410 protein-coding genes, 8 tRNA genes, 1 rRNA gene and 7 pseudogenes (2 of these 426 running past the window's edge) are annotated in these 461,373 nt (G+C 44.6%); 89 read left to right on the top strand and 337 right to left on the bottom strand.

Features of this window, described 5'->3' with window-relative positions; genetic code table 11:
• Positions 1-603, top strand: the 3' portion of a protein-coding gene (locus A4V09_RS03165) for a LysR family transcriptional regulator (RefSeq protein WP_065541062.1). Its footprint begins 237 nt before the window's first position; the window shows 603 of its 840 coding nt (coding positions 238-840); its start codon lies off the left edge, out of view; the stop codon is at positions 601-603.
• A 132-nt stretch (positions 604-735) separates the two neighbouring features.
• Here A4V09_RS03165 and A4V09_RS03160 read toward each other — a convergent pair whose 3' ends face one another.
• Positions 736-1,389 (bottom strand): hypothetical protein, encoded by a 654-nt coding sequence (locus A4V09_RS03160; protein ID WP_065541061.1) that lies wholly within the window; start codon positions 1,387-1,389, stop codon positions 736-738.
• 332 nt (positions 1,390-1,721) lie between these two features.
• Positions 1,722-2,513 carry a GNAT family N-acetyltransferase gene (locus A4V09_RS03155; RefSeq protein ID WP_065541060.1) on the bottom strand — a complete coding sequence of 264 codons (792 nt, stop codon included), beginning with the start codon at positions 2,511-2,513 and terminating at the stop codon, positions 1,722-1,724.
• A gap of 194 nt (positions 2,514-2,707) precedes the next feature.
• Between A4V09_RS03155 and A4V09_RS03150 the strand changes: the two genes are divergently transcribed.
• On the top strand, positions 2,708-3,133 hold the full coding sequence (locus A4V09_RS03150; RefSeq protein ID WP_065541059.1) for a MarR family winged helix-turn-helix transcriptional regulator: 426 nt from the start codon (positions 2,708-2,710) through the stop codon (positions 3,131-3,133).
• Complete coding sequence (locus A4V09_RS03145) at positions 3,134-4,489, top strand: MATE family efflux transporter (protein WP_065541058.1); 1,356 nt, start codon at positions 3,134-3,136, stop codon at positions 4,487-4,489.
• Between the two features lie 72 nt (positions 4,490-4,561).
• Here A4V09_RS03145 and A4V09_RS03140 read toward each other — a convergent pair whose 3' ends face one another.
• From A4V09_RS03140 to A4V09_RS26660, 8 genes are all read right to left on the bottom strand, one after another.
• Positions 4,562-5,539 (bottom strand): ROK family protein, encoded by a 978-nt coding sequence (locus A4V09_RS03140; protein WP_065541057.1) that lies wholly within the window; start codon positions 5,537-5,539, stop codon positions 4,562-4,564.
• 219 nt (positions 5,540-5,758) lie between these two features.
• Positions 5,759-6,802 (bottom strand): ribonucleotide-diphosphate reductase subunit beta, encoded by a 1,044-nt coding sequence (locus A4V09_RS03130; RefSeq protein ID WP_065544610.1) that lies wholly within the window; start codon positions 6,800-6,802, stop codon positions 5,759-5,761.
• On the bottom strand, positions 6,799-9,363 hold the full coding sequence (locus A4V09_RS03125; RefSeq protein WP_065541055.1) for a ribonucleoside-diphosphate reductase subunit alpha: 2,565 nt from the start codon (positions 9,361-9,363) through the stop codon (positions 6,799-6,801). The genes A4V09_RS03130 and A4V09_RS03125 overlap by 4 nt, the downstream gene beginning before the upstream one ends.
• Positions 9,364-9,710: 347 nt before the next feature.
• Positions 9,711-9,887, bottom strand: a complete 177-nt coding sequence (locus A4V09_RS03120) for a biotin/lipoyl-containing protein (RefSeq protein WP_274537190.1) — start codon at positions 9,885-9,887, stop codon at positions 9,711-9,713.
• 190 nt (positions 9,888-10,077) lie between these two features.
• A complete protein-coding gene (locus A4V09_RS03115) occupies positions 10,078-10,497 on the bottom strand; it encodes a YjdF family protein (protein ID WP_065541054.1) in 420 nt (139 codons plus the stop codon).
• Positions 10,498-11,076: 579 nt separating this feature from the next.
• Positions 11,077-11,655, bottom strand: coding sequence for a hypothetical protein (locus A4V09_RS03105; protein ID WP_065541052.1), 579 nt, complete (start codon positions 11,653-11,655; stop codon positions 11,077-11,079).
• A gap of 1,034 nt (positions 11,656-12,689) precedes the next feature.
• Positions 12,690-13,340 carry a hypothetical protein gene (locus A4V09_RS03100; RefSeq protein WP_065541051.1) on the bottom strand — a complete coding sequence of 217 codons (651 nt, stop codon included), beginning with the start codon at positions 13,338-13,340 and terminating at the stop codon, positions 12,690-12,692.
• 18 nt (positions 13,341-13,358) lie between these two features.
• Positions 13,359-13,523 carry a DUF5659 domain-containing protein gene (locus A4V09_RS26660; protein ID WP_408606830.1) on the bottom strand — a complete coding sequence of 55 codons (165 nt, stop codon included), beginning with the start codon at positions 13,521-13,523 and terminating at the stop codon, positions 13,359-13,361.
• 856 nt (positions 13,524-14,379) lie between these two features.
• Between A4V09_RS26660 and A4V09_RS03095 the strand changes: the two genes are divergently transcribed.
• Positions 14,380-14,601, top strand: a complete 222-nt coding sequence (locus tag A4V09_RS03095) for a hypothetical protein (RefSeq protein ID WP_065541050.1) — start codon at positions 14,380-14,382, stop codon at positions 14,599-14,601.
• 80 nt (positions 14,602-14,681) lie between these two features.
• Here A4V09_RS03095 and A4V09_RS03090 read toward each other — a convergent pair whose 3' ends face one another.
• On the bottom strand, positions 14,682-15,560 hold the full coding sequence (locus A4V09_RS03090) for a hypothetical protein (protein WP_065541049.1): 879 nt from the start codon (positions 15,558-15,560) through the stop codon (positions 14,682-14,684).
• 378 nt (positions 15,561-15,938) lie between these two features.
• Between A4V09_RS03090 and A4V09_RS26300 the strand changes: the two genes are divergently transcribed.
• Positions 15,939-16,136, top strand: a complete 198-nt coding sequence (locus A4V09_RS26300) for a choline-binding protein A (protein WP_084043413.1) — start codon at positions 15,939-15,941, stop codon at positions 16,134-16,136.
• A gap of 26 nt (positions 16,137-16,162) precedes the next feature.
• Positions 16,163-16,624 carry a hypothetical protein gene (locus tag A4V09_RS03080; RefSeq protein ID WP_065541048.1) on the top strand — a complete coding sequence of 154 codons (462 nt, stop codon included), beginning with the start codon at positions 16,163-16,165 and terminating at the stop codon, positions 16,622-16,624.
• 123 nt (positions 16,625-16,747) lie between these two features.
• Here A4V09_RS03080 and A4V09_RS03075 read toward each other — a convergent pair whose 3' ends face one another.
• From A4V09_RS03075 to A4V09_RS03020, 15 genes are all read right to left on the bottom strand, one after another.
• Positions 16,748-17,479, bottom strand: coding sequence for a hypothetical protein (locus A4V09_RS03075; RefSeq protein WP_065541047.1), 732 nt, complete (start codon positions 17,477-17,479; stop codon positions 16,748-16,750).
• A gap of 15 nt (positions 17,480-17,494) precedes the next feature.
• The gene (locus tag A4V09_RS03070) at positions 17,495-18,883 is read right to left on the bottom strand and encodes a matrixin family metalloprotease (protein WP_065541046.1); all 1,389 of its coding nucleotides are present in this window, start codon (positions 18,881-18,883) and stop codon (positions 17,495-17,497) included.
• Positions 18,884-19,188: 305 nt separating this feature from the next.
• Positions 19,189-19,563, bottom strand: coding sequence for a hypothetical protein (locus A4V09_RS03065; RefSeq protein WP_157123442.1), 375 nt, complete (start codon positions 19,561-19,563; stop codon positions 19,189-19,191).
• On the bottom strand, positions 19,542-20,300 hold the full coding sequence (locus A4V09_RS03060) for a hypothetical protein (protein ID WP_065541044.1): 759 nt from the start codon (positions 20,298-20,300) through the stop codon (positions 19,542-19,544). The genes A4V09_RS03065 and A4V09_RS03060 overlap by 22 nt, the downstream gene beginning before the upstream one ends.
• Complete coding sequence (locus tag A4V09_RS03055; RefSeq protein WP_065541043.1) at positions 20,293-21,240, bottom strand: WaaS/CpsH family glycosyltransferase; 948 nt, start codon at positions 21,238-21,240, stop codon at positions 20,293-20,295. Before A4V09_RS03055 ends, A4V09_RS03060 begins: the two co-directional genes overlap by 8 nt.
• Positions 21,241-21,305: 65 nt before the next feature.
• Positions 21,306-21,668 carry a helix-turn-helix domain-containing protein gene (locus A4V09_RS03050; RefSeq protein ID WP_065541042.1) on the bottom strand — a complete coding sequence of 121 codons (363 nt, stop codon included), beginning with the start codon at positions 21,666-21,668 and terminating at the stop codon, positions 21,306-21,308.
• Between the two features lie 134 nt (positions 21,669-21,802).
• Positions 21,803-22,324 (bottom strand): HNH endonuclease, encoded by a 522-nt coding sequence (locus tag A4V09_RS03045; protein WP_065541041.1) that lies wholly within the window; start codon positions 22,322-22,324, stop codon positions 21,803-21,805.
• A 105-nt stretch (positions 22,325-22,429) separates the two neighbouring features.
• Positions 22,430-22,807, bottom strand: a complete 378-nt coding sequence (locus A4V09_RS03040; RefSeq protein WP_065541040.1) for a hypothetical protein — start codon at positions 22,805-22,807, stop codon at positions 22,430-22,432.
• Between the two features lie 104 nt (positions 22,808-22,911).
• Positions 22,912-23,337 (bottom strand): hypothetical protein, encoded by a 426-nt coding sequence (locus A4V09_RS03035; protein WP_065541039.1) that lies wholly within the window; start codon positions 23,335-23,337, stop codon positions 22,912-22,914.
• A gap of 124 nt (positions 23,338-23,461) precedes the next feature.
• A complete protein-coding gene (locus A4V09_RS25700) occupies positions 23,462-23,590 on the bottom strand; it encodes a hypothetical protein (protein ID WP_274537189.1) in 129 nt (42 codons plus the stop codon).
• Positions 23,571-23,741, bottom strand: a complete 171-nt coding sequence (locus tag A4V09_RS24145) for a hypothetical protein (protein ID WP_157123441.1) — start codon at positions 23,739-23,741, stop codon at positions 23,571-23,573. Before A4V09_RS24145 ends, A4V09_RS25700 begins: the two co-directional genes overlap by 20 nt.
• 95 nt (positions 23,742-23,836) lie before the next feature.
• Entirely contained in the window at positions 23,837-23,998 is a 162-nt protein-coding gene (locus A4V09_RS24140) for a hypothetical protein (protein WP_157123440.1), read from the bottom strand.
• Between the two features lie 88 nt (positions 23,999-24,086).
• Complete coding sequence (locus A4V09_RS03030) at positions 24,087-24,383, bottom strand: hypothetical protein (protein ID WP_065541038.1); 297 nt, start codon at positions 24,381-24,383, stop codon at positions 24,087-24,089.
• A 489-nt stretch (positions 24,384-24,872) separates the two neighbouring features.
• Positions 24,873-26,129, bottom strand: a complete 1,257-nt coding sequence (locus A4V09_RS03025) for an AAA family ATPase (protein ID WP_198168568.1) — start codon at positions 26,127-26,129, stop codon at positions 24,873-24,875.
• Positions 26,130-26,227: 98 nt separating this feature from the next.
• Positions 26,228-26,584 (bottom strand): hypothetical protein, encoded by a 357-nt coding sequence (locus A4V09_RS03020; RefSeq protein WP_089280589.1) that lies wholly within the window; start codon positions 26,582-26,584, stop codon positions 26,228-26,230.
• Positions 26,585-26,734: 150 nt separating this feature from the next.
• On the opposite strand from A4V09_RS03020, the gene A4V09_RS03015 reads away from it, so the two are divergent.
• Complete coding sequence (locus A4V09_RS03015) at positions 26,735-26,944, top strand: helix-turn-helix domain-containing protein (RefSeq protein ID WP_065541037.1); 210 nt, start codon at positions 26,735-26,737, stop codon at positions 26,942-26,944.
• A 28-nt stretch (positions 26,945-26,972) separates the two neighbouring features.
• Positions 26,973-27,227: a helix-turn-helix domain-containing protein gene (locus tag A4V09_RS03010; protein WP_065541036.1), complete on the top strand. Its 255-nt coding sequence runs from the start codon at positions 26,973-26,975 to the stop codon at positions 27,225-27,227.
• Positions 27,228-27,316: 89 nt separating this feature from the next.
• Here A4V09_RS03010 and A4V09_RS25110 read toward each other — a convergent pair whose 3' ends face one another.
• The 6 genes from A4V09_RS25110 to A4V09_RS02985 all read right to left on the bottom strand — a co-directional run bounded on the left by A4V09_RS25110 (position 27,317) and on the right by A4V09_RS02985 (position 33,897).
• Entirely contained in the window at positions 27,317-27,784 is a 468-nt protein-coding gene (locus A4V09_RS25110) for a hypothetical protein (protein WP_242963934.1), read from the bottom strand.
• A 430-nt stretch (positions 27,785-28,214) separates the two neighbouring features.
• Positions 28,215-28,454 (bottom strand): hypothetical protein, encoded by a 240-nt coding sequence (locus A4V09_RS25105; RefSeq protein WP_065541034.1) that lies wholly within the window; start codon positions 28,452-28,454, stop codon positions 28,215-28,217.
• A gap of 219 nt (positions 28,455-28,673) precedes the next feature.
• The gene (gene metA, locus A4V09_RS03000) at positions 28,674-29,594 is read right to left on the bottom strand and encodes a homoserine O-acetyltransferase MetA (protein WP_065541033.1); all 921 of its coding nucleotides are present in this window, start codon (positions 29,592-29,594) and stop codon (positions 28,674-28,676) included.
• Between the two features lie 31 nt (positions 29,595-29,625).
• A complete protein-coding gene (gene cls / locus A4V09_RS02995; RefSeq protein WP_330396503.1) occupies positions 29,626-31,185 on the bottom strand; it encodes a cardiolipin synthase in 1,560 nt (519 codons plus the stop codon).
• Between the two features lie 17 nt (positions 31,186-31,202).
• Positions 31,203-33,158, bottom strand: coding sequence for an NAD-dependent DNA ligase LigA (gene ligA / locus A4V09_RS02990; protein WP_065541032.1), 1,956 nt, complete (start codon positions 33,156-33,158; stop codon positions 31,203-31,205).
• A gap of 1 nt (position 33,159) precedes the next feature.
• Positions 33,160-33,897 (bottom strand): pseudouridine synthase, encoded by a 738-nt coding sequence (locus A4V09_RS02985; RefSeq protein ID WP_065541031.1) that lies wholly within the window; start codon positions 33,895-33,897, stop codon positions 33,160-33,162.
• A 228-nt stretch (positions 33,898-34,125) separates the two neighbouring features.
• Between A4V09_RS02985 and A4V09_RS02980 the strand changes: the two genes are divergently transcribed.
• The gene (locus A4V09_RS02980; protein WP_162291099.1) at positions 34,126-35,754 is read left to right on the top strand and encodes a polysaccharide deacetylase family protein; all 1,629 of its coding nucleotides are present in this window, start codon (positions 34,126-34,128) and stop codon (positions 35,752-35,754) included.
• Positions 35,755-35,846: 92 nt separating this feature from the next.
• Here A4V09_RS02980 and A4V09_RS02975 read toward each other — a convergent pair whose 3' ends face one another.
• The 4 genes from A4V09_RS02975 to A4V09_RS02960 form a co-directional block, all read right to left on the bottom strand.
• Positions 35,847-36,761 carry an SH3 domain-containing protein gene (locus A4V09_RS02975; RefSeq protein WP_065541029.1) on the bottom strand — a complete coding sequence of 305 codons (915 nt, stop codon included), beginning with the start codon at positions 36,759-36,761 and terminating at the stop codon, positions 35,847-35,849.
• Between the two features lie 67 nt (positions 36,762-36,828).
• Positions 36,829-36,901 (bottom strand) — tRNA-Arg (locus A4V09_RS02970).
• Positions 36,902-37,026: 125 nt separating this feature from the next.
• Positions 37,027-37,917, bottom strand: coding sequence for a DUF5688 family protein (locus A4V09_RS02965; RefSeq protein ID WP_065541028.1), 891 nt, complete (start codon positions 37,915-37,917; stop codon positions 37,027-37,029).
• Positions 37,918-38,229: 312 nt separating this feature from the next.
• Complete coding sequence (locus tag A4V09_RS02960) at positions 38,230-38,463, bottom strand: hypothetical protein (RefSeq protein ID WP_157123439.1); 234 nt, start codon at positions 38,461-38,463, stop codon at positions 38,230-38,232.
• A 556-nt stretch (positions 38,464-39,019) separates the two neighbouring features.
• Here A4V09_RS02960 and A4V09_RS02955 point away from each other — a divergent pair.
• Together A4V09_RS02955 and A4V09_RS02950 are read left to right on the top strand one after the other, a co-directional pair.
• Entirely contained in the window at positions 39,020-39,340 is a 321-nt protein-coding gene (locus A4V09_RS02955) for a helix-turn-helix domain-containing protein (RefSeq protein ID WP_065541026.1), read from the top strand.
• 17 nt (positions 39,341-39,357) lie between these two features.
• On the top strand, positions 39,358-40,038 hold the full coding sequence (locus tag A4V09_RS02950; RefSeq protein WP_065541025.1) for an ImmA/IrrE family metallo-endopeptidase: 681 nt from the start codon (positions 39,358-39,360) through the stop codon (positions 40,036-40,038).
• Between the two features lie 105 nt (positions 40,039-40,143).
• Here the strand turns inward: A4V09_RS02950 and efp are convergent, their stop codons facing one another.
• The 3 genes from efp to A4V09_RS02935 form a co-directional block, all read right to left on the bottom strand.
• Entirely contained in the window at positions 40,144-40,701 is a 558-nt protein-coding gene (gene efp / locus A4V09_RS02945) for an elongation factor P (RefSeq protein ID WP_065541024.1), read from the bottom strand.
• An 85-nt stretch (positions 40,702-40,786) separates the two neighbouring features.
• Positions 40,787-41,299 (bottom strand): YqeG family HAD IIIA-type phosphatase, encoded by a 513-nt coding sequence (locus A4V09_RS02940; RefSeq protein WP_065541023.1) that lies wholly within the window; start codon positions 41,297-41,299, stop codon positions 40,787-40,789.
• 163 nt (positions 41,300-41,462) lie between these two features.
• Positions 41,463-42,821 (bottom strand): citrate/2-methylcitrate synthase, encoded by a 1,359-nt coding sequence (locus tag A4V09_RS02935; RefSeq protein WP_065541022.1) that lies wholly within the window; start codon positions 42,819-42,821, stop codon positions 41,463-41,465.
• Positions 42,822-43,017: 196 nt separating this feature from the next.
• Here A4V09_RS02935 and A4V09_RS02930 point away from each other — a divergent pair, with 196 nt between their 5' ends.
• Positions 43,018-43,371 (top strand): ArsR/SmtB family transcription factor, encoded by a 354-nt coding sequence (locus tag A4V09_RS02930; protein ID WP_065541021.1) that lies wholly within the window; start codon positions 43,018-43,020, stop codon positions 43,369-43,371.
• Between the two features lie 203 nt (positions 43,372-43,574).
• Here the strand turns inward: A4V09_RS02930 and A4V09_RS02925 are convergent, their stop codons facing one another.
• From A4V09_RS02925 to nrdR, 13 genes are all read right to left on the bottom strand, one after another.
• Positions 43,575-45,782, bottom strand: a complete 2,208-nt coding sequence (locus A4V09_RS02925; protein WP_065541020.1) for a DNA topoisomerase III — start codon at positions 45,780-45,782, stop codon at positions 43,575-43,577.
• Between the two features lie 4 nt (positions 45,783-45,786).
• On the bottom strand, positions 45,787-46,797 hold the full coding sequence (aroF, locus tag A4V09_RS02920) for a 3-deoxy-7-phosphoheptulonate synthase (protein WP_065541019.1): 1,011 nt from the start codon (positions 46,795-46,797) through the stop codon (positions 45,787-45,789).
• 523 nt (positions 46,798-47,320) lie between these two features.
• Positions 47,321-49,165 (bottom strand): ABC transporter ATP-binding protein, encoded by a 1,845-nt coding sequence (locus tag A4V09_RS02910; protein ID WP_065541017.1) that lies wholly within the window; start codon positions 49,163-49,165, stop codon positions 47,321-47,323.
• On the bottom strand, positions 49,158-51,323 hold the full coding sequence (locus A4V09_RS02905; protein ID WP_065541016.1) for an ABC transporter ATP-binding protein: 2,166 nt from the start codon (positions 51,321-51,323) through the stop codon (positions 49,158-49,160). Before A4V09_RS02905 ends, A4V09_RS02910 begins: the two co-directional genes overlap by 8 nt.
• 18 nt (positions 51,324-51,341) lie before the next feature.
• Positions 51,342-51,776: a MarR family winged helix-turn-helix transcriptional regulator gene (locus A4V09_RS02900; RefSeq protein ID WP_065541015.1), complete on the bottom strand. Its 435-nt coding sequence runs from the start codon at positions 51,774-51,776 to the stop codon at positions 51,342-51,344.
• 240 nt (positions 51,777-52,016) lie between these two features.
• Positions 52,017-53,405, bottom strand: coding sequence for an MATE family efflux transporter (locus A4V09_RS02895; protein WP_065541014.1), 1,389 nt, complete (start codon positions 53,403-53,405; stop codon positions 52,017-52,019).
• A gap of 48 nt (positions 53,406-53,453) precedes the next feature.
• A complete protein-coding gene (locus tag A4V09_RS02890) occupies positions 53,454-54,674 on the bottom strand; it encodes an aminotransferase class I/II-fold pyridoxal phosphate-dependent enzyme (protein ID WP_065541013.1) in 1,221 nt (406 codons plus the stop codon).
• A gap of 731 nt (positions 54,675-55,405) precedes the next feature.
• Entirely contained in the window at positions 55,406-56,131 is a 726-nt protein-coding gene (locus A4V09_RS02885; RefSeq protein ID WP_065541012.1) for an ABC transporter ATP-binding protein, read from the bottom strand.
• On the bottom strand, positions 56,131-56,961 hold the full coding sequence (locus A4V09_RS02880; protein WP_065541011.1) for an ABC transporter ATP-binding protein: 831 nt from the start codon (positions 56,959-56,961) through the stop codon (positions 56,131-56,133). Before A4V09_RS02880 ends, A4V09_RS02885 begins: the two co-directional genes overlap by 1 nt.
• A gap of 1 nt (position 56,962) precedes the next feature.
• Positions 56,963-57,775, bottom strand: a complete 813-nt coding sequence (locus A4V09_RS02875; protein ID WP_084043411.1) for an ABC transporter permease — start codon at positions 57,773-57,775, stop codon at positions 56,963-56,965.
• A 15-nt stretch (positions 57,776-57,790) separates the two neighbouring features.
• Positions 57,791-58,735, bottom strand: a complete 945-nt coding sequence (locus tag A4V09_RS02870; protein ID WP_065541010.1) for an ABC transporter permease — start codon at positions 58,733-58,735, stop codon at positions 57,791-57,793.
• Between the two features lie 31 nt (positions 58,736-58,766).
• Entirely contained in the window at positions 58,767-60,338 is a 1,572-nt protein-coding gene (locus A4V09_RS02865; protein ID WP_065544606.1) for an ABC transporter substrate-binding protein, read from the bottom strand.
• A gap of 290 nt (positions 60,339-60,628) precedes the next feature.
• The gene (nrdR, locus tag A4V09_RS02860) at positions 60,629-61,078 is read right to left on the bottom strand and encodes a transcriptional regulator NrdR (RefSeq protein WP_033142657.1); all 450 of its coding nucleotides are present in this window, start codon (positions 61,076-61,078) and stop codon (positions 60,629-60,631) included.
• 204 nt (positions 61,079-61,282) lie between these two features.
• Between nrdR and A4V09_RS02855 the strand changes: the two genes are divergently transcribed.
• From A4V09_RS02855 to A4V09_RS02845, 3 genes are all read left to right on the top strand, one after another.
• Positions 61,283-62,011, top strand: coding sequence for a radical SAM protein (locus A4V09_RS02855; RefSeq protein WP_065541009.1), 729 nt, complete (start codon positions 61,283-61,285; stop codon positions 62,009-62,011).
• On the top strand, positions 62,004-62,738 hold the full coding sequence (locus A4V09_RS02850) for a queuosine precursor transporter (RefSeq protein ID WP_065541008.1): 735 nt from the start codon (positions 62,004-62,006) through the stop codon (positions 62,736-62,738). Before A4V09_RS02855 ends, A4V09_RS02850 begins: the two co-directional genes overlap by 8 nt.
• A gap of 67 nt (positions 62,739-62,805) precedes the next feature.
• On the top strand, positions 62,806-63,837 hold the full coding sequence (locus A4V09_RS02845) for a M42 family metallopeptidase (protein ID WP_065544605.1): 1,032 nt from the start codon (positions 62,806-62,808) through the stop codon (positions 63,835-63,837).
• A gap of 355 nt (positions 63,838-64,192) precedes the next feature.
• Here A4V09_RS02845 and A4V09_RS02840 read toward each other — a convergent pair whose 3' ends face one another.
• Positions 64,193-64,702, bottom strand: coding sequence for an L-2-amino-thiazoline-4-carboxylic acid hydrolase (locus tag A4V09_RS02840; RefSeq protein WP_065541007.1), 510 nt, complete (start codon positions 64,700-64,702; stop codon positions 64,193-64,195).
• Between the two features lie 293 nt (positions 64,703-64,995).
• On the opposite strand from A4V09_RS02840, the gene A4V09_RS02835 reads away from it, so the two are divergent.
• The 5 genes from A4V09_RS02835 (at position 64,996) to A4V09_RS02815 (ending at position 69,912) form a co-directional block, all read left to right on the top strand.
• Positions 64,996-65,397, top strand: coding sequence for an HIT family protein (locus A4V09_RS02835; RefSeq protein WP_330396566.1), 402 nt, complete (start codon positions 64,996-64,998; stop codon positions 65,395-65,397).
• A gap of 19 nt (positions 65,398-65,416) precedes the next feature.
• Positions 65,417-65,623, top strand: coding sequence for a hypothetical protein (locus A4V09_RS26655; protein WP_330396502.1), 207 nt, complete (start codon positions 65,417-65,419; stop codon positions 65,621-65,623).
• Between the two features lie 266 nt (positions 65,624-65,889).
• Positions 65,890-66,669, top strand: a complete 780-nt coding sequence (gene sigG / locus A4V09_RS02825; protein WP_065541005.1) for an RNA polymerase sporulation sigma factor SigG — start codon at positions 65,890-65,892, stop codon at positions 66,667-66,669.
• Positions 66,670-67,053: 384 nt separating this feature from the next.
• On the top strand, positions 67,054-69,015 hold the full coding sequence (gene thrS, locus A4V09_RS02820) for a threonine--tRNA ligase (protein WP_065541004.1): 1,962 nt from the start codon (positions 67,054-67,056) through the stop codon (positions 69,013-69,015).
• A gap of 69 nt (positions 69,016-69,084) precedes the next feature.
• Positions 69,085-69,912 carry an undecaprenyl-diphosphate phosphatase gene (locus tag A4V09_RS02815; protein ID WP_065541003.1) on the top strand — a complete coding sequence of 276 codons (828 nt, stop codon included), beginning with the start codon at positions 69,085-69,087 and terminating at the stop codon, positions 69,910-69,912.
• Between the two features lie 72 nt (positions 69,913-69,984).
• On the opposite strand, the gene A4V09_RS02810 is transcribed toward A4V09_RS02815, so the two are convergent.
• The 6 genes from A4V09_RS02810 to eda form a co-directional block, all read right to left on the bottom strand.
• Positions 69,985-71,487, bottom strand: a complete 1,503-nt coding sequence (locus A4V09_RS02810) for an alpha-N-arabinofuranosidase (protein ID WP_065541002.1) — start codon at positions 71,485-71,487, stop codon at positions 69,985-69,987.
• Positions 71,488-71,549: 62 nt separating this feature from the next.
• A complete protein-coding gene (locus A4V09_RS02805) occupies positions 71,550-71,945 on the bottom strand; it encodes a hypothetical protein (RefSeq protein WP_065541001.1) in 396 nt (131 codons plus the stop codon).
• Positions 71,946-72,076: 131 nt separating this feature from the next.
• Positions 72,077-72,331: a YlmC/YmxH family sporulation protein gene (locus tag A4V09_RS02800; protein WP_065544604.1), complete on the bottom strand. Its 255-nt coding sequence runs from the start codon at positions 72,329-72,331 to the stop codon at positions 72,077-72,079.
• 573 nt (positions 72,332-72,904) lie between these two features.
• Positions 72,905-73,927, bottom strand: a complete 1,023-nt coding sequence (locus tag A4V09_RS02795; protein WP_065541000.1) for a sugar kinase — start codon at positions 73,925-73,927, stop codon at positions 72,905-72,907.
• A gap of 233 nt (positions 73,928-74,160) precedes the next feature.
• Positions 74,161-75,186 (bottom strand): sugar kinase, encoded by a 1,026-nt coding sequence (locus A4V09_RS02790; RefSeq protein WP_065540999.1) that lies wholly within the window; start codon positions 75,184-75,186, stop codon positions 74,161-74,163.
• 121 nt (positions 75,187-75,307) lie between these two features.
• Positions 75,308-75,943: a bifunctional 4-hydroxy-2-oxoglutarate aldolase/2-dehydro-3-deoxy-phosphogluconate aldolase gene (gene eda, locus A4V09_RS02785; RefSeq protein ID WP_065540998.1), complete on the bottom strand. Its 636-nt coding sequence runs from the start codon at positions 75,941-75,943 to the stop codon at positions 75,308-75,310.
• A gap of 259 nt (positions 75,944-76,202) precedes the next feature.
• On the opposite strand from eda, the gene A4V09_RS02780 reads away from it, so the two are divergent.
• The gene (locus A4V09_RS02780; protein ID WP_065540997.1) at positions 76,203-76,958 is read left to right on the top strand and encodes an IclR family transcriptional regulator; all 756 of its coding nucleotides are present in this window, start codon (positions 76,203-76,205) and stop codon (positions 76,956-76,958) included.
• Between the two features lie 153 nt (positions 76,959-77,111).
• On the opposite strand, the gene sigE is transcribed toward A4V09_RS02780, so the two are convergent.
• The 3 genes from sigE to aroD form a co-directional block, all read right to left on the bottom strand.
• A complete protein-coding gene (gene sigE, locus A4V09_RS02775) occupies positions 77,112-77,816 on the bottom strand; it encodes an RNA polymerase sporulation sigma factor SigE (protein ID WP_225305410.1) in 705 nt (234 codons plus the stop codon).
• 87 nt (positions 77,817-77,903) lie between these two features.
• Positions 77,904-78,791 (bottom strand): sigma-E processing peptidase SpoIIGA, encoded by an 888-nt coding sequence (locus tag A4V09_RS02770; protein WP_157766893.1) that lies wholly within the window; start codon positions 78,789-78,791, stop codon positions 77,904-77,906.
• Positions 78,792-79,023: 232 nt separating this feature from the next.
• Positions 79,024-79,785, bottom strand: a complete 762-nt coding sequence (gene aroD / locus A4V09_RS02765; protein WP_065540995.1) for a type I 3-dehydroquinate dehydratase — start codon at positions 79,783-79,785, stop codon at positions 79,024-79,026.
• 158 nt (positions 79,786-79,943) lie between these two features.
• On the opposite strand from aroD, the gene A4V09_RS02760 reads away from it, so the two are divergent.
• A complete protein-coding gene (locus tag A4V09_RS02760; protein WP_065540994.1) occupies positions 79,944-80,810 on the top strand; it encodes a shikimate dehydrogenase in 867 nt (288 codons plus the stop codon).
• Between the two features lie 97 nt (positions 80,811-80,907).
• On the opposite strand, the gene A4V09_RS02755 is transcribed toward A4V09_RS02760, so the two are convergent.
• The 34 genes from A4V09_RS02755 to A4V09_RS02600 form a co-directional block, all read right to left on the bottom strand.
• Positions 80,908-82,056 (bottom strand): DUF4179 domain-containing protein, encoded by a 1,149-nt coding sequence (locus A4V09_RS02755; RefSeq protein ID WP_065540993.1) that lies wholly within the window; start codon positions 82,054-82,056, stop codon positions 80,908-80,910.
• Between the two features lie 12 nt (positions 82,057-82,068).
• On the bottom strand, positions 82,069-82,563 hold the full coding sequence (locus A4V09_RS02750; protein WP_065540992.1) for an RNA polymerase sigma factor: 495 nt from the start codon (positions 82,561-82,563) through the stop codon (positions 82,069-82,071).
• A gap of 265 nt (positions 82,564-82,828) precedes the next feature.
• Positions 82,829-83,320, bottom strand: a complete 492-nt coding sequence (locus tag A4V09_RS02745) for a MogA/MoaB family molybdenum cofactor biosynthesis protein (protein ID WP_065540991.1) — start codon at positions 83,318-83,320, stop codon at positions 82,829-82,831.
• Between the two features lie 144 nt (positions 83,321-83,464).
• Complete coding sequence (gene moaC, locus A4V09_RS02740) at positions 83,465-83,959, bottom strand: cyclic pyranopterin monophosphate synthase MoaC (protein WP_065540990.1); 495 nt, start codon at positions 83,957-83,959, stop codon at positions 83,465-83,467.
• 117 nt (positions 83,960-84,076) lie between these two features.
• Positions 84,077-85,264 carry a cell division protein FtsZ gene (gene ftsZ / locus A4V09_RS02735; RefSeq protein WP_065540989.1) on the bottom strand — a complete coding sequence of 396 codons (1,188 nt, stop codon included), beginning with the start codon at positions 85,262-85,264 and terminating at the stop codon, positions 84,077-84,079.
• Positions 85,265-85,635: 371 nt separating this feature from the next.
• Positions 85,636-86,550 (bottom strand): cell division protein FtsQ/DivIB, encoded by a 915-nt coding sequence (locus A4V09_RS02730; RefSeq protein ID WP_065540988.1) that lies wholly within the window; start codon positions 86,548-86,550, stop codon positions 85,636-85,638.
• 12 nt (positions 86,551-86,562) lie between these two features.
• Positions 86,563-87,810 (bottom strand): UDP-N-acetylglucosamine 1-carboxyvinyltransferase, encoded by a 1,248-nt coding sequence (gene murA / locus A4V09_RS02725; RefSeq protein WP_065540987.1) that lies wholly within the window; start codon positions 87,808-87,810, stop codon positions 86,563-86,565.
• Between the two features lie 61 nt (positions 87,811-87,871).
• Positions 87,872-88,990 (bottom strand): FtsW/RodA/SpoVE family cell cycle protein, encoded by a 1,119-nt coding sequence (locus A4V09_RS02720; RefSeq protein ID WP_330396498.1) that lies wholly within the window; start codon positions 88,988-88,990, stop codon positions 87,872-87,874.
• Between the two features lie 28 nt (positions 88,991-89,018).
• Complete coding sequence (gene murD, locus A4V09_RS02715; RefSeq protein ID WP_065540986.1) at positions 89,019-90,389, bottom strand: UDP-N-acetylmuramoyl-L-alanine--D-glutamate ligase; 1,371 nt, start codon at positions 90,387-90,389, stop codon at positions 89,019-89,021.
• Positions 90,390-90,405: 16 nt separating this feature from the next.
• Positions 90,406-91,365, bottom strand: coding sequence for a phospho-N-acetylmuramoyl-pentapeptide-transferase (gene mraY, locus A4V09_RS02710; protein ID WP_065544602.1), 960 nt, complete (start codon positions 91,363-91,365; stop codon positions 90,406-90,408).
• Between the two features lie 135 nt (positions 91,366-91,500).
• Positions 91,501-93,225, bottom strand: coding sequence for a peptidoglycan D,D-transpeptidase FtsI family protein (locus tag A4V09_RS02705; RefSeq protein WP_065540985.1), 1,725 nt, complete (start codon positions 93,223-93,225; stop codon positions 91,501-91,503).
• Positions 93,226-93,404: 179 nt separating this feature from the next.
• A complete protein-coding gene (locus A4V09_RS02700) occupies positions 93,405-95,528 on the bottom strand; it encodes a peptidoglycan D,D-transpeptidase FtsI family protein (RefSeq protein ID WP_084043408.1) in 2,124 nt (707 codons plus the stop codon).
• A 28-nt stretch (positions 95,529-95,556) separates the two neighbouring features.
• On the bottom strand, positions 95,557-96,039 hold the full coding sequence (locus tag A4V09_RS02695) for a hypothetical protein (RefSeq protein ID WP_065540984.1): 483 nt from the start codon (positions 96,037-96,039) through the stop codon (positions 95,557-95,559).
• A 29-nt stretch (positions 96,040-96,068) separates the two neighbouring features.
• Positions 96,069-97,013 (bottom strand): 16S rRNA (cytosine(1402)-N(4))-methyltransferase RsmH, encoded by a 945-nt coding sequence (rsmH, locus tag A4V09_RS02690; protein ID WP_065540983.1) that lies wholly within the window; start codon positions 97,011-97,013, stop codon positions 96,069-96,071.
• Positions 97,014-97,035: 22 nt separating this feature from the next.
• Positions 97,036-97,467, bottom strand: coding sequence for a division/cell wall cluster transcriptional repressor MraZ (gene mraZ / locus A4V09_RS02685; protein ID WP_065540982.1), 432 nt, complete (start codon positions 97,465-97,467; stop codon positions 97,036-97,038).
• A 311-nt stretch (positions 97,468-97,778) separates the two neighbouring features.
• A complete protein-coding gene (locus tag A4V09_RS24130) occupies positions 97,779-97,949 on the bottom strand; it encodes a Spo0E family sporulation regulatory protein-aspartic acid phosphatase (RefSeq protein WP_157123438.1) in 171 nt (56 codons plus the stop codon).
• A 2-nt stretch (positions 97,950-97,951) separates the two neighbouring features.
• Positions 97,952-98,818, bottom strand: a complete 867-nt coding sequence (lgt, locus tag A4V09_RS02680; RefSeq protein WP_065540981.1) for a prolipoprotein diacylglyceryl transferase — start codon at positions 98,816-98,818, stop codon at positions 97,952-97,954.
• 15 nt (positions 98,819-98,833) lie between these two features.
• Positions 98,834-99,931 (bottom strand): redox-regulated ATPase YchF, encoded by a 1,098-nt coding sequence (gene ychF / locus A4V09_RS02675; RefSeq protein ID WP_065540980.1) that lies wholly within the window; start codon positions 99,929-99,931, stop codon positions 98,834-98,836.
• A gap of 131 nt (positions 99,932-100,062) precedes the next feature.
• A complete protein-coding gene (locus A4V09_RS02670) occupies positions 100,063-100,713 on the bottom strand; it encodes a thiamine diphosphokinase (RefSeq protein ID WP_065540979.1) in 651 nt (216 codons plus the stop codon).
• Positions 100,676-100,864, bottom strand: coding sequence for a hypothetical protein (locus A4V09_RS24125; protein WP_157123437.1), 189 nt, complete (start codon positions 100,862-100,864; stop codon positions 100,676-100,678). The genes A4V09_RS02670 and A4V09_RS24125 overlap by 38 nt, the downstream gene beginning before the upstream one ends.
• A 20-nt stretch (positions 100,865-100,884) precedes the next feature.
• On the bottom strand, positions 100,885-101,556 hold the full coding sequence (gene rpe, locus A4V09_RS02665; protein ID WP_065540978.1) for a ribulose-phosphate 3-epimerase: 672 nt from the start codon (positions 101,554-101,556) through the stop codon (positions 100,885-100,887).
• 2 nt (positions 101,557-101,558) lie between these two features.
• Positions 101,559-102,437: a ribosome small subunit-dependent GTPase A gene (gene rsgA, locus A4V09_RS02660; RefSeq protein WP_065540977.1), complete on the bottom strand. Its 879-nt coding sequence runs from the start codon at positions 102,435-102,437 to the stop codon at positions 101,559-101,561.
• On the bottom strand, positions 102,437-104,566 hold the full coding sequence (pknB, locus tag A4V09_RS02655) for a Stk1 family PASTA domain-containing Ser/Thr kinase (RefSeq protein ID WP_065540976.1): 2,130 nt from the start codon (positions 104,564-104,566) through the stop codon (positions 102,437-102,439). Before pknB ends, rsgA begins: the two co-directional genes overlap by 1 nt.
• On the bottom strand, positions 104,560-105,306 hold the full coding sequence (locus A4V09_RS02650) for a Stp1/IreP family PP2C-type Ser/Thr phosphatase (protein ID WP_065540975.1): 747 nt from the start codon (positions 105,304-105,306) through the stop codon (positions 104,560-104,562). The genes pknB and A4V09_RS02650 overlap by 7 nt, the downstream gene beginning before the upstream one ends.
• A 17-nt stretch (positions 105,307-105,323) precedes the next feature.
• Entirely contained in the window at positions 105,324-106,367 is a 1,044-nt protein-coding gene (rlmN, locus tag A4V09_RS02645) for a dual-specificity RNA methyltransferase RlmN (protein WP_065540974.1), read from the bottom strand.
• Position 106,368: 1 nt separating this feature from the next.
• A complete protein-coding gene (gene rsmB, locus A4V09_RS02640) occupies positions 106,369-107,721 on the bottom strand; it encodes a 16S rRNA (cytosine(967)-C(5))-methyltransferase RsmB (RefSeq protein ID WP_065540973.1) in 1,353 nt (450 codons plus the stop codon).
• A 12-nt stretch (positions 107,722-107,733) separates the two neighbouring features.
• Positions 107,734-108,669 (bottom strand): methionyl-tRNA formyltransferase, encoded by a 936-nt coding sequence (gene fmt / locus A4V09_RS02635; protein WP_065540972.1) that lies wholly within the window; start codon positions 108,667-108,669, stop codon positions 107,734-107,736.
• Entirely contained in the window at positions 108,666-109,145 is a 480-nt protein-coding gene (gene def, locus A4V09_RS02630) for a peptide deformylase (protein WP_065540971.1), read from the bottom strand. Before def ends, fmt begins: the two co-directional genes overlap by 4 nt.
• Positions 109,146-109,163: 18 nt before the next feature.
• Positions 109,164-111,389, bottom strand: a complete 2,226-nt coding sequence (priA, locus tag A4V09_RS02625; RefSeq protein WP_065540970.1) for a replication restart helicase PriA — start codon at positions 111,387-111,389, stop codon at positions 109,164-109,166.
• Positions 111,390-111,415: 26 nt separating this feature from the next.
• Positions 111,416-112,879: a UDP-N-acetylmuramoyl-L-alanyl-D-glutamate--2,6-diaminopimelate ligase gene (locus A4V09_RS02620; protein WP_065540969.1), complete on the bottom strand. Its 1,464-nt coding sequence runs from the start codon at positions 112,877-112,879 to the stop codon at positions 111,416-111,418.
• Between the two features lie 529 nt (positions 112,880-113,408).
• Positions 113,409-114,338 carry a carbamate kinase gene (arcC, locus tag A4V09_RS02615; RefSeq protein WP_065540968.1) on the bottom strand — a complete coding sequence of 310 codons (930 nt, stop codon included), beginning with the start codon at positions 114,336-114,338 and terminating at the stop codon, positions 113,409-113,411.
• A gap of 280 nt (positions 114,339-114,618) precedes the next feature.
• Entirely contained in the window at positions 114,619-115,086 is a 468-nt protein-coding gene (locus A4V09_RS02610; RefSeq protein ID WP_089280590.1) for a threonine/serine exporter family protein, read from the bottom strand.
• On the bottom strand, positions 115,083-115,868 hold the full coding sequence (locus A4V09_RS02605) for a threonine/serine exporter family protein (protein ID WP_065540967.1): 786 nt from the start codon (positions 115,866-115,868) through the stop codon (positions 115,083-115,085). The genes A4V09_RS02610 and A4V09_RS02605 overlap by 4 nt, the downstream gene beginning before the upstream one ends.
• Before the next feature lie 54 nt (positions 115,869-115,922).
• Positions 115,923-117,464 (bottom strand): helix-turn-helix domain-containing protein, encoded by a 1,542-nt coding sequence (locus A4V09_RS02600; RefSeq protein ID WP_065540966.1) that lies wholly within the window; start codon positions 117,462-117,464, stop codon positions 115,923-115,925.
• 206 nt (positions 117,465-117,670) lie between these two features.
• On the opposite strand from A4V09_RS02600, the gene A4V09_RS02595 reads away from it, so the two are divergent.
• A complete protein-coding gene (locus A4V09_RS02595; protein WP_065540965.1) occupies positions 117,671-119,650 on the top strand; it encodes an oxidoreductase in 1,980 nt (659 codons plus the stop codon).
• Positions 119,651-119,760: 110 nt separating this feature from the next.
• Here A4V09_RS02595 and A4V09_RS02590 read toward each other — a convergent pair whose 3' ends face one another.
• The 3 genes from A4V09_RS02590 to A4V09_RS02580 form a co-directional block, all read right to left on the bottom strand.
• Positions 119,761-120,633 (bottom strand): undecaprenyl-diphosphate phosphatase, encoded by an 873-nt coding sequence (locus A4V09_RS02590; protein WP_065540964.1) that lies wholly within the window; start codon positions 120,631-120,633, stop codon positions 119,761-119,763.
• A 218-nt stretch (positions 120,634-120,851) separates the two neighbouring features.
• Positions 120,852-124,049: a carbamoyl-phosphate synthase large subunit gene (gene carB / locus A4V09_RS02585; RefSeq protein WP_065540963.1), complete on the bottom strand. Its 3,198-nt coding sequence runs from the start codon at positions 124,047-124,049 to the stop codon at positions 120,852-120,854.
• Positions 124,049-125,122 carry a carbamoyl phosphate synthase small subunit gene (locus tag A4V09_RS02580; RefSeq protein WP_065540962.1) on the bottom strand — a complete coding sequence of 358 codons (1,074 nt, stop codon included), beginning with the start codon at positions 125,120-125,122 and terminating at the stop codon, positions 124,049-124,051. The genes carB and A4V09_RS02580 overlap by 1 nt, the downstream gene beginning before the upstream one ends.
• Positions 125,123-125,584: 462 nt before the next feature.
• Here A4V09_RS02580 and A4V09_RS02575 point away from each other — a divergent pair.
• The 4 genes from A4V09_RS02575 (at position 125,585) to A4V09_RS02560 (ending at position 127,951) form a co-directional block, all read left to right on the top strand.
• A tRNA-Leu gene (locus A4V09_RS02575) sits at positions 125,585-125,668 on the top strand.
• A 199-nt stretch (positions 125,669-125,867) separates the two neighbouring features.
• A tRNA-Leu gene (locus A4V09_RS02570) sits at positions 125,868-125,951 on the top strand.
• A 171-nt stretch (positions 125,952-126,122) separates the two neighbouring features.
• On the top strand, positions 126,123-127,178 hold the full coding sequence (locus A4V09_RS02565; protein ID WP_065540961.1) for a DUF6077 domain-containing protein: 1,056 nt from the start codon (positions 126,123-126,125) through the stop codon (positions 127,176-127,178).
• Entirely contained in the window at positions 127,175-127,951 is a 777-nt protein-coding gene (locus A4V09_RS02560) for a hypothetical protein (RefSeq protein WP_065540960.1), read from the top strand. The genes A4V09_RS02565 and A4V09_RS02560 overlap by 4 nt, the downstream gene beginning before the upstream one ends.
• A gap of 83 nt (positions 127,952-128,034) precedes the next feature.
• Here A4V09_RS02560 and A4V09_RS02555 read toward each other — a convergent pair whose 3' ends face one another.
• Positions 128,035-129,939 (bottom strand): GBS Bsp-like repeat-containing protein, encoded by a 1,905-nt coding sequence (locus tag A4V09_RS02555; RefSeq protein WP_065540959.1) that lies wholly within the window; start codon positions 129,937-129,939, stop codon positions 128,035-128,037.
• A gap of 833 nt (positions 129,940-130,772) precedes the next feature.
• Positions 130,773-133,172, bottom strand: coding sequence for a glycosyltransferase (locus A4V09_RS02550; protein ID WP_065540958.1), 2,400 nt, complete (start codon positions 133,170-133,172; stop codon positions 130,773-130,775).
• Positions 133,173-133,500: 328 nt separating this feature from the next.
• On the opposite strand from A4V09_RS02550, the gene A4V09_RS02545 reads away from it, so the two are divergent.
• Positions 133,501-134,766 (top strand): CDP-glycerol glycerophosphotransferase family protein, encoded by a 1,266-nt coding sequence (locus tag A4V09_RS02545; protein ID WP_084043405.1) that lies wholly within the window; start codon positions 133,501-133,503, stop codon positions 134,764-134,766.
• A 431-nt stretch (positions 134,767-135,197) separates the two neighbouring features.
• Here the strand turns inward: A4V09_RS02545 and A4V09_RS02540 are convergent, their stop codons facing one another.
• From A4V09_RS02540 to A4V09_RS02500, 9 genes are all read right to left on the bottom strand, one after another.
• Positions 135,198-135,932 (bottom strand): ABC transporter ATP-binding protein, encoded by a 735-nt coding sequence (locus tag A4V09_RS02540; RefSeq protein WP_065540957.1) that lies wholly within the window; start codon positions 135,930-135,932, stop codon positions 135,198-135,200.
• Between the two features lies 1 nt (position 135,933).
• Positions 135,934-136,716, bottom strand: coding sequence for an ABC transporter permease (locus A4V09_RS02535; RefSeq protein WP_065540956.1), 783 nt, complete (start codon positions 136,714-136,716; stop codon positions 135,934-135,936).
• An 18-nt stretch (positions 136,717-136,734) separates the two neighbouring features.
• Positions 136,735-137,130, bottom strand: a complete 396-nt coding sequence (gene tagD / locus A4V09_RS02530) for a glycerol-3-phosphate cytidylyltransferase (RefSeq protein WP_065540955.1) — start codon at positions 137,128-137,130, stop codon at positions 136,735-136,737.
• Between the two features lie 113 nt (positions 137,131-137,243).
• The gene (locus tag A4V09_RS02525; protein WP_065540954.1) at positions 137,244-137,996 is read right to left on the bottom strand and encodes a glycosyltransferase family 2 protein; all 753 of its coding nucleotides are present in this window, start codon (positions 137,994-137,996) and stop codon (positions 137,244-137,246) included.
• The gene (locus A4V09_RS02520; protein ID WP_065540953.1) at positions 137,993-139,381 is read right to left on the bottom strand and encodes an exopolysaccharide biosynthesis polyprenyl glycosylphosphotransferase; all 1,389 of its coding nucleotides are present in this window, start codon (positions 139,379-139,381) and stop codon (positions 137,993-137,995) included. The genes A4V09_RS02525 and A4V09_RS02520 overlap by 4 nt, the downstream gene beginning before the upstream one ends.
• Before the next feature lie 81 nt (positions 139,382-139,462).
• Positions 139,463-141,850 (bottom strand): glycosyltransferase, encoded by a 2,388-nt coding sequence (locus A4V09_RS02515; protein WP_242963932.1) that lies wholly within the window; start codon positions 141,848-141,850, stop codon positions 139,463-139,465.
• Between the two features lie 29 nt (positions 141,851-141,879).
• Positions 141,880-143,034 carry a CDP-glycerol glycerophosphotransferase family protein gene (locus tag A4V09_RS02510; RefSeq protein WP_089280591.1) on the bottom strand — a complete coding sequence of 385 codons (1,155 nt, stop codon included), beginning with the start codon at positions 143,032-143,034 and terminating at the stop codon, positions 141,880-141,882.
• A gap of 38 nt (positions 143,035-143,072) precedes the next feature.
• Entirely contained in the window at positions 143,073-144,092 is a 1,020-nt protein-coding gene (locus A4V09_RS02505; protein WP_331481671.1) for a glycosyltransferase family 2 protein, read from the bottom strand.
• Positions 144,085-145,911 (bottom strand): glycosyltransferase family 2 protein, encoded by a 1,827-nt coding sequence (locus A4V09_RS02500; RefSeq protein WP_171286065.1) that lies wholly within the window; start codon positions 145,909-145,911, stop codon positions 144,085-144,087. Before A4V09_RS02500 ends, A4V09_RS02505 begins: the two co-directional genes overlap by 8 nt.
• Positions 145,912-146,063: 152 nt before the next feature.
• Here A4V09_RS02500 and A4V09_RS02495 point away from each other — a divergent pair, with 152 nt between their 5' ends.
• On the top strand, positions 146,064-147,017 hold the full coding sequence (locus A4V09_RS02495) for a glycosyltransferase family 2 protein (protein ID WP_171286066.1): 954 nt from the start codon (positions 146,064-146,066) through the stop codon (positions 147,015-147,017).
• A gap of 40 nt (positions 147,018-147,057) precedes the next feature.
• On the opposite strand, the gene A4V09_RS02490 is transcribed toward A4V09_RS02495, so the two are convergent.
• From A4V09_RS02490 to glf, 16 genes are all read right to left on the bottom strand, one after another.
• Positions 147,058-148,476, bottom strand: coding sequence for an ArnT family glycosyltransferase (locus A4V09_RS02490; protein WP_065540949.1), 1,419 nt, complete (start codon positions 148,474-148,476; stop codon positions 147,058-147,060).
• Between the two features lie 47 nt (positions 148,477-148,523).
• Positions 148,524-150,974, bottom strand: a complete 2,451-nt coding sequence (locus A4V09_RS02485) for a glycosyltransferase family 2 protein (protein WP_065540948.1) — start codon at positions 150,972-150,974, stop codon at positions 148,524-148,526.
• A gap of 10 nt (positions 150,975-150,984) precedes the next feature.
• Complete coding sequence (locus A4V09_RS02480; RefSeq protein ID WP_065540947.1) at positions 150,985-152,367, bottom strand: hypothetical protein; 1,383 nt, start codon at positions 152,365-152,367, stop codon at positions 150,985-150,987.
• A gap of 13 nt (positions 152,368-152,380) precedes the next feature.
• Positions 152,381-153,286, bottom strand: coding sequence for a class I SAM-dependent methyltransferase (locus A4V09_RS02475; protein WP_065540946.1), 906 nt, complete (start codon positions 153,284-153,286; stop codon positions 152,381-152,383).
• 23 nt (positions 153,287-153,309) lie between these two features.
• On the bottom strand, positions 153,310-156,159 hold the full coding sequence (locus tag A4V09_RS02470; protein ID WP_065540945.1) for a glycosyltransferase family 2 protein: 2,850 nt from the start codon (positions 156,157-156,159) through the stop codon (positions 153,310-153,312).
• Positions 156,152-157,462, bottom strand: a complete 1,311-nt coding sequence (locus tag A4V09_RS02465) for an ABC transporter ATP-binding protein (RefSeq protein ID WP_065540944.1) — start codon at positions 157,460-157,462, stop codon at positions 156,152-156,154. Before A4V09_RS02465 ends, A4V09_RS02470 begins: the two co-directional genes overlap by 8 nt.
• A 12-nt stretch (positions 157,463-157,474) precedes the next feature.
• The gene (locus A4V09_RS02460; protein WP_065540943.1) at positions 157,475-158,284 is read right to left on the bottom strand and encodes an ABC transporter permease; all 810 of its coding nucleotides are present in this window, start codon (positions 158,282-158,284) and stop codon (positions 157,475-157,477) included.
• Between the two features lie 13 nt (positions 158,285-158,297).
• Positions 158,298-158,864: a dTDP-4-dehydrorhamnose 3,5-epimerase gene (rfbC, locus tag A4V09_RS02455; protein ID WP_065544595.1), complete on the bottom strand. Its 567-nt coding sequence runs from the start codon at positions 158,862-158,864 to the stop codon at positions 158,298-158,300.
• A 46-nt stretch (positions 158,865-158,910) separates the two neighbouring features.
• Positions 158,911-160,209 carry a D-alanyl-D-alanine carboxypeptidase family protein gene (locus A4V09_RS02450; RefSeq protein WP_084043404.1) on the bottom strand — a complete coding sequence of 433 codons (1,299 nt, stop codon included), beginning with the start codon at positions 160,207-160,209 and terminating at the stop codon, positions 158,911-158,913.
• 216 nt (positions 160,210-160,425) lie between these two features.
• Positions 160,426-162,318 carry a DUF2142 domain-containing protein gene (locus tag A4V09_RS02445; RefSeq protein ID WP_065540942.1) on the bottom strand — a complete coding sequence of 631 codons (1,893 nt, stop codon included), beginning with the start codon at positions 162,316-162,318 and terminating at the stop codon, positions 160,426-160,428.
• Positions 162,302-162,718 carry a DUF2304 domain-containing protein gene (locus A4V09_RS02440; protein WP_065540941.1) on the bottom strand — a complete coding sequence of 139 codons (417 nt, stop codon included), beginning with the start codon at positions 162,716-162,718 and terminating at the stop codon, positions 162,302-162,304. The genes A4V09_RS02445 and A4V09_RS02440 overlap by 17 nt, the downstream gene beginning before the upstream one ends.
• Before the next feature lie 9 nt (positions 162,719-162,727).
• Positions 162,728-163,414 carry a glycosyltransferase family 2 protein gene (locus tag A4V09_RS02435; RefSeq protein WP_065540940.1) on the bottom strand — a complete coding sequence of 229 codons (687 nt, stop codon included), beginning with the start codon at positions 163,412-163,414 and terminating at the stop codon, positions 162,728-162,730.
• A 32-nt stretch (positions 163,415-163,446) separates the two neighbouring features.
• Positions 163,447-164,247 carry a glycosyltransferase family 2 protein gene (locus tag A4V09_RS02430; RefSeq protein WP_065540939.1) on the bottom strand — a complete coding sequence of 267 codons (801 nt, stop codon included), beginning with the start codon at positions 164,245-164,247 and terminating at the stop codon, positions 163,447-163,449.
• Positions 164,234-165,559 carry a lipopolysaccharide biosynthesis protein gene (locus A4V09_RS02425; RefSeq protein WP_065540938.1) on the bottom strand — a complete coding sequence of 442 codons (1,326 nt, stop codon included), beginning with the start codon at positions 165,557-165,559 and terminating at the stop codon, positions 164,234-164,236. The genes A4V09_RS02430 and A4V09_RS02425 overlap by 14 nt, the downstream gene beginning before the upstream one ends.
• The gene (locus tag A4V09_RS02420; protein ID WP_065540937.1) at positions 165,556-166,422 is read right to left on the bottom strand and encodes a LicD family protein; all 867 of its coding nucleotides are present in this window, start codon (positions 166,420-166,422) and stop codon (positions 165,556-165,558) included. Before A4V09_RS02420 ends, A4V09_RS02425 begins: the two co-directional genes overlap by 4 nt.
• A gap of 60 nt (positions 166,423-166,482) precedes the next feature.
• Complete coding sequence (gene glf / locus A4V09_RS02415) at positions 166,483-167,592, bottom strand: UDP-galactopyranose mutase (RefSeq protein WP_065540936.1); 1,110 nt, start codon at positions 167,590-167,592, stop codon at positions 166,483-166,485.
• 176 nt (positions 167,593-167,768) lie between these two features.
• On the opposite strand from glf, the gene A4V09_RS02410 reads away from it, so the two are divergent.
• Both A4V09_RS02410 and A4V09_RS02405 read left to right on the top strand, forming a co-directional pair.
• Positions 167,769-168,758: a glycosyltransferase family 8 protein gene (locus A4V09_RS02410; protein ID WP_065540935.1), complete on the top strand. Its 990-nt coding sequence runs from the start codon at positions 167,769-167,771 to the stop codon at positions 168,756-168,758.
• 99 nt (positions 168,759-168,857) lie between these two features.
• Positions 168,858-172,763, top strand: a complete 3,906-nt coding sequence (locus A4V09_RS02405; protein ID WP_065540934.1) for a hypothetical protein — start codon at positions 168,858-168,860, stop codon at positions 172,761-172,763.
• A 113-nt stretch (positions 172,764-172,876) separates the two neighbouring features.
• On the opposite strand, the gene A4V09_RS02400 is transcribed toward A4V09_RS02405, so the two are convergent.
• A complete protein-coding gene (locus tag A4V09_RS02400; protein WP_065540933.1) occupies positions 172,877-176,161 on the bottom strand; it encodes an N-acetylmuramoyl-L-alanine amidase in 3,285 nt (1,094 codons plus the stop codon).
• Between the two features lie 190 nt (positions 176,162-176,351).
• Between A4V09_RS02400 and rffA the strand changes: the two genes are divergently transcribed.
• Positions 176,352-177,479, top strand: coding sequence for a dTDP-4-amino-4,6-dideoxygalactose transaminase (gene rffA / locus A4V09_RS02395; RefSeq protein WP_065540932.1), 1,128 nt, complete (start codon positions 176,352-176,354; stop codon positions 177,477-177,479).
• 67 nt (positions 177,480-177,546) lie between these two features.
• Here rffA and A4V09_RS02390 read toward each other — a convergent pair whose 3' ends face one another.
• Entirely contained in the window at positions 177,547-177,885 is a 339-nt protein-coding gene (locus A4V09_RS02390; RefSeq protein ID WP_065540931.1) for an EamA family transporter, read from the bottom strand.
• A 522-nt stretch (positions 177,886-178,407) separates the two neighbouring features.
• On the opposite strand from A4V09_RS02390, the gene A4V09_RS02380 reads away from it, so the two are divergent.
• The 3 genes from A4V09_RS02380 to A4V09_RS02370 are packed head-to-tail and all read left to right on the top strand — an operon-like array spanning position 178,408 to position 181,598.
• The gene (locus A4V09_RS02380) at positions 178,408-179,337 is read left to right on the top strand and encodes a glycosyltransferase family 2 protein (protein ID WP_065540929.1); all 930 of its coding nucleotides are present in this window, start codon (positions 178,408-178,410) and stop codon (positions 179,335-179,337) included.
• 24 nt (positions 179,338-179,361) lie between these two features.
• Positions 179,362-180,342, top strand: a complete 981-nt coding sequence (locus tag A4V09_RS02375; protein WP_065540928.1) for a hypothetical protein — start codon at positions 179,362-179,364, stop codon at positions 180,340-180,342.
• Between the two features lie 11 nt (positions 180,343-180,353).
• The gene (locus A4V09_RS02370; RefSeq protein WP_242963929.1) at positions 180,354-181,598 is read left to right on the top strand and encodes an ATP-grasp domain-containing protein; all 1,245 of its coding nucleotides are present in this window, start codon (positions 180,354-180,356) and stop codon (positions 181,596-181,598) included.
• Positions 181,599-181,710: 112 nt separating this feature from the next.
• Here A4V09_RS02370 and A4V09_RS02365 read toward each other — a convergent pair whose 3' ends face one another.
• The 17 genes from A4V09_RS02365 to gpr form a co-directional block, all read right to left on the bottom strand.
• Positions 181,711-184,473, bottom strand: coding sequence for a L,D-transpeptidase family protein (locus tag A4V09_RS02365; RefSeq protein ID WP_084043402.1), 2,763 nt, complete (start codon positions 184,471-184,473; stop codon positions 181,711-181,713).
• Positions 184,474-184,641: 168 nt separating this feature from the next.
• Positions 184,642-184,953, bottom strand: a complete 312-nt coding sequence (locus tag A4V09_RS02360; RefSeq protein ID WP_065540926.1) for a branched-chain amino acid transport AzlD family protein — start codon at positions 184,951-184,953, stop codon at positions 184,642-184,644.
• Positions 184,950-185,654, bottom strand: a complete 705-nt coding sequence (locus A4V09_RS02355) for an AzlC family ABC transporter permease (RefSeq protein WP_065540925.1) — start codon at positions 185,652-185,654, stop codon at positions 184,950-184,952. Before A4V09_RS02355 ends, A4V09_RS02360 begins: the two co-directional genes overlap by 4 nt.
• A gap of 203 nt (positions 185,655-185,857) precedes the next feature.
• On the bottom strand, positions 185,858-186,121 hold the full coding sequence (locus tag A4V09_RS02350; protein WP_065540924.1) for an HPr family phosphocarrier protein: 264 nt from the start codon (positions 186,119-186,121) through the stop codon (positions 185,858-185,860).
• A 34-nt stretch (positions 186,122-186,155) separates the two neighbouring features.
• A complete protein-coding gene (locus A4V09_RS02345) occupies positions 186,156-187,466 on the bottom strand; it encodes a CdaR family protein (RefSeq protein ID WP_065540923.1) in 1,311 nt (436 codons plus the stop codon).
• Positions 187,444-188,328, bottom strand: a complete 885-nt coding sequence (cdaA, locus tag A4V09_RS02340) for a diadenylate cyclase CdaA (RefSeq protein ID WP_065540922.1) — start codon at positions 188,326-188,328, stop codon at positions 187,444-187,446. The genes A4V09_RS02345 and cdaA overlap by 23 nt, the downstream gene beginning before the upstream one ends.
• Positions 188,329-188,373: 45 nt before the next feature.
• Positions 188,374-189,432 carry a hypothetical protein gene (locus A4V09_RS02335; RefSeq protein ID WP_065540921.1) on the bottom strand — a complete coding sequence of 353 codons (1,059 nt, stop codon included), beginning with the start codon at positions 189,430-189,432 and terminating at the stop codon, positions 188,374-188,376.
• Entirely contained in the window at positions 189,429-189,860 is a 432-nt protein-coding gene (locus A4V09_RS02330) for a hypothetical protein (protein WP_065540920.1), read from the bottom strand. Before A4V09_RS02330 ends, A4V09_RS02335 begins: the two co-directional genes overlap by 4 nt.
• A 196-nt stretch (positions 189,861-190,056) precedes the next feature.
• Positions 190,057-190,839 carry a ComF family protein gene (locus A4V09_RS02325; RefSeq protein ID WP_242963927.1) on the bottom strand — a complete coding sequence of 261 codons (783 nt, stop codon included), beginning with the start codon at positions 190,837-190,839 and terminating at the stop codon, positions 190,057-190,059.
• Positions 190,764-192,998: an SF1B family DNA helicase RecD2 gene (gene recD2, locus A4V09_RS02320; protein ID WP_065540919.1), complete on the bottom strand. Its 2,235-nt coding sequence runs from the start codon at positions 192,996-192,998 to the stop codon at positions 190,764-190,766. Before recD2 ends, A4V09_RS02325 begins: the two co-directional genes overlap by 76 nt.
• A 160-nt stretch (positions 192,999-193,158) precedes the next feature.
• Complete coding sequence (locus A4V09_RS02315; RefSeq protein ID WP_065544592.1) at positions 193,159-194,151, bottom strand: rod shape-determining protein; 993 nt, start codon at positions 194,149-194,151, stop codon at positions 193,159-193,161.
• 109 nt (positions 194,152-194,260) lie between these two features.
• Positions 194,261-197,101: an excinuclease ABC subunit UvrA gene (gene uvrA, locus A4V09_RS02310; RefSeq protein ID WP_065540918.1), complete on the bottom strand. Its 2,841-nt coding sequence runs from the start codon at positions 197,099-197,101 to the stop codon at positions 194,261-194,263.
• A gap of 277 nt (positions 197,102-197,378) precedes the next feature.
• Positions 197,379-197,828, bottom strand: a complete 450-nt coding sequence (locus A4V09_RS02305; RefSeq protein ID WP_065540917.1) for a CBS domain-containing protein — start codon at positions 197,826-197,828, stop codon at positions 197,379-197,381.
• Between the two features lie 177 nt (positions 197,829-198,005).
• Positions 198,006-199,148: a radical SAM family heme chaperone HemW gene (gene hemW, locus A4V09_RS02300; protein WP_065540916.1), complete on the bottom strand. Its 1,143-nt coding sequence runs from the start codon at positions 199,146-199,148 to the stop codon at positions 198,006-198,008.
• Positions 199,149-199,176: 28 nt separating this feature from the next.
• The gene (gene lepA, locus A4V09_RS02295) at positions 199,177-200,991 is read right to left on the bottom strand and encodes a translation elongation factor 4 (protein WP_065540915.1); all 1,815 of its coding nucleotides are present in this window, start codon (positions 200,989-200,991) and stop codon (positions 199,177-199,179) included.
• A gap of 180 nt (positions 200,992-201,171) precedes the next feature.
• Positions 201,172-202,485, bottom strand: a complete 1,314-nt coding sequence (locus tag A4V09_RS02290; RefSeq protein WP_330396564.1) for a stage II sporulation protein P — start codon at positions 202,483-202,485, stop codon at positions 201,172-201,174.
• A 157-nt stretch (positions 202,486-202,642) separates the two neighbouring features.
• Entirely contained in the window at positions 202,643-203,548 is a 906-nt protein-coding gene (gene gpr / locus A4V09_RS02285) for a GPR endopeptidase (RefSeq protein ID WP_065540913.1), read from the bottom strand.
• A gap of 402 nt (positions 203,549-203,950) precedes the next feature.
• Here gpr and rpsT point away from each other — a divergent pair, with 402 nt between their 5' ends.
• Entirely contained in the window at positions 203,951-204,211 is a 261-nt protein-coding gene (rpsT, locus tag A4V09_RS02280; RefSeq protein ID WP_065540912.1) for a 30S ribosomal protein S20, read from the top strand.
• 173 nt (positions 204,212-204,384) lie between these two features.
• On the opposite strand, the gene holA is transcribed toward rpsT, so the two are convergent.
• From holA to A4V09_RS02250, 6 genes are read right to left on the bottom strand one after another with little or no spacing between them, the layout of a single operon-like run.
• Positions 204,385-205,362 carry a DNA polymerase III subunit delta gene (gene holA, locus A4V09_RS02275; protein ID WP_065540911.1) on the bottom strand — a complete coding sequence of 326 codons (978 nt, stop codon included), beginning with the start codon at positions 205,360-205,362 and terminating at the stop codon, positions 204,385-204,387.
• Positions 205,363-205,415: 53 nt separating this feature from the next.
• Complete coding sequence (locus A4V09_RS02270) at positions 205,416-207,629, bottom strand: DNA internalization-related competence protein ComEC/Rec2 (protein ID WP_065540910.1); 2,214 nt, start codon at positions 207,627-207,629, stop codon at positions 205,416-205,418.
• The gene (locus A4V09_RS02265; protein WP_242963925.1) at positions 207,622-208,572 is read right to left on the bottom strand and encodes a GerMN domain-containing protein; all 951 of its coding nucleotides are present in this window, start codon (positions 208,570-208,572) and stop codon (positions 207,622-207,624) included. The genes A4V09_RS02270 and A4V09_RS02265 overlap by 8 nt, the downstream gene beginning before the upstream one ends.
• Before the next feature lie 6 nt (positions 208,573-208,578).
• On the bottom strand, positions 208,579-210,012 hold the full coding sequence (locus tag A4V09_RS02260; RefSeq protein WP_065540909.1) for a sensor histidine kinase: 1,434 nt from the start codon (positions 210,010-210,012) through the stop codon (positions 208,579-208,581).
• A gap of 21 nt (positions 210,013-210,033) precedes the next feature.
• Positions 210,034-210,723, bottom strand: a complete 690-nt coding sequence (locus A4V09_RS02255) for a response regulator transcription factor (protein ID WP_065540908.1) — start codon at positions 210,721-210,723, stop codon at positions 210,034-210,036.
• 48 nt (positions 210,724-210,771) lie between these two features.
• The gene (locus A4V09_RS02250; protein ID WP_065540907.1) at positions 210,772-211,458 is read right to left on the bottom strand and encodes a ComEA family DNA-binding protein; all 687 of its coding nucleotides are present in this window, start codon (positions 211,456-211,458) and stop codon (positions 210,772-210,774) included.
• Positions 211,459-211,654: 196 nt separating this feature from the next.
• Between A4V09_RS02250 and A4V09_RS02245 the strand changes: the two genes are divergently transcribed.
• The 7 genes from A4V09_RS02245 to A4V09_RS02215 are packed head-to-tail and all read left to right on the top strand — an operon-like array spanning position 211,655 to position 216,544.
• Positions 211,655-212,620 carry a transglutaminase-like domain-containing protein gene (locus tag A4V09_RS02245; RefSeq protein WP_065540906.1) on the top strand — a complete coding sequence of 322 codons (966 nt, stop codon included), beginning with the start codon at positions 211,655-211,657 and terminating at the stop codon, positions 212,618-212,620.
• A gap of 11 nt (positions 212,621-212,631) precedes the next feature.
• Entirely contained in the window at positions 212,632-213,669 is a 1,038-nt protein-coding gene (locus A4V09_RS02240) for a type II secretion system F family protein (RefSeq protein WP_065540905.1), read from the top strand.
• Between the two features lie 13 nt (positions 213,670-213,682).
• Complete coding sequence (locus A4V09_RS02235; RefSeq protein ID WP_065540904.1) at positions 213,683-214,024, top strand: hypothetical protein; 342 nt, start codon at positions 213,683-213,685, stop codon at positions 214,022-214,024.
• Entirely contained in the window at positions 214,021-214,503 is a 483-nt protein-coding gene (locus A4V09_RS02230; protein WP_065540903.1) for a DUF4860 domain-containing protein, read from the top strand. The genes A4V09_RS02235 and A4V09_RS02230 overlap by 4 nt, the downstream gene beginning before the upstream one ends.
• Before the next feature lie 21 nt (positions 214,504-214,524).
• On the top strand, positions 214,525-214,965 hold the full coding sequence (locus A4V09_RS02225; protein WP_065540902.1) for a hypothetical protein: 441 nt from the start codon (positions 214,525-214,527) through the stop codon (positions 214,963-214,965).
• A gap of 18 nt (positions 214,966-214,983) precedes the next feature.
• Positions 214,984-215,469 carry a hypothetical protein gene (locus tag A4V09_RS02220; RefSeq protein WP_065540901.1) on the top strand — a complete coding sequence of 162 codons (486 nt, stop codon included), beginning with the start codon at positions 214,984-214,986 and terminating at the stop codon, positions 215,467-215,469.
• A 19-nt stretch (positions 215,470-215,488) separates the two neighbouring features.
• Positions 215,489-216,544: a type IV pilus twitching motility protein PilT gene (locus tag A4V09_RS02215; protein ID WP_065544590.1), complete on the top strand. Its 1,056-nt coding sequence runs from the start codon at positions 215,489-215,491 to the stop codon at positions 216,542-216,544.
• A gap of 129 nt (positions 216,545-216,673) precedes the next feature.
• On the opposite strand, the gene A4V09_RS02210 is transcribed toward A4V09_RS02215, so the two are convergent.
• The 14 genes from A4V09_RS02210 to A4V09_RS02145 all read right to left on the bottom strand — a co-directional run bounded on the left by A4V09_RS02210 (position 216,674) and on the right by A4V09_RS02145 (position 228,485).
• Entirely contained in the window at positions 216,674-216,880 is a 207-nt protein-coding gene (locus A4V09_RS02210) for a helix-turn-helix transcriptional regulator (protein WP_065540900.1), read from the bottom strand.
• Between the two features lies 1 nt (position 216,881).
• On the bottom strand, positions 216,882-217,526 hold the full coding sequence (locus tag A4V09_RS02205; RefSeq protein WP_065540899.1) for a DUF3796 domain-containing protein: 645 nt from the start codon (positions 217,524-217,526) through the stop codon (positions 216,882-216,884).
• Between the two features lie 177 nt (positions 217,527-217,703).
• Positions 217,704-219,032 carry a replicative DNA helicase gene (gene dnaB, locus A4V09_RS02200; RefSeq protein WP_065540898.1) on the bottom strand — a complete coding sequence of 443 codons (1,329 nt, stop codon included), beginning with the start codon at positions 219,030-219,032 and terminating at the stop codon, positions 217,704-217,706.
• 31 nt (positions 219,033-219,063) lie between these two features.
• Complete coding sequence (rplI, locus tag A4V09_RS02195) at positions 219,064-219,510, bottom strand: 50S ribosomal protein L9 (protein ID WP_065540897.1); 447 nt, start codon at positions 219,508-219,510, stop codon at positions 219,064-219,066.
• Positions 219,507-221,552 (bottom strand): DHH family phosphoesterase, encoded by a 2,046-nt coding sequence (locus A4V09_RS02190; RefSeq protein WP_065540896.1) that lies wholly within the window; start codon positions 221,550-221,552, stop codon positions 219,507-219,509. The genes rplI and A4V09_RS02190 overlap by 4 nt, the downstream gene beginning before the upstream one ends.
• A 206-nt stretch (positions 221,553-221,758) precedes the next feature.
• Positions 221,759-223,363, bottom strand: coding sequence for a sensor histidine kinase (locus A4V09_RS02185; RefSeq protein ID WP_065540895.1), 1,605 nt, complete (start codon positions 223,361-223,363; stop codon positions 221,759-221,761).
• Positions 223,350-224,051: a response regulator transcription factor gene (locus A4V09_RS02180; protein WP_065540894.1), complete on the bottom strand. Its 702-nt coding sequence runs from the start codon at positions 224,049-224,051 to the stop codon at positions 223,350-223,352. The genes A4V09_RS02185 and A4V09_RS02180 overlap by 14 nt, the downstream gene beginning before the upstream one ends.
• Before the next feature lie 178 nt (positions 224,052-224,229).
• Entirely contained in the window at positions 224,230-224,493 is a 264-nt protein-coding gene (rpsR, locus tag A4V09_RS02175; RefSeq protein WP_065540893.1) for a 30S ribosomal protein S18, read from the bottom strand.
• Between the two features lie 34 nt (positions 224,494-224,527).
• Positions 224,528-224,992, bottom strand: a complete 465-nt coding sequence (locus A4V09_RS02170) for a single-stranded DNA-binding protein (protein WP_065540892.1) — start codon at positions 224,990-224,992, stop codon at positions 224,528-224,530.
• Between the two features lie 100 nt (positions 224,993-225,092).
• Positions 225,093-225,380, bottom strand: coding sequence for a 30S ribosomal protein S6 (gene rpsF, locus A4V09_RS02165; protein ID WP_065540891.1), 288 nt, complete (start codon positions 225,378-225,380; stop codon positions 225,093-225,095).
• Positions 225,381-225,481: 101 nt separating this feature from the next.
• Positions 225,482-225,670, bottom strand: coding sequence for a DUF951 domain-containing protein (locus A4V09_RS02160; protein WP_018598535.1), 189 nt, complete (start codon positions 225,668-225,670; stop codon positions 225,482-225,484).
• A gap of 32 nt (positions 225,671-225,702) precedes the next feature.
• Positions 225,703-226,428, bottom strand: coding sequence for an NAD-dependent protein deacylase (locus A4V09_RS02155; RefSeq protein WP_065540890.1), 726 nt, complete (start codon positions 226,426-226,428; stop codon positions 225,703-225,705).
• A complete protein-coding gene (srtB, locus tag A4V09_RS02150; RefSeq protein ID WP_242963923.1) occupies positions 226,428-227,225 on the bottom strand; it encodes a class B sortase in 798 nt (265 codons plus the stop codon). Before srtB ends, A4V09_RS02155 begins: the two co-directional genes overlap by 1 nt.
• Before the next feature lie 18 nt (positions 227,226-227,243).
• Positions 227,244-228,485 (bottom strand): hypothetical protein, encoded by a 1,242-nt coding sequence (locus tag A4V09_RS02145; RefSeq protein ID WP_065540888.1) that lies wholly within the window; start codon positions 228,483-228,485, stop codon positions 227,244-227,246.
• Positions 228,486-228,729: 244 nt separating this feature from the next.
• Here A4V09_RS02145 and A4V09_RS02140 point away from each other — a divergent pair.
• Positions 228,730-228,803, top strand: a tRNA-Met gene (locus tag A4V09_RS02140).
• A gap of 87 nt (positions 228,804-228,890) precedes the next feature.
• On the opposite strand, the gene A4V09_RS02135 is transcribed toward A4V09_RS02140, so the two are convergent.
• Positions 228,891-231,653, bottom strand: coding sequence for a glycoside hydrolase family 3 protein (locus A4V09_RS02135; RefSeq protein WP_065540887.1), 2,763 nt, complete (start codon positions 231,651-231,653; stop codon positions 228,891-228,893).
• Between the two features lie 381 nt (positions 231,654-232,034).
• On the opposite strand from A4V09_RS02135, the gene A4V09_RS02130 reads away from it, so the two are divergent.
• The 4 genes from A4V09_RS02130 to A4V09_RS02115 all read left to right on the top strand — a co-directional run bounded on the left by A4V09_RS02130 (position 232,035) and on the right by A4V09_RS02115 (position 236,994).
• Positions 232,035-232,964, top strand: coding sequence for a helix-turn-helix domain-containing protein (locus A4V09_RS02130; RefSeq protein ID WP_065540886.1), 930 nt, complete (start codon positions 232,035-232,037; stop codon positions 232,962-232,964).
• A gap of 122 nt (positions 232,965-233,086) precedes the next feature.
• Positions 233,087-234,760: an alpha-glucosidase gene (locus A4V09_RS02125; RefSeq protein WP_065540885.1), complete on the top strand. Its 1,674-nt coding sequence runs from the start codon at positions 233,087-233,089 to the stop codon at positions 234,758-234,760.
• A gap of 122 nt (positions 234,761-234,882) precedes the next feature.
• Positions 234,883-236,373, top strand: coding sequence for a 4-alpha-glucanotransferase (gene malQ / locus A4V09_RS02120; RefSeq protein WP_065540884.1), 1,491 nt, complete (start codon positions 234,883-234,885; stop codon positions 236,371-236,373).
• Positions 236,374-236,376: 3 nt separating this feature from the next.
• Complete coding sequence (locus tag A4V09_RS02115) at positions 236,377-236,994, top strand: sugar O-acetyltransferase (RefSeq protein WP_065540883.1); 618 nt, start codon at positions 236,377-236,379, stop codon at positions 236,992-236,994.
• 187 nt (positions 236,995-237,181) lie between these two features.
• On the opposite strand, the gene A4V09_RS02110 is transcribed toward A4V09_RS02115, so the two are convergent.
• From A4V09_RS02110 to A4V09_RS02010, 21 genes are all read right to left on the bottom strand, one after another.
• The gene (locus A4V09_RS02110) at positions 237,182-238,255 is read right to left on the bottom strand and encodes a Gfo/Idh/MocA family protein (protein WP_065540882.1); all 1,074 of its coding nucleotides are present in this window, start codon (positions 238,253-238,255) and stop codon (positions 237,182-237,184) included.
• Positions 238,256-238,348: 93 nt separating this feature from the next.
• Positions 238,349-239,263 (bottom strand): sugar phosphate isomerase/epimerase family protein, encoded by a 915-nt coding sequence (locus A4V09_RS02105; protein WP_065540881.1) that lies wholly within the window; start codon positions 239,261-239,263, stop codon positions 238,349-238,351.
• Between the two features lie 30 nt (positions 239,264-239,293).
• Positions 239,294-240,253: a flavodoxin family protein gene (locus tag A4V09_RS02100; protein ID WP_065540880.1), complete on the bottom strand. Its 960-nt coding sequence runs from the start codon at positions 240,251-240,253 to the stop codon at positions 239,294-239,296.
• A 15-nt stretch (positions 240,254-240,268) separates the two neighbouring features.
• The gene (locus A4V09_RS02095) at positions 240,269-240,661 is read right to left on the bottom strand and encodes a C-glycoside deglycosidase beta subunit domain-containing protein (RefSeq protein ID WP_065540879.1); all 393 of its coding nucleotides are present in this window, start codon (positions 240,659-240,661) and stop codon (positions 240,269-240,271) included.
• A 1-nt stretch (position 240,662) separates the two neighbouring features.
• A complete protein-coding gene (locus tag A4V09_RS02090) occupies positions 240,663-241,682 on the bottom strand; it encodes a sugar phosphate isomerase/epimerase family protein (RefSeq protein WP_065540878.1) in 1,020 nt (339 codons plus the stop codon).
• 12 nt (positions 241,683-241,694) lie between these two features.
• Complete coding sequence (locus tag A4V09_RS02085) at positions 241,695-242,810, bottom strand: Gfo/Idh/MocA family protein (RefSeq protein WP_065540877.1); 1,116 nt, start codon at positions 242,808-242,810, stop codon at positions 241,695-241,697.
• Entirely contained in the window at positions 242,800-244,182 is a 1,383-nt protein-coding gene (locus A4V09_RS02080) for an MFS transporter (protein ID WP_065540876.1), read from the bottom strand. The genes A4V09_RS02085 and A4V09_RS02080 overlap by 11 nt, the downstream gene beginning before the upstream one ends.
• A gap of 267 nt (positions 244,183-244,449) precedes the next feature.
• Complete coding sequence (locus tag A4V09_RS02075; protein ID WP_065540875.1) at positions 244,450-246,855, bottom strand: GH39 family glycosyl hydrolase; 2,406 nt, start codon at positions 246,853-246,855, stop codon at positions 244,450-244,452.
• Entirely contained in the window at positions 246,806-247,852 is a 1,047-nt protein-coding gene (locus A4V09_RS02070) for a GIY-YIG nuclease family protein (protein ID WP_065540874.1), read from the bottom strand. The genes A4V09_RS02075 and A4V09_RS02070 overlap by 50 nt, the downstream gene beginning before the upstream one ends.
• A 12-nt stretch (positions 247,853-247,864) precedes the next feature.
• The gene (gene rsmH, locus A4V09_RS02065) at positions 247,865-248,914 is read right to left on the bottom strand and encodes a 16S rRNA (cytosine(1402)-N(4))-methyltransferase RsmH (RefSeq protein WP_065540873.1); all 1,050 of its coding nucleotides are present in this window, start codon (positions 248,912-248,914) and stop codon (positions 247,865-247,867) included.
• Between the two features lie 71 nt (positions 248,915-248,985).
• Positions 248,986-249,417, bottom strand: a complete 432-nt coding sequence (locus tag A4V09_RS02060; protein ID WP_157123435.1) for a hypothetical protein — start codon at positions 249,415-249,417, stop codon at positions 248,986-248,988.
• Positions 249,360-249,725 (bottom strand): Gfo/Idh/MocA family oxidoreductase, encoded by a 366-nt coding sequence (locus A4V09_RS02055; RefSeq protein WP_065540871.1) that lies wholly within the window; start codon positions 249,723-249,725, stop codon positions 249,360-249,362. Before A4V09_RS02055 ends, A4V09_RS02060 begins: the two co-directional genes overlap by 58 nt.
• A 12-nt stretch (positions 249,726-249,737) precedes the next feature.
• Positions 249,738-250,118 (bottom strand): VOC family protein, encoded by a 381-nt coding sequence (locus A4V09_RS02050; RefSeq protein WP_065540870.1) that lies wholly within the window; start codon positions 250,116-250,118, stop codon positions 249,738-249,740.
• 320 nt (positions 250,119-250,438) lie between these two features.
• Positions 250,439-251,305: an Rpn family recombination-promoting nuclease/putative transposase gene (locus A4V09_RS02045; protein ID WP_065540869.1), complete on the bottom strand. Its 867-nt coding sequence runs from the start codon at positions 251,303-251,305 to the stop codon at positions 250,439-250,441.
• Positions 251,306-251,430: 125 nt separating this feature from the next.
• Positions 251,431-252,831 (bottom strand): glycoside hydrolase family 32 protein, encoded by a 1,401-nt coding sequence (locus A4V09_RS02040; protein ID WP_065540868.1) that lies wholly within the window; start codon positions 252,829-252,831, stop codon positions 251,431-251,433.
• A 38-nt stretch (positions 252,832-252,869) separates the two neighbouring features.
• Entirely contained in the window at positions 252,870-253,706 is an 837-nt protein-coding gene (locus tag A4V09_RS02035; protein WP_242963920.1) for a carbohydrate ABC transporter permease, read from the bottom strand.
• 2 nt (positions 253,707-253,708) lie between these two features.
• Positions 253,709-254,593 carry a carbohydrate ABC transporter permease gene (locus tag A4V09_RS02030; protein ID WP_065540866.1) on the bottom strand — a complete coding sequence of 295 codons (885 nt, stop codon included), beginning with the start codon at positions 254,591-254,593 and terminating at the stop codon, positions 253,709-253,711.
• A 209-nt stretch (positions 254,594-254,802) separates the two neighbouring features.
• The gene (locus tag A4V09_RS02025) at positions 254,803-256,140 is read right to left on the bottom strand and encodes an ABC transporter substrate-binding protein (protein WP_065540865.1); all 1,338 of its coding nucleotides are present in this window, start codon (positions 256,138-256,140) and stop codon (positions 254,803-254,805) included.
• A gap of 263 nt (positions 256,141-256,403) precedes the next feature.
• Positions 256,404-258,005, bottom strand: coding sequence for a response regulator transcription factor (locus A4V09_RS02020; protein WP_065540864.1), 1,602 nt, complete (start codon positions 258,003-258,005; stop codon positions 256,404-256,406).
• A 13-nt stretch (positions 258,006-258,018) separates the two neighbouring features.
• On the bottom strand, positions 258,019-259,806 hold the full coding sequence (locus A4V09_RS02015) for a cache domain-containing sensor histidine kinase (protein ID WP_065540863.1): 1,788 nt from the start codon (positions 259,804-259,806) through the stop codon (positions 258,019-258,021).
• Between the two features lie 7 nt (positions 259,807-259,813).
• Entirely contained in the window at positions 259,814-262,639 is a 2,826-nt protein-coding gene (locus A4V09_RS02010; RefSeq protein ID WP_065540862.1) for a tetratricopeptide repeat protein, read from the bottom strand.
• A gap of 279 nt (positions 262,640-262,918) precedes the next feature.
• Here A4V09_RS02010 and hutH point away from each other — a divergent pair, with 279 nt between their 5' ends.
• Genes hutH through hutU form a run of 4 tightly spaced genes read left to right on the top strand, consistent with a single transcriptional unit; the run spans position 262,919 to position 269,899 of the window.
• Complete coding sequence (gene hutH / locus A4V09_RS02005) at positions 262,919-264,469, top strand: histidine ammonia-lyase (protein WP_065540861.1); 1,551 nt, start codon at positions 262,919-262,921, stop codon at positions 264,467-264,469.
• 19 nt (positions 264,470-264,488) lie between these two features.
• A complete protein-coding gene (locus A4V09_RS02000; protein WP_065540860.1) occupies positions 264,489-265,835 on the top strand; it encodes a YjiH family protein in 1,347 nt (448 codons plus the stop codon).
• Between the two features lie 43 nt (positions 265,836-265,878).
• Complete coding sequence (locus A4V09_RS01995) at positions 265,879-267,879, top strand: oxidoreductase (RefSeq protein WP_065544589.1); 2,001 nt, start codon at positions 265,879-265,881, stop codon at positions 267,877-267,879.
• 19 nt (positions 267,880-267,898) lie between these two features.
• Positions 267,899-269,899: a urocanate hydratase gene (gene hutU, locus A4V09_RS01990; protein ID WP_065540859.1), complete on the top strand. Its 2,001-nt coding sequence runs from the start codon at positions 267,899-267,901 to the stop codon at positions 269,897-269,899.
• Positions 269,900-270,049: 150 nt separating this feature from the next.
• Here the strand turns inward: hutU and wecB are convergent, their stop codons facing one another.
• The 25 genes and pseudogenes from wecB to A4V09_RS01870 all read right to left on the bottom strand — a co-directional run bounded on the left by wecB (position 270,050) and on the right by A4V09_RS01870 (position 295,571).
• On the bottom strand, positions 270,050-271,234 hold the full coding sequence (gene wecB / locus A4V09_RS01985) for a non-hydrolyzing UDP-N-acetylglucosamine 2-epimerase (protein ID WP_065540858.1): 1,185 nt from the start codon (positions 271,232-271,234) through the stop codon (positions 270,050-270,052).
• Positions 271,235-271,252: 18 nt separating this feature from the next.
• The gene (locus A4V09_RS01980; RefSeq protein WP_065540857.1) at positions 271,253-272,467 is read right to left on the bottom strand and encodes a polysaccharide biosynthesis C-terminal domain-containing protein; all 1,215 of its coding nucleotides are present in this window, start codon (positions 272,465-272,467) and stop codon (positions 271,253-271,255) included.
• A gap of 21 nt (positions 272,468-272,488) precedes the next feature.
• Positions 272,489-273,541, bottom strand: a complete 1,053-nt coding sequence (locus A4V09_RS01975) for a polysaccharide biosynthesis protein (RefSeq protein ID WP_065540856.1) — start codon at positions 273,539-273,541, stop codon at positions 272,489-272,491.
• Positions 273,542-273,639: 98 nt separating this feature from the next.
• On the bottom strand, positions 273,640-274,848 hold the full coding sequence (locus A4V09_RS01970; protein WP_065540855.1) for a lipopolysaccharide biosynthesis protein: 1,209 nt from the start codon (positions 274,846-274,848) through the stop codon (positions 273,640-273,642).
• Between the two features lie 24 nt (positions 274,849-274,872).
• Positions 274,873-275,442: an N-acetyltransferase gene (locus A4V09_RS01965; RefSeq protein ID WP_065540854.1), complete on the bottom strand. Its 570-nt coding sequence runs from the start codon at positions 275,440-275,442 to the stop codon at positions 274,873-274,875.
• A gap of 18 nt (positions 275,443-275,460) precedes the next feature.
• Entirely contained in the window at positions 275,461-276,537 is a 1,077-nt protein-coding gene (locus A4V09_RS01960) for a Gfo/Idh/MocA family protein (RefSeq protein ID WP_065540853.1), read from the bottom strand.
• 77 nt (positions 276,538-276,614) lie between these two features.
• Positions 276,615-277,787, bottom strand: a complete 1,173-nt coding sequence (locus tag A4V09_RS01955; RefSeq protein WP_065540852.1) for a DegT/DnrJ/EryC1/StrS family aminotransferase — start codon at positions 277,785-277,787, stop codon at positions 276,615-276,617.
• Positions 277,788-277,847: 60 nt separating this feature from the next.
• Complete coding sequence (locus tag A4V09_RS01950; RefSeq protein WP_065540851.1) at positions 277,848-279,047, bottom strand: nucleotide sugar dehydrogenase; 1,200 nt, start codon at positions 279,045-279,047, stop codon at positions 277,848-277,850.
• A gap of 59 nt (positions 279,048-279,106) precedes the next feature.
• The gene (locus A4V09_RS01945; protein WP_084043400.1) at positions 279,107-280,294 is read right to left on the bottom strand and encodes a glycosyltransferase family 4 protein; all 1,188 of its coding nucleotides are present in this window, start codon (positions 280,292-280,294) and stop codon (positions 279,107-279,109) included.
• Between the two features lie 134 nt (positions 280,295-280,428).
• The gene (locus A4V09_RS01940; protein ID WP_065540850.1) at positions 280,429-281,646 is read right to left on the bottom strand and encodes an O-antigen ligase family protein; all 1,218 of its coding nucleotides are present in this window, start codon (positions 281,644-281,646) and stop codon (positions 280,429-280,431) included.
• Positions 281,647-281,679: 33 nt separating this feature from the next.
• Positions 281,680-282,282, bottom strand: a complete 603-nt coding sequence (locus A4V09_RS01935) for a CatB-related O-acetyltransferase (RefSeq protein ID WP_065540849.1) — start codon at positions 282,280-282,282, stop codon at positions 281,680-281,682.
• A gap of 44 nt (positions 282,283-282,326) precedes the next feature.
• Positions 282,327-283,541: a glycosyltransferase family 4 protein gene (locus A4V09_RS01930; protein ID WP_162291098.1), complete on the bottom strand. Its 1,215-nt coding sequence runs from the start codon at positions 283,539-283,541 to the stop codon at positions 282,327-282,329.
• Between the two features lie 12 nt (positions 283,542-283,553).
• The gene (locus tag A4V09_RS01925; RefSeq protein WP_198168567.1) at positions 283,554-284,756 is read right to left on the bottom strand and encodes an ATP-grasp domain-containing protein; all 1,203 of its coding nucleotides are present in this window, start codon (positions 284,754-284,756) and stop codon (positions 283,554-283,556) included.
• A gap of 2 nt (positions 284,757-284,758) precedes the next feature.
• Entirely contained in the window at positions 284,759-285,415 is a 657-nt protein-coding gene (locus A4V09_RS01920) for a sugar transferase (RefSeq protein WP_065540847.1), read from the bottom strand.
• Positions 285,416-285,471: 56 nt separating this feature from the next.
• The gene (locus tag A4V09_RS01915; protein ID WP_065540846.1) at positions 285,472-286,479 is read right to left on the bottom strand and encodes an NAD-dependent epimerase/dehydratase family protein; all 1,008 of its coding nucleotides are present in this window, start codon (positions 286,477-286,479) and stop codon (positions 285,472-285,474) included.
• A 78-nt stretch (positions 286,480-286,557) separates the two neighbouring features.
• Entirely contained in the window at positions 286,558-287,784 is a 1,227-nt protein-coding gene (locus tag A4V09_RS01910) for a DegT/DnrJ/EryC1/StrS family aminotransferase (protein ID WP_065540845.1), read from the bottom strand.
• 126 nt (positions 287,785-287,910) lie between these two features.
• A complete protein-coding gene (locus tag A4V09_RS01905; protein ID WP_369858176.1) occupies positions 287,911-289,929 on the bottom strand; it encodes a polysaccharide biosynthesis protein in 2,019 nt (672 codons plus the stop codon).
• Between the two features lie 641 nt (positions 289,930-290,570).
• The gene (locus A4V09_RS01900) at positions 290,571-291,794 is read right to left on the bottom strand and encodes a zinc ribbon domain-containing protein (RefSeq protein WP_065540844.1); all 1,224 of its coding nucleotides are present in this window, start codon (positions 291,792-291,794) and stop codon (positions 290,571-290,573) included.
• Positions 291,795-292,481: 687 nt separating this feature from the next.
• Positions 292,482-292,859, bottom strand: coding sequence for a glycoside hydrolase family 2 protein (locus tag A4V09_RS01895; RefSeq protein WP_065540843.1), 378 nt, complete (start codon positions 292,857-292,859; stop codon positions 292,482-292,484).
• Position 292,860: 1 nt separating this feature from the next.
• Positions 292,861-293,232 carry a hypothetical protein gene (locus tag A4V09_RS01890; RefSeq protein ID WP_065540842.1) on the bottom strand — a complete coding sequence of 124 codons (372 nt, stop codon included), beginning with the start codon at positions 293,230-293,232 and terminating at the stop codon, positions 292,861-292,863.
• A gap of 60 nt (positions 293,233-293,292) precedes the next feature.
• Positions 293,293-293,658: pseudogene (locus tag A4V09_RS26650) on the bottom strand (glycosyl hydrolase 2 galactose-binding domain-containing protein).
• Positions 293,659-293,764: 106 nt separating this feature from the next.
• Positions 293,765-293,917: a hypothetical protein gene (locus tag A4V09_RS26290; protein ID WP_334293534.1), complete on the bottom strand. Its 153-nt coding sequence runs from the start codon at positions 293,915-293,917 to the stop codon at positions 293,765-293,767.
• 49 nt (positions 293,918-293,966) lie between these two features.
• On the bottom strand, positions 293,967-294,206 hold the full coding sequence (locus A4V09_RS01880; protein WP_065540840.1) for a hypothetical protein: 240 nt from the start codon (positions 294,204-294,206) through the stop codon (positions 293,967-293,969).
• A 389-nt stretch (positions 294,207-294,595) separates the two neighbouring features.
• Positions 294,596-294,835 carry a response regulator gene (locus A4V09_RS01875; protein WP_065540839.1) on the bottom strand — a complete coding sequence of 80 codons (240 nt, stop codon included), beginning with the start codon at positions 294,833-294,835 and terminating at the stop codon, positions 294,596-294,598.
• 172 nt (positions 294,836-295,007) lie between these two features.
• A complete protein-coding gene (locus A4V09_RS01870; RefSeq protein WP_089280592.1) occupies positions 295,008-295,571 on the bottom strand; it encodes a biotin transporter BioY in 564 nt (187 codons plus the stop codon).
• Positions 295,572-296,531: 960 nt separating this feature from the next.
• On the opposite strand from A4V09_RS01870, the gene A4V09_RS01865 reads away from it, so the two are divergent.
• The 3 genes and pseudogenes from A4V09_RS01865 to A4V09_RS27035 form a co-directional block, all read left to right on the top strand.
• Positions 296,532-296,801, top strand: a complete 270-nt coding sequence (locus tag A4V09_RS01865; protein WP_157766888.1) for a FeoA family protein — start codon at positions 296,532-296,534, stop codon at positions 296,799-296,801.
• A 49-nt stretch (positions 296,802-296,850) separates the two neighbouring features.
• Positions 296,851-297,315 (top strand): annotated as a pseudogene (locus tag A4V09_RS27040) (FeoB small GTPase domain-containing protein); the annotation flags it as partial.
• Between the two features lie 210 nt (positions 297,316-297,525).
• Positions 297,526-297,888, top strand: a pseudogene (locus A4V09_RS27035) (ferrous iron transporter B); the annotation flags it as partial.
• Positions 297,889-297,914: 26 nt separating this feature from the next.
• Here the strand turns inward: A4V09_RS27035 and A4V09_RS01855 are convergent.
• The 14 genes and pseudogenes from A4V09_RS01855 to A4V09_RS01795 form a co-directional block, all read right to left on the bottom strand.
• A complete protein-coding gene (locus A4V09_RS01855; protein WP_065540836.1) occupies positions 297,915-299,549 on the bottom strand; it encodes a recombinase family protein in 1,635 nt (544 codons plus the stop codon).
• Between the two features lie 35 nt (positions 299,550-299,584).
• Complete coding sequence (locus A4V09_RS01850; protein WP_065540835.1) at positions 299,585-299,824, bottom strand: hypothetical protein; 240 nt, start codon at positions 299,822-299,824, stop codon at positions 299,585-299,587.
• Complete coding sequence (locus tag A4V09_RS26645; protein ID WP_157123558.1) at positions 299,821-299,979, bottom strand: type II toxin-antitoxin system PemK/MazF family toxin; 159 nt, start codon at positions 299,977-299,979, stop codon at positions 299,821-299,823. Before A4V09_RS26645 ends, A4V09_RS01850 begins: the two co-directional genes overlap by 4 nt.
• A 258-nt stretch (positions 299,980-300,237) precedes the next feature.
• The gene (locus A4V09_RS01845; RefSeq protein ID WP_157123433.1) at positions 300,238-300,510 is read right to left on the bottom strand and encodes a cyclophilin-like fold protein; all 273 of its coding nucleotides are present in this window, start codon (positions 300,508-300,510) and stop codon (positions 300,238-300,240) included.
• Positions 300,511-300,590: 80 nt separating this feature from the next.
• Complete coding sequence (locus A4V09_RS01840; protein WP_084043399.1) at positions 300,591-301,157, bottom strand: LysE family translocator; 567 nt, start codon at positions 301,155-301,157, stop codon at positions 300,591-300,593.
• Positions 301,158-301,257: 100 nt separating this feature from the next.
• Positions 301,258-301,809 carry a cyclophilin-like fold protein gene (locus tag A4V09_RS24810; RefSeq protein ID WP_065540833.1) on the bottom strand — a complete coding sequence of 184 codons (552 nt, stop codon included), beginning with the start codon at positions 301,807-301,809 and terminating at the stop codon, positions 301,258-301,260.
• Positions 301,810-301,889: 80 nt separating this feature from the next.
• Positions 301,890-302,090 (bottom strand): DUF3737 family protein, encoded by a 201-nt coding sequence (locus A4V09_RS01830; protein ID WP_084043398.1) that lies wholly within the window; start codon positions 302,088-302,090, stop codon positions 301,890-301,892.
• A 28-nt stretch (positions 302,091-302,118) separates the two neighbouring features.
• Positions 302,119-302,352: a hypothetical protein gene (locus A4V09_RS25100; protein WP_065540832.1), complete on the bottom strand. Its 234-nt coding sequence runs from the start codon at positions 302,350-302,352 to the stop codon at positions 302,119-302,121.
• On the bottom strand, positions 302,340-302,636 hold the full coding sequence (locus A4V09_RS24110; RefSeq protein ID WP_242963918.1) for a carcinine hydrolase/isopenicillin-N N-acyltransferase family protein: 297 nt from the start codon (positions 302,634-302,636) through the stop codon (positions 302,340-302,342). The genes A4V09_RS25100 and A4V09_RS24110 overlap by 13 nt, the downstream gene beginning before the upstream one ends.
• A complete protein-coding gene (locus A4V09_RS26640) occupies positions 302,563-302,817 on the bottom strand; it encodes a LytR/AlgR family response regulator transcription factor (RefSeq protein ID WP_065540830.1) in 255 nt (84 codons plus the stop codon). Before A4V09_RS26640 ends, A4V09_RS24110 begins: the two co-directional genes overlap by 74 nt.
• A gap of 475 nt (positions 302,818-303,292) precedes the next feature.
• Positions 303,293-303,859: a DapH/DapD/GlmU-related protein gene (locus A4V09_RS01810; RefSeq protein WP_065540829.1), complete on the bottom strand. Its 567-nt coding sequence runs from the start codon at positions 303,857-303,859 to the stop codon at positions 303,293-303,295.
• 30 nt (positions 303,860-303,889) lie between these two features.
• Positions 303,890-304,089: pseudogene (locus A4V09_RS26285) on the bottom strand (winged helix-turn-helix domain-containing protein); the annotation flags it as partial.
• A 139-nt stretch (positions 304,090-304,228) separates the two neighbouring features.
• Entirely contained in the window at positions 304,229-305,101 is an 873-nt protein-coding gene (locus A4V09_RS01800) for a DUF3737 family protein (protein ID WP_065540828.1), read from the bottom strand.
• 525 nt (positions 305,102-305,626) lie between these two features.
• Complete coding sequence (locus tag A4V09_RS01795) at positions 305,627-307,090, bottom strand: GntR family transcriptional regulator (RefSeq protein WP_065540827.1); 1,464 nt, start codon at positions 307,088-307,090, stop codon at positions 305,627-305,629.
• Between the two features lie 259 nt (positions 307,091-307,349).
• On the opposite strand from A4V09_RS01795, the gene A4V09_RS01790 reads away from it, so the two are divergent.
• Together A4V09_RS01790 and A4V09_RS01785 are read left to right on the top strand one after the other, a co-directional pair.
• Positions 307,350-307,712 (top strand): Hpt domain-containing protein, encoded by a 363-nt coding sequence (locus A4V09_RS01790; RefSeq protein WP_065544584.1) that lies wholly within the window; start codon positions 307,350-307,352, stop codon positions 307,710-307,712.
• A gap of 5 nt (positions 307,713-307,717) precedes the next feature.
• Positions 307,718-310,276 (top strand): hybrid sensor histidine kinase/response regulator, encoded by a 2,559-nt coding sequence (locus A4V09_RS01785; protein WP_065540826.1) that lies wholly within the window; start codon positions 307,718-307,720, stop codon positions 310,274-310,276.
• Between the two features lie 412 nt (positions 310,277-310,688).
• Here A4V09_RS01785 and A4V09_RS01780 read toward each other — a convergent pair whose 3' ends face one another.
• The 6 genes from A4V09_RS01780 to A4V09_RS01755 all read right to left on the bottom strand — a co-directional run bounded on the left by A4V09_RS01780 (position 310,689) and on the right by A4V09_RS01755 (position 316,906).
• Positions 310,689-311,147 (bottom strand): YaiI/YqxD family protein, encoded by a 459-nt coding sequence (locus tag A4V09_RS01780; RefSeq protein WP_065540825.1) that lies wholly within the window; start codon positions 311,145-311,147, stop codon positions 310,689-310,691.
• A gap of 483 nt (positions 311,148-311,630) precedes the next feature.
• Positions 311,631-312,638, bottom strand: a complete 1,008-nt coding sequence (locus A4V09_RS01775) for a sensor histidine kinase (RefSeq protein ID WP_065540824.1) — start codon at positions 312,636-312,638, stop codon at positions 311,631-311,633.
• A complete protein-coding gene (locus A4V09_RS01770) occupies positions 312,635-313,312 on the bottom strand; it encodes a response regulator transcription factor (RefSeq protein WP_065540823.1) in 678 nt (225 codons plus the stop codon). Before A4V09_RS01770 ends, A4V09_RS01775 begins: the two co-directional genes overlap by 4 nt.
• A gap of 15 nt (positions 313,313-313,327) precedes the next feature.
• A complete protein-coding gene (locus A4V09_RS01765) occupies positions 313,328-315,415 on the bottom strand; it encodes an ABC transporter permease (protein ID WP_065540822.1) in 2,088 nt (695 codons plus the stop codon).
• Positions 315,405-316,172 carry an ABC transporter ATP-binding protein gene (locus tag A4V09_RS01760; protein WP_065540821.1) on the bottom strand — a complete coding sequence of 256 codons (768 nt, stop codon included), beginning with the start codon at positions 316,170-316,172 and terminating at the stop codon, positions 315,405-315,407. The genes A4V09_RS01765 and A4V09_RS01760 overlap by 11 nt, the downstream gene beginning before the upstream one ends.
• Positions 316,173-316,471: 299 nt before the next feature.
• Positions 316,472-316,906 (bottom strand): helix-turn-helix domain-containing protein, encoded by a 435-nt coding sequence (locus tag A4V09_RS01755; RefSeq protein ID WP_084043397.1) that lies wholly within the window; start codon positions 316,904-316,906, stop codon positions 316,472-316,474.
• 38 nt (positions 316,907-316,944) lie between these two features.
• Here A4V09_RS01755 and A4V09_RS26635 point away from each other — a divergent pair.
• The 3 genes and pseudogenes from A4V09_RS26635 to A4V09_RS01740 form a co-directional block, all read left to right on the top strand.
• Positions 316,945-317,074: pseudogene (locus A4V09_RS26635) on the top strand (transposase); the annotation flags it as partial.
• A gap of 269 nt (positions 317,075-317,343) precedes the next feature.
• Complete coding sequence (locus A4V09_RS01750; RefSeq protein WP_330396493.1) at positions 317,344-318,180, top strand: nucleoside recognition domain-containing protein; 837 nt, start codon at positions 317,344-317,346, stop codon at positions 318,178-318,180.
• Positions 318,181-318,742: 562 nt separating this feature from the next.
• Positions 318,743-319,579 carry a metallophosphoesterase gene (locus A4V09_RS01740; RefSeq protein ID WP_065540818.1) on the top strand — a complete coding sequence of 279 codons (837 nt, stop codon included), beginning with the start codon at positions 318,743-318,745 and terminating at the stop codon, positions 319,577-319,579.
• Positions 319,580-319,629: 50 nt separating this feature from the next.
• Here the strand turns inward: A4V09_RS01740 and A4V09_RS01735 are convergent, their stop codons facing one another.
• The 8 genes from A4V09_RS01735 to ald all read right to left on the bottom strand — a co-directional run bounded on the left by A4V09_RS01735 (position 319,630) and on the right by ald (position 326,571).
• On the bottom strand, positions 319,630-320,883 hold the full coding sequence (locus A4V09_RS01735) for an HlyC/CorC family transporter (RefSeq protein WP_065544583.1): 1,254 nt from the start codon (positions 320,881-320,883) through the stop codon (positions 319,630-319,632).
• 64 nt (positions 320,884-320,947) lie between these two features.
• On the bottom strand, positions 320,948-321,115 hold the full coding sequence (locus tag A4V09_RS24105; RefSeq protein ID WP_157123432.1) for a hypothetical protein: 168 nt from the start codon (positions 321,113-321,115) through the stop codon (positions 320,948-320,950).
• 301 nt (positions 321,116-321,416) lie between these two features.
• Entirely contained in the window at positions 321,417-321,593 is a 177-nt protein-coding gene (locus A4V09_RS26940; RefSeq protein ID WP_456297843.1) for a hypothetical protein, read from the bottom strand.
• Between the two features lie 23 nt (positions 321,594-321,616).
• Positions 321,617-321,826, bottom strand: coding sequence for a sugar ABC transporter permease (locus tag A4V09_RS01725; protein ID WP_065540816.1), 210 nt, complete (start codon positions 321,824-321,826; stop codon positions 321,617-321,619).
• A 14-nt stretch (positions 321,827-321,840) separates the two neighbouring features.
• Positions 321,841-322,353, bottom strand: a complete 513-nt coding sequence (locus A4V09_RS01720) for a hypothetical protein (protein WP_065540815.1) — start codon at positions 322,351-322,353, stop codon at positions 321,841-321,843.
• 352 nt (positions 322,354-322,705) lie between these two features.
• Positions 322,706-323,548, bottom strand: a complete 843-nt coding sequence (locus A4V09_RS01715; protein WP_065540814.1) for a tyrosine-type recombinase/integrase — start codon at positions 323,546-323,548, stop codon at positions 322,706-322,708.
• A gap of 395 nt (positions 323,549-323,943) precedes the next feature.
• Positions 323,944-325,338 (bottom strand): alanine/glycine:cation symporter family protein, encoded by a 1,395-nt coding sequence (locus A4V09_RS01710; protein ID WP_065540813.1) that lies wholly within the window; start codon positions 325,336-325,338, stop codon positions 323,944-323,946.
• 120 nt (positions 325,339-325,458) lie between these two features.
• The gene (ald, locus tag A4V09_RS01705) at positions 325,459-326,571 is read right to left on the bottom strand and encodes an alanine dehydrogenase (RefSeq protein WP_065540812.1); all 1,113 of its coding nucleotides are present in this window, start codon (positions 326,569-326,571) and stop codon (positions 325,459-325,461) included.
• A gap of 437 nt (positions 326,572-327,008) precedes the next feature.
• On the opposite strand from ald, the gene A4V09_RS01700 reads away from it, so the two are divergent.
• Positions 327,009-327,866, top strand: coding sequence for a MurR/RpiR family transcriptional regulator (locus A4V09_RS01700; protein ID WP_065540811.1), 858 nt, complete (start codon positions 327,009-327,011; stop codon positions 327,864-327,866).
• On the opposite strand, the gene A4V09_RS01695 is transcribed toward A4V09_RS01700, so the two are convergent.
• The 3 genes and pseudogenes from A4V09_RS01695 to A4V09_RS01685 form a co-directional block, all read right to left on the bottom strand.
• Positions 327,863-328,069, bottom strand: a complete 207-nt coding sequence (locus tag A4V09_RS01695) for a hypothetical protein (RefSeq protein ID WP_162291097.1) — start codon at positions 328,067-328,069, stop codon at positions 327,863-327,865. The two genes, A4V09_RS01700 and A4V09_RS01695, sit on opposite strands and share 4 nt — an antisense overlap.
• Before the next feature lie 171 nt (positions 328,070-328,240).
• Positions 328,241-328,318 (bottom strand): annotated as a pseudogene (locus A4V09_RS26280) (metal-sensing transcriptional repressor); the annotation flags it as partial.
• Positions 328,319-328,453: 135 nt separating this feature from the next.
• Positions 328,454-329,590 carry a tyrosine-type recombinase/integrase gene (locus A4V09_RS01685; protein WP_065540810.1) on the bottom strand — a complete coding sequence of 379 codons (1,137 nt, stop codon included), beginning with the start codon at positions 329,588-329,590 and terminating at the stop codon, positions 328,454-328,456.
• A 518-nt stretch (positions 329,591-330,108) separates the two neighbouring features.
• Here A4V09_RS01685 and A4V09_RS01680 point away from each other — a divergent pair.
• A complete protein-coding gene (locus A4V09_RS01680; RefSeq protein WP_065540809.1) occupies positions 330,109-331,278 on the top strand; it encodes a GGDEF domain-containing protein in 1,170 nt (389 codons plus the stop codon).
• 73 nt (positions 331,279-331,351) lie between these two features.
• Here A4V09_RS01680 and A4V09_RS01675 read toward each other — a convergent pair whose 3' ends face one another.
• Both A4V09_RS01675 and A4V09_RS01670 read right to left on the bottom strand, forming a co-directional pair.
• Positions 331,352-333,193: an ABC transporter ATP-binding protein gene (locus A4V09_RS01675; RefSeq protein WP_065540808.1), complete on the bottom strand. Its 1,842-nt coding sequence runs from the start codon at positions 333,191-333,193 to the stop codon at positions 331,352-331,354.
• A 1-nt stretch (position 333,194) separates the two neighbouring features.
• Positions 333,195-334,976 (bottom strand): ABC transporter ATP-binding protein, encoded by a 1,782-nt coding sequence (locus A4V09_RS01670; RefSeq protein WP_084043395.1) that lies wholly within the window; start codon positions 334,974-334,976, stop codon positions 333,195-333,197.
• 136 nt (positions 334,977-335,112) lie between these two features.
• Between A4V09_RS01670 and A4V09_RS01665 the strand changes: the two genes are divergently transcribed.
• Positions 335,113-335,697 carry a GNAT family N-acetyltransferase gene (locus A4V09_RS01665; RefSeq protein ID WP_065540806.1) on the top strand — a complete coding sequence of 195 codons (585 nt, stop codon included), beginning with the start codon at positions 335,113-335,115 and terminating at the stop codon, positions 335,695-335,697.
• Positions 335,698-335,746: 49 nt separating this feature from the next.
• Positions 335,747-336,613 (top strand): AraC family transcriptional regulator, encoded by an 867-nt coding sequence (locus A4V09_RS01660; protein ID WP_065540805.1) that lies wholly within the window; start codon positions 335,747-335,749, stop codon positions 336,611-336,613.
• Between the two features lie 98 nt (positions 336,614-336,711).
• Here A4V09_RS01660 and A4V09_RS01655 read toward each other — a convergent pair whose 3' ends face one another.
• From A4V09_RS01655 to A4V09_RS01605, 11 genes are all read right to left on the bottom strand, one after another.
• Positions 336,712-337,677 (bottom strand): DMT family transporter, encoded by a 966-nt coding sequence (locus A4V09_RS01655; protein ID WP_065540804.1) that lies wholly within the window; start codon positions 337,675-337,677, stop codon positions 336,712-336,714.
• Positions 337,674-337,892, bottom strand: a complete 219-nt coding sequence (locus A4V09_RS01650; protein WP_065540803.1) for a hypothetical protein — start codon at positions 337,890-337,892, stop codon at positions 337,674-337,676. Before A4V09_RS01650 ends, A4V09_RS01655 begins: the two co-directional genes overlap by 4 nt.
• A gap of 377 nt (positions 337,893-338,269) precedes the next feature.
• Positions 338,270-339,742, bottom strand: coding sequence for an FGGY-family carbohydrate kinase (locus A4V09_RS01645; protein WP_065540802.1), 1,473 nt, complete (start codon positions 339,740-339,742; stop codon positions 338,270-338,272).
• Position 339,743: 1 nt separating this feature from the next.
• Positions 339,744-340,673: a transketolase family protein gene (locus A4V09_RS01640; RefSeq protein WP_065540801.1), complete on the bottom strand. Its 930-nt coding sequence runs from the start codon at positions 340,671-340,673 to the stop codon at positions 339,744-339,746.
• Positions 340,666-341,496 (bottom strand): transketolase, encoded by an 831-nt coding sequence (locus A4V09_RS01635; protein ID WP_033143567.1) that lies wholly within the window; start codon positions 341,494-341,496, stop codon positions 340,666-340,668. Before A4V09_RS01635 ends, A4V09_RS01640 begins: the two co-directional genes overlap by 8 nt.
• 1 nt (position 341,497) lies before the next feature.
• Positions 341,498-342,898, bottom strand: a complete 1,401-nt coding sequence (locus A4V09_RS01630; RefSeq protein WP_065540800.1) for an L-fucose/L-arabinose isomerase family protein — start codon at positions 342,896-342,898, stop codon at positions 341,498-341,500.
• An 18-nt stretch (positions 342,899-342,916) separates the two neighbouring features.
• On the bottom strand, positions 342,917-343,921 hold the full coding sequence (locus A4V09_RS01625; protein WP_065540799.1) for a LacI family DNA-binding transcriptional regulator: 1,005 nt from the start codon (positions 343,919-343,921) through the stop codon (positions 342,917-342,919).
• Between the two features lie 21 nt (positions 343,922-343,942).
• Positions 343,943-345,481 (bottom strand): DUF5605 domain-containing protein, encoded by a 1,539-nt coding sequence (locus tag A4V09_RS01620; protein ID WP_198168565.1) that lies wholly within the window; start codon positions 345,479-345,481, stop codon positions 343,943-343,945.
• Positions 345,482-345,511: 30 nt separating this feature from the next.
• Positions 345,512-346,351 (bottom strand): carbohydrate ABC transporter permease, encoded by an 840-nt coding sequence (locus tag A4V09_RS01615; RefSeq protein ID WP_065540798.1) that lies wholly within the window; start codon positions 346,349-346,351, stop codon positions 345,512-345,514.
• A 15-nt stretch (positions 346,352-346,366) separates the two neighbouring features.
• The gene (locus A4V09_RS01610; RefSeq protein ID WP_065540797.1) at positions 346,367-347,248 is read right to left on the bottom strand and encodes a carbohydrate ABC transporter permease; all 882 of its coding nucleotides are present in this window, start codon (positions 347,246-347,248) and stop codon (positions 346,367-346,369) included.
• 99 nt (positions 347,249-347,347) lie between these two features.
• Entirely contained in the window at positions 347,348-348,646 is a 1,299-nt protein-coding gene (locus A4V09_RS01605; RefSeq protein ID WP_084043394.1) for an ABC transporter substrate-binding protein, read from the bottom strand.
• A gap of 432 nt (positions 348,647-349,078) precedes the next feature.
• On the opposite strand from A4V09_RS01605, the gene A4V09_RS27030 reads away from it, so the two are divergent.
• Positions 349,079-349,900 (top strand): class I SAM-dependent methyltransferase, encoded by an 822-nt coding sequence (locus A4V09_RS27030; protein ID WP_465220353.1) that lies wholly within the window; start codon positions 349,079-349,081, stop codon positions 349,898-349,900.
• Here the strand turns inward: A4V09_RS27030 and A4V09_RS01595 are convergent.
• The 16 genes and pseudogenes from A4V09_RS01595 to dapF form a co-directional block, all read right to left on the bottom strand.
• Positions 349,846-350,769: pseudogene (locus A4V09_RS01595) on the bottom strand (LacI family DNA-binding transcriptional regulator); the annotation flags it as partial. The gene A4V09_RS27030 and the pseudogene A4V09_RS01595 sit on opposite strands and share 55 nt — an antisense overlap.
• On the bottom strand, positions 350,759-351,790 hold the full coding sequence (locus A4V09_RS01590) for a LacI family DNA-binding transcriptional regulator (RefSeq protein ID WP_065540795.1): 1,032 nt from the start codon (positions 351,788-351,790) through the stop codon (positions 350,759-350,761). The pseudogene A4V09_RS01595 and the gene A4V09_RS01590, both read right to left, overlap by 11 nt.
• Positions 351,791-351,925: 135 nt before the next feature.
• On the bottom strand, positions 351,926-352,489 hold the full coding sequence (locus A4V09_RS01585; protein WP_065540794.1) for a CDP-alcohol phosphatidyltransferase family protein: 564 nt from the start codon (positions 352,487-352,489) through the stop codon (positions 351,926-351,928).
• A 48-nt stretch (positions 352,490-352,537) separates the two neighbouring features.
• Positions 352,538-353,101 (bottom strand): chromate transporter, encoded by a 564-nt coding sequence (locus A4V09_RS01580; RefSeq protein WP_065540793.1) that lies wholly within the window; start codon positions 353,099-353,101, stop codon positions 352,538-352,540.
• On the bottom strand, positions 353,098-353,649 hold the full coding sequence (locus A4V09_RS01575; protein ID WP_065540792.1) for a chromate transporter: 552 nt from the start codon (positions 353,647-353,649) through the stop codon (positions 353,098-353,100). Before A4V09_RS01575 ends, A4V09_RS01580 begins: the two co-directional genes overlap by 4 nt.
• A gap of 19 nt (positions 353,650-353,668) precedes the next feature.
• The gene (locus A4V09_RS01570) at positions 353,669-354,247 is read right to left on the bottom strand and encodes a cytidylate kinase-like family protein (protein ID WP_065540791.1); all 579 of its coding nucleotides are present in this window, start codon (positions 354,245-354,247) and stop codon (positions 353,669-353,671) included.
• An 18-nt stretch (positions 354,248-354,265) separates the two neighbouring features.
• Entirely contained in the window at positions 354,266-354,958 is a 693-nt protein-coding gene (locus A4V09_RS01565; RefSeq protein ID WP_065540790.1) for an LrgB family protein, read from the bottom strand.
• Entirely contained in the window at positions 354,939-355,310 is a 372-nt protein-coding gene (locus A4V09_RS01560; protein WP_065540789.1) for a CidA/LrgA family protein, read from the bottom strand. Before A4V09_RS01560 ends, A4V09_RS01565 begins: the two co-directional genes overlap by 20 nt.
• Before the next feature lie 53 nt (positions 355,311-355,363).
• Positions 355,364-355,729, bottom strand: a complete 366-nt coding sequence (locus A4V09_RS01555; protein ID WP_065540788.1) for a hypothetical protein — start codon at positions 355,727-355,729, stop codon at positions 355,364-355,366.
• 102 nt (positions 355,730-355,831) lie between these two features.
• The gene (locus A4V09_RS01550) at positions 355,832-357,859 is read right to left on the bottom strand and encodes a beta-galactosidase (protein WP_065540787.1); all 2,028 of its coding nucleotides are present in this window, start codon (positions 357,857-357,859) and stop codon (positions 355,832-355,834) included.
• A gap of 61 nt (positions 357,860-357,920) precedes the next feature.
• The gene (gene lacZ, locus A4V09_RS01545; protein ID WP_065540786.1) at positions 357,921-360,947 is read right to left on the bottom strand and encodes a beta-galactosidase, LacZ type; all 3,027 of its coding nucleotides are present in this window, start codon (positions 360,945-360,947) and stop codon (positions 357,921-357,923) included.
• 182 nt (positions 360,948-361,129) lie between these two features.
• Positions 361,130-361,936: a carbohydrate ABC transporter permease gene (locus tag A4V09_RS01540; protein WP_065540785.1), complete on the bottom strand. Its 807-nt coding sequence runs from the start codon at positions 361,934-361,936 to the stop codon at positions 361,130-361,132.
• A complete protein-coding gene (locus A4V09_RS01535) occupies positions 361,933-362,820 on the bottom strand; it encodes a carbohydrate ABC transporter permease (RefSeq protein WP_065540784.1) in 888 nt (295 codons plus the stop codon). Before A4V09_RS01535 ends, A4V09_RS01540 begins: the two co-directional genes overlap by 4 nt.
• A gap of 151 nt (positions 362,821-362,971) precedes the next feature.
• Entirely contained in the window at positions 362,972-364,369 is a 1,398-nt protein-coding gene (locus A4V09_RS01530; protein WP_065540783.1) for an ABC transporter substrate-binding protein, read from the bottom strand.
• Positions 364,370-364,586: 217 nt separating this feature from the next.
• Positions 364,587-365,519: an AraC family transcriptional regulator gene (locus A4V09_RS01525; RefSeq protein ID WP_065540782.1), complete on the bottom strand. Its 933-nt coding sequence runs from the start codon at positions 365,517-365,519 to the stop codon at positions 364,587-364,589.
• A 486-nt stretch (positions 365,520-366,005) separates the two neighbouring features.
• Complete coding sequence (gene dapF / locus A4V09_RS01520) at positions 366,006-366,851, bottom strand: diaminopimelate epimerase (RefSeq protein ID WP_065540781.1); 846 nt, start codon at positions 366,849-366,851, stop codon at positions 366,006-366,008.
• A 229-nt stretch (positions 366,852-367,080) separates the two neighbouring features.
• Here dapF and A4V09_RS01515 point away from each other — a divergent pair, with 229 nt between their 5' ends.
• The 4 genes from A4V09_RS01515 to asnB all read left to right on the top strand — a co-directional run bounded on the left by A4V09_RS01515 (position 367,081) and on the right by asnB (position 371,405).
• Positions 367,081-367,926 (top strand): AraC family transcriptional regulator, encoded by an 846-nt coding sequence (locus A4V09_RS01515; RefSeq protein WP_065540780.1) that lies wholly within the window; start codon positions 367,081-367,083, stop codon positions 367,924-367,926.
• Between the two features lie 79 nt (positions 367,927-368,005).
• Positions 368,006-368,854: a dipicolinate synthase subunit DpsA gene (locus A4V09_RS01510; protein WP_065540779.1), complete on the top strand. Its 849-nt coding sequence runs from the start codon at positions 368,006-368,008 to the stop codon at positions 368,852-368,854.
• A gap of 11 nt (positions 368,855-368,865) precedes the next feature.
• Positions 368,866-369,444: a dipicolinate synthase subunit B gene (locus A4V09_RS01505; protein WP_065540778.1), complete on the top strand. Its 579-nt coding sequence runs from the start codon at positions 368,866-368,868 to the stop codon at positions 369,442-369,444.
• 110 nt (positions 369,445-369,554) lie between these two features.
• Positions 369,555-371,405 (top strand): asparagine synthase (glutamine-hydrolyzing), encoded by a 1,851-nt coding sequence (gene asnB / locus A4V09_RS01500; RefSeq protein ID WP_065540777.1) that lies wholly within the window; start codon positions 369,555-369,557, stop codon positions 371,403-371,405.
• Between the two features lie 205 nt (positions 371,406-371,610).
• Here asnB and tsaA read toward each other — a convergent pair whose 3' ends face one another.
• The 8 genes from tsaA to A4V09_RS01460 all read right to left on the bottom strand — a co-directional run bounded on the left by tsaA (position 371,611) and on the right by A4V09_RS01460 (position 379,875).
• Complete coding sequence (gene tsaA / locus A4V09_RS01495; protein ID WP_065540776.1) at positions 371,611-372,291, bottom strand: tRNA (N6-threonylcarbamoyladenosine(37)-N6)-methyltransferase TrmO; 681 nt, start codon at positions 372,289-372,291, stop codon at positions 371,611-371,613.
• Positions 372,292-372,294: 3 nt separating this feature from the next.
• Positions 372,295-374,502 carry an EAL domain-containing protein gene (locus tag A4V09_RS01490; RefSeq protein ID WP_065540775.1) on the bottom strand — a complete coding sequence of 736 codons (2,208 nt, stop codon included), beginning with the start codon at positions 374,500-374,502 and terminating at the stop codon, positions 372,295-372,297.
• 264 nt (positions 374,503-374,766) lie between these two features.
• Positions 374,767-375,480: an AlkZ-related protein gene (locus tag A4V09_RS01485; protein WP_065540774.1), complete on the bottom strand. Its 714-nt coding sequence runs from the start codon at positions 375,478-375,480 to the stop codon at positions 374,767-374,769.
• A gap of 207 nt (positions 375,481-375,687) precedes the next feature.
• The gene (locus A4V09_RS01480; RefSeq protein ID WP_065540773.1) at positions 375,688-377,043 is read right to left on the bottom strand and encodes a sensor histidine kinase; all 1,356 of its coding nucleotides are present in this window, start codon (positions 377,041-377,043) and stop codon (positions 375,688-375,690) included.
• Positions 377,022-377,693 carry a response regulator transcription factor gene (locus tag A4V09_RS01475; protein WP_065540772.1) on the bottom strand — a complete coding sequence of 224 codons (672 nt, stop codon included), beginning with the start codon at positions 377,691-377,693 and terminating at the stop codon, positions 377,022-377,024. Before A4V09_RS01475 ends, A4V09_RS01480 begins: the two co-directional genes overlap by 22 nt.
• Positions 377,694-377,695: 2 nt before the next feature.
• On the bottom strand, positions 377,696-378,442 hold the full coding sequence (locus tag A4V09_RS01470; protein WP_065540771.1) for a lantibiotic immunity ABC transporter MutG family permease subunit: 747 nt from the start codon (positions 378,440-378,442) through the stop codon (positions 377,696-377,698).
• Position 378,443: 1 nt separating this feature from the next.
• A complete protein-coding gene (locus A4V09_RS01465; protein WP_065540770.1) occupies positions 378,444-379,172 on the bottom strand; it encodes a lantibiotic immunity ABC transporter MutE/EpiE family permease subunit in 729 nt (242 codons plus the stop codon).
• A gap of 1 nt (position 379,173) precedes the next feature.
• Positions 379,174-379,875, bottom strand: a complete 702-nt coding sequence (locus A4V09_RS01460) for a lantibiotic protection ABC transporter ATP-binding protein (RefSeq protein ID WP_065540769.1) — start codon at positions 379,873-379,875, stop codon at positions 379,174-379,176.
• Positions 379,876-380,122: 247 nt separating this feature from the next.
• Between A4V09_RS01460 and A4V09_RS01455 the strand changes: the two genes are divergently transcribed.
• Positions 380,123-380,344 carry a hypothetical protein gene (locus tag A4V09_RS01455; protein WP_065540768.1) on the top strand — a complete coding sequence of 74 codons (222 nt, stop codon included), beginning with the start codon at positions 380,123-380,125 and terminating at the stop codon, positions 380,342-380,344.
• Between the two features lie 280 nt (positions 380,345-380,624).
• Here the strand turns inward: A4V09_RS01455 and A4V09_RS24800 are convergent, their stop codons facing one another.
• The 19 genes from A4V09_RS24800 to A4V09_RS01365 form a co-directional block, all read right to left on the bottom strand.
• A complete protein-coding gene (locus tag A4V09_RS24800; RefSeq protein ID WP_198168593.1) occupies positions 380,625-381,554 on the bottom strand; it encodes an ABC transporter permease in 930 nt (309 codons plus the stop codon).
• Between the two features lie 74 nt (positions 381,555-381,628).
• Positions 381,629-381,808, bottom strand: coding sequence for a hypothetical protein (locus A4V09_RS25075; RefSeq protein WP_207715840.1), 180 nt, complete (start codon positions 381,806-381,808; stop codon positions 381,629-381,631).
• A gap of 224 nt (positions 381,809-382,032) precedes the next feature.
• The gene (locus A4V09_RS01445) at positions 382,033-382,953 is read right to left on the bottom strand and encodes a sugar phosphate isomerase/epimerase family protein (RefSeq protein WP_065540765.1); all 921 of its coding nucleotides are present in this window, start codon (positions 382,951-382,953) and stop codon (positions 382,033-382,035) included.
• 61 nt (positions 382,954-383,014) lie between these two features.
• The gene (gene iolE, locus A4V09_RS01440; protein ID WP_065540764.1) at positions 383,015-383,911 is read right to left on the bottom strand and encodes a myo-inosose-2 dehydratase; all 897 of its coding nucleotides are present in this window, start codon (positions 383,909-383,911) and stop codon (positions 383,015-383,017) included.
• 3 nt (positions 383,912-383,914) lie between these two features.
• Positions 383,915-386,008, bottom strand: coding sequence for a cytidylate kinase family protein (locus tag A4V09_RS01435; protein ID WP_065540763.1), 2,094 nt, complete (start codon positions 386,006-386,008; stop codon positions 383,915-383,917).
• A gap of 209 nt (positions 386,009-386,217) precedes the next feature.
• A complete protein-coding gene (locus A4V09_RS01430) occupies positions 386,218-387,048 on the bottom strand; it encodes a sugar phosphate isomerase/epimerase family protein (protein WP_065540762.1) in 831 nt (276 codons plus the stop codon).
• A gap of 88 nt (positions 387,049-387,136) precedes the next feature.
• The gene (locus A4V09_RS01425; RefSeq protein WP_065540761.1) at positions 387,137-388,141 is read right to left on the bottom strand and encodes a Gfo/Idh/MocA family protein; all 1,005 of its coding nucleotides are present in this window, start codon (positions 388,139-388,141) and stop codon (positions 387,137-387,139) included.
• A gap of 622 nt (positions 388,142-388,763) precedes the next feature.
• Positions 388,764-389,792, bottom strand: a complete 1,029-nt coding sequence (locus A4V09_RS01420) for a LacI family DNA-binding transcriptional regulator (protein WP_065540760.1) — start codon at positions 389,790-389,792, stop codon at positions 388,764-388,766.
• Positions 389,793-389,840: 48 nt separating this feature from the next.
• A complete protein-coding gene (locus tag A4V09_RS01415; protein WP_084043391.1) occupies positions 389,841-390,203 on the bottom strand; it encodes a LytR/AlgR family response regulator transcription factor in 363 nt (120 codons plus the stop codon).
• A 127-nt stretch (positions 390,204-390,330) separates the two neighbouring features.
• A complete protein-coding gene (locus tag A4V09_RS01410; protein ID WP_065540759.1) occupies positions 390,331-392,433 on the bottom strand; it encodes an ABC transporter permease in 2,103 nt (700 codons plus the stop codon).
• 1 nt (position 392,434) lies between these two features.
• On the bottom strand, positions 392,435-393,178 hold the full coding sequence (locus tag A4V09_RS01405; RefSeq protein ID WP_065540758.1) for an ABC transporter ATP-binding protein: 744 nt from the start codon (positions 393,176-393,178) through the stop codon (positions 392,435-392,437).
• A 282-nt stretch (positions 393,179-393,460) separates the two neighbouring features.
• Positions 393,461-394,645 (bottom strand): HNH endonuclease domain-containing protein, encoded by a 1,185-nt coding sequence (locus A4V09_RS24795; RefSeq protein ID WP_242963914.1) that lies wholly within the window; start codon positions 394,643-394,645, stop codon positions 393,461-393,463.
• A gap of 128 nt (positions 394,646-394,773) precedes the next feature.
• Complete coding sequence (locus A4V09_RS01395) at positions 394,774-395,820, bottom strand: galactose ABC transporter substrate-binding protein (RefSeq protein WP_065544579.1); 1,047 nt, start codon at positions 395,818-395,820, stop codon at positions 394,774-394,776.
• A 71-nt stretch (positions 395,821-395,891) separates the two neighbouring features.
• Complete coding sequence (locus A4V09_RS01390) at positions 395,892-396,866, bottom strand: substrate-binding domain-containing protein (RefSeq protein WP_065540757.1); 975 nt, start codon at positions 396,864-396,866, stop codon at positions 395,892-395,894.
• Positions 396,863-398,782 carry a cache domain-containing sensor histidine kinase gene (locus A4V09_RS01385; protein ID WP_408606787.1) on the bottom strand — a complete coding sequence of 640 codons (1,920 nt, stop codon included), beginning with the start codon at positions 398,780-398,782 and terminating at the stop codon, positions 396,863-396,865. Before A4V09_RS01385 ends, A4V09_RS01390 begins: the two co-directional genes overlap by 4 nt.
• Complete coding sequence (locus A4V09_RS01380; protein WP_065544578.1) at positions 398,712-400,322, bottom strand: response regulator; 1,611 nt, start codon at positions 400,320-400,322, stop codon at positions 398,712-398,714. The genes A4V09_RS01385 and A4V09_RS01380 overlap by 71 nt, the downstream gene beginning before the upstream one ends.
• Positions 400,323-400,575: 253 nt before the next feature.
• A complete protein-coding gene (locus A4V09_RS01375; RefSeq protein WP_065544577.1) occupies positions 400,576-402,231 on the bottom strand; it encodes an ABC transporter permease subunit in 1,656 nt (551 codons plus the stop codon).
• Between the two features lie 18 nt (positions 402,232-402,249).
• A complete protein-coding gene (locus tag A4V09_RS01370; RefSeq protein WP_065540755.1) occupies positions 402,250-403,758 on the bottom strand; it encodes a sugar ABC transporter ATP-binding protein in 1,509 nt (502 codons plus the stop codon).
• A 101-nt stretch (positions 403,759-403,859) separates the two neighbouring features.
• Positions 403,860-405,164, bottom strand: coding sequence for a substrate-binding domain-containing protein (locus A4V09_RS01365; RefSeq protein WP_065540754.1), 1,305 nt, complete (start codon positions 405,162-405,164; stop codon positions 403,860-403,862).
• A 560-nt stretch (positions 405,165-405,724) separates the two neighbouring features.
• Between A4V09_RS01365 and A4V09_RS01360 the strand changes: the two genes are divergently transcribed.
• Positions 405,725-406,426 (top strand): LytR/AlgR family response regulator transcription factor, encoded by a 702-nt coding sequence (locus tag A4V09_RS01360; RefSeq protein ID WP_065540753.1) that lies wholly within the window; start codon positions 405,725-405,727, stop codon positions 406,424-406,426.
• 146 nt (positions 406,427-406,572) lie between these two features.
• Here the strand turns inward: A4V09_RS01360 and A4V09_RS01355 are convergent, their stop codons facing one another.
• The 6 genes from A4V09_RS01355 to A4V09_RS01330 form a co-directional block, all read right to left on the bottom strand.
• Positions 406,573-407,274, bottom strand: a complete 702-nt coding sequence (locus A4V09_RS01355) for a D-lyxose/D-mannose family sugar isomerase (protein ID WP_065540752.1) — start codon at positions 407,272-407,274, stop codon at positions 406,573-406,575.
• A gap of 34 nt (positions 407,275-407,308) precedes the next feature.
• A complete protein-coding gene (locus A4V09_RS01350) occupies positions 407,309-409,423 on the bottom strand; it encodes a hypothetical protein (protein ID WP_065540751.1) in 2,115 nt (704 codons plus the stop codon).
• Positions 409,424-409,440: 17 nt separating this feature from the next.
• Positions 409,441-410,283: a carbohydrate ABC transporter permease gene (locus A4V09_RS01345; protein WP_065540750.1), complete on the bottom strand. Its 843-nt coding sequence runs from the start codon at positions 410,281-410,283 to the stop codon at positions 409,441-409,443.
• A gap of 7 nt (positions 410,284-410,290) precedes the next feature.
• Complete coding sequence (locus tag A4V09_RS01340; protein ID WP_065540749.1) at positions 410,291-411,220, bottom strand: carbohydrate ABC transporter permease; 930 nt, start codon at positions 411,218-411,220, stop codon at positions 410,291-410,293.
• A gap of 91 nt (positions 411,221-411,311) precedes the next feature.
• Positions 411,312-412,673, bottom strand: coding sequence for an ABC transporter substrate-binding protein (locus A4V09_RS01335; protein ID WP_065540748.1), 1,362 nt, complete (start codon positions 412,671-412,673; stop codon positions 411,312-411,314).
• A gap of 275 nt (positions 412,674-412,948) precedes the next feature.
• On the bottom strand, positions 412,949-413,947 hold the full coding sequence (locus A4V09_RS01330) for a LacI family DNA-binding transcriptional regulator (RefSeq protein WP_065540747.1): 999 nt from the start codon (positions 413,945-413,947) through the stop codon (positions 412,949-412,951).
• A 304-nt stretch (positions 413,948-414,251) separates the two neighbouring features.
• On the opposite strand from A4V09_RS01330, the gene A4V09_RS01325 reads away from it, so the two are divergent.
• The gene (locus A4V09_RS01325; RefSeq protein ID WP_084043389.1) at positions 414,252-415,541 is read left to right on the top strand and encodes a sensor histidine kinase; all 1,290 of its coding nucleotides are present in this window, start codon (positions 414,252-414,254) and stop codon (positions 415,539-415,541) included.
• Between the two features lie 272 nt (positions 415,542-415,813).
• Here A4V09_RS01325 and A4V09_RS01315 read toward each other — a convergent pair whose 3' ends face one another.
• The 4 genes from A4V09_RS01315 to A4V09_RS01305 form a co-directional block, all read right to left on the bottom strand.
• Positions 415,814-416,413 carry a GyrI-like domain-containing protein gene (locus tag A4V09_RS01315; RefSeq protein ID WP_242963913.1) on the bottom strand — a complete coding sequence of 200 codons (600 nt, stop codon included), beginning with the start codon at positions 416,411-416,413 and terminating at the stop codon, positions 415,814-415,816.
• A gap of 276 nt (positions 416,414-416,689) precedes the next feature.
• Positions 416,690-417,256 (bottom strand): hypothetical protein, encoded by a 567-nt coding sequence (locus A4V09_RS01310; RefSeq protein WP_330396490.1) that lies wholly within the window; start codon positions 417,254-417,256, stop codon positions 416,690-416,692.
• 12 nt (positions 417,257-417,268) lie between these two features.
• Entirely contained in the window at positions 417,269-417,544 is a 276-nt protein-coding gene (locus A4V09_RS25850; protein ID WP_330396489.1) for a PD-(D/E)XK nuclease family transposase, read from the bottom strand.
• Positions 417,545-417,809: 265 nt separating this feature from the next.
• Positions 417,810-418,757 (bottom strand): penicillin-binding transpeptidase domain-containing protein, encoded by a 948-nt coding sequence (locus A4V09_RS01305; protein ID WP_065540745.1) that lies wholly within the window; start codon positions 418,755-418,757, stop codon positions 417,810-417,812.
• Between the two features lie 418 nt (positions 418,758-419,175).
• Here A4V09_RS01305 and A4V09_RS01300 point away from each other — a divergent pair, with 418 nt between their 5' ends.
• Positions 419,176-419,805, top strand: a complete 630-nt coding sequence (locus A4V09_RS01300; RefSeq protein ID WP_242963912.1) for an IclR family transcriptional regulator — start codon at positions 419,176-419,178, stop codon at positions 419,803-419,805.
• Between the two features lie 3 nt (positions 419,806-419,808).
• Here the strand turns inward: A4V09_RS01300 and A4V09_RS01295 are convergent, their stop codons facing one another.
• Positions 419,809-420,495, bottom strand: a complete 687-nt coding sequence (locus A4V09_RS01295; RefSeq protein WP_065540744.1) for a zinc metallopeptidase — start codon at positions 420,493-420,495, stop codon at positions 419,809-419,811.
• Positions 420,496-420,740: 245 nt separating this feature from the next.
• Positions 420,741-421,049, bottom strand: a complete 309-nt coding sequence (locus tag A4V09_RS01290; protein ID WP_274537218.1) for an aconitase X swivel domain-containing protein — start codon at positions 421,047-421,049, stop codon at positions 420,741-420,743.
• Between the two features lie 41 nt (positions 421,050-421,090).
• Between A4V09_RS01290 and A4V09_RS01285 the strand changes: the two genes are divergently transcribed.
• Entirely contained in the window at positions 421,091-421,420 is a 330-nt protein-coding gene (locus tag A4V09_RS01285; protein ID WP_065540743.1) for a LysR family transcriptional regulator, read from the top strand.
• Between the two features lie 22 nt (positions 421,421-421,442).
• Complete coding sequence (locus A4V09_RS01280; RefSeq protein WP_065540742.1) at positions 421,443-421,637, top strand: hypothetical protein; 195 nt, start codon at positions 421,443-421,445, stop codon at positions 421,635-421,637.
• Between the two features lie 32 nt (positions 421,638-421,669).
• On the opposite strand, the gene A4V09_RS01275 is transcribed toward A4V09_RS01280, so the two are convergent.
• The 8 genes from A4V09_RS01275 to A4V09_RS01240 all read right to left on the bottom strand — a co-directional run bounded on the left by A4V09_RS01275 (position 421,670) and on the right by A4V09_RS01240 (position 429,930).
• Positions 421,670-422,572, bottom strand: a complete 903-nt coding sequence (locus tag A4V09_RS01275) for a DMT family transporter (RefSeq protein WP_065540741.1) — start codon at positions 422,570-422,572, stop codon at positions 421,670-421,672.
• A 16-nt stretch (positions 422,573-422,588) separates the two neighbouring features.
• Positions 422,589-424,028: a trimethylamine methyltransferase family protein gene (locus tag A4V09_RS01270; protein ID WP_065540740.1), complete on the bottom strand. Its 1,440-nt coding sequence runs from the start codon at positions 424,026-424,028 to the stop codon at positions 422,589-422,591.
• A gap of 126 nt (positions 424,029-424,154) precedes the next feature.
• Entirely contained in the window at positions 424,155-424,802 is a 648-nt protein-coding gene (locus A4V09_RS01265; RefSeq protein ID WP_065540739.1) for a cobalamin-dependent protein, read from the bottom strand.
• A 10-nt stretch (positions 424,803-424,812) separates the two neighbouring features.
• Positions 424,813-426,084, bottom strand: a complete 1,272-nt coding sequence (locus A4V09_RS01260) for a PocR ligand-binding domain-containing protein (RefSeq protein ID WP_065540738.1) — start codon at positions 426,082-426,084, stop codon at positions 424,813-424,815.
• 233 nt (positions 426,085-426,317) lie between these two features.
• Positions 426,318-427,103: an ABC transporter permease gene (locus A4V09_RS01255; protein ID WP_171286160.1), complete on the bottom strand. Its 786-nt coding sequence runs from the start codon at positions 427,101-427,103 to the stop codon at positions 426,318-426,320.
• Positions 427,104-427,107: 4 nt separating this feature from the next.
• Positions 427,108-427,911, bottom strand: coding sequence for an ABC transporter permease (locus A4V09_RS01250; protein ID WP_065540737.1), 804 nt, complete (start codon positions 427,909-427,911; stop codon positions 427,108-427,110).
• A gap of 13 nt (positions 427,912-427,924) precedes the next feature.
• Entirely contained in the window at positions 427,925-428,713 is a 789-nt protein-coding gene (locus A4V09_RS01245; RefSeq protein WP_065540736.1) for an ABC transporter ATP-binding protein, read from the bottom strand.
• A 611-nt stretch (positions 428,714-429,324) separates the two neighbouring features.
• A complete protein-coding gene (locus A4V09_RS01240; protein ID WP_065540735.1) occupies positions 429,325-429,930 on the bottom strand; it encodes a DUF1349 domain-containing protein in 606 nt (201 codons plus the stop codon).
• Positions 429,931-430,180: 250 nt separating this feature from the next.
• On the opposite strand from A4V09_RS01240, the gene A4V09_RS01235 reads away from it, so the two are divergent.
• Together A4V09_RS01235 and A4V09_RS01230 are read left to right on the top strand one after the other, a co-directional pair.
• Complete coding sequence (locus A4V09_RS01235) at positions 430,181-431,146, top strand: phosphotransferase family protein (RefSeq protein WP_065540734.1); 966 nt, start codon at positions 430,181-430,183, stop codon at positions 431,144-431,146.
• 94 nt (positions 431,147-431,240) lie between these two features.
• Positions 431,241-431,447 (top strand): hypothetical protein, encoded by a 207-nt coding sequence (locus A4V09_RS01230; protein ID WP_065540733.1) that lies wholly within the window; start codon positions 431,241-431,243, stop codon positions 431,445-431,447.
• Between the two features lie 175 nt (positions 431,448-431,622).
• On the opposite strand, the gene A4V09_RS01225 is transcribed toward A4V09_RS01230, so the two are convergent.
• The 11 genes from A4V09_RS01225 to A4V09_RS01180 form a co-directional block, all read right to left on the bottom strand.
• Complete coding sequence (locus A4V09_RS01225; protein WP_065540732.1) at positions 431,623-433,188, bottom strand: hypothetical protein; 1,566 nt, start codon at positions 433,186-433,188, stop codon at positions 431,623-431,625.
• Entirely contained in the window at positions 433,175-433,894 is a 720-nt protein-coding gene (locus tag A4V09_RS01220) for an ABC transporter ATP-binding protein (protein WP_065540731.1), read from the bottom strand. Before A4V09_RS01220 ends, A4V09_RS01225 begins: the two co-directional genes overlap by 14 nt.
• On the bottom strand, positions 433,888-434,457 hold the full coding sequence (locus A4V09_RS01215) for a helix-turn-helix domain-containing protein (RefSeq protein WP_065540730.1): 570 nt from the start codon (positions 434,455-434,457) through the stop codon (positions 433,888-433,890). The genes A4V09_RS01220 and A4V09_RS01215 overlap by 7 nt, the downstream gene beginning before the upstream one ends.
• A 182-nt stretch (positions 434,458-434,639) precedes the next feature.
• A complete protein-coding gene (locus A4V09_RS24100; RefSeq protein ID WP_157123430.1) occupies positions 434,640-434,801 on the bottom strand; it encodes a hypothetical protein in 162 nt (53 codons plus the stop codon).
• Positions 434,802-434,876: 75 nt separating this feature from the next.
• Positions 434,877-437,480, bottom strand: a complete 2,604-nt coding sequence (locus A4V09_RS01210) for an ABC transporter permease (protein WP_065540729.1) — start codon at positions 437,478-437,480, stop codon at positions 434,877-434,879.
• A complete protein-coding gene (locus A4V09_RS01205; protein ID WP_065540728.1) occupies positions 437,480-438,166 on the bottom strand; it encodes an ABC transporter ATP-binding protein in 687 nt (228 codons plus the stop codon). Before A4V09_RS01205 ends, A4V09_RS01210 begins: the two co-directional genes overlap by 1 nt.
• A 165-nt stretch (positions 438,167-438,331) precedes the next feature.
• Entirely contained in the window at positions 438,332-438,811 is a 480-nt protein-coding gene (locus tag A4V09_RS01200) for an MGMT family protein (RefSeq protein ID WP_065540727.1), read from the bottom strand.
• A 71-nt stretch (positions 438,812-438,882) separates the two neighbouring features.
• Positions 438,883-439,524, bottom strand: coding sequence for a GyrI-like domain-containing protein (locus A4V09_RS01195; protein ID WP_065540726.1), 642 nt, complete (start codon positions 439,522-439,524; stop codon positions 438,883-438,885).
• A 295-nt stretch (positions 439,525-439,819) separates the two neighbouring features.
• Positions 439,820-441,400: a hypothetical protein gene (locus A4V09_RS01190; protein ID WP_065540725.1), complete on the bottom strand. Its 1,581-nt coding sequence runs from the start codon at positions 441,398-441,400 to the stop codon at positions 439,820-439,822.
• Positions 441,393-442,100, bottom strand: coding sequence for an ABC transporter ATP-binding protein (locus tag A4V09_RS01185; protein WP_065540724.1), 708 nt, complete (start codon positions 442,098-442,100; stop codon positions 441,393-441,395). Before A4V09_RS01185 ends, A4V09_RS01190 begins: the two co-directional genes overlap by 8 nt.
• Before the next feature lie 191 nt (positions 442,101-442,291).
• Positions 442,292-445,930 (bottom strand): DUF11 domain-containing protein, encoded by a 3,639-nt coding sequence (locus tag A4V09_RS01180; RefSeq protein ID WP_065540723.1) that lies wholly within the window; start codon positions 445,928-445,930, stop codon positions 442,292-442,294.
• 141 nt (positions 445,931-446,071) lie between these two features.
• Between A4V09_RS01180 and A4V09_RS01175 the strand changes: the two genes are divergently transcribed.
• Positions 446,072-446,818 (top strand): DUF6198 family protein, encoded by a 747-nt coding sequence (locus A4V09_RS01175; RefSeq protein ID WP_065540722.1) that lies wholly within the window; start codon positions 446,072-446,074, stop codon positions 446,816-446,818.
• A 74-nt stretch (positions 446,819-446,892) separates the two neighbouring features.
• Here the strand turns inward: A4V09_RS01175 and A4V09_RS01170 are convergent, their stop codons facing one another.
• Together A4V09_RS01170 and A4V09_RS01165 are read right to left on the bottom strand one after the other, a co-directional pair.
• Positions 446,893-448,038 carry a class I SAM-dependent methyltransferase gene (locus A4V09_RS01170; RefSeq protein ID WP_456297842.1) on the bottom strand — a complete coding sequence of 382 codons (1,146 nt, stop codon included), beginning with the start codon at positions 448,036-448,038 and terminating at the stop codon, positions 446,893-446,895.
• 249 nt (positions 448,039-448,287) lie between these two features.
• Positions 448,288-448,653 carry a PH domain-containing protein gene (locus A4V09_RS01165; protein ID WP_065540721.1) on the bottom strand — a complete coding sequence of 122 codons (366 nt, stop codon included), beginning with the start codon at positions 448,651-448,653 and terminating at the stop codon, positions 448,288-448,290.
• 203 nt (positions 448,654-448,856) lie between these two features.
• On the opposite strand from A4V09_RS01165, the gene A4V09_RS01160 reads away from it, so the two are divergent.
• The 5 genes from A4V09_RS01160 to A4V09_RS01140 all read left to right on the top strand — a co-directional run bounded on the left by A4V09_RS01160 (position 448,857) and on the right by A4V09_RS01140 (position 449,668).
• A tRNA-Glu gene (locus tag A4V09_RS01160) sits at positions 448,857-448,928 on the top strand.
• 4 nt (positions 448,929-448,932) lie between these two features.
• Positions 448,933-449,003: transfer RNA gene (locus A4V09_RS01155), tRNA-Cys, on the top strand.
• Between the two features lie 21 nt (positions 449,004-449,024).
• Positions 449,025-449,096 (top strand) — tRNA-Glu (locus tag A4V09_RS01150).
• Between the two features lie 77 nt (positions 449,097-449,173).
• Positions 449,174-449,244: transfer RNA gene (locus A4V09_RS01145), tRNA-Cys, on the top strand.
• Positions 449,245-449,404: 160 nt separating this feature from the next.
• Entirely contained in the window at positions 449,405-449,668 is a 264-nt protein-coding gene (locus tag A4V09_RS01140) for a DUF3795 domain-containing protein (RefSeq protein WP_065540720.1), read from the top strand.
• 32 nt (positions 449,669-449,700) lie between these two features.
• On the opposite strand, the gene A4V09_RS01135 is transcribed toward A4V09_RS01140, so the two are convergent.
• Together A4V09_RS01135 and A4V09_RS01130 are read right to left on the bottom strand one after the other, a co-directional pair.
• Positions 449,701-450,390, bottom strand: a complete 690-nt coding sequence (locus A4V09_RS01135) for an ATP-binding protein (RefSeq protein ID WP_065540719.1) — start codon at positions 450,388-450,390, stop codon at positions 449,701-449,703.
• On the bottom strand, positions 450,338-450,616 hold the full coding sequence (locus A4V09_RS01130) for a hypothetical protein (RefSeq protein ID WP_065540718.1): 279 nt from the start codon (positions 450,614-450,616) through the stop codon (positions 450,338-450,340). The genes A4V09_RS01135 and A4V09_RS01130 overlap by 53 nt, the downstream gene beginning before the upstream one ends.
• 227 nt (positions 450,617-450,843) lie before the next feature.
• Between A4V09_RS01130 and A4V09_RS01125 the strand changes: the two genes are divergently transcribed.
• From A4V09_RS01125 to A4V09_RS01115, 3 genes are all read left to right on the top strand, one after another.
• A complete protein-coding gene (locus tag A4V09_RS01125) occupies positions 450,844-451,833 on the top strand; it encodes a uroporphyrinogen decarboxylase family protein (RefSeq protein WP_065540717.1) in 990 nt (329 codons plus the stop codon).
• Positions 451,834-451,865: 32 nt separating this feature from the next.
• Positions 451,866-453,236 carry an MFS transporter gene (locus A4V09_RS01120; protein ID WP_065540716.1) on the top strand — a complete coding sequence of 457 codons (1,371 nt, stop codon included), beginning with the start codon at positions 451,866-451,868 and terminating at the stop codon, positions 453,234-453,236.
• Positions 453,237-453,385: 149 nt separating this feature from the next.
• Entirely contained in the window at positions 453,386-454,942 is a 1,557-nt protein-coding gene (locus A4V09_RS01115; RefSeq protein WP_065540715.1) for a PucR family transcriptional regulator, read from the top strand.
• Between the two features lie 23 nt (positions 454,943-454,965).
• On the opposite strand, the gene A4V09_RS01110 is transcribed toward A4V09_RS01115, so the two are convergent.
• Positions 454,966-455,862, bottom strand: a complete 897-nt coding sequence (locus A4V09_RS01110; RefSeq protein WP_065540714.1) for an alpha/beta hydrolase — start codon at positions 455,860-455,862, stop codon at positions 454,966-454,968.
• Positions 455,863-455,993: 131 nt separating this feature from the next.
• Here A4V09_RS01110 and A4V09_RS01105 point away from each other — a divergent pair, with 131 nt between their 5' ends.
• Complete coding sequence (locus tag A4V09_RS01105) at positions 455,994-457,292, top strand: alcohol acetyltransferase (RefSeq protein ID WP_065540713.1); 1,299 nt, start codon at positions 455,994-455,996, stop codon at positions 457,290-457,292.
• A gap of 21 nt (positions 457,293-457,313) precedes the next feature.
• A complete protein-coding gene (locus tag A4V09_RS01100) occupies positions 457,314-458,018 on the top strand; it encodes a DUF6320 domain-containing protein (protein WP_065540712.1) in 705 nt (234 codons plus the stop codon).
• 448 nt (positions 458,019-458,466) lie between these two features.
• On the opposite strand, the gene A4V09_RS25695 is transcribed toward A4V09_RS01100, so the two are convergent.
• Complete coding sequence (locus A4V09_RS25695) at positions 458,467-458,589, bottom strand: hypothetical protein (RefSeq protein ID WP_274537188.1); 123 nt, start codon at positions 458,587-458,589, stop codon at positions 458,467-458,469.
• A gap of 276 nt (positions 458,590-458,865) precedes the next feature.
• Between A4V09_RS25695 and A4V09_RS01095 the strand changes: the two genes are divergently transcribed.
• Positions 458,866-460,134 (top strand): MFS transporter, encoded by a 1,269-nt coding sequence (locus tag A4V09_RS01095; RefSeq protein WP_065540711.1) that lies wholly within the window; start codon positions 458,866-458,868, stop codon positions 460,132-460,134.
• A gap of 223 nt (positions 460,135-460,357) precedes the next feature.
• Here A4V09_RS01095 and A4V09_RS01090 read toward each other — a convergent pair.
• Positions 460,358-461,373: ribosomal RNA gene (locus A4V09_RS01090) — 23S ribosomal RNA — on the bottom strand; it runs 1,868 nt beyond the window's last position.

The following is a 461,373-nucleotide window of genomic DNA, read 5'->3' as shown; positions in this document are numbered from 1 at the left end:
ACAATGCTGAACACACAGGATTTTTCCAGGGGGAATCTGCATATTGGTACAACAAACACAATTTACGAGTGTCATTTAAAAGTACCCCTGCTTGGTTATATGCAGGAACACAGGGACGTGAATACAAAAGTCACCATTTCCCATTCTATGGAACTGCTTCATACGCTCCAGGATGATTTGCTTGATTTTGCATTTACCTATATTCCATTGAAGAAACAAGGGTTCACCTGCCAATGTTTTAAAAAAGACGAACTGGTTCTTGTCTGTCGCAGCAGCGACATAAACTATCAGAAGGGAATCACCAGAAAAGACCTTCCAAAATTGAACTACCTTTTCTGTAATTTTGCCCTGCAGGAAGTGGGTCTCTTTATCCGTCAGCTTTTTCCAGACAATTACCATTTTTCCTTTGAGATAGACAACAGTACCAAACTTCTTGACTTTGTTCTGGCAGGCCTGGGTTATAGCTTTCTCCCTCTCAGCCTTGTCAAAAAAGAAATTGAGGCTGACAGGCTCCGCGTTATACCGCTGCTGGATTTCGATTCTCCAAAAATAAACAATTATCTTACTATGAAGACAGGTTATGAATTCCCCTTCTATGTTTGAACGTAACTATTGGGTACCTGCATAATCACCAGCAAAATCTATGGAGAATCACCTTGTGGAGTTTTCGCCTGGCTGCTGAACGTTTCCTTACAGCACATACAGCCAATCTACAGACCTGCTAAACAGTTACATTTAAACAACTTTTTTCTGCCCCTGCGTCAAACTATCAAATTTACTTTCCAATATCACGAGCCTGGATTCCAATTGGTTAACCTTTAAATGGTAAAGCTCATCCGTTTGGGAAACCCGCAGGGCATCTGTAAATTTACGGCTTAAATCTACATGATTTTCCGCAATAATTTTAATATTTCTCTGAACTTCATTTTCTATAATAAATTTAGTTTGTTCCAATTCATCTCTCACAGCCGTAATCTCTTTCTCAAGGCAGTCCAGCCTCGTTTCAACATTATTTAGCTGAATTTTCATTTGCTTAATGGATTCTTCTACTAGTTCAAATCTTTTATCTATCTGTCTAAATTTATCATCTATTTGTTCAAGCTTTTCATCTATCTGCTCAAACCTCTTATCTACCTGTTCAAATCTCTTATCTACCTGTCCAAATCTCTTATCTATCTGTTCAAATCTCTTATCTACCTGTTCAAATCTCTTATCTATCTGTTCAAATCTTCTATCTATATGCTCAAACCGTTCCTCCATTCTTTCCGCGTTTTCATTCAGGCGATTATTTACCTGTTCAAATTTTTCATCCACCTGCAAATATAATGGCTGCAGCTTATTGTCAAACAACTTTTCCAGCATATTGATATCCTCTGTTGTAAATCCCATATTGTACCTTCCTTTCCATATACTCATTTACTTTACTTGGTATCCCATGTCTTACCTGTTGTCATGGGGAGCCGGCTTTTATCGCCATGGCAATGATGTAAGACATAAAAACTTTATCTGTTATGCTTTATAGCTTATCATATTACAGTGCATATTTCTATTGACATATTGCATATTCGCATTTTTTGTAAACTCTGCGAAAAATCACGCCCTTAAAACATTCCTGTTTTGTATCTATCTGCTGAAAATATATTAATTATCACCAATCCACTTCTTCCCTCCTGCAAAAACCCGGAATCCGAAACATCATTCGTTATCTATTTTTCACCTATTCAATTTTTCTTCATCCTTGTATATTTGTACACTTCATAGACTGTATACTCTTTATCAAAATGATAGCCCAGTTTTTCTGACAATGCCACTGAAGCAGGATTCTGGGCATCCCAGCTGGGATACAGGCCCCGCTCCAGACAATCCAGAATAAGCTGTGCGGCACAGCAGAGCGCCAGTTTCTTTCTTCGGTAATCTTCACGGGTATCCACCTCAATTTCAATCCCTTCTTTATAGACCGTGTAGGAAGACGCACCGGCTGCCAAAATCTTTTTATCGAAGGCTGCAACCCCCAGTCCGCGTTTCCTGTAGTCTTCGTAATCTTTAAACTGAGAACACAGATCTGCAGACCATGAATTCTCCATAACCTGCCTGTAAGTCTCTTTATCAATTTTATGCAGGGAAAATCCCTCGGGACAATGCTTTACTATATCCCTGAGCCTCTCTTTGTCAAATACATCCGGCTCTTTCCTGATCGCATATCGTTTTCGTTTTTTTGAACATCCCTGATAAACCTTTTCTATCAAATCTCCCCATTCTACCGAACCCGGCACCATAATGATAAACTCTGATTCTCTGTCATCCGGTTTATTTCGCACAAGCGCCTCCTCCGGCTGCCCTGCAAAAAAGCAGAAATCCCCCACTACTATCTGCGCGGACCGCGGATTCTCCCGGGTATCTCCGTAAGCTCTTCCCATACAATCCTGAAGGCAGGACCAGATCAAAATCTCCTCCCATCCTGCGAACAATTCCGCAATAACGCTTTTATCCATGATCTCCACTATTTTTTCCATTCATACTCCTTTCTCATCCGGCATCTTCACGTTATAAATATTACCCGGAACTGTGATCAATGAACAGCGGCCTATTAATCCTCAGTATAACATATATAAATATTTCATGTTGACATTTTCCTTTTACATACATATAATAAATAGTTGTCCATGCAACAGTTGTAAATTACAACCAATTTCAAGGAGGCAGTTATATGAATAATCATTTTGTCAGCATCATACGACGCTGCGAATTGTCATATGTAAGGGGTGAGATGGAAAGGTACGGGCTGATTCCCCTGGAAGGCAGGCTGATCCGTATCCTCAAGGATAAAAGCTGCAGTCAGGAGGAAATGGCGGATTATCTGAATCTGGATAAAGGCAGGATTGCAAAGAACCTGGCATCTCTTGAGGAGAAAGGTCTTATATGCCGCAAGATCAATGAACGCGACCGTCGTCAAAAATTTGTATCTCTGACAGATAAAGGCGGGGAGATTTATGAACATATCCGGGATATCTACAAAACCTGGGACCAAATATGCTATGCCGGCTTTTCCGAGGAGGAACAGCAAATACATCAGGACCACATCAAACGAATTGCAAATAATGCAGTTACATACAGAAAAAAGGGGGGGATTTAAATGGTAAAAAATCTGACGGAAGGCAAACCTCTGAAGCTGCTCTTTTTCTTCGCGCTTCCTATGGTTATCGGAAACTTTTTTCAGCAGCTATACAATATGGTGGATTCCATGGTAGTTGGAAAGTTTGTAGGTGAGGATGCGCTTGCAGCGGTAGGCTCCTCCTTCCCTGTTGTTTTTCTGGCTGTAGCAATCGCTGCCGGCCTCTCCATGGGATGTACGGTTGTCATTTCCCAGCTCTTTGGAGCCGGCCAGATCCGGGAAATGAAGACCACCATCTCCACTGCACTGATCGCTCTGGGTGTCATCGGACTGGCGATCATGGCGGCCGGCGAGCTGGCTGCCGAACCGCTTCTGAAACTTTTGGGAACAGATGCGGATATCATGGCAGACTCACTTACCTATCTGCGTATTTATTTTGGAGGCGCTGTTTTCCTGTTTCTCTACAATACATTAAACGGCATTTACAACGCCCTGGGAGACAGCAATACACCGCTTAAATTTCTTATGGTATCTGCTCTGACAAACATCGGGCTTGATCTGCTCTTTGTCATTCGTTTCCATATGGGTGTGGCAGGTGTCGCCTGGGCAACGCTGATCGCACAGGGCCTGTGCGCAGTGGCCTCCTTCTTTGTGCTCATTAAAAGAATGAAGAATATGGAAAATGAACCTGCTGCCGCAAACAAAAAGTTTTCTCTTTTCGAAGCCAGCGCTGCCCGGAGAATCGCCCGTGTCGGTGTTCCCTCAATGCTGCAGCAGTCCATTGTCTCACTGAGTATGATGTTCATGCAGGGACTGGTCAACTCCTACGGCAAAGTATTTGTAGCCGGATATACAGCAGCAACAAAAATTGATACGCTGGCTATGATGCCAAATATGAACTTTTCAAACGCCATGTCAAGTTATACCGCACAGAATATCGGTGCCGGAAAAGAAAAACGGGTGGTTCAGGGTTATAAAGCCTGTCTGCTCATGGTACTTATTTTCTCCCTGATCATCACCGGCATAATTTATCTCTTCGGCCCCCAGCTCCTCACCCTGTTCCTGAACCGCGGTTCAGATGGAAGTGCTATGGGATACGGACTGAAATACATGAAAACAGTCTCCGTATTTTATGTATTAATGGGACTGATGTTCGTAGGCAACGGTCTTTTGAGAGGTGCCGGAGATATGGGTGCCTTTATGCTGAGTTCCATGTCTAATCTGTTTTCCAGAGTTGCCATCGCATACCTTCTGGCTCATTTCATCGGTGCCAGTGCGATCTGGTGGTCAATCCCCATCGGCTGGGGAATTGGTGCTATATTCTCCTTTATCCGCGTACAGAGCGGTAAATGGAAACTAAAAAAACTGGTTGGCTGACTTTGCCTGGATGAAAGTATAAATATCCGGCTCATGCATAGACTACTCCTTTGCGTGAACCGGATATTTATACTATACTTCTGTTCTGTTACTATTTTTAATGGCAGCGGCTTTGGCTGCCCCCAGCATTCCCGATGCGTCTCCCAGTTGGGCTGTTACAATTGTGCAGGCTTTTCCGGATATCTCCAATGCATGGGTATCCACAATCTCCCTTGCCTTTGACAGCAGACGTTCCCCTGCCGCAGACATGCCGCCCCCAATTATGATACACTCCGGGTTATATAGGTTGATCACATTTACAAGGCCATACCCCAGGATTTCCCCTGTTTCCTCCATAGCCTCTCTCGCAAGCGTATCACCCGCATCAAAGGCTCTGGATACCATCTTAGCTGTAATCTCTTCCGGATCATGGGTCCATGCTGTAAGTATTGTCTCCTCTTTTGCCTCTATCTTTTCCTTCACGGTGCGCAAAAGTCCCAACGCTGACACATACCGCCCCAGGCAGCCCGAGCTTTTACAGCGGCAGGGCCGTCCCTCCCTGTACATATTCATATGACCGATTTCCCCCATACTGCCGGTTGCCCCATACAGAATATGTCCATCAATCATGACCCCTGCCCCCAATCCGGTGCCCAAAGTCAGAAGCACAACATTCTTTTTCCCTTTGCCTGCACCAAAAAAACATTCCCCATACAGATTTACACGGACGTCATTGTCAATAAACACCGGAATCCCTAACCGTTTCCTAAACCAATGGACAATGGGAACATTCTCCCATTTTGGAAAATTTGGCGAAAACAGGGATATGCCATTATCTATATCCAGAAGGCCCGGCACCCCGATTCCCATAACTTCCACTTCCGGAAGCGATGTTCCTGCCTTTAAAAGCAGATCCCTGATATTTTCTTCCATCCGTTCCAAAACCCCTTCTGCCCCCAGATGCACCATGGTAGGTGTCCTCTGTTCAGCCACCGGGGAGAAATCGTTTGTAAACAGAGAGGTCTTGATATTCGTTCCTCCCAGATCCATACCCATTATATACTTTTTCATTTACTGTCCTTTCCGTCACTCTTTCAATTCTTTTCCTTTGCCCCCTGTAACTCAGCCGCATGAAATGTTCCTCTTAACCATTTTGCTATACAGTTAATTATACATAAAAAAGAATCCGAAAACAACACTTGTGCCGCAGACAGAAAAAGCCACCGCCCACTATTTTTTATGAATGGACTGAGAATCACAATCTGATCGTCACTGGCAGCACCATATTGATTATAGATCATCCACCAGCGCGCTGCTCTTTGCATAGGCCGTACTTTTGGCTTCAAAAAAATCGGTTTTGATCAGGTTTGCATTACTGTACTGACCTACCCAGCGCATGCTCTCCGGTTCTGTATCATGGCCCTGATAAATCCCTTCAAATCCCAGACTGAAACATCTCAGATTACCCAGATATTTTATATAATCCCTTACCATTTCTCCGTTAAGACCCGCAATGTCCTCCCCAATCACATAGGCCCCCCAGGTCATCTCCTGTTCGCATCCTTCTTTTATCATCCCACGGTAGATTTTTACTTTATCTTCCGTAAACATTTCCGGCTCCTCTTTTTTCAATTCCATAAGAATGTTTCTGAACAGCCAGAGATGTGTATTTTCATCCCGGTTGATATAGCGGATGACCTGTGCAGTGCCCGGCATTTTATGGTTCCTGCCCAAATTGTAAAAAAACATAAATCCGCTGTAAAAATAAACGCCCTCCAATACATAATTGGCTACAATGGTTTTCATAAAGGTAAACATGTCCTTTTTCTGTTGGAAATCATTATACAGGCTGCCGATAAAAGTATTTCTTTTCAGCAAATGCTCATCATCTCTCCACTGGTACAAAACTTCCGTACGTTTCTGCGGCTCACAGATGGTGTCCAGCATATAACTGTAGCTCTGGCTGTGTACTGCCTCCTGGAAGGCCTGGATGGAAAGGCAGAGATTCACCTCATTTGCAGTAATATACTCACTGACTGCAGGCAGGTTGGCAGTTTGAATACTGTCCAGAAAGACAAGAAAAGACAGAATCTTATCATAAGCACGTCTCTCTTTTTGTGACAGTCCGGGGTAATCTCTCACATCCACATTCAGATTAATCTCCTCCGGAATCCAGAAGTTATTCATGGCCTGGCGGTACCAGTCACTGACCCAGGTATATTTCATATTATTAAAGTCATTGAGATTTGTTGTATTGCCTCCCACCATTTTACGGTGCTGTATTTCACAGTCACCCTGTGGATTAAACAAAGGCTTTTTCTTCATTTCCATCAGCTTGCGCACACCTCGCATTCTTCCACTTCCAGGCTTCTAGAACGGATATAGTATATGGTCTTCACCTCTTCCTCCCAGGCGAGCAGGTACAAATTAAGTACCTGGCGGAAAGTATAGTCATTGGTAATATACAGATTCATACTCTGTGCCTGGTCAATATGGCGCTGCCGGATTCCACAGGCACGGACAGACCATTCCTGATTGATATGATGAGCATTTTTGTAATACCAATAAGTGTCTGTATTAAGCTCCGGTGCCACCCTGGGCACAAGGCCGTTCTTTTTCTCCTCCAGAAAATACCGGTTCATCACCGGGTCAACACCTGCTGTTGTTCCCGCGATCATGCTGGTGCTGCTTGTTGGAGCAACTGCAAGGAGATAACCATTGCGCATCCCTTTTAACTTCACCTGGTTTTTGAGAGAACACCAGCGCTCCGAGACATATGCCCGTTTTTCAAAATAAGCACCACTTTCCCACTCACTTCCCGGAAAATACGAGTAACTTCCCTTTTCCTCCGCATTTTCACAGCTCGCTCTCACAGCCGCAAAATTGATGTCTTCAAAAATTCGGTCCACCAGTTGTAAATGTTCCTCAGACTCCCAGAGGATCCCCTTCTTTGCCAGCATATGATGATATCCACTGACTCCCAGCCCTACGGGGCGGTATTTCATGTTATTGATTCTGGCATAGGGAACCGGAAAGAAGTTCAGATCAATAACATTATCCAGGGCACGCATAGCATTTCTTGTGATCTCCTCTATCTCCTGTCTATTATCCACATCAATTCTTCCCAGCGAAAGACTTGCCAGGTTACACACCACAAATTCTCCCGGTTGTGTAACAGTTACAACCACAGTCTCGTTGTCCACAACTTCCGTCCTCTGTTCCACCTGTTTAATGGGGCTCATATTCTGGGCAATTTCTGTACAGAGATTACTGCCGTATATTATGCCTTTGTGACTGTTTGGATTGGCTTTGTTGACAATATCCCTGTTGAAAGTAAAGGGAGTACCTGTCTCCGCAGCACTTCGGATGATCAGGCGTATCAGTTCCTTGATTGGAATCACCCGTTTTTTGATTCTGCTGTCAGCCACACATTCCTGGTATTTCCGCTCCCACTCCTGACCGAAGGAATCTTCCAGAGCATACCCTTTGATCGTAAGAATTTCGTGAGGGCACATGAGATACCAGTCAGCCTCTATGTCTTCTTTCGCTGTCTTCCAAAACAGGTCCGGGTAGCAGACCGCCGGGAATACATCATGGGCTTTCATCCTGTCATCTCCGTTATTTGTGCGCAGGCTTAAAAATTCAGGAAGATCTCTGTGCCATGCATCCAGATAGACAGCCACTGCTCCCTGCCGGACACCGAGCTGGTCCACTGCCACTGCCGTGTCATTTGCCAGTTTGATCCAGCGGATAACACCTCCTGCCGCTCCTTCAAACCCACGGATATCACTGCCTGCTGCCCTTACTTTTCCAAAATACAGCCCCATACCTCCGCCAAATTTGCTGACCTTTGCAAAATTGTCGATACTGCGGTAAATCCCATCCAGACTGTCCGGTACCGTGTCTATGAAGCAGGAGGAAAGCTGGTGATATGGTTTTCTGGCATTTGACAGCGTGGGGGTTGCCATAGTCACCTTTAATGTGCTGAGCATGTCATAGAAACGCCGAACCCACTTATCCCTGTTCTTCTTTTCCGGCATAGCCAGATGCATAGCAATGCCCAGAAACATCTCCTGCACGCTTTCCAGGGGAACATTCTGGCGGCTTTTGATCACATATCGGTTTAAAAGAAGCTCCAGACCGGAATAATTAAACAGATAATTTCTGTCCTCCTGCATGTATGTCTCGTATCGGAGAATCTCCTCCTTTGTATAATTTTCTAAAATATAGCTGCCATACAGACCCATCTTTGTCAGACAATGAATCTTATCATAAAAATTGTGTATCTGAAACTTTTCCAGTTCACGCTCTAATCTGTAGGTAAACTGCAGGTGTAAAATACGGCCCGCGGCAAATTCCCAGAGAGGTGCTTCCTGGGTCGTCAGTTCCACTGCAGCCTTTTTTAGTAAATCCAGGCGATCTTCCACCTGGATTCCTTCTCTATAAAAAGTGAGAAATTTGGCAAGCAGGTGCTCCAGGTGATACACATGGTCTGTATATTTAATCTGAATATCTTTGAGAACCATATCCAGTTCTCCTGCTTCCCCAAAATACCCCATGATCTTTCCCCTGACTTCCCGCCTTCTGCTTCTCTCGTTTCTATATAATATGAAGCTTTTCAGCACTTCGTAGTAATTCAGTTCAGTGAGTGAACGCTCTACAATGTCCTGTACTTGCTCTACCTGCAGCTGACAGGGCTCCAAAGTCTCCGTATGCCCGCTTTGTGCCTCATTTAAACAGTATTTTTCAATTTTATGTTCTGCCAGCTCTGCAACTTTTTCAATCTCCTCATTCATATATGGCTGACCGACACTTTTAAATGCCAGCAATACCGCATTTTTAATTTTTCGTATGTCATAGGGTTCTGACTGTCCACTTCTTTTCATAATGATCATGTTTTTCTTCTGCCTCCTCTTCCCTATTCTGCCCACTGTGTCAGTTTTCTAATACCTGTATGATAATGACCGGATAGTCACAAACACGGTTATGCATCTCATCAGGATATGTGGACCACTGACATTGTAACACAGAGAACGTGCATTCTCAACAATTTTAGTCCAGTTTAATTCTGGATTTTATTCATACATGGAAAAATACAGGTGAGGCGATATCGTGAAAAAGACCGGCAATTTATAAAATCATTCTACCATACTGATACTTTTCCTTCTATATATAAAGGGATAAGCACTTTCCCGCCCCTGCAGACCAGCGCTTATCCCTTTATGGTTATTTTACCTGTCAATTATTTTACTGTCTTAACTGTCATCAGCAGTTCCCCAGCTTTAATCTCTTTTCCCTCTTTTACAAGGATTTCATCCATCTCTCCATCCATGAGCGCAATTACATTTGTCTCCATCTTCATAGCCTCTACCACTGCCAGGACCTGATTCCTCTTGAATTTTTCTCCCGGTTTTACCAATCCCTTACTTACAAGAATTTAGTTATTTCTCTGTAACCCTATCACATATTGTTATTCTTTTATCATACCACAATCCATCATAATATACATTATTATTTTTCAACATTGTACATTTTGAACATATATTGCCAATACACAAAAAGACCTGAAACGAATTCCCGTTTCAAGCCTTTTTGAAGTGCACAAGAGATTATCTTCCTCTGTGCTTTTCCTTTCTTTTCTGCTGCCTAAGAACAAATTTTCTCTGATCCTCCTCTTCCCTTTTCTCTTTGGTAAAGGATTTACGTTTCTCTTTGTTTTCCTCATGCTGGAGTTTCAGAGCCTGCTGGGCTTTTGTGCCGATGCCCGTCTGGTTCATCTGCTTTTTCACCTCACGCTGCATCCTTTTGGGATTCCTGTGCTCTGTTCTTCTCCCCGCTTCGGCAACAGCCGGACTGAAACATAAACGATACCAGTTCTGACTGATAAATTCCTGTACCTCATACTCTTTTGGCTCAGGCCCAAATGTGACTTTACATACGGAGCAGCTTCCGTTGTCTGTTCGTTCACACAGGCCAATCCAAAAGGGGTCCTGAAAAAACACCTTCACTGTTATCGAAATTCTGTCCATATTTGTTCCTCCTTGAAATGTTTTAATGGACTGTGAGGAATACCTTCCGTGTATCGCTGCACATGTCCGGCAAAGAAGGGACGACCTAAGGAGGAAGGTTACTTACAGACTGCGCCATTTGTCGGCTCTGACTGCGCCCGGACTACCGGCCGGGTCTGTATGGTTTTTCCATACGTTGTGTTTTTATCTTTGCGTTTATAGTATAACGTATTTATATAAATTGTGCCACTTTTAACTTGGGAAAATAATCGCGCTCTTATGGAAAAGATAGCCGGAAAGGAATTAGAGGTTCCGTACTGACGCTCTTATCTCTATTCCTCGGTAATAACTGAAGGCCCGGCTTAAGGCTTTTCAGAGCCACAGACAACTGCAGCTCTGTAAAGTCCGCTTTACTTTATCTTTTAAACCAGGATTCCATATCCCCAGATTGGATTTGGATATCGTACCGTTTATCCAGAAAAGCACAGGATGTCTGATATCCCGGTGCTGCCACATCCGGTGTTATCTGATTAATCCTGGTATACCCGCGGCCTGCATTGGTTAGAATATGGTCTGTCAGCGGATCATACGCTGGGACCGTCAAAGCATTTTCAGAATTCCCCGGTATTGTAACCGTTGCATAGGGAGATGCCCCCCGGTTTGAATCTTATACCTATTACTGATGATTGAGAAAGAGACAAAATCAAATGCAAACAAATCTTCATTCCAGTAACACCATAAGAACTCTTCTAATCCTTCATCACCTAATGGAATATCTAACTGAAAATCCTTCAGTTTTTCAACTGTGAAATAATAGTCCTTACAATCCCACTTTTCCCCGTCATATTCCTTACTTATCGGGAACATAGACATAATCTCCCTCGGTGTGAGCTGCTTCATAAGCGTTTTCACACACTCTAAAAAATTGAAATCATTACTAACCTGCTCATATGTACCTGGTTCACGACTATGCCTCCTGTCAATTCTCTCAAGCCCGTAGTATTTCACAGCATAGAACACCCCACGTTTCAGATTTTCCCTACTTTGGTTCCAATCACTATAGACAGATATTGCAGCCAATTCCTTGCCAAATGCTTTCATATAGAGCTGTTCCAATCTTTTTTCTATATTGCCCGAATTACTGCTGTCACTATTTATCACTGTAAATTTTTCACTCATACTTTTATCCTCTCTTTCTGGTAAAACCACGAAATCTTCTTATCTCTTACACCTTATATCAAGCCTGTTACTGTGTTGGTATTTCCGATTAATTCGTAACCACCTCATGTTGATTCCCTCGAAACTCTATTGCTCCATGTAACAAATTGGGCGGCAAGTTGTTCTTGAGAGGATACCGAATTATTCGGTAAGCTAGAATGCTGGTTATTCCCTTCTCTATCCCATACAATCTCTCAAGTTCCTTAATTCTTTACTCTACTTTCATTCGATTTTCACTTCACTATATGAAGATGTGAAGGCTTATTACTTACCCTGTGAATTTCACCAGTCTGTCTATTCTGTATGACACCTGTTTCTTTATTGAATGTATAAGACGGTACACCCATATCATCTAACCATGTATCGGCTATTCCTCTACCCGTCTGCTCACGATATATTGCACTCATAGCACAAGTAAACTCTATATATACATTTCTCAGATCATCATTCTCATAGTCCCATAGCAGTTCTGAAATATAATCTCTTCCTACCGGCTTGTTCCAATCCAGTTTAGTTGACACTCCCCACGGCTAAAGCAGGGGATTCTTGTTTCTACCACTACTGCATTGGCTTATACCATACGGTATTGCAACGTCTTACACAGTGTCCACAAGCTAGATTATACTGTTTCCGTATGCCCTACGGTGCACATATTTCTTCTCTTTTATTTGCCATGTATAATACCTCCAAAAATAATTGTCCAGAAATTTGACAAGCCCCAATTTTAGGGGTAACATGTTTATATGGGAACATCCTAATTCTATTTTAAGGAAAAAAAGGATGAAAGGATGATCGCCATGTTATATATTACACTATTTATTCTATTATTTTGTTTCTGTTTGATATTTATAGTTCGTACTGTAAAATCTGATTCCAAATTAAGAAATTACTCTAAATATTAAATTCAGATTAATAGATTGGTACAGCTCTGGACTTTGGATGATAGAATTTCGCCACTCTAATAATGTTGCATTTGTCACATTGGCGCGAATTAACTATATCAATTCAGCAAAATCTTTAGCTGGATGTCGATCTGTTATAGTTACAAACCTACGTGTTGTATTTTCCTTATTCCAAGTTTTTAAAAAGTCAATCAACTGACTCAGCGCTCTCTCATATGCCCTTAATATAATAAAATCATTCTTAAATAAAATACGGTATGTTTCAATGTCACTTTCACTTAATGAAATAATATCAATTGTAGATATGAATTCATCGACAATTAAATTCCTTCTACCCTCAGTAAATATTTTTCTCTTAGTAGGATCTTTCATTAACACTTTATATTTTTGATGGGTAATAATTATAATAGGTATTTTATATAAAGTCTTATTTATATTATGAATATGAGGATATACAACGTCTTCATTGTTATAAGCGAATGCAATATTTTCTCCTGTGATTTTATTTATAATATTCATTGATTCCCTACAATCATTATCTGACCGCCTGACCAGAAGTGAATTCTTCCCATTGTTATATGCCTCAATCAATGCTGATTCTGCCGTCCTTGTTTTCCTACATCCTGCCTCTATATCAAATACCGCAAAATGTCCTGCATTCTTACCATATACGATTTCATGCATTAGCGCTTCCTTCTGTTTTTCCAATGCTTGAATATCACAATTTTCAATATTTGTATTCACCGTTAGTTCCCCCTTCGCCTACTTTGACATTGCGTTTCCAAAATAGACTTGGATACTTTTATGAATTTTATCTGAATCCATAAAATAGAACACATTTTTGCCTTTATATTTTTGATTTTCCTCTAATCCCATAAGTCTGTATCCAGACATTATTAAAAATCCAGCCAGACGCTGATTAAAGATGGGTATAGCTTTTTTCTATTTATTTTCTGTAATAACCGATTCCTCCAATCGTATGTAAATTATTTATAGGCGTATCAGTGTCCAGTAATTTTGTTTACCAATACACCCTAACTATCCGTTCTCTGGTGATTACTCACATCAGTAATTTTAATGTAAGAATTTGCCCTGTATATTACTATTCTCCGTTTCTACGCTGACATTTGAGTGAATATAGTCTCATTTAGTTTCTTTACTATGTTCTCAATATTTGTATCATTAGTGGCTTTTAACTTCGCATGAACTGTACAAATCATGTATGGAGCCATCTGCCCACCATGAACCATAATATAATCCTCACCACCTGAAACATGAACAATCTCATATTTCCAACCTACAGCATCGGCAAAAATACCCGATTCATCGCATATTTAAGATTTTCTTTAGCCTGTTTCTCATATATAGGTCTTACATCACCCTAACTGCAGGCTGCCCTTCTTATAAAATAGTAAATACCCCTTATTTTTCAGGCTTTAATTATTCCTCTCTTAACCCCCAGAACCTCTATAACATTATGTAAACCATTTGGTTCTTTAATCGATTAATACCTATTTAATAAGGAAGTATTCTATTCTATATCTTTCAATTCCTACTATCTTACTAGGAATTAAATTTAAATTTTTCTTATATTCTGGATATTTAACGAACAATTCGTTTATAGTTCCTCCTTGACTTATGGAAAGGATCTCATAAACATAGGATTTACCCTTGATTTATTGCGCATTTATGATATTTTCCGAACACCCATAATACTACTTTACTTTTTCAATAGGGCGTTGTATATTTATTTGTATAGAAAATTATGGAGGTATTTAAACTTATGGCAAGAGGAAGAAAAAGTTATACTACGGAAGAAAAAATTGAGATCACAAAAGCTCAGATTGTTGAATTCACAGATAAATTAAAACAGACAAAAGCTGAATTGAAGGAACTGGAATCTATAAAAGAACAGGAAGATTTAATTGCTTTAAAGACGCTGATTGATGAATCCGGGAAAAGCATTGATGAAGTAAAGGAAATTCTCTCTTCCACCACTGAATAATAATCTCATTTAAATGCCCCTATCAAACCTATTTTGTTTAGATTTGGTAGGGGCATTAGTCTCTTTGCTAATGGCATAAATTATAGGGTGGTAACCTGACCATCAAAACAATTTACATAATATGCTCTCCCATCTTCCATTTCATAATACCAGACAGGTATATACTCTTCTTTTCCGTTATCTGTAAAAACCAACTCAACATTATTAACCAATCTTGCCTCCTCACTATTTTCATCTAATCCCAATTCTTTATATTCTTCTATTACTACATTTGTCATCAATATTTTTGATTGATTAAAATCCATGTATTGCGTAGCTTCATTATTTACTGGTAAATCTATTTCTTCATATTCATTCCATTCTATTTTGCCGTACAGAATGCCGGAATCATCAAGCAGTACACTGATACCCTCATATTGTATTCTTACATCATTATACACGTTAGGATATTCAATCCTATATCCGATAATAGATTCTTCAGATTCGTCACTCAATTCTGTTTTGCACATATCCCCTACTATGGGATTTATATTATCCAGCAGACTTATATCAAATCCTTTAAATGCTGTACTAATCCATTCATTTGCCTTTGCAACAGCATGCTTTTCATCCATGCTGACAGTTTTTTCTCCTATCTCACCGTATGATATACTGGTTACACCTCCGTTGGAAGAAATTCTGCCTCCGACCTCTTTGTTTCCTTCATAATGTTTTTCGATTTTCTTTATAGCATAATCCGGAACAGCCTTTTCTGTAAGTTCTTCCGTGTCTGTTTTAAATATCAATTGTTGACCTGTTAATTCTATATCGGACTCCTGTGGACTTTCTTTCTGAACTTTTTCTTCAGATGTTTGTTTCGTAGATGATTCTGAATTTACAGAACAACCCGCTAAAGCACCACCAATAGTCAGAATTAGAATGGATTTTACCATAGTGTTCCTTATTTTTTCACTTTTCAATATATTAACCCCCCTTATAAAAATTTAAATAATTATAATAATAACATATATATTAAAAATATTCCACTTTACATGTAATCATGTTTCCTGTTTAAAGGTGTGTATTCAGTGCTTACCCCGCTAAAAATGAGGTACTGATTCTACTGCCTGATAGTTATATCCTCAATACTATATTACAACTAATTACAGAAGAGCTAAAATCAATGGAGCAGTAAAATTTGTAGATTCATTTTGTGGTTTGATAAGGGCATTTTATATTTTAATAATTGTGTAAGGGTATTATCCAGAAAGTATTTTTTTTCATACAAATTTTTAATGACTTTACATAAACGCAATTTACATGGTAATATATGGTAATATTTAAATGGCTCTGGTGCTATGCAGACTGAATGGCTAAACTTAAATGGAACTTGGTATTATTTGAATTCCAGTGGAGCTATGCATGTAGGCTGGATTCAATTAAATGGTATTTGGTATTATCTGAAATCTAATGGGGCAATGGCTTGTAATGAAAGTCTTACTATCTCTGGTAAAAAGTATCACTTTAATGCAAGTGGAAAATGTACTAATCCTTGAATAATGGGTAGAATGGAATGAATTAAATGTATAATATAAAACTCTTTAAAGGATATGAAGGAAAAGACTTTATCGGTATGTCTCCTGAAGAAGTAGTCAAGAATATGCCTAACTTTGAGGAAACTTTTTTTCTTGGGGAAAATGATGAAGTCAGACGGGACATGTCACAGGACTTTATTGCATATTACGATGAGAATAATAAATCTTGTGTAGCAATACAGTTTGTATACACTGAAATAGACGTTTGCTTAAACAACGTCCAGCTTATGCGAATACCAGAAGATAACCTCATTAGCGAAATAAAAAAGCTTTTTCCTTCTGAAGAAATAATCACCGATGGCGAAAATTATATGCTTGTCGAAAAATCGTTAAACATTTTTGTAACTGAGGCAGCAGTCGGCGGGGTTTTAGTAGGTCAGAAAGGTTACTTTGATTTTATAAAAGAAGAATTGACTGAGCCTGGGCCATCCAGATTGCAACGCATATAAGCTGATCTGAAAATTGTTCCCTTACCATAGGTATTAAAATACTCCTTTTCGATAAGAATTGTCATATCTTAATTCTTACCAAAAAGGAGCCATTTTTATCCTACTTTGAAGTCAACCGCTAAATTAATTTGCTGTGTTTATTTCCAAAACAATTTCATCTAACGTATAGATATCAACCTCGCTATCATTATCTTCGCCATCATATGTATTTAACGTATATGGTTGCATTAATTCACTGCCAACTACTTGCGTTTGCACAAACTGATTATCCGACACTTCTGTATATTCTGCTTCTGGACCTGTTAGCCTAGCAAATGTTTGCTCTGTATCATAAAAGCTTGACTTTTCAAGGAAATATACACTTTTTTGCCCTATTTCAGACATTACATCACTTTCTTCTATTTGTTGTATATATAAATTATCTAAATCATCATCAGAATACTCACTAAAATCATTTCTATTAAGCTCTTTTGCTTCATCCGAAGAAAATGATTCGATATAATCATTCACTGTGGTTATACCTTGATCCTTAACCACTTTAACGATGTCTCCAACCTTATAATCGCCCTTCAGAGATTGTAAAACTTTAACAATCATATTAGTCCGACAAAAGCCATTTTCTCCTACAAGGCATTCTAAGTCAGATACCTCTCCGTATATTACAATCTCACTATTTTCTGCAAGACTATTTATACTAGAAAATGTTTCCGCATAATCGAATATTCCAGAATATGTAGCGACAATATCTTCCTTGTCAATCTGGCTGATATAAACATTTTCTTTGTTGGTGTTACCACAGCCCGTAACAAACACTGAATAACACATCAATATTATTAAACATTTTTTCTTATCCATATGTAACTCCCATCTTTAATAAATATGTCTAAGGGCTTCCAAATCGGTATATTGAACCGTATCAACTTTTCTTCCATATCTTACCTGACACATAATACTATTTTGATTAGTGATTCTATGAGATAGTCCATAGGCATGTCCTATTTCATGGGCAATCGTACCTGAACTAATAATACCTTGGTCATTATCAACATTAATTCTCGTTTTCGTCCACCTACCATTAATATTAGATGACCATGCCCCATTAATATAATGTATTGTGCTTGCAAGTGTACCCGAACTAGAAAATTTAACAGAATAATATAACATATTTGCATCAGATGCTTTTGAAGCTTTTACAATATGAGAAATTTCATTTCTATTCCAAGCTGCCGCACCTACACCAATCTGTAACGTTTGATTATATGAACAATATGAATGATATTTCACATTACTTGGAGATATAGTATATCTATAATCGCCAAATGTTGAATATCCATGATTACATCCTCTATAATCAGAATCTGTCACAAATTCGCCGCTACTATTAAAATAATTGTAATAAGCATTACCACTGTAAGCACCTGGGTATTTTAGATTTTGCCATCCTGTCAGCATAGAACCACTATCAGGTGAATTGACTTTAAGATAGTACCACTTTCCACCTATTTGCTGCCATCCTGTCAGCATCGCTCCACTTGAACTCAGATAATACCATTTTCCACTAAGCTGTATCCAGCCAACCTGCATGGCTCCATCGCCATTAAGATAATACCATTTCCCTCCTATCTGTTGCCACCCTGTAAGCATAGCTCCACTTCCATTGCAGTAATACCACTTGCCCTTTGTCTGTATCCAGCCCGTTTTCATCCAGCCGGAACCATCAAAATAATACCACTTCCCATTAATATATTCCCAACCACTTTTTGTATATGTACCATTATTATGCTTGTACCACCAACGACCATCTGCTGCCTGTATCCACGTTCCTGGAATCGTTGTCACTCTCAGGTACTCGGCCATTTCATAAGGCTCCTCTTCGCCATCAATACCGATGCACATATCCTTATCATCTACGTCGTCGGTTTCCGTATCCGGAAGAGAACCATCAGTTTTTTCATTCTTATCAGGCTCTTCATTTTTATTCGGTTCTTCTGGCTTGATTACTGGTTCCTCTGGCTTATCAGGCTTATTTTCATCAGGAGTGATATCAGGAGTCTCTACCTCATCTGGTACAGACGGTTCCTGTATATCTGGACTATTTTCTGTTTGATTTTCACCATTGCCAACTGTTGTTTCATCTTCTTTTTTCTCTTGTTGTGTCGGCAATGGTGTCTGAGATTCTGCTGCATGTACCATCGTTCCCCCGAACATTGTGGTAAACATGCATGCTGTTACACATAGGGCTACAACTCTTTTTCTCATAAAACTTACCTCCATCTTACTTTTATATGGTAGCATGGTAAATCATAAATACAATTATACTAATTAATACATATTTGTGCAATAAAAGTCGTTCGACACGATTCGACGCATATGAAAAGGGACTGCTTTTGACAGTCCCTTAATCCTTACCCTGTATTATTATATTTTAGTGATACCTTTAATTCCACCTTCAATTATTCCTTCTGCGCTATATTGTAAAAGAAATAGTTTGAATGATTCACTTGTCAATAATTCTACTAATCCTTTAAGTATCATTATTCCTTCTTCCATTTATCCTATAGGATTTATCTGTATTTTTTATGAATATATATAGAAGCATATTTGTAACCATTTATAGGCAATAGTGGTTCACATTTTCCATTACCGGAGCTTTCTTTAATTTTCTTCAACTGTTTTAGTATCCATTTCCCAACTCTGAAATAATCTGATGGATTTGACATATATCCACTTGTCCTGATTTCATATTCCTGTCTTATAAAAACTAATTCCCATCCGTAGCCGTCGACGACCTCTACATCATCTAATTCATAGCAACTCAGCCACTTGCTGGCTGGCCTGACTGCTGCCTCAAGTGTTAAAAAATAATCTATTTTTCGCATTACTTTTATATTATATTTTACTCCTTTGCAATAAGATGCTAAAACATTTCTAATGTACAATCTAACATCTTATCAAATTCCAGAGTATTATGTTCTCTATTTATAGGTATTACTAAAAAATACCTATTTTTTTTAACTTTTTTATATATTTCTTTACTATGTACTTTTAGACATTCTATTATTTTACTTGATCCTGTACTATGAGCTGCAAACATTAAATGAATAGTCTTTTTCATTTTTATATTAGATGGAGATATAATCAATTTTATGAGGAATATATAATCCATACCATGATCAATATTTAGATATATATTACCAATTCGATAAGCCCTATCATCATTATGTGTTTTTATACTACTCCTTTGATTATAAATATTTTTAGGTGTTCCTCCACCTGGTTTAGTAAAATATTGAAATTTTGGAAAATACTCTCCTAAATAATTATCAACTCTCACATTAGTAATTGGACCTCCGAAATGTATCTCATTTTTCAAATCTATTTGCTCCATACTCGGTATTAAGTGAAGTTTCAACATACTACATAAATCATTTAGTTGGCAATACGCCTTAAAATCATCATACGTTATAAGTTGATACATATAGTCTTCTTTTAAATATCTTTTGAATATAGATATAGTTGTCCATACTTTACCTTTTTTCATCCCAAGAATTTTATTAAGACATCTTCTTTTATTCAGATAATCAAAAACGTTAAAAACGAAGCAAGTTAATGTCATTACATTTACAGAGAATGAGATTACTAAAATTATTGTATTAAAAGCCTCTAAACTATTCATTATTTATTCCCCAATCAATAAAATATTGAAGCCAATTCTCGTAAGAATACTTTTTTACTATGTCATTAGAAATTTCCACCAAAGGACTATCTAAAAAACATTTTAAATTATTCCATGAATCAATGCCTATAATAAAAATATTGTTTCGGTTATAAAAATCTTCATTAATAATACTTTTATTGTTAGTTATTAATTTTTTCTTGCAGAATAGAGCCTCTAAACTCCTAAGTGACATACCATATTGATTTTCTTGTAATATTTCCAATATGCAAAATGATTGTGATACTAACTTCAATATTGTTTTATATTTGGCTTTACTCTTTATATGAAACTTTTCTAGTATATACTCATCTTTATGATCTCTTAAAAGTTTTATATATGTGCGCAAACCCATTTTTATAAACTTTTCATCTATAAATTCTATTTCTTTTATTCGTTGTTTATTTTTACCAATAAAAAACAAATCATATAAGATTATTTTATTTTCAAAATTAGAATTTGTCAAAAAATAGAATTGATTATTATAGAATATTTTATATTTAATGCAATCTCTTAAATCAAAACTAAAGATATCCACCTTATCTTTTAAAGTTTCATCTAGTGGTTTCATAATTATATTCCAATACCATAAAATAACTTTACAATCATTTTTTTTATTTTCACATATGTAATCAATAATTCTAAGGCTTTTAATATCAATTTCAAATATCTTATCAAATATTATTATTATATCATATTTTTTTAGATTCTTTATCCATTTACCGAATAGAAAGGATATATCAAAATTATTAAATTTTTTTATAAAACCATTAATTAATTTATATCCTATGTTAGTATGAATTTTATACGCACCTTGAACACAAACATGGCTTTTTTTCATTTTTCCAATAAAATATCTTTCAAAATTATTCCTATCACTTTTAATGATTAAAATTTCCATTTTAAGTTCTCCATCTTTAGCTTGTGACCTAATATGGTGCTATACTATTCATCATTTCTCACACATCACTCATCCTCTTTACTTTCCATTGAAACCCTTGACGGCAACTCTTCACTGCTACACTTTAATACTTCACATAACCTATCAGCATTTTTCCATGTATTTGGAATCACTTCCATAATCTCATTTGGCTGACAATTGAGCCATGTGCACAGAGATTCTATGGATTTGGTATCTACTGAAATTTCCCTTTGCTTTTTTTCTACGATTCCGGTTTTAGGATTCTTATAGTCGTATATTTCTATTATTCCTGTTCCAAGTTTTAATTTTCGTAAAGTCTCCTGACCGATTATTTTTTCTTCTCTTATATGGGTTGTATTTTTCCCCTGTAATTTCATCAATTCAAATAATCTACCATAATATATCATAAATATACCTCATACTTTCTCAATAGTTTTACACTAATATTATACCATCCCCTTCCACTTTATACAATCGGCACCAGCAGATTTTTCCACCAGTGCCGAATTATTATCTCTTATATAAGGATATCCCCTATAGACTACAGAATTTCCATTAGCAGGTTCCGTGCCATTTTCCAGCTAATCTTATCTGAATACCTTTTATCCATCTGATACATGAATATTTCCGTAATCCTATCCATAAATTTCTCAGGAAGTATACAACCCTTAAAACTATTACAAGCTGCATCAGTCGCTTGTAAATTGCTCACACAATCCATTCCATTCATAGCAAGGGGTACTATGTGATCCAGCGTAAGCTCCTCATAGGTTATTTTCCGCCCGCATAATTGACACCTGCCCTCTGCCTTATCATAAATCATTCTTCTTACATCTTCTGAATACTTTTTCCGACCTCTCTTTTTCCCGCTTGATGGTTGCTCATTTCCATCAGTATCCAAGATATAATATCCCCTTGTTTTCCGTGGCGCTTTCATCATCTTATGTGTAGCAACATTCACATTATAAAACTCTTGAGCATCCTCAACAGTTGAAGTCTTTTCGATTCCACCATTTCTATTAGTCTTTAAATAATACGTTCCATTCGTGATTACTAAAGCCATAGTTCGCACCTCTTTTTCTTCCTCAATATTTCACTCGACAAATAGCCTCTATATTTTCCTTTTAGAGAGAGATTGCCTAATGAAGACAATCCCTCAGCCTGTACACTAAAAGAATTTGTCAACCATCACTTTTACGATTGCTTTCTTTAATTCGTTGGTATATTCCGACAAGTCAACCGTAACACTAGCTGCCGATTCAATTAAATCATTGTCTGCGTCATGAAATCCCACTTCAATAACATACTTTGTTGGTTGTCCCGTTTCTAATACGATGCTTAAATATGTAAAGTCAATAATTACTGTTTTAACACTCCATACTCTTTCATACTTTTTTAAGTCAGGATTCTTTGCATACCATTCATCCCGTTCTTTTATGTCATTGACCTTCTGTATCTCAATAGCCTTGTATACTTCTCTTTTTAATTCTTCAGACATATCAAAGATATCAATGGATACTTCTAAAAAATCCTCGTTAAAAGTCACATTCCCTAATTCTAAAACACCGATATTCGTTGTCTCTCCTTGCTTTCCACTTCATCATAATATATACCTCCATTCATTTTTTATCAGATTAACTACCTTAATCCTTATGCTGTTGCTCTGGCTCCACCTACGGGCATAAAGAATATTTCTTTCATTTTATCTGCAATCATCTGCCTAACCTTTTCTTTATCCAATTCATCTAATCCCAAAGGGATATCCCCATAATATTCGCATGTATCCTCTCCTGCTGCCTTGTTAGTCTTTTGCCATATGTAAATATCAATCATAAACTCTGTATATTCAGGATTATCTATCCCTACTGTATATACCAGTCTGAAGTCCCAAAAGACGTCACTTTCCGTATTGATTTCCGGATAACATTTCTTATACTGCTCCATGCATTCTTCAATGATTGCATCTGCTTTAGCACCGATTTCTTCAAATGGCATATGCATTTCAATCTGCCCTGCAAAATCAACACTCACTTTTCTTGAATCCACTGTACCGATTGCATTAATTGTTTTTCTCATTCTTATTTACCTCCGTTTAATTTATTTGATTGTTTTAACAACATATTGTCAAAGGCCCCTGGCGGAATCGAACCGCCAGTAAAACCATTCAGCCTAATCATTGTAGAAGTGAAAGTCATGACAGTTATGAAAGCCTTGCCCACTCTCTCCTACGAATACGGTTGTAAAATGCCATTGCAATTGTGAAATCAGTAAATACTTTCATATCATACCTATTGCCATTTTCCATATACTCAACTATGTATTTTTTCATCCTGTGCAACCCCCTTTTTTAATCTGTCTTCATACCATTTGACTGTACCATCTCTATTTATTGGAATCTCAACTCTTGCTCCTGAACTGTATTCAATCACTTTTGATATCCTACCGTCATTTGTCCTCGTGAATACTTTGATTTCATTCATCCTTTTTTCCTCCCTAGAATGTCTATTTCTCCAGCATTCCGTCCCGAATGTGAGATTTCATACTAAAAATTATTTTTCTATTATCATATTGATATTTAAGATTGAACCTGCGACCCATGCTCGTATACTCTTACAACTTCAATGTTGTCACAAGAAATTTTCTCAAAAGTGCGTTCAACTTTTTCAACGCCTGTCATTTCCTTTTTCATAATCGTTCCATCATGTATCTGGTATGTTACTATAACTTTGAATGTCATAATCAAATCCTCCCTTCAAACAATATTGTTTGCCTTATGGCTATCTCCCACTGTTTCCAGCGGGAACGCTTGCAACTTAAAGCCCTATTTATAGAGGTTGCAACCTCTCAGTGTACATACAATCTTCTAACTGTGAAACTCTCTGATATTCTGAAAGACTTCCCAAATCAGCTTCTGATCTTTTAGCATCAATTGTTCGCCGTTCACAGGTTGTTACTTTAATAGAAAAATCTTTACCTGTTTCTGTCAGCTTCTCATTTGTATCCATATAAGAAAGAATCTCACGTTCCAAGTCTTTGACTTCTGCTTCTGTCTCTGTTAATAAAGTTTTCATTGCTCTGTAATCCGCTATAACTTTTTCTAATTCATTCATTGTTTTACACATATTGAATACCTCCATATTTTGTTATTCAGCAACCCTCTAAGAATCTTCCTGGCTATTGGAATGTACCTCACAGGTATATTGCTTAGAGTATTGAGTGCTTTCGGCTTTCTCGGTTGCTGTTGTTTTGTTTATGTCTATGCAATACACCAACATTAGTGTTTTGTCTATAGGCTTTATGCACTAACATTTGTGTTTTAAATCACTAATATTTGTGTATATCGTCAATTGTTTTTTTGCACAAGTGTTGGTGTATAATAATCATATAAACAACATACAAAGTACCTTGATAATTTAATAGACTTCACGCTTTGGACGTGGTACAATATATACACCATTCACAGGGAGGTTGATACCATGACAGTTGATGAAAAGCTCAATATGCTCATCGAAACAGTCGTCTCATTAAAAGACGGACAAGAGTATATACAAAATGTAATTACAGATATCAAATTACATCAGGAAAATGTAATGGATAAGAACATTCGTTTATTAGCAGAAAATTACAGTAATCTTGTTAAAAAGCTTGATGAAAACAACAGCGTTACCGACCAACAAATAGCTTATCAAATCAGAGTCACAAACACTACAAAAGATAGCAGATAATTCAGCAGGACTGTAGTCATCAAACTTTATAAATTTATTAAATCTTGAACGTAATCCCGGATTTGAGTTCAAAAAGTTATCCATTAAATCAGGATAACCTGCCACTATTACTATCAAATCATCTCTGTTATCTTCCATTCCTTTTAGTAGTGTATCAACTGCTTCTAATCCAAAATCATTTTCGCCTTTGTTCTCAGTCAAAGAATATGCTTCATCTATAAACAGAATACCTCCTAACGCTTTTTGAATAACCTCATTAACTTTTATGGCAGTTTGTCCTACATATCCACCAACAAGTCCAGATCTATCGGTTTCTATTAAATGTCCTTTTGAAAGAACACCTAATTTATGATAAATTTTTGACAACAAACGTGCCACTGTTGTTTTTCCTGTCCCTGGATTTCCAGAAAAGACCAGATGTAAAGTCATAGGTATTCGTTTTAGACCACGTTCTTCCCTTATTTTTTGAATTTGCATAAAATTAATAAGGGATTTAACATCATTTTTAACAGCATTAAGACCAACTAAAGAGTCTAGTTGGCATAACAAATCTTCTAAATTTTCTTCGTTTTCCGTGTCTAACTCATCTTCTATTCCCGTCTCTACTATATATTCTTGTCCAATTTCTTCTGGCATCTTAATATCTATAGCATACAATAAGTTTTCTTCAATATAGTTACGCAACATATTTAAATAAATTAACATATCATCTATTTCTTCATTAGCTATATTCTCATCACAAGCCAAAAATTCTTTTCCTAAGACTCCGTATGTTTCATAAAGCATATTTGAAACAGAAAAATTCGTGTTTTCAATTGCCATGTTGTCCGCCTTCACAAATATTTGTAAAGTTAATGGTACCCTTGATGCAAACTCCGAACTATATAGATTATTCTCTTTTATCAAACAAATTATATCTTCTACGCTTAGAGTGGTATCAAGACATTCGCTAATATAAGCAGCCTCTTGCCATACGATATTCCCGTCCGATGCAGACAAATACATAAGATATGATGATAAATCTAAAATTAATGACTTACGAGTGGGCCAATCAAAATCTTTCACTCCTGTTGGTGCCTGATCTATAGCATCACATAAATCTTCTAAGCTATCTCTAATAAACTCCTTTAAATCATTATTCATCTAACTAATACCAAAATTTTTATATATTAATTTAATAAACCATTATGATTTAACATTATAAATTAACAGTATTCCTAATATTGCTTGAGGTATCACTACTATCCCCTCAAATCAAACCGGTTCCCGTCCGACCTTGCTACACTAATAACGTCTCCTGCCATACTGCAGGTAAAAGTATATGACACATCATCCACTATAACTTCAATGGTCATCCCATCCTCTTCTAACATACAGAAAACATCAAAATCCAGATGATCCCGGTTACGATTCAAAAAATTACTGACAGCTAATTCGGTCTGCTCCTCCAGTACAGTCCTATCCTCTATCAAATTATTTTCGTTACGATTTGGCGAACATCCCACAAGCATAAATGCAAATAAAAATATAACACCCTTCTTCATTCCCTTGCCTTTCGGACAATACACAAAAAGCAACCAGCAATAGGTCACTTTCATTTTAATTTCATACTCCTCACATAAAGTGTTTTGAGTAGTATATTGCTTATTATCTCATTTGCAAAATAATTATAGTCGCATGATGACTATTTTTAAATAGTCCTGACAAGACTTTTCTATAATATAGAAGATTCTTAGGAGGATTATACCATGGTTTATGAAAATATCCGTAATTTGCGCGAAGACAATGATAAGACACAAACAGAACTTGCCGATTATTTACATGTCAAACAGACTACTTATTCCAAATATGAATTAGGGAAAATCAATATTCCTATTGAAGTGTTTGTTAAACTGGCAGATTATTATGATGTTTCTGTGGATTATCTTTTAGGACGAACCAGTAAAAAGACTCCATAGCAATAACAAAACGAAAGGTACGGATTATATGGCTCAAAAGTTAAAGCAAAGCGATGATATCTCTATAGGTGATAACCTTAGAAAATTAAGAAATGAAGCAAATATGACACAGGAACAAATTGTCGCACAGCTTCAGCTACGAAACTTTTCTATTTCCCGGAGCATCTACTCTCAAATGGAATCCGGTACATACAATATCAGGATCAGTGAATTGATCGCTTTAGCTGAAATCCTGCACACCGATTACAACACCATATTTAAAGGGCTTGATTACAATAAGTAGCCCACTGGCTGTTTTGTAAAGTCATTCTCAACAAAAAATGTAAAAATAAGGCATACCAAGTATTCTCACGATACCTGATATGCCTCTTATTAATTTTCGTTATATGGCTGAACTTCATATCTGACCAATGCATCATAAATATATTTCGGGATTTTACTTTTATATTTATCTGCCATTATTAAAATGTCTGCCTGTTTATGCTTTTTGTATTCACTGAATGCATCTTCCGAATTCTTCCAATATAATAAGCGGACAACTTCATCATATCCAAACGGCTTTATTTCACCATAATACATGCCCATACCCTGGCTATGTCTAACACCAAGTGGTAATTCCATTTTCGATTTTTTATAATATGACAGTCTATGTTTCTTACAATTTGATAGCATGGTATTTATTGTTTGAGGAAGAATGCAGCATTTATCAGGAGCATATTCTTTATTCCCCGGAACCAGTAAGTCTTTGTCAACTGCCATAGAATCACCGTTACATTCATAATATGAAGCATTGTACCATTCTACAAAAAGCTCTTTGTCATTTAGCCATAAATCGCACATAGTTGCACCTTCATATGATTTGCTCTGCATTCGATAACATCTGCAATAAATGCCATGCCATATTGGGTACGCTACATTACTCTTCAATGTGATATATGGAACAAATTCCTGATGTCTTTCCATCTCATCTATTTAAACTATTCCTCTATCCAAATCCATATATTCCTTATAATTTACCCACATTAGATTTCTGTAAAAACAATTATTCCTATCTCTATCAATATGCCATACTCTTTTACAGCCTCCGGGTTGTTCCAAAAAATGTTTTGCAACAAGTTTATCAAGAAATCTTCCCTTTTGTACATTTTTCCTTCATCTGTATATGCTGTCAAGGTAAAATGCGTCGGTTGTGAATCCGAACGCTTTCTGTTTGTATTATGTATATAAAAATAACCCCTTAGATTATTTATCAATCTCCCATGATTTAAACTCAATAATTATAGGTATCTTTTACTAACACAAATACCTCATCATCAGCGATCAACTCAACACCTGATTTTCTTGTATCTAAAACTCCTTTGTCGGCAATGGTTACATATTCTTTAAATTTTTTTTCTTGCTGCGCTTTTATTCTTCTTTGGCATATATAACTCTCTCCTCTTTTAAATATTCTAATCCTTAGATATTCGTATGAGTTTTTCCTTTTGCTTCTGCCCCCTTCATCTGACATATTAAGACATTAAAATAAGCCCACAACCACAACTGGTTATGAGCTTATTCACATATCCAATATTTAATTTTTATATATCGTGCCTTTCCTCTTCTTCATTTTCTGACACCAATCAAATTGAAGTTTGACACCAATTTGGCACCAAATGAGGCTAAAATATGCCACTTTATGCCATTAACTTAAATCACGTCAAAGGCCACAGACCGTTTAAAATGCGCCTTAGAACGGCGTTCCCTCCAAATCATAAGGCGTGATCTGATACACATAATAATTCAACCAATTCGTATACAAATTATTCGCATGTGCTCTCCACAGCAAAAGAGGCTTATTATCCGGATCATTCTCAGGATAATAATTCTTCGGAAGCTTTATATCCATCCCTTTCCCTTTATCCCTCTTATATTCCCCATCCAAAGTTACCCGGTCATATTCCGGATGCCCCATAACAAAGATCTGGCGCCCATCCATTGCCATGCAGAGGAATACCCCGGCTTCCTCCGATTCAGCCAGCACAGTCAGTGCCTCACAGGCGTGGATATCCTCCGCCGTTACTTCTGTATGACGGGAATGGGGAGCTAAAAATTCATCATCAAATCCTCGCACAAGCGGCACCTTACGGTTTTTCACTTTATGGCTGAAAAGACCGAACACCTTGTGGTCCATCTTTTTCTTCTCCAGCCCATAATGATAATAAAGTCCTGCCTGGGCAGCCCAGCACAGATAGATCGTGGAAGTGACATTGGTTTTCGTCCACTCCATGATTTCTTTTAACTCTTCCCAGTAGTCCACTTCCTCGAACTCCATCTGTTCCACCGGTGCGCCTGTAATGATCATTCCGTCAAACTTATGAGCCTTTACCCGGTCAAAGGTCTCATAAAATTTATTCAGATGACTGGTGGCTGTATTCTTTGATTCATGGGTTGCAACCATCATAAAGGACACATCCACCTGCAGAGGCGTATTGGACAAAGAACGCAGAAGCTGCAGTTCTGTCTCCTCTTTGAGCGGCATCAGATTTAAAATCAGGATTCGGATAGGGCGGATATCCTGATGGACTGCACGTCCCTCATCCATGACGAATATATTCTCTTTTTCCAATATTTCCTTGACCGGCAAGGCGCTTTGTATTTTAATGGGCATTTTTCTTCCTTCTTTCCTTATTATTTTTTCTTTACATCAGGGGTGCAAAAATACGCAGTACTTTTCCCATGATCCTGGTGAAAAGTCCCAGGCGTTTATAGTCTGCCACTGAAATCTTCACACATTTCTTTTTCGTATTCTGAAAGTCCCGCTCCACATAGGGAATCTGGGAGTTTCGATAGAAGAGAACTCCATCCTCAAAATGATGATAAAAGCTTCTGTAATCCATATTCACAGTACCCACAACAGCCTTCTCGTCATCCGAAGTAAAAACTTTGGCGTGGACAAATCCGGGCGTGTATTCATAGATTTCCACACCGGCCTCCAAAAGCTCATTGTAGTAGGTCTTCGCAAGGGCAAAGGCAGTTTTTTTATCCGGAATATGAGGCATGATGATGCAGACTTCCACACCACGTTTTGCGGCATAGGTCAGAGCCAGGATCATCTCATGATCCAGGATCAGGTACGGTGTCATGATATGTACATAGTTCTGTGCCGTATTCAATATATCCAGATATACCTGTTTTCCAGTCCGCTCATAACCGTATGGCATCACATCATAAGGGATGACATATCCGTCATTGGGTATCTGCAGATTGGCGGGGGTCCGGTATGGCTCATACTCCAGGTCCCTACGCTCTGACACGCCCCACATTTCCAGAAACATGAAGGTAAAGCGTTCCACTGCCTCGCCCTTCAGCATGACTGCCGTGTCCTTCCAGTGGCCGAAACGTTCCTTCTTATTAATATACTCATCCGCCAGATTAGTCCCGCCGGTAAAGGCTGTTTTACCGTCGATCACAAGGATCTTCCTGTGATCCCTGTTATTGTAATGCGGTGAGAAAAATGGTTTGATCGGCGCAAACATCTTACACTGTATCCCCTCTTTCTCCAGTATTCTCGGATAAAATGAGGGCAGCAGCGCCAGCACGCACATGCCGTCGTACATGACTCTGACTTCCACACCTTCTATGACTTTCTTTTTCAAAATCTCCAGCACAGTGTTCCACATATATCCCTCTTCCAGGATAAAATACTCCATGAAGATAAAAGTTTCCGCCTTCTCCAATTCTCTCAGCATGGCTGGGAACTGCTCATCGCCCAGCGGAAAATAAGTCACAAGAGTGTGCTCATAGACTGGACAGGTACCGTACTCCATCAAATAGGAAGCCAAATGCCCCATTTGAGGGTTCTTCCGCTCCAGATCCTTTTTCACCTTTTCTTTCTGGGTCACAAACTGTTTTGTGAATTTTCCCAGGTGCTGAAGCCTCTGGTAAATCATCCTGGTTCCCGGCTGGCTGTTGATATAGAGATAGAGCAAAGCCCCAAATACAGGAACTACTGTCACCGGAATCATCCAGACCAGCTTAAAATCAGGGTTTCCCCTGCTGTTGAAAAGATGCAGAAGTACAAGCACACCCAGAACCACAAATCCGGCATAAACATAAAAACTGTAATCTCTCAGCCAGATAAAACTGGCGATAACCAGTGCGAACTGAATCAAAAAGGCAAAGACCACGATCAGGGTTCTGCCAAAAATAATGGTCTTAACACCTTTCAGCCCTTTCTTTTTCATCTCCTCAGACTGCATTTCCTACCTTCTTTCTATCACTCTTCCCCTGCGAGCTTCAGGAAATCATCCTCTGACAGAATGGGGATTCCCAAATCCTTAGCCTTCTTATTCTTTGAGGAGGAGGATGTGGTATCATTGTTGATCAGATAATCTGTCTTTGAGGTCACGCTTCCCGTAACTTTACCGCCCCTCTCTTCAATATATTCTTTGAGCTGTGCCCTGTTTTCAAAATGTTCCACACTTCCTGTGATAACAAATTGTTTTCCTTCCAGGCTTTGTGCGCTCTCTGTTTTCATCTCCTCAAAGGTCAGATGGGACAGCAAGTGCTCCAGCTTTGCTATATTCTCCTCATCTGCAAAATATTCCGTAAATGTTCCTGCAATGACCGGGCCGATGCCCTCAATGCTGCTGATTTCCTCCGGTGTTGCATGTGTGATCTTATCCAGGTCATACTGAAACTCCTTACAGATAACTTTCGCATTGGCAATGCCTACATTGGAGATTCCCAGGCTGTATATCAATCTCGGAAGTGTGGTGTGGGAAGCTTTTTCAATACTGGCGATCAGATTGTCATATGACTTCTGGCCAAACCCCTCCATGGAAACAATCTCATCTTTATATTTTTCAATTTCAAATATATCTCCAAGATCTTTTATAAATCCTTTTAGGATAAATTTTTCCAGCGTAGCCTCGGAAAGCCCGTCAATATTCATGGCATCCCTGCTGACAAACAGGGTAAAAGATTTTATTTTTTTTGCCTGACACTCCGCATTCATGCAGTACAGAGATTCCACATCATTGGTCTTCAGCACTCTGGCTTCCTCCCCGCACACAGGACAGACGTGAGGAATCTCAAGGTCTCCGCTTCTTGTCAGATTCTCTGCGATCTGGGGAATGATCATATTTGCCTTATAAACCTGAATCTTGTCCCCTATCCCCAGCTCCAAATCCTTCAGGATACTGATATTGTGTACACTGGCCCTGCTCACAGTGGTTCCTTCCAGTTCCACAGGCTCAAAGATTGCCACCGGATTGATCAAGCCGGTCCTTGAAGGACTCCACTCTATCTCTTTCAGGGTAGTCTCCCGGATTTCATCCTTCCACTTAAATGCAAAGGCATTTCTCGGAAATTTTGCAGTGCTGCCCAGAGAATCGCCGTAAGCAATATCATCATAAAGAGCCACCAGACCGTCCGACGGAAAATCATTGCGGACAATTTTATCAGAAAAATATGCGATAGCATCATCCAGGGTATCTGCGGTCACCATCCTGTACTCCACTACATCAAATCCCTGCGCGGCCAGCCATTCAAACTGCTTCCGGGTAGAATTTTCAAAATCCACACCTTCTGCACGGACCAGTGAAAATGCGTAAAACTGTACATTTCTCTTCGCTGTGATCTCATTGTTCAACTGACGCACAGATCCGCTGCATAGGTTTCTCGGATTTTTGTACCGGGCATCCACATCCTCAATCTGTTCGTTGATCTTTTCAAAATCAGAATAAGTGATAATGGCTTCTCCGCGCAGGATCAGCTCGCCTTTGTGGGCAATCTGCAGAGGAATATTTTTAAACACTTTGGCATTGTTGGTGATCACTTCTCCCACTACACCATTTCCCCTGGTAACCGCATTGGAAAGCCTGCCGTCCCGATAAGTGAGTACAATGGTCAGCCCGTCCAGTTTCCAGGACAGCAGCACCTTCTGCGCTCCGATAAACTCCCGCAGGGATTCCACGTCCTTTGTCTTGTCCAAAGAGAGCATGGGGCTTTCATGCGATTCCTTCTGCAGTTCATCCATAGCCTCGTATCCCACTGATACCGTTGGACTTCCGGTGAGGGTTATCCCTGTCTCCCGCTCCAGTTCCACCAGTTCATCATAGCGTTTATCGTATTCAAAATTGCTCATGATCTCTCTGTCTTCCTGATAATACGCCTTTGCCGCTTCATTCAAAAGAGGAATCAGCTCTTTCATCCTCGCTGTCTTATCCATGTTACCTTTTCCTCCGTTCCTTTTTCCTTATGACAGTTGTCTCCGAAGAATCCTGAATGAGACTTTTCAAATTCTCCAGTTCCTTTTCCTCAGCCTCCCGGTACTGTCCAACCGGCAGGTCTCCCAGCTCCAGATTCATGACGCGGATCCGTTTCAGCCGTTTTACTCTGTATCCCAGATATTCACACATTCGCCGGATCTGGCGGTTCAGCCCCTGCGTCAGTATAATGCGGAACGTTTTCTCACCTGTCTTTTCTACCCGGCATTTTCTCGTCACAGTTCCTAAAACAGGAACACCGTTTGACATTTTTTTAATAAAATCTTCTGTCACAGGTTTATCCACAGTCACCAGATACTCTTTCTCATGGCAGTTTCCGGCCCGCATCATTTTATTCACCAATTCACCCTGGTTTGTCAGAAGCAGTAAGCCTTCAGAATCTTTATCCAGCCTGCCTATATAATATATCCGAATTGGGTAATCTATATAAGAGATCACGTTATTTTTTATTCTTGGATCGGCTGTACACTCGATGCCCCTTGGCTTGTGAAAGAGCAGCAGCACTTTTTTTTCTTCACGTTGAACCGCTTTTCCATTCACCAGAATTTCCTGCCCCTCTTCAATCTGCATCCCGAGAACAGCAGTTTTCCCGTCCACCAGGATTTTTCCCTCCTGTACCAGACGGTCTGCTTCCCGCCTGGAACAGATGCCGGCATCACTCATATATTTATTCAGACGCATATTTTTAGTTCCTTTATATATTTATGATAAAGAGTATATCACAAGTTCTGTCCGCAAGTAAAGCGCCCGCTTTACCTGCCTTTAAGATATCTTAAGCAGTTATTTCGACATTTTTTCGGTTTGCGCCTTGCCAACCCTTCCACTGCGATAGTATAATGAGAACGTGTACTTATGAATGTGCCCGGTTTCATGACAGCCGGACATATCAAATACAAAGGGGTTAATGTAATGAAAAACAAAAAGAAAACCGCGGGCATCCTTCTGCTAACCTGCATTTTGGGAGCCGTGCTGATTTTTGTACCCAAGTATATTTTTACTGCGGTAAAGACCAGCATGGACACCTACAGTAACAAGAAGGAAGCCCTGAAGGAAGACCACTGGATCTATAATGACTCCGGCAGGAAATTCGTCTATCACGACGGTGTTGTCATAAAGAGCACCTGGCGTGAGGTTGACGGTACCCGTTATTATTTCGATGATGAAGGGTATGTAAAAACCGGATGGGTCACCGATAAGGGTAAGCGGTATTACCTGAAAGAAAACGGCACTCCTGCGTCTGGATGGGTACAGACTGAGGGAGAGTCCTGGTATTTTCTGGATGAAAACGGAGTTCCTAAGACCGGCTGGGTCAAAAATGACGAAAAGTGGTATTATCTGAAGGATGACGGAACCATGTCTACCGGATGGATAGACGTGGACGGCAAGAGCTATTATCTGCAGGAGGACGGTTCCATGGCCTCCGGATGGGCAGAACGTGACGGCAACCGTTATTATCTTGACAGCAGCGGAACCCTCAGCACCGGCTGGAAGGAAATCGAAGATGCCTGGTATTACTTCCGTGACGAGGACGGCGCCATGATGATCGGATGGATCACCTCTGACGGTACCAGCTTCTTCCTGGACAGTGACGGAAAGATGGTCACAAACGCCTGGGAAGAAAAAGACGGCAAGAAGTATTACCTGGGAGAGGACGGCAAACCTCAGACCGGCTGGGTGACAGTGGATGACAAGAGATACTATCTGAACGAAGATGGTACACTGGCAGGAAAAGGCTGGGTGAAAGACAACGGAAAATGGTATTACCTGAAGAGTGACGGTACTGCAAAGACGGGCTGGCTGCAGATAGGAAAAGACTGGTACTATCTGAACAAAGACGGCAGTATGGCTACCGGATGGATCACGGTTGACGGCAAAGCCTATTTCCTGAAGGACAATGGTGTCTGGGACAGCAAAGCAGCGGCAAAAACTGCCGCTGCCGGCTCCGGCCCTATGGTTGCCCTGACTTTTGATGACGGTCCCGGACAATACACGGAACGGATTTTAGATACCCTGCAGGCCAATGGGGCAAAAGCAACGTTCTTCATGCTGGGAAAAAATGTTCCGAATTATCCTGACGCAGTCAAAAAGATGGACCGTATGGGTTGTGAACTGGCCAACCACACATATGACCACGTAAGTCTGTCTTCCCTGGACGCCTCAGGTGTACAGGATGAGGTGAATTCTACTAACAGCAATATAGCAGACATCGTTGGCCATGGTGCCACCCTGGTGCGTCCTCCCTACGGTGCTTACAATTCCACTACCAAAGCAAATGTGGGTCTTCCCATGGTTCTGTGGTCTGTGGATACGCTGGACTGGAAGACCAGAGACGCACAGAGCACGTACGACGCAGTGATGGCAGCTCAGGACGGGGATGTGATTCTCATGCATGATATTCACGGTCCAACTGCCGACGCAGTAGATATGATTGTACCAGCGCTAAAGGCCAAAGGTTTCCAGATGGTCACTGTCAGCGAACTGGCAGCAGCCAAAGGAATCACGCTTGACGGCGGCATTGCATACGGCGCTATAAGATAGAAATACAAAAACTGCTGTACAGCGATTCATTTCACTGTACAGCAGTTTTAATTCATGTGAATAGGAATTTTCAAAAGGGGGCTTTCTATTATTTACTGTAATAAATCTCCGTAAATATATCCGGTCTGTCCGTTATACTCCACTTTGATCCAATTGTCTTCTGCATTATCAATCTTTGTTACTTTTGCTCCTGCCTGCAGTTCCTGGAGTATCTCTCCGTCTGTCCCTGCTTCAGCACGCATATTGCAGACATCCTGTGTCGTCAATTCAGTACCATTATCCGCCATGGAAGCCAAACTGGTTTCCTGTCCCAGCTGCTCCTCAAATGCTTTCAAATCTGCATCTGATTCCATAGCTTTATTCAGATTGGTCTCCACCTCACTGATCAGCTTTTTCACATCCTCATCCTGATTGGTCTTGTCAATATATTCATTGACTTCCGTATCATTCTTGTCATTATGGATAATATATTTGTCATCCTTTTTGATCACATAGAGCTGTGCAAGTCCCGGCGCCGGTGTGGCTACATCCGTAAACTTCAAATCATAGGAAACAAATACTACATAGCTGTCCTCTGCAAGTCCTTTTTTTGTATATACATTGATATTACTGTAACTTTCAATATAAGCTGCATTTAATACTTTTGCTTCGTCTGTGGCATCAAAACTGTCCGCAAGTTCTTTCATACGGTCAACATTCTTCTCACCCCAGGCTGTATAAAATGCATCAATCAAAGAATTTACTTCAGGGTATGCATTTTTCTCCAAAGAGTTTTCATCCTCTTTTTTTTCGTCCTGTGCTTTTGCATCAGAATCTTTCGATTTCTTGGTATCGTCAGACCCTTTCTGCTGCTCTGTCTGTGCATCCGGCTTCTTCTCTTTCTCTGAAGAACCGCCCGTCAGGGCCCTAATACCGAAAAACAGAACCACCAGAACGACCAAAATAGCCAGACCCAGAAGAATATACCTCAGATTGTCTGAAAGCCATTCTCTGAAATTGTCTAACATCCTTGTCCTCCTTCAAGACTGTTACCCTTCATTCCCTTATTCCAATGCTTTTCCCCAAAGCACCAAACACACCCGGAGGGATTCGAACCCCCGACACGTGGTACCGGAAACCACTGCTCTATCCCCTGAGCTACGAGTGCACATGTCTTCCTAGAAATGACATCCCTAGTATATTACCACATATTTATGAAATTGTAAAGCCTTACACAGAAATTTGGGCATACACCGCCGAAAACCTGCAGTTTTCGGCGGTTATCCCCCACTTTTACAGGATTAATGCTCCCTTTTTACTGTCATAATAATAAACATTTTGGGAGAGGACTTCCTCGTCCTCCACCTGGGTCTCATTGACCTCTCTGACCATTGTCTCCAATTCTTTTTTGGAAAACTGCCCGGAATCGGGCACAAGAATACATTCGTGAATGCTGCTTGGCAGAACATAGAAATTGCAGTGCAGAAGCCTGCTGATGTGAGAAAGAACATGAGGATAAAGCAGAGCTGCAGCGCCAAAATATTTTTCTTCATTGGTAAGGATATACATCTGCTCTCTTTTTTGAAAGCCAAAGGATAGAAGTTCTTCTTCCCCTGTCATCTCCCGGATCAGCGCTTCCATTCCCTGAAGCGTAAAAGGCAGTCTGCGGCTTGTATTTTTATGTGCATCCTCATATATGTCCTGCAGTGTAATCCCCCAGGACTCCAGATTGCAGTTATGAACCAGAAAATTCGCCCCGTTTAAAACCTCTTCTTCAAGCCTGTAGTAAAACACAATTGCCAGGTCCAGATATGGAATGTAGGGTACATTTTTCAAAAGCTTCCTGTTCATATCAAAGTTGATCAGTTTGTAGCAGATATGGCTCCGGGCTCTTTTGTAGTCCTCAAATCCGGCATTCTGAAATTCTGTTTCCTCCACCTGCCTTTCCGTGTTAAGCGCCAGGATTTTGAGTGTCACCTCCTCCAGAGACATGCCATGGCTGAAAAATTCATAAAAATCTGCCAGATATATGGTAGGCGCAATGTGTGTGCCGCTCTCCATAATGGTGACAGCATCCAGAATCTTTCCGTTATTTTTCTCGATTCTGTGGAGCGTGACCATCTTTTCCCCTGCCTTTTTTTTCAGGCTGGCGAGTATCTCCTGTTTGAATGTGTTGTAGTCCATCTGTAAACCTCTCTTTCTTCATTTTGCTGCCTGCAGGCTTTTTGCCGTGTAGGTGTAACAGACAGTGGTCAATACTGTCCTTTCTATTTAAGGACTGCAAATGGACAGACTTTTCCCTTTGACAGTCCAAAAATATTCTGTTTTCTGCAATTGGAAAAACCGCACGAACGTGCAGAGAAGATAAATGATATAGGATTGCTATATCATTTGTGAAAATGTAAATATCATTATACAGGAAATGATTGGCTTTTTCAAGCCAATTTTGCTATTTTTTATGCTCCAGTATCTATAAGCCCCAAGGACCAGGGACAGTTACTGTCCCTCGGTTCTCCAAAGCCAGGTCTCTCCCATGCCGACAGGCACTTCCCGGCAGCTTCCGTCTGTGGCATATACCTTTGCCGTTTCCTGCTCATATACTACAGATTTTATGATCAGCCATCGTCCCGTACGACTGTCCCATACAGGGTGCTCTATGTAATTTGGCAGGTCATTTACTTTAATCCCCATATTTTTCTCCTCAACACCTATATTTTTTAAATATTCCAAAACGGTCATCTCTCCTATTCCTTTTTAACTTTATACTGTATCTTTGCGCTATCATAATTCTTTTCATTTCTTTCACACTTCTTTTAATTTTTCACCACAGTTTCTTCACATTTCTCCTTTATAGTTATAACTAACAAAGGCCAAGAACCTTTTTCATATATCTTTTCTTTTTCATACTGCCGGGTCATTGCGTACCCGGCCCTCCTATTTTATCCCCCCTTGTCCCCTGTCCGGGCAGTGATCTGTACCGGTCCTGCCTATTATGCCATATACCCCATTTCATCAGTCAAACCACTCCGCTTTCTTCCCTCGATGTGCAGACAGGAAAAAGATTCCACACTAAAATTATGATCACTGGATGGTTTATCAGTTCTTATTGACATTGCTTCTTCTTTGGGGTATAATATTTTTATCGAACATATGTTTGTATCTATCATCTTTTCCGCCAACGGTTATTTATTTTTTATATTATCACCGTTAATTACTATAGCCAACTGTTTTTTCTTGATTTTTTCCGTTGACGGCTGTAAACTCTGATTAACAGGAGGATACAGAAATGGGTCTTGAAAAAATCGAGGAATATAAAAAGAAATTAGGAATGACTACTACAGAGCTTTCCGAGAAATCCGGTGTTCCCAAAGGAACACTTGACAAAATATTAAGCGGAGTTACAAGGGATCCAAAGCTGGAAACCCTCAAAGCCATTGCACGGGTTCTTGGACTTACACTGGATGACTTTGACGATGTGCACAGAGAACCTGAGAAACCCGCTCCAACTTACGACGACGTGGAACTTCTCATAGCCAGAAACGGAAAGAAAATGTCAAACGAACAGAAACTTCGCCTGATACAGCTTTTGTCCGAAATAGATGAGTAATTTAGGAGCGGTTTATTTTGGATTATGTTTATATAGCAGAAATGATTCTGGAAGTCTACAGAGAATGCGGCATTAAGGAGTTCCCCATTCCCTGCGTTGACATCCTGAAGCATTATGAATTCAGAACCATTACATATTCAAGATTAAAAGAATTGAACACGGAGATTTATGCCCTCTGTATCTCAGCCTCTAATGACGCATTCTGTGACCAGAGGAACCGCATTATAGCCTATAACGAAAAAGCAGTCCAGGGCCGTATACGCTTCTCCCTCATGCACGAACTGGCTCACTGTGTCTTTCAGCACACAGGTGAAGATCCGGAAAATGAGGACACCGCTGACTGCTTTGCCAGTAATATACTGGCTCCCCGGGTTGCTATCCGCCATTATGGCTGTAAAAATGCAGATGATATCCACTTCCGTTTCGGCTTGTCATATGCGGCTTCCAATAAAGCGGTACAGGCTTATAATACCTGGAAGCAGAGAGATACCATAAAAGTTGATAGAGAACTGGATGATTGGTTGTTTCCCCTGGATGAATTTCATCGAAACTTCCTTCGCCGTCTCCGCAGACAGCAGCAAAGACGGAAGCTGCAGATGAAACAATACGACCAAAAGCTGTCTTTTCTTAGGGAAAACCATCTGGATGACTTTTGGGCGCAGGGGGAAGAATATCATTTTTTCTCCACATCTCGATGACGGCAGCACGGCCTTCATGAAGGCAGCTTCTATGATCAGGAGGCCGGATAAACCAGCAAAGGCCCGGAAATTTAGCTTTCCAGGCCTTTATTTTACCAGTTTTACTTATACTCTGGACAGGTATTCCCCTGTTCTTGTATCAATTTTGATCTTATCGCCCTGATCAACGAATAACGGTACATATACAACCGCGCCGGTCTCAACCGTAGCCGGCTTTGTAGCACCCTGAGCTGTATCGCCTTTGAATCCGGGTTCTGTATCAATGATATCCAGTTCAACGAATAATGGTGCTTCGATCGCAAACACATTTCCGTTATAGGAACAAATCTTTACCGTTTCATTTTCTTTTACAAACTTCAGAGCATCACCTACTGTCTGATTGTCAATGGCAATCTGATCATATGTCTCATTGTTCATAAAGTAATATAAATCACCATCATTATATAAATACTGCATGTCCACACGGTCAATACGTGCCTGCGGGAATTTTTCAGTAGGTCTGAATGTCTTCTCCACAACTCCGCCGTTGATAACATTTTTTAATTTTGTTCTAACGAAAGCAGCACCCTTTCCAGGTTTTACGTGCTGGAATTCCATAATCTGTACTACATTGCCATCAACTTCCAGAGTGAGACCATTTTTAAAATCTCCTGCTGATATCATAATGAATATTCCTCCTTAAATTCTTCCATTGGAAAAGCATCTCTTTTTCCACTGTACTCCATTGTATAATACCTCATCCGATTTTTCAACTGTTTTTTCGCTTTCTTTGGTCTTTCCTGTAAAAATAAAGAACAATTTTTTCCAATTTCCGTTTTAAAACAATTTGAATTTCCTCTTTTGGATGAATTGGTTTCACTAAAATATTGTGCATGCCGGTTCTTTTGGCACCGTACACATCTGTGAAAAGCTGATCCCCAATAAATACGGTGGTCTTCAAATTTGTCCCCATAAGCTCCATGGCCCTTCTGTAATTTTTCCTGGAAGGCTTATGGGCATCCTCGATAAAATGCACCTGCACATCCTTATTAAAGGAAGAAACCCGTTCATACTGGTTATTTGACAGTAGGCAGCACTGAAATCCAATTTTTTGAAGTCTTTTAAACAGGTCTTTTGCCCGCTCATCTGCAGGGGCCCCGTGAGGCACCAGGGTATTGTCAATATCAAAGATCAGGCCCCTGTATCCCTGTGCATATAACTTTTCAAAATCTATAACATATGTGGAGTCCAGATATTCATCCGGAAAAAAAGTGCGAAACATTTCTAATTCTCTCCTATCTGTATGCACAATAAAACGCGGCATGGCTTCTATCCCCTGCCGCGTTCCCTGAAAATCGTATCTCCATCACGGCTTCCGCATTTTAATGTGCTGTGGTATACCGTGATGGTAACAGTTTTCCCTGGTGTTTGTCAATTCTTTTTAATTATCTTTCTGTGAGAGTTGTATACTGCTGTGTCTCCAGCACATTTTTGTAGGCCGGACGGATAATCTTGTCTGTGTTGATCAACTCTTCCATACGGTGTGCGCTCCATCCCACAATTCTGGCAATGGCAAACATCGGTGTATATAATTCAAGGGGAAGCTCCAGCATACTGTAAACGAATCCGCTGTAGAAGTCCACATTGGCACTGACACCTTTGTAAATATGGCGTTCCTGTCCGATGATCTGAGGAGCCAGACGCTCTACCATCTCATAAAGCTGATAGTCTTTCTGCCTTCCTTTTTCTTCTGCAAGCTGTTTTACAAACTTTTTAAAGATCTGCGCACGGGGATCCGAAATGGAATATACCGCATGCCCCATACCATAGATCAGGCCTCTCTTATCAAAGGCTTCCTTATGCAGCAGTTTTCTGAGGTAATCGGACACTTCTCCCTCATCCTTCCAGTCTTTTACATGCTTCTTCATATCGTCAAACATACGGACAACCTTTATGTTGGCTCCGCCGTGTTTGGGTCCTTTTAAGGAACCGAGAGCTGCCGCAATGGCAGAGTAAGTATCTGTTCCTGAGGAAGAAACCACATGTGTGGTAAAGGTAGAGTTGTTACCACCACCGTGTTCCATATGCAGTACCAGCGCCAAATCCAGAATGGCAGCTTCAAAGGGCGTATATTTCTTATCCGGCCGCAGCATTAAAAGAATGTTCTCTGCTGTGGACAGTTCTTTTTTCGGATGATGGATATATAAACTCTTATTCTGGTTATAATGGCGGTGCGCCTGATATCCGTAAACGGACAGCATCGGAAAAATACTGATAAGATTGATGCATTGACGGAGTACATTGGGAAGTGATATGTCCTCCGGGTTCGTATCGTAGGAATATAAGGTGAGAACACTTCTTGAGAGAGTATTCATCATGTCCCTGCTGGGAGCCTTCATAATAACATCACGGACAAAATTCCGTGGCAGGCATCTCTGGTCACCGAGTATCTTGCAGAAATCGTCCAACTGCTGCTGTGATGGCAGTGTTCCGAATAACAGCAGGTATGTAGCTTCTTCAAATCCAAAACGCTTTTCCTGTAGAAAGCCTTTGGTCAATTCTTCAACGTTGATTCCTCTGTAGTACAGTTCTCCGTCGCAGGGAACTGATTTTCCATCCTCTTCTTTATAAGAGACTATGTTGGATATCTGGGTCAGTCCGGCAAGAACGCCCTTTCCATTGATATCACGCAGGCCTCGCTTTACATCATACTTCGCATAGAGGGACACGTCCATCTTGCTGTGATCCTCGCAAATCTTTGTAAGGGCTTCGATTTCAGGTGTTACTTTCATATTAAATCCCATTTTAGATTCCCCCTTGTTCTTTTATCTTCATCGCTTTAGCATAACGATATTTTACCATAAGAAAAGGCCGGTAACAAGAAAAATTTTTCTAAACATTCTATAAATTTATCAGACATGACCGTGTTTTTGCATTGGATATACTTGCAGAAAAGGTTTTTTTCCTATAAACTAAAGGAATGAAAGGAATGATTTGTTTATGAAAATGGATGAAACGGTAGATGTGTGTGATTGTGTGCATAAACATGAACACATACAAAAAAAGGTAATACCGGATGATAATACGCTGTATGGGCTGGCGGATTTGTTTAAAGTTTTTGGAGATCCTACCAGAATTCGGATTTTGTATGCTTTGTCAGCCGGGGAATTGTGTGTGTGTGATATTGCGTCGGTGCTGAATATGACGCAGAGTGCGATCTCGCATCAGCTTAGGGTATTGAAGCAGATTAAGCTGGTGAAGTTTCGGCGGGAGGGGAAGACGGTTTATTATTCTTTGGCGGATGCGCATGTGGAGACTATACTTAGTCAGGGATTGGAGCATGTGCAGGAGTAGGATGGGGATGGGGGATTATGGGGGTGTATCTGACTGTTGCGGGCGGATGGTTGTGATGGCGGTAATACCGAAGGTTGTTGATTAAAAGTCATAATTAGAAAAGATAAAGACTTGTTGTGAATTTTGTATGATTTTATAGCTGCCGGGGGTTTTCAAGTTTGTTGTGTTGTGAAAAGCCCCTGGCAGGATTTTATTGGTGATGATTATAGTTTTAGTTTTGCGAAGGCGTCGGCGAAGGCATTGTTTAGGGGTTCGGCGGCTTCTTTTTTTTGTTTGGATAGGTATTTCTGGACGTCTTTTTTGGAGACGCCGGCACCCTCTTTTTCCCGGCGGGCCTGGAAGGAGGAGAGTTTTTCTTTGTAGCCGCAGGGGCAGATGAAGGTCTCTTCCTTGCCTTTGACATAAAGCTCCATGCGTTTGTGGCATTTGGGGCAGCGGGCGTTGCTGGTGCGGGAGATGGTTTCCCGGTGACCGCACTCACGGTCCTGGCAGACCAGGAGTTTGCTGTTTTTGCCGTTTACGGAGAGCATGCGTTTGCCGCAGACAGGACATTTTGTGTTGGTCAGGTTGTCGTGGCGGAAGGTGCCGTCTCCGGTTCTGATCTCCCGGATGATGTCCTGGGTGTAGTCTTTGATGTCTGAGAGGAAGGCTTCTTTTTTAAGTCTTCCGTCTGCGATCTTGGAGAGTTTCATCTCCCAGTCTGCGGTCAGCTCCGGTTTTCTCAGGTCCTCCGGTACCAGCTCCAGAAGCTGCTTGGCTTTGGAGGTGATGTAGATGTCTTTGCCGCGTTTCTCCATCAGGAAGGTGTTGAAAAGTTTGTCTATGATGTCTGCACGGGTGGCTACTGTGCCAAGCCCCCCAGTCTCCCCCAGTGTTTTGGCTGCTTTTGCATCATGGCTCTCCATGAATTTTATGGGATTTTCCATGGCGGAAAGCAGGGTTGCCTCGTTAAAATGAGCCGGAGGTTTTGTTTTCCCTGTGGTCAGCTCTGCTTTGGAGGCAGGGAAGGTGTCACCTTTTTTCACGGTTGGCAGGGTCTGGTCTTTTAAGGTTGGTTCCTGGTTTGTGCCGTATTCTTCCTCATCATCGTCGTCGGACCAGCCGCTGTCGTAGGCTTCTTTCCAGCCGGGACTTTTTACTATTTTTCCTTTTGCCAGGAAGATTTCTCCTGCTGCCTGGGCTTTTACTGTTGTCTGCTCGTATTCAAAAGGCGGCATGAGAACGCTTAAGAAACGGCGTACGACCAGATCGTATATTTTGCGTTCTTCGTTTGTCATATGGTCCAGCTGAACAAATTGTTCTGTGGGGATGATAGCGTGATGATCGCTTACCTTTTTATCGTCCACAAAGGATTTGCCGGCTTTTATGGGCTTCATGGAGAGGCTGCCCGCCAGTTTGCGGTAGGGGCCTACTGCACAGGCATTCAGTCTTTCTTTCAGGGTTCCCACCACGTCGCTTCCTATATAGCGGGAGTCTGTCCTGGGATATGTGAGGACTTTATGGTTTTCGTAAAGGCGCTGCATAATGTTCAGTGTCTCTTTTGCGGAGAAACCAAATTTTTTGTTGGCATCTCTCTGGAGTTCTGTCAAATCGTAAAGGCCCGGTGAAAAGGTCTTTTTTGCAGTTTTGTCAATGGATTCTATGGTCAGGAAGCCTGCTCTTACCTCTTTTAACAGGGTTTCCATCTTCTCCTGCTGGAAGGAACGGCAGGAACCGCTCTTTTTATCCTGCCAGGTAAACTGAATGCCTCCGGAGAGAACCGTCATACCATAGAAATCAACAGGTCTGAAGTTTCTGATCTCCTCTTCGCGTTTTGCTATCATGGCAAGGGTTGGTGTCTGGACACGGCCGCAGGAGAGCTGGGCATTGTATTTACAGGTAAGAGCTCTTGTGGCATTGATTCCTACCAGCCAGTCAGCCTCTGCGCGGGAGACGGCGGCTGCATAAAGGTTATTGTAGTCTCTTCCGTCTTTTAAGTGGGCAAATCCGTCCCGGATCGCCTTGTCAGTGACAGAGGATATCCACAGACGCTTGATGGGTTTCCGGCAGTTTGCTTTTTCCAGGATCCATCTGGCTACCAGTTCTCCCTCCCGTCCGGCGTCGGTGGCAATGATGATCTCTCCCACATCGTTTCTGTAGAGCTGTGTTTTGACGGCATTGTACTGTTTGGCCGTCTGTTTGATCACCACAAGCTCCATTTTCTTTGGGATCATAGGGAGGTGCTCCATTTTCCACTCTCTGTACTTTTTGTCATAGCCTTCCGGGTCATCTAAGGTGACCAGATGGCCCAAAGCCCAGGTCACAATATATCTGCCGCCCTCCATGGCGCCATTTAATTTTTTGCCGCATCCCAGTACCCTGGCTATATCCCGGGCAACGGATGGTTTTTCTGCTATAACTAATGATTTCATGCAATTACATTACCTTTCCAAAAAATTCTGTTGTCTTCTTCACTTTCTGCATTATATCGTCAAACATGGCTGGTGTCAAAGACTGCATTCCATCACACAGTGCTTTTTCCGGATTATTGTGCACTTCGATCATCACTCCGTCAGCTCCCGCTGCGATGGCCGCCATAGTAAGAGGCTCTACCATGAAACGGATCCCTGCCGCATGGCTTGGGTCGATTATGACAGGCAGATGTGTCTTTTTCTTCAGCATGGGAATTGCGGAGATATCCAGTGTGTTTCGCATGGAAGTCTCGAAGGTACGGATTCCCCGCTCACAGAGAATCACGTTCTCATTGCCGCCTGCCATTATGTATTCCGCACTCATAAGCAGTTCGTCCAGAGTGTTAGCCATGCCGCGTTTGAGAAGAATGGTTTTTTTCAGTTTTCCCAGTTCCTTTAACAGCTCAAAGTTCTGCATATTTCTGGTACCTACCTGAATGACATCCACATCCTCAAATAAATCCAAATGTCCCAGACGCATGATCTCAGTGACAATGGGAAGCCCAGTCTGCTTCTTAGCCTCCAACAGCAGCTTCAGCCCTTCATCTCCCAGTCCCTGGAAAGAGTACGGGGATGTTCTGGGCTTGAATGCCCCTCCTCTTAAAAGCCCTGCGCCGGACCTTTTCACATCCTCCGCCACTTCAATCATCTGTTCTCTTGTCTCCACAGAACAGGGGCCTGCGATCACCTGAAAATTCCCGCCTCCGATTTTCCTTCCGCACACGTCAATCACCGTATCTGCAGGATGCATGCTTCTGTTTGCCTTCTTGTACGGCTCCTTGATCCTCTTGACAGACTCCACTACTTCCAGAGCCTCAAACTGGTCTTCCTGCAGCTCTGTGGTATCTCCGATCAAGCCGATCAGCGTGGTATCCAGTCCTTCGGACAAATGAAGCTTCAGGCCTCTCTCGATCAGACTCTTTTTCAGTTCCTCCACCTTTCTGCCATCCGCGCCTTTTTTCAATACAATGATCATATTCCTGATCCTCCATATAATTAATTTTAAACCTAAAAAACCGATGTCTGCTACGCGCAAACACCGGTCAGCTTTCACTATCTTTTATACTCTAAAAGACTTTATGAAACAGATGTTTTACCGTAGCAAAAAGAACCTGCGTTATAAAAATAACCCAGAAAGCCAAAATAATATGCTTTTGTCCATACGTTCATTTCTGCTGACATAATAAAACCTCAATCTCACTTTGATATCCCTCATAATACTCCCCTGCCCTTGCTTTGTCAATAACTTTATGGTTATTTTATTTATCACTTTAAACTGTAACACTTTAAAATGCAAATCAAAAAAACACCGTTTCCATCTCCTTTGCCATACACACTCAGGAGACATAAGCGGCAGTACCGGGGCATTGCCTGTCTTATCTTCCTCTTTGGAACTATCCGGCAGAAGGGTTAAATCCACAAAAAAGGACAAAGGTCCGGCGTTTTGACCTTTGTCCTGTGTTTTTCTTAGGTGTGTTTGTATATTGCTTTGGGCAAGTTTACATTGCCTCTGCCCTCTCAAATTGGCTGTTATACAGATTCGCATAAAACCCGCCTGCCTCAAGCAAGGCTTCATGGGTACCCTGTTCAATGATATCTCCGTCTTTCATGACCAGAATCAAATCCGCATCCCGGATCGTAGAAAGACGATGGGCAATCACAAAGCTGGTCCTGCCCTTCATCAGGTTATCCATGGCCTTCTGAATCCGTTCTTCTGTTCTGGTATCCACAGAGGAGGTAGCCTCATCCAGGATCAGGATCCTGTTATCCGCCAGAATCGCCCTGGCAATGGTCAGAAGCTGTTTTTGTCCCTGGGAAATATTGTTTGTCTCCTCATTCAGCACCATCTGGTAACCGCCCGGCTGTGACATAATGAAATGATGTGCGTGTGCTGCTTTCGCCGCTGCGATCACCTCTTCGTCTGTGGCATCCAGCCGTCCATAGCGGATATTTTCCATAATGGTCCCGTGGAACAGCCAGGTATCCTGCAGTACCATACCGAACAATTCCCGCAGCTCACTTCTGTTAAAGTCTTTAATATTATGACCGTCAATGAGGATTTCTCCCGTATTCACATCATAGAACCGCATCAGCAGCTTGATCATGGTAGTCTTGCCGGCACCCGTCGGTCCTACAATTGCCACTTTCTGCCCTGCTTTTACGGAAGCAGAGAAATCGTGGATAATGATCTTATCCGGATCATAGCCGAAAGAAGTATGGCAGATTTCCACATTGCCGTCAATATGGCTTACATCTGCGGGATTTTCCACAGTCTGCACTTCCTCCTCAACATCCAGAAATTCAAACACCCTCTCAGATGCAGCGGCTGAAGACTGCAGCATATTTGTCACCTGGGCGATCTGCTGGATAGGCTGCGTAAAGTTTCTGATATACTGGAAAAACGCCTGCACATCCCCCACTTCAATCTTGCTCTTAATTACCATAAATCCACCCAGAAGGGCGACCATCACATATCCCAGATTTCCCACAAACTGCATGATGGGCATCATCATGCCGGAGAAAAACTGGGAACGCCATGCAGAGCTGTACAGCTTTTCGTTTGTCTTTTCAAATTCACCGATCACGGACTCTTCCTTGTTGAAGGCCTTTACCACGTTGTGTCCGCTGTAGATTTCCTCCACCTGCCCGTTTACTTCACCCAGATATTTCTGCTGTGCCTGGAAATACTTCTGGGAATGTTTCATGACTTTACTGATGATCGCCATGGATATAGGCAGGATCAGCAGGGCCGCCAGTGTCATCCATACATTGATACTCAGCATCATCACAAGCACACCGATCAACGTGGTGCAGGAGGTAATGAGCTGGGTCACACTCTGGTTGATTCCCATCTGCAGAGTATCTACATCATTGGTGATACGTGAAAGGATCTCACCGTGGGTTCTGCTCTCAAAATATTTCATGGGAATTCTGTTGATCTTCTGGGAAATATCTTTTCTCAGGCTGTACGTCACATCATTGGATATCCCGGTCATGATAAATCCCTGAATAAAGGACAGCAGGGCGCTGACCAGGTACAGGCAGAGGCATCCCAAAAGGATCTGAACAATCTTGTCAAAATTGATCCCACTGCCGCCGTTTATCTTGGATACCAGTCCGTTAAACAGCTCTGTGGTGGCCTTGCCTAAAATCTTAGGTCCCACAATATTAAATACCGTGCCTCCCACAGCAAACAGGATCATCAGCATCAAACGGAACTTATACCGTTCCATGTATTTCACCAGGCGTTTCATGGCTCCCTTAAAATCTTTTGCCTTCTCCCCCGGCATTCCTTTTCCGTGACCACCCATCGGCCCTCTCGGTCTTCTCGCAATATTACTCATTAGCCAATTCCTCCTCCGACAGCTGTGACATGGCAATCTGACGATATACCTCACAGGATTTCAAAAGCTCTTTATGGGTTCCCTGACCGACCACGCGTCCTTCATCCAGAACGAGAATACGGTCTGCATGTAAAATTGTGCTGATACGCTGTGCGACTATCAGAGTTGTGGCATCCTTGGTCTCTTTTTTCAGCGCACGGCGGAGCACCACATCTGTCTTGTAGTCAAGGGCAGAAAAACTGTCATCAAAGATATAGATCTCCGGGCGTTTCGCAATGGCTCTGGCAATGGAGAGGCGCTGTTTCTGACCACCGGATACGTTGGTGCCTCCCTGGGATATTTCAGATTCCATCTTCTCTTCCTTCTCCCGGATGAAATCCCAAGCCTGGGCTACTTCAGCTGCACGCTGAACCTCTGCGTCCGTTGCATCCTCTTTTCCGTAACGGATATTGGAATCAATGGTTCCGGAGAAAAGCACACCCTTCTGCGGGACATAACCAATACGGTCTCTAAGATCAGTGAGCTTCATATCCCGGATATCCACTCCGTCTACCAGGATCCGTCCTGATGACACATCAAAAAATCTAGGGATCAGGTTCACCAGGGTACTTTTTCCGCTTCCGGTACTTCCGATAAATGCCACGGTCTCACCTTTATGTGCTGAGAAATCAATATCTGTAAGTGTCTCCTCATCAGCCCCCGGATAGGAAAATCTCACATGTTCAAAGCGTACTTCTCCTTTGGATCCTTTGTCCGGCAGCGCGCCGGCCTCACCGTCCAGAATGGAAATCTCCGTATTCATAACTTCGTTGATACGTTTTGCCGCAACGCTTGCCCTTGGCAGCATAATGGACATCATGGTGATCATCAAAAATGACATGATGATCTGCATGGCATACTGCATAAATGCCATCATATTTCCAACCTGCATGGTTCCGTTATCCACTGCATGGGCTCCGTTATAGACGATCAAAATGGTGATACCATTCATGATCAGCATCATTGCCGGCATCATAAATGTCATACAGCGGTTGACAAACAGGTTGGTCTTTGTCAGTCTGTCATTGGCATCCTCAAAACGCGCCTCCTCGTGTTTCTCGCGGCTGAACGCCCGGATAACCGGAATACCGGTCAGTATCTCCCTGGATACCAGATTCAATTCATCAATCATATACTGCAGTTTGGTGAACTTGGGCATTGCAATTTTAAAGAGTAGTCCCACCAGGATCAGTATTGCCACAACAGCCACACCCAGGATCCAGGTCATGGAGGCGTCAGTCTGCAGAACCTTTAAGACACCGCCGATACCCAGAATAGGCGCATAGAGCACAATCCTGAAAATCATGGCAAATACCTGCTGTACCTGCTGGATATCATTGGTACTTCTGGTGATCAGGGACGCTGTGGAAAAATGATTCAGCTCCTCACCGGAAAAGGATATAACCTTCCGGTACACGCCGTTTCTCAGATTCCGTCCCAGAATCGCCGCTACCTTTGCCGATAAAAATGTAACGGTTATGGCTGCCAGCATGATGACAAATGCCAGCCCCAGCATTTTAAGACCGGACATCAGAATATAGCGGATCTGCATCTGGTCCACATCAATCCCCTGTCCTTCGTACTCCTGCTGCACATACTGCACAGCCGCCTGTGTCACAATGGATTCCGGCATATCTTTCATATTTGAGGTCATGGCATCCATCATTTCCAGAAGCTGCTCTTTTGGCATCTGTGAAAATACCTGGAACAGATCCGCGTCCTTGGGAAGCTGCATCTTTTCTTTGATCTGCTCCACCTGGTCTCCGCCTTCTTCCAGTCCCTCCACAGCCATCATAGGCATGCCGAAAATGCTGTTCAGCTTTTCTCTCTTGTCTGTATGCATTTCCTTTAATTGATAAATATCATCTTTTAATGTGTAGGCATCCTTTACAGCCTCCACATCTTTTTCTTCCATAAACAGAAACAGTTTTTCCATGGACTCTTTCCGGATCTTTTCCGGAACTCCATCCTCGATCCCCTTCTGCTGGATTCCTATGTTGACGATTTTTGATGTGTAATCCGGCAGAGCCAGGTCACAATTGGCCTGCAGGAATAAAAGAGCAATGATCAGCACAATATAGTACCAGCGCTCTTTCATGTAATGAAACATTTTTATCATGGTGTCACTCCTTTTAGTTTATTTAGTCTGTTCCAGGTTCTCGATCATCTGTTTGAAAAATCGTTTCATGAGACAGATTTCGCTCTCAGAAAAGCCGCGGAAAATGGCATTTTCACTGTCTTCCACCATTTTTTGGACATTTTCGGTTAGCTCGCGTCCTTTGGGACTCAGATAAATACGGCTCATGCGCTGATCTTTCTCATCCGTCCTGCGGATGATCAGACCCGATTTCTCCATTCTTTTAATTGAGACTGCTACTGTAGGAGGTTTTATTTTCATCTCCTGTGATATTTCCCGCTGACTCAATCCCTCTTTTTTCCCCAGCAGATGAAGCATGGGCACCTGCCTGGGATGCACATCCATCTCCCGCAGCGCATCATAGGCCCTGCCAAAATACATATGGGTTGTTTTTAAAAACAGACTTTGCAGGCTGTCATCATTTTTGCATATCATCTCTACCGCCTCCCTTCTCATTAGTTAGTCGACTAACATAGTTTATCCCAATATTTATCAAATTTCAATATAAAGCTTTATATTTTATCCTTTTTTTATATTTTCTTTATCTTATTTTATTAGCCGTCTAATCTTTTCGTTACAACCGGCTAACGAAAAAACAGCCAAAAAAAAGCATCGTGCAGACGATATTTTCGTCAATCGCACGATGCGTATTCATGATCGCTATTCTTTTTTTCGTCATGCTTTTTCCCTGGAAAGCGCAGGCCACATAATACACAGCATAGTAACAAAACAGGCGATGCCGCCGATAAAATTCGAGATCGGCTCTGCCAAAAACACGCCGTTTACTCCAAGACCGGCCATGTGGGGCAGGATAAGGGTGAGCGGCACCACGATCACAGCCTTCCTGAGCAGGGAAAAGAAAATTGCCTGTTTGGCTTTTCCAAGGCCTGTAAAAACCGTCTGCCCGGAAAACTGCAGGGACATAAAACAGAATCCAAAGAAATAGATCCTCATGGCATGGACGCCTGCCTCCATCAGTTCCCCGCTTCCATTGAAAACGGCGATAAAGGCGCCGGGTACCAGCATCGTCAGGATCCAGACCACCGTGGTATATCCAATACAGATGACAGACATAAATTTAATTCCCTGTTTTACCCGTTCATATTTGCCCGCACCGTAATTATAGCCTATGACCGGCTGTGCCCCCTGCGTAAAACCATTGACAGGGACACTCAGAACTTCCCGCACAGAGTTGATGATGGTCATGACCCCCACATAGACATCCCCGCCAAAGCTCTGCAGCGTAACATTGCAGACAATCTGTACCATACAGTTGGTAGCCTGCATGATAAACCCGGAAAGCCCAAGAGCCAGAATGTCTTTCACATATGCAATTTTCAGCTTCATACACCCTGCCCTGAGTCTGAGAAGGGTCCGCCTGCCTGTCAGGAACCGCACGATCCACAGGGCTGATACCGCCTGGGAGATGACTGTGGCAATTGCCGCTCCCCGGACTCCCATATGAAACAGGAAAATAAATACAGGGTCCAGCACAATATTGATAACAGCCCCGATCAGTACCGTCAGCATACCGATTCCGGCAAATCCCTGGCAGTTTATAAATCCATTCATCCCCATACTGATCATGACAAACACACTGCCCAGCAGATAAATGCTGATATAATCATTTGCATAGGGAAATGTGGCATCACTTGCGCCCAGCGCATACAACAAAGGCCGTTTCACCGCAAGACCCAGGATAATGATCAGAACACCGGCGATCACCACCAGAGCAAAGGCATTTCCCATGATCGTCTCAGCCTTATCATCCTCCTGTTTTCCCCTTGCGATAGAACAGAGCGGAGGCCCCCCGGTCCCGATCAGGAAAGCAAACGCCATGACCACTGTAATAATGGGAAATGAGACCCCCACACCGGTCAGCGCAGAGGAATCCGCTCCCGGAATACGCCCTATGTACATTCTGTCCACAATACTATAAAGCACATTGATAAACTGCCCTGCCATAAGCGGCAGCGAAAGCCTTAAAATATTCCCAGGGATATTTCCCTGGGAAAAATCATGCTCCTCCTTATGGGCCTCATGCAGTTTTTTCATCCATTGCATTAATTACTACACTTCCTTTCAACAAGACCGGCCCAGAGCGTACCATGTCTAAAGCTTCTGCTGATAATCGCTCAGGAAATCGGCCAGCTTGTCTGCCGCGCTTTTAAGCTGTTCCAGATTGGGCAGATAAACAATGCGGAAATGGTCCGGTTCTCCCCAGTTAAATCCTTTGCCGTGGGTGAGGAGCACCTTCTTCTCTTTCAAAAAGTCCAGGACAAACTTCTCATCATCCAGAATATGAAAGCGTTTTGTATCTATCTTCGGAAAGATGTAGAAAGCCGCTTTTGGCTTCACAGCAGACAGTCCGGGAATATCATTGACTGCTTTGTAGATATATTCCCGCTGTTCATAGATACGTCCCCCCGGCTGCAGGTATTCCTGGACACTCTGAAATCCACCCAGGGCTGTCTGCACAATGGACTGTGCCGGCACATTGGAGCAGAGGCGCATATTGGAAAGCATGTTCAGCCCTTCAATATACCCTTTTGCCCTCTCCTTCGGTCCGCTCAGAACCATCCAGCCGCAGCGGAAGCCTGCCACCATGTGGGATTTGGAAAGGCCGTTCATGGTGACACAGAACACATCCGGAGCCAGGGCAGCGATGGAATGGTGGACCACACCGTCCATGGTCAAACGGTCATAGATCTCATCAGAGAAAATCATCAGATCATGCTCTCTGGCAAGGGCAGCGATCTCCTCCAGCACCTCTTTCGGATAAACAGCCCCCGTGGGATTATTGGGATTGATGATCACAATGGCTTTCGTCTTATCCGTGATCTTGCTGCGCATATCTTCTATATCCGGATACCAGTCTGACTGCTCATCACAGATATAATGCACAGCCTTTCCTCCGGCCAGTGTCACACAGCCCGTCCACAGCGGATAGTCCGGGGAAGGTACCAGGATCTCATCCCCGTCATCAATAAGCCCCTGGGTTACCATATTGATGAGTTCACTGACGCCGTTACCCGTATAGATATCCTCCAGGGCTACATCTTTTATTTTTTTGATCTGGCAATACTGCATAATTGCTTTTCTGGCAGCAAATATCCCGTGGGAATCTGAATATCCCTGAGAGTCCCGGAGCGTGTAGATCATATCCAGGATCACTTCCTCCGGGGCGTTGAAACCAAAAGGTGCCGGATTGCCGATGTTTAATTTTAAAACATCAATGCCACTTTCCTGCATCCGGTTCGCCTCATCCAGCACCGGTCCCCGGACATCATAGCAAACGTTGTCTAATTTTGAAGATTTATCAAAAGTTTTCATGTTGGCTCTCCTCTCCATTTTTCCCAATATATTCCTCTGGGAACATTGTATATGCCCATTTAGGCATATTTTTTCACGTGGCTGCCGTGAAGTTTGCATTGGCAATTCCTTTCCTATCTGTATCAGATGGAAGATTTTTGCTGATTATGTTGAAAATTTTATCACTTCGCCGTGGAAAACGCAAGCGGCATGATGCTTTTTATGTGGTAAAAAGTGCTATGTTTGTAACCGTTAGGGTATGTATGTCCGGACGCCGAACCCGGCCGCAGGCTTCCCCGCACGGGCGGGAGCAGAGAACTTACAAGCTAATGCGTAAGCCGCACTAAGTTCATCGCCTTAGGGCTCTTCACTAAGTGCTTGCTAACGCATGGATCTTGTAAGCTTCTCTAAACGCTCCTAAACGCCCGTGCGGGGAAGCCTGCGGCCGGGTTCGGCTGACTTTGAATGTGGAACAGTTGGCAGTCGCTAGTCATTGAATAAATAGAAAAATGCGGACAGAAGGGCCTATGAATTACTCTGGCTTCTTTGAAAAACAGCCGGGTCTGGTCATAAGCCTGCCTGTACGGGCGTTTCAGGAGCGCTTAGAGAAGCTTACGAGATCCACACGCTAGCAAGCACTTAGTGAAGAGCCCTAAGGCGATGAACTTAGTGCGGGTTGCGTGTTAGCTCGGAAGTTCTCTGCTCCCGTCCGTACAGGCAGGCTTATGACCAGACCCGGCGTCCGCCAAATGTCACATTCCTTCCACATCTAATGTGGCTGCCATCAACTCTTTTGTATATGCAGCTTTTGGACAGGAAAATACCTCCTCCACATCCCCTTCCTCCACAATCCTTCCGTCCCTCATCACCAGAACCCTGTCGCACATCTGGTAGATCACATTCAGATCATGGGAAATAAAAAGAACGGAGAACTTCATCTCCTCCTGAAGCTTTATGATCAGTTCCATGATCTGCCTCTGGATCGTCACATCCAATGCGGATACCGGTTCATCCGCTATAATAAACCGTGCCCCCTGGAGAAGGGAAGCCGCTATACTCACTCTCTGGCGCTGACCGCCGGACAATTCCCGGGGATGCCGCTTCAGATGTTCCTTGGAAAGCCCTGTCTTTTCTGCCATAGCCAGGACTCTTCTTCGGCGCTCCTCTTTGGGAACTTTCTGCATGCGCAGCGGTTCCTCCAGGATCCATTCCACTCGTTTTCCCGGATTGAGGGAAGAATATGGGTCCTGGAATATCATCTGCGGATGTTTCGTGTGATGTATGATCTCACCTTCCCGCACATTCACAAATCCTAATATCGCTTTGGAAAGCGTGGTTTTTCCGCAGCCGCTCTCGCCCACAAGCCCCAGGATCTCATTCTCCCGGACAGTAAGATCAACATCTTTTAAAACCTGCTGCTCTTTTCTGCCCTCCCGGTAAGATGCGCTTACATGCTTCACTTCCAGTACAGGTTCCATTACCCCTCCCCCCTTTCCTGTTTCGCCGCCCGTTTTCTAAGCGAGGTCCTTCGGTTTGGTATGGCAGCCAAAAGCTTCCTGGTATATTCCATGGAAGGATGTTCAAATATATCCTGCACATTCCCCTGTTCCACGGCCTCCCCCCGGTTCATCACAATGACACGGCTGCAGAGGTGGCGGATAACCCCCAGATCATGGGAGATAAAGAGGATTGCCGTACCCTGTTCTTTATTGATTCTCTGAAGGAGTTTTAAGATCTGTGCCTGTATGGTCACATCCAATGCTGTGGTTGGCTCGTCCGCGATCAAAAGTTTAGGTTCCATCACAAGCGCTGCTGCGATCATGACCCGCTGCCGCATACCGCCAGAGAGCTGATGGGGGTACTTTCCGTACAACAGTTCCGGATTGGGAAGCTCCACATTTTTCATCATCGCCAGAGCCCTTGCTTTTCGCTCCTTAGCGCTGTAAGGGCTGTGGATTCCCATGGCCTCTTCCACCTGTTCTCCGATTGTCATTACCGGGTTTAAGGAAGTCATGGGTTCCTGAAAAACAATGCCTATTTCTTTTCCCCGGATACTCCGGAGTTCTTCTTTCGGCATTTTCAGAATATTCCTGCCCTGAAACAGGATCTCTCCTCTGGGCATTCTTGCGTGTTCCCCCAAAAGTCCCATGACAGACAGGGCTGTCTGTGTTTTTCCGGAACCCGATTCTCCTACAATCCCCAGTATTTCTCCTTCCTCCATACAAAAAGAAATGTCCTCCACAATTTTCGTAGGCGGGACTGTATCATGAAATTCAATTGCCAGATTTTTTATTTCCAATAACGCCATATCACTTCCCGCCTTTCTTCTGCAGACCATCACTCAGCAAAGAAAATCCCAGTGCCAGAAGGATAACCGCCACCCCTGGAAACAGGGCACACCAGGGGGCTGTTGCCAGATACGCCTGGGATTCCGACAGCATTCTTCCAAGGCTGGCATCCGGCGGCTGCACGCCGATCCCCAGATAACTCATCCCCGCCTCAGCCAAAACGGCATTATTAAATCCAATGGCAGCTGTTGCCAGAATTGTGGGAAGTGTATTTGGAAGAATATGCACAAAAATGATCCGCAGATGGGATGCGCCCATCAGTCTCGCACTTTTTACATAATCCATTTCCCTCTGGGAAATAAATTCACTTCTGGTCATACGGGCAAAGCTTGGGATAAATACCACGCCAAGGGCCAGGATCACGTTATATTTTCCCGGTCCTAAAATACTGATAAATACCAGTGCCAGCAATATACTGGGAAACGAAACCACAGCGTCATTGAAGCGCATCAGCACCTCATCCAGCCACCCGCCGAAATATCCGGTAAACGCACCCACCAAAAGTCCGGCCCCGCCTCCGATGAGAACCGTTGCCGCACCCACAAAAAAGGTGGTCCCCGTCCCCTTCATGACACGGCTTAAAATATCCCGCCCAAACTGGTCACATCCAAACAGGTGGGCAAAAGAAGGTGCCGCAAATTTTGCCCCGCCGCTCATGGCATCCGGATCATAAGGGGTATACAAAAGTCCGATCAGCATAAACAGCAGCATGCATCCAGCAAGGGAAGCACCGACGAACAAATTGCCCGGCATGTTTTTTCTGTCTTTTCTCATCTTCTCTCCTCCTGCCTATGCATCCATGCGGATCCGTGGGTCTATTTTTCCATATAAAATATCCACTGCGAAATTTATGATAACCACCATAGCCGCGATCAGCACAATGATCCCCTGGACAACCGGGTAATCCCTGTTGGATATGGAGGTGATCAACAGACTGCCCATACCGGGAATGGTAAATACCTGTTCCAGAATAATGCTGTTTGCCATCATATCAGCAATGGTCATAGCCCAGAATGTGAGCACCGGGATCAGTGCATTTTTCAGGACATGTCTGTAGAGGACCCGTCCTGCCCTGTTTCCCCGGCTGTAGGCAGTCCGCACATAGTCCATACGAAGCTGTGTGATCACAGAACTGCGCAGCATTTTCACTGCCATTGCGCTTTTGGGAAGTGCAATGGCTATACTGGGCGCTATAAGGTATGCCAGAAATCCCCCGAAGCTTTCTGAGGGGGAAACATACGCACCGGGCGTAAACCACCTGAGCACCAGTCCGAACAAATACGTGATCAAGATGCCCAGAAAAAATCCGGGTACTGACATGATCACCTGATTACAGGTCATGAGAAGGCGGTCAAGCCTGCCGCCCTCATGCTGTGCAGTTAAAATACCGAGCGGAATGGAAAACAGCAGGATAATAAAAAAGCCTATCAGCACCATGGTGATATTGATGGGTATTTTATCTGCCAGCATATCCCGCACCGGCATGGAATAGCTGTAGGAATCTCCCATATCTCCGGTCACAAAATCCTTTAGCCACAGACCGTAACGGACAAGCACCGGTTTGTCCAGCCCCATCCCATGCCGTAATGCCTCTACCTGTTCTTTTGTGGCCTCTGTTCCCAGTTTTGATATTGCCGCGTCACCGGGGATCACGGAAAAGGCCATAAAAGACAGAAAAGAGACAATTAACAATGTTATAATGAGAGTACCTATTTTTTTCACAATATATTTCATTCTGTCTTTCTCCTTTTCCGTGCCCCATTCTTTATTTTATCTTATAAATCTTTGCCATATCCAGCACATACAGAGGATAGAATGTAAAGCCGCCGTATGACTTTCTCAGTGCAACCTCTGATGCCATATCCTGGATGTAGACATTTGCCGCATGATCTGCCAGAATGGTTTCCATCTTTTTGTAAAGTTCTGTCTGTTCCCCGTCGTCTGTGCTTTTCTTTACCTGCTGATAGAGTTTATCATACTCTTCATTGCTGAAGTTTATAAAATTTTTGGAAGCATCTGAGGTAAAGCGCTCCAGCAGGGCCCGGCCGCTTAAATAAGCTGCATCCACACCAACTACAGTAGACTGGAATTTCCTGTCACCGTACACATCACTGAGCCAGCTGTCCCATTCCACAAGCCGGATCTCAGCGTTGACACCGATCTGTTTTAACTGCTCCACCAAAATCTGGGCCGTGTCCACATGCTGCTGGTAATTGGACGGTACGGTGATGGTCATGTCAAATCCATCCGGATATCCGGCTTCAGCCAGCAGTTCTTTTGCTTTCTTCACATCCTGAGGGTATTTGTCTGCAAGTTCAGGCATGTAGTATTTGTCAAAAGCCGGGAACATACTGCTGCCGATTATGGTTCCTTTTCCGTCTGCGATCATATCCAGGACATCCTGACGGTTCACTGCATAACAGAGAGCCTGGCGTACCTTTATATCATCAAAAGGGGCTTCCGCATTGTTCAGATATAGTGCCTGTACCAGATTCATGCCGCCTTCATAGATGGTAAAATCCTCACCTTTGAGCTGGGCAGACTGGTTGGAGTCAATACGTGCCACCATATCCAGGGAGCCGCCTTTTAGTCCGGTCACAATGGCATTGCTGTCACTTACCACTTTAAAGGTAACTTCATCCAGATATGCCTGATGCTCACGATCCCAGTAGTCTGCGAATTTTTTGATCTTAATATTCTCCTGAGGAGAACGGGACTCATACATAAACGGGCCTGTCCCCACCGGGTTGGCTGCCAGGTCCTGCACATCTTTTGGGATGACTGCCACAATAAGATATGCCAAAAATTCTGTGTCAGCTTCTTTTAAATGGATGACAATGGTTTTGTCATCGGGAGTTTCAACGTTTTCCACATTAGAAAAAGCCGCTATCAACGGTTCTGTTCCTTCCGTGATACCGGCGCATCGCTCGATCGAATATTTCACATCGTCTACGGTAACGTCCGCTCCATTGTGGAATTTTACGCCTTCACGCAGTGTAAAGGTGTAAGTCCTGCCATCCTCTGAAATGGTGTGCGACTGGGCTACTGCATCAATGTAATTGCCTTTTTCATCCGGCTTTACTAAGCCTTCATAAATATTGAATAGGACTTCTTTGGTTCCTGCCGCTACCGATTTGTGTGGGTCAAGACTATCCTCTATATCCTGAGGAATTCCTACTACAATGGAACCTCCCATGGTTGGTTCCGCTTTTGTTTCTGTGGAACTTTCGTTGTTTTTGGACTCTTTACCGCTTTCCTTTTTGTCTTGGCAGCCGCCGAGTACAGTAGTCAGGGTAAGTGCAAAGAGAAGTGTTAAAATGAATCTTACTCTTTTCATGGTTTCTCCTTTAAACATTAGAAGTTCCCTCATTATTTAATTGTCATGGTTATTGTATCGAAATGATGGGGGGATTGCAAGTATTATTTAGGATACATGGGAAGGTTTACGAGATTTGGAGGGAATGAGGGGGCCGGCCCGGCCCCCTCATTCCCTCCAAATCCGGTAGGTTTTGGCTGTAAAAGGGTGCAGCGGGTTGGCTTCGGAAGGTTTGATGGGAGGACTTAGTTAAATAGGGTGATGCAGATATTTGTTTTGCGCAATTTATAATGGACGCACTTTGTTTAAAATTAATTCAGGATTTTTTTTAGTTCGTCCATGAAGGTGTTTACGTCTTTAAATTCGCGGTAGACGGAGGCGAAGCGGACGTAGGTTACGGCGTCTAAGTCTTTTAGTTTGTCCATGACGATTTCACCGATCTCGGTGCTGGGGATTTCACGGTCTTCTTTGTTGAAGATTTCGGTTTCGATCTCGTCGATGATCTTCTCAATCTGTTCCACCGAGATTGGACGCTTGTAGCAGGCGCGCATGATGCCGTCCTGGATTTTGGTGCGGTCGTATTGCTCCCGGCTCTGGTCTTTTTTGATGACCACCAGAGGGATTGTCTCTATTTTCTCGTAGGTGGTGAAGCGCTTGCCGCACTCGTCACATTGTCTCCTTCTTCGGATGGAATTATTATCTGGAACCGGTCTGGAATCTATGACACGGGTGTTGTCTTGATTGCAAAATGGACATTTCATTTAAAAGTCCTCCTTGATATGTTATGTAAAGTTATCTATGGCTTAGTATAGTACAGATAGACGTCTTACGTCAATGATTTTCCCTTGTATTTTTGCAGGTTTTCTGCTAAAATGTGCCTCATGGAAACCCCTTGTTTTTAAATGGTTTCCAAAAAGACAGTTCGTAACCATCCTGTCTATAATTAAAACTAAGGAGAGAAAAAAATGAGTATTCAGGAACCAAGTAACCGTTATAGTGTAATACGGGAAAAGAATCCCCGGGAGATTTTGCTCCTTCGGGGAAGCGGCTGTAAATGGCGCCGCTGTACATTCTGTGATTATCATCTGGATTTTTCCAGGGATGAGGAAGCTAATTTTCATTTGAATCAGGCGGAGCTTGCTAAGGTCACAGGCTGTTTTCACAGACTGGAAGTGATCAACTCAGGTAGTTTCTGTGACCTGGATGAGAAGACTTTACGACTGATACGTGAGGTCTGTGCGGAAAAAAGGATACGGGAGCTGCATTTTGAATGTCACTGGATGCATAAGGATGCGATCCAGGCAGCACGTGATTTTTTCGCAGAGAAAGGTATCTGTCTGAAGATCAAGATGGGAGTGGAGACTTTTGATGAGGAATTTCGTGAAAAGGTTCTCCAAAAGGGAATTGCTGCCGCTTCTCCCCGGGAAATTGCCAAATACGCAGATGAGGTATGTCTGTTGTTCGGCCTTACAGGTCAGACGTTTACTTCTATGAAAAGTGATATAGAGACAGGGCTTTCTTTATTTGAGAGGATCTGCATCAATGTTATGGTGGAGAATTCCACTAAAATGAAGCCGGACAGGGATGTGATACGGATATTTGCCCAAAATCTTTATCCTGTCTATATAGAGAATGAGCGGGTTGATATCCTGATGGAAAACACCGAATTTGGGGTAGGTGACAAATATGAGTAATGAAATTTTGTTAATCGTATCCCTGGTGCTGATCTATAGTTTTGTATTGCTGGCATATTACTTTTTTGATGTATCCGGCCTGTATGGATGGACTGTTTTCTGTACCATCACTGCCAACATTGAAGTATTGCTTATGGTGAGGGCTTTTGGCATGGAGCAGACCCTGGGAAATATACTGTTTGCCTCGTCTTTTCTTGTGACCGATATTATCAGTGAGATCGGCGGAAAGAAACAGGCACAGAAAGCCGTCAACCTGGGGATCTGTACTTCCTGCTGTTTTATACTGGTTTCCCAGATGTGGCTTTTGTATACGCCTTCAGCTAACGACTGGGCAAGTCCTGCGTTCCATACGATTTTTTCCAACACACCGCGCCTGCTTTTTGCCAGTCTGCTGGTTTACGCGGTGTCTCAGAAATTTGATGTGTGGGCTTATCATAAATGGTGGGCATTTACCACAAAACGGTTTGGAGATGCGGAAAGTTTTTTATGGCTTCGTAATAACGGTTCCACCTTGGTATCACAGCTTTTGAATACAATGTTATATACCTTTGGTGCATTTTGGGGCATGTATCCGCTTTCGGTGCTTCTGCATATCTGTATTTCCAGCTATGTGATTTTTGTATTTACCAGCCTGCTTGACACACCTTTTGTATATATGGCTCGTTGGATGAAACATAAAAAAGATGGAGCCGCGGCAAAAAAGAAAAATGCTGCGCTTGAAATGTAACTTGTTCAGGGTGCCTGCTGTTGTAAACGGTATGCACTCTGTTTTAGATCAGGAGGAGAATGGTATGATGGACAAGTATTTAGAATACATATTGGAACAGATGAAAATGCTTCTGGCAATTGACAGTCCGTCGGGATACACACAGGAAGTTACGGATTATCTGATGGAGGAATATAAAAGATTGGGATTTCTCCCTGAAAAAACCGTCAAAGGGGGTGTGCTGGTGGACCTGGAAAGCGGCGACAGGGCAAACGGAGTTCTTTTGGAGGCTCATGTGGATACCCTGGGCGCTATGGTCTCAGAGATCAAAAGTAATGGACGGCTGAAGATCACACCTATAGGCGGAATGAACGCCAATAATGCAGAGGCGGAAAACTGCAGGATCATTACCCGTTTTGACGGCATTTATGAGGGAACCTGCCAGCTTGCCAATGCTTCGGTCCATGTAAACGGGGAATATGATAAAACCGGAAGAACATTTGATACCCTGGAGATCGTGCCGGATGAACCTATCGCTGACAGGGAGGCTGCAGCCGCACTTGGGATCTCCACAGGGGATTATGTATGTTTTGACCCCAGAACAGTGATAACCAGATCTGGATATATTAAAAGCCGTTTTCTGGATGACAAACTCAGCGCCGCTGTTTTACTGGGTTATGCAAAATATGTGAAAGATGAAAAGATAACGCTGGCAAACAGAGTCTATCAGCATATGACCGTATTTGAGGAGGTAGGCCACGGCGGGGCTGCCTCTGTTCCGGATGGGGTGACGGAGGTGATCTCTGTTGACATGGGATGTGTCGGTGAGGGTCTTAGCTGCACAGAACGGCAGGTATCTATCTGTGCCAAGGACAGCAGGGGGCCTTATAATTTTGATTTAGTTACATCACTGGTGAAAACAGCCCGGGATATGGGGCTTTCGTATGCGGTAGATGTGTATCCTCATTATGGGTCAGATGCAGACGTGGCACTTACCGCAGGATATGATGTGCGGCATGGATTGATCGGGCCCGGAGTATATGCTTCACACGGGTACGAGAGAAGCCATGTGGACGGCGTTCTGAATACATTCCTGCTTTTAAAAGGATATCTTGGATAAAACGGTGCTTTCTCTCTGTTTTGCGATACCGCCGCGTTAGCTCCCATGGGGAAAAGACTGCCACCCCGAGACCATTATCCGCATAATATGACAGATCAGGCAATTCCGCTGCGCCTGGCAGGACAGGTACCCTGCTGCGTTCTTCCTGATAACATAACAGGGCAGGTTCTTTTGCATCTGCCATATGTTCACGTGTAAAATTGATAGTCATCATGTACTCTCCTTTTTTGATGGCAGAGTATATCTGCGGCTTGCCATTGCATGTATCTGAAACTGTTTTGGACAAACTGTGCGCCACCTTTTGTGGGTTATACAGATCACCGGAATGAATTTCAAGACACACTTCTATGCAGGATTATTTTTTGTGGTAATATAAACGGCATACATCATCACCTTTGGCTATGGATTTCAGAAGCTTCAGCCGTCCCCCGTAAGCTTCACCTATACCATGGTCACCGCACATGGCAATGTCGCAGAGTTTCCGTATTTCCTCGTCAGAACAGCCGGCTTTCTGCCAGGCTTTCACTAATGGGCAATAATGAAAATCAATTGCCAGCTCTTTTTCTGTGCTCTTTCTGATCTTCATCTCAAATACCCACTGGGCGGGTTTGGTAAAAAGTTGTTTTCTGAGGCCTTTCAAACTGCTGGTTCCCCCTTGTCTGACCAGCTCCCCGCCTTGTGAAAGACCACAGCGGCGAATGGCTTCGCTTCCGAAATCTTCCCAGGCAAGCCCTCTTTTTCCGGCCTCGTCACACAATAAATACAGCCAGGCCGCCCGCTGCTCAAGCTGTCCCCGGACAGCCTGAATGAGTTTATTCTTTATCTTCGGTTCGTTGTGGATGTTAGATGTGCAAGTATTTGACATATTTTATCCCCCCAATCTTTTTCTCTCTATCATACTTCTAGTGTGTGTTTAAAAATTGCTTTCGGCAAGCTGTGCGTCACACTTTATTTTTCTGCCGTTGTAACCGCAGCATTTTGTGGTATATATTACTTTAACGTAACTGCTCTGCAGGTATGCAAAACGATTGCACTGACCGAAAAAAGTCCTGTCCGGGTAGTCCGGGACGGAAGAAACTGCCCGGTTACGTCTTAATAATTATAGCATGGGGGAGATTTTCCGGCAAATTTAATTTTCATTAAAGCAATAGGGAGGTCCTGGCATATGAACTGTATTTTTGCAATTGTATAGAAGACTCACGAATACTTTATGAGACGGATAATTTTATTGTAGTTTATGATATTGATCCAATTCAGAAAGGCCATTTATTAATTATTACCAAACAGCATTATGGAAATATCCGGGAGGTCCCGGAATCGGTTTTATATGAATTGATCCGGCTGGAACAGCAGGTGGCCGATATTATAGAAACGAATTTTGATGTACTCGGGGTGACCGTTATGCAGAATAACGGTCTGGTTATGGATGAGGGCACACATTTTCATGTACATATCATTCCCCGGTACGCTGACGACCGTTTCTGGGAAAATCAGGCAGTAAAACAACATGAACTGCCACTGGAGCAGCTCTCCCGCTGTTTAGCAGAACAGCTTCACTAAAATTGTGATAGACAGGATATTGCCTGATGATCATTATTTCCGGTTCATATGCACCACCTCCATCCTGTATGGAATCGTCCAGCATATAGCGTTCCTGGTCTCTCCCTACCATCTCTCCTTCAAGCAGGGCGGCGGACACGGCGGTTCCCATCCCCACCTGGTACATGAATTCATCCGCTCTATCATCGAAGAACGAAAACCGGCCAACCGGAATCTGTGCCCATGAATCTGCCATGAAAGGCGGCGAAATGATCACGATCCCCCGGTTTCAACAACTTTAAACATAGTCAAAATCCCTTATTTTCAATACTTTTTTGTTGAAAACAAGGGATTTTTTCGTGTAGATCAACCTCTGTTTTTTCTTTCATCCCATCTGTTTTTCGGAATTGTCAAGGGCTAAAACTTTATTAAATTTTCCGTGTTGTCGTATATTGTCCGCACCAGGTGAGAATCATTTTACTAGACATTAAAATTTCCAGGAGGATTCTTGCAATGGCACTTAATAAAGTTGAAATATGCGGTGTGAACACTTCCAAACTCCCTGTACTTACCAATGAAGAGAAGGACATTCTGTTCGAGCGGATCAAAAAGGGAGATACGGAAGCCAGAGAATTATATATCAAGGGAAATTTGAGGCTGGTGCTCAGTATCATCAAACGTTTCTCCGCCAGCAACGAAAATGTGGATGATTTATTCCAGATTGGCTGCATCGGGCTTATGAAGGCAATTGATAATTTCGATACAACACTGAACGTGAAATTTTCTACTTATGCGGTTCCCATGATCATCGGTGAGATCCGCAGGTATCTGCGGGACAACAACTCCATCCGGGTAAGCCGCTCACTTCGCGATACTGCATATAAAGCCATCTATGCCAAAGAAAATTACGTCAAAAGAAATCTCAAAGAGCCTACCATCAATGAAATTGCCGAGGAGATCGGCATTGAAAAAGAGGATATCGTCTATGCCCTGGACGCCATCCAAAGCCCGGTCAGCCTCTATGAACCTGTGTACACAGAAGGAGGCGACACCCTGTATGTCATGGACCAGATCAGTGACAAGAAAAACAGGGAGGAGAACTGGATTGAAGATCTCTCCCTGAAGGAGGCCATGAAACGCCTGGACGACAGGGAAAAACACATTATTGAAATGCGTTTCTACGAAGGAAAAACCCAGATGGAGGTTGCCCAGGAAATCGGCATCTCCCAGGCCCAGGTCAGCCGCCTGGAAAAGCACGCACTAAAAAATATGAAAAACTACCTGCGTCCCTGACTTGACATTCTCCCCTATAAATGATATGCTAAACACCAATTCAGAGTGTTCCGCAGTCAGACAGACCGGATGTAAAACCACACTCTGCCATACAGCCAACGCGCAGACAGGAAGAGTAAAATGGATATCCATGCAGAGAGGGATGCATACGGTGTGAGCATTCTATGGGGAAGCATTTGAAGACCACCCTGGAGCGGCTTTAACACAGCCCGGCCGACACCGTTATCGTCTGATAAAAGTGGTACACAGTAATTTAAGGTATGGAACAGTTATTGTGTTGACAAAGAGGGTGGAACCGCGGTATCTTGTTTATCGTCCCTGAACAGTCTTCGGATTGTTCAGGGTTTTTTTAATTTCAAAATTATATTTCGGGAGGAAAAAAGTATGAAAATCCAATTAAAAGACGGCTCAGTTAAAGAGTATGCTGAGTCCAGATCCATTATGGACATTGCCTTTGACATAAGCGAAGGACTGGCACGGGCTGCCTGTGCAGGTGAGGTGGACGGCCGGATCGTGGATGTCAGAACAGTTCTTGACAAAGACTGCACTCTGAATATCCTCACAGCCAGAGATCAGGAAGGACTTCGTGTTATACGCCATACCTGCTCCCATGTTCTGGCGGAAGCGGTCAAACACCTGTTCCCGGACGCCAAACTGGCAATCGGCCCTGCTATAGACACGGGCTTCTACTATGATTTTGAGGCCGAACCCTTCTCAAGAGAGGACCTGGACAGGCTGGAAAAAGAGATGAAACGTATCATCAAAAAAGGCAGCAGACTGGAACGGTTTACTCTCCCCAGAGAGGAAGCTATACAGTATATGAAAGAAAAAGAGGAGCCTTACAAGGTAGAATTGATCACAGACCTTCCTGAGGATGCTGAGATTTCCTTCTACTCCCAGGGAGAATTCGTTGACTTATGTGCAGGCCCTCATCTCATGAACACAAAAGGCATCAAAGCATTTAAACTGACCTCCTCCTCAGGTGCCTACTGGAGGGGAGACTCCTCCAAGCCTATGCTCCAGAGGATTTACGGAAGCGCCTTCTCCACAAAAGATGAGCTGAACGAATATCTGCTGCACCTGGAGGATATCAAGAAACGCGACCACAACAAACTGGGACGTGAAATGGAACTCTTCACCACCGTTGATGTGATCGGCCAGGGTCTACCCCTTCTGATGCCCAAAGGCGCCAAAATCATCCAGACACTCCAGAGATGGATTGAAGATGAGGAGGATAACAACTGGGGATACATCCGCACCAAAACGCCCCTGATGGCCAAAAGTGACTTATACAAAATCTCCGGACACTGGGATCACTATAAAGACGGCATGTTTGTGCTGGGGGATGAGGAAACCGACAAAGAAGTGTTTGCCCTGCGTCCCATGACCTGCCCTTTCCAATATTATGTGTATAAATCCAAACAGCGCTCCTACCGGGATCTGCCGCTTCGCTACAGTGAGACTTCCACCCTCTTTAGAAATGAGGACTCCGGTGAAATGCACGGCCTGACACGTGTCCGCCAGTTCACCATCTCAGAGGGACATTTGATCGTCCGCCCGGATCAGATGGTGGAGGAGTTCAAAGGGTGTCTGGCTCTTGCCAAGAAATGTCTGGCCACCCTGGGACTGCAGGATGATGTAACCTATCATTTATCCAAATGGGATCCGGAAAATACGGAAAAGTATATCGGGGATGCAAAGGTATGGGAGCAGACCGAACAGCATATCCGAAATATTTTAACGGAACTGGATGTTCCTTTTGTGGAGGATGCGGGGGAAGCCGCCTTCTACGGCCCCAAAGTAGACATTAACGCCAAAAATGTATACGGCAAAGAGGACACTATGATCACGGTACAGTGGGATGCACTGCTGGCTGAACAGTTTGATATGTACTACATTGACCAGAACGGTGAAAAAGTCCGCCCGTATATTATTCACAGAACTTCCATCGGCTGCTATGAGAGAACCCTTGCATGGCTCATTGAAAAGTATGCCGGCATGTTCCCCACCTGGCTCTGCCCGGAACAGGTCCGTATCCTTCCTATCTCAGAAAAATACCAGGATTACGCAGTCCGTGTAGAAACCGAGTTAAAGAAAAACGGCGTCCTCTGTACCATTGATGAGCGCTCCGAAAAAATCGGCTACAAGATCCGCGAGGCAAGACTCTCAAAGGTTCCTTACATGATCGTAGTGGGAGAAAAGGAAGAGGCGGAAGGAAAAGTGGCAGTCAGAAGCCGTTTCCTGGGTGATGAAGGCCAGAAAACGCTGCAGGATTTCATTGATGCCATCTGCAAAGAGATCCGGACAAAGGAAATCCGCAAAATTGAAGTACAGAACGAAAAGTGATTGACAGCAAAGCTGCCTCATGCACATAGATACTGACCGCACAAAGCATCACAGAAAGGAAAAGACTTCATGGACTTTATAGAAATGATTAAAGCAGTCATTCTCGGCATCATCCAGGGTATCACAGAATGGCTGCCCATAAGCAGCACGGGACATCTGATCTTGTTTGACAATCTCTGGCCCATGACCTCCACACCGGAATTTTTTGAAGTATTCAAGGTTGTTATTCAATTCGGCTCCATACTGGCTGTACTGGTATTGTTTTTCCACAAACTCAACCCCTTTTCTCCAAAGAAAAGTGTATCCGAAAAGCAGGAGACTTTTACTCTGTGGAAAAAGGTAGCGGTAGGGTGCATACCCATCGTGGCTGCCGGTCTTCCGCTGGACATGGTACTGGAGGACTATCTGTCCAGCGTGTACATAATCGCTGCAACCCTGATCCTGTATGGTATTGCCTTTCTTGTCATCGAGAGCAGAAAAAAGCAGCCGAAAATGAAGTCCCTGGAGGCACTGACCTACCGGACAGCTTTTTTCATCGGCTGTTTCCAGGTTTTAGCGGCAATTCCCGGAACCTCAAGAAGCGGTGCCACCATTCTGGGTGCTGTCATCCTGGGCTGTTCCCGTTATGTGGCAAGTGAATTTTCCTTTTTCCTGGCAATACCGGTCATGGCAGGGGCCAGCGGTCTGAAGCTGCTGAAATATTTTTTAAAGACAGGCATGTTCTCCGGATCGGAGTGGATCCTTCTGTTGATCGGAACATTGGTTTCCTTTGTTGTATCCGTATTTGCGATCCGAATGCTCCTGAGCTATATCAGAAAACACGATTTCAAAATATTTGGTATTTACCGTATTATATTGGGTATTATTGTCATCATATATTTCAGCCTTCTGGCATGATAAGACTCAAACAGGGCGCCTTTCAACTGAAAGCGCCCTGTTTTTCCATTGTTCAGCTGTCCCGGCAGTCCGTTATTTCACTGCCAGATGCAGGATACTGCACGCAGGTATAGTAAATGCGATCCCTTTGTCCGTGATCTTCACATTCTTAAATTCTTTCACCTTTACATTTTCCGGTTCCTCGAACGTGTTCATGGCATGCATTTCTTCTGCCAGTATCTCTCCTTTTACCTCTGTCACAGGTTTTTCCAGAATCAGCGCGTCCACATCATAAGCCTCATCCAGGGACAGATTTGTGATGGTAAGGTGCATCACACCCTCTGTATCTACTGAAACCGATTCCGTCATGTTCGGAACATGATACGCATCATCCACACCTATCGTCTTTGTATCCATATGGCTCTCTAAAAGTTCTGCATCCTGATGATATTTATACATATTAAATACATGGTATGTAGGTGTCAGCAGCATTTTCTCCCCCTCTGTCAGAATAACGGACTGGAGGACATTCACAAGCTGAGCCAGATTTGCCATGTGGACACGGTCACTGTGTTTGTTAAAGATGTTCAGGTTGATTCCTGCCACCAGCGCGTCCCTCATGGTGTTCTGCTGATAAAGGAAGCCTGGATTTGTACCCGGTTCTACGGTAAACCAGGTACCCCACTCATCCACGATCATACCGATTTTCTTTTCCGGGTCGTACTTGTCCATAATGGCTCCGTGCCGGTTGATCAGCTCCTCCATATAAAGGGTCTTGCTCAGAGTCTTATACCAGGCCCTATCATCAAAATCCGTTGCACTTCCCTTGATGTCCCATCCCTCCGGATGTGTATAATAATGCAGGGAAAGCCCATCCATAAATCCATGCTGAAAAGTCTGGCTGTGACGGAAGCAGGTATGCAGAACACGCTCTGTCCATTCATAGTCATCCACATTGGCTCCGCATGCAATTTTGTAAATTTTTTTGTCTGCCTTATAATCTCTCACATAAGTCTGGTAACGGCGGTACTCATTGCCGTAAAACTCCGGAGTCATATTGCCCCCGCAGCCCCAGTTCTCATTGCCCACACCAAAGAATGCCACATCCCAGGAGTCCTCATGCCCGTTTTTCTTCCTCAAATCAGCCATGGGCGAAACACCGTCAAACGTCATATATTCCACCCACTCCGACATTTCCTGCACGGTTCCGCTTCCAACATTTCCGTTCACATAGGCTTCACAGCCCAGCTGGCGGCACAGTTCAAAAAACTCATGTGTTCCGAAACTGTTATCCTCCACAACACCGCCCCAGTGAGTATTGATGATTTTCTTTCTGTCCTCTTTCGGCCCGATACCATCCTTCCAGTGATACTCATCCGCAAAACATCCGCCCGGCCAGCGCAGCACCGGTATTTTCATTTCCTTCAGGGCTTCCACCACATCCGTGCGCATACCGTTTACATTGGGAATCGGGGAATTCTCTCCCACATAAAGCCCTTCATAGATACACCTTCCCAGATGCTCGGAAAAGTGCCCGTAAATTTCCTTATGTATTTTGCTCTTCTTTACGTTAGGGTTGATTACCAGTTTTGTCATATTGCATATTCTCCTTTTCGTAACTGTGAAAACCCTGCACAGTTACCTTTTTGATAAGTTTCTTATCTATAGAATATCACTTGTATGCACATTGATACAATTTGTTTTTTATCACCACAGTGTGCCTGCCTTTTGCCACTGCGGTGATCCATATTATCCTGTCGCAGCAAGCGAATCACTCCACCGCCGTAAATCTCCCCTCCATCATAGGGAATGGAAAAAAATACATTTGCCACATTGAGAACCGAGGCCGCAAACACTGCCTTCCAATCCCCGCTGAGCCAGCCAATAGAATACTCCTCCAGATACTCTGCCGTCCCGTAAAAATGCCAGATAACCATATCTATACCACAATACAAGGCAGCTGCTGCCACACAAAATACCGCGCATGTGACAAGAAACCGAAGCAGCCCTTCCGTTTCTCTCCTCACAACCTGAAGGAGACAATAAGCCACCACTCCCTGACCTTTTCCTTAGCAAACAGCGCATAGGCAAATACACCCCCTGATAAATGCCAACACACCACCGACAGGAAATCCCAAAGAAACGGCGCAAAATTGTACTAGTAAAAACCCCCTAAGACTTTTCCTTATTCTTTCTTCAGAAACTTCTCCTCCTTAATCTCCACCAAAATAATATCCTCGCCAATCTGTCTAATACACTGCCAAGGAATCACATACTCACTGACCGGTCCAAACAACCCACAAAGCTTCCCCGGCACCGGCACAATAATAGCCGTCAGACACCCCGTCTTAGGATCAAACTCCACATCCAATGGACACCCCAGACTCTTACAAGTACAAATATTAATAACTTCCTTCTGCTTCAAATCACAAACCCGCATAATCCCACCAAATTTCACCCTTATTACCTATCCTATGCCCCCCACCCCGTCCATTTTCCACTTTCTTCCCAACACCCCATCCACTTTCTCCCCTTTCCCTACACACTCAGGCTTACCACCCGTCCTACACTTTCAAGATTCCTCTCCGCACTACGATCTCAGCCTCATCTTCCGCACTACAAGCTCACCCTCATCTTCCCCTCTTCGATTTCTGGGTCACCTATCGCACTATGCTCTCAGCTTCATCTTCCTCTCTACGCTCTCAGGTCAAAGGGAAAGGCCGCCAGGGACAGCAGACCGGCAGGGTTCCTTCTGGCAGATGTTCCGTAGGAGGCGTAGACTTGCTTAGGAAAAAATGAAGTCCCGGACAAGGAGAAATTTCGGTTACCATCCGAAATTTCAGGGCAGTTGAGCAGTTCAGCCATAAAGGCTGGACTGCGGTTCTGCCCGGTGCCTTGTCCGGGGCTTCATTTTTTTCTTAGCAAGACTTGCCGACGGAGGCATCTGCCAGAAGGAACCCTGCCGGTCTGCTGTCCCTGGCGGCCTTTCCCTTTGACCGTCCCCTTTCAGCCATCACCTATCCATTTCCACCTGTCCCCCCACCCCCTTATGATTCCGTATAATCCTATCAATCTCCTTCAAATCACAAGAAGGCAGATCCCCCGGAATGGTATTCTTCACCGAACTGGTCGCATTCCCATACTCCAGTGCCCTCCGGCAGTCAAACCCATGTGCCAGCAGCCCATAAAGTGCTCCCGAAATATAAGCATCCCCGCTTCCGATCCTATCCACAACCTCAATATCCTGATACGGCTCCTCCTCATAATACCTGTCTTCCTTCGCATTATAGATCACAGACCCAAACGTATGCACCTTAGGGCTATGCACGATCCTCTGTGTGGATGCCACAATAGATATAGGATATTCCTCCGTAAAACTCTTCATAATAGACTTCACATCCCCATCCTTCAAAAACGTCAATCGTGCCGTATCTTCAGAACAGAAGAAAATGTCCACATAAGGAAGAATTTTCTCAATACATTCCTTCGCCTCAGCCCCAGTCCAAAGATTCCCCCGGAAATTCACATCAAAAGAAATGATCGCCCCATTCTCCTTAAACCTCTTGATCATCTCCACCGCAGTATTCCTGGTATTCTCCGCCAAAGCCAGGGTAATGCCGCTGGTGTGGAAACACCTTGTGCACGCAAACATGTCCTCCGGCAGTTCCTCCACTCTGATCTTGCAAAAAGATGCATGGCGTCTGTCATAAACCACACTGGGCTTTCTGGGATAAGCCCCGTTTTCATAGTAATAAATTCCCAGTCTCGCATCCGGCTCCTCATCATACACCAGATAATCATCACTTACCCCGCAGAAACGGACTCTGTTCTTGGCGTAGACTCCAAGCGCGTTATCCGGCAGCTTGGATATCATCCCCGTCCTAAGCCCCAGAAGAGAAGCTCCAGACACTACATTCAGCTCTGCACCGCCCACCTGCTTCTGAAATGTCTCACCGCGCACGATCCTCTCATTATCCGGCGGTGACAGCCTCAGCAAAATTTCTCCCAATGAAAGCAAATCAAAATCTTTTTTCATCCTAAAATCCTCCCTAAATCATCCTTGATCCTACTTAACAGAACGCCGTGTAACGATTCAGCACCCGAACCGTTACAGGCAAAAACCATACGGAACCACCATGGGCAATGGAAGTCCGCAGCATGTGCTTTCCATTGTATGAATAATGGGATGCTGTTTTCACAACATCCCATTTTTATTTAAATGTTCACCCATGGCAAAAGGGCTATCATTTATAACTATTTCATCTGACCTTATCTCTGAACACGTCCTGAACCGTCTCCGCCTGCAAGTTTGGATACTTCATCCATGGAAACCATATTGAAGTCACCCTCAATAGAGTGTTTCAGACAGGAAGCAGCTACTGCGAACTCGATGGTGGACTGTGCATCATAGCCGTTTAAGCATGCGCAGATCAATCCGCCGCCAAAGCTGTCGCCGCCGCCTACACGGTCAACGATGTGCATTTTGTATTTTTTGCTGAAAAAGTAATCATTTCCGTCATATAACATAGCGGACCAGTTGTTGTCATTTGCAGACAGGGACTCTCTCAGTGTAATGGCAACTTTTGAGAAACCAAACCGGTCAGCCAGCTGTTTTGCAACATCTTTGTATCCCTCATGGTTTACGGTACCGGTTGTAACATCTGTGTTGGCAGCCTTAATGCCGAATACATCGGCAGCATCTTCCTCGTTTGCTATGCAGACATCCACATATTTACAGATTTCACCCATAACCTGTCCGGCTTTTTCCTTGGACCAAAGTTTATTTCTGTAATTTAAGTCACAGGAAATGGTCACACCTGCCTCTTTTGCGGCTTTGCAGGCCTCCAGACAGATGGCTGCCACTTCATCATTTAAGGCCGGTGTGATTCCTGTAAAATGGAACCAGTCAGCGCCGTCGAAAATATGCTTCCAGTCGAAATCAGAGGCTTCTGCTGTGGCGATCGAGGAGCCGGCACGGTCATAGATAACCTTAGATGGTCTCTGGGATGCACCTTTCTCCAGGAAATAAATGCCCACGCGGTCGCCGCCCCGTGCGATCTTCGTTGTATCTACACCATATTTTCTTAAAGAATTGACAGCAGCCTGTCCGATCTCGTGTTTTGGCAGCTTTGTGACAAATGCTGCGTCAAACCCGTAGTTCGCAAGGGAAACAGCCACATTGGCCTCTCCTCCGCCGTATGTTGCGCCGAAGGTATCTGCCTGTACAAAACGGTAGTATCCTTCCGGAGCCAGTCTTAACATGATTTCACCAAATGTGATCACTCTTTTTGCCATTTTTATTTCTCCTTTGCCATAAATCCTATATTATTTTCTCTGTGATAACACACAGCTCTTCATACTTCTTCTATTCTGCAGCCAGTCAATAACCGCATGATAACGATTCCGGGCTTTTTCCCTATCTTACTTCTTTCACCAGAGCAACGGCTTCCTCTGTGAGGGTTTTGATCTTATCAAATTCTCCTGCTGCGATCAAATCGCCTTTTACCATCCAGCTTCCGCCGCATGCAAAAATCTTATCACAGGTCAGATAGTCTTTTACATTCTTAGGATTAATTCCGCCTGTAGGCATAAACTTGATTCCCACATATGCTGCTGCCATAGCTTTGATGGTAGACACACCGCCGTACTGTTCAGCCGGGAAGAACTTCAGCACTTTCAATCCGCGCTTAACACCCTGTGCTACCTCAGAAGGCGTTACGCATCCGGGCAGGACTAAAATATCTTTGTCCAGGCAGTAGTCAACGATCTCCGGATCAAATCCCGGGCTGACGATGAATTTTGCACCGGCTGCCACTGCACGGTCCACCTGCTCTGTAGTCAAAACAGTACCTGCGCCAACCAGCATTTCAGGAAATTTCTCTGTCATGGTACGGATAGATTCCTCTGCTGCTGCAGTACGGAATGTTACCTCTGCACAGGGAAGACCACCCTCACATAATGCTTTTGCCAGCGGCTCAGCATCTTTCACTTCATTTAATACAACTACCGGAACAACACCGAATTTTGAAAGCTGTTCTAAGATCGCGTTCATAATTTCCTCCTTAAAATGGTTCATGATATTTTGTTTTTATGGGTCTTGCTATAAAGTTTTATTTTGCCTATTCACTTTTATATATTCCACATTATGAAACTCTGTTTCGTATTGTGATATCCTTATCTTGAATTATACTCCTCCGGCTCAGATTGTCAAGAGAAAAATGAAAAAAAATTCCGGTTGTTTCCTGAATGGGAAAGTGTTACAATAACGCCAAAGCCTATTCGTGAAAAATAACCAAAGGCAGGAATATATTATGGAAGAAAAAAATCCCATTCAGGTGGCTGACAGGCTTTTTCTGGTCCTGGAAACCCTGGCCTGTGACGCTCCTATCGCGCTGGCAGATTTAAGCCGGCAGCTTGACCTGAACAAAAGCACGGTACACCGGCTGCTCTGCTCCCTTATTTACATGGGATATGTAAAACAGGACACATACACCCAGAAATATGATTTGTCATTAAAATTATTAAGCCTTTCCAACCGGCTGTTAAGCCGCATGGATATCCTGGAGATTGTACGCCCTCATTTGAAAAAACTCTCTGAAAAAACAGGGGAAACCGTACATTTTGTCCAGCTTGACGGTGCGGAGGCTGTCTATATCTATAAAGAAGAATCGTACCAGAACTCTGTCCGCATGGTATCCAAGGTGGGCAACCGGATCCCTCTCTACTGTTCAGGCGTTGGAAAAGCCATGGCAGCAGACATGGAGGAGGAACAAATACGCCGTTTCTGGAATGCAAGCAATATTATCCGCCTGACCCCCCACACTATTACGGATTACTCCCGGTTTCAGGAAAAAATAGAGGAAGTCAGAAAAAAAGGATATGCACTGGATGATGAGGAAAACGAACTTGGTGTACGCTGCATTGCAGTCAGCCTTCCTGATTATAAAGGGCGGGCCCGCTATGCCTTCTCTATCTCCGCTCCGGCTGCCAGAATGTCGGACGAACGGATTACCCAGCTTGCAGAAATCATTCTGAAAGAAAAGCGGGAAATCCAGCAGAATATGTAAATTCAAAAGCATATGAAACAAAACAGCCGTCTATGAATGGAAAACACAAACCCCAACAGATTTGCTTTTCCGTATCGTAGACGGCTGTTCTGTAAATCCACTAAATTCTCGCTGCAGATACGTCTATGCCATAGCCTATAAAAAGATGCTATTTTACTCGTATCTCACAATCTCTTTTTTCAATCTCTTCATGATCCGCTTCTCCAGCCTGGATATGTAAGACTGGGAGATACCCAGAAGATCTGCCACTTCCTTCTGCGTCTTTTCTCTGCCATCCGGCATATTGATGCCAAAACGCAGGCGCACAATGGTCTGTTCCCTTTTGGTCAGCTTTCCGATAGCCTTCCCCAGAAGGGAACGCTCTACTTCACTCTCTATTCCCCTGTAAATCACATCCTCATCTGTTCCCAGAATGTCGGACAGGAGCAGTTCATTGCCGTCCCAGTCCACATTCAGCGGTTCATCAATGGAAACTTCCATCTTTGTCTTGCTGTTTCGCCTGAGATACATAAGAATCTCATTTTCAATACATCTGGACGCGTATGTTGCCAGCTTGATCTTTTTTGTGGGGTTAAATGTATTGATGGCCTTGATCAGACCTATGGTTCCTATAGAGATCAAATCCTCCACCCCTACCCCGGTGTTATCAAATTTCTTGGCAATGTACACAACCAGGCGCAGGTTATGTTCAATCAGACGGGATTTCGCATCCGCATTGTCCTCTGTCTGTAATTTTCCTATCATTTCCGCCTCGGCCTCTGCATCCAAAGGCGCCGGAAGGACCTCTGCCCCTCCGATATAATGAATTTCTTCCCCTCTTCTGAATATAATATTGGAAAACCCCGAAAAAACAGGCATCTGTACTTTTCTCTCTGCTGCTGCTTCCATATTCATTTATGCTCCTCCCTAAAACTGTCAAAGCGATTTCTGACTTTTGCAGTGCCCTCATGAATGCAGGATCCCATGCTGTTCTGCGTTCACGATGCACGGATTGACGATTATCTGAAAGTTTCCGGCAGTGGAAAGCTGGTTCCCTGCAAGCCCTAAAACTGCATGTTTTACCACACTGCCTTCTTCTCCTGCTGATACATATAGTTTATCTACAGTGACGGCAAGCATTAGTCCATTATCCTGCCCCACACTGCGGTATGAAATGTAATGGGGATGAAAGGCCAGCACCGATTGGGCACAGATATCCTCTGTGCTTCCGGTTCCTCCAAGAAGCCTCTCAAAAGAAGCCTTTTGGTCATCGCCAAGAAGCTCCTCAAACCTCCCGTATTCCACCACACTCACCGGTTTTCTGGTGCGTGTGTCGCGCAGCCTGTTGCCAGTATCATACAGTCCTTTGACTTTCACTGATTTGCCGCCAGCGAAGATAGTGACTTCGCATATGGCGGAGCTTTTTCCTTTTAAGTATTCCAAGAGTCGCATTCCTAAGATGAGAATCCAGTAAGTGGCTGTGGTGATGAAACAAAACGTAAGTAAGCCTTCCTTAGTGCTTCCCGGCAGGGCAGTAAGTATTCCTCCTGTGAGAAAAGAAAAACCGTACAGCAGCAAAAGCCCTGTAACTAATTTTCTCCATGATCTGCAGCAGCAGCCCACCCACACCATGAGGACACCCAAAATTCCATGTGAAAGCAATACCCGCACGTAGGGGGACGATAAGGGCAGCAGTGTGATCACACAGATACCGGCAGCTCCCAGCGCCGCACCTGCCAGAGAACGAAGAGGAGTGGCAGTCCCCTTCAGCACCCGGTTTACCAGACGCAGCAGCAAAAAATCCATTACCAGATTGACTACGAAAAAAACGTCAATGTAAAATTCGTAGTACACAAAACACCCCCTAAACCTTGTATGACTCATTCATGACAGCCGAAAGACTGCTACACGCGCAATTCGTAACTCTGCATGCACTGCGCAGTGATTCTTTCCGCTGCATACTTATCTGGAATAAGTAATGTTCATTATAGGCGATAGGGGGTGTTTATTTTGTCAAAACCGCTTGGACGAATCAAAAATCTTTTCGACAGTTTTGGTCCCGTTTTTTCTTGTTATGTTATCCTTTTTATGTAAAGCTTTCATGAAGAAGGGCAAGGGTCCTGCGTATCCTGTCAGCAGGAATCTGCCCCGGTGCCGAAGCCTTCACACCTGCTGCAAATGTGACGGCTGACCCTGCTGTCTCCCCGCAGAGACGGCTTAGAACTCCGGCTTTTCCCATGGACATGGTGATGACCGGTTTGTCTGTCCTTTTCTTCATCATGACCGTTGCTGTCAAAAGGGACATGAGGTCCTCCTCACTTCTGGGCATGACAGCCAGCTTCAAAATATGGGCTCCGATACTATCCATGGTCTCCAGCCTGTTTACCATCTCTTCTATAGAAGGAGTCCTGTCAAAATGATGGTTGGAGGCAACCACAAAGACACCGCACTTTTTAAGGCTTTCTATGAGTTTTTTTGTCTTAGCTGTGTCAAAAAAAGCTTCCACGTCAATCAGGTCCACAAAGCCGGTTTTGGCGGCATTTTCCAGAAGATTTACATAATCCGCACAGGTGATGGGCCGATCACCTCCTTCTTTGTCGGTTCTGAAGGTAAAAAGAAGGGGAATCGTGTCAAAAATACCGCGAATCGTTTTCAACATTTCCAAACTATTTTCGCTGTTCTCTCCCTCCTCATAACAATCTGCGCGCCATTCCACCAAATCCGGTTTCATATTTTTCACTGTTTCTGCTTCTTTTATGAGCTCTTCTTTTGTTTTTCCTGTAAGAGGAATACAGATTTTGGGAATTCCCTCTCCGATCTTAATACCTTTTATCTCTACGGTTTTCATGATTCTTTCTCCTCCTGGTCATTTCTGCCGCTATTATAGCATACTTTTTCTCTTGACACCATGGAAGTTTCCTTTTACACTTTAAATTAATGCAGATATCTGCTGTAGGGAAAGAACAGGAGAATATAAAAAAACACACCAGGAAAGGATGAAAAATGATGATACCAATTACAGGATATACACAGCTTACCGGACTACTGGGAAGCCCGGTGAAACACAGCATTTCCCCTATGATGCATAATACCGGTTTCCAGGCCCTGGGACTGGATTTTGTCTATCTTTGTTTTGAAGTAAATGAAGAGAGTTTGGAGGATGCGGTAAAAGGACTTCGTACGCTTCACGTAAAGGGATTTAATCTGACTATGCCCAATAAAAATAAGATATTGGAATATCTGGATGAACTGTCCCCTGCCGCAAGGCTGATCGGCGCAGTCAATACAGTGGAGAACCGGGAGGGGAAGCTGATTGGGCATAACACGGACGGCATTGGATTTATGCGGGCTGTAAGGGCACAGGATATTGGTGTGGCGGGAAAATGTATTACGCTTATGGGAATTGGAGGGGCTGCCACCGCTATCTGTACACAGGCGGCGCTTGACGGGGCCGGCAGGATTTATGTGTTTGCCAGAATGACCAGCAAATATCTGCCCCGGATGAAAGAGCTGATCTGGCGTCTAAAAAAGGAGACGGGGTGTGAGATCCTGCTCTGTGATAATGAGGATAGAGACCGGCTCAAGAAAAGTCTGAGGGAGAGTGTTCTGCTTGTGAATGCTACTTCTGTGGGGATGGAACCGGATGAGGAGGGGTGTATTCTGCCCGGAAAGGATTACCTGCATGAAGGACTGGCTGTGGGGGATATTGTGTATGATCCGTGGGAAACACGGCTGCTGCGGATGGCAAAAGAGGCTGGGTGTAAGGGGTTTAATGGGTATGCTATGCTGTTGTATCAGGGAGCGGAGGCGTTTCGGATATGGACGGGGAGGGAGATGCCGCTTGAGGTTGTTCGGGAGAAATTGGGGAAGTAAGGCCCACGGACGGAGAAAGGGAGGGCCGGGATGCCTGGCCCTCCCTTTCTCCTGGTAGTGGCGACGGATGGTTTTCTGTATGGTGTGGGTGATTCGATCAGTTGATATGGTAAACATTGTCGTTGATGATGATCTGGGAGATGTCGTCGGGGTTTACGATGCGGTTGTAGGTTAGGCGGAATTCGTTGTTTACGCCGCAGATGTAGCCGGTGTTGTCCAGTTCGTCCTGTTTGAAGATGATGTAGCTTGTGCCGTCTTTGTACTTGAGTTCGATGTATTTGATGCAGTAAGGGTCCTGCGCCTCATCTTCGGGGGCCTGGGCGGACATGTTGATGTTCATGGAGATGGGGGAATAGGAGCATATCCAGGTATCATCCTGGGTCAGGGACTGCATGGGGATGGTTTCGCACTGGGGAAGGTCCACGTAATCTTCTGTCACTTCTATCTGATCTCTCTTTTCCGGGTCTGTCCCGCCAATCTCCTGGAGTTCGCCGAAAGTAACGGGATAGGTATAAATGTGCAGTCTGGGCTGGTTTGAGGTATTTTCTGCACTGCCCCATATCATGTAATCATAAATGTAGTATTTATCAGGTGTGCTCTTTTCTGTGTCTACATACATAAATTCACCGGCAGGGTTTCCGTCCTGATCTTCAAAACAGAAGAAGAAGTTGGATTCCTGGGAGAAATAGGCACCTTTTGTGCGGTTTGTCTCGTCATCCGCGTACAGTGCAGTGACTCCGCCCTGTCTTTCCAGGGTCATGGACATGAGCATGCCGTTGCCGTCTGTGACAATATTCTCTATGGTAAGGGTGTGGTCACCGATTTCTTTGGTGATGTTCACCTCGGTTACATTGCCGCCTATGAGGGCGTCAGCTTTCTCCTCATCTACCGGAACGTATTCTTTGCCGGGGAGGTCAGCCATCATGCCGTCCTCTTTATCCGGGTCCGCAAGGACCTGGGTGTGTTCCTGGGAGGATTTCGTGGTGTTTCCAAACATGCCCTGGAAGAAATCTGTGTGTTCGGAGAGGTAAGCCGCTGCTGCTGTACCGCCGGTCACAGTCAGGGTGAGGGCTGCCACTGCCGCGGCTGCCGTTATTTTCCGCCAGGACTTTTGTGCATGGGTGGTTCTTGTTTTGTTCTGGGTACGGATCTGACTGTAGGTGTCCTGCAGGCGTTCATCCACTTTTTTCGGTATCTCTATCTCCTGTTCCAGGATCTGTTTCATTTCATTTTCTGTATACTTCATAGTGTGCCTCCTTTATTGATGCTGTAAGATATCGCTCAACTTCATCCGTCCTCTTCGCAGACGGCTCTTTACTGTATTTTCGCTGATGTCAAGCAGCTCCGCTATCTCTCTGGTGCAGAAGCCTTCCCCGTAGTACAGGACGAATATCATCCGGAAATCTTTCGGAAGCTCCTGTACCAAGTCTGTGAATCCGCGGTTGCTTTTCATTTCTTCCACCGCTCCTTCTTCAGGCACCTGTCCCACTACGGTGCATCTGCCCTGCTGCCGCAGGATGTCTTTGCAGCAGTTGATCAGGATTCTGGTGAGCCAGGTTTTGAAATATGCAGCAGATTTAAGCTCCCCTAAATGCTCATAAGCCGAAAGCACTGCCTCAGACATGGCATCAGCAATATCTGCTTCACAGCTCAGATAGCTTCTGGCCACTTTATACATTGCCTGTTTATTCTGCTCGATCAGCTCCACAAAAGCATCGGCATCCCCTCTCTGGGCCTTTTTTACAAACCACATGCTGGTCGTCTCCTCTCTGTCAGCGTCCTGCCCATGGGCATTTCCCCTTTGGGGAGCAGTACACTGGCTGTATATTTTGAACCGGTTCATTGTCTTTTACATACATTAGACGAATCCGGAGGGTGTTTGGGTGCACATATGAATATTTTTATAATAAAAAGGGATGTCCTACGGCTGGTCCTGACCGCCGTATCACATCCCTTTCTATTTTCGAGCTATTATAACTTTCTGTTCTGCCCGCTGTGCAGACGCCTGTCCTCCATAGTCAAGTTCTGGCACAGTTGTGGGCAGTTCCCTGAAGGATATCCAGGCCGTGCTCCAATTCCGGCAGGATATATTCCAGGCATTCTCTCACTGCCTTTGGGCTTCCCGGAAGGTTGATGATCAGTGCCTGTTTTCTGATACCTGCTGCCTGGCGGCTCAGCATGGCACGTTTGGTGATCTGCATACTGTATGCCCGCATGGCTTCCGGAATACCGGGTACCTGTCTCTCACAGATATCCATAGTGGCCTCCGGCATGCAGTCTCTGGGCGAGAAGCCGGTTCCGCCTGTGGTGAGGATCAGGTCCGCGATGTTTTCATCTGCCAGTCTTGCCATCTCACGGCTTAACATCCCTCTCTCATCAGGGAGCAGGACCTTATATGTAATCTGATAGCCTGCCTTCTCCAGAATTTCACAGATGACAGGCGCGCTCATATCCTCTCTCTCGCCTGCATAACCGCTGTCGCTTGATGTTATCACTGCTGCTCTTCTCATAAAAATACCCCCAATCTTTTTTATACCAACTATTGTAACTGTTCAGTCCCTTCACCGCCTTGGGCCGTGGGATTTTACCGGGCTGCGGAACGTGCCCTTACGACCACTGCAGTAAACGTACAGACCTACTGGTTTCATTACCGATTATTTTTTATCAGAACCAAAGTTGAAATCCCCGCTTTTGCCGCCTTTTTTCTCCACCAGATGAATTTCCGACAGGACCATGCTTTTGTCAATAGCCTTGCACATATCATAAATCGTAAGAAGTGCCACGCTGGCTCCTGTGAGGGCTTCCATCTCTACCCCTGTCCTGCCCTCCACTTTAACGGTACAAAAGGCGGTGATCGTCAGGTTCTCCCGGTCTGTCTCAAAGTCCACACTGCACTTGCTGATCAGCAGTGTGTGGCACATGGGGATCAGGGACCATGTCTGTTTAACCGCCATGATTCCGGCCACCCGTGCCACTCCCAGAACATCGCCTTTCTTGGCTGTGTGGTTCACCACCGCGTCCATGACCTCACGGTTTACATGGATGCTGCCTTTGGCTGTGGCTGTGCGGCTTGTCACATTTTTGCCGGACACATCCACCATGATCGCATTGCCTTCCCCGTCAAAATGGGTCAGTCCCTTGTTATCCATAGCTGTTCTCCTCTGCCGTATCCGCCCTGAAAGTAAAGGTACACGGCTCTTTTGATACACGAAAGGCAGTCCGCAATAATTCCCGGACTGCCCTTTTATCCTGTGTGGTTTTAACGCTTATCTTCTGTTCTTCAGGAAATCCGGAATCTGGATATCCTTTTTCGGCACATTGCTTGTGAATGTACCCTGCTGTGTACTTCCGAAGCCCTGCTGCGGCTGGAAGGACGGCATCTTGAATGCCGGCTGCTGCTGAGGCTGGCTGTATGCCGGTGCCTGCTGCTGCGGCTGTACCGGTGTCTGCTGCTGTACCGGTTCCTCCTGTCTCGCTGCTTTCTTGTCTCTGCTCACGCTTGGTTTTCTTGCTGTCTCATCATCCAGTCCGGTAGCGATAACAGTAATTCTAACATAATCAGCTTCTTTATCATCATACAGGGCACCGAAGATAATATTGGTATCTTCTCCGGTGAGATCCTGTACATAGCTGGCTGCATCGTTGGCATCCATAAGAGAAATATCTCCGGATACGTTGATGATAACGTGGGAAGCACCCTCGATAGTGGTCTCCAGAAGCGGACTGGATACGGCCTGCTGTACAGCTTCCATGGCCTTGTCGTCGCCTTTTCCTTCACCGATACCGATGTGTGCAATACCTTTGTCGATCATAACCGTCTGAACATCTGCGAAGTCCAGATTGATCAGTGCCGGCAGATTGATCAGGTCAGTGATACCCTGTACGGCCTGCTGCAGTACCTCATCTGCTTTTCTGAGAGCCTCCGGCATAGTTGTCCGGCGGTCCACGATCTCCAGCAGACGGTCATTCGGGATCACGATCAGTGTGTCCACATTCTCTTTTAATTTTTCAATACCTGTCAGCGCATTTGTCATACGAGTCTTAGCTTCAAAACGGAAAGGTTTTGTGACAACGCCTACGGTCAGGATACCCATTTCTTTTGCCAGGCCTGCTGCGATCGGTGCAGCGCCTGTTCCGGTTCCGCCGCCCATACCACAGGTGACAAATACCATGTCAGCGCCCTGCAGTACCTGTTTGATCTCCTCGATGCTCTCCTCAGCCGCTTTTTCACCGATTTCCGGTTTTGCACCTGCACCAAGGCCTTTTGTCAGCTTCTCACCAATCTGCACTACAGTCGGTGCCTTGCATAAGGTCAGGGCCTGTTTATCTGTATTGACTCCGACGAATTCCACTCCGCCGATAGCCTCTTCCACCATTCTGTTAACTGCGTTATTACCAGCTCCACCTACACCAATCACAATAATTTTTGCAGATGATTCAGCTTCGTTTGTCATTATCTCTAACAAAGTACTTCCTCCTTTAGCTTCCCTCGTATGTTGTAAAGCGGGTTTTTAAATCCACTTCGCTGCTTCTTCATGAACACAGATATCTGCATCTTATCCGCATTCGGATACACTGACGTGTATGATTTTCTGTAATCAGGTTTATCTGTCTTATGTTTCTTGTCATGGTCTCAAAAGGTATTTATCATAAATCCCCTTGAAAACCCAGATACTTTAATTCTAAGTACCTTTATGATGCATATAGATATATAATATAGTCTTTTGGAAAATTAATCAACTGGTAAATTTATTTTTTCACAAAAAATTTAAAAAGATTATCGAAATTTCCCGATTTGTGACTCTTAAAAAACAAAAGTTCACTGTTATTCCTCCCCGGAACCATCATCAGAACCATAGTCTTCATATCCGGAACCAGCCTCATAGCCAGAATCCTCTCCGCTGTGATCGGAATCCTCATCCCCGGAACTGTCAGAGTCCTCATGGTCATCCCCGGTATCTGAGCTGTCTGTTTCTTCACCGCTGTCGTTTCCCTTCTCCTTAAGTGCCTTTTGCTCCGCCTCGCTGAGCACCTTATCAAAGACAACATTTTTTGAAGTTTCGTCCACATTTTCCAGGTGAAGGACACCTTCCATGCCTTCAAGCTGTGGGATTATGCCCAGAAGCCGGCTCATTTTCTCATCCATATTCTGGTCATAACCCATGCGGGCTTCCACCTTGCCGTAATAGAGCACAAGCTGCCTCTTCTCATCCAGTACCAGCCTGTCCGGTTTCTGATCACCCTTCTCCATCATCTTTGTCACACTTAAGATCAGGCTCAGACTGCCTTTGTCAAGTCCGGGGATTTTTTCTCCCACCCCCACCTTATCAAGGACAAGCCCTTCTACATTTGGTATGTTCTCCAGCTCATCCGTGGTGCTTACCTGGACGATCCCGTTTCTGTCAAAGTATAGGTTTCCGTCCAGAAATTTCACATAGCCGATCAGCTCTTTTTCTCTTACATGGATCACAAGGCTGTGACGGCTTGTCCTCTCCAGCCAGATTTTATTTATAAATTCCGCATCTTTTGTTCTTTCATCAGGATCAAGAAATCTCACAAGCACTGAGTTGCCCGAAAGTGGGCCTGACAGCACCATTTTTTTGATTTCATCTTCCGTATAGTTCTGATTTCCTTCTACTTTAACACTGGTAATCTGAAAGCAGGTAAAGAATACCGCAATGGCTATTAATACGGCCGCTGCCAGGCAGCCCCAGAATATCCTGTGTTTTTTCCTATCCATACATGTTCCCCTTTAATCTCTCTCAATTACGGCGCCAAGCTGTGATAGATCACGGCATATGTCCTCATACCCCCGCTCAATATACTGCCTGTTCCTCACAAGAGTCTCTCCCTGCGCCGCCAGCCCTGCGATCACAAGGGCTGCTCCGCCTCTCAGTTCCTGTGCCTCCACAGCCGCCCCATGTAAAGTTCCGCCGCGGATAACAGCTTTTCTGCCGTCCACCCGGACATCTGCTCCCATGTGCTGAAGCTGTGATGCTGTCTTAAATCTGTCCTCAAAAATGGTTTCCACCAGGCAGCTCTCCCCCGGTATGGTACACAGCACCGCCATAAGCGGAGACTGCAGATCCGTTGGAAATCCCGGATATACTTCCGTGCACTGTCTTTTCAGCGGAACCTGCACCCACTTGCTGCACAAAGACAGTTTACCACCGATTACTTCATATTGTCCACCCATTTTCTCATACACTCTCATGAGGGCTTCCATTTCCTCCACAGGCGCGTCCTCCAGAACAAGCTCTCCTCTGGTGGCTGCACAGGCACACACATAGGTTCCCGCCACGATCCTGTCCGCAGGTACGGTGAACTCTGTTCCGTGCAGCTCCTCCACCCCTGTGATCGTAAGGACACTGCTGCCTGTTCCTTCAATTCTGGCACCGCATGCATTCAGAAAACGGCACAGCCATACAACTTCCGGTTCCCTGGCGCATCCTTCCAGTCGTGTGATCCCGCTGGCAAGCACAGCGGCAAGCACAGCATTCTGGGTTGCACCCACACTTATTTTTGGAAAATGTATGGTGTTCCCAACCAGTCCCTCCGTCCTGGCCGTGAGAACGCCCTCTTTTTCTTCAAATACCGCTCCCAGCCGTTCCAGAGCATACAGATGCAGGTCAATGGGGCGTTCCCCTATGACACAGCCTCCGGGATGGGGCACAGACGCATTGTGGTATCTGCCCAGCAGGCTTCCCAGTAAAATAACGGAGGAGCGCATTTTCTGGCCCTCGCAGCAGTCGATCTCTGTCTTTCTAACATGGGAGGGGTCCAGAGTCAGAGTATCCCCCTCATGCTGAATCTGCACGCCAAGTTCCCGCAGGATCTCTTCCATAACAAAGACATCCGCGATCATCGGACAACGGTGCAGTACACTTTTCCCTTTATGCAAAAGAGCGGCCGCCATCATTGGCAACGCCGCATTTTTAGAGCCTTGTATCCTTACTTCGCCTGTGAGCGGATTTCCGCCTTCTATCCTAATTTCATTCAAGTCTTACCTTTCCTCCCGCCTCCTGGCTATACACTATTGTATGCAGAGAGGCGAAAAAGGTTCAGGGCGAACGCGTCCGGCTCACAGACAGCGCCAGACCCATCTCTCCCATCAGAAACAGAACGGAGGTTCCGCCGTAACTGACAAAGGGAAGGGTGATTCCCGTATTGGGGATGGTGTTGGTCACAACCGCTATATTGAGGATCACCTGGATCGCCATATGCCCCATGATCCCAGACGCGATCAGGGCGCCGCACAAATCTCTGGCATGGGTGGCGATCACCATGAGCCTCCAGATCAACAGGGCGAAAATAAGGATCAAAAGGCAGGCGCCTATAAGACCTGTCTCCTCGCAGATAATGGAAAATATCATATCATTCTGCGCCTCCGGGACAAACCCCAGTTTCTGCAGGCTGCTGCCCAGCCCTTTGCCGAAAATGCCCCCGCTTCCAATGGCATACAATCCCTGTATGGTCTGAAACCCCTTCTCATATTTTTCCGGATTCCTCCAGATGGCAATACGCTCCAGACGGTAACTGGCCATACTCAGAAATACCCCGATAAACAGCACGCCCACCCCTCCGATTCCCACGAACGGAAGGTATTTGGGATTGGAAACAAAGATCAGGATAACGCCAATACCCAGAATAATAATGGCTGTGCTCAGGTTGTTGGTCCCCACAAGACCCACAATGGGCAGAAGCAGAGCCATGGTACCTGCCATATGCAGAAGACTGTCCTGCCGCTTCTTGGAATTTGTTATCACATAGGTGAGCAGCAGGATCACCGCCACCTTGGCAAACTCAGAGGGCTGGAAGGACAGAGGGCCAATGGACAGCCAGCGCTTGGAGCCGTTATATTCGTCTCCGAACAAAAGCACAGCCAGAGACAGCCCCATGGACACCACATAGAGAAAAGGTGCCATCCTTGTAATGATATGGTAGTCCATACAGGATACCAGATACATGCCCATCATCCCCAGGGAGGTTGCGAAAAGCTGCTTTTTAAAATAATAGGCAGGGTCATGAAACTTCACCCTGCCATTATATGCACTCGTGCTATATAGAAAAATCAGACCGCAGACTACCAGCAGCAGTACGAGAATCAAAAGCGTTCCATCCATGCGTCTTTTCTGCTCTTTTTCCTTCTCCACACGCATTTCCCTTTCCTTTTTGCTCATACTGCATTATATTGTCCGCCGGATTGGTTTATGCCTTCAGATTTCTCACGTATTCCTTGAATTTATCCCCTCTTTGCTCATAATTATCAAACTGTCCCCAGCTGGCGCAGGCAGGTGACAGGAGAACGGCATCTCCCGGATTTGCCTTCTCCGCACAAATTTTTACGGCTTCCTCCAGGTCTTCCGCCAGTATTGTGCTCATGAACCCACAGCCGTGGGCAGCCTTTTCGATCTTCTCTTTTGTCTGCCCGATGAGGACCAGATACCGAACCTTGCCGTTAAAAGCCTGAATCCATTCCTCATAGGACGACTCCTTGTCATATCCGCCGCCGATCAGAAGCGTGGGGCGGTTCATTGCCTGTATGCCTTTGATCGCTGCGTCAGGATTGGTCCCCTTGGAATCATTATAGTATGCCACACTGTCAATCTCCTCCACAAACTCGATCCTGTGGGTCACTGCTGTAAATCTTTTGATCACCTGCCGGATGGTATCCATAGGAACACCCCCGCAGTAAGCCATAGCCACAGCCGCCATGACATTTTCATGGTTATGGCGTCCCAGAAGCTTTAGTTCCTCTGTTCCTGCCACCGAGATCTCCTCTGCCCCGGTGCGCATGACGATCTGCCCGCCGTCCAGGAATAGCCCCTGTTCCAGTTTATGTAAGCTTGAGAAGAAGACCACCTGCGCCGGACATACAGAGGCAAACCGGCGAAGCTCCTCATCCTCATAGTTGAGGACACAGAAATCCTCTTTTGTCTGGTTCCGGGCGATCAGCTCTTTCACCCGGATATACTCCTCCATGGTGTGGTGGCGGTTTAGATGGTCCTCCGTAATGTTCAAAACAGCAGATACCTTCGGGCGAAACTCCATGGTTGTCTCAAGCTGGAAGCTGCTGATCTCCGCAACCGTATAGCTTTCCTCCGTCATGGAAAGGGCTGCGTCTGTATAGGCGTTTCCGATATTCCCCACCACAAAAACAGATTGGGCATGGGCCTTCATGATCTCCCCCAGAAGGGCTGTCGTTGTGGTCTTGCCATTGGTCCCTGTTATGGCAAGCACTGTGCCGGTCCCCATGCGGTAAGCAAGCTCCACCTCACCCCACACCGGGATACCTGCATTTTTGAGGGTCTCCACAGGCGGGATATCAAGCGGGACACCAGGACTCATTACCACCAGATCAAGAGAGGCAGGCAGTTCTTTTGGCAGTTCTCCCAGGATGATCCTGCAGGCGGAATGCTCCGGCAGGCGTGTTCTTATTTCCTCTTTGTCCAGTTTTTCGTTTCCGTCATATAATATCACCTCAGCCTGTACTGCCTCCAGCAGGCGAACCGCGCCGATACCGCTGATTCCGGAACCAAATACAAGCACACGTTTTCCTTTTAACTCTGTTCTGTCCATTTCTCTTCTTCCTTTCTTATAATGCCAGCAGTGCGATCAGGCACAGAATGGCCGTAATAATGGAGAATACGGCTACCACCCTGGTTTCGGACCAGCCACACAACTCAAAATGATGGTGGATAGGCGCCATTTTGAAAATCCGTTTGCCGTGGGATATCTTAAAGTAAGTCACCTGTATCATTACAGAGAGCACCTCCACCACATAGATCAGGCCCACGATCAGCAAAAATAAAGGCATCTGCAGCATATACGCCGTACCTGCCACAAATCCGCCCAGAGCCAGGGAACCTGTGTCCCCCATAAAAATCTTCGCCGGATAGACATTGAAAAGCAGAAATCCCATGAGGGCACCCACCACCGCACAGGTGATCGGCTCAATCCCACTCTTTGTCCCAATGGCAACCACGGAAAAGAAGGTGGCAACCATGATCGTCACCGAGGAGGCAAGTCCATCCAGGCCGTCTGTAAAATTCACGCCGTTCACCGTGCCGATGACCACAAAAAACAAGAGGGGGATGGTCAAAAATCCCGGATTTATCTCATAGCCTGCTGCAAACGGCACCTTGATCGTCATGGATACATCCGTGAATTTCATCAGATAAAACGCAAATATGCCTGTCACCACAAGCTGGCACAGCATCTTCTGCCAGGCGAGAAGCCCGTCTGAGCGCCGAAGGACCACTTTTAAATAATCATCCCAAAAGCCGATCAGCCCGAATCCCAGTGTCAGAAACAGCACGGGGATGATCTTGGGATAATCCTTCACATAAAACAGGGAAGTGACCACTGTGGAAAGCAGAAATATGATCCCTCCCATGGTGGGTGTCCCCGCCTTTTTCAGATGAGACTGTACACCATTCTCCCTCTCGGTCTGTCCCATTTTCAGCTTTCGTAAATAGGGGATAATGATAGGCCCCAGAACCACACTGACTATAAATGCTGTCAGTACAGGCAGTACCATCTTATACTCTGTCATAACACACCTCATTTTTATGTATTTTTTTATCCATGCACGGCAGCCCGCCAGCTGACAGGGCTGCCGCCATACTTCCATTAGTATAAAGCTTTTGTCCTCAATTATCAACCGTAACTATTCCATCCACGGTCAGGATCAGCCTTCAATCCCCATATAGGGAAGAATATTCTCGTAGATATCCCGGATGACCGGGGCCGCTATGGTTCCGCCGTAATAGACACCCTGGGGGTCGTGGATCAGGCAGATTCCCAGTATTTGAGGTGTTTCAGCCGGTGTAAATCCCAGGAAGGAAGAGATATACCGGTTGGCACTTCTGGGCAGTGTCTGGGATGTGGCTGTTTTGCCTCCAATGGTTCTGCCCTCAATGGCGGCATTCTTACCGGAACCTTCCGATACTACTTTTTCCAGGATATAGCGCACCTCCTCGGAAACCTCTTCTGTTACCACGCCTTTCTCCACAGGATACTTCAGCGTCTCTACCAGATTTCCGTCCTCATCTGTCACCTTGACTCCAAAATGAGGGGTGATCCGGTTACCGCCATTGATGATGGAACTCACTGTGGTGGCAAGCTGGATCGGAGTGATCTGGAAAGACTGGCCAAAGGAAATAGTGGCAAGCTCCACCTGCCCGATATTGGATTTTTTATGCATGATGGTGGCAGCTTCCCCCGGAAGGTCAATCCCGGTCTTCTTGAGCAGTCCGAATTGTTTAAAATACTTATAGTAATTATCCACGCCCAGCCGAAGCCCCACCTCGATGAATACCGGGTTGCAGGAGTTCATAGCGCCCTGTACAAAGTTTTCAGCCCCGTGCCCTGTCCTCTTATGGCAGTGGATCCTCCTGTCCTCCACAATTTTAAATCCGGGACAGGAAAAGGTATCCTCCATGCTGACCACCCCCTCGGAAAGTCCTGCTGCCATGGTGATGATCTTAAAGGTGGAACCCGGCTCATAGGTATCGTTGATGGTCAGATTTCTCCACATCTGGTTACAGGCATCCTGTTTTTCCTTGTCTGTCATGCCCGAGGTGTCTGCATCGGTGTTCAGCGTGAACGGTTCGTTGAGATTAAATTCCGGTACATTTACATCTGCGTAGATCTCTCCGTTCTGGGGATTTATGAACAAAATGGAGACGGCATCTGCCTGCTTTTCCTCCATAACTTTCTCTGCCGCCTGCTGTGCATACATCTGGATATTTTTGTCCAGGCTGATGTGCAGGTCATATCCTGCCACCGGTTCCACACGGCTTTCCCCCAGCTCGTCAATCTCCACGCCTCTGGCATCCGTGGTGGTGAGTATTTTGCCGTCTATGCCTTTTAAAATGTCATCATACCACACCTCCAGCCCAATGATCCCCTGGTTGTCTCCCCCTGTAAATCCAAGTACCTTGGAGGCCAGTTCGTTGCAGGGATAATACCGTTTAAAATCCTCGTCCACCTTGACACCTGCAAGGCCGTATTCCCGTATCCTGTCCCCTACTTCTTTCTCCACATTTGTCTTGACCTTTTCAATGGAAGAAACCTTCTCCACTCTTTTTCTGGCTGTCTCCTCAGAAAGCCCCAGCTCCTTTTGCAGCATGGCAATGATCTTATCCGGTTCCTTTACCTGGCTGTGAATGACGGATATGGTGCATACCGCTTTATTATCCGCCAGGATCTCCCCCTTTGCGTCAATGATCCTGCCTCTGGCTGCCTTGATGTCACGCTCCCTCTCGTGGAGCTGCTCTGCCTTTTTTGCATAGTAATCAGACTTTATCACCATGAGATAGACCATTCGGCCCATAAGTCCTGCAAGCATCAGCACACAGGCGGCAAACACGATCACTGTCTTCTTCTTGTGGTACGTCCTGTTTTTTTTCATTCCCGGTTCCCCTGCAGCTTATCCTTATAAATATATGCACTGCCCCGTAAAAAAAAGAAGGGAATGCTGCACAGATTTCTCATCTGCACCGCATTCCGCTTTCATTAAGCATCCGGCTTGTAACAGTTCAGCCTTCCACTGTCCCGCCAGGTGCTCCCTTGCTCCCGAGACAGCCATGCTTATTCTTCCCCGTTGTAGTCCTCATCGTCAAAGCCGGCATCCTCATTTGTGATACCGTCGCTCTGGGCATCATTGTGATCAAGCTCCTCCTCTGCATCATCCTGGGGCGGTTCCGGCATGTCCGGATTTTCCGTACCGTCAATGACTACGCCTGAAGGACCGTTGCCGTCCTCCCCGTTCACGCTCTCATCCATCCGTGTGGTCCCTGTAAATTCATCCCAGAGCTGAAGCTTCTGGTCCGTCTCCTGGTCCGGATAAATGTTCAGATACGGGAAAATCTCCGAGAGAACTGCCTGGGCAATATACTGCGCATAGGTACTGCTGGCCTGCTCCTCCACATTGGGTTCATCCACCACCACGTAAATCACAACCTGAGGGTTGTCAAGGGGCGCGAATCCCACAAAAGATACCAGATATTTATGATTTCCCCTGGGAACCTTCTCAGCGGTCCCTGTCTTGCCGCCCATGGAATAACCCGGGATCTTGGCTGTCTGGCTGGTACCGTTTTCGATACTCATGCCCATGTATTTTCGTATATCCGCAGAGACTTCCTGGGAGATCACTTCTTTTAAGACATTCCCGCTGATGCTCTTGATGGTATTGCTGTCCTGGTCCCTGATCTCTTTCACCAGGTGGGGCTGGTAATACGTGCCGCCGTTGATACAGGCACTGATGGCTGCGATCTCCTGAATCATGGTACAGGTAAATCCCTGTCCGAAGGTGGTGGTTGCCAGCTCCGTGTCAAACATGTTGTCTAAGCTGAAGAGAATGCCCGTACCCTCTCCCGGAAGGTCGATCCCTGTCCTTGTCCCAAAATTGAATTTATCCTGGTACGAAAGCATAGTCTCCCTTCCCATTTTCCTTCCGATGGCCATCAGGGCATCATTGCAGGAATTTTGGATAGCTTCCCCCACAGTCTCTGTCCCGTGGGTATCGGGATAGACCGCACAGTTGATATACCGGTCAGCTACCTGTTCTCCGCCGTCGCACACAAACGTGTCTTCCTCTGTGATACTGCCGGATTCAAGAGCGGATGCCACAGTGATGGGCTTCACAACAGACCCCGGTTCATAGGCGTCTGTAATACAGTAATTTCTCCACATTTTGTAAAGGGCATCTTTTGTCTGGTCATCATTCATGGCCTTGATCTCATCGTCTGAATACCGGGCGGTCAAATCCCTGGGCTTGTTCAGATCATAGGGATCATTGCTTCCCATAGCCAGGATTTCCCCATTCTGGGGGTTAGCCACGATCACACCTATATTCTTGGCACCCCGGTAATCTGTATTAGGGCCGTCCTTCAGATTCTCCATAAAAGCTTCGATGTATTTGTCCACCACGCTCTGAATATTCACATCCAAAGTGGTGACCAGGCTGTTTCCGTTGACAGGGTCAATGATATTCTGCTCCAGGGATGCATCATCGTTGAAATAACCAATTTTTCTTCCATCCGTCCCGTTCAGTGTACTGTTGTAATACCCCTCCAGTCCCCAGTCCGCCGTGTTGCCGGAATAAGTAAATCCGATCACGTTACATGCCAGTTCATTCAGGGGATAGGTTCTCTTATAATCTTCCTCAAACCACACGCCCTGGGTGTTGTTCCTGCGTGATATCTCCTCCTTGGAGAGCGCCTTGGCCTCCTCTTCATCCGCCGGGATCTCTGTCATCTTTTCAAAGTTCTTTTTTTCATCCATGGAGATCTGCTTTTTCAAAATCTGATAGGGACTTTCTTTTGTCTCCTCACTGGTGAGCAGTTCCTCCACGGTATCCCCATCAATTCCCAGATATTCGGACAATGCCTGTTTTGTGGGTTCCTTGTAATCCTCATTGGAATTCACCACCTGGCAGTCCAGGATCACATTGTACACCTTAATACTGGTAGCCAGGATATTTCCGCTCCGGTCCAGGATATCTCCCCGTTTGTAGGGGATGGTGGTGCTGTCATACTGCTGCTGGGACTGGGCCAGCACCTGCTTTGTGTATTTGTCACCGCTCTTGGCATTGATAATGGTAATTCCAATAACCAGAAACACCAAAGCCAGCAGAATCAATACAAACAATCCCGCCAGCTTTTTCTTCATGGTGCCTGTCATTTTCCTTTTTTTTGATTCCTGTTTATTCACTCTATCACCTGCTTTGTCCTATGTACCATCACTGCTCCGGCACATCCTGATACTGTCTCACATAGCTGCTGCCGCCCGGTGTATAATGCTTGATCTGATCCTCGGTGGGAAATTTCATTCCCAGCTCCTCGATGGCTTTTTTCCTGATCGCATCCAGATCCACACTGGAAATCGTCTCACTGTAGTACGCATCATTCTCTGCCTTTAACTGACTGTACTTTAGTTCCTCTGCGGTAAGCTGGCTCTTCTGCTCTGTCAGTTCGGATTTCAGTTTCAGAAAATGTACGCAGGCAAATAAGACAGCCACACACATAACTGCCAAAAACATCACATACCCTCTGCTCATCTGCATGTTCCTGGCTCTGTTCTTCTGCGCGGCTGCGCTAACCTGCTTCTTTTTACGCTGGGGTACTTCCTCCACACGGCGGACCGTGTTCCCATCCACATAATACCCGGTGCCTCTATTTACTTTTCTGCTGTCATATCCCTCTCTCCCGGATACTTTTTTCATGAAATCAACCCCGATTCAGATTTCTTTGCCTATTCATTTCCAGTCCGTTCAAAGACGCGCAGCTTTGCGCTCTTGGAACGCTTATTTACAGCAATCTCCTCCTCATCCGGAAGTATTGGTTTCCTGGTTATGACTTTACCCATCGGCTTTTTCCCGCACACGCAGACCGGAAAATCAGGCGGACATGTGCATGGGTTCTCATTCCTCTTAAAATTAGTCTTTACTATGCGGTCTTCTAAAGAATGGAACGTGATAATGCAGATACGTCCGCCATCATTTAATCGTTCAATCATATCATCCAGGGAATTTCTCAAGACTTCCAGTTCCTGATTCAGCTCAATACGAATTGCCTGAAATGTTTTTTTCGCAGGATGTCCTCCCACTGCTCTCATTTTCATGGGAATGGACTGTTTTATTAGTTCAATCAGTTCCCCGGTAGTCTCTATGGGCTTGTCCATCCTCGCCGTACAGATATTCCTGGCGATTTTCTTAGCAAATTTCTCTTCCCCATAGTCCCGGAGCACACGATACAGTTCGTTTTCAGTATAAGTGTTTACAATGTCTTTTGCGGTACGGCTTCCTCTTCGGTCCATACGCATATCCAGGGGCACGTCCTCCCTGTAGGTAAACCCACGCTCCGCGTTGTCTAGCTGGTAGGACGAAACACCCAAATCAAGCACGATCCCGTCCACAGACGAGATTCCTATTTTCTGCAGTTCTTTTTTCATGTTGCAATAGTTGCTGCGGATGATCGTAACTCTGTCTCCAAATTCCTGTAACCGCTCACCCGCAGCTTCGATTGCAGCTTCGTCTTGATCTATACCTATCAAGCTCCCCTTGGCAGATAATTGCCGGCACACCTCATAGGCGTGACCGCCGCCTCCTAACGTTCCGTCAACATAAATCCCATCCGGTTTTACCTTCAGATTCCGGATCGTCTCTTCTAACAATACGGATTTGTGTTTAAATTCCATAGTTTCCTCGACCTTCCTGCAATTATATTAAGATACCCATTGCCTGCATCCCTTCTGCAATGGCATCCATATCTTCACAATTGCTGTTCTCCATCCATTTTTCCTTGCTCCAGATTTCAATCCTGGTGAGGTTTCCTGTGAGCACCACATCCTTCGACAGACCAGCAAACTCCCGCAGCGTTCCCGGTACGAGAATTCTCCCCTGCTTGTCCAGTTCACATTGTGTTGCACTGGAAACAAAAAAACGTACGAAGGCCCTTGCATTTTTATCATTAAGCGGTAAAGCTTTCAGCTTTTCCTCGAAATCCTTCCATTCATTGTTCGGGTAAATAGACAGACAACCATCCAGACCTTTGGTCAGCACAAAATCTTCGCCTAATTCTTCCCGGAACTTAGCCGGAATGATCAGTCTCCCTTTTGCGTCGATCGTATGACTATACTCTCCCATGAACATATGAATGTCACCTTCTTTCGTGAAGATGCGAGTCTCCCCTTCGCACCCTCCATGGGACAACGGGTGCTTCTGCCACTAGCCCCCCATTTGCCACCACTTTTCACCACTTTCTACCACTTACATGCCCATTCTATAACACAACCGGGAAAAAAGCAAGGGGAACATATATTCTTTAGAAATATTAAAAGAATCGAAAAATGGCGTAAAATCAATGATTTTACGCCATTTTGCCGATTCTTTTTAAGAGTTTCCAATATATGGCAGAGGTGGCGGGGCGGCCCACGTAACCGTTCCGCTTGACTGAACTGCTGCTAGCCCACAAGCTCTGCATTTTGCTGGTTTATACAAATATGTTCTTCAATCAAACGGTCCAGTACCAGGCTGAGTGCCATAATGGTCTGCATACCACGATTTTCTGTGATCGCTCTGTCCAGTCTCTGCCGTGCGTCTTCTATTCGTATTTCTAACTCTTTATCTCTCATCGCTACACTCCTTGTTCTTTCAACCTCTTCCTCCTGTTGTGTACGATAAGCAAAAGGGAACATACCACGAGAACGGCGGATAATGCCTGTGACACCGGGAATCCTATCCCCGGAATCAAAAGCTGATCCGTACGAAGTCCTTCTATCCAAAACCTCCCGGCTCCGTAGCCTGCCAGGTAGCATAAAAACAGCTCTCCCTGGAATTTTTTCTTTTTACGGAACCAAAAGAGGAACAGCAGGACTCCCAGGTTCCACAGCCCCTCATAGAGGAACGTAGGATGAACCTGGATGTATTCCACACCGCCTATCGTTACCAGATGGTCCCACATGGCAGAGGTAATTTCATTTTGTCTGACTGCGGAGACAGGAAGCTGCATGGCGAGAAGCCCGTCTGTGTAACCGCCGAAGGCCTCCCGGTTGAAAAAGTTGCCCCACCGTCCGATGATCTGGCCTGCAACAAGTCCCATGCATACGGTGTCCGCTGTCAGCGGAAAATTCATCTTTTTTACTCTGCCGAAAATGTAAACCGTTACAGCGCCGACAATTATCCCCCCATAGATTGCCAGCCCGCCGTTTCTGGTATTGAATATCTGTATCAGGTCGTCTTTATAGTTTTCCCAAGTAAAGATAACAAAAAAGGCTCTTGCCCCAATTACAGAAGTTACCATGGTAATCATTAGCATGTCCAGGTAAGTATCCGGGTTTTGTCCCGTGCGCTTTGCCTCTTTCAAGGCAATGGAGATTCCCACAATCATAGCCAGAGCGATAACCATACCGTAGTAGGCAATATCAAAGCCAAAAATTGTGATTGTTTTTCCCACATGGGGCAGTGAAATCCCCAGATGCGGAAAGCGAATGGACATATCCATATAAGTAAGCCTCCTTTAAACGTTAAAGCGGAATAAAATCACATCGCCGTCCTGCACAACGTAGTCTTTTCCTTCCATGCGGACCAGACCTTTTTCCCTGGCTTTCCCATAGGACCCGCAGTCAAGCAGATCTTTGTAGTTCACCACCTCGGCTTTGATAAAACCGCGCTCAAAATCCGTGTGTATTTTTCCGGCCGCCTGCGGCGCTTTAGCACCTACTTTTATGGTCCATGCCCTGGTCTCATCCTCGCCGGATGTGAGGAAACTTAAAAGACCCAGAAGTCTGTAACTGGCTACTATCAGTTTCTCCAGTCCTGACTTCTCTATTCCCAGATCCTCCAGGAATTCCTTCTTCTCCTCATCATCCAGTTCCGCGATCTCCTGCTCTATCTGAGCACACAGAGCGAACACTTCATTTCCTGTTTCTTTGGCATACTCCCTTACTTTTTGTACATGAGGATTGGAGGCCGCATCATCTGCCAGGTCATCCTCGGATACATTAGCCGCATAGATGACCGGTTTTCCGGTGAGTAGGTTATATTCTTTCATAAACCCTTCCTCATCCTCGTTTTCAGGTTCAAATGTGGAGGCGGGTTTTCCGTCCTCCAGATGAGCTTTCAGTATCTTTAAAAGTTCCAGCTCTTTTGCCGCCTCTTTGTCCATACGGGCAGACTTTGTGGTTTTGGCAATTCTTCTCTCCAGTATCTCCAGATCTGAGAATATCAGTTCCAGATTGATGGTTTCAATGTCCCGCAGCGGATCAATACATCCGTCCACATGGACTACATTCTCATCTTCAAAGCATCTCACAACGTGAACAATGGCATCCACCTCCCGGATATTGGCAAGGAACTGGTTTCCGAGGCCTTCTCCTTTAGATGCCCCTTTCACAAGTCCCGCGATATCCACAAATTCGATCACCGCCGGCGTCACTTTTTTGGAATGATAAAAATCCCCTAAGAGTTTCAGTCGCTCGTCCGGCACAGCCACTATGCCCACATTGGGATCTATGGTACAGAACGGATAATTTGCTGACTCCGCTCCGGCTTTTGTCAGAGAGTTAAAAAGGGTGCTCTTCCCTACATTCGGTAAACCGACAATACCTAACTTCATTTTTATGTCCTCTTTTCTTCTGTATTCCTTCACATGGAATTATTCTAACACACCTAAAAAGGCGAATCAAGCCTTTGACCCGCCTTGTTATTCGACAACTGTTAAAAAAATATCGACTTTTTTCGTTCTTTTTACTTGTCTTTTGACATGACCATCAACAGAAATCCCTGTCGAAATTCCACTAATGCTGTATCCTTAGCCAGCTCATTGCTCACTCCGATCCCGTCGAAATTTGTCATATCATAATCTTTCAGGGGGTATTTGAACCCCGAAAGTGTGATCCCCCGCACCTCATCTCCCATGGAAAAAAAAGAGATATATTTGCCGAAAGCGCACTCTTTTTTGATGGTCCGGCTGCAGGAAAGAACGGTCATGGCATTCTGTTCATCCAGGATCCATGCCTCTTTTCCGGACATTGCGGGAACCATCAGGGACTGCAGATTTCCCATATAGTGGTCCAGGCGGCCTCCTGTGGCTCCCAGCAGGAAAATCCTGTCGCTGCCCAGCTTCAGAGCAAGTTCCAGACCCATGCGGGTATCCGTGGCATCTTTTTCCGGCTTGTATTCCCGGATGGGGATTTCCTTTTGCTCTCTGTACCATTCTATTACCTCAGGGCGTATACTGTCAAAATCCCCCAGAATATACTGGGGCACGATCCGGTTCCTGTAACAGAACTCCAGTCCTCTGTCAACGCCAATAATGCAGTCCGGGTTTATATTCTCTATGCAGTCAAGTACGAATGGGTCATCCATATGACCGCCGCACAAGAGTATTGTGTCCATATTCGCTGTCCCTCTCCCTTCGTGTGTAACCGTTCAGGCTGCGGAAGGATTCCACGCATCCGGCCATTAAAAACCGCTCCGCCATGGGGCGAATGCTTACTGCCGCCACGTATTCATACGGTGAGCGCAGGAAATTACCCACCTGTCTCAACGGCTACCTCCGTGCATTTATCACTGTCGGTTCCTGAATTCCTCTATTTTAGTCATCAGTGCATTGGCATTGGCAGCGATATCCCCGCCGAAGACAGCGGAGCCGGCCACCAGAATATTGGCACCTGCCTCCAGAACCTGGTCGATGGTCTTTGTGGAAATACCTCCATCTACCTCAATATCAGCGGCAAGACCTCTCTCATCCAGCATTTTTCTCAGTCTTCTGATCTTATCTCCGGAATAAGGAATGTACTTCTGGCCGCCGAATCCCGGATTCACTGTCATAAGGAGAACCATATCCACCAGCTCCAGCACCTGCTCGATCATCACAAGCGGCGTGGCCGGGTTCAGGGCAACACCTGCCTTCATGCCGGCCTCACGGATACAGTGCAGGGTTCTGTCCAGATGGGGGCAGGCTTCTGCATGCACAGTCAGCATGTCCGCCCCTGCCTTTTTGAAGTCCTCAATATAACGCTCCGGGTCCTGCACCATAAGGTGCACATCAAAAAACATATTGCTTTTCTTTCTGATGGATGTGATGACCGGCATTCCAAGGGAAATGCTGGGTACAAAATTACCGTCCATAACATCAATATGAAGCCAGTTGACCCCTGCCTGTTCCACCTGGCTTATCTGTTCCCCCAGACATGCAAAATCTGCTGCCAGAATGGATGGTGATAGTTCATATCTCATCCTCAATACCTCCTCTTGTCTGCAAGCTCCCGGTAAAGCTCCAGATAGCTTTCATATCGTTCTTTTGGGATCTCTCCCGCCTCAAGTGCCGCTTTCACGCTGCATCCCGGCTCATGGGTATGGGTGCAGCCCTGGAAACGGCAGGTTCCCTCGTACTTCAGAAACTCCCTGAAATAGTGGCGCAGATCTTCCTTGTCCATTTCTTCCACATAAAAAGAAGTAAATCCCGGCGTATCCAGAAGATACGTGTCAGGCTCCACTTCAATCATCTGGGAATGTCTGGTCGTATGGCGTCCTCTTCCCAGCTTTCTGCTGATCTCTCCGGTCTCCATCACCACTTCCTGCTGCAGAAGGTTCGTCAGAGAGGATTTTCCCACACCGGAAGGCCCTGCCACGGTTGTGGTCTTTCCTCTCAGGATACTTCGCAGTTCTTCCATGCCGTCTCCCTGGGATGCACTTGTGAGAAGGACCTCATAACCGCAGGAAGTATAAACCTCCTGCATTCTTTGTACCTCCTCCTCATCCGCCAGGTCCTGCTTGTTAAAACAGATGACCGCCGGAATCTCCTGACGCTCCATAATAACCAAAAAGCGGTCCAGCAAAGAGAAATTGGGTTTCGGCTCCCTGGCTGCAAATATGACCAGCGCCTGATCCACATTAGCCACAGCAGGCCGGATCAACTCATTCTTTCTGGGAAGGATATCCACCACATTTCCCAGTTTTTCCTCTTCACTCAGGACCTCGATCTCCACATTGTCACCCACAAGGGGTTTTATTTTTTCCTTGCGGAAAATTCCTTTTGCCTTACATTCATAAATTCCGGATCCTGCTACTTTTACATAGTAGAATCCGGAAATTCCTTTGATAATCTTTCCCTGCATTAATCTACCTTCTGGAATGTTACATCATACTGATCAATGATCTGATAGCTGTCGCCAATCCATTCATAAAGACCTACCGTACCGGTTGCAATTCCCGGATGTCCTGTCATATCACTGATAGACAACGGGAATTCCGGGTTTTCCACTTCCATGGACTGGTCAGAATAGGTATTGCCCTGGTCATCTGTCTGAACCAGTTCTATCTTAACTTTACCGCCCTGGTAGCTTGCCGGCTGGCCCAGCGCCTGGCCTACTGCCTTCCAGGTGCCATCTCCGCCATTTGTGTTATCCGCGGGAGCATCCTCACCTCTGACATAAATGGTAACCGTAGTTCCTGCATCCACTCTCGTTCCCGCAGCTACACTCTGGTCGTATACATCACCTACATCCACAGACTGGTCTGAACCGGTCTGAACCACAGGCACAAGACCTGCATCAGAAAGCGCTGCCTTTGCGTCCTCTTCTGCCCATCCGCGCACATCCGGTACTCTTGCAGCCGTATCCCCTTCACCGATACTGATGGTCAGTGTCACTGTGGTGCCTGACTTAACGGAGGTTCCCGCTGCCGGGTCTGTGGAAATAACATTTCCAATGCTCACCGAGCTGCTGTTAGCCTTATTGATCTGCGTCTGCAGACCCATCTCTTTTAAAGTTGCCTCTGCGGATGTCTGGGTTTCGTTCTCCAGGTCAGGAATGGCCACTTCCTGGGTTCCTGTGCTGATATAACATACGATTTCCGTATGGGGGTCTACTTTTGTTCCCGCCTCTGTCTCCTGACGGACGATCTTTCCGGCCTCCACAGTGTCGGATGGTTCCTCGCCGCCTTTTTTGTAGCCCAGCTTCAGGTTGTTAAGCGCAGTGCGGGCTTCGTCCGGTGTACTGTTTGTCAGATCCGGAACTTCCACTTTTTCGCTGTTTTCTTTACCAGGCTTATCCGTATCTTCCACTTTTTTATCGTTATCTTTATCCTTGCCGCCAAATTTCAGACCGCCGGATGCAAACACAATAAAATATACCAGGATACAAATGATGATAGCACCCACGATCAGGCCGCCGATGGTCATGGCTTTTTCCAGCTTTGTGCTGATCCCTTTGCCGTTATCATCATCACCCTCGTCGTCGTCCTCGTCATCTTCATCATCATAGCCGTAATCATCGTCATCTTCATCCTCATCGTTATCACTGTAACGGCCGGAGCTGGAACCGGACGGTGCATAAGCCGCGTTCTTAATTTCCTTCATTTCATCCGGTGAGATGACTACCGTCTGCGCATGATTGCTCAGAGGAGCCAGATTGACAAAGCTTCCGTTTGGATCTATCAGGGAATGCTTCAGATCGTTGATCAGCTCTGCCAGAGTGCTGTAACGTCTGTCCGGACTTTTCTGTGTACATTTTAAAATGATCTCCTCCAGGCTGTGAGGAAGCTCCGGTACAAACTCGGATGGAGGCAACATCTCATCCTGCAGATGCTTAATGGCAATGGCCACTGTGGTGTCCCCGTCAAAGGGAACTTTTCCTGTCACCATCTCATACATGGTGATTCCCAGGGAATAAATGTCACTCTTGTAGTCACTGTAGCCGCCCCGCACCTGCTCCGGTGAACTGTAGTGTACAGAACCCATGGCGTTGGTACTGATGGTGTTGGAGGACGCCGCTCTGGCAATACCAAAATCCGTCACCTTTACTTTGCCGTCTGTAGAAATAATGATGTTCTGGGGTTTTATATCCCTGTGCACAATATTTCTGTTGTGTGCAGCTTCCAGCCCCATGGCCACCTGTATGGCTATGCTGGTTGCCTCTTTTACTGTCAGCTTTCCTTTTTTGGAAATGTATTCTTTTAAAGTGATACCTTCCACCAGTTCCATAACAATGTAGTTGATCCCCTGGTCCTCTCCCACGTCAAATACATTTACAATATTGGGATGGGCTAGCCCTGCTGCGGCCTGCGCCTCCCTCTGAAACTTTTTGATGAAGTTCGTGTCAGCGCTGAACTCCGGCTTCAGAACTTTCATGGCTACAAAACGGTTTAATTTATGATCCTTTGCCTTATAGACATCGGCCATACCGCCGGAGCCTACCCTGCCGGCAATCTCGTACCGCTCTCCTACGATAACTCCCACATTTAACATACTTCCACCTCTTTTGTCTCTGGTTCTACCAGAACTACTGCTATATTATCTCTGCCTCCGTTGTCATTTGCCATGGAAACAAGCCTTAGGCCAGTCTCCTCCAGCGTTTCGCTGGTCAGTATCACCTGCCTGATATCCTCATCCGGTACCATGTTTGACAGACCGTCTGAGCACAACAGCAAAATATCACCCGGAGTCAGTCGGATATCAAAGAAATCCACATCCACATCCCTTCCCGCTCCAAGTGCTCTGGTAATAATATTCTTATCCGGGTGATTTCTTGCGTCATCCCTGGATATCTCTCCCATGCGGACCATCTCCTCCACAAGAGAATGGTCTTTGGTAATCTGCGATATCTTATCTTCATCAATCAGATACAGCCTGCTGTCTCCCACGTTGGCCACATATGCATAATGTCCTACAATGGTCACCAGCACCATGGTGGTACCCATACCGCTCATAGCCTCATTGTCCGATGCTTCCCTAAGAAGCTGGGTGTTGGCATTCTCGATGGCAGCCCGTATGATTTTTACCGGATTGCTGTTCTCATCTTCCCGGATGGTAGAGAGCAGAATCTCTACCGCATAACTGGAAGCGAAATCTCCTGCCTTATGTCCGCCCATGCCGTCCGCAACTACGAAGAGGTTTGGCAGATTGCCCACTGGGGTCTCAGACGTGAATACAAAATCCTGATTCACTGTCCGCTTCTGTCCCACATCCGTGATAGAATATGACTTCATCCTACGAATCCTCTTTCTTATCGAATTGTTACATCGATATAACTCTTTCTTAATTGTCCACAGGCCCCATCAATATCCCGGCCCATTTCTCTTCTAATAGTAACATTAATTTGGTATTTTTCAAGTTTATTTTGAAAATTCCCGATAACTTTTTTATCCGAACGCACGTAACTACGCTCTTTTATGGGGTTTACAGGTATGAGATTCACGTGGCAGTTCAGGCCTTTTATAAGCTGGGCCAGACGTCTTGCATCCTCCGGGGAATCGTTTTCCCCGCCTACCAGGGCATACTCAAATGTAATGCGCCGTCCTGTTTTTTCATAGTAATTCCTGCAGGCATCCAGGACCTGTGTAATGGTATATTTTTTTGCGACGGGCATAAGAGCTTCCCGCTTCTCCTGGCTGGATGCATGGAGGGATAAAGCCAATGTGATCTGCAGCTTTTCCTCTGCCAGCGCTTCCATCTTCGGAACAATTCCGCAAGTGGAAACCGTAAGATTCCTCTGGCTGATATGAAGCCCGTTTTCATCGCTTATCATATGTATAAAGCGAAGCAGGGTGTCATAATTGTCAAGCGGTTCGCCGGTTCCCATGACCACCACATTGGATACCCTCTCCCCACTGTTTTTCTGTATGCGGTATATCTGTTCCAGCATCTCCGCAGGGGTCAGGTTCCTGTTCCATCCGCCTATGGTGGATGCACAGAATCTACAGCCCATTTTACAGCCCACCTGGGAGGAAATACACACACTGTTCCCATGCTTGTAGCGCATGAGCACACTCTCCACCACATTGCCGTCATGGAGGGCAAAAAGGTATTTCTGTGTGCCGTCTATTTGGGAAGTCTGTACCTCCAGGGCCGTGAGCGTAGTGAGGGTGCAGGATTCTCTTAATTTCTCACGGAACGTTTTGGGAAGGTTTGTCATCTCCTCATAGCTTTCCGCCAGCTTCACGTGCATCCACTCATAGAGCTGTTTTGCCCGGAAGGGCTTCTCCCCCAGGGCTTCCACGGTCTTTTTTAATTCCTCCATGGTCTGGGATTTTATATCTGTAAGTTCCATTTTACCCTATCCTTCTAAGCCTTGCCAGGAAAAATCCGTCGCACTTGTGGACCCCCGGCAGAAGCTGTAAATATCCTTGTTTTGTAGTATCACTTCTCAGTTCCTCACAGAGAAGATCGTCAATACTCTCCAATTTGTATGGGTATTCCCTGGTAAACCAGAGCACGTTTTCCAGATTCTCCTCCCTGCACACTGTGCAGGTACTGTATAAAAGCACACCCCCGGGTTTTACATAACAAGCCGCCTGTTCCAGGATTTTCCGCTGAAGCTCCACCAGCTCCTCCTGTTTACCTGGTGTGATCTTATACTTAATATCTGTCTTTTTCCCCATGACGCCCAGGCCGGAACAGGGTACATCCGCCAGGACAAGGTCTGCCTTTTCCACAGACTCATGGTCGAATTCTGTGGCGTCATGGACTGTGACGCTGATATTTCCCATTCCCATGCGTTCTACATTTTCCCGGATCAGATTTGTTTTCTTCTCGCTTACATCCCTGGAATCCACCAGTCCGGTTCCCTGCATTTTGTCTGCCACACAGATGGTTTTTCCTCCCGGCGCCGCACACAGGTCAATGACATAGCTGCCTTTCCCGGGTGCAGCCGCCTCCCCCGCAAGCATGGAACTTACATCCTGTACCTGAATATTTCCCATGCGGAATGCAGTGAGCGCAGGCAGATAATCATAACCGCTCAGATAGTAGGCATTGTCCACATATGGTGCTTTTTCCACCTTCACGCCCTCTTTTATCAGGCTGTGTATCACCTGCTCTCTGTCTGTGAGATATTCTTTGATACGGACTGTCACAGGGCGCTCTTCTATAAAAGCCTGAAGCATTTTCTCTGTATTTTCAAACCCGAATTGGTCCATAAAACGGACCACCAGCCATACAGGCATGGAATATGTGACGGAAAGGTACTCCACTTTATGCTCTTTGCCGGGAAAGGGAATCTTTTTATAATCCCTTGCAATCCCTCTCAGAACTCCGTTCACAAAACTTGTCAGATTGTAAAATCCTTTTTTTCTGGCAAGCTTAACTGCCTCATTGCAGACTGCGCTGTCCGGAACATTATCCATATAGATAAGCTGGTAGACACTGCTGCGCAGCAGCTCCCGAATCAACGGTTTCATCTTCTCCACCTTCACTTTTGAGAAGTAATTGATAATATAGTCGATCCGTATCTGGTTCTCCTGGGTACCTTCACAAACTCTGGTGATGAATGCCCGTTCTGTTTTCTCCAGATACTGGTATTTTTCCAGCGTACCGCGGATGGCAATGTGGCTGTACTGCCCCTCTTTGTTTATTTCCATTAGTATTCCTAATATTAACTCCCTTATATTCACTCTGCCTGTCATTTGTTTTCCTCTTTACTCCCCAAGGATCCATCCTTTATCTACTGTATACCCCCGCAGAAAGGCTGCGGTGTCCATTCTTTTCTTTCCTTCCAGCTGCAGTTCCTGTATTAACAGAAGGTCCTCCCCCGTTTTAACCAGGATCCCCTCGTTTCCGGCTTCCAGAATTTCTCCCGGGATGCCGTCATATTCCTTGCAGACCACATCAGCCAGCCACAGTTTCAGGCTTTTGCCGTTCAAGGAAGTGTACGCACTGGGCCATGGATTCAATCCCCGGATAAGCTGCTCAATCTCTTTTGCGGGGCGCTCCCAGTTGATCTTACCCATTTTTTTATCAATCATGGAGGCATAATTTGTGGTACTCAGTTCCGGCTGTTTTTCAAACACAGCCGTACCGTTTTCCAGCTTTTCAAGTACCTTTACACAAAGCTTTGCGCCTGCTGCGCTCAGTTTGTCAAACAGACTGCCGCCAGTCTCTTTTTCATCCAGCTTAACAACCACTTTCTCTATCATATCCCCGGTATCGAGGCCTTCATTCATGCGCATGATCGTGACACCTGTCTCGCTGTCGCCGTTGATGACAGCCCATTGAATCGGTGCGGCACCCCTATAGGCCGGAAGCAGGGACGCATGTACATTGATGCATCCATACCTGGGCAGCTCCAGAATTTCTTTTGAGATCATCTGCCCAAAGGCTGTCACCACGATCACATCCGGCGCAATAGCGCGGAGGTTTTCCACAAATTCCGGTTCCCGCACCTTTTTCGGCTGGAACACAGGAATCTGATGGGCAAGCGCTGCCTCCTTTACCGGAGTCATCGTCAAACTCTTTCCCCTGCCTTTGGGTTTATCCGGCTGAGTCACCACAGCCGCCACCTGATGGCCGGCCTCAATCAAGGATTCAAGCGTACCCACGGCAAAATCCGGGGTTCCCATAAAGACTACTCTCATTCTTCTTCCTCCTCATAATTGTTCCGGCGAAGCTCACCTTCCACCAGTTCCGTATACATTTTCCCCTGGAGATGATCCGTCTCGTGGCAGATTGCCCTTGCCAGCAGCTCGGTTCCCTCCAGCTCATATTCTTCCATATTCTCATTAAGGGCCTTTACCTTCACATAATTTGGACGTGTCACAGTACCGGACATTCCCGGAAGGCTCAGACAGCCCTCATCTCCTGTCTGGGAACCGGATGTCTCAAGGATCTCAGGATTGATCAGCACATGAGGGTCCTCCCCTGTGGTGTCGATCACCACGATCTGTTTCAGCACGCCCACCTGGGGAGCCGCCAGGCCCACCCCGTAAGCATCATACATGGTCTCAAACATATCCTCTATGAGTTCTCTCAGTTTCGGTGTCATGGCCTCCACTTTTCTGCATTTTTTTGCTAAGATACTGTCGCCTTGTGTTCTGATATTTCTCAGTGCCATATTTCTTTTTTCTCCTTTTTATATATTAAAATCAAACTGGATAAACATTTTATCAAATCCTTTATTTACGGCAATATACCGCTCCAGACAGTCTTTGATCTGCACCAGGGTCCTGCGGTTTTGATGTCTCATATAAATCACCATTTTATACATATCCTGGACCTTTGCCACACTCTCAGGCGCGGGTCCGATGAGGATCAAATCTTCTCCCGGATATATCTTCTCTATATATTTTTTACAATAAGAGAGTCCCTGATACAAAAGATTTTCATCCGCGCAGGCTCCCCGCACAGCTGCCATGGCTCTTGTAGGAGGGTACCCCATAAGCATCCGGTAAGCGATCTCCTCCCTGTAAAACCCGGGATAATCCTGCTCTGCGGATGCCCTGATGCTGTAATGTTCCGGCTGGTAGGTCTGTATGACCGCCTCCCCGGGCTTTTTTCCTCTTCCCGCACGGCCTACAGCCTGGGTCAATATCTGGAAGGTTCTCTCCCCTGCCCGGAAATCCTCCCCGTTCAGGGAAAGGTCAGCTGCCAGGACTCCAACCAGTGTCACATCCGGAAAATCGTGGCCTTTTATGATCATCTGGGTGCCCACCAGCACATCCGCCTCTTTCCTTGCAAAAGCGGCCAGAATTTTCTCATGGTCATCCTTCTTTCTTGTAGTGTCCGCGTCCATCCTGAGCACCCTGGCCTGTGGAAACAGACGGTACACCATCTCCTCAATCTGCTGGGTTCCCGCTTTGAATCCTCCGATAAAGGGAGAACAGCAGGAGGGACATTTCTGCACATCCGGGATGGTATATCCGCAGTAGTGACAGATTAATTTTCCGTTTCTGTGGGAGGTCAGCGAGACATCGCAGTGGGGACATTTCATCACATGCCCGCAGGAACGGCAGCTCACAAATCCGGTATATCCCCTGCGGTTTAAAAACAAAATAACCTGTTCCCTTTTCTCAAGTCTGTCTTTGATCTTTTCCTGAAGAAGCGTGCTGAAGATAGAACGGTTTCCCGCCTTCAGCTCCTCTTTCAAATCCACGGTGTACACTTTTGGAAGCGCTCTGTTCTCATATCTGCGCTCCAGAGTCAAAAGCTGATAGGAACCGTTCTTTCCCTTTTCATAGCTTTCCAGGGAAGGTGTGGCCGAACCCATGACAATGCGGGCATTCTCCACCTGCCCCCTCCTGACTGCCACCTCCCTGGCGTGGTAACATGGAGTTTTCTCACTTTTATAGGAAGACTCATGCTCCTCGTCAATGACGATCAGTCCCAGGTTGGGAAAAGGGGTAAACAAGGCTGAGCGGGGTCCCACAACAATGGAAATCTCACCTTTTCTAGCCAGTTCAAACTGGTCAAAACGCTCTCCTGCAGAAAGACGGGAATGCATGAAGGAGACACCCTGGCCGAACCTCTGGCTGAAGCGCTCCACAGTCTGATAGGTAAGGGCAATCTCCGGTATGAGGACAATGACCTGTCTGCCTTTTGCAAGGACTGTCTCGATCAGTTCCATGTAAACTTCTGTTTTACCGCTGCCTGTGACGCCGTAGAGCAGTGTGGGCCGGGGTTTCTCTTTGTTCCATTCTTCCAGGATTTTTTTTACAGCTTCCTGCTGGCAGGCATTCAGCTCTTTTTTTATGCTCTCCCGCTGTCCTGTATGCACAGGATTTCTCCACACCCGCTCACTCTCCACAAGGATCATTCCCTTTTCTTCCAGGCCGTGGATCACAGACGGGGCTGCTTTCCACACATTGACCGCCTGCTCATAGGGCATGGGACTCTGTTCCAGAATGCCTCTCATAAGACGGGCTTTTGCCTTAAAGTGTCTCTGCTCGCACGCCTCGAGAAACTGCTGCGCATTTTCTTTGGATGCTTTTAAAACAAGGAATTTTTTCTCCTGTTTTTTCTTTTTTTCTTTTACCGGAAGCACTGTTTTCAGGGCCTGGTTCATGGTGGAACCATAGTTTTTTGCGATCCATGCTGCCAGGGATATCAGCCGGGATTCTATGGGAATGCCCTGGCTTTCAGGCCCAAGGATCTGTTTCATCCTGGCAGCCTCCACCTTTGGCTGTCTCGTAATATCAATCACGTAGCCTGTGATCTCTCTGCTGCCGTTTCCAAAAGGGACTCTCACTTTTGTTCCTATCTGAATGTGGTCCTGCAGATGCTCTGGAATCTCATACTGGAAGGTCCGATCCAGCTTTTCCTGGGAGATATCCACTATAATATCTGCATATAATCTGCTCATTTATCCACTCCGTATTCCGGCCGGCCCTATAAGGGCTGCTCAGCCAGAATCTCCCTGATCAGATCCCTCTCATCCATGGGATATTTCTTTCCTTTGATTTCCTGGTAATCCTCGTGTCCTTTGCCGGCAAGCACTATAATGTCCCCTGGCTGTCCGTGATGAATGGCATAGGCAATAGCCTCTTTTCTGTCTGCGATCTCCACGTACTCACCCTCTGTCCTGCCGATTCCAATCTTAATGTCATCTATGATCGCCTGTGGTTCTTCATTCCTTGGGTTATCTGAGGTTATGATGGTCAGATCAGCCAGACGTCCCGATACCTCCCCCATCTCATAACGGCGGAGCTTGGAGCGGTTCCCCCCGCATCCAAACAGACATACAAGACGTGTGGGCCGGTACTCCCGCAGGGTGGTCAAAAGGCTCTCCAGACTCATGGCATTGTGGGCGTAATCAATCATAAGGGTAAACTCCTCGGAGACTTTTATCATCTCGATCCTGCCTTTTACCTTGGCAGCTTTCAGTGCCTTTTGGATATTCTCCACGCTGACTCCAAAATGGCGGCAGATGGCAATCGCGGTAAGGGAATTATAAACACTGAATTTGCCGGGAAGGTCGATCTCCACCGGAAAATCCATAAGGCCTTCCGCCTGATAGGCAATTCCCAGGGTTCCTTTTCCTGTGACGAGATGCAGATTTTTCGCACGCAGATCTGCCTTTTCACTGAACCCAAAGGTTTCCAGCTCACAGGTATGACCCTCCAGCACTTTATCCAAATGCTCATCATCCGCGTTCACAATACCCACCCTGCACTGTTTGAACAACATTCCTTTACAATGGATATAGTCATCGAAATCTTTGTGTTCATTAGGACCGATATGGTCCGGCTCAATATTCGTAAAAATGCCCAGGTCAAAAAGAAAACCTGCGGTTCTGTGGAGCATCAGGCCCTGGGAGGAAACCTCCATGACCACGCTGTCACATCCGGCCTCCGCCATCTGGGCAAAGTATTGCTGCACAATGTAGGATTCCGGGGTTGTGTTGGCTGCCGGTATGACTTTGTCGCCGATGATGGCCTCAATGGTTCCGATCAATCCCACTTTGTGCCCCGCATTTTCCAGGATGGATTTTACAAGGTAGGTGGTAGTGGTCTTTCCTTTTGTGCCTGTGATACCGATCACTTTCATCTTCTCTGCCGGATGGCCAAACCATGCTGCGGAGATGCAGGCCATGGCGTACCGGCTGTCCGGTACTTTGATCACAGTCACCTGTTCCGGGACTGTCACATCATCCTGTACTACCAGGACGGAGGCGCCTTTTTCTACAACCTCCTGTGCGTATTTGTGGCCGTCAGATACAGCGCCTTTGATGCAAATAAAAAGAGAGTCCTTTTCCGCTTTCCGGGAATCAAAGACTACACTCCTCACGTCTGTGTCCAGGCTGCCCTGTTCACATTTATATTCAAGGTTTTTTAAAAGTTCCGTCAGTCTCATTCTCAATCTGTCCCCTTTCATAATTGTTCGATCAGATCTGGGCATTTCCTGCGCTTACCATGCATAAAAGCAGCTGCAACAGGTATCTGCCCCTTTCGTGAAATCCGGAAGCAGGTTTTTGCTGCCGCCGGGACCGGTTGGGTTTCCCGGAGGTTCCGGGGTGCCCTTTGGAATATAGAATAACATAGGGGTTGGGAGGGTGGCAAGGGTTTTGTGGGAAAAGAGGGGATTAGGGGGGAGGGTGTTGACGGGATGGACGGTATGAGGGCACAGAAAGATACACGCCCCACCCCTCATCCCTGGTTTTCTCTGGCGGAAGGAAAATCTGCAGTTTGGCGAGTTTTAAAAAAGAACTAAAGCTGGGATTCCCGGAACAGCCGCAGGTTGGGGATCGGACCGTTGGGGAATGTCGGAGCTTTAGTTCTTTTGTATTAGGGTATGCTGTGACAAGGGGCAAAGTACCTGATTATTGCCAAAGGCTGTTACATGGGGTTAACCGTATCAGCAGGACACCGGGCAGATGCCGTGTCTATTCTATGATGGTGCCTGTTTTGCCCAGGTAAGCTGCTTTGGCTTTGTCTATGGAGGTGATGATGGCTTTGCGGCCTTTTTTCTTTTCTATAAAGCTTACGGAGGCTTCTATTTTGGGGCGCATGGTGGATGGCTCGAACTGGTCCTCTTCCATGTATTGTCTGGCCTGGGCCGGGGTTATGTGGTCCAGGTATTGCTCTGTGTCGGATTTATAGTTTATGGATACTTTTTCTACGCTGGTGAGGATGAGGAGTTCGTCTGCATCCAGCATCTCAGCCAGTTTTCCGCTTATGAGGTCTTTTTCAATTACCGCGCTGGCTCCGTGAAGCTCCTCCCCCTGCTCCAGGACAGGGATTCCGCCGCCGCCGCAGGCAATGACGATCTGACCTGCATCGGCCAGGGCACGGATGGCGTCAATCTCCACAATGTCCTGTGGCTTTGGTGCAGCTACGATCCTGCGGCAGCCGTTTTCTGTCTTTGTCACGTAGTTACCTTTTTTCTCCTCGGCCTCGGCTTCCTCCTCGGTCAGAATCCTTCCGATCACTTTGACAGGCTCGTGGAAGGCGTCATCGTATGGGTCGACTGTGACCTGGGTGAGGATTGTGCTCACCGGTTTGTAAATGCCGCGTCTTAAAAGTTCAGCCCTGATGGCGTTCTGCACATCGTAGCCGATGTAGCCCTGGCTCATTGCTGCACATACAGACATGGGGACTGCAGTATAGTCCGGATGCACTTTTCCAAATTCGTTCATTGCTGTATGGATCATCCCTACCTGGGGAGCGTTGCTGTGTGTGATGATCACCTCCGCACCTGCTTCCACCAGGTCAGCGATTATTTTTGCTGTTCTTTTTGTTGCATTTTTCTGTTCAGGCAATGTGGTGCCTAATGCTCTGTGTCCCAATGCCACTACTACTCTCTTTTTTGTCATATAAAGTACCCCTTTTCAACGGTATAATGGATTTAGTAACTGTGAAGATATGAAGCGTTACGATGATTATTATTATAACAGGGCGCTGAAAAAAAGCAACCGTGGAAAAAGAAAAAACCCGATACTCGCGTACCGGGCCTTTTCAACTTGAGGGGGGAGATAGTGAGTGGTTTATCAACTATCCAATACCTATTATAGGGAAAAAATGTGATGAAACTATGACGATTTTCTAAAATAAAACGAAAATCTCTAAAGAAATTTTAAATGAAATTAGAAATAATCAGTTTTTGCCATGGTGTTTCTTTCTGAAAATCCTGTTGATGGTCTTCTGTGGTATCTCGAATACAAACACGATCCCCAGCACCATGGCTAATGCTATCCCAATGGTCTGCCTTCCGTAATACAGGCTTTGTGCGCTTTCCTGCATCAGGGTATAGTAAAGGGTACGGTATATTCCGATTCCCGGCACAAGAGGAAAAATGCCGGCGATCAGGAACAATGTGACCGGACATTTTCTTATGGTGCTCCCAATACGGGAGGCTGTCACGATAAACACCGTGGCAATAAAGCTTCCCGTTACTGCACTCATATGGAAAGGATTGGTGCAGATCCAGCAGATCAGCCATCCGAAACCGCCTATGGTACCGCACAGGGGATACTGTTCCCTGGGTACGGAAAACAGTACGGAAAAAGCCACAGTCCCCAAAAACGCAGCAACAAACTGCGCTGCACCTTGTATCACCATCATAAGAGAATCCCTCCTATCACTTTATAGTAAAGCATATACATAAGTCCAACGCCAAGGGCAATACCCAGAGCTACAAGAAGGGTATCCAGCATTCTGACACCTCCCCCTATATAATCACCGTCCGCAAAATCCCGGATGGAATTTACAAAAGAGACGCCGGGTACCAGAGGCATAATGGAGCCGACCAGTATACTTCCGTAATTCTCCCCCACTCCCAGCCTGTAGAAAACCACGGCTAAAAACGACCCCCAGAATCCTCCCATTAAATTCAATACAATCTTTGAAGTTCTCTTCTCTCTTTTTTCCAGCGCAACTAATAATACATACAGCAAAAAGCCTGACAAGAAAGCCGCCGCCGCATCCCAGATGCCGCCTCCCAAAACATAGCAGAAACTGGCAGACCCTACACCGGATGCCAGTATCCTGGTAAAATCTCTTTTGCCCGGCATTTGCTTAATAGCTTCCAGTTGTTCCCATGCCTCCTCCACCGTGTATCTTCCCTCCACGATTTCTCTGGAAAGCTGGTTTACGGCTGCCACCCGGTTAAGCCTGGCTGAATTGATAGGGATATGCTTAACCTGGGCATAAATGTCCTGCCCCTTGCTCTCGGCTGTCAAAAAAATTCCTGTACTCATGACAAATGCACTGCTTTTTTCTATTCCATAGGCTTTGGCTATTCTCTGTATGGTCTCCTCCGCGCGGAAGATTTCTGCCCCGGCATCCAGCAAGGTCTTGCCAGCCTCCATTGCCAAATCCAGAATCTGTTTATCTCTGCTCTCCATAAACGCACTCCATTTTTGCTTGCCGCAGGATGTTATCCCCGCTGCTTGTTGTTTTCATTTTTCCCCGCTCTTGGAACTGTATTCCTCCATGACCCGAAAAGACAGCAGCAGATACAGTCTCTCCTCCGGGTCCTCCAGATTCAGACGTATCAGTTCCCGAATCCGTTCCATTCTGTTTATAAAAGAACTGCGGTGTATATACAGCGCCTTTGCGGATGCTACTGCATTGTACTGCAGACGCACATATGTTAAAAGTGTTTTATAATAGGAAGTTTCATTTTCCCTGTCATACCGGTACAGGGTGAGCAGTTCCCTGCTGCAGAGCTGTTCCGGCAGAAAATTTCCCACACCGTATTTTAACAGAAAATCCAATGCATAATCATCAAATTTATGATAACAGTATGTAAAATTTTTCCTAAGCCCCATCTCCATGGCAAATTCTGCCTGCCGGTAAGCGCTGCGGATGCAGGAGATATCTGTAAATTCCCGGCTGCAGCCTGCTGCCAGCACACTTTCCCGCAGAAAATACACCATTTCCTTGTGGAACTCCAAATCTGTGGATTTTGAGAACATATTCTGGTTAAACAGCATGGCAATATCCCCGTCATGTGTCACACAGTATGCACCGGGCCACATCCGCTCCATCTGCGAGCAGAGATATCTCATATTATATGCTTTTCCTTTTTGGAGAATGTTCTCGCGGATAGTAAGCATATAATAAATGTCACCCGGCAGATTTTTATTTGCCCATAATAACCGCAGAAGTTCTCCCTCGTCTGCCCCATCCGTCTCCAGACACTTTTTCAACATGTGATGCAGGTCAGCCAGACGCTGAGGTCCCAGCTCAAAACCTCCGCACTGGTCATAAAGCTGTTCCACATACCTGGCAAGATGGTTGAAGACTGCTTTCTCATATTCGGTCTTCGCGTCCTCCTGCCCCTCCTGGATCAACAGGGACAAACGGCCTGTATATCTCCCTTCATGATAAATATTTTTGTAGATCACCACTTCCCCTGCGGTATAGACAAACGCCTCTTTTCGTTCTTCCAGTTCCTTGAATCCAGGCATACTGGTCAGATCGTTTACATCCTCCAGCGGAAGCTGGTTCATATCGTCCACAAATTTCCTGCAAATCCCCTCATCGCTAGAGTAGGCAATATATTTAAAGTCCCCGTCCATCAGTGCGGCAGGCTCCGGCAGAACCGTCTGGCAGCAGTCTAAAATCTCCTGAAATCCAATATTCCCGTTTACAATCCCGGTAAGTTTTCCATCCCAATTGTCAAAAACATCAAATATTTCCGTCAGTACGTTAAAAAGTTTCTTCTCTGATATCCCCTCCCCCAGAAAAATCACATCATTATTTCCCTTGTCCCAGGCTTTGACCCGGGAGCCAATACACAGGATAACACAGCCTCTCAGATCATTGACACAGTGTAGTATATTCTCCTTATCCGCAATGACAGCTCTCCCCTCTGTATGGACAGATGTCTCATAAAAAACAGGGCGTCCCACAAAATACTGTTGTGAATATTGTGCATGATTTATTTCAAAGTGTTTTGCCAGCTGGTAATATACCATAATACTGTTCAGTCTCATTTCCCATTCTCCTTTTTTCACCCCATCATACACATTGTACACCATCCGACAAAAAAAGCAATCAGATTCATGGATTTACACGGAGCAGATTCCAGGCTAATATTAAGACAGAGTAACTTAACTCTACCTGCCGGCCTCCCCGGCTTCGTGCCGGCAGGCTCCATGTAAAAGCAATACAGACACTCTTGTGAAAGGAGTGGATCCTAATGAAAAAATCAGATTTTAAATACCCTCATCTGTTTGCCCCCATTCAGCTTGGCAATGTACTTTTCCGTAACCGAATCTTCGCCTCCCCGACCGGTTACCAGAATCTGAATGGTGATGGCTATCTAAACGACGGCGCTGCGGCCTACTATGGCAGAAAAGCTATGGGAGGCGCTGCCAGCGTTGCCACCTTCGAGGGAATTGTTGACGGGGAGCTTGGAAGAGGCGGGGCAACACATATTGCGCTTGACACTGCTAATATAGACCGGGGTATTTCCAGAATTGCCTATGGCATCAGCCAGTACGGCGCTGTAGCCACTCTGGAACTGCAGCACACCGGCATGTTTGCCAACCGTGATCTGTCCTTTTTCGGAGCGGAAGCCAAAGGTATTGCCTATGGCCCGGCGGAATGTGAATGTGCAGGCAGGAAAATCCGCCCTATGACAGAGGAGATCATTGAACGCACCATCCAAAAATACATAGATGCAGCACTTCTTGCAAAGAAATGCGGTTTCGGTATGGTTCTGGTACATGCAGGACACGGATGGATGCTGCACCAGTTCCTGTCCCCCATCACCAACACCAGAACAGACAAGTGGGGCGGACCGGATATTGAAAACAGAAGCAGACTTCTGCTCTCCATCGTGGACGGCATTCACAAAGCCTGCGGTGCAGGTTTCCCCGTGGAGGTCCGCATCAGCGGTTCTGAATGCTATAATGGAGGCTATGACATAGAAAATGGCATTGCCATTGCCAGACAGCTTGACGGACACGCGGATTTGATCCATGTTTCCGCCGGCAATCATGAGGTGGAGGAAGTTTTTGCCGTCACCCATCCAAGTATGTTTCTGGAAGATGGATGCAATGTGCATCTGGCTGCAGAGATCAAAAAACACGTAAACACCCCGGTAGCCACCATTGGCGCGCTCTCAGACCCTGAGCTTATGGAAGAAATCCTTGCCTCAGGAAAAGCTGATGTTGTGGAACTGGGCAGAGAATTGCTGGCGGACCCGGATTTTCCAAATAAGGTCCGCGCGGGACATGAGGACAAAGCGAGAAAATGTATGCGCTGTCTATCCTGTTTTTCCAGTGAGCTGACCAACGGTGAGCCCTACTGTGCCATCAATCCGGAATCCGGCCGTGAACTAGAGCTTCGCCATGCGCCCGCTTGTGCGCAGGTAAAGAAAAAAGTACTGGTCGTGGGCGGAGGCGTGGGCGGCATGCAGGCAGCCCTAACATGTTCCAAAATGGGACATCACGTGATTCTCTGTGAAAAAAACGAGCGGCTGGGCGGTGTACTTCGCTGTGAAGAAAACGTCGCCTTTAAGAAGAACCTGGATTACTATTTAAACCAGCAGGCGAAGTGTGTTGAGGAAGATGATAATATAGAACTTTGCCTGCAGACGAAAGTGACGCCAGAATATGCGGAGGACTTAAACGCAGACGTCATCATCGCAGCCCTGGGTGCACAAGCAGCCCGGCCGCAGGTACCAGGTATAGACAGAAAAGAAGTATTATCTGCCCAGGAGGCCTATCCTCTGGCAGAAAAACTGGGTCCCGGAGTGATCATTCTGGGAGCCGGCCTGGTAGGAATTGAACTGGGACTGCATCTCATCCGCTATGGAAAGGATGTTACCATCCTGGAGATGACAGACCACATGAACGACGGAGGGAATTTCCTCCATATGCTCGGACTGCATGCGGAAATCAGGAAGCGCGGACTTAAAATCCATTTTAATACCCAGGCTGTCCGGATCACGGATACAGGGGTTGCCTGCCATACACCGCAGGGTGAAAGATTTTATGAGGCAGACCAGGTTGTCTATGCAGCCGGTCAGAAGCCGCTTCGGGAAGAGACAACTGCTCTTGCCTGCTGCGCACCGGAATTTTATATGCTGGGGGATTGTGTGACCCCCAGAAATATCACGGCAGCTACATCCACTGCCTATATGACAGCCAGAAATATAGGCAGGGATTACTGACATATTGTTTCCCATTTCTCTATTGTCTGTAAAATAGCTTACCCCTGTTTTACAGACGGCAAAAGGGCATTGCAGCCGCAATGCCCTTTTATCATGTCTTTATCCATTTCTTATCCCGCTATTGTAAAATAGAGAAGCACAATAACGCCCAGTACGATCCGGTACCATCCAAATGCTTTGAAATCATGTTTTTTGATATATCCCATAAGAAATTTGATCGCCAGAATGGAAACTACGAAGGAAACCACCATTCCCACAACCAGTATCAGCAGCTCGGCCCCGGTAAAATGCAGGCCGAATTTTACCAGTTTCAGCAGACTGGCACCGAACATGGTTGGTATTGCCAGGAAAAAAGTATATTCCGCCGCAACAGTTCTGGACGCACCCAGAAGGATTCCACCGATGATCGTAGCCCCTGAACGGGATGTTCCCGGAATCACAGCCAAAAGCTGGAACACACCGATGAGAAGTGCCATCTTCCAGGAAATCTCAGCAATGGAATTCACCGCAGGGTCCCTTTTCTTATTGTAATCCTCAATGAGGATAAACAGAACACCGTACACGATCAGCATGACAGCTACCACGAAATAATTGTTGAATTTCTCTTCAATAAAATCATTGAAGGGCAGCGCTATAATAATCGCAGGCAGACAGGACACAACAATCTTAAACCACATGATCATTTTGTCTATCTGGACAAAGCGGCAGATAAAGCCAGCCGTTTTCTCGATCTTAGTCACATTAAGATGCTTTGGTCTCCTGTTGTGGAATGGCCAGAGGTCTTTAAAATAAAGCACCACCACTGCCATAATGGCACCAAGCTGGATCACCACCATAAACATTTCCCAGAACTGTTTGCTCACATCCAGTTTTACAAATTCTTCAACCAGAATCAGATGACCGGTGCTGCTGATGGGAAGCCATTCTGTGATGCCCTCCACGATCCCAAGAAAAATAACCTTCAGTAATTCAATAAAATCCATTACACCCTCCCTTATGTAAAAAACCACATAACCATTCAGTCAACGGAATCGTCATGCATATTCGCCCATTAAAATCGCTCTGCCATGGGACGAATGCCAACTGCCACGAATCTCAGACACAGCCAGCGAAATAAAACCTCAGACCTGACTGAACATTTAAGAAACCGCCGCAAAAAAAATCATACGGCGGTTGTCTTTCATTCTGTCACAATATTATATTATAACGCTGCAATATCTATCAGTTCCAATTTCTGTATATCTGTATTCTCCAGGCTGGTCACAAGCGCCTCCGCCGTATCCAGGGCTGTCAGCACATTGACGCCAGTCTCAATGGCATTACGGCGGATGATAAATCCATCCTTTGCTTTTTCCACACCCTGTGACGGTGTGTCAATGACAAGATCGATCTTATGTCCCAGGATCAAATCCATCAGGTTGGGGGATGCCTGCTCAATTTTATTTGTACGGACAGCCTTCACACCGTTCTCACCCAGAACCTTAGCTGTGCTTCTGGTTGCGTAGATACGGTATCCAAGTGCCTCAAAACGCCGGGCAATGGGTACAATATCCTGCTTATCTTCATCCCTCACTGTGATGATCATGTTCTTATGCTTGGGCAGATTAATGCCGGCACCTAAAAATGCCTTGTAGAGGGCTTCATTGAAGGACTCCGCAATACCCAGGCACTCTCCTGTGGACTTCATTTCCGGTCCCAGGCTGATATCAGCCCCGCGGATCTTCTCAAAGGAGAACACGGGCATCTTGATGGCAATATGCTTTGCCTCCGGCTGGAGACCCGGTTCATATCCCAGTTCTCTTAATTTATATCCCAGGATCATCTTTGTGGCCAGCGGTACAATAGGAATACCTGTCACTTTGCTGATATACGGCACAGTACGGCTGGAGCGGGGATTGACCTCGATGACATATACGTCCTCACCGCACACGATAAACTGAATATTGATCATACCGATAACATGCAGGGATTTCGCCAGCCTCCTGGTGTACTCCTCGATAGTCTTCTTGGCCGTCTCACTGATCGTACGTGCCGGATATACGGAAATACTGTCCCCGGAATGGATACCCGCGCGCTCGATATGCTCCATAATCCCAGGTATCAGAATATCTTCCCCGTCACAGATGGCATCCACCTCAATCTCCTTGCCCTGGAGATACTTATCTACAAGAATGGGGTGCTCCTGAGCAATTCTGTTGATGATGCCAATATACTGGTCCACATCCTCATCATTGATGGCGATCTGCATTCCCTGTCCGCCCAGCACGTAGGAAGGACGAACCAGTACCGGATACCCCAGTGTATTCGCCACGCGGATCGCTTCGTCTGCCGTATATACTGTATGCCCCTGAGGTCTCGGAATATGACATTCCTCCAGAATCTTATCAAAAAGCTCACGGTCCTCCGCAGCATCCACATCCTCAGCGGATGTTCCCAGGATTTTTACCCCCATCTTCATCAGGGCTTCTGTCAGCTTAATGGCGGTCTGGCCGCCAAACTGCACGACAGCACCGTCCGGCTTCTCTATATTCACCACATTCTCCACATCCTCCGGAGTCAGCGGTTCAAAATACAGCTTATCTGCAATGTCAAAGTCTGTACTTACGGTTTCCGGGTTGTTATTGATGATAATGGTCTCATAGCCTTCTTTCTTGAAAGCCCATGTACAGTGTACGGAACAGAAGTCAAATTCAATACCCTGACCGATCCGGATAGGGCCGGAGCCAAGAACCAGGACCTTTTTTTTCTCTGAATTTCCATCCGCCTCATTTTCCCCGCCGTAGACAGAGTAATAATAGGGTGTAGCAGCCGCAAATTCAGCCGCGCAGGTATCCACCATCTTGTAAGCTGCTGTGATACCCCAGCTATTGCGCAGTTCCCTGATCTCTTCCTCTTTTTTACCGGTAATGCGTGCGATCACGTTATCCGGGAATTCTATTCTCTTTGCCTCACGAAGCAGTTCTTCGGTAAGCTCCTGTGATGAGAGCGCCTGCTCCATCTCCACAAGAATGGCGATCTTGTCAATGAACCACAGATCAATCTTGGTCACTGCATGGATAACTTCATAGGAAATACCCCTGCGGACGGCCTCTGCAATCCTCCAGATCCTCATATCATCCACAACCTTCAGATCTTCTGTCAGTTCCTCCTCGGAAAGATTTGTGAAATCATAGGACATCAAACTGTCCACATGCTGTTCCAGAGAACGGATGGCTTTCATAAGAGCACCTTCAAAGTTATTGCAAATGCTCATCACTTCACCGGTAGCCTTCATCTGTGTGGTCAGAGTTCTCTTGGCGCTGATAAATTTATCGAAAGGCAGACGTGGTATTTTTACAACACAATAGTCCAACATAGGCTCAAAGCTGGCATAAGTCTTACCTGTGATGGCATTCGGGATCTCATCCAGGGTATAGCCCAGAGCAATCTTGGCTGCCACCTTGGCAATAGGATAGCCTGTAGCTTTAGATGCCAGGGCTGAGGAACGGGATACACGGGGATTTACCTCAATGACACAGTATTCAAAGCTGTCCGGATTCAGGGCATACTGTACATTACAACCGCCGGTGATTCCCAGCTCTGTGATAATGTTCAATGCAGAAGTTCGCAACATCTGGTATTCCTTGTCCCCCAGTGTCTGGGAAGGAGCCACAACGATACTGTCTCCCGTATGCACACCCACAGGGTCAATGTTTTCCATATTACATACTGTGATGCAGTTGCCTGCGCCGTCGCGCATAACCTCGTATTCAACCTCTTTCCATCCTGCAATACAGCGCTCCACCAACACCTCACCCACACGGGAGAGACGAAGGCCATTTTCCAGGATCTCCACAAGCTGCGCCTCGTCATAAGCTATGCCGCCGCCGCTTCCGCCCAGAGTATAGGCCGGACGCAGAACCACCGGGTATCCGATTTCATTTGTAAAAGCAATACCATCCTTTACGGTTTTAACAACCAGGGAAGCAGCGACCGGCTCTCCGATCTTTCCCATGGTATCCTTAAATTCCTGGCGGTCCTCAGCTTTTTTGATGGTCTCAGATGTGGTTCCGATCAGGCGCACATTCTGCTCTTTTAAGAAACCTCTCTCCTCCAGCTCCATAGCCAGATTCAGTCCGGCCTGACCGCCCAGGGTGGGCAGAACACTGTCCGGTTTTTCTTTGAGGATAAGCTGTTCCACAACCTCCACAGTCAGAGGTTCAATGTAAACTTTATCCGCTATATCCTTATCTGTCATAATGGTAGCGGGGTTGGAATTCAGAAGAACAACCTCTATGCCCTCTTCCTTCAGGGAGCGGCACGCCTGTGTTCCCGCATAGTCAAACTCAGCTGCCTGTCCGATAATGATCGGGCCGGAGCCGATCACCAGCACTTTTTTTATATCCTGAATTTTCGGCATTATTGGCTCACCTCCATCATTTTCATAAACCTGTCAAACAAATATCCGGAATCCTGGGGTCCGGGACAAGCCTCCGGATGAAACTGTACGGTAAAAATATTCTTACCTGTATATTTTAATCCCTCGTTTGTTTTGTCATTGACATTCTCGAATGCGGGTACCGCCACCTGAAGGTTCAGAGTGTCCGTATCTACCATATATCCATGGTTCTGTGATGAAATATATACCCTGCCTGTTTCCAGGTCCTTTACGGGGTGATTTCCGCCTCTGTGGCCGTATTTCATCTTCCTGGTATCCGCACCTGTTGCCAGCGCCATAAGCTGATGTCCAAGACAGATGGCAAAAATCGGTACCTGGGAATCATAGAGCTTTTTGATCTCTTCTATAATAGAGGTACACGCTTTTGGATCTCCGGGGCCATTGGAGAGCATAATGCCGTCAGGATCATCTTTAAGAATCTCCTCTGCTTTGGTAAACGCCGGATACACAGTGACCTGGCATCCGCGTTGGTTCAGAGACCGGGCAATATTATCTTTTGCGCCAAAGTCCATGAGAGCCACCTTGGGTCCACTGCCCTTCAGCACTTTTTTCTCCTCACATGTTACCCGTTCCACGACTCTGCCTGTGGTATATCCTTTTAATTTTGGAAGAACCTCTTCCAGTTTATGATCTGCATTGGTGGTAATCATGCCGTTCATTGTGCCCTTTTCCCTCAGAATTTTAGTAAGGGCTCTGGTATCAATCCCCGCGATTCCGGGAATGTCATATCTTTTCAGAAAATTCTGTATGGTATCTTCACAGCGGAAATTGCTTGGAATACGGGATATTTCCCTGACAATATAGCCGTCCGGCCATGGTCTTAAAGATTCCTGGTCCTCATGGCAAATACCATAATTACCGATCAAAGGATATGTCATGCAGACTGCCTGTCCGGCGTAAGAAGGGTCTGTAAGAACTTCAAGATAACCAGTCATGGAGGTGTTAAAGACGATTTCACTGATAATTTCTTTCTTGGACCCTATGCTGGTCCCGGTAAAGACGGTGCCGTCTTCCAGTATTAAAAATGCTTTCATGCTTTCACCTGTCTTCCTTTCTATAGCGCACTGTTAATGGTTCCCCAAATTTTCCCCAAATTGTAAAAAGTGTATCACAACATGTAGTGTTTTTCAACCTTTTTTTCTTGTTTTTTCGCGGTTTTTTCACAGCCGGGATTTAGAAGGTTTTGAAATATCCGGCTGTATGGATTCCGTATGATGGAATGTTTTAGTATTTGGTATGAGAATATAGATTATGTATTTAGCATTACCTTATTATGATGGAAATATGGGATAATTTTATGCCGGAGGATTTTTGTCATTTTTTAATATGGATGGATCATAAAACGGCGTCCTTTTGTAAGGAAGAATAGGCGCTAAATGTCGAAAAAGTAAATTGCGTTAATTTTATTAAAAACTTTGAAAATTAGTGTTGACATTTCCTGTAAAATCATGTAATATATGTCTTGTGCTTGAGAGAGCACGAACTTAATAGAAGATGCAGGAGTGGCGGAATTGGCAGACGCGCAGGCTTCAGGTGCCTGTGGTAGCAATATCGTGTGGGTTCAAGTCCCATCTCCTGCATCCTTTTTTTGTTTTTTGACCGTGAATCATGGCGGCTGCCGCGGGTGACGGTCATTTCATTAGAGTGCCGGATCTTGACATGGGCGGGCAGTTTTAAGTGGTCAGGAGTTTTTATTTTTTTTAAAAAGGTATTGACTTTCTTGTACAAATCGTGTAATATATCACTTGTGTTCGAGAGAACACGAACTTAATAGAAGATGCAGGAGTGGCGGAATTGGCAGACGCGCAGGCTTCAGGTGCCTGTGGTAGCAATATCGTGTGGGTTCAAGTCCCATCTCCTGCATCCTTTTTTGTAATTTAAACTTTCTATCGGAAGCCCGTTAGAGAGTTTTTTTATGTAAATAAAAGCAAATTCACAAGCCAAATCCGCTGAATATCTTGACTTCAACTTTAAAATTATATACTATAAAGGAATTAGATAAACTGTCCCCAAATAAATTATCAGGAGGCATTCATGAACTACATTAAAACATTCTTTCTAGTTCTATTTTTCATTTTATCAATTTATTTTTTAGGGATTCTGGGCAGAAAAAAAAGTGATGGATTCCCTCTAGCAGAGATTTTATTGCATGGACTGCTGAGATTATTTGCTAGTTTTGAAGTGATTGTTCTTCCGTTTATTTTTTTACGGGCCAAATTTTCATACTTTTTTTATTTTTACTGTTTCGTGCTAATAGCTGTTATTATTTTTTCTATATTTAAATATGCCAGATACAGCTATAAATATATTGGAAAAAAAGTTCACAAATTTATTTCCACATTAGACATTCCACTGGCAGCGGCTATTATTATGATCATATTTCAGATGTCTATGCTGGCATTTTATATGCATCTTGATGCTGATGATGCTATGTATGTTGCGACTGCTGCTACAACTTTGAGAACTGATACTATGTATCAATATGCCGCAGATACCGGAATTATTATGAATACCATGCCATCACGATATGTATTATCCCCTTTTCCTATTTTTACAGCATTCTTAGGTAAACTGTTTTTTTTGCATCCTACAATTATAGCACATACAATTTTAGCTCCACTTATGACTGGCTTTGCATATCTGGTATATTATTTAATTGGTTCACTTATTTTTAAAAAGAAAAAGGGAATGATCGGAATCTTTTTATTAGTTCTATGCACCTTTCAAATTTGGGGGTATTTTACTGTTTACTCCTCCTCTACTTTTATTTTGATTCGCTCCTGGCAGGGAAAAGCCGTACTTGCCGGCATTCTCATACCTGCGGCTATTTACTTTTTAATGAAAGAATGCCAGACCAACGTACCATATAAGTGGCCGTTATGTGCCTCATTATCTTTGGTTTTAGCGGCAAGCCTGGTTTCCTCTATGGGAATAATGCTGCTTCCCACCTTGCTGGGGTTATCTGCTATTTTGTACTGTATCTACAATAAATCTTTTAAACCATTGATTAAATGTGTAATCAGTTGTTCACCTGCCATTTGCTTAATGGTAATATATTTGTTAATGAAATTTGGGAGATTTTGCCCATGAATGAAATTGTGAAAATAACAGAAAAAATGCTTTGGCTCTATACTGGTGATTGCTGGTACTTTCTTATTTTTCTGGTATGTGCAGGATATTTATTTTCCAAAAATAAAACCCATTCTGAAATAAGATTTATAAACCATTATATGATTGGGATTGGTTTTATTTATATCTGTCCTGTCACGGCTAAAATTATCATGGATTATTGTATCGGAAAATCGGTATACTGGAGAATGTTCTGGCTTTTGCCAATGGCAATGGTTGTTGCGCTTGCAGTAACTTTCATTGCCTCAGAAATGGACAGCAAGGTGCATAAAAATTTATTTGTTTTAGCAATTCTCCTGCTTCTGATTTTCAGCGGTAATTTTATGTATAGCAAGGATGTATTTACAAAAAGCGTGAACGCATATAAACTCCCTGAAGATACCTTTTCCATCTGTGATATGATAGAAGACCATGCGGAAAATAGTAGGATAACAGCTGTTTTTCCCACTGAACTTCTTCCATATATCAGGCAATACGATGCAAATATTTATCTTCCCTATGGAAGACGGGTTGAAACAGAAACCAGTCCATCCAGCGATGCTCGAAAATTATTTGATGTAATGAATCAGACAGACAAGTCAGCAGAAGAACTGGCACAACTGGCTAAACAAAATGGATGCCAATACATTGTGGTCAGTAAAGAGGATGCCGTTAATAACAACCTTTCAGATGGTGATTTCAAAGCTGTTGCTGATTCCGGAAATTATATTATTTACTATGATACTGCCAATTGATATATATACCTATATTTTCAAACTGACGTAATAATTAAGGGGCCGATGCCAAAAAGCATCAGCCCCTTTTAATCATTCATTTACTATCTTGTTATTTCGCCCATAGACTCTGAAAACAAATGTGGTTCCCCTTCCATATCTACTGTATAAATATGGATATTATATTCCGAAACCTTGTAAGCAAAATCCGATGCCCATACCTTAGTCACATAAGAGCCGTCTGCCTGTAGTTCTGCTTCATACCACTTCAAATCACTCTGATCCTCTTCCGCCCATACAGCGCAGCGCAGCGCCTGAATATTTGCATCGGCCGATAGATTTCTTATAATGACTTCGTATTTTCCGGTTCTGAAATCGTATGGGGTCACCTCAATTTCTGTCGGGATCTCTTCAGGATTCCCGGCTGGTTCTTCTTCTGTTTCTGCTTCAGCGGTCATATTCTCTTCCGGTTCCTGTACTACAATATCTTCCGTAAGCTTTTCCATTAATTTTGACTTTTTATCCAGCTCAATGTCTATCGTATTTTTATCATATTTTTCAAGTAAGGTAGCTTCTGATGAAAATAAATTTGTTCCAAGACCCAACCGGTTGCCTTCGATTTCTGCACCTAAACTTGCCAGTGTGGTTGGAAAATTATCAAATGTAGAATACTGTCTGTAAGTATCCCCCTTGGCCTCCACAGCAGAATTTATGTAAGTGGTAAAGACTTTTCTATTGTAACTTTTATCCACGTCTTCACAGAAATCACTGTCCATAGTCGGATGATCTCCAGATATGACAATAGTTGTATTTTCATAAAAAGCCTGTTCTTGTACCCACTTCACAAATTCGCCTACCTGTTTACTTGAACAAGCTATAACATTAGCGTATTGGTCGCTTCCATAAGTATCCTGACAATCCTCGCATATATATCCATCCTCAAAGTGAGTATCCACTGTTAAAATGGTCATATTAAATGGTTCCTCTGAAGAACTGGCTTCCAGCAAATGTTCTTTCGCAAACTCAAAGAGTTTTTTATCCTCATATCCCCAAAATACATGATAATCTTCTGGTACTTGTCCGTTGTCCTTACTATAATAATAATCATAAATATTATAATTTCCATGTTGAGTATAAAATGATTTCCTTCCTCCAAAATTTGCGTCAGAACCTAAAAGCAAATTTTGAGTATACCCCTCTTCTTGAAGAATATCCCCTATAGCAGTCAACCCCGGCATAAAACTTTCCTGCTCGTTCATTGCGTTACCTTCTATTGGAATCATAAGAGGTAAACCGGTACTCTGTGCAAACATTGCAGCCACTGTCCAGCCAGTACCATTTAATGATATCCCTCCGTTTAATGATTTTTGACTGCCGGAGAAATTTTCATTTTCAATTGACAGATCTGTAAGTTCTGGTATTATATTTTTTGTAAATGCTCCGCCATGTTTTTCATCCGCATAGGTATTTTCCATGGACTCCAGATAAATGTATATTAAATTTCTTTTTTGTTCCGGAAACTTTATATCTACGGATTTAGGGTCTATATAGTTGTCATCAATAAATGTAGAATAAGTACTTCTGTTACTTGCATAAGCCTTAATATCCAGTCTGCTCCACATATAATTTATAGAAGTACCTGCGATTGCAACAGATATAACTGCAGAAAATAAAAGTATAAATCCCTTTTTCTTTTTTACAATTTTATAAATAATTCCAACAAGTAAAATAATGCCTATGGATACAAGGACACAGGATAATATGTAACTTATAATTATCCCACTATCAGTTCCCTGCAGAGGTGATTGTATGTGAAACATCAGTTCATTCATAGTAAGCCCCGTCCAGGTTCTAAACATCCATGAAATACTGGTGGCTATTAACAGAGAAAGAAAAGCAATCAGATACCCTATTACTATTCCTATGATTTTTATGATTTTCCTGTGTACTGTGAACTTTGTGCTTATATTTGCATGCAAATCTTGTTTTATTTCTTCTTTTGTGTCCATACTTCGCTCCAAAATATTTATATATATTTTTTACTATTTCTTATATAAATCCTTCTTTATACAAGATAACACAATATGACAAGAGATTGCAATATGATTATTAAGGAATCTTTAGATAAATGATAAATCTAATATTTAAATTCTGAGATATTATGAATAATCATTTTTCACACTTCCGCTAAATTTCTAACCACCTGTACCCCGTATCCAGCGATAGGGATATCAGGCTTTTTCCAATCCAGCTTTTGTGCGACAAATAGATGAACTCGTATCCCTTCCGTATTAAATGCAAATAAATATCTTTATCACTTTCCAAAAGCAAGTCATTTTTGGTTTTGTGCGTCACCACAGTCGCTCAACCAATCAAAATCTGTGCAAGCTGGCACTTTCGCAAACGGTAATTTCTCTTTCTCATAATGTTGATTCATTCATTGGCAAATTCTACATTTGCACGACAGAGGGTTCATATGCCGAGAAGGTGATGAGCGTCTTAATATGCACCACCGCTTTTTATGCCGCTGCAGAACCAATCCTTCATAATTTTTGACTACCGCCCCGTCTGATAAGTAATCATGAAATTTCATTCCTTAAAAGATTAATAGTTTTCAGTACCTCCTGGTAACCGTAGGTAAATTTATAGCTGACAGATTCTTATTAAATCAAAGGGATTGTATGACTCACACGAATCACGCAATCCCTCTTAAAACTATCGTTTTCCATCATTCCCTATTTCGACAGACGCCTTTAGTACATGAGGTTTAATTTACTGTATACCAGTCCCAAGTACTACCTTATCTATCATCACTTCTGACTCTCTGTATGACTAGTTAAACCTAATTTTCTTCAAACAGTGTCTCAAATTGCTCTATTGCATGCTCATTATATCTTTTGTAGTCAACATTCATCACAGGCACTTCACCACGATCAAAAGCAATCAATCCATTATATATACCTTCAACACTAGGGGGAACAAGATATCCTCCGTATTCTTTTACAAACCCTCTGGGTCCCGGAATATCCGTAGATATAACAGGCAAACCTAGCGTATCAGCTTCTAATATAACCAACCCCAGCCCTTCGTAAAGAGAAGATAAAATAAATAAATCACACTTCTTCAATACTGGCATGGGATTACTCATAAAACGTATAATAATAATATGATTTTTACTTTTAAGATTCTGTGCATATTGCAATGTCTCATCGTATAGTTGACCATAGCCGCCAATGATTATTAAATACCCTTCTTTATATATTTCATAATATTTATCAAAAGCATTTAAAAGCATTTGGTGACCTTTTTCAAAAGAAAACCGTCCAATAGTAATAAATTTTTTTTCTGAATTATCTAAGATAATTTCTAATTCCGCCTTAGATACAGTACTTATAGTTCTTTCATCAAATATGATTTTTTCATTGCTTTTTCTAATAATCCCTTGATAATCATGACAATTATTCACTATACAAATATTATTACTGTTATTACCTAGCTCAAACGTAGGTTCATAGATATCAGTAGTTACTGGAACTACTTTAAAATATTCAGCATACGCCCTTTTCACAGTATGTTCATGCTGATTTGTTTTTAATTCCAATTCTTTAACCATATCATTATGAACAAATACTATATTTCTATCAGGAGCATTTTGAAATAACGTTAATGTCTTTTCTCCATATCCTGAATAGTGAATAACAAACGTGTAGTCACTTTCCCCATAATTTTTTTTAAATTCTCTAGAGTAATATCGATCAACATATTTCATGATCCACCTATTCTTTTTCTTTTTCCTAAAATACAATACTGTTGCCAATACCTCTAAAGGTGTTCTTCCAAAAAAACCTGTAATAGGAACAATCCCTACCCATGATGGTAATAATTTTACTTGTAATGGATCTTTCCTATAACTACTTTTGACAAAGGTCACAAAATAATTTCTTTTTGTATGATCAATGTTCTCTAATAAATTTAAAAATGCTGTTGTTAATCCATTCTTTGCTAATACTCCACAATAAATTAATACATTATCTTTTCCATTATCAATTACAGTTTCTTCTTCTAAAACTTTTTCATTTAAAATAATATGTTTACATACTATCTGCGCCACATTTTTCCTATCATACTGACAATATTTTTTTCTAAATTCTGTATCATCATAGTTTTTAGGCTTTCTCAATTCTTTTACCAATTCTGATACATTTTGTACCTGTGGAAATGGGAAACTATCTAGCTGCACATAAATCCCTCTATCATCTAAATACTGTTCTTTATCATATACAAAAAGTACAATTTTTTTTCCAGTATTTGAAAAATCAAAAAACACACTTGAATAATCTGTTATTAAACAGTCTACCATATTTAGTATATCATATGGATCATAACCATCTGGAAATGCACAGATATGCTGAAATTTGTTATAATCAATAGCTTTTGCCACAAAAGGATGAAGACGGACCAAAAGTAATTCATCATCACTCAACATTTCGTCCATCTGTAATAAATAGTTTTGTACCTCCAAAACTTGCACTTCCGTCTCAACTTTTCCCACCACGCCACGCCATGTAGGCATGTAAACAAAGACCTTTTTATCTGCCATATTCAATTTAGCGCGAAGTAATACTCCCTCCTCCGGATAAAAAAACACAGAATTCCTTGGATAACCGGAACATAAGATTTTGCCTTTATATAAATTATCCATACAATAAGCCTTAATCATAATATTTCTCATATAATCACTTGGATATAACAGATAATCGGATAATAAAAGACTCTTTTGTACATTGCCCATAGAGTATGCTTGATTATCAACATCCTTTCCCATTTTCTTTAAAGGTGTCCCATGCCATGTATTTGTGATAATCTGCCCTTCCTTTTTTACAAACTCCATAGGAAAGGATGTATCAGTAATTAAGTATTTTGCCCTTGCTAATAATTTATAATGCCGGTAACCTGCTTCTTTCACGATTTTAGCATTAGTAATATTATATAACTCTAGAGTATTCTTTAGTTGTCTTTTTCTATCCTTATTACTTGAAAAATACAATTTATAATCACTATACACAGAATTCCCGGACAGTTCTTGTGCCAAACGAAGAATATTGCCTCCTAAGTCTTTACCATTTTTGGAATCTAAAAGAATAGTATTTCCATCCAAATCAGAGGAGTAATAATAATGAATATACCATGCTGAACGTAACATACTTTTAACTTTTTTGAGAATCCTTTTAAGCTTTTTCATACTTTTCCATTCCTTTATAAAATATCCTATATATATTATCATATTTTATTTTTTTTTTCAATCTAATAGTAAGTTGTTGTTATGACCTTGTGATGATGTTCTTACATCTATTAGACCATTTCCAGACAACAGGCTGCTGAGCTTACATGTTTAATTATCCAATTAAGTTCGTTCAAACTCCGCAAAAGATGAATACAACTTATCAATAATTATTGAAATACAAAAAATATCCACGCACCTGAAAATTTTATTACCAACCAGAAATTGCACTATTTATAATAACATGTTATTATAAATAAAATAACTTGCATAATAAAGGAAATATAATATGAAAAATAATATCAAAACCACTTTAGGGTATATAAAAAACAAAAATCATACGCTAAAAAAAATATATGATACTATTGCTGAAGTTTATTTTTATTATAAATACAAACTCATTTGCCTTAATAATGCTACAGATAATAGGATAATAGTTTTTGAATCTTTTATAGGCAAACATTATGCATGCAGCCCCAAAGCAATTTACAATTATCTTATAAATGATTCTCGCTTCAAAGACTTTACATTTGTATGGGCATTTAGGAAAAACAAGTTACAGGAAATAAAAAGTGATTTCACTGATTCCAGAACTATTTTGGTGGAATATAAATCACAAAAATATTTTGAATATTTCGCTAAAGGAAAGTATTGGATCACAAACTGGAGAATTCCTCCATATATGACCAAAAAACAAGATCAAATTTTAATTGAGACCTGGCATGGTACGCCTTTTAAAAAAATAGGTATTGATCTTAAAATAGAAGGAAATGTACTTACTTCACAGAAAAAAAGTCATAAAATGTATATAAATGATGCTAAAAGATATGATTATTTTATATCTCCTTCTGCATTTTGTACAAGTGTATTTACTTCTTCCTTTGGTTTAAATCAGCTTCATAAGGAATATATATTAATTGAGACTGGTTATCCTAGAAATGATTATCTTTTAAACTATGAACCAAAAAAAGCAATAGAAATAAAGAATAAATTAGGCATACCATTAGATAAAAAAGTGATTTTATATGCACCTACTTGGAGAGATAATCAATATATTTTAGGAATAGGTAACATATATGATATTGAAAAGAATTTTTTAAATTTTATAGAACAGATTAGTGATGATTATATTGTAATCTTGCGGTTACATTATTTAATTTCATCAAAACTTGATTTGAAATCTTTTCAAGGGAAAATTTTTGATTACTCGCAAATGGACGATGTTAATTTACTTTATATAATTAGTGATATTTTAATTACAGATTATTCAAGCGTGTTTTTTGACTATGCAAATTTACACAAACCTATTATTTTTTATATGTATGATCTAGATGAATATCAAAATACTGTTCGTGATTTCTATATTAATTTAAACGAACTGCCGGGACCGATTCTAAAAACGCAGGAAGAGCTATTAATAGCTGTATACAATATTGATGCTATCGAAAAGCAATATTCCACTTTATATCAGAAATTTTGTGACAAATATAATTATCTGGATGATGGACATGCCACTGAACGTGTCGTTAACACATGTATTAATAGTAACCTATGAGGCCCCGCATAATGTGTACGCAGCAAACCATAATTAGTGATCTATTTATAGACCGACGGATTTTATTGTTACAGATTTATATGTTTACTGTTTTTATTTTGCTGTTTCCGAGATGATGTAGATAACAGCCTATGATTCTTTTACTTATATCAGCTGTCTCCGGCTATGTTTATACCATTGAACAATGGAACTCTTCTTCTGTCCCATTGTTATCATGGGAGCTCTTCTCCAATAATTGAATACACAAAGCCTAAAGTATCTACCTAAAACCCATCCAATGTTCAGGATACAGGATAGGGACTATTTTTACGACAGATGGATCTGAAAAGGTCCCATGATTCATAATATCATGAGACCCCCATCTGTTTATTTCCTAAATTGTCCATAATACAATCAGAAAACTAATTATTCTATTATATAATTGAACTAACCTATTTACTCATAAAGTCATCATATGCTGCCAATACTTCGTCTGTATCACCAAGCATTTTCATCTCTCCATCATGGAGCCATAAAATGCTTGTACACAATTCCTTCAACGTCTGTGCACTGTGTGAAACAATCAACACTGTTCTGTCTTTATTGGAAATAAGCTCTTTCATTTTATTATAACTTTTCTTTTTAAATCTGGCATCTCCAACACTGAGGACCTCATCAATTAATATAATATCCGCTTCTAAAATTGCCGTAATTGAAAATGCAAGTTTTGAATGCATACCGCTGGAATAAGTCTTAACCGGCATATCTATAAACTTTCCGAGGTTTGCAAATTCAACAATTTCATCCATCTTTCCGCGGACCTGCTCCTCAGAAAAACCCAGAAGCATACCTGATAATAATATATTTTCACGACCGGTTAACTTCTTCTGAAAGCCAACACCAATAGACAGCAGAGATACACTATTGCCATGCAAATCTATTATTCCTGAATCAGGTGAAAAAATACCTGCAATAGCCCTAAGCATAGTGGATTTTCCACTTCCGTTTTTTCCTACAATGCCCAGGATTTCCCCTTTAGGCAGTGAAAAAGAAACGCCGCGTACAGCCTCATATACTTCTGTCTTAGCCTTTTTAAACTTCAGCAAGCTCTGCCTAATAGAAAAAGACTTTAAACATTTATATGTGATTCTTAAATCTTTTACGTCTAATGCAATTTCCTGTTCCATATTACATCACCTTTACATAACTGTTTTCATATTTATAAATCAGTTTAATACCCAGAATGCATAACAATAATCCAATCACTCCCCAAACTAAAATCAGCTTACGATACGGTGCACCGGAGTAAATCATACATCTCCTGGAAGACTCCATAAGCATGGAAACCGGATTGCATTTCAGAAGAATACTTCTAAATGGCTCCGGAACACGATCCCCTATTGAATAAAAGATGCCCGACATATAAAATACAAGCCGCAAAACAACATTCATAACATTATAAAGATCATCCACAAATACGCCAAAATGCAGCATAAAACAGCATATCCCAAAAGTCAGCAAACCTAAAACCAATAAAATTGGAATCATATATAGAATATTCCATGTTACCGGAATTTGATATATCACCATCATAACAATGACCAGTGCAAACGATACCAGCATTTTAAACCCATTAACCATCATTTTCTGGAGTATCAAAACAAATTTAGGTATATAGACCTTTGTAACTATAGCACTGTTATTGCGGACAATTTTAACGCTGCCGATAACTGTCTTGTTAAAAAAATTCCATAGGGTTAATCCAATAAATACAAATACAGGAAAATACTGAACTCCACTTCTGAATACTACAATGGCAATAAATGTATATACCAGCATAAACAGTAATGGATCCAATATCCACCACAGCCAATTCAAATATGAACTTGCAACCTCTGCCTTCAGGTCTGACTTTGCCGAATACTTTGCATATTTGTAATACCGTTTTAAATCATCTCTAAATCTCTTCATAATTTATAGTCCAACCCGTCAGTGCTTATTCAAATCATTTTTGATCTGTGTTGTAGATATTTCTGGTGTCCTAGGCAGATAGACAACCTCACAGCCTTCCTCTTTCAGGAAATCAAATTTTCCAACCCAGTCATCCCCCATAACGAATGTATCCACATGATATTCTTTTACATCAGTCTTCTTCTGCTCCCAAGTTTCTTCCGGAATCACCAAATCCACGTAGCGGATCGCTTCAAGCAAGTGCTTTCTTTCTTCATAGGAAAAATAACATTTTTTTTGTTTTTCATTCCAGTTAAACTCATCTGTAGATAATGCAACAATCAAATAGTCTCCCTGCTGTTTTGCCCGGCGTAATAAGTTAATATGTCCATAATGCAGTAAATCAAATGTACCGTACGTAATTACTCGCTTCATTTTTTTATCTCCTTAAACATAGTTTTTATATCAGCCACAACTGAACTATAAAACAATCTTATCGATTATATCACATAAACCGCATTTTTTCAACTCTGTACCTAAAGTTCCAATCATATCCCCATGTATTTGATAATACCATGAACAGCATATGACAAGAAGAAAATACAGCTTTTTATTCGCCCATATCCCATATAGCGATATACTTGAAATGTCATACCAGCAGATTTAAATTTATTCCGGGATTTTCCGCCTTCACTGAGGCGATATTTTAGATATGGATAGTTAATCCCTGCACAGCAGCCATATTTCTTCAATACCTTTAGCCAAGTTATATAATCTTCATGGCTTTTGTCATAACACATAGGGAATTCCATAGCTACATCTTTTCTTATTAATACAGATGAACAATTAATACTATTATGCTTCAACAGATCTTTATAAGTAACTGAAGTAGCTACTCCAACTTTTTTGCCGGTACTGCTTCCGTCTGGTTTCATCAATTCTCTGCCCGTAGAACATATTACACTGCCTGTCTGCTTCATCATTTCCAACTGCTTCTTTAACTTTCCCGGCTCCCACCAATCATCCGAGTCCAGATATGCAATAAAATCACCTTTTGCAGCTTCTACCCCTCTATTTCTTGATGCGGCAGCTCCCATATTATCTTTATTTTTGATATAATGAAAATCCGAACGCATTATATACCTTTTTAATACGTCCCTAGTGTTATCACGCGAACAATCGTCAACTACAATTAACTCCAGCGGCACATCCTGTATCCAAACAGATTCTATAGCCTTTTTAATATATTTTTCAGCCTGATATGCCGGCATGATTACCGATACCAATGGTTTCCCTGTCATGCTTCTTTCTTTTCCTTTTCTTCTCCATTGGAGTCCAGCAAAGCATTCTTCTGCGTATCCTCAACCCCTTCTGAAGTTTCTTTCTGGAATAAAATTTTGAAAGTCATCAGCATTAACTTTAAATCCAGAAGAACTGAATAATTCTCGATATAAAACAAATCCAGTTTCAATTTGTCATAAGGCGTTGTATTATATTTACCATAAACCTGTGCATAACCGGTCAACCCTGCTTTTACTTTCAGTCTATAGTAGAATTCCGGTATCTCTCTCTGATACTCTTTCAAAATAGCCTTTCTTTCAGGTCTTGGGCCTACAATTGACATGTCGCCTTTCAGAACATTAAACAATTGAGGAAGCTCATCAAAATGAAGATTTCTCAATACTTTTCCAACCGGAGTGATTCTGGAATCGTTTTTTGAAGCTAATCTGGCTCCATTCTTTTCCGAATCCACACACATACTTCTGAACTTATATATACGGAAAACCCTGCCATGCAGTGTAAGACGCTCCTGGCGATAAAATACCGGACCTCTGTCATAGCATTTAACAGCCGCTGCACATATAAACATGACAGGCGAGGAAATGATAATACCTACGACTGCAACGATAATATCAATGCTTCTTTTTATTATGGCTTGTCCAGCAGTCAGTCCCATATTTTTGGACACCAGCAGAGGTGTGTCAAACAAATGAATCCTCTCTGTTCCAAGTAAAATAACATCGGATATTTTAGGGGTTACATAACAGCGGACAGAATGCGCAAAGCAATGTTTTAGATATTTGTTACGAAGCTGAGAAGGTAAATCCCATATAATAACAGCTTCATAATCATGCATCATTTTATATATTTCTTTTTCACCTGCACTGATGTGCACTTTACCGCTGATATCATATTTATCTTTTCTGGAGTTCATTTTTCTGATCAATTCGTCCGGTGCTCTGTCTCCATAAATGACCAGCATTCTACGAGCTTTATATATTTTTGAATAAATATAACCGGACCCCAGTGTCCAGAATATGATAATGATGATGTCCAGCAGGGTAATGATCAAAAGTGGGCCTGGAGATAAAAACCAACGGTTGATCAGGGTAATCTGTAAATATGCTACCACATTTGTGCATATAGTTGCCAGAGTAAGAGAATACATAATATCAAGCTTTTTAAGATATCCTACTCTGAGACCACCATATAAACTTGAAAACAAAATCAGAATTAATGCATAAAGCGCTATTAAAGCCCAGTTACCCTTATTCCAAAAAGGTTCAAAGATTAAATTGCGATAATACTGATACCAGACAATTCCAAATAAAGATGTCTGAGCAACGACAACTAACGCCGTAAGTATAAAAACAATTATTCTTTTGTAAAAGTCTGTCGTTTTCAAAGTATGACCTCTTCTCTTTCTGTTACGTCCAATTTCTATCTTCAGCAGTATACCACAATTCTATATCGAATGCAATTTACTTTATTCTGTCAATAACTCCTCAAATTTCCGGGTACTCTCCAGGTTTCGCTTTTCATAATCCACATTCATAGAAGTGAGTTTTTTCCGGTTAAACATTATCATCCCTTGTAAAATCCCCTCCTGACTATTTGCCAGTAAAATCCCTCCATGCCGCCGCAAAAAACCACGGGGACCCGGTACATCGCATGCCGTAACCGGAATTCCCAGGGTATCAGCCTCCAGTAATACAAGACCTAACCCCTCATAATAGGAAGAAAGCAGGAACAAATCACATCTTTTTAAAACAGGCATGGGGTTGCTCATTGATCTGATCAATATAATATGTTCAGATGCAGCAGTCGCACGCGCCAGTTCCAAGGTTTTGCTGTAGAGATCACCAGTACCGCCAATAATAATCAAATTAGACTCTCTATGTTTTAACCAATATTGTTCAAATGCTTTAATTAAGCGTTCATGACCCTTTTCAGGTGAATATCTTCCAATATTTATAAATTTCACGGAATTGCCGTTGAGAATCTTTATCAACTCTTCCTCAGTCTTTGTAGACAGAGTGTTTTTATCAAAAGAAACTGGCATTTTGCTGCGTTTTATTACGCTTTCATAATCATGACAGTTTTCAATTACATGGATATTATTTTCTCTTCCGCTGATTCGTATGGTTGATTGCCGGATATCTTCGCTGACGACCACAACATTATCATAAGATTTATACACATCCTCCAGCAGATAACGGGATTGGTTTTTCTTTAATGCGATTTCCTGCTCCATATCATTATGAACCCAAATTGTGTTCCTACACGGCGCTTGTTCGATCAATGATGTAATATATGCTTCATAACCATTATAATGAACCGCATGTTCAAACTGAACATTACCAAAATGTTTTCTCCACTCACGTTTATAAGCACGGCGCAGCCTCTGCATTATCAAACGACCTTTGCAGCCTGCTTTTATATAAAAGAGCTGTGCAAATCCTGTCAATAAATCCATGTTCATCTCACTGGAAATAGGAAATACCCCCATATTTTCAGGTATTCTTTTTGTCCGCTCAGGTTCTGCTTTCACGGATTGCATACGAAAAGAAATATAATAATTGTATCTGCTTTTATCCAAATATTTCATCATACTGCAGAACGCAGTAGTGATTCCATTTTGGTTTAAATCACCTGCATAAAATAGAATATTTTTTTTGTTATTTTTATTCATCTTAACAAGCGCACAGCAATTCTCTTCTAAAAATATCTGTCTGCAGATTTTCTCTGCGGCATCCCTGCTCTCATAAGTGGCATATTTCATAAGAAACTCTTTGTTTACACTGCCGGAATCATTTTCCAGCTCGCGTATAATATCATTTACAGTCTCTGCCATTGAAAAAGGATAATCTGTAATATTCTCATACAACCCTCTTTCCCTGATATACTCTTCGTAATCATAAGCAAAGAGTATGATTTTTCTTCTGGTAATGGCGAAATCATACATCACACTGGAATAGTCCGTAATCAGAACATCACACGCATTTAAAACTTCATATGAATCAACATTCTCAGGTATTGGTTTAATATGTGAATACTGGCTGATTTCAATCTGGTTTTGAATGAATGGATGTACTTTTATCAGTAACGTCTGTTCATCAGAAAGTCTGCTGTCAAGCTCGTGCAAATGTTGATGTATCCTTGTCCCGAACCCTTCCACTTCAATCTGATCTGCTTTACCGCGAAATGTGGGCATATACATAATTAGCTGCTGCCCTTCATAACCCAGCCCTTTTTTCATTCTCTCTCCGCTTTCACGTGAAAAAAATATACTGTTTCTGGGATAACCTTCATGAAGTACTACACCATTATAAAGGTTGTCCAGCATGTATGCCCCTGACATTTTTTCTTCCATATATTCGTTTGGAAATAACAGATAATCCGCAGCCAGCAAATTGCGCATAACATTTCCCATGCTGTACACTTCATCAACATTATCTCTTCCCATCCTTTTTAAAGGTGTTCCATGCCAAACATTGAGATAAATCTGGTTTTCTTTTTTAATAAACCGTCCCGGAAAACTTGTATCATTAATTAAATATCTTGCTTTTGATAAATAAAAATAATACTGCAGACCACCTGTCTCTACTATTTTATTTATATGCAAATCATAGTTTTCAAGTTTCTGCATTATTGTCTTTTTTGAGGTCTTATCTGCAGCTAAAACTAATTTAAATTTTTTATATTGTCCCTTTTCCAATTCTCTGCAAAGAGAAAAAATATTTCCCTCCAATGCTTTACCGCCTCTTGACTCCAGGAAAATCATGTTCGGGTCCAGCGATACGCGCTCATAAAAACTGTTATAAAAAGGAAACCACGTGCCACTTTTCAGCTTTTTTAATACCTTGATCAACATCTGCATTTCATTTTCCTCTCGGATAAAAACTATAATTTGTTTTTTATATCTCTCAATATATATTCACATATTTTATTGCTGCAGGGTTCTTTCATCTGGTTAAAATAAGAATTGCATTTTTCTCTCATAGACGCATATCCGTCCTGTCCAGCTAATGCTCTATCCACACATTTTAAAAATTCTTGCAGATTCTCCGGTTTTGGACCGGGAGTGACTTTATCATATGGAAAATTCATTCCTCTCTTCCGAAGATATTCTCTCTGATCATAAGGCAGGAAGATGATTGGTTTATTCAATAGGAGATAATCCAGATAGATACTTGAATAGTCTGTAATTAAGACATCAAAACAATTCAGCCACAATGCAATATCATCAATCACGTCTTCATTCATGAAATGGATATGGGAACCAGTATATTTTTCAATCCTCCCCTGTTCCTTTAAATGCGAACGTATACAAATATGGCAGTTTTTTTCCTGAAGAAAACGCTCAATTTCTTTCTGATCATTATCCGGGAAAGGAAACAACACAGTATCTCCATACTCTCTGTAGGTGGGTGCATACAAAATAAGAGAAGCCCCTTCTTCTATCTTCATGATTCGGAGGACTTCTCCTTTTACAGGCGTTTCCCACAAAAGGTCGTTTCTTGGTTGTCCCCAAACTTTTATACATTCCTCCGGAACCGCAAAGCTTTTCGACATTATAGGAACAAGATGTGTACTCGTAGTTAAAATATACGTGTATTTGCTGGAAAATAAGTGCTTAAAATAGAATCGTCGTAAAAAGCTTTGCTTTTCCTCCATCAGCACTATTTTTTTCAAAGGTATCCCATGCCACAAATTTACTACTATGCGCTCCGGATTTCCCTTCCACTCATATACCGGCAGACCGGCAGAAGTAAACCATACACCTGCGCGTAATATCATCTTCATCCCATCACTGCACAGACCATCAACAAAATATCCATCGCCATATTCCTCTGTCAGTTGCTTCCTTTTTTTCGTATTATTAATGACAAATACCGGCTTAATTTGCGGAAGCTGTTCCCTGACATAAAAGAACAAATATTTAGAATTATAATTAAAATTACAATTGTCCACAGATGAAAATACCCAGATATGAAAATCCAGCTCTTGTTTTTTATACCATTGTGCTTTCAGCATATTTTCTACTTTTTGCAGCATCTCAGATTCCCCACTCAAATTCAAATATTTCGCGCTATTTACAACTTTTTCAAAATATTCTTATATAATTCTAATTGTATCTTTAAATAGCGTTTTCCTTTTCCATGTATGAAAGTCACCTTCTTATCTTTATTCTTCCTGGAAATCTCAATCCCATTTTTAATCCCCGCAGCATACTCCCTGCCAAACCCCTTACACGCAAAAAACACCGCCTTTACCCCAAATCCTACTGCAAACAGTGGAAAATTCAATACAATCTGCCAAAGCGGCATGTTTTTATATATCATATATACATTATTCCTGGAAGAATATCTGACTTTAAAAAGATTGTACCTGGAACCGCTGGTGCCGCTTCCCACATGATATACACGAGCCGCTGGGCAAAACCAGTTTTCGTATCCATATAGCCTGGCCCGATATCCAATATCCAGGTCCTCCAGATAGGCAAAATGCTCCTCATCAAAGCATCCAATCTCGTTTAAAATACTTTTTCTATAGATAGCTGCCCCTGCACAGGAGGCAAATATTTTCTTTCTTTTATTATAATTTTCCTCTGGCTTACCCTTCCCGTCAGCAAACGCCCACCCTAGAGCACAGTAATAATTTCCGGCATCATCTATCCTGCTTTTATCATGCATCTGCAGCATCTTCGCCTGACATGAAAAAATAGCAGGACTTCTTTTTATATCCCGAACCAAAGCATGAATAAAATCCTTCTGGACGATCGTATCATTATTCAAAAGCAGTATATACTTTGCCTGTGAGGTGTGGATTCCCACATTGACGGCCCCGCAGAAGCCCGTATTTTCCTCCAGTGCAATAAGCCTCACCTGCGGGTAATTCCGGCTGAGATATTGAACGCTGCCATCTTTGGACCCGTTATCCACCACCACGATCTCAAAAGAAGGAAAATCCTGTGCAAGCAGTGCATCCAGGCAGTCTTTCAGATATTTTTTTCCATTAAAATTAGGGATGATTACTGATACTTCATACATGTTTTCCGGAAACCTTTCCGACACAGCATTGGGATAAGTCTGTGTCCTGAGATTTTTATTCATTTGGCCGCAGGGAATAATTCCACTTGGTAAGAGAAAGATTTTTATTGTAGTAGGGATCTCCTTCTTTTAAAAGTGTTTCCCACCGACAGCGCATAAACTCAATTTCACTTTGAAATCTGCGCACTTTCTCCTTATTATCTTCTGTTCCGCGGCTCTTTGATTCGTAATGATACAGCTCTGCAAAGGGATCATATACGACCAGATATCCCTTCTGCCGTACGCGTAGACAAAAATCCACATCATTGAATGCAACGGTCAGTTTCTCCTCAAATCCGCCAACTTCAAAAAACACATCTCGTTTCACCATCATGCAGGCTGCCGTAACTGCACTTAAATCCTGCTGAAGGGAAGCCTTGTGGAGATATCCGGACCGGTCTCCCTGCATATTTACAAACATATGTCCCGCAATTCCGCCAATCCCGATGATTGTCCCTGCATGCTGGATGGTTTTGTCCGGATAATATAATTTTGCACCCACAATTCCGGTATCGGGTCTCTGACAGTGTCCAAGCATTTCTTCTATCCAATCAGGCGAGATCACTTCCATGTCGTTATTTAAAAACAGAAGATATGTGCCTTTAGCTTTTTTCGCCGCATAATTATTAATGGCAGAGTAATTAAATGGTTTATCCCATTTTAACAGACGTATCTTGTCCTGCCTGCTCAGCTCACGATAATAAGTAAAAATTTCCTCTGTCTCACTATTATTTTCCACAATAAGAATCTCAAAATTTTGATATGTTGATTTTTTAAAGATGGAATCCATACACTTTTTCAGAACTTCTTTCTCATCTTTATTAGGTATGATAATGGAAACAAGAGGGGACTCCTGTACCTGATACTGCACACGATAAAAGCCATAATCTTTCGTATGGCTGACCTTTCCGCAAAGCCCACTCCGCTTCAAATTCCCTTCAATAGCCCGTTTTCCCGCTTCATAGGCATACATTTTGCTGGCCGGATTATCCGCGGTGGAAGCCTGATGGGTCCGCCAGTGATATAAGATTTCCGGAATATGATGTATTTTTTCGGCGCACTCAACACACCGAAATATAAAATCATAATCCTGGGCACCGTCAAATTCGCTGCGGAAACCGCCTGTCTGCTCCATAATCCGACGTCTCACTACAAACAGATGACAGATATAATTATTTGCCCGAAGCAGATCCGGATTGAAATCCGGCTTCAAATGAGGCTGGAAATGCTCTGACAGGTCTGCCCTCACCTTATCTTCATCCGTATAAATCACATCAATATCCCGTTCCTTTTCCAAAGCTGAAGCAATTTCATACAATGCATTAGGGGCAAGCAGATCGTCATGGTCCAGAAGCCCAATGTAATCCCCGGTTGCCATGACGAAGGCGGCATTTGTATTCTCTGCGATCCCCAGATTTTTGTCCAGTTTTTTCCAAACAATCCTGCTGTCCAAAGAAGCATATTCTTTCAGGGTAAATTCCATGGATGCATCTTCCGGACTGGCGTTAGCTATACACAGCTCCCAATTGCCATAAGTCTGCTCCCTCAGAGAGTCCAACATTTCCCGCAGAAATTTTTCAGGCGTTTTATATGCCGGTACTACAATACTGATCTTTGGACTATATTTCCATGACCGCTTCCGCTGTTTATCTAAAGCTTCTTTTGTGGGGCGGTACGCTTCATACCATGGACCATATGGAACTTCCTCCGGTTCAAACCGCTCATGCAGGCGGATCCAAAATTCCTTCGGTCCATAATGTTTTAAATAGCGGTATCCCTTCTGTATGGTATACGGGGAAAGCTTTTTCAGCATCCTTCCCCACTCCAGTTTTCCTTTAGACATAACTTTTACCTCTGCTAATTCCATTCTTTTGGGCAGATTTACCCGTCCTTTTACTTATATACCCGTACATTCTACCACATTTTCTGTTTAAAGGGAACCTCGAATGTGCTATACTAAAGAAGATTGAGTTTAAGATGCGAGGAGGTTATATTTTGAAACTGGATAAGAAGCTCTCTTTTGTTATTCCATGCTACTATTCCGAAAAAACAATTTCTCTTGTTGTAGATGATATTTTTGAAGCATTTCCAAAAGAGGATTATCAATACGAGATCATATTAGTGAATGACGGTTCCAAGGACAATACATTTTCCGTGATCAAAGGTCTGGCAGATAAATTCCCACAGGTTATCGCTGTAAATCTTGCCAAAAATTTTGGACAGGATGCTGCTCTGATGGCCGGATACACCTACGCCACAGGAGAATATATCATTTCCCTGGATGATGACTGCCAAAATCCTCCTGCTGAGGCCCATAAGCTGATCGCAAAAATAGAAGAAGGATATGATGCTGTATTTGGAAAATATCATACCAAGCAGCACAGTGCTTTTAAAAACTGGGGAAGCCGGCTGAATGATAAAATGGCCACAATGCTTTTAAAAAAGCCTAAAGACCTCACCTTATGCAGTTATTTTATCATGAATTCTTTTGTAAAAGATGAAATGCTGCGTTATGACAGCGCTTTTCCTTATATATGGGGGCTTATATTACGCACCACGGACCATATTACTAATGTTTTTATTGACCATAAAAAACGTGAAGTCGGTACAACCACCTTTACACTCGGTAAACTGATCCTGCTTTGGCTTAATGGTTTTACCTCTTTTTCTGTGAAACCACTTAGGATCGCAAGCTTTTTTGGCGGTTTTTTTGCATTTCTGGGGTTTCTGCTGACTATAATCATGGTGGTCCGCCAGTTCATCTGTCCGGAGCCAATCATTGGCTGGACTTCCCTCATGTGTGCCCTGCTTATTGTCAGCGGTCTGAATATGCTTATGCTTGGATTACTCGGAGAATATATTGGAAGAATCTTTATCAGTCAGAACAAGTCTCCTCAATTTGTAGTCCGTCAGTTGTACCGACAGGAGAGTCCCGAAGAGAATAAATGAAAGAAGCCGTACGCAGAAGGATATGCGTACGGCTTTGCTGTTACATATAGTTCGGCATAAAAACAAACAGATACACTCCAATTGCCGACAAAATATAACCTATACAAAAAATATTGGAAATTACACCCTTTACTTTTCGACTTTTAATAACTCTATCCACTATATTATGGTACCCTAAGGTAATAAAATACATAAATGGAATCAGCATAGGCATCAAATATCTCCCCTGTGCCTGGAAATCACTGGAATATGCATATTTTACCAGCAGAATAAAAGGTATTACCATAGTTGCAAGCAAACATAGATGAAAATAATTTTTCATCTCCCATCTTTTGTTCTTTCTGATCGTGATGTACACGGTATCTCCAGTATCGTCTTTTGCATGTCTGACATTTCTCTTCAGTCCTGTAACAAAAAACTGTTTTCTGATCTGAAAAAATACGCCGACAATTCCTGCTGCAAAAACAATAAAATAAACTATTGACCAGGCTTTGGGCATAAAAATATCCAGAAAGCCGAAAGTTCCCACAAAACTGACCGCCACAGTTACCAGCCAGTTGAAATTCCATTCTCCGGGTATCCAGAATAACATATCCCAAACACTCATTCCCTGACTTTGAGGCGTGATCCTGTTAGATGGCTTTAAATCTTCCCGGGCATACAACTGGGCATATTCCGATGAAGTACGCATACCTAATATATCTCCATGATATAAAATTGCATTACGCACAAACCACCACCCTGCACACACAGCCACAACAGCAATAATAAGAGCTCCCAGGGAAAACATTTTTTTATAATTCCATCTCTTATCCTCACAGAACAAGATACTCCCGGCAAAGAAAAAGACACTGCAGAGTATAAATCCATATGCATTATAATAAGAAAGTGCACACACGGACAAGGCCAGTGCCAGTTCTACACAGAGACTTTTTCTCCAGCCATTTCTCAGTGCTTTAACCCAGCACCAGATTATCCATGATGTGGAAAACAAGGCAATAGAATCCGTATTTATATAGGAATTTATAAAAACCGCCCCCGGAAGGAAACATACTAACACTACAAATACCCTTGCATTTTCTTTTAGAAACAATTGTTTGCCTGTTTTCATAGTCATCGCAGCCGTTGCAGTACCAAACAGAACATTAACCATTCTTGCGGCAATTACCGGTGCCATTTCTGCACTGGTAAATAAAAGTGCAGCTTTCCCGAACCCTGCTCCGATAATATATGGCAGGATAGGGTTAAACGCATAAGAAATCCCCCATAATTCATGACGAATCTCCGGATTTCCCCCATGTGGCAATGTTCCATGTTTCATAATATATTCCACAATCTGATATTTCATGGCTTCATCCGGTGATGCATTAAATGGCTGTATTACAGCCCAGCAAAGTAAAAATGCAAACACACCGATGAGAAACAAAATCTCTACTATTATTTCTTTTCTTTTATTCATTATTTTTTCTTGTTCCTTAAGCCTATAATATTTGGAACGGTTTTACGCTAAATCCTTCTCAATGAAAAATCCTGGCTGTCCAAGGTCAAATTAGGATTATAATAGGGATCTCCATCTCTTAATATTTCAGGCCACCGTTCTTCAAAGGTTTTTATTTCTCTGTTAAATCTTGCAACTTTCTCAGGTGTATCCTCTAACCCTCTTGATTTTGACTCATAATGATATAATTCAGCATATGGATTATAAACTACAAGATACCCGGCACTCTGAAGTTTCAGACAAAAGTCAATATCATTAAACGCAACCTGAAGCTTTTCACTTAATCCGCCTGCATCGTCATATGCTTTTCGTTTTACCATCATACACGCAGCAGTAACTGCGCTGTAATCCTGTGCACAGATAATTCTGTGGCAATAACCGGTAACCCCGCGTTTCTGCTGAACAAAACAATGGCCTGCAATTCCGCCGAATCCAATGACAACCCCTGCGTGCTGTATAGTATCATCCTCATAATAAAGCCGGGCTCCAACAGCCCCCACATCTTCCCGCATACAATACCCCAGAAGTTCTTCCAGACAATCTGCATTTATAATTTCCGTATCGTTGTTAAGCAGAAGAAGATATTCACCTTTTGCTTCCCTGATACCAAAATTATTTATTGCGGAATAATTGAAAATCCCATCCCAATAAACTACCTTTACTCTCGGATTAGTTTCTTCCAACTTTTTGTAATATGCAAAAGTTTCTTTTTCTGTACTGTTATTTTCAACTATAATGTATTCAAGATTTTTGTACGTACTTTTCTGCTCAATGGAATCAATGCAGCGTTTTAAGTCATCTATATGATCTTTATTTGGAATAACTACGGAAATCAATGGATCGCGCTCCCTGATGAACCGAGATCTATAAAGTCCCAAGAATTCTCCCTGCTGAACCTGTGCTTTTACACCAATCCGTTCATAATGAGCCTCTACTGCCCTTTTTCCGGCTTCAAAGGCATATAATTTACTCTCCGGATTCTCTGCTGTAGAATCCTCATGACATCGCCAGTGATATAAAATCTTTGGGATATGACAAATATGCTCTCTTCCCGCCTGTTCTGTACATCGGAAAATAAAATCATAATCCTGTGCTCCGTCAAATTCCCTTCTCAACATCCCCACCATATTAATAATATCCCTTTTGACTACAAACAGGTGACAGATATAATTTACGGTGCACAATAAATCAATATTGAAATCCGGCTTAAAATGGGGCTGAAAAAATTTATTTCCATCCATAGTCATTTTGTCTTCATCCGAATACAGAATTAAGGTATCCCTTTTCTCATTTAAGCTACGTGCACACTCGTAGAGTGCATTTGGTGTCAATTCGTCATCATGATCTGCAAATACAATAAATTCTCCGGAAGCTGCCTCTATAGCTGCATTCGTATTTTCAGAGATCTGCAGACAAGATTCATGAGAAATATACACAATCCTTTTATCATTCTCTGCAATTTTTTTTATAAAACCCTCTAATTCTGAATTTTTTCCACTTCCATCAGATAAGCACAGCTCCCACCTGCCATAAGTCTGTGCCTGTATGGACCGGATAAGGCTTTCGAGATATTTTTCAGGAGTCTTAAATAGCGGTACCACAATGCTAAACTTAGGTTCCCAAGCAAATTTTTCTTCTCTCTGCTGTGTAAGTTCCGACTGGGAAGGCAGATGCTTTGGAAGCCATTTTGCGTATTCAACAGGACGATTTTTATGGTTTTTTGCTTTTGAAAATACTTTTGCCGAAAACCCTGAAATCCCATGTATTTTCAGGTAACGAACAGACTTCTTACAATAAAGTTTAAACTTCTCCTGCATAATCTCTGAACGCTGCAGCGGCACTGGAAATACTGCCCTTTCCGTCCCTGTTTGAAAAATAATCCGGTAAGAACTCTGCTTGTCATAATCTACTTCCAAATAAAATCCCGAATTCTCGCCAATATCCATCTCTGAAAACTGGTTCTGAACATCTACCCTATTCAGCCTTTCCAAATGGCATGAAATTTCTCTTCCTGCTTTATCTTCAAGTTTAATATCAACTTGTTGTATTCCTGCTGCCCAGCCTCTGATCTTGCATTTATGGAGTTCTTTGTCCGTTGTAACTTCCTCAATATAAAACTGAGGCTTTCCCTGCCTTTCTGCCAGTTTTCCAGCATCAACAGAAAACCATAAAATCCTAATATCCCCCTTTATGGCATAGATGGTCAGTTTTCCAGAATTATTTAATTGTTCCGGAAGCAGAACCACCATCTCAATACGCTCACCATTTTCAAAGTCTAAATCCTGAAATCTTTCCAGGGCGCTGACTCTCTCCTGTCCGCTGATTTTTGCTTCCAATACTGTGTTTTCCAGTTTTACTTCAGCTTTATAGTCCTTTGGCCAGACACCCTGAAGAATATATTTTTGGCGGTCTGCTATATTAAATCGTTCTTTTTTGACTTCATATATCTCTCGCTGCATAAATACTCCTTTAGTTGTCCTGTTCCTTTAGCTTATCCCAAAGATGAATCTGTTCTACTTTCTGCTTAAGCAGGGAGCGATATGCCCGGGTATTTTCTATATAATTCAATTTATCTTTATAGAGCTGCAAAAGTTCCTCCAATTCTACAAATCGTTTTGCACTCGCATGAAGTAATTGTCCCTGCTCTTCAATCTTTTCTTTTAATTCTTCTTCTCTTTTTTTACAGAGCTGCAAGTAAGGCTCTGCATTTTTCAGTTCGGAGAATAAGATTTCATATTTGATTCTGATGCTTGTCCATTGTTCTCCCTCTAAAACACGCAGGAGAATCTGGGGGTCACTACTTTTAAATACCAGATCATTCCCCGCACATGTATTTGCATTCTGTTCTGTCTGTTCTATTGTTATTTTTCTTATACCTTCTGTTGTATCCGCCTCCATATAAATCAATCGGATCATCACAGATGTATTTAGTGGGTCTATACGGATTTCCCTGGGCATGTGAAGCGGATTTAAAGTCATCTCCAACTCAACTTCCCTTTGCCCTTTTAAGATAGGAAACATCCTGCTGTTTTCCTCTGAATACCCCATTCCTCTGTCGAGATATATCTGGGCATATGAAGATTCTGTCTTCATCTCTTCATCAAAATAATACACTTCCTGTTTATACTGATTTAAGGTTCTGGAATAAGAGTAATCTTTTCCCTCCACATAGAACATAAACCCATCATTCATTTGCGCAAATATTTTACGTTCTTCTTTGCTTATATTAAAATATTCAAACAGCTCATCCTCTGTCATTAATTTGTTAAGAACTGCTTTGTGCTTCAAAGCAATAGCAAAGAGGGCCCTGTATATTGAAAATTTGACCGGTACCAGAAAATCAAAAATCCATTCATAATCCAGTATAATAGTATTTTCTCCGTTTTCCACTAAGTTATCAAATGTCAAATCAATATTCAACTTTTTAACTGCAGACATCCCAGATGGTATATCTATATCACCAAAAACCGAAACAAAACTTTCTGTTTTTTCAAACGAGGTCTGTGCAGGATACATTGTTTCAAAAATATCTTTATATTTTTCCAGAACAAACTGCAGACGATTCTGATCTTTATCCTCAAGTGCCTGCAGAATTTGTGTATAATAACTGTCCCCCGTAACAAAATCAAAAAAGACAGCCTTGTGCTCCATCCTGCAGGGCGTCAGAAGACTTATTCCCTGTTCCTTAAAGTATTGATAATTCTGATACATATTATCAATATGTTTCTGTCCTTCCGGAAGAAGAGCTCTTTTACTAATTGCTTTTTTGCCGTTCTCTGTCACATATATTGCAGTCTCTATCTGGAATCTTCTATCACGCTCTTTTGTAAATTTGGAATATATTTTTTTCACTTTGGCACTCCTTCTATTCCGCTTCAATCATAAATGAATTGGCAAAAAATTCAAAACTGCCGTCCTTTGCCAATTGCTGGCTGACTGCCGTTTCATCAAACAGTATCCATCTGGTATTGTCAAAGCTGTCCTTACCACAGGCCAGTTCTTCCGCTTTCGGAAGATAATCATCCGAGAAAATCTGAACGGGAAATTTATAATCGGGAAATGGGTAGTAAAAATTCATTTTATCAAACCCGGCCTGGTATATAATAGATGTTATCTCCTTTTTAGAAAATGTTCTGACACAGCTATCTGTCTTATGATACCCCTCTATACCGTCAAAAAGCTGTCCCGTATGATCCTCTCTGGCTCCTGCCCAGTACTTCAGACCGAATTTGTTTTCAATGGCAATTAAAATATGGCCACCCGGTTTCAGCATCTGCTTCAGATTCTGTAGAAATGCAGGAAACGGTTCCTCTGCATCTGTATAATATCCTGCATATTCAAAAACGCCAATCAGGGTAATATAGTCAAATTTCTCTTCTAATTTGATATCATTGAAATTCCCAACCATTATCTCCATATTTTCACAATTTTTGTTTCTGTAGGCATTGATCAATGACCTTCTTTTTGACAATTCGATACAGGTCACTTTGCCTGCCAGACGTGACAATACTCCGCTAATTGCACCGCATCCGGCTCCTACTTCCAGTACACTGTCTTTTTTAGTAAAAGGATACCATTCTAATATATTTTGCCTCACCGGAGACAAATGATATAAGACAGGCCACCTGTTATCCTTTTGAAGAATACGGTCCACATTTTCCTCTTCTTTCACAAGGCTCAGCAGATCATTCTCTATCTCACCATCGCTATATGCATCTGTTCCCCTGTAAAACTCATAATTTAATTTTACTTTTCCAATCTCCTCAACCATTGAAACTCCCTCCTCCGGCATTATTACAGCATTTCCTTTATCTCATTTATAAAGCTGAACACACTGTCATTTTCGCAGTAATCTTTATTCACGATCCTGTTCTCTACTATAATACGGTAATCGTTGCAAATTTCATTTAATTTTTTAGCAATATGGTTTGGACTGATGTTATTTAAAGATACAATAAAGTCATTAAAAGTTTTCAAATCTTTATTGGCAAATGTATTTGTAATAACTTTAATTCCAAAAACCGACATCTCCAGAGGTGGATAACTGGGGTGAGGAGATGCCATAAGAGATATACCTGCATAAGACTCCTGAAGCACTTGTGCATATTCATCCAAAGTTAATTTCCCTGCAGAATTCAAATATTTCCCTTTTCCCAGATATACTTTGGGGTGCATCTCTCCTGCTGATATAATATTCCATTCTACTGCATCTTCCTGTATTCCAATCCATTTACGCAGTGCGGCAACTATCAGTTTAAAAGCATTTCTTTCTGTTCCCGGACGACCGTATATCAAAATCTGTTTCTTCTTTTTCATGTTGCTGTTCATAGCATACAGTTTTTCCTTCAGCACTGTATTTAGCACCGGATCAAAAGCAAACTCCTTATAAAATTTGTATCCCTGCCAATGAAAATAGTCCTGCAGCAATTTTGTATTAAAGACTGCGATCTGAGGATAGGGGTGCTTATAGGTTGCGTCTGCCAAAAGATATCTTGTGGACCAGGCATAAAATCCCGGCTCATAATCCTGAATAAAATTAATAAACGGTCTGGGTTTTATTCCAGTCTTCCTCTCGAACTCTTCATAGGCTTCCTGTGCACAATGCGCTGTCCACCAGCCTGTGAACATAAAATAATCATTCTCTGATACCGGAAGCGTCCATCCGTTCCGTTCACTGTACGGAATAATCTGGGCTTTCGCCTGGCTGTCTTCTTCCCATTTTACAAACGTATAGTTTTTTTCATATGCCTGAATGGCTGCCACAGAGGGAACTGCATCTACCAGGACTATCCTTTTGTCGAATCCCGTACTTTCAGCCAGCTTTTCAAAAAATTTAAGGGCAGTAGAAATACCACCGAAAACATGCTCCGGATTTATAGAAGGCAAAAGAATATTGATTCTTTTATTTTTGTGCGCAGACTGCCGGAATATATAAGGATTTATCTCCGCTATATGAGTATCAATTTCCTGACTGTTAAAAATACCTTCCTCATAATCCCCGTGGAGATATTCATCCACTATTGTCTCCTCCACACTTTTTTCTTTTGCCTCAGCTTTCAATTTAGGTATACAACTAAACGTATCTAATTGAATGTTATAATAAGGATCTCCTTCTGCCAGATATGGGGCATACATGTTCCGTGACATCTCAAAATCCACCTCAGGAATATAGGAATCCCTGGTTTTTGACTCAAAATGGTAAAGTCTTACATAGGGATCATATACATTCCGGTATCCTTTTTGCAATGCTCTTATACACAGTTCTACATCACTTCCGCATATCAAAAAGCGTTCATCAAATGGACCAATCTTTTCAATGGTTTTCTTAGACACTGCCATACACGCACCCGTAACCGCAGTAACATTTCTGGTTACCATGGGCGATACAAAAGGAGAACCATAATGAACCGGGGACATTCCCTTATAAACATGATCTCCCCAACCACCCATGCCCGCAATTACCCCGGCATGCTGAATCGTATTATCTTCATATAACAAAAGAGCCCCTGCTACACCTATATCCGGCTGTACCACTTTCTCCACTAGCCGGTACATCCATTCACTGCTGCTGATTTCCACATCATTATTCAGGAATATATAGATGTCTCCATCTGCATGCTTCATTCCAAAATTATTCAGTTTTGACCAATTAAACTCAAATGCAGCCGTCACAACATGAACATTTTGGTTTTTCTCAGCAACATCTTTAAAATATGCAAAGGTCTCTGCCTCTTCTGAATTATTATCCAATATAATTATCTCATATCTGTCATACCTGGTAAACCGCAGGATACTCTGCACTGCCTTTTCCAAAAGCAGGGCATGATCTTTCGTAGGAATAATTACAGATACCAGTGGATGTTCTTTCAGACAATACCTCACATCATATACAAAATAATTCTCTGTCTCATATGCTTTGGCAGCTTCCTTCCCATAAACACGGTCTAAATGCTCCTGTACAGCTTTCAATCCCACAACCTGCGCATATGGCTTAGACTCTGGATTATTGGCAGTTGAAGAAGGGATTGCCCGCCAGGAATACAATATTTTCGGTATATGAACAATATTATCTGTGATTTCAGACATACGGAGCATCAGATCATAATCCTGGCTTCCATTAAATTCTGAACGAAATCCCCCTGCTTTTTCAAAAAGACTCCGTTTAAAACCAAGTAAATGGCCTATATACATCTGACTTAACAGCAATTCCGGTGACCAATCCGGCTTACAGAAAGGATCCCTATGGTTTCCTTCTGCGTCAACGATGTCCTGATCACTGTATAAAATATCCGCTCCAGTATTTTTAATAACATCCGAAAATTCCAGAAGTGCATTTTCAGCAATCTCATCGTCATTATCCATTAAGACCAGATAATCACCATCTGCAAGGACTGCCGCCTCATTAGTTGCTGCTGAAATGCCGCTGTTTTTTTCAAGAAGCTTTACCTTTATTCTCTTATCACGAATACCAGACAAATACTCTCTCACCCTGTGATCCGTAGAACAATCATCCACAAGACACAATTCCCAGTTTCCATACACCTGGTTTGCAACAGATTCGATCGCTCTCTGAAGCCAGTGTATTTCCACGTTATATACCGGAATTAAAACAGAAAATTTAATGTTTTCTCCACTACTATTCATGAACTGCTCCTTTTGCATAATTTACCCGGGTATCCATATCAAAATAACCTACTGTTGTCTTATCAGCAATCACCTGAATACAGCAAATGTCATATAAACGATGGTATACAACAAAATCATCATTCCCCTCAAAGCCTGTACATCCCAACTGCAGCAGATATTGCCCACCCTGTAATCTCATTTTCTGGGTAAAGGAAATCTCAGCCACCTCTCCCTCCAGAACGATCCCGGTTTCTGCCTTTTCAATAACCGTATTCGTTCCTGTCAGTTCTGTTCCTTTTAAGTCCTTGAGGCTGAAAGCAAAAATAGGATTTATAATCTTACTGTTAAATTTTATCTTCATTCGCAGAGTAAAATACTGCATTTTATATACTGTATTGGTGATTTTACCTTCCTCGTCAAAGATACCGAAGTCAATAATCTCTGCTCTGCCGTCTCCATAGCTCTGCAGATCCGGATTAATAAGCATATACTTTTTCCATACTTCAATATCATGCTCATAGTCCATTTCCTTTTCCTGCAGTATCTTATCAGATTCTTCCTCTATCTCTTCTATGACAGATACATCCTGACCTACCAGAATCTTTTTATACAGGTCAACCATCTCTTTCGGTCTTCCTTCTGCCACTTTATTCCCTTTGTTAAGAAGAACCACTCTGTCACAATATTTGCTGATACTTCCCAAATCATGGCTTACAAACAGGATGGTACGTCCCATCTTCTTGAATTCTTCAAACTTCCTATAGCATTTCGCCTGAAAAAAAACATCCCCTACCGATAATGCCTCATCTACTATGAGGATTTCAGGTTCAATATTAATGGCAACCGCAAACGCAAGCCTCACAAACATACCGCTGGAATAAGTCTTCACAGGCTGATGAATAAATTCACCAATATCAGCAAAATTGAGGATATCCTCTAGTTTAGCATCAATTTCTTCTCTGGAAAAGCCAATCATCGTGCCATTCAAATAAACATTCTCAAGTCCGGAATATTCCATGTTGAATCCCGCGCCTAACTCCAATAGGGCAGAAATCCTGCCATTCACCCTTACACTACCGTTTGTAGGATTTAAAACTCCAGTAATAATTTTTAATATAGTGGATTTTCCGGAACCATTTGTACCGATAATTCCAACCGTTTCCCCCTTGCTAACCTGGAAGGATACATCCTGTAAAGCATAGTGCTCTTTATATTTCTTTTTTCTTGACAACCCCAGTGACTCTTTCAACCGGTCCATAGGTTTGTCGTATAATTTATACATCTTACTAAGATGCTCCACTGCTATGATATTATCTGACATGCAATTTTCTCCTTACAATACATCTGCAAAATGTGGTTTCAGACGTTTGAATATTACAGAACCAAAGGCAAATATTATAATCGTCACAACCCAGAAATAGATTCCCCATTTCCAATGAGCAGCAAGTCCGGTCTGTCCTAATATGGAGTCTCTATATCCGGATACAATATAATACATGGGGTTCAGCTTAAATGCTTTCATCAGCATGGGATGCCCACTCAGCATATTTAAATCCCACATAATAGGTGTCATCCACACACCTACCTGAAGAATAATATTAATTATCTGTGTCAAATCCCGGAAAAATACCACAATGGCACTGGTAGCATAGACAAGAGCCAATGCGAACACAAATGTGCAGCCCGTATAATAAATAATCTGCAGTGTATATAGATTAGGTGTAAACCCATTTACTGAACAAATAACAAGCGCAAATGCCACAAAAAACACATGCACAAATAAAGCTGAAAACACCTTCACAATAGGAAGAATACTGATTTTGAAAACCACTTTCTTAACCAGATAATTATACTCCATCAATGCATTAGTTCCACCATTCAGCGCATCCTGGAAAAAGAACCAGGGAACAATTCCCGAAATCAGATAAAGAACAAATGGATATTCCGCCATATCACCGGCCTTCAGTCCAACGGTAAATACAAACCAGTATACCATGATCGTAACAATCGGCTGAATGAATGCCCATACAATGCCCAGATAAGAACCTGCATATTTTGTCTTAAAATCATTTTTAGACAATGACAATATAAGTCCTTTATTATGATATAGCTCCAGCGGTAACCCTAATATTTTTTCTTTCATATTCTGCTCCTGTTTATTTGCTTTCCATATACTCTTTAATTCCGCTCCAATTATGATCTTTTTCAGAAATGGTCAAATCTTTTTCCGTCATTCCCTGAGGTATCGGCCATTCAACTCCAATATCCGGGTCATTCCATTTTAATCCGCCCTCATCATTAGGATGGTAGAAATCCGTACATTTATATGCAAATTCCGCATGTTCGGAAAGAACCACAAAACCATGTGCAAAATTTTTAGGTATAAAAAACTGTTTTTTATTTTCTGCTGACAAAACCACACCATACCATTTTCCAAATGTCTTGGATCCCGGACGCAAATCAACAGCCACATCAAATACTTCCCCGCTTACAACACGTACTAACTTGTCCTGCGGATAATGAATCTGGAAATGAAGACCTCTTAATACGCCTTTTTTTGAGCTGGATTGGTTGTCCTGTACAAATTCCATATCAATGCCTGCAGCTTTGTAATCATTGTAATTATATGTTTCCATAAAATAACCGCGCTCATCGCCAAACACAGCCGGCGTAATTACTTTTAAACCATCAATCTCACATGTTTCTACTGTTATTTTTCCCATAACTTTTTCCTCACTTTTATTTATTTTAATTTTCATTATTAACCTGTTATCTTTTTTTCTTTCTTCTCTTATTTTTTCTTCTATCTTTTTTTGTAAGCAGGACAATGAGGATTACAAGCACTGCGATCAGAACTGCCAGCAATATTAAAAGTGCATCCATTAAAGAATGAGATTGACTTCTATTGTTCTTATCCTGCTGCTGTGTGTTTTCATCATTTGACTCAGATACACCTTTTTCAGCAGTTGGTTTTTCTTTCATTTCTTCCTGTGGTTTTTCTTCTTCCTTATATGCACTTCCCACAGGCTGTCCAGAATAACTGTAGTTTAACAAAACGCTTCCATCCTGCTGCACGTTTTCTTCACACTGAAGCTCTTCCATTCTCACATTTGACGGAACTAATACAAACCCCTGATTCAAATCAATCTTTTTAAAATTATCAAACCCATAGTTCAGAAGATTCGTGGTATCCTGGCAGTTAGGACCCATATCTGCTCCCTTCATTACCACAGCAATAAGGGTAATCCCTTTCCTTTCTGCCGCCGTTACCAACGTCTTTCCTGCTGCTTCTGTACTGCCGGATTTTCCTCCCAGGCATCCTTCATAGTATTCTGCAGATTCTGATGCCAATAGCGGGTGGTGCGTATGCAGTTCCCTGGCACCTGCAGACAAATTTGTAGGCGGAATCACGTAGTTTTCTGTCTGGATCACTGTGCGAAACGTTTGATTTTTTAAGGCCTCTCTGCAGATCAACGCCATATCATAAGCTGTTGTATAATGGTTTTCATCCGGCAGCCCGCTGGCATTGACAAAATTTGTGCTTTTGCAGCCTATCTCTGCTGCTCTTTGATTCATAAGCTCTGCAAAAGCTGCTTCTGATCCCGATACCTGCTCTGCCAGCTGGATCGCGATCTCATTGGCTGACTGAATGATCAGTCCATACAGACAATCTTCTACAGTTATCACTTCTCCGACCTGCATATGAAGCGTACTGCTGCCGGCTACCTGTTCGGATGCCACACTGTTTTCTGAAAATGTCACCTGTGTGTCAAGCTGCAGATTTTCAATTGCCAGTAATGCTGTCATTATTTTCGTGATACTGGCAGGATAACGAAGTTCATCTCCTCCTTTGCTGTAGAGGATATTTCCATTATCTGCCTCCATCAATACTGCCGTTTCACATGCCACTTCCGGTCCTGCAGGCCATCCCTGTATGTTGTTGGATTCAACCGGATAAACCGTACCATTGCTTACTGCTGCGGCTGCATTTACTGTCATCATGCTCATACTTAATACTAACGATACCAAAAGAAACAAAAAGGGACAACTTTTTTTTAACATTATCATTTTTATAAAAATCTCCTTATACGCAAACCAGCAGTATCCTTTGGATACTGCTGTATGATTTTATTTTTCTGCATACATGCCCGGTAATATTATAAGTAAACACCTTATCTTTTCCACGAAGGCTTCCTCCTGACCCTGTATACTATACCATCATATAAGCAGAATTTCAATATTATAAGAGAAATCTGCTCTTCAACCAGCTGCATGGAACCAGAGCTAACTGCAATATGGAATCAAAAATCTTGAATACAGGGCCAAATGCCAGATAAGAAGAACTATCATAAACATAACAAGATTATAATTCTCTTCTTTCCATTTTGTATGAATCTTGTCAGTATAAAAAACCATAAGTAATGGAAGTAACAGTGGAATATAATATCTACCCTGTACGCCTTTAATGACTACCTCACCAACTTCTGTAAATGCCAGATACATAGCAGTCCATATGAGAACCAGTACACCGGCAGCAAGAGGCAGTATGCTTATTTTAAATATATTCATTGACCTCTTAGTCGTTCCGTTCATGACTTTTCTGGGTTCTGTACAGGCTACTCCAAGCACAAGAGCAGTCACCACCATATAAAACTCAAAAATGCCTTCATACGCCATAGTAGAGATACTTTCTATCCCCATCATATAACTGTTAAATGTATTCTTGATATTTTCAAATAAAATCTGTATATATGCCCAGGGATGTCCAAGTATCACTTGAATCTGGCGTCCTACATCCGTATCTCCCCCTCTGACATCAGAAGCCATGGTATTGCCTGCTGTAGGTACCAGGAAAGTCAGCATTAGCAAAATACAGGTTAAAATAATCGCAGATTTCCATATCCAGCACTGTCTTTTATTCTTAAACTTTTTCTGTGGCAAAAACACCGCGCTAAGCACCAGCGGTATATAAATAGCCTTTGGACAGCTCCCATATAAAAAGAAGAATGGAATACAAACCAGCATTCCTCTGCTGATTTTTTTATCCGGATAATAAAATTCTCTGACTAACAGCGCCATGCCCAAAGTTAAGAAACCAATTAAAACCACATCATAAGAATACGCTGTTGCTAGAACCATAGGTGCAGGCATCAAAGCCAGAGCTGCTAATAAATGCTTAGCTATAGGGATGCTTTTTATAGCAAAAAACATAAGGATACAATACAGCAATAAGTTAGCAGCTTTCCCCAACAAATATACCACATAAAAAGGAAGTCCTATAAGATTCCCGGCTGCCACTACAATAGCCATATGAAGATATCCTAATTGGCTGACAGTAAAACTACTTTTTTCATAAGAATATCCGCTGTCCTGGGTATGTTCATTAAAATACTGAATCTGCAGAGCTTTTTCCTCCTTGGAAGTAAAAGCCACTTTTTTCTTGGATTCCGGATTAATGTACGCATAATATTCTGCCTGGTTCCACTCCACATGTTTTCCTTCAAAGAAGTCAAATACATGATAAAAGTGTATATGTTCATCCCAGCTTGTAAACTGAGGCGGCTGGAGAGCTATAAAAAGCATCCCTATTGTCATGGAGAACAGGAGAAAACCCAGCTCCACACGTTTGCCTATCTCTTTTTTAAATAAAAGAAAAGATAGGAACACTCCAACAAAAACACAAATATACAAAATTCTGTATCCATTGGAATCCTTTGCATTGTTAACTGTAAAATCCCCAACTGTTACCCCCTCTGGCAGCCGTATCGTAATGGACTTGACATTATTTTTAATGTTGACAAAGGAATTATTTAAATTGCTGCGGCAGGGATCTTGAATTTTCTGTTTCTCCCAATTCCCATACAAATTAGGGGTTTCTACAATAATTTCAGCCTGAAAATTCTTTTCTGCTGTATAATAATACTGAAATTTATTAATATACATTCCGGAAACATCAATTTTTATCTCTCCATGCTCCTTCATAACATAGAGATTTTCCATCTTATCCCCATTCTTAACCTGTATATCCTGAAGACTGACCACTTGGGACACATGGCTTTTTCCCGCCTCGCAAAACTGCAATATCCCCTCCACAATAAAGCCAGCCAGTATTGCACTGATCAAAACGATCAGCAGTTTTTTCCACCAACAAATTTTCGCCCTAACTCTCTCTGTCATTGTCTGATACATCCTTTTCTTTGTGCAATTCAATCTCCTTTACAACTGTTTGCCCATGACGTTCTCTGGATATAACTTCTTCCAGAATAGCGATTCTCTGTGTCAACACCTTAGTCTTTTGAGACAAACCGGATACCAGTACGCTCAAAGTGAATGTCAATGCCAGCAGAAAGCAGAAACCCAAAAAGAAAATCATATTTATAGGCATTCCAATCCCGCAGATATCGGCTAATTTTGCAATAATTCCCGGAAAAAAATCCAGCAGTAAAATTAAAGCTCCCATTACGATCCAGGATAACGCATATTTTAATTCCAATTTATTCTTTCTTATCTTGCCGATCAGATAAGCAAACGCAGCCAACACAATAACGGCAACTATAATTTGTGTTCTTATATTCATACTTCACCTCTATCGAAGACATTCTATAATTATTGCAAGGCTTACCTTAATCATGTAGTATACCGATTTTTTAGGAGAAATTGAGGAAACACCTCCCTGCCTCTCCTTCATGACAACAGGAATTTCTTTTACCTTCATGTTTTTTCTGATGACAGCCACCACTGTCTCCGGCTCCGGATAATCCTTGGGGTAGTTTTCAGCAAATATCTGAATGATCTCCCTGTCTACCATGCGAAGGCCTGATGTAGGGTCTGTGATGCCCCTTCCCGTAAGAATCTTGATAAGCCACGTAAAAAACTTAATCCCCATTCTTCTGAGACCAGATGACTGAAATCCTTTTTTCTCAATAAATCTGGATCCAATCACCATATTCGCCTGATGTTTTTCCATAAACGCTGCCATTTCATTTAAAAAAGCCGCATCATGCTGTCCGTCGCCGTCTACCTGTACAGCCACATCATAATGGTTCTCAAGGGCATAGATATAACCAGTTTGCACCGCCCCTCCTATTCCCAGATTAACAGAGAGATTAATATAATGAAATTGATTTTTTTCACATATCTCTTTCGTATTGTCTTTGGAACAGTCATTTATAATAATATAGTCAAATGATGGTGCAGCTTTCTTAATATTCTCAACTGTCTTCTCTATGCATGCCTCTTCATTGTAAGCAGGTATAATGATTAATTTCTTCATACGTTTTCCTTTTATCTTGTCTGATTCATTATTTATAGATTATTGGATTTTTCACTTGAACTATACAGCTTTACAAGTATTCTGGCAATTGGTTCGGGCCAAAATTTCCTAAACATAATGAAATCTTCTCTTTTTCTCGCATCATCACCAAGAATAATACTGGTTTCTGAATCCTCATGGATTCTATGGTACATCAAAATTTTATTTACATACACAAAACTGCCTTTCTCTTTGGAAAGTTTTTCCCACGCCTCCCAGTCTTCCGCACTGCGGAACCCTGCTTTAAAGACAGGCTCATGCAAGTTCTCTTTTACAAAGGTCACAGAAGGACAACAAATAGGACACCCCAGGGACAAAATTCTCCGTCTTACAAACTTAGATCTCCAGAACACCTTGAATCTCAACGGCATCAGCATAAACCGTTTGATCCTCAACAGCCGGTTATTGAGTACAGGCCTTCCGTTCCGCAGTTCCCCATAATCTCCAAAAACAATCAGCGGTCTTTTTGAGCGTCTGAGATATTCATAAATCCTCTGCCAATACTCGGCAAGATAAATATCATCCTGATGCGCTATGGTAACATACCTGGAATCTGCACATTGATAGGCAAAATTCCAATCCTGTGTAATTCCGTGTTCCCCATGGTTTACAAAAAGAGGTATGCCGTATTTTAGGCTCAGTTCCTCTATGTATTCATTCGGTGTTGATGTAACTATTATAATATGGCTTTTTCTGGTCTGCTTTTTTAATGACAGAATACATTCTTCCAGATATGGACTTTCTTTATAGGCACATATAGCAAAAGTATGTTCTTTTCTTCTATATCCTTTCATCTTTTCTAACCGCTCCGTTTCTCTTTAATTTCGAGTTTTCTGTCTGCCCATTCACCGTAAAATTATCATGGACACTTTTCGTCAGACACAGTGCTAAAAAGATAATTTCCACAATTGTTGCGAGGGCCAGCGCTGCACTTCCGCCCTGCATATCATATCTTCTGACTAAAATCGCAGAAGAAATGTAGCTGACTGCAACTGCTGCAGCATTAGCGGCTACAAGCCCCTTAAAATCTCTGATCGCGGTCAGGACACCGCAGAGAAGCCAGGCGAATGCCGTCAGCACTGTACATATGATCAAAGGAATCAACAAATCTGAATGGGCAGCCACTTCCTCTCCCAAAAGCAGATGCAGTCCCCATTTACCCAGGAATTTTCCGCCTATCACTCCTGCTACGGCCAATCCTGCCACGGCAGCGGAACATAAAGCCAAGGCGTTCAAAAAACCTTTTTTATTCTTCTGGTGATACCTCTCAGCAAAAAGTGTGACAAAAGGATTAAAGATATAGGTGGCGCCCATTTGTATAATTAAAGTCGGCGTAGCTACAGAACCATAGATCCCAAGCTTATAATTCCCCAGATATCGCTCTATGAATAATCTGGGAATCGTACCGATCGCTGTAGACAACATAGTATATACGACCAGAGGGAAGCATTCAATCAATAATTCTTTTAATTTCTTTTTATCCCAGCTAACACGTATATTTGTTATCTTTCCGGCAAAATGAATATCATACAAACACACAGACAACATACAGCATACCGTCATTCCAAAGAGCGTCAAAGCAAGATTTCCGGATAAGAATAAAGCTGCAGAAAACGTACCCAAAGTCAAAATACCTCTTATAGTAAGGGACTTTCCTACATAATCAAGGCGCCACAATTTTTGATATATTCCGGCAAAAACATCAAAGAGAGCCTCTGACAGTTTATAGACAAAATAAATAATGATACATATTTTTTGTTCCAAGCTGTAAGACAATACCACCGTATAGGCCATACACCCAAACAAAGCTGCACTTCCAGTAAAAATCCTGCTGGAAATATACAAACCGTTTGAATACTTCTCATTTGTATCAGAGACCTGAAAATTTCTCATGCCATATACAGCTAAACTATACCATATATTACTTACTGACATAGCTAAGGAGAGAAGTCCGGCATCCTCTACTCCCGAAATTCTCACCACCAGAATAGTCAAAAGCCACTGGCATCCCAAATAGAACATGCTTCCCCAGGAATTCCAAAGTATGCTCTGTTTCATGGATAATTTTTTTCCGCCTTTGTAATCATTTTTCATGTTTTTTTTCAATTGCCGGTTTCTCCATCTCCAAAATCTATAAATGAGGCATAATGATTGTGTCTTTCATCTTCCGGCGGCATTTGCATGTACTCCCCATATTCAGGCCGGAGAAACGCATCAAAGTCTTTGACCAATGCCACTTCCGTGTCCTCAAATTTGCATTTCACTACAGGGAAAGAATCCTTTGTACGGATCATTAAATTTTCGCCGGATATGTAGGAATAATCAATATATAAATCTGAATCGTCCTCACAATTTGCAGCCCATTTCAAATATTTATCCGTGCACATCTGCGGCGTTATATGGATCAGCTTAAACAAATTATGCAGGATCTTACAACCCCATTGTGCCGCTATTTTCTTCCACCCCTTAACCTCAGGAGGAAGATTGGGATTGGGAATCAGAGTCAGCACCTGAAGCCTTGCCCAAAACCAGGTCTTTTTTTGGTGTTTTTTTCTTAACTTTTCATTTTCAGATGTCCTGTCATAAGGAAAAATATCAATAAATATTCCCAAGGGGTAATTTCCCTGCTGATATGCATCTTCAATAAACCTTGTCCCTTTTTTGATCATTTTTCCAAACATGAGAGGATATCTTTTTTCCGTATCCGTTGACATGAAGATATACTTTTCTCCCATTTCTTCAGGCGCTATTTCCATAAATTTATTATAGTCTTCTCTCAGCATACATACGTCAATATCATCATCCCATGGAATAAATCCCTGATGGCGGAGGGCCCCAATAGCTGTTCCCCCTGTTGCAAAATAAGGCAATTTATGCTTTTCACAGATGGCTATAAAATCTTTCAAAATTTCCAATTCCACCAACTGCAGTTTCCTAAGGTCTTTCTCATTATATGTCTTATTCTCCATAATTGCTCTGAAATATGGTGTCCTTCACCACGCCATCCTTTCTATAAACAAACAATATATTTATTTATCAGCGGAAAATTCTTTCCCGGCAAGACGGAGTGCTGCTTCTATTACTTTATCCATATCGTAATATTTATACTCTGCCAATCTGCCTCCAAACAGTGTATTATTTTCTATTTCCGCAAGTTTAGCATACTTTTTATACAATTCTTGGTTTCTGCTGTCATTAACCGGATAGTAAGGCTCTTTGCCCTTTTCCCAGACGGCCGGATATTCTCTGGTAATAACCGTTTTTTCTGATCTGCTGTTTTCAAAATGTTTATGCTCTATGATTCTTGTAAACGGGACCTCACTATCAGTATAGTTAACAACGGCAACCCCCTGATAATTCTCCAGTTCCAAAACATCTGTTTCAAACCGCAGACTTCTATATTCCAAATCTCCGTATATGAAATCATAGTAAGAATCAAGGGTGCCTGTATATAACAGCTTATCTCCCTGTTCCCGGTATTTTTCTCTGTTTTTATTAAAATCAACACCGGTTTCTATGTCACACCCTGAAAATAGCTTTTTAACCAGTATATTATATCCTCCGATAGGAATACCCTGATACAAATCATTGAAATAATTATTGTCATAAGTATATCTTACAGGTATCCTTTTAATAATAAAAGAAGGCAGTTCACAGCATTTCCTACCCCACTGTTTTTCTGTATACCCTTTTATTAACTTTTCATATATATCATAACCTACCAGACTTATGGCCTGCTCCTCAAGATTTCTTGGTGTCCCCGTTACTGCTGTCTTCTGTGTTTCAATTATCTTATGTGCCTCTGCCGGTGTAGTAACCCCCCACATTTTATTAAAAGTATTCATATTAAAAGGTAAGTTATAGATTTCCCCACGATAATTAGCAACCGGTGAATTGGTAAACCGGTTAAACTCCACAAGATTGTTTACAAAATCCCATACTTTACGGCTGCTTGTATGAAAAATATGGGCTCCATACTTATGTACTTGAATGCCTTCCACCTCTTCACAGTACAGATTACCACCAACTGTATGTCTTTTTTCTATAACAAGACACCTTTTGTTGTGTTCTACTGCACTTTTTGCAAATACACCTGCAAAAAGGCCGCTGCCTACAATGACATAATCATATTTCTTCATATTTGTCTCCCATATCATCCAATCTCAAATAAAATTATTATACCCTGTTTATTCATAAGAATCAATTCTTAATTTATAAAGAAAATTTTACTATCCCATATCACTCATAAATATGCTATAATTGGTTTGCGACATAAAGCACCGCTGTATGCGTGTTCGGACGAAAGGAGACAGCAGTGAATTTTTTATATACTGTTAATAATAATTTTGTACCACAATTAGGGGCAGGGATCGCATCAATTTGCGAAAATAACTCAAAAGAACCTCAAATCACTTTTTATATTATGTCTTTTGGTATTTCTTTAAAAAACAAAGATAACCTAAAACGTTTAGCAGAAAAATATAACCGTAATATTACTTTTATTGAAATAGCAGATATAAAACAGTATTTTGATTTTGACATTGATACATCCGGCTGGAATCCAATTGTTTTAGCCAGGCTGATCATGGGCCGGATATTGCCGGAAAATCTCAAAAGAATTTTATATTTAGATGGTGATACGATCGTCATTTCCAGTTTGGAAGAATTGTGGCATATGGATCTAAAAGATAAGACACTGGGAATGAGTATTGAACCTACTGTAGATAAAAAACGAAAAGAAGCTCTTGGACTAAAGGGATATTTTTATCATAATGCCGGAGTATTACTGGTAGATTTGGAAAAGTGGCGGAAAAAAGAGTCTGACAAAAAAATAATACAATATTACAGAGATCATAATGGTAATCTCTTTGCAAATGATCAGGACGCTATAAATGGAGCCTTAAAAGATGAAATATTATCTATAATGCCTAAATACAATTTCTGTAATATTTTCTATCAATATCCATATAAATTTCTCTCCAATCTGGTAAGTCCGCTAAAATATTTCTCCAAAGAGGAATTTGACAGCTGTATCAAGAACCCAGTCATCATACATTATCTAGGAGAAGAACGCCCGTGGAGGGCAGGAAATACACATAAATATAAAAAATACTATGAAAAGTATCTCGGAATGACAGATTGGAAAGATACTCCCTATGAGGACGGCTGGAAAGTATACTTTGTATGCTGGAGATTCTTTAATTTTATTATGAAACCTGTTCCAAAAGTACGTTATTATATGATCAATATGTTAATCCCTTTTTTTATGAAATATAGGGCAAACAAATTACGGAACGGTAAATAGCTTAGTGCAAACCAGCCGTTTCAGTGACGGCTTGAAATCATATAAAAGGCCCTCTTATTCACATATTCAGTTAGGGCAGAAAAGGAAAGGGTAATAATTATGAAGGGGAAACTCAAAAAAGCTGTATGTTTCTTGTTGATTTTTATGGTATTGCTGACGCTCGACCTGGTTCCTCCGGCGCAATCGGAGACTGTATGGGCAGCAAATAATACCAGCAAAATACACTTTTTAACCTTAGCAGACAATACAGATGCAATTCTTTTGGAATGTAATGGAAAATTCGGCATGGTGGATTCTGGAGAAGACAATGATTATCCAAGCGGAAGCAAACCAGATTATCCAAGCCGGCCGGGTATTGTAAAGGGAAACGGATTTGAACAGGATGTAATTGCCTATCTTCAGGCAGCAGGTGTCACAAAGGATAATTTTGAATTCTACATTGGTACGCATCCTCATAGTGATCATATCGGGTCAGCCGATGACATCATATATGCATTTCATCCTAAACGTGTTTATATAGAAGCCTATTCTGATAATGATGTTACGGATAGTACCCGTTTATGGGATAATTTGTATGTTTACGACCACATGGTGAAGGCAGCGCAGGACACAGGCGCCACATTAATCCAGTCTTTCAATACAAGCGCGCCCCTTTATCCGGAGACTGTGACTGTAAGCGGCAGTATTATAATGAATAAAGACACAGAGGTTCCACCGGAATCTGAAGATACTACAAACCCAGATGACAGCAATCCCGCCGGACCGGAAGATACAGATGAAACATTGCCACCGGCACAAAATCCAGATACAGAGTCTCAGGAGACAGACAATGCCCCTCAAGGCATCGACAAGGAGGCACAGAACATAGGCGCTGCTCCACAGGATATAGACGCTTCCAATCAAGACACTGACACAAAATCACAGAATCCAGATTCTGTTCCTCAAGATGCCGGCAAAGAAATGCAGGACACAGATTCCGATTCTCAAAATATGGGAAAAGAAAGACCAGACACGGATTCTGTTCCCAAAGACATTCCTCAGGAATCGCAGGAAGACACGGACAATGAGTCACAGGACACAAATGCTGCACCACAAGACACCGACACAGATTCACAGGATACAGACTCTGCAGCACAAGGCAGCAATACAGATGGCACAACGATTTTACCCTCACGTATAGAAGTGACTTTATCCTATATAACTGCAGATCCGGAAACGAAACTGCCTGCTGATGTCACCGTAGAGGCTCAGGAAGTTCCCGGGAGAGACGGTATCTGGACGTATAACTTTACAGGCATCAGAAAATATGATGATACCAAAACACCGTTCTCTTACAAGATCAGTCCAAAATCCAAGGGATATACCTTTGCTCCTTTAGAGGAAGAAAATATATTTGATTTTATCTGCAGTACAGAAAATCCTTCCACTCCTGAATCAGCAAACATAATTCCTGAGGATACTTTACAGTTCTTCAGCGTTTACCAGGAAGAAAGCGGAACAACAGACGAACCCCTTGATTCTTCTGATGATGGTTCTTCTGATGATCTGACCGTTGAAGATATTCCTCCCAGTGACCAGGTAGACCCTGATCATCCGGATGACCCAAATAATGCATATGGCGATACTTATGCGGCACCTGCGCAGAGTGGTATATTTGAAGGTAAAACCGTGGGTTCTGTCTCTACACCAGTCTTTATGCTGGGTGGTAAAAATGGCATGAAGCTTGAAATAATGAATTATGGTGTTAAACGGCCTCAGCCAGATGCCAACTATTACAGCCTTGGAGTTAAAGTCACTTCTATGACAACTAAAAAGACTGCCTTTTTGGCTGGTGATATTAACAATTACATCGGAGCGGAGACTGCTCTTGCCAAACGGCTTGGGCATGTGGATGTGTTGAAACTTGGGCATCATGGCTTTTATGGTTCCAACACCTATAATTATCTGAAGGCACTGAGTCCGGACATTGCGATTATGACAGGTAAGTATAATTATGTATCCAACTCCAGTGTCGATAATAATATAGGCACCCTGGATTCGCTTCTAAAATTAGGACAATCCGGAACCGCCCTTTATCCAACCGCATGGTACGCACCATATATAAAAGCAATTGTAATCAATCTTGACAAAGGACTAAGTAATAATATACCAAAGGGCAAGGAATTCGTTGCATCTGCTGAAGGCTCATCCCCCTATCGACACATATACTATTATGATGGCTTTCCTAAGAAAACGAATGGATGGAAAAAAGATTCCAAGGATAACTGGTATTATTTTGAAAACTCATACAATGCCTCCACCAACAAATGGCTGCAAAACGCTTCAGGTCAATGGTCCTATCTAAAAGAGGATGGATCTATGGCCGTAGGATGGGTACTTGTAAATGGTAAATGGTACTATACGGATTCTAAAGGTTATATGACTACCGGCTGGCAAAAAGTCAGTGGAAAATGGTATTACATGGATTCCAATGGCCAGATGCAGACCGGACGAAAAAATATAGGGAAATATTATTATTATTTTGATACATCAACTGGGGCCATGGCTCAGGACCAATATGTAAACGGCTATTATTATGATTCTTCAGGAAAATGGATCCCCAATTTTAAAGATGGAAACTGGCAGCATAATGCAACGGGTTATTGGTATCAATTTGGCAATGGTACTTATCCTTCAAGTTGTTGGCTGCAAATTCATGGAGAATGGTATTATTTCAACGCATCCGGTTATATTGTGACCGGGTGGATGAAGCAAGGAAATACATGGTATTATTTTAACGGTGATGGCGTTATGTGCACAGGGTGGTACCGGGTAAATGGAATCTGGTACTATTCTGATGCTTCCGGAAAGATGCTTACAGGTCTGCAGACAATTGATGGCAAAAAGTATTATTTTAATAGCAGCGGTGCTATGGCCACCGGTTGGGTATACCTCAATAAGAGCTGGTACTATTTCACTGAATATGGCGCAAAAACCGGATGGTATACGGTGGGTAATATATGGTATTATTCTAGTTCTGACGGAAAAATGCAGACAGGGTGGATTAAGTCAAACGGCAGATACTATTATACCTCCGGCAGCGGCGCCATGATGACCGGATGGATTTTTGTTGATAAAAAATGGTATTATCTTGATAATTCGGGTGCTATGCTCACTGGCTGGTACGAGATAAACGGTATCTGGTATTATTCCAATGGATCAGGTGAAATGCTGACCGGTCTTCACACTATAGGCCAAAGCAAATACTATCTGGCAGGAAACGGTGCCATGGCAACCGGTTGGGTATATACCGGAAATAAATGGTATTACTTCAACAGCAACGGTGCAGCGGCAGTCGGGTGGTATAAAATAAATAATATCTGGTATTATTCCAATTCTGCCGGAGTCATGCAGACCGGATGGCTCAAGCAGGGCAATACTAAGTATTATATGTATGGCAGCGGTGCCATGGCTACCGGATGGGTAGCATTGGGGAGCAAATGGTATTATTTTACAGACAGCGGGGCTGTTGCCAGAGGATGGTTCAAAGTAAACAATATCTGGTATTATTCTAATTCATCAGGTATAATGCAGACTGGTTGGCTTGAGCAGGGCAATACCAAATATTATTTTTACGGAAATGGCTCTATGGCCACAGGTTGGGCTGCTCTGGGAAATAAATGGTACTATTTCACAGATAGTGGAGCGGTTGTCAGAGGATGGTTTAAAATAAACAATACCTGGTATTATTCTAATTCATCAGGGGTAATGCAGACCGGATGGCTCAAACAAGGCAGTACCAGGTATTATCTATACGGAGATGGATCTATGGCCACAGGATGGCTTTTGGATGGTAATAAGTGGTTTTACATGAACAGTTTAGGTGCTATGACCACAGGATGGCAGAATGTAAATGATACATGGTATTATTTAAATCCTTCCAATGGAGTTATGTATGCAAACGCATGGACTCCTGATGGATATTATGTAAATGGCAGCGGTGCCTGGACAGGCCAGCGGCGCTGAAATGCTCCACTAAAAAATATAAAGAAACAGAAAGGGTGTGTATCACAGTTCAATAAGAACCTGTGATACACACCCTTTCTAACTATTTCCACGTTCTGATATGTATATTATCATTACAAATTTTTCAAATTTGTTATCATTTCAACTAAATCTTTTCCATAATTTTTACTTGCCGCCCAACCGGCTCCGGTTGGATTATCCGGAATCCCCAGCCATTCCACGTACATTGCTGATTTTCTTGTTACATACTGAAATCTTTCATCAACACATGCATTCTTTAAGTCCTTGTCGGAAGCGTACGCTTTTAAGTGCTGAACCTGAGCGCGTATGCCGGTACGGACATTTTTAAAAGAATTTCCAGCTGCTCCATTACCGATTGCTCCCAGGCCTGCAAAATTAAACTGCTCTACCTTCACATCCCCTCCATACTGGAGCCATCCGGTTTCTTTCATAGCCTGGGTGAACACGACTTCTGCCTTTATTCCCTCTTCATTTGCTTCCTCTAAAACAATTTTAGCAAATGTTTTAATATCTGCCGCACCACCCTTTTTCAGTGCAGCAGACGGATATGTACATCCCGATTTCTTATAATACTTTACCATTTGATCTACAGTTGCAGAGCTGCTTCCCTCTATGGCATATAAGTTCTTTGGATTATCTTTTTTTTTATCCGGTATCCATGCACCGGAATTATTGAAATAATAATCCTTTCCGCCCAATGTGTGCCAGCCTGTCAGCATCGCTCCACTGTTGTTCAAATAATACCAGACATTTCCCAGCTGCAGCCAACCGGTCTGCATAGCTCCGCTCCCGTTACAGTAATACCAGACATTATTTACTGTAAACCATCCGGTTCTCATAGCTCCGCTTCCTGGAGTCATATAATACCAGCTGCCGTTGATAAAATTCCATCCTTCCGCCATAGCCCCGCTTCCGGACAAATAATACCAGATATCACCTAATTTCAGCCAGCCTGTCTGCATGGCTCCGCTTCCATCACTGTAATACCATTTCTTTCCAACCTGATACCACCCTGTGCGCATATGTCCACTATTTGGCTGCATATAGTACCAGGTATTTCCCAGACGGATCCATCCCTCTGCCATGGAGCCGTTTGCATTCAGATAATACCAGACATTTCCCTGACTCAACCATCCGCCGGTACGCATGGCGCCACTTCCGTCAAGAAAATACCACTTACTGTCTATTTTCTGCCAACCGGTCTTCATAGCGCCGTTGCCGGGCTGCATATAATACCAGGTGCTTCCCACCAGCGTCCAGCCTTCTGCCATAACTCCGCTTCCATTCAGATAATACCATGTATTATAAGTATACAGCCAGCCGGTCTGCATAACTCCGCTTCCATCACTATAATACCATTTTTTATCGACCTGATACCAACCGGTCTTCATTCGGCCATTTTTATCCAGATAATACCACTGGCCCCCTATCTTCTGCCAGCCGGTCAATGCGGCTCCGCTTCCCGACATATAATACCAGTAGTTACCCAGCATATGCCAGCCACTTTCCAGCATAACACCGTTTCCCTGCAGATAGTATGATTTGCCGGAGATTTTCTTCCATCCGGTCTGCATACTTCCGGAGGTATTAAGATAGTACCAGCTTCCGTCTATTTTTTGCCAGCCGGTCTGCATAACACCGGAAGAATTCATATAATACCAGTAATTTCCTATCATCTGCCAGCCGGTCTGCATAACACCGCTGCCATTAAAATAATACCAGGCGTTATCTATCTTCTGCCAGCCGGTCTGCTTTACAGATCCGATATAATAATACCAGGAACCTCCTGTTTTTTTCCATTTTCCTTTTGGTTCAGGTACCGGCTCATATGTCTCTCCCCCAGTCTCTATACCAAAATACTGCGCGATGCCATATGCATCTGCTTTAGCCAGATTTTTAATAGAAGCTTCATTATTCAAAAACTTTTTATCATCTTTTCCACTTAAAAATGCATGCTCCACGATAATGGAAGGAATAGATGCTTTCAGTCCTTCTCTTACAATTGCATAATAATCCGCAGTGCTTCCGTCAGGATAATGATAATCACTGGAATCCTTTTCTAAAAGTCCCCTGTCATAAAGTCCCAGAGAGGTAAGTCTTTTCAAAATATTATTAGCAGCCTTCTGCGCATTCTCTGCCACCTCGGTATTGTATCTCCCTGTTTTCGGAACCAATACCTCTGCACCATGAGCAGTCTCTTTATCAAAAGAATTCAAATGAAGGCTAACCAGCAGATCAGCATGTTTATTAGCGGCATATGCAACTCTTTCGTTCAAGGTCATGTTGATCGCCTTGTTTGCGCCTACTGTATCATGGGTCATATATACTGTAAGCTGTGGATATTTCGCAAGTTCCTCTTTTAAATAATTGGCAATTTTCATGGTAAGGTCTGCTTCCACGAATTTTGTACCGTCACTGAATTTGTGTTCAGCTCCGCTGTCATACCCATCGGTATCTATGGTTCCATGCCCCGGGTCAAGTACAACTATATAGTGTTCTTTCTGTTTTGGTTCTACAGCCATGGCCGTAGGGACATCCCCATCTTCCCCCAGAGCAAATGTCTGGATACCATTACCAGCGTTTTCTGCCAATTGGTTATTTTCAGTAAGAGATTCCTTTATGGCTTCTGCAGATATTCCATTGTCATCCGCAGACAGCACTGCTTTTTCCACCTGCTCAACTGTCTGGGAATCAAGACCTGCCTCTTCATTTTTAGTATCCGTAACAACCTGGGCAGCTTCTTCGCTGCTCATCTCAATCTGCTCCATCTCCTCCTGTTGATTCAGAAGAGTCTCATACTCCTGACCTGCAACAGAGGCATTTACTGAAATAAAAGTCCTTTCCTGCTGGGCTGCAGGCAGATCAAGAAGAAATGCAGCTACATTTTCCACAACTTCTTCAGCCTGGGCTGTATGTATTTCTCCTTCGCCATCATGATATGTCAGTACAGCACTTTCCAGAGCTGTAGACTCTACATCTCCCAATTCAACAATAACAGACTGATGTACGCCATCTTCCTGTGTCAGAATGTAATTCAGCGGCAATTCCGCTTTCCGGCTATCTTCCTGTCCCGACATCTCCCCATCGGAACTTGGTGCCTCATCTTCTACCGCCGGTATATCTGTCTCGCCACTCATCTGAGCATCTTGCTCCGGTGTGTCTGCATCACCACTCATCTGAGCATCTTGTGCCGGCGTATCTGCCTCCCCACTTATCCGGGGATCAGATGTGGGTGTATCTGTCTCTTCACCCATCTGCGTATCGTATGCCGATGGATCCTCCTCACTCATCTGAGCACCATATGCCGGCGTATACAAACTCATAAGCATAGCCAGTACAAGTGCGTAGGATAGAAGTCTTTTCCCTAATCTCTTCATTGTGTACTCCTCTTCTTTTTGTATTTCTTGCAAAGTTATTACATTTATTAACTAAGTATTAAATATTATACATGAATACTCTTAAGAAATCAATGGATTCCCAGTTTATTATTTCCTTTTTTTTTATCTTATGGTACAATAATAATGTTTTTTATAATAACCCGGAGTATGTTTTAAAAAGGAGTTCTCAATGATTGATTTTAATATTCCGCCTTATGTAGGCAAAGAAATGGATTATATAAAAGAAGCTGTGACCAACCGCAAGATATGTGGTGACGGTGTATTTACGCAAAAGTGCAGTAACTGGATGAAGGAACACTTTGACGTAAATCAGGTTTTTCTGACCACTTCCTGTACACATGCCCTGGAAATGGCCGCTGTATTGACTGACATCAAACCAGGGGATGAGGTCATTCTTCCCTCCTACACTTTCGTATCTACAGCAGATGCCTTTGTTCAAAGAGGCGCTTCCCTGGTATTTGTAGATATCAGACCTGATACCATGAATATAGATGAAACACTTATTGAGTATGCCATCACACCACGCACCAGGGTAATTGTTCCTGTTCATTACGCTGGCGTATCCTGTGAGATGGATACTATCATGGATATTGCAAAGCGTCATAATTTAAAAGTCGTTGAAGATGCCGCTCAGGGATTCGCTTCTTATTATAAAGGAAAAAGCCTTGGTACCATTGGTGACTTTGGATGCTTAAGCTTCCATGAAACTAAGAATCTCAGTATGGGAGAAGGAGGTGCCCTTCTCTTTCAGGATATCTCTTATCAGGAAAAGGCTGAGATCTTAAGAGAAAAAGGAACAGACCGAAGTAAATTTTTTCGGGGACAAATTGATAAATACACATGGCAGGATTATGGCTCCTCTTATCTTCCCAGCGACATGAATGCTGCCTATCTCTGGGCACAGCTGGAAATGGCTTCACAGATACAGGATGACCGTATGGCAAGCTATGCTTTTTATGATACTGCGCTTAAGCCATTGGCAGATAAAGGCTGTTTGGAACAGCCTTATGTTCCGGGGGAATGCCGGCATAATGCACACATGTACTACATAAAATTACAGGATTTGGAAGAAAGATCAAAATTCATTTCCTTTCTGAAACAAAATGGGATTTTGAGTGTATTTCATTATATTCCTCTGCATACTGCCCCTGCCGGCAAAAAATATGGCCGCTTCTCTGGCATGGATAAATACACTACCAGAGAAAGCGAGCGTCTGGTAAGACTTCCTATGTATTATAATTTGAGCCAGAAAGATAAAGAATATATTGTGAAGACTATTTACAACTATTTCACCTGACCGCCTGTTATAAAAAGGGAATTACAGAGTCTTATGATTCTGTAATTCCCTTTTCACGATATATCCTCTAGCCGAGAGTATACACAAAAATACCCGTAATAATAATTAGGTTTCCTATTATCTTCCCCCACGTAAATTTCTCTTTTAAAATGAAATAAGACAGCAGCATAACAAACACATAGCTAAAGGTATCAATCACAGACCCATACTTCATATCTACATGGGTAAATGCATAAGTATTCAGCAGTAATACTCCTCCAAATATTCCATAAGCCGTAATTACATGCCAGTTCAGATATTCAAATATGGGATGACTATATTCCTTATTTGCACTCTGCTTCAAAAGAAGTTGTGAAAACGCTGTAAAAAAGGTTCCGATAAATAGGATAAGCATATATTTATTCATATTTTTGCACCACCAATACTCCTAATAATACAATAAAAAGTCCAAGTACATTTTTTATTGTCAATACCTCGTGAAAAATAATTACTGCCCATATTTGTGACCATATGAGATACACACTTTTATTTGCATAGGCCACACTGAGCTCGAATTTTTGAATAATTTTCTGCCATGCTAAAGCATAGATAAAACAATCCAAAAGCATAAGGAAAAAGAAAAAGTATAATCTGATTCCCCATATTCCATTCTTATTAAATTCCATGGAAGCCATCTTGGTAAAAACCGGGGTAAAAGAAAATATTATGATACTGATATGTAAAAAAATATAGTCTTGTACCCTGCTCTTTTTAGACACAGTCATCTACTTCCCTTCTTTCTGTTGTTTATCCAACTGTACATTTTCTGTCCTTGCACAGTTTTTTACAGTATAACATCCTTCCTGCCAGGAAACAAGTCTATTGAAACCCTTGTTGTAAAATGTTATAATAATCGCGGCGGTTGAAAAACAACCCCGGAGGTAAAAACATGAGTTTATATTCGATCGTAGTTCCTGTTTATAATTCAGAACATACTCTGGAAGAACTTTACACCAGATTGAAAAATGTTTTTGATAATACCCTGCAGGAAGAATTTGAATTAATATTGGTTGATGATAGTTCCCGGGACAACTCCTATGCTGTAATGAAAAAACTTCGCAGACAGGATAGCCGGGTGAAAATCATACAGATGGCAAAGAACTTCGGACAGCATCCAGCACTATTATGCGGTTTTTCTTTTGCCAGAGGCGATTTTATTATTACCATGGATGATGATCTTCAGCATCGCCCGGAAGAAATACCTAAAATGGCTGCTGCTATTAATGAACAAGATGATGTGGACGTGATTATTGCAAAATATGAGAACCGTAAGCATAATTTTATAAGGAGACTGGGAACCCGAATTTCTGTATACGCCACATCAAAAATGTTAAATAAAGATCCCAATCTGGAGATCACCAGTTTTCGGCTGATGCGCAGGTTCATTGTAGAAGCAATTCTGAATACCAATACTCACCTTCCGCAAATCGGAAACCTTCTGGTCCAGAGCAGTAACCGCATCATCAATGTTCCAGTACACCATGATGCACGCAAAGTAGGAAAAAGCAATTATACCTTTCGCAGGCTGGCAAAGGATTTGATTTACGATATAACTTCCAACTCTGCAATCCCCCTCCTCCTGGTCAGGGATTTAGGTATATTCAGTTTTATAATCAGTATTATTCTTGGCCTTTTCTATCTGATTCGCTATTTCATCTATGATGTATCGGTGGAAGGCTGGACAACCCTGGTGCTACTTACCCTGGCTTATAATGGGATCATTCTATTAGCCATTGGTATTATCGGACAATATCTAATGAATATACTGAATGAAGCTAAAAAAATGCCAAATTATGTGATCAGAAAAAAGGAGCTATAAAAATAACACAAAGGATATTTATTTATGAATGAAATCGGCGGTTATTTGGAATTGGAAAATTTTTCAGGTGAAGAGTATTATCCTGAACTGTTAAAACTAAATTTAGGAAGAACAGCGCTCTTATTTGCTCTGGATTATCTGAAAATCAAAAAGCTGTGGCTTCCCTATTTTCTATGTGATTCTATAACTTCTATCTGTGCAGATGCTCCTGTGTCCTTAGAATGGTATCACATTAATGCAGAGTTTGAACCTATTCTCCCCGAAGAAGAAGTGAAAGATGGAGAATATGTTTACCTTGTCAACTATTATGGACAAATTTCTGATCAGAAACTTTTAAGTTATCAACGTCGCTATAAGAATATTTTTCTGGATAATACACATGCCTTTTTCCAAAGGCCTCAGCCGGGTATCCCAGTACTTTATTCCTGTAGAAAATTTTTCGGACTGCCAGATGGAGCATATCTCTATCTGGATGATGTAACAGAAGATATTTTATCCACATATCCAGTGGATATTTCCTCCTTCAGGATGTCCCATATTTTAGGACGCTATGAGCATTCTGCGTCAGAATATTATGCAAATATGCTAGAGACTGCCCGCCATTATTATGAGGAGCCAATAAAAAGAATGTCTCATCTGACGGAAAACCTACTGAAAGGAATTGATTACTCTGCCGTGCGTAAAAAGCGCACTGAAAATTATGAAGTGCTTGCTTCTGCCTTAAATCAATATAATCCCCTCTCTTTGCTGCATTTGGATGGTCCCTTTGTCTATCCTTTTTACTGTACCGATGGTATAAATATCCGTAAGAAATTAGCAGCCGAGAAAATATTTATACCAACTTACTGGAGTAACGTCATAGATCAGATGCCTAAAGAAACTCTTGAGTATGACTATGCTGCTAATATTCTTCCTCTTCCCTGTGACCAGAGATACAGCAAGGAACATATGGAGTATATCCTGCAGGTTCTGAGACAAATAATGAAAGGCCCGAATAACGTATGATGAAACAGAGATTGTTAATACTAGGCTCATTAAGAGAGTTCGTACAATTAATACAAACGGCGAGATCAAGAGGTATTTATACCATCGTCTGTGACGGATACTCGGACAGTGTCGGAAAAAAAATCGCCGACAAGTCCTACGATATTGACGTTGGAGATACCGACCGTATTGTTTCTATCTGTCAGCTAGAGAGAGTGGATGGCATCATCACTTCTTTCTCTGATTATCTCTTTGAATGCATGGTAAAAATAGCAAACAAAGCAGGCCTGAAATGCTATTTTTCCCCTGAAAAACTAGACTATTACAGAAATAAAGATATTATGAAGCAAATGTTTGAAAAGCTTCATATTCCCACAGCAAAATATAGACGGCTGAGCTCCGGATTTTCAAATTCAGATTTGGATGATTTTGAATTTCCTGTTGTAGTAAAGCCTTTAGATAAATATGGTTCACGCGGTGTGCTTGTCTTATATTCTGTTGAAGAAATTAAAAAACACTTTGATTTTATCTGTGCCACTTCTGAGGTAAAGGAAATCCTTGTGGAAGAATATAACGAAGGTTATGAATTTAATATGATGAGCTGGGTCTTGGACGGAACTGTACATGTCATCAGTATTGCAGACAGAGAAAAGACCCCTGTATGCACCAATGATATTCCTATCAGTACCCGAAATGTATATCCTTCCAGGCTTATCTGTAATGTCTATGAAGAGGCAAGGGATATTCTGCAGCGAATTGCCAATTTTACAGGACAGACAAGTGGTGTTTTATCCATGCAGTTTTTCTGGTCTCCCGGAGAAACCATATCCGTCTGTGAGATTGCCGGAAGATTCTTTGGTTATGAACATGAACTTGTAGATTATTGCTGCGGATTAAAAGTGGAAAATCTCCTTCTGGATTATCTCTATGATGAGACATCCCTGCGCAACACGTTAAAGCACCATTCACCTTTTTTTGACAAAACCAGTGCTGTGTTATATTTTCATGGAAAAAATGGTCTGATGGTAGAAAATCAGGAGGCAGCTTTAAAATTATCTTCAATGAAAGGTATTATGGATTCCTGGTTGTTTTATAAGAAAGGGGAGCGGATTATTCCCCATGGAGTAAATCCATACGCAATCCGTTATTATATTACTGCTAAATCCAGAGCAGAAGCAGATTGGATGACTAATTATATTTTTGAACATATGTCAATCACCTCCCCTGAAGGTGAGGAAGTATTATATCAAAATCACATGCCAGAATATCCGGAATAGTATTGAAATAAGCTTGCACGTATTGTCCCGAAATTTTTCTTAACGTGTAAAAAACTGTGTGGCTGTACTACTAGTGAGTACAGCCACACAGTTTTTTACTATTCTAATTTATTTACCAAATATCTGTTGGGTCTTTTAGATTTACTCCGTATGGCAGTTTGATTGTAGCTGGTTTATCAAATGGCTCATAATAACCATCTCCAATAGTAACCATAGTTCCTCTGCCTGTGTTATCATAAATCCATTTTGCATCTCTGACACATACTCGTATGCAGCCATGAGATGCAGGCTGTCCCAGCATATTATAATCTGCTGCCGCAAGATTATACTGACTCTGGGATGATCCCGCTACAGAGTGAATGAAAATACCGTTCACTACATGTGATGTCCACTGTCCCCAAGACGGCCCCATCAAAATATGCCATCTGTCCTGATCGCCAATGTAGAACGTACCTGCCGGTGTCAGGGTAATCGGATTACCTACCGAACAAGTGATTGATTTAACCGGAATCGTCCAGCCATTGCTTCCATCCTTAGCCAGTACCGTGATCTGACATTTTGTACGGTTTACACGGAGTCTGTATGGTCCACCTACCATTCCACTTACATCCTGCTGCAGGGCACCACTGCCTGTAAAGTACATTTTATATCCCCTGATGTAATGCCATCCGGTTAACATGACCCCATTTCCATCAAGATAATACCAGTTTCCATTCCAGGCCACATATTCATTTTTAGCATAGGTGCCATTGCTCTTCTTAAAGTAATACGTGGAGCCACTCTTTTCCCAGTTTCCAATGGTATTTACATTTACTGTTCCATAACCTGGTATCCAACGTCCATTTTTATCCACATAATAGCCGCCAATTGTAGTATCTTTCAACATGGCCCCACTGCTGCCTACATAGTAATAAGTGTCAATCCATGCATTCCGTGCCATAGCTCCATTACCATAAGAGTAATACCACTCTTTGCCTGCCATATACCAGCCGGTCTTCATTCCTCCGTTACCGGGTGTCAAATAATACCAGGTTCCGCCCAGACTCAGCCAGCCCTGAGCCATGGAGCCGTTTCCATTCAGATAATACCAGGTTCCGCCAGTCATCAGCCAACCTGTCTGCATCGCTCCGCTTCCAGCTAGATAATACCAGGTACCCTTCAGATTCAGCCAGCCTACTTGCATAGCCCCGCTTCCCGGCGCCATATAATACCAGGTCCCATTTACTAATATCCAGCCTTGGGCCATGGATCCATTTCCGTTCAGATAATACCAGGTATTACCCAGTTTTAACCAACCTGTCTGCATCGCTCCGCTTCCGTTACTATAATACCAGGTATTCCCATCTTTATACCAGCCGGTCTTCATGACGCCGCTTCCCGGTGTCAGATAGTACCAGGTCCCGTTTATCATTGCCCAGCCTTGAGCCATAGCACCGCTTGCAGTCAGATAATACCAATTATTTCCCAGAGCAAGCCAGCCAGTTTTCATATAGCCATTGCCGTCAAAATAGTATTTCTGACCTTTTACCTTATACCAACAGTTTGCCGGCCAGCTTCCGTCCTCTTTCTGGTACCACCAACCTGTTGTATTCTGCTGCCATCCCTCAGAAAAAACCTTATAGGATTTGGTACATTTCCCATCCTTGTCAAAGAAATAACGCACACCCTTCACGATCACAGATGTGTTTTTCTTAACCGTGCCGTCCTTGTTCACATAATACTTCTTACCATTGACCGTCTGCAGTCCAGTTTTCGTTGCCTGCTTTCCATCCGCACCAAAATAGTAAAACTTTTTGCCATCTACTATCCATTTGGATTTGGCATAGCTTCCGTCTTCATTCATCCAGTAATTACTGCCGTCAATTTTCTGAAGACCGGTTTTTCCCTGTGCCTGCACACCATTGCCGTCAAAATAATAATATTTGCCGTCTAATTCTTTCCAAACATTAGTCTCAGGCTGTCCGTCTTCCCCGATCCAGTAATTGGCGCCTTCAATATTCTGAAGTCCTGTTGGCATGCCTTCGGTCAGCATTTTCCCATCCGGGCCAAAATAGCCGGCCAACTTACTTCCATCCTCATCTGTAACGAATTTCCAGATATTCTTTAAAGGCATTCCATTGGCATCCAGCCAGTAGCAATACTCCACGCCGTCATCCCCAGGAATAATGAATGGACCTTCCATCTCACTTTTGGGAACCCTGTATCCTGCTGCAAGTGCCGCATCCGGATCTTCTGCCGGGTCTGCCTCACCTAGATAATACTGAAAAGAGCCATCTGCTTCCTGATGCCACCAATCTCCGACACCTTTTAAACCGCCCTCCACTTTTTCAAAGGCGTATGTAAGGTTCATCAGTCCATAATCTGCATCATTGTAAACAGCGGTTCCATAAAATCCAATGGTCTTTCCGCCTACTGTAACTGTTGCATCCGGATGAGGATCCACAGACATCTCCGTCCCATCCTCCTGAACTTCATAATACGTCCAGATACCGCTCTGCTTATCCAGCACCCATTTCCTCTGATATCCCGTAAATCCATCTACGGAATCATAATATCTGAATATCATTACATTCTCAGCTCGTTCCAGCGTCCAATGGTCATCCTGGGCAGCTTCCGCCTCATGACTTACTTCGTTTGTCTCACCATCTGTTTGGCCGTCATCCGTTTGGCTGTCGCCCATCTGCCCATCTCCGGCTGCATCCCCCAGACCGTTATCCGTTGCTCCGCTCCCTTCATCCAGCGGATCCGTAAGGCCTGTAACCTGCTGCGGTACTTCACTGCCATCCGTAGCTGCTGCTCCTACCGGAAGGACAGAAGTGATCGTGACCGCTGCCGTAAGCATCAGCGCCAACAGCTTCATTCTACGCTTCTTCATACTATTCCCTCTACTTTCCAGCTTTACGCTCTTATTTATCTCCCGGATACTTTCGTATCAATCAGGTATACTCTCCCTCTAGAGATATCACCATTTTACCATTTTTTACAGGTTATTACAACCAAACTGGGGAAATGTAATATTAAATTTGTTTTACAGTCTCATGAACTATACACACAATAATTCCAAAACCCGCTCTGTGATAAACACGCCGATACAGGAAAAACATGCAACCATCACAAGGCTTTTCTCCTTCATAGCGAAAAATACTGCCACGGCCAGACCTGCAAAGGCAGATACCGGGGACTCGGTTGCATATAAAATTGCCGGAAATGTCATGGCCGTCAGGCATGCATAAGGGACATAGTATAAAAAAGAACGTATGTAAACATTAGAAATTTTCTTCTGGATCAATGTAAGCGGCAGCATACGGATCAAATAGGTCACACCTGCCATAACAAAAATATACGCATAGATCATGCCTCCAAATCCTCCTTGATGGGAAATAAAACAGCGCCGATGCCTGCTGCAAGCAGCGTGCAGATAATGATCATGAATCCGCTGGAGATTTGTTTTAATACCGGAAGATAGTAAAACATACTACTCAGTGCCAGGGCAATAAACACTACAGTCCTCACTGTGGATTCCTTTTTTGCCGGAGGCACCACAATGGCGATAAACATTCCGTAGAGTGCCACCCCCAAAGCGCTGCGCACAAATGCGGGCATAACCGTACTTGCTATGGCTCCTGTAAGCGTTCCTCCTACCCATCCCAATACCGGCAGGCAGATCAGACCATACATATAATACTGCCCCACACTTCCCCTCTTTGAACTTGCCACTGCGAATATCTCATCCGTATTTCCATATGCGATAAGAAGCCTGTGGCGCGTCTTGACACACTTGTCAAACTTTTGGGATAAAGAAAGGGACATAAGCGCATACCTCATGTTGATAACAAACTGCGTCAATGCCATTTCCAGCAGCGATGCCCCCGAAAGGATCACATTCAAACCGGCAAACTGCCCTGCGGATGTGAGATTAAAAAGGGAAATCAGCACCGCGTGAAGAGGTGCCATACCGCTGTTCACTGCCAGCATGCCAAATGTGAAACTGACAGAAAAATACCCCAGTGCGATAGGGATACCATCTTTCAGGCCTTCTTTCATGTTATTATGCATGATTGCTTTCTCCTTAAGTAATATTAGTATTCTTGCATAAAGATTCACAACCTCTGTCCCGGGAGATCAGGACTGTTTTATGCAGGGCTGTGAATGGTATTGTTCCTGGTCGTTGAGATTCCCGGCAGGCAAAAATCGAGGGATGAGACAGCCTTGACTGTCCCATCCCCGGAATTTTTCTGCTCAGGATCATAATAAAACAATTATTCCTGTAAACCTTCCTCCAGAATATATACCAGATGTTTTAATGCCTCTTCCTCATCTTCCCCTTCGCATACCAGTTCAATTTCATCTCCCCCTTTCACACATGCGCCAAGAACACTGAGGACACTTTTTGCATTTGCGGTTACATTATTATAACTGAAGGTAATCAGTGATTTGAACTGCATGGCTTCACTGCAGAGACGGCCTGCCGGTCTTAAATGCAGTCCGATCAAATTATTTACTTTTACTTTCTGACTTACCATTATTCATCACTCCCCTGCTTCTATTTTATGGTTCCTATTTCTGAGTTACAACATTTGTGTTGGCATCTGTCAAAGTGACCTTCACATTGATTTCATCAACCACCTGATATCCATCCGGCACTTCAATTTTAACTGGTACCTCGTATTCGCCGGCTGCTGTATAAGATTTCAGATCAATACTGAGATGTATTTGACTCTTATCCAGTTTATCCAAATCTTCCTCTTTTCCCTCAACCCGAACCAGCACTTCCACTTTGTCCATAACCACATTCATATTGGCCGGACTATTTTCAACTTTCATTTCATTTGTGGAAATGTTATATTCTTTACTATTCAGCGGAAGTATCTTTACTGTTAAAAGAGCTGTTTCATTTACGCCTGTAGCAAGTTTTATATCCTTTGGTAAAAGTTCTGCCAAATCAACTGAGAATTCGCAATCAGAGGACTTACCCGAAATATCTCTCTCATCCGATTGAGGAATTGTCAGTTTGTTTCCGTTTACAGTGAATTTCTGCAGCGCCTCTTCTGAACCCACTATACTGATCTCACTCGGTGTTGATGACACCGAATCTACCTGGTAACCATTCTGCGGGATTCCCACGTATGCATTGGAGACATCAATTGTAACATCTTTCAACATTCTCCATAATTCAACATAGACCTGAACTGTAGTGCTGGGCACATCGAATTTAAGATAAGACATCTGCTTTTCGCTCAATTCATCGTGGTTTTTATCATATATCTTTAAGGTAGCCTCCCGCTCACCGCTTGTAGCCATCCCGTCCACATTTACCTGAGCTGTCACACTGTCTATTTTTTCAATAATAGATTTTGGCCCTACAATATTGATCTTTTCCGGATTGGCAGTTATCTTTCCAACCTCGTAATTATTGTCGGGCTTTGATTCCCCTATGAGTTCCGTACTGATAATACGGTCAAGACTTTTTCGTTGATCTATTTTGATGGGAATGTTCTTAGGAGTCACTTCTATATCCTCATCCTCGACTCCCGCACACGTTACCGTAACCGGTACCATAATAGGATCAGAATCCATGTCAATGATCTGTGTCAGATCAGCCACGGCCGTAATATTCTCTTTGCTCAGTTTCTTGATGGTTTCATTTGCAGCCCGGATACGGACATTTACAGAGTCTTTTCCATCCACCATAAGTGCAATGTTATTCATACTTTCTATATAAGACTCATTGACAAATGTAACCGGTATATCCATGTATGTCTGGGTGATGGAAGGGTTCTCTATATTCATGACCAGCAGCCAGATCAATATGGCTATCAGCAGAGAAAGGATTTTCAAGGTAAATTTATTCATCAGACTTTTCTTCATTCTTCACCCATCCCTTCCATATTTTGCGTTTCTGTTTCTCTGCGTTGGCATTCTGCTCCTTTAACAAGATTGCTTTGAGTTCATCCCTGTTTACCCCTACAATAAGCCTGCCATGGTGGGCTACGGATACCCGGCCGGTTTCTTCTGAGACAATAATCGTAATAGAGTCACTGACCTCACTGATCCCCACACCTGCGCGATGTCTGGTCCCAAGATTTTTATTCAGTTCCATATTATCTGAAAGCGGCAGATAACAGGTCGCTGCAACTATACGGTCTCCTCTGATTATAACAGCACCATCATGAAGAGGCGTATTATGCTCAAAGATATTGATCATAAGCTGACTTGTCACCAGAGAATCCAGGTAAATACCCGTTCTGGCAAACTCGTTTAATCCTGTCTCCTCCTCGATCACGATCAAGGCCCCTGTCTTGACCTCTCCCATTTCAAAGCTGGCACGCACAATTTCATTTAATGTACGGTCACTGAATCTTCCGCTGTCCTCTTTTTTCCCGTTGTCAAACGGAAGAATGTTGCTCACGATCTTTTTATGTCCTAACTCCTCCAAAGCCTTACGGAGTTCCGGCTGAAAAATAACCAGTATGGCTGTGATCGCATAACCACCTGCATTATAGACCAGCCAGAGAATGGTATTCATCTTTAAAAGGAACGCGATGAAGATAAACGCCAGGACAATCAGGATTCCTTTCAGCAAAGAATACGCCCGGGTATTTCTCACCCACAGCATGAACTGATAAACAAAAACAGCTATCAGCAGAATCTCAATAATATCAATCCAGGCTATACGGGGAAGTGTCATCTTACCCAGATACTCTTTTAAAATTGTTGTAAAATTCCCCATATCTCCACCCCCTTAATTATGTATAATTCCCCTATGGGATTGTCTTTATAAGTCTTTCAGCGATTCTTCCAGCTGTTTCTCAAAATCAAAATCCTCTTCAGAAACATGCTCCACAGGCGCTGCATCCTGCACCAGGTCTTCTTCTATATCTTCTTCATCCAAATCTCTGTCATCAGATTTCTTATTAGATGAAAACTTTTTCACACTCTTCTTAGTCTGTGACACCAGTGATTTCGGAACTGCTTTTACATAATATACATATTCGTCATCCTCAAACTGCGTCACTTCACTTCTGGAGTAGTCCACTCCCAGTACAAAAAATTCAATAATAAGGCCAATCACTGCGGAAACCACACCGGCAATGATAACGCTGCCCATCTCCATGCTGATACTCATGAACATACTTCCGAACAACATCAGGACGATATATACCACAGAGCCCGTGACCACTGCAATCCTCCAGGAGTAGTCAAAGGAGGAGCGGCGGATAAGGTATACCAGAAGGGTCACTGTTGCAAAAGCTATGATTGCCAGCCACATTTCCTGGTTTTTCACCAGGCCGTCCAGTAAGATCTGGAGTTTCTGGACAGCTTCTGTCTCTTTTCCCTGAAGTACCCCCGCCTTATCTTTTACCAGGCGCATAAAGTAATACAGAACCACGCCGCAGCCTGCAGGCACCGCGCTTGCAGGTCCTCTCAAAAGGCCGCAGCCAATGGGTACCGCTGCCGGTATATGAAAGGCAAAGGAAACCGGTGTAAGCACCAGCGCCACATTATCCTTAGATGTAAACCGCAAAAATAATATCATCAGCAGGATCATTAATAGCAGTGCAAAACCTGCGACCTCAATTCCCACGGCATAGCAGTGGCCGATGATCAGGATACAGCCCAGTATCGTTATGGCATTGATAGGCATAACAGAACACAAAAGAGCAAGGATCAGGACAACAAAAATGTTATCCAGTTTTCCCATAAATCCCAGTGTGGTGTTAATACCCTTGAAAAGGCCGAATGCTAAAATAAACTTCAGGATCGGAAGAATCCAGGTGTCATGCTCCCCGTAAAATTCTTTGATTTTCTGTTTCAGTATCAGTAACGCTGTCATGCGCCTTTCCTCCTTCCGGTCAGTCTCCCGGCTCTCTTTTCTTCTCTGTCATATATTTTTTTCAGCTGTCCCAGCTCTCTGTAATACTCTTCCACACCTTTCTGGGCACTTCTGTATTTGACAGAGCAGTAAATATACGTCAATATGCTGTAGGCCACAAGCAGTACGATATATATAATGATAATCTTAAACCCCAATGAAAACAAATCCATCTTATGAAGATTATCCATCATATATTCGCTCTTATATCCAAAGTACACAGCCAGCAGCAAGGCATAGGCAATGGTAGTGATAAAAAAATTTTTGATCAGCGCAAGGCCTATGTAGTCACTTCTGTAGTAATTGCTGATCGACAGATCTTCTCTGCCCTTACCGGATTCGTAAGCAGCTAATTTTCTCATTTTCTTGATTTTCTGTTCATTTAACATAAGCTTCCTCTACTTCCTGTGAAACAAAGATTTATATGTATTCACAGTGTAATTATGCAGCGTTTCCTATCGTTATGCCCCAAAAGTCTCCTGCATTTTTGACACAACAAATGTGCCACTTACTGCATCTCTTAAATGGCATCCAATGTATACAACTTGCATTATAGCATAAATAAAGCAGGCGAATCAAGCCTTATCAACAGAAACCTGTGCCTATGGCTATGGTTAAAAAGTATACCTGCTCTGCACCGGCAGCTTTCAGTGCAAGGCTTACACCGTCCACAGTACTTCCTGTGGTGTAGATGTCATCAACAATTAGTATTTTTTTCCATGGAAGCTTTGGCTGCGTCACAGCGAAAGCACTGCGCAGATTACTTCTCCTCTCCTTGTCATTCAGTTCTTTCTGCGGTTTTGTGTTGACTTTCCTGAGAACCGTTTTTGTGTCTAAAGGAATCTGCAGTATCCTGCCAATCTCCCCTGCGATTATTTCTGCCTGGTTATATCCTCTCTTTTCCATCCTTTTGGGATGGAGCGGAACAGGGATCAGCACCTCTGGGCCCCACAGGCGGATCTGTTCCCCTGCAAAGGCCGCGGCATAGCGTCCGTAAAAACGTCCGTATTCCTGCCTTTGGTGATATTTTAACTGATACAGGGATTGTGAAAGAACGGAGCCGTAAGGAAAAATACTGATTCCTAGGTCATAAGAATGTTTTTTTGATGCACAGTCATAGCAGAACTCCGCCTCACGGTCGGAAAGCGGCTTAGAGCACTTGAAACAGCGCGGCCCATGTATGGGCACAAGTTTATCCAGGCATTCCCGGCATATGGCCCTTCCCCTGGGGACTGCAATGTCATGGCAGACAGGGCAGCGCCTGGGATAGACCAGATCAAGGGCAAAGGAAACTAGAAGCTTTCCTTTATCCGCAGATCCAGAGTGGTATAACGGCTTTGTTCCATCTGGTTTTTTTCCATTTCCCAAAAAGTATTTTCATCTCCTACCAGTGTTACGCACTTTCTGGCCCTGGTCACTGCCGTGTAGAGAAGATTCCTGTTCATCAGCATCCTGGGGCCTCCAAGCAGCGGTATGACCACTGCAGGATATTCGCTTCCCTGTGATTTGTGGATAGTAATAGCATACGCCAGTTCCAGCTCATCTAACTGTTTAAAGGCATACTCCACAAAACGCCCCTCATCAAACTCCACGGTCAGAGTTTCTGCAAAGGTATTGATCTCCCGCAGGATTCCCGTATCCCCGTTAAAGACACCCACGCCTTTTTCCACGGGAATGCCGTATTTGCCCCGGACCTCCCACTCGGTCTGGTAATTGTTCTTAATCTGCATGACCTTATCTCCCTCACGGAACAGGCCATTGCCGTGTTCTTTTTCTTTTTTTTCAGGGGATGGGGGATTCAGATACTGCTGCAGGATACCATTGAGCCGCTCAACACCCAGAAGGCCTTTCCGCATAGGAGTCAGGACCTGAATGTCATAGGGAGTGGCATCCACAAATTTGGGCAGCTTCTTCTGTATCAGGGTAATGACAACGCTGATGATCACATTGGCATCATACCGTTTCAGAAAGAAGAAATCCATACTCTTGTTATCCAGGACAACAGGGACACCCCGGTTGATCTTGTGTGCGTTCACTACAATATCACTCTGGGAAGCCTGACGGAAAATCTTGACCAGCTCTACAACCGGAAATTTTCCGGAACGGATAATGTCTTTGAGTACACTTCCCGGTCCTACGCTTGGAAGCTGGTTCACATCTCCCACCAGGATCAGGCGGGTACCCGGCGTAATGGCCAGGAGCAGTGCGTGCATAAGAAAAATGTCCACCATGGACATTTCGTCAATGATAACTACATCCGCCTCCAGCGGATTCTGTGCGTTTCTTTCAAAATGGATACTGGCTGAGGAATCATCCGGCATCCCGCTCAGTTCCAGCAGCCTGTGTATGGTTCTGGCCTCATAACCTGTGGTCTCTGTCATACGCTTTGCCGCCCTTCCCGTAGGGGCCGCCAGGCAGATATCCAGACCTTCCAGCTCATAGTAACGGATGATCGCATTGATCGTGGTCGTCTTTCCGGTACCGGGACCCCCGGTGATGACCAGGAGGCCGTTTTTCACAGCCTCTACGACTGCCTGGCGCTGTTTTTCATCCAGCTGGACGTTTCCGTTCTTTTCAAGCCTGGCAAGCTGTGTTTCCATCCTGGCCTCATCCACAGTGTCCTCCAATGCCAGTTCTTTCAGCATCTGAGCCACATGCAGCTCAAGCTGATAATACTGGCTGGCGTAGATAACAGGCTCGGGCTGTACACCCTCGCTGAGTGGAGTTTCTTTCATTACAATCTTTCTGTCTATAGCCAGATCCATAATATGTTTTTCCATATAGGGGGCTGCAACGCCCAAAAGGGCAGATGCCCGTTCCAGCAGAATACGCTGTGGAAGGAACACATGCCCTTCTGCAGTTGCCTGCAGTAATATGTATAGAAGACCGCTTCGGATACGGTAGTCGGAATCTGTGTGAATTCCGATCCTGGCAGCGATCTCATCTGCCATCTTAAATCCCACTCCGTCTATATCCTCAGCCATCTTATAGGGATTCTCCCTTAATATGCCGTACATCTCTTGTCCGTATTGATTGAATATCTTAGCTCCCAGTGACAGGGATATGCCGTATTGCTGGAGAAACATCATGGCCTTGCGCATGTCTGCTTTCTCAGATACCTGTGCTGCGATCTCCCTTGCTTTTTTTTCACTGATCCCTTTTATTTCTGCCAGCCGCTCAGGTTCCTCCTCCACAATACGCAGTGTGTCATCCTTGAAGCGTCTGACGATCCTGGCTGCCAGAGCTGCACCAATTCCCTTGATGGCACCGGAACCCAGGTAACGTTCCATAGCCATGGAGTCCTGGGGCACTACGGTCTCATAGGAGGTGACGGAGAACTGTCTGCCATAGGACGGATGCTCTGTATAATGTCCATAGGCTTTGATGGTTTCCCCTTCACTCAGATACTGGAAACTGCCCACACAGGTCAGCTCTTCCTCCTCAGCGATCACAACCATAACCGTGTACCCATTGTCCTCATTCCGGAAGATAATATGGTCCACATATCCTTCTATGGTTTCTTCCATATCTTACCTCTTTTGTTTTATTGTCACTGTTCAGTGCCCACACAGTTACAGGCAAAAATCCATGCAGGATCACCTATGGCGACAGCATTTTTGCTTGGCTGTGGAATGCTTTCTTACAGTCAGCACAATGTATGCGCAGACCTGCTGAATAGTTCCCGTTTTATTTACCGTTTATTCTGCTCATAAGCTCCATGTACTGGCCTGTGCCGATGGCCACAGCCATGGCCGGCTCCTCAGCAACCACGGTGTTGATACCTGTCTCCTCCTCGATGAGTGTCTCCAGGCCGCCTAAAAGCGCACCGCCGCCAGTGAGAACAATGCCTCTGTTAGCAACATCAGCCGCCAGTTCCGGAGGCGTTTTCTCCAGAATTCCGTGTATGGTCTCCATAATCTGTACAGTCGCATCTTTTAAGGCTTCCCTGATTTCCTCTGAGGTCAGAGTAACGCTTTTGGGAAGCCCTGTGATCGTATCCCGCCCTTTCACATCCATGGTTTTTGGCTGGGGATGAGGATAGACGGTTCCTATCTGGATCTTTGCATCCTCCGCAGAACGTTCACCGATCATCAGATTATGTTTTTTTCTCACATAACGCATGATCGCCTCGTCAAAATTGTCACCTGCCACTTTGATGGAAGTGGAGACAACGGTTCCTCCAAGAGAAATCACTGCCACATCTGTGGTGCCTCCGCCGATATCCACGATCATGTTGCCAAAAGGTCTTGTGATATCAATACCCGCCCCAATAGCTGCCGCTATGGGTTCCTCGATGATATTTACCTCTCTGGCTCCTGCCTGGTAAGTGGCTTCCTCCACTGCTTTCTTTTCTACCTCTGTCACACCGCTGGGTACGCAGATGCTGATGCGGGGTTTTCGGAAAGCTTTCTTTCCCATAGCTTTTGAGATGAAGTATTTCAACATTTTCTCTGTCACCTCATAATCTGAGATGACACCCTGGCGCAGGGGGCGGACTGCCACAATGTTGCCGGGGGTCCTGCCAATCATCTGTCTTGCCTCTTCTCCTACCGCTCTTATTTTATTATTATCTTTATCGTATGCAACTACGGATGGTTCTTTCAGTACAATGCCTTTTCCTTTTGCGTAAACCAGTATACTGGCCGTTCCCAAGTCGATTCCAATATCTGTCGCTGCCATAGAATACCCCTTTCTATTTTTGGATATCAGTCTTCTGCCCGGTACTATAGTCCCGGGCCCACTGATATCCTTCATTATACCCAACTTGTCCCGAAATGAAAAGGGGCAATCAATTCAAATATTTTGACACGTAACGACCTGTGTAGGAGACAGGATTCGCCGCCACATCCTCCGGTGTACCGGTAGCTATCACGGTTCCCCCTTTATCGCCGCCTTCCGGGCCGATATCTATGATATGATCCGCAGTTTTTATCACATCCAGGTTATGTTCAATGACAACCACTGTGTTTCCTCCCTCTGCCAGACGGCGGAGAATCTCAATGAGCTTATGCACATCCGCAAAATGCAGGCCTGTGGTAGGCTCATCCAGAATATAGATGGTCTTTCCCGTACTTCTCTTACTCAGTTCTGTTGCCAGCTTGATCCTCTGTGCCTCACCGCCTGACAATTCCGTAGACGGCTGACCCAGACGGATATAGGAAAGGCCCACATCGTAAAGGGTCTGGATCTTTCTCTTGATGGAAGGAAGGTGTTCAAAAAAGGCCAGTGCCTCCTCCACAGTCATATTCAGCACATCGTATATACTCTTTCCTTTATATTTCACTTCCAGAGTCTCTCTGTTATATCGTTTTCCCTGGCAGACCTCACAGGGAACGTACACATCGGGAAGAAAGTGCATCTCTATCTTCAAAATACCGTCACCGCTGCAAGCCTCACATCTTCCGCCTTTTACATTGAAGCTGAATCTTCCTTTTTTGTACCCCCTGGCCTTTGCGTCCGCAGTGGTTGCAAAGAGGTCACGGATCTGGTCAAAGACTCCCGTGTAGGTGGCCGGATTGGAGCGGGGTGTCCTTCCAATGGGAGACTGGTCAATGTCAATGACTTTGTCAAGCTGCTCCACACCGTCGATCCCTTTATGTTTTCCGGGAATCACTCTGGCCCGGTTCAGCTTTCTTGCCAGGCTTTTGTATAGGATCTCATTGATCAGGGAACTCTTGCCTGAACCGGAAACACCGGTAATACAGGTCATAATTCCCAGTGGTATTTTCACATCAATGTTTTTCAGATTGTTTTCCGAAGCTCCCCGGATGGTGAGAAAACCTGTGGGTTTTCTTCTCTCCTTTGGTACAGGGATTTTCATGGCGCCGCTTAAATACTGTCCGGTAATGGAATCTTTATTTTTCATCAAATCTTCCGCAGTACCGATTGCCACTAACCGGCCGCCGTGCTCCCCTGCACCGGGACCGATATCCACAATACAATCTGCTTCCCGCATGGTGTCCTCGTCGTGCTCCACGACGATCAGGGTGTTGCCTAGATCTCTAAGGTGTTTTAATGTGGCAAGCAGTTTATCGTTGTCCCGCTGGTGCAGGCCGATACTCGGCTCATCCAGAATGTAGGCAACCCCCACAAGACCTGAGCCGATCTGGGTTGCCAGACGGATCCTCTGTGCCTCCCCGCCGGACAGGGTACCTGTTGCACGGGATAGTGTCAGATATTCCAGTCCCACATTCATCAGGAATCCCACCCTGGCACGGATTTCTTTTAATACCTGTTCACCGATCATCTGCTGGGTGGGAGTGAGCTGCAGTTCATGCAAAAATACCTGCAGCTTACGGATAGACATGGAGGTAACCTCATGTATGTTTTTATCTCCCACAGTGACTGCCAGAGCTTCTTTTTTCAGACGCTGTCCCTTACAGGTGGGGCAGGGAGTAATACGCATAAAGGACTCATATTCCTGTTTGCTGGACTCTGAACCGGTCTCCCTGTAGCGGCGCTCCACATTTTTTACAAGCCCTTCAAATGCCACGTCGTAAATGCCTTCACCGCGCTGGCCTTTGTAGTGGACCTTGATCTCTTTGCCGTGTGTTCCGTTGATGATCACGTCCTTGATCTTGTCAGGATAATCCTGGAACGGTGTATCCAGTTCAAAATGATACGCCTCTGCCAGAGCATCCAGGATCGCTCTTGTAAAGCTGCCTTTATCTGTACAGGACTGCCAGCCGAGGACCACAATAGCCCCCTGAGCAATACTGAGGCTCTGGTCCGGTATCATCAGATCCACATCAAACTCCATCTTATACCCCAGCCCAAAACAGGCAGGGCAAGCGCCGAAAGGATTGTTAAAAGAAAAGATCCTCGGCTCAATCTCATCAATACTGATACCGCAGTCCGGGCATGAAAAACTCTGACTGAAGTTCATCTGGTTTCCATCCATGGTATCCACAATGAGAAGGCCGTCAGCCAGATTCAAAACATTTTCGATGGAATCTGTGAGACGTTTTTCAATTCCCTCTTTTACCACAAGACGGTCCACCACAATTTCAATATTATGCTTAATATTCTTGTCCAGTTTTATCTCTTCACTGAGTTCATAGAGATTGCCGTCAATCTGCACCCGCACATAACCGCTGCGCTTGGCCTGCTCTAAAAGCTTTGCATGGGTGCCCTTCCGTCCCCTGACCACAGGCGCCAGAAGCTGGAGCTTTGTCCGCTCAGGCAGGCTCATGATCTGGTCAACCATCTGGTCAACGGTCTGCTTTTTAATCTCTTTTCCGCATTTCGGACAGTGGGGGATACCGATCCTTGCATAGAGAAGACGGAAATAATCGTATATCTCAGTAACGGTGCCAACTGTGGAACGTGGGTTCCGGTTGGTGGATTTCTGGTCAATGGAGATAGCCGGGGAAAGGCCTTCAATACTTTCCACGTCCGGTTTCTCCATCTGTCCCAGGAACTGCCTTGCGTAGGATGACAGGGATTCCATATATCTTCTCTGTCCTTCCGCATATATGGTGTCGAATGCAAGGGAACTTTTTCCTGAACCGCTCAGCCCGGTTAAAACCACCAGCTCATTGCGGGGGATGTCCACATCCAGATTTTTCAGATTGTTCTCGTTTGCTCCGCGTATTTTGATAAATTGGTTGTCATGTGTTCTTACTGCCATTTTTATCTCCTTATTTTTGATCAGCGCAACAGTTTCTATAAGATTCTCATTCCCAATTGCACCATAGCTTCTGCCCCCGGCAGATTGGGGATGCGGTTTTCGGGGAATGTATGTTTGTTTTTATGCTATCTGCCATTATATCACAGGCTAAGTGTATTTGCAAACATATGTTCAGAGAGATTTTTAGGGAATGTTGGGGGAGTCTGCGGACCTCCTGTCTAAACCAATAGCGTATAAAAAAGGCCCCCGCAAACGCGGCAAGCCTTTTTACTTTTTATCATACAGATGCATGCTGTACATAGGTTCTGCATTCTTTTTTATTTTTATTCTGATGCTCAGAACAGATATACTGCATGATGTCTCTTCTTGTGACAATGCCTATAAAATTCTTCTGGTCATCAATAACCGGTACGAAATTCTGCCGCATGGCCTTGTCCAGCAAGTCTTCCATATCGGAATCCACACGAACCGGTGTATAGTTGGCCCGGCGCTTGAACGCTGTGATGGGAATCTCCTCCGCAGCTTTCAGATTCAGGTCGCCGCGGTTCTTCAGTCCCCAGAGTAAATCCCCTTCTGTAATTGTCCCCACATATTTACCATTCTCCCCGATAATCGGAATGCACGAATACCGGTGATATTCCATCTTTTCCAAGACCTGCCTTAAACTGTAGGTGTCATAAATATAGGCCACATCACTCTTCGGAGTGAGAAAAAATAAAATATTCATTATACCCTCCCAAAATGTCATGCAAAACGGTCAGACATCCCCGCCGTTTCATCATATATTGCCTTCCTTTATTCTGACACATTCTATATTAATTTTCCAGAGATAATCTGTAAAACTTTATTAAATTTCTATAACCTGTGTTCATAAAGTGTCCCTGCCTGCAGAAATCAGCACAGGTCAGTCGAATAGGAATTCGGAGAGGACTGTATTGCTGAGAAGCACCCCTTCTTTTGACAGATACAGCCTGTCCTTTTTCTCCAGGAGCATTCCATTCGACAAAAGTTTTTCCAGGGCTTTTTCATAGACCAGTTCTATATCTCTGCCAAAAATACGGCGGAATTCTTTTTTGGATATTCCCCTTGTTTTGCGAAGCCCTAAGAACATAAATTCTTCTATCTGCTGCGGTTCCTCCAAAAACTGCACATCCGTGCGCATGGTTTTCGGCTCTTTGCATTTTTCCAGATAAGTATTCATATCCCTGGTATTGCTCATACGCATGTTCCTCACCATGGATGCAGCGCCGAGGCCAAGCCCCAGATAGTCGCCCCTTTCCCAGTATTTCAGATTATGCCGGCATTCTCTGCCTTCCTTCGCATAGTTTGAGATCTCATACTGGTGAAATCCATACTCTCCCAGCACCTCTTCTGTTGTCTCATAGATGGCTCTGCTCATCTCCTCGTCCGGAAGCAGTCCGGGATGTCCTGCGTACGCTTCATAAAACGGGGTGCCCTCCTCCAGGATCAGCTGGTATACGGAGATATGTTCCGGGGAGAGTTTTGCTGCTGTTTCCAGCTCTTCTGCCCAGGACTCTTTTGTCTGCCCCGGCAGGGAGGAAATCAAATCCAGGTTGATGTTTTGAAAACCGGACTCTCTTGCCAGACGGAAGCTTTCCAGGAACTCTTCAAACGTATGGATCCTTCCAAGCAGCTTTAAATTGCTGTTTCTGACCGACTGCAGTCCCATACTCAGACGGTTGATGCCGCAGCTTTTGTATGCCTGCAGTTTCCCGGCAGTTACGGTGCCGGGATTCATCTCCATGGAAATCTCCGGCATTTTTTCTATAGCAAAGGTATCCCTGATCGCTCCAAATATCCGCTCTGTCTGATCTGCTTCCAGACAGGAAGGGGTTCCCCCTCCCACAAAAACAGTGGAAACCCTGTATCCTTTCGCAAAATCACCGTAGCTTCGGATTTCTTTTTCCAAAGCCTGCACATAATTCTCTTTCTCCTCCCCGCTGCCTGCTGCGGATAAAAAGTCACAGTATCCGCATTTTTGCATGCAGAAGGGAATATGGAGATACAGCCCCAAATCTTTTTTCATCTAATCTTCTCCTGTAATTTCCCAAATCCTATTTATCGTCCAGCTTCAGGACACTCATGAAGGCCTTCTGCGGAATCTCTACATTTCCGACCTGGCGCATACGTTTCTTTCCTTCCTTCTGTTTCTCAAGAAGTTTTCTCTTACGGGAAATATCGCCGCCGTAACATTTGGCAAGTACATCTTTTCTCATGGCCTTCACGGTCTCACGTGCAATAATTTTGCTGCCGATGGCTGCCTGGATGGGAATTTCAAAGAGCTGGCGCGGAATCTCTTCTTTCAGCTTCTCACACATCTTCCTGCCGCGCTCATAGGCGGAACCTGCAAACACAATAAACGACAATGCATCCACTTCCTCTTTATTCACCAGGATATCCAGTTTCACAAGGTCACTGCGCTCATACCCCAGCATCTCATAATCAAAGGACGCATACCCTCTGGAACGGGATTTCAGGGCATCAAAGAAATCATAAATTATCTCATTCAGCGGCAGGTGGTATTTCAGCAGCGCACGGGTGGTCTCCATATATTCCATTCCCTGATACTGCCCGCGGCGCTCCTGGCACAGATCCATGATCGGACCGATGAACTCTGTGGTCACCATGATCTCCGCTTTCACCATTGGTTCTTCCATGTACTCAATCTCAGAGGGGTCCGGAAGATTGGAGGGATTTGTCAGCTCTGTCATCTCACCGTTTGTTTTGTGCACCTTGTAGACAACGCCCGGTGCAGTTGTGATCAGATCCAGATTGTACTCCCGTTCCAGACGTTCCTGAATAATTTCCAGATGAAGCAGTCCCAGAAAGCCGCAGCGGTATCCAAATCCCAGTGCCACTGAGGTCTCCGGCTCAAACTGCAGGGAGGCATCATTTAACTGAAGCTTGTCCAGGGCATCTCTCAAATCCTGATATTTTGAACCATCCGCAGGGTATACGCCGCAGTATACCATGGGATTTACCTTCTTATAGCCCGGAAGGGGATCTGCACAGGGATTCTCGTCGTCGGTTATGGTATCACCCACCCGGGTGTCCTTCACGTTTTTAATACTTGCAGTGATGTAGCCTACCATGCCGGCAGACAACTCATCACAGGGCAGAAACTGTCCTGCCCCGAAATATCCCACTTCCACCGCTTCCTCCACAGCGCCTGTTGCCATCATGCGGATTTTTGTTCCCTTTTTCACGGTACCCTCTTTGATCCTGCAAAATACAATAACCCCTTTATAGGAATCATAGACAGAGTCAAAAATAAGAGCCTGCAGAGGCGCCTGGGCATCTCCTTTTGGAGCAGGTATCTTCTTCACGATCTTCTCCAGAACCTCCTCAATATTCAGTCCCATTTTGGCAGAGATCAGCGGTGCATCCTGGGCTTCTATGCCTATAACGTCCTCAATCTCGTTCTTCACCCTGTCCGGTTCCGCGCTGGGAAGGTCGATTTTATTGATGACCGGAAATACATCCAAGTCATGGTCCAACGCCAGATAGACATTTGCAAGGGTCTGGGCCTCGATCCCCTGGGCAGCATCCACCACCAAAATGGCGCCGTCACAGGCGGCAAGGCTTCTGGACACCTCATAATTAAAGTCCACGTGGCCCGGCGTGTCGATCAAATTAAAAATATACTCCTCCCCGTCCTTTGCCTGGTAGACAATACGGACAGCCTGGGACTTGATGGTGATGCCTCTCTCCCTCTCCAGATCCATGTTGTCTAAGACCTGTGACTGCATTTCCCTCTCAGTCAAAAGACCGGTCTTTTCAATGATACGGTCCGCCAGGGTAGATTTTCCATGGTCTATATGTGCGATGATACAAAAATTACGGATTTTGCTCTGGTCAACTCCTGCCACTGCTTGATTCCTCCTGTTGTTTATCTCTATCTTTTCTCAAATCATCAGTTCTTTTTACGCAACTATAAAGATACTGAACAGTTACCTTTTTACATTTTAAATGGGCTTCCTGCATTTTACAGCAAGCCCATGTTAGTATAGCACGAAGGTTTGGGGGGAATCAAGCATTTCTTATGATGATCACTCCCCTTTCAAAACTTTATTTAACACATCCGCCAAGGGTTCCATGGCATTCATTTCCTCCTCCACGGTATTGGTCTGGGCACCGCACTCCACCAGGAGGGCTTTTGGCCGCAGATGCAGATTATAGCGGTATCCTCTCAGATATATGGTGCGCAGCCATTCCGGGTAATACTGCTTTGCCTGGAGCGCGAGCTGCAGGGAAAATGCCAGGTTATCCTGAATGTAAGGGTTTGGCAGATATTCAATATCCCCGTTTTGGTTGGTACGGCTCAATCCGTTGAAAAACATGATCTTCGCAGTTGGCTTGCCGTTCACATCCGTGACCAGGTGTTTGTCGTCCGGCACTCCGTCTCTATGTAAATCAATAACCACCTCCACGCTGGGGTTCTCCTCCAGCACCTGGCTGATTTTGTCCTGTGCATAATTATATGCTTTGTTTCTGTCCAGTTTTCCGTCCACAATGTCAAAGGTATCCGTCACATGAAGCACATTGTAGCCGTATGTATCCCGCAGCAGCGTAACCAGATACTCCCCGACTCCCACAATGCTGGTACTGGGATCACCGGGATTGGAATCAATAAATTCCTCCTGGGAGTGGCTGTGGTACACCAGGATCTGAGGCTGGTCGCTGCCTGTTGTCATTTTTAAATCCTCCGACACAAGTGCCGGGGCATTGAGCTGGTCACTGTTAATGCTGGTGGTCTTGTCGATCGTATAAAAGTTGCTTATAACATAGTCAAAATCCTGGAACATATCAAGTGAAATAGGATTCACTATAGCATTGGCGGCAGAGGCCTCCTGCTGCCCTGCGTCTCCCGCGTCTGCTGTCTGTGTATTGTCTTTGCCTGTCCCGGCCTCCTGCTGGCTCCCGCTCTCTGTGTTCCCGGCGCTTTCCTGGTTTTCACTCTGGGCATCCACGCCTCCTGTATTTTCCTCACCGGAACCGACCGGTCCTGCCTCCTGGTTTTCCTCCAGCAGCTTTGCTTCCAGAAAATCGGAATTCTCCTCCATGATTTTCTTGTCTGTCTCCCGGTCTTTCTCTGTCTCTTCCATTTCTTTTGCCTGGATGGTCCCCAGAAACGGAAGCTGTTTCTCCACCTTGCTGCAGAGCCACTCTACAGGCGTCTGAGACTTCACCCCATCCGTCTCCAGGATTCCCGGCAGATACGCTTCGATGGCTTTCTCCTGGGCGTCCCTGCACATGTTCACCAGCGTTTTTTTATCTAATGACATTCCTTTTATGAGAATATATGCTCCAACAGCACATAAGAGCAGCCACAACACAATCCGCAGAAGCTTTCCATCATCCATCTTCTTCACCCTATCACCTCATATCTATATATGAGACAACTTACATGAATTATGCGTCCGGAAGAAAAAAACAAGGACGTGTTTCCGGCTGCTGTCCCCTCACGATCCCACTTTTGTGTGTCAGTGGGATCATCGGACGGACTAGTGCCGGATGTTGTCACGCCTGCTCGAATGCCATGTTCAGCCCCTCGGAAATAGTGTATGACAGGCGTTTTATGGTCTCATCCACATCCTTTGGGGTCACAAACATACTGTGCAGGGAAGGGGAGATCATTTCTTCAAGAAATTCTTTTTTCTCTGATTCTTCCAGTGTATCCAGCAGATGAGCCATAGAGTCCTGCACGATCGTGGCGGCATCCACTACGGTGGGCACACCGATGCCGATCACTTTCACCCCCAGGGTTTCCTCGCTCAGCCCGTTTCTGTGATTTCCCACACCGGAGCCGGGATTGATGCCCGTGTCTGTGATCTGGATGGTCCGGTTCAGACGCTTTGTGCTGCGCGCGGCCAGGGCATCCACAGCAAACACCACGTCCGGTTTTGTCTCATCCACCACCCCGCGGATAATTTCCAGAGTTTCCATACCGGTCTGGGCCATAACGCCGGGAACCAGACCGCTGATACTGTTGGCATACTCTTTCCCCATGCTCTGCACACCGTATTCCTGGATGACATGTCTGGTGATGTGCAGATTGGAGACCACATCAGGACCCAGAGCATCCGGCGTCACATCCCGGTTGCCAAGCCCGACCACCAGTGCAGTCAGTTCTTTTTCCACAGGTACCAGCTTTTTAATGTGTTTTGCCAGTTCCTTTGAAATTTCCCTGTGATAATCCTCATCCGGCACAGACATGTTGGGTGCCTCCAGTGTAATATAAACCCCCTGGGGACGTCCCATAGCTTTCGCTCCGTTTTCTGTCTCTATCTTCACCGTAGTGGTGCGGATATCTTTCTCCTCATTGTAGTCCTCCTCGATGATCACACCTCGGATTTCCACATTGTCCTCCTCGAATTTCTCTTTCGTCTCCAGTGCCAGGTCCGTGCGTATTCTTCCTAAAGCCATATCAATCTTTCCTTTCCAGATATTTATATGCTTCTATTCACAGGTACTATCCCGGGAAGCGTTTTGCATAGCAAAATCCCGAGTTAGCCAGCGCCCAAATGCAGGTTATTGCATTTTGCACCCTTAAGGGCAGAACTGTGCACCGCGAAGCCTGCTGCTGTTCGCAGTTCTGTCCTGACAGAGCTGTGAACAGTAACATTTATGCCTATTTTTTGCATTTTGGGGGATTTTATGTATTGACATTTACATTTAAATCAACTAGAATAAAAAAGCATGTGGTACCGGCGTGTCCGTGTCTAACCGGTACAAAACCATAACAAACGGTAGAAAGCAGGGTTCGCAGGCTTTTTATTGTAACGAATAAAAATAATATTGAAGAAATTAATTTTGGAGGTGTACGGTTTGGCAAATATTAAATCCGCAAAAAAAAGAATTTTAGTGAACAAAACAAAGGCTGATAGAAATAAATCTATCAGATCAGCAGTGAAAACTTCTATCAAAAAGGTAGAAGCAGCAGTTACAGCAAAAGATAAAGAGGCAGCTGCAGCAGCACTGCTGAATGCTATCTCTACAATCGACAAAGCTGCATCCAAAGGTGTTTACCACAAAAACAATGCAGCAAGAAAAGTTTCCAGATTATCCAAAGCTGTAAACGCACTCTAATCCTATAGACTGAATTTACAAATCCCGGCTGCCCGTCATCAGCCGGGATTTTTTTATACCCCTTTCCGGTCCCCAAATACCGAACGCTATTTTCAGATACACGCCCCCTGCAGTGTGATTCCGGCAGGATGGAGCACCAGTACAGTGTTGCGCAAGACTTATGCAACGCTGTACTAGCTGCTGAATTTCACCAGCAGAAGTTCCACGCTCATCACGTCATTCATATAGCCTGTCTTTACTTTCGCCTCTGTCTGTACACATTCCTCCACCGTGGCCCGCAGATCCTCTGTACTGTACCTGTTTGCATAACCGGCATAATTTCTCACTACAAAGGGCTGGAGTCCTGTTCTCTTGGCAATGGCTGACTGGTCATATCCTTCCTTGGAAAGCTCTTTCACCTGCATGATCAGATTAAACTGGCGGGCAAGCAGAAAAAGAATTCTCATGGGCGGCTCTTTTAAGGACAGCAGGTCATAATACAGATCCAGTGCTCTCTTCTGCCTTTTCTCCGTCACGGCTTTGATCATGTCAAAAATATGATTGGTGATCTGTGTGGTGCACACAGCTTCTATGTCCCCGGCAGTGATGACATCCCGGCCCATGGTATAACAGAGAAGCTTTTCCAGCTCCTTTTCTATGTTTCCCATATCTGTCCCTGTCTTTGTCAGAAAAAGTTCCATATCCCCCTGGGTTATCTTCTTTCCTTCTCGCTTCATCATATTTAATACCCACCGGATCAAGGTTTGGGAATCCTGTTTTGCAAATTCCACGACTCTTCCGTACTTCTTTACTGCTTTGTACATCCGGCTGCGCTTATCCACTTCATCCTCCACAAAAATCATGCAGAGGTAATCCGGCAGTTCCGCCATATACTCCGGCAGATCCGTACACTGGCTTTTGAAAAATCCCGTGTCTTCCAGCATGATCACTCTGCGGTCAGCAAAAAAAGGCATGGTCTCCGCCAGGTCAATCACGCTTTTAGGCTCTGTCTTTTTTCCCTCAAACAGGGAAAAATTCATGCTGTCATCTTCCGGCAGCAGGGCTGCCTTCATTCTATGTTTATACTGCTGTTTCAGATAGGCCTCCTCCCCGCAGAAAAGATAGGCCTTTTTGAAATCCTGGTTTTTTATGTCTTCCTGTAAACTTTTCATTATAGTTACTCCTTTTGCTGCGCATCCAAACTCCTGTGCAGATCAGATACTCTCTAGTTTACCATGGATTTTTTATACTGAAAAGATACTTCTGTTCTTTTTCCATCCGTGACCAGAAATACGGCTCCCAGTTCTTTTGTCTGAAATACTTTCACCGTTTCCTGTAAAAGCCTTTCGGTCAGCGCTCTGTGGGGATGTCCGTAGCGGTTATCCACCCCGCAGGATATGATGCCGGCAGCAGGCTTCAGCGCTTCCAAAAAACGGACGGATGTGGAATTCTTTGAGCCGTGATGCGCCACTTTCAGTACCTGCGCCTCTATCTGTTTCTGCTCCAGGGCCTCCGTGACTGCTGTTTCTCCTGCGCCCTCCATATCTCCGGTAAAAAGCGCCCTAAAATCCCCCAGAGACAGCAGAAGAACCTGGGAGGCTTCGTTGTTGTCTCCCTCTGTATTCTCAAAGGGATAAAGACAGCGCAGTTCCATCTCTCTGCTTTTGATCCTGTCCCCTCCATAGAGATATAAAATCCGGCATCCTGCCTCACGCCCTGTCTTCTCTATTGCTTTTAGCTTCTCCTGTTTGTCTCCGCACTCAGATAAAAAAATTTTTTCTATCCGCAGAGTTGTCTCCCTGTTTCTGATGGCCTCCAGCAGCTCTCCGATTCCATTTATATGGTCATCATCCATATGGGAAAGAAAAATACCGTCAATCTTCCGGATTCCCATACATTTTAAAAAAGGCAGTATCCTGTAATTTCCCACACCGGACACACTGCTGCTCCCGCCGTCGACGACATAAGTTTTTCCCTCATGCATAACCACAGAACAATCCCCCTGGCCCACATCCAAAAAGGTGATCCTCAGTTTTCTGTCCGGTATCTTTACGAAGAGCAGAAACATGCCCAGAACCAGGGGAAGATACCGCAGCAGAATATGCCGCTTTTTCTCCCCCTTTCCGCCCCGCCCCACCCACACTGCCAGTAAAATATAATACAGCAGAATTTTCCACATGAAGGGCCTGCCTGTTATCACAGAAGCAAAAGGGATCTGTCTCAAAATTTGTCCGATAAAAAGATACATCTTTAGAAAAAAGGCTCCGGGTAGCATGAAAAGCCCGCCCAAAAACGGAACTGCCAGGCCTGCCAGACACCCGAATACCCCGGAAGCCAGCACGATCCCCACCGTAGGCAGCACCAGCAGGTTCACCAGAATCCCAAATACAGGCAGTTCATAGAAGAAATACATCTGTATAGGAACCGTGGCAAGCTGCACAGCCAGACCGGATTTCAGTGCCATTGCCGCCTTTCTTTTTTCTTTCCTTTCCGAAAATGCGGGACAGACCACAGCCAGCCCCAGAATAGCTCCAAAAGACAATAGGAATCCGCTGTCATACAGATATCCCGGACTTTCCAGAAGCAGCAGCACTGCCGACAGCGACAGAGCGGAGAGCAGATCGTATGTCCTGCCTGCCGCCATGGCCCCCACTGCAAGAGAAAACATGATCACAGCGCGCATCGCAGAGGCACTGCTCCCCGTAAATATCCCGTACTGTACCATCAGCATTACAGAAATCCCCCCTGCAGCTGCCACCGGCACACGCAGTTTCCGCAGCAGCCGGAACACCCCCCATCCCAGAAAAGAAAGATGGGTGCCACTGATGGCAGCAATATGAAGAACTCCGTCCAGCTTCAGCAACAACTGATCCTCCTTACCAATCTCCTGCTTTTCCCCCAGCAGCATGGCGCAGAAAATCCCTCCGGTGTCAAAAGGTGCCAGTTCCAGTATCTTGTCTCTCAGGAAACTCTTTGCCTGGCAGCGCAGCGCAGCAAAAGACCAGGCATCCGGCGGAAACGCTTTCATGCTGCTGCCCTCCAGATACCATTTGATCTTCCTGGCATAATAATAGCTCCTTTCATTGAACTGCCCCGGATTGGAAGGAAGGGGAATCTGCCGCAGATCACCGGTAAGGCGCACTTTCCTGCCCGGCCTGACGGTATTGTCCGCCAGATCATTTTTGATATTCACTTTTACCTGTTCTATGGAATATTTGTCAGGATCATTTAGAATTTTTACTTGTCTGATATATAGAGTGGTATAAAAAGAATTGCTTTTTGTCTCATAAACCCTGCCCTCAAGCACCGCATGGTCCGGGCTGCAGCCGTTTGGCAGAACCGGGGGAGCATTCCCGAAAAAGGGAACTCCCGCCAGGTTCAGACACCAGATGACTGCCATGAAAAGCAGGGCAAAGGCACACAGAGGCCGTTTACTCATCTGATGTATCCTCCACTAAACTGTAATCTGCCTTATAAAGTTTATCCAGGCTCATACTCTCCCGGAACGTGACCTTTGTCTCTCCTTCCACGGAAATCTGCACGCCATGTATCTTGCACGCATCCATCAGGGAGTTGACAATGGAATAAACCGGCAGCTCCTGCTGTACATTCATACTCTGGTTCATAAAGGTCTTGTCCAGATTCACATAGCACACACCCTCCACAATAGATACCCCTAAAATCTTGGTATCCTTTGCAATGGTGGGCTGGGCATCCGAATCGCTGGGCGGACCTTTTATCAGTAACTCCACGATTTTTTTCTCCAGCGGCACATTTATGCTGTAATACCCGCCGCCGTTTGTCACCTTCACCAGCTTGTCGCCGGCCTCGTTTGCAAAGTACAGATTTACATCTGCATAGACATACGAATTGGGGTTCTCCCCTTCATTTTCCACAAAAGTGTCCTTGTCCATGGCACCATAGGCATTGCCGTTAGAATCTGTCACCGGCTCACCGCCCACCAGGAAAGTCACATTGATGACTCCCGGAATCTGGGTGAAGGATTTTACGATTCCTGCCCGCACAAGGATCTCCCTGGTATTCTTCATTTTAGAGTAGGCGTCATTAAAATTCAGCACGACGCCCCGCCCGTCAAATTCATATTCCCGGATCTTCACATCGTCCGGAAGCAGTTTTACATAATCGTCACTGTCCACAGGCTCTGTCAGCTTTTTTGCCATCTCACTTACCATGCTGGCAGTCACCCGTTCTTCTGGTACATAGTCATCCTCCACCAGGGCTTCCTCCGTGGGGGACAGGTAATACATGCGGTATTCTGCTTTCTCTGTATCATTCTGCTCCTTCAGCTTCCCGCAGCCTGCCAGAACGCATACGGCTAAAAGTAGAAGACCCATAAGTCTTATTTTCTTCAATGCTGCCACCTCCTTTTAAGCAATATAGGTCAAAGGAATTCTCACAGAGAAGGTGGTTCCTTTATGCTCTTCACTTTTTACTTTTACAGCGCCCCTGTGCATAACAATGGCATTTCTGGTGATGGCAAGGCCAAGGCCCGTGCCGCCGATCTCTCTGGAATGGGATTTGTCCACCCGGTAAAATCTCTCAAATATCCTGTCAATGCTCTCCTCCGGGATTCCAATGCCGGAGTCCGCAACAGACACATAAAAATATTTATGGTCAGCATTCAGTGTCACACGCACCCAGCCATCCTCTGTATTGTATTTGATCCCATTCTCCACCAGATTAGACAAAGCCAGGCTCAGCTTCACCTCATCCACCTCCGCCACTACAGGCCGGTAGCTCTCCAGGATCAGTTCCACCTGCTTTGCCTCAGCAATAGGCTTTAACCGCTTCAGGATATTTTCCAGAAGCTGGTTGATATTAACCTCAGCAATATTTAAGTCAGATGCCTTTTTGTCCATCTTCACCAGGGAAAGAAGGTCTGTAATGATCTTGTTCTCCCTGTCTATCTCCACAGCGATATCCTGCATAAACTCCTGGTACAGCTCCACAGGCACATTCTCCTGGCCCACCAGGGAATCCGCCAGAACCTTCATGGAGGTCATAGGCGTCTTCAGCTCATGGGACACATTGGATACAAACTCCTGCCTGGATTCATCCAGGACTTTCATGCGGCTCAACATCTTGTTGAAAGCATTGGTTATCAGCTCTGTCTCTGTATAGTCGGGAACAGAGATCTCCTCATCCAGATATCCGTCCGTCAAATCCTCAATGGACTTGGTGACCCTGGAAAATGGCTTCACTAAAACACCGGCAAGAAAGTATCCGAACACCACCACAAGGAGACAGATGGCAATGAGAAGGAGATTCCCCCTCTGCTCCAGCATATCAACGCTGTCTGCGATCTCGCTGGTGGAAATACTCATGAGCATTACACCCTTGACCTTTTTCTTTCCCGGAACGGTCAGCGGGCTTGTAAGCTCAATATAAGAGTTCTTCTCATCATAATGAGGTGTATTCTTTTCCCCCTCAAAGGACCGGATAACCTCCTCAGAGAGCACATATCTTCCCACGTCGATATCAAATGTATCTTTAATGACTTTGAAATCCTCATTGATAATGAGTATCCTGCCATTATAGATGGCAGAGAGCATGGAAAGCTCATTATTGATCACCTCAGACTCCGGATGATTCAGATAATCCTCTCTCATGAGCTGGTTGCCCAGAATGTCGCACTGGTTCTTTACATTGACAATCCTGATATCCACAGCCCGGTTCTCATAACTGTTCACAATGACATTTTCCACAATAATGCTGGGAACAATTCCGATGACAATGAGGATCAGCAGGATCCGAAACCGCAGACTCTTAAAAAATGTATGTTTTATTTTTTTTCCAAACAACTTCACAGACTCCCTTTTTCCTTATACCTGAAAATAATATCCCACACCCCACTTGGTATGTACATACTTTGGCTCACTGGGAGTCTCCTCGATCTTCTCTCTCAGACGACGGATATGGACGTCAACCGTGCGCACATCCCCCGGATATTCATAACCCCACACCAGATTCAGCAGATTCTCCCTGCTGTAAACCTTGTTCGGATTCTTTACAAGAAGTTCCAGAACGTCAAACTCCTTTGCGGTCAGATTGACTTCCTTATCGCTAATGAAAACCCTGCGGCTCTCGCAGTCCAGACGCAGGTCTCCCACTGTGAGGGAACCGGTACGCTCTGCCTGCTTCTCGTCTTTTTTGGTCCGGCGCATAATGGCCTTGATACGGGCCTTCACCTCCAGAATATTAAACGGCTTGGTAATATAGTCATCCGCACCATATTCAAGCCCCAGTATCTTATCCATGTCCTCGCCCTTGGCAGTCAGCATAATGATGGGTACCTGGGAAAATTCACGGATCTGCTGGCAGACCTCCAGGCCTGTCATCTTGGGAAGCATAATATCCAGAAGGATCATATCATAATTGTTCTCCCTGGCTTTCTCCAGCGCTTCCTCCCCATCGTACGCGCAGTCCACTTCCATATTATCCTGCTCCAGGCTGAAACGGATTCCCTTTACGATCAATTTCTCATCATCCACAACTAAAACTCTTTTACTCATTTAATTATCTCCTCATCCTTAAGTTTGCCCGTTATACCGGACTATATCTCAGTAAGAAATATAGTTTTTTATTTTTTCGTAGGTCTTGCCTTTGATGCCGGGCACCTGCTGGATATCCTCCGCAGATGAAAACTCCCCGTATTCTTCCCGGTAGGCGAGAATTGCTTTTGCCTTTACCTCCCCGATGCCGGGAACTGTCTGCAGTTCCTCCTGGGTTGCTGTGTTGATATTTACGGTGCCTTGGGCTTCTGCTAAATTTGCCGCATCAGACGCTGCACCGTTTCCCGGCAAATCCATTTCTCCCCCGTCTCTTTCCGGGTCTTGTCCGGCCTGCCGAAATGCCTCGGTCTCTTCCCTGGTATAGATCTGAATCCGGCTGCCATCCGACAGGACAGCCGCCTGGTTCCACCAGTCCTCATCTGCCGCCTCAGCAAAACCTCCGGCAGCAGCGATCCCTTCATAGAGCCGCGCTCCTTCTTTCAGGTAATACACACCCGGCTGGTTTACTGCGCCGCACAGGAATACACAGATTTGCTGTGGGGCCGCCTCCTCTTTGGGAACATCCGGTTCTTTTTCGGAATCTTCCTTTCCTTTTGACTCTGCAGACTCCTTCGGTACACTTTCCTCCTGCTCCGGCCGTTCCCCGGACAGCAGAAGTGTTTCCTCCTGTTTTTGACAGGATGACATAAACAACGCGGACAGCACAAGCAGTCCGAAACAAATCTTCTTTTTCATTACAGCATATCTCCTCTCAGCAGTAGGCTAAAAGGTTCCCAGTATGCATAACTATTTCTATTCTATCGAATTTAGTCCCATATTACAATATCAAATTCCATAACTTTTCCCTCATATTGCTTTATGAAGGAAAAAATGATATGATTAAAACAATTGTTCAGAACGAAAGAAGCAGCAGACACGAGGAGGGTCCCGTATGACTCACAACCGTATATTCCATCTGCTATGCGGCATTTTAGCTGTTCTGTGTCCCGCACTGATCCTGGCCTCCTGTTCCGCCGCCAGCGCATCGTCCGGCTCCACAAAAAAACCCAGCACTTCCCAAGCAGAGAAAAAAGAAACGGTACGCCCCAATACGCCGAATGTCCATGTACCCCAGGCGTCAGGAACCGCCGTACTGGGGGCAGAACCCCTGATCATCGACGTTTCCCACACAGACCAGGGCTACATTATGGCCCGGTATACAGGGGATGCAGCCAAGGCCAATATCCAGATAGACGGCCCTGACGGCATTAATTACAAATATTTCATAACCTCTGGTCCCTATGTGACCATGCCCCTCACTTCCGGGGACGGTTCATACACCATAAGCACATATGAAAATATTACAGGTGACAAATATGCAGCACTCTACAGCGAAACCATTGATGTAAAGCTGGAGAGCGGATTTATTCCCTACCTGTATCCTAACCAGTATGTGGATTTCACCCCGGAAAGCCAGGCTGTGAAAACTGCTCAGGAACAGGTTAAGACAGCCTCCTCCGATCTGGATGCTGTGGCGGATATCTACAATTATGTCATAGAGACCATATCCTATGACGAGGAGAAAGCCAAGACCGTCCCAAACGGATATCTGCCGGATTTGGACGAGACCCTTTCCTCCTGCAAAGGCATCTGCTTTGACTATGCCTCCCTGATGACCGCAATGCTGCGCTCCCAGGATATTCCCACAAAGCTGGAAATCGGCTATTCCGGCAAGGTATATCACGCGTGGATCAGTGTATACATCAAGGATGTGGGATGGATCGACAATATTATTGAATTCGATGGAAAGAGCTGGAAGCGCATGGATCCCACCTTTGCCTCCAGTAATAAAAACAGCAAAAAGATATTAAAATACATTGGTGACGGAAGTAATTATACCGTACGGTATACCCGTTAGAAAGGAGCAGCATGAAAGTTTTATCCAACAATGAACTCTCAACCTTCTGCAGCCAGATGGCTCTCATTCTCCGCTCCGGCATCTCCTCCACTGAGGGGCTTACCATTATGCTGGAGGATGCACCCCAGGAGGAAGGGCAGCAGATCCTCAAAACAGTCCTGGAGCAGATAGAACAGACAGGCTGTCTCTGGTCCTCCCTGGAGGAAGCGCAAGTCTTCCCCAAATATCTGTGTAATATGGTAGAGATCGGAGAGCAGGCAGGCCGTCTGGATGATGTCATGTCAGCCCTTTCCGAACATTATGAGCGGGAGGATGCCATTTCCAAAAATATTAAAAGCGCTGTCACCTACCCTCTGGTTATGATCCTCATGATGCTGGCCGTTGTACTGGTACTGGTCACAAAGGTCATGCCTATCTTTGAGCAGGTATTTGAACAGCTTGGTACGGGCCTTACCGGCATCTCCAGAAGCGTTATGGGATTGGGACAGGTTATGAACCGGTATGCCCTGGTGTTCCTATTGCTTGCCGCTGTAGTGATCGTACTGTTTTTCTATTTTTCCTGCACCGGCAAAGGGCGGCAGTCTCTTAAAAACTTTGCCGGACGATTTTTCCTGACCAAAGGCCTTTCGGAAAACATAGCGGCTGCGCGTTTTGCAAGCGGCATGTCCCTGGCCCTTAGCAGCGGCCTGGATACAGACCAGAGTCTTGAAATGGTATCGCGCCTCACCGACCACCCTGTCATGCAGGAAAAGATCCAAACGGCCAGGGACCTGATCTCGGAGGGCACCGGATTTTCGGAAGCGCTTTCCAAAGCCGGGATTTTCTCCGGGCTTTATGCGCGCATGGTCAATATCGGTTTCCGCACAGGTGCCATGGATGATGTGATGCGTCAGATAGCCGTCCAGTACGACGAGGAAGTAAATGAACGGATATCCGGTATTGTATCCAAACTGGAGCCGACTCTGGTGGCTGTTCTGTCTGTGGTGGTTGGCATGATTCTTCTGTCTGTCATGCTCCCGCTCATGGGAATCATGTCCAGCATCGGATAAAGGGGGCTGTCATATGAACCGATTTCAAACTGAAAAGCGCCGTCCCTTTCACAGACTGCTTCTGCCCGCCCTTGTATTCCTATGTCTGATGTGTTTTCTGTTCTACGGCATGTCTTCTGTCTCCTTTGCCACACAAAAGGAGGAGGAACGAAGCCTGAAACAGGCTGTCATCAAAAGCGCTGTGCACTGCTACGCCGTGGAGGGGAGTTACCCGGAGAGCCTCACTTACCTGGAAGAGCATTACGGGATCACTTATGACCATGACAAATACCTGGTCACATATGAGGTGGTTGGCTCCAACCTGATGCCGGATGTCGATGTCATACCATTAAACAACAGGGAGGTGGCGCCATGAATCCCAGCCGGAACCAGAAACATTTTATAGATGTCCTCTTCACCCTTGGACTGCTCTGCGTATTCGCCGCCTCTGCGCTGGCTGTAGTGCTCATAGGAGCACATGTATACAAATCCACAGCCGCCCATATGGACGCCAATTACACCACACGCACGTCCCTCTCCTATATAGCTGAAAAAGTACGCCAGCACGATGAATCCGGCAGCATTTTTCTGGGAAAAGTGGAGGACAGGAATGCCCTGATTTTTCTGGAGACCATAGAGGACAAGGAATATGCCGCCTATATTTACGAGGATGGGGGATATTTAAAAGAACTTTTTACCCAAAAAGAGAAAGAGCCAAAGAAATCCCAGGGCGAATCCATACTGGAAGTAACGGATTTTACTATCCAGGAGGCATCCAAGGGCCTTTTTCGGTTCACGGCAGCAGACAGGCAGAAACATTCTCTGTCCCTGCTGATCCATGTACAAAGTGAGTGATCTGTCAGAAAGGAGATTCCAGTGAGAGAACGGCAAAATACAAGGTCCAGTCTGTTTCTGATCGAACTGATCCTTGCAATATTATTCTTTTCCCTGGCCAGCGCTGTGTGTATCCAGGTTTTTGTAAAAGCGCATTTTATGAGTCAATCGGCAAAGGAACTGACCCTTGGCTCCAGTTACGCCTCCAGTGCTGCTGAGGTACTGGCCCACACAGACGGCTCCTATGAGGCAGTGAAAGCACTTCTGCCTGAAGCAATGGAAACGGACGGGATCATTTACCTGTGTTACGACCAAAACGGGGAAACCTGCGCCCAGAAGGACGCAGCCTATTATCTCTATATTGAACAGACCGCCTCCACACACAGCAGAGAAGCGCGGATAGACTTCACAAACTTTGACGGTGACAGTCTTTACCATCTGTCCATCAAAATCCCCATAGCCCGCAAAGCCGGGACAGCTTAATAGAAAGGAGTCCGCAAAATGGAAAAAAGCAGAAAACCCATACTGGGGGTAGGCACATCCTCTATCCTGCTGATCTTTGTCCTGCTCTGCATGATAACTTTTGCTGTACTCTCTCTTGTCAGCGCCCGCTCGGATTACCGTCTGAGCAAAAAGAATGCGGAGCATACCAAAGATTACTACGAAGCGGAAAACAAGGCAAATGAAATCCTCATGACCATTGACAAATGTCTGGAGGAACAGTATACGCTTTATGGAAATACGGAGGCGTACCTGCAGCATGTAAAAACCGCTTTGGAAGATACAGAGGGGATCGTATTCTCTTCCCAGAGGGAAATAGAATATCATGTGCCTGCAGGATCAAAACAGGAATTGTCTGTGTCCCTCCTCCTGCCCCAAGATTTAAAGGAGGGGGACAGTTATTATCAGATCAAGAGCTGGAAGCTTGTAAATACAGAGACATGGCAGCCGGATGAAACACTGCCTGTATACGGAAGCGACAAATAACTCAGGAAAGGAAACAGCAATGGATGCACTAACATTTTTAACTGACACCACCAATACCGGTGCCTCAGACCTTTTTATTGTAGCAGGTCTGCCGCTCTCATACAAAAAGAACGGTTCCCTTATCACCATGGGAACTGACAAGATTATGCCGGCCCAGTCGGAATCCATGATACGTGAAATCTACCAACTGGCAGACAGCCGGGATATCAACCGCTTTCTGGAGACAGGGGATGATGATTTTTCCTTCGCTGTGAGAGGACTTTCCCGTTACCGGGTGAGCACTTACAAACAGAGAGGTTCCATGGCTGCTGTCATCCGCGTCATCACATTCCAGCTTCCCAATCCATCGGATTTAGGGATTCCGGATTCTATCATTGAACTGGGGAATATGAATAAAGGGCTTGTCCTTGTTACAGGTCCTGCAGGTAGTGGAAAGTCCACCACACTGGCATGTATCATTGACGCTATAAATAAGACACAGGAAAAGCATATTATTACGCTGGAGGATCCTCTGGAGTTCCTGCACAGCCATAAAAAGAGTATTGTGAGCCAGCGCGAGATCAACACGGATACAGAAAGTTATATTATGGCTTTAAGAGCCTCCCTGCGGCAGAGTCCGGATGTGATCCTATTGGGGGAAATGAGAGATTATGAGACGATGGCAGTCGCTATGACAGCCGCCGAAACCGGGCATTTGGTACTGTCCACCCTGCATACCCTGGGGGCTGCAAATACCATAGACCGTATTATTGATGTCTTTCCGCCCAATCAGCAGCGGCAGATCGCTGTGCAGCTCTCCTCAGTGCTACGGGCTGTAGTATCACAGCAGTTGGTGCCTGATGTAAATGAGACGCTGATTCCCGCATTTGAGATCATGAAGACAACCCCGGCTATTAAAAATATGATCCGGGAGAATAAGGTACATCAGATTGATGGGCTTATTTATTCTTCGGCCGGGGGCGATATGATCTCTATGGATGCCAGTCTGCAACGGCTGGTGAAAGAAGGCAGGATCAGCAGGCATGAGGCTTTGGGCCATGCTTCCAATCCGGAGATGTTAGGGAAGAGGATTTAGGTGAGAGAGACGGACGGGGAAGAGAGGGCGGGAGGGAAACTGGGGCGCGAAGCGTTCCGCAGTTTCCCTCCCCCTTCTTCCCCTGGTTTTCTCTGCGGTAATTATTGAAAAGAAAAAGAAAAAGTCTGGTCAATCAAAAATAAAGAGTTCCTCTATGGGAGTCTCTACGACTCTTGATATATCTATTGCCAGTTTTAAAGACGGGTTATACTGGGCTTTTTCCAGCCGCATGATAGTTTCGCGGCGGACACCTACGGCGTTTGCCAATTGTTCCTGAGTCATGTCCTTTAGCAGACGGTATTTTTTCAGATTACACGAAAATCCTTGTATGCCCATATTACTCTGCTTCCTCCGTATCATATTTGTACAGAAGATAGCTATTCAAAAAGAGAACCAGGGCAATGATCAGGGAAGAGGACACTGTAAAAATAAGTGCCACATAGGTAATTCCAATATGGCTTCCTGCCATTCCCATAAACCAGGCCACCACCCACAGAAGTCCAAAACCCGTCTTATAAGAAACCAGTTGTGCTCTTGTTTGTTCCTCCTTAAATCTTTCATCCATCAACGTACAGCTCATCTTTGCCTCATAAAAAAATCCAAAGAACCCAAAAAACGCAAAAAAGAAAAACGGCCAAACCTGTCCCTGCATCACATAGGCGGGAATCCCAACAAACCCAAAAAATCCAAAAATTCCAAACCACCCATGCTTTGGATTCAGTTTCCTGGTCACTCCCTTAACAGCCGTCCCGCCCTTTCTAAAATTTGCAGCTACCATATGAATCACCAAATACACCACATAACAAACTAATCCCACCGTCACTGCCATCAAAGGCAGATCCGACCCCCGAAACACATAACTCCCAAAATCTATCGGCTTCACGATCCTGCTCCCATTGATAGCCACATCAAACCCCACGGCCAAAAACTCCGCCAAAATAAACCCTATCAGCACAATCCCTCTCCAATTCCTCTTCCTCATTATCCATCCTCCCAAAAGTGATATATTTATCTCTTAATAAGACAAATATATCACTTCTCTTTCCCATTGTCAACCCCATCTTCAGCACTGCCCTTCCTTCTCATTTCCCGTCCACCCTAAGCACCCACCAACACAAAAAAGGCCCCATGGCCGCCCCGGCCACAGAACCTTTCCCAACTATTTCTTCATATTCACAAACTTCGTATAATTCGGCAGCCAAACCAAATTCACCGTCCCAATCGGACCATTCCTCTGTTTAGCAATAATGATCTCCGCAATATTCTTATTCTCAGAATCCTTATTATAATAATCATCCCTGTAAATGAACATAACAACATCGGCATCCTGCTCAATCGCCCCTGACTCTCGAAGGTCAGAAAGCATAGGTCTGTGGTCCGGCCTCTGTTCCACGGCACGGCTCAACTGGGACAGCGCCACCACCGGCACGCTCAGTTCCCTTGCCAGCGACTTCAGGGACCTGGAAATATCAGATATCTCCTGCTGCCGGGATTCACTTCTGCCGCTTCCTGACATCAGCTGCAGATAGTCAATAAAAATAACTCCAAGATTCTGCTCCAGCTTATACTTCCTGCACTTTGACCGCAGCTCCGAAATGGAAATACCCGGTGTATCATCAATGATCATATTGGATGACCCAATAATATTAGCGCCCTCGATCAGCTTTGCCCAGTCCTCATCCTCCAGATTACCTGTACGAATACTCTGGGAATCCACTTTTGACTCCAAGGACAGCAGACGGTTTACAAGCTGTTCCTTTGACATCTCCAGACTGAAGATCGCCGTGGTAACACCACTTTTAAATGCCATATACTGGGCAATATTCAGTACGAACGCCGTTTTACCCATGGAGGGCCTGGCAGCTACCAGAATCAGGTCTGATGGCTGAAAACCGGACATCTTGTAATCCAGGTCAATAAATCCTGTGGGGATACCGGTAACACTCCCCTTTGTCCTGGACGCCTTCTCAATCTTCTCAATGGCATTCAGGACCACATCTTTTATAGGTACAAATTCATCACTGCTCTTCCTCTGTACCAGGTCAAAAATCTTCTTTTCTGTGATCTCAAGAATATCCTGGGTCCGCTCATTGCCAAGATAACAGGTATTGGCAATCTCCTCTGTGGTCTTGATCAGTTTGCGCAGCATTGCCTTTTCAGACACAATCTCCGCATAATACTTTACGTTCACAGAGGTAGGCACTGCTGCCACCAGTTCCCCCACAAATTCCATGCTGGAAATCTCAGGCGGCACATCCAGTTCCTTCAGCCTGTTCTGCAGTGTGACCAGATCCACAGGTTTGTTCTCATTGAAGAGCTCCACCATGGCCTCAAAGACAATGCCGTACTGCTGCTGATAAAAATCATCACCTGTAATGATCTCTGATGCGGTCACAATGGCATCTTTGTTCGTGATCATGGAACCGATAACCGACTGCTCCGCTTCAATGCTGTGGGGCATGATTCTCTTTATAAGTGCTTCATCCATGACAGGTTATGGCTCCTTTCCTTTGGAAGGCTTACGCTTCCTTCACAACGACTTTCAGCTCTGCTGTCACTTTAGGATGCAGACGGATGGGTACTTTTGTGGTACCCAGCTCTTTGATCGGGGAAGAAAGCTGCATTTTCTTCTTATCAATGTCATATCCAAGCTGCTCTTTTGCCGCTTCAGCCAGCTCTTTTGTTGAGATAGAACCAAAAGTACGGCCATTTTCCCCTACTTTGATGGATACCGTCACTTCTTTTGTCTCCAGCTCCGCCTTGAAAGCCTGTGCCGCGTCAAGCTGCTCTTTTGCCACTTTGTCCTCATGGGCTCTCTGGAGTTTTAAATCATTGATGTTCTTGGATGTAGCCTCCAGTCCCAGTTTCTTGGGAAACAGCATGTTCCTGGCATATCCGTCGCTTACATTTACAATGTCACCCTTCTTCCCCAGGGATTTTACGTCTTCTACTAAAATTACTTTCATATCTCTATGTCTCCTTCCTTTATCATCTGGTCAATGGTCTCTTTCAGTTTGATGATGGCGATCTCCATCTCCTCATCCTTTAGCTGTGCTCCGGCCATATTAATGTGACCTCCGCCGCCCAGACGTTCCATGATAAGCTGTACATTCACCTCATCAATGGCACGGGCGCTGAAATAAATGGTATGGTTGTAGTCTGTGAGCACAAAAGATGCCCGCACACTGCTGATATTCAAAAGTTCATTGGCCGCCTGGGATGCCACGATGGTGGGGCTGTCCACACCCTGGCTCGGGCAGACCGCAATAGCAAAATAGTTCCGGTAAGTCTCCACATGACGGATCGCCTCCGCTTTCGCCCTGTAGGAAGCCACATCATCCCGGAACATCTTGCGCACCCGGGTCACATCCGCGCCGCAGCGGCGCAGGAACGCAGCAGCTTCAAAAGTCCTCACGCCAGTTTTGGCCGTGAAATTGTTGGTATCAATAATGATGCCGGAGTAAAGGGCATCCGCCTCTATGTTGTAAATTCTGATATCGTCAGAGAAATACTGCAGAATCTCCGCAACCATTTCACAGGCCGAAGATGCAAACGGCTCAATATAAGAAAGCACCGCGTTGGAAATCACCTCCGCACCCTGGCGGTGATGGTCCAGAACCACGATCGTCTTAGTCTTGGAAAGCAGCTCCTCACACTCCGTATAGCTTGGCTTGTTGGTATCCACCACAACCACAACAGTGTTGTTGTCCACAATGTCAATTGCTTCTGCACTGTCCACAAACATATGCTCATCATAATCCGGATTATTCATAAAATTCTCAATGATGGGACGCACAGACATGGTCGGATTATTTACAACAATATGTGCCCTCTTATTCAGGGATTTTGCTGCCCTGTAGATACCGATCCCGGCGCCGATGGAGTCCACATCTGAAATCTTGTGTCCCATGACCACCACTTTATCCTTGGCAACCATGAACTCCTTCAGTGCATGGGCTTTTACACGGGCCTTTACACGGGTATTCTTGCCCATCTGCTGGGATTTCCCGCCAAAATATGTCATGCTCTCTTTGTCCTTGATAACCACCTGGTCACCGCCGCGTCCAAGGGCAAGGTCAATGGCGATCCTGGAATACTCATAATTCTGCGCATAGCTGGGCGCATTGATACCGATACCGATACTGATCGTCACAGCCATATCATTTCCAATGTTGACAGTCTTTACATCCTCCAGAATATTGAACCGCTTCTTCTTCAGTTCCTCCAGAGAGCGCTGGCGCATAACAAGAATAAACTTGTCCTTTTCCAGCTTTTTCACAAGACAGTCCACCTCACTGAAATACTTGTTCAGCTTTCTCTCTATCAGGGCAACCAAAAGCGAACGGCGCACTTCTTCCACACTATTCAGTGCCTCGTCGTAATTGTCCAGATACAGAAGCCCTGTAACCAGCTTTTCGTCCTCTGTCCTGCGGATGTAACCGTTGATCTCTGTCTCATCAAAGAGATAAAGTGCTGTGAGGAAATTCTCGTCCTCTGCCTCCACCAAGCCTGAATCTTCCAGTAGTTTCTGGATAGAAATTCTGCGCATGGATGCACGGTAATCCTTCTCAGCGAACTGGAACACTACTTCAGACGCATCCTCCTTCGGCAGAGTGTCCACTTTGATCTCAGGAAACAGGGTGGTGATTGATTTTCTATACTTCCGTGGCTTTTCACACAAGGCGGAAAATGCATCATTCATCCACATCAGCTTTCCCTTGCTGTCCAGCAGCGCATAAGGAACAATAAATTCCTTCAGCAGGCTTCTCTGTACCTGCCCGTACTGGGTAGCAAAAGAGATCAGCTCATTCATGATGATGGCACGGCTGTGGTGATATAAGAAAATAACTATCAGCAAATAAACAGCCAAAAATCCACTGGCAACAGCGCCAGCCCGCCTGTTGATGCGGAACACACTAATATCCATGAGAATCAGAAGGACTGCCAGAATTACCGGCCACTGCATGTACAGCTTCAACTGACCTTTAATCTTAATTTTCCCATTCATATCCTCTTACCTGCCAATTTCTCTACTTTGTCCGGTCTCCTATTATGCCTTGCCGGATGAAAATGTACTTTAACATTATACCATCAAATGCGGGGATGCACAACTTTAAATTGCAGCCGTCATTTTTGTGCAAATTGACAACAGAAAATAAGACAAAAAACAGCCTGTTCCAATAAAAACAGGCTGCATTCAAAACTGAGAAAACCTTATGACGTTTTCATCCATATAATAAATTCCGTGGACATCCCTTCTTCCGGATGCTTGGAAAGGCTGATGTACCCTTTATGGGATTCCACAATTTTTTTTGCGATGGCAAGTCCCAGGCCGGTTCCCTGCCTGCTGTTGCGGGACTCGTCCCCCACAGTGAAGGGTTCAAAGATAACATCTGCGATCTCCGGGGGAACCCCTTTCCCGTTGTCGGATATACTGATCTTTACGCTGTTCCCCTCAGCAGCAATGGCAAAGCGCAGTATCGTCCCCTCCGAATTATGCTTCAGCGCATTGGCAATGATATTTTCAAAAACACGGCTGAGCTGCTGGGAATCAATATGACAGTACAGAGGCGTTTCAGGAATATCCGCCTCCAGTTCAAATCCGGCAAGAGCGATCTCATTGTACTTGGACGCCAGGTATTCTCTGGAGAATTCGCAGATATTCTCTCTTTTCAGCACCGGGCTGAAATCCGGATGCTCCAGCTTACTGTACTCATAAAAGGTATTGATCAGTTCATTGAGCGCCGAGGATTTTAAATAGATGGTTCTGAGATACTGATCCCTCCTGTCCTCTGGTATCACGCCGTCACAGATAGCCCTGGCATATCCCTGGATAACTGTAATAGGCGTTTTTAGATCATGGGATATATCGGCCAGCATTTTCTGCTTGTCCATACCTGCTTTCAGACGTTTCTCCTCACTCTCGTTGAGACGGGCGGCAAGCCTGACAAAATCATCCCCAATCTCTACAAACTCATTTGGTCCTCTGTACTCTGTGCTGGGTTTCTCCCCCTGCTGGTACTGGGTGATGGTCCTGCTCAGGGATGTGAGCGGAACCTTTACTTTCCGGTTCAGCTTCAGCACAAAGACTGCCACTACGATAATATACAGCGGAATTGTCAGAAGCCAGAGCCGTTCCAGAGCAGAGACAATGTGGCGGTAACTGGGATCATCTATTTTTTTGTATTTGAAGACTGCCGTATATTTCCTGCCGTCCTCCCCTGTGAAAGTATGTTTCTGATATCCATAGGACGCGGAGACGGAGTCCGTCATATACTGCAGTTCCCGCTCTCCAAACTGCTGCGCCGGGAAATCCATGGTATTGGTCAGCACTCTGTAATTCTCATCCAAGATCATGAAGCTCTCTGTCTCTTCATATGTTTCCTTGTCTTCTGACATCACTTCCCCGTACCGTTTCACCAGGATCTGTTTTTTCCCCTCCTGATTCGTAAATGTGGTGGTCTCCGTATATTCCCACAGTGTCATTTCCGGAATACAGTATAATTCCGTGGCAGTGAAGGATTCCTCCATCTTCTCACTGCTCTTATAAACCGTATGCAGATTCTCATCCAATACCACAAAATCACCTTTTGGCCCCAGGACTTTCCGGCAGGGAAACGCATCATAGTTTCCTTCCTCCAGCAGTCCCTCGTTTGCTTCCAGGGCATCGGCACTGGGCAGATCAAGCCGTCTTTCAAACCCTTTGTTGATAGCAGCAGAGATCAATGCCAGGATACAGAGTATGGTCAAGGTAAATCCCACATAGTTTTGTATGAGAAGAGCCAGAAAACTTCCCGTTTTTCTCTTATCTGTCTTCAATCTTATAGCCTACTCCCCTTATGGTTTTTATGTAACGTGGATTTTTGGGGTTATCTTCTATTTTATCCCTGAGATTGGAGATGTGGACCATGATGGTGTTGTCATCGCTCTCAAAATATTCTCCGCTGGTACTCTCGTAAATCTGTACCTTTGTATAAATGGCACCCGGCTTTTTCATAAGAAGAGCCAAAATTTTATATTCCATTGGTGTCAGGAGAACCTCCTCGCCCTTTTTCTTCAGAACCAGCGTCTGCGTGTCCAGACTCAAATCTCCCACCTTCAAAATATAGGTTTCCTCACGTTTGGGCTTCTCTGCGTTTAGCTGATAAAACCGTCGTAGATTGGAATTCACCCTTGCCACAATCTCAAGAGGGTCAAAAGGCTTTGCCATGTAATCGTCAGCTCCCAGATTCAGTCCCAGGATTTTATCATTGCTCTTATCCCTGGCGGAAAGAATCAAAATAGGAATATTGCTGATTTCCCGGATACGCCTGGTAAGCTCATATCCATCCATCTTAGGCATCATAACGTCGAGCACAGCCAGACTGATATCTTCCCTCTCCACAATCTTCAGTGCTTCCACGCCATTGCCGGCCCGAAAGACACGGTAGCCCTCATTCTCAAGATAGAGTTTTAAAAGTTCCGCAATGTCCTGTTCATCCTCAGCAATTAAAATCTTGTAATTCATGTACCTGCCTCACTTTCCTTTGTATAACCGAACGCATCCGATGTGCCTATTATAACACGTTTTTAGGTGCGATGAAACCAAAAAGCGCGCGCTCTCCCGGCCGCGAAGCTTTTTTTACAGCAAAAAACGCCGCTGCACAACGCAGCGGCGCTTCATTTCCTATGCTTCTGTATGCAGATCAGTCCTGAACATAAGGCATGATCGCCAAATGTCTTGCTTTCTTAATCTCAACAGTTAAAGCTCTCTGATGTTTTGCACAGTTTCCTGTGATCCTTCTCGGAAGGATTTTTCCTCTCTCAGAGACATATCTTTTTAATTTATTTGCATCTTTGTAGTTGATCTCGTTATTTTCTTTTCCACAGAACACGCAAACTTTTTTTCTTCTGCGTCCGCCTCTTCTCTTCATCGGAGAATCCGGTCTGTTACCTTTTTCGTAAGCCATGATTTTTTACCTCCTAATCAAATTCCGTCCTTTATCAGTTGAACGGTAACTCTTCGTCAATTCCGTCCGGAATATTCATGAATCCGTCTGCAGAGGATGCTGCACCAGGTGTCGGTGAAGGCATTCCCATGCCCTGCATTCCCTGTCCGCCAGCCTGTCCCGCATGGCTGTCGCTGACTGCTTTGCTCTCGGCGAACTCCTGATCCTCAACCACAACGTCTGTGGTATAGACTTTCACGCCGTCCTTGTTCACATAGCTGCCTGTCTGGATCCTGCCGCTGATAGCGATTTTGATACCCTGACGGAAGTATTTTTCTGCAAATTCTGCCTGTCTTCCAAAAGCCACACATCCGATAAAGTCTGCGCTGGCTTCCCCGTCTCTCTTGAAACGGCGGTCAACAGCGATTGTATATCTGGCAATTGCCATAGAGTTTTCTCCTGCGGAATATCTCACCTCAGGATCTCTGGTTAAACGACCCATTAAAATTACTTTGTTCATATCTCTACCTCATCATTTCTTACCTTGCACATAGTATCGGGAATCAGAAATCTACTTTCATAACTCTAAATGGATCCGCGTTTTGTGCCTTCAGAAAAAATTAAGCGTCTTTTCTGACAACTAAATATCTTAATACATTGTCCATGATGCGAATGTGACGTTCTACTTCTGCAGGGCATGCTGCATCAGATTCAAACTGGATGAAGTAGTAGTATCCTTCGCGCATTTTCTGGATTTCGTAAGCTAATCTTTTTTTGCCCCATTCTTCTACTTCGGAAATAACTCCGTTGTAACGGGTGATGTAGCCTTTCGCTTTTTCCACAACTGCTGCACGAGCTTCATCTTCAATTTTCGCATTAACGACTAATGCTAATTCATATTTGTTCATGCTGTTTTACCTCCTTATGGTCTTCTGGCCCTCTGTTAAGCAGAGAGCAAGGATAAATAATATATCACGAGGATTCATTCTAACACATCACACCTGGATATTCAAGCCTTTTTTTTCAAATCTTTGGTATTTTTCTCCACAATTCTCCTGGCCAGCATGATTTGATGACCACATCCTGTGCATTTCAGTCGAAAATCAGCACCCACCCGGAGGATTTCCCATTCCTGGCTTCCGCAGGGGTGCTGTTTTTTCAGTTTTACAATATCTCCAACTTCATAATTGTAACCCATATCTGGTTTCCTTTCTGTCTGTCTATTCTGGTTTATTCCACACGAATCTGTGAGAACACCCGGCCAATGGGCTGGTTGATCACAAGATCTGCCATTTTATCCCTGGGTGTGGCATCCCGGTTGATGACCACCAGATGCTCCCCGGTGAAATAATCAATCAGGGATGCTGCCGGATAGACTGCCAAGGAGGTTCCCCCGATGATCAAAACTTCCGCGTTTGAAATGGCCTGCACAGACCTGTTGAGTGTCTTGCGGTCAAGGCCCTCCTCATAGAGGACCACATCCGGTTTGATAATACCGCCGCATTTTTCACATTTGGGCACTCCCTTTGCAGCCTTCATATAGGCAAAATCATAGGATGTACAGCATTTCATACAGTGGTTGCGGTACACACTCCCGTGCAGTTCCAGCACATTGCGGCTGCCTGCCATCTGATGAAGATTGTCTATGTTCTGCGTAATGACAGCCTTCAGTTTTCCTGCTTTTTCAAGCTCCGCAAGTTTTAAATGTGCTGTATTTGGTTTTGCGGTATCACAGAGCATCTTGGCTTTATAAAAACGATAAAATTCTTCCGGTTTTCTCATAAAAAAGGTGTGGCTTAAAATAGTCTCCGGCGGATAATCCCACTGCTGGTGATAAAGGCCGTCCACACTTCTGAAATCAGGTATCCCACTCTCCGTGGAAACTCCTGCCCCTCCAAAAAATACAATATTGCTGCTCTTTAAAATAATCTCCTGCAGTCTTTCTGTCTCTTCCATTATTTATATACCTCCGGCAGGCGCCTGGCCTGAATCACAAATCTGGTTGCGTCATTTCCGGTGCAGGTGGAAAGTGTCACGATCTTGTCATCCTTTGTGGGCTCTGTACCCACCTCAAACTCTGAGGCATCCCGCATTTTTTTCAAATACTGTGTAAACTGGTCATCCGGAGCGCTGAAAAGTGTGTACGTGTCACCAGTGGCGGATGTGGTGTGCACAGTGAAAATCTCATAGCGGTAACTCTTATCCGGCAGGCAGATCCACAGATATGGGCTGGTCAGGTTTTCCGGCTGGTGCAATGTGCGGAACGTGCCGAACATGGATCCGTTTTTCATATTATGTCCATAAATGATGGTGTTGCAGTCTTCAAAATTGCTGTTGTTTGTGTGCTCCATAAAAATGGCGCCCGCTGCATTCTGCTGCCCCTCAAAGGTATAGTGGAGGTAATGGTCATTATCCTTCCCCTTCACAATAGGATAACTCACGTCAAGGGCTTCCATCTGGATCCATCCCACAATGTCAGGATTGATCTCTTTGAGACCGGCAAAGTCGATCTGGGGGCCGATCAGCTCCTCCTTTTCCTCCTCCTGGTCTTCCGGTCCATCCTTTGGGTCTTCTTTTTTCGTCTCCGTTTCTTTTACATATTCCCTGATCTTGTCGTATTCGTCTGTTCCTTTTTTATACTCCAGGTAAATATTGACAAGCTGGTACGCAGAAAAAAGGAATACGCAGATAGCTGCAATCAGGATAATATTCCGCAGTACGCCTCCGAATGTGGTCTTCTTTTTATTCTTCATGCTCATGAGTGTCTCCTATCAATTGTAGTTATGGTAAAATGCTTGGTAGTCCTCAGAAATGATCCTGGCGCTGGGAACCAGTTTTACGGTGAGCCCATCCGCCGTAACCGTGGTGCCCTTTGGAAGTACCGCGTTCTTGTATTCCTTGGTATAATCCGGATAATCCGCGCTCGGTTCCGCGTCCATCAGAAAGCTGAAGTTCAGCCCATAGTCCTTCCCCTGTTCCTTTGGAAGCTCATAGGAGACGATTCCAAAATCGTCTGTTGCCATGACGATATCATAGGTCCCTTCCGGGAAATCTTCTCCTGCCACCATGCTGTCTGTCAGGGTGATCTCCTCTGTCAGCGGGTTTGCGGGAGGCGTTACAACCGCTGCCGCCTGTGCGTTCTCTGATGCTATATGTATATTTCCGCCGCCGTTTACCGTGACGATGGCACCTGTGAATAATCTCACATCATCTAGCTGCAGCACTTCATTATCATTCTCCCCAAAATACTCACTGAACCATACATTGCTGTCCATATCAGCCACTTCCAGGCGCATTCCCTCCCCTGCACTGGCTATATACCGGCCTTCCGGGATATCATATCCCACCACATATGCACCGGCGCCTAAATTTGTCTCCCAGTTTTCCCCTTCCGGTGCCAGTTCCTTGGTGGTGTACTGATAGGGATCAAAAGTGTATTCCGGGTAATCATAAGGCTGCTGATAGTCATAGGGCTGCTGGTAGTCAAAAGGGTCCTGGTAATCCGGGTCCTCAAAAATCTTTTCCGCTGTTATACTTTCTTCTGTCCTGTTCTCATAGCCTATGGCCACCAGGATAATACCGGCAAGGACAGCGACCACAACTAAGGTAAGCCCTGTTTTGCTGCCGCTCCGGGGGGTGTTAAATGCAGACATACCTGTGGCCCCCGGTCTTTTGGGCGTCTCCCGAAAGCTGTTGAAGTTTACTGTGTTGTTGGTATTTCCATTGTTTGAAGTATATTTTCTTGGAGTTGTGCCGGCTCCCATTTCTTTTTTTGCTGTGTTCCCGTCCTGGTCCGAAGGGCTGCGTTCCTGCTGACGGGGGTGATTCAGAGCCGGCTTTTTGTAAGGCTCTGCGTTCTCTTCCCCATGGACATGGGTGAGAGGGACACTCCCGCAATGATTGCGGTTCAGCTGGGAACGGTATGCGGAATCCGTCTTATTGTTGTTCATACCGCATTCTGTGCAGATTCCATTTCTTAATTTTCCACCGCATAGGATACATTTTCCCGCCATCTGTTTTCCTGCCTTTCTGCTGTTGGTGTGCTGGTTGTTTTTTATTTTATTGTATCATAGTTGTGGGGGAAACTGAATGTTTTTTTCAAATGTGTGCAGTGAAACCGTCCCGTCCCCCGGTGCCCTTCTCCTTTGAGCGGCGGGCTGCCGGAGATCTGGGAGCGTTTATCCTTAGCCTACCGTCACATTCTTTCCTTGACATTAGTATAAAAAGGGACTATACTGAATATACTTAAATATGTAACGCGGGATGGAGCAGTCTGGAAGCTCGTCGGGCTCATAACCCGAAGGTCGTAGGTTCAAATCCTACTCCCGCTACTCTATAAAGGCCCGGAGAATTTATCTCCGGGCCTTTTCATACTCATATTTCAGTTTCTAACTTCCGGCAGCATTTGCACTGCCCCCTTAAAATCCCCTGTCCATTTCCTCCTGCAATTGGATCGTAACAGTCTGAATCTCCATTCCTCCCTGGGCAAAATACAGTCTGACGTAATTATGCGGACCAAAGAGCGGACCAATGGTCTTTTCTATTTCTATCCATTCCCCGTTAGTTCCGTTGATGGTCACGGTTCCCTCCAGATGTCCGTTTGCGAACACGGAAACCGGTATCTGCGCCAGCTTTCCGCCTTCCGCCTTTACTTTCAGACGGACCGTATAAGACCCGAAAGTGTCCAGAAGGATTCCATATACCACACTTTTCCCCTTGGAGGTGTCAATATGAGTGCCGTCCAGTGTAAGGCTGCCATCCACTTTGTGATAGGTGATGTGAAAATCCACCTTGTCCTCCCCAGCCATAACTTCACCTGCCAGCTGCTCCTCCTCTGACATTCTGCCCAGGGTTCTTTCCATAACCGGGGACTTTATGAGCATACGGCAGATATTTCCGGCGCATCTCAAAAGAGCGCCGCGTTTCAAGACTCCCTTTTTCAAACTTTCCATCAGGTTGTCTCTGTTGGTCAGAGAATCCTTGGTCACCATATAGACATCGTTCTGGCTCCGGACCATGGCAGCCAGATTGTCCGTGGATGCAGGGCCTCCCTCGTCGTTTAAGTCAGCCCACCAGTCTGTCATGACCATACCGTCAAAGTGCCATTCTTTTCGGAGGATCGTGGTCAGAAGGTCATAATTGCCGGCGGTCCACAGACCGTTTATGGCGCCGTAGGTTGTCATGACAGAGTAAGCGTTTCCCTCTTTTACTGCTATCTCAAATCCCCGGAGATAGATCTCCCTCAGTGCCCTCTCGGACATGACGGAGTCCAGAAGTCTTCTGTGGTATTCCTGGTTGTTGGCTGCAAAATGCTTTATGGTTCCCGTCACTCCATACTGTGACATACCCTTTAACTGGGCAGATGCCATAACACCTGTCAGATATGGGTCCTCTGAGAAATATTCAAAATTTCTGCCGTTCAGAGGATTTCTGTGTATATTGATCCCAGGCCCAAGCAAAGTGTCAATACGGTTCTTTCTAAGCTCAGCACCCTCCATTTCGTACAGCTTTTCGGACAGTTCCGTGTCAAATGTACAGGCCAGGCAGGTGCCGTTCGGCATGGAAAATGCCGGAGTACCGCAGTCCATGCGGATGCCGGAAGGGCCGTCCGCACAGCAGCCGCAGGGGATGCCGAACTTCTGAAGAGACTCTGTCACACCGCCGAAAGCTGCCGCTGTACCCGGCGTAACCTTCGGTGAGCACATGCCTTCCCCTCTGACAATGCAGCACAGATCCTCCTCAGAAAGCTGGGCCAAAAATTCCTCCATGGATATTTCCCCGTCAAAAACCTCTCCCAGTGTATATCCCTTATCTCCTGTATATGTAATATCAGGAAATGTTTCTTTCTGCACGCGTTCCTGCATCTTGTACCTGCGGACAGGCACCTCCTCCCAGGCCAAAGCGCTGCCCTCTCCTGCCCGCATTCTCTTGAATTTTTGCACCGGTCCGGCAGCTTCTGTACAAACAGAGGCCACCATAGTCTCTGCAGCTTCAAAACTGCCTGCTGCCTGGGCACTTCTCACATCCGTGCCAGTGAAGATCTCATATCTGCCTTGCTCCAGCACATAGCAGGATTTGTGCCCTGTCACACCGCTGTCATCATAAGAAGATATGTAATAATCGGTAAATGTTAAGACAAGCTCCTGTGTTTCCCCCGGGCTAAGGCATTTCGTCTTGGCAAATGCGGCAAGATTTCTAAAAGGCTTGCCTAGTTTACCCTGCGGGGGATTCACATATACCTGGACCACTTCTTTTCCCGCAAAGGTTCCTGTGTTGGTAACTTTAACACGGACAGTGGTTTCCCCGTCCTGATGCACTGCCGGGCTGCAATCCACCCGGAAATCAGTGTAAGACATTCCGAACCCGAAAGGATAAAGCACCTTATCTTTGGCAAAGGTCTCAAAATAGCGGTAGCCTACATAGATATCCTCCGCATAGATATCAGAGGTTTCACCTCCGAAATTTTCTGTGGAAGGATAGTCCGAAATATCACGTGCAATGGTGTCGGCCAGCTTACCACAGGGATTCACTCTGCCTGTCAGTACATCCGCAACACTGTGCCCGCCCTCCTGTCCGCCCTGCCAGGTATACAGAACAGCAGACGGGTTATATTTCTCCACCCATTTCATGTCAATAATATTTCCCACATTCAGAACTACAATGACCCTTTTGAATGCACGGCACACTTGATCCAGCATATCCTCTTCCAAATCTGTCAGAAGATAACTGCCCTTATCTGCAGATGCATCCCGGTCCTCCCCGGCTGTACGCCCGATCACAACAACGGCCGCATCGGATTTGGATGCTGCCTCCCTGACCAGCTTTTCATCCAGAGGCATTTCCTCCTGACTCCACGGCTCCTGTGCCCAGCCGCTTCCCTGGTCAAAAGGATGTTCTGCGATCCAGGAACGGTAAACTTCCGCCAGTTCTTCATTTACAGTCAGGTTCTCCTCCTCCTGCAGGGCGTCATTTATGCTGACCACATATTTTGTATTTACAAGGCCTCCTGAACCGGTTCCGCTCTTATAATAATGGAACTGGATTCTGCCGAATACGGAAACCGTCTCCTCCCCAAGCGGCAGGGCCCGGTGGTCATTTTTAAGCAGTACCGCTCCCTCTGCCGCTGCCTGGCGGGCAAGGGACGCATATTTTTCCCAGTTGATCACATATTTATTATCCACTGTACTTCTCCTATCCGTATGATTTATTCTTTTGTAACTGTTCCATACCACTCACAGTTACATTCTCTTTTCATTTTACCTGCGCTCCGGCTAAAAGACAATATGACGTTTTTGACACATATTAGGCTGATTTTGACCTGTAAATAATTGTAAGCACGCTCCCGCGGGCTGCAGGCAGGATTCCCGCGCTCAAACGCGTCTGCCTGCGGTCCCGCCTGATAGCTGTCAAAACGTCACTGAAAATACTCCCGTACGGCGGCCGCGTTACCCTACACTATGACCTTCCGTCAGGGTCAAGTATATTTTATAAGTTTTTTCTTGTTGCTGTAAATGTTCTGTGCTATGCTTTTTCTTAGAACAAATAGGAAAGGCGGAGAAGATATGAAACTTCCAGACAATTCCGACATAGATCTGAAGGAGCAAAAAGACCATGGCACAGCCTCTTTTCCCTGCGGTCTCTACGAAATTTTCGAGGTTACAAAATGGGAGGGGGTAAAGCATCACTGGCATGATGAGGTGGAAATCCTTTATTTTATGAAGGGAGAATTTGCACTGGACGTCAATATGGAGACTTACACCATTCAGGAAGAATGTTTCTATTTTATCAATGCAGGAGAACTGCACTCCATCCAGCCCAAATCCGCCTGCCTGGAATCTGCCGTGCTCTTTCATCCCCGCATTTTGAGTTTCGACAATTATGACATTGCCCAGAGCCGTATCCTCCAGCCCCTTTTAAAGCGAAAACTGTTTTTCCCCCTGTGCCTTACTCCAAAGGATACGGCTTTTACTGCTGTCAAAAAAGAGTACCTGGATATGGTAAATGTATTTTATCAGAGCGGCTCCTACCTTTCCAAAGAGGGACAGACTGTGACCGAAGACCTGCCCTCCCAGCTCTTTATCCGGGCCGGGCTTCTGAAAATTCTGGGGATCCTGGCCGGTGCCGGGCTTCTGACCACCCAGGAGAAAACAGATGACTACAGGGTGGAAATCATTAAAAACTCTTTGGCCTACATTCATGAGCATTACCAGGAAAAATTCTATATCCATGATCTGGCCCGGCAGGCGGGCATGAATGAGCAGTATTTCTGCCGTTTTTTTAAAAAAGCCATCGGAAGGACACCTATCACATATATTAACGAATATCGTATCGGCCGGGCCATCACCCGGCTGCAGGACACGGACCTGCCGGTCATGGACATCTGCCTGGACTGCGGCTTCAACAATCTGGGGAACTTTTTAAGAGAATTCCGAAAGAAGACAGGCGCCACCCCTCTGCAGTACAGAAAAACCTTTCGCAGTGAAAAGTCATAATTTCGTAGTTTTTAATCAAATATTCGGAGGACAAACCGTGCCAAATGTCAGTATAATTATCCTCGTCAGGCGGAAACAGATAACCGCACAAAATCAACCAATCAGACGGAGGTATATATAACATGCAAAGAAAATGGTGGCACGGCAAAGTGGCATATCAGATTTATCCTAAAAGTTTTTATGATTCCAACGGGGACGGCATCGGTGATCTGCCGGGCATCATCAGCAAACTGGACTATTTAAAGGAGCTGGGCGTGGACATTGTCTGGATTTCCCCTATTTACGCATCTCCCTTTGCAGACCAGGGTTACGATATCTCAGATTACTATAAGATAGACCCCTCCTTCGGCACCATGGAAGATATGGACCTTCTGCTGAAAGAAGCAGAAAAACGCGGCATGTATATTCTTATGGACCTGGTGGTAAACCACTGTTCCGATGAACATGAGTGGTTCCAGAAAGCCTGCGCTGACCCGGACGGGGAGTACGGCAATTTCTTCTACATAGAGGACAGAAAAGAAGGCGAACTGCCCTGCAACTGGAGAAGCTATTTCGGCGGCTCCGTATGGGAACCCCTTCCCGGCCGCCCGGACAAGCAGTATATGCACCTGTTCCACAAAAAACAGCCGGACCTCAACTGGGAAAACGAGGCTGTCCGGGAGGAAGTTTACAAAAATATCAACTGGTGGCTGGACAAAGGTCTCGGCGGCTTCCGTATTGATGCAATTATCAATATCAAGAAAAAGCTTCCATATAAAGATTACCCGGTTGACCGTGCAGACGGCCTGAGCCTTATTGACAATATGCTGGAAGATGCCACAGGCGTAGGTGAATTCCTGGGTGAAATGCGCGACCGCACCTTCAATCCCCATGACGCGTTTACGGTTGGGGAAGTCTTCAACGAGAAAGAGGAGGAAATCCCTGATTTTATCGGTGACAATGGCTACTTCTCCTCCATGTTTGATTTTGCTGAAACCTCTTTCGGCAAGAGCGAAAAAGGATGGTATGACTGCAGACATATCACACCGGACGACTATAAAAAATGCTGCTTCCATTCCCAGAAGCGTGTGGGGGATATGGGATTTTTGTCAAACATCATTGAAAACCATGACGAGCCCCGCGGTGTGAGCTACTATATCCCGGAAGGCGACTGCTGTGACACCAGTAAAAAAATGCTGGCTGCCCTGTACTTTATGCTCAAAGGCCTTCCCTTCATCTATCAGGGGCAGGAGATCGGCATGGAAAACCTGGGTGTGATCCCTCTGGAGGAGGTTGATGATATCAGCGCTCTTGACCAGTATCATGTGGCACTGGAAGCCGGTTACTCTGAGGAAGAGGCACTGAAGATCATGGCTACCTATAACCGTGACAATGCCAGGTCCCCTATGCAGTGGAACAGCTCCGAAAACGCAGGATTTACAACAGGAAAGCCCTGGCTCATCCTCAACTCCAACTACAAAAGTATCAATGTGGAGTCCCAGATCCATGACGAGACCTCTGTTTACGCCTTCTATAAAGCACTGATCGCTCTGAGAAAAAATCCGGAATATCAGGAAACGGTGGTATACGGAGAATTGATCCCCTACCTTGAGGAACGTCACAACCTTATGTCTTACTTCCGCAAAGGTGACAAAACTCTGCTTGTTATGGGCAATTACCAGAATGAGGAACAGACCGTGGAACTGCCTGCTGCCTGCAGAAAAGTCCTGGTCAACAACTATCCGGACATGAACCTTGCAGATCATGCCATAACCTTACACGGCTACCAGGTATTGGTACTGGAATTGGAGAATTAAATTTCCATTTCCGCTGTATCTATGATAAAATAGCCCCATAAGCTTTAGAGCGGGCCACAAACTGCCTATTATATTATCAGGCTCACTCTAACAGCGTTGAATATGATCAGGGGGTTTTACCAATGAGAGAAAGCGGAATTTTACTTCCCATATCCAGCCTTCCGTCAGGCTGCGGAATCGGCTGTTTTTCAAAAGAAGCCTATACCTTTGTGGACCAGCTTGCATCTGCCGGGCAGAAATACTGGCAGATCCTGCCTCTTGGTCCCACAAGCTACGGGGATTCCCCTTACCAGTCTTTTTCCACCTATGCGGGCAATCCTTATTTTATTGACCTGGAAGTGCTGGTCCGGGAGGGTGTGCTCACACAAAAAGAATGTGATGATGCCGACTTCGGCCAAAATCCCAGGGCTGTGGACTACGGAAAGATATACAAGGCCCGCTTCAAACTTCTCCGCATGGCATATGAGCGGAGTAATATCACACAGAACCCGGATTTTACGGCCTTTTGTTCCGAAAATTTCTGGTGGCTGGAGGACTACGCGCTCTTCATGGCAGTGAAGAATTTCTTCGGAGATAAATGTTGGGATCAATGGCCGGAGGATATCCGAAAGCGCTTCGGGTTTGCCCTGGACTATTACAGGGAAAAGCTGTATTTTGATATTGAGTTTTACAAATACATGCAGTTTCAGTTCACCTGCCAGTGGCAGAAGCTGAAATCCTATGCAGGACAAAAGGGGATCCGGATCATCGGGGATATCCCCATCTATGTGGCATATGACAGTGCAGATACCTGGGCGCATCCCGAACTCTTCCAGCTGGATGAAAATAATGTCCCCATAGCTGTGGCAGGCTGTCCGCCGGACGGGTTTGCAGCGGACGGGCAGCTCTGGGGCAATCCCCTGTACCGCTGGGACTATCACAGAAGCACAGGGTTTGCCTGGTGGATGGAACGGCTGTCCTACACCTTCCGGCTCTATGATGTGGTGCGGATCGACCACTTCCGGGGATTTGATGCGTATTTCTCCATACCTTACGGGGACACCACAGCCTGGAACGGTCACTGGGAAAAAGGTCCCGGTATTGAAATTTTTAACAGAATGAAGGAAGTCCTGGGCTGGAAAGATGTGATCGCGGAGGATTTAGGGTATGTGACGGATACTGTCCGCCATATGGTGTGGGAAAGCGGATTTCCCGGCATGAAAGTGTTTGAATTTGCCTTTGACACCAGAGACACCGGATGCGCCAGTGATTATCTTCCCCACAACTATCCTGTCAATTCCGTGGTCTATACAGGCACCCATGACAATGCCACCTTAAACGGATGGTATCAGGATATCTCAGAGAAAGAGAAAGAAATGCTGCGGGACTATCTGCATGACTACACCACTGCGGACAGAAGTTTGTACTGGGAAGTCATCTGCCGGGTTATGGGGAGCAGCGCACGTCTGTGCATGATCCCCATGCAGGATTACCTGGGTCTTGGAAATGAATGCCGTATGAATACCCCGTCCACACTGGGTCAAAATTGGAAATGGCGGCTTCTGCCGGGTGAATTCTCACAGGACTTACAAAACCGGATAAAGAAAATCACAAGAATTTATGAAAGGCAATAAATTATGACGCAAAAAGAACGTATGCTGAAAGAAATGCTCTATTACCCGGCAGATGCCGAACTTACCAAAGAGCGGGCACAGGCCAAAGAGCTGTGCTATGATTTTAATATGTGCCGTCCCTCTGAGGGAGAAAAAAGAGTTTCTATATTAAAGGAGCTGCTGGGAAAGACAGGCGAAAACGTATGGATGGAACAGCCTATCTACTTTGACTACGGCCGTAATACAGAAGTGGGCGAGAATTTCTTCGCCAACGCCAACTGTATCATTTTAGATGTGGCAAAAGTGACCATTGGCAAAAATGTCATGTTTGCCCCCAATGTCTCCCTCTACACAGCGGGCCACCCCCTTCACCCGGAAACAAGAAATTCAGGCTGGGAATATGGGATTGCAATTTCCATCGGCGACAATGTATGGGTAGGCGGAAATGTGGTAATCAATCCGGGCGTGCATATCGGAAGCAATGTGGTGATCGGCTCAGGAAGCGTTGTCACAAAGGATATCCCTGACAACTGTGTTGCTGTGGGAAATCCGGCTAAAGTGATCAAAGAGATCACGGATGAGGATAAGAAATATTATTTTAAGGACCGTCTTTTTGAAATTGGCGGGGAGATAAACGAATAATAAAACCAGTGCCGGAGGACTGCCAATCTGCAGTTCTCCGGCATTTAAAATAGTATCGCGGATTCTGAGTTCATTCTTCTTTTCAAACAGTAAGTTCTCATAAAAACGAATCAAAAAACCCATATCTGAATCTATTCTGTTCTGATAGTCAGCAAAGTTTATCCTTCCTAAACCAAAGCATTAATTATCAAGACTCAAATCTGACGGATTCCCCTGTCCGGGCGGATTCTCTCACTGCTTCCATCAGCGCAAGGACTCTTCTCGTCTCCGGAATTTTCACCAGAAAGTCTTCCCGGCCGAAATAAGCTTTTTTATAGTTTTCAAAGTAATCTTCATGACAGGTGGAAACCGCCGGGATATCCTCTGTAAGAATAGTACCCTCTGCCGGCGGGCCAAACGAACGGGTAGGACCCGCTGCAGTCATGGTGCGTTTTCCATCCACGTTTTTCAGCAGATGCGCGGTCCGCACGATCTTCCCCTGGGGTTCAAAGCCGTCCACATACGCGGTGCCTTTATTTCCCCCCATGATCCAGTGGCGCTCAAACCATTTCTCATGCATTTTATCCGTCAGAAAATACGTGCCCAGTTCCACCTCTGCTGTGATTCCGTTGTCTAATTTCATTAGGATCTTAAAATAGTCATCCACTTCGAAATTGATGATATTTCTCAGATCCGCAAAAACAGTCTTTACTTTGGCGCCCTGTATCATCCACAGAACCTGGTCCAGGAGATGAACGCCCCAGTCGTAAAGCATACCGCCGCCCTCACTGATGTATACATGCCAGTCGTGCATGTTGCCGTTGAAGCCGTACAGGCTGTTTTTTAATGTATATACCTCACCTAACTGCCTCTGATCATAGATTTCTTTCATAATGCGGAAATCCCTGTCCAGCCGCCTCTGGTGGTGTACGGTAAATCTGACGCCGCACTCCTTCACCACGCTGACCATATGGTCAAGTTCCTCCACATTCATGGCTACAGGTTTTTCACAAATAATATCCTTTCCTGCTCTGGCTGCCTGAATGACCAGATCGTGATGCCGGTTGTTGTTGGCAGCGATCAATACCACCTGGACCTCCGGATCCTGCATCAGCTCCTCATTGGACGCATATCTTTTGATGCCGTCCTTTACATCCTTTAACTGTTTTGGGTCAAGGTCGGAGATTCCTATCACCCGGAATCCCTCCATTTTTGTCAGCATGTTTTCATGCTCATGTCCCATAAACCCATGACCCACAATACCTATTCTGATATCTTCCATCCTAAAATCCCCTTTATCATACGGGCATCTCTGTCCGCTTTACTGCCTTTCATAACCAAAGACACGTACCTCGTTTGCCGCACTGCCTTTTGGTCAGATCACAAAGTTCCTTAAATACCTGGCGCTGAGGATCACCGCTTTTTTCGCATCCTCAAGGTCTTTTTCAAATGCCTTATCTTCCACCTCAATGCAGGTGTATCCATCATATCCGATGTCTGTCAGGGCTGATACATAGTTTCCCCAGTCCACATCTCCCAGCCCCGGAAGTTTCGGAGACATATATTCTAAGGGCGCAGCCATGGTTCCCACATCTGCCAGCTTATCCTCATATACCTTGATATCCTTGTAGTGCACATGGAAGATCTTATCCCTGAACTCATAGATTGGCTTGATATAATCCATCTGCTGCCACACAAAATGGGAGGGGTCATAATTGATCCCAAAGTGCGGACTGTCCAGGATCTCAAACACTTTTCTCCAGTTTGCAGGGCTTGTCATCAAATTCTGTCCCCCCGGCCATTCATCCTCCGTGAAAAGCATAGGGCAGTTCTCAATTGCAATTTTTACGCCCTTCTCCTCCGCATATTTTACAATAGGCGGCCACACCTCTTTTACTGTTTCCAGATTCTCCGATACTGTTTTTTTCGGGTCCCTGCCCACAAAAGTTGTGACCATATTCACACCCAGCATGGCAGATGCATCTATGAGCTTATACAGATGCTCAATATAGGAAGCCCGTTTCTCAGGATCCGGGTCCAGTGTGTTGGGATAGTAGGCAAGGGAGGAGATCTCCACCCCCTTTTTCTCACAGTAAGCAGTAAGGTATGCTGCTTTTTCCTCATTCATTGCCGCCACATCAATATGACTTACACCGGCATATCTTCTCTGCGCTTTTCCCCGGGGCCAGCATGCCACTTCCAGGCATTCCAGGTTTTGAGAAGCCGCAAAATCCACCACTTCCTCAAATGTCATTCCATCACAGATTGCTGTGATAAAGCCTAATTTCATACCATTTTCTCCTCTCTGATTCCGGGAATATCATTCCCCATACCCTTTGTACGGTTCCAGCAGTTCTTTCAGATTCTGTATCTGTCCCGGCCCCACTGCTCTTGTCTTGATCTCTGTGGAATGTTCCAGTTTCCCGTTCCACCGAAGCCTGGAACGGTTCTGTTCTTCCTGGCTGAAATCCACGTTTATCCTGCCGTTCACCCATGCAGGCGTACCGGAAATCCCGCAGACCGGGCATTCTACAGCAGTGCCGTCTTTTGACACTGTCAGCATGTTACAGTGACAGACCGGGCAGATGCCCTCCTCCTCTCCCCGCCATGCAGTGCGCTCTTCCTCCGTCTCGGCGGCAAGAGCGGCGGCAATATTCTGTCCCATCTTTCTCATCCGTTCCATCTGCGTTTCATTTCCAATGACATGCTCGCAGGCCATAGCGCCGTGATATTCATGCATGTCGACCACATCAATCCCCATGGACATGGTGAATTCATACATAGTGGGAAGCATGAAGGCGAGCCAGTTCTTTGTCATGGCGCCTCCCACGGAAACCAGTGCGCCCACTCTCTTTTTAAAGCTTCTCTCATCCGGAAGCCTCTCTATCTCTTTTCCGGCATCTATGCCTTCCTTAAACGCAGCTTTTCTGAATGTGATATCATGAGAAGGACCGATTCTGTCACATACAGTTTTAAATCTGCCCGTAGGACTCAGTACATACGCAGGGGAGCCTGCTATGACCGCATCACACTCCATAAGGGCCTCGTCCAGAATGTAAAAATCATCCTTTATGGGACAGCCCCCCTTTCCCCGCCCTGTGGTCATTCCCACAACACAGGAGATACAGCCTGTGCACGGCTTGATATCCAATTCGTCCACGCGGATAAATCTCACTTCGCAGCCTGCCTTTTCGCATTCCATCAGTGCTGTTTTCACCATAATATCCGTGTTCGCCATCCTTCTTCCAAAGGACAGGCCCAGTACATTTTTCTTTCTCATTTTCTCCATCCCATTCTATAAAATAATCACTTCCCGTTCCCGGATGCCTTCCAGGGGAACCGGGATGTAGGCAGTTCTGGTCGCAACTGTCAGTTTCACTTTATGGACGCCTTTTGTAAGGCCGCCCGCCTTCATGACCCGAATATACAGAGGCTCTCCGTACTCCCATTTATAGGATGTGACCGTCTCTGCCTCCTGTAAAGTAAACCAGTCTTTTTTGTCCACAGAGATGCAGATATTTTCCTTTGGGACTTCCTCTCCATCCTCCGAGATCCGGATGTATTCTATCATGGACATGGGGATTCCTCTGTAATAGGTGATATTTGTCTGCAGCTCATATCCTGTGATCTGCCCGCTCTCTTCCAGGTTCACACATGTATTTTCCACAAAAACATTATTGTCAAACATATTACTCCTCCTTTCCCTCTATCTCTTTTAAACACTGTTTTATGAATGCAATCTGGGCTGCCACCTGTTCTTTTTCCACCATTGGTCTGCCGGGAAGTGTAAAGCGGTTCCCTTCATATTCCGATGCCACATACCCCTTGTAACCATGGTCATGGAGGTAGGTTAAAAGCCCTTTATAATCCATGGAATACTCCGGCCCCTCCTCTGTCATCTCGAACAGTTTGAAGTGGAAATGTTTGATATAAGGCATATATTCGTCCAGTACATCAAAGTCATAATTCTCATATCCGTCACACAGAGGCACAAACATTCTATCGTGCTCTGATTTGATGGCATCCTCCAGCTCTTTCGGATAGACAAAATTGTTCTCTCTTAAAACACGGTGCAGGTCCGTTCCCTTTTCAAACAAGGTGTCTATGTAATCAAACACCGCAGGGCTTGTACCGTTTACCGTCTCATATTCCCTTACCACCCGGGGGAACCGGCGGCAGAAAATGCCCGTATCAATGACAAGACCTATATATTTGCTGTCCAACCGCCGCATCTCATCAATAAATGCCTTTGTCTCAGGGATATCAAAAGCCATGCCTGCATGTACTTCCAAAGCCACCGACACGTCGTACTGTTCACAGAAGGGGAGCAGAGGCTCCAGCACCCAGTAAGGGACCATGGACACCAGACGGATCAAGCGGATCCCCAGCCTGTCTGCCTGTTTGATCTCTTTTACCAGAAGCTCCACACATTCCCTCTGGGTCAGGCTTCTGTTTTTGTACAGATTGGTGTTCAGAAATACATCTGCGATCACAGGTTTCAGACCGGTTTCGGCCAGGAGTGCATGCCATTCCGATACAGTCTCATCTGCAATATCCGGTGCATTTTCCAGCATCTGGTCCGGGAGGATCTCTATCCCCTCGGCCCCTTTCTCCTTAACAAAATACATGATATCCCTAAGGCTCATGCGTTTATTCAAATACTCGTCCTGTAAGCTGTAGAGGCTTACACAAGTCTTAATCTCTGACATATTCCTCTCTCCTTAATCCAGTTTGATCTCTTTTCCGGCTTTTGCGGATTTATAAATGGTATCCAAAATCTGTGTCACAACAAATGCCTGTTCCGGTTTCACCAGCGGCTCTTTGTCCTCCAGGATTGCCTCCAACCACTGTTTACACTCTTTCACCTCAGGGGAACCACCGCCGTTCCCCTCAAAAAATGCGATAGCGCCTGTATCGGATATATGTTCCTCCGTGAGCAGACCGCCTGTGGTCTCATTGAATACCAGGTCATATCCCTCCTGGCTCATCCCCCCAACCATCTCCGCACCTGCTTTTGTCCCGCACAGGGTTGTGGCAGCTTCCCTGGAGTCTTTCACATTCAGCGCCCAGGCAGATTCCAGAAAAATAGTTGCACCGTTTTCCATCTTCACATATCCAAACGCGGAATCTTCCACCTGGAAGGTTTCCGGGTCCCAGGGACCGAACATATTGCCCTCTGCTGCCTCCGGCAGATGGCCTAATTTTTCAAATACGGAGCCTGTCACCGTGGCCGGTTTGTAGTTATCCATACACCAAAGCGTAATGTCAAGCGCATGGGTTCCGATGTCGATCAGGGGACCGCCGCCTTGCTTTGCCTTATCAGGAAATACACCCCAGGTGGGAACCGCTCTTCTTCTGACTGCATGGGCCTTTGCAAAGTAAATCTCTCCCAGCTTCCCCTCGTCACAGGCCCGTTTCAAAGCCTGGGCATCTGTGCGGAAACGGTTCTGGTATCCAATGGTAAACTTCTTTCCGGATTTTCTCCAGGCATCCATCATCTTCTGTGCATCCTCGGTTGTAGCTGCCATAGGCTTTTCGCATAATACATGTTTTCCCGCCTCAAACGCGGCTGCCGTAATGGGGCAATGTGCTACATTAGGCGTGCACACATGCACCACGTCGATTTCCGGGTCTTTTAATAATTCCATATAATCTGTGTATACTCTTGCACCTTCTGCCCCATATTTCTTTGCTGCTTTCTCAGCTCTTTCCGCCTGAATATCGCAGAATGCCGCGATCTCACATTTGTCTGCCTGGGAAGTAAGAGCCGGAAAATGCTTCTGGTTTGCAATCCCCCCGCATCCGATCACTGCTACCTGTAATTTGTTATTTTTCATGATTTATTTCCTCCTGTTTTGCTTTTTCTCTTAATTGTCCACGGATATGGTCCGCGTCTTTGTCACTCATTTTCCAAAGCAGACATGCTGCCGCTGCAAGGAAAAAGATAATAGCCGGAATCAGATTGACTACGATATTGATTCCTCTCATGGCCTGGGTGGTCTGCTGTGCATTGGCAACGTAACCGAAGAATCCCAAGAGAAGGACTCCCACCGCACCGCCGATGGCATTTCCTATTTTTGTTGCCAGTCCGTATGTAGCATAGGCAGTCCCGTCTGTGCGGATGCCTGTTTTCAGTTCCATATAGTCCACAGAGTCAGCCACCATGGAAAGTGTCATGGGAAAACCAACGTTGAACAGACCGAAGATCCAGCATCCGGCAAGTACCATTTTCATGTTGTCAAAGGGTGCAAAATAGATGACCAGAAGACCAATCCCCTGCACCATCATGGAGCCCATCAGCACATTCCTCTTGCCGAATTTCTTGGCTGCTGCCGGCACAAACAGGGAGCCTATAATGCCGCCGATGGATGGAATGGTCATGATCAGTGCTATCATGGTAAAAGACCCCAGACAGTAGATCACATAGTACGCTGTCACTGCGATCCTCCCCATAAATGCTGTCATCTGCAGGGTCATAATAAGGGTGACGATCATCAGATACTTGTTTTTGATCAGGTTGTTGATGGTATCTTTAAAGGAAAATTTCTGTACGCCTGAAACCGGCTGAACATTCTCTTTTGCAGTGAAAAATACCATCAAAAACAGAGGAATGGATATACATCCGTAGATCACTGCTGTCATCATATATCCATGTCCGTCTGCCACCTCCGCACCGGCGCCTGAAAATTTCAGCAGCAGGGTGGCGGAACAGGCATTGACGATCACCATGCCAAGATTCATACCGATATTTCTTGATGTATTGATCTGGTTTCTCTGATCTGCATCCTCCGTCATGACGCCTGCCAAGGCCCCATACGGGATGTTCGTCAGCGTGTATATCATTCCTGCCACTATATAAGTGACTGCCGCCCAGATAATTCCCGCTTTGGTACTTCCTCCAAAGGGATTGGTAAACGTCAGCACTCCCATAATTGCCAGAATGGGGCAGCCAAACGCTATGTACGGCCTGAAGCGCCCGAATTTTGAGCGTGTCCTCTCAGCTATAGCCCCCATCATGGGATCATTCACCGCATCCCAGATACGTGCCCCCATCATGATCACGGAAACAACAACCGGTGCCAGACCTACCACATCCGTATAAAACACGGTCAGGTAGGAACCCACAAAAGTCCAGACAAACTGCGATGCCAAATCCCCAAATCCGTAGCAAATGACTGCCGCCTTAGATGCTCTTTTCTTATATTCCATCGTTTTTCTCCTTTTCAGTAATGAGCCTGCTTAACCCGGTCTGCCCGGCCCCAAGAGATATCTCTGTATTTCATGGTTTAACTATACAGGTTTTTTGGCATCCGTACCTTTCTCTGTTTTCGTATAATCGGTCGTTTATTGCGTCTTCCCGTTCTCTTTTTTCTTCAATGCAACAATTGTACTATAAATATTGCGCTAAAATCCCTCAAAAAAGCCAGCCCATAAAATTTATGGACTGGCTTATCCTGTCTTAGAGCGTGTTCCTCCTTATGCTAAATCCTGATAGATATGGATCATGGAAATTTCATGTTCCTGTAAAGTCACATTAAACTTCAGTCTGCCTTTTACCGTTTCTCTTTTCTCCATACTCAAGCCCGGAATGCAGGTTTCCCGTAAATACTTTACATCACTGCCGTCCAGGTCATTTTCATACTGGAATCTCTTCCATTGGCTGAGAATACTGCCCTTCTCCCGGTTGACTGTCCGCCTTTTGATGATAAATTTCTCATTGACAGGCATATCTTCCAGCTCGATCTCCAGCTTTACGGTCTGGTCATCTTCAAATATATCTGCCAGAACTTCCGGGTTTTGAATATTTTCGTCCCGCAGAAAATAGTTGCTGCTATACCATTTAAAATTAAAACAGATCATATAGAAGCTTTGTTTTCCTTTTCTGGTGATAATATAATGGCTCCCCTTAGAAAGAAGCGTATCCCCCAGTTCATTCATAAACTGAAGGGCAAAATATGCGGGTTTACGGATACTATCCTTTGTGAGGATCCCGCTGCCGCCGTTTGCGATCCCTACGGTATCGTAATAGCTGCTCACCCAGTCAGAACCCATCCAAATACTGATAAGATCCACCGAATCCCCTATCTCTGACAGCTTTCGCGCAATATAGGCAGCCCGGAAGCAGCTGTCATTGAGATAATTTCTGTTTGAGATGGAATTATTCCATTCTGTGATATAAAGCCTGCATTTTGAAATATCCAGACTGTCCAAAATCCCCCGCATCATCTCTATCTGCTCTGTTTCAAAGTTCTCTCTCACTGCCCGTTTATATACAATAGTCCCGCCCGTCTCCTTCGTCTCATAGGGAAACAGGAGAAAGGACACAAAATCCGGCACACAGTCATTTTCCACACAGAGCGTCAGAAATCTTTTCAAAAACACCTGGTCTTTTTCAATGATCCCCATAGGCCCGCCAACCTGGGCATCCCTTACAACAGTCTTTATCACTCCATGTGCATACCGGAAAACCTGGAAATAATCATATCCCTCCCCCTGGTAGTAAGGGCTGTTCCGCTCATGGTTACTGTCCCTGGAAAGTTCAAAGATCCACTGGCTGACTTCCTCCTTGCCATAACGTTTCACGATATGGTGAATAAAATCTTTCAACTGGGCTTCCCATATTTCCCTGGACCGGAAATCAATGTATTCCTCCTCATAGAAAATGGACTGTCCTTCTGATTTGATGGCCGTGTCCGGTCTTCTTCCCAAATCCAAAAACGGCAGGGCATGGTGGGATACCAGGAAGTCCAGAACTACATCCAGCTTATCATAATTATAACTGCCGGACCTTTTTCCGTCGCTTATCATCAGTTTCCTGGAAAATACATTCCAGACTCTCACATACCGGTATCCAAGCTGTTCCATCAGATACAGTGTATGATACTGCAGGTTCGCCAGTGTCAGGTTATATACAGAGCCAATGTTCAAAACTCTGTTCCAATTCTTTCTGTAAGGAACCCCCTGCTCCGCATCCGCAGCCACAGAAATCCTGCCTGCCGGGGAAAACTTTTTTTCTACTATCTGTTTTTCTTTCAATTCCCGGAGCAGTTCTTCCCGCAGCTTCCTGTCCCGGTCTTCTTTTTCCTGTGCCTGTGCTTTTTTCTGACGTCTGTAATCCGAGGGGGATAGCCCGTAAATATCACGAAATGCTTTGTTGAACACAGAGGGGTTGGAGAAACCGCATTCCACAGCTATCTTGGTAATATTGCTGTCTGAATACAGCAGTTCCTGCATGGCATACCTTACACGGACGTTTTTCACATAATCTGCGAAATAGATACCTGTCTGCTTCTTAAAAAAACGCGACAGTGTGGCAGTGGATACAAACATACGCTCTGCCAGTTCAGACAGACTCAGGCTGTACCGGAAATTTCTGCTCACATACTGAAAGATCTGCTGCAGCCTTACATCATTGTCCGCATTGCTCATATTTTCCATATTACTGTCCAGCCGGTAGTTCTCAATGAGGCAATCCAGAAGTTTATACAGCAGACTCTTTAGGAGGCATTGGGTGCTGTGCGTCTGTTTTACATACTGATACATCAGTTCTCTGCATATCTTTCTAAGCGCTTCATAATTGCGCTCTGTGTCATTCACACTGTTGCATATAAAGATGTAGTTTTCATTTTCCATGACCTCTGACAGGATCTCATAAGAATATCTGACACAGCAGAAGATGGTATCCTGAGATGCCTCCAGGCTGTGGGTAACCCCGGAATTCATCAGGATCAAATCTTCTTTTTTCAAATGATACCGCTTATCCCCGATTTCCGCAGTCATATTCCCTTGGATGACGAAAATAAGTTCCATCTCCGGATGGAAATGTGGGGACTCATGGATACCTTTTACTATTTTCAGATTCCGGTCCGTGTTTGTGCTCATATGGTTCCTCATTTCTGTTTATGTCTGCCGTGCTTTTTCCTATGTAGGTAATGGCTTTTTCATCCGCCTCCGAAAGTTCCGTATATACAATAGAACGGTAATCCAAGCTTTCTTTTTCCGATACCTGCTGTCCCGGACTGTCTGCTGTGTTCTCTGTTTCCTTGATCAACCGGTTTTTTTGGCGCCTGCTATTCTCCGTGGTTTTCCGGGAATGGATGACCAGTCCGTTCCGGATATAGAACAGTTTGTATCCCTCCTCCAGTGCCACCGTATAAATGATATCCCTGCTTGTCAGCTCCCGGTAAGCATGCAGACCTTTATCCAGATATCTCAGTTTCTCCGCCAAATCCCGGTACCGCACTGCCATCTCAAACTTCTGTTTTTCTGCGGCGTTTTGCATATGGGTTTCCACAGTCCGCAGAAATGCCTGCATCACAGAGGGGTTTTCGCATATTTTCTGCAGGATCCGGCGGTTAGAGAGAAAGCGCTCCTCTGACAGGATCTCCGGAAAAAGGTGGTAGGAAAAGTCTATGCCCTCCCCTTCTCCTTCCTCCAGCGGATACAGGTTTTGCATGCCATCCACAAGCTCTTCCAGGCTCCTCCGGCTCCTCACAGGTCCGTAACTGTTTTCTGTCTTTGTATAACTGACTGCCAGAGGGCTTTTCCTCCTGTCAGTTCCCAGTTCCAGATACACATACTTTTCATCTGACTTCATGATGACATTAAAATAAGGGCGTATCTGCTTGATCAGCCTGCACTCCAAAAGCATTGCCTCCAGGTGTGTATCCGTTACCGTATAATCCATATCCCGGATAAAGGGAGACATTTTTTTTGCTTTCTCCCACTTGGGTTCCGGTACAAAATAGGAGCTGACACGCTTCTTTAAACACTTGCTTTTTCCAATATAGATGATTCTGCCCTCTGCGTCCAGCATTTTATAAATACCGGGGGCGTCCGGGAGTTGTTTCAGCTTCTTTTGTATTATGTCTGTCAGCATGATCTTTTCCTGTTATGCTTTGATGGCCCAGCGCATTTTCGTAGACCTTGCCCGTGGATTTCTTCTGCATTCTTCCGCGGACGGCCGGATGACTTCTGTGGCCGTTTCTCTGTATATCCCTGCCTTACTCAACTGCTTGAAGGATTTTTTTACCAGTCTGTCTTCCCCTGAATGGAAGGTCAGGATTGCCGCACGCCCGCCTTCTGCCAGAACATCCGGCAGTTTTTCCAAAAATGCTTCCAGCACTTCAAACTCACTGTTCACATCTATCCGCAGCGCCTGAAAGGTCCTCTGGCAGGATTTTTTCACTGCCTCCTCCCTCTCCTTTTCGGGGACACGGCACAGCGCTTTCTCTATCACTCCCCGAAGCTGTGTGGTGGTGGATACATGGTTTCCTTTTTTTGATTCCTGCATAACAGCTCTTGCGATCTCCTTTGCATAAGGCTCGTCTGCATTCTCTATGAGCATTCCTTCCAGTTCTTCCTGGGTCACTTCTTCCAAACGCTGTGCTGCGGAAACGCCCTTTCCCGGGTTCAGCCTTAAATCTAAAGGACCGTCTGTTTTATAGGAAAATCCACGGTCCGGATTGTCTATCTGCATGGAAGATACGCCCAAATCCGCCAGAACAAAGTCAAACTTTCCCGCCTGCTCTGCCACCTGGTCAATGTCCGCAAAATTTTTCTGCAGAATGGTCAGGATCTCCGGGCCATACCCTTTTTTCTGCAGCCGCACTCTTGTCTTTTCCATCTCAATGGGATCCACATCCAGAGCGTAAATATGGCCTTTGGACTGCAGGCAATTCAGCATTTCCGACGTATGGCCGCCATAGCCCAGGGTGGCATCCAGTCCCCGCTGTCCCGGCTGTATCTGCAGAAAATCCAGAATCTCTTTCACCATGATGGAGATGTGCATTCCTGCCGGCGTACTGCCTTTTTCAATGACCTTTTGGATGGTATCCGCATATTTTTCGGGCTGCAGCTCTTTGTACTTTTCTTTATAATTTCTTGGGTGGGTGCCTTTGTAGCGGACACGGCGCTTATGCTGCTGTTCTTTATTTTCCATTGCTGTGTCTCCTTCTTAATATAAAATGGAAAGGATCTTCACGCTGCGCGCGATACTTGTCATGACTTCCTTTACCGTCTCTTTGCCCAGCTTGGGCTTTCTGTCTTCACGCTTTTCCCGGATTTGATGGCATTTCGGATCATCCAGTCCAGATACTGGTCCTGGCAGGCCTCCTCCAGGAAATAAAAGCTCTCCCCGCCGCATACATACCGGTGCATTTTCCAGACTGCATCCGCTACGGCGATCTCCTCATCACTGAGCCTTGGCCTTTTGAACGGGTTGGTGTACAGCCATTCCCCTGCTGCCTGTATCCCCTCGATCACAGGGGCACCCAGACCCTCATCTATCCCTGATCCGCTTCTCGTCATGGTGTATTCTACGGGGGTTTTATAATCTCTCAGACAGCGGATGGTATTGTTTTCGATTTCCCCTCTCTCTCCCCGGATCAACACTCTGCTGCCCCGGATTTTAGAAAAATACTGCTCCTCCGTGAAGTCAAACACACACCGTCCAGTGCAAAGGTTTCACTGAGCACATAAAACCCCAGTTCCGAAGCCCTTGCAAGCATCTCAGGCATCACCCCAGGTGAAAGACACATAACCAGGAATTCCACCTCATCTCTGCACGCTGCCATGGCATCCAGATCAGGCAGAACTTTAACACCCCACTGCTCTTCCAGTCGTTTCCCCTTTTCCGGGTTCCGCTCTACCACAATACTCACCTTTAAAAATTCCGGAAGTTCTTTTGCTGCTCTCAGGAAAAATTCAGCCCTCCAACCAGCACCCACGATACCAAATACTGCTCTCCTCATATATGTTTCCTCCTACAGAATCTCACAGAATTCGGTCCTTTCCTTGTTCGGCCCTTCAATAATAAAAAATTTTATTCCTTTTTCCCAGAAAGGAAGGCTGTTGATTCCAGGTGTGAGCATGGTATAACCCTCCTCCTTCATTTGCTGGTATAGCTCTTCCACATATTTTGTATCAAGGGCAAAATGGTCCACACTGCCGTCACGCCCCAGAGCGGCGCCGTTTTCATAAATCTCCAGTGTCAGGTTTTCATATCTGAGAAAAACCACAGTCTCTTTTCCGTTCTTTACCTGATAAATGTTTTCAAACCCCAATTTCTCATAGAACTCCAGGCTTTTTTTTATATCATTTGTTGGGATTCCCATGTGCTGCAGTCCTGTTACATAATTTTTCATCCGATGCATTCTCCTTTTTTATGTGATAGGTTACTGTTCCCTCTGTGACCGGCAGCGTAATGGCCTCACAATCTTCCTAATAATGTTTAGCGCTTCTGCACAAAATCAGGTTATATAATTTTGCAGAACACGCATTCATGTAGTTTTATACTATCATATTTTATTTAAACTGGCTATTAGAATTCCTCTGTCTGTTATTTGAATCTATAGTTGATGATAGGATTGGTTTTATGCCTGATACGGCATAGATTTGTAAGACAGGTTGCTGCAGGCAGATGATATGCCTGCAGCAGCCTCTTTATACTTTTTAGAAAAGCGGCTTAGATTTTATCCATTTCTTTCACAAAATCCGCCATGGATTCCGCGCGTGCTGCCAGTTTCAGATATTTTAAAAGAATATCCATATCCTGCTCTTTCAGAATTTTATTCCTGAGCTTCTCAGATACCGAACCTAAATCCTGCAGCAGAAGCAGAACGGATTCCGCTTTACCTTCTGCTTTGCCTTCCAGTCTGCCTTCCGCTCGTTCGTCTTTCAATAACTCTTCCAGCAACATAAACTTCTCCTCCATTTCCCGGCTGCTCCTGACATGTTCCATGAATTCCTGGATTTTTCGGATAAAGTCATCCTGATAATCCCGGACACTGTCTGTTAGATCAGACCTGACAAATTCAAGAAATTTAACCAGCTTTGGCGGTACCTCCGCCTCATTTTTTCCGCAGGTACTCAAAAAAATGGTGGTACTGCCGTCCCCAATGGGCAACCCGGTTTCCGCACAGGTGTTCCGGAAGGTATAGCGGTATTTTTTCTGTCCTAAGGGGTCAAAATCGCAGATAAAGATCACGTAGGCTGCGGGCAGTTTTCTGTAGTCCTCTCCGGTCAGCAGCAGTTCCATATCCATTTGGCTGTGATAGTATCTGGCTCTTTTTCCCATATGGGACTTTCGGGCAACCTGCATTTCTACATTATAATGGGTCCTGTTTTCATCCCGGGCGATAATATCAAGCCGTATGCCACGGTATTCCGGATGGTAGATCATGCTTTTCTCTTTACTGATCTCCACCTTTTCAATGGGAAACCCCACTGCCATTTCCAGGAAATCACGGCAGATCTCCTCATTTACCATTACTGCGCCAAACATAAAATTATCTTTAAATAAGAGTTGTGCCAGTTTTCTGTTTTGATTCATACATCTCCTCCGCACAGGCAGAGGAATTCTTATTTGATTATATCATGTAAAGGTCAGCATTTGCAAATTATTTATAGTAAATTAACTACTGCTTTGGAGAAATTTGCACCGGAACTGTGCTGATCTTATTTTTCTTTCCCTGACAGCCCTCTGGCAATGGAGATATTTCTGATCTCTGCCGTACCGTCCGTCACAAATATACTCAGTGCATCCCCCGGTTTTTCATAGATCCTGCTGTTAAGAGCCACCCCATTCACATACAATGTCACAATAGTGTCATCCAATATCATCCGCACATGATAAGTTTCACCTGCCTGAAGCGTAATAGGGCGTTCCAGCCCGATGTTCATACATCCGAACCAGGGCCAGTTTGGATTCTTTTCAAAGACATATTTGTTTTCCCCAACCGGGAAGATATACTGATAAGACTGTGCCGTCTCCTCATTTTCCAATACCCGGATTCCAAATGACCGGGTGCCTTCTGAAAATGTAATGTCCGCTTCAAAAGAATACAGTCCACCACATTCTTTTGCAAGTACCTTCTCCATTCTGGCATACGGACTTTCAAGCCTCACATCCGGGATACTCTCCCGTGTTCCGAATGCCTCCCATACGGTATCCGGTATCCTTACCCCTAAGCTTTTGTCTTGACGCTGATATACCTCATGGGCTACAAATGTGCCTGCCCACTCAAAATTTTTCCTGTCATCACAGTCCTCTTTTGTGGGCACCCAGCCAAACAGGATTCTCTGCCCGTTCAGACAAAAGGTTCTTCCCGCATAATACGCCCTTCCGTCAAAGGCATCATCCACGGGCGCGATCCACGGGCCGTCAAGGCTTCTGCTCATACGGTAGATGATCTTATTTTTATCGCTGTACTCGGAGATGATATGATACCACCAGTCCCCTATCTGAAACAGATCCGGCATTTCATGCATGGTATATAATCCCGGTGCCCAGAAGTCACCTTTAAATTCCCAGTTCTTCAAATCCTTTGAAGTGAATTTTACGGTGCGCCCTGTCTGCTCTGTTTTCGGTCCGATTTTTCTGGCGCCTAATATGAGCAGGTATTCCCGTGCCTCCTCATTCCAGATGACAAAAGGATCTCTCCAGTCATCCGGATCATACCCATCCTGGGGGCAGAATGTAAGTGCTTCCTGTGTCTTTGTCCAGTGATAAAGGTCATCACTCACCGCGTGCATCAGCACCTGGGAGGCCTTTCCCTGTGCCGGATAATCCCGGTTATAGCCTGTATAAAAGATGTGGAACTGCCCTTCTGCCTCAAACACACTGCCTGCGAAAATAAACTGGTCCTGCTCCTCGTCGGTTCCCCCCGGCACAGCCACACCGCAGTCCTCATACTTCACAAAATCTGAAGTGACAGCCAGGTCCCATCCGAAGGGTTCTCCGAAAGGGCCCGGTTTTCTGGTATCTCTCTGATGGTAAAGAAAAAATTTGTCCTTATACCCAAAAGGCATGCAGTCTCCAAACCAGGTTTCCGGAAATTGATAATAAAGCTTATTCATATTAAAATCCTCTCTTTCTCATAGTAAGCGGTGCCGTGTCAGCCCTTGACCGCCCCGGCGGTCAGTCCGCTCAGCATATATTTATTCGTAAAAAAATAAAACAGGAACGTTGGCAGCACTGTGACCGTGATAGCCGCAAACGTGGCACCCCAGTCTGTAGTCCCCATAAATCCCACAAAGTCATTCAGCCCCAGTGTCACGGTCTTCATGTCCGTAGAACGCGTAAAGGTATAGGCATTGATGAAGTCGTTCCAGGTAAATACCCCCTGCATGGTGGCCACGGTCAGGATGGAATTCGTAGACATGGGAAAAATGATCCGGAAGAATGTCTTCATGGGCGTACAGCCGTCAATGATGGCAGCTTCCACAATCTCATCCGGCAAAAATTTACTGAAAGAGTAAAAAAGCTGGATCGAATAGGAAAGGGAAAATGCAATCTGCGGAAGTATGATTGCCGGATATGTATTTAACATGTTCATTTTACTGAAGATCGTAAACAGGGGAATCAGTGCCACTTGAAACGGCAGCATCAGTCCCAGAAGGAAATAGGAAAGTATTTTTTTATTTCCCTTAAATTGGATCTTGCTCAGAGCAAATCCCGCCATAAAGCTTATCAAAAGCAGTGGAACCAGCACACCTACCGTAATGATGATGCTGTTCTTAAAGTAAGTCAGCATGGGGCTTGTGGTAAATACCTTGATATAATTGCTGAAATCAACCGCTCTCGGCAGGGCATAGGAAGCCAGGTGCCGGAAGTCATCGGTTGTCTTCATACTGGACATGATCACATAAAAGATCGGATATACCTGGAGGATCAGCAGCAGCCCCCCTGCCAGCACCTTGCATCCGGTAAAGATATTCTTTTTTGTCCTCATACTCATGCTTCCTCACCTCTTTCCGTAACTCTCCTGAACACAAACCCAGCCAGCAGGCAGATCGCCACGATCGCCATGGCTACTGCACTTCCATATCCGTATTTCATACTGGAAAATGCCTGTTTATACATATATGTGGACATAAGCTCCGATGAATTGCCAGGCCCTCCTTTTGTCAGGAGGAAGGAAATATCAAAGGAACGCAGAGAGCCGTTCAGCACCAGTACGCAGTTGGCAAGGATAACCGGCCTGATATACGGAATCTTCACATGTCTGTAAAGCTGCACCACATTGGTGCCGTCCATGATCGCAGCCTCCTCCAGTTCCCTCGGAACACCCATAAGCGCTGCATAAAAGATAACCATATAAAGCCCCAGATACTTATAACCTTCCACAAATGCCGCCACCAAAAGGGAAAGGGAATCATTGGAGATCCACTCCATATAGAGAAGATCCGCATTGAAAAATCCCAGCACAGAATTAATGACTCCGGGCGGTGTCACGGATAAAAGCTTTGTAAATATCTGGCAGATGGCTACGGAAGAAATCACCACGGGCACATAATACAAGGTCTGCAGTCCTGCTCTGAATTTTGTCACTCTGCTCAGAAATACAGCAAACAGCAGCCCGCCGAAAACCTGTATAAGTACACAGATCCCTGTGTAGATCAGCGTGTGTGCAGCGGCTGCCCAAAAGGTGGGGTCATTTGTAAATAACTGAATATAATTCTGCACCCCTAAAAAACTCTTTTCTCCCACGCCGCTCCAGTCAAAAAGGCTGTAATATCCCGCCCAGACTACAGATACTACCACAAACAAGGTATACACAAGAAAGGCCGGCAGCAGGAACATCATAATTACTTTTTTACGTCCAAACGACTTTTGCATACTATTATCCTTTCTCTGTCATGTGCCGAAAAACATAACCGCTTTACCATTTCCTTCGCGACGGGCCGGATGCCTGCTGCCCCCACGCATTCATACGGTCAGCGCTGTGAATGCGCAGACCTGTCTGAACTGTTGCGAACAATCATGCATTTCGGCATTTCAAGACAGAAAAGGAGACAGGTGCCGGAAACACCTGTCTCCTGCAATTCTTATTTCCTGTTATTGATGATAAACTGGTCTGCTGCCGCCTCAAATTCTTCAGGCGTTTCCTTACCCTGTGCCAGTTTCTGCTGCTCATCCACCAGATTTGTCAGAGTAGCGGAATCCAGCTTGTCATCCCAGGATACCCAGGCGTCTGTAGCCGTCTCAAATAATGGCTGCATATCATAGAACATCTGGTCTAAGCCCTCTGGGATCTCATCATTGAAGGGTGAGAAGACTTTAGCATCGTTATAACAGGAATCCGAATAATTTTCGCACATATACCGGAATAACTCCTTCATAGTATCATCATAGGTCTGGGCATTGAAGGCTGTTCCGAATCCACCGTGAATGGGGATATTGGTCTCCATATTCTCCTGGCCTTCCACATCCGGTACCGGGAAAAATCCAAGCTCACCGTTGCTGTACATCTCACTTGCCTGTGAGATCTGACCGGATCCGCTGTACCACATACAACCTGTGCCGCCAAAGAACAGATCCGTGGCTGCCGTGTAGTCTGTGCTCAAAAATCCACCCTGGAAATATCCTTCTGTTCCCAGTGTATAAAGCAGGTCCACACCCTCTTTAGCCGCAGTATTTTCAGAGAAAGTCTCCTTTTTGCCAATGTAATCCATAATAAACCGGTCTTTTGTCATACGCCACGGCGCAAAGGAGAGATATCTCATAAGCTGCCAGTTCTCTTTCCCTGCCACAATAAGCGGAATCTCTTCCTTCTCCTTTAACGTCTGGCAGACACTCAGGAAATCATCCCATGTTTTCGGCACCTCCAGATCATATTTCTCAAAGATATCCTTTCTGTACAGGAAAAATTCACAGTTCAGACTCTCCGGAAACAGATATACATTTTCATCCTCCGCATCCTTGAAAAAGTCATACACAGCCCCGTTCATATCATCTTTCATGCCGATACGTTCCAGTTCATCCCCAATATTCACAATGGCATTGATATCCTTAGCCGCTTTAGACAGGGCGCCATTGGCACAGCCGTAAATGTCAGGCAGCGCATTGCTGTTGATATAAAGCTGCAGCTTTGTCACATAGTCCGCATCGCTGCTCACAAGCTCAAATTCAGGCGCTTCCAGCCCTTTCTCCTCACTGAAATCTGTCAGCAGCTTTTTCAGGATAATGTACTTTGTGGATGTCTCACTACAGCGGAGAAGCGCTGTTATCTTCTTCCGCTCCCCGGATGACTTCTCTCCTGCATCTGAAGTTTTCTTCACTGACGCTCCGGTCTGGGAGCTTCCCTCCCCTCCGCACCCTGCGAGCAGTGTGGAAACTCCCATCACTCCGGCCAGTGCCAGTGCTGCCATCTTTTTTGCTTTCATACTTTTCCTCCTTTGAAATACCATTTCTTTGTTGTTATGCTTATATTATAAATATCCCCGCAGAAAATCCATATGCAAAAATATGGTAAAAACCGGACATATGGAAACGAAACCATAAAAAAAATGCGCACTCCCTCTTTTGTTTGTGCGCATTTTTTCTATTTCTGTTATGCTCCATCCGCGGCGCTACGACTAGCTTTGCAGGCGTGCTCCTGGCGTAGATAGCGGGTGTTGAATTCACTGGTATTCGGCTGGATGGCGCATTATATTCTGCGGTATACATTGGGAGTCACCCCATATTTTTTCTTGAATACCCGGATAAAATAACTCAGGTCATGGTAGCCCACTATTTCCGCCACCTCGTAAATTTTATACCTGTTCTCTGAAATAAGCTGTTCTGCCTTTACAAGCCTGCAGTCCAGCAGGATTTCCAGAAAGCTTTTCCCTGTATTGTTCTTCAGCAGCCTGTTGATATATGTCTTGCTGATCTTAAAATACTCGGCAAGGAAATCCAGGGAAAGGTCCTCCCTGTAATGTTCCTCTATATATTTTAAAATACGCTGTGCTGTCTGCTGGTTCCGGTCCAGTTTAACCCCTCTGTTCTGGTCTCCCAGAAAACTCAGGGACTTTTTCAGATAGTCCAGCAACTCCCGTCGTGTATGGCAAGAAAACATCTTCTCAATACTCTCGGTCAGTACGGAGGTCTTTTCCACAGCAGACCGGAATTTCTGGGATTCGTGCCCAAGATACTGAAAACAGCTTATCAAAAGCTCCATGGCAGCATACCGCATAACGTCCAAATCATCACAGCCCTCGAATATCTGTCCTGCAAAATTCTTAGCGGTCTCAATATTTCCTCTCGCAACTTCCGAAAATAACCGCTTCCGCTCTCCCTCTGTAATGTTCCAGGTATTTATCTGCACATCCGCCACATCAGTATATTCCAGAATGCTGGAACCTTCCCCCATATACACGCACTGCTCACAGGCTTCCACGGCCTGCTTGTAAGACATATTTACAGAATAGGGGTCAGTCCGGGCAAGGCTGATCCCAAAAGATATATCCCCCATGGTGATATCCTTTATATTTTTCTGGATCTCCTCACAGGCCTGCACACAATGGCTGACACAGTCCCTGCCGTCCACAGATCTTGGATAGACCACAATAAAACAGTATCCCAGAGTATCTGTCTCGGAATACACCTGTACACTGGTCTGTCTTAAGGATTCCTCACAGATATTGCATACCACAAAATCGTATAGTCCCGGTTCCATATCCGCTGCCTGCCCGCCTGCACAGTTCTGCATACGGGCGTAGACAAAAACATACTGCTCCATTCTGATGCCCAAAAGTTCCATACGCACAGCCATATCCCCGGGGCCTTGCAGCCTGCCGTATATCAGATCAGAGATGAGCTTGCTCCTCACCAGGGGCAGGGTCTTCTGGTATTTCTTGCGCATTTCCGAATCATCTTTTTTCTTCTTATTTCGCAGGCGGATGCGGCTGCAGACTTTTTCGATCACTGCATGCATTTCTCTGAAATTCACAGGTTTGAGCAGGTACTCGCAGACCCCGATACGCAGGGCCTGCTGTGCAAAAGAGAAATTATCATAGCCTGTCAGCAGGATGATCTCTGTGTCCGGATCCTCCAGTTTTATCTGCTTGGAAAATTCCAAACCATCCATTCCCGGCATTTTTATATCACTCAGTATAATATCCGGATGATGCTTGGCTGCAAGCGCCAATCCCTCTGCCCCATCTCCAGCGCTTCCCACCACACAGCAGCCGTAGGATTCCCAGGGAAAGGAACATAATCCGTCCAGTATAATATATTCATCATCAAGAATCAGAACTTTCAAGTCCATTTTCAGGTCTCCTCTACACTAAATTTTCTGCACGTACATAGACTTCCTCCGGGTCCATCTGAAAGGGGATCCGTATTGTGATACAAGTCCCCTCCCCCGGACTTGACCGGATGGTCAGTCCGTACCCTTCCCCGAACAGATATTTCAACCTCTGGTGTACTGCGTAGACACCCAGCCCTGTATGGGCGGTATTGATATCCTGCCTGTCTGTGCTGCCCGGCTCCATAAGAAGTGCCTTCCTGGTCTTCTCTGTCATTCCCACGCCTGTGTCAGATACGCAGATCAGAACGTTTTCCCCTTCCCTGTGCCCTTCCACCGTAAGCTCCGCTTTCTCTCTGCTCACCTCAACACTGTGCACAATGGCATTTTCCACCAGGGGCTGAATGGTAAGCTTGGGAATGAGCTGCTGACAGATTTCAGGGTCTATATCAAATACCACCTCAAACCGGTCACGGTACCGTGTCTTCTGGATATAAAGGTAATCCTTCACATACCGAAGCTCCTTTTCCACGGTAAAAACAGCTTCCTTATTATTGATACTGATACGGAGCAGACTGCTGACTGCGCTGACCATATGGCATATGTCATCCCTGCCTTCTTTATGAGCCATCCAGTTGATGGTATCCAGGGCATTATACAGAAAATGGGGATTGATCTGGGCCTGGAGTGCCTTAAATTCCATTTCTTTGTTCAATACACGGCTGTGCGCAATCTCCTCCAGCAGTTTTTCCACCTTCTGAATGGTGGAGTTAAACACCTGGTTCATCTCTCCGAATTCATCCTTGCGCTCCTCTTCCAGACGGACCTTGAAATCCCCGTTTGAAAATTTTTTCAGTGCCCCCACCGTACTTCTAATAGGGCGGACAAGAAAATAAGACATAATACCTGACAGGGCAAGACTCAGCAGAATGCCCAGCACTGCCGCCACAGCGGTTCCGGTCTGCAGCGGCATAATGGATTTACTGATCTCTTTGTCCGGAAGGATTCCTATGGTTTTCCAGCCTGTGTACTCTGAGACTTGATAAACCACCTGATAAGCGGCGTTGTCCATTTCATACCGGAAGGAATCATCCCATTTTACAAACAGATCGTCCGCCCGGTCTGTTAGTTCTGATCTCTCCCCCAGTATGATCTCATTGTTGTCATCCAAAAGGATCATCTTTCCTGAGGACGCGAAATCCACATTGTGCTGTATACGCTCCAGGGCGGACAGGCGGATGGAGGTGCGCAGGACTCCCAGGGACTGCATGGACAAAATGTCCTTGATCTCCTTCATCACCTGCAGACTGCCGCTTGTCCCAATGTCATTGACACAGACAATAGCGCCCATGCGTTCCCGGGCTGTCTGCTTTAATTCTTCCGTATTTGGCAGATCCGGTGCCTGATAGAGTATGGAGCAGAAATATTCCTTTCCGTTTTCTCCGTATATCTCCATGTCTTCCATATGGATACTGTTGAACATCTGGACCATCAGCCGTTTTAATTTTCTGGTCCCGCTGTAATAGCCCTCCTCGTCCTCCCCCGGCCTGCCGTATACCAGTTCCTCCTGCACCGTAGGATTAAATGCCAGATAATCCAGCTTATTATATACTAATTTCATAAACGAATCGTAATTCTCGGATATCTGCTTAATGGTCTCCTCTGTCTGCATCACTGTCTTTTTTAGAATGATCTCAGATGCGATATAGTATGTAATGCCTCCTGAGATCAGAGATATGAGCAGTGTGACCAGCAGGCAGGATAGGAACATCTTGCCGAATATCCGCATATCCTTCATTCTTTTTTTGATCTGTGGTATCATTTTTATCTCACCTCAATACTTTTGCTGCCTTCAGCCTGGCTCTTGTCTCCTCCAGCATCTTAAGTTCCTCCGCTGTCATATCCTTCTGTGAAAATATCCCGGCCATACGGAAATGCTCCAGCGCTTTGTCCTCCTCGTTTCTGGACAGGGCGATCACGGACATGCAGCATTCCCCCACCGAACGGAGCCAATAGGTGCCGAATTCCTCATAGATTCTGGCACTTTTCTTAAAATACCGCTCTGCCTCCTCATACTTCCCCTGCAGATACAAAATATAGCCGTAATCTTCATAGAACAGATCCAGGCTTTTTATCACCCGCTTTTCCCGGCAGAGACAAATTGCTTTCTCCATGATCTTTCCGGCCTTTTCATATTCTCCCCGCCGCCTGTAAATAAGGGCCAGATAGTCGTAAGCACCAGCCACATTAAAATAATTGGCCCGTTTCATCTTCGGACTTTCAAATAGCTGGATGGATAAGAGCAGCAGATGTTCCGCCCTGTCATACTCTTCTTTCAGAATATTACAATACCCCTCCAGCCGCAGCAGCACCCCTCTTTCTCTGGCATACGCTTTCAGGTTCTCTGTGGATTTTGCTTCCTTCAAATACGTTTCCATCCATTCCACACTGCCTTCCTTCAGGCCGTAGCAGATCAATTCCACATAGCCTTTCAAAAGCATATCCGTCCGTTCCAGCTCCCCGGCACGATCCATCATCTTCTGGATACACACGATCCCCTGCTTCCGTTTGCCGTCTCTGGTCAGAGAACGCCCCGCAAGAAAATCAAGTACCATATGGAGTTCTTCATAATTCCGGAATTCCACCTCATCCTCCATGGCTTCCAGGCGCTGGGTATATTCCTCCATATCCTGGTAGATCCTCTCCCTGTCAAGCCTTATACTGTTTCTTGTATCCTCGTCATTGACCACTGTGGGAAAAAATTCATCATAATAGTCCAATACATACTGCAGATTCATAATGTCATAGTAAAGCTTCTCATATTCACAGTCTGTAAAACCGTAATGGTACCGAAGTCCGGACAGATAGAAATATACGCTTCTGTTCTTTTGGTATATCTTTTCATAATACCGGATCGCCAGTTTGTGCAGTTCCAGGCGTTTAAACTGGGAAGTGCGCTCATAGATCATGTCCCGGACCATTTTCTCCCGTATCTTCAACATTCTGCGCTTTCCTCCGCCTGTCTCGGCAAGCAGCCTTCTGCGCATGAGAAAATCCAGGATTTTCATTATCTTCACAGAGTTCTCCCCCAGAATACTGCCAAGCTGCTGTACATCCGTCCCGTGCTCCATCACGGACAGATATTCCAGATACTCATACTCTTCCTGGCGGAAACCGGAAAACATCCGCTCCAGGGTTCTCTCCGTCTCCGGCAAAAACCGAAAATATACTTCTGCTCCCACACGGATATTTTCCGCCACATCCTTCAAAAACCTGAGATTTCCTCCGGTATATTCATAGATACTGTGGGAGGACAGTTTTTCCGGAAACCTTTCTTCCAGTGCGTCCACCAGATACGCCCTGCTCTCCTCCTCTGTCAGATGATGCAGTCTCACCACCCGGACCCGTGAAACAGACTCCAGACGCGCCAGAAGCTGTGGCTGCGCCTGAAAATTCGGACAGTATTCCATCAGAATAAAAAAATCCCTCCTGTAACGCTCAAAAAAACAGGAGATAAGCAGGTTGAGGCTCTGCTCATCCACAGACTCCATGTTTCTGAGAAGCAGAATATAATCGCTGCCCTTTCTTCTCACAGCCTTCATCATGGTTTCCAGCCGGTTCCTGTAACAGATGTCACTGTTCCCACCAAAAAACTCCATATTTTCCTGGGGAAGGGCAATGCGGCACCTGTCACAGACCTGCTCCATGACTTTCTCCAATGCCAGATATCTGACCTGCTGGTCTGATACCTGAAATTCCACGGAGATGACTTTTGTATCCATACTCTCTATAAAAGTTTTCAGGACCATGGATTTCCCCATGCCCACACTTCCGCAGAGAATGCACATATCCGCCTCCTCTCTGCGGCTGTACTTAAGATACTCCTTTGAAAGTTCCGCCACAGCCTGCAGGTGTCCTCCGTAGAGACAGCCGTCCCCTTCCTCCCGCCGCCTTTTGCGCATGAACAGAATTTTTTCGTACTGGTCTTTTGTGCGCGGTTCCGGCTCCACACCCACGTCTTTTCTCAGCGCCTCCGCAAATCCGGTATAGACCAGCACCGCCTTATTATAATCCCCCCGGGCGGCGTAAATCTGCATCAGCGCGCAGCAGGCCATTTCCTGATAGGGGTCCAGCAGCAGTATTTTTCTTGCATATCCTTCCGCGGCTGTGAAATCCTCCCTCTCCATACACTTTTTCATAGCCGGCAGAAAACGGTCCACAAACAGTTTTTCATATACGTTCTGCATACTGCTCACCCATTTTTCAAATCCGGCACAATTCTTCAGATGAAATTTATCCAGGAAACAGCAGCTCTCCATCTGCAGCAGATATTTCTCTCCGTTATCCATGAGAAATACATCCGTATCCCTGGCGATCTCCACCGCCGGGTCCAGCTTGATATACTCCTTTCCCATGGTGACCAGCACCCCGTCCCCCAACAGGGTGCGCAGCTTATACAGACTGTTCCGCAGATTGCGCCTTGCTCCCTCCTCATTCTGTTCCTCCCAGAGCAAGGCTGCCAGCTCGTCCCTGGAACAGCTCTCATTAAAAAGAAGATATAAAAGCAATGCCTGGATCTTTTTCTGCGGAATCATCACATGGGTGCCATCCCTGATAATCTCAGATTTTCCCAAAAAACGAACTGTAATTTTCATCTCTCCGTCTTTCCCCTTTACTGATAAAATTTATGCCCCATAAACTTTGTTAATTTTTTCGCATTTAGATATCTGCCTTACATTATATCTGAATTTTCCCGTTCCGTAAAGAAATCATGCAATCGTCATCCTAAACATCTCCTCCCTTTTTACTTTTTCTTGTTAAAACTTTAATTTGCCCATAATGTCAAGTCGAAAAGTGACGAAAAACTGACAGAAGCAGTCTATAATTAAGAAAATCATATATGAAGAAACTATATAAAAAGAGGAGGATTTCTTATGCAAACCGTAATCATTACAGGCGAGACCTTAACCTTGGATGAACTGGCAGCAGTCTGCCGTTTTCATGCTCCCGTAGAACTGGACAAAGAGGCCATGGAGCGCATCCGTGCTTCCAGAAAGATCATTGACGATTTTGTAGAACGGGAGGAGGTCGTATATGGTGTCACCACCGGTTTCGGCAAATTCAGTGATGTAGTCATATCCAAAGAAGACTGTGTGCAGCTTCAAAAAAATGTCATTATGACCCATGCCGTAGGCGCCGGTGAAGCATTCCCCACAGAAGTGGTCCGCGGTATCATTCTGCTGCGTCTGAACAACCTGGCGAAAGGCTTTTCCGGCGCACGCTCTGAGACAGTGGAAACCCTGGCAGCCATGCTGAACAAACACCTGCATCCCGTCATCCCGCAGAAAGGCTCTCTGGGCGCCAGCGGCGATCTGGCTCCCCTTTCCCATATGGTCCTTCCTATGATGGGTATGGGACTTGCCGAATACGAAGGACATATTTATCCGGGCAGGGAGGCAATGGAAAAGGCAGGAATCCCTGTTATCAATCTTCATGAAAAAGAAGGAATCGCGCTTATCAACGGCACACAGGTTATGACCGCAGTGGGCGCACTCACAGTATACGACGCCATTCGGCTGATAAAATACGGGGATATTGCAGCCGCCCTCACCTTTGAAGCCCTGAACGGCATCACCACAGCCCTGAAACCGCAGGTTCACCTGACCCGTCCCCACAAAGGACAGATTGACACAGCCCGCATTTTAAATGAACTTATGGAAGGTAGCGGGATGACTACAGAACAGGGCGAACTGCGTGTTCAGGATCCTTATACCCTCCGCTGTCTGCCTCAGATACACGGTGCTTCCAAAAATGCCCTGAATTATATCATGGAACAGATCGAAGTGGAAATGAATTCGGTCACAGACAACCCCATCATTTTCCCCCAGACCCAGGAAGTCATCTCCGGCGGAAACTTCCACGGACAGCCTATGGCCCTCACCTTCGATTTTCTGGGAATCGCTGTGGCTGAACTTGCTGATGTGGCTGAACGCCGCATTGAACGCCTCGTGAACCCTGCCCTCAACTACGGACTTCCCGCATTTTTGGTGGAAGGCGGCGGGCTGAATTCCGGTTATATGATCGTACAGTATTGTGCCGCTGCCCTGGTTTCTGAGAATAAGATCCTGGCACACCCGGCCTGTGTGGACAGCATCCCCTCATCTGCCAACCAGGAAGACCATGTATCCATGGGTACCATTTCTGCCCGGACGGCCCGGGATATTGCGGATAATGTCCGCCGTGTGCTGGCTATGGAAATCCTCTGTGCCTGCCAGGCCATTGATTTAAGAAGCCAGTCCGATACAGGCAAAAAGGGAGTGCTGGGAAAGGGAACCAAAGCAGCTTATGACATGGTACGGAGCAAAATCCCCTTCTATGACAAAGACCGGGAGCTTTACCCTGAGATCAATGCCTGTGAGGAACTGCTTGCTGATGACAGCCTGATCGAGGCAGTGGAGACCGCCTGCGGCCCCATCACCTTTTAAAGAATAAAGGAGTTTGATCATGGAAAATAAGACAGCATATAATTCAAGTGTCAAAATACGTTTTTTCATCTGCAGCATTATCGGCGTTTTCCTTTTCTTTGTTACCATTCCTTATAACGGAAACAAAAAAGTACCCATGGTACATATCATGGATATCATTCAAAACGCCCTGGGGCCAAAGGCCCAGTACATTTTTGTCATGATTTCCTGCCTGGCAGTGCTGGCTGCCAGTATCTATGTAAAATACGGAAAAAATGTGCCCGGAATCCTGAAAAGCACCTATCAAAAAGACAATCTTTTTTCCTATTTTACCTATGGCACAGCAGCCATATTCAGTGTTATGGCCATTTTCCATGTGGGGCCTGCTGCAATGATCGACCCGGAGATCGGTGAAACCTCTTTAAGCATAGCTGCAGACTCTTTCTTTGCTATTATGGTAGCCGGAACTCTGGTAGCCTTTATCACAGAATTCGGTTTTCTGGAATTCCTGGGTAAACTGCTTGAGCCAATTATGCGCCGTGTGTACAGAGTGCCCGGTAAATCCGCTGTAGATGCCATCTCTTCCTTTGTGGCAGCTCCCGCCGCCGGCGTTATGATCACCAATGACCTGTACCAGAAAAAAGTATACACAGCAAGAGAAGCCAGTTCTATCACCACCAACTTCAGTATTGCCAGTCTGGGCGGATTTGCCTTCCTGTCTTCCATAGCCGGAATAGAAAACCTCTACAGTGAGGTGGTTCTGGCGGCATTTATCTGTGTATTTGTACTGGCTGCCATTATGATCCGTATCCCTCCTCTGTCCAGAAAACCGGACGCCTTCATTGACGGCACTGTACAGACTGAAACGCAGAGAAAACCGGAACATTACAGCAGCAAGACTTTTCCGGCGGCCTACAGGGATGCCCTGGAAAAATCATCCGGCACAAAATTTACGGTATTTATAGAACAGTTGAAATCTTCTTTTATGTTCGGCATCAAAGTAAATGCATTTATTGTATCTCTTTCCGTCATCTGCCTTTTAATTTTTAATTATACGCCCATTGCCAAATGGATCGCCATTCCCATGGCTCCGGTTTTAAGCCTTTTAGGCCTGCAGGACGCGCAGCAGATCGCTGCCTCCTCCATTGTGGGAATCTTTGCCTTATCCATACCGGCAACCTTGATCAAAGGCAAAGCTGTGGCTGCGGCCAGTGCTTTTTTCGTAGTTGTACTGTCCACATCACAGATCATATTCTTCACGGAAAGTGCCAACGCCATGCTGGAATCTGATATTCCTGTGGGCTTCGGCGACCTGGTAAAAATCTTTTTCATCCGTACCATTATCCTGATTCCAATGGTAGCGCTGATGGCTAAAATACTGGTGTGATCGCATCATGCCGGCAAAAAAACAGATTCGGAGTGTGAAAACCATGAAAGATAACCATAAGATTTTATTTGAACCTTATCAGCTTGCAGGCTGTACCCTGAAAAACAGATATGTGATGGCCGCTATGGGTACCGGAGGAATGGTAACAGCGGAAAACACCTTCAATGAACGGGGCATTGAATACTATGTGGCCAGGGCCAAAGGCGGGGTAGGCCTTATCATCACAGGCACCATTTATGCGGAAAATGATATCGAAAAAGCTGTGGACGGAACCATGCCGTGCCCAACAGATAATCCATCTACCTTTATTATGAACACAGCGGAAATGTGTGAGCGTGTCCATGCCTACGGTTCTAAAATATTCACCCAGCTCACAGCAGGATTCGGCCGTGTACTGAAACCTCATCTGCTCTGCGGACAGCCTCCTGTTGCGCCCTCCCCTGTGAGCAGCTACTGGGATAAAACACTTATGTGCAGGGAATTGACAGTGGACGAGATCCACAGGATCGTGGAGCGCTGCGGAGATACGGCAAAAATCTGCCAGCAGGCCGGTTTTGACGGCATTGAGATCCATGCTGTCCATGAAGGATATCTTCTGGATCAGTTTGCCCTGCCCCTCTTTAACAAACGGACAGACGCATATGGCGGATGTCTGGAAAACCGCCTGCGTTTTGCCTGCGAAGTAGTGCAGAACATCAAGAAAAAATGCGGAGAGAAATTCCCGGTCATCCTCCGCTACAGTTTAAAATCCTACATAAAAGGCATGCGCCAGGGCGGCCTTCCCGGAGAAGACTTTGAAGAGCTTGGCCGTGATATCCCGGAAGGCATTGAAGCTGCCAAAATCCTGGTAAAAGCAGGTTATGACGCGCTGGATGTGGATGCCGGAACCTATGATTCCTGGTACTGGTCCCATCCGCCCATGTATTTTGAAAAAGGCATGAACATACCTTTTGGTGAAATCCTGAAAAAAGAAATGGATGTACCAATCCTCATCGCCGGGCGCATGGAAGATCCGGATTTGGCCTCCGATGCCCTGCGGGACGGAAAAACCGACCTGATCGCACTTGGCAGAAGCCTTCTTGCGGACCCTGACACGGTAAATAAAATAAGGAGCGGCAGATTTGAATTCGTACGCCCCTGCCTTGGGTGCCATGAAGGCTGCATGAACCGGCTGATCACTGCAAAGCCTGTTTCCTGTGCTGTAAACCCCTCCTGCGGAAGAGAAACCTCCTATTATCTGCAGCCTGCATGTGTAAAGAAAAGAGTTCTCATTATCGGGGCAGGCGTGGCAGGAATGGAAGCCGCCAGAGTCCTGAAGCTCAGGGGACATTATCCCGTCATCCTGGAAAAGAGCAGCCGTCCCGGGGGGGCCCTTCATCTGGCCGGGGCGCCGTCCTTCAAACACGATGATTTAAAACTGGTTGACTGGTATCAAAGAACACTGGAAGATTTAGGTGTAGAAATTCATTACAATACCGCTGTGACAGCAGATACCCTGAAATCCTATCCCCACGACACGGTCATTGTAGCCATAGGTTCCACTCCGCGGACCCTGCGTCTGCCCGGAAACCATGATATGTACCCTGCAGAACGCATCTTTTCCGGTGAGATCACTCCCGGCGATCATACAGTTATCATCGGGGGCGGGCTTGTAGGCTGTGAACTTGCTCTTGACCTTGCTGAAAACAACAGACAGGTTACCATACTGGAAGCCCTGCCGGAAATACTGTCGGCCGGTGCACCGGTGCCTCATATGAATAAGATCATGCTGAAAGATCTGCTGAAGTTCCATCATGTGCAGCAGATAGCAGGCGCAGGCGTCAAATGCATGGAAGACAGGACTGTCACTTATACAAAAAACGGGGAAGAGCACAATTTGGAGGCTGACACCTTCGTCTGTGCCATTGGATATACCTCCAACAACGCGCTTTATGAACAGCTGAGTCTGGAGGAAAATGAAATTTACCTGCTGGGGGATGCCCGGAGAGTGCGGAATATTATGTACGCGGTCTGGGATGCCTACGAGCTGTCCCGCAGTCTGTAAAGGCAAGGAAGGATAGAATATGGACACTATTTTATATGCATGGGAGGGGCCTCTGCCCTCTCCCGGCTCCTTCGACCCGGCAGTGCGCCGGGCTCCGAAGCGGGAGGCTGCGCTTGGCGAAGCAGATATTAAACTTGCCGTAAAAAATGCCCTGCGCTACATTCCCCCCAAATATCACCGGGAAATCATTCCGGAGTTCTATCAGGAACTCATGGAGCATGGCCGGATTTACGGCTACCGTTTCCGGCCTCACGGAGCAATTTATGGAAAACCAGTAGATGAATACAAGGGAAAATGCCTGGCCGGAAAAGCCATTCAGGTCATGATAGACAACAACCTGAATTCTGACGTGGCGCTTTATCCCTACGAGCTGGTCACCTATGGGGAGACCGGACAGGTATGCCAGAACTGGATGCAGTACCGGCTCATAAAAAAATACCTGGAGCAGATCACAGAGGAACAGACGCTTGTAGTCAGTTCCGGTCATCCGGCAGGCCTTTTCAAATCGGCCCGTTCCTGTCCCAGAGTCATACTTGCCAATGGTCTCATGGTGGGGAAATATAACACCCCGGAACAGTGGAACCGGTGCGCTGCCCTTGGGGTTACCAATTACGGACAGTTCACGGCAGGAGGATGGTTTTATATCGGATCCCAGGGAATTGTGCACGGCACATATTCTACATTTCTGGCAGCAGCAAGACAGATACTCCACAAAAGCAGTGAGGAAGTTCTTAGGGGAAATCTCCTCGTCTCTGCCGGTCTTGGAGGGATGAGCGGGGCACAGGGTAAGGCCATTGAACTGTGCCAGGGTGTGGGGATCATCGCGGAGGTGGATGCCTCTAAAATAGAGCTGCGTATGCGTCTTGGCTGGATCAAGGCTATGGTGCATACACCCAGAGAAGCGTTTGCTCTCGCAGGGGAATACCAGCAGAAAAGGGAACCTATTTCCATTGGGTTCCATGGAAATATTGTGGATTTGCTGGAATATGCTGTGGAAACGGAACAGAACATTGACCTGCTCACAGACCAGACGTCCTGTCACGTGGCATTTGACGGGGGATACTGTCCCCAGGGAATGACTTTTGAGGAACGGACAAAAATGCTTGCCGAGAATAAGGAATTATTTGAGGAAAAAGTAAAGAAGACTTTGTTCAGGCATCATGAATTGATCGAGATTTTGCGGTCCAAAGGCACCTATTTCTTTGACTACGGAAACAGCCTGACCACCACTATGTATGATATTGGGATCAGGGAAGTGTGCAGGAATGGAGAAAATGATCTGGATGGATTTATTTATAAATCCTTTGTGGAAGAGTTCATGGGCCCTACTCTTTTTGACTATGGTTACGGACCCTTCCGCTGGGTTGTACTGAGCGGAAAACCGGAGGATCTGGCACTGACAGACCAGACCGCAATGGACTGTATTGACAAAGATCGCAGGTTCCAGGACTATGACAATTATCTGTGGATCAAACATGCAGGAGAGAATCATCTTGTTATGGGTACACAGGCCAGGATACTTTATCAGGACGGGGAGACCAGGAAAAAAATTGCCCTTGCCTTCAACCGTCTGGTGCGGGAAGGCAAAACCGGGCCTATCATGATGGGCCGTGACCACATGGATACAGGCGGTGTGGATGCACCTTCAAGAGAAACTTCCAATATCCATGACGGGAGCAACATAACGGCTGATATGTCTGCACTGGTTTACGGCGGTGATTCCGCTATGGGTATGACCATGATGACCATACACAACGGCGGCGGAACAGGAATCGGCAACTCGCAAAGCTGTGGCTACGGGCTGCTCCTGGATGGCTCCCCGGAGGTGGATGAGATCATCTGCCGGGCTGTAAACTATGATGTTATGTGCGGCGTGGCAAGACGCGCCTGGGCTGGGAATCCACATGCGCTGGAAACGGTTTCGCTTTATAAGGAAGAAGGGAATACGCTCACGGTTCCTTTTGGATGTGATGAGCGGGAATTGTCGGATATGATCCATATGTTGAAAAAAGAAAAATGATGTCTCATGCACCCTCTAAAGCATATGACATAAAACGGCCGCACGGTATGATCCTTCCGTATACTGTGCGGCTGTATTTCGTTCGGAAGTACCCATAGGATCCAGATTTATACTGCCTTCCGGTGCTGCCACCCGCTTATCGATTCACTGTTAATATTTCCTCCAAACCATCTTATCAATTACTCCTGTATAAGACTGAATTATTTTAATTACCTTAGTGCTTACATTCTCATCTAAATAGTCCGGTACTGTATTGCCATGATCACCTTTTACAAACATATCCACAGCAGTTGTCACCGCCTGTAACAGGGATTTCTCATCAATCCCTGCAAGTATAAACCCTGCTTTATCTAAAGCTTCCGGGCGTTCCGTGGACGTTCTGATACACACAGCAGGGAACGGATGCCCTACACTGTTAAAGAAACTGCTCTCTTCTGGTAATGTTCCTGAATCAGACACCACCACAAAAGCGTTCATTTGCAAATGATTGTAATCGTGGAATCCCAATGGCTCATGCTGAATCACTCGATGATCGAGCTGAAAACCAGATTGTGCCAAACGCTTTTTACTTCTCGGATGGCAAGAATACAGAATCGGCAGATCATATTTCTCAGCTAATTTGTTAATAGCATTGAACAGTGAAAGAAAGTTCTTCTCCGTATCAATATTTTCTTCACGATGCGCTGACAACAATATATATTTCTTAGGTTCCAGGCAAAGTTTTGACAATATATCAGACGCTTTAATTTCCTTAAAGTTTTGATGCAGCACCTCTGCCATTGGAGAGCCAGTCACATAGGTACGTTCCTTTGGAAGTCCACAATCAGCTAAATAACCACGAGCATGTTCTGAATACGCTAAATTCACATCTGATATAATATCTACTATCCGCCTGTTCGTTTCCTCCGGTAAACACTCATCTTTACAGCGGTTTCCGGCTTCCATATGAAAAATCGGGATATGTAAACGTTTTGCAGCAATTGCAGATAAACAGGAATTAGTATCACCAAGAATAAGCAATGCATCGGGTTTAATCCGGTTCATCAGTTTATAGGAACAATTTATTATATTTCCAACGGTTGCACCTAGATCATCACCTACTGTATCCATATAAACTTCTGGTGCATCCAACTTTAAATCGCGAAAAAACACCCCATTCAAATTATAATCATAGTTCTGTCCAGTATGTGCAAGAACACAATCAAAATATCTTCTACATTTATTGATGGTAGCTGCAAGCCGAATAATTTCCGGTCTGGTTCCTACAATGATCAGAAGTTTTAATCTCCCATCATGTTTGAATTTTATTTCTGAATAATCAAATTTTATCTCCATCTTATCCGTTCTCCACTTTTAAACTGACTCTCCAAATGTATCGGGATGCATTTGGTCAAACTGTTCATTTGCCCACATCACAGTCACCAAATCCTTTGTATCAGACAAGTTTATAATATTATGTGTATATCCTGGCAGCATATGGATTGCCTCAATTTTATCACCAGACACTTCAAATTCTAATATCTCATCTGAACCAAGCTTCCGTTCCTGAATCAAACCATGACCGGAAACCACAATAAATATCTCCCATTTACTATGATGCCAGTGTTGCCCTTTTGTGATTCCTGGTTTACTAATGTTGATGGAAACCTGTCCGCAACGAGCAGTTTTCATTAATTCCGTAAAACTTCCCCGGTCATCAACATTCATCTTTAACGGGAACGCCACTTTTTCTTTCGGTAAATAAGATAAATAAGTAGAATATAACTTTTTTTCAAAAGAATTATTTGGAATCTCCGGCATAACTAACGTCCGCGGCTGCGATTTAAAACGATCCAATATATCAACCATCTCCCCCAGCGTCACATGATAAGTTGTTGGAACAAAGCAATATTTTCCATTATTCTTTTTGACTGTTTCTAAACCCTCAAATTCACAATGATGTTCCTCTCCATTAAGAGCAGATAACAACTCCTCAATCAAATCATCAATATAAAGAAGCTCCAACTTTGTATTGCGATCGTTTACATGGATAGGTAAATCATTTGCAATATTATTACAAAATGTGGCAACCACGGAATTGTAATTTGCTCTGCACCATTTTCCAAATAAGTTTGGAAAACGATATACCAGTACCTTTGCACCAGTCTCTTTGGAATAGTTAAAAAAACATTCTTCTCCTGCCAACTTGGATTTTCCATAGTCAGAGGTCCCATATCGGCCAATGAGTGTGGCTTGAATGGAGCTTGAAAGCATAACCGGACAGTTATTATTATATTTCCTTAAAGTGTTCAATAATGTAGAAGCAAAGCCAAAATTACCGGCCATAAATTCAGTCTGGTCTTTTGGCCGATTTACACCAGCAAGATTAAATACAAAAGAGCAGTCCTTGCAAGCATTTTCCAGTTCCTCTGGTTGAGAATCAACATCATAGGTACAGATGTCCAAATCCGATGCACAATTTAACTTTTCAATCTTATGTACTTTGTCTTTTCCGTCTCTGATGCATTTTAAGCTTTCCACCAAATTTCGGCCGACAAACCCCTTGGCCCCTGTTATTAATATTTTCACCTGTCCATCTCCTATCCATATTTAATACTTTAGACCCGCTGCATCCATCTCATTTCTAATATATTCAAGCTTTATTAATTTAGCTTTTACTTCCTCAACATCCAGTAATTGCGTATTATTACTATTAAACTCTGATAATGTATTTCGTCCAGTGTCACCGTCTTTAAAATATTTATCATAGTTCAGTCCGCGATTATCAGCCGGAACACGATAAAAATCCCCCATATCTACTGCCTTTGCACATTCCTCATTTGTGAGAAGCGTTTCATACATTTTTTCACCATGGCGAATACCGATAATTCTGATATCCTCTTTTTTTCTACCAAACAATTCGCAAACAGCCTGTACCTGTACTGCAATTGTACAAGCAGGAGCCTTCTGAACAAGAACATCACCGTTTGTTCCATTTTCAAATGCAAACATCACTAAGTCTACAGCCTCATCAAGAGACATAATGAATCTTGTCATCGAAGGCTCCGTTATGGTAATGGCTTCACCCTTTTTTATCTGTTCGATCCAAAGTGGAATAACGGATCCCCGGCTGCACATAACATTACCGTAACGTGTACAGCATATCTTTGTTCTTTTGGGATCTACTGTTCTTGATTTCGCAACTGCTACTCTTTCTTCCAATGCTTTCGTTATACCCATTGCATTAACAGGATATGCGGCTTTATCTGTAGACAGACAGATAACGGATTTTACTCCGGCATCAACTGCTGCTGCTAAAACATTATTTGTACCAATAACATTTGTTCTTACTGCTTCCATTGGAAAAAATTCGCAGGATGGTACCTGTTTCAACGCTGCCGCATGGAAAATATAATCTGTATCGTGCGTCACAGCACGAACGGACTCCATACTTCTAACGTCCCCTATATAAAACTTAATTTTATCTGCATGATCTGGATATTTGGCTTGATATTCGTGTCTCATATCATCCTGTTTTTTTTCATCCCGAGAAAAAATACGGATTTCACCGATATCCGTTGTAAGAAACCGATTCAAAACTGCATTTCCGAAAGACCCAGTCCCTCCTGTGATCAATAGAGTTTTTCCTCCAAATGTACTCATACTGTTTTCTCCTTCTTTATGTAATTCCGCAATGATTCATATCCATAATTTTATTTAGAAATAACAACAAATAAAATCTTCTGTTTACTAAATAAAAATCATTTCCCATTATTTTTAGAGAAATATATTGTACCTATTGCATAAAGGATAACTACCTTTACGAGATTCGCTGTAATTGAAGCAATACAAAATCCCATAAGTCCATGTTTATTTAATAAAAGAATACCTGCTCCAAGATATACCACTGCATACAGCCCTTCTTTAATTAATTGCCAATATGTAGGTACAAATTTTAAAATAGCAGGCTGTGCCATACTAGCAACAACACCTATAACCGCTGCTAAATTAGCATAAAAAATAAAGGGTTGCGCTTGTTCAAAAAATCCCGGATATAATATTTTAGTTGCAATTGGAGCTGCCACGACCGATAGCAGCATAAATGCTGAGGCCGTTCCAAGCACAATTAAATTAGTCTGCCAGAAATTTTTGAGATTCATTTTATAATCCTTCTGTGCAAAGTATCCCAATAATACATTTGCTATGGGTGTCATAATGATTCCAAGTGTTTTCCCAAAAAAAACAGCAACCGTATATACTGATACTGATTCAGAACCAAGTATAGGATAAATCACTATTCTATCCAAATAAAGCATAACATTGGTGGAGATCGTAACAATAAGTAACATCAAAAACTTTGATATTGTCGGTTTAAACAATCTTGTAATACCAAAGTGCTCTCTGTAAATCTTTGTTTCTTTATATATCCAGAATAAGCCACCGGCTTCGGCAAAAATAAACACACATGGCCATTGCTTTGTAACCATCACCACACCAAGACCAACAAAATACCCTGTTGCAATGCATATATTGCAGATAAAATTACTCTTGAAATCCAAAACTATTCTAAAAGCAACAATAAAGTAAGCACGCCATGACATCAGCAATACTAAGATCACCATTAAAACAGAGGTGAAAATTGATAATCCAAACATTCGCTGTCCTATTATCCATATTGCGACAGCGCCAATTATGCCAGAAAAAGACAAGATCAAATTAAAATCTCCGCTGATCTCCTGTTCTTCATAATTTGTATTCTGAATAAGTCTTGTGTTATTTAATGTGTTTCCTATAGAAACTGAAACAGTGTTCACAATCCCCATAACGGTCAACAAAACACCATATGCTGAAGCGTTAAATAATCTTGCCAACACTGGATACACAACAATCTGCAATACTCCTGTTGCAAGCAATGAGGACATCAGATTATAAGAAAAATCACCAACTATCTTTTTCTTGTTAGTATTCACACATCTTGCCTCCTATTCGGAACCTCATTCCTCTTTTTCAAGCCCTGCCTTAACTTTATAGTATTTTGTTTCACACTTTGAACAATAGAACTTATGATCCAGTGGCTGACCGCATTCACATACCCATCCTATCTGTTTAGCTGGAACACCGCCGAACATAGCATAATCCGGAATGTCTTCAATAATTACCGCTCCCGCAGCAATCAGTGCATTTCTTCCTATTGTGTGTCCACATACAATGGTTGCATTGGCTCCAATCGTTGCCCCTTCCTTAACTAATGTTTTCTTATAACCCTCTGATCCCTTTGGGAATTTTGCTCTAGGGGTCAAATCATTTGTAAATACACTGGATGGCCCACAAAATACATAGTCCTCTAATTCTACACACTCATACACAGATACATTATTTTGTAATTTAACAAAATCCCCTATCTTTACGTTCACATCTACATAACAGTTCTGTCCAATGTGACAATTACGTCCGATTTTAGCCGTTCCCCTGATATGGGTATAATGCCAGATACTTGTCCCATCTCCAATTTCAGCACCTTCATCTATGCAGGCACTTCTATGTGCCCTATATGTATCATCCATCTATTTATATACCTATCCTTACTTAAATTCTCCCGCCATATCAATACTTGCAAAATCAGTTAATGGAAATTTTACCGGCATACCTGTCTTTTGGCTTTTATAAATTGCTAATACCATTTCTAGTGCATTACGTCCCGCAACTGCATCTACATATGGCTTCCTATGATTTTTAATAGCATCAACCACATCTGCGTATAAACTTGTATGACCATTACCGTAGACGTTGCTTGTTTCTTCTTCTAATCCCTTGTTCTTTTGATCCTCATCCGTCTCATCAGAAAAATTCCAGACATCTATATTATTGGTTGACGCGCCGCCAATCTTGACAGTTCCATTTTCCCCAAAAATGTAAAGCGTTTCTTCCAGATTTTTTGGATAAACATTTGTAGTTCCCTCAATTGTACCAATGGCACCATTCTTAAACTTCACTACGGCCATACCAACATCCTCTGCTTCCAAGTAATGATGAAATTGTTGTCTTGTCTGTCCATAAACTTCCTCAACATTATCTCCCATCATCCAACGAAGTAAATCAATACCGTGAATACACTGGTTCATAAGAGCTCCTCCATCTTGCGCCCAAGTGCCCCTCCAGGGTGCTTGTGTATAATAACTTTCATTGCGATTCCATCGAACATTGATAGCGCCATGAGAAAGCTTGCCAAATCGACCAGACTCAATAGCCTTTCTTGTCTCCTGAATAGCAACATTGAATCTATTCTGGTGACAGGCAGAAACCACCACATTTTTCTTTTCAGATTGTTTTATTATCTCCTCCGCATCTACAATTTTCATGGCCATTGGTTTTTCTATAATTACATTTATTCCATTTTCAATACAGAATAAAGCAATCTCTGCATGAATACCACTTTCCGTAGCAATTCCAATTAAATCGAATCCATTTTCCGAGATCATCTGCTTATAATCAGTATATCTACCAATTGATGTATCCTTATTAAGATCGTGTTTTTCAAGTAAGTTCTCCATATTTTCCGGGATCACATCACAGACTGCAGCAAGTTCTAATTTGTTGTTAATAGCTGCTTTTATATGGTTTGATGCAATCCGTCCGCACCCAATTAATGCATATCTCATAATTATCTCCTTATCCATATGACATATATAAACAATTTTCTCGAACAAAATAATCAGAATGCATAAGCATCACTTAATTATTCAAACTGATTAACGGCCTCTATAACCACTTGCCGTTCGGAATCCGTCATTTCCGGAAACATCGGAAGTGCAACGCCATGATCTCCCAAATACTCCGCGTTTGGCATATCTCCCTTTTTATAACCCAAATTCACAAATACCTGCTGAAGATGTAACGGGATTGGAAAATAAACACCTGTAGCTATACCTCTGGTCTCCATGTGTCTTCTAAATCTTTCTCTCTCTTCCACACATATAACATAGACATAATATATGTGCTTACATGCAGAAGAACATACAGGTTTTATAACTAAAGGATTCTGTATTTTATGGTCATACTCTTCCGCATAAGCCCTTCTTCTTTCATTCCATTTATCTAAATATTGCAGCTTAACACGCAAGATCCCTGCCTGCAGAGCATCCAATCTTGAATTAAACCCAATCACGTAATTAAAATACTTTGGCAAATGTCCTTGATAGTCGAAATCAGTATCATCATATCTAATTCCTTTTAACTTGCAATATGCATATCTGCCATTGTCTCCGCTCCCGTGCACTCTATATGCTGCACACTTTTTGTAAAAATCCTCTTTATTTGTTACAATGATCCCACCATCTCCAGCACAGCCCAGATTTTTAGTTGGAAAAAATGAAACGCATCCTATATCGCCTAAAGAACCTGCCTTTTTACCTTTATATACAGCACCGGCTGCTTGGGCTGCGTCCTCAATCACAACAAGACCGTACTTTTTTGCAATAACATTAACAGCCTCCATTTCAACACACTGCCCATAAATATGAACCGGCATAATGGCCTTTGTCCTAACTGTAACCTTCTCTTCAATCTTTAACGGATCTAATGTATATGTATCTGCCGTACAATCGGCAAATACTGGTTTTGCACCTACAACGGCTATTGCCTCAGCCGTAGAAAAAAAGCTCATAGCCGTAGTGATCACTTCATCTCCTTCCCCTACCCCCGCAGCCATGAGCGCAATCACTAAAGCGTCTGTACCATTTCCAACACCAATGGCATATTTCGTTCCAATGTATTCCGCAAATTCAGCTTCAAAAGAAGTTACTTCTTTGCCCATTATGTATTGTCCGGAATGCAGTATTGATAATACTTTAGCGTCTAATTCTTCCTGAATACTTTCATACTGACGTGATGTATTCATCAAGGGTATCATTGGTTAATCCTCCTAATTTCTTTATCGTATTTCAGAATAATAGTATTGTGCAGCTCTCATTCAATTTTCTTGATATATATCCCTTGTATAAACTTTGTCTCTAATCTCATCTAATTCCTCATTATAGCGATTAGCAATAATGACCCCGCACATTCCTGTAAAAACATTAAAGTCATTAAAAATCTTATACCCCTCAAAAACAGTGCCATTTTTCAGGGTAGGCTCATAAATTACGATTTCTATCCCTTTTTCCTTCAACCGTTTCATAATTCCCTGAACACTGCTCTCGCGAAAATTATCAGAATTTGCTTTCATGGTAAGCCGGTAAACACCCACAACTTTCTTCGTTGCTGTTTTTAACTTTTTTTCAATTCTTGAAGTAACATAATCTTTCCGTATATCATTACTCTCAACAATCGCCCTTACCATGCTGCCTGGTACTGATTCAAAATTCGTCAACATTTGTTTGGTATCCTTTGGCAAACAATAGCCACCATACCCAAAAGATGGATTATTATAATTTTTACCAATTCTTGCGTCCAAACATATACCTTCTATCATCTGCGCTGCATCAAGATTTTTCTCCTCCGCATATGTATCCAATTCATTAAAAAAACTAACCCGCATGGCAAGATATGTATTTGCAAATAGTTTTACAGCTTCTGCTTCAGTCAACTCCGTAATCAGCACAGGGATATCTTTTTTTACCGCTCCTTCTATTAATAATCCGGCAAATGTCCGCGCCGCTTCAAGAAGCCGCAAATTAGTTTTTATTGTACCTACTATAATTCTTCCCGGATGCAGATTATCATACAGAGCATGTCCTTCTCGTAAAAATTCCGGACTAAACAATATATTGGGATTATGGTACTTATGTCTAACAGTTTTAGTAAATCCAACTGGAACCGTAGATTTTACAATAATATAAGCCTCCGGATTTACTCTTGAGACTTGTGCAATAACTGATTCAACACTACTAGTATCAAAATACCTCTTCTCCGGATCATAATTCGTAGGTGTAGAGACAATCACATAATCTGCATCTGTAAATGCACTGTCTGCATTAGTTGTAGCTGTTAAATCTAATTTTTTTGAGCTAAAGTAATCCTCTATCTCCTTATCAACAATTGGTGATCTCCGCTCATTGATCATTTTCACTTTTTCCGGAATGATATCTACCGCGATCACACGATTAAGCTGAGAAAGCAAAACTGCATTTGATAGCCCCACATATCCAGTCCCTACAACCGTTATATTCATTTTCCGTTCCTCCAAAAATATATATATTCAATGTAGTTCTTTTAAACTATACAAACTAGTTACTTGTATAATCGTTTAGCAAGCCTTGTATAATCAAAATACTTGTGTCCTATCATTTTTGATTTTGATTTTAATTCAGATACATTTATACTGCCAAATGATATATCAGACAGAATTTTTTTTACTTCATCAAAATCATCAACTAACCAGCCATTACCATTTACAAATAAATGATATTCTTTCAAATTATTCAGCAACACTGCACAGGAACGACAAATTGCATTTTGTGCTGTTGCTGACACTTTTCCAGGCTGCAGATAAATGTCACAAGCATTTAAGTAAACATTTAATTCATTCCCATCTTTCCAACCCAAATATTTAATTCGCCGGTCATTTCCTATAAGCTTATTTACTTCTTCTTTAATATCATATGAAATGCTGCCGATTAAGAGAAACACAAATCTATCATCTGGTACTTGACTAAAAATTTCTAACATCTCTTTTACTTTCTTATAACGATCAAGTTTTCCGGCTTGCAAAAAGATGATTTGATTCTCGTTGATCCCTAACTCTTTACACACTGCTTTTCTTGAATCTTGTATATCGGTTAGCGATGGTATATTACCCCCAAGTGAATAAAACTCTATTTTCTGTTCGGGTAAATGGTACACTTCTCTTAAAAAATCACCACATCCAGTTGATACATATAGTATTTTTTCAATATATGGTAACGCCTTATTTATACAATATTTGTAAAATATACCATGTAATATTTTACGTGAAATAAAATTAGTTCCGGATGTATAAAAATCAGCATGTGAATCCAAATATAATTTCACGTTCGCATGATCCTTTTTATACTTTGCTGCTGTCAAAATCTCTACCGATGATGTTCCATGGAACAGAATTACATCTGGTGAAAATTTTTCAATCATCTCATAAAAACCATCCATTTTTCTGATTTTATTTGTTAAAAACCCTGTCGCAATTTTTTTATAGGACCTTCTTTGTACAAAGATCCCATCTTCATTAAAATAATCAGATGGTTTTACATAACCCCCTTTCGTGTTATCATTATCTTTAAATGTATAGGTTGAGGCCACAATCTGAACATCATGTCCATCTTTTTTATTTTGTCTGGGAAGAATGTTTTCCTGATAATTATATCCGTCTATATAAAATGCAGAAATACAGCAATGTAATATTCTCACTTTCATTGTTCTCCATTTCTTTTTAATAAGTTTCAATCACTTTTCCTATCTCTTAATCTGATCTGCAGCAACCAACTGCTCATGTCCCGCAGTATAACTTTAAAAGTTTTAAGTTCTCTCATCAGTAAAGGTATATGAAATAACATTCTGCTGCTGTCAAGGCTACATTTCTAAACAATGTTCTTTTGATTAACAACTTTGCCTGCAGAAAACACAATTCCAAACACTAACCATGCTCTCTCATTGATCAAATAAGAGCTGGAAAAAAACAACGTTGTAATTCCGGAGAAAAAAGCGCAATAAACAATAGCCAACTTATGATCATTTTGTTTAATAACCATTATGTAGCTTTTAATAATTTTAACTAATAAAAAAATCAGTACTAATACCCCAATAAATCCTCCAAACTGATACATCACTTCAATCGGCAGATTATGCGCATAATACTGCGATAAATCTACATTAGAGCTCATACCTCCGCCCGACAAGATCAACCTATCAGAATAAATGCCATGTGGTAAAAACCAATTTTTATTTATTTCTGCACTGAGTAAATCGTAGTATGTATTTCTTCCACTTAAATTATCTAATTTAAAGTTTTTAAGCAAATATAATGTTCTTGAAGATGGATTAAACTTTAACAATATCTCAATAATTGTATTCCTTACTAAGAACAGGCCAGACCCTCCACCTATACAAAAACAAAATAGTATAATTTTTTTCCAAACAGAAAAAGAAGCAAATTTGTACCAAAGAAATAAAAGTAATGAAATAGCAATGCAGATCAACGGACCTCTGGCACCATAAGCCACAATTATTCCAAGTAACACAACAACACCCAGCGTCCCCAGCGGCGTGGGTTTTTCAACACAGTTTAGAAGGCAGACTAGTGTCATAATCAAGATATTGTATGAAAATGTCATATAGCTTCCATCCGTTGCATATATACCTGACGTATGTGTTGTGATATATACGAAACAATACAAAAATAATATGACATAATACTTTTTCATCTTTTTAAAAAAACATTCATTTATTGGTAGATAATATGCGAAATAGAACGCTGCCAAACACCGGGTTAAAAAAATCATACTTCCTGATAAAACCACTTCGGTTATTCCATCATTTCGTAATACACTAAAAGCAGCAAGAAAAGCATATCCCATACCAGATGCCATAAGAACAGATAAATGTTTGTGACTAATCGCATGATAAATAACATAAAATGCCGTAAAAACATAAATTCCATTTCTAACAATTTCTAGTGCGCTGACATTTCCAACAATTATTCTCAATAAATCAATTATCATTACTGTATTGATGAATAGAGCGAACAACTCATACGGGATTTCTTCTTTTAATCTTTTATTTTTTATTAATAGCTTCATCATATACCTCAATGTAATATGCACTCTATTCCATTACATAATATTTATATTTTTCAAAAATAACTCTGGTTCATGAAACCATTTGGCATATTTTTCAAGTTCAACCGAATTGAAATCCCACCATTTACTTATCAATAATTTCTCAATGATATCATCATTAAACCTTTTTTTTATTAACCTGGCTGGATTACCTGCCCAAATTTCATATGGACCAATATCATGTGTTACAACAGCTCCCATTCCAATCACAGCGCCTGTAGAGATCGTAACCCCGCCTTTTATCTTTACATTATGAGCAATCCAAACATCATTTCCAATTATTGTTTTTTTATAAGGTAAAAAATGGTCATCTGCAAAATTTACCCCCAAAATATTTTTGCCCTTATAAAATATTGGGGAAGTTGATACATGATTTAGAGGATGTTCGCCCCCGCCAATCATACATTTTCCTGCTATAGAACAATAATTCCCTATATTTACATTTACTATTTCTGTGTCATATCCAACATATGAATACTTTCCTATTGAAGTATTTACCAAGCTACATCCACCGCATATTTTAGAAGTTTTATCAAGGACACAATTTTTTTTGCTGCTCATACTCATCTTTTTGAGTATTTTGGGTATATAATACATTTTTCCTTTCCTTCCTAAATGTATGTATCTAATTTCTTCTTCAATTAAATGACACTATTCACAATACCTATATAACGGGCAGTACACGAATGCCTGCTTGCATTAGCTTCAACATATCTTCTGGCATTTTCACCCATTTCCTCTGCCTGCTTTTTATGTAAATATAAATACTTAATATTATCTGCTAAGCCTTCTATATTAGACGCATCGGAGAATAATCCTAAATGATCAGAAGAAATGATTTTTTGCATATCCGTACCTGCATCGAAACTTGCTAGAACTGGCGTTCCTGCAGCCATTATGCTCCATGTCTTACTCGGCATTGCGCTTCCGCCAAATCCTTTTTTACAAGATACTATTGATACATCTGCCAAACTATAGACATATGAGACCTCAGAATATGGCTGTATTGGAAAAAACTTTAAATTAACAACACCCAATTCAACAGCCATTTTTTTATATTCTTCTTCCTGAGCACCATTACCAAAAATAACGAATTGTATATTTTTTATATTTTCTAATCGTTTTGCTGCTTGAATGATAATTTCTATATTCTGTGCATATCCTAAGTTCCCTGCGTACACAACATGAAAATCCCCCCTGCTCAGACCATATTTTTCAAACAAGTAATTATTCTCTTTCACAATAGGTTTCACAGACTTTGTATCTATCCAATTTGATACAACAGATATTTTATTTACTGGAACTCCTTTTTCAATGATGTTATTCTTCATATCATTGGAAATCACAATAATCTTATCAGCATTTTTATATGTGAATTTTTCAATTATTTGTCCTGCTTTGAAGATAATAGAACCCTCCCTTGTCATTCCCATTCCAACCATTGAATCAGGAAAAACATCTTGAAGATTGTACACCAATGGTATTTTTTTAACTTTTTTAATGATTGCTGCCATTGCACCTTGAGTCGGTGGTGTACTTTGAACAAAAATAACATCTGTTTTCGTTGTGATCCCTTTCCATATAAATAATAAATTCATCAAAATATAACGAACTGCACGTCCCAGGGTTCCTTTCCCTTCCTTTATTAAAGAGATTCTATGTATTGACAAATTTCCTTTACTTTCTTTTTTACGATTCTTATAAATCTTCCTGATTTTATCGTCTACACCTCTAGTTGGCATAGGTACAAAAAGATCAACTTTCCATCCATCTTTCGCAAAATCTTCATATAAATTTGTTGATAAATATAAACTTGCAGCAACTTCTGGTTCATAATAAGCACTAAAAGCTAACAACCGTTTCATCCTTTATCCCACTCTGATATCAATCTTTTTTATCGCAGTTATACAATCGTATACAGCTTTATCTGCAGTTATATCTTGAGCAATCACAAAACCAATACGATCCACACTACTCTTTATTTCCGTGCTCTGATTTCCAACGCCTTTTACAATGCTTACTTGCTGAATGCCTTTCATCGTTTCAGCATCATTAATACCCTTAATTTCTTTAATCTCACCAATATCGGCTTTCAAATATCGTATAGCAGCACCTTTATCATATTTTTTTTCTATATCGGCTTTATCACCGATCGCAATCCGGATACAGCACTCAACCATATTAACTCCTGTAGACAGGGGTACTAAATGTGTTGTAATATTATCACCGCCCAGTCTTGCGCCTAACTCTACAATTTTGGGGCCTTCAGCAGTAATTTTAAGTTCTGTATGTGACGGACCATTTTCTATTCCAATGGCCTTAACAGCAGATTTCGTTATTTGAATAACTTTCTGTTTGATTTCATCAGGTAACGCGGACGGTTCACTATGCCCCATTTCTACAAAATACGGAGCATTTGTAGTGATTTTATCTGTGATCTGAATTATATGGCACTCTCCATCAATACTGAGTGTTTCAACACTAACTTCAGGACCTTCCATGTATTCTTCAACAAGAATACCGCCACTTCGGGAATAACTTTTGCTATATGCAAAAGCTTTTCCTAATGCTTCCACATCTGATAAATCTGACAACATATCTACTCCTCTGCTCCCAGAATTGTCTGCCGGTTTTACAATACAATTTATATTTATCAACTTAAAATGTTCAATCGCTTTTGAAAACTCTTCTCTTGTATTAACGCAAAAGAACTCTGGAACCGGTACCCCATGCTCTTTTAAACATTGACGCATAAAAGCTTTGTTTGTGGCTTTCAATGCTGTCTGTTCTGAGATGCCGACAAGTCCCATTTCTTTTGCAACAATAGCCACTGAACGTATCGGCATATCGCTGGCAAGCGTCATAATACCGTCAATACCATATCTTTTAGCGGCATTTAATATCTTTTCTGTATCAATGGTACTTATCACTTCGCATACAACATCTTTTTCTTTAAATCCAACCGCTTCCGCATCCATATCAACTGCAATGACTTGCAGACCCATTTCTTTTGCCTTTTTTATTGCAGGTAATTGAAGAATACCAGCCCCTAAAATCATTATTTTTTTCATTTTTATTTTTCCCCTTTTGGAACTCTCTTTTTCCCGATCGTATTTTCTCTTTCTGCTTTATTCCCCTTATCCGCATCATCGCGATATACATTTTTTGAAATAAGTACACTTCTCACTGTCATAAAAATAATTTTTATATCAAACCAAAATGACATATTCTTAACATAAAAAATATCATTCTCTAACTTTTCCTTTGTTCCAACTGCGTTACGATTGATAGCCTGATTGTATCCCGTGATTCCCGGACGAACATTTAAAATTATTCGCTCCTCCTCTGTGTACTCGCTCAGATAAAAGGCACTATCTGGTCTTGGTCCTATAAGCGCCATATCACCATGCAAAACATTCAAAAGCTGCGGTATCTCATCAATACTGGTTTTACGCAAAAAACGTCCGACTTTAGTAACGCGAGAATCATTTTTAGAATTATATGTAGAGCCATCCGCATATCTTAAATCCGGCGCATTTACTTTCATTGATCGAAACTTAAACATTTTAAAGATTCTTCCATGATAACCAATCCGATCAGCCATATAAAAAACAGGACCCTGGTCATCCAATTTTATTAATACACCTACGATCACTATCAAAAACAATAAAACAGGAAAGATCATCAAAGAAATCAATAAATCAATTACTCTTTTTACGTTATTGTACATATTTTTTTCTCTTTCCTCCTACACAAATTAAATACTGGATGGACTCTCTGGCCTTTCTAATAGTTGAATAGGTTTTGATATTTATGGGTATCCAGATCCTTTTTATAATCATTCATCATGGTCTTAAAATCCCGGAATGCTGGCTCGAACCCGAAATCTCTTTTTGCTTTTTCCATACTAAACAAATAGGATGGTGTGTTGTTTTGAATCTCTGGTTTATAAACAATCTTTGACATTTTATCCGGAGTCTCAGCAAACAATTCAGCTATTACTTCTGCCTGTTCTTGTAATGTCACGCCCTTTCCTGATGTCATATTGTACAAACCATATGTTTTTTCACTCTTTATTGCCAAATAAAATGCATGGGCCACATCTTTTACATAGACCACATCACGGCTTAAATTCTTATTACCATAAATCGTAATGTCTTCACCTTTTGATGCTTTATCCATAAATATCTGCAGACCTGATTTTACATACTTTCCATTGATAAATAAGGAGCCATGCGGTCCTACACCGTAAACCGGCGGAAAACGAAATACAGCATTACTCATTCCGTGCTGCTGATTATAATATTCCATTACATCGCAAGCTGCATTCTTTGACAGTACATATACAGCATGATCTCCTTTAAATGAAAATGACCTAGGTTCCTCTTCTGTTAATGCTTTTTCCGCAGTCCATGAATTACACACATCTGCATACGAGGAGGTAGAAATCAACCTATTAATTCCGTTGCGCCTGCAATATTCCAGAACATTTATAGTTCCAATTGTATTAACTTTGAAATAATCTGCTGCATTTTCATCTTCATCCAAATTCACCTGCGCATTCGCCGGCAGTAAACCGGATAATAAAATAATTCCTTCTACATTTTCTGTAGGAAGTTTTTCAAAATCTTCCGGATTCACCAGGTCCAGGTTTTCATATTTAACTCCTAATCTCTCGTAATGTTCACGGAATTTATTATTTCTTCCTGTAACAAGAACTTCACACCCCTGTTTTATAAATTCATCAACTGTGTGTACACCAATAAAACTTGATGCTCCAATAATAATAACCATAAGTCCCTCTCTTTCTGATGATTATGTATTTGTTCTATACATAATCCTTTCCATATTCTTACCCTTGTTCATTAAACTCTACCCTAATAAATGTTTGACAACTTTTCTAACACATTCAATTACATATTCAACATCCTCATCACTTAAACAAGTATGCAGCGGCAGTGTTATTTCATTTTTAAATTGATCATAGGCATTCGGATAATCATTAATGTTAAATCCTAGCTTTTGATACCCTGTATGCATCGGTAACGGCTTATAGTGAACATTTGTTGCGACTCCCATTTTTGCCATCTCCACAATAAAATTATTTCTTGTTTCACAATTTAAAGCACTTCCATTATAATCAAACAGCCTCATAATATAGAGATGACCTGATCCCTTATAATCATCCGTATAGTGACTCAGCACTTCTACAGGAAGGTTCTTAAAAGCATCATCCATTCTTGTAATTATACTTTTTCGGCGTTTCAAAATACTCTCATATCGGCGTAATTGACCCAAACCGATACCTGCGTGAATGTCTGTCATATTGCACTTAAACCAAGGTTCTACAATATCATATTCCCATGCCCCTAACTGTGTTTTAGCCAATGCATCCTTACTCTGACCGTGTAAACTCAACAGCATATAAATTTGATATAATTTATCATTGTCAATACCATCTATGTCATTCCACACAACAGCTCCACCTTCCGCTGTTGTTAGATTCTTTACAGCATGAAAACTATAATTCATAAAATCAGGATATTTAGCAACTGATTTTCCTTTATACTCAGCACCGAAAGAATGCGCCCCGTCTGCCATAACAATCACTCTGCCAATAGCCTGCTGAATCCTATTATTGGATGGTAGAAAAATATTCTTTTTCTTTTCAACAATTTTCATAATGCACTCATAGTCCGCTGGAATCCCAAATAAATCAACGGGTATAATAACTTTAGTTTTTTCTGTTATTGCCGCTTCTAACTTTTCATAATCCATTGTAAATTTACCCGGTTCGCAGTCAATCATAATGATTTTTGCACCTACATGGGCTGCAACCGAAGCCGATGCTGTATATGTATATGCCGGCACAATTACTTCATCACCAATACCCACCCCTAAAATCCGCAATGTCATTTCTGCACAAGCTGTATTAGAATTTAAGCAGACCGCTTTAGATGTACCACTCCAATCGGCCACTAGTCTTTCCAGTTCTTTAGTTCTAGGCCCAGTTGTTATCCATCCAGACTTAAGTGCCGATACAACTTCATTTATTTCAGCATCCGTTATATCAGGCGGACTAAATTGGATTTTTCTCATATCGCCTTATCCCTCTCTCTATTCTTTGATCAATCATTAAAGAAACCCAGTTCCCGATTAATTTATTTCTTATAGTTTCCAGTGCATCCCATGTTTAAATCATTTCATCAAACACTCTTTTTAATTTCAGCTTTGTAAGAGTTTATCCTTTCTATAGGTTGGAACCACCATTTTCACTAACTTATAGATATCCTCTTGATTGTTATAAGAAGCACAAGCCAGTTGTTCCAAATCCTTCATGAATTTCTCCGTATCAAACGGGATCGGACTCCCAATATGTATCAACTTATTCGGCGTAGTCTTCATCCCTTCCTCCGCCATCAGTTTCTCTTCATAAAGCTTCTCCCCGGGCCTCAACCCAGTATATACAACCGAAATATCCACATCCGGTTTATACCCCGACAGCTTTATCAGATTCCTAGCCAACGTGTCAATCTTCACCGGTGCCCCCATATCCAGTACAAATATTTCTCCCCCTTCTGCATACGTCCCCGCCTGCAGCACAAGACTCACTGCCTCCGGTATTGTCATAAAATACCGAATGATATCCGGGTGTGTAACCGTAACCGGCCCGCCCGCTTCTATCTGTTTCTTAAACAACGGAATCACAGACCCATTACTTCCAAGCACATTCCCAAACCGCACCGCCACAAAATCCGTAGGCTTCCTTCTGCTTTCTTCCTTTTCAGCCCCGGGTTCCCTTGTAACTGCAGCCATATCATAATCAACGTTCTCTTCATGGCCATTCAAATCCGGCAGCACAACCGGATTTCCCTGCTTACCCAGCCTGTCCATAGTCTGTATCACCATCTCACACAACCGTTTACTGGCCCCCATAATATTCGTAGGATTGACAGCCTTATCCGTACTGATCAGCACAAACTTTTCACACCCACTCTGCAGCGCCGCACTGGCCGTTTTATACGTCCCCAAAACATTATTCTTTATCGCTTCACAAGGACTTGTCTCCATCAATGGCACATGCTTATGAGCCGCCGCATGATAAACCACATCCGGTCGGTACTCCGCAAACACACTGTTCACTCTTCTGCTGTCCCTCACCGACCCGATCAAAACCACCAAATCCAGCTTCGGATATTTCCTCCTCAGCTCCTGCTCAATGTCATACGCATTATTCTCGTAAATATCAAAGATAACCAGCCGTTTCGGACCATGGGCCGCAATCTGCCTGCACAGTTCGCTTCCAATAGACCCACCCCCGCCGGTAACAAGGATCGCCTTATTTTGCAGTGCATGGAAGATTTCCTCCATATTGACCTTAATCGGATCTCTTCCCAGTAAATCCTCCACAGCCACATTCTTCATTTTACTTATCGCCACTTCCCCATTTACCAGCTGATAAATCCCGGGAAGTATCTTCAGTTCACACCCAGTCTCCTTACAAATATTGAGAATATCTCTCTTCTCCTCAGCCGAAGCACTGGGAATTGCAAGTAAAATCTGATCAATCTTATATTTATCTGCACTCAGCAGAATATCGTCCCTGTTCCCAACAATGGGAATCCCTTCTATGTAACGCCCCGTCTTATTCGGATTATCGTCAATAATGCAGCAAACCTTTGCCTTCACCTCACTGGCCCGGTTTAAATCCCGTATAATGATCTGACCCGCAGCTCCTGCCCCAATCAGCATGACCCGGTGAAGAACCGCATCCTCCTCATTCTGTTTATTTCGATTTCGCTCCAACAAAATAAACCGATAAGAGAACCGAACTGCAACCGTAAACACAAACTGCAGCATTATCCCAAACAGATAATACGAAATAGGCATTCTTTTCAAAAACAAGGTGATCCCAATGATCTGAAACAACCCAGTCAAAATATTCGCCGCCCCAATCCGGAACAACTCACTAAAACTGGCAAACCGCCAAACACTCTTATACAGCCTCAACACCCAATAAACCACAATGCTAAACACCGTATACCATGGCGCAAACTTCAAAAATGCCCTCAGATAAACATCAGGAATCAAAGAATACCTGCAGTCAAATCTTACCCATAAAGCCACAATATAGGCCGCATTCACAGCCACAATATCGTAAAGCATCAGCCAAAGCGCAATTGCCTGCCAGTGTTCCATAACCTTTTTCTTTTTACCGGCTTTCCGCATCAGCTCTTTCTGCATGCTGTCTCTTTCCTCATTCACCAGTGCTGCATTCCATTTCTTTTCCTCATTATGGACTATGCTGGTATCACTGCCCGCATTTTCGGCTTTTTCCACATTATGACTATTACGAATAAACGCCTCCTGCTCATTATCCTCTCTCTTTCTGTCCCCGGAATTGATCTTCGCCAAAGCAAACACCATCACAAACAGGAACAGAACCAGCAGAAGCAGCAGCACAAGGATTATCTGCCACATAATTTCTCCCCTCATATTTCCAAATCTCTTTACAGCTTTTTTCTCAAATGTTCCGTATCTTCACCGTTTCGGGCAAAAATCCATGCAGGATCACCTTCACCATGGGGATTTTGCCTGGCTGCTGTATACTTACTTACCATCAGCCAGTAAAGACTGAACCATTACCTTTTATCTTTTATTACTTTGAATATTGTCTGTCCAACCGCGAACGGACAATTCTCTGCTGACCCCACGTGGAGCCAGCCGGCGATATTCTACCGAAGAACAGATGCCTTTGGAATCTGCTCTTTTCCGGTTTCCCGGTATCTATATAAGAGTGCATAACACACCTATATTCCATTCCATCATCCTGCCATTTGGAAAAATGGCACATGCGCGAATATATATATTATTACTTATCAAATTTATATTTGATTTAAACACCCTCTCTTCTTCCTGAAATCCTCCTGGCATTTCTTTCCAAGATTTCTGGCACTGTTCAGAAAGCGGCTGCCTTGATGACCATTTTCACATATGTATTGACTTCCCTGTTTTTTCACAGTTCCGCCGCATATGGCACATCGGCTGCTTGTATGGTCTGCACTATGTTCCAGTACAATAATCCCTGCCTCCCATGCCTTATATTTCAAATATGCTCTTATCCCGCTGCTCAAATGCAAAGGCGTAAAATTACCAGTGCGATACTGTACCATTCTGCTGAAATCGGCATGATACAACGGAAGGACTATCACTTTCACTTTGTTTTCCACACAGAGATCCACGATTTCGCGGCTCACGTTATGGGCATAATATTCAGACAGATTCTTTAGATGTATGTAATATTTTTTATTTGGCTGCTCCACATTGTCTTTATCCGTATACTGTCTGGAGAATTCTATTTTATCCAGAAGCCTCCGGCATTGATGGCGATATGCATCACCGCCCCGGCAGGTACGGACTGCCAACTGTTTCCCATCCCCATCCATAACGCAGCACATGGCAAAAATATCTGTATTTGTAAATTGAACGCTGCAGATATTATCACCACTTTTCATTCGTTCCTTTGCATTTCTTGCATCTGTTGTTTCCTTTTTTACAGGAACATGAAGCCAGCAGATTTTACTGTCCAGAACAACTGACGGAGATAAAACCACAGCATTTGCCGGGAACGGAATTCCCTTCAGCCGGCATTCCATCCAGTGCCAGCTGCTACCATCCCAAACTTTTAAGGTAATTCCGGTATCTGTAAATTCTCTATACATTCCTTTGAAATAAGTAAGTGAGGCATTAATGGTTTCAGGCAGAGGCGGATTATATTCCTCCGTCTTATCCACAGACCGGCTCAATCCCAGATAACTTTTCAGACATCCAATCGCCTTATTAATAGCTGAGCGCCTGAAATAGAGCGGCACCTTGGAAAAAGGAAGGGGGTATTCTGGTTTTCTTCCATCCCTGCCTTCTATTGTCAGACATTCCAGTTCCCTTTGCATTTGAAAGGAATTCAAATCCCAAAGCTCCTTCTGGTGTAAAAGCAGGTGATAATAAAAATTCAGAACATCCCGATAATATCCTTCCGTACTGACAAACCACTCTGCATGGGAACATCGCAGTTGATATTTTATTGTCTTAATGCAAAATCCTGTTTTCATCCAATAACCTGTTTTTTAAGTGCCGCATTTTTCTAAGAAATGCGGCAAGATGAATTGCAAAAAAAGTATTAAGAAAATACTTATTTTTGTTTTTTGTCGTATCCTAGTTTAACGCTAAAAGCTGATAAAGTCAATATGCAAAAAAAATATAGCGGATTTTCAATTAGCCTGGTGTTGTCTTGGGTAAAAATATATTTACAGGAGCTTTAGTGTGTAGGATTTCTTTTAGTGATTCATGATTCTAAGGTAAAAGGCATTGGAATGTTCCTTTAAAAATCTTAAAAATTATCTATAAGTGGTCAAAATAATGGTACAAATTTATTGATTTCTCAATTTTATTTTATCAGTGTCTTATTTCCAAACGGAACTGGAATTAGATGTCTCTTTATATATCCACTTCTCTTTTGAGATCCCCTTAATCTAAAATAAGTGGTCAGTAAAATGGTCAGATGCTTTGAGAGTGTCATTTTAGCCAGCTTTTTTCTATAGTGCCGCATTTCTTAGAATATTACGTCAAAAATAGTATGTTACCCTCGTATTTTTCGCATAAACCGCATATTTTCTCAAAATTATACCCATACAAAAAAACCGATGCCCATCCCATCACAGAAACACGCACCGGCTTAATAACCTTTTTTCAATTTTTCATATAATCGACAGTGATTCCCTTCTCCCAATAATAAGGTTTTATCTGCACAATTCCTTTTTCATGTCTCCCGTAAACCTTAATCTTCTTTTCACTCCCGGAAGCAGGTCAAAATAATCATCCTCAAAAAGCCAGCCAAACGCTTGGCCTTCTTCTCCTCCGCGCAGTTCCACACATCTTGCAAAGGTATCAGATTCCAGCACAAGTATTCCCGCCTCAACTCTGCAGGATAATTCTCCTCTGTCCGGAAAAGAAATCCTTCTTTCCATTTCCGCATAATCCACTGATTCTGCCAGCACTTTCCCGTGTCCGTCCACTGCACGCGCTGTGAGAACACAATCTTTTTTAAACTGTCCGAAAATATCCAGATCACCCACCAGCACTGACTCATGGGCGTTGCATAAAAATGGCCTTGTCACTTCACGTTCCACCCTGTTTTTTGTCAGGCTGAAAAGCTGTACTAGTATCCAGAACAGCTTCACCCACCTTTTCTGTCACTTGTAAATGGTAAAGATTGGCCTCCCCGTGAGAGCGCGGCCACCATAATTTCGGATGCGGCACAGTGATCTCCAGATATTCCGTATGCGCTTTTTCTGTACCCTCACAGACAACATCTCCCTGCATATCTGTTATCCTATACTCCAGCATCCGATCCGTTTCGGGATGAAAATAAGAAAAGTCGACCTGCACGCATCCTTCCTCCGAATTTTCTCCCATGCTGATATCCATAACCCCTTCCCGGATTCCATCCTGCCCCACCTTTTCCAAATAAATATCTCCATAAACTCCCATTCGGATCAAATCCGGTTTTGGTCCGGAAAATTCATGATAGCCGGAACGAAAAACCCTGGCTTAACAGAATTCCGGTACTCTGTCCTTGTATCTTTCCGGAAGTGAAATCTTCTCAAGCTCACGGCGGGGTGGTTTCACTCTCAATTCCAAGACATTTTTCTTCTTCATAAAGGGGACTTTTTCAATAACCAGGGGCATATACACACTTTTGTTTTCCCCTGCCAGTTCATTGTTCAGATATATATCAACAAATGTATCAAGCCCCTGAAAACGAAGGTTTCATTCTCCCGATCTATCCTCCACCTCAAACTCTGTTCTGTAACACCATTGTGTCTCCCCAATCCATTGATCTTGATTGATCCCTGTAAAATTGGGATTGGAAATCAATTGATGATCCAGCAGAATATCATGAATCTGACTTGGCATTTCTTATATCTCCAGCTCTTTCTCAGCCGGTCCCTTTAGTTTCCATTCTTTCCTTATTAAAATGCGTTCCATCTGCTTCCCCCTCTCCAAAATAAATTTCATCCGTTTACTTATATTCTGTTACCGTGCACAACCGCTGCCCTAAATGTACTTTCCTATAGCTGATTTTTCTACAGCACCCATACCGGGATTGCACGAAAAGCGTCCCGTACTCCTTATTCCCCAGAACTTTCACCTTTTTCCTTTGTCCCGGAAGCATGTCAAAATAGTTATCTGTGAACAGGCAGCCGAACTTGTTTCCATCCTGTTCACCGGCAATCTGTACAGCGCGCAAACCGTTCTGCTGTGATCACCAATTCATCCCCGCTCAGTTCCGATTTTAAATTGGGTTCGGGAAATTCCAGATGTCTTTCAATATCTACATAATCAACACATACCAACGGTTCCTCTTCATCCTCTCTGCAGAGAGCCGCAAACAAAACACAGTCCTTTGAAAAGAAGCGAAAATCCGCCAAATCATCAACCAGCACTGTATCACCCTGAGTCACGGATATTTTTTTCTCTTTTGTCTTTTCTGTCTGCCCGCTTATAATGTTGAGAATTCCATATGTAACAGTTCCTTACCAACCTTTTTCAGACTCCACCCACTTACCAGCTCCACGTTTCTCATAAGACAATGCACCCAATCAGAACACAAACCCTTCTGTCCCTTGAAGAGATCCGTTTGTACGCAAGCAATATCACATTTGACGAGACTGTTCAGAAAGCTTTTGATGAGAAAATACACCGCCGGGAGGCAGTTTTGAATACTACTCCGTTATACTGCAGCCGTTCAGTTCTCGCAGAAGCACTTCCTCATCAATCTCATATTTGAGTACAAACGTTCTGACACCCATCTGAAGTGCTCTTTTGGCAAGTTCAAATTCTTCATAAGCGGTCAGACTTCCGCCTCTATATTTTCTTTTTTCATCTGTTCCACCAGGTCAAGGCCTGTCATGACCGGCATTTTTATATCTGTTATTACAATGTCCGGGCGATACCGTTTGGCGTATTCCAATCCTATTATCCCGTTCCTTGCGTCGGGAAGCAGTTCAAAACCGTATCGCTCCCAGTCAATCAGTCTAATTAAGTCTTCTCTTGTCAGGTCCATGTCCTCGACTATCAATACCTTATACATTTTCTCCCTCCGCCCATAGTAATATTGTATTATAACTCATATCCAGAAAATCCCCCTTATATTTTTCATGTGTTTTTACAGTTATTTAAGAAAATCTATGTATTTTCTGCGCAGCGCATCAAAAAAAGACAGTGCCTGTATCACACTGTCTTTTAAATCCTGATTTTTTTATTTATGCTGCTCGTCTCACAGCCTGCCGAAGCACCGGTCCCACAGCCAATGCTGCCATGATCTTAATGAGATCACCTGGTATATACGGAATCACGCCCGCAGCCAGACCCGCACCAAATGTCAGATTCGACTGCACACACAACCATGCGGTCCCGAATATGTATGCTACCACAGTTCCCAGTATCATTCCCGATGCCTGCAGCACTCTTTTTCCCTGAAATCTGTCCACAAAAAATCCCGCGATCCATGCCATGAAAATAAAACCGACCAGATATCCCCCTGTAGGTCCTGCCATTTTTGCAAAACCTCCGGTGAAACCGGAAAATACCGGAAGTCCCACTATTCCAATGAGCAGATAAACCAGATAACTGACCGTTGCCGAATTGGCTCCAAGCACAAAGATACTGAAATAAACTGCCAGGTTGGTAAAACTGACCGGCACGGGACTAAACGGCAGCGGTATGGCAAGAGGGCCTAAGATGCTGGTCACTGCTGTCATAAGCGCGATCATTGTCATCTGTCTGGTGCTTATTTTTTTGTTTTTATTGGGCATTGCTGTTTCCATATACTATTCCTCCGTTAAGAAATTCTGCTTTCCTTTACATAGCCTGAAGGCATCCTGTAGCTTATGCAGCAGCAAGTGCTGCACTATAATGTATAACCTAAAGGGCATCCCATAACTTATGCAGCAGCAAGTGCTGCACTATAATGTATAACCTAAAGGGCATCCCTTAACTTATGCAGCAGCAAGTGCTGCACTATAATGTATACCCTAAAGGGCATCCCTTAACTTATGCAGCAGCAAGTGCTGCACTATAATGTATACCCTAAAGGGCATCCCATAACTTATGCAGCAGCAAGTGCTGCACTATAATGTATACCCTAAAGGGCATCCCATAACTTATGCAGCAGCAAGTGCTGCACTATAACGTATACCCTAAGGGGCATCCCATAACTTATGCAGCAGCAAGTGCTGCACTATAATGTATACCCTAAGGGGCATCCCATAACTTATGCAGCAGCAAGTGCTGCACTATAATGTATAAGAAAAGTATAATAAATTCGCCATTAAATGTCAACTAATTTTTATAACAAAGTTTACAATCATACACAGCCTTCTGGCAGAAAGCTATATACCTGTCAATAAAATAGCGTTTCAGACGGTATATGGGATTTTTTTATTTTTCTAGGATTTTTAGTGAGATTACCTGTATATCATTTTAAAACTTCACATTTATTTCTTCCAGTATATTACTCGGCTTTTCTTGAGTTTTACTTCTCTTTCCCTGGTCTCTGGATTTTCTATATCACCTATTATCGCAATAAAAATCTTATCATTACGAGTTAAAAACATATTTACGCCTCCTAGTGTAAATAAAATATACCTAAAATAATGAATAATCAGCATTTAATCATATATAAAGAATTTTCTCAGTGATCATTTCATAGAACTTCTTTCTTGCCTCTGCATACTATACAATAGATTCTCCCGTCCGGGATTTCCCGGCCTGAAATGGAGGAAAAAATGTCTCTTACTCCGCTCTTTACCCTGTCTCCCGACGAGTCAGGGATTGTTAAAACAATTCAGACAGACAATGCCAGTCCGGCGCAGCAGCAGACTATCAAACGTCTTATGGATTTGGGGTTGATCGAAAATACCAAAGTTATCTGTGTTGGAGTGAGCGCCTTTGGAAGTCCCAGAGCTTTTCTGATCCGGGGAGCTGTCCTGGCCTTGAGAAAAGAAGAGGCTTCTCTGATTCTTGTTGAAAAGATCAAAAACAAAAGTGTGCTGTAACATGCTTCTGTTGATATGAATTAAGAGGTGAATAGTTCTGAAAAAAGAAATGAAAAAGGAGTTTCCGCTCCGTAATATAGCATTGATCGGCAATCCCAATGTAGGTAAGAGCACGGTGTTCAACGCACTTACAGGCATGCACCAGCATACCGGAAACTGGTGCGGTAAAACAGTGGAATGTGCTGCCGGGAACCGAGTCTTTCACGGAAAAGAATATCGTTTTGTAGACTTGCCCGGGTGTTATTCTCTCTCCTGCCGCTCCAGTGAGGAGGAGATTTCCAGGGATTATATACTGCAGAGTCATCCGGATGTGGTGGTTGCTGTGTGCGACGCTACCTGTCTGGAAAGGAACCTCAATCTCGTTCTCCAGATTTGTGCCGTGACACCACATGTGCTTCTGTGCGTAAATCTCATGGACGAGGCCAGGAAAAAGCACATCCGGATAGATTTTCAGCGTCTTCATAAGGAACTGAAGATTCCTGTGATCGGCATAGCTGCCAGGAGCAGAAAGGGCCTTGAACGCATATTCGTGGGGATTGAAGACGCCCTGTCCAACAAAAAAGCCGTCACCCCAATTCCTGATATTTATTGTCAGAATGCGGAAATGTGCTGTGCATCCGCGGAATACTGCGGCACCTATGTCCAGCAGGCAGCAGGTATCTGCAAAGCCTGCGTCACTTTGGAAAATCCCGATTATGCCAAAAAAGACAGGAAACTGGACAGGGTTTTTACCAGTAAATGTACTGGTTTTCCCATTATGCTGCTTTTCCTTCTCTGCATTTTCTGGATCACCATTGTGGGGGCCAATGTCCCGTCTGATCTGCTGAACAAAGGGCTGTTCTGGCTGGAACCCCATTTTTACCGTGGGCTTCTTACGCTTGGCCTTCCCGAAATTTTCTGCCAGGTTCTGATTTACGGAGTATACCGGGTTGCTGCCTGGGTTGTAAGTGTCATGCTTCCCCCCATGGCCATTTTCTTTCCGCTTTTTACTCTGCTGGAGGATTATGGTTACCTTCCCCGTGTAGCCTTTAACCTGGACCATTGTTTCCAGAAATGCTGTGCCTGTGGGAAACAGGCGCTTACCATGTGGGTGGTTGGTATCTGTATGCAGTATCACAAGGTATATGTCCTGCTCAACGGTGCATGATTGAAGCGAAAATAGATTTTCACTTCCTGTTTCTTTATCTTTGTGTTATCTTTTTTTTCATATTTTCCCTGGGTAATTTCAATATGATCAACCAACCGGTACAACAGATCTTCGGTAAGTTCGGTGGGCTCTACAATATCATTCAGCATTTTCTTTAATTTATTAGTTGGATTTTCCTGTTCCTTGCTTTTATCCTGATTGTTTAGAGCCTCCAGTCTTTCCGAGATTTCTTCACTATCAGACTCATATTTCCGAAGCATCTTTTTCAGCCTGTCTGCATTAATAATTTCTGCAACATAATCCTCATATAATCTCTCGATCAATATATCCAGTTCACGGCTGCGTTTCTTCAAAGAGGCAGTTTCTTTTTCTTTATCTGTGAAGGAAACTTGCTTTTTTATACGGTTCTGTACCTTTTCCAGTATCTCTTTTTCGTCCTGCTGTGACACCCGAACAAGCTCCCGAATACTGGTTAGGACAATACTGCACAAGGTATCATAATCAATAAAATGATTGCTGCACTCTTTACTCCCATATAGCTTATATCCCCCACAGGCAAGATTAGCCGTTGCACCTTTTTTACGTGTGCCGACTGCAGACATATTTCTTCCACAGTCCGCGCATTTTGCCATACCGGTAAAGATATTGTGAAATTTTCCCTTTTGGCAGCAGGTCCGCAGTTTACTCCTCCGTGCAGCCAATTCAAATAAGTCACGGCTGACTAATGGCTCATGGGTATTTCTCACTATATACCAGTCTTCTTTAGGGTTAGCTATCGTCATATCACTTTTGAATGAAACTTTTGTGGTTTTCCCCTGAGCCATATCCCCTACATAGACGACGTTTCTCAGCATTTTTATTATGGTAGAAGAGGTCCATTCCTGCCGTTTTGAGAAATTTTCTATGTTCAAATCAGGATTCTGGAGACAACGATATTGTGACGGTGTTAATACCTTTCGGCTGTTTAAATCCCTTGCTATCTGTACCGGCAGTTCCCCGTTTCCCGCTTTTTGAAAGATTTCTCTCACAATCTCACCGGACACGTCATCTATGATCAAATGGTGCTTATCCTCCGGGTCTCTCTGATATCCATAAGGGGCATATGCCCCTATATAGGCCCCCTCTTTCATGTGGGTCAAGAATGATGAACGTATTTTTTTGCTGATGTCTCTGGCATACATCTCATTGATAATATTCTTAAAAGGAGCAATATCCGTATAGGGACTCTCAGAGTCATACCCGTCATTAATTGCTATATATCTCACCTTTTTTGCCGGAAAATATATCTCCGTATACTGACCGGCAAGGATATAATCACGGCCAAGTCTGGATAGATCTTTCGTAATGACCATATTGACCTTTTTATTCTCAATATCCCGAATCATCCTTTTGAATCCCGGTCTCTCAAAAGTCGTACCGGAAACACCGTCATCTATATATTCATCATAGACTAAATACCGGTTTTCCTGTGCATAAGCCCTGAGCATCTTTCTCTGGTTTGTAATGCTTGAACTTTCGCTGTCTCCATCATCATCCCTGGAAAGACGCATATAAAGTGCTGCTGAATAATATTTGGAATCAGGCAGCCTTTTGCCTTCCATATATTCTCCTTTCAAAATCAGACTACCTGCAGTGGCTATATTTTATTATAATCTGTTCTAACATAGCCATCGAATGTACAAATTTTTTCCAGCAGTATTTCTATCAGCAGTTCTTTCAAAGCCTGCTTTCCTGAAAACCTCAATTCAACCTGATAAACTTCTTTTTTCTCCGCCACAAAATTCACCCTCTTACCTATCAGCCAAAAACAAATACAGCTCACTTGATAAAATTTATGATGTTCTGCTTGTACAGTATGATAGCTTCCCTCGCTCATGAAACCCGTATTCCAATACTGACAGCCAATGCCTTGTCTGCTTTTTTCTGAATCGCAGGCGTGATCTTTCTAAAATATTTCTGGGGTCTTTGCTTGTCAATTGTACGGATTTGTTCCAGCAATATTGAGGAATTATGTTTCTGGGATGCATGAATATTTGATTTTCAAGGTTCAAACCTATTTTCTTTTGTGCAATCGTTTTATGTTTTAGAATGCTCTGTAGTTGTGCATTTTAAAAATAGGTAAGAGATTTTTCCACTCTTACCTATTCCGCACTTCTAAGTCAAAAACGAAGCCTTTTTTTTATTTTTAACATTTTTTCTAGTTTCTTATTTTCGCATAAACTCAGTTTATCCTCTGATGCCCCTTCGCTGCGATCAATACTCCACGATAAATACTGTTTTCGATTTCATCTATATGGGATTCGTCGGAAGGCCCTGGTCCAGATAATTTAATTTTTCATTTCCATGCAGTTCCTCCATGTCAAGTGTCATAGGAAGCCTGTCCATAAATGCCTGCGTTGTTTCATTGTCATATAGTATCACCGGGAACCGCGTCCCGTCTATCTCCATCACCAATTCCTGCATTTGTATACCTCCTGTTTCTTCCTTGCTGCCTTCGTTTTCTTTTGCGGAAGGCTCTTCCCCTTCCTCAGGGCTGCCCTCAGGTGTTTCCTGTCTATTCACCCAATAAACTCCAAACGAATTAAGTCTGCTCAATGCTGCCAACTGCGCGTAGTTTTTGGTAAACTCCATGGGACATATCTCTAGTCTATAAAATTTCCTACCAGCACCACCGCCCCGAAAATGCTAAGGAATGTCCCAAATATCCGGTTCATGATTTGAGAACGATCATTTTTCGCTATTTTCTTCAGCACTGTGACTATGCCAGATAGCGTTCCCCACCAAAAATATGTTCCGATAAATACGCCGCAGACCAGACATATCCCGTGTTTAAGGCCAGTCTGCCCCTGTATGCAAAACCAGGAAAAGGCAAACAGAAAGGTAAGAATAGCCGCCGGATTCGTGATTCCCACTGCAAAGGAGGAAGCAAACATACGGACGCCCCTGGCAGTGTCTAATGTGTTTTTCTGTCCGCCTTTTTTTGCCAGAAGCATACGGATACCCATTCCCAGTATCAGGCAGCCTCCGGCAAGATTGATGATGCTCTGATACCGGATCAGAAAGCTGGATATCAAGGTCAGTCCAAAAGCGCCGATACAGGCGTAAAGACAATCTGCCACAGATGAGCCAAGGCCCGTTAACAATCCTGCTTTCATGCCGTAATTCAGGGTTCTTTGTGCGGTCATGGCCCCGACCGCTCCGGCTGGCATGCCAAAGAGAAGACCAATAAAAATCCCCTTTTAAATAAAACTGCCCATTTGCCGTTCTCCTTCCTTGTCCTGTTGTATATTCATCGGACAAACAATTATCTTAGTTATCTTCCACAATATCTATCTGAATCTCTCCGGACAGGGTTTCAATCTGGTCTGCACCTGACACTGCTTCTCCAAGTTCATACAGACCGCTGGCACCCCCACACTCACCGTAGTAAAGAACGACATTGCCCCAGGGTGCATAGTATGCAAGCGTTCCGGCCGGACCTTCGGCCAGCGGAGTACCGCTGGTATCCAGTTCATCCGGAGGATAAAATATTTTTTCATTATGGCTGTATTCCTCTATCTGAATAGAAAGAGGCAGTTGTTTATACAGTGTGTTTGCGGCTGTGCTGTCATTTAACTGGAAGATGATATTCTGTCCGTCTTTTCCATCCACCCGGATCTGTGGTTCGTCGGCACGGTTTTCCCCCGGTTCAGAATTTGTTTCCTCTGATTCCGGCGTCTGGGTTTCAGCAATAGATTCTGTAATCGTTGGCTCTGTCTGAGCGGAATCTGTGTTATCAGGTTCAAACTTGGAATTGCTGCCGCAGGCGGAAAGCGAAAGCAGCAGAATTCCGCCAAAAAGAAAGGACACTATTTTTTTCATAGCAAAACACCTCCTGTAAAGTCTGTAATTCCCATATGTATTCTTCCTGTGTTTATCCTGTTGTTACTGTAATTATGTAATTATCCCGCCATTTGTTCTGTAGTATTACTCATGCGGCAGGTAATGACTGTCTGATCAGGGTCCACTTTATCTTTGTCTACGATGAATTCTTCTATATAATCTGCCTTTATAATCCCGCCTGACGGATTCATCACACTATCAATCTTTCCGTTGATTTCCACATCCACAGTGGAATACTCGAAAGCTAACGTGGTATTCAGTCCCTATGCAAATACTTTGCTCAGCCGCCTACCCTGCAATAACGCTTTTTTCATCCTGCCAAGTCTCTCCTTTCTGAAGAATCAGGGACTTTTTTCCTGTCCTTGGGTCCGGAAGGATTTCATCCACAAAAACCACATAGAACTGTACATAGTCTAAATTCTTTTCTAAAAGTCCAAACCCGTATTTCTCACCCTCTGCCAGAAAAAAGTTTGTAACAACCGGAGTTTCCATCACCACCATCTCATTGTCTACATATTCCACAGCAGCGCTGTTGCTTTCCGCAGATGTATCATCATCCCCATGGAGGCATGGAGGTCATACTGCGAAAGGATATCTAAGGTTTCTTCCACATTTGCTGCCCAATCAAGAAGCAGGCGAATGGCTGTTGTAGTTGTAATATCCGGTTTATCCGTATCCTGCTCTATGGTCTGGTCATCCTCGATCATGTTGACGGACACTGCAAAACCCTCTTCATTCATGCCGTCTAAAGGTGCATATAGTCCAATGACGGCCTGCGCAGTATCCGGCAGACTTGAAATGTCCAATCCACCGGCCTGTATGAAGACCATGTTGACTGTGGAAAACCGGTTTCATCATAAAATCAATGCCCTGCACCTCGTATCCGTCTATGGCGTACTGTGCCAGGCTGGTGATAAAAATAATACCAACTGCCGGATCCCTGCTGCGTATTTCATGCGCCACCTCAAGCCCGTTGCTGCCCGGCATCTCGATATCCAGAAAAAAACATCGTAATCTCCCTGATATTCTTCCGGAAAATCAAAACTTGCGTAGAATATTTTTATATTAAGAGTTATATCTTGCTCCTGCTGAGACTGCTCCAGATAGGTAACAATACGCTGTGCATCCTCTTTTGAATCATCTACAACCGCATTTTCATTTGTATTTTCCCCCTTTATTTAACTTGTGCCAGAATGATTTTTATCTGTTTTTATCATAACAGTCCCGGATTTTGATAGCAAATACTTATATGTAATACAATTCCATAGTTTTTTATAATGGTTATGATGTTGTTTTTCCTAAAACGTAAAACCAATTGAAAGCATTAAAAAAGGATATTCCGGAGTTTATACTGCCTTTGGAATATCCTTCTTTAATGGTCTTTGAATGTATGATCAGAAAGCACTTCATTTTACAGCTTTATTGCCATTCCTTTTTTGCCTTCCTCTTTTCAAAACTGAGATCAAATCGTTTTCATTACTTTAGCCGGCACGCCGCCCACAATGGTATTGTCCGGGACATCTTTCGTTACCACCGCCCCAGCCGCAACCACTGCCCCGTCACCAATCGTAATACCCGGAAGAACGGTGGCTCCTGCGCCGATCCAGACATTCCTGCCAATATGGATCGGCGCAGGGATAATATCTCCCCGGTGTCCGGGGTCCAGATTGTGGTTCAGGGTTGCCAGGACAACATTGTGACCGATCAGGGAACCGTCACCGATGGTAATCCCTCCCTGATCCTGAAACTTACATCCGGTATTAAAAAATACATGTTTCCCAATGGTAAGGTTTTTTCCGCAGTCTGTATAAAAGGGCGGGAAGAGGTTGAAGCTTTCATCCACCGGCTTTCCTGTCAGCTGTTCCATCAGATTCCTGATTTCTTCCGGGGTATGATAGCATCCGTTTAATTCTGCCGTCAGCTGCAAAGCCTCCTGTGACAGTCTGTGCATACACTCATGTATCTCGGTGCCCCTGATTACTTTTTTCCCACTGTCCATATATTCTATAAACTCTCTTACTCCTATCATTTCTACTCTCCAATATCTCTGAAATTCTGTTTATCCGTTAATCCTGAAGCGATATCCAGCTCCCCATACGGTCTCTATAAACTGGGTTTTTGAAACATTTTTACCCAGCTTTTCCCGCAGACGGTTAATGTGCACGGTCACAGTTGCGGCATCCCCCATATCCGGTCAAAAAGCATGTCTTTGGAAAAGACCATATTGGGATTTTCCGCCATAAAGAGCAGAAAAGCAAATTATGGATATGAGACTTCACCCTGGCCACCAATTCCGCAGGGCTGAATGGTTATTTGCCTCCATGATAAATAAAGGCAGTATCATAATAGTTATGCCGCTCTCCATGCACTGGTCGATCTGCTTCTTTCTGTTTTGCTTTTATGCACATGCTGTTATTTGATGTTCCTTCTTAATGGTTTCATCAATCTTAATTTCACCTTTTGCATCCTTGTCATCCAAAATGATGTTCCCCACATCCGGAACATGGATCGTGCCGGACAACGGATTTTTAATGCTTATCACCGGTGTCAGGATAACTGCCTCTACTTCAGATTTCTCAAAAGCAAGGTCTGTGTCTGTCATTTCACAGTCAACCAGCTTCAGATTCCTGCAGTAACAGAAAGGCTGTGTACCTGTAATCTTACAGTTAATCAGTGTCAGACCGTCTGAGTACCATGCAAGGTATTCGCCTTTTATAACACTGTCCTTCACGGTTACATTTTTTGCATGCCAGAATGCGTCTTTTGTATCGAACCGGCACTTTTCAAACACTGCATCCTCAATGTACTGGAAGGAGTATTTGCCTTTTAATGTTACCCCTGAAAAGTCCAGATTTTGGGCATGCATAAAAAAATACTCACTTTCTGCATGACTGGTCTGCACTGCAACATTTTTTACAGACCAGCCAAATTCCGGAGAAATAATATCGCAGTCTCTCATTACAACATCTCTGCATTCCCGGAGGGCTTTAATGCCATGCAGTTTCGTTTCTGTAATTTCTATATGGTCGGAATACCATAAAGCCGCTCTGGAAAACTGGGTAAGTTCTGTTTTGCTGATTTTTAATCCATGGTCATGCCAGAAAGGATACCGCAGATTCCAGAAACAATCTTCTACTTTTATGTTACGGCATTCTTTTAAAGCACTTTCGCCGTCTTCCGGTCCGTCGAAGTTACAATTTTTAACATAGATATTCTCACTTCCATAAAGAGCCCGCTCCATATCAAATGTCTGATTCTCAATTTTTTTCATCTTCATTTCCTCCTGTTCTTATCTGCCTATTTTTATTCCTGCGAAAAACAAAACGCAATCTAACAGAGTCCCGACACAAAGGCTAACCCCTGATAACTGCTGGACTTTGACTTGCTTCCGGATTTGAGAATATAACTTCTTCTCTTTAATATCAGTATAATATTGCAGCCAAAAAATAACAAATACTTATAATTAATGATTCTGTATAGTTGAAACCTATTCTATTACATGCAAACCTATATTCATAACCCATGCGGGTATCTCGTGACGCATGCTCCTTAGGAGAGGAATAGCACCGTCCCGATCTCCATGGTATCCACTGCTGGCTTCAATCCCTTAAGTAGGCAATACACCATAACAAAATGAAACTCTCCTTTGCCGGGAATAAATTCTATTTTCTTCCGGAATACTACAACACTAATTTTTTACTGAACAACTGATCTCAACCCGTTTGATCTGACAGCAAAAAATGCAGGCCCCTTTTCCGGTAACCTGCATTTTTTTAATCTCCCTTTCCCTTGCAGCCTAATATTTTTCCGGAATCCGGATATGAGCCGCATTATTAAATTTATATTTTTCTACCATATACTTTTTTACACGAAATAAAATATAACGGTAGCAGTCAGCTACACCATCCGCAAAAGAACCTGCATTCCCTTCCCTTAATTGCTGAAATGCTTTAATGGTCTGTTTATTGAGACATGGAATGCTATGTTTCCTGGAAGGATAACAAGCGAAATGATGTCCCCAATCCAGAAGACGGCAGGTTTCAGATAATATAACAGATAAAGGCTCTAAAGTGGTATGTTTTAATATGGCTTCAAACATATCTGCTATATAAACAGAACCCCTAGAAGCAAATTTGTCTTCTAACTGGTCCAATTCCTCTTTAGTAAACCGCGGAGCTGCGGCCAACGAAGCGGGATAAATGATCAACACCATTAACTGCAGGGCATGAAGATAACGTAAGGCCTTTTCCGCGTATCCGGAGTTAAGCGCCAGCTGATGGCTCCTGGTATCATCCGGTGCAATAACAATAGTACCTTTACCGTTTAATGTTTTTACAAAACCTCTTTGTTCGAGTTCGGATAATGCCTTTCTGACCGTTGACAAAGAAACACCGTACTGGCTGGCCAGCTGTTTCTCATACGGAAGATACATTCCAACCGCGTATTCTCCAAGGCCGATTTTCCGATTCAACTCGTCAACGATTTTTGAATGGTAGTAATCCTGTCCCCGCATGGGATTCCAGGAAAATGATAAATTGGTCTGTGCTGAACATTCAGGCGATACATCTGATAAATAATCCAATGTGCTTTCAATGGAATCTGTCAGTCTTTGATACATCTCTGTTAATTGATCGTATTTCACGGAAGGGTCCGTACCTTTCAAGATATCTATAATAACACCGGTCACAGATACAGACCCCTTTAAAAAGTGTTGAGAAAAATAAGGACATTTTTCTGTGAAAAATGTAAGTTTATTATAGAGGCCAAATGTAGAATAGAGTTCACTAAACAATGAATTCCCACCTATTCTCAATATATCGTATCCCAAATTAGAAGAAGGACGCCATCCACCAGCAGAAAGTCCTAAACGTGATACTTTCATGGCCTGCTTATAGTGTGGCATGATCTCTATATCACAGCCCTGTGAAGCAAAAACCTGAATAGATGGCATGATCAGGGCAAAGGTTTGGTACACCTGCAGGATACTATCTTTTTGTTTCAAAATCTCAGTTACGGTGTCCGAAGAATTAGGCGCATCTTGTCTCGTAACAACCCTAGGTGCAAGACGGGGCTGAATCTCGATCAGCCCTTCTTCCCGCAGCGCGTCGAAAACACGGTTGATCGTATATCTGCTTACATGAAATTGGTCACAGAACGCCCTTGAAGATGGCAGGGAATTGCCGGGGAGTATCTGACCGTCTAAAATACACTGTTTAATTTCTTTATATACAAATTCAAATTTAGTTTCCTGCGGTTTCATAATTCATCTCCTATTTGTCTGAATTATAACATGATGAACCATTTTTGTCAGTATTAAAATATGATAACCTATTTGCACACCTTACCAATATAGTTATTGCTAATCAATTATAAGTTTAGTTATAATTAAAGTAGCGCCCAGCGCCAGGAAGCTGTTGACACTGACGCTTTAGCCAGTGAGCAGTGTGATCAAAGATCAAGTGGTGATACAATTCCCGGACAGGGAAACAGACGGCATTAAAAAGGGAGGAGATATGAATATGAATCTAAGAGACTGTTATATAAATTTCGGCGGCGATTACGATGAAGTATTAGGCAGATTACTGCGTGAACAGACGGTACGGAAATTTCTTTATAAATTTCCGGATGATAAAAACTTTCACATGCTGGAAGTATCCATGCGTCACGAAGATTATGAGGAAGCGCTCCGAGCCGTTCATACCCTCAAAGGGATTTGCCTGAATCTTGCTTTCACCAGGTTATATGAAAGCAGCAGTCTGATGACAAAAGCGTTGAGGGAGGGCGATCATAAAAAAGCAGTTGATATGATGCCGCAGCTGGCAAAGGACTATTATCAAATACTTAACACCGTGAAAGAATACGAGCGGTCCGGGGAGGCGTAAGGTAAATGGGAAGCAGTAAACAAAAAAATCCTACAACACGTTTTTTACTATACAGTTTTATCGGTCTTCTGCTCTTTAGCGTGGTTGTATTCAGTCTTCTGGGCATTTATATGAATCGTAAGAGTAAAAAGACCATTTACGAAGTTGGGGAAATCTACATGTCCGGCATGAATGAACAAATGTCCAGGCATTTTGAAAATATCATCAAACTGCGATTTGATCAGGTAGATGGCATAATCTCCGTGGTTTCAACAGAAAACTACGATAAAGAAAGCCTATATGAGGAACTCGTTTACAGAGCCCAGGTCAGGGGCTTTGGCTATTTAGCGATCTGCTCTGATGAGGGGAAATTTGAGACCCTCTGCGGAGAACCAATACAGCCAATTAATCCGCCGCCTTTTGTGGAGGCGTTAAAACAGGGAGAACAAAGAGTTGCCGTAGGCGTTGACACAAATGGAAATGATGTGGTATTGTTTGGTGTCCGGGCTGATTACCCTATGCAGAATGGTGAAAAAGGCCTGGGTCTGATCGCTGCTGTTCCTCTGGATTATATCACGGATTTTCTTTCCTTAGAGGATGAGGGGCAGCTGACCTATTACCATATCATCCGGCCTGATGGCACTTTTGTGATCCGCAATCCTAATAACGAGTTATGGGATTACTTCAAACAACTGCAAACGCTGTATGATTCCCCGGCAGCCAACTCCTATTTAGATAATTCTCTTGCGGAGTTTGACGCAGCATTAAAAACCGATAAAAAGTACACTACGGTACTGGAAATAAATGGCGAAGACCGGCAGATTTATGGTACACCCCTCCCTTGTTCCGAGTGGTATCTGGTAGGGGTAATGCCATACGGTATACTGGACCAGACCATAAACAGCCTGAGCGTTCAGCGCATGTATATTACACTGCTGGCCTGTGCCTCTGTATTAATCCTTCTGACCTTGATTTTTCTCCGGTATTTTTCCATGACCCGTCAGCAGCTGCAGGAACTGGAAAAGACCCGTCAGTCGGCTATCGAGGCAAATAAAGCGAAAAGTGAATTTTTGGCTAACATGAGTCATGATATCCGCACACCAATGAATGCCATCGTGGGTATGACTGCCATAGCCACCGCCCACATAGAAGACCGGGAACAGGTGCGCAACTGCCTGAGAAAGATCACACTGTCAAGCAAACACCTGTTAGGACTGATCAATGACGTTTTGGATATGTCTAAAATTGAAAGTGGTAAATTATCTTTAACAATAGAACAGATTTCTTTAAAGGAAGTTGTTGAAGGGATCGTTAACATTATGCAGCCCCAAGTGAAGGCAAAAAAGCAAAATTTTGAAATACATGTTGATAATATTCTGACGGAAAATGTGTGGTGCGATGGTGTACGTTTGAATCAGGTTTTACTAAACCTGTTGTCCAATGCCACAAAATATACACCTGAGGGAGGTTCCATACGATTATCCCTGTTTGAGGAAAAATCTCCAAAAGGAGACAGCTATGTGCGCATTCATATTCGTGTCAAAGATAACGGAATTGGCATGACACCGGAATTTTTGAAAAGAATATATGAATCCTACAGCCGTGCTGACGGAACCAGAATACATAAAACTGAGGGAGCCGGGTTGGGTATGTCGATCACAAAATACATTGTGGACGCAATGGAAGGAACCATTGATGTACAGAGTGAGCCGGACAAAGGTACAGAGTTCCATGTTGTAGTGGACTTTGAAAAAGCTGCCACAACGGAAGTGGATATGGTCCTCCCTTCCTGGAATATGCTGGTGGTTGATGATGACGAATTATTATGCCAAACTGCAGCAAATGCGCTTAAATCTATTGGAATAAAGGCTGAATGGACACTGAGTGGCGAGAAGGCCATAGAACTGGTGATCCGGCACCACCAAAAGAGAGAGGACTATCAAATCATCCTATTAGACTGGAAACTGCCCGGAATGAACGGTATTCAGGTTGCGAAAGAGATTCGACGTAATTTGGGGGATGAAATACCCATTCTTCTGATTTCCGCATACGATTGGAGTGAATTTGAAACTGAGGCCCGGGAGGCAGGAATCAGTGGTTTTATCTCCAAACCGTTGTTTAAATCCACTCTATTTTATAGTTTGCGTCAATATATGGGCAGTGAAGAATCCCATGACCGGATATCAGATCAGAATCTTGACATGACTGGACGTCGTATCCTGCTTGCCGAGGATAATGAACTGAACTGGGAGGTAGCAAAGGAATTGTTGGCCGATCTGGGTATAGAACTGGATTGGGCAGAAGATGGCCGGATATGTCTGGAGATGTTCCGGAAATCACCTGAGGGATATTACGATGCTATTCTAATGGATATACGGATGCCGCATATGACAGGATACGAGGCTGCAAAAGCAATCCGGGGGCTGAATCATCCGGATGCTTTATCTGTTCCCATCCTTGCCATGAGTGCGGATGCTTTTTCAGATGACATACGGCAATGCCTGGAGTGCGGTATGAACGCCCATATTGCAAAACCTATTGATGTCAAAGAACTGACCCGCTTATTGAAAAGGTATTTATTATAGATTTATCACCCAAAAGGAGACCGTTTCCGGCTTTGTGTAAATGCGAAGCCTGAAACGGTCTCTAAAAATTTAAACCCCTGATTTTATGGGCAGATAACACATACAACCAGCCAAAACTGCCGGATTCCCCTATTCCCTCAACACTGGAATCCCGCTGTACCTGTATGAATGTCTGAAAGGCGCACGAGACTCGCCTCTCATACGCCTAAAATACCATAGGCCAGCAAACCGCCCACTTGGTAACAACTCACTCCCGTTTATACCGATGAGTTGAAATGTGCAATCCACAAACAGCTAACCTTTTCTTCTTGATAAGGATATTAATGTTATATAGGCTATTATTGAGTACAAAAATAAAATAGGTCTGCCTCAATGGACAGATCCGTTTTATTTAAGATTAAAAAACCAGCTTTTAGGCTCTGAATTTTTCTCCTGCTTCTTGAATTAGTTTTTCAAAGGATTCTGCAAATCTCAGATCATCTTCCTCTGTTCTCTGTGCGGGGCCTTTCAGATGATGCTTTCCTTTTCCCATACGGGCTTTCTTTGCCAAATGCCGTTCCATCAGCATCTGGTCTATATTCTGATTTGTGTACCACTTCCCACTTTGATGAATTCCATACGCACCTTTTCCGAGAATCATGGCCGCCACACCATAGTCCTGGGTCACAACAATATCTCCCTTTTGACATTGGTTTACCAGAGCAAAATCAACGGCATCCGAACCGGCTCCAATCACTTTTACTTCACTGTAATCTGAGTTTAGCACATGATTTGTATCGCACAACAGAATGACCGGAATGTTTTTCTCCTTTGCTGCCTGTTCTACAATTCTTATCACTGGACAGGCATCCGCATCCACAAGTATCCTCATACCAATCACCTCTTTCTTGAATCCAATGTATCATAACACAGAATTTCCGGTAAGGCCAGAAACAACAGGAGGCATACAGATATGTAAATGGGAAAAAGATGCTCAGTTTATGCCCAATATTGCTGCAGTTCATTTACAGAATAAAATACCAGTCTCATAAAAAAAGCGGAAAGTTCTTGTAACTCATTTGAGGGAAGGTATGTATTTAATGTTTCTCTTTCTCTTTTTAAAGCATCCTTGAATTCTGCATAACCATCAAAATTACTTTTATTACAGAAACGCAGATCAACCTGCTGCTCAATACCTTTTTAGTATTAGTATTGAAGGAATATATTTCCTGCACAGGTGTTCTGCAAGATCTGCCTGAGTTACTGTCCTCCCTGCCGATTCCGGCCTACTTGATCTTTGCACTGCTTTTTTTGCAGGAGCGACCATCAGCGGCACGATATGTGTCATGCAGCTTCTTCGTTTTTATCAGTTAAATCAAACTCTGGGAAATATGATAAAAACCGAAAGCCCCTTTCCCCATTGGGATTCTGCTTCCAGCTGTAAATTAAGATCATCCGCCATCTTTTTTGTAAGATACAGTCCCATGCCGGTGGCTTTCTTCCGGCCGTGGGTAGAGTCACCGGTAAAACCCTTCTGAAAGATATAGGGCAGATCGTAACTCTTGACCCCGATACCGTTATCCGCAATGATCAGAATTTCTGCCGCAGTGGACTGTTGCAGGGATACGGTAAGCCGAGGATCATCACCGCTGTATTTGATGGCGTTGCTGATGATTTGTCCCAACATGAATTGAAAACCCCGCCGGTCTGTATAGACGGTTTCAGATTGCAGGCGGTTTTCAACAAGAAACTGCTTTTCTTCCAGAAGAGGCGCATAATCATCCATGATTTCTTCTAATGCGCTTTGAAGGTGAACAACCTCAAACCGGTAATCTTTTGTACTGCTCCCCAGCCGGGCATAGTAGAGTATTTGGGTAATGTCCTCCTGAAACTGGCTTCGCACATATTCTAATTTGGCTTGCAAAGAAGGAGAAAGCTCATCGGCCCGATTATCCAAAATCATGGTGAGCAGAGATAGCGGTGTTTTGGTCTCGTGTGCCCACCCCTCCACATATTCCTCATAATCTCGAAGAGATTCCTCCATCTTCTGAATCCTTCTCTCCTTTTCCTGCAAGATAGAAACCAGCAGATAAAGCTGTTCCCGTTCTTGCTGACTCACCGCCCCCAGAAGTTTCTCCGTATTCACCGCATCCGGCTCCGTAAGAAAAGCCTGAAAGAGTGCTTGTTTCTGTTGCTCTTTGAGGTAAAAAATCAGCACGGCTGCTGAAAAAAGCACAAGGCTTGCCAATACAATGAGTCCAATAAGAAATGGAAATGCCTGCGCATCGCAAAGCCAGAGGAGCAATGTGGAAAAGACATCTATGATCAGCAGCAAAAGAAGCCACGGGGCACATCGTTTTAAGATTTTCCAGAACTGTTTCATGGTGTGCCCTCCGATTCCAGCCGGTAGCCCAACCCACGGACAGCCACCACTTTCTGCTTCATGCCTAAATTCAGCATGGTCTTTTTAAGACGCGTCAAATTAACCTGTAGTGCGTTTTCGTCAATGAACTCCGTGGTATCCCAGAGCGCCCTGCACAGCTGCTCAGAAGTCACCAGATTGTCTCCTCCCGCAAGCAAGGCTTCCATAAGCTTTCCTTGATTCTTGGGAAGTACCACGGAAGTGTTGTTTATATACAAAGTATAAGTCCCACGATCCAGCAGGAACCCCTGCCCTTCCAAAAGATTGGAGCGGCCTTCATATCGTTTGAGAATGTTGGTGATCCTGGCCAGCAGCCGTTCTTTACGGCAGGGCTTTGTCAGATATTCGTCTGCTCCAAGCCGGAGGGCGTGTAATTCGTCGGTCATCTGGTCTCTGGAAGTCAAAACCAGAACAGGGATGGAGGTTCTCTGCTTGAGATTCCGGCAAATCTGAAAACCACTGATTTCCGGCAGATTGAGATCCAGGATCACCAGATCAGGAGTGATGGCTGTCAACTGCTCTGCGGCATTTTCAAATGCAGTTATTTCCAAAACGGAGTATCCTGCCTTCTCCAGCATACTGCAAAGTTCTTCACGCATATAGACTTCATCTTCTACAACTGCAATTCTCTTCATGACAGCCCTCCTTCGTCACTCTTCTCTCTGCGGCTGCATCAGCGTCAGCAAGTACCGGTCGCTGGAACGCTTAATAACGGTCATATATATATATTCTACCACACACAACAGAAAAATCATAGCGGCAGACACCACAAGCATTTCCCTTTGTGTACCCTGTAACCGGGCGGAAAGCAAGCCCGTAAACAATGCCTTCACCCCAAAGATACTGCTGATTGCCGCCACAAAGACGGGCACCCCCATAAACCAGCTGATCTGTTTCCGTGCAGATAAACAAATATCCTTATAAGTAGCACCAAGATGTACCAGCGTCTGGTATCTGCGGCCCGTCTGCTGTTGATCCATTAGGAACTGGACGCCCATGATGGTATTGGCAACCACCAGAAAGATGATGGCCAAGTAGATGGTGATATAACTGGCTGCTACCATGTAGAATAACTGCCGCCCTATATTTTGCAGATAGCTTTCATATTCAATTCCCATGTCCTGAAGGCAAATTCCATCCAGCCGGGCGTTCATGTCTGAGATCGCGTTCATAAGGCTGCCGGCCCTGGTGGCGTCCTGGCTCATAATGCCGTTGATATAGACCTCATAGTCTCCATTTGTATATTGTAAAAACTGCTCGTCAGGCAAGATCAGAGCAAAAGACAAGGTGATAGATCGGTCTGTCACCAAATCCACAGACTGGATCTCCCCTGTCAGATACACAGGATTTCCTTCCAGCATGGCTTCTGGATGGCCGGAAAGGATTTTATTGAACATGGCCATTCTGGACGCATTCGTGAATTCAGTATCCTGATAGACGGCTGCCTCATTCTCTGCCAGTGTCAGTGCAGGCTTACCGGCGGCCTTCAGCAAACCGTTATAATCTGACAAACAGATAAGATGTGGATAGCTGGCATAGCTCAGATTGTTCAGAAGAACATCCCGGTCCTCCGACTGTGTAAGGTTACGCAGGGACTCCATAACAGAATCCATCTGAAACACATTGTCGTAATTCTTTGTGGTTTGGACGTATCCTATCCGCATTTCAAAGAGCCGGGAGAAATGACTTTCCAGATTGTTTTCCTTCAGTACGGTTTGTAAATGGGGAAGGGCATCCTGTGGATCTTCCGTGTTATACTCTCGAAAAGTATAATCCAACACGTGATCCCCCCCTTGCTGGCTGGTGCTTGCAATTCCGATGCCAGCACCAAAGCAGCACAGCGCTGCCAAGATCAGCAGAGAACTGATGGCCATAGAGGTAGACTGGTGAATGACATTTTCCTGAATCTGACGGAATGAAAATACATGAAGCTTTCGATTTGCTTTTCCCACTTTCACCAGTAAGGCAATTATCGCCCGCATCCCATAGAACAGAAGAATTGTTCCCAACAACCCCAGAAGCATGGTGAGGAGCATCATATCTGCTTCGGACCAAGCTATCCCCTGAATGGCCATGGTATAGGCGGCTGCCAGCATTATGACGCCTAAGACTGTACAAATCCCATAGACAAATGCCGGCTTTTGCTTTTTTTCATTCCCGGAGGAATGAGCCAAAAGAGTGCCAATCTCCTGACGGCTGATCTTACCGCTGAGGATCAAAAACGCTGCCAGCTTAATGGCGAGAAATCCCGCAATGGTAAAGCAAACAGCAGACAGAGAAAAAGTGAACTGATGTCCAATGATCCCCATGCCAACAAGCCTGGCAGTGACAAGACTGATGAGTTCAGAAAGCAGCACCGCAACCGGAATTCCAATGACCAGAGCCAAGATACTGCTCAAAAGATCCTCCGCTAGAAGCATGATAAAAAGCTTGCTTCTGCGCATCCCCATCATCAGATAGACACCGAACTCTTTTCTGCGGCGTTCCAGCTGATATTTACAGGCAAAATAGCTCAGGAAAAATAGGATTCCCAATGTCATCACATAAAAAACGGGAATCATCAGCAGCAGCCGATTTACTGCATCACTTTCCATTTTCGCAAGAAAAATCATCACATCCTGCTTGGATAGGGAGAGGATTATATAAAAAGCCACAATGGAAATGACCAAAGAGCCGAAAAACAGCCCGTTTTCTTTGCGGTTGCGTCTGCTATTTCTAAGTATCAGATCAGAGAACATTGCAACTACCTCCTCCCAACTGAGCCATGACTTTTAGGATACGTTGGTAGAAATCCTGCTGGCTTTCATCGCCACGGCGAAGCTCATGAAAAATCACTCCATCCTGGATAAACAGGATTCGTTTACAAAAGCTGGCTGCGTTGGTATCATGGGTCACCATCAAAATAGTGGCCTGTTCGTCCAGATTCAGACCGGAGAGTTTTTCCATAATATTCTTCGCATTTTTACTATCCAATGCGCCTGTAGGTTCATCCGCAAGAATCAGTTTAGGATGAAGGATCATAGCCCTGGCTGCTGCCACACGCTGACACTGACCACCGGACATCTGCATAGGAAATTTTTCAAGTACATCCGTAATTTCCAGATATTCTGCCAGTTGCTTCAGACGCAGATGACTCTCCTTTTCTGTTACATTGTGGAGCGAAGTAGGCAGCAAAATATTTTCCCGGCCGGTGAGATTGTCCAGCAGTTCAAAGTTCTGAAACAGGTAACCCACGGTTTTCCCCCGGTATTCCGCCAGTGCCTTGCCGTTCATGGACTGCAGATTCTTCCCATCCATCACGATACTGCCGCCGGTGGGTTTAATCACCGTTGCAATGCAGTTAAGCAGCGTGGACTTTCCGGAGCCACTGCTTCCCATGATCCCCAGAAATTCTCCGGGCATCACCTGAAAGGTGATGCCATCCAGCGCCTTGGTTTGGTTGGGCACAATACCATATGTTTTTGTTAGGTTTTCAATATTCAAAATCGGTTCCATAAGATACCTCCTTTATTTTTCTGGCAGTGTCAATTTTATATCTCCAAAATCGGCTTAACCCCAAAAAATCAAGGATTTCTTTTGCTTGATGGCCCAAAATATTACGTCGGGAATCCAGTCAAGGCTGGGCTGAAAACCCGTTAAATTCAGCCCCGACGGAGTTTCCGTAAGTAAAATATCATCGGTCAGCCCCAAGGAAAAGGGTTCGATTTTTTATAATCTGTTTTACACTACCATTTTCTGCTCAAATGATAGCACAGCTTTATGAAAAAATACACTTACAGTTTCTGTAAGATTCATTAGCATACAATCTTTCTTGAAAAGAATAATGTGCTCTGAAAACAAATAACGCAAATGTATGAATGTAACTTTCTCCAACATTTGCCCATGCCAGAAAAACCAAAGCGAGTATTAAAAGTAAAAACTACCAACAATATTTTGTCATGTCCAATAATCTTAATATCCAAAATCATATCTCCTCTCAACTGTTGATTTCCATCAACACAAAACTTTAATTGGAATGGATAAAATTCATATTTTTTTCTAAATGCTTGCGGGCTATATTTAAACATCGCCTTAAAACCTATCGTAAACGACTGTTGTGTTTCATATCCGGAAGATAACTCTATAACCATAATAGACTTGTCCGTGAAGATAAGCAATCTGACCCCTTCAGTTAATCTTCGCCGCTGTACATGATTATGAACCGTAAACCCAACAATACTTACGAACATTCTGTGTAAATGATATTTCGAGTAGCCCGCTTGTCCAGGTTGACATCTCAAGGGATAGAAACGGTGAGTTTGAACCTAAACGCATTCCCAAGTACCAGCCGGATGTTTCTGGTATGAAAGAGCAGGTGATCTCTCTGTGGAAGAGGGCTGTCCACCAGGGATATTCATGGACTTTCAACTGGTTCTGAACGTGTCAAATGACCATGCAATATATTTACTGAACACACTGGGAATACGAGTACAGAAGGGTGAACGCTTCAAGTCTGGGAACCTTGTCGCAGGGCTATATGAGAATTATTCTGTCCGCTTGGACAAATATACCGAAACAGGCCGGACAGTATTATGCCTGATCATACCGGATGATTGCAACCACTTTTCCCACTGCAGTTTGTCCAACTTTCCTGCTATTTTTATCCTGATATCAACCAGCCATGTGCATGGGATTTGGATGCAACGCAGCCGGGGTCACCGGATGCCGTATTATTGACTCTCCCAGGGAACGTCTCATTGCCATCCTGACCAACAGTTTTGTACCCTGCAACGGACGCTTTCCCACTATTTTAGCTGTCCTCACCATGTTCTTTGCTGTGGGAACCGGATTTTTCACGTCCCTTTCCCTTGCTGTTTTGTTGGCAGCGGTCATTTTGCTTGGAATATTCATGACATTTTTTTCTTCCTGGCTGCTGTCTAAAACCGTATTAAAAGGAGTTCCGTCTTCCTTTACCCTGGAACTCCCCCCTTACCGGCGTCCCCAGTTCCTCCGTGTTCTGGTACGCTCGGTGCTTGACCGCACGATCCATGTGTTATGGCGCGCACTGATTGCAGCAGCCCCCGCCGGTCTTATCATCTGGGTTTTAGCAAATATAAAAGCCGGGGATACCACACTGCTGTTGCACCTGGCTGGTTTTCTTGATCCTGCAGGAAAGCTGATGGGTCTGGACGGAATAATTCTGCTTGCCTTTATCCTGGGGCTTCCGGCCAATGAGATCGTGGTTCCCATTATGATCATGGCTTATACCGCCCAGGGCACCTTAAGTGACGCGGGAAGTCTTACCGGGCTTCATGCGCTGCTGGTACAAAATGGCTGGACCTGTTTTACAGCAGTTTCCATGCTGCTTTTCACTCTCATGCACTGGCCCTGTGCCACCACGCTTTTAACTGTAAAAAAGGAAACCCACAGCCTGAAGTGGACGTTTCTCGCCTTTCTTCTTCCTACAGCTATGGGATTTCTGTTTTGTTTTCTATTTAATTGTGCGGTGCGGCTGTTCTTCTGAACAGCCGTACCTGAATCACATTATTGGAATGAAATGTTCTTTATATATAAACCGGAAACAAGGTCAAATTCAAATCCATTCGCTTCTAAAACTTTTATGGAGGCATCATTTCTTCTTGTCTCCTCTATCGTTGGATCTGCAAGGATTCGGACCGCAGATGGATCTTTTTATCCTGTAAACTGCCATAGACCAATGCGCCCAAACACCATATCAGGGTCTATGTGATTTATTCCAGTGTCTAATCCTTATTCTATAACGCAATCCCCTACTAACCCGTGTTTTATAAATATTTTTCTACCGAAAAGCGTAATGGCCTGCACAGGGCAGCGATTGACACAGCGGTAACATTTAAGGCTTTCCGCAGCATTTTTATATTTTTTCTCCGCATCCTGTATGATCTTCCGGTTCTGCTCAGAAGCCACAGCAAATTTTCCCACAGATACACACCTTGCAATTCTCTTGCATTTCATTTATAGTTGAAACGAAACACTTCGTTCAAAAATTTGGCTGTAAGCTGCACAGATGCAGGTAATTACCGCCGGAGAAAAAGAAGGAGACTGGCTTGAAGAACATATTCAAATACATAATAAAACCATTTTTATTTCTCATCCTGATACTGTGCATACTTCTTATCTATGCGCATTTTGTGGAGCCTAACCTGTTGGTAAAAACAACATACACTGTGCAGGCCCCTTCCGATGTAAAGGAATGTAAAATCGTCTATTTTTCAGACACTCACTTGGGGAATCTGTATGATCAGGAACACCTCTCACGGATCGTTGAAAAGATCAATTCACAGGACCCCGATATTGTTGTGTTCGGTGGTGATTTACTGGATAACTATGCCCGTGACCAGGAAATTCTGGATTTGGACTTTATAAAATCCAAGCTGAAAGAGATCAGCCCTGATTCCAAAAAATATGCAGTATATGGAAACCATGACTATGGCGGCGGTGCCAGCCGTGTCTACTCTGACCTTATGGAAAACGGTGGCTTTACCATCTTAAACAACACCAGCCTGTATTTGGAAGAATTCAACCTCCGAATGACTGGTTTTGATGATTACCTGTTAGGCAGCACAGACCCGGAACTCTATCAGAGCCGGGAGGAAGCATTTACGGTCCTGCTTTCCCATGAACCGGATGTTGCCCAGCTGATTTCCATGCCCCAGGCGGGCCTTATGCTTTCCGGCCATTCCCACGGCGGGCAGGTCACACTTCCCTTTCTTACGGAGCATAGCCTGCCTATTGGTGCCACCAAGTATATCAAGGGGCACTATCCGGAATGTGGGATATCTGCAAACCTTTCCCTCTATGTGAGCAAGGGAATTGGTATGACCGTGCTGCCTTTCCGGTTCCTCAATCCACCGGAAATCATGGTGCTTCAAATCCGGAACTAATAGACCTCCTGCCGCAGTCCCCGCCCCTATTTATCTGTACAACAGGTATTTTATTCTCCTGCGGCAGGATCGGGTATTATGGTGATCCGTACCTTTTCTACCCGTTTTCCTGCCATTTTTATTACCTGTACTTCCAGGTTCCCGCAGGTAAAACTGCTGCCCTCCATTGGCACCTGCCCCATCTGGTCCATGACCCAGCCGCTCACTGTGAGTACCTCAAATTCTTCTTCTTTTCCCAGCATCTCAAATACTTTTTCGATGTTGGCACTTCCCATGACCAGATATTCTGTCTCTGCTATTTTTTCAATTTCCTCTATTACCTTGTCATGTTCATCCCAGATTTCCCCCACCAATTCCTCTAAAATATCCTCCAGGGTAACGATGCCGATGGTTCCTCCAAATTCATCCAGCACTACTGCAATATGGGATTTCTTCTTCTGCAGTTCTTTAAGCAGCGCCCCCACCTGCTTCCCTTTTGAGATAAACAGGGCCGGGCGGATAATGGCCTGGATATCCTTATCTGTATTCGCTATGTAATTGTGAAAATCTTTCTGATAGATAATTCCGATGATGTTATCAATAGATGTCTCATACACCGGCAGTCTGGAATAACCGGTCCGTACAAACACATCCGCGATCTCCTCTTTCCCGGCATCGGCGGATATCCCTGTGACATCTATCCGGGGAGTCAGTATATCCGCTGCTTCCAGCTCTGAAAATTCGATGGCGCTCCGGATCAAGGTTCCCTCCTGCTCATCAATGCCGCCCTCCTGCTCAGCCTCCTCCACGATAGTCAGAAGTTCTTCCTCTGTGATAGACGGGTCGCTGGATGTTTGGAATACAAGGGAGAGCAGTTTTTTCCACTGCTTAAACAAAAAATTAGCCGGCGTCAGCAGGACGACAAAAATATTCAGGATAGGCGCGGAAAACATGGCAAACTTTTCCGGGGATTCTTTGGCTATACTCTTAGGAGACACCTCTCCGAATATGAGCACCACAATGGTTGTGACCACCGTGGAAACACTGGCCCCTGCCTCATCCCCCAGCATTTTCACAAATATGACCGTCGCCAGGGACGCGGATGCAATGTTCACAATATTGTTTCCGATGAGTATGGTTGACAGCAGGCTGTCATAACTCTCTGAAAGACGCATTACCAGCGCTGCCCTTTTGTTTCCTTTCTCTGCCATATTCTTTACCCGGATTCGGTTCAGGGATGAGAACGCGGTCTCGGTAGCTGAAAAATAAGCTGACATGATAATACAGAACACAATAATAATCAAAGATAAACTATCACTTTCCATCATAAAAATCCTTTCTGATTTTAATATACAATATTTATACCCGTATGCAGAAGAAGATATATCCTTACATGGCAGCCTCCTTTTCGGAGGAGACCCTGCTATTCATTACAAAACAAAAAGACACAGCCACATCCCATTTCCAGGGCGCAGCTATGCCTTGTTCTATACTCATATGCTTTCGTTTCTTACAACTGTGGTACGGGGCAGCGTCACTATCCGCGTTGTCCTTCATAAATTCCTCCGATGATCATACACAAAATTTTAATCGTATTATACTAGATGTTTCCAGCAAATGCAAGCTGTTTTTCACTCGGAAAACAATAGGTATTGTTTGAGATCTTATGAATGTATTGCGTTTTATAAGGATAGGTGAGATTCCGGAAGGTTACTCAATAAGGACAGGGATAAATTTCCCTGTCCTTTTGGGTATGTTCCGGATAGATAAACACAGGTTGTTCAGACGTCCGGCTGCCGGCTGTGGCAGCGGCCCGTATAATTTCCGGTTATCTTTTCTGCATATCCCTCAGGGATCTTTATTCTGCATTCTGATTTTGAAAATTATAGAACGTCAGAATCCCCAAATCGTCCAACACACGTTCATATGCCATGACCAAAATATGGCTGTACGGGCTGTCCTGTCTGAGGCGGATGCGTTCCCTGTAAAAATTCAATACGGAGTTTTTGTCATTTTCTTCATATTCCGCATTGATGGCTGTATAGTTTTTATTTACCTTTATCCATGTTTTATCATCTGCACATAATTCATCTTATGGAGTACCACACCGCCGATCAGGTTCGGGATGAAGAATCCGGTCCTGTAAACACCCTGCCCTCTATATCCTTTTGTCAACAGATATGCAAGTAAAAATGTAAGTATATGGACTGCCAGTACAACTCCAACCGCATATTTGAAGGTCATGACCAGTGATTCCCAGAAATCCAATCACGGGTATCTTTCTACTCTGTCTTTTTCCTATTTATCTCTGTCAAACACTGCAGATATTGATGTATCATGCGCATCAGTTCCAGGGTACTGCGGAAATGTATCTTTTCTTTCGGAAATCTTACTTCTCCCTGCATGGAGGCATTCTTCCTGCAGTATATCTGAATGGTGATATTCTTCTTATACAGTCGGCGGTCCCATTGGGAAAAATCCATACCGCTTTCCTCCTTTGCGGCACCTTCCCAATTACAAAATCGCGGAAACTTCTCTTCACACATTTTCAGACACCTGGGGGCAAAATCCGCCTGCGGGTACCCTGCCTGTTCCATTATCTCATCCATTATGAGAAGCATCTGATCCAGGCCATGAAAAATCATTCTTGTATTGTGATATAACGACCTTAATTCACCGCTTGGCACACAATCTTTGTAATTAAAAAACTGTATAATAACGGCTGCTGCATATTCCTTGTTATCCGCCCTAAGCCTGTCATCTTCAAAAATACTTTCTGTTTTCCACTGCCTCATACTGGTTTCCTCCTATATGCAGAAAACACACTGTATCCCATTCCATGTCTTATCTTTGTACAACCACGGAATAAATATTCTGTGGTAACTGTCATACATACGTGTGCTTTCATCCTCTGATTTGTTGATGTCATTATAGATGATTCAAGAATAAAAATCAATAGGATTTCCGTTTCCTCATATGAAAATAAAGGATTCCGCAGCGAATAAGCCTGATACAAATAATTCTTGTTATAGGCTTGATTTTCCATGTGATTTTGAAGAATTTCACTTCTATTTTTCGGATGCTCCAAAAATGTTTTTTCTTTTTCGCAGGAGAAACCACAGAATATTTATTCTGTGGTTTTTTTGTTTAAACCACTAACTTCATCTTGGAAATAATACGCTCATGCTCCCGGATACTTGTCTGAACATAGATTCGTGTGGTCTCAACAGAAGAATGCCCCAGTATATCTGCTAAATGGGCCAGATTTTTATGAACCGCGTAAAAACAGCGGGCAAATAAATGCCGAAAATTATGGGGGGATACTTTATGGACATCCACATTTGCTTCTTTGCATAATTTTTTCATGTCATGGCAGATGTTGGAGCGGTCCAGTTTTTTTCCACTGGAGGTGCAGAATACGGCGCCTGTGTGAATTCCCTGCTCTTTGGCATATCGGCTCAATTTATCCGTTAATTTCTTTGGCAGTATGACCGTTCTGTTTTTTCCTTTCAGATTAATATCTGCACGCCCTGTGCGGACAGCCTCCACGGTTATAAACGGAAGCTCGCTGACCCGGATTCCCGTCCCGCCAAACGTCAGCAGTAAATAATACATTCTTTTATTTTTCAGTTTCCCTGCACTTGACAGCAGCCGCCGATATTCAGCTTCTGAAAGTTCCTTATTCTCTTCAATAAAAGAACAATGCTGAATCTTCAATAACTTCACTTTACAAGCCTCCATGCCGGAAAAGACAAGATATGCATTGATAGCCGACAGCTTTGCATTAACCGTGCGGGCTTTATACCTTTCCTGTAATTGTCCCCTATACTCCAGCAGCCGGCTTTTCCCGATTGGCTGTCCCTGTAGAAATTCTTTTAGATTTTCGATTTCGGAAATATACTTTTGTATTGTCAGCTTGGCCTTCTCGTGTTCCCATAAATAATTTTGAAACTCCTCGATCATAGCTCTGGTAATTATGTCTCTTCTCATATATATCTGCCTCCAGTCTAAAAATATCATCCCACAATATTTTAACTGATATACGCCATATGAAAAACAATAACTGACCAGTGCTCTTACAACCAATTGTTTTCTATGATCCACATTATATAACGAAACCTTTAGTTTTTAATTCCTGATTACGCAACCTTTATTCCGTTTGTTTTTGTGCATACTTACCATAATACAGTTTTTATCATCAAATTTATATGATATTTACAACCGTACAATCATGATTTTACAGAAAACCGGAATCTATTTCTTCTGATTTTAATAACTTCGCCGAACTAAACACTACTAAGAGCGGCTCATTGAATCCCAGGACCGGATAACACCGGAAACACGCTCACTACCGCACCCGGTAATATACAGGTGCGGTATCATTCTTATGTGGGGGCAATCCCCCGGTCTTTTTCTTTGTCTTTCTCTTTTTCCTCCCGGAAAAATGCCTTTGTCTCCGCGATCACAACAGAGCTGAGCCCCAGAAGCCCAATGAGATTTGGAAAAGCCATACATGCATTGGTGATATCTGCCAGCAGCCAGATCGGTTTCAGGGATAAAAACGGTGCCACTGCGATACATGCAATATAAACCATCTTGTACGGAAGTATGTATTTCACACTGTTTAACAGATATACCAGACAGCGTTCCCCATAATAACACCAGCCGATAATGGTGGTGAAAGAGAAGAAAATAAGGCCGATCGTCACCATATACATCCCCATATCTCCGGGAAGGCTGGCATTAAACGCCGCATTGGAAAGCAGGCCTCCGTCCAGATCTGTGGTCTCCAGCAGACCGGAAGTGATCACAACAATGCCGGTCATGGTGCAGATAATGATGGTGGTAAAGAAAACACTGGTCATGGAAATAAGCCCCTGACGCACACAGGATTTTGTCTTTGCCGCGGCCACAACGATGGGGGAACTGCCAAGACCGGCTTCATTTGTGTAAATTCCTCTTGCAAAGCCTGTCCGCATGGCTGTCATAACAGAGATCAAAATAGTCCCTCCGGCGCCGCCCAGCATGGCATGAGGGGTAAACGCTGACTCAAAGATAAGGGAAAAGGCTCTGGGTATGGCTGAAGCGTTGACGAAAAGCACTGCAAAGGAGCCGATCACATAAGCCGCCGCCATTACCGGAACCACCAGCTCTGCTACGCGTGAGATAGATTTCAGGCCTCCCAGGACAACAGCCGCCACCGCCATGGTAACCACAATGCCAATAGCTGCCACCGGAAGATGGAACGCTTCACTGGCTGACTCTGTGATGGCATTTACCTGAGGAAAGGTACCGCAGCCCAGCAGTGCTGTGATGATGCCAAAAAAGGCAAACAGCTTTGCAAGCCAGATCCATCTTTTTCCCATGCCGTTCTGGATATAGTACATAGGGCCGCCTGCGATCTGCCCGTTTTCATCCACTGTACGGTATTTGACTGCAAGCAGGCCTTCCGCGTATTTTGTAGCCATCCCCACAAAAGCGGAAACCCACATCCAGAAAAGCGCACCCGGTCCTCCCACACGCAGTGCCGTGGCAACCCCCACGATACTGCCGGTTCCAATGGTTGCTGCCAGAGCCGTACACAGGGAACCGAATGCCGACACATCACCTTCCCCCTCCTCTTTTTCAAAAATGTACCGCAGTGCTCTCGGAAGACGTGTAACCTGCAGACATTTCAGCCTCAATGTAAAATATAAGCCTGTCCCAACTAACAAAATCATAGTAGGCGGTCCCCAAACAACTGCCTGTACTTTTTCCAGCAAATGCAGAATACTATCCATAAATCTACCTCCAATCCAAGATCCAATGAGAAAAAGAGCGCGGCAAAGGTACGCAAACCGACATCTGTCTTTAACCTATTGCCGCGCTGTTAAATACTTTATGTATTAAAAATGATAGTATCAGAACAAGGTTGTAACATCTGTATTTTCCATATTGAAACTTAACGATACATTTTTGCATGTACTTAATCCATTATACGTATTAATAGCAGAATACACAACATTATTTTCTTTGCATGCTGTCTCAAGTCCCTTTCCGGCAATCTCAAGACCATATTTCAGGGTTGCGTTGGTCAGTGCAATGGTGGATGTTCTGGGTACAGCGCCCGGCATATTTCCCACACAGTAATGCACTACACCATCCACAACGAAGGTTGGATCATCGTGATAGGTGACTTTTGTTGTCTCGCAGCATCCGCCCTGGTCCACTGCAACATCCACGATCACACTACCCGGTCTCATATTTTTCAGATACGCTTTCTTCATGATCTTAGGGGCTGCTTTTCCCGGGATCAGAACAGAGCCGATGACCAGGTCCGCATCAGCAACTGCATTTTCAATGGCAGCGTCTGTGCTGTACAATGTCTGGATCCTCGCACCGAAAATATCGTCCAGATAGGCAAGGCGGTTCAGATTAATATCCGTGATCGTCACATTAGCTCCCATTCCTATGGCAATTTTGCAGGCATTGGTACCTACATTGCCGCCGCCCAGAATGACTACATTGGCTTTTGGTGTGCCCGGCACGCCGGAAAGGAGAACACCGGAGCCTCCAAAGGGTTTTTCCAGATATTTTGCGCCCTCCTGAATGCTGAGACGTCCGGCTATCTGGCTCATAGGTGCCAAAAGCGGCAGGCTGCCGTTTCTCTCGATCAGGGTTTCATAGGCCACGCCTTTTACTTTGGATGAAAGCAGCGCATCTGTAAGAGGACGGTCCGCTGCAAGATGCAGGTAGGTATAAAGGATAAGTCCCTCATGGAAATATTGGTACTCTTCCTGAAGCGGCTCTTTTACTTTTACCATCATCTCCGATCTATCCCAGACTTCTTTTGCAGAATCAAGAATCACGGCTCCTGCTTTTCTATACTCATCTGTGGTAAATCCAGAGCCAATGCCAGCCTCATTCTCAATATAGACTTCATGGCCCGCATTGACATAAGAGACAACATTATCCGGGGTTAAACCCACACGATATTCATTGTTTTTGATTTCCTTCACGCATCCTACTCTCATAATTATATCCTCCTGATATTTTTTGTTCCGCTGATAATAGAAACACCCCAGGCCACGGAATAACATGGGTATTTTATTTATTTCAAAACCGTCCGGTCATGAAATTCTAATGAGATACACTTATGATATACTATGATGCAGCATTTGAAACAAATAACCGTACTGTAGCCATATTTATGAATATTATTTTTCATTTTATATATTAAAAGACTTTTTTTCTTCTTTTCTTCTATGGCTTTACTTTACCACATAGAATCTGTTTGTGCAATAAGACAGATTTACAGAAAAACCCGACGGTTTTTTGGTTAAATTGTCCATTCAAAATTTTATGATATATGTTACAATTTTAACATACACAAAGGATGTCCTGAATTTTCGGAAAAGTCTGATTATTTATTAAAAATCCCCGGATAAGGGGGATTGTTGGGGGAATTATTATGAATGAAATAAAAGAATTGCTCAAAAGCACAAAACTTACCAAGACTGGCAAGGTCATTGCAGAATTTATCATAGATAACATAGAGGAGGCCTGCTTCATGACCTCCACAGATATAGCCATGAAGCTGGAGGTCAGTGAATCCTCTGTCATCCGCTTTTCCAGAGCCCTGGGATTTACCGGGTTCATGGACTTTCAGCGGAATCTGCGGAACAGCTATAAAGACAATGTGTACAGTATGTCCAGTAACATCACCGTCCCCTATGAGCGGCTGAAAATGAGCATGGAACGGGGCGAAGCCAATTTTATGGAAGAATTTCTGGTGAACACGGAAACCAATATCTCTTCTGTCTTAAAGAACAATTCCAGGGAAACCTTTGACAGGGCCGCTGATTTCATAATCAAAAGCCGGAAAAAATTTGTGATCGCTTCCAGAGCCAATTCCGGTGTGGGGGCCTATACTTATTTTCTGTTAAAACATATGCTGCCGGATGTATACCCTACCAATGATTCCAATGCCAATGTCATTGACCACTTAAGTGACATTGGAAAAGAAGACTGTGTTATCGTCTTCAGTTTCCCCAGATATTCCAAGCTGGATATGATGGCAGTCCAGATGGCGGAGGATGCCGGCTCAGGTATTGTGGTGATCACGGATAAGAGAAGTGCGCTTCTGGCCCAGTACGCGGACATTGTATTCACCGTAGGCCTTAACAGCAGCACCTTTTTTAACTCTTATGTGGGTGTGGAATTTCTCGTGGAAATGTTATGCGCGGATATCAATAACAAAATCGGCTGTTCCAATGAGGACAAATTAAAAAATATTGATAAATATATCAATGAACTGCAGGTGTACTAATGTCCCCCGATGGTATCCACAAGTGTGCGGTACAGCACCTCCTGGTCAATTGGCTTCGCCAGATGCCCGTTCATTCCCGCCTCAGAAGCCGTACTACATCCTCCCGGAAAGCGTCTGCCGTCATGGCAATGATGGGAATACTTTTGCCCTGGGATGTGAGGAACTCCGAATCCTGACTGTGGTCCGTCTTCTGCGTAATCCACAAGGCTCTTTACAGAGATTGTTATAAAGCCAGACCACATCCAAAATCAGTAGCGAAATTCAAGGCGAGAATGCGTAAGCTGACCTGCCGAAGTTGGAGCGTACGGCGCATCGGGTCGCAAATACAGGAAAAAGAATAGCCCACATGTGCCACAATAGGTTGATACAGAAGTATTGGCAAACCGTTCCACTGCCTTGGTGAAACTTGCAATGGTCTGGTCAGCGTCACCGTGTTCGATCCCATCTCTGACTGCCCCCGCAGTTGGTCATCCATATTTTTCCCCTTTTTCTTACTGTATTTTTATGCATTTTATCACAAGTGCAAAAAAGTCAGTATTCTTTATTTTGTCATTAAAATGCCTTTTCTTGCAGTGATCCCTTTTATTTCAGGGTGTTGTGAGCCGGTTCATATATTCACGCTTTGTCTCAGCCTGTATATGTACATAAAGATCAAGTGTTGTTTTCACAGAAGTATGTCCCAGAATCTCCGACAGGGATTTTGTGTCAAACCCCTGCTCAATCCAGCGGCAGGAAAACTGGTGACGGAGGGAATGGATTTTTATGTGAGGTATCTGGCATTTTTTCAGAAGGGACGCGTACCTTCGCTGGACTGTGCGGGGTTCCACACAATTTTCCGTACCTGTAAGGAGAAAGCATCTGCCATTTTTCTTTAATGCTGTGCCAATTGACAGCAGCCGGTCCGGAAGGGGGATTTCACGCATGGAAGTAGAGGTCTTAGGCGTGCCAATGTTGAGCCGCGTCCGCGGGCATACCCCTTGCCCCTCTATAAGGGTCATATCCAGGTTCTTTACACGTGTTACGGTCCGGCGGATATAGATTTTGCGGTGGTTAAAATCTATGTCCTCCCATTTCAGTCCGCACAACTCCCCTACACGTATGCCCGTATACATGCACAAAAGAATGCCAAATGTAAATGGATCCGAGCCTTCACTCAAGCAGGCATCCAGCTTTCTGAAATCCTCTTTGCTCATGATCCGGATTTCCTTACTCCCTGCAGGAATGCGCGGAAACTTAAGAAGTTCGGCAGGAAGGCATCCCAGTTCCTGTCCGTAATGCAGTATGTTCTTCAAAACGCCCATGATCACATGTATACTTCCGTAGGACATTCCCTTCTCCAGCTCCCGCTGGACAAAACTTAAAAGGGTTTGGTTTGTAAATTTTCTCACAGAAGTCTCTCCCAACGCAGGGAGGATATGGTTCTCCAGTATCTCACCGTAATTTGAATAGGTGCTTTCCTTGACCGTATAACGGATATGGTTTTTCCAATGCGCGCTGACCGTGCAGATCCTGTCATCCTCCAGCAAAGCAGAGGGCTGGCTGCCGTATGTAAAAAAGGCCGGATATTCTGATATCATTCTTATCTTCTTCTCCTTAACCTCTTTGTATGACCTGCCATACAGATAACCGTACCTGATCTTACCGTTCATATCCCGCCCTTTCATATAACGGGCCTCCCAACGACCGTCTTTCCTTTTCCTGATGTTTTCACCTTTTCTTGACATCTTGACCTCCTTGACCACTTTTCTGTCCACTCATTGTCGGCTGCTGCTTCCACGAAAAGGCTATGTTCTTAATTTTTGACATAGCGGGGCTGTTTAGCTGCCCTTCCTATGCTAAATGATTTGATTGAATATTTATTATTTTTTGATTTATTGATCTTAAAGCCTTTTCGCGTTAAATTAAAGTTTGTCTAATGATGAAAAAAATTTTGTTCCCTATTTTCCATCACTCAGGATGTCACTCCCTGCACAATAATAAAAATTTATGTTATTAAAAAAAGCCATTACCTCAACTTTTGTTGGCAATGACTTTCATTGTTATGGTCAAATCTCACTTTCAATAGTTTCTCATAAGGATAAATATTTTGTCAATTCATTCTACTATAAAAACCCCCATTTTCCGGATATCACTATCACAGCAGCAGGTTTCCACAATTTTTCTATGCTTTCTTTTGCTTTTCAGCACAATCTATTATATAATGTGAAAGAATCAAATCATTTGTTTGCATAGAGGATTTCCAATGTTAAAAGAAAAATTACATTCTCTTATCCGCTTTCCTTACGAGGAAAAATACCGTGACCAGCTGGAACTGGGAATGGTATCTTTAAATTATAAATCCGAACGGACCATTGCTTTTGTTATGCTGGTCATGCAGCTATTTATGATCATAGTCTTTACCTTTCGTCCAGGCAGTATCTTTTACAGTTACCGCAGACTGCGTTATGTGATAGCCTATGCTGTGCTGGCTGCAGGACTGATCGTGCTTTTGACCATACATAAGCGTGCCAAAAACAACTGGCGGCTGCATGCAAGACTCTGCACCGCCTTTGGAATACTGCTGGTCTTCTGGATCAGCTTTATCTCCTATCTGGATTCCCTGGGTGGTCTGAGCATTATTGTATACTGCTCTTTTCTCCCCATGATGGCCGCCTTTCTCATACTGCCGCCACATATTTTAAGTATCCTGCATATTGTTACCTGTATCCTGACAAACTGTCTGGTACTTGGGACCCCTTACGGACAGGAAAATGTGTTCAGCACAATGATAAACAGCAGCTTCATCTGCCTGTTATCCATTGTTTATTCCTACCGCCTGTACCACGCCCGTCTGGCCGGTATCTATGACAAGATCATCATTGACCAGAAAAACCAACAGTTGGAGGCAGCCAATGAAAAACTGGACCGTCTGTCCATGACAGATACCCTGACCACCCTTGGCAATAGACGCTACCTGGAGGAATCCGTGAAATCTCCTCTTGAAAAATATGGTGTACATATGGGTTCCCTGGCGGTTCTGCTGCTGGACATTGACTTTTTCAAACAGTACAATGACCGCTATGGACATCAGCAGGGAGATGTATGTCTCAAGACTGTCGCCTCTGTCTTATCTTCTTTTTCAGAACAGGAAGATTTTCATGCGGTCCGATACGGAGGGGAAGAGTTTCTACTGGTGACAACCGGCCTTCCCGCTGAGGAGATGGTGGCAAAAGCGGAACAAATCCGCATGTCTGTGGCATCCACCCAAATAGCCGGCCCGCAGAAAACAAAAACCTCCGTGACTGTCAGTATTGGCGTGTCTTATCATAGCTCATGGAAGCCCGGTCTTCTGGAAACGGCTATAGAGGAGGCTGACAGAGCACTGTACCGGGCAAAACAAAACGGGCGCAACCAGACAGAACTATACTCCTAAACTTTCATTCATCGTAAAAAAGAATCCCGCCGGGCTTACCCTATAAGCAGCCGACGGGATTTTCTTTTCCCTACTAAATTCCATTATCTCCAGCTAAAATCTGCATTGCCGATTCTTCCTCGAACTGCCTGGAATACAGATCATAATAATATCCCTTCTGTCTTAACAGCTCTTTGTGGCTTCCCTCCTCAATGATCTTTCCGTCTTTCACCACCAGGATCAGATCTGCCTGACGGATGGTGGAAAGCCTGTGGGCTATGACAAAGGAGGTATGCCCCCTCAGAAGCTGGTCTGTGGCTTCCTGTATTAACTGTTCCGTCTGGGTATCAATGGAGGACGTGGCCTCATCCAGCACGAAAATACTGGGATTTGCCAGAATCGCCCGCGCAAAAGATATCAACTGCTTCTCTCCTGTGGACAGCCTGCCTCCGCTCTCTCCCACATTACTCTCATACCCTTTTTCCAGCTTGCCTGCCACAATATCCGCGGAAACCTTCCTTGCGGCCTCCCGGACCTCCTCGTCCGTGGCCTCCAGGCGCCCGTACCGGATGTTGTCATAAAGCGTACCGGAAAACAGATGGGGATTCTGCAGCACATACCCTATCTGGCTGTGCAGCCAGAGCTGTGACCGTTCCCGGTAATCTTTTCCGTCAATGAGGATACGGCCTTTGGTAGGTTCAAAAAACCTGCCCAGCAGATTCACCAGGGTGGATTTTCCTGCCCCGGTCTCCCCCACAATGGCTACATTCATTCCCGCGGGCACATGCAGATTGAAATGTTCCAGCACATATTCTTTTCCGTCCGGATACCGGAAAGATACGTCCTCAAAGACAATATCCCCCTCTATCCTCTCCCAGTTCTCCTTCTTTGCCTCAAACATATCCCCGTATTTTTCAACCACTTCCGGTGCATCTGTCACATTGGACTGCTGCTCCAGCAGATCCATAACACGCTCAATACTGGCCTGGCAGGAGATCAGATCCGCCAGAAGACGGGCAAGCTGCTGTATGGGCTCGAAAATAACCACCGCATAAGAGATGAACACAGACAGGGTTCCAAGCTGCATCACCTGGCTCTGCACCATATATCCGCCCCTTGCCAGCACAATAGCAGCTGCCACGGAGCTGAAAAATAATATAGTCGGAATATACACGGCGTTCAGCATGGCAGATTTGGTTGCCGCCTGATGCATATTCTTTGTAATACTGCGGAAATTCTTCTGGTTATCCTCCTCGATCACCATACTTTTTGAGGTTCTCACCCCTGTGATCCCCTCATTGTAAGCACTGGTGATCTGGGAATTGACCTTCCTCACTCTTCTGTTCCAGTGAAGGATCTTATTCTGGAAATATACGGTGAGGACTGCAATAAAGGGCACCACCAGCATGATGATAAGCGCCAGTTTCCAGTTCAGCAGAAACATGATCACAAATACACTGACCACATAGATAAACGCCCAGAACATATCCACCAGTCCCCATGCGATCATTCCCGCTATCTTCAGGGTATCACTCATGACTCTGGCATGGATATAGCCCACCGGGGTGGTATTATAATAGGAAAATGACAATGTCTGAAGATGCTCAAACTGCGCTTTCTTCAAATCCTTTCCCACATTCATCTCAATGGTGGTGGCTGCATGGACAGACAGATATACGGATACTGTCTGTGTCACTATCATTGCCACATAGACCAGAGCAAAAACATTCAGCCCTTTTAATGTGTTCAGTGCGATAAAATGGTCGATGGCATAGCTCTGAAACAAAGGAACCAGCACATCAATCCCCGCCAGGATCAGATTCAGGCCTATGGTAATGGCAAAAAATTTCGTATACGGTTTAAAAAAGGGCAGCATTTTAGCCCATGTCTTAAAGCTGAAGGGTTTGTTATAATCTTGTTCTTCGTATGCCGCCATTTTACACCTCCATCTGCATTCTGTCGTCCTGGCTCATCTGGATATCATAAATTTTCCTGTAAATCCCCTGCTGTTTGATCAGCTCCTGATGGGTTCCCATCTCTTCAATGCTTCCCTGGTTCAGCACCATGATCTTGTCAGCGCTCATCAGTGTGGTTACCCTGTGGGAGATGAGGATCACAGCGGCATCTCTCCGGTTCTCCAGAAGCGCCTTCCTGATCTTGGAATCTGTCTGGGAATCCACGGCTGAAAGAGAGTCATCAAATACCATAATGGGTGCTTTCTGCAGCAGCATTCTGGCTATGGCGATCCTCTGCCTCTGGCCTCCTGACAGGGTTACTCCCCTCTCACCCACCAGGGTTTCATACCCATCCGGGAAGTTCATAATGGCCTCATCAATGCAGGCTATTTTAGCCGCCTGCCTGATCTCCTCAAAGGAAGCCTCCGGCACAGATGCCGCTATGTTCTCTTTGATGGTTCTGGAATAGAGGAATGGTTCCTGGAGCACCATTCCTACATTTTTTCTGATCCATTCCAGCGGGATTTCACTGATGTTTTTTCCGCCCAGCGTAATATTCCCCTGGCCTTCCTCCAGCTCATACAGCCGGTTGAGAAGCTGCATAATTGTGGACTTGCCGCTGCCGGTACCGCCCAGAATCCCCAGTGTACTGCCCTGCGGGATGGAGAACGTAACATCGGAAAGCACCTCTTTTCCATCCTTATATCCGAAGTTTACATGAGAAAATTCTATGTCAAATCCCTGATCCCGGCTTTGGTTCTTATACTCCTTTTTATCCTGATAAGCCTCTTCCCCGGCCCCTATGATATAATCCACACGCTCAAAGGAAACGCCCGCCTTGCTCATGTCCGAGAGAATTCGTCCAAGCCCTCGGATAGGCCAGACTAAAGTTGTATTATAAGAAGCAAACGCAATAAATTCTCCCACAGAGATATTCCCGTGTACGGCTTCCGCTGCCCCAAGAACGATCACTGCCACCACCTGCAGGCCGGTTATCAGATCCCCGATTCCCCAGTATAGCCCTGACAAGGTACCAAGCTTGATCCACAACTCTGCAAATGCATTATTTTTCTCATAAAAACGTTCCATCTCAAATTTTTCTCTTCCGAAGGCCCGCACCACCCGGACGCCTGTGGCATTCTCCTGCACGACGGTGGATAATTCCCCTTCCGCTTCATCAGCCGTGGTAAAACGCCCTGCGATCAGACGGTAGAAAATGGTGGAGTACAGAGCCACCACCGGCACAAAACACAGCACAATAAAAGAAAGCTTCACATTCATGGAAAACATCATTCCGAACGAAACCGCAACCAAAAATACGGTACGAAACACCTCCAAAAGCTGGGTCACCACAAAGTTTCTGATAACCTCCACATCTGAAGTACAGCGCTGTATAATATCTCCTGTCTGGTGTCTGTCATGCCATTCCATGGGAAGCCTCTGCACGTGAGAAAACAGGGCGTCTCTCATGTTCTTTGCAAAATTCTCACCGGCTTTTGCCGTGTAGGCCCGGCTCAAAAAAAGTGCCGCTCCGGAAAAAAGTGCCACTCCTACCAGCATCAGTGCCATGATCCACAAATGCTCCGATAAATATTTATATTTATCCCCACCCAGCACAGAGTCCACGGTAAACCGGAAAATCTGGGGTGTCAGGGAATTTAAACCGGTTGTGACCAGCGAGGCTGACACTGCCACCAAAAAATATTTCTTGGACCCCTGGAAAAACCCCATTACCAAGTCCGCTTTTCTATGTTTTTTACTCATAATCCTCCTTAACCTGCCTCATTCGTTTTCGTACTATCTCCATAATAATCTGTATTGCGCATATATTCAATATCTATATCATATTCTCTTCATCCATGCTATAATTTCTAGTAAAACCGGAAAGGAATATAGCATAATGAACACTCCCACAATCAAAACAAAGCGCCTGATCCTCCGCAGGTTCACCCCCGGGGATGCTGCAGCGCTCTTTCAAATCCTGAGCGACGAGGAGGTAAACACCTTTCTTCCCATGTTTCCTCTGAAAACCACGGAGGAAGCCAGGGATTTTCTGCAGGAGCATTATCTGGATACCTACGACCAGCGATCCGGATACCGGTATGCGGTCTGCTTAAAAACAGATAATATCCCTGTGGGATATGTCAATATAAGCAGCAGTGAAAGCCGGGATCTCGGATACGGGCTGCGAAAAGACTTCTGGCATAAAGGTATCATGACAGAGGCCTGCCACGCTGTAGTGGAACTCCTGAAAACCCAGGGTCTCCCGTTCATCACTGCCACCCACGATGTAAAAAATCCCAGAAGCGGGGACGTAATGAAAAAAATCGGAATGACGTATCAGTATTCCTATGTGGAACAGTGGCAGCCTAAAAATATCCCTGTCACATTCCGCATGTATCAGCTTAATCTTGACGGACAGAAAGACCGTGTATTTAAAAAATACTGGGAACAGTATCCTGTCCATTTTATAGAGGATGTGTAACGATCCATCCAAAGGAATCGTTAATAGGATTTCACTTAGGAGAGAAAATATGTTTATCCAATACAATAATCTGGATATTAACTTTACCATTGGAAGCACCCGGTTCCGCACCCTCAATATCGCATATGAACACCTGCACCGCATCATCCCCAGCCACAGCCACGGGGACAACAGTTATGAGATCCACTATGTCGTATCCGGCAGGGGATACATAAAGGTGGGGGAACAGACACACGAAATCACCCCCAATACCCTCTATCTGGCAGGCCCCCATGTGGCCCATGCCCAGATATCCCTACAGGGTGATCCCATGGTGGACTACTGCATTTACCTGAGACTGCACCGCACCTCCCCAGGTGAAAAAAGAACCGATGACCTGGACCGCCTGTTTACAGAGAAGACCTTCTGGATCGGACAGGACAACTGCCAGATAAAAAATACTCTGGAACAGCTATTCCGGGAGTTAAAGGAACAGAAAACAGGCTACACCGTCTACGTGGAGACCCTGCTGCGGCAGCTTATTGTGCAGATGATACGCAACTATCAGGGCGGCCAAAAGGCCCGCCACCACTTCAAGCCCGCAACACCGGCAGAAGCCCAGGACTTTATCATAGAGGAATCCTTTTTGTACGACTATCCTGTCCTCACACTGGAACAGCTTGCGGACAGACTCGGTCTTGGGTGCAGGCAGACCGAACGGCTCATGCAGGACATATACGGCAAAACATTTCTGCAGAAAAAAGGAGACGCCCGCATGTCGGCAGCCTCCATACTGCTTACCTATTCAGACCGCAGCATCTCCTCCATCGCTGAGGAGCTGGGTTATTCATCGGTGGAGCATTTCTCTGCAGCATTCCGGAAATACTACAAGAAAAGTGCCCGCCAATACCGGAAAGAAAACCGGGACCGTCCATAAGGGGATAGCCTTTTGTTGTTACAACAGGCACATCTGTGAGCAGCAAATTTTCGCTGTGCAAAGGTGTGCCTGATTAGTCCACTGGTTCTTTCTTTCGCCTATCCATTGGCTGATGTATGCACTTCCATTTTCTCCGCTTTCTGGTAATTCAAAAGGAAGATGCCTGCGCATACCAGCAGAAGGGCAGTCACAATCTTCCATCCCTCCGTCTGATTCTTTTCGTGCAGGAAAACAGAGGATAGGATAACCCCAAACACGGGATTCGTGAATCCGAAAATAGCGATTCTGGATACCGGATGGTGTTTCAGCAAAATCCCCCAGACGGAAAACGCCACAGAGGAAATAAGCGCCAGATACACCAACATGACCACGCCCCGGAGGGAAACCGTATAAATACGCCCCCCAAGCATAAAACCGCATCCCATCATAACAAGTCCCCCAAGCATAAACTGGTATCCGCTTAAAACCACAGGGTCTTCATCCCTCGAATATATTTTGAGAAGACTGGACGCAAAGGCATAGGCAGTTACAGACACCAAAAGGAATCCTTCACCGTTTATTTTAAGCCCTGCCCCCATGCCGCCGCCATTTAAATTTACCAGTACCACACCGGCAAATCCTACGATACAGGCTGCTATTTTCTTCCCGGTCAGCTTTTCCTGACGGAAGATCAGACTGGCGACCAAGATACTCAAAAAGGTGTTGGAAGCCGTTATAATGGAGCCTTTCACACCAGTGGTATGAGCCAGCCCCAGATAAAAAAACACGTATTGTAAAATTGTCTGAAACATAGATAGCTTCACAATGTTTCCCCATGATCTTCTCTTTGGCACCAGCACCTTTCTTGCAAGGATACTTCCAAATACCACAGCCAGCAGCCCTGCCAGGGCAAAACGCATACCCGCAAATAAAATCTGGGATGCCGGGCTGTCTCCCGGTATCTCAAAAAGTTTATAGCCTATTTTTATACTTGGAAAGGCGCTTCCCCACAGTGCATTGCACAAAACAGCAAGCCCGCAGACCACCCAGGCCTTTTCCAGCATAGGTTTTTTATATGTATTCATTTCTCCGTGTTCTCCTCTTCCGGCACACGGTAATCCTTCAGAATCACGTCCGCAAATTCTTCTTTTACATGAAACTCCTCTATAAGACTTTCTTTGACCAGCTCCCTGGCTGCCTTTAGCTGTCTGCAGGTCTCCAGCATTGCAGGTATTATAGTCTCCAGCCTTTTCTCTTCCTCAAGCTCCCGGCTGTCTTCCAGTTCATCACACGCCTGCATAAATCCTCCTCGCTTTCTTCCGTACATAAACGACTGTTTCTCCGATACATCTTGGCCCGGAAAAATCTACAAGATATATTATTCAGTATAGAGGATATTGTCTCATTTGGCAAGTCAAGCTTTGCTTTGGCTGGCTGCCCGCGGAAATAAAATATTCGTTACTGTTCACTCTGTGCCCAGCAACACGCTTCGCGATGCACAGATATGGAGCATTTTGCTCCATATGGCGCTGGCTGCCTCGGGATCTTCATGCCTTCGGCCTGAAAACACCTGGCGGGACAGTGGCGCGTGAACAGTAACAAATATTCTTCCGTGCACAGGGAATTGAAAAAGGCGTATCCGCAAACGGGATACGCCCTGGTTTCTTTCTGTTTCTTTTACTTTTTCAGCACCATTTCCACCGCGATTTTCCACCCGGAATATTTCTTATCCACAAGGCTTTTTTCCATCTGCGGTTCAAAAGAAGTCCTCCTCATTTTCGCAAAAAGTTCTTCCTTTTTGTAGATGCCAAGGCCAATACCTGCAGCATAGGCGGCACCGATCCCGGACAGTTCCTCAGCTTCGGGTACCTGTACCGGTATGCCTGCCATGTCACTTTGAAACTGCATCAGATAAGTATTTTTTGTAGGGCCGCCGTCCACTCTCAGTTCCCGGATCGGTATCCCGGCGTCCTCCTCCATGGCTTTTAAAATATCCGTGATCTGGTACGCAATGCAGTCAAGTCCTGCGCGCACCATTTCCGCTTTCCCGGTGGTCCTGGTGATCCCGCAGAGGATCCCGGTGGCAGAGCTGTCCCAGTAGGGGGCGCCAAGGCCGGTAAATGCCGGTACAAAATATGTCCTGTCCTCCGGCGCCGCCTCCCTTGCAAGCTGCTCTGTCTCCGCTGCGGACGCAACCAACTGAAGGTCCTTCTGCAGCCAGCTTATCACCGCACCCGTATAATTGATATTGCCTTCCAGCACATAATTTACCTGCCCGTCCATCCCCCAGGCCAGGGAGGAAACCAAACCGTGGCTGCCAAATACCGGTGTTTTTCCCACATTCATCATCACAGAGGAGCCGGTGCCGTAAGTGGCTTTCACCATTCCCTCCTCCAGACATCCCTGCCCGAAGAGAGCGCCGTGGGAATCTCCCAGCACTCCGTGGATGGGAACCGGTTTATCCAGAAATCCTTCAAAATCCGTCTCCCCATAGTAACCGTTGGAGTCCGAAACCCGGGGCAGATTTTCCGCCGGGATTTGAAAGGCCCTGCAGATCTCTTCCTCCCAGGCAAGTGTCCTGATGTTGAAGAGCTGGGTTCTGGATGCATTGGAATAATCCGTCAGAAAGAACCTGCCGCCTGTGAGCCGGTATACCAGGAAACTGTCCATGGTTCCATAACACAGATCGCCTTTTTCGGCGCTTTCCCTGGCCCCCTCCACATTTTCCAGTATCCAGGCAATCTTTGCCGCTGAAAAATAGGGGGAGAGCTTAAGCCCTGTCCGTTCTCTGATCATCCCGGCACTGTCTGCGATCCTGCTGCAGATTCCCTCTCCCCTGGCACACTGCCATACCACGGCGTTATATACCGGTCTGCCGTCCTTTTTCCAGGCAAGGGCAGTCTCCCTCTGGTTGCTGATGCCCGCACCTGCTATCAGGTTCTTATCGATACCGGCCTTTTCCACCACATTCTTAACCGTCTGAATGGTGTTTCTGTAGATCTCCTCCGGGTCATGCTCCACCCAGCCGTTGCTGTCTATGATCTGTCTGTGGGGAAGGTCCGCACGGGCAGTCAGGGCTCCCTGTCCGTCAAAAAGCAGTGCTTTTGTCCCCTGCGTGCTCTGGTCAATTCCCAGTATGTATCTCTCCATATCAGACTAACTCCCTGGCTTTTGCCGCGATTCCTTCCGCGTTTAATCCGTAGTGATCAAATACCTCCTTTGAGGTTCCTGTGATGACCGGCGCATCCGGCAGGGACAGGTTCACAACCTTTTTCGGGCATTCGCTTCCCACTGCCTGGCTCACCATACTGCCAAGTCCCCCGAAAGGCGCGTGCTCCTCCGCTGTGATCACAGCCTTCACACCGGATACCATCTGAAGCAGAGTCTCTTTGTCAAAAGGCTTTACACAGTACATATCCAGGACTGCTGCGCTGATGCCTTCCTTTTCCAGCAGCTTCGCTGCGTCAAGAGAAGGCTTTACCATCTCTCCGCACGCCACGATCGCCACGTCTTTTCCCTCTTTCACCACAGTGGCTTTATCCATTTCAAAAGGACAGTTTCCTTCTTCATAGACATCCTCCACCGCATTTCTCCCCACACGGATGTAGGCAGGTTTTTCATCCCCCAGCAGCGCCTCAGTCAGGCACTTCGTCTGATTTTTATCACTTGGTATGTAAACCCTCATATTCGGAACTGCTGACATGGCAGCCATATCCTGGGCAGAGTGGTGGCTCATGCCCAGGGCACCATAACTGATGCCGCCGCTGATACCGATCAGCTTCACATTGGTGTTGGAATAGGCCACATCCACCTTTGCCTGCTCATAGCTTCTGGTAGATAAAAAGCAGGCGGGGGATACCGCATAGGCTTTCTTACCGCACTTTGCAAGGCCCGCGGAAATGCTCACCAGATTCTGTTCCGCAATGCCCACCTCCACAAACTGTTCCGGGTAATTCTCTGCAAAAGGTGTCATGGATGCGGAACCGCGGGAGTCACTGCACAGCACCACAACGTCTTTATCTGTCTTTGCTTTCTCCATCAGTACCTGGCAGATCACCTGCTTATTTGCTATCTTATTCATGAAGAGCAGCCTCCTTCCCTGCGGCGAAATCACTGATAATCTGATTATATTCCTCCTGTGTGGGTACCTTGTGATGCCAGTTTGCCTTATTTTCCATAACAGGGGAACCATACCCTTTCGTGGTATTTGCTATGATGACACTTGGTTTTCCCTTTGTCTGTGACGCCTCTGAAAATGCCTGCAGAAGTTCATCCAAATCGTTTCCCCGCACACTGATCACATGCCATCCGAAAGAGGAAAATCTCTCTGCCAGGTCATCATGTCCCATCACATCTTCCGTACAGCCGGAAATCTGCAGCCTGTTTCTGTCCACCACTGCACAGAGATTATCCAGATGATACTGGTTGGCAGCCATGGCTCCCTCCCAGACAGAGCCTTCTGCCAGCTCACCGTCTCCCATAACTGTATATACCCGGTATTCCTTTTTGTTCATCTTTCCTGCCAGAGCCATTCCCACGCATACGGGAAGGCCGTGTCCGAGGGAACCGGAATTCATCTCGATCCCCGGCAGTTTATTGTTTGGATGTCCGATGTAAGAGGAACCGAACTTTGAAAACTTTTCTTTTACCTCTTCCAGATCAAGGAATCCCTTTGCGCACAGCACCGCATAATAAGCCTCCATGGAATGTCCCTTGCTGAGGACAAACCGGTCCCTGTCCGGGTCATCTGCCCGTTTTGGAGAAACATTCATAACACGGAAATACAGAGCGGCCAGGATTTCCATAACACTCATATCACCGCCGATATGACCTCCCTTTCCGGCAACAATAATATCAACTGTATCCCTGCGCAGATCAAACACTTTCGCTTTCAGATCATCCATCTCATTCACCTCTCAAATATGCCTTAACCTGTTCCTCGATCGGATCATACAAATCCGGTTTTACACCTATATACTTGCAGGCCTCGTAGAGCACGGGCACCACATCCTTGTGGATACCCACACAGTGATGGATGTATGGCCCTTCCACCAGCTTTGCCTCCAGGCGCTTAAGATTCTCCACCTCGGCCCAGACATAGGTTCCCTTGGTATACGGTCCTTCCACACCCTTCGCGTGCCCCAGAAGCAGGGAGTATTCCCCGTTGTCTCCGTCAAAACGGCACAGGGTCATATCCCCGTGTTTTGCCTCAGCCTCCACAGCTCCGGGATGGTCAAAGGCCAGGGGATAACCAATGGATGGCTTTTCCTTTGCCACAGAGACAGGCCAGGGGCCGCAGTGCTGCAAAAGCTCACCGTTTTCATTGTCGGGATGACGCACCGTCCAGTCTGCAAAGAAGGTCCTGGCCTCATCCATGCCTGCCGCTTCCATGAGAAGTGCTGTGACGGCGCCGTGTATATCCGTCTCACAGACGACCGGGATTCCCTCCTCATTCAGCAGGGAATTGGCCGCACAGGGCATAATTCCGATTTCTCCCTGAAGGGCATTCCAGCACTGGATAGCAATGGCATTACAGCCGTATTTCTCTGCCAGATTCTTCATGGCAGCTTTCAGCGCAGCCACGTTTTCCAGCTCATTTTCCCTGATTCTGACACACATATTGTCATGACAGTATGCCATGATCTTTACCACCTCTGTGCCCTCTTCCTTTACCTTTTTCATCTCTTTTGTCAGCTCGGGAATCGGTATGGGAGAAAGCTGGATATTAAATCTTTCCAGCAGTTCGCCCTCGTTGCACATGGTACTCCAGAAGTCAAACGGGCGCGGCCCGATCTGCAGGATTCTTGTATTTCTGAACACCTTCACCACATTGCACACAGCCAGGAAATCCCGGATTCCCCGCTGGAACTCCGGGTCTGTAAGCCTGCAGTTTGTCATGTAGGTAAACGGCACCTGAAATCTTCTGAGAACCTTTCCGGTGGCAAAAAGCCCGCACTGGCTGTCACGGAGACGGACGCCGTTCTCATCCGGACGCTCATCCCTCGGCCCCCATAAAAGCACCGGAACATTCAGTTCCTTTGCCAGCCTTGCGACCTCATATTCTGTGCCAAAATTGCCGTGGGGGAAGAAGAGGCCGTCCACCTTCTCCGCCTTAAATTTCTCCGCGATCTTTATTCTGTCTGCCTCGTTGTACAGAAGTCCTTCCTCATTGATATCCTTAATATCCACAAAGGAGACGCCCAGTTCACACAATCTTTCCCTTGTCAAATCCGCATATTTAATGGCATCCGGAGCACTGAAAATGCTCCTTCGTGTTGGGGCGAACCCTAATTTTATCTTATTCAAACTCACACACCCTGCTTTCTAATTTTTAAGTTCAAGGACACTGTCCCGCTCAATAAATTCCGTACAGATCTGAATCTTTGTCTTGGCTGTGCTCCTCTCCTGCATCATCTCCACAATGCGGCGCACTGCCAGCCTTCCCATCTCCTGCTTGGGCACCCTGAGGCTTGTCAGCCTGGGCACTGCGATCTCACAGAAGGGGAGGTCATCAAATCCGATGATCGACACATCCTGCGGGACCCGGTAGCCGGATTCCTGCAGCGCTTTCATGGCACCCAGAGCCAGATTGTCATTATCCGCAAAAAAAGCGGTGGGCAGCTCCGGTTTCCCCACCAGGTACCGCAGCATGTCCTGGTGGGCAGCCTCCATGGTAACGCCGATGGTCACCGTGTACCTGTTCTCCAGCCTCAGATTATGCTTATTGAGGGCGATCTGAAATCCGGAAGCTCTGGAGCCGAACGCCTTGATCCGGTAACTGCCCCGCAGATATCCGATTCTGGTATGGCCTTTCTGGATCAGATACTCCCCGGCCATTCTGGCCGCGTCCGCGTTGTTGATAAACACCCCGTCAAACGACATATCGTGGTTCCAGTAATCCAGCACCAGAAAGGGTACTTTCATGCCTCTGAACACCGCTGCCTCCTCGTCTGTAAGCTCTGTGCCCAGAAGTACAATGGCGGAAGCCCGGTCCAGGCACAGGTTTTCCACCTGTCTTTTGTAATCCTCTGTCTGCCGGTCCAGATAACAGAGCGCCATCTCATAGCCGGCCTCCCTGCACTCCTTTTCAAATCCATCCACAACCAGGGAAAAGAAGGGATTGTCATCCACGATCAGGCCCTTGTCCTTATAGATGACAAGCTTGATCTTCGTGATCCCCATCTCCCCGATATAGCCCAGTTCCTTGGCTGCACGGAGGATTTCTGACGCGGTGTCCTTATTCACACCTTTTTTATGGTTCAAAGCATTGGATACGGTAGCCGGAGAAAATCCTGTATATTCTGATATGGTCCTTATATTTACTTTCACCGTCTCACCTCCAACGAAATCTTATGCTTTTTTTATCTGCACTGCCATGTACTGTTTTCCCGGCAGCTCAACTCTGAATTTCCCTTTATGGATGCCTCTGTTCTCCACAGTCATATTCCAGGTATCCAGCACGCGGACTTCAAACGCGGTCTCATCGTCAAAGTAAAAATCCCGGAAGGAAGGGCGCATGAAGCTGTAATAAAACAGATAATACTCTTTTACAGCCTTGATCAGGGATGTACTCTCCTCAGGTACGGCACACACTTCATCCCAGCCGCATTTTTCATAAGGCATAAGTCCAATGCCCGGCGTCTCCTTCATGACATTCAGAAGGAATCCGAAACGTTTGTGGCTCTCCCCGTGAAGTTCCCCGCCGTGTGACCACCAGAGGATATCCTGGGGATGCATATATGTCTCTCCGTGTCCCGGATACCCGCCCCGCACAGCAGCCTCCCAGAATCTGCGCAGCATCTCCTCTCCGCTTATATTTCCCCAGCCGTGCTGGATATTTCCCTCGTAGGCGATCTCATCCAGTACAACAGGCTTTTTGTACTTCTCTCGCCATTCATTGACCATCTCTGCGGATTTGTATATATCCTGCCTCTGGATGCTGCAGTGCGTGATCCATGGGCGGTTGTGGTCGTAGAAATTTCTGCAGTTGTGGATGGAACGCAGATGTTTGTACGGGTCTTTTTCGCAGATGATTTTCGCATAACGCTCCCAGTCTTCCACGTTCTTTTCCTCAAACAGGTCAAATTCATTGGCCAGAGACCACCAGATATTTCTGTAGGCGGCAAACCGGGCGATCACATACTTCCAGTAAAGGTCATCCTCCTCAGGCTTCATGCAGGAAAATCCCCAGCGGTCATAAGGATGCATGACGATCAGGTCCGCCTCGATGCCTAAGTCTCTGAGGACCTCAATGCATTTCTCTATATGTCTGAAATGTTCCGTGTTGAATCTGGTAAAATCCCAGTCATTTCCCTCACTTCTTCCTGTGTATTCCTGGAAGTTCTCCTTTGTGAGCACACTGGAATCCATAGGGGTTCCCTGGTAAGGATAGGAGCGCGGTTCCCCCAGGTTATAGTCATAATGTTTCGGGAAAACGCAGAACCGTATCTTATTAAAAGCGCTCTCCTTTAAAGTCTTAAGTGTCTTCCCGATCAGTTCGTCGGACTGCAGGTCCCACACATAGCAGGTCGTTCCCACAGAGTAATAAGGTGTGCCGTCCTCGTACGCAAAATGGAATGTATTCGCCACTCTCACAGGACCGTGATTGTCCTTTCCGGGAGCTGTGGCTGTAAAGCGTCCCACCAGGTCGGCATCCAAGAATCCCGCACGGATCCTGAAGGTATATTCCTCCTCAAAGGAGGGCATAAACCGCACTTTATAGATACCGTCCCCGTCGTAAAAGCCGTCCGCTTCTGTGCACTCATTTTTGCTCTCAAAGGTTCCTGTCACTTCATAGTCCGTGAATGGATTTCCCGCTGCGGGGCCCTGGATCTCCACCTCAAAAACATCCCATTTTTCCACCTGTTTTTTGTACTTCATTGTCTCCATACTCTACCTCCAATTTTTTTCTTTAAACGGTCAGGCTTTTACAGCACCGGCCATGCCTTCCACAAAATGTCTCTGGAAAATCAGATACACGATCAGCACCGGAACAACGGAGATCAGCACGCCCGCGCACAGATAGCCGTAATCTGTTCCATGCTCGCCCACGAAGGTCATGATACCTACCGGAACGGTTTTCTTCATATTATCATTGATGATAACACTTGCCAGCAGGTACTCATTCCATGTGGACAAAAAGTCTGTGATGATCAGTGTTGCCACAGCAGGCTTTGCCACCGGGAAGATAATTTTATAAAACAACTGCCATTTGTTGCATCCGTCAATGTATGCCGCCTCGTCAAGCTCCCTGGGGACACCGTTGAAAAAGCCCCGCAGGATCAGAATACCAAAGGAGATACCGAAGCCCACATATACATAGAACAGTCCAAAGTAAGAATTCAGCAGGCCCAGCTTGCTGTAGATCACATTGATCGGTACCAGGGCTGTCTGCATGGGAAGCATCATTCCAATGAGGAAGAAGATAAAAGTTCCCGTTTTATGCCTGATCTCCAGCCTGGTCAGGGCAAAGGCTGCCAGGGCCTCAATGAAAATTCCCAGAGGCACTTTTAAACAGGATACGATCAGGTCGTTTTTCATATAAGTGAACAGCCGGCCTTTTGTAATGGCATTGACAAAGTTGTCCCAGGCAACATGTGCCGGCATGCTGAACAATCCCGCGCCGCTGTAGAAATCAGATTTACTCTTGACCGCTGTTGCCACCAGTGTGAACATGGGTACTACCCAGATAAGCGCCAGGATGATCAGAACAAGATATAATACTGCTTTTTTTGTGATTTTCTTTGTTTTTCCTTCCACGATAATCCCTCCCCGCTAATCTTCTTTTGCTGTAAAGGATACATAAGGAATGATAACGATCATCATCATAAGTACCATAATACAGGCAACTGCTGTTCCGTATCCCACGTTATTGTACTGGAACACCTGTGAATACATATAGGTGGAAAGCATCTGGGTGGCATTGTTGGGACCGCCGCCGGTAAGACCCTGTACCACATCGTAAACCTTCATAGCTGCCACGATCAGCGTGGCGATAACAATGACAAAGGTATCCTTAAGGAGCGGTACTTTGATCAGGAAAAACTGTTCAATTCCGTTGGCGCCGTCAATAGTGGCAGCCTCCAGAACATCCGGTGAGATAGCCTGCAGACCTGCCAGAAACAAGATCATGGGCTGTCCGATGGCCTGCCACAGAGCTGCCGCGAATACGGCATAGATGCTGACATTTGGGTCCGATATCCATCCTTGGGAGAAGTTGATCCCCAGTGCTTTGAAAAATTCATTGATAAAGCCAATATTGGGGTTGTAGATCCATCTCCAGATAATAGCCACCGCAATGGGTGCGATGACACACGGAAAATAGAAAAAGCCCCTGAAAAATGTACGTCCTTTAAACTGTTTGCTCAGTATCACCGCAAAAAGCAGTGCAATAGTCATAGTCACAAATATAGTCAAAACAATCCAGATCAGGTTGTTGATGATTGCCGTATGAAAGATTTTGTCGCCTTTAAAGAGATTTATGTAATTAGATAAGCCTACAAACTGTTTCTCGCCGATACCGTTCCATTTGAACAGGCTGATAAAGAAGGAATAGCACACAGGTGCCACGATCACGGATAAATAGATGACCGCCGCCGGGAGCAGGAAGAAATACGCGGCTTTATCTGTCCTGGTATAGTTTTTCTTATTTTTCATGGTTTCACTCCAATCTGTTTGGTCAGCACAGTGGTTTTCGGAAAGCGGAGGAGCGCCTCAACTCCTCCGCTGACCGTAAGAAAATCCTCTTAATTATAGTTATTTGTTATTGTAAGCCTCGATCGCCTCCTGGATACTCTTTGCTCCGTCTTCCGGTGTCATCTGACCATTGGCGATAGCGTCCTGGGCATTGAACAGCACGTCAGCAACCTCTGTGGGGAATGCCTGGTCTGTGATGGTAAAGATGCCGTTTTTCTCGGATGTCTCTAACAGTACAGGTACATTTGGCTGCCCTTCCGGCATTTCTGCGCCCACTACAGGGAGAGGAAGGTTATAATATTCAGCATATTTTTCTGTATTTTCTTTATTGTAATAGTAATCTGTAAAGCGCATGCAGGCTTCCAGTTCTTCGTCCGTATTATCCGCATTAAACTGTGTCATCTCTGCAAATGCGGACATTCTGTTTGTCTCTCCGCTTGGGAATGCAAACACGCCGTACTGGTCCATATCAAGGCCTTCCTGAATAATTTTTCCATCCTGCCACTGGCCCTGGATATCCATGGCGCACTGGCCATTTGCCATACCGATCAGGGTATCATTGGGGTCCTGGGTCAGGAATCCATCCGGGAAGTAACCTTTATCACAGAACTCCTGATATTTTGCCAAAGCCTGTACCACTGCGTCGTTGTCATAGCTCTCATCAAATGTATTCATCTTGTCATGAAGTTCTGAACCTGCGTAATGTTCAATGAGAAGTTCAACAAAACGCATGGTATGCCAGCCGTTAAGACCTGCGGTGGAAATGGGTGTAATGCCGTTTTCTTTTAACGTTGCACAGGCTGTTTCAAAATCTTCAAACGTGGCCGGCACTTCTATGCCGTACTGCTCGAAAATATCTTTTCTATAGTAAATTCCCAGAACATTATAGCTTGTAGGATAACCGCAAAGCTTTCCGTCTAATGTACACAGGTCCATGGAAGTCTGTGTGAATTTCTCACTCCATTTATTTTCCTCAGCGTACTGTGTCAGGTCATAGGTAAGGCCGTTCTCTGCATAGAAGCCGCCCAGACTTCCCCCCCAGTTGAACCACATATTCGGAAGGGTTTTTGAAGAAGCGGCAACTTTACAGGCATCCTTGATCCCGTCCGTATCATAATAGGAAACGGTTACTTTAACATCATCATTGGCTTTGTTGAACGCTTCCACAATAGGGTCCACTGCATTCTGCCTGGTATTCAGTGTCCAGAATGTAACCTCTGTAGCCCCGCTCTTGGAATTTCCCCCTGAACTGCTGCTCTCTTTACTCTCGGAACCGCCGTCACTTCCGCATCCTGAAAGCGCCATAGACATAACCATTGCTGATGCCATTGCCAATGCCATTACTTTTTTAATTTTCATTTTGAATCCTCCCTGAATTTTTAAACAAATTGTTTAAATCGCTTTTGCTTTTATTTAAATATCGACGTCGTTTATTTAAACTTTTTTGCTCTTGATTTAAATTTATTTTAGCATTCGTTTATATATATTTCAAGCACCTTTTTACTTTTTGCTCATTTTCATAATATTAACATAGCTTTTTTATGCATTTTTCACATATATTTTTGCTATTTTTTTACCACTTTACCTTTTTTAGAGTGTTTAGTTAAAGTTTTATATAAATTTTTACATAAATAAATCCAGATCATATTTTATATAAATCTCAACTTATTTTATACAAAAAAACATACAGGAATTATGTCCCACTTCCTATAACTGCAGCATTTTCTTACAGACATAGAACGGACTTTATGATAGATTAATGAGTAAATAAGCAGGAAAACCAGGGAGAAAATGAAAATGCTGCAGAAAACATTTGAAAGTATTGAAAAAACAAAGAGATGTTTTGAAGAAAGTTTTAAATCAGGAACCTATTATGACAAACAGACGCAGGACGAGACGCATCTTATGCTGATATTAAATGCCATAAAAGTAACGGGCAGCATGAACATACTGGATTTAGGTACCGGAACCGGCTATCTTGCCTTCCCTCTTGCCCGGAAATACCCGGACGCACAAGTTACAGGCCTGGATATTGTCGAAGAAGCATTAGATAAGAACCGGGAGTGCGCCGAGTCTGAAGGCTTGAAAAAACTTGGTTTTGTCAACACTTTTTCGGAAATCAGCAGAGTTCTTAAACCCGGCGGAATTTTCTTCCTGTCCGACCCGGCCCCCAATGATAATGATACGGAAGGCTTTGTAGACGCCTACATGCAGATGAAAAAAGACGGACATATTAAATTTTATACTAAACAGGAGTGGCAGGAAATCGGCAAAGAAGCCGGTTTATCCCTGGCGGATGACTTTGAAACCTCGATCCGTTTTCCTAAGAAAATTGAAACTGCATTGGAATTTAATGAAATCATGAGCAGATTTGCCGAACAAGTGACAGACGGATATTTGCTGGAGATAATGGATAATGAAATCTGGATCTCCCCTCCTCCAGCACAAGCTTTCCCCTGCCGTCCTTCACTTCCCCGCATTATCCTTTACATTTTCACACTATTCCCCAATATCATTTTTTCATTCACCAGAACAACGCGTCCATACCCGTCATCCACCCGGCTCATTAACTCCAGCAGAAGTTCTGCCATCAGCACGCTTCTCTTTTTATGAGGCACTTCAAAATGAGTTAGTTTATAGGGTAAAAGTACCGTATCCGGAATGGCGTCAATACCCAATAGGGAAATCTCATCCGGCACAGATATTCCCAGCTTCATCAGTGACTGGGCCGTCCCCACGGAGACCAGGAAATTCTCAAGAAATACCGCATCCGGCAGTACCTCACAGCCCTTCATGTAATTTGCTGCCCTCTCCTCAATCTGTTCCCTCTCATTTCCCGTCTCCCAAAAACTCCCCTCAATTTCCGGGTTCCTGCACAGATATTCCCAAAAGGCTTCTCTCCTTGCCCGGAAATTGTAGATAGTCTCCTTATTTTGAAAATAGACGATCCTTCTGCATCCATGTGCTTTCAGATGATCCATCCCTTTAAAAACCGCCTGCCGGTTATTAAAATTCACAGTATTCCAATCATACTCCCTGGGGTCGCAGTCACTCATGACAATGGGAATCCTGCACAAAGAAAGCAGCTCGTAATCGTTTTCCCCGAATTCATCTGCCCGCAGCAGTATCCCCCTTGTGCCATCCGAATTGCTTTTCAACAGAGCCTCCTTCAGCTCCTCGTTGCCGTACGCATAGACAAGCCGGACTTCCAATCTATCCTTCTGGAGGCGCTCCACACTCTCCACATAGGTAATTCTGAAGAAAGACCCCATCCCCCCAGACAACACCCGGGGAGAATTTTCAAAAATGATCAGTTTCACAAAGGTGCCTTTCGCCACGTCTTTCCCCTGCTGTCCGCTGATGTATTCCAGAATCCGCTTTCTTGTCTCCTCATTTACCCCCGGTTTCCCGTTGATGGCAAGGGACACCGTAGCAGTGGACACACCCAGGGCCTCCGCCACCTCTTTTGACTTAACCTTCATTGCCGTCACCGCCGTTTCTGCCTTTCAAATCCTTTACACTGTCCCGCTCCACAAAATTAGTGCAGACCTGGGTCTTTGTTTTGATTTTATCGGTTCCGTTGATCACTTCCAGGATTCTTCTGACTGCCACCCGCCCCATCTCCTGTTTCGGAACACGGAGTGTGGTCAAAGGCGGATTGGCGATCTCACAGAATGGCAGGTCATCAAACCCCACCACAGAAATATCCCCGGGCACCTCATATCCCTTTTCCTGCAGAGCTCTGATCGCCCCCAGAGCAACCATATCATTATCTGCAAAAAAAGCGGTGGGAAGCTCCGGTTTTGTCTCAAGATATGTCCTCATGTCCTCATAAGCTCCATTGATAGTGGTGGACAGTGTAACCGTATATTTCTTTTCCGGGACAATTCCACTCTTATTCAAAGCAGTGGCATACCCCACTGCCCGGGAACGAAAGGCTTTGATCCGGAATTCCCCTCTCAGATACCCTATTTTCCTGTGGCCTTTTCTCAGGAGATATTCTGTTGCCATACGGGCAGAATCCGCATTGTTGATCAATACACCGTTGAAGCTCATATCCCAGCTCCAGTAATCCAGCATCAGAAACGGGCAGGATGCATTCTTATACAGAGCCACATCCTCCTCCATCAGTTCTGTGCCCAGCATGATCACCGCGGAGGAATTATCATGGATCAGCCAATTCACCTGCTCCTTATAGTCCTCATCCTCATAATTCAGATGACACAGCACCATCTCCATGCCGGAAGCCCGGCACTCTTTTTCGATCCCGTCGATCAGAAGTGAAAAAAAAGGCGTATCATCCAGAATCAAACCATTTCTTTTGAAGATAACGAATTTGATTTTTCCGATACGCGATTCACTGATGTACCCCACCTCTTTCGCAACACGGAAAATCTCGGCTGCCGTATCTGCATTGACCCCTTTTTTGTGGTTCAGCGCATTGGAAACGGTAGCAGGCGAGAATCCTGTGCGTTCACTGATATCTTTTATACTTACTTTCATAACTGACCTATCCCTTTATTTGTTACAATCCATGCCCGGTAATTACACAGAGTACGACTGCAGCTTATCTCTCCACCTATAGAGGCGGGAGATAACACTTATCAAAAACTACATATAAATATTTTATCAAAAAATTTAATCTTTTTCAATAAGCCTGTTGTTGTTTTCTTTCCACATCTTCACAAACACCGGCACATACAGCACCCAGGTCACGGCCATGAGGACACCGCAGCATACGATCAGGCCATTTACCAGAGAGCGCGGCAGCCGCAGGAAGAAAAACAGCACGAACATTACCAAATAAGAAAATGCAGTACAGACCTTTCCATACCATTTAGCCCCGTCCAGCTTCCTGCCCCGGTAATGGGACAGGACAAGCCCCATAATCCCCATAAATCCCTCTTTCAGGACAAACAATCCTACCAGCCAGCGCATGTTTTCATACCGGAAAGCCAGACAGAGGATCATAGCCCCCAAAGTCAGCTTGTCCGCCACCGGATCCAGCGCTTTGCCAAGCTCTGTGATCATGTTAAAATGCCTTGCCACTTTGCCGTCCAGCATATCCGTGATCCCGGAAATCCCCACCAGCACGGCGGCCATATAATATTCCCTCACCGACTCCGCGTGATAATACAGGAGCACATACACCGGAATCAAAAGGATCCGAAAGTATCCCAAATCCTCCCACTTATACACCATCTAAAGCTGCGTCCTGCCCGCATTTCTCTGCTGACCGGGCACCACGTATCACAATTGAAACAATATCCCGGCAGCAGCCGCTATCCCAATGTAAGCAGCAGGGTGAAGCTTCCACCTTCTCATTGCCAGAAACACTGCGGCTGCCAGAAGAATGGGCGGAACTCTCAAAATCTGCCCTGGATTCCCTCCTGCAGCATAAACCTCAGCATTCAAAAGCGCAGTCCCTGCAACCCCAAGCCCTGCCGACGCAATGAGTCCTGTAGATGCGGGACGCAGGCCATAGAAAGCATCCTGCACCATCCTGGAATCCTTGAATTTCTGAAGCACTTTACTTATTACTATGATAATCACAATTGACGGGAATATCAACCCCAAAGACCCTAAAACAGCCCCCGGCACTCCCGCAGTGGTAAATCCCACATACGTGGACATATTTACCCCCATGGCTCCCGGTGTGGATTCAGAGACAGCGATCATATCTGCCACATCCTGATAGGTAAACCATCCCGTCTTCTCTGACATGGCATACAAAAAGGGCAGTGTGGCAAGCCCTCCTCCCACAGCAAAAAGCCCTGTCTTAGCAAACTCATAGAACAGTCTGAGCAGTATCATACTCTCTCACCTGCCCTTCTCATGCCCTGCCGAAGCAAAATCCCCAGCACACCTGCCCCCACTACAAGGATTGCCGGGGATACCGGAGTAAACATGGACAGCAAAAGCACTGCGGCGCAGACCGCCAGGCATTTTAAATCAACTACGGATTTCTTTCCCAGTTTCAGCACTGCATCCAGGATCAATGCACAGACGCAGGCCCGAATCCCGTTAAATGCGTGGCTCACAAAAGCAATATGGGAAAAATTCCGCAGAAATGCCGCGATAACCGTAATGATCACAAGGGATGGAAATACAAATCCCAGTGTCGCCGCAATCCCTCCCAGCACGCCTTTTCTTTTATATCCGATAAATGTGGATGTATTGACCGCAATGATCCCGGGCGTGCACTGGCCTATGGCATAATAATCCATAATCTCCTCCTCCGCTGCCCATCCCCGTTTTTCCACCACTTCCCGCTGTATAATGGGAAGCATGGCATAACCGCCCCCAAAAGTAACGGCACCCATCCGGGCAAATACCCAGAATAATGATAACAGCTCTTTCATCTCTTCTCCTTCTGCCTGTTTAAATCAGTTCCCGGATCTTAAGATATCCAAGTATAGCCTCAACACATCTGTCTGCCCCCAGAATACTGCTGTCCAGGCATAGTTCATAGTCTTCGGCTCTCCCCCATTCCCTGTGCGTATAATATCTGTGAAAGGATGTCCTGGCCTCATCGGTCCGGCTGATCTTCTTTCTGGCACTGTTCCTGGACAGGCCTTCTGTCTCCATCACATACTGAATTCTTTTTTCCATATCCCCATGAATGAAAATACTCACAGCATTTGGGTCTCCCCTGAAGATTTCACTGCCACACCGGCCAATGAGCACGCAGGGACCCACGCCGCACAGTTCCCGGATACGTGCAAAGGGAACCTTTTCCATTTCCCTCTCCACATTATTCATGGCAATGGCGTACAGCAGGCTGTCCACAGGCTGTTCCTCATAAAACTCCCTCACTTCTTCGTAATCTCTTCCTCTGGCAATCTTGGTAAGTTCTTCTTTATCATAAAAGGTGCAGCCAAGCTTCTTGGCAAGCTTTTTTCCTATCGCCTTTCCCTGGCTTCCGTACTGCCTTCCAATGGTGATAATACCCTTTTCCATCTCTACCGCTCCCTTCTGCTACATAAATCCTGCAAATACTGAGGCACCTATCACAGTCAGAAGACCCGCTACCGCAATAGCCAGACTGCTCATGGCCCCTTCCACCGGACCGAGTTCCATGGCCTTGGCCGTTCCGATGGCATGGGAAGATGCCCCCAGGGACAGACCTTTTGCCACAGGCTCCTGGATATGAAAGATTTTAAATACCACTTCCCCTATCATGTTACCCAAAATTCCGGTAATAATGATAACCGCCACCGTAATTGTGACAATTCCGCCCAGTTCTTCAGATACCCCCATGCCGATGGCTGTTGTGATGGACTTTGGAAGCAGTGTCACATACTGGGCATGATCCAGTCCAAACAGCTTTGCCAGCAGAAATACACTGACAAGGCTGGCAAGCACACCGGATATAAGCCCTGCTGCCACTGCTTTCAGATTTTTCCTTAAAAGTCCCATCTGTTCATACAAGGGCACTGCCAGACATACTGTGGCCGGAGTCAAAAGGTAGCTGATATATTTGCCGCCCTCATAGTAACTGTCATAATCAATATGCCCCACTGCCAGCACGCCAATCACACAGATCACACCTATCAGCAGCGGATTAAAAACCGCCATCTTAAATTTCCGTTTCAAAAGCAGTCCCGCCTCATATCCCAAAAGGCTTAAAACTGCTCCCCAGAAAATAGAATCACTCAGCAATGCATTCATTTTTCTTTCTCCCCTTCCGTATGATCCCCTGGGTCACAAGCCCTGTGACCACCATGACAAAAACTGTAGTAACGGCAGTGATAACCGCAACCGGAACGAAGACAGGCTTCAGCACCCCCCATGCGTTCAGCAGTCCTGCCGCGGCAGGTATGAACATCACAGGCATGATCTCAATCAAAAATCCCGCCGTTTCCCTCACCTGATGTGTTTTTAAGATACCTGTCTGAAGCGCAGCCAGCATCAGAACCAGGCCGTAAACACTGGCAGGCACGGGAAGCGGCAGGATGATATGCAGCCCTTCTCCTAAAAATGATAACAGTAAAATAATGCAGAATTGTCTCAGATACTTCATAGCTCCTCCTTCTGTCTCTGTGCTTTAAAATCCGTCTGTATGTACCTAAAAAATTATACAGCCTCAGAATGAAAAGTCAATGTGTACCTGAAAATTCCTTTTTCTGCTACTGCAGGATATCCCCCCTGCTCTAAGCCTCTTGGGCCCAGGTATCCGATAATTTCCACGGCGAATGCAGATACATATCCCCGGCAAGGCGCAATCCCCTTTTTGTCCTGAAACCGCCAGCGCAGGCCCCTCCCGCTCCTGAAGCTTCCCATCACTGCGCCCGTATTTACCTCCGCGGGTTTAATGCCAATATCATACACCAGGGCTGCCTCCTCCTCTTCCCCTTTAAATTTCGCAAAGTTGTATACTTTTACAAAATGCCGGATCCTGGGTACATCCCCGGTAAAAAAATCCTTTAAAAAAGCGGGCAAAGTGTCAATATGACCTCCTTGTCCGCTTTTTCCGTACTCTCATATTCATTTACTGGCAGCTTTTTAACTGTTTTTTATTATATCATCCCAGCCTTCCTATGTCTATTTACTTTTTTTAAGTACCACCATATCAAAACCTTTTACCGTACCGTCGTATTCGCCATACCAAACCGCAAACGGTCCCTTCGGCAGGCGCACCTCTGTACTTCCCGGATTGAAATTCTGTACGATCAGGTAATACGCATCCTCTGTCTCTCTGGATGTCACTTCGATTCCGGCAGGAATGTGATGGATGTATCGTTTGATCCCGGCCACTTTTACCAGCTTTCTGTAAAACTCGTCGTAAAAGCCCTGCTCAAAATCCGCACACACATAATAAGCTTTTCCCTCACCATAAGTATTGCAGGTCAGCGCCGGCATTTTGGCGTAAAAATCTTTTCCGTAGGTCATAATAACTTCCGCCCCGTTTGTCCTTACCAGGTCACAGAGATGCTCACATGTATATGTCTTTGTCATGTTCAGCGCATTTCCTTCCACCGGAACACCGCAGTTGGTCTCCCCGTCATACAGCCCGTCAATTTCCGTGCTGCGCAGACCGCACACATCCATCAGACCGTGAGGAGTGCCGCCAAGGAAACAGAGGTCTGTATCATCCACAATACCTGACCAGTAAGTGAGGATCAGCTTTCCGCCTGCATGCACAAAGTTCTGTGCCTTCTCCTCAAATCCGGCTCTGAACATATACAGCATTGGGGCTGCTACGATTTTATAACCGGCCAAATCCTGCTCCATGTCAATAACATCCACATCAAGCCCCTGCTTGCGGAAGGCATAGTAAGACTTTTCCACCGCCTCTTTATAATACAGGTTTTTATTTCTCGGACCAGCCGCGTCCTCCATAGCCCAGCGGTTTTCCCAGTCATAGATAACCGCCGCCTGTGAATGGGTACGGCTTCCCGCCATCTCACGCAGGGCATCCAGAGCTTCTCCTACTTCTGTCACTTCACCGAATACTCTGGTGTCATCCCCGCCGTAATGGTCAATGACAGCACCGTGGAATTTCTCGCTGGAGCCCCGGCTCTGGCGGAGCTGGAAATACTGCACACTGTCTGAACCGTGTGCGACTGCCTGGAGGGAAGCTGCCCGCAGCATCCCCGGCTTTTTCAGCTTGCTCACACTCTGCCAGTTTGTAGCTGACGGACATGACTCCATGAGAAGGAACGGTTTTTTCAGGATACTCCTCATAATATCATGCTGCATTCCTGTATCCATAGCCGTATGGGACTCCGGTCCTTTGTGCCATGTGGGATAGTTATCCCATGTGACGATATCCACCACGTCTTGAAATTTATGGTAATTTAAGCCTCGGAAATTGTACATCATGTTGATCATCACCGGAAGGTCTGAGCCGCCGTCCTTCACTGCCTGTGCCTCATGCCGCACAAAATCCACGGTCCTGTCCGTGACAAAACGTTTCCAGTCCAGATTTAATCCATGAAGACCTGACTCCCCTCTCGGAGACGGGCTTTCCACCTGTGAAAAATCATTGTAAATATGGCTCCAGAAAGTTGTGGCCCAGGCTTTATTCAGTGCATCAATAGTACCGTATTTCTCCTTTAGCCACCTGCGGAATTCTTCCTGGCAGAGGGAGCAGTGGCACTCTCCGCCATACTCATTTGAAAGATGCCATCCGATAACACCGGGATGCTTTCCGAATTTTTCAGATAACGCCATATTCATCTGCCGTACTTTTTCCCTGTATACAGGAGATGTATAGCAGTGGTTATGTCTGCCGCCGAACAGATTTCTGTGCCTGTCAGCCTCCACCCGGAGAACTTCCTGATATTTGTCGCTCATCCATTTTGGACGGGCACCGGATGGAGTTGCCAGGATCGTGGAAATGCCGTTTTCATACAGACGGTTGATCATCTCTTCCATCCATCCGAAGTTGTATTCCCCCTCACGTGGTTCCAGCACTGCCCAGGAGAAAATCCCAAGAGAAACTTCATTGATCTTCGCCTTTTTAAAATACTCTATATCCTTCCTAAGGATGTCCGGGGAATCCAGCCACTGTTCCGGATTGTAGTCCCCCCCGTGGATCATTTTACCGAAATTTACGTCTTTGCCCATATCTGTCCTCCAATGGGCCGCACCATAAAAGGCCGGCCCTGTCTTAAACTGTTTTGTACTTTTATACCCCTTTGAAGCTGAATGTGAATTCCATTTTGTCCTCTGTGTTCAGAAGATATTCCGGATGGGTTTTGGAACCCCAGCTGTCATCTCCGGCTATTCCCATCTGCTTTGCGGACACCCTGACAACTGTATAATGTACTTCCGGAAGCTCAAAAGAATGCATGGCATTCTCAATCTCATGAGGCGTATAGGGAAGTGCGGAGAATTCCATCTTATCCCCTGTAAAAAGCATTCCCCTGCCTTTCCGGTCTGTCACACTGGCCCAGCGGACACCCACCTTATTACCGCATTCCTGGGGAACCAGATACGCAGCCATATTATCAGCCACTTTGTTGCTGTAGATACCAAGTTTGGCACCCTGACAGCGGTCAACATAGGTCTCCTCCGGTCCCATGCCATACCAGCTTACATGGTCATGATCCGCATCAAATTTGAACATAACGCCAAATTCCGGCATATCCCCCAGTTCTTTGACCGGGTCATAGGAAAGTGTAGTCTCAATGGTTCCGTCACCGAATACTTTATAAGCAAGGCTGCACTCCGCAGAAGGGATAGATGGCATATAGTATGTATAAGTGACCACAGCGCAGTCTTCCAAAACTTCCAGTTTTGGTATGCGGTATCCGCCCTGAGGATCTTTGTGGTTCAGATACATGCTTGCCAGTTTCCACTGTCCGTAGCGCATAGGCATCAGATTGCCGCAGTCATTGTCTGTAGGCGCCCGCCAGAAGTTTGGTTTCGGAATGGCCTTGATCATCTCCACACCGCCGTACACATAAGATACAAGTCCGCCGTTCAGATAGGAGAAGAGAACACGGAAACCATCCCCGTGAATCCCAATGTTGTGTACACTCTTTACGATATCCATCTTTCCTTTATGTAAAACAGCAGGTTCCCCAACCTGATACACACCCTGACCGAAGGCAGTCTCGTGCCCTCTCTTTGCCCACAGGGTATCCTCTTTCAGGCGGAAGGAAACCGTAACCGCATACTCTCCCGGCAAAGTCTGAACACGGACCGGCAGTTCATACACATCCTCAGAAAGAGGCGCCGTATGTGTTTCCAGACATGCTTCTTTTATCAGGTGCCCATTCTTTTCCACCAAAACAACGCAGTCAAAACTGTCTGTATTTACAAACAGATTTTTGTTGATCACCCGCACTTTATCTTTTTCCACAATGGCTGTGATATTCTGATAATTGAATTTTACCTCCTGCATCTTTGGGGAAGGTTCCCTGTCCCCCCCATAGGCAATGCCGTTGCCGCTGAAGTTATAATCGCAGGGACGGTCATCAAAATCACCGCCGTAAGCCAGGAATTCTTTTCCGTAACGGTCTTTTTTATATATGGACTGGTCAATATAATCCCAGATAAATCCGCCCTGGTATAAAGGCTCCGTATCGGTCAGATCTGTGTATTTATGCATAGCACCACAGGAATTCCCCATGGCATGGGTATATTCACAACAGATAAACGGTTTGCTTCGGTCTTTCTCCAGGAATGCCTTGATGCTTTCCACGGAAGGGTACATCTGGCTTTCCATATCGCTGGAGCCATTATATCTACGGTCCCAGAATACGCCTTCATAATGCACCAGTCTTGTGGGGTCTTCCCTGCGGTAGAACTCTGACATCTCATAAATATCCTTTCCGCCGAAGGATTCATTGCCGCAGGACCAGATAAGAATAGCCGGATGGTTTTTGTCTCGCTGATACATGGAATTTACACGGTCCAGCATCATGCCCAGCCATTCCGGATGGTCGCAGGGCACTACCTTATTGAGGTCCGGCTCTTTTTTCTCTGCCTGGGAATCCCAGGAACCGTGGGACTCCAGATTATTCTCCGCGATCATGTAAAGCCCGTATTCGTCACATAAGTCATAGATGTCTGAACCATCCGGGTAATGGCAGGTGCGGATGGCATTGATATTGTTCCTCTTCATGGTCACAATATCCTTGACCAGCTCTTCCCTTGACACATGGCGGCCGCTTACGGAACTGAATTCGTGACGGTTCACACCTTTGAACACCACTCTTTTGCCGTTCAGCGTCATAATATTGTCTTTCATCTCAAATCTTCGGAAACCGACTTTGTAAGGGATCACCTCTGTTAAGTTTCCTTCCTTGTCCGTGATCTGGATAAGAAGGTCATAAAGCACAGGCGCTTCCGCGCTCCAAAGCTCTGGGTTCTCCACTTTCATCACCAGTTTTGTCTCACTCTCCAGCCCGCATCCCTCTGTCATCAATATCTCATTTTCCTTTGAGAGGGTGATCTTTGCTTTTCCTTCCGCCGTGGCTTTCAGCACGATCTCCAGATCTGCTTTTGTGAACGTATCATCCAGCAGTGTGCGGATCCTCATATCCTCCACATGCACCTGGGGTATGGCATACAGATATACATCCCTGTAAATACCGGAAAAGCGGAAGAAATCCTGGTCCTCACACCAACTGCTGCTGGTAAATTTGAAAACCTGGGCTGCCAGTTTATTTTCCCCCTCCTTAAGATACGGGGTCAGTTCAAACTCGGACGGGGTAAAGGTATCTTCACTATATCCCACATAGCTGCCGTTCAGCCAGACTGCAATACCGCTCTCCGCGCCCTGGAAAGAGATGAAAACACGTTTGCCTTTCATATTTTCCGGCACTTCAAAATATTTCACATAACTAGCCACAGGGTTAAACCGTGTGGGAATCTCCCCGGGTTCCAGCTCCTCCCAGCCCTCCCAGGGATACTGCACATTGGCATACTGGGGGCAGTCATATCCCTCCATCTGGATATGAGCCGGTACATGGATATCATCCCAGGACCTGCAGCAGTGATCCATGGACGCAAAGCCGGGGATCGTGCTTTGATAATTCCTGGCATAGTGGAATTTCCACAGACCATTCAGGCTGTACCTGAAATCATCCTGCTTCTGCTCCATCTTCTCCACGGATCCATAATATCTGTGGTCCGAATGGGCGTTGACCCTGTTTTCCTGAAACCAGGCGGGGTCTTTGACTTTCTCGTACTGAAATACTTTCATGTTTACCTCCTGTTGATTGGCTGGCAGTGATGTTTTTCTTTCATCTGCCGTATGATTAAAAATCAGGCGGATATCTCATGTAAATAAAATATCCGCCTGTATAGTACATATTTTGTAACTGTGAAATTACCAACAGTCACCTTATTTTCAACAGCCCGGCAAGACCGGTTCCTGTCTTTTTTTTATTTGACAGCACCTGTAATACCTTCGGCAAAGCTCTTCTGCAGACAGAAGAATACAATTGCAGTAGGCAGCGTACAGATAAGTACGCCGAGCATCAGCATACCGTAATCAACTGTATAACCACCTAACAGGTTGGCTACCAGCATAGGCATGGTGATGGAGCTGTCTGTCTGTAAGATTACCTTTGGCCACAGGTAGTTATTCCATGCGTTCATGAATGTGATGGTCATGGCTGCCGCATATGTGGAGCGCATGGTCGGGAAGAACATACGGAAGAAGATTCCGGTTTCGCTCAATCCATCAAGGCGGGCTGCCTCAATAATATCATGCGGGAACGAACGGGCACTTTGCCTGAACAACATGATCAAAAACGGGGTTGAAATGGTAGGAAGCATAAATGCTGCCATACTGTTGACCATTTTCAAAGTGGAGAACATCTTGAACAAAGGGATCATGATAGCTGCGAAAGGAATCATCATAGCTGTCAGAAGGAGTGTCATAACAACGTCCTTACCTTTGTCATGATAAATCTCAAAGCCGTAACCTGCGATAGAACAAACCAGCAGGGCCAGAGCAGTCAGGATAACAGCATTTCTGAAGGAGTTCCACATAGCTCTTGCCAAATCCTGGTTCGCCAGCAGGGCCTTGAAATTTGATATAATATAGCCGCCGGGAATCAGCTTGCCGGCTACTACATCTGTACTTTTGTTTGTCGCTCCGCAGAACATGTAGTACAACGGAAATACAGAGAACAGTGAAACGATCGTCAGGAATACATACTGAAATATTTTTTGGCCTTTATTCATCGTTCATCACCTACTTTCATCTGGATAACTGCCAGAATTGCAACCATGATCAGTACAATGATAGACATTGCTGCCGCATAGCCGAAATTCGGGCTCTGTACAAAGGATGTATTGTATATGTAGTGGGACAAAGTCATGGTTGTTTTACCCGGTCCGCCGTTGGTCAGGTTCAGGGACTCATCGAACAACTGCAGGGTTCCGTTTGTGGACATGATGGTTGTCAGAAGAATCGTTGGTTTCAAAAGCGGTACAGTAATTTTGAAGAAAGACTGGAGCGGTGAAGCGCCGTCAATCTTAGCTGCCTCATAAACAGAGTATTCAATATTCTGCAGGCCTGACAGATAGAATACCATATTGTATCCTGTCCATCTCCAGATCAGTGCAATGATAATAACCGCTCTGGCTGTCCATGCATTGGCAAACCACATGATGGGATCTGCCCCCATTCCTCTTAAAACAGTATTGATAAAACCATCATTGGCAAACATGGAACGGAAGATCATAGCATAAGATACAAGGGATGTTGCACAGGGAAGGAAAATCGCTGTACGGAACAATCCTTTGAACCGCAGATGCTTATTGTTCAGCATGGAAGCCAGTGCCAATGCAAGTACCAGCATCACCGGCACCTGAATGATCAGATAGAAAAATGTGTTGAACAGACACTGCTTAAATGTAGGGTCTTTCAGAATACGAAGGTAGTTCGCAACTCCTCCGAAGGTTAAATTAATACCGATACCTGTCTGCAGAGACATAACGAAGGCTTTGATCATGGGATAAAAACTCATCCAGCAGATCAATGCTGTAGCCGGGATCAGAAATACCCAGCCGGTCACATTATGCTTCTTTTCCAGAGACATCCCTTTTTTATTAGGACCACTCATAAATATGCACCCTCCTTTTTAGAATTTAGTTATAAACAGATGCGCTTCCCGTACTGCCGCACCCGATTAAAAAGGTCCGCCGCCGCCTTTGATAAGCAGCAGCAGACCTTTCATTTCTAGAAATAATAATCAATCAGGGGTCTTTTATTTATCAGCCGCCCATTGTGAAGTCTACAGTATCCTGTGCTTCCTGAAGTGCAGTTCCGATATCTGTACCCTGCTGTGTGATCTGGGAAAGTGCAACACCGATGGCATCACGAGCGTCATAGTAGAACGGTCCTGTAATGTTGGAAGGTGTCTTAGTAGCAAAATCTACGATCTTAGCATAAACTTTGTCATTTCCGAAGAACGGAACTTCCTGATTGTAAACATCAGATTCACCAGCCGGTGCCCATGTTGCCAGAGCGCCTTTGGAGATCAGGTCATCGTAGAACTCTGTGCTTCCGCCGAATGTGGATTTCAGGAAATCTACAGCCAGGTCTGGTTTCTTACAGTTGGATGTAACTGCCCATGAGGAACCGCCGTTGTTGGAGTAGTTGCTGGCCTCGCCAACACCTTCCATCTTAGGCAGGTTTGTGATAGCCCATTGTCCGGACTGATCTTCCTGTGCTGTGATGGTAGCCATGATCCAGCATCCATTGATAACGCCTGCAACGGTTCCGTTGTTGATAGAAGCTACATACTGATCCCAGTCAGTTACTTCTACTAATGTGCCGTCTTTTACCATCTGAGAATAAATCTCTACAGCTTTCTTAACAGCTTCATTGTCAACAACATTTGCTTTTCCGTCTTCTGTGAAGCAGGAAGCTCCGACAGACTGGATCATCATCATGATGATATCCGTAGAACCTGCCTGCTGTGTCAGCAGAGGCTGTCCTGTTTTTTCTTTGACAACTTTGGCTTTTTCCATAAAGTCGTCCCATGTGATATCTGTGAAGTCAGCTACTGTATATCCGGCCTGCTCCAGAAGGTCTGTTCTGTAAGCGCCGATAGCAGCACCGTTATCAAACGGAACACCGTAGTTCTTGCCGTCTAAGGTAGAGTAAGCTACTTTAGCTTCTGAGAACTCTGTAAAGTCAATACCCTTGTCCGTAAGATCAACGAAGATATCCGGGTAGTTGGTAGCATATTTCTGGAAAGAGTTATCCTGCATCAGGAAGATGTCAGGTAAGGTACTTAAATCGCCTGCTGACATAGCTGTTGTCAGTTTTGTCTCAATATCATCTGACTGGATCTCCGTAACTTTTACATTAAATCCGTCATGGTCTTTTGCGTAGATCTCAGCAGCTTTGTTGATAGCGTAGATGTTGAAGTTGGGGTCCCAGCACCATACTGTCAATGTATTGTCATCATCTGTAGCTGCTACGGCGTCACCTGCCGCCTCTTCTTTCTTAGTGTCATCTGTTCCGGTGGTCTCTTCCTTCTTGGTATCACCGCCGTCTGTGGTTCCGCTTCCGCTATCGCCTCCGCAGGCTGCAAGTGAAACAACCATCATAGAAGCCAGCATAGCTGCAACAATTTTTTTCTCATAACACAAATTTTTTCTCATAACACAAATACCTCCCTTTAATTATTAAGCCTTAAACTCATGAATGTACATACGGTCCTATTATTCGACAGATTGTTTTGTAATATGACCACATTTCCGTTTTTTCACGGTCCAGCATATATGTATATTACATCATCTCGCCGCATATGTCAATATTTCATTTGTCTAATTTGTACATTATCTACTTTCTTGTTCATTTACCCGTTTCCGGGGGGCCTTACCAGCCCTTTAACACCGATACATTGTAGTTGGAAGGGTTGTCTTCCTTTTCCCTCGCCGTGCTTCTCCACTGGTGCGGAGCAGTCCCCACAATCTTCTTGAAGTTACGGATGAATGTGGCTGATGCCTGGAAACCAACCTTAACGGCAATGTCCTCCAGACGCTCGTCTGATTTCGCAAGAAATTCACAGGCACGCTCAATCCGTACAAGATTCACATATTCTGCCGGAGACGTATTCATAAATTCCGTGAACACCCTTCTGAAATGTGTCTCGCTCATATGGCAGATCTGTGCCAGCTGTCCTACCTTGATCTCTTCCTGATAATGCTTTTCTATGTAATCCAGAACCGCCAGGATACTGTTCAGACTTCCGTCATCTATGATCTTGGCCTCCGGCATACTGTCCACCGGATTCATTCTGGCTATTTTGAGAAGCAGTGTGAGCAGACATCCCTGCACGCTCTCCAGATAAAATTCTTCTCTGTTGCGCATTTCATTCAGAATGACACGGACAAGCGCCTCGATCTCCGGTGCTTCTTCCCTGCTGGTCAGAAACATACGGCTGTGAAGCCGCTCCAGCACCGTATTTGCATACACAGGTTTTTCCGCGTATACGGTCTTTAAAAAACGCTCCGTGTCTATAAAAAGATACTCCCAGCTGTCAAAGACTTCGTCCCTTCCCGTTGTGTGATGGGGAAAATTTTTGGGGATAACCGTAACAGTTCCCTCCCCATATTTGACGTCCTCTTTTCCCAGGTGCATAACACCCTTGCCATAACAGCAGTAGCCTATCTCCATATAGTTATGGAAATGCATAGGATCACTTCCATACCTCGTTACCCAGCGTTCCCCCATAAGTGCGATCAGGGGCACACGCTGCGGGATCTCATAATACCGGAATTCTACATATTCTTTTTCTCTCTTCTTCATCTGTAAGCCCTCGTTTCCATCCTAAACTAATACCTTATTCTTTAGCTTATCATAGCTTCTTGGGCTTCGTCAAATTTTTAAGGGCTTGTTGAAGAAAAACGTACAATCTCGGTTATTACAGACTCTCTCAGACTTTTCTTATAAGAAATTCCCCCTTGTCCAGGATTTTTCTCCGATTCCTATTGTCAATCGGCCTGATCACCTCGGCTTTTACCCCTTGGTTTTCATCAATTATACCATCATATCTCTGGTTATTTTACTCATAATCGGTTCGTTTTTTTGCATTTTCAATCATTTTAGCAACTTTTGTTCACCGTTTTTGTATCAAATGCCAGGTTTTTTGCACACCCGGCCAACAAAAAATGACGAAAGCAGTAGAAAAACCGGCAGTTTTACAAAACTGCTCCCCCCGTACTTTTCTCTGGCGCAAAAAAGGCTCCCGCACAGCCTGCTCACTGCCGCGGAAGCCCTTTAAAACCTTTCCACCTACGGCTCAAACCGCAGGAAATCCTCTGTCATTTCAATCCGGCACACACTCTGTACACTGCCGGTCATCTTTACCCGCCAGTCCTCGTCAATCTGGATCCAGAGCTTTCCGCCGGGCATGTGCACCATCACATCCGAATCTGCCAACCCCAGACGGAAAGCCACTCCAGCCGCGGCGCAGCTGCTGGTGCCGGAAGCCAGGGTATATCCCACACCCCGCTCAAATATCTCTATCTGAATGTTATTTTTATCGAGAACTTTCATGATCTGTGTGTTGACCCGGTCCTCAAAATATTCGGAGCGCTCTGAAAAGGCGCCTATTTTACAGACCTTTTCCCTGGAAATCTCCATCATGGGGATCACACAGTGTGTATTTCCCATGGAAACACAGGAACAGTCATATGAATTTTGTCCGAATACCATCTTCTCTTCCAATGCTTCCCGTGGCTCACCCGCAAGTCCTGCTTCTTTGCTGGAAAAGGACAGCTTTCCCATATCCGCCTGGATCCTGGTTCCGTCCGCATTGAGAAAACGCACCTGCACCTTTCCGCCTTTTGTCCTGATATTCAGCCGCTCGCTGAGTGTGTACCCTGCGTCCTTTAAATACTTGGCAAATATACGGATGCCGTTTCCCGCTCTCTTCGCTTCACTTCCGTCCGGATTAAAGACACGGACAGCAAATTCTCCGTCTTCTATATAAGGTCCTGCCAGGATGCCGTCTGAGCCTACTCCGAAATTCCTGTCACAGACTCTCCTGATCATTTCTCCGTCCAGTTCCTCTGTATTCTTCTGACAGTCATATACCAGATAATCATTTCCTATTCCATGATACTTTTCAAATTTCACTGCTCTCTTTCCTTTCCTGTTATGATGCACCTTCCTAATCCGGCGTATGCTATCATACGCTATCCATGTTTTAGTTTACGGTTCACAGGCCGCTGTTGTGCGAGATCCATATCTTTACCTCTTTATCTCTATCTAGTTTATCAGACACTTTTATGTTATAATATAAGCATCGTGTTAAAAACATTGCAAAATATGCTGAAACTAAAACAGTCCCACAGGAGGAACAACATTGGATTCTTACAGTAAAACCGGTTATCTGAAAGACGATTTCCGCCTCTTTCATATTACAGACGGGGAGGAGCACAGCTTTTCCTATCATTATCATGATTTTTACAAACTTCTGGTTTTCATCCGGGGGGATGTGACTTACCACATTGAAGGAAAATCCTTTGATCTAAAACCCTATGATGTTGTCCTGGTAAATGCCGGCGAGATCCACAAGCCGGTCATCAACCGCCGTTCCACCTACGAGCGGGTGATCCTCTACATTTCTCCTGCATTCATAGATTCCTGCCGGGATGGAGGGGATTCCCTGAACCAGTGCTTTGTGCAGGCCCAAAAAAGCGGTTCCAATGTACTGCGCATTGAGCTGTTTGGCCAGAGCCGCCTGTATCAGGTTCTGCAGGAGTTGGAAAAATCCTTTGGGGAGGGGGCCTTTGCCGCTGCTCTGTATCAGAAAGCCCTTTTCCTGGAATTTCTCATTCTTCTGAACCGCTTTTCCATGGATGCCTACACAGGCACTTATATACAAAACAGCCGCTGCAATCCCAAAATCCTTCCCGTGCTTGACTATATCGGAGAGCACCTGGCAGAGGACATTTCCATCGACCTGCTGGCATCCCGGTTCTATATGAGCCGTTATTACCTTATGCACTTGTTCAAGCAGGAAACAGGATACAGTGTTGCCAGCTATATTTCCACCAAGCGCCTGCTGCGGGCCAGGGCGCTGATCCAAAACGGCATGTCTGTCACAGACGCCTGCTACCGGTGCGGCTTTAAAAATTATTCCTCCTTTTCCAGAGCCTATAAAAAACTTTTCCACACATCTGCCAGAGGCGAACGGTATGAAAGCTAACACGCTGCTTTTCCTCTAACACATCTCTTTTCCCTCTTACATATAGTAAATAAGAGTTCAGACATTCAGGAGCCAGGCAATGAGTCACAAAAAATTTGATTTTGCAGTCATCGGCGGAGATATGCGTCAGGTCTATCTGGCACAATATCTCCTGGAATGCGGCTGCAAGGTTTGTAAATATGCACTTTGCGCAGATATTCCGGGCACCTCCTGCTATACTGCCCCCTCTCTTTTGGAGGCAGTTTCAAATGCAGAGACCATTCTTGCGCCAATCCCCATAAGCCAAAGCAAAGATATCCCACTGTCCCTTTTGCCGGATATGCTCCGGGAGGGCCAGTCCTTATTTGCAGGATGCATACCCAGGGACTTCCAGGAAAAAATTTTTTCAAAAGGCATTTTTGTCTCTGATCTGATGAAGGATGAGATACTCACTGTAAAAAACAGCATAGCAACCGCAGAAGGCGCCGTTGCGGAAGCCATTCAGAAAAGCAGCCGCAATCTCCACGAAAGCCGCTGTCTTGTACTGGGATACGGAACCTGCGGGAAAACCCTGGCCTCGTATCTGAAAGGGATGTTCTGTCATGTAACGGTTTGTGCCAGAAGACCCGGCGTGCGGGCAGAAGCCCAGGTGCTGGCAGGGGACGCTATCTCTTTGGAGGAACTGAAAGAACACGGGGGCAGTTTTGATTTTATCTTCAACACAATTCCCGCGCAGATCATTGACAGGTCACTGTTAAAGAGTTTGAAAAAACAGGCTCTTATTATTGATATTGCTTCCGCTCCCGGCGGTTTGGATCATGCCGAAGCGAAGAACCTGGGGATATCCGCATATCTCTGTCCGGGACTTCCGGGGAAATATGCCCCTCGTTCCTCCGCCTATGCCATTGCGGAAGCTGTTTTTCGTATATTAAAGGAATTTGAAGAATAGGAGAAACAATCATGTCGTTAAAAGGAAGGAAAGTGGGAGTGGCCTTTACCGGCTCCTTCTGCACATATAAAAAAGTGTTTGAGGAATTACAAAAGCTTGCAGACGAAGGTGCAGAAATACAGACCATCTTTTCAGATGCCGCCAAAAGCATTGACAGCCGTTTCGGCAATGCAGAGGACTTTATAGAAAAAGCACGCAGCATAACAGGCAGGGAACCCATGCTCACCATCCCCCAGGCAGAGCCTATCGGCCCCAAAAGCCTGCTGGATATCCTGGTGATCCTGCCCTGCACAGGCAATACTATCGCAAAGCTTGCAAACGGCATTACCGATACCCCTGCCCTCATGGCAGCCAAGGCACATCTGCGGAACGAAAAGCCTCTGCTTATCTCCATCTCCACCAACGACGCACTGGGGATGAATATGAAAAATATCGGCCTGCTTCTGAATGCCAAGAACATCTATTTTGTTCCTTTCGGTCAGGATAACCCAGAGAAAAAGCCCAATTCCATGATCGCCCGCACAGAACTTCTCATACCTTCCATTGAAGCGGCTTTAAACGGAAAGCAGTATCAGCCGGTCATACAGTAAAAAACTGCTGTCACCGTCAAACGAAGCTCAATTTTTTACCCAGCAAGGGGTTGCCCGCAGCCGTATGTGGGCAAAGCCCTTATGGGGCATCAGCAGAAAGGGGGATTTCTATGTGTGGTATCGCAGGATTTTGTAATCCGAAAAGAGATTTTACGGAGGAAAAGGGGAAATGGAATCACATCCTGGAGGAAATGAACCGGATACAAAAGCGCCGGGGACCGGATGATCAGGGGACTTATCTGGACAAAAGCTGCGGCCTGGCCCATGTGAGACTGGAGATCATTGACCTTGTCACAGGTCATCAGCCCATGATACGAAAGAATGCGTCCGGCACTTATGCCATCGCATACAACGGTGAGATCTACAACATGCCCGAACTGAAAAAAGAACTGATAAAAGAAGGGGCTGTCTTTGAGACTGCCAGCGATACCGAAGTGATTCTGAACGGATTTATGCTGCACGGGAAGGAATACACGAAAAAATTAAATGGTATTTTTGCCATCGCTCTGTGGGATTCCTCCCAAAATCAATTGTCCCTTATCAGAGACCGCCTGGGAATCAAGCCTCTTTTCTATACATGGGCTGAAAAAACCCTGGTCTTTTCCTCTGAGATCAAAGGTCTGTTCGGCTTCCCCGGGGTAACACCCCAGCTGGACAGGGACGGCCTGTGCGAAGTATTCGCTCTGGGACCTGCTAAAAGTTACGGAAAAGGCGTCTTCAAAGATGTCCGTGAGATACTTCCGGGACACTGCCTGACCTTTGGACCAGGCGGAGTCTCTGAACATGCTTATTGGAACCTGGAAAGCCGTCCCCATACAGACTCTTTTGACGAGACCGTGGAAAAGACAGCCTGGCTGGTAGAGGACGCTGTTAAAAAACAGATGCTCTCCGACATTCCCATCAGCACCTTTCTCTCCGGCGGTGTGGACAGCAGCCTGGTCACATCTATCTGTGCCGCAGAGCTGAAAAAACAGGGAAAAGTCCTGAACACCTTCTCTTTTGACTTTAAAGACAACAATAAATATTTCAGATCCAACGCCTTCCAGCCAAGCCAGGACCGTCCCTGGGCAGAAAAAATGGTGGAGTACGCCGGCACAAACCACCGTTTTCTGGAGTGCGACAATATGGCACAAGTGGACTGTCTGTTCAAAGCTGTGGACGCCAGAGACCTGCCGTGTATGGCGGACGTGGAATCCTCCATGCTCTATTTCTGTTCCCAGGTCGTGGAGCACAACAAAGTGACTCTCACAGGTGAATGCGCAGATGAAATCTTCGGAGGGTATCCCTGGTTCCATAAAAAAGAGGCATTTGAGGGAGACAATTTCCCCTGGTCCATGAGCATGGAACCCAGAAAAGTCCTCTTGTCCGACGATTTTGCCGAATCCCTCGGCATGGAGGAATACGCACATGCCGCCTATGAAAAGACCATCCGCGAGACACCGGTCCTGCCGGGAGAGAATCCCGAAGAAAAACGCCGCCGTGAAATCTCCTATCTGAACCTGCGCTGGTTCATGGTGACACTGCTGGACCGCATGGACCGCACCAGCATGTATTCCGGCCTGGAAGCCCGTGTCCCCCTGGCAGACCACCGGATCGTGGAATACATCTTCAATGTCCCCTGGAGCATGAAATGCCCGGACGGCATCGTAAAAGGCCTGCTGCGCCATGCAGGGGAAGGGCATCTCCCCAAAGAGATCCTCTGGAGGAAAAAAAGTCCCTACCCCAAAACCTACGACCCTGCCTATGAAAATCTTCTGGGCGACCGTCTAAAAGAAGTTCTGGCAGACCCCAATGCCCCCATCCGCCCAATTTTGGACACCCGCAAAGTACACGCATTCCTGGAAAGCCCCTCCGACTACGGCAGACCCTTCTACGGCCAGCTCATGGCAGGCCCCCAGATGCTGGCCTACATGCTCCAGGTAAACTACTGGCTGGAAAAATACAAAATCCGTATTTTATAGCCGGCAAACGAACTAAGCTCCATATCCCCCCACCATTTCAAAACCTTCCGCCAAAACCGGAAAAATCCTCTAAAAAGGCTGGAGAATCTCTCTGTCATTCTCCAGCCAGTCTAAAGCATCCTGCAGTCTACAAAAAACCGCCCCATCTCTCCCATAAGCCTCTGCTCCGGCCTCTCTGCCCACAGCCTCCCCTGAATCAAAAACTTCATCCCTGAGGCACTACCTCACATACCGTAAGAAGTCCCTCCCTGACAGTAAAGCGGACCTCCAGCCCTGCAAAGCCAAATCCATAGACCCGCTCCGGATCATTCTGATATGCCGGCCTTGGATCATTGGCCAGAACGCCCCTGAGGGCCTCCCTCTTATGTTCCGGCACTTTTTTCTCCAGTTCCTCCGGAAGTTCCACTTCCAGCCTGTCCTCCCTATGTCTGGACGCAAACCCGCCCTCTGCCTCCGGGCGGCTGTCCGCATGAGGAACATAAGGCTTAATATCCAGAATCGGAGTTCCATCCATTAAATCCGCCCCTCTCACATGGAGGACAGGGCCATATTCCGGATGCATCTCAATCCGCTCCAGACGTACACAGGACAACCCTATCGGATTTGGCCGAAAAGGCGAACGCGTAGCAAATACCCCTTTCCTTATGTTCCCCCCAAGCCTCGGCGGTCTCACCATAGGCTGCCATTTATCTCTTGCCGATTCAGAAAACTCCCAAATAAGCCATATATGCGAAAACTCTTCCAGTCCCCTGAAAGCGTCCGCATTCCTATACTTTGTCTCAAAAACCACCGTTCCAGCCAGATCCTCCACCAACCCACTCTGACGCGGAATCCCAAACTTCCCAGGAAAATCCGTCCGGATCCAGCCTATCCTATTGATCTCCATAAATCATTCTCCCTTCCTCTCATTCCCATTCTCACCATTCCCCTCATGATCCACCATACTCCCAACCTCACTGTAGGATACATTTTCCACCATACCCACTGCCTTTACTGTTTTTCCGTCTTTATCTCTGATCGCAGTGAGTGTAATGCGGTTGCGGACTGTACTGCCATCCCCCATTTTTGCCTTCACCACACAGGAGGCTCTGTCCTCTCCCCTGTAAATAGCACGGTATATATCCCGGAAGGTTTCCTCATATCCTTCACACACAGTACCCTGCTCGATAAATCCCTCCGGTGCATTTGCCACCGTGGCATCCAGGCCAAACGCCTTCTGCGCATATTCAGAATAATATGCGGTCCGCGTATCCGTATCCAGTTCAAAGATCACGGATTTTGTAGCCTCCATAGCAAGCCGGAAGCGCTCCTCACTTATGCGGAGATTCTCAATACTGTTCATCCGTACGGTCTCATCCGACAGGGCCGCGTAAAATATTTCACTGCCATAATTGGACGTCAGGCAGAAAAGACGTATCCTCAGCCAAAGGACAGACCCACCCCTTCTTTTCCGCACAAAAACCTCCGCGCCCTTTTCTTCTTTGCTGCGTTTTGCTTCTGAGAGGGCATCGGTTATCTTTTCCCTGTCCTCAGGAAAAAGATCCCGCATAACATCCACATGGCCGCTTCCACCCATCCAGTATTCGCCCATCAGCCGGCAGTATTCCCCGTTGGCTCTCAGAACATAGAGGTGGGTCCCATCGTAACTGTACTGAGCCACAGCGCCTGTAATATTACCCAGCAGCCGGTCGGTCAATGTGTCTTTGTGGAACAGATCGCTCAAATCCAAAAGGTGGCTGCTCTCCACCCGTTTTTTCCCGCCGTCACAGAAATCCACTTTGTCAGGCGCAAGAAGCAGATTCTCAAATTCCCCGATACTCATAGGACAGTAGTAATAAAAGCCCTGCCCGTAGACACAGCCCACACTGCGCAGTGTTTTCACATGTTCTTCCCGGTTGACTCCCTCAGCGATCACCGGCAGATTCAGCCATTTGCTCATATGCAGGATCGCGTCCAGTATCCCCAGGCTTTTCAGCCCCTCCCCATCCATAAAATGCATATCCATTTTTAGGATGTCAATATTGGTGCTGCTCAGCATATTCAGGGACGAATACCCATTGCCGAAGTCATCCATCAGGATTGTAAATCCATTTTTCTTCAGCCTCTCCGTCTCTTTAATGATCCGCTCAGACTGTCCGGCATATACACTTTCTGTGATTTCCAGTTCGATCAAACCGGATGGGATATGATACCGCTCCATTATGTCTGTGAGCACAGAGCACACGTCCATATCAAAAATATCCATGCGCGACAGATTTACGGATACGGGCACACAGGTACCGCCCTTGTCAAGCCAGCGCCTGATCCAGCCAGCCGTCTCCTCCCAAACATATAGATCCAGCTTTTCGATAAAATGGTTTTTCTCAAACAATGGTACAAAATCCCCGGGAAGCAGCAGACCTTTTTGGGGATGCTGCCAGCGTACCAAAGCTTCTGCCCCCACTACTTTGCCGCTCTCCATATTGCATTTTGGCTGCATATAGATTTTAAATTCCCTGTTTTTGATCCCTGCTTCCATGCTGTTGGTGATCTCCTGCTCTCTGAGGAGATTTTCCCGCATACTTTCCCGGTACACTGCCACATGGTGGTCATTGCCTTTTACAGAATTCAGCGCCATCAGCGCTCTGCCGCACATATTTCCGGCGGGAAGCACTTCCTCCTCCATGCGATAAATTCCAACTGCCAAAACCACCTGGGCGTTCACAGGGCTCCCGCTGAAAATCCCCAGCAGATGATCCACTGTGCTTTTCTCATCCTCCACAGGAATGCAGAGAGCAAAGACATCATCCCTCAGGTTCCCCGCAATATGTTTTTCCCTGCGCGAAATGTGCCGAAGCTGCTCTGCCACGTATTTTAAAAGCAGGTCTCCCTGCTCTTCACCGTACAATTCATTTATCATTTTAAACCGTTCAATATCTATGCAGATGATTTCAAAACGGATATGAGGGTTCTGCTGTATAGCTCCGTCGGCAGATGCGCAGAAAACCTCCCTGTTGAACAACCCCGTCACCTGGTCATATTGTTTCAGCCGTTTGATCTCTTCTCTTAACCTTCTGTTCTCATCCTGCAGTTCTTTATCTTTCCTATCTTTCTGCATTTTTGTTCCTCAACGATTCTTTCGTAATATTCGGTGCTTTATACATATTTTTATTCTAACACTGCTATGGGTAAAATGCTATATAATTATCCTTATGGTTTCAGAGCGGGCTTCCCAAAATCCATAGGCGTTCAGACAGCGGAACTGTCACCTAAATTCCCCAGATATTGATTTATACACTGGGATATATGCAAAAAACAGGCGGTACATCCAGCCATGACTGGGGTATGCCGCCCGTTTTCCTTATTTGCATAGTTTGACAGCTCACCTTCCGGTTCTGCCATATATAAATTTATGTATATTTTTGTCCGATGCAAGAGGATTCAGTCTCAACACCTGTTCCCGGATCCTTTCTTCTGCCTCCTTGCTGCTGGCCGCGGACGCCGCCTTCAAAACTTCACTGTCCCAGAAATCCTCTGTTTTGCAAAAGGCAGTGGAATCCCAGCCGTAGGGCTTTCCCTCCGCGCTGATTTTATGCCTTCTCCCGCATATGGTGAGGAAAAAATTCATCTGCAGTTCCACTAAAGCCCTGTCAAAACGGGATTTGTCTTCTTTTCCAAACCCGGCTGCCTTCTTCAGTTCATGCAGTGGCATCACGCCTTCTTCCTCTATGCTGGTATATATACGTTTTGCCTCATTGCTGATCCTGCCTTCCAGGTACATATCCACAAAATCCATAACGCCCCTGCGGCAGGCAAAAAAATACGGATACCATTCTTTGGTGATATACCCGCTTTTCCTGAAAAAGAATTTCGCGTAAGCCATATCATTTCTTTCATCCAAGACCCGCATACGCCACTCCCAGGGGTCTGTCTCCCTGTCTCCTGTGTGCCACTTGACCGGCGTATCATATGGAGGCTCCTTGTCCCAATCCCAGTTAATAATGGAATATATACCCTCCGAATTGCCGCCGCCCATGGAAAATCCGGCATTTTGCAGCACTTCTGTAAAATCCTCATAGTTCAATATTTTTTTCATCTTTCCCTCCATTCCTGCACGGCACCTTCATTCTGCGTTCTGTACATATGATCTACCTTTTGTTTCTATCCTTTTATCTCCTTTTCCGCAATTAAGCTGTCCTTTTATTCTACAGCCCGCAACATGACATCTGTATGTCATCTTCCTTTTGCGCAAAGTGCAGTTTCCAATGTGAAGAGCCTCCCTGCGCTGAACGCGGTTCCGGATTTACCATGGCAGCCACACACGGACACATCCGCCTCCAAATGTTTCGGAATTTCCTAATTCCAGCCTGCCGCCATGCTCCTCTATAATTCTATCTGCAATAAACAATCCCAGACCGGAATGTACGCCCCCGCTTCTGGCACTGCTGCCTGTATAAAATTCTTCTTTTCCTTTTTTGAGCGCCTCCCCTGTAAATCCCGGGCCGCTGTCCTCCGCAACAATCTCTAAGCCATTCTCCAGGGAAGAGGCACCCAGGCAGATGGTTCCCCCCTGCCCTGCATATTCCGCGGCATTGGCTATAATATTCAGCAGTGCCCGTTCCAGGTGCTGCTTATCCGCCTGTATTTCCCTGCGGGTTTCTGCTGCCTGCCATATCAGGACCGCCTGTTTTTCCGCTGCCAGCCCCTTTGATTTTTTGTGTATCTCCTCCAGGAATGCATCTGCGCAGACAATATTTTTTAAAAACTCCGCCGGCTGCTTCCCTCTTGTCACATCCAAAAGCTGCTCTACATACCCCTGCATCTGGCGGATACTAACTTCTATAGCCTCCACACAGGCGCGGTCTTCCCCCTTAAAGGTGCTCTCCAGCAGCAGTTCGTTATATCCCCTCACGATGGTAATGGGTGTTTTCAGATCATGAGCCAATGCAGATATCTTCTCCTGTCTGGCTTTTTCCATATCCCACTGGCTCACCAAGGACTTTTTCAGTGCCTCCTTCATGTGGTCCAGGGCAGCCCCCACACGGTCAATCTCACGGACACCGCAGTTTTGCACCTGGAATTCCAGATTCTCCTGCTCTATTTTTTCAATGGCACTCTGTATACCGTTCATCTTCCGCTCCAGCATCCTGCCAAATCGCACGGCCATGTACATCAAATATGCCAGGATTTCCAGTATTACACATCCATATATGATCTCCTCCGCTGCCGGAAGATATTTCCGAAGCTTTGGATCCGCAAACTGAGCTTTCATGGAGTAACGCAGCACCAGAACTTCACCCTCCCGCTCCACCTTCTGGTAAAAAATACGGCTGAAACCGGAATACCCTCTGTGACTTACTTCCCAGGCTTTCTTTGCATCCTTTTCAGGTATGGTCCCCTCTTTCCAGGTTCCGTCCTCTGTAAAAAGTGCATAATCCATAAGCGGAGGAATATCTTCCATGCGGATCTCTTCCGTATTTTTTAAATTTTCTTTCTCCCATTCATATTCAATATCCCCATAATTTGCAGGATAAATATATCCTGCCTGCATAGCCAGGGACATGAGTATAAAGCCAAGGAATGCCAGGATCAGAGACCCCAGCAGCCAGATGAACAGATATTTTATAAAAAACCCTTTTAAACTTCTTTCTCTTTCCATGTATATCCAATCCCCCATACGGTCTGTATGGGAATCCCCCCCAGTCCCTCTGCCTTCTGCCTGATATTTTTCACATGCATGGCAATCACTGAGCTGTCACCCTCCGCGTCATAGCCGAACACGCTCTCGTAGATCTGATCTTTTGACAATGTCTGTCCGTGGTGCAGTGCCAGATATTCACAGATTGCATATTCCCCTTTTGTGAGGGGACAGACCTGCCCGTCTTTCTCCATCTGTTTCGCACCCAGAAAAAAACGGAATCCCGATACCTCCAGAGCATGTTTTTTCTCCCGCTGGTCTCTTCTCAGATGTGCGTTGACCCTTGCCCGGATCTCTTCAGCACCGAATGGCTTTTTCAGATAATCATCCCCGCCCAGTCCCAGCCCGCGCAGTATATCTGCCTCCCCACTTTTGGCCGTCAGAAAAATGATTGGACAGTCCACCAGATCCCTGATTTCCCGGCATAATTCAAATCCGTCAAGCCCGGGCATCATAACATCCAGCAAGATCAAAGAATAGGCAGACAGGGAAAGCTTCCTAACCTCCACAGAGCTGCCCACAGCCGTAACCCGGTGCCCGTCCCTCTCCAAAATTTTCCGTATTAAAATAAGGAGCAGAGGATCATCATCCACTGTCAGAATTGATGCCATATTTACGCCTCCTCCCTGCGGCCTTCAAACTTTTGAAACCATAAAAATGTCATGACTAAGAATAGCACAGATACTACCAGATAGCAAACCCCTCCAAGACGGATCTGCCCCGTCAAATGTTCATACATGCCCTGTCTGAGGGCAAGTAACATGGTGGAAAAACGCATACCATAGGAAGGCCACCACACATACCAGACTCCGTCACCAAGTCCGGTCAGCATTACCGCTGAAACCACAGATTCCGCCACCCCTGCACCAATCGTCACTCCTTCTCCGAATTTAAGTCCCAAAAACAGATGCTCTGCATAGACAGGCAGGTTGGATGCCCAAAGTACCAGTGTCAGAAGGAAGGGATCTCCCGCCCCCAGTCCCTCTCCCTGCAGGCACAGCACTGCCTGAAAACCAAATACCGCAATGGCCATAGCCAGCAGTCCAGACAAGAGCAGGAGCACGAGTTCTGCTCCCAGGCCTTTCGCACGGCTGGGCACCGCCAGCAGATTCTGCATTCTTCCCGCTTTAGCCTCCCTGTCTGTCAGCATTGCCGTCACGATCCCCGTAACAGCGGGATAGGCCATGGCTAAAAGTGTAACATAAGAAGTCAGATGTTCCCAGCCCCCTGCAGAACGTAGTCCTATGTATGCCACATATAAAAATACCCCCAAAGCGGGAATGAGAATATGTGACGCAAAAAAGAGAGAATGCCGCATTCTGTATCCGCTGCTTTTTAGAAACCTGTAAAATTCCTTCATATCAGACCGCCTCCCGTCTTTCCCACCATTTTACACTGCCAAATGCGGCTGCCGCCAGCAGCACAGCCGCCATGCAGAAGCCAGACAGAAAAACAACGGGATTCAAAAGAACATCCCCGGGCTCCAGCAAAAGCCCGTTTGGACGGATCAAAAGAACAGGGCACATAAGGCGGTCTGCGATGGAGAACGGAAACAGGAAAAACAACCCTTTTTCCACCATGGAAAAACTGAAAAAAGCAGCCAGAAGTCCCAGCATAACACATGGGATCATGCCAAGCCTTGAAGCCAGCATGAGATAAAAAGGAATCTGCCATAAACTCACCGCCCAGACGATCAGCATACCTGCTCCCCCGGAACTGATGGGAACTGATGTGGTGAACACTATTCCCAACAGACTGACGACAGCCCAAAAAACCACTTGTGGCAACAGCAGTTTCAGCGCCACAGCAATACATTTTGCAGTCCACTGTCCCGCCCCGAATGCCGGTGAGGCCAGCATGGTCTGGTAATGGAGTCTGATCTCACATCGTATATTCATGGCACACAACAGCGGCACCAGACAAGGGTATAATGTCCCATACCATATATTGTAAGTATACTGCTGGGCATACGGCCCCGCCATACTGATGAGGTACCCCAGCAAAATGGTCATAACCGGCATAACCCACATGGATTTTCCCATGGTGGAGTGCCGCATTTTAAGTAATTCCCCGCGAATCATTCCAATCATCTTATTCCCTCCCATTCTCTCTCACAACCTCCATAAAAAGCTCCTCCAGATTTTCCTTCCCGGAGATATCCCCCTCATATCCCAGGATACCTCCCGCTATGATACCGATACGGTCTGCGGTCTGCTGCACTTCACCCAGTATATGGCTGGATAAGATAACGGTTATTCCCTGTTCAGGAAACCACCGGATCAGATTTCTAAGCTCCTGTATTCCAATAGGGTCCAGGCCGTTTGTGGGCTCATCCAGGATCAGTAGCCGGGGATTCCCCAGAAGGGCCGCGGCAATGCCCAAGCGCTGCTTCATTCCATAGGAAAAATGTCCTGCTCTTTTATTCCCCGTGTTTTTCAGGTCCACAGTATCCAGCACCTCATGGATCCTCTTCTCCGAAATTCCCAGCTGCAGGGTGTGTACCCTCAGATTTTCTTCTGCCGTCAGATTTTCATAAATAGGCGGGTTTTCTATCAGCGCACCAATATGGTATAAATCCTTTCTGCACCATTCATGATCACGAAAAAAAATCTTTCCTCCCGTTGGTCTCAGCATTCCTGTGATCATCTTCAGTATGGTGGATTTCCCCGCACCATTTGGCCCCAGAAGGCCGTAAATACAGCCCTCCTCAATAGCCAGCGATACTTTGTTTACCGCTTTATGTCCTTTAAATGACTTACTGAGATTTTCTGCCCTTAAAATATATTCACTCATATGATTTCATCCTTTCTTTGAAAACCGCAATCCGAGGCTTTCTTTTTCTTATACACAGGATAAAACGTAATTTTAAATTTTCTATAAAGACAGTGAAAAAATCCGGGAGGTACTGTACAAGAATTTAACAAATATAGTAATTGGTATGTAGAGGACAGTACAGATACTTGTGCAGGGAAAACCCAAAGTGATACTGTTCATAAAATCCACAATAGGATCAAAGAATCGGGAAATGGGGGCGAAGTTTATGCTGCTGGAAGAACTGATCAAAAGTGCTGAAAAAAAGGCCGGTGCTGAGGGACTTGACAAAGGACGTATGGAAGGCATCTCTAAAGAAAGAAGCGAGGAACAGAACCGCTACAGCGGACTGATTCTCCGGTTGGCCAAAGACGGACGAAGTGACCTGATCGTAAAAGCCGCTTCAGACGCACATCTGCTGGATGCTTTATATCAGGAGTATAAATTATAATCTCATACTCACTGCCTCTCCATGCAGTTAATGCACAGACCTTCTGAAGCATTACTGCAAATCTACCATAGAAAGCACGTCTATGTGAACTTTCTATTCTCATGAATCAAGGCGGATGAAAACCATCCGCCTGTCTGAATATTTCTATTTACATTCCACAAAACAAATCATATATGATGCGGAATTCTGCCTTTTTCTTTTGGAGCCTGTCTCTCCACTTTCAGAGTATTCTCTTTCAGCTCTTTACCCGCAAAATGCTTATCACGCAGAGCTTCAGATATCATCTATTGACCTGATGCTTTTTAAAAGCATAACCTGAAGCCAGCGCAAATACTGCAATACAGAGTATATACACCACAGCCAGCATGGAAGGCAGGCCAATGACCCTGCCCGGTATGTGGTAGACCATATAGTCCGTAAACCGAAACTCTGATATTTTAGGAGGAAGAAGCGCCAGAACATGTTTCCAAAGATATCCCCCTGTATTTTCATATAAAAAGTTTGGTATCAATACCAGAAGAAAGTCCACAATGATCACACCGTAACTGTTCTTAAACACAGAAGACAAAAGCAGCGTAACTGCAGTCATACAGAGCACCGCCCCGTAATTCAGGAACACCACCAGCAATACGGCCTGCCACATAGTCATGTTATAGCTGATGGAGTTGGAAGTGTCATATGCCTGTATGGGAAGAACGGCGCCCTGGGGACCGCATATCATAAGATAAATCCCGGAATACACCAGAATGATCCCCCAGTAAACTGCTGTTGCATAGAGAAATGCCGTAAGTATTTTCGCTCCTGCCAGTCTGCTCTTTCCATATCGCATGGTCAGCAGCAGAGAATCCGCCCTGCACTGGTATTCCCCTGCGAAAACAGGTGCAGTCCCCACACAGATCAGAGGTATGATCAGTATGATCCATCCTGCGGAATCTATCATGTTTCTCCAGAACCGGAAATTTCCCAGCTTTAAATCTTTTACCTGTGCATCCTTTTTCAGCCAGTAATCTTTCTGGTCTTCCAAAATGATGCCGTACTTCACAGACCTATCCAGCGCGATCCGCACCTGTTCGCTGCGGCTCTGATAAAAATCTTTTCCTATACTTTTTTGAAACACTTCCTTCATATTCAGAGCTTTTAAAATGCCTAATTGCCGCTCATCCTCTATCCCTTCAGCGATTAATTGGCTCTCCAGTTTTCTTAAATTCAAATCACCACATCCGCTTGAAAGTCCTGACAAAATATGATCCAGGCTCTGAATCAACTCATCATCCGGCAAGTGGTTCAATTCTTTTTTATGAGCCTCTGTGGCGCGCCGCGGACAATGCCAATATAATTTATAACTCTGGCATTTCCCTGTAAATCGTCAATTAGATCCAGCGACATAAATGCGGTGACGATCAGGGCAACACATAAAATAACCGGAACAAAGATCCCGCCTAATATTGATACTGCTTTCCTCATATTATTGCCCTCCTTGGTTCTTTCAGGTTTATAGTAATGCATATTATTTCTCCTATATGCACTGCTGTCTTAAGAAATTAATTTTATCTGTATTCTGAAACAGATGATAACCATCATTCATTATATACTGTATATATAAAGAAGTCCAGCAAGGAAAGAACGGAGGAATACAGAATAAAACGATCCGCTGCGCAGATATTTACGCGCAGCGGATCGTCATAAAATTATTTGCCCAGAAGCTCTCTCTCGATTCTCTCTCTTGCCTCCGGTGCCTGTCTGTCCATTTTCTCCGGAAATCCGAACATGGAAACACAGGCAATATTATCGCCGCCCACTTTGGGAGCGTTCTCTTTTAACTGTTTACCCGCGAAATCCATATCCCGCAGGGTTTCAAAGATGCCGTCGAAATCCACATCCCCTTCGCCCATAGCCAGATGCTGATGTATGGTCACATCTGCTTTGCCGCGCCCGTTCAGCCAGGGCGGATTTGCAATGTAACGGCAGTCTAACGTCTGATTAAAGGTATCTGCAAACAGAACATGGGTCAATTCTTCTCCTGCGTATCTCAGCATAGAGCGCACATCCCCTTTGCCCTCGTCATAGAAAAACCCGTGAGGTGAAGAGTAAACATAACCCAGGTTTTTGGAACGGAAGGACTTTACCAGGTCACATGTCTCATTGTTCCGTTCACAGAAATCGTAAGGATGGGACTGGATTTCCACTCGGATGCCTTCCCGCTCAATGATGGGAAGCAGTTCCTCCATGGATCTGAACCACATGCCATTGCAGATTTCCTGCTGGTTCGGGTCACCTGACAGCTCTGTGTTGATGACCTGTACCCCCATATCCACCGCTATCTCAATCATACGTTTCCAGTTTGCAACCGCAAACTGTCTCTGCTCCTCTGTGGGGCCTGACCAGCGGTACACCACAATGAAAGAGGATATTTCCACGCCCGTCTCCTTCAGGGCCTGTCTGTATTCCTGCTCACATTCCTTTGAAAAAAGCGGATGTTTGTAAAATGGGTTGATCCTCGGATGGGGAGACTGCTCAATATACTTATATCCCCAGTCAGCTGCCTGATGGACCATGCGGTTGATATCCATCTGTTTTGCCAGTACATCCACGTCAAATGCTATCTTCATATCCATTCCTCCTTGTAATCTTTATGGTGTCCTCCCGGCATCCGTACCGGGAGGATTCCTATTACAGACCTGTCTTTTCCGCGATATAAGCCCTTGCTTTTTTTGCATATTCCAGGGGATTGGCCTTTGCAGGGTCCTGCTCTGCTTCCACAACAACCCAGCCTTCATATCCTGCGTCCTCAAGGATCCTGAAGATGGGAGCAAAATCCACATCTCCGTCACCGGGAACTGTAAACACACCTTCGCGGACACCTTTTAAGAAACTCCATCTCTCATTCCCGGATTTCTCCACCATCTCTTTGCGGATATCTTTTAAATGTACGTGTTTTACCCGGTTCACATATTTTTTCAGAACCTTTTCCGGATCAATGCCCGCAAAGGACAGGTGGCCGCTGTCAAAGAGAAGAAATACCAGTTCCGGGTCAACCGTTTCCATGAAACGGCCGATCTCCTCCTCTGTCTGTACGACTGTGCCCATGTGGTGGTGGAATGTCAGCGTCATGCCCTTGTCTTTTGCTATTTTTCCAAGCTTATTCAGACCTTCTGCCAGAAGCTTCCACTCCTCATCATTCATGACGTATTTGCCTTCCCACACAGGCTGCTCCATCTTTCCCTGGATGCTGTAGCTCTGCTCCGATACGCCGATCACTTTTGCACCCATCTCTTTCAGGAAATCCGCAGCCTTGATGAACTCCTTCTCTGTCTCCTCAAATGGTTTGGAAATGAGAAAGGAAGAAAACCACTGGTTGCAAATCTGGATTCCTCTCAAATCCAGTGCTTTCTTAAGCACTTTTGTATCTGCAGGGTATTTGCCGCCCACTTCGGAGCCGGTAAATCCGGCCAGCGCCATCTCGCTTACGCACTGCTCAAATGTATTTTCTTTGCCCAGATCCGGCATATCGTCATTGGTCCATGCAATGGGAGCTATGCCCAGCCTGACTTTGCTCTTATCCAACATCCCTTAATTTCCTCCCTGTCTGTTCTCTTCTTTGTTTCTGATATAATCCAGAATCATGGAAACTGCACCTTCCACACCGGTCTTGGACACGTTGACCACCATATCGTAATGTTTCGGATCATCACGCCTCATTCCGGTAAATTTCTGGTAATAGCTGTTTCTCATCTCATCTTTTTCCTTCAATTCTGCCAGAGACATGCCGCCGTAATATTCTCTGCCTTCTTTTTCCCTGTATTCATCGTCCGCGTAGAGGAAGAAGGAGTATGTGTGCTCCTGTCCGCCCAGAATAAAGTTCGCGCATCTCCCCAAGAATACACCCGGTGCTTTCTGTGCAAGGCCTCTGATGATCTGGCTCTGTTCCTCAAACATCTTGACAGCACTCATATCATCCGCCACACCGGCCTGGGGGTAGGCATACGGTGAGAAGGTAGGCTCTTTGTCCCCATAATTGTAATTATCCAGATATTTCTGCACTTCCTCCAGATTGGAAGTCTCCATTCCCATCTTCTCCGCCAGCAGACAGATAATCTGGCGGTCATAGACCCGGCAGTTCAATTCTTTTGCAATTTCCTCTGCAATTTTTCTTCCGCTGCTGCCATAGACACGTCCGATCGCCACATTGATCTTATTTTCAGAGTGGGCTGCCACAGGAATCTCCTCCGGCTCCCCTTTGCCTTCCCTGGAAATCAGTTCACGCATCATTTTGTCATACATTTTATCCAGCTTATAACATGCTGCAATGATAAACATGATCACCCAGATCGCAATAGGCACATACAGATAGAAAGTCTTGATCGCAGAGATCGCAGATGTTGTCTGCTCTGCTGCAGTGGCTTTCAGTCCATCAAATGCTGCCATGGAAAGGATGGCACCCATAATAGCGGATGTGAAACCGGAACCGGCTTTCTGTCCCATACTCATGGAGGAGAACATCAGTCCTTCCACACGGACGCCTGTTTTCCAGTGGCCATACTCAATGGCATCACTTGGCAGTGAATACTGTACGCCGTAGAACGGAGCAATACCAAACCCTCTCATAATACAGGTAACAACACCCAGAGGAACGCTTGTGATGTTCATAAGGAAGAGCAGCTGTCCTGCAATACCCAGGATACACCCGGCGCAGATCAGATTTCTCTTACCGTATTTTGGAAGCAGTTTGGGAAGCATTGCAATACCGATGATAGTGGCAATCTTCTCTGCTGCGGACAGCGGCATGACCAGATCCACATCATTTAACACATACTGGCAGTAATACGTCAGGTCTGTTCCGATAATGATCTGATACGCTGTGTAGAATATCATCAGGCCAAGGGCAATGAGGAAATACCTGTTTGTCACTGTCACTTTGAAAGCAGTCCAGAAGGGGGTGTTGACTTTTTCCTTCTTGTTTGTGTCCGCTGCCTGCACACGCTCCGTACAGGTACAGTATGTATTGATCAAAACGAATACGGATACAATGGCATATGCCGCAGTCACAAGGATCCAGGCCATCTGCTGGTTGTCGATCAGTTTTGCCACTTGATTGATAAGGGGCAGGGTAAACGCTGTAATGATCATACTCGCCGTGATAGAAAGTACCATACGGATGTTGCAGATCACGTCCCTCTCTCTCCTGTCACGGCTCATAAGCGAACCGAGGGCATGGAAAGGCTGGCTGATCGCGGTATATACCACTGTGTTCATAATGTTATAAGTTACAAAAGCATATATGATCTTTCCCATATCTCCCATGGGGGGCATAGTAAACAGCAGGACCGCTGCCAATGCGTAAGGTATTGCCAGACGGAGAATCCAGATCCTGGCTTTTCCGTATTTAGAGTGGGTCCTGTCGATAATGGTTCCCATGAGTACATCGGAAAATCCGTCAAATACCCTGGAGAGCAGCATGATCATACCCACTGCGCCTGCAGATATACCTACCACGTTTGTGTAGAAATATATCAGCAGTGTTGTTGTCATTGTGTACATCAAAGTCAGAGCCGGGTCGCCGAAACAATATGCCAGCTTTTCCGACATGGGGACTTTGATGAATTCATTCATATCTTTTCCCTTCTGCTTATAATTCAGCAGTTCGGGAAGTCCTCCCTTTGCCATAATATCACCTTTTTACAGGGCAAATCTTACCCATCTGCCCTGCCCCTTCCTCCTCATAAAAACGCCTCGCGGGATAGCGGCTGTGAATATTGTCTTGACGTTTAGCGTTTGGATTTTGTACAGCCAGTCCGTTTTACTTTTTTCATTTTCTTATGTCCGGGAGGTTGTTTGCATTTTCCAAACAGCCTCCGAAAGGACATATGAATTATTTAGAAATATTTTTGTACAAATGCTTTTGTCACTTCAGCAGCTTTTTTCACGTTCTCTTCATGGGACATCTCATAATATTCAGGACGGAACTCTTCAATTGTGCAGACACCGTCAAAGCCGATCTCCTTTAATACCGCTGCGATGCCGGCATGGTCTACCACACCCTCGCCCGGCCACAAACGTTTGTCATCGCCGCAGGAGCCAAGGGGCAGGTCTTCACAGTCATTTAAGTGGTAAGCAAAGATTTTTTTTCCGTCCGCTCCCTTTAAATCCTCCAGTTTGGAGCACATTTCATGGAAGTGGAAAGTGTCAACTGTGATACCCACATTGTCACGGTCTACTGCTTTCACTACATCGTAAGCAGTGCCGAACTGGTTGATGGAGCAGTTTGGAGCGCCGCAGAACTCCAGGGAAATTCTCATATCAGCGCCAACCTTGTCTGATAAATAGCGGAGCCTTTCCACTGCTTCTGCTTTGATCTCGCTAACGCTCTTGTCTTTTACATCAAAATTCGGAACTGTGATCAGCATTTCCATACCGATGGCTTTGGAAACTTTCAGGATGAAATCCACTTCATCGTCAATTTCCTTCTCGCCTGCCTCGTCTCTCTGGTTAAAGTAGATCAAAGTGTTGTAAGCCCATGGTTTCAGATGATGGTTTTTAAACCAGTCAGCCAGTTCCTCCAGGGTATGCTCCTGTAAATAATCTTTTACACAGTCAAAGCGTATTTCGATATAGTCAAATCCGTATTTTTCACACATTTCCATATCAGCCAGAAGGGACTGTCCTTTGCACTCCAATGCAGTTGCCTCATTAAATCCAATTTTCATAATGATATACCATCCTTTCGGTTCTTGTTTTATTTGTTATGCCGGACACATTTGGGAGCATCCGGCTTTAAGGTTCCGATTTATCTTCTTATTTGTAGAACTCCGGTTTTTCTACGGCTGCGTTGATCTTTTCCACAGCGCCAGTTTCCTGTGCCTTTACAAGCGCATCTGCTGTGATAGCTGCCAGATATCCGTCCCATGCAGTAGGCCCGTTGATCGCGCCCTCTGCTGCTGCGTCTACCCAGTCCTGCACCTCTGTATCGTAAGCATCTTTGAATCTCACGAAGCAGTCCGTATCAATGGTTGTGGAAACTGCTGCATTTTTGCGGATGCTTGGGTAGATGGGTGATGGCATCTTGATAGCGCCGTCTTCACATACCACTTCGCAGTTGATGTCATAACCGAATTTGCAGTTTACAAATACTTCAACATCAATGCAAACACCTTTTTTGGTGCGGAGCAGCATGATCTGCGGGTCTTTTAACTCAGAGTGCGAGTATTTTGTAACCTTAGGCATAATAACCTGTGCGGACTCATACTCATCATCCACTAACCAGTGAAGCACATCAATCTCATGGATCGCTGTATCATGTACTGCCATTGGAGTTGTATAGTTAGTTCCAACTTCCGGATTTCTGTGTGTGCAGTGAAGGATCAGCGGTTCGCCGTATTCGCCGGATGTGAGAGCTTCTTTTACCTGCATGTAGCCTTTGTCGTATCTTCTCATAAAACCAAGCTGGATCAGATGTTTTCCTGATGCCACCTCAGCTTCGACTACCTTCAGGCAGTCCTCAGCAGTTGTGCAGAGCGGTTTTTCACAGAAGATCCTCTTTCCTGCCTTGATCGCTGTGAGAAGAGATTCCACATGTGCAAATCCCGGAGATACAATGAATACTGCGTCCACATCCGGGTCATTGATCAGTTCGTTTGCATCTGTGTATACTTTAGCTCCACAGATTGCTGCTGCCTGCTTTGCACTCTCCTCAAATACGTCTGATACCGCTGTAACCTCAGCTCCCTGAATTTTGTTTGTCAGTCTTTTGATATGGTCCTTACCCATTCCGCCGCATCCGATAACTCCTACTCTTAACATAATACATGTCCTCCAATTCTCTTTTTCATTGATTCGCTGTTATTTGTTTTTTGGTTTTGTTCTTTCTTGATGATGCAATCATACCATAGCGTTCACGTGAACGCAATGGCTTTATTGTACAAGATTCACAGTCCATTTTTATTAAATTTTGCCAATTGATAAAAAAGAGACAATGTTTTTGTGCATGTTGTCTATTTCCTCCACTTACTCGCTGTATTGGCAGCCTCTATTTTATGCATTTTTACTTTAGCATGATAAAATGATATTTTTATTTCTTTTTCACCAAGAGGCTTATATTGTTATTTTTTTGCTTATTTATGGTATGTGATGATAATATTTTGAGTATGTTCTTGATTTCCCATGTGTGTGCACGTATATTTTATATGGAATACTTGTTATGTACACTGGTCTGTCTTCGGCAGCAGTCCTATTATAATAACAGCAGTGCCTCTTGTTCTGAAATAATTCCGCAGTCCTGCGCATTTACTGCATAAGATACAGAACCGTAATGAAGAGTCCGCTTATTTTTATTGGGATTTCGGCAGAAGCGCCTTTGATTTTTTTGCAAATCCTGATTTCTTTGTTTGTATCACCAAACGGCCGCTTATCAGGCGGCCGTCCATCACAGATTGTATCTGTTTTTAATGACAATTTCCGCATACCGGTAAACAGACTCCGGTTTCTCGTCATCAAAGAGCAGGTGGAACAGCATCATTACCGGTTCATATCCCTGCATATAGGAATCCTGTCCTATAAGGAAGTTTATGGCTCCCCGTTCCACCCACTTTTTATTCTCATCCAGGAAATCATTGCCTATGACTTTGATCTCCCGCTCCTTCCCTTGTTTTACCAGTGCTTCGCAGACACCTTTTACCGCAGTACCGGTCACGTAGATGCCTTTCAGCGCCGGATACTGCTCCAAAAGCTCCTCCACGATCTTTGCCGCAACCCACTCGTCATCATAAGAATATTTTGTACCTACCAGCTGGATGTCCGGAAAGCTTTCCAGTATCTCCGATTGAAAACCCCGGATTCTGTTGTTCAGCGCAGGGTTTGAAATATGGCCGGAGATAACCGCCACCTCCCCCTCTCCCCCTGTGATCTCTCCCATGAGCCCGGCTGCGGTCCTTCCGCTCTGGATGGTATTCTGGCCTACAAAGCAGATTCTCTTTGTATCTTCTATATCTGAATTGAAGGTGATGATCGGGATGCTGTACTCCTCGGAAAACTGGTTGATCATCTTTTTGAGCATGGTGTCTTCGGACGGAGACAGGGCTATGCCTGAATATTCCTGTTCTTTTAAATCCTGCATGATTTCCATTACACGGCCTGCATCCACACCGTCTACCCGGAATATCTCCACGGTACCGCCCAGACTTTCCACCTCCTGCTTGGCGGCTTTCATTCCCTCATAGACTTGTACCATGAACGGGGTCTGGGCTGACTGCATGATGATCCCAATCTTCAGATTTCTTTTCGCCAGGACAAGGGCTCTTCCTGCAAGGCTGGGCTGATATCCCATTTCTTTTGCTATTTGCTTTATTTTCTCTGCCACTTCGGGACGGACTCTTCCTCTGTCTTTCAACGCCCGGTCTACGGTTCCCCTGGATACTCCGGCGGCCTCTGCAATTTGTTGTAGTGTTACTGGCATAATATTCCTCCTGCCTTTAGATGTACTCGTGCACGCATTTATATTTTATTATATTCCTTTTGGGTAGGTTATGCAAGTGTAAAAATGAGAGGGATAGAAACGGACAGAAGGAGGCGTAATGCCCTCCTCAATCAAAAACAGCCTGACAGCGTCCGTGATGGCTGCTGTCAGGCGTTTTTCTATATCATTCTTAGGCACATAGCGGAAAATGGACAGCTCATACGCGTCAATGGCATATTCCAGATGAGATGTGATAAAAATGATCTTTACATCCGGGAGAAAAGGCTTTATTTTTTCCGCTAATTCCATGCCGTCCGTTTCCGCCATCTCAATATCTAAAAGGATCAAATCATAACGGGATCCATCTTCCGTGATATGGCAGAGCAGTTTTTGAATGCGCGTATAACACATAGCCTCCCCGGCGGCACTACACGCTTCCTCTGTTTTTCTTTGCAGCTGTGAGGGTACCGGACCGTCATATTTCTTTTATTATAGAGGATAGTGAAAACTTGTGCAACGGCATATTTCTCACTGCTGTTTATCTGGATATATCCAGAACACCTGCCGCGTTTTTCATGGAAATCTTGTATAAAATAAACTGGTAGATGCCGATCACTGCAATAACAATTACCATCACCCCTGCGATTCCCACTTCACCTGCTGTCATGATACCGTCATTCTGCCACATGATCAGGATTTCATATATAAACATCAGAAGACATCCCATTACGGTAGGCAGGACAAAGCATTTACTTATCTGGCTTTTCAAAAGTCTGCGAAGGTACTTTTTATTTGCCCCCAGCTTTTCCAAATCCTTAAAAATCTGACTGTTCTTCAGTGCCACATTCTGACTCCTTGTATATAGGATAATACTCTCGGAGGCCAGGCAGATAATGGCAATGTATACAAACAGCAGTAAAAAGATGGCACGCCTCATAGCAGCATTTTCCCTTTCAAGGGGCAGGACTGTAGGACTGTACAGCCAGTCAGATCCCAGGGCCGGCCTTTTCCCGTCATAAATCCCCTGCATATTATATCCATAATCTTCTCCCAGAATTTTTGCCTGATATCCATTATAGGCAGCAATATAGTTCATGCTTTCCGATGCCCTGCTGCAAAATTGTTCATATAACGCTTCACAATATGCATAGGACTGGTCACTGTCCTCAATATTAAACAACACCTGACGTATTATTTTGTCATCCTTGACTCCGGTTTTCACCTTTTCATAATCCGCGTCACTGATAATATACCTTGTCTTAGAATCATACCCCGTATCTGTTACGAGGGAATGGTATAGCTCCAGTCCATCATATTCCATAGAAATATAATCTTCTTCGTTGGACAAATATAATCTGGTCAGATCATCAAATTTATAGAATATATTTTCTCTTGCCCCTTCCCTTTGTATTACCCGATAATGGCCTTCTGTAACCTCGGTTTCTTTTCCGGTCATATCCGTAAACAAGGAAGCACTGATGCACTCATAGTAAAAGTATTTTTCTTCATACTGTTCAATAAGGTTATTATTCTCATCCATGTCATCACGTCTTACACCGTCCCCCAACACCTGGACGAACTCTGCCTCCCGGTAATCCTTTACTGAAATCTGATATTTGTCTGCCATGGAGAACACATCCTCCTCGGACAATTCATCCACATCAACGGGATACCGGTAAGATATATCATCCTCTGCGTCTTCAAAATCATTGCCCCCCTGAAGCGGCAGATAAAAGATACCAAGCAGGACGCCCATAAGCAGCAGTGATATGACAAGCATATTTCTGACAACAGAGCCTCCCTGGAATTTGAGCATACCGTAAGATATCATATTGTCATAATATTTCTGGGGATTTTTCCCCTTTCTGTGTGAGGCAATGGAATAAACTAAAATACGGTAAAGTCCAACTGCCGCAAGGATATAGAATAGATTCGTCCACCCTCCCAGCCAGTGGCCGCTCACTTTGACGGTTATGATCGGCAGAAAATATCCTATTAACAGGCCCACCAGAATCATCACAATACCGGATACCAGATAGAAAAATGACACGCTCTTTTTCAGCGGTTCCTGCTTGCGCTGTTCATTGATAATGTCCATAACATTACTTCTCTTCATAAACCGCACGCACATGAACGCAACGCAGAGTATCAATAGGAGGCAGTAGATAATGCCGCCTGCAACTCCCATGACAGAAATGGAAAAATGGTTATTATTTCCGCTGCTTGCGACTTTTTCAAACAGGATGCCTATGATTGACGCAAGTAAGATACCAAGCATAACCCCTGCTGCCGAACACAATGCCATCATCTTGCCGATTTCGGTAAATAATGCCCTGGCAAGTTTACTTTTTCCCGCTCCCAGAGCAAGGAAAATACCGGTTTCCCTGCTCTTGTATCTTAAAAACTGACTTGCCGTATAGATACTGAACATAACACATCCCGCTGCCGCAAGAACGAAGATCATATCCGCTATTTTTCTGGAATCTCCTCCGTTCGGCAGTGTCTTCTGCACCAGATCACTTCCGTACATGACAAGGTATGAGGTGATCAAAAGAATAGAAAGTGTCATGCAGAACTGGAACTGCAAATATTCTTTTTTATTATTTTTCCTTAATTTCGCAAATAATCCACTGAGCTTCATTCTATTCACCACCGTTCATCTTTCTCAAAACATCCAAAAGTTCTTCCATGAATTCTCTGTGATGGCCCTTGCTGATAAGTTCTGTATAGACCGCTCCATCTTTCATCACAATAACCCGGTCGCAGAAACTGGCTGAAAAGCTGTCATGGGTTACCATGCATGTGGTTGCATTTAATTCTTTCTGTGCCTCTAAGAACGCCCCGATCACCGCCTCGCTGGAACGGCTGTCCAGGTTGCCTGTAGGCTCATCTGCAAGGATCAAAAGCGGATTGTTCATCAGGGCCCTTGCCACTGCGGTGCGCTGTTTCTGTCCGCCGGATATCTCAGCCGGGAATTTTTTCGCAATATCTGCAATGTCAAACATCTTCAGGAGTTTCTGGGCTTTTGTCTCCATCTGCCTGTATGGTTCCTGGTGGATCACTTTTGGTACACATACATTTTCAAAAACACTCAAACCGTCCAATAGCATGAAGTCCTGAAAAACAAAACCAAGTTTTTCATTTCTTATTTTTGCGATCTGTTCTTCTTTCATGTTGGAGATATTGACTCCATCCAGCAGGATTTGGCCCTTATCATGAGGAATGAAACAGGAAATGCAGTTCAAAAGTGTGGTTTTACCGGAACCGGACGGCCCCATAACTGCCACGAACTCCCCCTCCTCAATGGAAAATGAAACATCCTTCAATACCTCGTATGTGGTGTTTCCTGTTTTATAGCTCTTGTATAAATGATTTACCTGTAACATAAGTGATCCTCCCTGTTATATATATTGTGCTTTTTTGTTCTGCACTTGTTGTTCTTATGCATTTATTCTACCGAAAAAAGGGAGGAGATCACAGATGTACAAATGACAAGTTTGACCCGTTTTTTGTAAAGTTTGGCATGACGGTTTTTCCGCAAAAATTGACCGGGGAATGCAAAATGCATCCCCCGGTCTGACTCTAACCCTATCTTTTACCCATATCCTTTTCTGAACCGATACCAATAACGGCATATTCCCGAGAAAGGCTGCCTTTTCTACACCCCATCATTCTGTTCTGTCCCCCATCTGATTTTTCCTGATCCACATTTCATACCCCTGGCGTCTCGCAGAATCGTAAACCGGCCTCATATTCTTTTCCAATATACGGAAGAATTCTCCCTTTGAATTCCCTTTCCGGTATAATTCCCGGTTTGCCCAGATAGAATGCAGATTATCCCGGTAACAGGCTTCATATAATTTATGGATTCCATCCATTTTATGTATTAGTCCATACATAGCATACTGATTACCAGCAAACCTCCCAAAGAATGGTTCCCAGCAGGGAAGCTTATTGCTCTTTTCAGAATTCAGTGAGGAGTCCATTGGCATCAGATTCCACAACTCATCATTCATGACAAAGGACCAGGGAATGAAGTGATCCACATCATAGGATCCCTCATGGATTGGCTGGTTCGCAAACACGTCCACCACAGGATGTATTTTCAGAATGCTCTCCCACAGCTTTCTTACATGAGCCAGCTTCCGCATCTTTTCATCCAAGGGAGCTAATTTATATATTAAACTGGGGACTTCCGGATTATTGTTTTGAAGCCACTTTACTTTCTCCATTTGAACCCATCCCAGAATAGACACCGTATTATCCTGAATCATCTGTATCCATCCGTCATTAAAGTAAATGGTTCTCTTCAGCCCATTCTCATCGCCAAATGTATATGGCAGAAGGACGGTTGTCTCGTTGAGAAGATTAAAATAGGCCCTCATCCTCCCTGCACTTCCATCCAGACTGACCTGCTCCTCCCCTGTATTGGCAAATCCCGAGAGTGCCTTGACAGGAACATTTTTTGTCAGTTCCATCTTCCTGTTATGCAATTCTCTGTCTTTATCAAATTCAGCTATTTTATTCTTTATCTCAATCTTCGATGCATGGCTGGGAAGTGCTGTCAATTTCTGTAATCTGATCACTGCTTTTTCTAGGTTGTCTTTGATCATCCCCTCACCATATATCCCGCTGAGATGAACGTGAAATTCCAAAACGGTATACCAGGCATTTGCGATCATTTCATTAATAAGCTCATCATAGGAGGCTTTGTCTCTGCCCTCAGAGATCAGATGTACGATAGCTTCCAGCCAATAGAATTTATAACAGTAAGAAGGATCTTTCATCATTCTGAAAAAGCCTTCAATGTACAATGTATTATAATATTTCTTATCAATATAAAGCTCTGCCAAACTTATGCCTCCTTACCCCCAAGAATCCCGGCCACTGCCATCCAGCCAATCAGGCTCCGCTTACTAAATCCGCATATCCGAAATCTGTAGTTTCTGGTATCCATATATTTGATTCCCATAATAACTGATCACTTTTTCTCTTCCTTGATGTAATCACCAGCATTTTCCACGGTCACCTTAGAATACGGCAGATAAACATATTTATCCTTCACGAATTTGATCTGCTCCATACCTTCCCCGGTAACGAGGGCCACTGCCAGTTCTGCCATTGCCTCCGCCTGTCCCTCTTTATCGTTATACACGGTCCCTGCCATCTCCGAATCCAGGACGGCTTTGAGCCCCACGTCTGTGCCGTCTATCCCGAAAAATACAGGCAGGGCAGATTCCGTATAATTTAACTTCTTATAGGCATCAATGGCGCCAAGAGCCATATCATCATTGTTGGCCAGCACAAGTTCAATCTTATTCTGATACTGGCTGAGCAGCAACAGCATTCGGTTCTGGGCCTGTGCCCGGTTCCAGTTTGCGATCCCGTAGCTGAGTTTTTCCAGTTCAATGCCATTGTTTTTCAAGGTTTCCACAGCATTCTCTGTGCGGATAATGGCATCCTGATGGCCCGGTTCTCCTTCCAGCACCACATATTGGATCTTTCCGTCTTTATTACGGTCTATCTGACTGTTCTCTGCCAGTATGGCGTCTACCGCCAGTTCCCCCTGCATCACGCCTGACTGTTTCGCGTCTGCCCCAACATAATAAAGCCCGTCCCACTGCATCAGATCCTCTGCAACCGGCTCCCTGTTAAAGAATATAATAGGCACGTCATTATCCCTGGCAAGGTCGATGATCTCTGAGGGGTCTGCCCTGTCCACCAGATTCACACAGAGCACATTACAGCCCGCGTCGATCAGTTCCTTCACCTGGTCATTCTGGGTCCGCTGGGAACCGCCCGCATCCCTAAGTGTCACTGTGGTTTTAAAATCATCGCTCTCAAAATGATGAAGCTCTTCTTTAAAACAGGCGACCAATTCCCCAAGAAATGTATCACTCTGGTTATAGTATATGACTCCTGCGTGAACCTTATCTGACGCAGCCGTCTGCTGTTTCCCGCAGGCGCATAAGAGCAGTATACTCATGCAGAGAATCATTCTTGCCGCCACTATTTTTTTTGCTTTCATTGTATACCTCTGGTTTTCTTCCTGTTTATCCATACGACGCAGGTTTCAAAAAGTGACAGGCCTGCCTGCTTTTACTGACTCATAGTAAAAAGGACTTCCTGGTTTTCTTTTGAAAACAGTGTATCTCTGCGGATAACCGTATAGGATACGGTTCTGTCCTGCATCTTGTAAAAATATTTACCGAGGCGCTCTGCTGCCTCCGTCAGACTTTGATATCCCACATTAAATGCATCGGGCACCACAAGACATTCCGCAATGCCTGTGTCCAGATAATAAACCGCTTCCGTAGAATTACCGATTCCATACACCAAGGCCCCATGCAGATTTTTGGCGGCAGAATATTCCCCGGCTGTTATCAGACTGTTATTATCAAGGGCGATCACAAAATCCACCCCGGGCTGGATCCCCAGAATATTTTCCTCCTTTTCCATAAGAGGACCGGATACAGACCAGCAGATCTCAGCGCCTGTTTCTTTCAGCACATCTGTAAATCCCCTTTGGCGATTACGTGCGGCTTCTGTATTGTCGGTTTCCTGAAGAATGCCTAAAGTTTTTCCATCTAAATTTCCGTTATAGTCTTTCAGCAGTTCTTCTGCCAGTGCTGTGCCCATGGCATAGTTATCGGGTTCTGTAGTGGGAATCACGGAAGCCTCTTTTTCTCTGGATGCTGTGTGTTCTACAAGCATGACCGGAACATTTTTCTCCATTTTTAACAACATTTTTTCTGCGTCATCCCCCAGAGCAGGCTGTACAATAACCGCGTCTGCCCCGTTTTCGATTTCACGTTCTATCAAGTTTCTCTCCTCCTCAACCGTCAGGGGGCCTCCTGTGCTGACAACAAACATCTCCAGCTTCAAATCTTCAGCTGCCATTCTGAGTCCATATTTAAACGCGGACCATTGCCCGTCATCCGAATTCTGAATGATCACAGAAACCTTATCAAGATCTTTTCCGTTTCTTTCCCGGAACATGACAAAAGCAAGTACCATAACCATTACAGCTAAAACCGCTTCTATCAGAATAAACAATCTCTTGCTGTTTTTCATCTCTCTTTACCCTGTGTTTTCTTGTCAATCATTTCTTCCCTGCTGAAAATATATCCCTTTTCAAGGATCTTGCAGTTTTCTTCCGTATAGGGAACCGCCGGAATGCAGATGGATACTGTGGTCCCCTCATCCGGCTCACTTTCAATCCTCAGTCCATATTCTTTTCCGAAGAGAATCTGAATACGGTTGTTCACATTCACAAGTCCTACCCCGGAGCCATGTTTATGCACCCGCTTGCTGTCTGTCAGGATGAGGCTTACCTCCTCCTTTGACATTCCGATCCCGTTATCTGTCACAGAGAAGATAATATTTTCATCTACCAGTCTGCCGGCCACTTTTATCTCACCACAGTCATCCATGCTGCTGACCCCATAGGCAATGGCATTTTCAAGTATTGGCTGCAGGATCAGCTTCACAGTACAATACGAATAAATTGACGGGTCCACATCAAACACAATGGAAAATGCGTTCTTATACCGGACTTTCTGTATATTCATATAACTCTGCGCATGCTGCAGTTCATCTTTTACACTGATGACCGTACGGCCCTTTGAAAGACTGATCCGGAAAAGTTTCGCAAGCTGGGATATCATAAATACCGCATCGTCATTCCGTCCGCCTTCCACCATCCATGTAATAGACTCCAGTGCATTGTACAAAAAATGCGGATTGATCTGGCTCTGCAGTGCATCAAGTTCACTTTTTCTTCTTTCGTTCTGTTCCAGTACAATTTCCTTCATAAGCGTCTCAATCTGCTCATAGGACTTCTGTATGGAATACCCCAGATGCCTGATTTCCAGAGGGCCGCCCATATAAATCTCCGGCTTCTCTCCTGCCTCGTATTCCATTACGGAATTATTCAGTTTTAGAATAGGTCTGGATATCCTCACAGAAACAACACGGTTGATGATCACAAGCATCATGGCCATCAGGAGCATAAGCGCCATGATAAAATACCGGATATTGACCATACCGTGCGTAAATGTGGAATAGGGGATCACCCCTACCAGCTTCCATCCGGTATAGCTGATGGTGTTGACAATAACCTTGCGGCGCTCTCCCTGAAATGTCTCATCATAGACGCCATCCTTGTACTTTGCCGCTGCTTTGCTGTTCTCACTGCCGATTCCGTCGCTGATCTGAATCTGCCGCATGTGATAGATGATCTCCCCGTTGCTGTCACACAGATAATAATACTGACCGTTATTTAAGGTGTTGATCTGTTTCATCATCCGCGAGATATTGGAATAATCCATATCCACAAGCAGAACTCCCAACTGGGAATCCCCGTTATTTGTAAGCTCCACAACACGGCTCAAGGAGATCACCCAGTAATAACGGAAGGTTCCGTCATCAAAGAGATTCTGGATATGAGGCGTGGAAAAATGCATATTCTCCATCTCGCCCATGGCTTGTTTAAACCAGTCCTGCCTGGTGACATCAGGGTCCTCTTTCTGGGACGCAAGGGGTTCTGCTGCCATCAGGCTCCCATAATTGTTGTAGATAGCAATACTGCGCAGGTTGTCTCTGTTGGCTTCATACAAAAGATTCATTCCCCTCTGGATATCCATATCCTGATTGGATAGATCATTCTCTTTTATAACATTATAATAGACTGCATCCGATATCTGCCGCATACTGCCCAGATAATCCTCCAGGTTTTCCCCTGCCTGTTCCATCAGCTTCTGTGTACTCTGTGTGATCTCCTGCCGGGATAAGACAGAAAACCGGAAATACATCACAATCCCTAAAATCAGCATAATGGAAATAGATATCACGGAAATGGCAAACATAACTGTCGACTGCATTCCGCTGGGCTCCGCCTTCTTCAAACGTCCGAAATACTTATTTTTCACTTTCTGTATGCTCCGTTCTGTATTTTGAAGGTGACACGCCAAACCGCCTTTTAAATACATAACTAAAATAATTTGGATCCGTGTAGCCCACATTCCTTGCTATGATATAACTCTTTTCATTTGTCTCAATCAGCAGCCGTGATGCACGGTCCATACGATAGTCCGTCAGATAACCAATAAATGAGCTACCAGTCTCTTTTTTAAAAATAGTTGAGAAATAGGAGTTGGAAACGCCCAAAACCTCACAGATATTATCCAGTGACAACGCTTCATCCGAATAATTGCTGCGGACATATTCCATTGCCCTGGATACAAAAGTTTTTGTTGACCTGCTTCGTGCACTGATCAATTTTTCCCGAAAAGAAAGGCTGATATCAATGAGCCATTTCTGCAGTGCATCCGGTCCCAGATCAAGAAGGCTGCTGTACAGTTTCCGCATATCTCCCGAAAAATCTTCCGTGGCAATATCATTATTAGCGGTGAACCTGTATAATGCGCTCACCAGTTCCATAATGTCAATATGATGCTGCTGCAGGGATTTTGACGGAAAAGATATTTGGTCCAGATACTTCCTGACTGCCTGTACAATATCCTCCGCCGGATTCAGACGTATGGTTTTAAACAAGTTCGATAATTCTGTATCACTGGCGGTATCGGATCTGCTCATCTCCTGGGGCGCGATCTCCTTAATATTTATGGCTCTGGAAGCGCCATAGATCACCCTGTAAGAAACAGCCTTTCTTGCGCCGCTGTACGACCTGGAAAGTTCAAGGATATCTCCGCAGACCTGCCCAATCCCCACAGTGACAACCGCACCAATGATCCGGTGGGCATATCTGCAGAATCTGTCACATTCATCCGTCAGCTCTGAGACCTGGTTTTCACTTTTCAGCTGTGCGATCAAAATGGTATTCCCCAGATAAGAAAAGCATTTTGCCTGCCACTTTTCTCCCAGACGTTCCGTTGCCTGGTTATAGACAGACGTGGATAACAGCAGAGGATTCATATCCTTGGGGACCTGGCTTGATGATGTATGAATGACAAGACAGCAGAAAAACGGCCCCGGAAAAGAGATCTGGTAATCCGCAAGATATTTGGGGATCTCCATTTCCTGGATTCTACCCTCCACCAATGTGGAGTAGAAGTTAGCCTGCAGAAGCGGCAGGGATTCCAGATAACATTTCTGCAAAGTCTCCACATTTCGCTTTTCGCTTATCTCCTGATCCAGTTTGATCTTAAGCTGCGTGAGCACATTGGTCAGCTCTATGGAATTGACCGGCTTCAGAATGTATTCTTCCACCTCCAGATGAACCGCCTCTTTGGCATACTCAAATTCATCAAATCCTGTAAAGATCAAGATCTTGGTTGCGGGAAATTCCGTCTTAATGCGGTTAGACAGCTCCATTCCATCCATATACGGCATTTTGATATCCGTCATAACCACATCCGGCTGAAACTCCTCGACCATCTCAAGAGCCTTCATACCGTTGTTGGCATATCCGATCACCGAAAAACCCAGCCCTTCCCAATTTATTTTTCTCATGATGACCTGGATGACTTCCTCCTCATCATCTACCAATAGCACTCCATATGTATTCATCTTTTTATCTCCATGGTGTGAGCCATTTCCTCCTTTTTCGATTGGGTAAGTGGCATTTGTCAAATTTATTATAACAAATACACAAATGTATGTAAATGTCGCCGTTGCCCAAAATATGTTACTGCCCACAGGTTTCTCAAACCGCAAATTTTGTGCCGTGACACCCATCCCGGAACAGTGGCCTGTGAGCCAGTAACCCAAATACATCAAAAGGGCCAGAACTGCTTCTGACCCTTTTGGAAATCATTCTTATTTATTTTTTCTGGACATATTTCAGACAATCCAGCGTTACTGCCGCGATAATAATGATACCTTCAAATACGAACTGAAGGTTTGTATCAATACCAAGAATGGTGAGCGAGTATGTAAGTGCTGTAAAGATCATTACACCCACCACGACACCTGATATCTTACCGATACCACCGGTAAATGACACGCCGCCCACTACGCAGGCTGCAATGGCGTCCATCTCCCAGCCCTGTCCATAAGCTGCGGAACCGGAACCAACCATTCTTGCACATTCCAGCCAGGAACCAAATCCGTAAAGAATACCTGCCAGAATAAACGCGCCAACCGTTACGCCGAATACGGAAATACCGGAAACTGCTGCTGCTTCCGGGTTGCCTCCCACAGCATAGAGATTTTTGCCAAATGTGGTTTTATTCCAAATGAACCAGACGATCGCAATAGCTGCCACTGCCCAGACAATGATAGTCGGGAAACCGTTTACTTTCGGAATGATCATGTTCGGAATCGTAGGTTCAATGGCACCAAATGACACACCTTTCGTGGCGTATGTGACAAGTCCGAAAATGACCAGCATATTCGCCATGGTTGAAATAAAAGGATGCATTTTAAACCTGGCAGTAAAGAAACCTGCGATGGCCGTAAAGAATGTACATAAAACAATACATACAACCAGTGCCAGGATCACTCTAACACCGATGGGCATACTTGTGAAGTCAAACACATGTCCGAAAACCGCGCCTGTATTAATACCCTGATGCATGATAATGGTTGCAGTCGTCATACCCATACCGACCATACGCCCAATGGACAGGTCCGTGCCGGTAAGGAGAATCAGTCCGGCAACACCTAGTGCAAGGAACATTCTCGGAGATGCCTGCTGAAGAATATTCAAAACATTATTGTATGTAAGCAGAGGAACATTTTTTATCACCGGAGTAATGGCACACAGCATAATAAAGATCAGGATGATAGCAATATACAATCCGTTCTGCAGAAGAAATGCCCTGCGGTTGAATGTATATTTATAATTTTCCCATTTCTGTGCCCTGGATTCCATAAAGGTGAATTTTGACATACGCAGCATATCAATCAGATGGTATTTATAGTTGTATGCCATATGCCTTCTGTCTTTTACCTGCTGCAAATCTTTTTCCAACTGCATTTTCGCGTCAAACAGCCGGTTCTTATAAACATACTTCTCATCTTTTATTTCCTGGTGGTCCGTAAGCTTTGACATGATCTCCTGATGCTGTTTTTCCAGCTCCGCAATTCTTCTGCGGTGCTTCTCCTGAACGGCTGTTTTTTCCTGCTCACAGCTTTCTTTGACCGGCAGATAATAGTCCCTGTCAAAATGCTCTTTGAGGTAAGCCTCCGCATCAGAGATCAGTTTTGAAATCTCATCATTGTGTTTCGCATCAACCGTTTTTGCCTTTTCCAGCTCTGTCCGGATTTTTGCGATCTCGGCTTCCTTCTCTTCTTTTGTAAAATTGCGGTCTCTCTTTACACTGTCAATTTTATTTTGAAGAGAGATAACTTTGTCTATTCCATCCACTCTGAGGCTGTCAATCTTTGTCTGAATTCTACCGACATAATCCTCGATTGGCTGACGCAGCTGCATTTCCTGTTCAGCCGTAAGAATCTTACTGTTTCCTTTCGCCATATCCATCCATCTCCCTCATTATAGGTATTTTGCGCTGAGCCTTAAAAGCTCTTCCTGGTTCGTCTCTTTTGTATTAACAATTCCGGAAAGATGTCCGTTTGACATCACACCGATACGGTTGGTGATTCCCAAAATCTCCGGCATCTCAGATGAGACAACAATAATGGTCTTGCCCTGTTTTGCCATATTGATGATCAGCTCATATATTTCATACTTTGCACCCACATCAATACCCCTTGTGGGCTCGTCCATCATAAAGATCTGGGGACCACGCTCCAGCCATTTGCCGAAAATGACTTTTTGCTGATTACCTCCGGAGAGGCTTGCGATCATATCCTCCGGGCCCATACACTTTGTATGCATGATTTTGATTTCATTGGAAGTGGCTTTTATCATCTTTGAATCAGAAAGGGCCAGACCGGATTTATACTGTTCCAGATTTGCAATGGTGGTGTTAAATGTTAGATCACCTTTCAGGAAAAGCCCATTTGCTTTTCGCTCCTCCGTGATCATGGCAAATCCATGTTCCATAGCTTCCTTGGCACTGCCAAAATTCATGAGACGGTTATTAAAATAAACACGTCCTGCCGCTCTGGTGCGGACACCGAAGATGGTTTCCAGAAGTTCCGTACGCCCGGCACCTACCAGGCCGTACAATCCGAAGATCTCCCCCTCTTTAACGTCAAAAGAGATATCCTGCAGATGGGGCTCAAACTTTGTTGACAAATGCTGGATCGACAGGATCACATCCTTTGGTGTATTATCCACCGGCGGAAATCTGTTTTCCAGAGAACGGCCCACCATAGCTGCAATAAGTTCATTCATATCTGTGTCTTCGGAGCGTTTTGTCATAACCAGATCACCATCCCGGAGCACGGATATTTCATCACAGATCTCAAAAATCTCATCCATTTTATGAGAGATGTATATCAGGGAAATTCCCTGTTCTTTCAGCATCCGCATCATCTCAAAGAGTTTATCCACCTCCTGCACGGTCAGGGAGGAAGTAGGCTCATCGAGAACGATCACTTTGGAATTATAGGAAATCGCCTTGGCGATCTCGCACATCTGCCGCTGTGATACAGACATATGCCGCATGGACTGGGTAAGATTTACTGTCATCCCCAGTTTTCGGAAGAGTTCAGAGGCTTCCTTTTTCATTCTGCCCTCATCAATGACCCCCATAGAATTGGTAGGATAACGGCCAAGGAACAGATTATCAATCACATTTCTTTCCAGACACTGGTTCAATTCCTGGTGAACCATGGCAATTCCGTTTTCAAGAGCATCTTTCGGTCCGGAAAAGCTCACTTCCCTGCCCTCAAGGAAGATATTGCCCTCATCCTTCTGATAGGTACCGAAAAGACATTTCATCATTGTGGACTTACCGGCACCATTCTCACCCATAAGCCCCATGACAGTTCCCCGCTTCACATCCAGATTGATGTGGTCCAGAACCCTGTTCCGGCCAAAGGACTTGCTCATACCGCGTATGGATAAGACGATATCATCTTTCTTATCTTCCATATATTTTTACTCCTGTATACTAGTATTCAAACAATTAGGGAGAATTTCTTCTCCCTAATCGTCTTATTTCAACGGTATCTGTTTCTTACCTTCACTGTCCTTTACTGATTAAGCAAAGAAGTATAAGAAGCTGCGTTGTCTGTCTTAACCATGTTGATCGCAAATGCATCGTACTGGCTTGGATTTCCCAGACGGTTTGTAATGTTGGACTCTGTCTGTCCGTCACCGCCGATGTAATCTACATCCAGGTTGAGAAGATCATCATAGTTCTGAAGAAGCGGCTGATAGGTTGAGCTCAGGAAGTTATCGGAAGCATTGTAGATATCCAGCCATACCTTCTTGGTTGCATGTGCGCTTTCGTCAAGCTGGGTTGAAACCGGCTCGTAAACTTTTGTTGAGTCTGTAAAGTCCTTGTAATTGTCAGCAGTAACTGCAACATTCAGTGCGTAGTAGGAACGCTCATCCTCTTTGTATACATATACGTCCTCACCCAGTACATTGCCGGCTTCGTCGGCAGTACCGATACCTGTATCAATGTCTACTCCGTCTAATGCGTTACGGAGAACGCGGAGGGTCAGATATGCCTGAACATCAGCGTGCTGGCTAATCGTTCCGCCATAGCCTTCTGCGATGGCAGCCACTGCGTCGTTGTTTGCATCATAACCAAAGGTAGGTACTGTGTTGTCTTTTGACCATGCATTGAACATAGACATACCCATGCCGTCATTATTGGAAACAACCACATCAATTTCTTCGCCGAAAGAGGACGCCCATGTGCCAATGGCGTTGCCTGCTGTAGCCGCATCCCATGTAGCACCTGCGGAGTTCTTCATCTCCTGGGAAGCCAGCTCACGGATAGTATAGGTCTTTCCGCCTGCTTCGATGGAACCATCCTGTACGGCTGATGCTGAACCGTCTGAGTTTGTCCCTACCGGTTCACTGTTAATGTCGCCGTCTTTCTCAACGCCTGTGCCAAGGGCTTTACGAACACCTCTTGTACGCGCGATGGAGTCATTATGGCCGATATCACCGATCGCCAGAACATACCCGATGACACCGTCACCGTTGCGGTCAATCTTGTCAATGTTATTCTCTATATACTCTTTTACCATCTGGCCCTGAAGCTCAGCACCCTGGTTTGCATCAAATCCCACATAATATGTATCGTTATTATAAGTCAGAGCTGCCATATCAAGTGCCCCTGTTGAACTGTTGGATGGCTGACGGTTAAACCACACTAATGGTTTATCCTTGTTTGCCACGTCTGACGCTTCGGCTGCCGGTTCCTTTTTATCTTCCTGTTTTGTTGTGTCTGTGCTGCTTGGCTCCGCATTATCAGAACCACATGCGGTAGCTGAAAGTCCAAACAATACTGCCATTGTGAGTAAAACAATTTTTTTCTTCATAGCTGTTTTCTCCTTTTCCTTTAACACTCTTTTTTCCGTGTTCTTTGTTGATATTGACAGTATATCTGATATTTAACGAATAAAACATAGAATATTTTTTTGTATGCATTGAAATTTTTAAGGTCAGGTTCGTTATATGTGACAATTTTCGACATGTATTCTTTATATTATGAGCAGGGAATTTGCTTTGAATAAATACCTACGGAATAGCTGCAATGGAAAATGGCGCTTATGTTGCCGCATAAAACAACCTATGGTATACTAAACAGGTGATCACGCTGGTGTGTTTGAAAATTGCTTTCGGCAAGCCGTCAGATCGTCGGAATGAATTTTCAAACACACTCTGGCAGCGGATGCAATTTCTTACGCCCACTAGTTTTTACGAATGAGGGTGATGCCAATAAATACACTTGAAATATTGACATTACTGCTTGTGATTTTTGCGGCCCTGACTTACATAGATCAGCATAACGACAAAAAGAAATAGCATCCGGCCCTCAGAAAGTTGATGTGACCCCTAAAAGTTTATAATATATTAAAACCGAAAGGATTACTGACTTATGCTGAATCTGGTAATTTGTGATGATGAGAGAGCACTGCGCAATGATTTGAGAAAGGTTCTGGAGACAGAATTGGATCTGTGCGGAAAGACATTTAAAATTGCGGAATTTGACTGCGGTGAAGCGCTGGTCCGGGCGCTGAATGATTCTGCTTTTGATATAATATTCCTGGATATTGAGATGAAGGATTTGGACGGCGTGGCAACTGCCCGGGTGATAAGGAAAAAGACTTCTGCGCCGGAGATCATTTTCGTCACCTCTTATCCTGACTTTGTGTTCCAGGGATATGAGGTGCAGGCTCTTAACTATATATTGAAGCCGTATCAGAGGGAAAAGATCGTCTCTGTGCTGCACACTGCCCTGGAACGGTTAGGTAGAGATACGGAAAAGTATTATCTTGTGGAGTCTAAAGGCCAGAGACTGCGCCTTCCGCTTAATCAGACCCTATATTTTTCCAGTGATAAGCGGTCTGTAAAAGCCGTAACCCCGGAAGACCAGTATACGTTCTACGGAAAACTTTCTGATCTGGAGACAGAGCTTCCCGACCATTTTGTGAGAATACATAACCGTTATCTTGTGAATCTGAAATATGTACAGTCCTTACAGGGAAACTCTGTGCTGATCGGGGAGGAAGAATTACCGGTCAGCCGTTCCTGCAAACAGGAACTGGCCATCGCATTTGCAAAATATATGCTGGACTGATAAGCATTTATGGAGCTATGGATATACGAACATAAGCCGGAAACGGACATAGCAGGATATACCCGGTACCGGATATATCCCGCTAAAATTTTTCATCCTTGGACTTATTCCATAAACGAACACACAGCAATTCATTAAATACAAATTTACTGCCCTCTGTTTAATGATACATACTCTTTATAATCATCAAATATAAGATATTGAGGTGCTACATCTTCCACAATATTGGGAATCCTCTCCTTTGCTTCATAGAAGCGGTTATCCGTCATATCATCATTTGTGGTGGAGACTTCAAACAGCATTACTTTCCCGGTTCCCTTCTCTCCCTCCCAGCGGTGATACTGCCCCGGAAGCAGTGTTATGCTCTGCCCCGGTTGGAGGGTTACTTTCCCTCCTGCCGGGATTTTTCTTTTTTGTCCATCTATTGTCACAGTCACATCCGTATGGGCAAAACCCTCGTTCTCATCCGCGTTGTATAGCTGGACGATAAGATTTCCGCCTCCTCTGTTAATAATGTCCTCCATCTTGCTCCAATGAAAGTGATAAGGCAGTTCTTGTCCGTCATCTACCAACAGCAGTTTCTCCGCATATGGTTTGGGATAAGTCTCTTTATCATGAAAATTCCCATTGCGGAATGTAAAAATCAACAGGCCGCATTTTCTGAAATCCCCGCTTCCAAAATCCGTGACATCCCAGCCCAGCATATTGTCTACCAGTTCCTTTTCCTGCTCCCCTACTTTTTTCCAATCCTCTACGCTCCATTTTGCAAAAGGAGGGAATTTTATTCCCTTATCCTCAGCAAAATCAATGGCTTCACTGATAATTTTATTTAAGTCTGAACGTTTCATGTAAACCCCTCCACTCTTTCTGCTGCAAACCGCTTCACTCTCTGCACTCTATAACTGTATAAATCCCTGCATTACGAACCACGATTTCCCCGTCTTTTATCTCCGCCTCTGCACTATTGTTATCCGGAAATTCCGCTATTCTCAGCTCATCACAGGGGTAATTCAGCTTTACTCTCACTTCAGGCAGGGTGTCAATTTTATGTGTTTCTTCATTATAGTTATAATTCACAATATGAAGCACTTTTCCATTATCCTTTTGATGCACAGCAACACCGTATTTCCCATCTGACTGCACTCCGATCACCATGGTCTGCATACGCAGCATGTGGATCAGGACATTTTCTTCCTCCGTCTGATACGTTTTATCCGGATCCAGCCCCCGGGGAATCCTTCCAAATGTGAATACCTCCACGCCCGTTTCCTGACAACTTTTCAATATTTCAACAGTACTCTCCTGCATGTTAAATGCGTCAGGGACAATAACCTGCTTATATCCTGAAATTTTTTCAACGGTCAAAGGTTCATCCGGACTTTCAAAAATCACGTTGTAAACAATATCCTTATCACTCATATGCTGAATCAGCCGAAAGAAATTGTCAAAATCCCCATCACAGGAAAACGCCCCCTGTCTTCCGAGTTCTTCCACGCCCTCTAAGCTGATTTTCTCAACCTGATTATAAGTAGCCGTTGTATTTAGGGATGGCTCTGTCCAAAGATTTTCGTATGCAGAGGGCAGATCATAGATCACTGCAATATCTGCTGCCGGATTTTTCGGAAAGAGACCGCTGTTGTTATCCAGCCATGCCCCCAGTTTCCTGAGCACCCGCAGGTCCGGCCAAAAAGCATCTTTTACCTGATTCTGCAGCCATGAGCCATACGGAAATGCAATATGAAATCCATGGGCCATGGGTTCTAATAAGAACAGGATGAGTCTGTCGTGAATACCATTTTTTATATCCTCCAGCATATCTCTTACATACTGATTGGGATCTTCCACAAAACAACACTCTTTTCCGTTCAGCCAGCCAAATGCATACTTATACCATGCATCCTGTCTTAATTTAATATCTGTTTTTTCTCCTGCCAGCAGATCGAGATATTTTTTAGATCTCCAAGAGATCGGAAAACATTGAAAAAGATTAGCCGTTACCGGGAACTCTTCGTTTCTCACCTCTTTTGCATATTGTTTTGCGTGCTGTGAAATCTCTTTGACCACTTCAGAAATATATTCTATCTGCATTTCAACAAAATCTCTGAATAAGGGAATCTCCCATCTCTTATTTCCATTAAAGGGAAGCAGTTTTTCATCGGTATACCCTTTTTCCAGTAAATATTTCCGATAATGAAAACTTTCTATATTCCCTGCGTCGCCGGGCAGCCTGATCTGCATCTTTTTTAGGTACGCATTGAATTTATCCATACATTCATCACAAAAACACCCTGCGTTGTTAAGCACATGTTTTTGTGTGTCATACTCGTCTATATGCAGACCACCGGCTCCTGCATCTATCATCATTTCTACATTCTTCTTTAAATACGAAAGATAAGATTCTTTGCAACAGCAGGGCGAGTAACACTTATGGTCATGCTCCGGAGCCATCAGCCACGCCGACAGAATACTTCTCCCCTCAAGGGATACTGCTTTGAACTCTTCCAGGAAATCTTTTACAGTATTTCCTTTATGATCCTTTAAACCATCAGGAAAATAAGTTTCCATAGGTTTAAATAAATGAGGGTACCGGTTCGTAGATAATTCGCTCATCCCAACATATTTATGGTTTTCAGATGCATTTCTCAAAATATTAAGGGAAAGAAGTTTTGTCTCATCCTCGTTAAATTCCGCACCGAATTCCCACAACTGGGATTTCCAGAGTACAGAAAAAACTTTGATCCCTCTTTTTCTGCACTCCTGGCAGAATTCCTTATCATTCATAAATCCGTACAGTCTCATTCTGGGAGATGTATCATCATTGGCCTCCCGGTCCAAATAAGGAAGTCCTATGGCACCGCTCCCCAGACAGGACCATATAAGCATATCTCCGTGAATGTCTTCAATATCCTGGATCATCTGCATATTTTTCATCGGCAGACTGGGATGATAATTCCACATATCTCTCTGCCACCCCATAAAATAAATACCTTTCAGCATACTTTGCCTTTCTCCTTTCAACTTTTCAAACCTGATAATACCGTTCCCTGTATCAGATACTTTTGTCCGAAAATATATACCAAAGCAGGAACGATCAATGAGATCATAACCCCCGCCATTATCATAGAAACACTGCCTGAAGAGCGGAACCCCCGAAGAAGCATCATTCCCATAGGCAAAGTGTATTTTTCCTGGGAGTTTATGTATATCAATCCCGCGAAGAAGTTGTTCCACTGTTCAATAAACTTCATAAATGCACATACAACAAGTGCAGGTTTTGACATTGGCAGTATGACATGCCAATATATCTGCCACCAATTGGCACCATCCATAATAGCGGCCTCATCATAACTCTTTGGTATGGTCTGCATAAACTGTTTTAAAAGAAAGATACCAAATGGATTTGCCAGATATGGCAAGATCAATGCCAGATGAGTGTCCACCAATCCCATCTTCGTTACAATTAAAAACTGGGCTATTATAATAGACTGATAGGGTATCATCAATCCCGTCAGGATATAGATGAACAGCAGGTTACCCCCTTTGAACTTCAGTCTGGCAAATGCAAAAGCACACATGGAGGAAAACACCAATTGGATGCCTGTTATAGAAACCGTTACCACGACACTGTTTTTAATAAACTCAAAAAAGGGAACTGATGTAAATACATGTGAATAGTTTTCCCAATTCCACTGTGTAGGAAAAAAGGACGGCGGCAATGAAAATGAATCCTTAGGCAGTCTGAGCGATGTTGCGAATACCCAAAAGAACGGCAGCAGCATGGCTGCCCCAAGACATAACAGAACAAGTACCAATAAACTTTGCTTCAATTTTCCTGTAGCGATTTTTCTTTTCATCATAACCTCCTTATTCCATATCGTATGAAACCCACTTTTTCTGTGTTGAAAACTGAATAAATGTTACGATCAGAACAATGACAAATAAAATAAGCCCCAGTGTAGATGCATACCCGAAATGATATTCATTAAACCCTTTTCTGTATATGTGCATTGCAATTGTCTGGGAAGAAACTCCAGGTCCCCCTTTTGTGAGGAAAAATGGTTCATCAAACATCTGGAAACAGTTAATCAGCGTGGTGGTGATCACAAAAAATAAGGTTGGTGTCAGCATAGGCAGCTTAATTCTGAAAAAGATCTGAATCCCATTGGCTCCGTCAATGGATGCGGCTTCAATGTAAGAATCCGGAATATTCTGCAATCCAATCAAGTAATAAAGAAATGCATTCCCTATGAATTTCCAGGCAGAAAACAATGCAACTGCAGCCAGGGACCAACTGGGATCCGTCAGCCACGGAATCGCAGGTGCTCCTGCGCTTGACAGAAAATAATTAAACACCCCGAAATTCGTGTCATACAAATATCCCCAGACAATTGCTACCGATGCCGTAGTTACTACCAGCGGAAAATAAAAAGCCACCCGGAAAGCACCTCTGAAAAACCAGCTTTTTACTGATGTCACGGCTGCTGCCAGCAACAGACCGATAATAATATGTACCGGAGCAATGATCAAAATAAATTTCAATGTGTTCAGCAGAACCACTTTTACATCCGGGTCTGATACTAATTGTTTAAAATTATCAAGTCCCACAAATTTCATGGGGGAAAGCAGATCATAAGATGAAAAACTCAGAACGAATACAGTCATAATAATAGGAACCGCTACAAATGCAGTAAAAAATATCACGGTAGGCGCCACGAACATATATGCAGCTCTCGCCTCTTTTCGTTTTCTCCGTTTTTCATATGTACTTACAACAGTTTTTTCTTTACTCATCATTTTTCCCTCTTTTCACAAGCCATATAGGAAAATGAGAAAAGCGGCCAGAAAAGCGAATTGGCTCTCCGTGCCGCTTCTTCTCAGAGTCTTATTAATTTTTAAACAAACTCTCTATTATCGCTTTATCTTTATCACTCTTTCGGTAATCACTGTTCTGAAGCAACTGATCAATTTCATCATTAGCCAGATCAAGAGCTTCCTGTGCCGTCATCTGATTTGAATATATAATATCCATGTATTTCTGATAGATCGATCCCAGATCAGCGTATTCCGGCGGATCCTGGCTTCTTCTCCAATCACCTGCCTCATAGACTTTATACATACATTCCCAGTTTTCTATGGTTGGATCAGCGGAACAAATCTCAGCGCCAAATTCTGAGTTGGCGGGCAGGGAGCCTGTCTTCATAAAGGTTTCTACATAATCTTTCTCTGCAGTCCAACAGGCTAATGCTTTGGCTTCCTCTTGATGTTTGCTGGATTTCATCACTACAAAGCCACAGGAACCTGCACAAGTCGTATGCCCATTCTTCATTGCCGGCAGGGTATTGGCATAGATATGGGATAAATCACTGGACGCATAATCATTAGAGACCCATCGTCCCCACCAGCCCATGGCTGTCTTGCCCTGTACGATCAGATCAACATCCGTAGTATTGGCTTCCGGCTGAGGCGCCCAGCGGTATTTATGTATCGCATCCTGGAAAAACTGAAATACTTCCACCACTTCAGGGGAGTTGATGGTTCCCTCTGTCCAGTCATCATTAAGGGTTGCTCCTCCATTGGCATATAGCCAGGATGCCAGACAGAAAAAGTTAGTGGGTACGCCGAATGCATAAATTCCGTTATCCGGATCTGAAATCTTGCCGCAAATCTCTTTAAACTCCTCAAATGTCCAGTCTTCATCCGGCAATTCCACACCTTTTTCTTCAAAAATATCTTTCCTGATATGTGTAACAACTGAATTGGCTTCATATGGGATACTGTATCGTTTCCCATCAATAATATAAATGTCCTGCAATTCCTGGGCAATATTGTCTAAGATTGGCTGGTATTTGTCTATGTTCTCATCAACGTAATCGTCAATGGGTATGGCTAAATCCTGCATCGCCATCATTGCCACCCCTTCCAGTCCTACGCACACTACATCCGGAGCTTCCCCTGAAGCGATCATCGTCTTGATCTTAGTCAGATATCCATTCCAGTTTCCCGTATCACTGGTGATGAACTGAAACTCAGGTACGATATCCGGATGCTCTTCTGTAAAAGAGTCAAATACCTTTTTCTGCGCCTCGCTCATATTCTGGCCGTCGCTGTACAATGCCACTTTCAAGTGCACCTTTTCATCGCTGTTTTCACTTTGTGCTTTCATCTTTCCATCAGAACTGCCCCCACAAGCAGTCATAGACAATGTAAGTCCTAAACACAGCGCCATACATAACATTCGTTTCTTCATATTTACCTCCTGTACTTTACATTTTTTGCTACACCCTCCAGGAATTCTCTTTTCCTGTTGAAATTATAATAATGCTTTTTTATCTTAAAGTCAACTATTTTTTATATATTATTATTTAAAATTTTATATTATTCTTTTATATTTCTTTACTATTTTTCCATGTTTTACCAGTAAACTATGTGCCTGCTCCTTAACACATCCCTATTTTCTGTTGATTTACAGCAAAAAGGACCTGCGCCCAAAAGGCGTAAGTCCTTCTTATTTTTACTGTTTTATTAAATTTTTCTAACACTGCCTCTCTCTACCAGTTTTGTTAAAAGCTCTACTTTATAGGAAACCCGTTCCGGCCGGTTGCATTGCTGCATCAATTGCCGCACTGCTGTGATCCCAATCTCCTTTTTGGGAAAATCAATGGTGGTAAGCGGAGGAGAAGTCATTTCACAAAACGGCATATTATCAAAGCCGACAACAGAGACATCTTCCGGTATCTCGCAGCCGCACTCCCTGAGGGCCTTCATTGCTCCAAAAGCAATAATATCATTGGCAGCGCAGTAAGCAGTGGGTATTTGCGGCTTCCCTTCCAGATATTTTTTCATATCTTCATATGCGCCATTCATGGTGGGCTCAACCTTCACCATATATTTTTCTTCAATAGGTATATTAAACTCATTCATGGTATCCATAAACGATTTTTTGCGGTAATAGAAGTTTCTCACAGACACCGAACTGTCAATATAACCTATGTCCCTATGATGATTTTCCAACAGATAAGTAACCATCTTATATACCGAATTCGTATTATCCATAAGGACTGTGTCAAAATCCCCCTCCTTGAACCAGGCATCTACCACCACCAAAGGCGCAGGTAAATTTTGAAAGGGTTTTAAATCCTCCCAGTCCAGTTCTGTGGCAAAGAGGATAACCCCTGAATTCCGCTCTTCCAAAACCACATTCAGCTTTGTCTGAAACTGTTCCTCTCCCTGTTCCAGGTTATAAATAATGGTATCCAGTCCATTTTCTCTGCCTTCCGACTCTATTCCGGCTATCAGATCCGCTATCAACGGAGTCTCTGTCAGAACCCTGCCGCTTTTCTTATACACAACCAGTTTTATATTTTCAATCTTTGTAGAATTCAGATACCCTATATCCTTAGCCACTCTCAGAATTTCCGCTGCAGTATTTCTATTTGTGCCTTTTTTGTGATTTAAGACATTGGAAATTGTAGCTTGTGAATAACCGGTAATCTCACTTATGGTTTTGATATTGACTTTCATATGACCCCCTACAGGCATTTGCAGTAAAGTGTATCAAAGATTTATGATCATCTTTTTAACCACAAAGTCTATTTCGTTTTACCAATTATATAAAATTTTTTATAAAATTTCAAGCTTTTTTTTACATGATATTACCTTAATATTATTTCTTGCATCTTTGCGTTTCACAGACCACTGTGGTTTTCTTTAAAGATATGGTTGAAACAGGAATAATAAATAGGTTATACTCTTATAAAGCAGATTTTTTCTGCATAATAATGTGAAAACAAATTTTAATGCTGCTCTGCCGGCCTAGGAGGACCATATGACATCCCAATCAATCTCCCAACTGGAATATTTATGCAACTTTACGGGAACCTGCACTTATGTGATCTTTCTTTTTCTTCTCCTGCGCAAATTTCTCACACCGCGGAGCAATAAAAAGTGGTTTACCCTGCTGTCCTTCCTGATCCTGCCATCCTTATCGCAGCCCTATATATACCCTGAAGAAATGACAGGAACCGTAGGTGTTCTGCTGCTGTTTATAGTATATTTGCTGATCATATTTAAAGGAACATTCCTGGAACGCCTGTCCGTCTGTATTGTGATCTATCCCATACTGATATCTCTGAACTTTTTGACTGAGAACATCGGTTACCAGCTTTGGGATCTGAACCAGGATATGTCGCTTACAGCCCAGACGGTCCTGCACACCCTCACCATCTATCTGCGCATACCTGCATGGTATCTCATATGGCGGATGAGCCGCAAATGGATTCCCCATGTCAGGGAACTGACTGTGCGCATGTGGCTGGTCATAGACATTATCAGCCTGGCCTCTGCGGTGGGACTGATCACCTTTATCTACTACTCACCTATGGACAGAGCCTACACCTCCTACCCTGCCTGCATCGCCTGTTTTCTGACCAGTATGGGAGCACTCTATCTGACTTCTTATGTGGCAAAAACCATAAAAAGCAATATGGAAATGCAGAACTTAAAGTACCAGCAGTCCTACTATGAAGAATTGGAAGAAAACCAGAAGACTGTGAGAAAAATCCGCCATGACATGAAAAACCATCTGAGTGTGATCTATTCTTTTATCCAGAACCGGGATTTTGATGGGGCGGCGAAATATTTCCAGGAGCTCTCCGGGGAACTGACTGTAAACAACCGCATTTTCTGTAAAAACAGTATTGTCAATGCTGTGCTGAACAGCAAGTATAATACTGCTTTGGAAAACAAGATTGACTGTTTTTTCAATATCTCCATAGACGGACTGTTGGGCCTTGACGATATCAGCCTCTGTTCCCTTTTTTCCAATACTCTGGATAATGCCATTGAGGCCTGTGAAAAAATTCAGGATACCTCCAAACGGCAGATATCCCTGAAAGCCAGATATGATAAAGGATATTTCAGCTACGAAATCTCCAATTCCAAAAGAAATTCCATCACTGTAAAAAAGAACCATCTCGTGACAGAAAAGACACATAAGACCATCCACGGATTCGGTGTGCAGAATGTCCGTGATATGGTGGAGAAATATGCAGGAGATATGGATATCTCTTATACGGATGACAGATTTACCGTTACTATTCTGATTGGAAATCTGTAAAATAAGGGCAATGCCACTATCTGACATTGCCCCGGATCTGTATCCGGCAGTAATATTTCCTCCGTCCACACAGAAGACAGTGCCGGAACCATTGCCGTCTCCTCCTCTTCCTTCTTAACTGACCCGTCATTTTTCCGAAGGGACCAGACAATCCTCAGCATTCTGTCTTCCCTTGTTACATTCGACACATAGTGAATAGTATAATAAATTGTTTGTCCTTCTCTTGAATAAAATTAAATTGTTCCTCTTCTATTTGCTTTTCAATCATCTTGTTATCCTCCGCCTACGTCTCTATTCTGATTGTCTTTCCTTTCTCTTATTGGCATTAAAAGGTCTAACTGCAAATGGTCTAAGTCCACATCATGCGCTATGTGATTATAAAAATTCAAGTGTTCTTCCATTAGCCCACACATATGCTCCTGATCTTGCAAATCACCCGCAAACTCATATTTTTTATTTTTCATAATCCATTCAAGAAATGCGTCCCATTCATTAAAACTACCAAAAGAAATCATGTGAGCCGCGTACAAACCACCATTGAATTGCTTTTTTTCAAGCGGTGCGGGTATCTCCAAATCAGCAGGAATTGTTACCCACGCTTCATAACCATGATAGCCAGTTTCGTCAACTGGATTTGGGTGATTAAATCCAAAACATCTCAAATCCGGCTTTACCTTTTCTAAAGCTCTTTCCTTAACAAAGTTGTCAATTAGAGCATTTGCATGTAGTTCAGGATCGTCACCAATATAATGTGAAGCAGCTATTGTAGCTGGAGGCAGATAGATGATTCGTACATGCCAGCCCCAAGCCTGCGGAACCTCGGGCCAACCTGGCCCGAAGCATAGGGGAACGATCCTCCTTTCCGCTGTCACATGAAAACGCCGCCCGTAGTCTCTACTTAGGCGGCGTTATTCACTGGTTGGCAGTCCATTTTTAGTTGTTTTTATATGTTTACCTTGGTCAAGTGATGGAACCGTCCATGAATTTTCAGACACGCTCCGGCTATTAGAATTCCTCTGCCCGTCATTTGAATAGTCTTTTAGGATTTTTTAGGATTTGTTATATGCCTGATTCAGCATAGATTTGTAAGACAGGACGCTGCAGACCAAAGCCTGCAGTATCCTTTTTTTCATTTTCAGAAATGCTGTTTAGATGTTCTCCATTTCCTTCGCAAAATCTGCGATAGAATCCACACGTGCCGCCAGTTTCAGATATTTTAATAGAATATCCATATTCTGTTCTTTCAGAATTTTATTCCTGAGTTCATCAGGTACAGAACCTATATCCTGCAGCAGAAGCAGGATGGATTCCGCCTTGCCTTCCGCCCTGCCTTCCGCACGCTCATCTTTCAATAACTCTTCCAGCAACATAAACTTCTCCTCCATTTCCCGGCTGCTTCTGACATGTTCCATGAATTCCTGGATCTTTCTGATAAAGTCATCCTGATAATCCAGGACACTTTCTGTCAGATCAGCCTTGACAAATTTAAGGAATTTAACAAGTTTTGGCGGCACCTCCGCCTCATTTTTTCCGCAGGTACTCAAAAAAATAGTGGTACTGCCGTCCGCAGCGGACAATCCTGTTTCCGCACAGATACTCCGGAAAGTATAGCGGTATTTTTTCTGTCCGAAGGGATCAAAATCGCAGATAAAAATCACATAGGCTGCTGGCAGTTCTCTGTAGTCCTCTCCGGTCAGCAGCAGTTCCATATCCATTTGGCTGTGATATTATCTGGCTCTTTTTCCCAAATGGGACTTTGGAGACACTTGCATTTCAACATTATAATGTGTCCTGTTTTCATCCCTGGCAATAATATCAAGCCGTATCCCCCGGTACTCCGGATGGTAGATCATGCTTTTTTCCTTGCTGATCTCCACCTTCTCAATGGGAAACCCCACTGCCATTTCCAAAAAATCACGGCAGATTTCCTCATTTACCATTACAGCGCCAAACATAAAATTATCTTTAAATAAGAGTTGTGCCAGTCTTCTGTTCTGATTCATAAATACCTCCGCACAGGCAGAGGAATCCTGTTTTGATTATAACATAATATTTTTCTTTATGGCAACTTGAAAATGACACAAGCCTCAACTATACTATAAAAGACAAAGGGGGGATGGTCCATAAGGAAAAGCAGAAAAAATTGTGCACAGCAAAGGCTATATTCACGCTTTGGAAGTTTTGCCCCAAGATTTAGTCGAACAAATCCAGAAATATGTTGACGGGCAAGTGCGATACATTATACGGAATATGCAAAATTTATGATCCTCAATTATCACCATTCCAATATTTTAGGGCAATCTCTTTCGCTGTACTGCCGGAAATCTGTTCTTCCTGTGAATCATCATTTAGATATATGGCAAGATATCTCCTTTGTTCCGCTGTTTCAATAAATCCTGCAAACCATGCCTCTCCATCAGAACCCGAACCGGTCTTTCCATATATTTGCTGTGTTCCGTTATCTTGCGTCAGCATAACCTTTTTAAGGATTTCAATGTCCTGCCTGTCATAGAAACTTTTTCCTTCAAATATTTTTGATAAAACTGCCACTTGCTCCAAGGGTGAAATTTTCAACGATGCATTTAGCCAGAATCCATTTAATTCCGGGTATGGATTTATATTACTGCCTTCCCATTGGGAAATATTACAGTTACCGTATTCCAGCTCACTTAACTCTTTTTCCACCTCATCTTCACCTACAGCATCTATGATCTGATGAAAATACCATATACAAGATGTTTGAAACGCTTCCTGAAAAGTTAAGTTCCCATTCCATTCGGGATTTGGATATTCCGTCCCATTATAGTTCATGGTGGATGTCTCATCCGTAATAATATCGTTATGTAATCCCATTAACGCTGAAACAATTTTAAACGTTGAATAGGGGGAAGCTTCTTGTTCCGAAAGGGCCTTATTATAAAAAGAATATCTGTTTTCTGATGGACTGAACAGCACCGCACAGCCATTTATACCCTGAAAGGCATTGCTTAGATCAATCTCTTCTTCCGTAATATTTTGAGTATCATTACCTTCTGCTTTGTCATCTGTTTTATCAATTGTTATATCATCTGCTTTATCCTCTGTTTTATCATCTGTTTCAGATTCTTCTGTCTGTTCTGTTTCCGGCTGCTCCGATTTTTCTTGTTTTTCCGTACACCCGGACAGCATTACCAGGGTAGCTGCTACCATACAAAAAACCTTTAAAAACTTTCCCATACTGTCTCCCTTTCTCAACTATCAATTTTTTTGTCCGGTAACATTATAGCATGGAAAAAATTAAAAACGAAGCACTGCATAAACTTTTAACCGTATACAGCACTTTTTAAAATATTTAAACTTTGCTCCCGTTCCAGAAGTACGGTTTTAGAAAGCCGCACCTTTATTTTTTACAGCCATGTATGTTCCCCTATTTACAATCGGAAAGGCTATAATAGATTTTGCAGAACTGATACAGAAAAGGAAAACCAGCCAATGGAAATTTTTAAGGAGGATATAACTTTGAGCAAAGCAATACAAAAAATGGAAACCATTCAGGCTATTGACCGTGCTTTTCAGGTTCTCGAGACTATATCCCGTACAGGCAATATGACATTAGCTGAATAAAATAAATATCAGCAAGGCATCCCTTTCCCGTTTGGTTTATACCTTAGTGGAGAACGGTTATATTGAGAAGCGAAACAATAATGAATACAGCCTTACGTTAAAGGCCTATGAAGTGGGCATCAATGCTGTCCAGAATTTGGACCAGATATCTTTGATCAACTCCACACTTGCAGATTTGAGCAGAGAGACCGGCCGGGTCGCCCAGTTTTCCATTGAAGATAACAGCCAGCTTCTATGTGTTCAGAGTATTGGACAGACTGCACCGTCCTTCTCTGTATATACCAACGTAGGACGCCGATCACCACTGTACTATACAAGTGCCGGTAAAGCCATCCTGTCCACTTATTCCAACAATGAGATCATAGAACGTTGGGGAAAATTTGATGTAAAACCTCTCACAGAGCATACTATTACAGATGTTCACGCACTGCTGAAGGATATCAGTGAGATCAAACAACGGCATTATGCTCTGGACAGGGAAGAAAATGAATATAATATATTCTGCGTAGGCGCTCTTGTGATGAATTACACCAACACACCACTGGACGCTATCAGCATCAGCAGAATCACACTGACCGGGGAAGAAGAGCGTACGATCAGTGAAACACTTGTTTCAGCTGTAAAAAGGTTATCTGCAACATTAGGATATGTCATGCGGTAGTATTTAATTTCTCCGCCGCCCGGAAAGCAGTACCAAACGCAGAAGCTGTAAAATGGTTGACAGGGCAGATGCAACATATGTCAGCGCGGCTGCCCGGAGCACCTTTCCTGCTCCCTGCAGCTCGCTTCCCGACAGGATCCCCGTCCCGTCCAGAATGCGGAGCGCTCTGCCTGAGGCATTAAACTCCACCGGGAGCGTCACAAGCTGGAATACAACTACAAGGGAGAACAGAATAATTCCCGCGTTTACCAGCCCCGGCGCTCCCATGAGAAGGCCGATAAGAAACAGCGGCCAGCAGAGGGCAGAACCAAAGTTTACCACCGGAACAATGGCTCCTCTTATTTTAATAGGCACATACCCCACGTCATCCTGTATGGCATGGCCACACTCGTGGGCCGCCACGCCGATGGCTGCCACAGACTGGGAGTTGTAAACCGTCTCCGACAGGCGCAGCACCTTGCTTCTGGGGTCATAGTGATCTGTCAGGTTTCCACCCACTCTTTCGATTCTAACCTGACGGATTCCCGCCCGGTCTAAAATAGTCCTGGCTGCCTGTTCCGCCGTCATCTGCCTGGCATTCCCCACGGTACTGTATTTCTTGTAGGTCTGATTCACATTCGCTGAGGCGGTCACACAGAGTATCACCCCTGCGAGAACCAAAAGATATGTGGCATCATAATAAAAAAACATACATAATCCCTCCAATGCATGAAATATTTTTAATAGAAAAGTCCGCATCGCGTACTTTTGTTTGTAACTGTTCAGCACCTTGCAGTTACAAACGAAAATCCATACAGAATCGCTTGACTGCTTTACAGGTTCTTACGGTCAGCGCAGTAAATGCACTGATACTGAATCGTCACATTCCATTTATCATAAGGTTATGGATGTCTTTATTTAAATATACAGAAATCACAAAATTCAACAGCTATTTTCTATTCCGCTCTTCTGAGGATTTCTACCGTCCCATGATTCCCATCCACACGAATATATTCTCCGTCATGAATGATCTTGCATGCTTCCTCCTCTGTCTCTACAACAGCGGGTATGCCAAGTTCCACAATACAGGCAGCACAGCGGGAATCCAGTTTTTCGATCACCCATGCTGTTGGTTCATGTCCCGCCACGGAAGCGGAGTAAAAATGACTTGCCCATCCGTTGCTTCCCTTTCCGCAGGGAAGGATCAAAATCTTTCCCCCGATATATGCTCCGAATTTACTGTTTGCCTCCTCATTAATATGTATTTTGGAAGGTTTTATCAGCGATATGCTGAAGGAAGGTTTCTATGACATTACAACAATTAAGATATGTGGCCTCTATAGCCGAATACGGCTCGCTCAGCAAAGCGGCCAGGGAATTATATATTGCCCAGCCCAGTCTGTCAAAATCCGTCGCTGAGCTGGAGAAAGAAATACAAAAGACTTTATTTGTCCGAACCCCCAGAGGCGTCTTGTTCACGGATGAGGGGACAGAGTTCCTGGCTTATGCCAGACAGGTGCTCCAGCAGATGGATACCTTGGAAAAGAGATATGAGATCGGAAGTGTGACAAAGCACTATTTTACGGTCAGTTCCCAACACTATCCTTTTGCCTCGGAAGCATCTCATTGTCTCTGACCACTCCAGTGCAACAAGCCTGATGCTCTACAGCGACGCCTGCTGTATTACAGCAGGCGCCTCCCCCGGCACCCTGAATGATGAAAGCTGGATCTATATTCCCATAGATGGACAAGGGAAACTCACTGTGGGCCAGATCCGCAATGAACATATGATGATAAGTAAACTGGCACTCTGCTTTTTGGAGGCACTGCAGGATATTGTGGGGGATGTTTGAGACAGTCCACTTTCTGCTATCTCTTCTTTATTTCATGACTGCGCATCCAGATTCCTCTGGTCTTTATCCAGCATGAACACAGAAGCCAGAATAATAATACCTCCGATTATCTGATTGGCTGTAGGTATGGTCTTGTACAGCACAAGTGAGATCAGGATCGTGACCACGGGCAGAAAATCCAGCATCAGATTCGACAGCAGTACTCCAATCTTTTTGATTGCAAAGATATTTAAAAAATAAGCAAATGTAGAATTAAACACACCCAGCACGATCAAATTCATGAAGACGGAAGGTTTTGCCAAAACCGACGGCTCTATCTGATAGAAGAATAAAAACGGCAGTGTGGTGACAGCGCCCACAAGCGCCTGGTAGTTCAGCAATACCGTCTTCTCGTAACCGGATGATATCCTGTCTGTCAGGAAGCAGTAGACCACCCAGGAAACAGTGCTCAGAAGGCACAGGGCATATCCCTTGAAATTGGTGGACATCAGGTCCCCTATTTTTACACCCATCAGGATATATACCCCTATAAGGGAGATCAAGATTCCCAAAATCCCCAATTTTGTCTTCTTCCTGTGGAAAAACACAATTTCCATGATCAGTGCGAAAACAGCCGCAAATCCAAAGAGCAGGGACGAAACCGTAGCTCCTATGGAAGTAACGCTCAAAATCGTGAAACCATGGAAAAAGGTTGTGCCAAACAAGCCGGACAGGATGATAAGACCCCAATCCTTTGTCTTAACCTTCATCATCTTTTTCGTTAAAAGATTATATCCGGTAAACAAAATCGTCATAATAGCCATCTGGATTCCCAGAATCACTACCGTAGGAAGGTATTCACTGATCACAGCTCTGGAAATATAAGACACACCGTAAATCGTGACGACTACCACCATGGCCAGCAGCCCTATGGTCTTGCCTTTAGTCTTATCCATAAGCATTCTCTCCCCTCTAACGCTTGATGTTCTTCGCCTTCTCGGTGGAGCCTGCCGCCACAGCGTCAATGGCATCCCGCACATCTTTGGGCAGGATTTCATGGTCCTCTAATTCTTTCAGCATGCCATTCACCTTCTCCGCGCATACTTTACGGATATCACGGCTGCCGTTTGCCTCCCAGTTCTCCCAGGTTCCCCTTTCCATGTATCTCGGCATCCAAATCTCCTCTTTAAAATGCTCAAATGTATGGTCTGTCTCCAGGAATGTATTACCTGGACCTACCTCCTCCATATTGTCATATGCCAGCGTCTCATCGTCAAAACTGAGAGGGCGGGCCATCCTCTGGAGGATCTGCATACACTCATCCGAATATATCATATCCGCGAAGTCCACCATAAGGTCCATGTCAAGCTGCATGGAAACGATGAAGTCACAGCTCAATGCTCCCGCAAGTCCGCCCATTCCGGTCTCAAATCCGGCCTGTGCATCCAGTACCTTGCCGTCACGCAGATTGGCCGGCATCTTCGTAGGCAGTCCCACATACTCTCCCATCTGTGACATGCCCACCTTCATGATGATACTCTCCGGTGAGGACATATTGATACACATGGTCTTCATATCCATACTGCGCACATAGCTGGAATAGATCACAGGCGCTCCCGGATTCACTAACTGTGACAGGGCAATACAAGCCAGTGTCTCCGCATGGGTATGCACCAGTGCGCTCTCCACTGACATAGGTGATGTCATACCCAGGATTCCACCGGAACTGATAACAGAGGGAACTTTATGAACGGCTGCTTCCATTAAAACATTCGATGTATTCTCATCCACACGGAGCGGCGGCATGGTCAGGACCCAGAAGGATATAAATGGCCTTTTCAGGAATTCTTCTTCGCTTCCCACTGCCAGGCTGGCCATTTTTATAGCATCCCGCACACCCTCTTTTCCCACAGCTCCCCCGGTGATATGCTTTGTAGTATTTTTGATGGAAGTGGCCCAGGTATACCAGTCTGACGCTGCCATAGGCACATCCTGAGGTGTGACCAGCGCACTGGCGATCGTTACAGTATCCAGCTTTTCCATGATTCTTGTGATCAGAGCAAGGTCTCTGTCCGTAGCTTTTCTGCGCAGCCCGGTCTCCGGGTCCAGTACGTGGGTAGCCATGGTCATGGCAGCCAGAGACGGAACCCTGTCTTTTACATGTACGTCTTTGTGGGGAGTCCTTCCGTATAAAACGAACTCCTCTCTCTTGGGAACCGTCTTCAGTCCTTCCTCAATAATGCTGCGGGGTATCTTTACGATCTGTCCGGATACTTCTGCCCCGGCTTTTGCAAAATATTCCCTTGCCTCTGCACCCTCAAATTTCATCCCCAGATTTTCCAGCATCTCCAATGCTTTTTCATGTACCCGTACGACTTCCCCGTCACTTAGATATTTGATCAATGGTCTCATGTTTTTCCTCCTCCATAAAATAAAAACCCTGTTCTGTTGTATCCCCGATACGCATCTTCTTTTGATACATTCAGGATACCACAGAACAGGGCCTATTACTTTTGCTGTATTTTTCTATTTATTGCTCTATATTTCTTTCAGGATTTTGCATAAATTTTTGTTCAGGAAATCCCGCAGTTCCATGGCATCCCTGGTATAATAATCCGCTCCGATTTCCTCCGCGTATTCTTTACTCACGGACAGACCTCCCACGAAGACCACAACCTTGTCCCTGATTCCTGACTTCTCCAACTCCTCTATCACGGCCTTCAACTCACAGACCGTTGTCGGCAGAAGTGCCGAAGCCATGACAAGTCTGGCATCATACTCCATGGCTGCCTGGGCAAATTCCTCTCTGCTCACATCCACACCTAAATCCACAATATCTATGTTAAGGGTAGAGAGGTATATCTTGACCAGATTCTTTCCAATATCATGCATATCCCCCTCAACGGTACCGATCACGGCTGTGCACTGCCTGGCACCTCCCTGGTCCAGATAAGGGGTCAGACAACTGAGACCTGCATTCAGCGCACGGGCCACCCTCAGCGCCTCCGGTACACAGACTTCACTATTGCGGAACTTATACGCCAGTGTATCTACACCCAGAATCAGCCCTTCCTTCAGCAACGATTCCGGAGGATAACAGACAGCGATCGCTTTTTTTACCAAATTTACCACCTCATCGGCCTTCCCGCTCAGGAGGTTCCGTCTGATCTCTTCATATATGTCCATTCTGCATCTCCTATAAGAACTTGTTCCTGTACTGTCCCGGATTGACCCCTATCAGCCTATGGAATGTTTTTGTATAATAACTCTGGCTTTCAAAGCCGCATTGTTTCATGATCTCTTTTATACTTAATTCCCTGTTTCCCATTAGTTCTATGGATTTTTCAATCCTGACCCTCAGAATATAATCATTTATGGTCCCCCCGGTCTTCTGCCGAAATAAGGTACAGAGATAGGATCTGCTTAAAAATACATGGCTGCAGATATCATCCAGGGTGATTTTTCTGTCAAAATTCTCTTCTATGTACTCTCTGACATTTTTCATGACACTGATATGATCATCTGTCCCCAGAAGGTAAATGCTGTCAAACCAGCGGTTCAGCATCCGATAGGTGAGTTCCATCATCTCCTCAATGTTCTCCACACGCTTCATATCCTGCCTGTAATGTTTCACACCGTTCATGACCACCTCGCTGTCCGCCCCGGCCTCCACAATAGCCCTGGCAGTCACTGCCATAAAATCATGGAGCGCCGACTTCACAAGAGATTTGTCGTAGGAACACAGTATCTCTATATCCGTGAAGAGCATCTCCAGCATGTTCTGTATTTTTTCCTTGTCAGCCATTCGCACATACTGGAGATAGCGTTTCTCCCTTTTCAGATAAACTGACCAGTCAAATTTTTCGTTTTCCAGTGTCTTTTTTCTCTCTTCTATCCTGGCGGTCATGGCGTCACGCCAGCTCATAAGATTCTTCTGGTCCATGAAAATGGCGTTTTGTGTCTTGGAAAGATATTGCATCATGACCTGAAGGAGATTCGCAGAGGACTGACACTGGTTTGCAGAGATCACGCGCAGCTTTTTCACGCCCTGGGCCATTTCCCGCCTATCGTTCTCATTAAGGCAGAATTTCTCCGCATCCTGGCAGAAAATATGGTCCGGTTCCCACAAAAGGACCTGTCCGCACATGACAGCCCCCACCTCCGTCCCATCCGCATAGATTGGGACTGCCCACATGACAAGTCCGGCATGGCATACAAAAAAATACGGCTCCCGCCACAAAAATGCCTGCTTGCACGCCTTCTTGTAGGTACGTCTGCAGCGCGCCCTCCCCACCTCTGTATTCTGTACCTGGCGGCAGTATGCACACGCATAGTAGTCCTTACTGGCAAGGAAAACTTCGCCGTAAGTGTTGACCGCTATGATTCCCAGCTCTGTGGCTTTTGCAAAATTATCCAGCATCTCTTCCAGATAATCTTTTTCCTCTGAATGTTCGTATCCCTCTGCCATATCCTTCCTCCGGACTCTTGCTCTTATCCCTATTCTACCGCCGGCGGCAGAAAAAGTAAACCCGGACTCTGCTGCGCATCACTCAGCTCGTTACTATTCAGCCTTCCGTCTTCATAGCAGCAAAAACATGCACACAGACTGCATAAACCGCAGTCTGGCGCGTGGCTGTCTCGGGATTGCCTTGCAATTACAAGGCAGCACCTCGCAGGACAGAGAAAAGCTGAACTGTTACCTCAGCTCCCTACCGACTTATAATGCCTCACCCCTATCTTCCACAGAACAAAACAAGGCAGCAGAAAAACACCTCCCAAAAGCGGCAGGAACATATAAAATCTTCTGCTGTCCTGCTCCAATATATAACAAAGCGGATAATACTGGATCAGCGCATAGGGCACAACAAAAGTACAGAACTGTAAAACTCTCTTTCCATAAATGGCAACCGGATATTTTCCATATTCCCGTGCCCCGTCTGTAAGCACATTCATAAATTCCAGCCCTTCGATGGTAAAGAAACAGACTGCCGCGTAAATCAGAAAAATCCCGGTAAAAACCCCAGTCCCTCCAAGCAGCATGAACACCACAGTCAGCACTTTATCCCATGTCCACTCCACATGGCTTTTGGCGATCCCGTATGCAAACATCACCACTGCCTGCAGCATTCTTCCGATCCTGGTAAGCTCGATCCTGCCTGCCAGCACCTGGAAGATCTCATTTCTCGGCCGCACCATGATCCTGTCAAACTCCCCGTTGCTGATCGTGGAGGAAAAGGTATCAAACCCTCTGGCAAAAGCTTCCGCCAGAGAAAACTCCATCAGTGTGACCGCAAAACACAGAAGCACCTGGCTGTATGTAAATCCCTCCACCTCATGGAATCTCTGAAACATAAAATACACACCCAGAAACACATTGAAGGACACCAGAAACTGCCCCACAGCCGTAAGGCAAAAGGAGGCTTTGTACTGCATCATGCTCTGTATCTGGATCTGCAGATACTTTTTATATAACCGCAAATATCCCATCCTCTCACCCTCCCTGCACGGAAATCTTCTTCTCTGCCCTGCGCATCAGAAGCTTTCCCATAAGAACCAGAACTACCAGCCAGAATACCTGCAGCAAAAGCGCAGTTACTGCCGCCTCTCCTGCCAGATCCCCGCTGTAAATACGAAGAGGCACATTCTGCATGGCTGCAAAGGGCAGCAGTTCCAGAATCTTTCTCACAGAATCCGGGAAGAAGGGAATGGGTATGATACTTCCGGCCAGCAGTTCCACTGCCGAGACTGCCACCATCCGCACCCCATCCGGTGAAATGGTGAAAAAGGTGATCACATACACAAGCATACAGAACGCTGTCACTACCAGCACTCCCAACACCATACCCGCCGCAAACAAAACGGCTGCCTCCGGGGAAACAGGCAGTGTTATGCCATAAGGGGCGGGAACCACTGCAGCTACAAACAAAATAGGCATACACCGCAGAACTGCCTTTGAAACACGGTTGGCCACACTTCTTGTAAACCACATGTTATAAATATCCAGAGGGCGGCACATCTCATAGGAGACATTGCCGTTTCTGATACAGTCAAAGATTTCATTTTCCATAAGCCAGGCCATGAACAGGGCCAGAAATGCCTGCTGAAGCCATATGTAGGAACAGGTCGCCTGCAGCGTCATGGGAAAAGCCCCTGGGTCTGCCCGGTAAAATGCACGGAATACCAGCACTTCCATGCCTCCCCAAGCAAACTGAGTCACGACCCCGGCTGCCGCTGCGGCACGGTACTGAAGCCCCATGGAGAAACGGAGCCGGAAAAAAGACAGATACTTTTTCATATACACCGCCCCCTTATATACGGAAACGACGGTATAAATCCGCCACTGCCTGGTCCAACCCCTTTCCCACTCCCGGTATATCAAAAAGGGTACCGTCCAGCAGGATCTTCCCTTTGCCAATGAGAATAATTCTGTTTGTCAGCGCTTCAATGTCCTGCATATCGTGGGTGGTCAGGATGACGGTGGTATGATATTTCTCATTGCATTTCACAATAAAATCCCGCACCGCCAGCTTTGACACTGCATCCAGTCCAATGGTGGGTTCGTCAAGAAACAAAATCTTGGGGCTGTGAAGCAGAGATGCCGCGATCTCACAGCGCATTCTTTGGCCCAGGGACAACTGTCTGGCCGGTGTTTTCAGCAGTTCTGATAAATTCAGCAGGGAAGTAAGCTCCTCCAGATTGGACTGATATGTGTCATTAGATATGCTGTAAATGTCCTTCAGAAGCTCATAAGAATCCATGACCGGCACATCCCACCAAAGCTGCGTCCGCTGTCCAAAGACAACACCGATATCCTTTACGTGAGCCGTACGGTCCTTCCAGGGAACCTTTCCGCTGATCCGGCACACGCCGCTGTCCGGAGTAAGGATTCCGCTGAGGATTTTAATGGTAGATGACTTTCCCGCGCCGTTTGGGCCAATATACCCAACCATTTCTCCCTCCCTGATGGAAAAGGAGACGTCATCCAGCGCCTTCACTTCCTCATATTCCCGATGGAACAGAGTCTTTACTGCCTGTCCAAATCCTGCACCGCGCTTTGCCACGCGGAAGGTTTTGCACAGATGCTGCACTTCGATCATTTTGTTTTTCCTCCTGGTAGTAATATTAAAAATATCTTGCCAAGCGGTCACTATATCCCTGGATTTTGCCAGGGAAACCCGTGGTAGAGCTTTCCGATCCTTTGGAAAGGAATTTTAGTGTAGCACTCTCACAGACCAGTGTCAAGTCAGCTTTCGGATTTCCTCACACAGCGGCAGCACCATTCCCGGCGCTGTTTAAAGTTCCTCAATCCTCTCCCGCCACATTGCCGATGTTGGTTCATAGATGGTCATTTTAAGTAACAGTTCAGACAGGTCTGCGCATTTACTGCGCTGACCGTATGAAAAAGTAGTGGAAAAGCTGGCGGCAGAAAATGGGTTGGATAAAATCCTTCATGCGGCAGAGAACAAAGATGATCGGATGCAGTTATATCAGGACTACGGTTTCATGTGAAAATTCAGATGCACCAGGCCGCATGGGAATATTCCCCCAACGAACTCTACATATATTGTACCGTGAATATAATATCATTTCATCCATCAAATCGGGCATTGAATAATCCGGTTCTTTAAAGGGGCTGAAGCACTAAAACGTGCGACAGCCCTGTCCTACATTTAAATTATAAGGTGGTGTACAGCTCCGTTTTTACCCTTTAATCCATATCCGGCTGCTGTCCATCATGTGCTTTCCACTGGCATTCCATGATTTGCATATGAGTGAAAACTGCTTTAAAGGAAGAGTCTTCCGGGGAACAGGCATAAATGCCAAAGGCAACTTTTTCCCCGCCCTTAAACATATGGCACACTCTCATCTGGCTAAAAGTAATCCCGTCAAAAGAACACTCTATACAATAATCATCTTCTCTTCTGCTTAAACGATACCACATGGATTTAACAGAAGCATCTATAGCGGTAGTAGCCCAATCCGAATATCCATGATTGGTTACAACACTTCCCAGATGCTGGTATGCTTCATTTTCATACTCTATAGAGCCTTTTAACCAGTTTTCGCTGTCCAGATACATAACGACACCGCATTGATCAAATCTATGATGACTTTCTGCAAAATCTGCTTTTACAACAAAACTAAAATATTTTTCATCCGTTTCAAGCTGTAAAACCGGGGCATTATCATTTTGAAAATGATAATAAGTTCTCTGCCACAAATCCGTATGGGGTTTTGTTACAATTTCAATTTTATCATCACATATTTTATAGCTCTTTGGCTTACGCGTCCATTTAAACTCTTTTAAATTCATTTTATTTCCTCCCCTATCCCTTTGGTAGTGTGAACTTTATATACCTAAGATCAGCTCAAACCCAGTAAATTCCGCATAATGATTCTTATTATACCCTGCCCATTTTTATATATCAAGTTTAGATGGTAAAACTGGAATTTTTACACTGGGCAGTCCCTCACACATTTTATATGATAAGTTAAAATCTCTGCTCCGGACGCCGGATCAAAAAGGTCATCGGAGACAGCTCCCAAAGGAGGAAATGAAACAAATGAATACAGAAAGCAGCCTTTTCCGGGAGATCACCCCGGAAGATATGAAAAGAATCACCTCCCGCCACCTTAACACACGGGACATCAGGGAAGCCCGGCTCATGGAAGGCGGACTTTTTAATACCACATACCAATTAGTCTGCGGCCCCGACAATAAAAAGGTCATTCTCCGCCTTGGTCCGGTAAACCGTCACCTGCTTCTTGGTTTTGAGGAGCATCTGATGGAAGCGGAAGCCCATGTATACGAGCTATTTGAAAGCCATGACATTCCCTGTCCCCGCATCCTGGTCACAGACACAACCCACAGTCTGCTGGGCAGGGATTTTATGCTGACGGAATATTTGGACAGCACAGTCCTGTTAAAAGCAGGTCTTCCCGAAGAGGAAAAGAAAAGTCTTCATAAGGAGGCAGGCCGGTTAGCGGCAGTCATGCACAGCATCACTTCCCGGCAGTTCGGATGTATCTATGACTGTATGCATGACCGTGGTTTTACGTCCTGGTATGCTTTTCTGCACCACTATGTCTCTGACATTCTGGAACGCTCTGTAAATCACAATGCCTTTACCCGGCAGGAAGCGGATGCAATCCTCTCCCTGTTCTCCGAAAATAAGCCGCTGTTTGATAAGATCACCCTTCCATGCCTGGTTCACACAGACCTCTGGGAAGGTAACCTGCTGTTGAAAATGAACAAGGATTCCTGGAGCCTAGCTGCAATTATAGACGGAGACCGGGCAATATGGGGTGACCCTGACTTTGAAATGGCCTCAGGATGGATGATCACTGATAGTTTTCTGGAGGGCTATCAGATAGACAAAGCTGCTTATCTTTCTCCCGAGAGAACAGAACGCAGAAAATACTACAACCTTGTTTACGACCTGATCGACACTTATGTGGGAAAAGCCGAGTACAATCAGGCGGAGCAGTATAAAAACGGCTACAACAGAGTATTGCATTATCTATTCTGACGCTGCTCCCGTTTACATTACTCCTTTTATACCTTATACTGAAAAACAGAACCATTACTATTCACCCAAATTTATCAAAGGAGATCACTGCGCTATGTTAGAAAAAATCAAAGAGTTCTTCAAAAGAGACTGGACACTTGCAGAAAAAATCCTGATGATCCACTGTTTCTTTTATCTGGGCGTTATCAAAGGATTTCTTTTCGCTCCCGTAAGGAAAGGCATTAGCTGCGGCAATAACAACGGAAACAATTATCCCGCATCCATGGAAAATACTCAAAAAGAAAAGAAAAAAGAAAAATAATTTCTGCCCAGATGCCCGGAACACCATTCCGGGCGTCTGTCTGCATATGGATCTCTGCTGCGTATCCATCCTCCCATTCCTTTTTTACAAATTCCACACTGCCTCCACGATCTGCCTGACAATGCGGAGTCCCTTGACTTGAACAGTAGCATCCTTTTTCTGGTGAGGCAGAATATCAAATCTTTGATTTTTTGATCTGCCCCCAAAGTCCCCAGGCGCCCAGCAGAACAACTGCTGTGATGGCTGCTGTAAGCAGGCCTGCATCTATTTTCTGTAACACCAAAACAGCCAGCACCGGAATTATGCCTCCCACAAGTCCGCCCAGCATACCTGCCATAGCCGGCAGACTCTGCTTCACCAGTACAGTCTCGGAAGTCCAGTTGTAATCCGGCATTTTCAGATTGATGAACATCCCCCACAGGGTATTAAAAAGCGCACACACCACAGGGGTTGCAAACATGAGGATCCTCATGGACAGTGTCAGGGGGAACCGGATATTGATGACCAGGGCCGCCAGCAGAGCAGCCGGGATCTGCAGGGTAAGGTTCATTAAAATCTTGCTTTTGCAAATGGTCATATCATCAATGGGCATGGATTTTAATATCCACAGGTTCTTACCCTCCAATGACAGGGAAATACAGGTAGTACAGCTCATGGACAGCAAAGCGCTGACTGCAAATGGCAGAACCCTGGATACCATTTCTGTCATGTTGGGGATCCCTGTCATTGCGTCAAGCTGTTCACTGCTTATAAAGGTCATGGCAACTGTAAGAACAAGGGTCATCAGACACCCCATCCCCATATTCAGGCAGTAGATCGTGGAGGAAAAGAAGCGTTTCAATTCTTTCCGGTAGAGGGCATTTATCTGGGATGATGCCTTCAGCTCTGTCAGCTTATAATCTGAACGGGAATGATAAGTCACCAGTGAGGTGTTCAGCCTTTTATAAACCGGGGATATCAGCTTTACAAAAAGATAAAACCACAAAAGGGACCCCAATAAAAAGCCGGCCATATCCACAATATCTCCCCTGACGATCCCGTGGAAAAACAGGGCTGCAGGCGGATAGAGCCTGTGGACCTGCTCCAGGATCATTTCAATGATAGAATGGATCTGGCTCATATCCAGATCTTCCGCAAACTGTCCCATTCCCATAGACAGCACCAGCACCGCAAGTGTGGCGGCAATGGAAATCACTGTAACCACCGCGTTTGCATATTTAAATCTGGATGAAAAGAGAATGATAAGTGTGCCAAGCAGAGCCGCAAGCGTGGTGGGGATCAGCGGTGCTGCCAGTATCCCCAGTATCCATTCCGGATAAAATCCCACACCCGGGACTGCATAGAGCGCATATCCGACCCCCATAGGGATCAGGACAACCGCTGTCAGAAGCAGGTTCAGCACATACATAGTCAGAAATCGGCTGGCTATCACCGTGCTGGTTTTCACCGGAAAGGACATCATCATGTCATATTCCTTATAGGCAAACAATACCCCGTTTGTCTTGAGCGCGGTAAAGAACAAGGTGATCAGCCCTGTGATGGCAACGCCGTAGCTGGGGATCACTTCTTCCATTCCCATGCTTCCCAGGCCGTAGGCAAGCATATAGGCGTAAAAGGCAATCATCAATACAACCAGGCCTACCGCAAAGAAGGTTATTTTACGCCCCTTGGATTTCAGGCTCCTGCCGAATTCATTTTTCATCTGGGTCTTAAAAAGCAGCCAGCATTTACTCTTTGTCATGGTCGATCACCTCCAGGAACAGGCTTTCCAGAGATTCCTCCTGGGTCAGCTCTTTCGTGGTGCCTGCCACCATCAGGCTTCCGCCCTTGATGATCGCTATCTTATTACAAAGTTTCTCCGCAACATCCAGAACATGGGTGGAAAAAAAGATCGCGCTGCCGTTCTCACACATCTCATGCATGACTTCCTTCAGTGTATGGGTTGCCTTGGGGTCAAGCCCTACAAACGGCTCATCCAGCACCATGAGTTTAGGTTTGTGGATCAGTGCGGAGATAAGGGCTGTCTTCTGTTTCATTCCATGGGAATAGGAAGAGATCAAGTCCCCAAGGCTGCTGGTGATTTCCAGCATATCACCGTATTTCTGGATCAGGTCTTTCCTCTCTTTTGCCCCAACCCCGTAAATGTCACCTACAAAATTCAGGTACTGGATTCCTGTTAAATGCTCATACAGATCAGGATTATCCGGAATATAAGCCAGTATCTGCTTACATTCCACAGGTGACTTCCTGATATCCCTGCCGTCAATCAGGATCTCGCCCTCCTCGAATTCCAGAACACCTACCACTGCCTTTATGGTGGTACTCTTGCCTGCCCCGTTATGTCCGATAAAACCGTAGATATCCCCAGCCTCCACATGCAGGTTCAGGTCACTGACCGCACGCTTTCCACCTTTATAAGTCTTTGAAAAATTTCTGATCTCTAACATTTTCTTTCCTCCCGGCCCAGGCCTTCTTTCTTTTTCTTTTCTTCTGTTACAGGGGATGAGATAAGGGTCAGTTTTCTCGGCTTCCGCTTCCCGTCCGGCTGATGATCCAGAACACTGCTGTAGAGTTCCCCCAGCTTTCCAAAAAACTCCTGAAATTCTTCGTCTGACAAAAGAAGAACCACAGATGACAGAGATATCATATCCTTCCGCGGATCCACATCATCTCTCTTCAGATACCGCTGGAATTCCCCCATGATCCCTAAAAGGGAGCTGTGTATAAGCTGTCCGATCTCCTCTTTCCCCGGTTCCTTGCTGTCCAAAGGGTTATCCTGATTGAGCTTATAAACCTTCTCCACAGTTCCCCGTTTTTTGTTCTCCTGCACCACCTGTATCAGCCCCGCATCCTCCAGGATCCTCATATGCCTGTACAGGCTGGCCTTTGGCACGTCGCTCAACTCTTCCCCAATCTGCACGGTTGTGCCGTGTTCATGGAGAAGAAGATACTGGGCGATCCGCATTCTCACCGGATTCATAACTATTTTTGCCAGGTCCGTTCCATCCATTTGATGCACCTCCCTTTCTCACATACTGCCGCTTATTATTCTCAATTCATATAATATTCTCATTTTTAATACTAATACATTATTCCCCTTCTGTCAATACCTTTCCTGCATCTGGTAAATATTTACGGACACGCAAAAACGCACCGTTTCCAGTGCGTTTTTTATCATGCTATACTCTCCTCTTAATCGCTGTCATCCATGCTTCTTATTGTGTCGGCTTCCTCCCGGGTGATGATCTTGTGCCGTACCATGCTGTTCAGCACTTGATCCACACGCTGGGAAGCCAGCTCTTTATTGACCTCCAGTAAATAGACAGACGGCGCGTTGGGAATCCCTGCCAGCACAGCGGATTTCTTCTTTTCATGGTCATCCTTTCAAACTCCAGTCCTCCGGTCTCTCAACCGGCTGCCTTTACAGGATCAGCCCATATCATCCCTAAGTGCATCTATGATATTTTCTTTTCGTATCTTCTCTGTTGCGTACAGCATAGTGATAAATATCACCAGGAAAACGCCAAGTATACTGATGGCCAGGCTGCTCCATGGAAATATAAATGCGATCTTCGTACCTCCCCCCATAACCATTCCCTTATAAATGATCCAGGAGAAGATGGCAGAGATGGGCAGTCCGAACAACAGGGTCCGCAGCCCATAAAGAACGCACTCAAAACGCATCATCTTATTGAAATCCCGGTCCGACATACCCACAGAGCGGAGCATGGCAAACTCACGTCTCCGCAGTTTGATGTTAGTGGAAATGGTGTTGAACACATTGGCCACCGCGATCAGCGAGATCATGGTGATAAAGACAACCGCAAACAGATTCACGATGAAAAGTATATTGCGGGTTTGATCCAAAAGGCCGTAGATATTTTGCAGCGTGTAGTCCGAGGTGATCCCTGTCCCATCTAATATGTCCTGCATCTGTGCTGTGGACTGTGCCGGAACATCCGATAAAAAGGTAAGGCCTTTGCCTCTGACATCCACCAAAAGATTGGGTGGTACAAGCTTGTCTTTAAGAGACCAGGGTGCCATGATCTGAAAAAAGTATGGCTGCTGCTCATAGCTGCCCGAAAAGGACGGGGTGTCCGGAGGTACGGTTTCCACACAGGTAATTCTTACATTTTGTCCCCATTCCATAATTGGCTTCCCATTTGCTTTCGGAATGACAGTGACCTCCTCGGTAGGATTCCTGAACAGATCAGCAAGCTGGCTCACATCTTCAGCCTCTCCGCTGTTATCCTCCATTTTAGCAACAGCGATCAGCTTCACCTCTTCCCCCATGCCGGTATCCTTCATGGTATATTCACCTAACGACAGACCCAGATCCTGCGCAATTTTCAGAAAGGTGTTGTCGTCAAGAAACTGAATTTCAGCGGACAGATTCTCTGTCCCCTCCTGCAGCACTCCATTCGCAGACTTCCGGTAATCCTCTGAGAGTTCTTCCGTGGAAACCGCGCAGGTGTACTTCATAACAGACTGATAGGAGCTTCCCGTAACATCTTTGGCTGTTTTCAGCTTCTCGAAAATCTCCAGCATTTCCCCGTCATCCATATTCTTGGCATCAAGGCCGATATCAAAGTCAGTGACCACCTTTGCCTGTTCTGATGCCTGTTTCAAGTCTGTAACAAAAGAGCTGGATGCCACAAACAGAAGCACGCTCAGAGTCAGAGATAAGATAATACTGCGGTACCGCCTCTTATTTCTCTTGAAATTTTTTGATGCCAGGATTCCCTCCAGGCCGTAGAAACGCCGTGTGAATTTTCCTGTCTTTACGTGTTTGGCGTCCACCTTGATCTCATTGGTCTGGCGGATACACTCCATCACAGGTGTTCTTGCCGCCTTCTTTGCCGGAATATAGGCTGAGATCAGAATGGTTATCATACTGATCACCCCAGCCGCCAAAAGCGCGGGAACCGACACCTTCAAAGTCAGTGGTACATTGGCATAAAGTACGTTGGCAAAGTTCTTTGCCACAAGAGCAAGTACCAGCTTGATACCCGGAATACCGATCAGAATGCCCATTGGAATACCGATCGCGCCGATACAGATCCCTTCAAACAGCACAGAATTTCTAAGCTGCTTTTCCGTAGCGCCGACTGACATTAAAATACCAAACTGATGTGTACGTTCATTTAATGAGATATGAAAGGAATTATAGATCAAAAATACAGACCCCAGCATAACCAGGGCAGCCATTATGATACCAATGGAATAAAGTATTGTATTGAACAGCTTATCGTCTGAAATCCCCATAAAACGCAGTACATCATCATTCAGCACATAAGCATGGCCTTCCCCCACGCTCTTGGCGTAAGAACGGACCTGTCCCGGTTTCTCCATGGTAACAAACGCGCTGAAACGTCCTGCTGTCTCTGCCTCATCTGCCATAGTTATCAGCGTGTATCCCGGTGCAGCGTACTCCTCAAAAGACGGCCTTTGGCAGATCCCCACAACCGTATAGGTTTTCTCTGCCGTGGAAACCAGCATTTCCTCACCTGCCCGGTAAGGATCGTGCTGGCTGAGTCTCTCATCCCCGGCCTGGCGGGCTCCCACCGAAAGGGTAAGCGTATCGCCAACCGAAATCTGAACGCCGCCGTTTGCCGCAACATGGGCCGGGACAAGTATTTCGCTGCCGTTCTCCGGCATCCTGCCTGACAAAATGCTGATTGGAAGCATATCAAAAGTTTCCCGGTCAAACCCGGAGATAAATAAATACGGTTTATCAGGATTTTCTCCGCCCTCAAGCACCGCATAGCCTATATTCTCCGCGGACGTCACGCCTGCGGCTCTGCTGTCAGCAGTCTGTTCCTGTACAAAAACGGAATCCACATCCGGAAACATAATGTGCCAGTCCCCGTATTTTACCACTGCCCCGTTTATCATATAATTCTGCAGAGACACGGCAAAGGCAGCCACCGCTGTGATCAGGGCGGCTGACAGGGCAACCCCGATAATAGTTACAAGGGTCCTGGTCCGGTTCTTTTTTAGTCCCTGCAGGGCTACTTTATGAAAAATGTTCATTACCGTGCCACCTGCCTCTCATCCCGCACCACTTTTCCGTCAGATATCCCAATGATACGGTTAGCCTGCAGGGCAATATTTTCATCATGGGTCACAAGGAGCAGGGTCTGCCCATATTTTTGATTACTTTCTTTCAGCAGTTTGATGATCTCGTGTCCATTACGGCTGTCCAGGCTGCCTGTAGGCTCATCGGCAAGCATGACCTGGGGTGCGTTCATCAGGGCGCGCCCAATGGCTACACGCTGCTGCTGGCCTCCTGAAAGCTGGTTTGGCAAATGCGTCCTGCGTTCCTGCAGCCCAAGCAGGTTCAGCAGGTCATTGAGCCGCTCCTTGTTGACTTTGCGCTTATCCATCAGGATAGGCAGCGTTATATTTTCCACCACATTCAAAGTAGGGATGAGATTGTGAAACTGATAGATCAGCCCCACCTGCCGCCTGCGGAAAACAGCAAGCTTTTCATTGCTTTGGGAATACACATCCTGCCCGTTCAGATACACCTTCCCGTCTGTGGGCACATCCACACCGGCAATGGCATGGAGCAAAGTAGATTTGCCGGAACCGGAAGAACCGATGATCGCAGTAAATTCCCCCTTCTCAATAGTCAGTGAAACATGATCGAGCGCAGTGACCTGATTCTCCCCCCTGCCATAGACCTTACATAGATCATCAACTTTTAAAAACTCCATTCTATGAGCCTCCTTTTCTTGTACTTCACTCATATCATAGAACTTACCGATTACATTCCGGTGACTTTTAAGTGAGAGATTCGTCACTTTTGGGTGAATACAGTTGAATAAGACCCTGGTGCATGTACTGCCTCAGAGCCTTATATCCTGTAATATTCTTTTCTTCTATGTCAGAGGGTACAATGCTTTCTCAAAGTCCTTCACATAATATTTTATATTTGTTCTGCCCTTCTGCCCAATGCTGTGGCCTTCTGCCTCCAGTTTTTCCTTTTGAGCCTCCACTCCGCCGGGATATTTGGGATTCAGCTCCCCGCTGGCCTTCAGTGTGCGCCAGTAAGGCGTAATATCCTCAGTCCTCTGGTAACTGGCCCAGGCTGCTATAGATACAAAGATACCGGCTGTGATGGGGTCTGTAAAGTCCGCATGGCCGATTTCGGCAAAATAGCTGCGGATTTCCCCCACTGTGGTCAGCCGTCCCTTTGGGATACGCTTCATAACCTCATCATAATGCAGCGGCGGGGCAAAATACATCCTGCTTCCCCCATACTTTTGTATTGTCTTCTCGTCCGTCACGGTCTGTACCTTAGGCATACCTGTGTCTTTATGCAGCATGGCGTTAAAATCCTTTTTATCTTCATTTGCCATATAGGACACCTCCTTTATGCTTTAAGGATATCCGCTTACAGTTAATTATGCAATGAGACTGTTTTATTTTTTTACTGTTTTTCACAAACCCTGTACCGCAGGATTGTTTTCATTTTTTCCGGTGACGTGCGGCTCATATCTTTTAAGTAGATTTCCCTGTGCGTGTGTCCCTTTCTCTCCAGTTGGTTTTCCTTCAGAAATCGGTCCATTTTTTCAAAAGATTCCGGCTCGTCATCAAACAGCCCCGTGTGAAGTATCTGCACACACAGTCCCTCCTCACACGTACGGAAAGTGATCTCATCCAACAGAGGATTCGGTTTTTTCTTCTTCACTTCCCCAAGAGCTTCCCGATACCTTTCCTCTGTAATACAGTCCGGCTGACGTATCATAACCGTATAGATCAACCGCGCCTTATCCTCCAGCACATGGGCTTCAGCCCCCGCTTCGTCATCCATATCCCAAACACCTTCCAGGGGATACACTGCGAATTCTTCCATCTCATCCTGCCCTGCCCCTTTATGTTCCGCCTTATACCGCATCTTTATACTATAGGCAAGAGCATAAAGCGCGCCAACCCGCTCAGAAAACGCATCCTGATTCGGATCCCCTTTTCCGCTTATCATAATAAACTTCTGTTTTGGAACCTCCACAACCACCGCCTTCCCCCGGGGACTGTACAATTCCTTCTCCTGCTTTCTCCAATCATACTTCATATCTTTTCCTCCATACTATTTCTATATACACTCAACGGTCCGCAGCTTTTCATATCTGCTCTAGCCCTACCATAAGTATAACACCCAAACACGACACCTGTATGTCATCTTTAAAACAGTATCCATTATGAAATACTTTTATACTAAAACAATCCCCAAACACCTCAAAGCCTCAGTCAAATAACAAACACTAAAAAAGCGCCACTGTATCCCACCATACAACAGCGCTTCCTCTTTCATCTTATTTTTCCCTTCCCCACGCATTCCCGGCCGCCGCTCCTTCCGTCCCCCCTTCCTAATTCCGAAGCCGAAACGTCTTATCCGCCACCCGATAAACCGCAACACAAGCCCCCACACAATAAACCACACAAAAAAACGTCACCACCGACCCAAACACCAGCGTACTCATCCGCAGATTCATGAACGCAAAGCACACAATATAAGTCACCCAGGTAACAATCTTATACGTCCCCCCGACCACCTCTGTTCCCGCATTATACGGCTGCAGCAGATAATAGCAAGTCAGATAATGCACCGAAAAAAACGCGCTCAAAGCCAGAACTGACACAAAAAGCAGCAGATAATTTAGGGGATTATCCGTCCCGCCGGAGAAATACAAAAGCACCGGAAGCCCCACTCCAATCACTCCCGCAGGCAGCAGATTTACCTTGATGATCTCCCGAAGCCTGATCCTAAACAACTTTAAAATAAACTCCGGCCTCTTATAAAAAGAATAGGTGAGCATACTGTGGTCACAATTCATAAACAATGCCTGTGTAAAACTTGTCCCCCGGTTGATCATATACATGATAAACACAAAATACGGCAGGAACACCATGAGCATCCTGTTTATCTGCCTTCTGACATCCTCATTGATCCGGACCAGAAACAGTATTCCCACAAAAAGGAACAGACAGATCATAGCCTGCCTTTTCACGGATCTCCACAGGATCTTCTGATGTCTCCGCACAAAAAGCTCATTAAAAAATTCAAAGCCCTTCTTATCACTTGTAATTCCCCTATCCTGGCTGATCAGCTTTCGGTTCTGCTCCTCAACGGCTGCTTTTGCGGTCTGTTTGAAATCCATTCCGCTTCTGAATTTAGCTAGAAGCTGCTGGTACAATTCCCTGTAACCATCAAATTTCGCCATATAAACCGCTGCCGCAAAAGCTCCGGCCAGAGATAAGAGCATAACTGCAGCCATAAACCACAGCGGCAGGATAATCCCCAAATACGGCAGTCCATAGGCAGCCGCCAGGAATACTGCTGTCAACCCCCAGGTCAGTCTGCCCGGTAAATTTTCATCCTTGCTTTCCCCGCTCTTTTTAAAATCAGCAAGATAATTCCAGGCTATCAGCATTTTGACAGATACAATAAAAAACGGAAACAGCAGACAACACCAAAGAGGAATATTTCTTCCCACTCCCAGCAGGATAAGAAACGGCATAAACCCCAGAATGCATTTCCCCATATGATACACATAGTTGGTGAGTGTATAAGACCTGGCGTCCATACGCATCAAAAGCATGGCATAATACTTGTCATTGCTGGGGTTAAACATATAAGTATTCATATAAGCACCGATTATAGTGAGAAAGAACAAAATATGTACAAACAGCGTCCCGTTCCCCAGGTTCTCATAATTCGCCCCTATCCCAAATACCAGAATCAGAAGATATAAAAACTTTCCTAAAAATGTACTGATTAGTTCCCACAGCACAGCCAGGATATTCGCTGATATCTTCAGCCCTCTGCTTTTATACAGGCTTTCCGGCAGAAGTTTTTTCACAAGAGGAATCTGTTTTATGGAATAAAGGATCGTATTCACCCGATATGTATTTTTCAGCGAAAAAGAAATACGAAATGTCCTAATCATTCTCCTCCTCCTTCAGTGCCCGTATGATCTTGTCCTTAAACTCCCCGCTGTCCAGATTGGACTGGTCCACCACCTCCAGCTCCCCGTGGTTGAGAATTACGATCTCATCACACAAATCCAGGGCCAGCTCCATAATATGGGTGGAAAAAATAATGATCCTGTCCTGCTTTAACGAGCGCAGAAGCTGTTTCATCTCCTCTGCCACCACCACATCCAGGGAGGTCAGCGGTTCATCCAAAAGAAGAAGCCTGGGCTGTGCGATTATATTGATCAGCATCTGCATCTTATTTTTCATGCCATGGGAGTAGTCTTTCAGTAGCTTGTCCCTGTCCTCCTCCTCAATATTCATAATGGAAAAATACGCGTCCTCCGATTTTTTATCTGCAATACTGCTTTCATTGATATCAATGAAAAACTTTAAAAATTCCCTTCCTGTCAGGAATTCCGGTACAGTGGGCGTTGACAGCACATACCCGATATCCTCTGCGCTGATCTCTTTTTTCTCCCCATTCTCCAGCAGAAAAAACGCACCTCCGTCTGCCCTTAAATCCCGGTTCAGACAGTTAAAAAGTGTGGTTTTGCCTGCTCCGTTTCTTCCCAGCAATCCATAAATCTTTCCGCTGTCAAATGTAAAAGAAATATCTTTTAGTACCTGCTTTTTCTCGAAAGCTTTTGAAAGGTGTTCTATGACAAAATTCATGCTGCTTCTCCTCTCCGGCTATGTCAATAGGCCTTTAGAAATTATAGACATTTATAATATATTATGTCTATTATAACAGAACCTGCCCATCTGTCACGTGAACATTTTGTTACATTTCCGGACACGCTGAGGGCTGCACTGCTGCTTTCCTTTACAGGAATCTGCAGCGCGGCCCAGCTGTTATCTTATCCTTATGGCATTTGATCGAAAAATTCCTGATACACCCTGCTCTTTTCCAAAGGCATTGGCCTTGCGGGTTCACAACAGCGGCATCTTTTTACCGGTGTGGTCATGGTAACCGTGTCATCCGGAAAATATTCTTCCGAACCGGAGCTGAATACAGACGCCGTGTTTGTAATAACACCGCAGGCTCTTGCGTGGACCATGCCTGCGATGAGTAGCGCCACGGTTTCCCCTTTCTTTATGGTACCAATACGTTCTGACCCCTTCCACTCGGCCCAGGTCCTTCCTCCGTCTATAGAAAACTGTAGATTCCACAGCTCCCTTGGAATATAATCGGCAAGTACCACCCCGTATGCGTCCGCGGAACCACTGTTTTCCAGAAGAATGGTATAAATCAGGTATTCACATGGTACAGCACAGTCCGGATAAGCAGTCTTGGTGATAGATAACTCCGGCATCTGCGCAACCGGCGTTACAAGATTACATGTGTTATTGTCAGGATAAGGGTCTCTTGTACTGCTGCTCACCTCCGCAAAATTGGAGAGCTGTCCCGTTGCATTATGGGGCACAAATCCCCGAAGCAGAAGTCTTACAAACGTACCTGCTGCCAGAAATGCAGCGGTCCATGAGCCGTTCCACGGATACCAGTTTTCCCCGTCATCACTGGAACATTCCAGATTCACCAGCGCTGACGGCATGGCATCTTCCAGTGTAACCTGCAGGGCATCCGACGGTCCCGCATTCTTCACAATGACCTCATAGGTAATAGGCGCTCCCGGTCTGGCAGGGTTTGGCTCTGCACTTTTCTTTACAGACAGGTCGGCAGATGCATCCACGGTTACCTCCGCCTCATCTGAATTATTGTCCGGCTCAGGGTCCGGAGTGTCAGAACTTACAAAAGCTGAGTTGACAAGGCTTCCTGTAAAGGAAGGCTCTGTCCGTCCTCTCAGCAAAACCTCCACCCGTTCTCCCGCATCCAGGGATGTGACGGCATAGGAACCTCCCCAGGGGAGCCAGGTAGTTCCTTTGTCAATAGAATACTCTGCCTCCATCAGATAGGGGGATGCCGTATCCTGGATCACTACATTCTCCGCCCTGCCCGGTCCCTCGTTTCTGGCTGTGATCGTGTAGACCACCCTCTGCCCGGCTATAATACTTTCCGTACCTGCCGTTTTCGTCAATACCAGATCTGCCCCCGGTTCCACAGCAACCTGGACTTTTGATGAATTGTTATCCGGCTCTGGGTCAGGAACAGACGAACTCACATGCGCGGTATTGATCAACGTACCGGTAAATCCTGAAACCACTGTCCCCCGCAGCAGCACAGTCACGCTGCTTCCGGCCAAAAAAACAGGCCAGGTATACGAACCGCTCCAGATATTCCACACATTTCCACCATTCAGGGAAAACTCCATTTCTATGATCTGTTCCGGAACAACATCTGTCAGCGTTACGTTCGCCGCATCGGATGGCCCCTTGTTTTCAATTAGTACGGCATATTGGATTCTCTCCCCTTCATATACCGAAGTCTCCGAAGCTGTTTTTATCACAGTCATATCCGCCCACTGATCAACAGGTATCTCTATGGTATCTTTATTGTTTGACAGATCCGGGTCCGGTGTATCGGACTGTGCCTCTGCGGTATTGAAAAAACTGCCTGTGGCCGATGCCGGAATATCCCCTCTGACATGGAACATTACACTGCCGCCTGCCGGTATATCAAATACACTGGTCTGGCCCTCAAATGTCCTCCAAGTCACTCCCCCGTCATAAGAGATCTCCGGTTTTTCCAGTTCTGCCGGAATATGATCCATCATTTTTGCGTTCAGGGCTTCATCCGGTCCTTTGTTTTCCACCTCTATTTCAAATACGATGGATTCTCCTGCAATTCCTGCAGATGGAACTGCGGTCTTGGCTACTGACAGATCAGCCAAACGGTTCACCGGTGTCACCACTGTGGAGGTATTGTCATCCGGGTTGTCATCCTGGGAAGCTGTTGTGACACGTGCCGTATTCTCCACCTCAGTGGCTGTACTGCTGCTGAAGCTTCCCCGGATAAGGACTGTCCGCTCCTCCCCGGCCTGCATCTCCCCGATCTCCAGACTGCCCGTCCATGGGTTCCATGTCCCCCCATGGTCTGTACTGTACTCCGGCAGAAGGATTTCCGGGGGAATATCATCTGTAAGCTGTACCTCCAGGGCCGGATTTGGCCCCTGATTTCTTACCGTGATCGTGTAGATGATCTGATCTCCCTCATTCAGCAATTCTGGTTCAGCCGTCTTCTCCACAGACAACTCTGCCCTTGACTGGATCCCGATGATATAATCCTCCACCTCTCCGTCAGACGCAGGACCCACACTCCTGGCATCCTGCCCCTGTAACGTCCCTTCCGGCAAGTCATCCGTGGTAAGGCGCAGCCTTAAAAATGTATGCCCCGGCCGAAGCTGTGTGGAGGGTGGAACTGTAAAATCCAGAGAAATGATCTGTGTCTGAGAACTGGAAGGCACAGTCTGATGCACTGCCTCATCCTCCTCAAACAATCCGTTATTGTTAAAGTCTACCCAGCCATACAGATTGGCCAATGCCCCTGTCAGGTTCCTGACAGCCGCGTTCACATGATATGTGTTATCCGTCACAGTCAGGGAGGCCAGAGGAACCGTCAGCGCGTCATCCTGTATCTGCCTCTCCAGATCATCCCCGTCTGCTGCGGCATTCTGGTGTGCTTCCGTCTCCCCTGTTATCTGCAGTCCCAGGGTCAGTCCGTCAATGATCCGATGACGGGGCCCGTCACTTGTAAGCAGGGTATTATAATTCCCGCTGCCGGCTGTCCCTCCGATATCAGGGGCATCTCCAAAATCCACTTCCAGCGCCGCATAAGGGCACATGGTTCCATCCTGGAATGTATTCTGCACCGTCTGTGAAAATCTGGCTGCCTGGGCTCTGTCCTGTTCGATCAGATACCGGTAGATAGTCCCATCCCCACTGGATACCGCATAGAGCACCCCGTTCTGGTCCATGACAGCTGCCCCAAAAACACTGCCTGGGTTAGGCCCTGTAGTATCAAGAGCCGTCACCTGACCGTTTGGGTCTATCCGGTATACGGTCCCGTCATCTGCCACCCCATACAGGACATTTTCCCGGGGATGCCACACCCAGTCTCCAATCTGCAGCGGTTCTGTGAGCACTGTACCGTAGTTGTCCGTCTGTTCGGTATAACCGGAGGCCGGGTCCACCAGTTTTAAATATGTTGAGGAACCCGGCCTTAAATCTACGGTGTAGAATCTCCGCTCCCCTGACATGTACAGATAATAGTACCCGTTCAGATCCAAAGTCCCCACATGATAAAAAGCCGCAGGCAGTCCCTGCGGTCTTGGTGTCAGAACATCAATCGCACCGCTGTCATCCACTCGGACAAGCTGGTTTGCTGTCTGGTCGTATCCATAAATATAATAATCCAGCACATTGCAGCCAATGGCATTCACATCACTGTCAGGAATCAGGCTGCCCCGCAGATCTGCCCTGCCGGTCACCATCTCCACCTCATACCAGCTTGTGGGCCTTCCTGAAAACAAGATCATTTTAGAATCACAGACAAAGGGTCCCTTGGCCGAAGCCCGCCCCCCTGTACCATTATTTCTCTCCGCCATACTCATACCTCCGCATCTGTTTCGATTTTTGCCTCCTATAACATATTCGGAGGGGGAGCGAAATGTTCTTCATTTTTATTTGATTGTGTGATAAGATAATAAGATAGAAATCATCAGACATAGAAAGAGTACATACATATCATGAAAAAATCATTTTTTTACCGGGGACTTTATTACGTGGCAGGACTTCTGCTCCTTGCCCTGGGTATTTCCCTGAACACAAAATCCGGACTGGGGGTTTCTCCCATCATATCTGTCTCCTACAGTATTTCTTCCATCTGGAACCTGAACTTCGGGGACATGACTTTTATCCTCTACGTCATTTTCGTCCTTGTGGAAATGTGTCTTCACACAGTCCGCAGCAAAATATACGGTCACAGAGGCGGCCCGGCCCTTGCCCATGCCAACCGGATCAATCTGAAGCTTGTACTGGTAATGGATGTACTGCAGCTTCCTTTAAGCCTGGTTTTCACTCGCTTTCTCAACCTTTTTTCCAACAGGATCCCTGAATTCCAGACCGCGTATGCAGGCAGTTTCTTCGGCAGTTTTGCCGGAAGGACCCTTATTCTGCTTTTGGCTGTGGTCCTCACCGGAGTCGGGGCAGCCATGTCTCTGAACATGCGTATCATCCCTAATCCGGGGGACGGTATTGTGCAGGCCATCGCGGACTGCGCCGGCTGGAAAGTGGGCTTTACCAAAAACTGCTTTGACCTGCTGAATATCTCCTTCACCCTTGTAATCAGCCTGCTTTTCGCGGGACGTCTGGTAGGGATTGGACTTGGAACTGTCATTGCCGTCATTGGCGTTGGAAGGGTGATCGCGGTCTTTAACCACCTTACCCAGGAAAAAATGCTGTACCTGGCAGGAATGCCAGAAATCTGTACCTAAACAGCCGCGGCTGCGGAACAGGGACCTAACATGTCTTTGTTCTGCAGCCGCAGCCATTTTAAAAATATCCTATTTTAATACCAGCGTACCATGGGCAGTTCATTGTTAATTCCCTTTGAGGCCAATACCTGATGAATGTCAATCACCCCATTGTGAAAGGTTGCCGCACAGGACGCCAGGTACAGTTCCCACATACGGACAAATTTTTCGTCAAACATCTCCCTCACTTCCCGGGCATGTTCTTTAAAATTCCTCTCCCAGCACAAAAGTGTCCTGTTGTAATGATTCCTCAGATTCTCCACATCCATGACATGGAATCCGTCCTCCGCCATACAGGAAACCATTTCCCTGAGACTTGGGACCACACCGCCGGGAAAGATATATTTTTTGATCCACGGGTCACCCGGATGCTCTTTCAGCTCACTGATAAAATGCAGAAGAAGCAGGCCGCCCGGTTTTAGGACATGATTGATACAGTCTATGAACATCTGATAGTTCTCACGCCCCACATGTTCCGCCATACCTACACTCACAACCCTGTCGAACTTCCATTCACTTTTTTTAAGCTCCCTGTAGTCCATAAGCTCCACCCTCAGCAGTTCCTCAAGCCCTTCCTCTGAAATCCGCTTCGTGAACTCCCTGTGCTGCTCCTCACTCAGGGTAATGCCCGTCCCTTTTATTTTATATTTTTTAGCTGCCTCTATCAGCAGGAATCCCCAGCCGCATCCAATGTCCAGCAGGCTCATTCCCTCTTTCAGGTACAGCTTCTGCAAAATATAATCCACTTTATTGACCTGTGCCTGGTACAGTGTATCGTCCTCGTGCAGAAAATACCCACAAGAATAACTCATGGTCTCATCCAGCCAAAGCTTATAGAAATCATTACCGATATCATAGTGGCTCCGCACTTCCTTCTCCTGGTTCTTTTTGGCTGTGGAGGAGAAGATAAGCTTTTTCAGCACCTTCTGGTCCATGGAGAATTTATCCATCTGTCCAAGAAAGTGGTCCAGTGCCTCATACAAATCCCCCTCAATCTCCAGATCATCATTCATGTAGGCTTCCCCCAGGGCCAGGGATGTGCTTGTTACCAGTTCCTTCATGGGGATCATTTTGCGGCAGTTGACTGTAAACATGGGATTCCCCTCCCCAATCAGGTATTCCTTTCCCGAAGCCTTCACTAAAAAAGGATACTCATCGAATTTTTTCAAGAACTGTATCATCATGTTTTCTTCCAGCACTTTTTTGTTCCTCCTTGCAGCGTACACGCGCTGTAACAGGTCAGACAAGCTGAACTGTTACCACTCGCTTACTCTATAAGTGCATTTTTACCATAATTTCCACAATTCATACATTTTAAGGCCGCTCAGTCAATATTTCTCTTTCTCTCTGAAACAAACTGTACCCCCACAGCCAGAATGCCACCTCCCAATATCATTCCTGCCGCCATAGGTAAATTCAGGACTTTTTTATTACACCTTGATCATAGGATTGCCCCTTAACAGTTCTTCGATCAGTCTGTCTCTGTCCCGGACGGCACATATCATTTCCTGCCGTCTTCCTTTTATCTCGATCCTGTCCAGTGATGCCGCTGTGGCGGAAATGGGATTACATGTTCTGCGTATTTCCCTGATTTCAGAAATCTCCATGGAATTTTTCATGATTCCAAAATAAATCGCCATCCGGTCCCCGTCCACCACCACATAATTCCTCACATCCAAAGCTGCCGCTATCTCAGCAGAAACATCATTTGACGCAACCAGCTCATAGGCCATCACAAGATTCCCTGCCAGCAGGATCAGCCGGAACCATACCGCAATTTTCCCTTTAAATTTCATATTGGATCACTTCTCTCATGCATTCCCGTCAATGTGTGTAAAAAAGCGCTTTTCTTATGCAGTGCGATGCAGCATGAAAATTACTTTGTACAAGTAGTGTAAATTTTTGAAAAAAATGCTTGCAATTTGTATTTTCTTATGCTATCATAATTCATGGTCGCTCCGGTAAACGCAAAGGGGCAAAAAGATAAATAAACAGTGACGGCTCCATGGTCAAGCGGTTAAGACACCGCCCTTTCACGGCGGTAACAGGGGTTCAAATCCCCTTGGAGTCACTCAGGCGCCATAGCCAAGTGGTAAGGCAAAGGTCTGCAACACCTCTATCACCAGTTCAAATCTGGTTGGCGCCTCTTTTCTCTATTTATCTTAACGGCTCCATGGTCAAGCGGTTAAGACACCGCCCTTTCACGGCGGTAACAGGGGTTCAAATCCCCTTGGAGTCATTTTTTACTTGCATATTTTTCGATTTGTGGTAATATAATATAGTGTAATACTTCTTCAGAACAAAATAAATAGATATGGCGCCATAGCCAAGTGGTAAGGCAAAGGTCTGCAACACCTCTATCACCAGTTCAAATCTGGTTGGCGCCTCTCGTAAGATCTCAGAGATAAAAAGTCTCTGAGATTTTCCTTTTCTTAATATCCCCCAACCCGCGTTCTAAAAAATGATCAGTACCGGTATCAGGGACATGACACATAGTTGTCGTGTTCCTTTTGTTATGATCAGGATATAAAAAAGGAGGTTTCAAGTATGATCGAATCAAGATGTGGTATCTTATGCAGTGAATGTGCGTACAAAGAGCAGATGGGATGTAAAGGGTGTTTACATATTGACAAGCCATTTTGGGGAGATAACTGCCCGGTGAAAAATAGCTGCGAATCCAAGGAGCACCAGCACTGCGGCCAGTGCGGTGAATTTCCATGTGCCTTACTGAAACAGTTCGCCTACGATGAAAAACAGGGGGATGGCGGAAAACGTATTGAGCAGTGTAAATGCTGGATGCAATGCTCTTAATGCAAAGATAAGTGCAGCCCGGCACAAAACTTTTACACAGGCAGATATATTTTAAATGTACTCCCCTCATTTAATTCACTGACAACCTGGATTTTTTTCCCATGCTTATCCAGAATCATCTTCACAACTGCCAGCCCCAGGCCGGAACCCGGTATGCGCTGGGACCTGGATTTATCTGCACGGTAAATCCGATAGACTGAACCAGCTGGGAGAGCTTCGCGGGGCATCATCTCATCCAGTGTCTCCGGCGTATAATATTTGGGCTCCTTTATCTTTCCTGAAGCATCCTGATTCTGCATATGATCCACCAGATCCTTCTCCAGCTTCAGGATTCCATCGGCATGTGCTTCGGCCTTTTCCTGGCTCTCTCCCACTGCTAAAAGCTGTTCCGCCATTTCCTCTCCCTCCGGTATCTCAATGGCGTTAAGCTGCTTCTGGTTCACCGCAGTATAAAAATCGTCTTTCAAATCCGTACCGAATGCAGCGTAAAACCTGGCGGAAATTATTATTGCATCCTTCATAGCCACCGGTTCCTCCAGGATACTGCTGCCTGCAGCACCTTCTTCCTCTTCCCCGTCAGAAGTACCTGTCAGGTCAGAATCTGCCAGGATACCTCCGTCTGACAGATTCTGCAGATCTTCCTTTGCCCAATCGGGAACCTCCTTCAGATCAGGAGCCGGGGGCGCGATCCTTTTTGCCGAATGCCCTGCTGGCCAGCACAAGCATTTGCAGACGGGTGGCTTTATCAGATTCCTCCATTCCCTCTATGACTGCAGAGCGCTCAGCGGATGCAGCGTACCCTTCCGAAGCTTTCATAAAATAATCTGCAAGCTCTCCCACCTCCGGGCTGACCGCTGCAACGGTGCCTGTGTTCTTTTGGGGAGCTTTTTTCTCTGTATACGGTGCAGCACATCCTGCCAGGGATGCGGTTACCAAAAGTATTGCCATAAATGGGAATCATAATGTTCTTCCGGTCTTCTGCATGAGGATAACAAATACTATGTTAGATTTTTTTTAGTTTTCTGCTCCTAGTGTTACAACAGACCTGAAACCATCATTTTGTCTAATATTCTCCTCATAATTTCCCATATTTGATTAATTGTGCACATAAGGACCATCCCCTATAATGTTAGTATAAACCATCGGATATTCAAAAAGAGAAAGGAGTTTTTACTATGTTATCAAAAAGACAGAATTTATTAGAAACCATCCGCGGAGGCCATCCTGACAGATATGTGAATCAGTATGAAGCTATTGCCCTGCTTTACGGAACACCTTATTCTGTAAGAAATTCCATGCCCGCAAAAGGCGGCCCTAATGTAAAGAATGCATGGGGTGTTACCATTTCCTTTCCGGAAGGCATGCCCGGTCCTTTCCCGGTCCATGATGAAGAACATATTGTATGTAAAGATATCACCCAATGGAGAGATTATGTAAAAGCCCCCAATGTGAAATTCTCCGCTGAGGAGTGGGCACCTTTTGTTGCTGAAGCGGAAAAGATCGACCGTGATGAATATTTTGTTGCTCCCTTTGTGGCTCCCGGTATCTTTGAACAGTGCCATTATCTTCTGGAGATCCAGAACTGCCTGATCCAGTTCTACGAGGAGCCGGATTATATGCATGAGCTGATCGACTACATCACAGACTGGGAACTGGCCTATGCAGAAGAAATCTGCAAATACTTAAAACCGGATGCCCTTTTCCATCACGATGACTGGGGTTCCAGAAACAGCTCCTTCATCTCCCCGCAGATGTTTAAAGAATTCTATGAACCTGCTTACAAAAAAGTGTACGGATATTATAAAGAACACGGCGTTGAAGTTGTGATCCATCACTCTGACTCCTATGCTGCCAATCTGGTTCCTTCCATGATCGAAATGGGTGTGGACATCTGGCAGGGCGTCATGAGCACAAACAACATTCCCGAGCTGGTGGATAAATACGGCGGCCAGATCACATTCATGGGCGGCATTGACAGCGGTGAAGTGGACAGGGAAGACTGGAGCAGAGAGCACATTGCCCAGGAAGTGGCACGTGTCTGCAAAGAATACGGAACAAAATTCTTTATCCCCTGCAATACCATGGGCGGCCCGGAATCTATTTTCCCAGGCGTATACGAAACGATCACTGAAGAAATCGCAAAGGTCAGCGACAAAGTTTTCTGACAGAAACGCATGACCCGGAAGGAGATGGATAAATGCCTGAGAAAAAAGAACGGAACGGTCTGAGCACCTCGCTCAAGCGTTTCTTCGGTGTGGGTGATTTTGGCTTTACACTGATGTCCAATATTGATACCTTTTATGCCACTTACTTTTTTACCAATATTGCTAAATTTTCACTGGGTGCCATCACAGTGATGACGACCATCTCCGCAGTTGTAGATGCCATCCTCTCCTGCCTGTATGGTCCGTTCCTGAACAAGATAAAGCCTAAAAAATGGGGGCGTTACCGCTCCTGGCTCATTCTGACGCCCTGGATGGTTCCTTTCCTGTATGCCATGCAGTTCATAAAAATCGGCAATGGGCTGGCAGCTGCCATCTTCGTAACAGTAGCTATGATCACCAGCCGTATTGCGTGGAATATATCTTTTATAGCCAACATTTCCATGATCAATATTGCGGGGAAGACTCCTGAGGAGAGAATGACACTGTCCTCAACCAGAATGGTATGGACATCCCTGGCCTCTGTGGTGTATTCCTACGCAGGGCCTGCGGCAGTTTCCGTTTTTGCCGCGTGGATGGGGGAGAAAAATTCTTACGCCGCCACGGCTTTCGCATTTTCCGCGTTGATGGCTGCCGGATTTTATGCCCATTTCAATATGTTTAAAGGCTATGAGATGACCGGGGAGGAAGAACTCCGCCAAATGGACCGGCAGACAAAAACCGCCGGAACTGTCAAGGCTGCCCCAAAGGTACGCGCTCTTGATGCCATCCGGTGCAATCCCCATCTGCTGTGGCTGTTTTTGTCCTGTATTACAAAATATATTGTGCTTTTCCTTGTAAACGGACTGGCTATCTATTATTTTACATACATAAGCAAAAACGCCGCCCTGCTGACTACCTTTGTCTTCGCAGCCAATCTGCTGGGCGTTGTTGCCTCTTATGTATCAAAATTCATTGTTGCCAGATTTACCGCAAAAAAGACTGTGGTATGTTCCTACTTTCTGATGGCAGTGATCGCCACAGGTGCTTTCTTTGCCTACAGCCAGACCTGGGTGGTCATGGCCGCCATGTGTGCAGTCATGTTCATACTGGTTCTGACCAATGCCTGTGACCCGGAACTTTTCTCAAACTGTGCTGCCTACAGTGGCAAAAAACTGGGTTATGATGTAACCGGAACGGTTATGGGGCTTTTGACCGTACCCATCAAAATAGGGATCGTGTCGAGAGGCATTCTCATATCCGCCTGTCTGGCACTTGCCCAGTTTAACTCAGATCTGGACCCGTCCATGGCCACCCCGCAGCTTCAGAGAGGCATCAGTATGGGATTTATGATCATTCCCGCTGTTGTGATCCTTATAGGGGCCGTCATACTGGCATTAGGTTATAAATTAGATCAGGAAAGATAAAAACACCACTGGTAAAAAATCCTCTGTTACGATAGAATACTAAATAGGAGAAGATTTTTTGATCCGTCCATCTTCCGGCCGGCCTGCATGGCCTTTGCCGGAAGATGGATGGATCTTGCCGTATTTATCAAAACCCGGAGGGAAATACCATGACTGAGAATCACACCTCACCCGCAGGCCTTCTGCTGAGTATGCAGATCTTGTATGAGAAACTAAAAGAACGTGAAATTCCGGTTTCCCTGCTTCCGGCAGACGAGGAGCCTTGTCTGTCCGGCATACAGTTCTATACAGGACAACAGGATTTATCACGTACATTTCTATATCTTGCAGATTGTAAGACCCTGGCCTCCCATCCCTTTTTGCTGCACCACGGTTTTCTGGCGGTGGTTGGGATACCTGCAAAAGAAAATATCCATGACTCCTGCTGCTGCCTTATCTTTCCGGAAACCATGCCTGTGACGGAAATTTTTAATGCTTTGCAGCAGATTTTTGTCTCCTACTCCCATCTTGAAAGAAAGCTCAATGACATTCTGAACCGGGACGGAAGCCTATATGACATTACAGTGGCCGCACTGGAGCATTTTCACAATCCTGTATTCATTCATGATGAATACTTTCATATACTGGCCTGTCCCCGCCATTTTGAGGGAGCTCTTAATTTTACCTATAACGAACAGACAAAACGGTATATGCAGGATTTGAATACCATTAACTTTTTTAGGACAAGCCCGGCATATAAAAGAACCCTGTCCACCTCAGGAGGGCAGTTCTGGGACAGCGATTTTAACAATGACCGCTGTATCTATGTGAATTTATGGATGAACGGGAATTACAGGGGACGGTTTATTATCTCAGAAATGGAAACACCCGTGACACGGGGGCAGCTCTATGTAGCCTCCTATTTTGCGGAAATCGTCAAATTGGCACTACTGAGACGTAATGATGCGGGGGAAGACGAACGGCATCCTCTGGAAAAGCTGATCATAGATACTATCAGCGGCACTGAGACAGACCGTCTGGATATGAGCCGCAAGCTGGAGCTGCTGGGATGGAAGGAAGCGGACCAATATCTGTGCGGCATTATCTCCTTTGAGAGCACAGATGTGACAAAACTTTCCGTATACAGTATCTGCAACGAAATAGAGGAACGTATTGAGGCATGTCAAGCCTGCTACTATAAGGGGCATATTTACCTGCTGGTCAACACCGGCAAAAGTCAGATCACGCCCCAGGACCTGCGCATGAAAATGTCCTATATTATCCGGGAAGGGCTGCTCCGCATGGGCGTATCTTTTCCCTTCCGGGGTTTTTCCACACTGTCCATCCACCTGAAGCAGGCCCAGATCGCACTCAGCTACAGCCAGATGGAACAGGTGCCTCACTGGTATAATGAGTTTCAGGACTATGTACTGAAGTATTGGCTCCTGGAGGGCACCGGTGATTTTACAAAGGAAAGTATCGCCCCGGATACCCTGCACCAGCTCCGTCATTATGACAGGGAACACGGCACGGAGCTGTACGAGACTTTAAAGACCTACCTCATGAATGAACGGAACAGCACCCTCACTGCCCAGCTCCTCAAGATCAACCGGAGTACCCTGCCCCACCGCCTGAACCGCATCACACAGCTTACAGGGGCAAATCTGGATGATTTTATGACCCGGCTGTACCTGATGATGGGCTGCTATATCCTGGATCATATCTGATGTCACTGTACACAGAATGCCACCTATCTGCAGATATCGAAGATAAATTCTGCCACCTGGTCCATAGCATCATAGGCTGCTTTAAAGGGTGACATCTGGAAAACATGCCACATACCGCTGTAATAGTCCAGCTGTACCTGCACATGGTATTTTCGGAGCCTTTTCTGCAGGTTGAGGGAATCAGAGAGAAGAATCTCATTTTCGCCCACCTGAATATAGGTAGGGGGAAACCCGGTGAAATCCGCAAACAGGGGAGAGATCAACGGATCATGCAGCTCCTGCCCCTCCGTGTAGTCCCGGACAGATTTGTCTATATATTCCTCTGAAAGAATAGGATCAATCTCAGCCTTCAGCTCATGTGATTTTCCGCTCTTTGTAAGGTCCGTCCACGGAGAGAAAAGGATGATCCCCCTTGGAAGGATACGGCCCTGTTCTTTTAATTTCTGCACAAGAGTAAGGGCCAGATTTCCTCCTGCGGAATCCCCTGCCACGATCACATCCCTGGCTCCGTATCCAAAATGCATCAGATAGTCCCATACTTTTACAGCGTCCTCCAAAGCCGCGGGAAAGGGGCATTCCGGTGCAAGGCGGTAATCAAAGCTGAGCACATCCATGGAGGTGGTGCTTGCAAGTTTATTGGTAACACTCCTGGCGTAGCGGAAACTTCCTGTGTTATATCCACCGCCGTGGCAGTAAAGTATCACATATTTTTTCATATGCCTTCGATCTACACTGACCCATTCGGCAGGAATCCCTTCTATATCAAAATTCTCATATTTCATCTCTTTGCTTTTTGAGAAGATACCGCTTAGATTTTCCTGGGATGCCCTCTGTTTTTCCACATCAGGGCTTTCTACAAGTGTATGCATCTTTTTAATGGCCTTCATAAGGCTCTGGCTGCTCTTCAGATTAATTTCCATTGGGTTCTCCTTCTGCTTATAGGGTTTCCTGGCAACATAGTTTCATTCTAACACAGGGCAGCCCAAACGTCCATTCCGGTTTTTTTTCTGTTTATATTGATAATTTCCCCGTATCACCTTATAATAAACGTATGGAGAAAAAAACAAACAAAAACCGTGCTACATGGTACAAATTAGATTTATCTGCAAATGTATATCCCACTCTGCAGCGCAAAAATTTCTCAAGTGTTTATCGGATCACCATGATCATGAGGGAGGAAGTGGACCCCGTTCTTCTGCAGAAGGCTGTGGATTTGGCACTGCCCCGTTTCCCGGTGTTCAAAGTAGCCCTTAGAAAAGGACTGTTCTGGCGATATCTGGAACCCAATGACCGGCCGGGGCCGTTCGTCCAGCCGGACATTGTGAATCCCTGTATGCCTATGTCTTTTAAGGCCAATAACCGGTATATGATTCGGATATACTATTACCATAAGAAAATATCCCTGGAAATGTTTCACTCCCTCTCGGACGGCAACGGGGCCTTGTACCTGCTGCGGACGATCACTGCTGTGTATCTTCGTCTGCAGGGGCATGAGATTCCAAGTTGTGACGGTGTACTGGATATCCACCAGGAGCCGGACCCTGAGGAGCTTGAGGACGCCTACCTGCGCTATGCCTCCTCAAAAGTAAAACCGGCGCGGACCCAGGGCAGTGCCTACCGGGTCAGGGGAACAAAAGAACCTTTTTATACGCTGAATATTATCTGCGGTATCATGCCCGTGAATGAAGTTTTAAAAGTTGCCAGAAACTATAAGGCATCTATTACTGAATATTTAAACGCAGTACTCCTATATTCCCTCCTGGAAAAGCAGAAGGCTGATCATGTATTCCGGGAAAAACCTGTAAAGCTTGCGCTGCCTGTAAACCTGCGCAAGTTCTTTCCTTCCATAACACTGCGGAATTTTATCACTATGGTATATCCCTCCATAGACCCCAGAATGGGAGAATACACATTCGAGGAGATTCTTGTACAGGTGCACCATTATATGCGGTATTATATCAATAACAAGTTCCTCAATGCTGACATTACCACCAATGCCTCCACCCAGCAGAGTCCTTTCATCCGCATTGTGCCGCTGTTCTTAAAAGATTTTGTAGTCAGACAGTTCTATATCCGGGTACAGGACCGTCAGTCCACAGCAGGACTGACAAATCTGGGCATTGTACAGGTTCCGGAGGAGATGAAAGAGTATGTGGAACGCTTTGATGTGCTCATGGGACAGCCGTTTTCCCCAAGAACTAACTGCGCCATTGTCAGTTATGAAAATACCCTGACCATAAATTTTGCCAGCAGTATCGTGGAAGCTGATGTGGAACGCATATTTTTCCGCAAACTGATATCTGACGGAATCCATGTCAAAATAGAGAGCAACCGAGAAACCAAGGATTAAATAAAGTTGGAGGAATCCTTTATGTCATACTGTGTGAACTGCGGGGTGGAACTTGACAAGACTTGTAAAGTCTGCCCCCTGTGCAATACAAAAGTTATCAACCCAAAACAACCGCTGGATACCAGTTCTCCCAAACCCTTTCCTACACTGGAAGGCCACACGGAGACAGTGCCCCGCAGTGACATTACAATCCTCATGACCGTTATACTCGCTGCCACGGCTGTCGTCTGCGGTCTGTTGAATTTGTTCATCTTCCAGTACGGAAGCTGGTCCCTTTATGTGATTGGGATTTGTGTGGTTCTGTGGATTTTTTTCCTGCCACTGTTTTTTCCGGCAGGATTCAATCCCTATGTGAGCCTTTTTCTGGATGGTCTGAGTATTGTCATGTATTTTGGGATCATCGCTTGGCTGCATCCGGGCAATGGATGGTATTTTCATCTGGCGGTTCCCATAATAGGCATAGTCACTATGCTCATTCTCATCTTTGCGTTCTGTCTCAGATACCGGCACCGCTCCATTCTGTCCCTGGCGGCAGTGATCGTGGGGGAGATCGCAGTCCTGACCGTTGGCATTGAATTGCTGATCCACAATTATTATGGGGAGCCTTTGTTCCTGTCCTGGTCTGCTGTAGTGCTCACATGCTCTCTCATCATTGACGGGGCATTGATCACGATCCTGCGAAGAAGCGGGCTTAGAAATGAAGTCAGAAGAAGGATGCATATATAAAAGGAAAAAGCAGCCGCACAGACGATCTCAGATCGTGCGTGCGGCTTAACGTTTTATTTTCCGATCCACCGGATCGTCTGTTCCAAATACATTCTGCGCAATATCCCTTCTGTAAAAAACGCCGCAGGGTGTGATCTGATAGGAGATTGCCCTCTTACATCCCCTCTGAATCCTTCCCCACTTCCCAGACATGATCAATCATTTGATCTGCATAGTCCTGAGCACTGCATGGCTCCTGGCCCAAATCCTCAAAAACCCAGCCTCATACATATCCTCCAGCATCTGCGGCTCCCCACAATGATGTCAGGGGTAGTCTGCTTGCCCCGCATAGCTGTCTGTATCTTTGTGGGATAATCAGCGGGCGCAATGGTCACTGTTTCAAGTCGTCTGCCAGAGTCCATGCAACTAGTTTTTCAGAGTATCCTTATTTCCTGCCGTAGCGGATGCATTATTTTTTGTCTCCTCCGATGTGGTTTTCTCTGTATTTCCTACGCTTCCAGAGCCACACGCGGTCATAGAAAGTGCCATCAGACCAGTCAATGTAATAGCCGCTGCTTTTTTTCAGTTGCATACTTTTCATTCCTCCTGATTTTCATTCCGCACTCTTTACAGTGCTGTTTCCTGTTGAGATGGCTTTATTATATCTCTGGCATTGACGGCAGATAATGGCTTAAATTTTAATATGTGTCATTTTTTTAGGAATCATTGCCTTTAGGAAGCGGGAAGTAAATATCTCTTTAAATTTGTCTGTTTTTCAGAGATTATCTGCTTTACTTAAAGGTTCACTTTCCTTATAATAAAGAAAGATCACTCAAAATATAACGATGAAAAGGAACGCTTACACACTATGAAATCCTACCCTTTACGAAACAAGATCAGAAATCATGTCCTGGTACAGACTTTCATCGCGTTGAAAGGAAACCCCAAATGGTCCATCTGTACAGAGCCGCTTTGGTTCATTCCCTATTCCCTCTTTTCTCCGTATCAGGCACTTTATATGCGGAAGATCGGTCTTTCCAGTCTGGAAATCGGAACTACCCTTTCCCTGGGCTTCCTGCTCCAGGTTTTCTTCGCCTTTATCGGCGGTGCCCTGACTGACAAAATGGGGCGGCGGAAGGCAACTGTGATTTTTGACACCATATCCTGGAGTATCCCCTGTTTTATATGGGCTTTCTCCCAGAATTTCTGGCACTTTCTGATCGCAGCGGCTGTCAACGCTTCCTTTCAGATCACCAATACCTCATGGAACTGTCTGTTTATAGAAGATTGTCCTCCAAAACATATTACCAATGCTTTTACTTTGATACAGATATGCGGTATGCTGTCCGTATTCTTTGCTCCAATCTCCATCTGGCTGCTGAAAATATATGACCTGGTGTCCGTATTTCGTGTGATCTTCTTCCTTTCAGGGATTTCCATGACAGCCAAATTTCTTCTCCTTTACAGATTTGGAGGAGAAACCGAGATTGGCAGACAGCGTATGGAGGAGACTAAGAATATGTCCTATTTTTCCATGTTGACAGGATATAAGGATATCTTCTTTCAGATCATACGTTCATCCAGAATGCGCCTTGTGGTTTACATAATGACATTAACTAATATATTACTGATTGCCACGACCAACTTTTTCTCGCTTTATATAACAGAGAGTCTGTATATCTCCGAAGAACTGGTGGCCGTATTCCCGCTTATAAGGACCATCATCATGATCTTATTCGTGGTGTTCCTGCAGAATTTGTTTCACCGGCTCAGAATCAGAAACTCCATGATCATCGGCTTTTTTATTTATACCGCCAGCCATATACTCCTGATCCTCTGTCCACAGAAAAACCTTCTGCTTGTTATGTTGTACACAATCCTGGAATCCTCGGCTTACGCTATCATCATTCCCCGAAAGGATGCCCTTATGGCTTTATTCGTAGATGAAAAAGAACGTTCCAGAATATATGCTCTTTATAACATGTTGATGATTGCCCTCTCTGTTCCGTTCGGCAGCTTGATCGGATGGTTATATGACCTGAATCCGTCCTATCCTTTCTATTTTAATATCTGTGTTTTTCTTCTGGGACTGGCAATACTCTTCCTCTCCAAAGATTTGAGGCAGGAAAAACATTGATTCATGAAAATGCAAAAAACCACAGTACGCCTGTTTTTTACAGGTATACTGTGGTTTTTACTTTTTTCCAATTTAAAATACTCACGCCCAAAGGCGTTTTCTATATAACAAAAAAATCCTACGAACAATTATGCCCATAGGATATATCTCTCATGTACCTTCAAAACCGCATATACAAAACACAAAAACCTTTTTTCTTACCCGCCGTTCGCACTTTCGTGCTTAGGTCAAGCCCTCGACCGATTAGTAGCAGTCAGCTCCATACATTGCTGCACTTCCACCTCTGCCCTATCCACCTCGTCGTCTTCAAGGGGTCTTACTTCTTTATGAATGGGATATCTCATCTTGAGGGGGGCTTCACGCTTAGATGCCTTCAGCGTTTATCCCTTCCAGGCTTGGCTACTCTGCTATGCACTTGGCAGTGCAACAGATACACCAGCGGCCCGTCCATCCCGGTCCTCTCGTACTAAGGACAGCTCCTCTCAAATATCCTACGCCCACGCCGGATAGGGACCGAACTGTCTCACGACGTTCTGAACCCAGCTCGCGTACCGCTTTAATGGGCGAACAGCCCAACCCTTGGGACCTACTACAGCCCCAGGATGCGATGAGCCGACATCGAGGTGCCAAACCACTCCGTCGATGTGAACTCTTGGGAGTGATAAGCCTGTTATCCCCAGGGTAGCTTTTATCCGTTGAGCGATGGCATTCCCACTTAATACCACCGGATCACTAAGCCCTACTTTCGTACCTGCTCCACCCGTCGGTGTCGCAGTCAAGCTCCCTTCTGCCTTTGCACTCTGCGAATGGTTTCCAACCATTCTGAGGGAACCTTTGGGCGCCTCCGATACTCTTTCGGAGGCGACCGCCCCAGTCAAACTCCCCGCCTGGCATTGTCCCACCGCCGGGTCACGGCGGCTGGTTAGAAGCCCAATACTGCAAGGGTGGTATCCCAACATTGGCTCCGGCACAACTGGCGTCATGCCTTCCCAGCCTCCCACCTATCCTGTACATGCAATACCGGACCCCAGTACCAAACTGGAGTAAAGCTCCATGGGGTCTTTCCGTCCTGGCGCAGGTAACCAGCATCTTCACTGGTACTTCAATTTCACCGGATGCATTGCCGAGACAGCGCTCAAATCATTACGCCTTTCGTGCGGGTCGGAACTTACCCGACAAGGAATTTCGCTACCTTAGGACCGTTATAGTTACGGCCGCCGTTTACTGGGGCTTAAATTC

It is taken from the genome of Blautia pseudococcoides (genome assembly GCF_001689125.2).
GTDB lineage: Bacteria > Bacillota > Clostridia > Lachnospirales > Lachnospiraceae > Blautia > Blautia pseudococcoides.
Note: the sequence above shows the minus strand (reverse complement) of the source record. Positions and strands in the feature narration are given on the sequence as shown.

Bases quoted from the DNA above. Each gene is read 5' to 3' on its own strand.
- A4V09_RS02670 (WP_065540979.1), bottom strand. From the start codon at position 100,713: ATGGACACAATACTCTTGTGCGGCGGTCATATGGATGACCCATTCGTA.
- efp (WP_065541024.1), bottom strand. From the start codon at position 40,701: ATGATATCAGCAGGAGATTTTAAAAATGGTCTCACTCTGGAAGTTGAT.
- A4V09_RS01390 (WP_065540757.1), bottom strand. From the start codon at position 396,866: ATGAAAAACAGCAAGAGATTGTTTATTCTGATAGAAGCGGTTTTAGCT.
- rpsR (WP_065540893.1), bottom strand. From the start codon at position 224,493: ATGGCTTACGAAAAAGGTAACAGACCGGATTCTCCGATGAAGAGAAGA.
- A4V09_RS02515 (WP_242963932.1), bottom strand. From the start codon at position 141,850: ATGTTGATCAAGGTATTAAAAAAGCTGAAAAGTGGCACGTGGTTTCCT.
- A4V09_RS01255 (WP_171286160.1), bottom strand. From the start codon at position 427,103: ATGGGATATTTGCGGTTATATAAAAAGTATCTGCAGATCCAGATACAG.
- arcC (WP_065540968.1), bottom strand. From the start codon at position 114,338: ATGACAAAAAAGAGAGTAGTAGTGGCATTGGGACACAGAGCATTAGGC.
- A4V09_RS01425 (WP_065540761.1), bottom strand. From the start codon at position 388,141: ATGTTAAGAGTAGGAGTTATCGGATGCGGCGGAATGGGTAAGGACCAT.
- A4V09_RS01165 (WP_065540721.1), bottom strand. From the start codon at position 448,653: ATGAAATTTAAAGGGAAAATTGCGGTATGGTTCCGGCTGATCCTGCTG.
- A4V09_RS01645 (WP_065540802.1), bottom strand. From the start codon at position 339,742: ATGGAGAGATACATACTGGGAATTGACCAGAGCACGCAGGGGACAAAA.
- A4V09_RS01675 (WP_065540808.1), bottom strand. From the start codon at position 333,193: ATGGCGGCATACGAAGAACAAGATTATAACAAACCCTTCAGCTTTAAG.
- A4V09_RS01565 (WP_065540790.1), bottom strand. From the start codon at position 354,958: ATGAATGCATTGCTGAGTGATTCTATTTTCTGGGGAGCAGTTTTAAGC.
- A4V09_RS25105 (WP_065541034.1), bottom strand. From the start codon at position 28,454: ATGTCAGATGAAGGGGGCAGAAGCAAAAGGAAAAACTCATACGAATAT.
- A4V09_RS02555 (WP_065540959.1), bottom strand. From the start codon at position 129,939: ATGGACACAAAAGAAGAAATAAAACAAGATTTGCATGCAAATATAAGC.
- rsmH (WP_065540873.1), bottom strand. From the start codon at position 248,914: ATGGAAAATAAAGAACAGCAGCATAAGCGCCGTGTCCGCTACAAAGGC.
- def (WP_065540971.1), bottom strand. From the start codon at position 109,145: ATGGCACTGAGAAATATCAGAACACAAGGCGACAGTATCTTAGCAAAA.
- ligA (WP_065541032.1), bottom strand. From the start codon at position 33,158: ATGGATAAGACAGCGAGGATGAAAGAGCTGATTCCTCTTTTGAATGAA.
- A4V09_RS03050 (WP_065541042.1), bottom strand. From the start codon at position 21,668: ATGATATATTATGGTAGATTATTTGAATTGATGAAATTACAGGGGAAA.
- A4V09_RS02540 (WP_065540957.1), bottom strand. From the start codon at position 135,932: ATGGAACAGGAAATTGCATTAGACGTAAAAGATTTAAGAATCACATAT.
- aroF (WP_065541019.1), bottom strand. From the start codon at position 46,797: ATGATCATTGTATTGAAAAAAGGCGCGGATGGCAGAAAGGTGGAGGAA.
- eda (WP_065540998.1), bottom strand. From the start codon at position 75,943: ATGAACGCGATCTTAGAACAGCTTTCAAAATTCGGTGTTGTTCCGGTA.
- A4V09_RS02160 (WP_018598535.1), bottom strand. From the start codon at position 225,670: ATGGGTTACAATTATGAAGTTGGAGATATTGTAAAACTGAAAAAACAG.
- A4V09_RS02745 (WP_065540991.1), bottom strand. From the start codon at position 83,320: ATGAGAAGAGCAGCAGTGATAACATCAAGCGACAGCGGTTATGCAGGC.
- A4V09_RS01240 (WP_065540735.1), bottom strand. From the start codon at position 429,930: ATGAATTTAAAAGAGTTTAAATGGACGCGTAAGCCAAAGAGCTATAAA.
- A4V09_RS02190 (WP_065540896.1), bottom strand. From the start codon at position 221,552: ATGAATGGGAAAATTAAGATTAAAGGTCAGTTGAAGCTGTACATGCAG.
- moaC (WP_065540990.1), bottom strand. From the start codon at position 83,959: ATGGATAACAAGGGACTGACCCATTTTGACGGGGAAGGCAATGCGATC.
- A4V09_RS02930 (WP_065541021.1), top strand. From the start codon at position 43,018: ATGAAAATGGATGAAACGGTAGATGTGTGTGATTGTGTGCATAAACAT.
- A4V09_RS02270 (WP_065540910.1), bottom strand. From the start codon at position 207,629: ATGAGTAAACGGCCTCTGTGTGCCTTTGCCCTGCTTTTCATGGCAGTC.
- uvrA (WP_065540918.1), bottom strand. From the start codon at position 197,101: ATGGCAGTAAGAACACATGACAACCAATTTATCAAAATACGCGGAGCA.
- A4V09_RS01965 (WP_065540854.1), bottom strand. From the start codon at position 275,442: ATGGATGATACATATAGGGCACATAGAAGTGCCTGCATAGATGAAGGT.
- A4V09_RS01350 (WP_065540751.1), bottom strand. From the start codon at position 409,423: ATGCTGAAAGGTATTTATTTTATGGGGTGGCAGAGAGATATGTGGAAT.
- A4V09_RS02440 (WP_065540941.1), bottom strand. From the start codon at position 162,718: ATGAATATAAGAACACAAATTATAGTTGCCGTTATTGTGTTGGCTGCG.
- A4V09_RS02850 (WP_065541008.1), top strand. From the start codon at position 62,004: ATGAGTAATGAAATTTTGTTAATCGTATCCCTGGTGCTGATCTATAGT.
- A4V09_RS03035 (WP_065541039.1), bottom strand. From the start codon at position 23,337: ATGAGAAAAACAATTAATGCAATCGGTACAGTGGATTCAAGAAAAGTG.
- A4V09_RS01365 (WP_065540754.1), bottom strand. From the start codon at position 405,164: ATGAAGAAAAAAATTGTTTTACTCACAATGGCAGTATTGTTTGGACTT.
- A4V09_RS02980 (WP_162291099.1), top strand. From the start codon at position 34,126: ATGAAAAACAAAAAGAAAACCGCGGGCATCCTTCTGCTAACCTGCATT.
- A4V09_RS02345 (WP_065540923.1), bottom strand. From the start codon at position 187,466: ATGAAGAAAAGTCTGATGAATAAATTTACCTTGAAAATCCTTTCTCTG.
- A4V09_RS01780 (WP_065540825.1), bottom strand. From the start codon at position 311,147: ATGAGGATACTTGTGGATGCGGATGCCTGTCCAGTGATAAGAATTGTA.
- A4V09_RS02400 (WP_065540933.1), bottom strand. From the start codon at position 176,161: ATGAAGAGATTAGGGAAAAGACTTCTATCCTACGCACTTGTACTGGCT.
- A4V09_RS01105 (WP_065540713.1), top strand. From the start codon at position 455,994: ATGGAGAAAAAAACAAACAAAAACCGTGCTACATGGTACAAATTAGAT.
- sigG (WP_065541005.1), top strand. From the start codon at position 65,890: ATGGCACTTAATAAAGTTGAAATATGCGGTGTGAACACTTCCAAACTC.
- A4V09_RS01115 (WP_065540715.1), top strand. From the start codon at position 453,386: ATGACTGAGAATCACACCTCACCCGCAGGCCTTCTGCTGAGTATGCAG.
- A4V09_RS03125 (WP_065541055.1), bottom strand. From the start codon at position 9,363: ATGATCATTATGAAAAGAAGTGGACAGTCAGAACCCTATGACATACGA.
- lacZ (WP_065540786.1), bottom strand. From the start codon at position 360,947: ATGAAAGTATTTCAGTACGAGAAAGTCAAAGACCCCGCCTGGTTTCAG.
- A4V09_RS01310 (WP_330396490.1), bottom strand. From the start codon at position 417,256: ATGGATATGGAACTGCTGCTGACCGGAGAGGACTACAGAGAACTGCCA.
- A4V09_RS02335 (WP_065540921.1), bottom strand. From the start codon at position 189,432: ATGACAGCGTTACTGATACTGAAACAGAAAATCAAAGAATTTTACGGG.
- A4V09_RS02035 (WP_242963920.1), bottom strand. From the start codon at position 253,706: ATGAGGACAAAAAAGAATATCTTTACCGGATGCAAGGTGCTGGCAGGG.
- A4V09_RS01510 (WP_065540779.1), top strand. From the start codon at position 368,006: ATGAGTCACAAAAAATTTGATTTTGCAGTCATCGGCGGAGATATGCGT.
- A4V09_RS03145 (WP_065541058.1), top strand. From the start codon at position 3,134: ATGGTAAAAAATCTGACGGAAGGCAAACCTCTGAAGCTGCTCTTTTTC.
- A4V09_RS01095 (WP_065540711.1), top strand. From the start codon at position 458,866: ATGAAATCCTACCCTTTACGAAACAAGATCAGAAATCATGTCCTGGTA.
- A4V09_RS02095 (WP_065540879.1), bottom strand. From the start codon at position 240,661: ATGTTTGACAATAATGTTTTTGTGGAAAATACATGTGTGAACCTGGAA.
- A4V09_RS25850 (WP_330396489.1), bottom strand. From the start codon at position 417,544: ATGAATCAGAACAGAAGACTGGCACAACTCTTATTTAAAGATAATTTT.
- priA (WP_065540970.1), bottom strand. From the start codon at position 111,389: ATGAGCAGATTATATGCAGATATTATAGTGGATATCTCCCAGGAAAAG.
- A4V09_RS02890 (WP_065541013.1), bottom strand. From the start codon at position 54,674: ATGAAAACTTTTGATAAATCTTCAAAATTAGACAACGTTTGCTATGAT.
- A4V09_RS01940 (WP_065540850.1), bottom strand. From the start codon at position 281,646: ATGAAGCTATTAATAAAAAATAAAAGATTAAAAGAAGAAATCCCGTAT.
- A4V09_RS02755 (WP_065540993.1), bottom strand. From the start codon at position 82,056: ATGAAGTATACAGAAAATGAAATGAAACAGATCCTGGAACAGGAGATA.
- A4V09_RS02590 (WP_065540964.1), bottom strand. From the start codon at position 120,633: ATGGATTTTATTGAATTACTGAAGGTTATTTTTCTTGGGATCGTGGAG.
- A4V09_RS01735 (WP_065544583.1), bottom strand. From the start codon at position 320,883: ATGGAAAGTGATAGTTTATCTTTGATTATTATTGTGTTCTGTATTATC.
- tsaA (WP_065540776.1), bottom strand. From the start codon at position 372,291: ATGGAGATCAATAGGATAGGCTGGATCCGGACGGATTTTCCTGGGAAG.
- A4V09_RS02490 (WP_065540949.1), bottom strand. From the start codon at position 148,476: ATGAATAAAAGAAAAGAAATAATAGTAGAGATTTTGTTTCTCATCGGT.
- A4V09_RS03020 (WP_089280589.1), bottom strand. From the start codon at position 26,584: ATGAAAGTGACCTATTGCTGGTTGCTTTTTGTGTATTGTCCGAAAGGC.
- A4V09_RS03115 (WP_065541054.1), bottom strand. From the start codon at position 10,497: ATGGACAGAATTTCGATAACAGTGAAGGTGTTTTTTCAGGACCCCTTT.
- A4V09_RS02240 (WP_065540905.1), top strand. From the start codon at position 212,632: ATGAAAGTTTTATCCAACAATGAACTCTCAACCTTCTGCAGCCAGATG.
- A4V09_RS02875 (WP_084043411.1), bottom strand. From the start codon at position 57,775: ATGAGAAAAGACAGAAAAAACATGCCGGGCAATTTGTTCGTCGGTGCT.
- A4V09_RS02435 (WP_065540940.1), bottom strand. From the start codon at position 163,414: ATGAAGAAATTAATCATTATACCTGCTTACAATGAAGAGGCATGCATA.
- aroD (WP_065540995.1), bottom strand. From the start codon at position 79,785: ATGAAAACCGTAGAGATAAAAGGTATTAAGATCGGAGAGGGAATTCCC.
- gpr (WP_065540913.1), bottom strand. From the start codon at position 203,548: ATGGCTTTAGGAAGAATACGCACGGACCTGGCACTGGAGACGAAAGAG.
- A4V09_RS02510 (WP_089280591.1), bottom strand. From the start codon at position 143,034: ATGCTGCAAAAAGTAGAAAATATGCTGAAAGCACAATGGTATAAAAAA.
- rlmN (WP_065540974.1), bottom strand. From the start codon at position 106,367: ATGGAACTTACAGATATAAAATCCCAGACCATGGAGGAATTAAAAAAG.
- carB (WP_065540963.1), bottom strand. From the start codon at position 124,049: ATGCCGAAAATTCAGGATATAAAAAAAGTGCTGGTGATCGGCTCCGGC.
- A4V09_RS24810 (WP_065540833.1), bottom strand. From the start codon at position 301,809: ATGAAAAAAATAGTGTCCTTTCTTTTTGGCGGAATTCTGCTGCTTTCG.
- A4V09_RS02810 (WP_065541002.1), bottom strand. From the start codon at position 71,487: ATGACAAAACTGGTAATCAACCCTAACGTAAAGAAGAGCAAAATACAT.
- A4V09_RS02940 (WP_065541023.1), bottom strand. From the start codon at position 41,299: ATGTTTCGCACTTTTTTTCCGGATGAATATCTGGACTCCACATATGTT.
- A4V09_RS01550 (WP_065540787.1), bottom strand. From the start codon at position 357,859: ATGGGCAAAGACGTAAATTTCGGTAAAATGATCCACGGGGGGGACTAC.
- A4V09_RS02315 (WP_065544592.1), bottom strand. From the start codon at position 194,151: ATGGCAGCGACAGATATTGGAATCGACTTGGGAACGGCCAGTATACTG.
- A4V09_RS02100 (WP_065540880.1), bottom strand. From the start codon at position 240,253: ATGAGAAAGAAAAATGTACTGGGCCTGTCCTTTGGAAGAAGGATGGCG.
- A4V09_RS24140 (WP_157123440.1), bottom strand. From the start codon at position 23,998: ATGACATTCAAAGTTATAGTAACATACCAGATACATGATGGAACGATT.
- A4V09_RS02105 (WP_065540881.1), bottom strand. From the start codon at position 239,263: ATGAAATTAGGCTTTATCACAGCAATCTGTGATGGAATGACATTTGAG.
- A4V09_RS01205 (WP_065540728.1), bottom strand. From the start codon at position 438,166: ATGGAGTTTTTAAAAGTTGATGATCTATGTAAGGTCTATGGCAGGGGG.
- A4V09_RS02500 (WP_171286065.1), bottom strand. From the start codon at position 145,911: ATGTCTAAAGGAAAACTGGAGTGGGGAAGGATGCTGAAAAAGCTTTCC.
- A4V09_RS01535 (WP_065540784.1), bottom strand. From the start codon at position 362,820: ATGAGTGGTCCTAATAAAAAAGGGATGTCTCTGGAAAAGAAGCATAAT.
- A4V09_RS02975 (WP_065541029.1), bottom strand. From the start codon at position 36,761: ATGTTAGACAATTTCAGAGAATGGCTTTCAGACAATCTGAGGTATATT.
- A4V09_RS02450 (WP_084043404.1), bottom strand. From the start codon at position 160,209: ATGATAATGTTAAAAAAAAGTTGTCCCTTTTTGTTTCTTTTGGTATCG.
- A4V09_RS01280 (WP_065540742.1), top strand. From the start codon at position 421,443: ATGCTCTACAGCGACGCCTGCTGTATTACAGCAGGCGCCTCCCCCGGC.
- A4V09_RS01810 (WP_065540829.1), bottom strand. From the start codon at position 303,859: ATGATAGGAGTAAGAGAGTTTATAGAATATATGGACAGTGGGAAAAAA.
- A4V09_RS02045 (WP_065540869.1), bottom strand. From the start codon at position 251,305: ATGAATCAAAACAGAAAACTGGCACAACTCTTATTTAAAGATAATTTT.
- A4V09_RS03155 (WP_065541060.1), bottom strand. From the start codon at position 2,513: ATGGAAAAAATAGTGGAGATCATGGATAAAAGCGTTATTGCGGAATTG.
- A4V09_RS02935 (WP_065541022.1), bottom strand. From the start codon at position 42,821: ATGGGATTTAATATGAAAGTAACACCTGAAATCGAAGCCCTTACAAAG.
- A4V09_RS01375 (WP_065544577.1), bottom strand. From the start codon at position 402,231: ATGGCGAAAGGAAACAGTAAGATTCTTACGGCTGAACAGGAAATGCAG.
- A4V09_RS02290 (WP_330396564.1), bottom strand. From the start codon at position 202,485: ATGGATGATGGAAAGCTTCTGCGGATTGTGTTGTGGCTGCTCTTATGT.
- rffA (WP_065540932.1), top strand. From the start codon at position 176,352: ATGATTGATTTTAATATTCCGCCTTATGTAGGCAAAGAAATGGATTAT.
- A4V09_RS02925 (WP_065541020.1), bottom strand. From the start codon at position 45,782: ATGAAATCATTAGTTATAGCAGAAAAACCATCCGTTGCCCGGGATATA.
- A4V09_RS01130 (WP_065540718.1), bottom strand. From the start codon at position 450,616: ATGGCAATACTTTTGGTAACCGCATCCCTGGCAGGATGTGCTGCACCG.
- holA (WP_065540911.1), bottom strand. From the start codon at position 205,362: ATGAAAAGTTTACAGGAAGACATAAAAAACCAGGATTTCAAAAAGGCC.
- A4V09_RS01720 (WP_065540815.1), bottom strand. From the start codon at position 322,353: ATGAGGCAGTGGAAAACAGAAAGTATTTTTGAAGATGACAGGCTTAGG.
- A4V09_RS01175 (WP_065540722.1), top strand. From the start codon at position 446,072: ATGAAAAAATCATTTTTTTACCGGGGACTTTATTACGTGGCAGGACTT.
- rpe (WP_065540978.1), bottom strand. From the start codon at position 101,556: ATGAGATATGAACTATCACCATCCATTCTGGCAGCAGATTTTGCATGT.
- pknB (WP_065540976.1), bottom strand. From the start codon at position 104,566: ATGTTAAATGTGGGAGTTATCGTAGGAGAGCGGTACGAGATTGCCGGC.
- A4V09_RS01220 (WP_065540731.1), bottom strand. From the start codon at position 433,894: ATGTTAGAGATCAGAAATTTTTCAAAGACTTATAAAGGTGGAAAGCGT.
- A4V09_RS02220 (WP_065540901.1), top strand. From the start codon at position 214,984: ATGGAAAAAAGCAGAAAACCCATACTGGGGGTAGGCACATCCTCTATC.
- A4V09_RS03160 (WP_065541061.1), bottom strand. From the start codon at position 1,389: ATGGGATTTACAACAGAGGATATCAATATGCTGGAAAAGTTGTTTGAC.
- A4V09_RS03030 (WP_065541038.1), bottom strand. From the start codon at position 24,383: ATGTGTAAAACAATGAATGAATTAGAAAAAGTTATAGCGGATTACAGA.
- A4V09_RS01470 (WP_065540771.1), bottom strand. From the start codon at position 378,442: ATGAAGGAATTTTACAGGTTTCTAAAAAGCAGCGGATACAGAATGCGG.
- A4V09_RS01685 (WP_065540810.1), bottom strand. From the start codon at position 329,590: ATGTCAAGAAAAGGTGAAAACATCAGGAAAAGGAAAGACGGTCGTTGG.
- A4V09_RS02780 (WP_065540997.1), top strand. From the start codon at position 76,203: ATGGAAGAAAAAAATCCCATTCAGGTGGCTGACAGGCTTTTTCTGGTC.
- A4V09_RS01265 (WP_065540739.1), bottom strand. From the start codon at position 424,802: ATGGACATATATGAAGAGATCAGACGGAACCTCCTGAGCGGGAAGGCC.
- A4V09_RS01410 (WP_065540759.1), bottom strand. From the start codon at position 392,433: ATGAAGCTCAGTGGATTATTTGCGAAATTAAGGAAAAATAATAAAAAA.
- A4V09_RS01340 (WP_065540749.1), bottom strand. From the start codon at position 411,220: ATGATGAGTAAAGAAAAAACTGTTGTAAGTACATATGAAAAACGGAGA.
- A4V09_RS01635 (WP_033143567.1), bottom strand. From the start codon at position 341,496: ATGGATGATCTGAAAGCGAAAGTGTTTGATCTGCGCAGGGATACAGTT.
- A4V09_RS03105 (WP_065541052.1), bottom strand. From the start codon at position 11,655: ATGAGTGAAAAATTTACAGTGATAAATAGTGACAGCAGTAATTCGGGC.
- hutH (WP_065540861.1), top strand. From the start codon at position 262,919: ATGCAAACCGTAATCATTACAGGCGAGACCTTAACCTTGGATGAACTG.
- A4V09_RS01360 (WP_065540753.1), top strand. From the start codon at position 405,725: ATGCTGAATCTGGTAATTTGTGATGATGAGAGAGCACTGCGCAATGAT.
- A4V09_RS01460 (WP_065540769.1), bottom strand. From the start codon at position 379,875: ATGAGTGAATATATTTTAAGGGCAGAAAATCTCAGTAAGTCATTTAAA.
- A4V09_RS02560 (WP_065540960.1), top strand. From the start codon at position 127,175: ATGAATGAAATTGTGAAAATAACAGAAAAAATGCTTTGGCTCTATACT.
- A4V09_RS26290 (WP_334293534.1), bottom strand. From the start codon at position 293,917: ATGCTTCCGGGACAAAGGAAAAAGGTGAAAGTTCTGGGGAATAAGGAG.
- A4V09_RS01700 (WP_065540811.1), top strand. From the start codon at position 327,009: ATGAATGAAATAAAAGAATTGCTCAAAAGCACAAAACTTACCAAGACT.
- A4V09_RS02230 (WP_065540903.1), top strand. From the start codon at position 214,021: ATGAATCCCAGCCGGAACCAGAAACATTTTATAGATGTCCTCTTCACC.
- A4V09_RS01750 (WP_330396493.1), top strand. From the start codon at position 317,344: ATGGGATTTGGATGCAACGCAGCCGGGGTCACCGGATGCCGTATTATT.
- A4V09_RS01715 (WP_065540814.1), bottom strand. From the start codon at position 323,548: ATGAGAAGAGACATAATTACCAGAGCTATGATCGAGGAGTTTCAAAAT.
- A4V09_RS01490 (WP_065540775.1), bottom strand. From the start codon at position 374,502: ATGCAGAAAGATAGGAAAGATAAAGAACTGCAGGATGAGAACAGAAGG.
- A4V09_RS02985 (WP_065541031.1), bottom strand. From the start codon at position 33,897: ATGCGTCTGAATAAATATATGAGTGATGCCGGCATCTGTTCCAGGCGG.
- rfbC (WP_065544595.1), bottom strand. From the start codon at position 158,864: ATGGGAAAAATAACAGTAGAAACATGTGAGATTGATGGTTTAAAAGTA.
- A4V09_RS02865 (WP_065544606.1), bottom strand. From the start codon at position 60,338: ATGAAAAGAGTAAGATTCATTTTAACACTTCTCTTTGCACTTACCCTG.
- A4V09_RS01110 (WP_065540714.1), bottom strand. From the start codon at position 455,862: ATGGAAATTAATCTGAAGAGCAGCCAGAGCCTTATGAAGGCCATTAAA.
- A4V09_RS01125 (WP_065540717.1), top strand. From the start codon at position 450,844: ATGTTATCAAAAAGACAGAATTTATTAGAAACCATCCGCGGAGGCCAT.
- A4V09_RS02595 (WP_065540965.1), top strand. From the start codon at position 117,671: ATGAAAAAATCAGATTTTAAATACCCTCATCTGTTTGCCCCCATTCAG.
- A4V09_RS01210 (WP_065540729.1), bottom strand. From the start codon at position 437,480: ATGAACATTTTTCATAAAGTAGCCCTGCAGGGACTAAAAAAGAACCGG.
- A4V09_RS02695 (WP_065540984.1), bottom strand. From the start codon at position 96,039: ATGAAAAAAGTATCCGGGAGAGAGGGATATGACAGCAGAAAAGTAAAT.
- A4V09_RS01395 (WP_065544579.1), bottom strand. From the start codon at position 395,820: ATGAAAGCAAAAAAAATAGTGGCGGCAAGAATGATTCTCTGCATGAGT.
- A4V09_RS02910 (WP_065541017.1), bottom strand. From the start codon at position 49,165: ATGAGTAATATTGCGAGAAGACCGAGAGGGCCGATGGGTGGTCACGGA.
- A4V09_RS02580 (WP_065540962.1), bottom strand. From the start codon at position 125,122: ATGAAAGCATTTTTAATACTGGAAGACGGCACCGTCTTTACCGGGACC.
- A4V09_RS01385 (WP_408606787.1), bottom strand. From the start codon at position 398,782: ATGTATTTAAAAGGCGGTTTGGCGTGTCACCTTCAAAATACAGAACGG.
- hutU (WP_065540859.1), top strand. From the start codon at position 267,899: ATGGACACTATTTTATATGCATGGGAGGGGCCTCTGCCCTCTCCCGGC.
- A4V09_RS01275 (WP_065540741.1), bottom strand. From the start codon at position 422,572: ATGGATAAGACTAAAGGCAAGACCATAGGGCTGCTGGCCATGGTGGTA.
- A4V09_RS01865 (WP_157766888.1), top strand. From the start codon at position 296,532: ATGTCTCTTACTCCGCTCTTTACCCTGTCTCCCGACGAGTCAGGGATT.
- A4V09_RS02905 (WP_065541016.1), bottom strand. From the start codon at position 51,323: ATGATAAAAATGTTTCATTACATGAAAGAGCGCTGGTACTATATTGTG.
- A4V09_RS01855 (WP_065540836.1), bottom strand. From the start codon at position 299,549: ATGGAAGGCAAAAGGCTGCCTGATTCCAAATATTATTCAGCAGCACTT.
- A4V09_RS03045 (WP_065541041.1), bottom strand. From the start codon at position 22,324: ATGGCTTTAGTAATCACGAATGGAACGTATTATTTAAAGACTAATAGA.
- A4V09_RS01485 (WP_065540774.1), bottom strand. From the start codon at position 375,480: ATGAAAAAAATATTGAACTATGAGGATTTTACAGAAGTGCTGCAAAAT.
- A4V09_RS01305 (WP_065540745.1), bottom strand. From the start codon at position 418,757: ATGGGAAAGTTTTTAAAGGTTTTTTGTATGGTAGCAGCTACCCTGGTA.
- A4V09_RS03055 (WP_065541043.1), bottom strand. From the start codon at position 21,240: ATGGAAATTTTAATCATTAAAAGTGATAGGAATAATTTTGAAAGATAT.
- A4V09_RS01230 (WP_065540733.1), top strand. From the start codon at position 431,241: ATGTTAGAAAAAATCAAAGAGTTCTTCAAAAGAGACTGGACACTTGCA.
- A4V09_RS02355 (WP_065540925.1), bottom strand. From the start codon at position 185,654: ATGCATAATAACATGAAAGAAGGCCTGAAAGATGGTATCCCTATCGCA.
- A4V09_RS02130 (WP_065540886.1), top strand. From the start codon at position 232,035: ATGAAACTTCCAGACAATTCCGACATAGATCTGAAGGAGCAAAAAGAC.
- A4V09_RS02330 (WP_065540920.1), bottom strand. From the start codon at position 189,860: ATGTTAAATGAACAGAAAATCAAGAAAATGAGAAAATTAGCTGCTTAC.
- metA (WP_065541033.1), bottom strand. From the start codon at position 29,594: ATGCCCATTAAAATACAAAGCGCCTTGCCGGTCAAGGAAATATTGGAA.
- A4V09_RS01480 (WP_065540773.1), bottom strand. From the start codon at position 377,043: ATGGAAAGAGAAAGAAGTTTAAAAGGGTTTTTTATAAAATATCTGTTC.
- A4V09_RS02545 (WP_084043405.1), top strand. From the start codon at position 133,501: ATGAAAAATAATATCAAAACCACTTTAGGGTATATAAAAAACAAAAAT.
- A4V09_RS01335 (WP_065540748.1), bottom strand. From the start codon at position 412,673: ATGAAGAAACGAATGTTATGTATGGCGCTGTGTTTAGGACTTACATTG.
- A4V09_RS03080 (WP_065541048.1), top strand. From the start codon at position 16,163: ATGTATAATATAAAACTCTTTAAAGGATATGAAGGAAAAGACTTTATC.
- A4V09_RS02235 (WP_065540904.1), top strand. From the start codon at position 213,683: ATGAACCGATTTCAAACTGAAAAGCGCCGTCCCTTTCACAGACTGCTT.
- A4V09_RS02055 (WP_065540871.1), bottom strand. From the start codon at position 249,725: ATGAGGAGAGCAGTATTTGGTATCGTGGGTGCTGGTTGGAGGGCTGAA.
- A4V09_RS01755 (WP_084043397.1), bottom strand. From the start codon at position 316,906: ATGTTCGTAAGTATTGTTGGGTTTACGGTTCATAATCATGTACAGCGG.
- murD (WP_065540986.1), bottom strand. From the start codon at position 90,389: ATGGACAGAACAGAGTTAAAAGGAAAACGTGTGCTTGTATTTGGTTCC.
- A4V09_RS02840 (WP_065541007.1), bottom strand. From the start codon at position 64,702: ATGTCAAATACTTGCACATCTAACATCCACAACGAACCGAAGATAAAG.
- ald (WP_065540812.1), bottom strand. From the start codon at position 326,571: ATGAGAGTAGGATGCGTGAAGGAAATCAAAAACAATGAATATCGTGTG.
- A4V09_RS02895 (WP_065541014.1), bottom strand. From the start codon at position 53,405: ATGCAATGGATGAAAAAACTGCATGAGGCCCATAAGGAGGAGCATGAT.
- A4V09_RS01430 (WP_065540762.1), bottom strand. From the start codon at position 387,048: ATGAAAATTGGATTTAATGAGGCAACTGCATTGGAGTGCAAAGGACAG.
- A4V09_RS03070 (WP_065541046.1), bottom strand. From the start codon at position 18,883: ATGAGAAAAAGAGTTGTAGCCCTATGTGTAACAGCATGCATGTTTACC.
- A4V09_RS01590 (WP_065540795.1), bottom strand. From the start codon at position 351,790: ATGAAAGTAAGTATAAAAGATATCAGTGAACGCACAGGATTCTCGCCT.
- A4V09_RS01650 (WP_065540803.1), bottom strand. From the start codon at position 337,892: ATGCAGGCGTGTGATGAACTGGAAGACAGCCGGGAGCTTGAGGAAGAG.
- recD2 (WP_065540919.1), bottom strand. From the start codon at position 192,998: ATGGAAGAAACCATAGAAGGATATGTGGACCATATTATCTTCCGGAAT.
- A4V09_RS03060 (WP_065541044.1), bottom strand. From the start codon at position 20,300: ATGAATAGTTTAGAGGCTTTTAATACAATAATTTTAGTAATCTCATTC.
- rsgA (WP_065540977.1), bottom strand. From the start codon at position 102,437: ATGCAGGGAAAGATTATCAAAGGAATTTCCGGATTCTACTATGTAAAA.
- A4V09_RS01195 (WP_065540726.1), bottom strand. From the start codon at position 439,524: ATGAAGTATGATTGGAGAAAGCAGGAGAAGGAATTGTACAGTCCCCGG.
- A4V09_RS01420 (WP_065540760.1), bottom strand. From the start codon at position 389,792: ATGCCAGTAACACTACAACAAATTGCAGAGGCCGCCGGAGTATCCAGG.
- thrS (WP_065541004.1), top strand. From the start codon at position 67,054: ATGAAAATCCAATTAAAAGACGGCTCAGTTAAAGAGTATGCTGAGTCC.
- A4V09_RS02155 (WP_065540890.1), bottom strand. From the start codon at position 226,428: ATGGAAGAGACAGAAAGACTGCAGGAGATTATTTTAAAGAGCAGCAAT.
- cdaA (WP_065540922.1), bottom strand. From the start codon at position 188,328: ATGGGGAATTTTACAACAATTTTAAAAGAGTATCTGGGTAAGATGACA.
- A4V09_RS02900 (WP_065541015.1), bottom strand. From the start codon at position 51,776: ATGATATGCAAAAATGATGACAGCCTGCAAAGTCTGTTTTTAAAAACA.
- A4V09_RS01775 (WP_065540824.1), bottom strand. From the start codon at position 312,638: ATGAAACAGTTCTGGAAAATCTTAAAACGATGTGCCCCGTGGCTTCTT.
- A4V09_RS02245 (WP_065540906.1), top strand. From the start codon at position 211,655: ATGACTCACAACCGTATATTCCATCTGCTATGCGGCATTTTAGCTGTT.
- asnB (WP_065540777.1), top strand. From the start codon at position 369,555: ATGTGTGGTATCGCAGGATTTTGTAATCCGAAAAGAGATTTTACGGAG.
- A4V09_RS02020 (WP_065540864.1), bottom strand. From the start codon at position 258,005: ATGGACTTGAAAGTTCTGATTCTTGATGATGAATATATTATACTGGAC.
- A4V09_RS02845 (WP_065544605.1), top strand. From the start codon at position 62,806: ATGGACAAGTATTTAGAATACATATTGGAACAGATGAAAATGCTTCTG.
- A4V09_RS03025 (WP_198168568.1), bottom strand. From the start codon at position 26,129: ATGAATAATGATTTAAAGGAGTTTATTAGAGATAGCTTAGAAGATTTA.
- A4V09_RS02365 (WP_084043402.1), bottom strand. From the start codon at position 184,473: ATGAAGAAGCGTAGAATGAAGCTGTTGGCGCTGATGCTTACGGCAGCG.
- A4V09_RS01180 (WP_065540723.1), bottom strand. From the start codon at position 445,930: ATGGCGGAGAGAAATAATGGTACAGGGGGGCGGGCTTCGGCCAAGGGA.
- hemW (WP_065540916.1), bottom strand. From the start codon at position 199,148: ATGAAAAAAGATTTGGGGCTGTATCTCCATATTCCCTTCTGCATGCAA.
- ychF (WP_065540980.1), bottom strand. From the start codon at position 99,931: ATGAAGTTAGGTATTGTCGGTTTACCGAATGTAGGGAAGAGCACCCTT.
- rsmH (WP_065540983.1), bottom strand. From the start codon at position 97,013: ATGGAATTTAAACACAAATCCGTATTGTTAGAAGAGACGATCCGGAAT.
- A4V09_RS02650 (WP_065540975.1), bottom strand. From the start codon at position 105,306: ATGAAGTCATATTCTATCACGGATGTGGGACAGAAGCGGACAGTGAAT.
- A4V09_RS01870 (WP_089280592.1), bottom strand. From the start codon at position 295,571: ATGGAAACAGCAATGCCCAATAAAAACAAAAAAATAAGCACCAGACAG.
- A4V09_RS25075 (WP_207715840.1), bottom strand. From the start codon at position 381,808: ATGAGGAAAGCAGTATCAATATTAGGCGGGATCTTTGTTCCGGTTATT.
- A4V09_RS02070 (WP_065540874.1), bottom strand. From the start codon at position 247,852: ATGCTGACAGACATAATACAAAAGAAGCTGAAACAACTCCCGGACGCC.
- A4V09_RS02880 (WP_065541011.1), bottom strand. From the start codon at position 56,961: ATGGCGTTATTGGAAATAAAAAATCTGGCAATTGAATTTCATGATACA.
- A4V09_RS01760 (WP_065540821.1), bottom strand. From the start codon at position 316,172: ATGGAACCGATTTTGAATATTGAAAACCTAACAAAAACATATGGTATT.
- A4V09_RS01140 (WP_065540720.1), top strand. From the start codon at position 449,405: ATGATCGAATCAAGATGTGGTATCTTATGCAGTGAATGTGCGTACAAA.
- glf (WP_065540936.1), bottom strand. From the start codon at position 167,592: ATGAAGAAATATGATTATGTCATTGTAGGCAGCGGCCTTTTTGCAGGT.
- A4V09_RS01890 (WP_065540842.1), bottom strand. From the start codon at position 293,232: ATGGGAGTTTATGGAGATATTTATTTGGAAAAGGTGGGGCAGGATGGA.
- tagD (WP_065540955.1), bottom strand. From the start codon at position 137,130: ATGAAGCGAGTAATTACGTACGGTACATTTGATTTACTGCATTATGGA.
- A4V09_RS01445 (WP_065540765.1), bottom strand. From the start codon at position 382,953: ATGAAGATAGCATTTGACGTGGATGTACTGGCAAAACAGATGGATATC.
- A4V09_RS01850 (WP_065540835.1), bottom strand. From the start codon at position 299,824: ATGAGCGAGGGAAGCTATCATACTGTACAAGCAGAACATCATAAATTT.
- A4V09_RS01380 (WP_065544578.1), bottom strand. From the start codon at position 400,322: ATGAATACATATGGAGTGCTATTGGTAGATGATGAGGAGGAAGTCATC.
- A4V09_RS01295 (WP_065540744.1), bottom strand. From the start codon at position 420,495: ATGTTTTTTTATTATGATGCCACATATCTTTTGGTTCTCGCAGGGGTG.
- rsmB (WP_065540973.1), bottom strand. From the start codon at position 107,721: ATGACAGGCAGAGTGAATATAAGGGAGTTAATATTAGGAATACTAATG.
- A4V09_RS01580 (WP_065540793.1), bottom strand. From the start codon at position 353,101: ATGATACTGCTCAGACTGTTCTATGAGTTTGCTAAGACAGGGCTTTTT.
- A4V09_RS01560 (WP_065540789.1), bottom strand. From the start codon at position 355,310: ATGAAGTATCTGAGACAATTCTGCATTATTTTACTGTTATCATTTTTA.
- A4V09_RS02445 (WP_065540942.1), bottom strand. From the start codon at position 162,318: ATGACAGAGAGAGTTAGGGCGAAAATTTGTTGGTGGAAAAAACTGCTG.
- A4V09_RS01660 (WP_065540805.1), top strand. From the start codon at position 335,747: ATGTTTATCCAATACAATAATCTGGATATTAACTTTACCATTGGAAGC.
- A4V09_RS02110 (WP_065540882.1), bottom strand. From the start codon at position 238,255: ATGGAAGATATCAGAATAGGTATTGTGGGTCATGGGTTTATGGGACAT.
- A4V09_RS01120 (WP_065540716.1), top strand. From the start codon at position 451,866: ATGCCTGAGAAAAAAGAACGGAACGGTCTGAGCACCTCGCTCAAGCGT.
- A4V09_RS25695 (WP_274537188.1), bottom strand. From the start codon at position 458,589: ATGCAACTGAAAAAAAGCAGCGGCTATTACATTGACTGGTCTGATGGC.
- A4V09_RS01670 (WP_084043395.1), bottom strand. From the start codon at position 334,976: ATGAGTAAAAAACATAGAAAAGCGGACTTGGTAATGGGGTTTTTCCAG.
- A4V09_RS01455 (WP_065540768.1), top strand. From the start codon at position 380,123: ATGCTGCTGGAAGAACTGATCAAAAGTGCTGAAAAAAAGGCCGGTGCT.
- A4V09_RS25700 (WP_274537189.1), bottom strand. From the start codon at position 23,590: ATGAAAAAATACATAGTTGAGTATATGGAAAATGGCAATAGGTATGAT.
- A4V09_RS03095 (WP_065541050.1), top strand. From the start codon at position 14,380: ATGGCAAGAGGAAGAAAAAGTTATACTACGGAAGAAAAAATTGAGATC.
- A4V09_RS01245 (WP_065540736.1), bottom strand. From the start codon at position 428,713: ATGATCGAAGTGCAGCATCTGTGCAAAACCTTCCGCGTGGCAAAGCGC.
- sigE (WP_225305410.1), bottom strand. From the start codon at position 77,816: ATGCCTGTTTTTTCGGGGTTTTCCAATATTATATTCAGAAGAGGGGAA.
- A4V09_RS01925 (WP_198168567.1), bottom strand. From the start codon at position 284,756: ATGAAAAAAATAATGATTTTAGGGGCTGGTATTCTTCAATTACCTGCA.
- A4V09_RS25110 (WP_242963934.1), bottom strand. From the start codon at position 27,784: ATGTGCGATTTATGGCTAAATGACAAAGAGCTTTTTGTAGAATGGTAC.
- A4V09_RS02040 (WP_065540868.1), bottom strand. From the start codon at position 252,831: ATGAATAAGCTTTATTATCAATTTCCGGAAACCTGGTTTGGAGACTGC.
- A4V09_RS02885 (WP_065541012.1), bottom strand. From the start codon at position 56,131: ATGGAACCTGTACTGGAAGTGAAGCATGTAAGCGCATCTTACCGGGAG.
- A4V09_RS02620 (WP_065540969.1), bottom strand. From the start codon at position 112,879: ATGAGACTGACGGAACTTTTAAAAAACCTTGAATATAAATGTGAACAG.
- A4V09_RS02565 (WP_065540961.1), top strand. From the start codon at position 126,123: ATGAACTACATTAAAACATTCTTTCTAGTTCTATTTTTCATTTTATCA.
- A4V09_RS02405 (WP_065540934.1), top strand. From the start codon at position 168,858: ATGAAGGGGAAACTCAAAAAAGCTGTATGTTTCTTGTTGATTTTTATG.
- A4V09_RS02420 (WP_065540937.1), bottom strand. From the start codon at position 166,422: ATGGAGAATAAGACATATAATGAGAAAGACCTTAGGAAACTGCAGTTG.
- A4V09_RS24130 (WP_157123438.1), bottom strand. From the start codon at position 97,949: ATGAGAGATAAAGAGTTAGAAATACGAATAGAAGACGCACGGCAGAGA.
- A4V09_RS03075 (WP_065541047.1), bottom strand. From the start codon at position 17,479: ATGGATAAGAAAAAATGTTTAATAATATTGATGTGTTATTCAGTGTTT.
- A4V09_RS01915 (WP_065540846.1), bottom strand. From the start codon at position 286,479: ATGGTTATTATTATTGGAGCATCAAGTTTTATTGGTGTACACACAGTT.
- A4V09_RS02205 (WP_065540899.1), bottom strand. From the start codon at position 217,526: ATGAGGAAGAGGAATTGGAGAGGGATTGTGCTGATAGGGTTTATTTTG.
- A4V09_RS02085 (WP_065540877.1), bottom strand. From the start codon at position 242,810: ATGAAAAATAACAAATTACAGGTAGCAGTGATCGGATGCGGGGGGATT.
- A4V09_RS02795 (WP_065541000.1), bottom strand. From the start codon at position 73,927: ATGAAAAAAGATTTTGATTTGCTTTCATTGGGAGAAATTTTGCTGAGG.
- A4V09_RS01190 (WP_065540725.1), bottom strand. From the start codon at position 441,400: ATGATTAGGACATTTCGTATTTCTTTTTCGCTGAAAAATACATATCGG.
- A4V09_RS02720 (WP_330396498.1), bottom strand. From the start codon at position 88,990: ATGAGCAAAAAGGAAAGGGAAATGCGTGTGGAGAAGGAAAAAGAGCAG.
- A4V09_RS01900 (WP_065540844.1), bottom strand. From the start codon at position 291,794: ATGAAAACAGGATTTTGCATTAAGACAATAAAATATCAACTGCGATGT.
- A4V09_RS01960 (WP_065540853.1), bottom strand. From the start codon at position 276,537: ATGAGATATGCATTAATTGGGTGCGGACGGATTGCATCAAACCATATA.
- A4V09_RS01225 (WP_065540732.1), bottom strand. From the start codon at position 433,188: ATGACAAAGAGTAAATGCTGGCTGCTTTTTAAGACCCAGATGAAAAAT.
- A4V09_RS01995 (WP_065544589.1), top strand. From the start codon at position 265,879: ATGAAAGATAACCATAAGATTTTATTTGAACCTTATCAGCTTGCAGGC.
- A4V09_RS01370 (WP_065540755.1), bottom strand. From the start codon at position 403,758: ATGGAAGATAAGAAAGATGATATCGTCTTATCCATACGCGGTATGAGC.
- A4V09_RS01790 (WP_065544584.1), top strand. From the start codon at position 307,350: ATGAATCTAAGAGACTGTTATATAAATTTCGGCGGCGATTACGATGAA.
- A4V09_RS02600 (WP_065540966.1), bottom strand. From the start codon at position 117,464: ATGAGACTGAACAGTATTATGGTATATTACCAGCTGGCAAAACACTTT.
- A4V09_RS01355 (WP_065540752.1), bottom strand. From the start codon at position 407,274: ATGAAACGTTCAGACTTAAATAAAATTATCAGTGAAGCCATTGATTTT.
- A4V09_RS01530 (WP_065540783.1), bottom strand. From the start codon at position 364,369: ATGAGAAAAAATTTGTGTTATGAGAAAAAAATTGTTGCAGCTATGCTG.
- A4V09_RS02550 (WP_065540958.1), bottom strand. From the start codon at position 133,172: ATGAAAAAGCTTAAAAGGATTCTCAAAAAAGTTAAAAGTATGTTACGT.
- A4V09_RS01170 (WP_456297842.1), bottom strand. From the start codon at position 448,038: ATGATACAGTTCTTGAAAAAATTCGATGAGTATCCTTTTTTAGTGAAG.
- A4V09_RS01575 (WP_065540792.1), bottom strand. From the start codon at position 353,649: ATGAAAGAGCTGTTATCATTATTCTGGGTATTTGCCCGGATGGGTGCC.
- cls (WP_330396503.1), bottom strand. From the start codon at position 31,185: ATGCAGTCTGAGGAGATGAAAAAGAAAGGGCTGAAAGGTGTTAAGACC.
- A4V09_RS01525 (WP_065540782.1), bottom strand. From the start codon at position 365,519: ATGAAGAAGAGAGAAAAAGAATATGTAGAATTCCGGTATTATGAGATC.
- dnaB (WP_065540898.1), bottom strand. From the start codon at position 219,032: ATGGATGAAGCACTTATAAAGAGAATCATGCCCCACAGCATTGAAGCG.
- A4V09_RS01665 (WP_065540806.1), top strand. From the start codon at position 335,113: ATGAACACTCCCACAATCAAAACAAAGCGCCTGATCCTCCGCAGGTTC.
- A4V09_RS01260 (WP_065540738.1), bottom strand. From the start codon at position 426,084: ATGGCAGAGGGATACGAACATTCAGAGGAAAAAGATTATCTGGAAGAG.
- A4V09_RS01640 (WP_065540801.1), bottom strand. From the start codon at position 340,673: ATGAATAAGATAGCAAATAAGCAGGTGATCTGCCAGGTACTGATGGAG.
- lgt (WP_065540981.1), bottom strand. From the start codon at position 98,818: ATGGATATGTCCATTCGCTTTCCGCATCTGGGGATTTCACTGCCCCAT.
- A4V09_RS01505 (WP_065540778.1), top strand. From the start codon at position 368,866: ATGTCGTTAAAAGGAAGGAAAGTGGGAGTGGCCTTTACCGGCTCCTTC.
- iolE (WP_065540764.1), bottom strand. From the start codon at position 383,911: ATGTTGGATAAGAGCAAAGTCAGGCTGGGCATAGCTCCCATTGCATGG.
- A4V09_RS26300 (WP_084043413.1), top strand. From the start codon at position 15,939: ATGCAGACTGAATGGCTAAACTTAAATGGAACTTGGTATTATTTGAAT.
- A4V09_RS02760 (WP_065540994.1), top strand. From the start codon at position 79,944: ATGATACCAATTACAGGATATACACAGCTTACCGGACTACTGGGAAGC.
- A4V09_RS01905 (WP_369858176.1), bottom strand. From the start codon at position 289,929: ATGCAGAAAGAGCTGATGCGGAAAGCCGGTAAAAAGAAAAAGGTTATG.
- A4V09_RS01620 (WP_198168565.1), bottom strand. From the start codon at position 345,481: ATGGAGACAATGAAGTACAAAAAACAGGTGGAAAAATGGGATGTTTTT.
- A4V09_RS01935 (WP_065540849.1), bottom strand. From the start codon at position 282,282: ATGTATTATATACCCAAAATACTCAAAAAGATGAGTATGAGCAGCAAA.
- A4V09_RS01270 (WP_065540740.1), bottom strand. From the start codon at position 424,028: ATGAGACCATTGATCAAATATCTAAGTGACGGGGAAGTCGTACGGGTA.
- A4V09_RS01875 (WP_065540839.1), bottom strand. From the start codon at position 294,835: ATGTATAAGGTATTGATAGTCGAGGACATGGACCTGACAAGAGAAGAC.
- A4V09_RS02115 (WP_065540883.1), top strand. From the start codon at position 236,377: ATGACGCAAAAAGAACGTATGCTGAAAGAAATGCTCTATTACCCGGCA.
- A4V09_RS02050 (WP_065540870.1), bottom strand. From the start codon at position 250,118: ATGAAAAATTATGTAACAGGACTGCAGCACATGGGAATCCCAACAAAT.
- srtB (WP_242963923.1), bottom strand. From the start codon at position 227,225: ATGAAGAATAAAAAGAAGACCACATTCGGAGGCGTACTGCGGAATATT.
- A4V09_RS01975 (WP_065540856.1), bottom strand. From the start codon at position 273,541: ATGAGTACATTTGGAGGAAAAACTCTATTGATCACAGGAGGGACTGGG.
- A4V09_RS01795 (WP_065540827.1), bottom strand. From the start codon at position 307,090: ATGAAACCGCAGGAAACTAAATTTGAATTTGTATATAAAGAAATTAAA.
- A4V09_RS02730 (WP_065540988.1), bottom strand. From the start codon at position 86,550: ATGGATAGGAAAAAACACAGGATATTCTGGGGCTGCCTGGCAGCGGCC.
- A4V09_RS02170 (WP_065540892.1), bottom strand. From the start codon at position 224,992: ATGAACAAAGTAATTTTAATGGGTCGTTTAACCAGAGATCCTGAGGTG.
- A4V09_RS01570 (WP_065540791.1), bottom strand. From the start codon at position 354,247: ATGGAAAAGGGTATTATCACCATTGGAAGGCAGTACGGAAGCCAGGGA.
- A4V09_RS01250 (WP_065540737.1), bottom strand. From the start codon at position 427,911: ATGAAAAAGTATCTGTCTTTTTTCCGGCTCCGTTTCTCCATGGGGCTT.
- A4V09_RS01215 (WP_065540730.1), bottom strand. From the start codon at position 434,457: ATGGATGGAACGGACCTGGCAAAAATAGTTATGAATCCGGTGAGAATG.
- A4V09_RS03010 (WP_065541036.1), top strand. From the start codon at position 26,973: ATGGCTCAAAAGTTAAAGCAAAGCGATGATATCTCTATAGGTGATAAC.
- A4V09_RS02010 (WP_065540862.1), bottom strand. From the start codon at position 262,639: ATGAAAATTACAGTTCGTTTTTTGGGAAAATCTGAGATTATCAGGGAT.
- A4V09_RS02090 (WP_065540878.1), bottom strand. From the start codon at position 241,682: ATGTCAGAGATTAAGACTTGTGTAAGCCTCTACAGCTTACAGGACGAG.
- A4V09_RS02965 (WP_065541028.1), bottom strand. From the start codon at position 37,917: ATGGACTACAACACATTCAAACAGGAGATACTCGCCAGCCTGAAAAAA.
- A4V09_RS01285 (WP_065540743.1), top strand. From the start codon at position 421,091: ATGACATTACAACAATTAAGATATGTGGCCTCTATAGCCGAATACGGC.
- A4V09_RS02145 (WP_065540888.1), bottom strand. From the start codon at position 228,485: ATGGCGGGAAAATGTATCCTATGCGGTGGAAAATTAAGAAATGGAATC.
- A4V09_RS01540 (WP_065540785.1), bottom strand. From the start codon at position 361,936: ATGAATAAAGGCCAAAAAATATTTCAGTATGTATTCCTGACGATCGTT.
- mraY (WP_065544602.1), bottom strand. From the start codon at position 91,365: ATGACAGAGTATAAGATGGTACTGCCTGTACTGACAGCATTTATAGTC.
- A4V09_RS01405 (WP_065540758.1), bottom strand. From the start codon at position 393,178: ATGTTACAGGTAAATCATTTATACAAGAGCTATAAAACAGGAAACACC.
- A4V09_RS02360 (WP_065540926.1), bottom strand. From the start codon at position 184,953: ATGATCTATGCGTATATTTTTGTTATGGCAGGTGTGACCTATTTGATC.
- A4V09_RS26640 (WP_065540830.1), bottom strand. From the start codon at position 302,817: ATGCCGGGCAGCAACGGGCTTGAGGTGGCGCATGAAATACGCAGCAGG.
- A4V09_RS02535 (WP_065540956.1), bottom strand. From the start codon at position 136,716: ATGAAGAGATTTAGAGATGATTTAAAACGGTATTACAAATATGCAAAG.
- A4V09_RS02800 (WP_065544604.1), bottom strand. From the start codon at position 72,331: ATGCGGGTTTGTGATTTGAAGCAGAAGGAAGTTATTAATATTTGTACT.
- A4V09_RS01475 (WP_065540772.1), bottom strand. From the start codon at position 377,693: ATGGCATCAATTCTGACAGTGGATGATGATCCTCTGCTCCTTATTTTA.
- A4V09_RS01415 (WP_084043391.1), bottom strand. From the start codon at position 390,203: ATGTGTTATACGCGCATTCAAAAACTGCTCTGCCATATCACGGAAGAT.
- A4V09_RS02305 (WP_065540917.1), bottom strand. From the start codon at position 197,828: ATGAATATTTTATTTTTTCTCACTCCGAAGAGTGATGTGGCCTATATT.
- mraZ (WP_065540982.1), bottom strand. From the start codon at position 97,467: ATGTTCATGGGAGAGTATAGTCATACGATCGACGCAAAAGGGAGACTG.
- A4V09_RS01605 (WP_084043394.1), bottom strand. From the start codon at position 348,646: ATGAAAATTAAAAAAGTAATGGCATTGGCAATGGCATCAGCAATGGTT.
- A4V09_RS03015 (WP_065541037.1), top strand. From the start codon at position 26,735: ATGGTTTATGAAAATATCCGTAATTTGCGCGAAGACAATGATAAGACA.
- A4V09_RS01585 (WP_065540794.1), bottom strand. From the start codon at position 352,489: ATGGTGTATAAGTGGGAGGATTTGGGATACTTTCGGATCCTTTTGATT.
- A4V09_RS01765 (WP_065540822.1), bottom strand. From the start codon at position 315,415: ATGTTCTCTGATCTGATACTTAGAAATAGCAGACGCAACCGCAAAGAA.
- A4V09_RS01680 (WP_065540809.1), top strand. From the start codon at position 330,109: ATGTTAAAAGAAAAATTACATTCTCTTATCCGCTTTCCTTACGAGGAA.
- A4V09_RS02815 (WP_065541003.1), top strand. From the start codon at position 69,085: ATGGACTTTATAGAAATGATTAAAGCAGTCATTCTCGGCATCATCCAG.
- A4V09_RS02955 (WP_065541026.1), top strand. From the start codon at position 39,020: ATGGGTCTTGAAAAAATCGAGGAATATAAAAAGAAATTAGGAATGACT.
- A4V09_RS01325 (WP_084043389.1), top strand. From the start codon at position 414,252: ATGACATCCCAATCAATCTCCCAACTGGAATATTTATGCAACTTTACG.
- A4V09_RS02855 (WP_065541009.1), top strand. From the start codon at position 61,283: ATGAGTATTCAGGAACCAAGTAACCGTTATAGTGTAATACGGGAAAAG.
- fmt (WP_065540972.1), bottom strand. From the start codon at position 108,669: ATGAGAGTAGTCTTTATGGGAACCCCGGATTTTGCCGTGGGTACGCTT.
- A4V09_RS01610 (WP_065540797.1), bottom strand. From the start codon at position 347,248: ATGAAAAATAAGAAAAACTATACCAGGACAGATAAAGCCGCGTATTTC.
- A4V09_RS02790 (WP_065540999.1), bottom strand. From the start codon at position 75,186: ATGGCAAAAAGAGTGATCACATTTGGTGAAATCATGTTAAGACTGGCT.
- A4V09_RS01785 (WP_065540826.1), top strand. From the start codon at position 307,718: ATGGGAAGCAGTAAACAAAAAAATCCTACAACACGTTTTTTACTATAC.
- A4V09_RS02610 (WP_089280590.1), bottom strand. From the start codon at position 115,086: ATGATGGTGATACAAGGTGCAGCGCAGTTTGTTGCTGCGTTTTTGGGG.
- A4V09_RS02215 (WP_065544590.1), top strand. From the start codon at position 215,489: ATGGATGCACTAACATTTTTAACTGACACCACCAATACCGGTGCCTCA.
- A4V09_RS01465 (WP_065540770.1), bottom strand. From the start codon at position 379,172: ATGATTGGAATGATTCGCGGGGAATTACTTAAAATGCGGCACTCCACC.
- A4V09_RS02375 (WP_065540928.1), top strand. From the start codon at position 179,362: ATGAATGAAATCGGCGGTTATTTGGAATTGGAAAATTTTTCAGGTGAA.
- A4V09_RS02750 (WP_065540992.1), bottom strand. From the start codon at position 82,563: ATGTGGTTTGTAAAAAAGGCCCAGAGAGGGGATGCCGATGCTTTTGTG.
- A4V09_RS01710 (WP_065540813.1), bottom strand. From the start codon at position 325,338: ATGGATAGTATTCTGCATTTGCTGGAAAAAGTACAGGCAGTTGTTTGG.
- A4V09_RS02605 (WP_065540967.1), bottom strand. From the start codon at position 115,868: ATGGAGAGCAGAGATAAACAGATTCTGGATTTGGCAATGGAGGCTGGC.
- nrdR (WP_033142657.1), bottom strand. From the start codon at position 61,078: ATGAAATGTCCATTTTGCAATCAAGACAACACCCGTGTCATAGATTCC.
- A4V09_RS01955 (WP_065540852.1), bottom strand. From the start codon at position 277,787: ATGATACCCTTGATGAATACATCACGTCAGTATGAAAGTATTCAGGAA.
- A4V09_RS01100 (WP_065540712.1), top strand. From the start codon at position 457,314: ATGTCATACTGTGTGAACTGCGGGGTGGAACTTGACAAGACTTGTAAA.
- A4V09_RS01345 (WP_065540750.1), bottom strand. From the start codon at position 410,283: ATGATGAAAAGAAAAATCGCTACAGGAAAATTGAAGCAAAGTTTATTG.
- A4V09_RS02505 (WP_331481671.1), bottom strand. From the start codon at position 144,092: ATGAATAAAAATCTCAGGACACAGACTTATCCCAATGCTGTGTCGGAA.
- A4V09_RS24105 (WP_157123432.1), bottom strand. From the start codon at position 321,115: ATGAAGGACAACGCGGATAGTGACGCTGCCCCGTACCACAGTTGTAAG.
- ftsZ (WP_065540989.1), bottom strand. From the start codon at position 85,264: ATGACAAACGAAGCTGAATCATCTGCAAAAATTATTGTGATTGGTGTA.
- wecB (WP_065540858.1), bottom strand. From the start codon at position 271,234: ATGGAGATAAAATTTGATTATTCAGAAATAAAATTCAAACATGATGGG.
- A4V09_RS02075 (WP_065540875.1), bottom strand. From the start codon at position 246,855: ATGAGCACAAACACGGACCGGAATCTGAAAATAGTAAAAGGTATCCAT.
- A4V09_RS02000 (WP_065540860.1), top strand. From the start codon at position 264,489: ATGGAAAATAAGACAGCATATAATTCAAGTGTCAAAATACGTTTTTTC.
- A4V09_RS02030 (WP_065540866.1), bottom strand. From the start codon at position 254,593: ATGCAAAAGTCGTTTGGACGTAAAAAAGTAATTATGATGTTCCTGCTG.
- rpsF (WP_065540891.1), bottom strand. From the start codon at position 225,380: ATGAACAAATATGAATTAGCATTAGTCGTTAATGCGAAAATTGAAGAT.
- A4V09_RS02080 (WP_065540876.1), bottom strand. From the start codon at position 244,182: ATGGAATATAAGAAAAGAGCATCTAAGGCGGCAGTCATTTGCTACGGA.
- A4V09_RS27030 (WP_465220353.1), top strand. From the start codon at position 349,079: ATGAAAATGCTGCAGAAAACATTTGAAAGTATTGAAAAAACAAAGAGA.
- A4V09_RS02255 (WP_065540908.1), bottom strand. From the start codon at position 210,723: ATGAGTAAAAGAGTTTTAGTTGTGGATGATGAGAAATTGATCGTAAAG.
- A4V09_RS03140 (WP_065541057.1), bottom strand. From the start codon at position 5,539: ATGAAAAAGTATATAATGGGTATGGATCTGGGAGGAACGAATATCAAG.
- A4V09_RS02125 (WP_065540885.1), top strand. From the start codon at position 233,087: ATGCAAAGAAAATGGTGGCACGGCAAAGTGGCATATCAGATTTATCCT.
- A4V09_RS02390 (WP_065540931.1), bottom strand. From the start codon at position 177,885: ATGAATAAATATATGCTTATCCTATTTATCGGAACCTTTTTTACAGCG.
- A4V09_RS02470 (WP_065540945.1), bottom strand. From the start codon at position 156,159: ATGAATAGTAGTGGAGAAAACATTAAATTTTCTGTTTTAATTCCGGTA.
- A4V09_RS02430 (WP_065540939.1), bottom strand. From the start codon at position 164,247: ATGAAAGGATATAGAAGAAAAGAACATACTTTTGCTATATGTGCCTAT.
- A4V09_RS02465 (WP_065540944.1), bottom strand. From the start codon at position 157,462: ATGTCAGATAATATCATAGCAGTGGAGCATCTTAGTAAGATGTATAAA.
- A4V09_RS01840 (WP_084043399.1), bottom strand. From the start codon at position 301,157: ATGCCAGCCGGAGCGGTCGGGGCCATGACCGCACAAAGAACCCTGAAT.
- A4V09_RS02705 (WP_065540985.1), bottom strand. From the start codon at position 93,225: ATGAAAAAAAACAGGACGTACCACAAGAAGAAGACAGTGATCGTGTTT.
- A4V09_RS02380 (WP_065540929.1), top strand. From the start codon at position 178,408: ATGAGTTTATATTCGATCGTAGTTCCTGTTTATAATTCAGAACATACT.
- A4V09_RS03150 (WP_065541059.1), top strand. From the start codon at position 2,708: ATGAATAATCATTTTGTCAGCATCATACGACGCTGCGAATTGTCATAT.
- A4V09_RS02525 (WP_065540954.1), bottom strand. From the start codon at position 137,996: ATGACAGGGAAACCATTGGTATCGGTAATCATGCCGGCATATCAGGCT.
- A4V09_RS02250 (WP_065540907.1), bottom strand. From the start codon at position 211,458: ATGAAAAAGAAGATTTGTTTCGGACTGCTTGTGCTGTCCGCGTTGTTT.
- A4V09_RS02485 (WP_065540948.1), bottom strand. From the start codon at position 150,974: ATGCAGCGAGAGATATATGAAGTCAAAAAAGAACGATTTAATATAGCA.
- A4V09_RS01200 (WP_065540727.1), bottom strand. From the start codon at position 438,811: ATGGCAAATGAAGATAAAAAGGATTTTAACGCCATGCTGCATAAAGAC.
- A4V09_RS01800 (WP_065540828.1), bottom strand. From the start codon at position 305,101: ATGAAAAAAATTGAGAATCAGACATTTGATATGGAGCGGGCTCTTTAT.
- A4V09_RS02460 (WP_065540943.1), bottom strand. From the start codon at position 158,284: ATGAAAGAAAAAATATTAGGGTTACCGCTGGAGCTATATCATAATAAA.
- A4V09_RS01910 (WP_065540845.1), bottom strand. From the start codon at position 287,784: ATGAGAAAAATCCAATTTAGTCCGCCTGATATAACGGATGCTGAAATA.
- A4V09_RS02350 (WP_065540924.1), bottom strand. From the start codon at position 186,121: ATGGTAAGTCAGAAAGTAAAAGTAAATAATTTGATCGGACTGCATTTA.
- A4V09_RS01920 (WP_065540847.1), bottom strand. From the start codon at position 285,415: ATGTACAATAACGTAAAAAGAGTAATTGATTTATTGATTTCTTTGATG.
- A4V09_RS02180 (WP_065540894.1), bottom strand. From the start codon at position 224,051: ATGAATTACAAGATTTTAATTGCTGAGGATGAACAGGACATTGCGGAA.
- A4V09_RS01235 (WP_065540734.1), top strand. From the start codon at position 430,181: ATGAATACAGAAAGCAGCCTTTTCCGGGAGATCACCCCGGAAGATATG.
- A4V09_RS01185 (WP_065540724.1), bottom strand. From the start codon at position 442,100: ATGAATTTTGTCATAGAACACCTTTCAAAAGCTTTCGAGAAAAAGCAG.
- A4V09_RS24145 (WP_157123441.1), bottom strand. From the start codon at position 23,741: ATGAATGAAATCAAAGTATTCACGAGGACAAATGACGGTAGGATATCA.
- A4V09_RS01655 (WP_065540804.1), bottom strand. From the start codon at position 337,677: ATGAATACATATAAAAAACCTATGCTGGAAAAGGCCTGGGTGGTCTGC.
- A4V09_RS01330 (WP_065540747.1), bottom strand. From the start codon at position 413,947: ATGAAAGTCAATATCAAAACCATAAGTGAGATTACCGGTTATTCACAA.
- A4V09_RS02210 (WP_065540900.1), bottom strand. From the start codon at position 216,880: ATGGGCATACAAGGATTTTCGTGTAATCTGAAAAAATACCGTCTGCTA.
- A4V09_RS02015 (WP_065540863.1), bottom strand. From the start codon at position 259,806: ATGATACCACAGATCAAAAAAAGAATGAAGGATATGCGGATATTCGGC.
- malQ (WP_065540884.1), top strand. From the start codon at position 234,883: ATGAGAGAAAGCGGAATTTTACTTCCCATATCCAGCCTTCCGTCAGGC.
- A4V09_RS01950 (WP_065540851.1), bottom strand. From the start codon at position 279,047: ATGAATATAACGGTTGTAGGGACTGGATATGTGGGGCTATCAAATGCA.
- A4V09_RS01435 (WP_065540763.1), bottom strand. From the start codon at position 386,008: ATGGCAAAGGGAGGACTTCCCGAACTGCTGAATTATAAGCAGAAGGGA.
- A4V09_RS02870 (WP_065541010.1), bottom strand. From the start codon at position 58,735: ATGAAATATATTGTGAAAAAAATAGGTACTCTCATTATAACATTGTTA.
- A4V09_RS02475 (WP_065540946.1), bottom strand. From the start codon at position 153,286: ATGGTTGAGGAGATTGGAAAAGTAAAATTAAATTATGAGTTTTACAGG.
- A4V09_RS02025 (WP_065540865.1), bottom strand. From the start codon at position 256,140: ATGAAAGCAAAAAAGATGGCAGCACTGGCACTGGCCGGAGTGATGGGA.
- rplI (WP_065540897.1), bottom strand. From the start codon at position 219,510: ATGAAAGTAATTTTAGTAGAAGACGTAAAATCCCTGGGGAAGAAGGGT.
- A4V09_RS01770 (WP_065540823.1), bottom strand. From the start codon at position 313,312: ATGAAGAGAATTGCAGTTGTAGAAGATGAAGTCTATATGCGTGAAGAA.